Raw genomic sequence first — 461,373 nt, 5'->3', positions numbered from 1 at the left:
ACAGCATAAGGGAATCACATCAGAAATAGTGTGAGTGCAAGAAGAGTATCACTACCATTTTCTGGTAAAATTCTTTCAATACATTAATTTATTTATATATCAATAAAATAGACAATAAAAAGGCCAGAATGCTGTGTCACACACTGGCTTGTTTCTATACATCTCTATCACTCAGCAAGGCTTTCTTACAACAGAATCACCCTTGAGCCATCAATCCCAACAATTTAAGAACAAAATACCCCACCACAGCAATCACTAACGGCAAGATATATAAGGTAAAGAACTGCAAGAAGATGGTGTGATGCGGTAAAACCACCTTCTCTTCTAGCTGTTCACGGCTGCGCCCTTCGCTACCTTTGGCTTGTTCCAAAATCAATTGATCTTCAATACCTTCACGAATGTGCCGCACCTGCCGCGACATACGAGCACCAGATGCCTGTAGTGACAAACCGACAAAAATCAGCATATAGATGATAAAGAACATAATATTCGCGGCGGTTAAGCCCTGCTGAAGATCAGGTACTGGCGAGTTGAACCAGAAAACATCCAGAAAAGTGGTATTGAAGCGAATCATATCGGTCATCACATGGATAAAATCCAACATGACCGCATTAATCCCGCTGCTTTTTTGACTATATTGATAGGCAAAATTGATAATTGAGATCAATGTTGACAGCAGTGCTGGAATAAAAACGAGCCACCCTGCAATCCGTTTGATAACAGCGACGCGCCCAGCCTGTTGATAGGTCATGACTTCTCCTTGTAAATACCACAACTTATGTAGCTCTAGTTTACCCGCTACATTCGCTCTTTGTGCAAAATTTTTGCTATAACTCTCACCCTTAACACAAATTCAAGCCTAGCTCATTCGGCGCTTTATCATTAAGTTAATGATAAAGTATTCAGCCCGTAGCTAAAAAAACCACAGGAGTGATGATAAATGGCAACCCCTCACCCGATTAAAGCGGCAATTTTCGATATGGATGGCTTGCTGATAGATTCGGAACCATTATGGCTACAGGCCGAACTCGATATTTTCACCAATCTTGGGCTGGATACATCCTCACGGGATTCATTACCCGATACCTTGGGTTTACGTATCGATTTAGTGGTAAAGCTTTGGTTCCAAGCCATGCCATGGCAGGGTCCTAGTCAGGCGGAAGTGTGCAAACGGATTATTGTTCGGGCGATAGAACTGGTAGAAGAGACCCGCCCGGTGCTGCCAGGCGTTGAGTACGCACTGGACCTTTGCCGCCAACAAGGGCTGAAAATCGGCCTAGCATCAGCATCCCCTCTCCATATGCAAGAGCGTGTGCTGGACATGTTAGGTGTTAGAAATCAGTTCGACTGTCTGGTTTCAGCCGAATACCTGCCCTACAGTAAACCGCACCCTGAGGTGTATCTGAATGCTGCGGCTGATCTCGGTATCGACCCGCTACAATGCGTCACGCTGGAAGATTCGGTAAACGGTATGATTGCGACTAAAGCAGCACGAATGCGCTCTATCGTGATCCCATCGCCTGAATACTGCGCAGACCCACGCTGGGTATTGGCTGATCTTAAGTTGGAATCATTAGAGCAATTGAATAAAAAAGATATAACGTAATATTACCGTATTGATGATAGAGGGCGGTGGAGCCAATGACTCAACCGCCCAAATACCCTTTAGAGGAAATCATCTCGCTTAGGGTTAAAGGTGTCGATTAAAATACTATTATCTTCCAGTGATACCGCGCCGTGCATCTCATTTTTCACGGCACGATACGCATCACCCGCTTTCAATATGCGTTTCTGCCCTTCAATTTCCACTTCAAAGCTGCCTGCGGCAACATAAGCAATCTGGTCATGAATGTCATGTTTGTGTGCAGTACCAATGGCACCTTTGTCAAAGTGAACGCAGACCATCATCAGATCATCGCTCCAAGTCATTACTTTGCGTTTAATGCCATTTCCTAACTCTTCCCATGGCGTTTCATCATTAATAAAGAACATCTTCATTGTCTCACCTCATTATGCAGAATAAGTTTCTGATGTAGCGTAGTCACAGTTTCACGCTGAATTCTGCCCATTCTACGGGCAAAATTGGCAGATAAGCCATAAATAATCCAAAAATCATGACATCCCTCAAAAAATAATAAAACATCATTTCATTTTTATTGAATTAACTTCCCGCAAACACTATCATCATCAGCATTACAAGAAACACTCGGTCAGACATCAGACCAGTACAGGTTGTCAGCAACAATTGTCGACATCATGCGCTTGTTTGAGCCGGTCTTGCTTTCTGAGTTGGGTTTTACCCACCAAGATACTGTTCTGTAAAAGAGGTACTGACATGCAAGTTCGCCAAAGCATCCATAGCGACCACGCGAAACAGCTTGATACTGCCGGTTTGCGCCGTGAATTTTTGATCGAAAATATATTCACCGCAGATGAGTACACCCTGACCTATAGCCACATTGACCGCATCATCGTCGGGGGTATTTTGCCCGTCAGTAAAGCAGTCAGCATTGGTGATGATGTAGGTAAACAACTGGGTGTCAGTTACTTTCTGGAACGCCGCGAATTGGGCGTTATCAACATCGGTGGCTCAGGACTTATCGTTGTTGATGGTCAGCGTTATGAAATTAACAATGAAGAAGCATTGTATGTGGGTAAAGGTGCGAAAGAGGTGCAGTTCAGCAGTATCGACAGCACAAAACCTGCCAAGTTTTACTACAACAGCGCGCCAGCACACACCACTTACCCGAACAAAAAAATCACGTTGGCAGAGGCCGCACCGCAAACATTGGGTGATGATGCCACCAGCAACCGTCGCACTATCAATAAATACATCGTGCCTGATGTGTTGCCAACCTGCCAACTGACCATGGGTTTAACCAAACTGGCTCCCGGCAATCTGTGGAATACCATGCCTTGTCATACCCATGAACGTCGTATGGAAGTCTATTTCTACTTTGATATGGACGAAGAAACAGCGGTGTTCCACATGATGGGCCAGGCACAGGAAACACGTCATTTGTTAGTCCACAACGAACAAGCTGTGATTTCACCAAGTTGGTCTATTCATTCTGGCGTGGGCACTAAGCGTTATACCTTCATCTGGGGCATGGTCGGTGAAAACCAAGTCTTCAGTGATATGGACCACATCGCTGTTAGCGAATTGCGTTAAGCGTCACCAACCGAATCCGTCCTTTGGGCGGTTTTCTCCCCAATATTGAAATCGCGGCAATCTTTGACCGCCTTGAGAGAGATGTTAGCTATGATTTTAGATTCCTTTGAATTGAAAGGTAAAGTTGCACTGGTTACTGGCTGTGATACAGGTTTGGGCCAAGGCATGGCGATCGGTTTAGCCGAAGCCGGTTGTGATATCGTGGGTATCAACATTGTTGAGCCACGTGAAACTATTGATAAAGTGACTGCACTAGGCCGCCGTTTCCTTAGTCTGACGGCTGACCTGAGCAAAATTGAGCACATTCCTGCCCTGTTAGAACAAGCTGTCGCTGAATTTGGTCAAATCGATATTCTGGTCAATAACGCCGGTATCATTCGCCGTGAAGATGCGATCAACTTCAGCGAGAAGGACTGGGACGATGTCATGAACGTTAACATCAAAACCGTGTTCTTTATGTCTCAAGCGGTTGCTAAACAGTTCATTAAACAAGGCCATGGCGGCAAGATTATCAACGTGGCATCAATGCTGTCTTATCAAGGTGGTATCCGTGTGCCATCTTACACCGCATCGAAAAGCGCAGTCATGGGTGTGACTCGTCTGTTAGCTAACGAGTGGGCTAAACATGGCATCAACGTGAACGCAGTGGCACCGGGTTACATGGCAACCAACAATACCCAACAGTTGCGTAAAGATGAAGAACGCAGCAAAGAGATCCTTGACCGTATCCCTGCTGGTCGTTGGGGCTTGCCTGATGATCTGAAAGGTCCAGTGGTCTTCTTGGCATCTAAAGCATCTGATTATATCAGCGGTTACACCATCGCGGTTGATGGCGGTTGGTTGGCTCGCTAAGCCGATAATCATGACTAATTTGAGTTAAGGTCTATCTGGCGGAGTTATTCGCAATATTTTGACTCAAAAACGCATCAAGGCACAACTTCTGTTGTGCCTTTTTTATTACTTATTTATCAATTAGTTAACAAATAAATCTACCGGTAAATTTCTGCCAAAAGCGCAAAAATAAAAAATTCAAAACAACGTTCCGACTCCGATCACACTTTTGTCATTCGCTCAATGACTCGTCAGTAAATACAAATATAATAGATTGTGAAACGACGTTTCTATTTATAAGGAACCTTAAACCGGTTCTATCCTGATGTTCGATGATGGGGTTATGGCAATGGATTTTATAGGCAACATTAAAGGCAGCGACGCAATGATGATTAACTGGCTCAGCGCTATTCGCAGCTATGTTGATCTGGTCCAGTCTATTGGCCATAGCAACCAAAACCCTACCCCCCTGCTAGCTGATGGCTTTGATGTGCTGACACATCAACCGGTCGTATGGGAATTTCCTGATGGCCACAATACACCAATATCTAATTTTGCCAGTCAGCAAAACTGGTTGCGGACATTGGATGCCCTCAGTCTGGTGACTCAGGATCCGCAATATCACCAACAAGCACGAGTGCAAAGCAGCTATTTTATGCACCTTGGCGTTCATGAGCAAAGCGGGTTGTTTTACTGGGGCGGCCATCGTTTCCTCAATCTGGATACATTAACGACCGAAGGGCCAGAATCAAAAGCGCAAGTACATGAACTGAAACATCATCTGCCCTATTACGATTTTCTGGTCACTGTTGACCGGGAAAAAACACTTAATTTTTTACAGGGTTTTTGGCACGCCCATGTAGAGGATTGGCAAACGCTGGATCTGGGCCGCCACGGTAGCTACGACAAGTTACGCGACCCACATGTGTTTACCCATGCTCGCCGCGATGTGGTTAATCCTACTGACTTACCGCGCCTTCCTGAAACCAAAGGCCTGACCTTTGTGAATGCGGGTACTGACCTGATTTATGCCGCATATAAATATGCTGAATATACCGGTGATATCGCTGCTGCTGCCTGGGGGAAACATCTCTATCGTCAATATGTATTAGCCCGTAACCCAGAAACCGGTTTACCGGTTTATCAGTTCAGTTCGCCACAACAGCGTCGCCCTATCCCGGCGGACGATAATCAGACCCAATCTTGGTATGGCGATCGTGCCAAACGTCAGTTTGGTCCAGAATTTGGTGACATTGCTCGCGAAGCTAATGTGCTGTTTCGCGATATGCGCCCGCTACTGATTGATAACCCATTGGCGATGTTAGATATTCTGCGCCAACAACCCGACGAACAAGTCTTGCAATGGGTTATTGATGGCTTAAAGAACTACTATCGTTTCGCTTATAACGTTGAGAGTAATACATTGCGCCCGTTATGGAACGATGGACAAGACATGAGCGGCTATGTATTGCTGCGGGATGGTTACTATGGCGCCAAAGGTACGGTTATTTCGCCATTCCCATTAGATGTTGATTATTTGCTGCCATTAGTTCGCGCCTGGCGCTTGAGTGAAGATGAAGAGCTGCTGGATCTGATTGGTGTGTTACTGCACCGCTGGCAGTTTGCTGAATTGAACAAACAAAAACGCCGAGCATCATTGATGGTGGGTAAAAAACCTGCTGCCACTGCACACCTATTGTTGGCCTTAGTTGAACTGGCAGAACACTGCCAATGTAGCCGATTATTTGAATTAGCCTGGCAAGTTGGCGATGAACTATTTAAACAACATTACCATCGCGGCCTGTTTGTTGAATCGGCTCAACACCGTTATTTCCGTATCGACAATCCAATTGCATTAGCAATATTGGCCTTAATTGCAGCAAAACAAAATAAGTCTGCTGCTATGCCTCAATTTATTACCAATGGTGGTTACATTCATGGAGATTATCGGGTGAACGGGGAAAACCGTACTCTGTATGATATTGATTTTATTTATCCGACGCTTTTGAATCAGTAATTTTATTTATCTTTCATGTTATTAAAAATAGGTAAGCATTATGAATGAAAACAGAATGCTGGGGTTAGCCTATTTATCGCCTTATATACTCGGGTTGATAATATTTACGGCTTTCCCCTTTGTATCATCCTTCTTTCTCAGTTTTACTGAGTATGACTTAATGAACCCTCCCGTATTTAACGGGATCGAGAATTATCGTCATATGATTCTTGAAGATGATTTATTCTGGAAATCCATGGGCGTTACATTCGCTTATGTTTTTCTGACTATTCCTTTAAAACTGGCATTTGCTCTAGGGATCGCTTTTGTACTGAACTTTAAATTACGCGGTATTGGCCTGTTCCGTACTGCTTTCTATATTCCATCAATCCTCGGCAGCAGCGTTGCAATTGCCGTGTTATGGCGTGCCCTATTTGCCATTGATGGCCTGTTAAACAGCTTTATTGGCGTGTTCGGGTTTGATGCCATCAACTGGTTGGGAGAACCAGCGCTGGCGCTGACATCCGTGACATTACTGCGTGTCTGGCAGTTCGGTTCCGCCATGGTTATCTTCTTGGCTGCATTGCAGAACGTACCGCAGTCACAATATGAAGCAGCCATGATTGATGGTGCCTCTAAATGGCAAATGTTTATGAAAGTTACCGTGCCACTGATCACGCCGGTTATTTTCTTTAACTTTATTATGCAAACCACGCAGGCGTTCCAAGAGTTTACCGCGCCGTACGTTATTACCGACGGTGGACCAACTCACTATACGTATTTATTCTCGCTCTATATCTATGATACCGCGTTTAAATACTTTGATATGGGATACGGTGCTGCACTGGCCTGGGTATTATTCCTGGTAGTCGCCCTCTTCGCCTCAATTGCATTTAAATCATCTAAATATTGGGTCTTCTACTCCGCCGATAAAGGAGGAAAAAATGACTGACGTACAACAAACTTCCAACCAGAAGAAATTAGATCTGGCGCAGGAAATTGCTAATGCGGAAATTAGCCGCACAGAACGCAAAGCAAAAGTCAGTGCTGCTTTCCGCTACATCATTTTGATTATTGTCGGTCTGATGATGCTTTATCCGCTGCTGTGGATGTTCTCTGCGGCGTTTAAACCCAATAATGAAATTTTCACCACATTAGGATTATGGCCAGAAAACGCAACCAGTGATGGTTTCGTTAATGGTTGGAAAACCGGTACTGAATATAACTTCGGTCACTACATGCTTAACACCTTTAAGTTTGTAATCCCGAAAGTCATTCTGACTATTATCTCTTCCACTATCGTGGCATATGGTTTCGCACGCTTTGAGATCCCATGGAAGAAATTCTGGTTTGCAACATTGATTACCACCATGTTGCTGCCAAGTACTGTGTTATTGATTCCGCAATACATCATGTTCCGTGAAATGGGCATGCTGAATAGCTACTTACCACTTTATTTGCCGACGGCCTTCGCCACCCAAGGGTTCTTCGTCTTCATGCTGATTCAGTTCCTGCGTGGTGTACCACGTGATATGGAAGAAGCGGCACAGATCGACGGTTGTAACTCGCTACAGGTGTTGTGGTATGTGGTTGTGCCAATCTTGAAGCCGGCCATTATCTCTGTCGCACTGTTCCAGTTTATGTGGTCAATGAACGACTTTATCGGCCCACTGATTTATGTCTACAGCGTAGATAAGTACCCGATAGCGCTGGCTCTGAAGATGTCAATTGACGTCACCGAAGGCGCACCGTGGAACGAAATTCTGGCAATGGCAAGCATCTCCATTCTGCCGTCCATCATTGTTTTCTTCCTGGCTCAACGCTACTTCGTGCAAGGCGTAACCAGCAGCGGAATTAAAGGTTAATAGAGGATTTATCATGGCTGAAGTCATTTTCAATAAATTAGGCAAAGTTTACTCCAACGGTTTCCGCGCGGTTCATGGCATTGATCTGAAAATCCATGATGGCGAGTTTATGGTTATTGTTGGTCCATCAGGCTGTGCTAAATCCACCACTCTGCGCATGCTGGCAGGTCTGGAAACCATCAGTGATGGCGAAGTTCGAATTGGTGATCGGGTAGTCAATAATCTGGCACCTAAATCACGTGGTATTGCCATGGTGTTCCAGAACTATGCGTTATATCCGCACATGACAGTGAAAGAGAATCTGGCCTTTGGCCTGAAACTGAGCAAGCTGCCAAAAGATCAGATTGAAGCGCAAGTCGCAGAAGCGGCCAAAATCCTGGAGCTGGAAGACCTGCTGGACAGACTGCCGCGCCAGTTGTCAGGTGGCCAGGCACAACGTGTGGCAGTAGGCCGGGCGATTGTGAAAAAACCTGATGTTTTCTTGTTTGATGAACCGTTGTCGAACCTCGATGCCAAGTTGCGTGCCTCAATGCGTATCCGCATCTCAGATTTGCATAAGCAATTGAAAAAAAGCGGCAAAGCAGCAACAACTGTTTATGTTACCCATGACCAGACCGAAGCCATGACCATGGGTGACAGAATCTGTGTAATGAAACTGGGCCACATCATGCAAGTTGATACCCCGGATAATCTCTACCACTTCCCTACCAACATGTTTGTTGCAGGTTTTATTGGTGCACCGGAAATGAACATCAAACCGAGTACGCTGGTAGAAAAAGAGGGGCAGATTGGCCTGACAGTTGGCCAATACACTCTGGTATTGAGTGAAAAACAGCAAGCCAAAGTGGCCGCCCATGCCGGAGAAAAAGTGTTCTTTGGTGTACGTCCAGAATTTATTCGCATGTCACAACAACCCTTTGCCAATAACCATTCGCAAGGTGAATTAGTTCGTGTGGAAAACATGGGGCATGAATTCTTCTTATACATCAAGGTTGACGACTTTGAATTGACTTGTCGCTTACCGTCTGATGAAGCACGGCCAATTATTGAAAGTGGCCTGCATCGCACCGTGTACTTCCAATTTGATATGGATAAATGCCATATCTTTGATGCAAAAACAGAAAAAAATATCTCTCTTTAACAGGAGCAGTACCCAATGAAAAAAGCGATCCTACACACGCTGATAGCATCCACTCTGGCTTTATTATCACATCAGGCTTTTGCACAGGATGACGTTAACCTACGCATGTCATGGTGGGGGGGCAATGGGCGTCATCAAATGACACTTAAGGCTCTGGAAGAGTTCCACAAGCAGCACCCAAATATTAATGTTAAAGCAGAATACACTGGCTGGGACGGTCATCTTTCTCGTCTGACGACGCAAATTGCGGGTGGAACTGAACCTGACGTTATGCAAACAAACTGGAACTGGTTGCCCATCTTCTCCAAAGACGGCACTGGCTTCTATGACTTAAATAAAGTGTCAGAGCAGTTGGATTTGGCTCAATTCGATCCGAAAGAACTGCAACAGACTACCGTTAATGGCAAATTAAACGGTATCCCGATTTCAGTGACAGCGCGTATTTTCTATTTTAATGACGCGACTTGGGCTAAGTCTGGTTTAGAGTATCCTAAAACGTGGGACGAATTACTTAAAGCAGGTTTAGTATTTAAAGAAAAACTGGGTGACCAATATTACCCTGTGGTATTAGAGCACCAGGATACTCTGGCATTAATTCGCTCTTACATGACACAAAAATACAACACCCCGACTATCGATGAAGCTAATAAAAAGTTTGCTTATACACCAGAACAGTGGGTTGAGTTCTTTACTATGTATAAGAAAATGGTTGATAACCATGTAATGCCATCCACTAAATACTATGCATCATTCGGCAAAAGTAATATGTACGAAATGAAGCCGTGGATTAATGGTGAATGGGGTGGTACTTATATGTGGAACTCCACCATTACTAAGTATTCCGATAACCTGACTAAACCAGCAAAATTGATACTTGGCCCTTATCCGATGTTGCCAGAGGCAAAAGATGCAGGTCTGTTCTTTAAACCTGCTCAAATGCTCTCTATTGGTAAATCGACTAAGTATCCTAAAGAAAGTGCCATGCTCATCAACTTCCTGCTTAACAGCAAAGAAGGTGTTGATGCTATGGGCTTAGAGCGTGGTGTACCACTGAGTAAAACTGCGGTAACTCAACTGCGTGCCAGCGGTGTAATTAAAGATGAAGACCCATCTGTTGCTGGTTTAAATATGGCATTAGAACTGCCACATGAAATGAAAACGTCACCATACTTTGATGACCCGCAAATCGTTTCATTGTTCCGAGATGCAATCCAATATATCGATTATGGTCAGAAATCTGTTGAAGAATCTGCGGAATACTTTAATAAACAAGGTGACCGTATCCTGAAACGCGCCATGAGATAATCTGTAAATCTATTTAACTTAAGTGGTTATTAAACCCTGCCATTGATTTGGCGGGGTTGTTTTGTTTTATAAATAAAAAATAATAATAGCCAATTAGATCGCCATCACAAATTAATATCTGATTAAAAAATTAATCTCTAAGAAAGATCTGGATCACACAAATAATTATCCATATAAATAGAATATGAATCCACATAAAGTGAAACGTTGTTTCTTTGATTGTGGAATTGTTTTTTAGTCGTATGTTGATTTTTATAAACTTGTTAATGATTGTTGTTTTAAATAACCATAACCCTGGGATTATATAAAAAATGAAATTTAAATTACTTACTTTGGCAGTGGCATCTGTTATCAGTTTTAGTTCTGTTGCAACAACAATTGACTATCGGCATGAAATGAAAGATACCAGTAAATCTGATCATAAAGACCGTTTACTGATCTCCAACCGTTTTGCCAATGGTTTTGGTTTATCTTTAGAAGGGAAATGGGGCCAGCACAGCTCTGATACTACGCCTAATAAACCATTTAATGAGCAAGTCAGTAATGGTACCGAAGTGGTTGCCAGCTACGTCTATCAATTCAACAAAACATTCCAGATTGAGCCTGGTTTCTCATTAGAGTCATCATCTGACTCGAACAACTATCGCCCTTACCTGCGCGGTAAAGTGTCCTTTACTGATGATTTCTCTACCTCACTGCGTTATCGCCCATATTACAAGCGTAACCAGCCAGCTCAGACCAAAGCAACAGAGAAAGGCCATGAGTTCACCATGCTGTTTGCTTATAGTTTCTTGAAAGACTATTCAGCAGAATACGAATTAAACTACAAGAAATCTGAAGATGAAATTCTGGCAAATAAAGAAAAAGAAGAATGGAGTCATGATCTGAAAATTGCTTACAAATGGGATAAAAACTGGAAGCCATATGTTGCTATCGGCAACGTAGCAGGTAGCAAAACGACTGACGAGCGTCAAACTCGCTACCGTGTCGGTGTGCAGTACAGCTTCTAATTATTATGTTGTTATGAGTACCCTCATCATTATTTGTTAAATTATGCCCATACCCGTATTACTTTGGGGAAAAGTCGACTCCCGGTCACTTTTCCCCTTTTTTTATCAATGTAACTTCATTTCAGCCCAAGACCTGATATTTCCCCCCTGAATACTCACGTTAAACTCCCTGCTCTCAGCCAGAGAAAAATGAGACATTTAGTTACAGCGTAACGGCTATCCACGCCAAGATAAATCTCATATACTGGATAAATCAACAGCTACAGACTCGGAATTCAAGTATGACAGGGGAAGGACACCTTATTTTTTCTGTCGCCTGCGCTATCTTTGCCAAAAAAGTCGGTCTTACACCGGAACTGGCACAGGGTGACTGGTGGCATATTATCCCTGGCGCCCTGCTAACTTCCCTGCTACCCGATATTGATCACCCAAAGTCAATCCTTGGCCAGCGGTTAAAGTGGCTCTCCACCCCCATTGCCCGTGCATTTGGCCATCGTGGGTTTACCCATAGCCTATTGGCCGTTATCGGTGGTGTGGCACTATTTCAAATGGACATCTCACGCGATTGGATTATTCCCGCAGATGCGTTCCATGCAATGATTATTGGCTATTTCAGCCATTTACTAGCGGATATGCTCACACCTGCTGGCGTACCGCTGTTATGGCCTTGCCGCTGGCGATTCTGTATCCCGCTATTACGCCCACAAAAAGGCAATCAATTAGAACGCGTATTCTGTGTTCTATTAGTTTGTTTTTCCGTCTATTGGCAAACTGATACCACCATTCCCTTGCTATCCTATATGGAACAATTGAAAAACTTCCGACTGTGATCACATTTTAATGGGTTAATAATCACCAATTTGAATGTATTCCATACAAATCAGGGTAAAAATTTATATAACATTCCTTTTGGATATAAGTGAGCCTGAAGAGGAACTGCTACCATATGCGGCTAATTGCACCATGACGGTGCTTGGCTCTGTTCTAGATAAAAATAGTAATAGAATATGTGCCAGTATTTAAAATAATAATTTGGAGATATGGGGATGAACCTTCCGCTTGTGATTAACGTGCTGGTATTTGTAGCACTGCTATTACTATTGGCACAAACCCGGCATAAACAATGGAGTCTGGCCAAGAAAGTTTTGGTTGGCTTAGCACTGGGTGTGCTGTTTGGTCTGGGCTTGCAATGGGTATACGGTGCTGATAACCCGGTACTGAAAGAGTCCATCACCTGGTTTAATATTGTCGGAAATGGTTATGTGCAATTATTGCAGATGATTGTTATGCCGCTGGTATTCGCCTCAATCTTGAGTGCTGTCGCTAAACTGCATAATGCCTCTTCGCTAGGTAAAATTAGCGTACTGACAATCGGTACGTTGCTTTTCACCACCTTAATTGCTGCTCTGGTTGGCGTGCTGGTTACCAATCTGTTTGGCTTAACCGCTGAAGGCTTGGTACAAGGTACGCAAGAGACAGCACGTTTGAGTGCCATTGAAAGCAACTACTTAAGCAAAGTGACGGATTTGACAGTGCCGCAGTTGATCCTGTCGTTTATTCCGAAAAACCCGTTTGCCGATTTGACCGGGGCCAGTCCGACCTCAATTATCAGCGTGGTGATTTTCGCGACGTTCCTCGGTATTGCCTCACTGCAATTGCTGAAAGATGATGTCGAGAAAGGACAACGCGTATTAGTTGCTATTGATACGCTGCAAGCTTGGGTGATGAAACTGGTACGTCTGGTGATGAAACTGACCCCCTACGGCGTATTGGCACTAATGACCAAAGTTGTCGCTGGCTCTAATATTCAAGATATTATCAAGCTGGGGAGCTTTGTCGTTGCCTCCTACCTTGGTCTGGCGATTATGTTTGTGGTCCACGCCGTGTTGCTGTCATTCACTGGCATCAATCCGTTGAAGTTCTTCCGCAAAGTCTGGCCGGTGCTGACCTTCGCCTTTACCAGCCGCTCCAGCGCCGCCAGTATTCCGCTGAATGTGGAAGCTCAAACCCGCCGCTTGGGTATCCCGGAGTCCATCGCCAGCTTCTCTGCTTCCTTTGGTGCCACCATTGGGCAAAATGGCTGTGCTGGCCTCTATCCGGCGATGCTGGCCGTAATGGTCGCACCAACGGTGGGAATCAACCCTCTGGACCCAGTATGGATTGCCACACTGGTTGGGATTGTAACCATCAGTTCTGCCGGTGTTGCCGGTGTGGGCGGTGGTGCAACCTTCGCCGCGCTGATTGTTTTGCCGGCATTGGGCTTGCCAGTTACATTGGTTGCTTTATTGATCTCGGTTGAGCCATTGATTGATATGGGCCGGACCGCGCTGAACGTCAGCGGTTCAATGACCGCCGGTACCATTACCAGCCAATTGATGAAACAGACCGATAAAGAGATTCTCAACAGCGACGATGATGGCGATTTAGCCCATCAGTAACCGACGCTAATTAGTCACTCTATTGTGATGGCTCAGAAAGCCAGTCAGTAAAATGACTGGCTTTCTGCTTTTAAAGTGCTTATTGCCGCTAATTAATTGGCGACGTCAACTACCCTATGGGTGATATTTCTCGACCAACGCCAGAGCAATGGCTTCAGTTTCTATATCTGGTACGCCGCGAATATTCTGCGCCCTGAAATGCATCTGAAAAGCCTTAATAACCTGAATGGTTTCATTATCCAGCACGCCGCTTTGTGGGATTTGATAACCATAACGGGCCAGTGCCTGCTGAATAACAGTAACTGAGCCGATATCATACTTATTTCGACCATCAATATACTTAGCGACTGTTGCGTCATCTGGCCAGGCGCCTATGCCTTGCTGCGCCAAACGCTGCCATGGGAATAGCGGACCGGGATCAGATTTTCGCTGTGGAGCAATATCGCTGTGAGCTACGACATTCATCGGAGCAATATTATAACGCTCGACAATATCTCTGGTAAGGCGCTCAATCAATTCAATCTGAGACTCATTGTAAGGATACCACCTTCTACCCAACATCCTCTCAGTGAAGCCCTTATTGACGATTTCGATACCGATAGAGGTATCATTGAGACTGGTGCGCCCTTCCCAGTAACTCACCCCGGCATGCCAGGCTCTTTGGCTTTCAGGCACCAATTGCAAAACAACCGGTTTGCCCTCAACATTTTGGGGATGTGTTTTTACCAAATAATGGGCACTGACATTACCCTGAGTCAGTATTCGCAGTGATTCAGCATCATCTGTTGCAGTATAATGAAGCACTAAAAAACGCACTCGTTCATTTTGAGCCACTGATGGATGATTAGTATCGATTTTATAATCATCACGGTCGATCAGTTTATGCGGCCGGTCACTGTGAGGGCTACTACAACCCGCCAATAGCAGTAACAAACCCGCGCTTAATAACTTCCTCATCATTTTTCTCCCTATAATATGATTAAGCACGGTTATAGTGACCCAACCGAATTAAATGGACTGTCAACAATACATTTAATTAACAAATCACAAGACCGAATAATACCAAACACAATAAATAGTATTAGATTGATAATTATACATAGAAATTAATTGCTGTTATGGCTGTTTTAACAACCCAGCTTACCGTCATATCACTGATTTTGGTACGTCGGGCCGCTTACACCTTGGCGCGGGGGATTTACCAATAAAAAACGGCTCCTGGTTAAAGGAGCCGTCCGGCATCGCTGGGAAGGAATAAATAGTTATAATTAACAGCTGATTAAAAATATCCAATAATTATAAAGTATTTACCCTATTTCGCTTTATCCTCAGAAAGGATAATCACGGTAACCCATTTGCTCTGAGATGTTACGTGCTGCGCGATGCAAAGATTTAACTATGTCACTCTTGCTGTCTTCAGAAAAACGCAGCGTCGGGTATGAAATACTTAAGCCCGCGATCACCACACCGAAACGGTCGAAAACAGGTACAGCGATACAACGCAAACCTTCTTCTTGCTCCTCGACATCTTCACCAAAGCCCTGCTCACGCACCAGATCCAGCACTGGCAATAATGCAGCCGCGCTATCCAGGGTGTGTTTAGTGCTACGGGTGAACTCGATATGAGACAAGATTTCCTCTACTTCACCACGGTCACGCCACGCCAATAACACTTTACCAATTGCGGTACTGTGCAGTGGGTTACGACGACCAATACGGGAATGCATCCGCAGGTTATACATAGAATCAATTTTATGAATATAAACAATGCTGTCTTCATCCAATGCACCCAAGTGAATAGTTTCACGAGTTTCATTAGATAATTCACGCATCTGTATATCTGCGCTACGAATCAAATCAACATTTTGTAGCGCTTTAGCCCCCAGCTCAAATAACTTCAGCGTAAGGGAGTATTTCTCTGATTCGCCTTCCTGAGCAACATACCCCAGGGATTTCATGGTCTGGAGAAAGCGGTAAACCGTACTTTTAGGCATCATTACACGTTGGGAAAGCTCGGTAATACCAATTTCCCGTTCTTCACCCAATGCTTGTAAGATGCCAAAAACCTTCAGAACCGACGACACAGAGTCGGGCTGTTTATCTAGATCTGCAATAGCCATTTCTTGGTTACCCTACTCAGTTTTCTGTGTTTCATAAAACAATATGTTTTAAAAAAAATAGAACAGTGGTTTTATTATAAAGGGAAGTTGCGAGACTGTGCAATAAACCAATGTGAATAATAAGATATTAACCTTGCAGACAGCAAATTAGCCTCTTTCCATGAAAGAGGCTAGTGCAAAATTTAACTATTGCCAGACTGATTCAGGCAAAGTAGCCAAATAAAGTGCAGGTTTGCCATGAACATCAGATGTGAACAGAACTTGTTTATCATCAGGGGTAAAGGAAGGATGTGGATGCGTCACCTGCCGATCACCTTCAAACACCTGCCATGAGGTATCGTGGCGAGCAACACGATGCTGGCTGCCATTTTTCATGTTGAATACATACAGGAAAGGATCGTTTTCGATCTTATAGCCGCTATCGTCTTGTACATCTACCGGTGCATCTGAACCATCGCCGACCATCAACGTACCGTCATAGTTACTCATCAGATGGGAACACGCCGGCATAGAGGTCAATTGGCGATTTTCCAATGTCTGTGGGTCAGCACTGTAGATAAAGCGATCCGGGCTGCCTTTCAAATAAGAGACATACACCAGCGCCGAACCATCGGGTACCCAGAACTCATGGGTGCAGCTTTCGCCTTCAGCATGAGTTTTCACTTTACGCATGTTGCTGCCATCTTCATTGATTAGCCACATACGTGCATCAACCAGATCGTGTGGACCTTCATGGCAGAATGCGACCGTACTGTCATCATAAGGGCGATAGATTGGGTGACCTAGCCATTGATTCTCTTGCAAAATCACCGCCGACTCACCGGTTTTCAAGTCAACACGCATCAAACGGCAACAAGGTTTAGTGAAATAGAACTCGTGGAATTTTTTCCAATCGGTCAAGGGGACCCAGTCTTCGCGTTTAATTTCAATACCGACCAACTTGGTACAATCTGAATTGGCGACCCAGGTACCGTAACCCACCCACTCTTCAGGCACCTGATAAACCACGCTCTCTTCCAGTGTGGCAAGACAGACTCGCATCAGGTTACGCCCATCTTTGACATAAAACAGTGCATCATCTTCAGGTGACAAGAAACCACCAAAGGTATTGTCGCCACGCCCTTCTGTCAGTTGTGTTGCCACTTGCGTGTTGAGATCCAACAAGTAGTAGTTCCACGGACCATCAAAAGCGCCGCCGAACAATAACTTACTGCCATCACGGGTGAAACATTTTTGATAGAAATAGTTACGGTGGCAAGTGACATCAGGCGGCGTTAACCGTGTAACTTGTGCACCGGTAGAGGCATCCTGATATGTGTGAAATGTCAGGGGGATTTGTTTACCTTTGGCCATCAGGAAAGTCCTTAAAATCATCAGAGAATTAAAATTTGCCCGCAGAGGAACTTGTCAGGCTATTACTATCTCACATTATAGAAACGATGTTTCATTTTTCCGTGATCGCGGTTCTATTTTCACTGATTTAGCCAAATTACTGTGCTTATCAGCCTGTTAATCTGATTGCGATAACTGTACCACATCGCTATTTACAAATAAGCCGGCTGGCAAGGATGCATTCAAGCACAATACTGGTTAGCATATAAACACTTACCTACATCATTATTTTTACAGATAAAACCTATGATCCCATCATCAAACGATGGCATGCCGGTTCCTCAGCGCTATGCTGCAATATTGGTTATTGCACTCGGTATTACCATAGCGGTGTTGGATGGCACTATCGCCAACGTAGCTTTGCCAACCATCGCTCGTGACCTCAATGCCAGCCCAGCCACGTCTATTTGGGTCGTGAATGCTTACCAGTTAGCTATCACCGTGTCGTTGCTCTCAATGGCATCGCTGGGCGATATCATCGGTTATCGGCGGGTTTATCAGGCAGGTTTACTGGTGTTTAGTGTGACATCGCTGTTCTGTGCTCTGTCTGACTCCTTATGGACGCTAACATTTGCCCGTGTGCTGCAAGGGCTTGGCGCAGCAGCCTTAATGAGTGTTAATACTGCATTGATTCGGATTATTTATCCACGAGCACAACTGGGCCGTGGTATCGGTATTAATTCATTGATTGTGGCCGTTTCCGCCGCCGCCGGTCCCACCATTGCCGCGGCGGTGCTATCGGTTGCTTCATGGCAGTGGCTGTTTGCCATTAATGTCCCCATCGGCTTGTTGGCATGGTTGTTAGGTATGAAGTATTTGCCTGCCAATAATATGAAAAGTAACGGTAACCGTTTCGATTTTACCAGTTGTGTGATGAATGCTCTGACCTTTGGTTTACTGATAACCGCTATCAGTGGCTTTGCTCAGGGACAAAGCCCAACCCTGATAGCGGCTGAAATTATCGCATTGCTGCTAATTGGTTTCTTCTTTGTACGCCGTCAACTTAGTCAGTCTTTCCCGCTGCTTCCGGTTGATTTACTGCGTATTCCTATTTTTGCATTATCAATCGGCACTTCTATTTGCTCTTTTGCCGCACAAATGCTGGCAATGGTGTCACTGCCCTTCTTTTTACAAACTGTTCTGGGCCGTGATGAAGTGGCAACCGGACTGCTGTTAACCCCATGGCCGTTGGCAACCATGGTGGTAGCCCCGATAGCCGGGCGATTAGTCGAACGTTATCATGCAGGATTATTAGGCGGGATAGGTTTGGCGGTGTTTGCCAGTGGTTTGTTCCTGCTAGCATTGCTGCCAGCCAACCCGAGTGATGTGGATATTATCTGGCGGATGGTGCTATGTGGTGCCGGTTTTGGCCTGTTTCAGTCGCCGAATAACCACACCATTATTTCTGCTGCACCGCAACATCGTAGTGGTGGGGCCAGCGGCATGCTAGGCACCGCCCGTTTACTCGGGCAAACCTCTGGGGCGGCATTAGTGGCATTAATGTTCAATCTGTTCTCAACCAGTGGCACTCATGCTTCTCTGGTGCTGGCTGGCTGCTTTGCCAGTATCGCCGCATTGGTGAGTGTGCTGCGCATAAGCCAGAAACGTGGCTAGACTCGGGTTGCAATAAAAAAACCCCGCTGGCGGGCGGGGTTTTTAATCAGAAGAGTTGGTGGTGGCTACTTCAGATACTGGCCTGAACGTAGCGCTTCAATACGTTTGTCCAGCGGCGGATGTGACATAAACAGCTCGCTGAAGGTTTTGGACTTACCATTAATGCAGAAAGCCATCATGTTGCCTGCTTCCTGTGGCTCATAGCTGGTTTTCAGCCGTTGCAGAGCCGCTATCATCTTCTCACGCCCTACCAGTTTCGCTGAGCCGGCATCAGCGTGGAATTCGCGATGGCGCGAGAACCACATGGTGATAATGCTGGCCAGAATACCAAAGACCAATTCCAAGACCATTGATACGGCAAAGTAGACCATCGGGTTACCAGCGCTACTGCTTTCATTATCACGGTCCCCTGATAGGAAACCGGCCGCGACTTGCGCAATCAGGCGTGAAATGAAAATTACAAAGGTATTCACAATCCCCTGAATCAAGGTCATGGTGACCATATCGCCGTTAGCAACGTGGCTAATTTCATGAGCAATAACGGCTTCTGCTTCATCACGGCTCATGTTCTGCAATAGACCTGTACTCACTGCCACTAAAGAGGCATCACGACGAGCCCCGGTCGCAAAGGCGTTAATATCCGGTGCCTGATAAATAGCAACTTGTGGCATAGCAATACCGGCTTGCTGAGATTGGCGACGTACCGTATCCAGCAACCAGCGCTCAGTTTCATTGCGCGGTTGTTCGATAACCTCACCACCCACTGAACGCAAAGCCATCCATTTGGACATCAGCAACGAAACAAATGCGCCGCCGAAACCGAACAGACCAGCCATGATCATCAGCCCTTGTACACTGCTGGACTGAATACCTGTCAGGCTTAGTACCAACCCGAACACCAACATGACTGCCAGGTTGGTGAGAAGGAACAGAGCGATACGCATCATAAAAATTTATTTCCTTATTGTTTTAAGTCGACACTGTGTTGAGTCACATGGGTCTTAAGTCAAAATTGGCATAATCCTGGATGATGACTTAGCCAAATTACTACTGAGATACGCTGATCGTATGGGCATCTGATAAATTTTCAAGGCTTGTTAAGTTCTAACAGAGTAAATCAACATAACTTTACAAATTTGGATACTTTTCATTACATATTTTGCTATTTTTTCGCCAATTGATAAATTCGGCGATGAAAAAAACGTAAAAAAAATCCGGGCTCTTTTTAAGGCCCGGATCCTTCATATTATCTGCTGACTTATTTTGCCGCAGGTGCTGCCGCTGGTGGTGATTCAACTTGCGGCTGCGCTTTTTCTTTATGAGCCAAATCCAAAGCAATATGAACAGTCTCATCCAGATAAGGGTCTGGCTCCTGATAGTCTTTTGGCAAATCCTCCAATGACTTCAGTGGCTTTTTACCTTCACGCTTGAAACGCTCATTCAAGCGATTCAGCCGCGTGGCATCATCATCATGGTTCTCTTTTTCACGCTGAGCGTAATTGAGAGAGACGATGTTGCGTTTTTCTTTCAACGCTTTATAACGCTCAATATCTTGCTGAATATGCTGGAATTCAGGATCAGCGGCAATCCGCGCTGTATGTGCTTTCAGTAACTCCGGCTCCAGTGGCTTCAGATCACCACTCTTGACGTAACTGGCCGCATTGATACTGTCCCAAGGCAAGGCATTGTCTTCGAAACTCTCACCCGTTTCCGCCGGATCAACACCGGTTGGCATCACGATATCCGGGGTTACCCCTTTACGCTGAGTACTGCCACCGTCTACCCGATAGAATTTCTGGATAGTGTATTGCAGTGAACCTAACGCAGGCCATTCCGGGCGCAACATTTGATCATAAATACGATTTAACGACCGATACTGTTGAACAGTACCTTTACCAAAGGTTGGTTCACCGACAATTAATGCACGACCATAGTCCTGCATGGCAGCAGCAAAGATTTCGGAAGCGGATGCACTGTAGCGGTCCACCAATACCACCAGCGGGCCTTTGTAGTACACCACGCCATCAGTATCACTGTCTTCACGCACTTTGCCGTTGTTATCCCGCACTTGAACCACCGGCCCACTCGGAATAAACAAACCGGACAGCGACACAGCCTCGGTCAGAGCACCACCACCATTACTGCGCAAGTCAATAATAATGCTACTGACATTCTCTTTCTCCAACTTCTGCAATTGCACCTTAACGTCTTCGGTCAGGCCAACATAGAAACCAGGGATATCCAGTACACCGACACGCTCTTTGCCGATAGTTTTCACCGACATTTTCACTGCGCGATCTTCAAGACGAATGCGTTCACGGGTCAAGGTTACAGTGCGCGGTTTAGTACCTTTACCGGCCGGTAAAATCTCCAGCCGCACTTTACTGCCCTTCGGCCCTTTAATGAGTGCCACGACATCATCGAGACGCCATCCAATCACATCCACCATCGGCTTACCGGTTTGACCCACACCGATCACCCGATCACCTACGGCGATAGTTTTACTTTTCGCCGCGGGGCCACCTGGAACCATAGAGTTGATTAAGGTGTAATCATCATCCATTTGCAAGACAGCGCCAATACCTTCCAGAGACAAGCTCATTTCAGTATTGAACTGTTCGGTATTACGTGGCGACAGATAGTTGGTATGCGGGTCAATTTCATGCGCAAACGCATTCATAATTAGCTGGAACACATCTTCGCTATTACTTTGCGTCAAACGCTTAATGGCCGCCTGATAGCGTTTTGTCAGCGTCTCTTTGATTTCTTTATCCGTTTTACCGGTTAATTTCAAATTAAGCTGATCGTACTTAACTTTTGCGTCCCAAAGCTTATTCAGCTCAGCTTCGCTGGTAGGCCAAGGTGCTTTACCACGGTCAATATCAATGGTGTCATTACCGGTAAAGACCATTGGCCGGTCCAGTACTGACAATGCATATTGATAGCGCTCAAAGCGGCGTTTTTGCGCCAAATTGAATAAAGCGAAAGGCGTGTCCAACTGGCCTGATTTTAACTCATCATCCAGCGACTGCTTTTTATCCGCAAACTGTGCCACATCTGATGCCAACAACACGTTATGGCTGTAATCCAGCATGTTGAGGAATCTATCAAATATTTTGGCGGAAAACTGATCGTCCAGTGTAAATTGACGATAGTGAGAGCGAGTGAAGCGCGATGTTACGCGCTCACTCACGGTTGCATGCTCGGGTTCCTGACGCAGTTGAGGTAGCTGATCGATGCGATAGGTGGTATCCGCTGCGTAACTCGCCCCCGCCAGTAACAAGCCTGCGATTGCTGTTAGTCTGACAAATTTGTTCATGCCTAGGTTGGCCTCCGTATCAGAACTGCAAGTGTTCTGCGCGCACAATCATCGCCAGACCGGAAGATAGCTGCACCCGTACGCCATCTTTAGCGATTTCTAATACGGTTGCATCCATCGCGCTCTTACCTGCTCTGACTTTGATTTCTTGACCAATTTGCAGTTTAGAGATATCTGTGACCGGCACAGGGCGTGGCTGGTTTTCCTCGGCCTGTGGCCGAGGTGGCCGAGCCTGTGGTGGGCGAGGTGACTGACGAGGCTTGCGGTTTTCCGAAGCCACACCCGCTTCACGACGCGGCGCAGGTTTTTTACCTGCCGGACGTGGGCGACGTGGCTCTGGGGTTTCACCCGCAGCAATGGCAGCTTCGCGCTTTTTAGCTTGTTGTTCAGCACGTTGTGCCTGAACACGGGCTTTCGCCTCTTCTAGCTGTTTGCGGGCATGTTCTACATGTTGCTCTTCCAGCACACCACAAGGGTTGCCGTCTAAATCAACACGTTCAGCACCGACTTTGACCCCATAAAGATAACGCCAGCTTGAGGTATAGAGACGCAGCGCAGAACGCAATTGCGTTTTGCTTAAATTCTCTTCCCCCTGAACACGTTCGACCAGATCTTGAAAAATACCGATCTTCAGTGGACGTGCTTCGCCTTCGGCGGTGAAGCAAAGCGGGAACCGCTCAGCCAAAAAGGCTATGACTTCTTTACTACTGTTCAACTTAGGTTGATTTTCCATGAAATTTCCTGATTACAACGGGTTTGCCAACCAGCGCAGGCATGAACAGGCGTCATTATAATGACGCCATCAGCAATTGCCACGTTATCCGTATATCAACTTGCAGTCTGTGTGACATATTTCTCACTGTCACACAGGTCAAGATGCTCGCAAAGCCCCGCCACAACTGAGATTAAACCCAATTCATCAGCGTCATCAAAGCGATCATAAACAATGCTGTCGATATCCAAAACGCCGATAATTTTACCCTTCACAGTGATTGGCAGCACAATTTCAGCATTACTTGCGGCGTCACAGGCAATATGTCCGGGGAATGCATGCACATCCGCCACTCGCTGAACGCGGTTTTCTGCCACGGCAGTTCCACATACGCCTTTGCCGATTGGAATACGGACACAGGCAATTTTCCCTTGAAAAGGACCCAGCACTAATTGTTTGCCGTCGATCAAGTAAAAACCGGCCCAATTCAACCCATCAAGACGCTCATAAAGTAAAGCGCTGGCATTAGCCAAAGTAGCAATGAAATTCGTTTCACCTGCAATCAGGGCACTTAAGTCACGTTTTAATTCCGCGTAGAATTCTGCTTTTTTCATGTAATGACCGTTAGAAACCTAAGAATAGCCAGAGGCGATAGTTATGCTTAGCTTATATAAAGTAATCATTAAATACCCTTGGCTACAAGGTTATTCCGCTATAACGAAGTAAAAGAGTTATCGCCATCGGGGGTTTGGCCCGTTTTGCCCCTTGTTTTGACCGATTGCTCTGCTACCATCCGCGCTATTCTTTATAAACCGGTGTCAGCATCAGGGTTTTATAATATGAAGGTACATGCCATTCAACGGCCACTCTCCACTGCAAGGGTTCAGCGTTGCTGCCAGTGCGATGCGCTATTTACCCTGCCGCCGCTCAATGGTACACAAACAGCCTATTGCCCACGATGCAGCGCAAAAATTGCCAGTGGGCGCGATTGGTCCCTTACCCGCCTAACCGCCATGGCGGTTGCCATGTTACTGCTGATGCCATTTGCTTTTACCGAGCCGCTGATTACCATTCGCCTGCTCGGCACGCGGATTGATGCCAGTCTGTTAGAGGGTATCTGGCAAATGAGTCGTCAGGGCGGCCCGATTACAGCCAGTATGGTGGCATTTTGTATTATTGGCGCTCCCGTTACACTCACCGCATCGATTCTGTATCTGCGTATCGGCAGCCGGATTGGCATGAACCTGCGCCCGGTGTTATTGATGCTGGAGCGGCTAAAAGAATGGGTCATGCTAGATATCTATCTTATCGGTATGGCGGTGGCCTGTATTAAGGTCAAAGAGTATGCGGACGTTATGCCCGGTGGCGGGTTGATAGCGTTTCTGGCTCTGACGTTACTCAGTATTCTGACGCTGGTGCATTTGAATCTGGAGCAGTTGTGGGAGCGATTTTATCCCCAGGAGCAGCCCCCCGGCCCCCGGGAAACATTGCGCATTTGCCTGTCATGCCATTATACCGGACACTGCGATGCACACGGCCGCTGCCCACGCTGCCATACCCCTTTGCGCCATCGCCGCCGCCATAGCATCCAAAAAACCTGGGCGGCGTTAATTGCCTCGATAGTCCTGCTGTTGCCTGCTAATCTTTTACCGATATCAATTGTTTATGCCAATGGCTCCCGCATGGAAGATACTATTTTCTCCGGCGTGGTCTCTTTGGCCTCATCGGGTAACCTGCCCATCGCCGCGGTGGTGTTTATCGCCAGTGTGTTGGTGCCGTTTACCAAGGTGATTGTGTTGCTAACATTGTTGCTCAGCATTCATCTAAAGACGCAACATAGCCTTAAAACGCGCATGCGATTACTGCGACTGATTACCTGGATTGGCCGTTGGTCGATGCTAGACCTCTTTGTTATTGCGTTAATGATGTCGCTGATTAATCGTGATCAGCTCCTTTCCTTCACTATGGGACCGGCAGCCTTCTATTTTGGGTCTGCGGTCATTTTGACTATCCTTGCTGTTGAATGGCTCGATAGCCGATTGATTTGGGATGCACATGCAACAGGAAACGCCGAGTACACCGACTGAGGCACAGATTAAACATAAACGCCGGATATCGCCTTTCTGGTTGCTGCCTTTTATTGCCCTGCTGATTGCCGGTTGGCTGATTTATAACAACTGGCAGGACCGCGGTACCGAAGTCACTATTGATTTCCAGTCTGCCGCCGGTATTGTGGCGGGCCGAACCCCGATTCGCTATCAGGGCGTTGAAGTCGGGATGGTGCAATCCATCAGTCTGGATGATGACCTGCGCAATATAAAAGTCACCGCCAGTATCAAAAATGATATGGAAGACTCATTGCGAGAAGGGACACAGTTCTGGCTAGTGACGCCCAAGGCCTCTTTGGCCGGGGTCTCTGGCTTGGATGCGCTAGTCGGTGGTAACTATATCGGGATGATGCCAGGCGAGGGCAAACCGCAGAGCCACTTTACCGCATTGGATACCCAGCCTAAGTTCCGCCTGAATACCGGCGAATTGATGGTTCACCTCCATGCCCCCGATTTGGCCTCACTCAATAACGGCTCTCTGGTTTACTACCGTAAAATCCCGGTGGGTAAAGTCTATGACTACAATATCGCGCCTGATAATAATGGCGTTGTCATTGATGTACTGATTGATCGGCGCTTCGCCAAATTGGTAAAAAACGATACCCGCTTCTGGAATGTGTCTGGTTTTAAAGGTGACTTCAGTCTCAGTGGCGCGTCGGTTCAAATGGAAAGTCTGGCTGCCTTGGTCAATGGTGCCATTGCCTTTGACTCACCCAAAAACAGCCCAGATGCGAAACCGGACCAACCCTTTCAGCTCTACCCCGATTTAGCACATAGCCAACGTGGTGTGGCAATTACGCTGGATTTACCCAGTGGGAGTAGTTTAAGCGAGGGGAGAACACCGCTGATTTATCAAGGGTTACAGGTAGGCACCCTGACCAAAATGACACTTCAACCGGACAGTAAGGTGACCGGTGAACTGACCATTGACCCTTCAGTGGTCGATTTGATGCGTGCAGGCAGCCGCATTGAAATGAACAGCCCCCGAATCAGTCTTAATGATGCCAAACTGAGTGAACTCTTGACTGGCAATACATTAGAGTTAATCCCGGGTGAAGGGGCACCACAAAAACACTTTACCGTGCTACCAAGCAGTAAAAGTCTGTTGCAGCAGCCCAATGTGCTCGAATTGCAATTAACTGCACCGCAAAGTTATGGCATTGATATCGGCCAGCCGATCTCGCTACATGGAATTAAAATTGGCCAAGTCTTGACCCGTGAGCTATCAGCCGACGGTGTTACCTTCACGGCAGCAATTGAAGCCAAATACCGTGATTTGGTGCATAAAGACAGCAAGTTTGTGGTTAACAGTCGGCTGGAGGTAAAACTCGGGATTGATGGCATTGATATTCAGGGTGCCAGTGCGCAGGAGTGGATTGATGGCGGTATTCTGATACTGCCGGGCAGTAAAGGTGCAGCCCTGAATAAGTATCCGCTGTATAGCAGTGTCGCCAAAGCTACCGATGGCATTTTAGGCAACGCCCCCGCCACAACACTAAGTTTAACTGCTGCCAGCTTGCCCGATGTGCAAACCGGTTCTGTGGTGTTATATCGCAAGTTTCAGGTAGGTGAAATTACCCATATCAGGCCAAAAGCCAATGAGTTTGAAGTAGATGTCTATATTCAGCCCGAATATCGCAATTTACTCACTGATAAGAGCATTTTCTGGGCCGAAGGTGGGGCGAAAGTCCAGTTGAACGGCAGTGGGCTAACTGTGCAGGCATCTCCATTGAATCGCGCTCTAAAAGGAGCTATCAGCTTTGATAATCTGGAAGGTGTGACACTGGATAAGGGGGCCAAACGCACCTTGTATGGTAATGAAACCGCCGCCCGTGCTGTCGGTAGTCAAATCATCTTGCGCACCTTTGATGCCAGCAAACTGGCAACCGGCATGCCGATTCGTTATTTGGGTATCAATATTGGCCAAGTCGAATCGCTGAAACTGGCACCAGAGCGCAACGAAGTGTTAGCCAAAGCCGTGCTTTATCCAGAATATGTGCAGAACTTTACCCGGGCCGGTACCCGCTTTTCTATTGTCTCGCCGGAGATATCAGCCGCAGGGGTCAATAATCTGGACACCTTGTTCCAACCTTATATTAATGTAGAGCCGGGTAAAGGTGGCACATTACGTACTTTTGAGTTGCAAACCGCCACTATTACCGACTCCCGTTATCTTGATGGGCTGAGCCTTATTCTGGATACCGCTGAGGCAGGATCATTGCAAGTTGGCACACCGGTCCTCTTCCGTGGGCTTGAAGTAGGTACTGTTACCGGGTTTAACCTTGGTGCGATGTCTGATCGCGTGCAAGTATCGATACGGATCAGCCAGAAATTCCAGCAGTTGGTGCGGCAAAATAGCGTGTTCTGGCTGGCATCAGGGTACAACCTTGAATTCGGTCTAACCGGTGGTGTGGTGAAAAGCGGCACCTTCCAGCAATTTATACGCGGCGGCATTGCTTTCGCGACCCCACCAACTACGCCACTGGCCCCTAAGGCCAGCATAAATCAGCACTTCTTGCTTAACCCAGAAGAGCCGAAAGATTGGCGCAATTGGGGTACAGCAATCCCCCGCTTTTAGGTGCTCATCAGGGTAGCTCACACTGGGCTGCCCTGATAATTCCCCAACATCATTTCCGCATAAAGATTAATCTTCGTGTGCGATCTGCTGCTCACTCGGTGTCACCACCACATCCAGCACACATTGACGCAACCAGCGGTGCGCCGGATCAGCATCCATGCGCGGATGCCACAACATCGAAACCGTAATAGTCGGTAAGGTTAAAGGAAGCGGAAAACTGTACATCCCTCGGCGCAGATTCTGGCTATGCCGTTCGGGAACCGTCGCCACCAAGTCCGTCCCTCTCACCAGCGCCAATGCGGTGGATATAGAATCAACCGAGGCGATAATATTCCGTTCAATCCCAAGTAATTGTAGTGCCTCATCAATCGGCCCTTTATGGCCCTGACGCCGTGAAACCACAATATGCCCCTGAGTTGCATAACGCACGGGGGTGATGTCCTCCCCACATAGCGGATGACCATCACGCACTACGCCCATAAAGCGATCGCGGAAAAGTGCCCGTGTTCGTAATTCAGGGCTGGCAGTCGGGCCCACCACCCCCGTTTCCAGATCCACCATGCCATCACGTAACAATGCGCTGTCTTTATTCAATTTTTGCATGAAATGCAGTTGCACATTGGGGGCTTGTTGATGAATCCGAGTCAGCAATGCGCCGCCAAAGTTTTCGACAAAGCCATCGCTGGTACGCAAAGTGAAGGTACGCATCAACTGTGCCAGGTCCAGTTTTGCCGCAGGCCGCAGCGCCGATGTGGCTTCTTGTACTAATTGGCTGACCTGTTCACGCAGTTCAAGTGCTCTTGGTGTCGGTACCAAGGCGCGCCCTGCCCTGACCAGCAAGGGATCACCGGTTGTTTTACGCAATCTTGCCAACGCCCGGCTCATCGCCGATGGGCTAAGCCCTAATCGCTGGGCAGCACGCGCTACGCTCCCCTCGGCCAGCAGAACATTGAGTGTGATTAATAAATTGAGATCAGGTTTTGTCATGTACTGACTCTAGCACAACCTCATGCTGACATGGCGTTTTATGCATGGATAAACTGCATTCCATGCGCCTTCCGCCTTATGATGTAATGCCCTAGTCTCTCCTGAACAGGTCATTCAGGAGTTAATCTATTAATGAAAATCAATACCGAAAACATCAATAGTGACATCATCGCCAACAGTGCGCTAAGCAGAATAGTTATCAGCCTCTCACTGCCGATGCTGCTTTCTTCATTAGCAACCAGTATCGCCAATGTGGGTTTACCCACGTTAACACTCACTTTCAGTGCCTCTTTTCAAGCGGCGCAGTGGGTCGTTTTAGCCTATTTACTGGCGATTACCACCTCGGCCATCAGCATTGGCCGTTTGGGGGATATCACTAACAAACGCCGATTGTTGAATGCGGGGATTGGTTTATTCACAGTGGCCTCTCTGGGTTGCGCGTTAGCCCCTGACATCGGAGTGTTAATTGCTGCCCGTGTGTTACAGGGATTAGGGGCCGCCACCATGATGACACTGACTCTGGCGCTGGTCGGTGAGGCGATTAGTAAAGAAAAAATCGGGCGGGCGATGGGCATGCTCGGCAGCATCTCGGCTATCGGCACGGCACTTGGGCCATCAGTGGGCGGCATGTTAATCAGCGGATTCGGTTGGCCAGCGATGTTCCTGATTAACATCCCTTTTGGGTTATTAGCCCTATTTTTGCTATCACGCTATTTACCCATCTCCGACTCATTCCCTAGCACTAACAACGAATTACAACAGGCCCATGGTGGTTTTGATCCTCTTGGGATGCTATTGCTGGGCCTGACTCTGGCACTGTATGCCCTTGCCATGACGCTGGGCCATGGCACCTTCGGCACACTTAATTTAGTGTTATTACTCGCTGCGGTAATCGGCATCGGATTATTCATCTGGGCGGAAAAGAACACCTCATACCCATTAATTCAAACCGCTATGTGGCGCCACTCACAACTGCGTAGTGCATTGATAGTCAGTGCATTGGTCACCACTATCATGATGGCAACATTAGTCGTTGGGCCATTCTATCTTTCACGGGCTTTTGCCATGAGTACACCATGGGTTGGATTGTCGATGTCCGCCGGCCCGATAGTCGCGGCACTCATCGGGGTTCCTGCGGGTTATCTGGTCGACAGATTCGGTGCTCAAATGATGGTGATTACAGGATTAACGGCGATCACTACCGGGGCAATTGCACTGTCGATGATCGGGCCAATTGCCGGCCTGCCCGGCTATATTTTGCCGGTCTGCCTGATTACAGCTGGCTATGCTATTTTCCAGGCTGCGAATAATACGCTGGTGATTAAATCTGTTGGCGCGCAACAACGAGGCATTGCATCCGGCCTGCTGAATCTTTCGCGCAATCTCGGGCTGATTACTGGCGCCGCTGTCATGGGGGCTATTTTCGCCTTTGCCTGCGCCCAGCAAAACATTCAATTAGCAACCGTAGATCATATCACCCAGGGAATGCAGTTTACTTACCGCATAGCCGCCCTATTGGGCGGTACTGCTTTAGCTATTTCTGCAATATATTCAAAAAATAAATCTAATCAATAGCCAGGATCTTTGATATGGATCTCAGCATATCCTTATTTGGCTGAATGGATTCATGCCAGTAAACCCCCGATATAAAAACATCAATTTATCTTGAATAAAATAGCTAACCCATTTTTAAATTTTTGCCAGTACAAATAGGAATAAATGATGTAAATGAGATGGATAAAGATTTTTTAATTAATTTTAAACACTTTCTAAATCTTGCTGCTATTAATTAAATATCTAAATTTTTAATGATTTGTTACATAAACATTAGTTTCGCTACGTTATTGGCGCAACTCTGTTCTCGCTTACCTGGCTGCAAATTAGATGATTAAGGAAGCAATAATGAAGAGAATCTTACTTATTTTAGGTGCGGTGATGGTACTACAGACAGCGCCAGTGCAAGGTGCAGGTACCGCCAGTGGAACACTAAACGCAACACTCAACATCATCGCCGGTTGTTACATCGATAATGGTCTCGGGAGTGGCAACTTAAGTAATCTGGGCACTGTAAATTTCGGCACAGTGAGCGACCTAACCGCACCTCTTAGCGTGACATTCAGTGGCACGACCAACGATTCACTTAAATTGCATTGCAGCAATAATACCGCTTATTCCATCGCAATAGATAATGGGCTGCATGACAACTCTGGGCAACGCCGACTGGCTGGCGGAACATCAGAATTCGTCAATTATAACCTTTACAGAGACAACGGTTTTCTTCAGCCATGGAATGCGACGCCAGTATCCGGCACGGTTGATGGAACGGGCACTGGGTTGGCCACCGCGATCCCACTGACTATTTATGCCCGCGTCCCTGTTCAAACGACACCCAGTGTCGGCACCTATCTCGATACTGTTACCGTCACTGTTACCTGGTAATGGCAGGCCGCTTGTTTGCTCTGGCCGCCACTTGCAGCTTGTTACTGCTGCCACTTTTTCCCGTTGGGGCTATAACGAAAAATGCCAATATCACCGTCCGTGCCACGCTATTGCCCACTTGTACTGCGGGCACCATTGTTAATGGCGCAACCAGTTTTGGTACCCTGAATTTCGGCACTGTGGTGGCGTTAACTACTCCGATTGCCGTCGCCGGTCAGGGAAATAACGGTGCCATTTCCGTCCAATGCAGTAAGGGGACCAGTTTTAATGTGCTACTCAATGGCGGGCAGAGTGGTAGCACTGCCAGCCGTTATTTGGCCGGCGGCCCGTCAGGCCAGCATGTTAATTACAACCTGTATACCGATGCGGCACATAGCAAAGTTTGGGATAACCTGACTGGCATTTCCCAGATTGCTAGCGGATCAGTGGTGATCATTCCGGTTTATGGTCTGGTTTTTGCCCAACCGACCCCGGCGGTAGGGACTTATACCGACACCGTTCAGGTCACGGTGAATTGGTAAATATTATGGAGGATGCTGACAATGAAATATGCTTTATCTCAGTATAACCTCACCCGCGCCCTACTTATTTTAGTACTCAGCATAGCCGTTACCCATGCTGCCACCTCACCGGTATCTAAAAGTTTCACTGTCAATGCAATAGTGCAAACCGGCTGTAGCCTTGGGGGCGGAGCCACCGATACCAGCAACTTTGGCACATTGGATTTCGGCACCGTCTCTTCATTGGCAAACGCCACTAACGCAATATCTGGACTCAACTCAGGCAGTATCGTCCTCCAGTGCAGTGGTAATCCCACGGTCACACTGGCGCTTAATTCCGGGGCCAATACCTCAGGTAACATTTCTGCCGGCAGGCGCTTACTCAACAGCACAACGGGCGAATATTTGCTGTATCAAATATATCAAAACCCTGCCCGAACACAGATCTGGGGGGATGGTGCCAATGGGGGATCGACACGTTTAGTGACCACCGATGGCACCCAGCAACAAGTCATTTTATATGCACAACTATTTGCCAGTAGTATGCAACCCAGCGCTGGCGTCTACACAGATACTTTATTAGTTACAGTTACTTATTGATTACTGGCACGATGCCGCAGGAGATTTCACTATGACGCCATTTAACCTACTATCTCGGGTAATATTGCTTTCGGCCACACTGACCAGTAGCCAACTGTATGCTGCGGCCTCCGTTCTGATCTGGCCCATTGACCCGATAATTTCAGACAATGATAAAGCCACTGCATTGTGGTTGGAAAATAAAGATAGTCAGCCTATCTATATGCAGATTCGGGTATTAGGTTGGCAGCAGGTCAACACCCAAGACGATTACACCCCGCAATCAAGAATCATCGCCAGCCCACCGGTTGCAACTATTCAACCCGGTAAGCGTCAACTGATTCGTTTAGTCAAAAACGCCCCCGTTCCCGCTGGGCAAGAACAAGCCTACCGCATATTAATTGATGAAATACCTTATAAGGACCCAAACGATAAAACCGCCCCCGCTGCCACTCAGTTAGGGCTGAAATTCCAAATGCGCTATTCCGTTCCCTTGTTTGTTTACGGCAGTGGTGTGCTGGCGGCATCTGATACCACGCCAGCCCCCGGTGTTATGCCGACGAAACTCAGTTATAGCGTGCATTCACAAGGCGAGAAACAATGGTTGAATATCACTAATCAGGGCGCTGTTCATGCACGGATTTCGCGGGTGACCCTGCAAGAGAAAGACATTAATAAAGGTTTACTCGGTTATGTGTTAGCCGGCGCAAAAATGAGTTTCCCGCTCAGCCCAACAGCCAGAACAGGAGAATTAAGCGCCATTATCAATAACAGCACCAAACCCATAGTCATCCCACACCAATAAGGTGTTCGCATACAGCAGATAAGGTGTGTTTAATAATAACCTAGGGTTGGGAATGACTATCAGATTCAAGCTGTCACCATTATTAATATTGATGTATGGCTCAGTGTTGTTGCCTCCACTCATCCCCTGGGAAGTTTGGGGGGATAATCTGCCGCCACCTATGGCAGCAATGCCCGACAGTACCTTATATCTTGAGTTAGTGGTCAATGACCGTAACTTTGGTGATGCTGTGCCAGTCATCTATCGCGGGGGACATTACTATCTTTCACCAGCACAGTTAAAAACCATCGGATTACCCTCTAGTGCTGAGGTTGCGGTTGATAAGATGGATAAGGTGGCCGTGAAATATGATGGAGAAAACCAACGGCTATTAATTGATGTTCCCAGCGAGTGGTTACCGAAACAGCAAATTAACTCTGCCGCAACCGATGATTTTAATCTTGCACAAAGTAGCCTGGGATTTTTATTAAATTATGATTTTTATGTCAGCCAGAACAGTGGTAACCCACAGTCAGGTAATGCCTCAGCCTGGAGCGAGCAACGTATTTTTGACCGTTTTGGTTTAATCAGTAATACCGGCGTTTATCGTACTAACTTTTCAGGTAATAACGGCGACACGGATAATAACGGCTATATTCGGTTTGATACCCAATGGCAGAGGAATGATGAAAAAAACCTGCTACGTTATACCGCAGGTGACCTGATCACTGGAGCCTTGCCCTGGAGTAGCGCGGTGCGCCTGGGTGGTGTTCAAATCGCGCGTAATTTTGCTATTCGCCCCGACCTTATTACCTATCCGATGCCGCAATTTGCCGGTCAAGCTGCGGTACCTAGCACTGTCGAACTGTATATTGATAACTTCAGAACACAATCAGCCAATATTAACCCCGGCCCTTTTGTTATCGATAATGCCCCTCGTATTAATGGTGCTGGCCAAGCGACTATTATTACAACCGATGCCCTCGGTAGACAAATCAGCACCTCAGTGCCATTTTATGTTGCCAGTTCACTGCTAAAACCCGGCATGTGGGATTTTAGCCTGTCAGCCGGTGCTTTACGCCGCAATTATGCCATCCGTTCTGCCGATTATGCTGATCCTGTCGCCAGTGGCGTGGTTCGTTATGGCACAACGTCTTGGTTGACACTAGAAGGCCGAGGGGATGCTGCCAAAGGCATGAATGTGGTAGGTGGCGGAGCCGGATTTCGACTGGGCCTATTTGGGGTACTGAATGGTGCCTACAGCATGAGTAGTACCTCTGCCGATGCATTTAGTGATGTCATCAGTCAACCAGCCACTGATATCAACAATTCAACCATTAATACCTCACAGGTTGCCATTAATACCCGTGGTGGTATCGGTAACCAGCGTTCATTAGGTTATACCTACAGTAATTCCTACTTTAATCTGAATGCTCAGCGCATTAGCCGCAGCGATAATTATGGCGATCTGGCTAATTACAAAAGCGACTTTCGTCTGAGCCGACGTACCGACCAGATAACCGGCAGTATCAGCCTTGGAAACTTAGGGACACTTGGATCTGGTTATTTCGATGTCAGGGATGCGCTCGGTGAGCGAACCCGGTTGGTCAATATCAGCTATAGCACCTCAATATTCCGTAATACCAGTATTTACCTCTCCCTCAATCGTGAGTTGGGGACCAAAGGTTACAACGCACAACTGATCTGGAGTATCCCGCTGGGTGAATGGGGATCAGCCAGCGCCAGCACCAGCCGTGATGTTGATAACCAGTGGTCCCAACGCGTGAATTATAGCCGGGCAGCTCCTTCTAATGGCGGACTGGGTTGGAATCTCGCTTATGCCAACGGCAACAGTGAAAATAGCAGTTACCAACAAGCAGATGTTATTTGGCGCACTCGGATAATGGAAAGTCGCGCCGGTGTTTATGGCAATAGTGATAACTATAATAGTTGGGGTGAATTAAGTGGCTCGCTGGTTATGATGAATGGCGGCGTTTATGCCAGTAATATGATTAACGATGCATTTGCCTTGGTATCAACCAATGGTTTTAGCAATATTCCGGTCAGTTACGAAAACCAACTGATTGGTACTACGAACAACAACGGATATATCTTGATTCCGACAGTTTCTTCATATTATCAGGCCAAATTCCAGATTGACCCCATGAATTTACCTGCCGATGTCATATTGCCAACAGTAGAGCGAAATTTAGCGATTAGCGAACGCAGTGGCTATTTAATTGATTTCCCCATAACACAGATTACCGCCGCAAATATCAGACTTACCGATAAATCCGGTCAAGACTTACCGAAAGGCAGCGCGATATATACCACGGGCGACACACCTAGCGGTTATGTCGGTTGGGATGGTATGGCTTATATTGAGCAAGCCACCCAGTTGAATAAACTCACCATAGTGCGGGCTGATAATGGCACCCGCTGCTACAGCCAATTCCAATTGAAAAATACTAAAGGGATACAAGATGCTGGTACAGCCATATGCCAATAATTGCCGTACCTGGCTATCGGCAACTTTATTTAAGGAGCAGCTAATGATATCGCTCACGACGCAAATTACCAGCAAGATACCTCGGCCATACAGGCTACCTTATTGGTTGGTTCTGTCTGTACTGTGGCTATTGTCTGTCAGCAGTGCCACCGCGTGCACTTTTGCTGCCGCAGAAGTAAAGCTGCCACAAAATTCATCGTTTAATGTCAATACCCTCCCCGAAAGTGCCAGTGGTATAACGGCACTTGGCTGTGATGGAACAGCGCTGAGCGTATTATCCACTCCCGTATTGAACAGCACCATCACCAGCACTGCTAATAATCTTAATCTTAAGAATGCCGCCGGCGACTTAATTCCTTATTCAATCTATTCTGACCCAGGCTACAACAATCCCATTATAGTCGGGGGGAATATTAACTATGCTAACAGCAATTTACTCACCATCGTGCTGGGGAAAATAAAAGCCAATTTACCTATCTATATCCGTACTGGCAGTAATAATGCCATTAACGTCAATATCAGTGCCGGCACTTATACCGATACTATCTCTTTGAACTGGAATTATGATTTATGCTCTGCCGTTATTGGCGTCTGTATCGGTGGCACATTCAAAGGAACGGCTTCATCAACAGTCACTGTCACATTGGTGGTCAACAACGATTGTGTCATAAACGCCGCGCCCAATGTCGATTTTGGTAGCTACGCGTTAATGTCACAATTTATTCCTGTAAATCAATTTATCACCGCTACCTGTACCAAGAACGCCACCTTCACTACCTACATAACAAATGGCGATAATTTCTCTGCCCTTTGGCCCCAAATGAAATTACTCCCAGGGAGTGTTATACCTGCCCCCCCTACCGACTATTTACAGTATCAACTGTATCAGGGCTCGGGGTCGATTCCCTGGAATATAACCAACAAAAGATCAGATACCGCGACAGGCTCAGCTCAACAGATTCCTTATAAAGCGATGATCAATGCACAACAAACGCAAAGAACCGTTGGCACCTATCAGGACAATGTCAGTGTAGTGCTGGAATACTAGTGTGGTGCCGGAATACAGAGGAGGAGAAGCCATTAACTCGTTGTGTTTTATGCACTATTGGTCTTTTAACCTTTTATTTTTTTATGATTGAAATTTTTAGTTATTGTTTATTTATAAGAAAAATCCGATTGGACTGTACTAAATCTGTCCCTGTTATACAATCTGCGGGCTTAAATAATAGCCGACATATTTCTATCTAAGGAAAGCCGAGATTAAACAGGAGTGGACATCATGACTGACTACGATAATCGGGAAGAATCAGCTGACATTGGTCTGTTAAAAGAAATGAACAGCTTACGGGACATCATCGAGAATAATTCAGACTGGATCTGGGAAGTTGATGCTTCCGGCCGTTATACGTTTTCATCTGCAAAATCCATTGAGCTTCTTGGTCGCCTACCCCATGAGGTGGTCGGTAAAACGCCGTTTGACTTTATGCCTCAGGATGAAGCCAGCCGGGTAGGAAAGATATTTGCAGAGATTGCGGCTGCACGTATCCCTTTTGCCGGTTTGCAAAACCGTAATATTCGCGCTGATGGCAGCGAAGTCTTAGTTGAAACCAGTGGTATCCCACTGTTCGATGATAACGGCGAATTCAAAGGTTATCGAGGAATTGATCGAAACCTGAGCAATTTACCTTATGATGCGGGTAAACGCTTATTTGAGTTGGAATCGATTTATTCCAGTGCTCCGGCTGGTCTGTGCTTTATCGATACAACCCTGCGCTATGTTACTGTAAATGATTATCTGGCTGAACTTCTGGGTAAAAATACAGTAGAGATTAATGGGCGCAAAATTGCAGACTTCCTACCTGGCATTATTCCTATTTTGCAGAGTGCTCTGCTGAAAGCCTATTGCAATGACAGTATCCCCGATGCTGAGTTTCAGATGCCGGATAAAGCACGGGTGTTCTTTATGCGGATAAATGCCGCCAGATATCCCAGTGGTCAAGTGAGTGGGCTGTCCGTCGCGATGATCGATATTACGTCATTAAAAGAGATGGAAGAAAAGCTGCGCAGCAGTAAACAGCATTACCGCAATATGGTGGAGCTGAATCCGCAAATTCCCTGGACTGCATCCCCGGATGGCATGATTACCGATGTCAGTTCTCGCTTTGAAAAAATTACGGGATTAACCCGCGAAGAGGCGCTGGCAGATAAATGGCTGCGTACCATCCATTTAGATGATCGCCACCCCACCTTAATCAGTTGGGAACACTCCTTACAAACACAGCAGCCACTGGATGTTGAAATCCGCTTTTGTCATGTTGAAAAGGGATGGAACTGGATGCGAATCCGAGCAGTTCCCAGCGTAGATGACAATGGCGATGTGTTGTGTTGGTATGGAACCGCAGAAGATATCCATGAACGAAAATTGCTGGAACTTAAGCTGGTTAAAGCAAATCGACGTCTGGAAATTCAGGCCAGAACAGACTCACTGACTAAATTGCCTAATCGCCGGGCGTTCAAAAAAGTGCTGGCCCATGAATTTATGCGGGCAAAACGCTCAGACTCTCCGCTAGCAGTTTTAATGATTGATATTGATTACTTTAAGAACTTCAATGACTGCTATGGTCATATCTCTGGTGATGCCTGCTTACGGTTGGTCGCCAGGGCATTACGCAAATCACTAAAACGCAGCACCGATATTGTTGCTCGCTATGGTGGAGAAGAGTTTGCTGCTATTCTGCCAGATACCGATCAACAGGGCGCCAGCCTGGTGGCCGAGCATATATTGCAATCTATCCGTGCTATGGGAATTAAACACAATGACAGTAAATTCCGTAAAGTCACCATCAGCCTTGGTGTCACTGTTTATCAAGCCCATCAGCATAGTGGTATTACAGATCAAGCGGATTTAATGCTCGCGGCAGATCAAGCACTTTATTACTCGAAAAAGAATGGCCGTAACCAATTTAATTTGGCTGAACTCCCCTGCGAATGCAGCCATTAGGCTACTCTGACTAAACATACTCGGTATTAAATAATTAACACCCATCAGATTCGATGCGGATAGAATTTACGCCGAGGCGGTATTTTTTAGATGCGGCCTCTGGCACTTTTTTCTGACTCAGCTATTCTCAATAAGGCGACCAATCTGGTCATACCTCATACCACTTGGTAGGTAAGGAGTCTTTATGGGAAAAACTCTAGTAAAAATCAGAGATTTTGAAGTTGATGACGCAGAGTTATCTGCACCACTGACAAAAGGCGAAAACACCCTCAGTATCCCCTGTAAATCGGATCCTGAATTGTGCATGCAGCTAGATGGGTGGGATGAACATACCAGCATTCCCGCAACGTTAGATGGGAAAGACCGGTTGCTTTTTAAGCAACATTACGATCGACATCAGGATGCTTGGGTAATGAGGGTAACGTGATTGTTGCAATAAGAAGATCCGTCAACCCATAGCTACAATTTATGAGTGACGGTTTCTTCTGTTGCGACTCGATAATATCTGTAGTGCAAAATCAATCAAATTACTGACCACTAGAAGCCAGCTATCAGAATTTTTCCAATACTTTGAACTGCATACAAATCAGCATCATTTCTGGGGAGAACATCTCGTACTCCTCAAAAAAGCGCTGTTGCGTTTTACGCCAAAACGTCAGCGTTCGATCGCCCTCACCTTCAGCGACAGCATGGGCTTCATCAACCTGATCAAACGTTTTCAATTCTACGTCGGTCAACTCTATCGCACAAACCGGTTCATTGCGGCCATTGACCACAACAAAGATATCCCCCGCCTGCGGCACGCCATCTTCATCCAATGCCGCACAGGTCGCTGTTTTCGTACCGTTCAGTACTAATGCCAATACATCATCTGCCACTTGTTCAGTATCACCAAATGCCCAACGCTCGGCATCTTGATATTTTTGTGGGACTGTAGCCATAGTTTCATTATTCCTATTCGTCATCTTATTGATGCAGCGCATATTACACTTTATCTTAACTGGTACGAACTGACTAACTCTCGCATCAGCATAAATTTTCGCTACTATACCTAAAGTAACCAGCGTCGCAGTAAACAAATGAATTCCGCAGAGCTGACCCCGTCAGACATAATACTAAATTGAATAAGGACCCTATGGTGACCAAACGCTTGCATACGAAACATTGGAAAATGTTTGTGGTGTTACTCTGTATCTGTGGCGCATTAATGCTGCTGCGGTGGGCGTCGATGATTTTTGGCTGATATGACTACCGCTAGCGTTTGTCTTTAGGTAAAAATAAGCAACCACACTTTGGGCAAACCAAGGCCGTATTTTTGTGCACTTTTTCTGAGCTCTGCTCAGAGACTGCGCCACAATCTGGGCACTTGATCTTCACTTTTACACTGCTAACCAATCTTTTGACGCTATCAAGAAATGACATATGCTCGCCTCTCAGTTGTACAACCTCGTTAGATTACGTTAACCAACGGCAATAAACCGTGGAGTGGTCAGCGTTTACTCAGATTATCTGTACCGGGCCAGATTTTTGTTCACGAAAATAGCCGGTTTTGCAGGAGACAACGGAAAAAAAACAAGCGGAAAATGGAAAGTACGGGGAAATCATTCACCACGCAGCATGACTTGCATGCTTGGCGTAGTGATGTGGTAGACGGGTTATTGGAAACCTTTGGTCTGGGGTCAGTGATTCCATAATTCTTGGATCAACCCTCTGACCCGAACCTTGGAAGCACCAGCAACCAAACTGATAACACGGTTAGCACTCAACGTAGAAACGTCGGTATTCCATTCATCAAAAGAATGTTCTGCGTAACTATCGTTGAAAACTTTTTTTATCGAGGATTCAGCTTCGGACATCTCACTGAAACTCTTAGCGTTTATTAAGCACTGAGCAATGATTGAGACTTTTTTCATGTTTTATCCTTGATTATCGGTCGCATAGTGTAGCACAATTACACTCTCTCTGATCATATGCTGCTTAAATTGTTTTCAATTGAAGATAACGTTTTGATATTACAGCATATTAAACCAAGACTGACAGGCAAGATCTGGTCCTAACCTCATTGTTCAGTCACTCTAAAACCCTACTACGCGCTCAGAACTTACTTGAAAAGCATTCATCATTCTAAATCCACCCCAGCAGATTCATTATTTATTCACTATCAGTGCGTTTTTTAGTCAGCTCACATGCTATATTGTAGTGGCTTTGTCATGACAAAGACCTTATCTGTGTGAGTAATTGAGGTGCCGAATGATCAGCAATTTCTTTCTCTATTCACTATTTATTATCTATATCACCGCGGCGCTTATTGATGGCTCACTCCCACTGCTTGACCTAATGTAACCCAAGTACCAGCCTGACAATGGCATCAACACCAAAGCGCCCCCTCTAGTTACTGTGCATGGCAGCAGCATCTTGTAGTAAGGAGTTCATCTCAATGGTACCTGGTGGCCGTAGTGACCATTTTGGCCCCTGTAACGCCTCTGCATAACCCGCCTGATACAAACGCTCCATCTTGATGGGATCAAAAATCTCTGCGCCATTGGTATCAACATTTGATGGAATCGTTATCCAGTGGAATCCTGAATTTTCAGCCAAAGAGAATGCATAAATACGATACAAATCCCCGACCAATGCCGCTTTGCTGGTTGAGTCAAGAGTACGCATAGCGATATTACGCACCAACCGTGGGGTCGGTTCTGGTTGTGGGCCAAGCTGTCCATTATGGATGATATAAATATCTTCTTTACTGTCTGCCAGGCCCGCTCTGGTACGTACGACTTTTGAACTGTACACACCACCATTATAGAAGACCCGCGCCGCCACACCGCCGTCAACATGCATTTCATCGTAATGCTTACCCTGAGCCACCACATCAAAAAATACCGGTGAGAACGCGACAGGGACTGAAGAGGAAGCCAGCATCACCTTACGAAATAGCATTAAAGCTTCAGGAGTCCCTTTCATCGCAATCAGCCCCATGTTCCAGACAATAAATCTTTGCGAATCGAGATCCACCGTACCCATATACAACCGCCGACCATGCCGATGTGCCTGGGCGATTTCACTCATTAACTCAGGAGTAATATGCCCATCAATCAATTTAGACAACGGGCTGGTATCCGCTAATGATTCGCGGAAAAAGAGGCGAAATAATAGATTATCCAGATGGAAAATATCACGGGTGGTGGTGGTGGTATAAAAGTCATGTAATGCCTGGTCGTGATCACTCCCTAAAAAGGCGAAAGGTGCGATCAACGCGCCAGTGGAAACCCCACTGACCACCTTAAACACGGGGCGCTTACCTGTTTTCGTCCAGCCGTTCAAAAAACCAGCACCGAAGGCGCCATTTGGGCCACCACCAGATAATGCCAGATGGGGATAAACCAATGTTCCATCCGCGGCTCGGAACATCTCTTTCGATTCATCTTTATAAGATTGCAGTAAATCCGCTTCAAATATCGGGCTAATGTGCCCTGCCCCGGCACGGATATCCGGCATTCCAGGGATTTCGGCCGCTGGCATTAACTCCACTGGCACTGGATTTCTAGGTAATTGGCTACAGGCCACCAATAGAGAAACTCCGGTTAGCAACGCCATGGAACGAACTAATTTCCAGCTTATTATCATTATATGTCCTAGCAGATGCGGCCAAATATTACTGACTAAACGTAGACTAATTTGATGATAGTCTCACAAAATCATCCTGTCTGTTATGCCATTGTTGATGAGAAAGATGATACCAACAGTGTTGGCTTAACTTACTGTCAGGGCTGACAATTGGATGGGGAAAATGGTCTGGCGCGCGCACCATGCCGATTCGTTCCATCAATGCTTGTGAACGCAGGTTAATTAAAGCAGTAAATGAAACAATTTCAGCCAGTTTTAATTGATCGAAACCTACCGTCAATACTGCCAATGCAGCTTCCGTTGCCAGCCCTTGCCCCCAAAATGGAAAAGCAAAACGCCAGCCTATCTCGACACAAGGTGAAAAAGGTAATTTAACGGTAGGAATATGTAACCCCAATGCGCCGACAAACTGCCCGCTAGCTTTCAGCTCAACAGCCCACAACCCCCAGCCACACTGTGCTATCAATAATTGACAACGTGAAGCCATCATATCGCTTGCTTCACGTGTTAGAGGGGCTGGGAAAAATGCCATAACGCGAGGATCTGCGTTAAGCGCTGCAAAAGGTGCCCGGTCTGACGGGAGCCACTGCCGTAGCTGTAAACGCTCAGTTTCAAACTCAATAACGTTTTTCATTCTATCGAAGCTAATCCTACTTTGGTACAAGGTGAAGGATTGCCCCACCCTCAATTTTTCTTACCTCTATTTCTGCGATAATGCTCGCCATTGCTGCACAGAAGGCCGCTGCCATTGGTAATTTGCATACTGACGAAGATACTCAGGTAAGTTGTCGCCATTCAGAACTAACCGGTTAAGCATCAGTGCCAAATCAGTATCTGCGATACACCATTCACTGAATAAATATCTTCTGCCATCCGACAGCAAACGCTCCAACCCAGAAATAAGTTTATTCGCCGCTTGTTGCGCGCTATCAGACAAAGGAGGCAGCCTTAACCCAGCAAAGACCACTTCAGTTGGCCGTTCAGTGCGGACCGGCATAAAATCACTGCGCAGCCATGCCTGTATTTCACGCGCTCTGGCACGCTCTTGCCTATCTTGCGGATACAGCCGAGCGTAATCTGGCGCCGGGAAACGCTCGTCCAAATATTCAGCAATAGCTGAAGACTCAGAGAGTTGAAAATCATCGATAACCAGTGTCGGCACCCGACGTGTCGCCGACAGACGGGCATAAGCCTGTTGCAGATTCTCCCCAGCAGACAAATTAATGACGCTTAATGAGAAAGGCAGTGCTTTTTCTGTCAATGATACGAATACCGACATCACATAAGGACTAAAAAAATCTGAATCGGTATACAACGTAATAGTTTGCTGGCTCATCGAAACCCCGACTGATTATCACTAAGTAGATTGACGTTAATCGGTTTTAGCCAGATTGAATAGCAGCTTCTGCAAAAAAATATTATCGCTAATAACGCCCTATTTTCTGTTTCAAAAACCGCAGATGACCTTTGTATAGCAACATTGCACAGACGAAAGCCAAAGTAATGAAATCTAATCCGCAGGTTGTTGGTCATCTAAAATTGTCAGCAGAATATCCGCATCCGGGGTTGTTATATGCTTCCCTTCGAGAAAACCAGCGAGTTTAGCCTCTGCATCATGTTCATACACTTCATAACCTGTGATTCGATAGCCCGGTACGCCATCCTGGCGGCGAATATACTCATCACCATCAATGTAGTACTCAACAACACCACTGGCATCTTCAATCTCATAACGTTTATCAAAAGGGAACTGTTTCATTACTCATCCTAAAAAAACAACATAGCTCTATGATGCCAATTTATAGCTGTTTTAGGAAGTGTTCGGCGTACCGTCTTCCCCACTAGCGCTCAACAACGTTGCTTTAGCAATGAGAAAGGTTGCCCTGTTAATCAGGCAACCTTTATTACTTTTTATCTATTTTTTTTAGACTTAAAATAACTGAATTAACTAATAATGGTCACTTCTTAAACTTTAAAGAAAGCAGTGCATTCTTGCCAACATCCATATATTTGTCAGCTAAAGCTTCAGTCGTGTTAAACGTAGCAATAACTAGTTTCCCATCAATCGTAGTGAGCAACATCACATTCTTGATGGTTCCATCAGCAGCCGGGGTATCCATAGTGATGATATAAGCTTTACGCCCATCAACATCCTTCTCTTCCAGAGTCGGCTTGAATGGCGCAAATTGTTTCTTCATCATATTAACAACTTCAGCGAGCTTGCCATCGGGTATGGCACTATTGCTATCGCTGAATGCGAAGGACACACTGCCCTGTTCAACGGAATAGGCTTCTTGTGGTGCATTCTGCTGAGGGTATTTAGTTGCCAGCATTTCTTTAGACATTAAAGTGAATTCAGCTGGCATCTCAATGTAAGCTTTGCCACCAAAAACTTTAGTGCCTGTTGGTTCAGGTTCAGAACAACCGGCAAGAACAACGACCATAGCAAATAATAGGAAAACACTTTTTTTTAACAAAATAGACACCCCAGAATAAAATGAATGTAGACTCTGGCTAATAATAGCCAGACCCTGTTTTTGATAATAATTTATTGCCGTTTAATTATATCCACTGGTATTCTTTTTAGTCCATTTAGATCATCCAAGATATGTCCTAATTAATTATTCCCTTTTATCATAAATAAAATTAGAAACACGATTACTATCAATGATAAGGAAAAAGCAACGAATATCATATGCAATAAACACCCCCATTTACTTAATCAGAGCAATGTCACCTTGGCGTAATCCACCCTTATTTATTGCTTAAGAAAGTAAATAAGATGATACAGATGTTGTTAGTTAGTTATATTTACTCTTGCAATAAATCGGGACATTGAGCTCATTTTTTCATCTTCTCCCTCACTAAGAATCAGCTAGCTGGAACAATTTTTACGTGTTACAGACGTGAAAATAAATGCAATTAAGGTAAACTGAGACGCCTAAGTAAGGGGATAGAATGAGTAGTGAAATATTTCTTGCGGTGCTGGGCGCGGCACTGTTACATGCTTGCTGGAACGCTCTTGTTAAATTTGGCAATGATCGTTTTGTCGCTATCTCTTTGATGGCAATTTTCTCCGGAGTGATTTCACTGTTCGGTATTTTTTTTGTGGCGTTACCCTCGCTGAGCGCGCTTCCTTGGTTACTGTTGTCGGTTGCTTTTCACACAGGTTATTGCCTGTTTCTGAGTAAAGCTTATGAACAAGCCGAGTTTGGTCAAATCTATCCTATCGCACGTGGCGTTGCCCCCCTGTTAAGTGCTCTGCTCTCTTGGTTAATCTTGTCGGAAATCCCCAGGTCATTAGCCTTAGTAGGGGCGGCTATTTTAGTCTCCGGTGTCATCATGATGACATTTGATGGCCGACGTGGCCCTGACAAAGTCAATGGCAGGGCTATTATCTATGCCTTAATTACTGCGACTTTTACTGCCTGTTACACCCTATCTGATGGGGCTGGTAGCCGCGCCAGCATTGAACCACTTAGTTATATTTTTTGGTTGTTTATGTGCAACGGCATAGCCATGTTTGCATTACTTTGGATAATGCACCGCAATGTGGTTTTTCGTCAAATACGCCAGCACTGGCGACACGGCGTGATTGGTGGTGCGATGCAATTACTGGCTTATGGCATTGTCATTTGGGCCATGAAAAGCACGCCAATCGCCCTCGTTGCCGCTCTACGTGAAACCAGTGTCTTGTTCGCCATGATAATCTCAATCTGGATGCTAAAAGAGAAACCATCGATGTTACGACTCATCGCCAGTGCCATTATTCTGATGGGGGTAGCAGTAACTAAACTTGGCTAATACTTAACCAAAAAATGCAAACTCCATTTCTTAGAAAAGGAGAGCACTACTTCTTCAGCAAACGCGCTATACTCATATAAATCCTATAAATAAGGAGAATATATGCTCATAGGATTTGTTTTATTGGTTAGCACCTGCGGTATGGATGCTTGCGAGGCACTGCCCGTGACCGATGATGTGTATACAACACGCCACGAATGCATGGCTGTAGCTACTCGTCTTCATGAACGCAGACCTGATGTAGTTTTGATTTGCGGTGAAGTATACCGCCAGCCTGACAGCGATCAATCTCATTGAGGGTTTCACTGTATTAATTCGATCTGCTGAACATCTGTTCCGATATTATTTTTAATATTAGAGGATGTGCTTTATTTCCTACATTTAATCTGTAAGAAATTGGGAAGTTAACAAAAAAACAACCAAGGTGACGTTAACCACATTCGCCAATCATTAATGCTAATCACCAAAATAAAGTGTTAAATGGCCTGCTGAGTTAAATGTAATATCACAGAAAACCAGTGATAAACACACTGCTGATATTAGTTTCCTGACTAAACTACCGAACCAATGATATAAAATATTAACATACTAGATATCACCACAACCACGACATTGTTAATGAACAAAGCAAACATCACACTGAATAGTGCGCCCCATAAATAGGGATTATCCGAGAATGAGCATAGTGCACCATCCTGAAATAGATAATTGCCCCACAAATTGTGGTTAATAAACAGGGTGTGGCGTACTTAAGTGCCTGGGCGAACTTCCCTCAATAGCACAGAGGGACGATTGACCATCGGAACAACAATTGAAGCGAAGGTGGCAATAATGGAGAAATCTAGCTGCAAGCGGGCAAGATCAGGCATCATTGTGCCACTACAGGCTATTGTTTTCTCTTACCCGAACAATTAGAGCACATTTTATCGGAACAGTAATAAATATCAGGCAAGCCACTACCAGCCCGATCCCCACCCACCCCGTAATAGGCAGTCTTTCTCCCACGATAATCACTGCCAATATGGCAGCAATAACAGGCTCGATGAGGGTAATGGTCGTCGCCATACTTGCCGTTATACGAGCCAGCCCATATCCATAGCAAATATAGCCAAGAAACATCGGGACCAACGCCATATAGGCACCCACTGCCGCATTACTCCAAGATTCCAGCAGCGGGGCTCCAGTCATAAGGAGTACTGGCATTAGTAAAATGCCGCCAAGACCAAAAATCGCCCCCATCGCGGTGCGAGAAGGAAGTCCTCGCTGCATCAAACGGCGAGCAGCCCACGAATACAGCGCATAAGTAAAACCAGCAAGAAGGCCTAGAATTACTCCTATCGTGACATTGAGTGACTGAACCAGAGTGCCGTGCCCCCCACTTTCAGCCATACAAAGCAACACCATGCCTGCAATGCCAAGAGCAGCCCCCAACATCCAGCGAGTCGTCAGCCGCTCGCCCTCCAAGACATATTCAATCAGAGCAGATAACAGAGGGGCAGAACCAATAGAAATGACAGTCCCGACAGTGACACCCGCTAAATGCATAGAGGCATAGAATGCCAGCGGATAGATGGCAACAGCAATGACCCCTATCAGCAGTAAACGCCACTGTTGAAGGAGTTTATCTACATAACTAATGATACTCCCAGCGGCTATCATCGCCTGGAGTAGCCCCCCTAGCCCCATCGCAACAGCGCCTATGGCAACAGCACTAACTGCAGGAGCAAATGTTGCCGCCGTTCCTGTGGTTCCCCACAAGATGGCCGCAATCAATACTCCCACCCTGCCCATCATGCGATCTCTTGGCGTGACAGTCATAGCGACTCCATCATTTCGGCGGCCATTGTCATTGCCTGACGAACGCACTCACCATTCCCTTCCAAGCCTGCGCGAGACATACTCCCCTCGAGTAAAAATGAAAAGTGCCTGGCCATCCGTATGGCACGTTGTTCATCACCAGAGAGAAGCACACAAAGATGTTCAGTCAGAATCGACTCTACCTGCTCCTTGTGCCCGCGCACTGCCTGTCTGCCCGGTGCGCCCGCGGGCAGTTCAGCCGCGGCATTCAATAGTCCGCACCCTCTGAATCCACGTTCATAGGCAAATTCAGCATGGTCTGCATAAGCAAGAAAAACAGCCATCACGCTCTCTTTTGGACTCGCCGTTTGTTGCAGACGATTAGCGTACAGTGCGAGCCACTCTTCATGACGAATCTGTAAGTAAGTAGCAACAAGTTCTGCTTTGGACTCAAAGTTGTTGTAGAGACTTTTCTTGGCAACACCAGCCCTTTTAACAATGGCATCAATACCCGTTGCCGCAATGCCATCGTTATAGAACAACACCCTTGCAGCACTCAGCAGCCGATCTCGGGCACTTTCTGATAATTCGCGTGAGGACATGGCCAATTTCTTCCTGCTTTGGATAATTATAGGTATACCAGTCTACCTACTATTATTGTGACGTCAATACGAGCAAGAAAGTATGCTCTATATTAAATATTGGGAACTAATGCCGTACTCAGGCCATAGCGTCAGGTTTGACAGAACATGAGGAAAAAGACTGATGATTGGTTTCACACCGGGTGTTTCATCAATATAAACTCGGCTATTGCCGAGTTTATATGCTTGAGTACTGAGACCGATGATAATTATGTGAGCTTAGCGCCCTTTCTTCTTACGTCCGGGCTGGGTAAAGCGCTTGCGGGAAGCTGAGTTACCATCGGGTTTTTCGGCCTTTTTCGCCCCACTAACACTCGGTTTTTTATCTGCCACGGGCTTAGCCTTGGCTTTTTTCACCGGTTTTTCGTCAGATGATGAGTTTTCAATCAGCTTAAATAACTCGATTAGCTCATCATCAGTCAAATCTCGCCACTCACCCATTGGCAGTCCTTTCAGGGTGACGTTCATGATACGAGTGCGCTCAAGCTTGGTGACTTCATAGCCAAAATGTTTACACATACGGCGAATTTGACGGTTAAGCCCTTGCACCAGCGTGATATTAAATACAAAGGTCGCGACTTTATTCACTTTGCATTTTTTGGTCACGGTTCCCATCATCGGTACACCAGCACCCAGACCGAGAATAAACTCGTCAGTCACCGGTTTGTTGACCGTAACCACGTACTCTTTTTCGTGGTCGTTCCCGGCGCGCAGGATTTTGTTAACCAAATCACCGTGATTCGTCAAAAAAATCAACCCCTGCGAGTCTTTGTCCAAACGTCCGATAGGGAAGACTCGTTTACTGTGATTAACGAAATCAACGATGTTATCGTTTTCCCCCTCTTCGGTGGTGCTTATGATGCCAACCGGTTTATTCAGTGCGATCAGCACCAAGTCGTTTTCGTCACGCGGTTCGATAAGCTGACCGTTAACTTTGACTACATCCCCGCCATATACTTGATCGCCAACAGCGGCCCGTTTGCCATTAATAAAAACATGTCCTTGTTCAATATAACGATCGGCATCACGACGAGAACAGATACCGCTCTCGCTAATATATTTGTTAAGACGAGTGGATGAGTTGGTCAGCATAAATCTTCCGTAAAAATAAGATTATATCACGTTAGGCTATGAAGCCGGCAGAGCAGCTTAGCAGAGAGAATGCAAAGTCATAAAGACGATTTCGAAGGATATGATGGCCGGTGGCAATATCATCGTGCTGCAACACATCCTCGGCCATTCAGATATTCGGGTCACCATGCGCTACTCTCACGTCGCGGCAGACCACCTGCAAGACGCTATTCACTCAACCCATTAGCCCGATTTAAGCATGGCGACAAAGTGGCGATAGGGATGAAATAACAAGTAACGAGGGGTGATGGTAGTCCTATTAAGCAATTGATATCATCTCAAAAAACACCTTCCATTACCTTACTTCCCTAGTCTTTAAATTCATATAGTTAACTGCTAATTCGGAACCATTCGTAAAAATTTCGATACGTTTAATGCGTTCGGGTTGTGTTCTGTAGCAAGGTACGAACAAGCCTGACTGTCAGCTATGAGCGAGAAGCGGACCTTACAATCAGATCGAGTTAGCAGGGCGGCACATGGATAGCCAAGTGCCAAACTCAGCTTTCCCCATCCTGTTTAGTTTTAGCCGTCAGCTGGTATCTGTCTATCAGCGATGTTTTCGTTCATGTTCGATTAGCCATTCTTTGCGCGCGATGCCCCCGCCGTAACCGGTCATCGAACCATCCTTGCCGATGACTCTGTGGCAAGGAATAACTATAGCTATTCGGTTTGCTCCATTTGCGGCGGCCACCGCTCGTACTGCGTTAGGTTTTCCAATCTGCCCGGAAAGAGCTTGATAGTGTGACGTTTGTCCATAAGGAACAGCACTTAGCCCCTGCCAGACGGAGCGTTGAAAATCACTGCCAGGAGCATCGAGCGTGAGCTCAAACTGTTGTCGCGTTCCGGAAAAATATTCACTAATCTCTTTTTCCGCTTGTCGGGTATGGCTATTCTCCCCTGACATTATTCGAGCATTCAGCAAACGTTGGAGATCACGGAATTCCGTCTCCAGCATTCGGCGGTCGGTAAACTCCAGCAGGCAAACTCCACGTTCCGTAGCACAGACGAACATTGGGCCTAGGGTCGTGGTAAATCGTTGAATTATAATTATCTGAGTCTGCTCTGTTGGAGCAACACCCGTAAGTCGCTTATAGGTATAAGCAAAACCACTCAATGATTCGTAGCCATTATCAAAAGCCACATCGGTGGCTGCGGACCCACCTTTTAGCTCCTGAAGTGCGATATTCACCCGCTGCATTCGTTGAAATGCCTGGAAGGTAATACCGTGGTTTTGTAGAAACCAGCGTCGTACCCGCTCGGGGCTGATATCGTGCTTACGTAGCGCAGTGTCGCTTATTCGTGTTTTAGGGTTAGCGCGCACGAGTTCAAGTGCTTTTTCGATAAAAAATGGAGCTGTGTGCGCATTTTCAGTGGGTCGGCACACTTTGCAGGGGCGAAAACCTGCATCTAGAGCAGATTTAAAATCTTTATAGAACTCGACATTCTCACGTTTTGGTTTCCTCGCCCGACATACCGAAATACAAAATACCCCCGTTGTTTTGACACCAACGAAAAACACCCCTGTATACTCCGAAGCGCGCTCAAGTAATGCCTGATACCAGACATTGCACTGGGCATTATCGAGAACTTTCATCAATGAAAACTCCTGCAAATGTTTGCTGCGACTGGATAAGTAGCATTAAATCTTTAAGTTTCGATTGAATGGCTGAATGAACGAAATTTCCCATAGAAATGCGACTTACACCCATTTTACCCAGCCTTTCGAACGTGGGAAGATCTGGCATACACATGACGTTTAATGGAATATTAAGCTCTTTGGAAAAGGTCTCAATATCTTTTTCTGACGTCAGACATGGGACAAAAAGCCCGTTTGCCCCCGATGCTTCATAAAGTCGGCCACGTAAAAGCGTTTCCTGTAAAGCATGTTCATGATTAAGCAGGTATGTATCAGTACGGATATTAAGAAATAGTTGATAACTCTCGTTGTTCAACGCATCGCAAATCTCTTTTAATTGACTGGAAAATGCAACTGCATCATCAAGTTGTCTGACACCGTTAACAACTCTGCTGTCCTCAAGATTTATACCAACAACTCCAAGCTGCGCGAGACGTTTAAGATTGGTCGTTATCTCATCAGTTGTGCCACCAAACCCCGCTTCTACATCAACACTTAATGGTAGGCTACTGACGGATTGGATACGTGTGACAATGTAGAGCAATTCATCAAAAGACATTGCTTCTCCATCTTCGTAACCTAACGTTGCGGCAATCGCTGCACTTGAAGTACCCATGGCCTGATAGCCCGACTGGTGCGCCATAATTGCACTAGCAGCATCCCAGACATTGGCGATGAGTAATGGTTTGTTTTGATGGTGAAGTTCCGTGAAGTTCATGATTATCTCCTTTAATAAAGTACAGGATGAATCTAGAACATCCGATGAAACACTCACAACCGAAAATTAGACGACCATTTTTTTAAACCGCTATAAGAACTGATCTGCTCGCTTTTGATTAACATAGCTGGTGCTAGAACGTCCGCACTTGGCACAGAGCAGCCGAAGCAACATCAGGGGACTGCTATGAGCGAGGAGCGGAAGTTGGCCTTACACCGCATTGATGTATAACTGTGTTTGTAAGTGCGCTGTAGTAGCGACTATCTACGCTTTTCAAGGCTGTCCATGAAAATCCCAGCGCGATGACCCCATTACGTCGTAGACGTGCTGATCCGTAAATGGTGGGAATAATGTACGTTTAGAAGCTTCCACTAAAGCATGACAATAACCTTCATCGCCGCTCTTTATGATGAAATTTTGTAGGGTACCATCAATTTTGAAATCGAGGTGTGCATCACATCTTTTACCACCCCAAGCATGGGGCTCAATGAGGGCTGCATCAAGTGCTTTTTTGATACCCAAGGCCTGGTAACCAAAAAGGTCTTTATCTGATACCTTCCCAGAACGGTTGTAGGTGCAAGAGTTAAGTGCGCTATTTTTATGACAATCTTTAGGAGTTAGTGGTGCGCATCCTGTAACAGTTGCCGCCAGTATCATCAACATCAATATTTTAGTCATGCCTAAATCCGTCCATGGTGATTTGCATTAAGTTGTGCTTGCAAATAGTAGTTTGGGTTATTATACCATTCAATCTAGTCCGTGACCTGCCCCCTAATTTTTAACGCAACGCGATGTTAGCGACGTCCATATGTACTCTTTCAAAACTGGTTACGTCAGCTTCTGGCACCAATGGGACGACCAGAGACGAAAGTCAGTACATTATGCCAGGAACTGGGGATAACCAGGCAAACGCTATACAGGCATATATTTCCTGATGGTCAGCTGCGTTCTGACGGAATAAAACCTCTCAACCGGAGTTAGACCAGTTAATTAATTCTTTTTATTGAAGGTATTATATGATTATGAATGGTAAAAATGGTCATTTATATTATCGAACAAAAGGTAATGGTCCTCTTGTAGTACTATTACATGGCTTACTGATGGATGGAAATTCATGGCTCACTAATGGGTTGGTTGAGGCTCTCAGCCACAAATTTTGTGTCGCATATCCTGACATGTTAGGGCATGGAATGAGTGATAAGCCAGTTGAAATTGGTCTTTATGAGCAGGAAAAACAGGCATTAAATATAAAATTATTAATCAATGCATTAGGGTGCCAACAGGCTCATGTAATAGGCTATTCTTCGGGGGCTTGGCTGGCTGCAGGATTAGTAAAATACCATCCAAAAGCCCTGTCTTCACTGGTTATTGGGGGATGGGATGTTGAAAATGGCCTTCCTGAAGGCCCAAATGGAAAACTGGATTTTGATACATTTTTTGCGTACGCAAAAATTACTGCCCCTGAATTAACCGACTGGATAGCACCAGCTACAGAACCAGCAGTACGTGCATATTTCAATGCAATCAGCTCGTACGATGGTTTTTATGATTCGGTACAGCTTACTCAGATCAACACTCCTAAATTATTTTGGGCTGGACTGGAAGATGTTTACTACCGACAACTAAATTACTGGACCGAAGCGAACAAATTTGCGTTCATTTCGGCAACGGGAGATCATGTAAGCGCAATACTCAAGCCTGAACCTGCCATCATCAGTGAAATTTGTAAATTTGTTACACAAGCGGAATATCAAACCTCAGTATAGTTTTAACCGCAGGAAAAATCTGAGATTCCGGCGTAAAACCCTGATCTGTGAAATACGCTCTAACGTTTTATTTTTGCTCATGGCTGCTTAAAGTCTTTGCTACGGCAGCTTCGAGCGAGGTGCGGAAGTTAGAACTGAAAAATACATTCCTGGTATCAGCGGATCGAATGTTTCAGAATAGAACGTGGAGATTTAGTCAATCCAGGCTGGGTGAAATTTTTATTTCAGTGATAATCAAAACCCGGACAGCGTTGTCACACAGGAGCAATACGGGCAGTATGGATGCGATCTGAAACAATAATAAATAAGGGATTTTAATGTTCCGAAAATCGACTCTGATAACTTTACCCCTGCTGATGACGTCTATCTTCCTGCTGACAGGATGCCCCCCAGCACCGGATCTAACACAGTGGCAACGTCCTGATACGGATATCGACGGCGTGCGCGTCGCGATGGGTAAATGCGGCGTGCAACTCCCCGGCTCCGATATTCCCAAAACGGATAATGAGTCAGTTCTGTATTACCAATGCATGGAGAATATGGGGTTTACCCGTAAAGACGGATTCAAAATTTGCAGCGTTCGTGTTTACCATGATACACCAGCCTGCCTCAAGCAAGAGCAGGGGTATCCCTTGAGTCAGAGTCAGCTAGAAGCGCTGCCTTTTGTTGCAGACAGAGGGTTTCATCCGATTAAGCCGGATTCCGGCGTGAGCAAGTTTTCCTTGATTACCTGGCGTAAAGTGGGAGCCTCGCTGCATTTTTCTCATGAAGTTGAAAACGACAAGCAAGCACTGGCGGTGATGTATCAATGCGGTTATCCGCAACCGTTGGGTTCGACGCCTTACGTGCCGACGCTGCGCAAAGCCGCTAATATTCAACGATGCATGCTGGATAAAGGTTTCGAGCCGAAAAACAAACTCAATCTAGTATGTCGCAATTACCCGCAGGTCACTGACTGCTCAAAACATCACTCCTCCCCCTGAACTAGCCCTGAAGAAGCTGTATAGGCACTGTCGTTATCTCCCCCATATATGATCTCTGAGGAAGTTTTTTTGGCCGATGATGGGATTTTCCACGACGACATATTCATAATCAAACCTCCTCCAATGATTATGTTGGTCTCTCGAGAGCGAGGATCAGACATAATTGATCTGCCCCAATCCAGATAAGGGTACCGTTATTTTCTCTTAGGTTCCCAGACACATGTGATGCCGCAAACCTTTTCGATGAACGCACAAAGAGCTGCCGCACCTTCTTCAATCGTGTTGTAAGGCTCCGAACCGTAAATTTCGTTTTTCCCGTTGAACCAACTACGATGTTCTGGCCGTATATCAACTGAAGTGAAGCGTTTCAGACAATCTGGACTGGTACGAATCCGAAAACCACCATTTTTGTCGCGCTGAAGCATATGTACACCAGTGGTATTGTTACCTTTAGTGTTAGCAAGATTGACCATTTTCGATTCCTATTTGTATTAAGATGATTCTGAGGATAAACACACCACTAATCGTTGTATTTGCTCAACAGGGACCCGAATTTAACGATATTTAGATAATTTTTATAACCCATCGAGTCGAGAGTTACCAGATAACAGGTTGGTGAATTTTAGCAAAACCAGCACCGCTATAACGAATTACATCACGTGGCCACCAGTTGGGTATATATCCCCGGCCATTGGTCGGGTTCGTATGCTGTTGAGTAGGTAATAGCTCCCGTCGTAGTCACTCGGAGATATGAGGGTGTTTTCAGTAATTGACTGTTTTGACGGGCGCTAAATAAAAAAGGCCACCAAATTGGCAGCCTTAAAATTATTCTGTAGTGATAGGGATGTTCTCTGGCTATATCAGTTTTAATCTATAGATATTAATAACGAGCTAATTATATAAAACACATTTATAAATAATCTATTTTAATTCAATTAATTGAACTTATATATTCATTGACGGGAACGATCCCTTCGGTAAAATGAAATCAACATAACTTTCCCTGGTGTTGGCCGAATTGGCATCCCTTACCAAATAAGATAGAGGTAAGGGCTTTTTTTTTGCGCCTAATAATCATATTGGATTGGTCGATGAAATATAATGCAGTGATAGCTAACTACCACGGGTAGGACGACTGAGTCACAATCATCAAAAAGCAACTGTCACGGCAAGTTATAATTTACACTAGCAACATAAACAATTAGTAAATATCGCTCATTTTTATTGAGCTCCTCGCCCCCCCCCCAAAAAAATGAATAAAAAAATCACCGAAGTGAGCCTTAAAAATTGTCGTGAATTGATCGCTTAGCGTTGCATAAAACTAGTGACTAAAATTAAATCTATTACACTATAAAAGCACTCGGTGTAGCCCTGACTATAGCAGTTTCAATTAGCTAAACGTGACAGAGCTCGCAAGCACTCTTATCCGAAAGTTATAACCCTTTCGATGTTAAACGTGCCACGTGCTCGACAAATAGTTGAACAGGGTTGGTACTGCTGGTAACAACCCCCGCAGTTTGATTGATAGCATCCAGGTGATCCATTGAATAATCAGAGCGGATAACTTTGCCGAGATGCATACTATAGCGCCCAACCAACCCATCATTCTGTAAACGTTCTTTTGTGAACAGAAATGAGAGGGCAACCATTGAAATATGCAGCGGATCAAAATTATTGAGTCCCTGCTCAATCGGGTTGTAATTAATCACCCCACCCCAAGAATAATAATAAACGCCATTCTCATATTCTTTACCTTCGCCTCCCCAATTGCTTGGCAAACCCTGCGGATATTTGGCATTGAATTTAGCGACGCCTTCGCTGGTGAGCGAGTTAAGCGCTGCAACACTGTCTTGTGGCAGGGAGGGACGACCAGTCATAATGGAAAGGAATGAGCCAAAAACGTTCATCACTGCGCCCGCAATCGCTTCTGGAAGGGAGCCTGGTTTCATCGCCAAACGGACCAGATCGGCAATTTCCGAGCCAAAGTTTGCCCCATTAACGGAGGTAACAGACGCAACCAGTTCGGGATGAATGGCGGCGACGTAGCGGCAGGCCAAAGGGCCTTGGCTGTGACCAATCAGGTTGACCTTGTGGGCTCCGGTTAATTGGGTGACTTGTTTTACAAAACTGAGTAATTGTTCACCACGAGCTTCATTACTATTTTCTGCCGATATAGAGGCAGTGAATACAGTAGCTCCGGCTTTTTCCAGTGCTTGCTGAATACCGAAAAAGTAAGGATAGATTCCAGCAATCTTATCGAAACCACTGAAACCGTGAACGAGAATAATGGGATATTTTAATGAATTAGACATGATGAATACCTTTTAGGATTATTTGTCCATGTGGTCGAAATAAATAGTAAATCAAGGTGATGACTCCAATCCGTCATTACTGTTGTGTAGCGAGTAATACAAAGAATGCGTAATGGTGACGCTGTTGAACATTAATAGGACATGTGCTTTTCAATGAAGGTATCCGCCCATTCCACAGACCAAAAAGCCCTGACTTATGTCGGGGCTTATCATTTTTGAAGTCGGTTACGGTTCCGGCGTCAACACCTAACGATGTGCTGACCACATACCTTTAAATGTACTTCTGTGGTGGCGGGGAATTCGCCGATGTCGTTTCACTGGTGTTCCACTTGTATCCCCACATATCGGTGCCGGCTTTCTCCACATTCGGCTGGATACTGTTTCACAACGATTGGATTAACCAATCCAGTACCCATGCGAATGTAGAAATGAAAAAAAGGCCAAAATTAAATAGCACCATAATCATTTCATTATTAACTAGTATACGATTCATCAATGATCCATGTATTTATTTTGACACTCATTAAATATTTCAAGTATATGGACGTGAGCATATAAAACTCACCTGCAAATTTGGAGAAATCATTATGTTTAAAATTATAAAGTTTGGAGCGGTAGCGTTGTTGTTTACAATAGCAATCCCTACGTTTGCTTGTGTCTCTATGGGTGTTAGTCACACGTGTAATAAAGATTGTAATTCTTGGTCAGAGCCTTGGTACGCACTTTGTATATATGGTGGAGAACAACATCGATAGCTAATAAAAAGCCCCTGAGCAATTAACTCAAGGGCTGGAAAGTTGCCTGTTTTTCCCAACCGTTACTTCACATCAGTAAGGTACACTTAGCTTCTTTTGGAAAGTCGATAGTGTGGATCTGCCCAGCGCTCATGCGAATGAGCCCTCCAGTAATTACAGCTCCCACCAATAATTCAACGGCATTGCTGAGAGATACTATCCGTCCCGCGAGGGCATATCTCTGAAGAACTTGGGTACGGCATTGGTATCCAACTCCAAGAACAAGCAGACAATGGTAAACACAAAATAACAGCAATTAACATTCTCATAAATCACATCCCTATCATTTGTTAAGGGAATATATCAAAATATTAATAACCCATTTTTAAACGAACAGTGATTTACTTAAAATAAAAAGCCCCGGCGATTAACCGAGGCTTTGAGTTTGGTGCTGTGATAGCTGACCCTGTAACCGTACCAATGATAATGCAATCCTTGCACCAAGGTAACTATCACAGCACTATATAATATACAGTGCAATTATAAACAAACATTAAACATGACCAGTTTTATAGTGGGCATGACTCACAAAACAGCCCCCCTATAACTATTAACTCATGGGCTGGAATAGTTGCCAATATCTCATAGATATGATTACCAACAGAGAGGCGCACCGGGCAATTTTCCGTAGGGGTCTACGCATCAATTTATAAGCACGCCATCAGCAAGGTTACTTTTCAGATAATTCAGTCTACTAATGCAAACTCCAGAAAAGACAAAACCCCGCACAAAGGCGAGGTTTATTTGACTGAATAAGCGCTACTTCATAACCAACTCTTATCATACTAATACACTTTTTGCGGCCGCACCAACACTTTCATCATAAATTTCTGACTTCATTGTTGCAGGGTCCATTTCTAGGCAAACGTCTATCATCGACAAGCAACCATCAACAAATCCTTCGGCCATCTGCATGCTCACCCTGACGGCTCTTTCATCCCGTTTCTGCTGCTGAGCAATGGCCCGTTTTGACTGATTCAACACATAATGCCGTATAATCAGTTCGTACTCATCAGGTCGATATTGATTTAGTCAGGCAACCCGCTAACTGGAAAGGAATTATCTCTCGGCAAAATTGCCCGGCGAGACGCCATATCCCAAGCCATTGAAGCCAATAATTTCATTGAACAAAACTACACTCCTGTCGCGCTACTAGAAAAGCTCAAAGGCACGCAGGAGTACACACTGGCGGCATGGCTAAAACGATATGACGTCATCTATAAGCGCCGGGAATTGGCCGAAAACACCTATAAAGTTCGCAAGGGACAAATAGCCATGATCAGCGAAAAGATGGGCAACAGGGTGTTAGCTAAAATCAGCACGCGCCATATTGCAGAGTTTTTAGAGTTTTGGGTGGCACAGGACAAAAAAACTATGGCCGCTACTATGCGGTCAGTGTTGTCTGATATTTTCCGAGAAGCGATTGTCGAGGGCCATATAGATAATAATCCGGTGACACCGACACGCTCAGCTAAACCAGTGGTGAAACGTGAGCGCCTGGAACTGGATCAGTATCTCGCTATTCGTGAGGTCGCTGACACATTACCGGCGTGGTTTGGGCTATCAATGGATCTGGCGCTAGTCACTGGCCAACGGCGTGAGGATTTATCTCTGATGCGCTTTGACCAGATTGTTGATGGCAGATTACAGATAGACCAGGGCAAAACAGGAGCCATGATCTCCCTGCCCTTAGATCTTGAGCTTAAAGCCGTTGGCCTACGTCTTAACACCGTGATTGAACAATGTAGATTAGCCAGTAAGACTGATTTTATGATAAGTGCTGGCATCAGAAAAAATAGCCCTGATGGATCACTACATCCAGATAGCCTGACAAAGAAATTCGTAACGGCGAGAAAAGGAACAGATTTTCGTTTTGATGAGAGTCCGCCAACTTTTCATGAGATCAGAAGTTTAGCCGGACGATTGTATGAAAAGGAAAAAGGTAAGGAATTTGCGATGAAACTACTGGGGCATAAATCGGAGAAGATGACGAACAAGTATCTTGATACGAGAGGGAAAGAATACGTGATGCTATAAAAGACCGAATATCAGATTTCGATAAATTTCGATAAACAACAAAATTCACCTTTAAAATCAACAAATTAAAAAAAGACCGAATACGATTCCTAAAGGTGAGAATTCTTAATTTTATCCATATAAAACAATAAGATAACCAGAATCATGACCTTTAGCATACGTTTAATACCGTCTTTAAAAGATCAATATGATCATATAGTTATCATCTATTTCGAAAATGCTCGGGAAAAGTTCGGGCGCTAAAATGAGGAAAACATGACATCAACATTGTTTATAGTCTGCCTAATACTGGCCGCCGTAATGATCACTATCCACCCAGCGCTCTGTATTCCTTTTGTTATCGCTGCTTATTTGCTGGCAGGTAAAGGCGATATGCACATGGACAGTAATGCTAGTATCATCTTAGGTATCATCGGATTTATTCTGTTATTGGTTCTTTTCGTCATTGTGAATGACGCACTAAAATAATTATTGATACCGTAATATAGATTAATCGCTACTCAATCTGACAGTCAGCTAAGAGCTGTGAAGCACACGTGATGCCTTACAGTATATTGTAATTATTCAGGTAATCCCGTTGTACACTCAGGTAAATCTGTCTTGTAGAAATTGTTGGGCAGTATCAATTTCCTAATCGCTGGTCAACAACATTGAGTGAATAGTGGCATTGCGTTCTCATCGCTACATATTTACATGGAAAGATGAGAGCGTAGTGCCACCAAAATAAATAGCGTATTGTACTCATTACTGCATGAGTCGATGATTCTATTTTCTAATTATTTTGAATCCATCAACTCCATCTTTAGCAATTCCACTTTTAATAAATGACAATATCCCACCTTTTTTCGTTGGCCATGCATTTTTTAGCCTCTGGTCAATAAGGACAACATTTTGCCCTCCAGATAGTTTCGTTGCGCGAAAAACACATTCTCCGTAAGCTTTGGGATGCTTGACACCGTCAATTCCTGACAAACTAATTAATGCTTTACTTAAAGCCATCCCAACACCTATTACCAATGGAGGTAACCCATAACGAGTTTCTAATGCTTTATTTACTATATCAAGGGTCGTTGACAAGCAATCCATTGCTGCATCATGCGCATCATAAATAGCTTTATCAGGATTATTCTCATACCTTTTAAAAAACCCCAACACCCCGTCACCTAAGTATTCAGTAACTCCCCCATTATATATATTTATTGTTTTTTCTAATGCGGGAAGGAGTGCTGATGTCTCATAAAAAACACGCTGAATGCCCTCCAAATTAGAGTTATTATCAGCATTTAACATATGTTTAGTGGAACCTCTCATGTCAGCAACAATTGCGATAAATTCATCGACAATCGTGTCTCCATCTTCTACTATTTCATAGCCAGGTATCCGAGATGGTGCAGCATCCATAGCACTATCGCTAAATGAGTCCATCCCAACTGAACTTTTAGCTATCAACTGATAACCACCTTTTCGCCAGTGTTTTTCTGCTTGATCTAATGACCTGTCAACTAGTTCTTTAATGGCCGTAATGTCTTTATTATTCATGCTGACAACCCAATTTTAAATAGAAAAACCACCGATAAAAACATACCAAAAGCAAGCCATAATAAAGTTAAGTTAGTACATACCTTAACTCTCAGTGCTTTGACATTCCTTATTAGTGAAACTTTCATTTTTTCACTAGCTAATTCCGATAAAAGCTCAATTTCATTTTTCGGGAGGCTTTTCAAGTAATCTCCAACTGACTTTTCGGCCCGAACATCGTCGATTAAAAATAAGTGTTTCATTCCTATGAAAGGCATCCCACCTTTAAAAAAGGTATCATCAGGCATTACACCAATCATATGTTTTTGGATGTCCGTTATGGCGGAGAGGCTTTTAAAAAGGAAGTAAACAGATAAAAGCCAGACCACACCTACAAATATTGAAATTGAACCAAAATGATTTGGGGAAGCCCACAGAACTAATAAAGCTTTAGAAATACCATCAATTGCAGCTAAAGGAAGGAAGATCACTACAAAAAGGAAACCAATTTTGACATCTATTGCTCTAATTGTCGCCTGTGTATCATTAATAGATTGATATAAGAATTCTATTTTTTTTTCGTCCACTTGTTCAGCCTCAATTCACAACATGTTGAAGTTTGGGAAGGTTCCTATGTATTTAACCTCAAAAAGAAGATAAAGAACAACAGAATTGTCCACTTCTGACACTAAACCGACGGTCTGAATTGATTGTACCCATGTGAGGTTGCTATCGAGTTGGCAAGCCAAACCATCTATGATCATGGCAGCATTCCTTTGGTCAAAGACTTATTAATTAGGGAGTTCTTTCAAACTCCCTCTTAAATTACTTATTAAAGTACGGATTCACCCGTTCCACCGCCTGCTGTACTAGTTTGTTTCTGGTTGCCATCAGCCGGTCAATCTTCTCCCTTTTCTGATCCGCCGTTAGTATCCGGTCCCGCCTCATCATTTCAATCTGGGCATTCAGTGCTTTCACTTGCTTTTGCGTCGCTGTTAGCCCCTGACGCTGCGATAACTTCCCTCTATTTTCCTCTATCAATTCATTGGCATCATCGCCACGCCCCTGTTTACGGAAGCTGTTAATGGTACTGTTTATCTGATTGGCTTCAGTCATCATGCGGTAAAAATCTTCTGTGAACTGGGTAGACTTAGCCGGGTCTGAACCTCTGAAGAACGATTTAATCACCGGCATTTCATCCAGGCGCATGGCCGGGGTTTCGCCGTAGTCTTTCAGGTTACGCATGAGAAGATTCGTAGCGCCCATCACATAGCCGCCCAGGCTGCCGGTATACCCCATAACAATATGATCCAGCATCTTAGGTGACATATTGGTAGCCTGCCCAACTTCACGCATTAGCAGGCTGGTCTGATCATTATAACGAGCACCCGCAATCAAATTGCTGTCGGCCATATTCTCAATCGGACCACCTTTGAAGAAATCATAGTTAACATAGGCTTCAGCAATCGGCATGGCGACTTGCGGGATAGGGTTGAATGCCATGGTTTCCATAAAGTTATGCGCCACCAGTTTGCCAAATTTAGCCCCGGTATCTTTACCGCCCAGCGCACGAACAAATCGCTCTGGTAAAGTGCCAAACATCAAGCCAATTTCAAACGGTTTCGGGAAACGGATATGCTGCCCGCCAATCCACGCATGCCAATAGGTGTCTTTATCCCAGTCCTGTAGCTCCTCATAACGCTTATCGTCCCAATTTAGCGCCATCAGTGCCAGAGAGGCCGCCGTAATCATGCCGCCGCGTTTCAGCACTTCACGCGGGTTCTCTTTGATACCTCGGCCTAATTTACTCAGCCCCTGCATGCGGGCGTTGAAGAACGGCAGCATATCACTCAGGTTAATCATGATATTGCTGGCACCCATCATGCTAAAGTCCATCAAATCACGCGATTCAAATGCTGCCTGAGCCTTACTTTTTCCTGATTTAATTGCAGCTTCATAAGTGGCCAGCCGGTTAGCATTCTCCGCCGCTTCGCTGAGATTTTTATATTTATGCAAACCCTGTTCAATCTTGCCCATCACCTCTTTGCTGTTGCGGGCAATTGAGGATTCAAATTCTTGTATCTGACTATCGTTGTAACCTTTACGTCGTAGAACACTACGAATGGTTTTAGCAGTCGATGCCGGATCATAAACATTCGAATAACCACCACCAAAAGTGGCACCGGCAAACATCATATCCACCAGGCTATCATCAGTGCGTAATGCTTTTTTAAATCCGGCCCATGAAGCGGTAACAGGCTTAAAACCATCTTTGTTAATGGCCCATGAATGAATAGAGTCACGCATAAAGTTACGGATGATAAAGTCAGGCATGGATGTGGTGCTGACGGTCAGCACCTTTTTAGCCTGGCGGGCCGCTTTCATAAAGGTGGAATTACTGCGCTCAAGGTCAATCATGGTAAAGGCGCGATACAGTTCAGGATCATTAACCTGTACCAGTTTTTCCTGCCCATCAACAAACACCTTCACCACATCTTTGCCGATGCGCTCAAAGTCCATCTTGTTCGGTGATTCAATCACCTCCAGCACACCAGTATCAGCAAGGTTCACCACTGACCTGCGCATTGCTTCATTTTTCATCGAAGCATCGACCGATTTCGCCACGTAGTTAAACAGGTTTTCGATAGGATCCTTAATGGTCAAATCGCTGCCTTTTAACTTGCGCACGGTACTGCTCTGGTTAGCAATACCTTTGCTGGTCCACGGCCCCTTCACCTCACCATTTTCTGCTTCACGGTAATATGGCAAGTACCAAGCATCCTCCCACTGTGCGCGGCTTTCTGGATCAATCAATCCCATATCCTGTTGCAGATCCAGAATCGATTTAATAAAAGCATCATACTTTTTCTTCTGACCTTCGAATAAAGCCTCATTACCCCGGTTGAGGGTTTTCATATAAGCAATTTCGTCGGCATTAAAGTTGTTCTCTTTGCCCTCTTTCATCAGCCGTTCAGAGCGATGGCCGGCGATCCATTTAAAGAAGTTTTCCCGATGGTTTCCCAGTCCGTCGAGAATACCCATAAGAGCGTCCTCTTTACCGGTGCCGGATTGTCGCTCTACTATCCCTTCGGCTTTGTTATAGCGCGGCAAGCCATGCTCTAAAGTGGCAGCAGTAACAGAGCCTGCCCCGGCAGCCATACGCGCTCCAATGTAGGCAGAACTTCGTGCATCATTGATACCAGCCGCATCCTCGGCATACTTCAGCGGAGCCATGCCATCAAAGGTTTTAGTATTGAGTTTATGGCCGGTTTCTTTTAGCCAGGCTTTCAGTTCCGTTTTATCTTTGCTGGTCACGGTGCCGTAGAAAGTCCTTGCCTTATCAAACCACCCCTGCTCAACGTTAAAGCCCATTTTGCGGTTGGTTTCAGCATCCATTGATGGGTTAGCTGTGCGGGAGTAAAGTGCCTTATTCTTGCGAATATCGGTCGATGAGAGTATATTTTCAACTGAATCTTGATTTGGTGAACCGCGTTTGGGCAATTGAAGCTCTTGGGCCGTACCAGATTGGGATTCTAAACCCTGATAAGTGTTCTCCTTGGGCAATTGGAGCCCAACAGAACGAAGCTTATCGGGGTTTTGTTTTTCTCGGCGGTATAACGCTAAACCAGCATCCTCCATACCTTGAACTTTCGCCATGCCCCCCACTGTGCCGTACACTGAAGCAACTCGATTAACTTCCAAGCGCCCACGTTTTGCATTCATATGAATAGCAGTAACCACTGGGTTTCCGTTTGCATCATGAGCCTCCAGAAGAGCAACTACTGCGTTATCCTGTGTTGCTGAGCGATATACTGCTAACGGGTCATGCATCAGCTCAGGAAGCTGCTCAATGACCTCAGTCGGTACGTTGTGTTTTATTCCATTGGTCGCTTTACGTACCGTATCACGAGAAATTACCATCTCCACATTGGGAGCGCCAAGCGCACGGAGTACCGGCGGTGTTCTGCCTATTGAAACCGTTATGTCATCGGACCGTAACGAACGCATCGCTTTATCAAGCTCAGATCTATATTGTTCGGCTTCCACTGGTAATGGCTTGAGTGGGTCAACATCATCATGTTTCGAATACAGTGCGTCTGACCGAGAGAAAGTATTATCGAACTCCCGCGTCCCCGGCTGTTCGCCATCATACATAGCAGTCTTTTTGAAGCGCCCGGCGACCGTGCGCAGAATATTACGTATTTCCGTTGGGGAAATGTCATTCGCATTCATGATGCCCGTTTTCTTCAATCCATTGATCAGCACAGAAACAAAACGGTCCCACATCGCTCCAAGGCCGGTGAGTTCTGAACGCTCAGCCATGTGAGCCAAAAACTCATTAGCCTGCATTTCGAGAGACTCATTGCGGTATGATTTATCGACTTCCCGCCAAACATCCTGAATTTCTTTATTTTTGCTGTCACGCGTTTGATGTAACACACGCATGATACGATCATATTCCACATCGCCAATGACGGAAGCTAGCCCATGGTGTGCCAATACCTCATGACGTAATTTCGCCCGAAGCTCGCGGTCAGAAGTAATATTATCTGCTACCACAATCACCCGGCTGAGCTCTGGCTGATAGATAGCATGGACAACACCGAACTCTTTCGGGATCCCGCTCGGCATCATGGCTGCTGCTTCAGCTTGCGTTTGGACTACCTTAACTTTGATTTTGGCTGCACCATTCAAATTACGCACCCAAACATCAGCAATAACTTGGGCCCGCCCTTGCCGTATTCCCTGAGTGGGCTTGTCGCCAGCGGCCGTGTGACCACTATCTGAAATCACATTGCCTTTGCCAATGTCAGTACCCTTACGCGAATAGAAAGCGATACCTTTATCGGTTGGCTTGGTTTTGAGGGTTTGGAATAGGTGATCAAATGCCTGGCGCACGCCGCCATTTAATTCAGCTTCGGTTGGATAAGCATAGGTTTTAGGATTTGCGTGTTCGTCAGCTTTGCGCAGGTTAACCAGATAATCGTTAGTGATACCTTTACTCTCGGCTTTATCCAGCAGATAGCGTTCAAATGCTCGCGCTGACATTTCCAGTTTAGTTGTCCAATATGCTTTGCTTCGCCCACTGTCCAGTATTGCCGCCCGTTCCCTCATTCCACTATTAGTGACTTTCATGACTGCGCTCTTAAAGGCGTCATATACCTCTTGCCTGACCGGATGAGTAATCTCTTGCCTTTTACCACTGCTAAACTCATAACGAGGTCGTATACGATCGGTAATAAATTCAGATGAACGCTTACCGGACGACTCGCCATGGACATCATAGGTACCAAAATAGTTATCCAGTGCATGGAACCACTCATGCGCTAGCGAGCCTGCGCCATTACCTTTGGTTAGATTGATAACCACTTGCCCAGGCTCATAATGGGCTTTGGCCCCGCCCTTACCCCGAGCGCCAAATGCCAGCCCCAATTCACCATTGAGAGAGAGGGCTTTGGTCGGCACACTCAGTAATTCGGCCATATCGATCAGGGAGTCATAGGCGTCGTTTAATTCAGATTGACGGCGTGGCCCCTCAACATAGTTACCAAACTGCACACCTCGGAAGCCAAATGCATCACTAAATTGTTCAGGCGTCACATTGCCATTACGGCGTTCAATTCCTATCCGGGGCTCGTTGGTTAATTTGCGTTGTTCTTCTCGCGATGTTTTGCGTAATTTATCCAGTTTGGCTTCTATTTCAGCGCGATTCTCTGCCAGATAAGCGCGTGCTTCGGTAGGTGTTTTGAAGCCAGCTTTAAGCGGTAACACGCCCATGGCCCCTTTGTAGCCAATAAACACACTCTTGTCTGCCCGTCGGGTATAGATCTCTAACTTAGCCTGTCTAGGCGTTAACTGAGCCTGTTTAAGCGCGTCATCTCCTTTATCACTATTAATCTTGGTCTCAATAAATTCCTTGGCTTTGGGTAATAGCTCCGGCATTGAACCCGCTGAAATATCAGTTTTCATCCCTCCAGGGGTAACCAGCTCATATAGGGTTTTCCCACCGGGATAGCTCTTGCCATCAAAGTAAGTGTAATGGCCGGAACGAATTGAGTATTTTGACGCTTCGGCCATATGCTCAGGCTTAAACTGCGAGATTAAGTCAATAGCATCTGCGGCAGAACGTAAGGAGGACTTACTGCGGAAAATGGTTTTTATATCGTCAACACTCGCATGGCTATTGATAATGGAACCCGCTAAATCACGAACTCCCTTAACCTGTTCTGCCCACTGATTTAGCTTATAAGGGGAGCCCGGTTTAGTTGGGATAAATGAACGCAATGCTGCCAGCAATGCCAATTTCTCAGGTTCAATACCGTTTTCATGCATTTTGGCATAATCAGGATGGGGGAACAGTTTCGACAAAGGCTGCTTTTTAATTTCTTCGATATCATGTTCGGCTTTCAATGATTCAGCTAACTGGCCCCACTTATGCTTTGCTGCCCCCTTGAGTTCTTCACCAAAATCATCAATTTTCGTATCACTTTTTTTGGTTTGATGTGCAGACTCAGGTACAGGTAAGCGAACACCAAACCCCTTTCCTACCGGCTCAATCGTTGCACCCGGCATCTTTCCCCACTTGGAATACTTGGCCACCTTCTCACTGGAAAATGGTTGGCCGCCGTATAGTTTTAATTCACCGACTTGCTGCTCACCAGACGCCACAACGCCCTCATTAGAGGGCGCTGTTTTCGTATTTGCCGTTGTTGGCTCAGGTGGCAATCGCACACCAAAACCATCACCAACCGGTTCAATCACCGCCCCCGGCATCTTGGCCCATTTCGTGAATCTGGCTACTTTTTCATTGGGGAATGGCTTGCCGTGGTGCAATCTCAACTCGCCTTGTGGAGTTCCTGATTCAATATGCCCCTCTTTGGTTGATGCAATACCGCTATCAGTTGATTTTGCAGGTAATCGCACGCCAAAACCGTCGCCTACTGGCTCAATAACAGCACCTGGCATTTTTGCCCACTTAGTGAATCTGGCCACTTTCTCATTAGGGAATGGCTTGCCGTGGTGCAATCTCAACTCGCCAAGAGTTTCACCTTTTGCATAAGCTTCGGTACGTGCATCTATAGGGACACCACCAGCACGCTGACGCTGATCGGTAATCGCTGTTTCAGACTGCGCTCCCATCGCCTCAGTAAAGCGGCGCACATCTTTACGCTGCCCTCCCTCAAACTGCGGCGCTTTCCCTGACTGAACATCATCAGGATTAACTACAGGTCCATCAGCAAAGATGATATTTTTATCCGTAATGGCCTGCGGATCCGTTTGCCCATCGTAGGTATGGGTTTCTCTGACCGCACCTTGCTGCTCTGCCTGCTCCCTCGGCAAATACACTTGCCCACGAGTCTGTTCCCCGGCAGTGAATTGTGGCGCGGAACCCGCTTGAGGTTCATCACCTTGAATGGGTCCGGGCATTGGGAAACCTTCACCCGGATGAATATTACCGGGAGCTGGCAGGCGTGGAGTTCGCTGCCCCCGAATCTGATCAGCCTGCTGAAGTATCGACAACTCATCAGGTGTAAAGCCCTGCTCACCCGACTCCATTTGTTGCTGAATCAGATCTTGTGCGGTCGGTTGTGCCTCTGGCTCTGCAAGTGAACGCTGTACATCGCTATCATCAGCAAAGCCTTGTACCCGAGGATCCTGACGTAAGTAAGCTGGGGTATCGCGGAAATCATCAATTTGAGAGTTGGGTACACCATTTTCACTGACTGAGTTTTGTTGTACTGCCACTTCAGGGGAACTCTGATTTTCTGCCTGCGGTGTAACTTCCTGCTGTTGGGAGGGATCGATATTTTCAGATACGGGTGAACCGTCAGCATTAACGGGGTTTTCTGATGTTGCTTCTGCTGCTGACCTGCGGCCACGAATTCCACCGATAGTTCCCGCTGCGCCACCAATGCCAGCCCCTAGCACTGCATTATTAGCACCGGTTTCTACCACCCCTTTCATTGGGTCTATTTTCTGACCTGCGGTGTCAATTAACTGCTGATTTTGAACATAGCGCTGGGCTGCACCCTGAGTGAACTCAGTTCCACCTTCCGCCGCCGCACCTAATGAAGCCCCGGAAATAACACCAGAAGCCGCCCCTTTTTTGGTAAGCAAATTCAATAAGGTATGATCGCCCAATGTAGAGGCTGCAATGTTTATCGCTAGCATGCGCGGGTCTACCGTCACACTGCTGGCGGCCTGTTCTGCAACCTGATTGCGAGCTAGCGTTAATTTTTGTGTATCTGACAGTGCTGAGTTATTTGGATCCGAATCTATGGTTGAAAAGGCTTTTTGAAAAGTAGGGCTTTGCACTAACTGATCAAAGGGCAATGCATTGATCTCATCGCGCATTTCATTACCAGAAGAACCTTGTGCAGTACCTGCCATTATTCCGACAAATCCAGATTTTTGAGCCTGAATGCCCGCTTTAAGTGCTGTTTCTTTTGCCGTTTCTCTCGCTACAAATTCAGGTAACAGATTCTTAAGTTTCTGAAAAGTAAGTTCCTCAATACTTTTAGCGATGACCTTACCACCAAGTTTGGCAAATCCACCCACAGAGAACAGCTGAGAAAGTGTGGGTACTGCATTCATTACCCATGCATCTTTATCAAAAGCACCAGCACCAAGCTTCAGATTATCTTGAGAATCAGTTTCAATGAAAGGCATCTCTGCTGCCTGCTTAGCCCCCTCACTGTAATTAGACTTTATTTTATCAGTGACATCACCAGCTAAATTACTTATGCCAGCTAAGGCACTAACCCCAACTTTACCGAGTGCTTTAGGTAAATCATTACCAGGATTTTTTCGAATTACATTCAACAACTCAGGATCAACATCCAGTGATATCCTTGGTTTTTCGGTGGCTAATCTGTCCAATTTTCTATCAGCACCAACAACCATTTGGGATAATCCGTGAATAATTTCAGAAGGTGCTGTCGCTGCTGCGAAAGCAACATCTTTTAAACCTACACTAGGGTCATTCGCCTGCGGAGCTTTTGACTGCCGCCCAGCAGCTTCACGCGCTGCCCTGACGGCACCCCAGTCGAAACCAGTATTAGCATTCTCACCTGGTTGCTGGATATTGAGTGTTTCACGATTACTGTTATTGGTTTGCTCTTCTGGACGTTGTTGCTGCGGATCGTAAGTCATTGGGCGCTCCAAATTTCAGACGTAAAAAAAGCCTCATTGTGAGGCTGTTCGATAGTATTAATAAGGTCCGGTTGAGCGAGATCTTTAATCCGTTCATATTCAAGATTAAGTCTGTGTTTTTCCTTCTTTCGCGCATTCATCAATCGACTACCGATAGTCCCCTTAACCTTCGAAACATTTTCTTTTATGACAAACAAATGCTGCGCTTCTTCGCCGATTGCAAGACGGCGCTTTAGTTGCTCTGTCATCCAGTTGAAACCATTGATATACGCCTCTTTAATCGCTGTCGCAGGTTTACCGGTAAATCCCATAATTAACATCATGCAGCCATCACGGGTTATATTAAACATTGGCTGCATATCGCCATTTTTATCAATGAAATCAGTGGGCGCAAAATTGCGCTGGGTAAAATCATCGGAACATTTCAGGTTTCGAGTTGCCCTTAGAACATCTTTGTGACGCTTGCTAAAGCATTGAGCAACCTTAAGTGAGGTGGTTATCACTTTGTTCTCTGACATAACCACCATGTCTCGAAAATCAAATTGTGGGATGACTACCATTTGTTTGTTCATTGGCACTTCCTTATTAGAAATGAACCTTTGGCGCATAGGAAACCAGCCCATCGAGGCGTACCAACCGTACTGGCTCCTCAAAGGCTCATTTCTAATCAGGTTCGATGATTTGAAGCACATGCGTTGTGCTGGGGAAACTGGAATAAAAAAAAACCGGCAGGCGAACCTGTCGAGGCTAGATTTCGTGCATAAAAAAACCGAAGGGCTTTTTAAAGCTCACTTCGGCATCTTTGGATAATTTAGCGCGTTCCGTTTGGCTAAGCAAGATTATAAATTGCAAATATCTCATACTACAATTGACGATACAGACTCCAATATTTTATAGTCTCAATTAAAAGCAATACAGTCAGTAATATTCGGTGTTATACATGACCGAGTATGCTTCTGTTACTCTGCCATCAGGGTATATGTCTTTTATTTTACAGGATACAGGGTTACCATGTGAATCTATCGTACAGTCTCTTGTTGTTGAAACTTCAAGCTTATCATTAATGTAAGTTTTCGTTTCATAGTTAAATGTATTTATTGCTTTAGCATCAAATTCAGTCACTATTTTATTCACGAAATTCTCTTCATAACTTACGTCTAAAATAGGATATCCACTTTCGTCATACTCGTAATGTTTTCTTATTTTCCCACTTTCTGATATTTTAACATCCGTTACAAACCCTTTATTATTCAGTAGTGTTTTAACATCTCCATTCATAGTTTGCGTAATGTTGCATTTCTCATTCAAAATTAACTTTTTTTCTTTGGTATTACTATTAATATAAAAATTACCATCTTTAACGTAATCCGTATCTATTTCTGATATTGGAGTGCGGACCTTTATTGAAGTAAAGCAGCCTTTCTCATCAATATTTGCATGAGCTTCAGAAATAACATTCCCATTGGCATCCAGCATTTTTTGACTGAGTGATTTAACAGGTCCATGTAACGGGTCTAACCCAAATATGTTAGAGATGCTTGCAACATTCGGCGTAAAAACTAAAGATTCATTATTCCTATCGCAGGCACTTAATACCACAATCAGGGTGCAGACACTTATAATCCGTTTCACTATGCACTATTCCTTATAATAAGTAGCTGATTACATAATATCAGGAGTCGCTAAGAATAATAAGAAACATATTTATTACTTTGCCGCTCGACTATAAACTTCTCGTAACTGCTGCGCAGTAAAGCTATCACCAGAAACGAGTTTTTCCTGGGTGGTACTGTTTGTAGCCCTCTGCTGCCTTCCTTCCCTTTGTTTCTGTTTCCATGCCACAAAGGCCTGCTGATCCTGTGGGCTATTCAGATCGGGAACTTCACCAAACTCTTTTTGGTACTCACCCGCAAATGCTTCCAACTCTGCCGGGTCAATACCTGATTGATTTTGCGAACTACGTCCCCCGCCAACACCGTAGAGTTCCGAGGCCTGCTGACGGCGTTGCTCCGAGTTGCTCTTAATCTCCTGTTTTGCAGCAGTCAGTTGTTTTTCATCCATCATCGCACCATCTTTATTCAGTGCAGCCAGTTGCTTACCTTCATCTTTGCTAATATCCAGCAGTTCTTTACGATAGCCCTCACTTTCCTGACGCATAGCGGCTTTATCTGGCGGATTAACCATGCTGCCAATGAACTTGGCCCTATCTGGTTGGTTAAGCTGACCAACCATCTGGCTGTAACCTCTGACTTTATTCATAAACTCATCGATAGGGATTTTAGCTACCTGGTTATCATTCACATCAGCGGAACCGAATTGAGTCATAGGTTTGTTGGCGGTTGAACCATCGCTATAAGTGACTTTCAGACCGGGAATAACAAACTTGCCATCTTCACTGATACCAATATGAGCCAACTCTTTGCTCTTAATCTTCTTCCCTGACTCTGGATCGACTTCATCAATATTGCGTTCAATATAGGGGGCCAGCACAGTATTCATCGTTTTTAATACTTTCGGGTCGTTATAGTTCATTTCCCCGGAAAGCACCTTCGGCATAATCTGGTTAATCTCCATCACATTATCAATTGCTCCCTGACCAAAGAAACGCGAAGGGTGAAGCGGGTTATCCTTTGAAATTTGCCCATACAATTGAGGGTCAACCTGACCGGTGGTTTCAATTTGCTTATACAGCGCCTGAACAACCGGCATTTCTTCTTGCATGCGCTGCTGCCGCTCAGCTTGAGAACGTTGGAAATTAAACTCGTTCTTACGCATATTGAGTTCCTGCGCCCGCATCCCCAAGCTGGCATTCGCTGTTCGCTGGTTGGCTTGTGCTAAGCCATAATTCTTATTCCACTGCTCATCACCCACGCTATCACGCTGTGATTTATATTGATGATCACGATTGTCCGTTTCTTTGCGCCAGTTAATCTGATCCTGCGCCAGACCATAGTTACGGTCAGAGTCCTTAACCTGTTGTTGTTGTGCCGCATCCCGCAAACCCAGTTCACGGTCACGACTGATAGCCTGATCCGCAGTATTGAAGCCTGCCAAGAAGCCGTCTGCTAAACCTTGTACGCCCATAATAATGATCCTTTAGAAGAAACTACTTGCCAGCAAACCTACTGCGGCACCAATATGATACCCATGGATTTGCGCAGATGTTCCATTGTTGGCGGTATACGGCCACTGCCGCCGCACTCGTTGCATATTTCGGGATGAGGTCGCAGAGTTTTACCGGCACCGTGACAGCGGGGGCAAACTTGCGTTATCGCCGCCTGCTGATTAGCCCATGCCCGTAGTGCACCACGTTCGGTTTTGATTTTAGACTGAAGGGTTTTTATTTCGTCTGCCAGTAATACGATAGTGCCATCATCAAGTGCCTGGGCTTTATCTCTTTCCAGCAATTTGATTTGCTGCTGTAGCCCATCAACGACTTTTCTGGTCATTCCAGTCCGAGATCCGTAACGTCGCAGTAAAGTTGCAATTTGCTCTACCTGCGCAGGGAGGTTTCTATCCAATACCATGTTCAGCGCTAACTGGCAGGCAGCAATGGCTCGGGGTGGATGCGGTCGTTTATGCAGCCACACACTAATTGCGGCCCGTAAGCGTTGCTCTGCTTTGCTTTGCAGTCATTGCGGTATTTGGTCATCAAAATATCGAATCCGACAGGGTGTATATGCTGGCAGGTAGCAAAAGTGCCTAATATCTGATCTTTGGTCAGAATTGCACGACCTCTGCCAATGTTCAGCGATTCAATGCTGACGCAGCGCGGATCATGCATTTTAATAAGTCGTTCAATTGCAGTGGTCATTGGTCAGTCCTCAAAGGTTATTAAAATAATATTCTATATGTAAATAAATTTTTATTGAATACATTTAAATTTCTTTCGGATATAACTCTAACTCAGACCATACCTTTCTATATATAGCACCCAAAATTACTTCATCAACTATTTTATTTATTTTATGATAGTATTCAACGACGATATCAATTTCTTTTTCAATAGAATTCCCTTTCTTACTTGGTAAAATTAAAAAATTGTCAAAAAACATCCTTCCATGTTGGTCTGAGGCTAGCCAGGCTGGTAGCTCGTCTCCCGTTAATGAGTACTCAATATAATTAACGTCATAACATACGATACAATCTCGCCCTCTTGACATGTACTTATCAGTATTTGAGAAATAATCCTTCAAAGAAGTAATTAGTTCATTAAGTGGATATATTAACTCGCCGCCCTTAGGAAACTCATTGACAACTGTAATTTGAATTACTTCATTAGTCGTCACGTCATTAAAATTATTTGGCATGGCTACTTTGCTAATATCATTTACAATGACTTTTTTTCCTAATAATTTCACTATTTTAGATAATATTGTCAGCCCCATATGATAACTTAAAACATATCTATCTGTATCAGCATTACTCCTAAAGTTCGAATTCTCAACTATATATATAGACTCTTCGCCATTTATATATTTACCTACCACCACCCCACCTAAAGAATATTTTTCCCACCCTTCGTATTCAACCCCAAGCATTCCTTTTATAAAAAATGCAGTAACGGCTTTCTTTTCATCACTGGCAGAGGAATAAATAAGAGCATGATTATCATCTATAACACGCTTCAATATATCCCCAAGCTCACCTAGTCTATCTTTCCTCACTTTATCTCTATTAACTGTTAGCCAATAACCAGAATCTTTACTAAATATATTCATAGTAAAAGCAATCCCTCTGGATAAAACATTATCTTCAACATAAGTATCTTTATAATACACTTTGCCATGTGAATTTTCTAAGTCTACATCAATTAATACATCTACACCTAGTTTATAATCAGTAATTACATTATCACTTTTATAAAGTCTTTTAACGCCGTCAACAATAGTTTCATTATTAAAACAAAGAGGAATAGTAGAGTTTTTAAATGCTTTATTTATCGCATTAGAAATATAGCTTTCAGTTACAGGTATATCGGTATCAACTAAAGGATCATAATTGTAGATTATGGAGTCCATTGACTCTACCATTGAAACTGAGTTAGGTATTTTTTCTTGCTTTATCTCTAATGTAACAGATGTTCCTTCAAACCATTTATTATCAATCACACGAATCCAAACACTAGGTATCCTTGAGCCATTTTTAATTAACTTTATTTCGTAACAAAGATCTCCTCTTTGCCTTGTCGTTATTAACATTTTCTCAACTGAATCAAAAACACTTTGGATGCCTATTCCAAAATACCCTGATGGTTTTGCCCACTCTTGCATTGAGTTAATTATTTGACTTTTTAAAGATTTATTAATAGAACCGACAACCGTAAGCTTTTTTATATCATCCAAAGACATTCCAATACCATCATCTTTTATTTCCAATTGATATATATAATGACTGTCAATATCTTCCTTTTTAATTAAATTAATATTTATACGTTCGTTACTTATTTTCCCGTAGAAAAGATCCCTTTGTTCATGTTGTTGCAAATTATCTAACTCTTCTTTATGACTCATTTCCTCCCAAACTTTATAATATACTGCATCCATAGAATTTTGTATAAGCTCCCTTATATATGAGAAACGACTCTCATATAACAACTGACTTGTTAAATAATTGTAGATCCTCCCGCTATCAAGAGTTATCGTAGGAACTTTACCATCTAATGTAATAAAATCCAGCATTACACAATTAATATCATTAACTGTGGGTAACGCGGAGTAATCAGAACTTGGAACGATTTTATTCCAATGTCTTTTCTGAAAATCAAACTCTGATTTTATGTAGTCAAACCAAGATTGCTGCACCTTAAATACATCGTAATCCCTGCATTCAGCTCTGATACTTATTACGGAACTATCAATATATAAAGATTTTATTGATTCATGTTTTTCCTTATGGTGCATTGAACTGCAAGGTATACAACCTATATTTTTTAATAAGGTCGGACAAAACCGCCCATCATCTATATCGAGCAAATCACCTATTCTTAATAATGCGGAAACATATCGTGGATGAGCGTAGTCCTCCGAATCCATCCCATCATTTACATCAGGTAAAATCAGTATAGAGTTTGAATCTTTCCCATGACTAGCACATATACTTGCTAGAATAGAAATTAAACGGCGAGGGATCAGTGGAGTTCTTGGCGAATCTACACCAATCTTTATTGGATTATTAACATGTTCCTCTGATCTAGAAGCATGTTTCGCTCTATAATAATCAGCTAATATGAATGTAAGATATTGAGAGTCATCAAATAATTTTTCAGCATTACCTGCCGTAACACCTTCGAGTATACTTTTCGCATATTCACTAAATTCATCATTACCTTTTGATATTGTTTTTAAGTGAATAATGAAATTCTTATCACTTACTAGTTGTTTTTTTTCTTCATAATTTATAATCATTCCACTATCATGCCAATAACATGATTCTAAAATCAACCAGCAGTCAGTTGCAGATAGTAACTCTATATTAGGTGAAATTACTTTTTCAATCTGTGAAATAATTGTTGATGAATGACTTTCGTCATGAAGACTAAAATTTGGGAAATTATTTGACACTGTATTCAAAGCTCTAGATAACAGTCTCTTATCAAATTCCCACTGGGCTAACAATGGAGCGTAACTCTGGTTTTCCGCAGCAAGAGTTCTTAATCTTCTCTCTATTCTCATTATAGACCCCAATATAGTTCAAAATAATTACGATGCCAATCAAGATATGCTTTACTTCCCTCAAAAACGTTAATCTTTACAGTTAAAGGTATATTTAATTCAGTGATAGCGTCGTGTATTTTTGGATCATTCCTAATAATCATATAGCCGTCACTGGTAAAGCTTATATATCCCTTATCAAATAATACATCTACATGTGGAGCTAGCATTAGTCCATTATAAGGGTCCAATCGCTCCTCATCTGAACTATCCCGCCAAGGTTTAATATGACTCGCCCTAAGTAACTCAGGCATAGATACGCCTGTAACAGGGCACTGAGGATAGAGGGCCAGCACATTTTGCCGGAATAAACCTTGCCCCACGCGAGCCTGGATCAATCGTTCTGCTGTCGTGGGATCGCCAAGTTTATGAGCCTTGATTTCAGCAATATCCTTTTCAATTTCTTGATAATCAGAAGTATCGTTTTGTTGTATTAAACTGTCTGAATGGCATAGCTTTAACAGTAAATGGCCTAGCTCAGGGCTGATTTTTGACAAGTACATCTCATTACCATTGCCATTAAGTGGTTTTATTGGCGAATGCGTTTCAGGTAATAACGGAGCAATTTCCCCGAGATGTTCCTTTGGCGAGATTGGCGTATTTAACGTTGTAAACTCAACATCAACCTTCCACCCTTGGTTATCCCAAAAGCTGTCAAACGCAGGAGGTTGAATGGCGTCATAGCACTTTGATTTAGCGACGCCGACAGCGCCTATTTTAGTAAATGCATAGGAAAATATTACGTCGCCAGGATTGACCAATTGCAGCGTATCGTAAGCTGGTCTTGGTTTTCCGTCTTTTGCTCGACTTGGAGCCCAGATAAATCCTTCTTTACGCGCAATTTTGAATGTTTGTTTGTGATTAACCCAAAAGAATTGCTGCTCTGCCGTTTTATTGCTCATGATTATCTTACAAAAAATTTATTTGTAGATAAATTACAGCTCAAACCATGCCTTATCAACTAATGTAACGAAATATTAACCGTCCGTGATTGAAATCACAAAACCATTAATTACATCACGTTACGCTAATCTAAAATATAATAACAAGCTGCGATTAATGAAAGTTGAACTATGGATATAAAATACTATTAAAAAGTCCTAAGCATCCATTTTTATAATTAATTTAGGATAAGTAATATTGAATCTGTGCTTGGGTGCGTTTAAATCCATAACAAACTTTAGCTGCATATCCCGCTATCGTTAGCCGAGATATCCTCATTGCGGACAGTTCTGACCTGTTTCAGCAGCCCATGACGGACAGGACTAATTTCACGCAGGCGTGCGCTTATAGCGGTCTGGGTATCACCTTCACCGGGGAACATCTGGGATAATAATTTTTCGAGATCGCGCAGGGTCCGCCAGTCAGCACCACTGGCGGCACTGATCACGCGGTTTAACTGGCTGTTTGCATCACTCAGCAGTACCCAGCAAGCCCAGAACTTCAGCAGATCCAGATAAACGGATTGCAGCAGTTGCCCGCCAAAAGATGCGTGGTTGCAGTAAGTTACCTCGCGGCGTGCGTTAAGCATTAATTAGCAGGAAAGCAAAATAAACCATCGGAGCTACAACTTAGGCTGTGGCTCTTTTTTTTACCTAAAAGGAACCAATATGAGCAATTTACCAGCAATTAGTATGAAGCAGATTGAATCTTCCCAGATCCACAGCATCGGCCATGACCCAGTTAGCAACACACTGGCGATTCGCTTTAAGTCGAAGGGTGAGCCGGCGGCCCTGTATCACTACCGAAACGTGTCCGCTGATGATTACACAGCCTTCTCCGGCGCTGAATCAATTGGCTCCCACTTCTACCGCAATATCAAGCCAGATACCGAGCGTTATCCATTCCAACGTATTAACGAAAAGAAAGATGGCGAATAAGAGATCTTATCTTGGCCCTGATCTTCGGGGCCTTTGGCTGCGCTGCACTCAGGTTTAACTCGCGAATATTGGGCGGTCAACGTCTATCGTTTATTCATTAAATTGAGTAGAATATCTTAATAATTGATGGCTATTTTAGGCGGTCTAATGAATGATCTGTTGAAGTCAGTGAAAGAAACCATTATCGATAGAATACGAAATCCATTTTTCTTTTGTTTTATCCTCTCTTGGTTATACTTCAATTGGCAATCAGTACTAATTATTATTCTCAGCAAGAAACCGATTGAAGAGCGGATTACTACTACCCTCGCTGGAAAACTTGACCCTTGGCATCTTGACTCTCTTATCTATCCAGCCATTTCAGCTTTTATTATTGCGGTTGCATTCCCTTATCTTGGTGTAGCTATCCGCCTCCTTCATATGCAGTATGACAATATTTCTGAAGATTTTGTTAGAAAACAAAAAACTCGAGCCTATGAAACAATTAGCCATGTTGCACAATCAAAAGTTCAAAGCGACAATGCTGAGGAGTTAGCAAAAGCAGAAATAGCTACGAAATTAGCTGATGAAGAAGAATCACAGCTTAAGTCAAAACTAAATATGGATGCATTAAGTACCCATCATGAAATATTAAGCCTCTCTATAGTGACACTTGAAAAGCAGATTAAAAGTGCAAATGAGACGATATCTACCCTCAGTGAAAAATCAATAAGTCTTCAAAATGAAATAAATGAAAGCGAAACTATATTAGTTGGTCTCAAGGGTAAAATAAAAGAATCAAATAGAAAGGAGGGACAGTCCACAACCAAACAAAGAAACATTACTGTAGCAGAGGCACTCGGATCTCCTGCATTCAAAGATGGGAAATATTTAGCCAGTAAAGAAATTATGTCTCAGGTTTCAGCATTGTATAATCCAGCTTCTGACCTACCCAACAACCTCAAAGAGTTAATCAAAATAGCTGAATCCCCTGTTGCCAAACAATTAGGCTCAATACTTAAAAGTGATCTTAATTTTGGTAACGTTCCAAAAGAGTTATTTGAAGGAGCAAAACTAGGGGAGAAACTAAATGTAGCTAATTGGGGTATGGGTAAAGAAATCTCAGCCATTCCAACAATCATAAATTCGCCTAGAGATACTGACCCAACTGAAAATTAGGAGGATTCAGATCCCCCGGCTAAAAATGATACCTAACCAGCATATTATTTAATACCCCCCCTTTAAAGGCCACTTATGTGGTCTTTTTTATTATATAAATAAGAAAGGCCTATGAATGAATACAACTATCAGCGAATGGTTGAGCAATCGCTGGAACAGTATGACCGCCTATTAATTTCGGATCCTGATGAGCAAGAGGAATTAGGCAAGAGGATTGAGTTTTTACGCCGTCATTCAAAAATGCTCGGCGCTTTTAAAACCGCTGTCAAAAATGGCTGCTTTATTGCGGGTGCAAGTACCCATTACCTTGCAGCACTTACCGAAACAACCGCTATGGAACTCTATCTGGATGAGGTGCAGGAGGAAATATTTCTCCGTGTTGCCAAAGCAGAAAGAGCCATGGAGTTAGATGCAACACAAAGCACCCTCATAGACTAGGAATAATAATCGCGATAATTATTTGATAGTCTTTTCAATAAAAATTGCTCTGCAATTAGCAAGGAATTCATTCTTTGTTGCTATTGGATCTGCTTTAATCTCAGCCCCCATTTCTGGGTTAACCTTAGCCTGATTCAATATCGATCTTAAATAATAATAAGCCGATTTATTAAATTCAGCATCAGCAGATTTTCCTATTTTTTTATTGAAATCATCCCAAACGCTAACGCCTGCGGCGATAGCAAGCTCGTCTGATTTTCCTTCACTGAAATAAGCTTTTAGTGTTTGAAAACCGGCAAGGCAGTTTGTATCTAATATCGTTAGAGTCTTATACCAAGATGCCTCTGATTCTTTGCCTTCACATCCAGTCAGACGATACTCACTTTTCTCATTCTTAGAAAGATCTGAACTCACGTAGATAGTTTTGTGTTGAGTATAAGCAAAGGGAATGAAATCAGCCTCTTGACTATTTTCCCCTGTAATACGGACCTCACCACAAACAAACGTTTCGCCGGTAGAGTTGGTTACTTCAGTGATTGACCGATATTCCACTGTTTTCGGGTTCTGCATGCCTTCACGCATTACCTTTTCCATGGCTGGAATATCTACAGCAAATGCTGATGGAATACTAAGAATTGATGCTAATAAAACTACAAGTTGTCTTTTCATACCTTTTCTTACTTATCCATATCCTAAAAGAGAAAAGCCCCAGCGATTAAGCCGGGGCTATCCCAGGAGTGCGGGACCAACCGCAAACCTACTGAGGACTGAACAATAACCACGAGGATTATTATCAGCGTGGTTGAGTGACCAAACCCAACCATGGGAAAGCATACCATGACTACTGAATTCATCAAGAAACTCCAATACCGCCACCGCGTTACCGGCGACGACTTCAACCTATATCCCAAACAATCTGGCCTGAAATTCTTCTTCGCCTGTGTTTTAGGCGCGTTCATGTTTCTGGCTATCGCTGTCAAAATCTGAGGGCTGACCAATGACCACCCAAGCAGTAACAACCAGTAATCTCCCGCCCGCCGTGGTTGGGTTGAATATTGACGAACCAACGTGGAACGAGCTAAAAAACAGTATTTACCCTGGCGCTAAAGATGATTCAGTCATCATGGCAGTGAGTTATTGCCGCGCCCGCCAGTTAGATCCACTGATGAAACCCGTTCATTTAGTTCCTATGAGCGTGAAAGATGCGGTAAGTGGTAAATATGAAATGCGTGATGTGGTGATGCCCGGTGTTGGGCTCTATCGCATACAGGCAGACCGCTCTGGTAACTATGCCGGTGCACAGGAACCCGAATTTGGCCCTGACCTCACACAAGTTTTTAACGGAGTAGAAATTACTTTCCCTCAGTGGTGCAAATACACCCTGAGCAAACTCATGCCTAACGGCACTATCGTGGAGTTCAGTGCGAAGGAATATTGGCTGGAGAACTATGCGACCGCTGGCCGCGATACCCAAGCACCCAATGCCATGTGGAAAAAGCGGCCTTATGGGCAATTAGCCAAGTGCGCCGAAGCGCAGGCACTGCGTAAAGGTTGGCCGGAAATTGGTCAGCAGCCAACAGCAGAGGAAATGGAAGGTAAAAGTCTTGATGTGAATGAAGGTAAAGAACACAGCCAAGGCAGCCAGCAACCAAGCCAGCCGCAGGCACTACCAGAATACAGCGCGGAACAATTTCAACGCGCACTTGCTGACTGGACAACACTGATCAACAAGGGCAAGAAAACCGCCGCGCAAATCATCAACACCATCGAAAGCAAATACACCCTCACCTCGGCACAAATCAAAACTATCGAACATCTGGAGGCAGAAGATACAAATCATTAATGTCCAGCAAGGCACGCCAGAATGGCACGCCTTACGCAGTCGCCATTTCACTGCCAGCGAAGCCCCAGTAATGATGGCAGCCTCCAGTAAAATGCGCCGCGATGAATTGCTGAATATGAAGGCCACCGGCTCGGAACGGGAAATCAGCGATTGGGTACAAACCAACTTGTTCGATAAAGGCCACGCGCAAGAAGCCACAGCGCGGGTCATCGTAGAATCCATGATCGGTACCGAATTATTCCCAGCAACCGCCATCGATGATGATGGCTATTTGTTGGCTTCCTTTGATGGCATGACCATGATGGAAGATGTGTTGTTTGAACACAAAATGTGGAATGCCACACTGGCGCTGGCGGTGAAAAATAAAGACTTGCCGCCAGAGTATTACTGGCAGTTAGAACAGCAGCTTTTAGTGAGTGAGTCCGAAAAGGTCATTTTTGTGGTATCAAATGGCACTGAGGATAACTTTGTGTGGATGGAGTATTTACCGGTACCTGGTCGCCGTGAAGTTTTGATGGCGGGTTGGCAGCAATTTGAACAGGATTTGAACGGTTACACAGCCCCTGAGATAAAAGACATACCGCAAGGTAAAGCCTTAATGCGCCTCCCTGCCCTATTGGTGGAGATAGAGGGCGCGGTAAAAGAATCAAACCTGACTGTTTACCAGAATCAAGCGTTGGCCTTTATTCAATCCATCAACACTAATCTGGTGACCGATCAGGACTTCGCTGACGCAGAAGAAACCGTTAAGTTCTGTGAAAAAGCAGAGAAAGAGCTGGATCTGATTAAGCAGCAGGCACTGTCTAAGACTGAGCAGATTGATCTACTTTTCCGCACCATTGATACCTTGCGCGATGAAATGCGAAACAAACGGCTAGACCTGTCAAAACTCGTTAAGTTGCGCAAAGAAGCTATTCGCCTTGAAATACTGAATAAGGTAAAAGCCGCTCTTGCTGAGCACATTGCCGGTATCAATAAACAGTTGGCTATTGTCACTCTACCTACTATCCCGGCTGATTTTGCCACTGCTATCAAAGGCAAGAAAACCCTCACCTCTTTGCAGAGTGCAGCCAACGATGAACTGGCCCGCGCCAAGATAGCTGCTAACCAATTAGGTGAGAAATATCAGTCTAACTTAGTGCTATTTGCTGATATTGAACCGGCTTATAAAAATCTGTTCGCTGACATCAACCAAATAATTGCCCTTGAGCACGAACATCTGGCGCTGATGATTGATCAACGCATTACCAGGCAAAAACAAATTGAGGAACAGCACAGACAGCAGGAAGCATTGCGGCTTGATGAATTGAAAAAACAACAACAGTCAGTGCCAGTGGCCACTACAGAAACAGTCGCCGCAAGTACGGATACAACAGTCCATCAGTCGTTACACCCTGCGGGATCGCTTAACTTTCCTAAGCAACTGGGCGGATCGGTAAATACGCAACTAACAGACAAGCCAGCTAATTGGATTGCCCAAATTGATGCTGATTTAGTAGCGGCAGGAATTGAGCTTACTACTGAAACAGTTAACCGCCTGTACAACGCGGTAAAAGCTGGCCGGATCCGCTATTTCTCTATCACGCAATAACCTTTCATAACCTGCCACGGCAGGCATTCCACAGGTAACCCATCATGACCACACAGGCCACAACTGCCAGTGTGCTGGAGTCATCCCTGCGTCCAGTTCGGGCGCAGTTAGACCTTGCCATCGAGCAGACTACCGGCACCGCACAGCGCTCTATAGAGAGCGCGACTGTTTTACTCAACCAAGCACAGTCCCTATGTATTGAACAACTCAACATCGAGACTGACGAGTACAACCTTTTATTCGACCGTTTAGAAAAAACTGAAAACGACCTAACCACGAAATCCTTGGCGTTAACACAAGTGCAGGAACGCATAGAAAATGCAGACCTGTTAGTCGCTGAAGCTAATGCGCAGCGAGACAGTATTTCAGCCAAATACAATCTTTCACTTTCAGGCCAACGCGTGTTGGCTACTGAGGTGAATCGGTTGAAGTCACTGAATCCTGAAAAAATGAAAATCCAGATCGTTCGCCTCAAAGATGATTTGGAGAGCAAGCGCACGCTGTTAAACCAGCAACTAACAGAGATCCGGCGATACAAAAAAGAGGTGGCAGAAAAAACCAGCAAACTGGCTGTCATGGTCAATGTTAATGACCAATTGAATAATGCCGTTTCTGACCTCACCAACCGGATCCAGCGTATGGATGGTGACGTCGAGCCAACCTACTATCGTGGCAATGATGGTATTGAGTTTTACTTTTATACCTTCCAGTGGGGACTGAAACTGCGCTCAGGTGATTACGATATGCAGCTCATTAACGATATTGACTGGCATATTGAAATTCGCTCCACCAGCGGCATTGGCCTGATCGTCTCGGTCAATGAGTGGGCATTACCCGTCTATCCCATGGTTGAGGATTTCAAACAGAACTGGCCGGATGGCCTGACCCCAGCGGTTACCCAGCGTTCACGCCGTCAAAGGCTTCGGGATAGCAACTGCCCGCCAGGTACACGCTCAATGCACCAGAATCGTAAAAGAGTGGGAATTAGAGCAGAAACAGAAGGAAGCCGCATGATGGATGAGGAACTGAACCAGAGTACCGGCAGCTACTTTAAAGAAGATGACCGGGGGGACTATACCGCTCGTATCATCTGGCTAATGCGCTGTCGCGCTGAAATCCGCAGCGGTAACCCCTACCAGCCAATACCGAAGCCGATTTATCCCAATGATGAGCGATGGCCCGGCTTATCTCAGGTGAATACGGTCGATATAGGTATTCGTAAGCGCTACTCACTGGAAGTTTTGCTGGCTATCTATCAGTTTCACCGCGCTGGCCACAATGAAAACTTGATTGCCAGCAGCACCGGTATCCCGGTGACCACTATCCGCAAAATGTTGGAACATAAAACTCAGAATCAGCGCAAAGCATGGCAATTGGCCTACCAGCTTCGCATTCCCTCCAAAAGAGACATTATCAACCGGTTAACTCGGGAGGTTTAACCATATCCGACCGTAGCATTCGATAGCAGTATCACTAAAACATAGCCCCTTACCACCCCAGACCAAACGACCATAATAGGGCGTAACATCTTTGCGCCCTTTCCTACTGAGGAAAGACCAATGACCAAACTACTGACATTAGAAGAATGGGCGGAAGAAACCTACCGCAGCAAGCAACCAACCCCCCAGACACTCCAGCGCTGGGCGCGAGGCGGCAATATTTACCCTGCCCCTGAAAAACATGGGCGGGAATATCGTGTACAGCCAGGTGCTATTTATATTCAACCTAAAAGCTATCGCTTAGCTAAAAAAATAATAAAAGCATCACCCGATGTTAACTCACCATTAATAGAGAGAATTAATCATGGCATCAAGGCCGCAAAGATATGATGCCAATTTACCTCGGAACCTTACCTATCGCCGCTCGCGCAAATCATTTTACTGGCGTAACCCTATTACTGGGGAGGAAATAACCCTCGGGCAAATTGCCCGTAGAGATGCCATATCTCAGGCTATTCAGGCCAATAATTATATTGAATCCAATTTTCAGCCAGTTGCCCTGCTTGAACGATTACAAGCCCCTACCCCAACTCCTGCGGCTAAAGCTGAAGTTAATACCGTAGCAAGTTGGCTAAAGCGCTATTCAGAGCTATTAAAGCGTAGAGAACTGGCTGAGAACACCATGAAAATGAGAGTCCTGCAAATCGGATATATTAACCAAGAATTTGGAGATAAACCGATCGAGGCTATTACCACCAAGCATATCGCTGATTTTATTAATGCCTATGTCGATAATGGTAAAAGTTCGATGGCGGTAAATCTACGTTCTGTTTTATCTGATGTTTTTCGCGAAGCAATAGCTGATGGTTTAATTAGCACCAACCCAGTGGAAGCAACACGCACGCCGTCACCAAAAGTTAAGCGGGAACGGCTCGACTATGCTGCCTTTTGCAAGATTTACGAGGCAGCCGGCCAACAGCAGAACTGGGTTCAACTCAGCCTAGCATTGGCGCTAATTACCGGCCAACGCCGTGACGATGTGCGGCAATTAAAAAGAAGCGATGTGCATGATGGCAAGCTTTGGATAGTCCAAAGTAAAACTAAAATGCAGATAGCTATATCACTATCACTTCGGTTGGAAATAATGAATACCTCCGTCGGTGACGTTGTAGAAAAGTGCCTGAATAACAATAAGAGCGAATATCTCATTTGCTCGTCCAGTAGAAAATCAGGCCGGGAGCCCGGTGCATTAAATGCGGACTCACTCACCAAAGCATTTGTTAAAGCATTGAAAGCAACGGATCTGGTTTATGACATATCCCCTCCCAGCTTTCACGAGATCCGCAGCCTGGCATCGAGACTTTATGAAGCTGAGTACGGTAAGGAATTTGCACAGAAATTGCTCGGTCACAAATCGATGAAAATGACGAATGTATACCTGGATTCGCGTAAAAATGAGTGGGTAGAAATTTAGGCCGAGTATAGGATTTCGGGGAAATTTCGGGGGAGAGGAAAAAACATCAAAAAAATCAACACATTAAAAAGAGACCGAATACGATTCCTATATTCGGTCTAGGGAAATGGCTCTTGGGAGAGAGCCGTGCGCTAAAAGTTGGCATTAACGTAGGCTTATTCAGCCGTACTCCTTAAGCGTAGTCGAGTACATGTGTTTCGCCAACTTGGCAATAGAACTAATTAATTACGGTTGTAAACTAATCTGAATGGCGAAAACTCAAACCTATTACTAGTAATAGTAATCATTTGAAAAATACGGGTTAATATTGGTGAGTCTCACAATTTCAGGTTTAATTTTGACACAATGACATTGCACGCTGCTGGAAAGGCGCCAAGCTCATCTTCTGCCCAGGGTTGTTACTGTCATCTAACAACAAAATATCTAACGGCTTCGCTAATACAAGGCCAGATTTCATCTGCTCGGTAGCAATATCATTGAGGGGATATTGCGCTAACGTACTCGGGTTAATCACAAATAAAGCATTACCTGGGCGGCATTCCAGCATCACTTCTTCTCGGGTAAATGCCCATTGCTTACCAAATTCAAATTTACTGACCGTCACTATCTTTCCAGCAGCAATAGCGTTAATTGATAGCATCAGCAACGATAACGTCAGCACAAAACCTTTCATCTTAATTATCCTCAATTAATTGATTGCTTAGATTTTCTCGCATCCAAAGGCTCCAATGCAAGCTCAGTAGCAATATCTGTTACTTATAGCTTTACCCTATACCGGTGCCATAGTGGCAAAAACACTGACTAAGAGTAATACCGCTACACCGAGGATAATTTCCACACAACTATTTACCACTAGCCAATAGTGAGCTTTAGCGGGTAATTGCTTAAGCAATGGAACGATGAGATAACGATTAATCAGTGCAACAATAATCATAAACATCACCAATATCACTTTGCAGAGCAGAAGTATCTGATAAGTAGATGTCAGCGTCAGCGCGGTATCGCCCAGTATAATGATGCTGTTAATAACACCACTCGCCAGTACCAATGCTACGGCCAGATGTCCCCAGCTTGAGAATCGAATCAACGTAGTGATGGCTTCACGTTTGACATCATTATTGCGGGTATAAACGAGGCAAATCAGCAGCGCTGGCAAGCAACCCAGCCAGTAACCCGCACTGAGCAGATGTATGATTTGATTAGTTTGGTGAATCCATCCCACGACTCCAGCATGCATCGCCGCATGCCCGGTAAAAGCAAGACTCGCGAGTAACAGCGTTGAGCAGCCCGCTATCAGTCGATAGTTGCTACGAGTTGAACCCAGCAACACTATCCACATAATCAAAATGGATAAACCCATATGCCATTGCCACACCTGGCCGAAGCGTGTACCAAATACCGACCACCAAACGGTCAATCGATAAGTATCAGCCCAACCATCACCCATCATTCCAGCCTGAACGGCTAAAAGCCCCACGGCAGAGATAAGCCCCAGAAAAGTACTGAAGATAAGTAGAGGTGACAGACGGGTTTTGAGTATTGAAGAGAATCGATCTGGTGCTAATACAGCGGTGAATATACTGATGCCAAACATCAGCATCACCGCCAGAAAATGCAAGAAGCGACACAGAACGAATAGAGCCGCCAGAGACATATTATTTCACAGTGAAGCTGTATGTGCCTTTGGTTTTATGACCATCGACAGACACCACGTGCCATGAAACATTATATTTCCCTGCTGTTAATGCATGATCAATAGGCAAAATCAACTGTGTGTTATTCACCGGATCCAATTTTAACGCACCAGTTTTCACTACATTGTTATCAGGGCCGGTAACTTTCACACCACTGAAATTGAGTTCAATACCTTCAGAGAAACCCAGCGTCACTGCTTCTGGTGCTGAACCGATAGTGGTATCGGCAGCTGGCGACTCTATTTTCAGGTGTGCGTGAGCCAGAGCTTGCTGGCTAGATAGCCCAACAAACAACACAATAAGCGCCGAAAGCATGCGGCAAGAAGAACGGACTTTGCGAATAAACATAGTATCCCTTAATCAATGGGGAAAAGAATCAATCTGCTACCAACCATATCCTATATTGGCAGCGCGAACCCCTATCACTTCCAGTCAATTGCACTACCTGTGAGATAGCACACAAAACAAAACGCCAAATTCTGAGTGGTGATTGAAATATCACCAATAATTGGGCAGCAATTCAACTCACTGCCTTGTCGTTATTGCAAATGATAACGATTTGAATATAGCAAGTCGAGAAACCATAGCTAAACAATATGCAATTAGCACGAAAACAATAAGATGGAGGGAGTTGTGTAGCTAAGTTAGCGGGGAAAAACGAAAATCGCAGTTCCTGATTCTGTTGATCGAGAATCAAAAACTGCGTCAATCACTCTAACAATACAGATTAAGCTTGAACGTGGCTTTGGGCCGCCATTGTTTTCAGATCTTTATCAACGAAGAACAATGAATTACCGCTGTTACCCACCAAGGCCAGTTTATCAAGAATGGATTTGAACAGTTTTTCTTCTTCATGCTGCTCAGCCACATACCATTGCAGGAAATTGAACGTGGAATAATCGTGGTTTTCCATTGCTGCATGAGCGAGTTCATTAATTTGAGTAGTAATAAGCTGCTCATGCTCGTAAGTCTGCTTGAATACATCAGCCAGAGAAGCAAAATCAATTGGTGGGGCGCTGATCGTACCCAAAACCGGCATAGAGCCTGTCCCGCTGAGATATTCGAACAAACGCTGCATGTGCTGCATCTCTTCTTGAGAATGCTCTTTTAAAAATGCCGCAGCACCTTCAAAACCTTTATCGCTGCACCAGGCACTCATTTGCAGGTAAAGATTCGCAGAGTAAAACTCCAGATTAAGCTGCTCATTGAGCTTTTTTGCCATTTCTGTTTTCAACATAATAATTCCCTTATTTTTATAATGCAGGTAAGCGATGATTATTTTTCGTATTATGCCAAGATAAATACAAAATAAGAACACCCCATTTACAATAAAAACATTAAAAAGATAAAGACAACTCAACCACTTGATTTAAATCATAAAATAGTAAATCCCACAAATTACCGTAATTATTATAAGAATCATTCACATTACCGGCAAAATACTAAAAGGAATGATTATTATTTGATTTTCACCTTAAAATAATAATTAATTACAGTGGGTATTAATATTATCCCAATACAGATAACCGATTAATGTGATGGTTTGGTCACATCCGCTACTTGCCAATCCACGTTACCTGCATTACCTTTTGCGCCATACCCCCACAGCCTAAGAAGGAGAAAACGATGGGATATAATCTGACGGAGCTTTCTGACGAAGAAACGGCAAAAATGAATGTTGATTTAGCCGCTTCAGGTGTGGCGTTTAAAGAGCGTTACAATATGCCAGTGATTGCTGAAATGATCGCCCGGGAACAGCCGGAAGAACTGCGTGAGTATTTTTTACAACGCTTAGCTCACTACCGTGCTGAATCAATTAAATTCTCACGCTTACCGTATGAGCCCAAGATAAAGTAAGCGACTAAAAACTCCCGCAGGTATCAAGTTGCGGGAGTGGACCGAATAAGACAATTATGACTTACGCGCAAATCTATCTGTAGCCAGAATCAACTGGTGCAGAATTCCTGGCTCATCAAAGGAATGCCCCGCACCTTCGACAATATGCAATTCAGCCTCTGGCCAGGCTTGTGCTAAATCCCAGGCATTCTGTGGCTGGCACGCCATATCATATCGACCATGAATAATAACTGCTGGAATATGACGAATACGTGTCACGTTATCCAACAATTGGTTATCACTGTCTAAAAAACCTAGATGGGTAAAATAGTGATTTTCAATACGGGCAAAGGCCAGAGCAAAATCATCTTCGCCAAAGGAAGCAGAGCTTTTGGTCGGTAATAATGTAACAGTTTCACCTTCCCATAAACTCCAAATTTTGGCAGCCTCCAGTTGTACCGCCTTGTCAGGTGATGTCAGCCGCTTACGGTAAGCAGCAGTAATATCACTCCGTTCTTCTGGCGATAAAATGGAAAGTATACGTTGCCATTTATCTGGGAAAAAACGAGAGGCCCCATCCTGGTAGTACCAATTCAACTCTTTTTTGCGTAGTGTGAAAATTCCACGCAGAACCATCTCACTGACCCGTTCGGGGTGTGTTTCACCATAAGCCAATGCGAGTGTTGAGCCCCATGAACCACCAAAGATCAGCCACTTATCTACATCCGCCATTTTGCGTAGCCGTTCGATATCATCGACCAAATGCCAGGTTGTATTATTGTCCAGACTGGCGTGGGGTTTTGAACGACCACATCCACGTTGATCAAACAGCAGCACTTTATATTTTTTAGGGTTAAAAAGTTGCCGGTGATAAGGTGCAATACCCCCTCCCGGTCCACCATGTATAAATACAGCTGGTTTACCTTCTGGGTTGCCACAGAGTTCCCAATAAATCTGATGCCCATCGCCGGTGTCTAATAAACCACTGTCGTAGGGTTCATACGCTGGATAAAGCCCACGTAATTGTTCCATTATTTTTCCATGTTTGTTATTAGACATTAAAGTTATCAAAGCCTATACAGCACGCAGGGTCAACGATAAAACATCACATTTACGCCAATCAGCCAATTAATTCCTCCAACTGGCGATAATTACGCCATATCTCAATGCATTCTGCGCAGTTATATCCTCGGGATAACACGATTTAAACGGTAACAAGATAAATTAAGATTTAATAATACTGTTGTTAAACAATAGATTAATTGCATTGATGCTTTATCTCCTTGCAACTTACCCTCATAAGGTGGTTAATAGGTGGGCGTACCAACCTAACCGAAGGTAAAGAGAGGCAAGCCATGAGTAAGGGAATGGACAGCAAAAAGAACGCGAAGAAAAAGCCACTAAAAACTCCAGCTGAGAAAAAAGCGGAGAAACGCGCTAAGAAGTCATCTTCTACCAGCGCAGAATAAACGGGCTTTTCGTCTCGTCAGTCAACCCGCCATATTAGGCGGGTTTTTTGTTGCTATTATTTAGCAATAGTCGGTGGGGGATAGAAATGTATTTTCGTGTTATCGATACCGAAACCTGTGGTTTAGCCGGTGGGATTGTTGAGGTTGCTTCTATTGATTTAGTTGATGGAGCATTGGCTAACCCTATGAGTGATCTGATTAGTCCAGACCGACCAATCAGCATTGATGCGATGGTAATCCACCATATCACTGAAGAAATGGTAGAAGGCAAACCACGAATTGCGGTGGCGATTAGAAGATATCAAGGCAGCCCATATTATGTTGCCCATAATGCGCCTTTTGATCGTGGGGTATTACCGGAGATGGGCGGCCAATGGATTTGTACGCTTAAGCTGGCACGAATGCTCTATCCTGACATTAAGCACAGTAATCAATATCTGCGTTACGCTTTGCGACTGAATGTTTCAGTACCGGATAATCTATACCCGCATCGTGCTTTATACGACTGCTATGTCACTGCGGCGCTATTACAGCGCATTATGCAAGACTCTGGTTGGAACGCCGAACAAATGGCCGAGATAACACAGCAGCCGCTGTTATTACAGACATTTAAATTTGGGAAATACCGGGGCAAAAGCATTGAACAGATAGCCCGGCAAGACCCGGACTATCTGCGTTGGATGTTAGCTTCAATAACTGACCTTACGCCAGATATGCGCCATACCCTGACCTATTACCTGACGTAATATTCCTGACTAGATTAAGCCAAAGCCAGTATGAATGCATATTCCAAAGCGATGTCTTCATACGCTTTGAAACGGCCTGATTTACCGCCATGACCTGAATCCATATCGGTGTAGAGCAATAATTGGTGGTCATCCGTTTTCATTTCACGCAGCTTGGCGACCCACTTTGCCGGTTCCCAGTATTGAACCTGTGAATCATGTAAGCCGGTAGTCACCAGCATGTGCGGATAATCCTGAGCCTTTACCTGATCATAAGGACTGTATTGCTTAATATAGTCGTAATACGCCTTATCGTTCGGGTTGCCCCATTCATCATACTCGCCAGTGGTGAGAGGAATCGATTCATCCAACATGGTGGTTACCACATCAACAAACGGCACCTGTGCCACTACGCCTTTATATAACCCGGGTTCCTGATTGATGACCGTCCCCATCAACAAGCCACCAGCACTGCCTCCCATGGCAAATACACGGTTAGCATCACCATAACCCTCAGTTATCAATGCTTTGGTAACATCGATAAAATCGTTGAAAGTATTTAACTTGCTGAGCAATTTACCGTCTTCATACCACTGCTGTCCCAATTCTCCGCCGCCCCGAATATGAGCCAGAGCGAAGACAAAACCACGATCCAATAGGCTTAATCGGCTACCACTGAATGCGGGATCCATACTGCTGCCATATGAGCCATAGCCATAAACCAACAGTGGATTACTACCTGAAACAAAGTGATCTTGGTGATAAACCAATGAAACCGGCACTTTTACGCCGTCGGTTGCAGTGACCCATATCCGCTCGCTGCGATACTTTTCCGGGGTGAAATTCTTCACTTCTTGCTGTTTCAGTAGCTGGCGCGTACCTGTATCCATATTAAGTTCAAACATTGAACTTGGTGTAGTCATAGAGGAGTAGCCATAGCGCAGCAATTCTGTTTCTGGCTCGGGGTTATAAGCCAACCAGGTAACATAGGTTGGATCATCAAAAGTAATGTATTTCTCTTCGTCAGTGGCCCAGTGAATCTGTCGTAAATGCGTCAGCCCTTCACTACGCTCTTCCACTACCAACCAATCACGGAATAGGCTGAAGCCCTCCAACATAACATCAGTTGTTGGCGCGATTAATGACACCCATTGAGATTCATCGGCAAAATCACGTTGTTCCTTACCTTCTTCGGCTATTTTGTACAAACCGAAATTCTTGCCATCTTTATTTGAGCGTAAATAAAAATGTTGCTTATAGTGGTCCAACCCGTATTCATGGTCTTTACGGCGCGGTGCAAACATCTGTGGTGCGGATTCAGGCTTATCAGCATCCAGCAACAAGATTTCAGATGTAGTGGTACTGCTCAGATTAATAACAATGAAACGTTCAGATGTGGTTTTTTCCAGCCCAACATAAAATGTATCGTCAGTTTCCTGATAAATAAGTTGGTCCAATTGAGGGTCGGTTCCTACTACATGGCGATACACTTGATAAGGCAGTAATGTTTTTTCATGTTTGCGCACGTAATAGAGCGTTTTTGAATCATTGGCCCACTCAAAACTACCTGAGGTATTGCTGATAACTTCTTCGTGCCAAACATCACTTTGCAAATGTTTCACCCGAATATCATATTGGCGACGCGATAAGAAATCCTCTGCAACCGCTAATAGATGATTATCTGGGCTAACATCCAACCCACCCAAGGTATAAAACTCACTGTCCGCTGCCCGTTGGTTGCCATCCAATAACGTTTCCCAACTGCTATCAGCCCAAACCGGTTGACGCACGTAAATAGCATATTCATTACCCGGCTCAAAACGCGTCTGATAGCGATAGCCATTGCGGATATAGGGGACTGATTCTTCCTGTGGCGGAATTCGCGAAACCATCTCTTGATACAGGGTTTCTCGCAAAGGTTGTTGTGGCTGCAACACTGCGTTGGTGAAATCATTTTCAGCTTGCAAGTAGTTCAGAACATCGGCGTCAGTACGCTCGTCATCACGTAGCCAATAATAGTCATCTACACGGGTATCGCCGTGCATAGTTATTGGATAAGGGCGTTTATCGGCCTTTGGAGGTATGGTCATTGATTGAGTTATCCATCTGTGTTCGTTAACGCGAGAGTGACACGATTACCTGTGGATGCCAAGCACCAGCATATGCTTATAATTTAGCTGAAGGGAGCTAATTAAATGATAAATATGATTATAAAAGAGACCTGAGAGAGTATCCGCCGTGAGGGGGGATAAACAGGTACCAGATACGTTTCCTCCAGCACCTGTTTGGCAGCTATTAACTTTATGCAGACGTTATTCTACCCAGACCTATTTGAGTCAATTACTAATGAGAGGTATACCTATTTAGGGCCATTATAGGTAATGCTGCCAGCTTTGCAGTCAAGTACCACTTGGTAGGTTTTGTCACCCTTGTTACCACGAACAGTCATTGGAACCTGCCAGACATCATCCTGGCCTGTAATGTCTACCGCGCTAATCCAAACCACTGGGCTATCAGTACCCAATTGTTTCTTATCCGCTTCCCAACGCGTAATTCTGTTTTGCAGAAAATCTCGCTTAACCTGCGTTGCTACCTGAGATTGGTTTAAACCGGGGCAAGCAGGTAATTTCGCTACTCGCGGCTCTTGGGCCTGTACACCACTGGTGATACCCGCCAATGCAGTGATCAATACCAAGGCTAATCCTGTCTTTCTCATCATTCCTCCAAATATTATTATTTCTATCCTATGGTAGGAACGATGATTGAAAGGTAGGTTACAGAGTGAACAGCGTTGCAGGGTAATAATGATAACGCCGTTTAATTAACACCGCGTAAATTCAATCACATAAAACTGTTCCAGCCCAGGATAGATCTCCTTAATCACCTTTTTCAGCTCATCCAATGACATATTTTCTTGCTCCGCATGACGGTCAGACAGTGCCTCCAGCGTGATTGGCGTGACTGATTTGACCATAATGTGGCAGAAGAATACGCCATCTTCATTGCGACATACGCGCAAGGTTTCCCCTGGGCGGAAATCGGATTCACTGCTATCCCGGATGGTGATCGTCTTACGATCTGCCAGAATATCCGCCTCAAATCGGCTAAAGAAGGTGATTTCACGATTCATTTTAGATCCCTTTTTCACTTTCTGCTGAAAGTTGGCAAATTAAGCGGCTTGATTTTCTTCAGATTTGTTTTTTTTCTCTGGTACATTCTTTTCCGCTTTCACTTTTGCTTGCCCATCGACAGGAGTCGCAGGGTTAGCACCTCGAAGAATTTGCCCCAAAGCCTCTTTATTTTCTGCCAGGAAGAAACTCAGCGCCTCGCGTTGATCTTCTTCAAGGGTTAAGGGAGCCTGTGACAGCCACTCAGACAAATTGTCAGCCAAATCCAGCATTTTATCGTAAGCATCGGCTTCTTTTTTGGTTGTGAAAGTCATTTTTTCCTCACCCTGTCTTACCACGACGAATTTTATTTCAACGGCCATTGCTGTATGTCCTTTTCATGTCTTTCACGCCCACAAGTAACTGTACATATAAACAGTATAGTGTGAGTTGTCGGGGGGATGCAACAGTCATCTCCCCTTCGTGTAATTATTTCAATAAACGGGCTTTGCAGTTTTTGCCTTTAATCTTGCCTTGTTGTAATTGCTGTAAGGCACGTTTGGCACTGGCTTTACGGATTGCAACATAGGCATGGACTGGGAACATATCAATCTTACCGACGTCAGCAGCGGTCAGACCGGCCTCACCGGTTAAAGCACCCAAAATATCACCTGGGCGAATTTTTGCTTTGCGCCCACCATCAATGCATAACGTGACCATTTCAGGCTCTAGCATCGTGTTAGCACTACGGCTCACCTGTTCCGCCGGGGTCCATTTCAGTTTTATTTGCAGATAATCTTCAATGGCATGCGCGCGGGACATCTCTTGTGGTGTACACAAGCTAACCGCCAGACCACTCATCCCTGCCCGACCAGTACGACCAATACGGTGCACGTGAACCTCTGGGTCAAAGGCCAGCTCAAAGTTAACCACCAGCGCCAGATCTTTAATGTCCAGGCCTCGGGCTGCTACATCGGTTGCCACCAGCACACGACAACTGCGGTTGGCAAAACGCACCAGCACCTGATCACGGTCACGTTGTTCTAAGTCACCATGCAAAGCCAGCACACTGATTCCACGAGATTCCAATGCTTCATAGACACTTTGGCAATCTTTCTTGGTGTTACAGAAAACCACACAAGAACTCGGCTGATAATGACTGAGAACTGATATCAGTAGCGGCAAACGTTTTTCGCGGGTGGTTTCAAAGAACACCTGCTCAATGGCAGGAACTTCATCGCCATCATCAACTTCAACATTGATTGGTTGGCGTTGAACTCGCGCACTGATTCGTTCGATACCGACCGGATAGGTGGCTGAGAACAGTAGGGTTTGGCGCTGTGGCGGGGTATAGGCAATGACATCGTCGATGGCATCGGTAAAGCCCATATCCAGCATGCGATCAGCCTCATCCAATACCAGAATCTTAAGATCTTCCAGTACCAGTGTTTTCTTACGCAAATGCTCCTGAATACGCCCCGGCGTGCCCACAACAATGTGTGGCGCATGTACCAGTGAATCCAATTGATGCCCCATCGGTTGGCCACCGCACAAGGTCAGGATTTTAATGTTTTGCGTGAAACGGGCCAAGCGGCGCAACTCTTTGCTGACCTGATCAGCCAATTCACGGGTCGGGCACAGCACCAATGCCTGGGTAACAAACTCACCGACCGCAATTTTATCGAGTAAACCAATACCGAATGCCGCAGTTTTGCCACTGCCGGTTTTGGCTTTCGCCCGGACATCCTGCCCGTTGAGGATTGCCGGTAAAGCCGCAGCCTGTACCGGTGTCATCTCGGTATAGCCAAGTTCATTAAGATTGGACAACTGCTCAGCAGGCAGCGTCAGGGAAGAAAAGGAAGTTGTGCTCACGGCAGTAACTCTTATAACTGGATGGAATGGCAGCGACAGCCTGAAGGCAAGCGCAAGATTTTGGCGCGATAATACCAGAAATGGGGGCATTGCCGGAGTTAAACCGCAAAAAACAAACCAAATACGCAATGCGCTGCGCATATATTGATATCGACTCACTGCCATTCGCCAGATACGCAATCGTTTTCGTTGCCATTTTGCCGTATACTGGCGCCCGTAAAATTGATCGCGCGACAAATAAATGTGCAACTATCCCACTGATGTAGGTACCTAACTATGCTAACTATTGGAACCGCTCTGCGCCCAGGCGCTACCCGTGTCATGTTGCTTGGCTCTGGCGAGTTGGGTAAAGAAGTGGCTATCGAATGCCAAAGACTGGGGCTGGAAGTGATTGCCGTGGATCGCTATGCAGATGCACCCGCCATGCATGTTGCCCATCGCAGCCATGTCATTAATATGCTGGATGGCTCGGCGCTGAAACAGTTGGTCGAACAGGAAAAACCGCACTATATCGTGCCAGAAATAGAAGCTATCGCCACCGATATGCTGGTTGAACTCGAGATGATGGGCCAACGGGTCGTGCCTTGTGCCGAGGCAACCCGGCTGACGATGAACCGTGAAGGCATTCGCCGTTTAGCGGCAGAAACCCTGCAATTGCCAACCTCTAGCTACCGTTTCGCCGACACTGATAGCGCATTCCGTCAGGCCGTTAGTGAAGTGGGTTATCCCTGTATCGTTAAGCCAGTAATGAGTTCTTCCGGTAAAGGCCAAAGTCTGATCCGCAATGCAGGTCAACTCCAAACCGCCTGGGATTATGCCCAACAAGGTGGCCGCGCCGGGGGTGGCAGAGTGATTGTTGAAGGCTTGGTTCGTTTTGATTTTGAAATTACCCTGCTGACAATCAATGCTGTTGATGGCATCCATTTTTGTGCGCCTATTGGCCACCGTCAGGAAGATGGCGACTACCGTGAGTCTTGGCAACCACAGGTGATGAGTGAGACCGCCTTGGCGCGCGCAAAAGCGATCGCGTCTCAGGTGGTGAAAGCTCTCGGCGGTTATGGCTTATTTGGCGTGGAATTATTTGTTTGTGGCGATGAAGTGATTTTCAGTGAAGTGTCACCGCGCCCGCACGATACCGGCATGGTGACGTTAATTTCACAAAATATGTCTGAGTTCGCATTACATGTCCGGGCATTTCTTGGTTTCCCGATTGGCACTATCCGTCAATATGGCGCGGCCGCTTCAGCGGTTATTTTACCTGAATTGACCAGCCAGAATATTGCTTATCATGGCTTAGAAACTGCGTTGACTGGCGATACGCAAATTCGCTTATTTGGTAAACCTGACATTGCCGGCAAACGGCGTTTAGGGGTGGCGCTGGCCGTCGCTGATGATATCACTACCGCCATCGAAGTAGCGAAACGAGCCGCAGCGGCTGTCGTGGTCAGTGGGTAACCCTCAGCCCGTTCATCTGGTTATCCCATAAAAAACCCGCCAATTAACGGCGGGTTTAATCAGTTGCTATCCCGAGCTTATCCCTCGTACGGATCCTCAATGTCATCCGCATCTTGCTCATTATCACGGCGATAATCAGATTCATCATGATCATCAAAATCAGTATCTTCAAAGATAGCCATGGCTTGTGGATCATCTTGGTGCCGCTCACGGATTTCTGCGGCCACCAGTGCGATCGCTTCACCACTGCTCATACCTTCTGACATGAATTTGTGAATACGTTCGACAGCTTCTTGCTGTTCCTCATGGGAAAGTGAAGGCATACCCGCTAGCATTGATTTATCTCCAACATATAATTGATTAAGTATACCTGTTTATTCGGGTCTGCGGTGAATTGACTGCCCCAGACGACCCGCCCGCCAATTTATGCTAATCTTCACTGCGGCGCGCTGCGAACTGCGTCATCGCGCCCCCAATATGTCCATCCGAAAGAAAAGAATAGTGACTCATGAGTGTGAAATCCCTGACCATCAAAGCCTTGCCTTATCAGCCTGACGCCCTGCTCCAACAATTTGCTCCACTCGCCAATCAAAGCTGGGCAATGCTGCTGCATTCGGGATTCGCAGAACATGCTCATAATCGTTTTGATATATTGGTCGCTGACCCGCAGGTAACACTCACCACTCGGGGCCTGCAAACGGAGATAATCAGCGCGCAAGGCCGAGTCTGCTCCCCGGCAGATCCCTTCTGTTTATTACAGCAGCAGCTCGATAAATTCGCCTTGCCACTGCCATCACACCCTGACCTGCCATTTCTGGGCGGTGCATTGGGGTTATTTGGTTATGACCTGGGCCGTCGAGTTGAGAAGTTGCCGACACTGGCCGAACAAGATATCGCATTACCGGATATGGCGGTCGGCTTGTATGACTGGGCGCTGATTGCCGACCATCATTTGCAGAAGCTGACGCTGGTGTGTCATGGGGATGCCGAGCAGCGCCTACTCTGGCTACAGCAGCAACAGAGTCCTAAAGCTCCCCAGTCATTCACACTGACCAGCCCATGGCAGGCCAATATGTCGCGGGCGGAATATGGCGAAAAATTCCGCCAGATTCAAGAGTACCTGCACAGTGGTGACTGCTATCAAATTAATCTGGCACAGAGATTCAGTGCTGAATATCAAGGTGATGAATGGCAAGCCTTTCTGTCGTTGAGTCGCAGTAATCGCGCACCGTTTTCGGCCTTTATCCGCTTGCCACACAACGCCATACTGAGTGTCTCGCCGGAGCGCTTTTTATGGCTGGAAAACCATCAAATTCAAACCCGCCCGATCAAGGGCACACTGCCACGTTTGGAGCTCCCCGAGCAGGACCGCTTGCAGGCTGAACGGTTAGCTAACTCACCGAAAGATCGGGCTGAAAATCTGATGATAGTGGACCTGCTGCGCAACGATATTGGCCGTGTGGCACAACCAGGTAGCGTGCGGGTGCCTGAGTTATTTGTTGTTGAGCCTTTCCCGGCAGTGCACCATTTAGTTAGCACCATTACCGCGACCCTGCCTGCTGAATGCCCGGCGACGGCGCTGCTTCGAGCCTGCTTCCCCGGTGGTTCAATAACCGGAGCACCGAAGATTCGTGCCATGGAGATCATCGAACAACTGGAGCCACAGCGGCGCAATGCCTATTGCGGTAACATTGGCTATATTAGTTGCTGTGGTACGATGGATACCAACATCACCATCCGCACGCTGTTGACCGAAAACGGCAAAATCTATTGTTCTGCCGGTGGAGGAATTGTGGCTGATAGCCAGGAGCAGGCTGAATATCAGGAAACATTTGATAAAATCGCCCGCATTTTGCCGCAACTGGAAATGCCTGGCGTTGAAAAAGACAGCTTATAAGCGAGCCATTCTGTGAGTGAATTATTTATCGGGCAAACTTTGTCTGAATTTATCAGCCGGTTTCAACTGCAACTGCCCCAAGCTGGCAGCTTTACGGCCAATAGCCACCATGCCGCGGTTTTAATTCCGATAATCTGTCGACCAGAGCCTACTTTACTGCTGACACGGCGCTCTGATCATCTGCGTAAACATGCCGGTCAGGTCGCCTTCCCCGGCGGCAAAGCAGACAGGGAAGACAGTTCACTGATTGATACCGCACTGCGTGAAGCGCAAGAAGAGGTCGCTATTCCTGCTTCGGCGGTACATGTCCTCGGGCAACTGGCGCCATTAGACAGTTCCAGTGGTTATCAGGTCACCCCGATTGTTGGTTTGATCCCCGCTAATATTGCCTTTCATGCTAATGAAGAAGAGGTGGCTGGTCTGTTTGAAATGCCCTTACACGAGGCGCTTAGCCTTTCACGCTACTATTCTCTGGATATCCATCGTGGAGGTGTCAATCACCGGGTCTATCTTTCTTGGTATGAGAGCCAGTTTGTCTGGGGCTTGACGGCGGCAATTATCCGGCGGCTGGCACAACAGGTGAGTATTTAATCTAAAACCATCACTCAAGCATGGGTAATGAGTGACACACCTCACAGCGTTGCCGCTAAAAAAGCTGAATTACAGCATAAAGCGATCCCTATCACCCCATCACATCGATTTTTACTCTACTTTCCTTGCACAACCATTTTAAAAAAACTGTAAACTGGCCTGTCAGCGTTATGAAATATCTGTAAAATAACATTCATCACTATAAACCACTAAAAATGTAAGGTTAAAACCTGATAGTGAGCGCCACTGATGTCATCCTAAGCTGCTCTCGATTTAGTTCGTGGGTGATAACACAGGCAGACACCATATGTAGTTAATTTCATATGGTTTTTGATCGTTTTTTAGCCCTAAATTGATCGTGATATGTAACTGTTGCGGCATCAAATCGATGCGGCTAACACCAGTAGGACCCAAATAAACAAGGGTCTGTGATGGCAATACTTCATGTATAAATATTTATCATGCGAAGTAACCTGCTGCTATCCACAGAACTCTTATACTTAATATAGATATTCTCAGTCACATTCATATGCACTGGGAATAACAAAATGCGTTGTTAAGGAGTTATAGCGTGATTAGCGTTTTTGACATGTTTAAGATTGGTATCGGCCCATCCAGCTCTCATACTGTTGGGCCAATGAAAGCTGGCAAGGAGTTTGCTGATTTGCTGGTGACTCAGGGCTTGATGCCATCTGTCACGCGTGTTGCCGTTGATGTTTACGGCTCACTCTCATTGACAGGGAAAGGTCATCACACCGATATCGCCATTATTATGGGGTTAGCCGGCAATATGCCTGACACCGTGGATATCGACAGCATCCCAGCCTTTATCCGTGATGTGGGATTAAGCCAGAAATTGATGCTTGCCAATGGGTTGCGTGAAGTTGATTTCCCACGGGAAGGCGGAATGGTGTTCCGCAGCGATAATCTGCCACTGCACGAAAATGGCATGCAAATCCACGCCTTTGCCGGTGATGAGAAAGTGCTGAGCAAAACTTATTATTCAATCGGTGGGGGTTTCATCGTTGATGAAGAGCATTTCGGCAAAGCTGCGGTAAATGCCGTCAGCGTGCCCTATCCATTTAATTCTGCTGAAGAAATTCTGGCAAACTGCAAGCAAACCGGCATGTCTATCTCCGGTATGGTGATGCAGAATGAGCTGGCGATGCACAGCAAAGAAGAGATTGAAGCCTATTTCACCGCTATCTGGCAGACCATGCGCGCCTGTATTGATCGCGGTCTGAACACCGAGGGCGTATTACCGGGTCCTCTGCGTGTACCGCGCCGTGCCTCCGCATTGCGCCGCCTGCTAGTCTCTTCCGATAGCCTGTCCAGTGATCCAATGAACGTTATTGATTGGGTCAATATGTTTGCACTGGCAGTTAATGAAGAAAATGCGGCTGGCGGGCGTGTTGTTACCGCGCCAACCAACGGCGCTTGCGGTATCGTCCCCGCAGTGCTGGCATATTACGACCACTTTATTGAGCCGGTCACCCCGGAAATCTTTATCCGCTATTTCCTGTCATCAGGTGCTGTCGGTATTTTGTACAAGATGAATGCCTCTATTTCTGGCGCTGAAGTAGGCTGTCAAGGTGAAGTGGGCGTTGCCTGCTCAATGGCAGCCGCAGGTCTGGCTGAATTACTGGGTGCCAGCCCAGAAAAGGTCTGTATTGCCGCTGAAATTGGCATGGAACACAATTTGGGGCTGACCTGTGACCCGGTTGCCGGCCAGGTACAAGTGCCTTGTATTGAACGTAATGCCATCGCATCAGTAAAAGCCATTAACTCTGCACGTATGGCGATGCGCCGCACCAGTGATCCACGCGTCTCCCTCGATAAAGTTATCGAAACCATGTTTGAGACCGGTAAAGATATGAATGCCAAATATCGCGAAACATCCCGTGGCGGTCTGGCTATCAAAGTGCAATGTAATTAATTTATTACATTGAAAAAATCGTGTTCATCAAGGGGATGCCGGTGCGCCCCTTGATGCACAGTAAAAGATTAAAAATAACTGTTATGCCTAGCAACCAAAACATGCGGGAATGCAACATATCTCACAACACACAGACCAATCAATATCTCCTTGAGGTATTTGAGGCTGAGTATCGCACGCTTTTTTATTTACCTCAGCGGCGATGGGTGTCGATAATGCATCACTAAGCGCCCTTGACGCCGTCTCCTGGCCGAATGTACCAAATGAAGACAGCATTAATACAAGAACAAAAACTATCTTTCTCATAGAACCTCCATCACGAGCGGGTAGAATGGTGAAAATATAGGTTATACGGCATCAAAAACAGAAAGTTAATTTCTATTCTGGCATTTTAAAATAGATTAAAACCAATATTTTAAACTGTTTTTAATGCCTACTTAAATTCTGTTTAAATACCCATATAACTGCCTTGAGCATTGACTTGCTTAAGTGATTTTAAGCATAGTATATATCAATTTATTTGGCGTTATTATTTTAATTAATTATTACTTGTTTCCATTCACACGTAAAATAAACATAACCTGTTGATTGTGAACAACTTAATGAGCAATTGTTTATTTTAATAGTCATCAGTATTTACTGGGGTTTTAGTATTATTGCTTTCGTTATTATATATATCAGTTTTATTTAAATTGCAGGCCTGGAAATTAACAATAAAAAACATAGTTAACTATAATTGTTTCGTCTATTAAAAAACAATTAATAGTGTGATGAGTATTATTTATCAGTCTGATAAATTAAACGAACTAAAAAGCGCTGAAATATCCATTAAAAAATGCGGGTCACCTTAAGATGACCCGCATTAGCCGAAACTCTTTTCGTTGTTAGAGTGTTACTCTTCCAGTTCGTTATTCAGTTTGGTGATTCGCACTAACTCGATACGGTAATCCGAAACCTCCATAATCTCAAAACGCAGGTTATGCAGTTCAACCACATCCCCGGCGGTTGGCATATGGCCTGAGTGAGACAGCAGCATCCCGGCGAGTGAGGCATAATCGGCGGTCGGACTTACCAGTTCGTGACAGTCCAGAGCCTGTTCCAGAGAGTGTAAATCCGCGCCTCCTTTCACCAACCAGCCATCACCGTCAGTGATAATGTCTGGTGTTTCATCTTCATCCGGGAACTCACCGGCAATGGCTTCCAACACATCAAGTGGTGTTACCAGACCCTGTACCACACCAAATTCGTCATTGACCACCACTAAGCGGCCTTTTGCTTTGCGTAATACACCCAACAGATTAATCACGTCCATGGTATCGGGTACCACAATCGGTGGCGTTGTCGCCGCAAACTCACAAATAGAGTCACCTCGCTCAATGGCAACTAACAGATCTTTGGCGCGAACCACGCCGATTATCTGATCCAATGAATCACGACAAACCGGGAACAAACTGTGTGGTGTATCTAAGAGCTGCTCACGGATCTCCTCTTGTGAGCGATTACAATCGACCCAGGATATCTCTGTCCGTGGTGTCATCACACTACGCATCGAGCGGGATGCCAATGTCAACACACCACTTATCATATAGCGCTCTTCTTGTGCAAATGCCTCGGTAGGTATCATCTGTTGCGAGTCACCATTTTGTGGTTCCTGCTGCTGACGCCCCCCCATCAAACGAATGATGGCTTCAGCCGTGCGCTGGCGTCTTGGCAAACGTGACTCATGCTTAATGAAGTTACGGCGCGCAATCTGGTTAAACAGCTCAATCAGAATAGAGAAGCCAATGGCTGCGTACAGATAGCCTTTCGGAATGTGGAAACCAAAGCCTTCAGCAATCAGACTCAGGCCAATCATCAGCAAGAAGCTCAGACACAGCACCACCACCGTAGGGTGGGCATTGACAAATCGGGTCAGTGTTTTCGATGCCAACAACATCACGCCCATGGCGATGACAACCGCAGTCATCATAATCGCCAAGTCATTCACCATCCCCACCGCAGTAATCACTGCATCGAGTGAGAATACAGCATCCAGCACCACAATCTGTGCCACTACTGCCCAGAAGCTGGCATAGCCTCGATTGGCACTGTCATCGTGCTGGTTACCCTCCAGCCGTTCATGTAGCTCGGTGGTGGCTTTAAATAGCAAAAACAGCCCCCCCACCAGCAAAATAAGGTCGCGTCCCGAGAAACTAAAACTGCCGACACTAAACAGTGGTGTCGTCAGCGTGACCATCCAGGAGATGACCGACAACAGCCCCAGGCGCATGATCAGCGCAAGCGACAGCCCGATGATTCGCGCTTTGTCTCTTTGTTTGGGGGGGAGTTTATCAGCCAGAATGGCAATAAAGACCAGGTTATCAATACCCAGAACAATTTCCAGCACCACCAGTGTCAATAACCCTGCCCAGATTGAGGGGTCCATTAGAAATTCCATGTCAGACTCCGAAAATAAGAACACGATTTAGATGATGTGCGCACTGCAACAGATACAGCAAAACGCCGTAGCACGGTTGTCAGTATAGATACGCAGAAAGATTGGGTGAGATTATACGCAGCAAAGGTGCGTGATTGAGTAACCAGATTTAAACCCACTGGTTGGGTATTAACGCTAAATAAACAGTAACTTCGGTGACAGTCCATAGGGAGAGCTGAGGCCCTTAACTCCTGACAATTAATAGAGCCGTTAACTTTATCAGGATTTTTTTTATCAGCATAGGGGGATTTATTACCTGACCCACGATAAACAGTCATCTCATCACCTTAAGGTTCATCATCAGCCGCGATTCTATTTTTCTATACCTGAAATTTATCCCTCACCGAAAAGTGGTTATGAATCAATTTTTATACCGATTACACAAATAGTTAACACAAAAAGTCTAATATGACGCTAGCAGCCCAACTGAATACATCAATGTCGTTTATATAACTGTCGATTAATTACCCAAGTAAGCTAAATCATTCATAACATGTCCGAATAAATGAACAGCGTCACATAATTTATTTTTTCACTGACTAAAATAAATCACATCCAACAACATTAAGCGGCCTACTTGAATCGATTCATTTGTGTTGCGAATAAATCATCAGCAGTACGCTGATATTGTGACTATCATAATAGATTCAATGTATACCGAAATGCTGTGGGTGATTACTGGATTTTCTGTTACGTGCTAGGACTCAATTCTGAGTTAACAGAGGGGGTAGCGAGTGAGTATAGCTATTATCATCGGCACACATGGGGCTGCGGCAGAACAACTGCTGAAAACAGCTGAAATGATTTTAGGCGAACAAGCTAACGTCGCTTATATCGATTTCGTCCCCGGTGAAAATGCCGAAACGTTGATTGAGAAATACAACGGTAAATTGACCGGGCTTGATACCAGCAGTGGTGTTCTATTCCTGGTTGATACCTGGGGTGGTAGCCCGTTTAACGCTGCCAGTCGTATTGTTACTGATAAAGAAAATTATGAGGTCGTTGCCGGGGTTAATATCCCGATGCTGGTTGAAACCTTTATGGCTCGTGATGATAACCCATCATTTGCTGAATTGGTTAAAATCGCGGTGCAAACCGGTCGTGAGGGAGTTAAAGCATTAAAAACCGTCGAACCTGATGTGGCTACCACTCAACCGCAACCCCCTGCCGCTGCACGTAAAGTCGCGGCCCCAGCCGTCGCTTTAGGCCCCAATGATCATATGAAGATTGGGTTGGTGCGTATTGATGACCGCTTAATACATGGTCAGGTTGCCACCCGCTGGACCAAAGAAACTAACGTAAATCGTATTATTGTCGTCAGCGACGAAGTTGCTGCTGATAAAATGCGCAGTACGTTGCTAAAGCAAGTTGCTCCTCCCGGCGTCACCGCGCACGTCGTTGATGTTGAAAAAGCGATTCGCGTCTATGACAACCCGAAATATGCCAAAGACAGGGTCATGCTGTTATTTACTAACCCAACTGACGTCGTCCGTGTGGTTGAGGGTGGTGTAGACATCAAGTCAGTCAATATCGGTGGTATGGCATTCCGTCAGGGTAAAACCCAGGTGAATAATGCGGTCTCCGTTGATGAAAAAGATATTGAAGCTTTTAATAAATTAAATGCCCGTGGTATTGAGCTGGAAGTTCGGAAAGTCTCTTCGGATAGCCGACTCAAGATGATGGATTTAATCAGCAAACTTAATAAATAGCTTTATTAAAAACTACGTAGAAAGGTAATGCCCTGTTCTGTTTGGAACACGGTTATTTTTACTCAGCTTTTTTGGTCATAGGAGAAGTACAATGGAGATCACAACTCTTCAGATTGTGCTGATATTCATAGTTGCATGTATCGCCGGGATGGGTTCCATTCTGGATGAGTTCCAATTTCACCGTCCCCTGGTCGCCTGTACTCTGGTAGGTCTGGTTTTAGGTGATATGAAAACCGGTATTATTATCGGTGGTACTTTGGAGATGATCGCTCTCGGCTGGATGAACATCGGGGCTGCAGTAGCGCCTGATGCCGCGTTAGCCTCGATTATCTCTACTATTCTGGTTATTGCAGGTGGCCAAGACATCGGTGCAGGTATCGCACTGGCTATTCCGCTAGCAGCAGCCGGTCAGGTATTAACCATTATCGTCCGTACCATTACTGTGGCCTTCCAGCACGCCGCCGACGGAGCCGCCGAACGTGGCAGCCTACGAGCGATAACCTGGATCCACATTTCAGCCCTGTTCTTGCAGGCGATGCGTATCGCTATCCCTGCCCTGATCGTTGCCCTGTCTGTTGGGACATCTGAAGTTCAGATGCTGCTCAGTTCGATTCCTGATGTGGTTACCAGTGGCCTGAATATCGCCGGTGGTATGATCGTCGTAGTAGGTTACGCCATGGTTATCAACATGATGCGTGCCGGCTACCTGATGCCATTCTTCTACTTAGGTTTCGTGACCGCCGCATTTACCAACTTCAACCTGGTGGCATTGGGTGTTATTGGTGTGGTTATGGCCCTTCTTTATATCCAGCTCAGTCCTAAATACAACAAGTCTCAGGTTGTACAGTCTGGCCCGTCCAATAATGACCTTGATAACGAATTAGACTAGGAAAAGGTGAGAGAAATGGTTGATACAACAACTGTGCTTGATAAAACCACAGCGACTGGTGAAAAGAAACTCACGCCTGCTGATATTCGCGGGGTGTTTATCCGCTCTAACCTTTTCCAAGGGTCGTGGAACTTCGAACGTATGCAGGCGCTGGGGTTCTGCTTCTCAATGGTGCCGGCGATCCGTCGTTTATACCCTGAGAACTCGGAAGAGCGTAAGCAGGCAATCAAACGTCATTTGGAATTCTTCAACACCCAACCTTTCGTTGCCGCGCCAATTCTGGGCGTAACGCTGGCGATGGAAGAGCAGAAAGCCAATGGTGCCGAGATTGACGATGCGGCAATTAACGGGATAAAAGTCGGTCTGATGGGGCCGCTGGCAGGTGTCGGTGACCCAATATTCTGGGGTACTGTGCGCCCGGTGTTGGCAGCTCTTGGTGCCGGTATCGCAATGAGTGGCAGTTTACTTGGCCCATTGCTGTTCTTTGTACTGTTTAACCTGGTACGTTTGCTGACCCGTTATTACGGTGTAGCCTATGGCTATAAAAAAGGCGTCAATATCGTCAGCGATATGGACGGTGGCCTGCTGCAAAAACTGACTGAAGGGGCGTCTATCCTCGGCCTGTTTGTTATGGGGGCCTTGGTTAACAAGTGGACCCACGTCAACATACCGGTGGTGGTATCCAAGATAACCAATCAGAATGGTCAGACCACAGTAACTACGGTGCAAACCATTCTTGACCAGTTGATGCCAGGTTTGGTGCCATTACTGTTAACGTTCGGCTGTATGTGGCTATTACGTCGTAAAGTTAACGCGTTGTGGATTATTATGGGCTTCTTCGCCATCGGTATCTTCGGTTACTGGATTGGCTTCCTGGCACCTTAATGTTCTGATTAGATTTGGTAAAAACCGGGGGTTTACTCCCGGTTTTTTTTAGGGTAGATACCAATACCCAATAGATTTCAAAGTGCAGGAAGGTGGCAGCAACACACCTGTGGTTTGAAAGATGATGGGGATGTATCTCTTGGGAGTTGTTGCATGTCGGTTACTGATCTCGTTTTAATTGTTTTTATCGCCCTACTGCTCGCTTATGCTATTTATGATGAATTCATCATGAACATGATGAAAGGGAAGACCCGGCTGCAAGTTCACTTAAAACGTAAAAGCAAAATCGACTGCGCCATCTTTGTCGGACTGATAGCTATCCTCATTTACAATAATGTCATGGCGAATGGTGCACCGTTAACCACCTATTTATTAGTGGGTTTAGCGCTCATTGCGGTTTATATCTCTTATATCCGTTGGCCCAAATTATTGTTTAAAAATACCGGTTTCTTCTACGCTAATGCTTTTATTGAATATAGCCGAATAAAAAGTATGAATTTATCTGAAGATGGAATTTTAGTCATTGATTTAGAGCAGCGCAGATTATTAATCCAGGTTAAACAATTAGATGACCTAGAGAAAATCTATAATTTTTTCCTTGAAAATCAATAACAAAACAACATCCTTGGGAAATAGGTCTATTGAGTGCCTACTCAACTGATTAATTTCCCAGCAAGACTCTTGTCTCTTATCCTGCTTATTCCCACATTGTTATCGATGTTTATATGTACTATTTTGCACAAAAATCTCGATAATGAAAATCATTATCAGTAATAGTAATTTGTCTTATTATCTTTGGGGTTGTCGCTATAATAATTTATATGTTAAGGTTGCGCCGTTCATGGGGAGTAGCCGGTTTCTGTGCAATTGTACCTAACGTAATTGAAGGGTATTTATTGATAAGCAGAAACGCCCGTATCAACATACTCGTTTCATCTATTGAAACGTGGTACGGGTAGCCAGGTAAGGTTGGCGAGACCATAGACACGTAGCTCCGTCGTTAGGTTGGGGGTGGGTTACGTGTATATGGAGCCGCCCGGCCGAGTTTATTGCTATGAATCTATCTGCAACTCTTATCCTTGCTTTTGCTATGTCTATGGATGCATTTGCTGCATCTATTGGTAAAGGCGCCAGTCTACACAAACCCCGTTTTCGAGAAGCACTACGTACTGGCCTTATTTTTGGCGTAATAGAAGCTATCACCCCACTCATAGGTTGGTGTATCGGCCTGTTCGCCAGTCAATATATTCTGGAATGGGATCACTGGATTGCTTTCAGTCTGCTGTTTATTCTTGGTTGCCGCATGATTTTTGAGGGTGCGAAACAACAAGTTGCAGAGACTGAAAAAATGCGCAGCCACAGCTTCTGGGTTTTGGTCATGACCGCAATTGCTACCAGCCTTGATGCTATGGCAATTGGTGTCGGTTTAGCCTTCTTACAAGTGAATATTGTCCACACCGCCATGGCGATCGGTCTGGCGACCATGATTATGGCTACCTTAGGTATGCTGATTGGCCGTTATATTGGCCCATTATTGGGTAAGCGTGCCGAAATCATTGGTGGGATAGTCTTGATAGCGATCGGCTTTAATATTCTGTATGAGCATATCTATCGGGTCGCTTAATGGCTAAAACGCGTCTATTCTGCCGATAAAATCATTGGGCAAAAATAAACCCCGCATTCAAAGAATCGCGGGGTTTTTTATGGTTCCGATGCCGCTTAGCAAACGGGCATCAACCTCGGATTAGAAGTCCATGGAAACAGACAGTTTTAGCTCACGCGGATTACCTTGATACATATAAGTACCGGTATCTTCAACCGACTCCCAGTAACGTTCGTTGGTCACGTTCTCGAGATTCGCACGCCAGATCAGATTGGTCTCTTTCAGCGGCATGGTGTAACGCATGCCCAGATCCAGACGGGTCCATGGTTTTAGTTTTAAGGTGTTTTCTTGGTTAGCATACTGCGAACCAGAACGTGTGACAGTACCAGTAGCCGTCAAACCTTCTACTGCTTTAATATCGTACTCACCGCCAAACACTAACTGATAGCGAGCCACACCCACAGCATAATTACCATTATTTTGGCTGCTTTGCGCTTCGGTCAGTATCGGGTCCAACCACACGGCACTACCTAACAGACGAGTACCAAATACCGGTTCACCGAATACGTTCAGTTCAACGCCGCGGTTACGCTGTTCACCACCCAAGGCGTAGATATTGGTTGTTGCATCAATGGCACCGGCAGGTCTGGTGATTTCAAACAGAGCCAAGGTACCGCCATAGCGCTTGTTATCGAATTTCACGCCAACTTCATTCTGTTTAGCATGAATAATACCGGTAACATTACCCGCATTGGCGGTATACCAAGGCGCGACCTTCCCCGGCGATAATGCTTCAATGTGGTTAGCATACAGGGAAACATTTTCCCACGGTTTAACCAGCAAGCCATATACCGGTGTCACTTTCATGGCATCTTGCACGTTTTTACTGTCTGGTACACCACTGTCAAAATTGCGAATAACCACTTCCTGACGGCGCAGCCCGAGCATCAACTGCACTTTATCATCCATTGCCGACAGGGTATCCGACACCGAGATGCTACTGGCCCGAACCTGACTGTTTAGTGTTGGGTCTTGATTAGGGCTAGCAAAAGCAGTTGGGGGGAATGGGATTACCCCTGGGTTATAGATATTGGTGTCTACTGGCCCTGACATATTCCAGGCAGATTTAGCCGTTCGGTAGTTAGCGGCATAACCGAGATTCATCTTATGGGTTACTGGGCCGGTTTCAAAATGACCACGAATCCCCCCTAAACCAGCAATAGAGTCCGAAACATAAGGCACATACAGACGGCTGATGGTGGCGTTGCCATTATTATCAGTCAGCGTTGGTGAGCCATATTGCCCGGTTTCGTCATTGTGGCTGGCACCGAGGGTACCGTATACCGTCCAGTTCTGGCTTAAATCATACTCACTACGCAGCATACCGAAGGTGGTTGCCATATCGGTATAGACCCACTGCTGACCATAGTTTAAGGTGGCTGCCGGTGGTTCTGGAATCACCGTCGCACTACCAATGGCAACATCAGTACGCATACCGTGAACGGTTTGTTTTTGATATCCAATATCTAAAGAAGTACGGGCGCGGTCACCACGGTAATCTAAACCGGTTGAGAGTGCGGTCGTGCGCTCGTTCTGATCATGAATCGCCGTTTCGCCTTCGCGGTGCAGCACATTAACCCGCACACCGAATTGGTCATTGTCACCAAAGCGGCGACCGACATCCAACGCACCACCAACCTTGGCAGAAGAAGTATAATCCACACTAACACGCGTCAATGGAGTATCACCGGCACGTTTAGGCTCCAGGTTAATCATCCCTCCCACACCGCTGCCGCTCGGCGAAATACCGTTTACAAATACGTTCGGGCCTTTAAACACTTCAACTCGCTCGACCATACTGGTATCAACCACCTGACGTGGCAGTACGCCGAACAGACCGCCGAACGAGATATCATCCCCATCGAGATTAAAACCACGAATACGGAAGTTCTGTGAAGCATTACCGTAGCCGCGCACGTTCTGTACTGAAGCATCGTTTTTGACCACATCAGCCAGTGTCCGCGCTTGCTGGTCTTCTACCAATTTAGATGTGTAGCCAATCACATTAAAAGGTACGTTGCGCGCATCTTGCTGCCCCAGGAAGCCAATACGCCCACCGTTAGCTACCTGACCGTCCAGATAGGTTGGAATAAGATCATTACCACCGGCACGGAAGGTCTCTTGCGTCCCGACCACGGTAATAGTATCCGTTGTTTTGCTGCTATCAACCTGAGTGGCATCAGCTGTTGTGCTAGCCTTTTTGCTGCTTTCAGCCGTATTGTCTGTGGCTGTTGCTGCCCATACAGATGCAGACAAAGTCCCTAATGCCGCACCGATCATCACGCACAAAAGACGTGGTGCAAGCCGCTTCTGATTTGCGCGGGTAGAGATAGTTTGATTCATCGTGTTGATGCCCCTGAAGTTTGCAATTTTGTTAATAATGAGAATGCTTATTATAAGGATTCAGAATTATCCTGATAACAGTTGCCGATGCAAGCATTTCTGCACTTCTGCGGGGTTATTTTTTGTATCGTGAAAAAATTAGATCAGTTATGTAATGAACATGATCTCGGTCGGTAATCTTATGGCCCCAAATGAGGGGAAATGATTGCGTAAATTACTTTTATATACGACCAGACTAATTTCCCCTTCCCTACTTAAGTCAATTTTTATGGGTTATTCACGCCACCCCCTATTATTAATAAGGCGATTTATTCTTTCTCCCTGTTATATTGACATCAGTTCCTTACCTGAAGTCCCGTAGTGACAGGCTTGATAAGCGTAACCCTCATATCCATTACAATTCTTATCGTGTATTTATTTCTGGTAAGAAAATTCTCATTACCTAATTTCATCTGTTAGCGATAGACTGCTACATTACTTTTACCGCAATAACAGATTAACCCTTCTGGCTCTCGATCCGCTCAGCCAAAGGTGGCTGAATATTAATTCAAGGAAATACAGGAATGGCTTTGCATCCAGCATCATTTGACGATCATATTTTCCGGCTCTTGATTGAAGCCGTTGATGACTACGCCATATACATCATTGATGCTCAAGGACATATCCTCACTTGGAACAGTGGCGCAGAACGCAATGCCGGTTACGCTAGCGAAGAAGTTATTGGTCAATCTTTCGAACTGTTTTATACCCCAGAGGATTTGGCGAACAAATTACCGACCAAAGGGCTGCAACATGCCAATCAGTTTGGCCACTATGAAACCCAGGGCTGGCGGGTGCGTAAGAATGGTAAACGTTTTTGGGGTAATATTACGCTGAGTGCGCTGCATGATTCAGACCATATTTTGCAGGGATTCGTCCATGTCACCCGCGACTTGACGGATAAATGGCAGCGCGAAAATGCGCTGCGAAAGAGTGAGGAACAGTTTCGTCATCTGATCAGTGAAGTTGAAGACTATGCTATTTACATGATCGATACTCATGGCCGAATTCTCACCTGGAATAAAGGTGGAGAACGGAATGAAGGCTATACCAGCGATGAAATAATCGGTGAACATTTTGCGTTGCTGTTCACACAGGAGGATATTTCTGCTGGGGTGCCGGAGAAATCACTTGCCAAAGCTACCGCAGAAGGTAATTACCAGAGCGAAGGCTGGCATGTGCGCAAAAACGGTATTCGCTATTGGGCCAGTGTAGCAATTAACCCAATGCATGATGACAGTGGCAAACTGTTGGGATTTACCAAAATTGTCCGTGATCTCACCGAGCGTCGTCAACGAGAAGAAGCACTGCGCATCAGTGAAGAGCGTTTTCGCTTAATGGTTGATACTGTTGAGGATTACGCTATTTTAATGCTTGACCCTTGGGGCCGGGTCAGTACCTGGAACCACGGTGCTGAACGGAATATTGGCTATGCCAGTAATGAGATAATTGGTCAGCATTTCGGTTGTTTCTTTTTACCCGAGGATATTGCCGCCGGGTTACCGGAGAAGTTGCTGAAGACCGCAGCATCGACGAGTCGAATGGAGCGTGAGGGCTGGCTGGTTCGCAAAGATATGACGCGCTACTGGGCAGTGACAGTCATAACAGTAGTCCATGACAATAATGGGAAACTTCTCGGTTATGCCGAAATAATCCGTGATATGAGTGAGCGCAAACAACGCGAAGATGCACTGCGCGCCAGTGAGGTCGCGCGTTATGAAGAGCGCGAGCAACTGCATCGGGTGTTGTCATCTATCCAGGAGGGGATTATCTCCCTCGACACAGAAGGCCGTGTGGTACTGATGAACCCCAAAGCCGAAGAGATGACCGGGCGTAGCCAAAATGAATCCTGCGGTTTGCCTATTGAAGACGTTTTTATTTTGTGGTCTCCGTTGCAAGATAAAAATCAGTTACTTGCCTTCAATCAGTGTTTGGCCGAGGGGCGCAATACCTTATTACCAGAAGGCAGCCAGTTATTATCAAGCCAAGGAGAACGGCAAGAGATTCGCTGTTCTGCCTCGCCGATCCGCGATCGTGACAATATACTCACTGGCGCGGTCGTGGTATTTCAGGATGTGACTCGCGCCCGCCATGCACAGCGCGAACTGCAATATCAGGCCAATCATGACATGCTAACTGGCCTGATTAATCGGCGTCGACTGGAAGAGCGGCTCACCCAGTCAATCAGCCAATTGGGGGATAACGAGCAGCATATCCTCTGTTATGTCGATTTAGACTATTTCAAAGATGTTAACGATACCGCAGGTCATGAAGCTGGGGATATGGTGCTGAGAATGGTGGCACAAACCATGCAACAAGCCGTTCGTGAAAATGACATTGTTGCCCGTTTAGGTGGCGATGAGTTTGCTATCGTGTTGTTTAATTGTCAAAACAAGCCTGCAACAGACATTCTGGAATCTGTGGTTGCCGATATTGCCGCCATCCAATTTCATTGGCACGGTCAATCGTATACATTTACCGCAAGTCTGGGCGCCATCCCGCTAACTCGCCAAACTGAGAATGCCGCACAAGCCATGCGTCAGGCAGATATCGCCTGTTATGCAGCAAAACACGCAGGCCGTAACCGGCTATCACTCTCACTCTAAACCCTTCTTGTCTGGGTGGCGATGACTGCCACCCACTCATCAAATTGACCAATCATCAGAAGCGCATTAACTCAATCGCCCTTAATGACACAATTTTATCAGGGTTATTGGTTTGTATGTCGCGCAATTAGACTTTGGTCAAAATATCGCTGTCAGTGCTGTGCTATATAAAGATAATCATCTTATAGCTTGGAACAAATAGATATGCCGTACTTTACGGTTAGTGTTGTTTTGCATAATGCAGTGGAAGGCGATTACGAGTCACTTAATAAGAAAATGATTGATGCCGGCTTTACCCGCCTTATTGGTCGGGAAAAAGTCTATAAATTGCCTGAAGGGGAATTCAATTATGGCAGTGGCACACTAAACAAACAAGAGGTCGCTGATTTAGCACTAAAAATTGCCGAGGAGGTACGGTTCATACCCTCTATACTGGTGACTGAATCCGGTGGTCGAACCTGGCGAAACTTAGATCTTAAATAAACCACTTCAGTAAAATATAAAAAAACCATGAATTTGACTTAAGTTAATTAATGATTCTACACCAGGGAATGTCACACTATAAATATATTAAAATAATAATGAGAGTTTACCTTAGGGGAGTTAGCTAATATTAAGGTATTGGTGATTTTTAAAAATCAAATCTGGATTGATATAATTTATATAAGACTCGTGGCCCGAACACTGTCAGGCCAACGCTAACAGCATAGACTATTGGTCACTGCTCACGGCTGCAATTTCAGCCGTAGGCTCTTCTCTGCGGCGGTGCAACGCAATGACAAAGTCAGTTTCACAGATAAATGCCTGCCGCGCAGCCAACTCCTGCCCCATTTCGATTGATGCCCGCCAGGCAAAAGGGGTCATCTGCAATAAATTAAAACTCTGCTTACCCGGAAGTTTCATTTCATAAGCCAGTTTTTCGCAACTCAGCAAGTCAAACCCCTCAAGGTGCTCTTGTGCATCACCGTGGAGTTGTACTTCTGGGTAGATCAGTGCTTTTAACTGATAGAGATGACGCGGCCCAGGGGCAACAGTAACCACAATCCCGCCAGGTTTCACGGTACGTGATAACTCCGCCGCTTTGCACGGTGCATAAATCCTTAATACCGCATCAAGCGAGTTATGGGCAAAAGGTAAGCGATGGCTGGAAGCTACACAGAAGCTCACCTGTTGATAGCGCTTTGCGCCATACCTTACGGCGACTTTTGCCACATCTAAACCGAAAACAGCCATTTGACGCCGCCGATTTAACCTATCTGCCACAGCGCCGGTGTAATAACCTTCACCACAACCGATATCCAGCAACATGGTGGCATCCAGTGGTAACGCTGCATCCAGAAGCTCGCAGACCCGCTGCTGCAAGGGCTGATAATATCCCGCATCAAGAAATGCCCGCCGGGCCTGCATCATCTCAGGGCTATCTCCTGGTTGTTTCGATCCCTTGTGCTGCACTGGCATCAAATTGACGTAACCCTCTTTGGCGCAATCGAACTGATGATTATTGCTGCAACGCCACTGCTGCACGCTAAGCTGCAAAGCCTGATGACAAAGGGGGCACTGATAAGACATGGTTGATTTCCAGATGACAGACAAATAACCGCCAGAATCGCGGACAGACACGGCGTTAGTCTAAAGAAGCACTTCCACCGTTGCAAGCCACTGTTTAACGCCATAAATCGGTCGAATATCAGCTATGGTGTACCATCCCTGCCGGGATAGCGTCAGGTTCAACATTCATGGTGCGCAAAATTTGCCCCATAATATCGCTAAATACCGGGGCAGAAACCGCGCCGCCATAGTATTTGCCGCCTTGCGGATTGTTTATCACGACCACCAATGCAAAACGGGGTTGGCTGGCAGGCGCGACACCCGCGGTATAAGCCACATATTTATCAATATACTGGCCATTTGGCCCAATCTTCTTAGCAGTCCCCGTCTTAACGGCAACCCGGTATCCCCTGACGGCCGCTTTCATTCCGCCACCGCCGGGCAGCGCCACACTTTCCATCATATGTTCCACTTGCCGCACCAGATCCTCGGGGAATACCCGTAGCCCTAACACCGGAGGATCGACCTTAGTAATCGATAATGGCCGATAAATACCGAAACTGCCGATGGTGGCATAGACTCGAGCCAGTTGCAGCGGCGTCACCATCAAGCCGTAACCGAAAGAGAAGGTAGCACGATCCAGATCACTCCAGCGTTGCCGCTGTGGCATTAACCCACTACTTTCACCGGTAAGGCCTAACTGAGTCGGTTTTCCCAAACCAAACAACGCATAGGTTTCCATTAATGCCGAAGACGGCATTGCCAACGCCAGACGAGAGACGCCAACATCACTTGATTTCTGCAATACGCCGGTCAACGATAGCGCAGGATAAAAACCCACATCTTTAATTTGGTGCCCACTCAGCACATAAGGATGGGTATCCAGTACGCTGTCTGGCTTTACCAGATGATGTTGTAATGCAGTCATTACCACCATCGGTTTGACTGTCGAACCCGGCTCAAAAATATCGCTGATAGCCCGATTACGAAAATTCTCTTCCGCCGTGGCTGCGCGGTTATTCGGATTAAAGGTGGGATAGTTGGCCATCGCCAAGACTTCGCCAGTATTAATATCAATAACCACTGCGGAGCCAGAATCAGCCTTATTAAACATGACAGCATTGGTCAGCGCATGGGATGTTTCAGCCTGCAAACGTTCATCAATACTGAGTTCAACATTCTGTCCCGGGTGGCTATCAGTAGAAGAGATATCCTCAACCACTCGGCCAAAGCGATCTTTACGTACCACTCTACTGCCAGCGGTGCCACTTAATAGCGAGTTAAAGCTCTTTTCTACGCCTTCAATACCCTGGTCATCTATATTAGTGAAACCAATTAAATTGGCCGCCACATCACCGGACGGATAAAAACGCCGTGACTCCGCTTTGGTCGCGATACCGGGCAGTTTCAAGCGTTGAATGTACTCAGCAACATTAGGTTCAACTTGTCGGGCAAGATAGATAAAACGGGCATTGGGGTTTTGATTGATACGGTTGATTAATTGACCTATTGGCATATTGAGTTCCTGTGCCAATGCCTGCCAGCGTTCGGTAGTACCTACCCCGCCTTTTTCCAGTACCGTTTTGGCATCAGCCCAAATGGCCTCGACCGGGACACTGACCGCCAACGGATGCCCGCCACGATCAGTTATCATACCGCGTGTATTGGGTGTTGCCACCACACGCACTGAACGCATGTCCTCTTCTTTTACCAGCGGATCCGGTTCAATAACTTGCAGCCAGGCAACCCGTGCCAGCAGGCCAAAAAGTGACATTAAAATACAACTACACAACAAGCCAAAGCGCCAACGAATAAAGTTATTACTGTCAGTTTTTGGTTTAGGAATCATTAAGATCAACCCTGGAGAATAGCGAGCATCATAGCTGCCATTAAACCCTATCCCAGACACTAACGGGTGCCAAAACAGTGATACAAGATGCATTATTTTGCAACAATTCACTAACGGCGATTTAAAAGAAAAGGTGACTGGTCAATAACTTAAAAATCGGCTTACACTGAGTGGCGTTCTTTTTCTTCATTAGGTAGGTTCTATGACTGATTTTTCACCACAACTTAGCCGGATCACCACCCTCTGCCATGGTTTTGGCAATAAATCGGCCCTGTTACCTTCCTGCCTCTTGCCATATCAGGCTTCACAAGCCATTAAAAAGCAGGTTCATGGCACTACGATTATCGATGTGACCGCCCCGGGACAAGAGTGTGGTGAAGCCGATGGTTTCTATACCACTCAAGCAGGCATTTTATTGACCGTTCTGACGGCTGATTGTCTGCCAATCATTTTTAGCCAACAACAAGGGAGAGCCATTGCGGTGGTTCATGCTGGTTGGCGGGGCTTATTTGATGGTATTATCTTAAAAATGGTTGAGCGTATTGCGCGCGATGATGACCCTGTAAATTGGGTTGCAGCCATCGGGCCTGCCGCACAGTCTTGCTGCTATGAAGTCAATGAGGAGTTGGTCGAAAGGTTTACTAATAAATTACCACTGGCTAAAAATATCATTTCACCCCGTTTTCGCCACCTCAACTTAGCGGCCATTGCTGAACACCAATTACGAAGTGCAGGCATTCATCAAGTCGATCATGTGGGCAGTTGTACTATTTGTACGACTATTCAACATGATGATAATAATAAAAGTCACTTCAAATATACCAGTTTCCGCCGAACCAGCCAGCAGCAAGCGATTGACCCAACCCATCCAGGGATTAAAGGCCGTAATCAACATTCCGGCTTAATTATTTTGCCTTAACGGATAGATAATATTTATCGCACCCTGAATACGAAAAAACCCGCACAAAGGCGGGTTTTTACAGCAAAAGAGCTGATTAGATTGCAGTAACGTTTACTGCAGACGGACCTTTCTGACCGTCTTGGATTTCGAACTCTACGTTCTGGCCTTCAGCCAGGGTTTTGAAACCATTACCCTGGATTGCAGAGAAGTGTACGAACACATCTTTGCTGCCGTCAGCTGGAGTGATGAAACCGAAACCTTTAGACTCGTTGAACCACTTAACTTGACCTTTGATCTTTGCCATCTTGAGTATTTCCTTTGGATTGTTTAACTCGCCCGTAGGCGTTTACATAGACAAACTAGAGTCGTTACTGCTTGAGGCACTAAGATAAGGATCGGCAGAGAAGCGGTATTCAACGCTAACGTCTTTACTCAGAACTTCTTTACTGAAAATGCCACACATATACAGAACTGTACCTCGTTTTACCCATATGCGTTATCACATACTCTGTATTCGATGGCAAGCCATTTTTAATCAAGGGTGAACCTGTCGCACATATTTGAAACGCTTGCTCATAAAGAATGCGTAAATATGCTGAAATTTGTTGAAGGTCATCGTATTTTCTGCTCTATTTTTTTATACTGGCCTATCGCGCTTTCTTACTGGTTTTTAACATTTCAGCTAACACTTTTTATAATACTGCTTACGTGGATATTTACTGTTTTCCATCCCCAGCATCGAACCGAAAATCACAGTGGTATAAATTTTATTAGCATTAAATATATAATAATTGAATATATCCCTCCCCAGCGCTGACGGCTCACTCTCTTCATCTAGTGACTGTCACAGGGGCAAGCTTGTTAGCTAACCCCTTACTTAATATCAGGTTATAGTTTGAATCTTATCTTTGCTCAAAAATCAGAAATAATTTATTGGCGACTTTGTTATGAAGCACAATTGCACAACCTACCCCCAACAGTAAGGAGAGCCCCTTGTTATATAAAAATATAAACTCAAATGCCAAATTTAATACTAAAAGATTGGCTCTCCATATGGACTGGTATTGTGCTATATAGGTGCAATACACGAGAAAAATTAGCTGCATCGCACCAACAAGGTGCGATAGCACTTTATTTAATCTGCATGAATATCGCCTAAAGTACGCATTATTAGTTAATTCACCAGGGTGAAATGTAGCCTAATCCACCTACATTTAGTGTGAGAAATTCCTCTTGATATATTCTTAACTTTTCTGAAACAGAATTTAATAGCACTGATGTACAGTTGAAAACTCTAAATTACTTTATCGTTATAGTGTGGTTTAGGTTCGAGATTATAAGCTCCACGCAATTATAAATAATCTATTAATCACTCTTATTTTGATAAGTACAAAGATTATCTGATGCACAGATATCTTATTTCGCCTTATGGGCATCAGAGAGCCATGTTATGAATTGTAAATATATTATCAACACCTGTATTCTCAGTAGCTTATGGTGGGGTCAGGCCGCTACTGTATTGGCGGAGGAAGACTATCAGCCAACACCGACATCTATAGGGCAGCATAACCCGCAAACCAGCAATGAAAGCTTGTGGCAACGCCTGACGAGCAACATCTCGCTTACCTGGGATTCACCAAACCAGGAGCTGTATATCCCGCTGAATACCTGGCACAACCGCTGGACCTACGATGATGACAAGATAGAGTCATACAATGAGCGGCCATGGGGTATCGGCTATGGCAAGTATCGCTATGATGAGGATAACAACTGGCACTCTGTGTATGCGATGGCATTTATGGATTCGCACAACCAAATTGAACCCATTATAGGTTATGGCTATCAAAAAATGTGGATACCGGGAGCGATGGACGGCTGGCGTTTTGGCGTAGGCTTTACCGCCAGCATTACCGCACGTCATGAATATTATTACATTCCTGTCCCATTGCCTTTGCCACTTATTTCTATTGAATATAATAAGTTTTCACTACAAAGCACCTATATTCCCGGCACTTATAATAATGGTAATGTTTTGTTTACCTGGATGCGCTGGCAATTCTAATGGACTCTATTATTTAACTATTTAAACCATGCAATTAAAGTGGTTATAGGCGACTATTAAGAATTAATCTCAATTAGCGTTAATTGATCCAAAAAAATACGATAGTTCTCATCAATTAAAACTATGCTGAGTATCCGCTTAGTTTATTGCTGATTATTTAAACACAACAAATAGCGTCTTAGGTGATAACAGCCGGGCTTGATTTTTCATACAGTTAATCGCCCGGCACTTTTATGCTAACACTTCAATCAGGCTACATCTGAGTCATTTACATTCAGTTTATGCCGCTTATGTTTACGCCGAGTGAGTATAAAACCGCACCACAATAGCGCAACCCAAACTGGCATCATTAGCACTGAGATCTGAATACCATCAGTGAGATACATAATGACCAGAATCAACGACAGAAACACCAGGCACAGATAATTACCGTATGGGTACCATAGCGCCTTAAACCGCGGTTCTACGCCTTCTTGCACCTTCGCAGCCCGGAATTTGAGGTGAGCTAAACAAATCATCACCCAGTTAATGACCAATGTTGAAACAACCAGCGCCATAAGCAGTTCAAACGCTTTGCCCGGCATAACATAGTTAATAACAACACCGGCTGAGGTGGCCAACGCCGAAAGTGCGATTGACAGAATAGGCACGCCACGTTTATTAACTCGGGTCAACAACTTAGGCGCATTCCCCTGCGATGCCAAGCCAAATAAGATGCGGCTATTACAATAAACACCGCTGTTGTAAACCGATAGCGCGGCGGTCAAAACCACTACATTCAAGATTGTTGCAACCCAATTGCTATCTAACGCATGGAAAATCATCACAAAGGGGCTACCGCCTTCAACCACTTTGCCCCACGGATATAGGGAAAGCAGTACCGCCAATGAACCGATGTAAAAAATGAGGATGCGATAGACAACCTGATTGGTTGCTTTAGGGATACTGTGATGGGGATCTTCAGCTTCAGCGGCCGTAATGCCAACCATCTCCAAGCCACCAAAAGAAAACATAATCACCGCCATCGCCATCACTAATCCGCTCAAGCCATGGGGCATAAACCCACCTTGTGCCCAGAGGTTAGTAACCGATGCCTCAGGCCCACCAGTACCGGAAGCCAGCAGATATGCACCGAACACAATCATACCGATAATGGCAACAACCTTGATGATTGCGAACCAGAATTCAGTTTCACCATACATTCGTACGTTAATAAGATTGATGGCATTTATTAAGACAAAAAATACAGCAGCGGAAACCCAGGTGGGAATCTCTGGCCACCAGTATTGAATATAAATACCGACGGCGGTCAATTCAGCCATACCAACCAGTATAAACATCGCCCAGTAGTTCCAACCAGATAAGAAGCCAGCGAAATCGCCCCAATATTTATACGCAAAATGACTAAATGAACCTGCAACTGGCTCTTCGACAACCATCTCACCGAGCTGACGCATAATGAGAAAAGCGATAAAACCACCGATGGCGTAGCCGAGTATCACTGAAGGGCCAGCCATCTTAATCGTCTGAGCTATCCCTAAAAATAATCCGGTCCCAATCGCACCACCCAAGGCAATCAGTTGAATATGTCGATTTTTTAAACCGCGTTTTAGTGTTGAATCCTGCAACTGCTGTTCCATCCTATCCTCTGCCGCACCTATTACGCACTAACGTGCTAAACAGCGCTTTCATAAATGAATCTGCGGCGGTTTTTTAACACTTAAACCTAATTGCAGCAAGAATAAAGGTGGTTAGCTGACTATCGGAGAAGGATCAATCAGCCGATGTTTACATGGGAAGGATTTGATTAGAGGACAATGATGCTTTGCCTGTTTAGGGTTGTAACGCAGATATGCCACATAACTTACTCAGATTCCTGGCCCCAATCATCAATGTCGCGACATAAGATTGACTCCGGGTGACAACTTCAACCGCCACGCGATTATTTTTATAGCGGATAAGATAAGTTGAAGGCCAGCCTTGGCGCCGCTCACCATAAGACTTTTGATGGTGGTCAATCGCCGCATGGGCAATGACCAGGTGAGATAAATTTGAATCCCCTTTAATAATACGTTTCATCATCAGCTCCAAGAAGTCAGTCAGAGAATCGCTTACCGTTGGTCACGCCACGCGCTCAGCATATGGGTATCCACGCGGTCGAAAATCATCAATATTTACTCAAATATCTTGGCTGAGCAGGTAACAAATCATCGCGGCACGAAGTGGACTTTGGCTATAGGCTTGCCACTCACCTTGCGGATTGGTAATCCGAGCATTCCACTGATTATTATCATTAACTTCAGGGGAATAGAGGCCAATTTTATTGGCATAGATGATAGGCCAGGCATCAGAAGGGTTTTTGCAGTAGTCCTTACCTTTAACTCCACCGTATGGATACCACTTATCGGGATCTTCCCCTGTCAGCAGTGCAATATTTCGGTTCACTTCAGTGTCACTTTCTTCATACCATTTAATCATTAGAATCACCGTTGTCTTGAAAAGTTCTGGCTACATTACGGCGAAAATAAGACAAATTTATGACAATCAGCGCAGTATATTGGGCTAAATAAAGGGGCAAACTCACATCGCGCAAAAAGATAATGCCGGCTATGCAGGAGAAACCATAACTCTAGCTACGACGATATTCTGATACCGCCTGGTGACAGCATCAGAATCGGGGGGATTTATCGCTCTGGAATAAACCCTTTGAAGTCGAGAGGCGAAACAATATCACTATCGTCTTGCTCATGCCTGACACCCGTAGCATTTTCCAGTAAAGCATTGAGCAATTCGGTTTGCCGTTTTTGTTGTTCGGCAATTTCGTGTAACAAACGGATTTGTTCATTTGCTCGTACACTGGCACGGCTCAAAAAGAACCAGACTATCAAGAAGAAAATGACAGTAAGCAGCGATAAAGCAATTGGGATGACACCCAGTGCCCCCATATTTGTATCTAACATTGACTACCCTATGACATACGTGGCTAAGGCGCTATCTTATCACTCTGCCCACCACAAAGGGGATCTGAATAAGTGATTCATACTTAATAACGATAACTAATAGTAATAGTTATCTATCGTTATTATAGCTAAGCATAATAGGCTATCCTTACCATGGAATAATCGAAGTGATAGCACAAATACCGGTAGAAAAAGTCCCCCCCTGATCGCAATAACTATCAAGGGCTAATAGATAAAACAAGCAGCAAACGGCAATGATCCCTACCGTTGCGACAAGTTTCTTAATGTTCAAATCGGGCTCCTTCCGTAATGTTTTTTTTAATTATACTGTATTAAACATCAACCATTTATAGCCAAAATGTAATTACTGATGTGCACTATAGCTCTGTAACAACATTTTTTATAAGAATTTACTGTTTAGTCTTATAAATCAATATGATTTAGGATTTTTACTATTAACTAACTTATCATTACTCGTTAAACTGTTAAATATTTATCCTAAAAAATAAGTAAAACTAATTACATGGAGTGACTACATGAGTTTATTCAGACTGGTTTTGGTGGCAGCAATCATATACTTGGGCCTTCTCTTTTCAGGCTATGGCGTGCTTATTGGCAGTGAGAAAAACGCCGCAGGCATTGGTTTGCAGTGTAAATATCTGACGGCAAGAACTGTTACAACCGCTCAATTTATAAACGGTGAAAATGGTGTCATTGGTGTCAGTAACTGCCCATTAGTGAAAAAGATCGGCAATAACGTTTTTGAATAATTGAACTGCGGGTTTGCTATTCATAACCCGCAGTGCATTTCCCCCACGGCCGCTAGCCTGATACTACCGCCCTACTTGCAGACAGCCTTAAACGGTAGCTGTTATTTTTGGCTAAATTTCATATCAATTAATGCAATGGCTTTCTCAATCGCTCGCTTAGTCACTGGGTCCGCCCCTGCCGGGTGTGTAGAGAAATCAATAGCTTTAAGTTGATGGGACATTTTATCTCGCACCTCCACCGGAGCAATGATATCAATCACATCAAGGATTTGCTTAATCACCAGTTGGCAGGCAACCAAGTCTGACACCAGCTCTTGGTCATTAGTAAACATTTCAGACATGCATAATTCCTTCTCAGTAATATCGTAAAAGGATATCACGCTTGCTGAAATATTTCTTTAACCTGCACTGCTCTTGTCGACTCGAGAGACTAACATTATCCTTGGCTAATGAAATACCTACAACCGATGTCGATGATGTGCTTAATCAATTGCCCCCTCTTTTTGAAAGAAAGAAGCAGATATGAGATGGCAAGAAAGCTAACGTCAGTACGAAGAGGATATAAAAAAACCAGGCATGAAATTATCAATCACCTGGTTCTAGAGGAAACTCATTAGATGTAGATCGATCACAATATTCCTAATCTCACAGTTCATCACCTCCTGCGCCTTTACCTTTATGCAGGACCATTACTGGCATCTTTAAAAAAACGGTTACGCCGACAACCGCTATCAGAGTCATAATCACCGTTATTAACATGCGATCACCTCATCATTTTTAATTTCTATTTTTCCAAACTCAACCCTTTATCCTCGGGATAGACCCCTTCCTGATGACACTACCCTTTTACTATGGCACCAGAAAAATCTTTTGCAAACACTGTCTGAAAAGTCTTTATGGTCTATTTTGTTCAATCGGGAGCAATTTGGTGTTTTGTGTTGTTCGATTCAACTTGTGTATACTGCTCTACTCCTATCCAGAAAAAACAGACTAAATAATGTCACAAGAAAATCATCTCGCGTTAGTCTGCGCCCTCAGTAAATGGGTCGAAACCCATCTAGGGCGGGTCATCTACCTTGAAGAGTTAGCCGTGTATTCAGGCTATTCGCTTTGGCATATGCAGAAAATATTTAAAGAAGTGACCGGGGTATCGCTGGGTAAATACATTCGGGAAAGACGCTTAGCGGGCGCGGTTTATCAACTAAGAAGTAGTGATAGTACGATTTTTGATATCGCATTGGACTTTGGCTTTGGCTCACAGTCACATTTTACTTACATGTTCAGAAAACGTTACGGTATCACTCCGTATGATTTCAGGCAAAATACTGATATTGACCTGAATATCGCGTTGCCCTTGCATGCTATTCATCAGAAGCTGGCATAACACTCCGCAATGCCCACGAATCGCCTGAATGCTTACCACTGCTTTCCGGCGAATAACGCTTTTCAGTTCTTTTTATAGCAATTCTGTACATCAATAGGTTGTGCTTCGTTACGTTGGCGATCCGCCATATAGGTCATCGCAAACATGACACTGACGACAATGAGTGCCGCCAACAGTAAACCGATCAATGCGATGACTTTGTTGTCATCAAACAAGCTCTTATCCATACACTCCCCCTAATTTCTATGGCGTATCATTAGATTAACCATAGGATCGCAATCAATGTTATTGCAATCAGCAAACATGATGTTGTAAGTAAAACCACGAGCGCAAATTGCGCATCGCCAATTCCCGCAGAATAATCACTATTCGGGGTAATATTTTGTTGTTTTTTCAAAGCAATACCTACTGATTGGCGCACACCAATCCTAACTCTATATAAGAAAAATCGCATTTTATAATGGATACATTTCTATCGGATATCAACCTAATCATTAGTTATTCCAACGCGATCCTGTCGTACTCTGTGTTATAGATCAAGCCCATCCATTGTAAAGTTAGGGATAGGCGCAAAATACATTAGCTTTGATTAAGTGTTTGTGGCGATAATATAATGTCATCTCTGTTCAGTGGACAATTACTGTATCACCGACGTTATTATACCGTAATTACCCCTGTGGCGAGGCTATACAGAGCGGCTAAAGCGGTAATCATGGCCACGGCAAAAAGACATTTTTCAATCGGCGCGAATATTGCTCTCTTTTGCTCACGCTTCGCGATGATAAACAGCACAGTTCCCGGACCATATATCACTGCTGACAGTAATATGTATTTCAACCCGCCCGCGTAGACCATTAATATGGCATATAGTGTTGCTATCAAAGCAAAAATAAAATCTTTCTTCAGCTCGACCGAACCTACCGAATAGGTTTCTCGGGTCCAGGCCAATTTCAGCCCATAAGCCGCAACCAGCAAATAGGGGATCAAAACTAATGAGCTGGTGAGTTCCAGTGCCAACTGGAACGCATACTCAGTGAAGAGCGTAACAATTAAGAATAATTGGATAAAAATATTCGACATCCAAACCGCTGCCGATGGCACCCCGCGCTTATTCTCCGTTGCAAATATCTGCGGCATGATATTACTTTTTGCTGCGGAATAGAGTGCTTCAGCCGCCAATAGGGTCCATGACAGATACGCACCCATAACGGAGATAATCAGCCCGATGCTGATAAATATAGCGCCCCATCGACCCACTATATGTTCTAACACCCCAGCCATTGAGGGTTGCCGTAAAGCAGCAAGATCAGGACGAAGCAGCACGCCATAGGAAAGCATTGTCACTAATACCAGTAAACATAAAACACCAATAAAACCGAGAACAGTAGCAATACCAACATGCTTTCTTTCTTTAGCGTAACGGGAATAAACACTCGCCCCTTCAATACCCACAAAAACAAATACGGTGACCAACATAGTACTGCGCACTTGAGCAAATAGTGTCTCTGATGTTGCACCAATATCTAATGCCGCATGACCGGTATAACCATAGTCATCCAAATGGGAGAGATCACCGACACCAGACAAAGATTGGGAACCCCAGAAGTTTAATGCAAACGTATCTGTATGAAATGCAAATGCCAGCACAATAACAAAAATAAATATCGGAATAACTTTAGCAAAGGTGGCAATAGTATTGATTGCTGCGGCTTCTTTGATGCCGCGCAACACCATAAAATGAAAACTCCACAAGATTAATGACGCAATTAAGACAGCGGATAACGTATTACCATCACCAAATAGTGGGAAGAAGGCTCCCAATGTTGATTTGATCAAAACAAAATAGGAAACACTTCCGATACAGGCGCCAGCCCAAAAACCAATGGCTGAGGCAAAACCGGCATAATCACCAAACCCAGTTTTAGCATAAATATAAACACCGGAATCCAAATCTGGCTTACGTTGTGCCAAAGTCTGAAAAACAAAGGCCAGAGTTAACATTCCGCCACCAGCAATAATCCACGCGATGATGGCACCCAATCCTCCGGTTGCTCGGCCGAATGTAGCAGGTAAAGAGAAAATACCAGCACCTATCATTGAACCCACGACCAGCGAGGTTAATGACCACAGCGAGAGCTTTTTATTTGATGAAGCCGCCATATTCATTTCCATTTACATTAACTAATCCAATGTAAAACAGAATAACCTAATAGAAGACCCACGCCTATAGATGCAATTCAGAGAAAATGTGAGCCTCCTTTAAAAGCTGAATATTCACTGTTGAGTGGGCGTGACACTAATATTAAGGCGTATATACACTCACAGCGGTAGCCTCTTTATGTATCAGTGACAAAATAGACCTATTAGACATAGGTCTTGATACCATTTGAATTTAAACTGCGCATAGTCGGTTTGTGCTGCCAAACTAGTTAATCAGATTTTTAGTCAAATAATAACGGTGGTACTCACCCAGTACATTTTCTAGCGTCATTTTCAATTGATAACCCTGTTTTTCATAGAACGGGCGAGCCTGGAAGCTGAATGTATCTACTTGGGCAAACTTGCATCCCCGCTGTATTGCTTCCTGTTCGGCTGCGTTCATCAAGTTAGTACCAGCCCCTGAGTGACGTAATGCATCCGATACCCATAACAACTCAATACTCAGGCAATTACCTAATGTATATCCGGTAATCCCTCCCAACTTTTCGCCACCTTCTCCTGTGATAAATACGGCTAATGGTTTACGACCATTATCACCAACAAATTTACGGTTAAAAGCCTTCAACCCCTCAATGATTTCTGCAATATCTTCAGTCGTTGGGGCATCTGTCATGGTCAAATTCATTGCTACTGCTCCTCGCTATTATCTGACTAACAATACTCGATATAATCTTGGCTTCAATGCATATTCTCACAGATAAGAATTCTATTATCGGATAATAAATAGCAAAATAAATGCTATTAAGAACCATTTACATTTATAATGCAGCGAACAGCTTTTCCGACATTTGTACCGATTTCTCCTCTGTAATTGTAAGGATACCCCAATGCTCCGCCGTTTCTTTTCTTATTATGCCCCGTACAAAGGGCTTTTTTATCTAGACTTTGGCTGTGCCATTTTGGCCGGGCTGCTGGAGCTGAGTTTCCCGATGGCGGTAAAACTGTTCATTGATAAATTACTTCCCAATCAAGATTGGGTGTTGATCGTTTGGGTGGCAACTGGCCTGTTGATGATTTATCTGCTCAATACTGCGCTAATGGCGATTGTTAACTACTGGGGGCACGCATTGGGTGTGGGTATCGAAACCGACATGCGTCGCCAGGCTTTTAGCCATCTGCAAAAATTATCATTTAGCTATTACGACAATATGAAGACCGGCCATATTATCACCCACGTCACCAAAGACCTTGAAGAGGTTGGAGAAATTGCCCACCACGGTCCTGAAGATCTTTTTATTGCCATTATGACCTTTATCGGTGCATTCATTTTGATGGCATCCGTCCATTTACCACTGGCGATGCTCACCATCATCATCGTACCCTTTATGACCTATCTGGTCAGCCGCTACGGTTCACAGATGACCGAAACCTGGCGCAAACTGTTTGGTCAAGTTGGCAATTTTAATGCCCGCATTGAGGAAAGTATCGGCGGTATTCGTGTCGTCAAAGCTTTCGCTAATGAATCTCATGAAAAGAAATTGTTCGCCGCAGATAACGAAAGCTACCGCACCACCAAATTGCGGGCTTACCGCATCATGACCACCAGTATGACTATGAGCTACCTCAGTACCCGTCTGGTGCAGTTAATTGTGATGGTTGCCGGTACCTGGTACGTCGTGCATGACCAGTTGAGTTACGGCGGTTTTGTCGGATTTCTGTTATTAGTTGAAGTGTTTTTTCGCCCGGTGGCGAAAATAACCTCAGTCCTGGAAAGTTATCCGAAAGGAATTGCCGGTTTTAAGCGATTCACTCAATTGATAGATACACTGCCTGATATTGTTGACCGACCAAACGCTCGCCCTGTTGGCCATTTGCATGGCGATATTTGTTATCACAATGTCAGTTTCGGTTATTCACCGCAGAATAAAATTTTCACCCATTTGAACCTGCAAATCCGGGCTGGCGAAACCGTGGCATTCGTCGGGCCATCGGGGGCGGGTAAAACCACGTTATGCTCACTGCTGCCCCGCTTTTATGAACTCGATGAGGGGGCAATCACGATTGATGGTATTGATATCCGTGATATGACTCAGCAATCATTGCGTAATAATATCGGTATTGTTCAGCAGGACGTTTTCTTATTCGGCGGATCTATCCGTGAGAATATTGCTTACGGTAAACTCGATGCCAGCGACGATGAAATAATGGTTGCAGCACAACAAGCCCGGCTAGATGAGTTGATTGAAAGCTTGCCTGATGGACTGGATACCGTTGTTGGTGAGCGCGGAGTGAAATTATCCGGTGGGCAGAAACAGCGCTTGTCAATTGCACGTATTTTCCTGAAAAATCCACCGATTTTGATTCTGGATGAAGCCACCTCCGCGCTTGATACTGCCACTGAACAAGCCATCCAGCTTGCGCTAACGGAATTATCACAAGGCAGAACGACGTTGGTGATTGCCCATCGCTTAGCCACAATTCAAAATGCCGATCGTATCATTGTGGTCGATAAGGAAGGGATTGTGGAACAGGGCGACCATTATGAATTGCTGGCCCGTAAAGGTGCCTATGCAAAATTGCATAATGCCCAGTTCAGTGCTGCCTGATACTCAGTAAAAACCCACCCGCTGATGGGCGCGAATGGTAAACTGAAGGAAAATTCAGCCAAAGCCATTCCATCGCGGGCTTAAATAGGGTACAAGGACGCCATGAAAATTCCAAAACGAATCCAACCGCTGGTTGATGACGGCTTGGTTGACGAAGTCATCCGTCGTTTGAAAAGTGGCAAAGAAGCTGATGTATACGTTGTCCGTTGTGGGCAGGATATCCGCTGCGCTAAAGTCTATAAAGAAGCTGAAAACCGCAGTTTCAAACAGGCTGTTCAGTATCAGGAAGGGCGTAAGGTTCGTAACAGTCGTGACGCGCGAGCCATGGCCAAAGGTTCTAAATTTGGCCGCAAGCAACAGGAAGAGACCTGGCAAACTGCCGAGGTGGATGCCTTGTACCTGCTCGCCAATGCCGGTGTTCGGGTACCTCAACCTTATGCATGCCTTGATGGTGTTTTATTGATGGAACTGGTCACCGATGCAGATGGCCTTGCCGCCCCCCGCCTGAGTGATGTGCCATTTAGCAGAGAACAAGCGCTGATTGACCATGCGTTGATGATCCAATATGTGGTACGGATGCTTTGCGCCGGTCTGGTTCATGGCGATTTATCAGAGTTTAATGTCTTAATTGATAAAGAGGGCCCGGTCATTATCGATTTACCGCAAGCCGTCAATGCTGCGGCGAACAATCATGCTAAAGCCATGCTGGAGCGGGATGTCGCAAACATGACACACTATTATGGCCAATACGCACCAGAACTGCTTAATCGTAAGTATGCCAAAGAGATGTGGGCACTTTATGAGGATGGTAAACTGCATCCAGAAACGCAACTGACTGGTGAGTTTGCAGAAAGCACCGAAGCAGCTGATGTTGAGGGTGTACTGGAGGAAATCAAAGCGGTTATAGCTGAAGAGCAAGAACGCCTGCGTGAAGCTCAGGATCACGACAACTAGACATTAACTATCCTAAATCGACTCTCTGTGGGGCAGTAATGACTCTCTTCCCTGCCCCACACGCTCTTTACGTATCAGTTCAGCACCACCGCTTCCACGCGGTTTTTCCCCGTGGTTTTCGCCCGATATAACGCTTTATCCGCAGCATCCGACAAGTCTGTCGCCGAAATAGACTCACCCGGCGCGGATACCGAAGCCACACCAATGCTGATGGTCACCCGCCCCTCTGGCGATATCCCATGGGGAATATCTAACTCCTCAATGGAGTGACGCATGCGCTCGGCAACCGCTTTCGCATCCGCCAGGGTACTGGGTGCTAGCAATACAATAAACTCCTCGCCGCCATAGCGCGCCAAAATGTCTGAACCACCACGAATAGATTTTGACAAAGTTTCGACAATGGATTTCAAACAAACATCCCCCATTGCATGACCATAAAGGTCGTTAAAGCTTTTGAAATTATCAAAATCGATCATCAACACAGACAGAGAACCGCCTTCGATCTGGTTTTTTTGCCAGATGTGCTGATAGATATCATCAAAGTGGCGACGATTGGCTACCCCAGTTAATACATCGGTTTGTGACAACGCCTTGAGGATCGATTCTGACTGTTTAAGTTCAGTAATATCGAAAAACGAGCCATACCAAATAACAGCCCCATCATCCTGAAGCGTCGGGAAAGACTCACCATGGAGCCAGTGTGTACCTTTGCCCGGCAACACCACGCGAAAATCGCAGCGCCAGACAGATAGATTCTGTTGAGAGATGGCTACCGCCTGTTTTAGCATATCCATATCGTCAGTATGCACGCGGCTAAACAGAGGGTTTTCCTCTCTGGGCACATACAAAACATCAGCCGGTGACAGAGCAAATATTTTCCTGACACCCTCGCTACAATATTTAAAATAAGATTTACCCTCTGCATCTAAATAATAAGCATAAATCATTGCTGGTAAATTCTTAGTTAAACGATCCATCATCTGCTTACTTTCTTCCAGCTTCATCAGCAGGAATTTTCTTTCCGAAACATCAGCAATCACACTAATATAACCCACGGTCTGGTTATTATCGGCAGTTATTTCATGGACACTAAGTGCTCCCCAGAAACGTTTCCCATCTTGGCGCTGATAACACCACTCGCTGGCATCACGCCGATTAAGCAATAAATAATCCAGCTCAGCTTGATCCTTACCAAACTCTGGAATGTGCAGTATATCCGAAATAGGGCTTCCCAAGACTTCATCTTTAGAATAGCCAAACATTCGCTCCGCACCCACATTAAATATGGTGATCCGACTATCTAAGTCGGTGGTAATAATCGCGACCTGTTTTTCCGCATTCAACAGTACATCCAGTTGAAGATTAGATAATTTATCTTTCCCATTCTCTCTCTTCACTGGTTCACCTTTACGGTGCTGACCAAATACTTTCCCAGTCAAAGCATTCAGGCAGTTATGATAAAAAGAAAATAAAGACATAAAGTAAATCACCTATAATTTAGAACAAGAAAAAATGAAATTATAACCAGTCTACTGATGGCGCTAATAATAACACTGTGAACTATAACATACACCAATGAATCAGTGTAGGTTTGGAATGATGATACTCTCTAATAGATAACTACAGACACTCAACTTGATAATATCATTACAAATCTCGCCAAGAAAACTGAAAGAACAATCCGTTATGGTGATGATGTATTCCTATTGAATAACTGGAGCGAGAATGAAGAAGTTACTGATGTTTTGTGGTGTATCAATGTTGCTATTGAATGCAGCCTCTAGCTTTGCCACACAACCTATTAATAAAGAAGCACAAAAACAATCGGGGGTGAGATGTAAACGCCCACCTGAACCGCCGAAAGACAAGAGTGGCCGCCCGTTGCCGCCAGCGAAAGAACATCATGATAGCCAACCAGCAAAAAACCAGCCGCAACATGATGGCAAGTATCCATGCCCTCCACCGCTATCAGATAAAAACCACAAAGTTTAAAATGTTATATTTATTAGTATCGCTAATAGTATTGTAGCAACAGATAAATTGAAAGCAGGCATATTTTGTTGCTCTGCTTTTTATTTCAAAATAAATAGCCATGTCATAGTTAATAAAGAAACAAAAAATATAAACAATTACTATTGATAGCTACGTTTACCAATCTTATATAAATCGCTATTAAATCTCTTTCATGCAAATCAGACACATAAGAGGAACGCTAGCAGAAAATAATAATCCGTCTTATCCCTCATCCCGATAATTTAAGCTTGGCGCTGGCAAGATATACCTTTATAGCTCATGCTAAATAACGAGATATAACTCTCATCCATGTAACAATAATATCAGTTGAAATTTAATATATAGATAAGGAAATAGTCATGTTCTATAAATCACTGCTTAAGAGTGTCATTGTGACACTCATGCTCGTAACCGTTAACACAGTATTCGCAGCATCATCACCCACCACCCCAACAGAAATGACCTGCAAAGAATTCCTTGATCTTAATCCGAAAAGTATGACCCCCGTCGCTTTCTGGATCCTAAACCGGGATATCCAGTATAAAAAAGGCGATAGCGTAGATTTCCAGGAAATAGACCAGGTCTACACACCAAAAGTGATTGATGTTTGTAAAAAATCACCGAACAAAAAAATTACTGAGATGAAAAAAGAGATTGAGTGGGTACCTAAGAAACCAATGTAATATAATTCTGAGCCTCACATTATTCAATGTGGGGCTAACATTATCTTTTGACTATTATTTGGGAAAAATAATCATGTTAAAGAAGATCATATTGATATCGCTACTGGCATTACCCGTCGACCAAGCATTGGCACTTGACTGCCAGAACGCACTGACACAACTGGATATAAACCAGTGCGCAAATTTAGATTATAAGAAAGCCGATACCGAACTAAACCGTATTTATAAACAAGTTTTGGCCAAAACCCCAGTTGCCCAAAGAGTATTATTAAAGAGTGCGCAACTTACTTGGATAAAATACCGTGACGCAGATTGTACCTTCCAATCCTCAGCCACCGAAGGCGGTTCAGTGCATCCTATGATTATCTCGGCTTGTTTGACCCACAAAACTGAAGCTCGCTCGGCAGAACTACAGTCATTCCTTGATTGTGCTGAAGGTGACCTAAGTTGCCCCTTATAGCGTGCTGTGATTAGCGTTGCCGAATAGTCGAGGGCGTTAGGCCATAGGCCACTTTAAAACAGTTACTGAAGTGGCTGGCAGAGCTGAAACCACACTCCAGGGCAATGTGAATAAGCGGCATCATGCTATGTCTTAATAGCTGGTCTGCGCGAGATAACCGCGCTTTCAACACAAATTGATGTGGTGACAGCCCAGTGCTCTGCTTAAACATCCGTGCGAAATGGAACTCACTCAACCCTGCCTGTTCAGCAAGATCTGACAACAGCAACGGCTGTGAAAGATGTTCGTCAATATACTCTTTCACCCGTTTTAACACTGCCGGAGACAACCCACCGCGAATTACGGGGATCGCCCACTGCAACTGGGTGTAATTTTTTAATAAATGGGTCATCAACAAGGTAGCAGCACTACTGAGGGCTAAATGATTGGCCTGTTCTTGCCAGTTACAATTCAGTAAAAATTGGCGATATAACAACGTTATTTGCGGATCTTCTGCGAAAATTCGTTCATCAACCTGAATTGACTGGGGGCTGCGCTCCCAAATTTGTTCAGCTAGCTGGCGCAGATGCTTATCGGTGCAATACAAATGTACAAATGACAGGTCATCCCGCACATCCCAACTGGATAAGCTGCCCTTTGGCATAATACAAAAACGATCCGGTCCACCGCCATTTTTCCAGCCAGCGCGCGTTTTGTGATAGCACTCATAGCCATCTGCAACATACAGGCTCAAGGTGTGGTGATCAGGGCTTTCTTGTGTAATACAGTCATCACGGTTAGACCAGGCTGCCAATTGAATACCCGAGCCGAGTTGCACACAATCATGCAAGCACGCTTTGTGTTCTTTTAGGGTTTCAAAGGCTTGATACCGTTCCAACATTGCGCTGACTTCCTTTCGGTACGCGGATGCAACCAGTTTAATGGCTTGCCAGACGGCAGACTATATTTTCCAGCGATTTATCGTAAAAATGCGCAAGATTTTGCAATTTAAAGCAAGCCGCTGAAAGCGCCTCTCCTTCCTATACCGGATACTGCTGTTTTCTAGCTGTGATGAGAAATAACGATGAACGCGCTGCTATATTTGTTAGTTGTACTGATCTGGGGAACGACCTGGATTGCCATTACCCTACAACAGCAAGGTGATGTTGCTATTACTGTGTCCATTTTTTATCGGTTTGTGCTGGCGGCCGGTGTCATGATGCTCGTTTTACTGCTCGCCCGCCGACTGCACCAGCTCACGGTGCGTGACCACCTTTTTTGTCTGGCACAAGGGGTTTGTGTCTTTGCTTTTAATTTTTACTGTTTTTATCATGCTGCGGCTTATATCAGTAGCGGCCTGGAATCGGTTATTTTCTCAATGGCGGTACTGTTTAATGCCATCAATGGCATGCTTTTCTTTCGCCAACGCCTTAGCCCTAACCTGCTGCCAGCCAGTATCCTCGGCATGATAGGTATTGTTGCTTTGTTCTGGCAAGATCTGACCGCCACACAAATAGCCCCGGAATTACTTAAAGGTATTGGCTTAAGTTTGCTGGGTACCTATGGTTTTTCTCTGGGTAATATGATCAGTAGCCGCCACCAACGCAAGGGATTGGATATTCTGTCAACCAATGCTTATGCCATGACTTATGGTGCGGCAGTGATGGGACTTTTCAGTATGATTCAACAACACTCTTTTACTCTCGAACTCACGCCACGTTACCTTGGCTCATTGTTGTATCTGGCTATCTTCGGTTCCGTGATTGCATTTGCCGCCTATTTCAGCTTGATTGGACGAATCGGAGCCAGTGGTGCGGCTTATAGTACCTTGTTATTTCCGCTGGTGGCCCTAACCATATCAACCTTCTATGAAGGCTATCACTGGCACCTGAATGCCATTATTGGTTTACTGCTCATCCTATTGGGTAATTTAGTGATGTTCTCACGCCCAGGCATGATGCAATCCTGGTTTAAGCGCCGCCATCATTGCCAGCCACAAAGATAACCAAGAAAGGCCGATCGTTATCTCATCGAGAGTTCTGATCGGCCTTGCTCATTTTATTTTGCGGTATCTAAAATGGGTTCACGTACAATGAATATGTAAGACAGAGCCCCGAGGACAGTAACGCAAGAACAGATGGTTAATGCCAGGCTAAATGAGTGAGTGGTATCAACTATCCAACCCGTTATCACCGGTGCAAATGATGCAAATATGAAACTGGCAAAATTCTGTATGCTGCCAACCGATGCAGTCATACGAGAAGAGACCGCGACATGTATAAGCCCCCAGCATGATGTCCCAGCGAAGTGAATACAGAACAGTGCCATGCCTATTAATATAACCGCACTCCCGGTAGTGTCAGCACGGACGACGACAGAGGTAAATGCCGCTGACAGCAACATACCGACCGCAATGCATATTTTGCGGCTTTTTAAAGGAGCCATACCCTGGCGGACCAGAAAATCGGTAACGAATCCATTACATAACATGCCTGCCGCGCCGAAAATAAAGGGAATAGAAGCAAACATGCCAGTGCTAGCAAGATTTAAATGATACGTTGTCTGCAAATAGCCCGGCAGCCATGCCAGATAGAGCCATGCAGTATAATTGACGCCACTGAAGCCCAGCATCATGCCCCACATAGTGCGATTACGGAATAAGCCACGCCATTCTTTAAAATTCACAGGCTTACGACTTACATTAACACTGCCTGCATCAAGATATTTTTGTTCTGCTTCGGTTAAATTGATACTGTCACGATTACGGTAAAGCAGATACCAACCGATAGAAAGTACGATCCCCAAAAGACCAATGGTAATAAACATCCCACGCCAACCGATAACCATCATCATGGCGGCCAGAATAGGTGGACTGATGGCTAAACCGATTGTCGACGCAGAATTAAATATCCCCATAGGCAGGCCACGTTCTTTAATATTGAACCAGTCATTTATCACCTTCACACCGCAAAGATTCATGGGTGCCTCACCGATACCTAACCCAATACGTACCAGAATAAATTGCGTAAAGGTATGAACAGCCCCGGATAGCGCCTGAAAGAATGACCATACAAACATGCCTAGCCCTAACATAATGCGCGGGCCTTTACGGTCTAACAACGGGCCACACGGCAGTTGAGCAATACCGTATGCCAGAGAAAATGCGGAAAGCAGAAAACCAATCTCCGTGGCACTTAGCCCTAGCTCTTCACGAATGGTTAAATTCGCTACAGATAAAGAACTACGGTCAAGAAAGTTAATGACTGCGGCCAAGAATAATAAAACCATCGATACGGTTTGAATTCTTTTAATACGACTAGAACGCTCTGTATGTAGTATAGCCTTGGGGGTTTCATCTGATGTTGGGTTTAATACACCCGCATCATTATTTATCACGACATTATTTTTTTCCACGCCCAGCTCCTGAACTTTATAATATATTCACATTGCGATTCATAAAAAAACCTGTCCGATATGAATCTATTAGGAAATAAAAATCTCAAGAAAAAAGACTTATTACAGCGTCAACTATAGAGAGAAAAGTTAACTGAAATTCAGATTAGTGTGGGCATTCTATATACAGCATATCTTTGTGATGAATACGTGAGATGATTAATAGTTTGCTGGATTTTATCTGTCCTTAATGGTTTTTTATGCGGTTTTTTATCTTAGTATGCGCTTTCAGCAATACTCTCTAGGTGGTTAATCATTCGCTGTATTGCGTGATCGAGCGAATCATTGATTGCTTAGCAGTATCCAGATGACGCCGTAACTCGCGCACCGCATCCAAATCATTGCGAAAGATTAACGCACTTAAAATCGCCATATGCTCTTCTATCGCCACGATATTGCGCTGCTTTAAATCGCTCTCATCCCATTGATAATGGAAGTGGAAAATAACTGAAATAATCTCCAGAGATTGATTAAAAAATGGGTTATTAGCGGCAGAAAGTATCAGGGTATGAAAATCACGATCTAACTGTGAAAACATGCGATAGCTGCTGCCAATGGTATCCCGCAATTGCCGATGGCGAGCCAATAGCTCTTTGGCTTGCAGCCAACGTTCATCACTATGTGCAAGATTTAAAAAGCGATTTAGCGCATGCGTTTCCAACATTTCACGTAACTCAAATAATTTTTCAGCATAGTTTTGATCAAATTTTTTCATGCTCCACTGACCACGGCGGATATTAACAATGAGGTCATAACGACAAAAACGCAGTAAGAACTCACGAACCACCACGGCGCTGACATTGGCGGCACGAGCAAGTTGTAACTCTGAAAATGAATCTCCTGCACGAAGCTGACGTTGATTAATCATCTGAAAAAAAGCACGTTCAAATACGTCGGCCTGAGCGTCTGGTGACTGACTGATACAATCAAAACCGTCCTCTGATTGGGGTGTTCTGACAATAATGTAGTAGTCGCCGACCTTCTCCAACACGCCACAGTGATCTAAATGACTCAGGGTATTACGCACAGTTGTCCGGCTGATACTGTACATTTCCGCTAGGGAAGCTTGAGAAGGAAGTGGTGATGTAATATGCCCTTTGGCAATAGCGTCGATCATCTGATTGATGACATTGTGACGAAGATTTTGTGTTCTGCTCATGATTATCCTTAGCTGTTTTTTATTCATTTAAAACCAATTTAAAACAGAATAATTCGTCATCCCTCACAAATATCACATTCGATTTAAACCTGGTTGTGATTTTTAATGAATATCAAACCTCACCTTTTGGAGGAATAGTCATGACCACGATGAATACTTTAGTTTGCCTTGAACCAACCAAACTTATTTATCAAAAACGAACTCAACCGTTACCGAGAATTAATGAAGCCTTAATAAAGGTTTTAAATGTTGGTATTTGTGGCACAGATATACATGCCTGGGCAGGTAATCAACCGTTCTTTAGTTATCCCCGAGTATTGGGTCATGAAATTTGTGGCGAAATAATAGCGCTAGGGGATAACGTCAATAATATGCATGCCGGGCAACGCGTTGCCGTTATTCCTTATGTTGCTTGCCAGCACTGTAATTCCTGTCTCAGCGGTAAAACCAATTGCTGCGAAAACATTTCTGTTATTGGCGTCCATCAAGACGGGGGTTTCAGTGAGTATTTATCCGTCCCAGTCAGTAATTTATTGGTGGTCGACGATGTAGATCCCGTCTCGGCTGCATTGATTGAACCTTTTGCCATCAGCGCCCATGCTGTGCGCCGTGCCGATGTTCATCCTGATGAGCATGTTTTGGTGGTCGGTGCTGGCCCAATTGGCTTGGGTGTGGCCGCCATTGCGCAAGCCGATGGTGCCTATGTAGTGATGGCCGACACCAGTGCACAACGCCGTGAACATGTAGAAAACCTGTTGGATATCCGGACATTAGATCCCAGTGATGCCGGATTTGAGCAAAATTTACGCCAGCAATTTGCTGGCATGTTGCCACTAAAAGTTATTGATGCCACAGGTAACCAACGAGCAATGAATAACACCCTCAACTTTATCCGTCACGGGGGCAGCATTGTATTTGTGGGCTTATTCAAAGGTGATCTCAGTTTCCCTGATCCTGACTTCCATAAGAAAGAGACCACCATGATGGGCAGCAGAAATGCCACCTTTGAGGATTTTGACAAAGTGGGGAAATTAATGGCCGCTGGCAAATTATCGGCGGACATGATCCTGACACATCGTTTTGAATTCAATACCTTGGCAGATATTTATGAACAGCAGGTCGTGAAGAATAAAGATCTTATCAAAGGCGTTATTCAATTCTGATCTCACTCATTTTAAGGATATAACACCATGCTAACGTTAAACCGCGAAAACTTTCCTGGCCGTACTCACCCAGATAAAGTGATTCAATTTGGTGAAGGAAACTTCCTGCGCGCCTTTGTCGATTGGCAATTGGACCGACTAAATGAACATACCGACCTTAATGCCGGTGTCGTAGTGGTCCGCCCGATTAACAGTGATTTCCCCCCATCACTTAATACTCAGGATGGCTTATACACCACAATTATTCGCGGTTTAAACGAACAAGGTGAGAAAGTCAGTGATGCACGCATCATTCGCTCGGTTAACCGCGAAATCAATATTTATCAGGACTTTGACAGCTACCTCGCCCTCGCCCGTAATGAAGATATTCGCTGGGTGTTCTCCAATACTACGGAGGCTGGGATAAGTTATCTGGAAGATGATAAGTTTAGTGATACGCCTCCCGCCAGTTATCCTGCGAAATTAACGCGGCTCATGTTTGAGCGCTTTCAACATTTTTCCGGGGCAGCCGATAAGGGGTGGGTGCTATTGCCATGTGAGTTGATCGATTATAACGGCGAAGCATTGCTGGAGTTAGTCCTACGCTATGCGCAGTGCTGGAATTTAGGCGAAGGTTTCAGTCAATGGTTATTACAGCACAATACGTTTTGCTCTACATTGGTCGATCGTATCGTGACCGGCTATCCCCGTGATGAAGCTGTCGCCCTGGAAAACCACCTGGGTTATCACGATGCATTCCTCGATACCGCAGAACACTTTTACCTGTTGGTGATCCAAGGACCGCAATCATTAGCGCAGGAACTACGTCTGAATCAATACCCACTAAACATTCGAATCGTCGATGATATTAAGCCCTATAAAGAACGCAAAGTGGCAATTCTCAATGGGGCTCATACCGCATTGGTGCCGGTCGCATTTCTGGCGGGTTTAAATACAGTCGGCGAGGCCATGGCCGACACGCAAATCAGTCAATTCGTCGCACAACTGATCAGCGAAGAGATTATTCCAGTCTTGGATTTACCCGCGGATGAGCTACAAACCTTTGCTCAAGCCGTGTTGAGCCGTTTTCGTAACCCGTTTATTCAGCACCAACTGCTGTCTATTGCCCTCAATAGCATGACCAAATTCCGTACCCGTATTTTGCCTCAGTTGCTCTCCAGCCAGCAAAATAACGGGCAGTTACCGCCACGACTCACCTTTGCCTTTGCCGCCTTACTGATGTTTTATCGAGGAAAACGTGACGATGAATGTTTTGCATTACAGGATGATGCCCACTGGCTAAATTGTTTCGCCTCTATGTGGCACGACGTTGACGCCGGTTCACTGCCGATGGAGGGATTAGTGCGATTGGTATTAGCCGACGCCACCCATTGGGGGCAAGACCTCAATCACATCCCGCAGCTCACCAATAGCATTACTGAACAGTTGCAAACAATTAAACGTGTGGGGATGCGAGCTGCTTTAGCCGCTTACCGTTAAATATGTTTATCCGGGCAGATGATTTTATTTTCTGCCCGCCATCTAGTGCAGTCACCGTGCGGTTTAAGCACCATCGTGATGGATAAACTCAATACCATACAACCCACCAATAGCATTGATGGTTTCTAATAGATGCGCACCATCCGCTTGATGCGGGACGGTATCGCTCGCGGCTGAATGCGCTGGCCACCACAGGGGAAGCCCGATAAACCATGCTGTAATCTTAGCCATTGCTACCTCTGCGTTATTTATCTAGCGGGATGAAACTGATGCTTTAAGGGTAGATGCTGCCGCGCGCAAAGGTGAAATAACGATTATGGCTTTGGATATGCCAAATTTATCTATGAAGGCCAAAACTTAAGATAAAAATTAATAATTATGCATTTTAAAGATGCCAGCCATCAGCCAAGGCGTTATCTTAATTAGACATTCGCCCTGAAGGAGTTTCGCATGTTTGTTGTCAGTCTGACTTACCATCAACCTATCGATGTGGTCGAAGCACTCACTGAAAGTCATAAAGAGTGGTTGAAAAAGTACTATACACAAGGTGTTTTTATCGCATCAGGCCGTAAAGTGCCGCGTACCGGTGGCATTATTTTGGCCAAAAGTATTGCCCGTGAAGAGCTGGATAAGATATTGGCCGAAGATCCGTTTAATGCGGTTGCCGATTATAGCGTGACCGAGTTTATCGCCTCCATGGCTATCGAGTCGGTGGAAGCGTTGAAAACTCTGTGATGCTTTTATGCGATAAATCCTAACAGCAGCTATGGTTGATGCCATGGCTGCTGTTACAACGTATTGGTAGTTAATTCTGCCCGCTGTTGTCGTTGCGCCATAATACGGTGCAGATTGGCCTCAAGCCATACAGTCAGCCCTTCCACCTGCTCCTGAATCTCTTTCCCCAACGGCGTTAATTTATATTCCACATGAGGTGGTACTACCGGATAAGCAATACGCTCAACAAAACCATCTTCTTCAAGGTGTTGCAGAGTTTGTGCCAGCATCTTTTCACTAACACCGCCAATCTTTCTGCGCAACGCACTGAAACGCAGAGTCTCATTGCTTAACGCAATCAAGGCTAACACCCCCCAACGGCTGGTTACGCGCTTGAGCACTTCTCTTGAGGGACAATCAGCATTGAGTAATTCACCCCGCCGAACTTGTTCGGGAAACGAAACAGTGTGACTCAAATTTTGCGGCTCTATTATTTTCATACTAACCTTTTGGTGCGTACTTACGTAAAGTTAGTATATTGCATATGATGAACTTAAGGGCAACTTTCTGGCCAATTATGCGGTTTTATTCTTTGCCAACTGTCTGTCATCTTTCTCATAACATCAAATCTGGAGTGTCATTATGATCGCAGTAACCGGTGCCACAGGCCAATTGGGCCGCCTTGTTATCAATGCATTACTTAAAAAAGTGCCAGCCAGTGAGATTATTGCTGCGGTACGTACCCCGGACAAAGCCCACGAGCTGGCGGCGTTAGGTGTTCAAATCCGCAAAGCTGACTATAGCCAGCCAGCCACGCTGGATACCGCCTTTCAAGGTGTTGATAAACTACTGTTAATTTCATCGAGTGAAGTGGGTCAGCGTATTGCCCAACATAGCGCCGTGATCGCGGCGGCCAAGCGTGCAGGTGTTAAATTGTTGGCATATACCAGTTTGTTACATGCGGATAAAAGCCCACTGGGGTTAGGCGAAGAACACCGGGCCACCGAAGCACTATTACGTGAATCAGGTCTGCCCGTGGTGTTATTGCGTAACGGCTGGTATACCGAGAACTATGCAGCAAGTATCGCGCCAGCCCTGGCACACGGCGCATTTATCGGCGCAGTAGCTGAGGGGCGTATCGCCTCTGCCGCACGTGAAGACTATGCCGAAGCGGCCGCTGTGGTGCTAACGCAGGGAAACCAGGCGGGTAAAGTTTACGAATTAGCCGGTGACGATATCTATACACTGGCTGAATTCTCGGCAGAAATTGCCCGCCAGTCAGGTAAAGCTGTGGTGTACCACGATTTGTCTGAAGCCGATTTCAAGCAAGCATTGCTCGATGCCGGTTTACCTGATGTTTTCGCCAGCCTATTAGCAGATTCTGATGCTGGCGCAGCTAAAGGGGGGCTGTTTGATGACAGTCATACATTGAGCAAACTGATTGGCCGACCGCCAACGCCTTATGCAGATGTCATTGCAGCAACGCTAGCGACACGTTAAATCTATTCAAATATTCTCGGCCGGTTCCCCTTAAGTTACCGGCCGTTCTCCATTAGAACTTATAATAATGCCGGACTAAGACTTGGCAGCATCCAGTGCCTGAGCAAGATCATTGAGAATGTCATCAATATGCTCAATACCAATCGATAGACGCACCATATCCCGTGGTACGCCCGCCTTGATCAGCTCTTCATCGTTAAGCTGACGGTGGGTGGTTGACGCTGGGTGGCAAGCCAGTGATTTGGCATCACCAATATTCACTAAGCGCACGATCAAATTCAGCGCATCTATAAAACGCCCGCCCGCCTCCTGGCCGCCATGAATACCAAATGACAATATTGAGGCTGGTTTGCCACCTAAATAGCGCTGGGCCAGTTCATGCTCAGGATGATCAGGTAAGCCTGCGTATTTAACCCAACTGACTTGTGGATGGTTTTGCAAATAGTGCGCGACTTTCAGCGCATTTTCAGTATGACGCTCCATACGCAAAGCCAATGTTTCCAGCCCCTGCAAAATCAGGAAAGCATTGAACGGCGATAACGCAGCGCCAGTATTGCGCAATGGCACCACCCGGCAACGGCCAATATAGGCAGCCGCGCCGAATTGCTCGGTATAGGTCACGCCATGATATGACGGATCAGGGGTATTTAATTGAGCAAAACGCTCAGGGTATTGCGTCCAAGGGAACTTACCCGAATCCACCACGATACCGCCAATACTGGAACCATGACCGCCGATATATTTGGTCAATGAATGAACCACAATATCCGCACCGTGTTCAAATGGTCGACACAAGATTGGTGTTGCGACGGTATTATCGACAATCAATGGCACACCATGGCGATGAACCGCATCAGCCAATTTTTTCAAATCAACAATATTCCCAGCAGGATTACCAATTGATTCACAGAAAACTGCTTTAGTTCGGTCATCGATTAAGGCTTCCAATGCGGCGATATCATCATGATCGGCAAAACGGGTTTCTATCCCATAACGCGGTAACGTATGCGCCAGCAGATTGTAAGTCCCGCCGTACAACTTGGCCACCGACACAATATTATCCCCCACTTCGGCAATGGTTTGGATAGCATAAGTAATCGCCGCCATACCGGAAGCCACGGCCAGAGCGGCAATCCCCCCTTCGAGAGCGGCAACCCGTTTCTCCAGTACATCATTGGTGGGGTTCATGATGCGCGAGTAAATATTGCCGGCGACTTTTAAATCAAACAGATCAGCGCCATGCTGGGTATCGTCAAAAGCAAAGGAGGAAGTCTGGTAAATAGGTACCGCAACGGCTTTGGTGGTGGGGTCCGGTGAATAACCTGCATGAATAGATAATGTTTCTAATTTCATTCTTTATCCCTTGTTATATGACAATAGCCAGCGCCGCTGCCAACACGATGATATAACGTGACTAGTCATATTCTTAACTGGCGACGGAGGTGATGAAGAGAATAACAATAGAGGAATTAATGAGCAGTACCTACCTACAAAAGTAATTATTTAGCTATTAATTATAATTAAACGATATCGACATCCTCTCAGCCGCCATTCAGCCAGGTAGCGCTACGTTTCATCTATTCCATCCTGATAGATAACTTTCTCTTCTTATAAATCAATATACTGAATAAAAATATCTCTTCAGGGCTTTTCTGTCCACACCTCGCCGCACATACTGTATGCATAACCAGTTATTTTGTAAATCAGTCGTTTTTTTGTTATCACGCTCTCCCCTTAGATAACGCATTTGGAGGCTTTATGGGTGCATTCGGCAATGCTGCACAGGACTATATTGAAAAGAGAATCGACCTTAATGAACACTGCATTGAGCACCCAGCCGCCACCTTTTTCATGACCGCCAAGGGTGACGCCCTGAGTGATGCAGGTATTAACAACGGCGCACTGCTGGTGATAGATCGCAGTTTGCAGGCACAGCACGGCGATATTGTCGTTGCAACCATCGGGGGTGAGTTCAATATTAAGCGGCTTTATTTACGACCGGTTCCCCGCCTTGAGGCGCTGAATGCAGCCACTCCCCCACTCATATTATGTGAAGGGGATGAAGAGTGGGTTATCTTTGGCGTCATTGTATTTAGCATCAATAAGTTACGATAATGTTTGCTCTCGTTGACGTGAACTCATTTTATGCCAGTTGTGAAACGGTATTCAGGCCTGATTTGTATGGTCGCCCTGTGGTGGTGTTATCCAATAACGATGGCTGCGTGATTGCCCGTAGCCGGGAGGCTAAGGTCGTGGGTATTCCAATGGGGGCACCCTATTTCAAGATACAGCAAGTTATCCATCAGCATCGTGTTGTCGCGTTTAGCAGTAATTACGCACTCTACAGTGATATGTCTGCGCGGGTCATGACTATTCTTGAACAACTGGCCCCAGGGATTGAAATTTACTCAATCGATGAGGCATTTCTCAATCTTAATGGTGTACAGCATTGCATTACACTAGAAGAGTTTGGTCAGGGCGTGCGTGATAAAGTACGCAAATTGACTGGCCTAAATGTCGGTGTAGGCATCGCCCCAAGCAAGACTCTCGCCAAGCTGGCAAACCATGCTGCTAAGTTATGGCATAAAACGGGCGGTGTAGTCGATTTGTCCAATCCCATACGTCAACGCAAATTGCTGGCGCTGATGCCAGCGGCACAGGTATGGGGCGTGGGCCAGCGTACCGCAAAAAAGCTGGCAGTGATGGGGATAACCACCGCCCTTCAATTATCAGAGGCCAGCCCCGCGCTTATTCGCAAAAACTTTAGCGTCGTACTGGAACGGACAGTGCGAGAATTGCGCGGAGAAGCTTGTCTGGCGGTGGCTGAGTTCGCACCTACAAAACAACAAATAATCTGTTCGCGCTCATTTAGTAAACGCATTACAGAATATCAAAGTATGCATGAAGCCGTTTGTAGCTATGCCGAGAAAGCAGCAGAAAAGCTACGCAAGGAGCACCAATACTGTTGCCATGTATCAACCTTTATCAAAACCAGCCCTTTTGCCCGTAACGAGGTCTATTACAGTAACCTCGCCAGCACTCGCCTCAACTTTCCGACCTTGGATTCAAGGGATATTATTGCCGCAGCTCTCAAATGCCTAGCGGCAATTTGGCGACCCGGTCACCATTACCTGAAAGCAGGTATTATGTTGGGAGATTTTTCAAATCAGGGTATCGCGCAATTGGGTCTATTTGATGAGAGCAAACCGTACATTAACAGTGAATCATTGATGGCGGCTATCGACAAAATTAATCAATCCGGTAAAAGTAAAATTGCGTTTATCGGGCAAGGAGTTAATCAAGAATGGCAGATGAAACGTGAAATGTTATCACCTGCATATACTACCCGAATTCAAGATTGTCCTATCGCGGTTATCCGGTAACATAACTTAACGAATACCTCGGTGTACTGCTTATAGATGAATGTCACGTGAAAACGTTGATGGTTGGCAACAGAGGCTTAGTCCGCCCCGCATATAGAAAGGAATATTATGGGTGAATTTACCGGTTTTACTCAACATGGGCTGACATTCTTACAGCACATTGCTCACAACAATAACAAAGAATGGTTCGAGGAACATCGCGATATCTATGATCAGCATCTACTACAGCCAGTGCGAAAACTGGTTACCGACCTGAGTTCAGATATGCTGACTATTGATGAACTGTTTGAAGTTCGTCCGGCGATTGGCAAGACAATTTCTCGCATGAATCGCGATACCCGTTTCTCTCATGATAAGTCACTCTATCGCAGCAATATTTGGTTAACATTTAAAAGATCGCGTAAAAATTGGACGGATGCTCCAACTTACTTTTTCGAATTTGGCCCAGACTGGTGGCGTTATGGGTTGGGGTATTACAGCGCCTCGCGAGAAACAATGGATCTTTTCAGACAACAACTGCTCCGTGCTCCGGCTGATTTTCTCACCATAGCTGACTGTATTTATCCCAATTTCTCGATTGAGGGAGAGAGTTACAAGCGCCCTTTGATTAAAGATCTACCACCGGCATTGGCGGTCTGGTACAACAAGAAGTCGTGGGCATTAATTAGCCACCGCAGAGATATGGATTTATTATTTTCCAGACAACTGGTTGACCGGTTGAGTAAAGACTTTCTCCGTCTTTCACCTATCTATGATTTTTTGATGAAAATTGAAAGCTTGAAGAAAAGTCATAATCACTTTAGCTAGGCGAGAAGATTTACCCTATCCACGGTGCAAAAGTACAATACTCAAATGGGTTTAATCCATTTACAAGCATCAAAACCTTGCAAGCTGCACAGATGAAACATTAGATTTAGAACAGCTTGCTATTAAACGTCCATACGGTCTTATTCATCTTTTACCCCTGCCTTTCAGGGGTTTTACCTTTGATAGCGACTCAACTAATACCCCCACTACTGTAACAAATAGTTATTCATATATTCATAATCAATGGTCAGTTGTAAATAAAAAACTCATGAGCATCATCTTTTGCAACATTCAAACAGATTTGAACTATGTTTTATCTAAATAATAGACAAACAACTAGATGCAAGAGAATTCATTCACTCTTTTCATCAATTATATTTAATGCAGCCCTACAGTAAAGATCCCATCTAGTTGTTTTTAATGTATTTTTATATAACTTACATCACTTTAAATAATAGAATTATAATTGAATAAAAAAATAAATTTAAATATATTAATCATTTAATAAATACAATCTTGCCCCAGAAAAGTGCAATAGCATGAATAATCAGCACCATTATGGGGAATCAATAATTTAATTAATAAAAGTATAAAGTTTTATCTTATGAGGCCGATTACCGTCTGTAGTTATTGTATTCACCTGTTATCAGGGAACTCCCCCATTTACTGAGGTTATTATGAGAGTGAACAAGCCTGTCAGTCGGCAGGAGTATCCCATTGATCGCGATACCACCTTGCAATCCACCACCGATATTCACGGCAATATCGCCTATGCCAATGCCGCCTTTGTTCGCGCCAGTGGTTTTGAATATCAGGACTTACTGAGTCAACCGCACAATGTTGTTCGGCACCCAGATATGCCACCCGCGGCATTTGCTGACATGTGGCAAACCCTGAATGCTGGCTTATCCTGGTCATCACTGGTTAAGAATCGCCGTAAAAATGGTGACTACTATTGGGTACGCGCTAATGCTACGCCATTACGTCATGATGGCCGTCTGACCGGTTATATTTCGGTACGCATTGCCCCCACTCGCGAAGAAGTTAAACAAGCGGAAGCACTGTATGTCGATTTTAATTCGGGTAAGGCCAGGCAGCGCCACATAGCACTATATCGAGGGTTAGTTGTTCGTACCGGTTGGTTGTCTTTATTGTCGTTGTTCCAAAAATTACCATTACGCTGGCGCTTGCGCGGGGCATTATTGGGGGCAGCTTTACTCCCTACTGTGGCCGCCGGAGTGATAGGGATAACCGGTTTGCCATTACTCGTTTTGGCCGCAGTTAGCGTTGCCAGCAGCGTGGTGACCTCCTGGTGGTTAGAACGTCAGGTTGCCCACCCTATCGCCGCAATTTTGCAACAAGCGCAAGATGTCTCTTCTGGGCAAGCGGGTGATTACGTACAGCTAAATCGCGTTGATGAAATTGGTTACTTGATGCGGAGTGTCAATCAATTAGGGCTGAATCTCCGTTCTCTGACGGATGACGTTAGCGGCCAGGTTGATGGTATTAACACTGCCAGCAGTGAAATTGCCGCAGGGAATCGTGAGTTAAAAGTTAGAACTGAACAGGCTACCGCCAACTTGCAGCATATCGTCAGCGCCACAGAACAATTAGTGGCCACAGTACAGCACAGTGCTAATAGTGCCAATGAAACCACATCGTTGGCCGCGATGAGCAGCCATGCTGCAGAACAAGGCAGCGAGTTGATGCATCAAGTCATTGAAACTATGGGTACGATTAATGCCTCCAGTCATCGTATTGTAGATATTATCAGTGTCATTGAAGGAATCGCCTTTCAGACCAACATTCTGGCGCTCAATGCGGCGGTTGAAGCGGCACGTGCTGGCGAACAAGGTCGAGGGTTTGCGGTAGTTGCCAGCGAGGTACGCCATCTGGCTCAGCGCTCTTCAACCGCGGCCAAAGAAATAAAACAATTAATTGAAACCAGTGTGGAGCGGGTTCGTGACGGTAGCGCCTTAGTGCAAAATGCTGGGGCCACCATGGATAATATCGTCAAACAAGCGGGTCAAGTTTCTACCCTAATCAGTGAAATCAGCACCTCAACCCATGAACAGACACAGGCACTTGGTCAAATTAACCAATCGATCGGTCAGTTAGATCAAATGACACACCAGAATGCGGCCATGGTTGAACAGTATGCCGGAGCGGCAGAAGAATTGGCGCATCGCACCCTGCGCCTAACAGCGGCTGTTCGAATTTACCGCCCAGTAAAATGAGATAGGTTGTTAGATACATAACGCTGAAATAGTGCCAGCACTGATACTCCAACGCCCTACTTCGGTAGGCTTTGGTGAGGTGTTTAAGAACAGCATCCAGTAATGTTCATATTAAAATTAGCGGAGAGTGTCGCAAGATATTCTCCGCTAATGTCAGATAAGATATGACCCGTCATGACTTAAGGCTATTGGCCTGACATCTCAGATGTAATCCTTTATTTTCAGCATAATATAATATGCCCAGTAGCCATAATACTGCCGCGTTTAACGTCGCCAGAAGGCTGAGTATCATTTTTTAAAAATATCACTTCGCTTTAATAAATAAACATAATTACAACGTTCCATCGTGGGATGAAAATTAATCGCCCCTAAAAAATGATAATAATCAAAATGATGACCAATCCTTAACTCAGCCATGTTCGGTAACTGTGTTAAATATAATAGCAGTGAAGATATACATAATTTACTCATAGAGTAACAATTAAAGGATTTGATAAATGAATTATCACACCACATACTTATAAAAAAATTAAACACAAAATAATATATTAAACGATAATTCCCCACAAAAAACACAATGTCATCATGTGCACCAAACTTAGCATTAACGATATTTATCACAAACAAATTAATAATAAGTTTGATAATTAAATAAACAGTAGAATAAGGTTATTTACAAAATATCAAACTGCAATATTACCAATTAATACTTATATATTGTTGCATAAAAATCTAAAAAAACACTTAACTATCGAGGTAAAAATCATGAGTAACAATAAATTACAACTTCGGCATGGCCGGGTCACTGATCCTCAAACACGAGGCTTGGTAGCAACTGATTTAGGATTGATTGCTGAATGGGAAAATAATGAAATGGAAGGAGGAAAAAACTTCCCTGATTTGACAGGCGGTTCTTTCGTCCCCCCTTACGAAATGGATAGTTGGAGCAACCCACCACCCCCTGATGGCCTTATTCTCAGTGGTGGTCACCGCGGTAATCGAGAGGTGGTGAATTTCACCGATAAAGAAATGCAACACAAGCTACGGTCTATCGGTCACCCTAATGATAACTTTACCTGGCCAACTATCGTGGTTAACCCAGGCAGTGACCTTGATATATATTGGGCCTACACTGTTGCTCATGTTACTCGTGGTTATCGTTGGTTTATTACCAAAGATGATTGGAACCCAGCAGAACGTATTACACGGGCTCAATTAGAGCCAGCACCGTTTTATGAAGATATCTATCCTTATGTTCCTTATTACTCGCACAACGATAAGTTAGTGGCTAAAATCGAGCACAAGGTTCATTTACCTAAAGGTAAAAAAGGCCATCACGTCATTATTCTGGCATGGATTGTTGCAGACTCAGGCAATGCGTTTTATCAAGCATGTGATGTCGACTTTGGTCAATAAATAATTAGGCTTTATCTAATTTAGCCAATCTCACTATGCAGGTGGATAAATTTCACCTGTATTTTTATACGATAGCAATAAATAAAAATCCCGCTATAGTAGTTAGGTAGTTACTCAATTATTAAATAAGGAGTTTTATGTCATCACTTAATCAAACATCTGTCCGCGCTCACAAAGGTGAAACTGATGCAAACTTACCTGGTGAAGATCATCTGATCGCCCATGAAGCTTTGCTTGTCGCGTTAATGGTTGAATGTGCTAATGAGTCAGATAACGATCAGTTCCTGGCCAGTGTCCGAGAGACGCTTAGCGGCATCTTACACTCAGCACGTTATCTGGATGCCAGCAAAATAGCCAAAGGCCTGCTCGATGAGGCTGATGATAAAGCCAACCGTTAGTCTATAGCCCTCATCATTGAGGGCTTTTTATTGGTTCATCCTCAGGGTCGTGCCGGTTGTTCAACAATGGCAATAACATGATAATCAACCAATTAAAACGACAACATGATCCATTAAGGTCACACGGTGGTATCGCGTCAGGCGATTAACCTGATTACCCGCATATACAGCAGCACTGTCGTCCTTACTACTGATATCTCCCATCTGAACACCGTATTTTCTGCATCATTGGCTGAAGTATCTACTGGAACATCGCTATCGTGGCGGCTGTACAGGCCTGTGCTAAGGCAAAGGTGAAGGAAATAATAATTGGGTGATCTAGTGACTAAAAAGTCATTTTCGCTCACTCTGTCCATGATTTTTATATGGTTTTACGTTATCGTTATTGTACTTTGCGTATTCGACCTAAAAGATCAATTCGGCAAGGTTTATGAAGCCAAAAAATACAAGGAGGAAAAGTGCTGCTGGATAAATTCTTGCTAGTTGCCATTATGGTTTTATTATCACTTTTTACCTGGTTGTTTTTCTCACCATACCATATGTATTCAATAGTTTATGAGTTTTTAGAGGTATTTGGTTTTAAAGAGGGATACAACAGTTTAGGCATCACTTCAGCCACGGCAACACCGGAATAAACAGATAAATAACAGGTGCCACATCGGGCACCTGTCTTATTTATTTCACAGCCAACTTTATTGACTACTGATTTCATTTTGCTCTTTCGGCGGCAGAACTGAATAACTGGCAACTATCGCCGTAAGAATAATAAACAGATGCCCTTCTGAAGAGTCGAGTAAGAAGGAATTAAACAAGTGGCAAGCCAAATAGGCACCAAGTAATGCAATCAGCACATTTCTAACCTGAGCAGATAAACGCCATGCGGAGCGGAAATAACACCACATCCATCCCAGGAATAAGGCTAACCCGACCAATCCCGACTGAACTGTCTGCATCAGATATTCATTATGTGGATTGATGCTATACGCACTTTGCGAGAAAGAATACCAAAAACCCCCAGCCCCATGACCCAATATCGGCGCATCCTCAATCAACTTCACTGAGGCGAGCATAAATGCGGTACGTAGCCCCATCGAGCTATCACAGGAAACATTAGCATCACCATTCGAGACGGCCAGACAGGTTTTAACCTCAGTCACGCCCTGCTGCAACCGATCTACCGCCCGGTTAGGCACCATAAGTACAATGGCCGCGACGATAAATGCGCAAACGACCATCGCCAAGCGCTGGCGGATTGACAGTGACAGTAACCCCCACAGGCCAAATGCCGCGGCCAATGCAACATAGCCGGTGCGGCCTTGCACCATAAACACAATGTTATAGATAGCCAAACACATCAACAGACCATAACCCCAACGCTTCCATCCTTGGCTTCTAAAAGCCAGAGCAAGCCAGATAACGGCGGCCAGTGCCATAAAGAAATTATGCGTAATTTGCAGTTTAAACACAGAGGGATTCAGTGGATCGATATGCCCCAACGGCAGATGGAGAAGGCCAACCCACAGGCTGGCTGCCAGGATAACGGCATTTGCCAGTAAAAAACCTTTGGCAAAATAGCCAGCCAATGAACGTGACAGCACAAAGAACATCGCTAACGGTAAGATATACAGTAATTTGGAGTACTTGCTGACCATCACTTTGCCGTATAGGTTATGCTGCCAGAGCAACGACAGTGCCAGCAGCATGAACATAATGGCAGGCAACCAAATCAACGGATTCTTTGCCAACGTTTTCACATAGCGAGTATCGCGGTTCAGCAGCAAACAGATGACAGCTAACACCATCGACAAATTCATTATGAAATTAGAAGTGGGTAGACCAATACCTAACAGGAATGCCGTAGCACAGGAAAACATGCCAACATATCGATGCACTGGCGCTGAGCCGGGCAAAGAAGTAGAAACCGGAGAAATCATAAGTCACTCACTTCGAATTGATAATCAGTTGAGGCTATCAGATACCTTTTCGCAAAGGATAGCAGCCCCAATTTACGCCATAACCAACCATCAGATAACCACTAGCTATGGCAATATTTTGTGGCGAGTGCCGTTATGCTGCCAGTGATCTAAACAAGTAACGGAACCACCATAATGGTCGCCACCAAAGCTTGCGTTCAGGCACCGTCGGCACACGTGAATGCACTTTTTTAATTTCCCAGTTAAAGTTAAGAAATATCCGGCTATGGCCATATTCTGCACCAAACCGTGCAATTTCACTCTTCTTCCGGTCATCAATCGGGGCGTTGTGAGTCAAATCACGATCCAGAGAATGGTAGCTTTTCTTCCTATCTACATTACGCTCAATGCATCGGTACTGCTTAGGCAGATAACGTGGTGTGCTACCATGATCTTTATGGAACTTCACAAACCGATAATCCTCCGAGCCATAATGGCCAGCGAACTCTTCATCATACCCATACAACCTAAAGAACCGTGCTCTGGACATGAAGAACAGGTTAGGATGGCCACGATAGGCTTTACCTGTTTTTTCATCTGTGCGGTAGATACGATATAGGGAACGGCCAGGGTTACGGGCATTCACCAAATAACGCAGGGTGTCTGCCGGTAGCAAGCAATCTAAATCAGTAATGATAATCTTATCTGACTTCGCGTATGTCACCCCCAGATTCCGAGAGCCGGCCTGATTCCACTGAATATCAGTGGTTATTCTTAACCACGTGAAATTCAAATCATAATCCTTTACGTCATACTCTAATGGCGAGCAATCATCGACGATGACAAACTCCACTGCATCTTTAATATCATCAGGGTAAGTTTCATATTCCTTCAACAAAGATTCAACAGAATCCATATTTCCCTGATTACAGTAAAAATGAGTTACATAAGTCAGTTTGATATGCTGCTTATCTAACGGATGCCGTGCTTTAACAATTTCCACATCCTTTGTCACAATGTAAACCTCTGTTTTAAGAGAGAAAATAAAGAATAAGATTTTTATAATATCTTGAAAACTGCGAGCTAAATAAGCTCAGTACAATTCGCCAGCAGCTATATGCCAAATAACTTGCGGTAAAGGATAAAGAGTTACCATAATCAGTCAAATATTTTCTTCATATATTCCTACCGCAAGAACAGTTTGAGAGGTGAATAACAATTTAATAACAAATAAGAGATAAATCTGTACTAGTAGATATTTAAGCAATCAACTTCGTCCCTTCTTGGGATAAAAAAAGCCTCACGGTAGCTTAAACTCCCGCGAGGCTTTGTTCTGCTCAACAATTTACATGTTGTCGATGATATCTTGACCAAACTCGCTACATTTGCGCAGTTTAGCGCCATCCATCAGGCGTTCGAAATCATAAGTCACGGTCTTGGCCTGAATTGCGCCTTCGGTGCCTTTGATAATCAAGTCAGCCGCTTCGAACCAACCCATATGACGTAGCATCATTTCTGCGGACAGAATGATTGAGCCTGGGTTCACTTTATCCTGACCAGCATATTTTGGTGCAGTGCCGTGAGTGGCCTCAAACAAAGCACAATCATCACCAATGTTGGCACCCGGAGCAATACCGATACCGCCAACCTGAGCAGCCAAGGCGTCAGAGATGTAATCACCATTCAGGTTCATACAGGCGATAACATCATATTCAGCAGGACGCAGCAGAATTTGTTGCAGGAAGGCATCAGCAATCACATCTTTGATAATGATCTCTTTGCCATTATTGGGGTTCTTGATTTTAACCCAAGGACCGCCATCGATCAGCTCACCACCAAATTCCTCACGTGCTAACTGGTAACCCCAGTCTTTAAAGGCACCTTCGGTGAATTTCATAATGTTGCCTTTATGAACCAGAGTTACTGATTCACGATCGTTGGTAATTGCATACTCAATTGCCGCACGAACCAAGCGCTTAGTCCCTTCTTCTGAGCAAGGTTTGATACCAATACCGCATTGTTCAGGGAAACGGATTTTCTTCACACCCATCTCTTCACGCAGGAACTTAATCACTTTTTCAGCTTCTGGTGAACCGGCTTTCCATTCGATTCCAGCATAGATATCTTCCGCGTTTTCGCGGAAAATCACCATGTTGGTCAATTCAGGGTGTTTTACCGGGCTTGGGGTCCCTTCGTAATAACGCACCGGACGCAGGCACACATACAGATCAAGTTGTTGGCGCAAAGCAACGTTCAACGAACGAATACCGCCACCGACCGGGGTAGTCAATGGGCCTTTAATCGCCACGCGGTACTCACGAATCAGATCCAATGTTTCTTCTGGCAGCCAAACATCTTTGCCATAAACATGCGTTGACTTCTCACCGGTGTAGATTTCCATCCAGGAGATTTTACGCTCACCTTTATAGGCTTTCTTAACCGCGGCATCTACCACGTGGATCATGGCAGGGGTCACATCAACGCCGATACCATCACCTTCAATAAATGGAATGATCGGATTATGCGGAACAACCAGTTTACCCTGAGCATCGACAGTAATTTTCTTACCTTCTGCCGGAACAACTACTTTGCTTTCCATCAACCTTCTCCTTCAGCGCAATTTTGTTAATGCCTTGTAAGATTCGTGTCAATACTACTTGAATATTCGTTCCACGCCAATCCGAAACGGATTGAGGTATAATGCGCTAATCATTCGGAATCGCAATAAACATGAATAAATTCTCTGTTAAAAATCACAAAGTTAACCGATTCAGCACCAAGACGCCGGCCAAACGGGTAAAGCCTGTCGGCCCAAGGAGAGTGTTGTTATTCAACAAACCTTTCGATGTCTTGCCACAATTTACCGATGAGTCTGGCCGTAGCACATTGAAGGAATTTATCCCCTTTAACGACGTTTATGCCGCAGGCAGACTCGATCGCGACAGTGAAGGTTTACTGGTATTAACCAATGATGGCAAGTTGCAAGCCAAACTCACCCAACCGGGCGAGAAAACAGGTAAAATCTATTTTGTACAAGTAGAAGGAATACCTGGCGATGATGCTCTCGGCCAATTACGCCGTGGTGTCACCTTAAAAGATGGCCCTACCTTACCCGCAGGGGCTGAGTTGGTTAATGAACCTGAGTGGCTATGGCCGCGGGTGCCCCCGATCAGAGAGCGCAAAAATAGTCCTACCTGCTGGCTACAGATCACACTTTACGAAGGTCGTAATCGGCAAGTGCGCAGAATGACGGCCCATATTGGCTTCCCTACCCTGCGTCTGATACGGTTTAGTGTAGGAAATTTAAGCCTTGCCGACCTACAGCCCGGCGAATGGAAGGAGATTAACTATGTTTAAGCCCCATGTAACTGTCGCTTGTGTTGTGCACGCACAAGGGAAATTCTTAGTTGTCGAAGAGACGATTAATGGCAAAAAACTATGGAATCAACCGGCTGGACATTTGGAAGCCAATGAAACTCTGTTGCAAGCCGCAGAGAGAGAGTTGTGGGAAGAGACCGGAATTCGCGCCACACCGCAATCTTTTCTGCGAATGCATCAATGGATAGCCCCGGACAAGACCCCATTTTTGCGCTTCGCTTTCGTTATTGAACTGCTGGCCCCCTTACCCACCCATCCTCATGATAGTGATATTGATTGCTGTCGGTGGCTCTTGGCTGATGAAATACTGCAATCAGCCAATTTACGTTCACCATTAGTGGCCGAGAGTATCCGCTGTTACCAACAACCCGAACGTTATTCCCTTGATCTGGTTGGTTCTTTTAACTGGCCTTTATAAAAAGTAGCGTTGATTTACTCAGGTAATTTCGTCGAGAGCGCGAATCTAGAATGCAGCCGAGCGGTCAACGTGATAAAATCCGGCGCTTGTTTTTATAATGCCTTGCCCGTGGCGATAAAGTGTTCGGATAGTGCTATCCGCCTTGGTCTCTATCAGAAGCTTAGGTATTTACGTTAGTGAGACTCCCATGTCAGATAATAGCCAGAAAAAAGTAATCGTCGGTATGTCCGGCGGTGTCGACTCTTCCGTTTCCGCCTACCTGCTTCAGCAACAGGGTTACCAAGTTGCCGGTTTGTTCATGAAGAATTGGGAAGAGGATGATGGCGAAGAGTATTGCTCAGCAGCGACCGATTTGGCCGATGCGCAAGCAGTATGCGACAAACTGGGCATGGAGTTGCACACCGTCAATTTTGCCGCAGAATATTGGGATAACGTGTTCGAATTGTTCCTGGAAGAATATAAAGCCGGGCGCACACCTAACCCTGATATTCTGTGTAATAAAGAGATCAAGTTTAAAGCTTTCCTTGAGTTTGCCGCCGAAGACTTAGGGGCTGACTATATTGCCACTGGCCACTATGTCCGCCGCCAGGATGTCAATGGCAAAAGCCGTTTACTACGTGGTCTGGATGGCAATAAAGATCAAAGTTACTTCCTCTATACATTAAGCCACGAACAACTGGCCCAAAGCCTATTCCCGGTCGGCGAACTGGAAAAACCTGAAGTGCGCCGTATCGCCGAGCAACTTGATCTGGTCACCGCCAAGAAAAAAGACTCCACCGGCATCTGCTTTATCGGTGAGCGCAAATTCCGTGATTTCCTGGGGCGTTATCTGCCCGCACAACCCGGCCCTATCATGACTGTTGACGGTCAGCATATGGGCGAGCATCAGGGGTTGATGTATCACACCTTGGGGCAACGTAAAGGGCTGGGTATCGGTGGCACCAAAGATGGCGGTGATGACCCATGGTATGTGGTAGATAAAGATGTCGCCAATAATATCTTGCTTGTGGCGCAAGGACATGAACATCCACGGTTAATGTCAGTCGGTCTGATAGCCCAACAGTTGCATTGGGTTGACCGTCAACCGATAACCGCCGCTTTTCAGTGTGTGGTGAAAACACGCTACCGTCAGCAGGATATTCCCTGCACCGTCACCCCGCAGGATGATGAGCGTATCGAGGTCAGATTCGATAGCCCGGTTGCCGCAGTAACCCCGGGGCAGTCCGCTGTATTTTATCAAGGTGAAGTCTGCCTTGGCGGCGGTATCATTGAAGAGCGTTATCCACTGACTGACGTAGTAACAAACTAAATCAGCCCAGCAATGAACCAGAACGTTTACAGGAGTGACCGTGGCGAAGAATTATTATGACATTACGCTGGCACTGGCAGGGATCTGCCAGTCCGCTCGCTTGGTTCAGCAACTGGCTCATGAAGGCCAGTGCGATAATGAGGCATTGAACACCATCTTGGGCGGGCTACTACAGACCGACCCACCGTCAACACTTGCGGTGTACGGCGGTAATGAGCAATCGCTGAAAATGGGATTGGAGACGCTACAAACGGTCTTAAATGCCAATCGTCAGGGGCCAGCAGCAGAATTAACTCGCTATACCCTCAGCTTAATGGTGTTAGAACGCAAGCTCAATGGCAATAAGCCTGCCATGAATACATTGGGTGACCGAATCAATCAGCTTGATCGCCAACTGGCACATTTCGATCTTGAATCAGAAACAATGATGAGTTCACTGGCATCCATTTATACTGATGTCATCAGCCCTCTCGGCCCACGCATTCAGGTTACCGGTTCACCCGCTATTTTACAAAGCACGTTGGTGCAGGCAAAAGTTCGTGCCGCCCTGCTGGCGGGTATTCGCTCAGCCGTGCTTTGGCAACAAGTCGGTGGAAGCCGCTTGCAGTTAATGTTTTCGCGAAATCGTCTTTTTAAACAGGCACAGAGTATTCTTGCTCATAATTGAACCATACCAAAGTAATTGGAGTTGCCACCGATGGAATTATCCTCACTGACCGCCGTTTCACCTATTGATGGTCGCTACGGCGACAAAGTCAGCGCACTGCGCCCAATCTTTAGCGAATTCGGTTTGCTGAAATTCCGCGTGCAGGTCGAAGTACGTTGGCTGCAAAAACTGGCCGCCTGCGCAGAGATCAAAGAAGTTCCGGCTTTTGATGCCGACGCAAACGCTTACCTTGACAAGATCGTGCAACAGTTCAACGAACAAGATGCACAGCGCATCAAAACCATTGAGCGCACGACTAATCATGATGTGAAAGCTGTTGAGTATTTCCTGAAAGAAAAAGTAGCGAGTGTTCCGGCGTTGCACGCAGTCTCAGAATTTATTCACTTTGCTTGTACTTCAGAAGATATCAATAACTTATCCCACGCCTTAATGTTGCAAACCGCCCGTCAGGATGTGGTATTGCCAATGTGGCGGCAGATTATTGATTCAATTAAAGCGCTGGCCCACCAGTACCGTGATTTGCCACTGCTGTCCCGTACCCATGGTCAGCCAGCCACACCTTCAACCATCGGTAAAGAACTGGCTAACGTTGCTTACCGTATGGAGCGCCAGTTCCGTCAACTGTCACAAGTGGAAATTCTGGGTAAAATCAACGGTGCAGTAGGTAACTATAATGCTCACATCGTTGCTTATCCTGAAGTGGACTGGCATCAGTTCAGCGAAAGTTTTGTCACGTCGCTGGGGATCAACTGGAACCCATACACTACGCAAATTGAACCTCATGATTACATTGCCGAACTGTTTGATTGTGTTGCCCGTTTCAATACTATCCTGATCGATTTTGACCGTGATATTTGGGGTTACGTTGCCCTAAATCATTTCAAACAAAAAACTATCGCCGGTGAAATCGGTTCAAGCACCATGCCCCATAAAGTGAACCCCATTGATTTCGAAAACTCCGAAGGCAATTTGGGCATGTCCAATGCGGTGCTCGGACATCTGGCCAGTAAATTACCGGTTTCCCGCTGGCAGCGCGACCTGACTGACTCCACAGTGCTCCGTAATTTAGGTGTTGGTTTGGGCTATGCGTTAATAGCCTATCAGGCGACAATGAAAGGCATTAGCAAGTTGGAAGTCAACGAAACGCACCTACTGGATGAGCTTGATCACAACTGGGAAGTTCTGGCTGAGCCGATCCAAACCGTAATGCGCCGTTATGGCATTGAAAAACCGTATGAAAAACTCAAAGAACTCACCCGTGGCAAGCGGGTAGATGCCGCAGGCATGCAGGCATTTATCGATGGCCTTGCCTTACCGGAAGAAGAAAAAACCCGGTTGAAAGCAATGACGCCCGCTAATTATATTGGCCGGGCAGCCACTATGGTCGATGAATTAAAGTAATTTTTTAATCCCTAATACAGGTGGTAGCCCTATGCCACCTGTATTATCCTCCTGATTTCTCTTATTTTCCTGCGTACTCTCCCCTCCTGTTTAGCAACGGTTTAGCCGTTATCATCGATAATATCCGCGATGCCAAAAGGACGTTACAATTGCAGGAGCTATTATTATATGTTGAAGCAAACCTTATTATCTCTCGCCCTGATGGGTACCTGTACAGCCGCAATAGCAGGTGATTACACTTATGTAGCGGGTGGCTTGCAATACGGTGCCATCAGCAATAAGGCCCGTTTTGATAAACAGTTTGACCAAAAAAAGTACAGCCAGACTGGTAATCGCGAGATGGGCGGCATTTATCTGAATGGTGGCTATGGATTTGATAATGATCTCTTTATTGATGCCCGCCTGAACAGTATTGCCAATAACGATCGCGGCCTTGCACAAGCAGTGCTCGGCTTGGGGTACCACTTTGCTTTTTCACCTAATATCGATTTTTATAGCTTAGTGGGTGGCAGCCGCCATGCGATGGTATTTGATGCCAGCAAAGACGGTAAAAAAACCAATACCTACAATAGCGCTACCGGTGAAATCGGTATTAAGAGCAAACTCACGCAAAGTATCGGTATGGATGTTGCCTATCGCCTGGCAAATTATGACCACCGGGCATTCCATGAAGCGCGAATTACGACGAGCTACGCCTTAACACAGAGCCTTGCAGCGGAAGTAGGTTACACCTACCATAACTGGAAAGTGAGTGATCAAGCAATGCAAGCAGGTTTACGTTACAACTTCTAAGTCATTGATTTTAATTATTTACTTGCCGGGTAATATTGAGTTGCCCGGTTAAGTCTTATCGAGGAATGTGGTATGCGGGTTCTGGTTGTGGAAGATAATGCTTTATTGCGTCACCATCTTACCGTGCAAATGCGTGAAATGGGCCATCAGGTTGATGCAGCGGAAGATGCTAAAGAAGCAGACTATTTCTTGCAAGAGCATGCCCCGGATATCGCGATTATTGATCTCGGCCTTCCCGGGGAAGATGGCTTAAGTCTTATTCGTCGCTGGCGCAGTCATCAAACAAACTTACCTATTCTGGTGCTCACAGCACGGGAAAGCTGGCAAGATAAAGTCGCCGTGCTGGAAGCGGGTGCCGATGATTACGTGACTAAGCCCTTTCATCTTGAAGAAGTCCTCGCACGGATGCAGGCGTTGATGCGCCGCAATATTGGTTTAGCATCTCAGGTAATTGAATTCCCTCCGTTTCAGATTGACCTCTCGCGCCGAGAGTTGTGTGTCAATCAGCAACAGATTAAACTGACGGCCTTTGAATACACTATCATCGAAACCCTTATTCGTAATGCCGGTAAAGTGGTCAGCAAAGATACGCTCATGCTGCAACTCTATCCTGATGCAGAACTACGTGAGAGCCACACCATCGATGTATTAATGGGCCGTTTGCGTAAAAAGCTACTGGCAGAACATGAAGGCGAAGTGATTACGACCATCCGAGGTCAGGGATACCGTTTTGACGCCAGCTAGACACTATGTTCAGGAAAAATAGCAAACCGTTCTCTCTTCGTGCGCGTTTTCTTATGGCGACAGCAGGTGTCATTTTAGCGCTGTCGTTATCTTATGGCATGGTTGCCGTGGTTGGGTACATTGTCAGCTTTGATAAAAATACCTTCAGTGCCCATCGCGGTGAAAGTAACTTATTTTTCAGTTTGGCTCAGTGGCATGATAATAAACTGAGTATTTCGGTTCCCCCTGAACTTGAACTGAACATCCCAACGTTGGTGCTGATTTATGACAAAGACGGCAATATTTTGTGGCGTCAGCGCCATGTGCCCGAGCTTGAATCGCATATCGAAAAAAGTTGGTTACAAAAACCCGGCTTCTACGAACTGGATACCGGGACACACATCAGTAGCATGATGTTGGGTGATAACCCCAAAGCCCAAGACCAGCTAAAAAAATATGACGATACTGATAACAGCGCCCTAACGCACTCAATCTCCGTCAATACTTATCCTGCGACCTCACGCTTACCACAGCTCACCATTGTGGTCGTAGATACCATCCCGCAGGAGTTACAACGTTCTGACTTGGTGTGGAACTGGTTTAGCTATGTGTTACTGGCTAATTTGCTGTTGGTGGTTCCCTTACTGTGGCTGGCGGCCTACTGGAGCCTGCGGCCAATTAAAGCACTGGTCAGTCAAATCAGTCAGTTGGAAAAAGGTGAACGCGAACAACTGGATGAAAATCCACCGCGTGAATTACAGAGTTTGGTTCGAAACCTCAATATTTTGCTCACCAATGAGCGTCAACGTTACACCAAGTATCGCACAACCTTGTCGGATCTCACCCACAGCCTTAAGACCCCACTGGCGGTATTACAGACCACCCTGCGTTCTTTACGTACCGGCAAGCAGACGACCATCGAAGAGGTCGAACCTATCATGCTAGAGCAGATAAGCCGTATCTCTCAGCAAATTGGCTATTACCTGCACCGCGCCAGTATGCGTTCCGAACAGAATGTACTGGTCCGGGAAATCCACTCGGTACCGGCGCTGTTAGACAGCTTGTGCAGCGCACTGAATAAAGTCTATCAGCGTAAAGGGGTAGTACTCACGCTGGATATCTCACCTGAAGTCACCTTCCTTGGTGATAAAAATGACTTTATGGAAGTGATGGGCAACGTACTGGATAACGCTTGCAAGTATTGTCTTGAATTCGTTGAAATTACCGCCCTACACTCTGAAAAACAGCTAACTATTGTGGTGGATGATGATGGACCGGGTATTCCTGAAAATAAGCGGTTGCTGATTTTCCAGCGCGGCCAGCGAGTTGACACTTTGCGCCCTGGACAAGGGCTGGGGCTATCAGTGGCCGCCGAAATTATTGAACAGTATCAAGGTGAGATTTCCATCACTGAAAGCCCGTTAGGTGGAGCCAAAATGATGGTAACTTTTGGCCAGCAACATGATTATCACGATGATTAACAAAATTTGCCTGCCAACCCCTGATACTAAAGGCCGGCTTCCGTTATAATCACAAGCAAATTCCCTCCTATTCTGGAATAAACATGGATTACCAACTCTGCCTCGATTGGCCTGATTTTCTGCAACGTTACTGGCAGAAACGCCCCGTTATCCTTAAACGCGGTTTTAAAAACTTTATAGACCCGCTTTCGCCGGATGAACTCGCCGGGCTAGCCATGGAAAATGAAGTCGACAGCCGCTTGGTAAGCCATGAAGAGGGGCGTTGGCAAGTAAGTCACGGCCCGTTTGAGAGTTTTGATCACCTGGGTGAAAATAACTGGTCGCTGCTGGTGCAAGCTGTTGACCATTGGCATGAACCTGCTGCTGCATTAATGCGCCCTTTCCGTCAGTTATCTGATTGGCGTATGGATGATTTGATGGTCTCTTTCTCAGTTCCGGGTGGCGGTGTAGGTCCGCACTTTGATCAATATGATGTCTTTATCATTCAGGGTACTGGCCGCCGCCGCTGGCGAGTGGGTGAAAAAACTGAAATGAAGCAGCATTGCCCACACCCTGACTTGCTACAAGTCGATCCCTTTGATGCCATCATTGATGAGGAAATGGAGCCGGGCGATATTCTCTACATTCCACCGGGTTTCCCCCATGAAGGCTATGCACTTGAAAATGCATTGAATTATTCAGTCGGTTTCCGCGCGCCAAATGGCCGTGAATTAGTTAGTGGTTTTGCCGACTATATCCTTTCACGTGAATTGGGGAGTTACCGATACAGTGATCCTGATTTGCAACTGCGTGACCAGCCGGCAGATATTTTGCCACACGAGGTGGATAAACTGCAGGCAATGATGTTGGATTTACTCCAACAACCTGAGCATTTCCAAAACTGGTTTGGTGAGTTTACCTCTCAGTCACGACATGAACTGGATGTTGCACCGCCTGAACCACCTTATCAGGCCAGTGAGATCTATGATTTGCTACAGCAAGGTGAGCCATTACGGCGCCTTAGTGGCCTGCGCGCCCTGCGTATTGGTGATAGCTGCTTTGTTAACGGTGAACTGATTGATACGCCACATTTGAGTGCTGCCAATGCTTTGTGTCAACATTTCAGTGTGGATGCTCAACAACTTGGTGATGCACTGGAAGACCCGGTCTTCCTGGCACTGCTAGCAGAGCTGGTTAACAGCGGTTATTGGTATTTCAACGACTAATATCCGTGAATAGAGATACAAAAACGCCCCATTTACGGGGCGTTTGGTATAGGCGGTTAAGCAGGTAGCAGGCAATTTATGACGCTTTAGCTCGTGCTGCTGTCAGTTCAGAAATCCGCATGATTACTGCAACCGCCTTCTCCATCCCTTCCAGCGTAATAAATTCATGTTTACCATGATAATTATAACCACCAGTAAAGATATTGGGACAAGGTAATCCGAGGAAAGATAACTGCGCGCCATCAGTGCCTCCCCGTATCGGCTTCATGACGGGCGTGATATCGCAATCACGCATCGCCTGTTGTGCTAACTCGATGATATGCGGGTGCTTGATTATATGTTCACGCATATTGTAATAACTGTCATCCATAACGATTTCGATGTAGCAGTCACGATGCAAACCTTTACCAACCCGCTTAGCAATATCCACCATATTCTTCTTACGGGCTTCAAAACCATCACGGTTGAAATCACGTACTATATAGTGCATTTCTGCCCGCTCAACAGTGCCTTTAATACTTTGCAGATGATAGAAACCCTCGTAACCATCTGTACATTCAGGAGTTTCACTTGCAGGAAGTTCCTGATGGAAACGGGTCGCCAGTGATAATGCATTTACCATTACCCCTTTGGCACTGCCGGGATGGACATTATTACCAACAACCTTGATCGTTACTGACGCCGCATTAAAGTTTTCAAACTCTAACTCGCCAACACCACCACCATCAACGGTATAAGCCCACTGGGCATCAAACTCGTCCACATTAAAGAAGCGTGCACCTTTGCCAACCTCTTCATCGGGAGTGAATGCAATGCGGATATCGCCGTGAGGCACATTACTGTGCTTTAACCGCACCATTGCAGTAATAATTTCGGCAATACCGGCTTTATCATCGGCCCCCAGCAAGGTTTTCCCATCAGTGGTAATTAATGTGTGGCCGAGTAGCTGGTGTAATACCGGGAACATGACCGGTGACAACACCTCGTCGCCTATCCCCAAGGCAATATCCCCACCACGGTAACTTTCTACAATCTGTGGATTAACATTTTTGCCCGAAAAATCAGGTGACGTATCGAGATGTGCAATAAAACCAATAGTGGGGACCGGCCAAGAGACATTTGCAGGTAATGTTGCCATTACACAACTGTGATCACTCAAGGTAACCTGAGAAAAACCCAGCGCCTGCAACTCATGCTGTAATGCCAGCGCAAGCTTGTGCTGCCCCTCAGTGCTCGGCACGGATTTTACATTGGCTTTTGCTTGTGTATCAAAAGAGACATAGTTGAAAAAGCGGTCGAGTAATTTGTCCATGGTTCCCACCCTCATAATAGTGAATATCATTATGGGGAAGTGATCGTGATCAAATATTGCGTCAAGTCAGCTTTAGGCAAACTTAAGCCAGAATAATAAGGTGGGATGCTAAAACCCTGCTGGGTGATTTATTCATCAACCCGCAGGGACTATCGTTTATTTATACGCCATTTTGGCTAATTGCCGCTGCTACCCTGGCGATTCTCACCCCGGGTAGTCAAAAACTCGCGCACATATTCCGGTACCACTTTACTGGCAAGCCCATAGTGTTTTTCATCGAACTGACTTTCTACCTGACTGGGTTCCAGATTCAACTCAACGGTATGAGCACCGTGCAAACGTGACTCATGGACAAACCCAGCCGCTGGATAGACGTGGCCTGAAGTTCCTATCGAGATAAAGAAATCAGCCTCAGCCAGCGCCTGATAGATATCATCCATCCCCATCGGCATTTCACCAAACCACACAATATGAGGTCGCAAAGGGGATGGGAACTGGCAGCAATGACAACGCTCGTCAGCCGAGAGATCCCCCGGCCAATCTAATACCTGGCCAGACTGCGTGCAACGCACCTTCAGTAATTCACCGTGCATATGGATAACACGCTTACTGCCTGCCCTTTCATGCAAATTATCAATATTCTGGGTAATCAGAACAAAGTTATCACCCAGCACCGCTTCCAAATCTGCCAGCGCCTGATGCGCCGCATTGGGTGCAATTTCTGGCTGCTGCAATTGACGGCGACGAGCATTATAAAAAGCTTGAACTAACTCAGGGTCGCGACGATACCCTTCCGGCGTTGCAACATCTTCCACCTGATGCTCTTCCCATAGGCCATCTGCGGCACGGAAAGTACGGATGCCTGACTCAGCAGAAATCCCCGCACCAGTAAGCACCACCACAAACGGTTTCTTCATTTCTGCTGTAGCAGCACTGTCCCGATGAAAGATACGGGAGCGAAAACGTTGATGCCGCAAATGCTTATTCTTGCGAAACCGACATAGCCGATGGCGAATACGCATAACTTTTGCCTCTATATTGGATATCGTTATTGTTTGTGACGACTCTATAGCTTGTGACGACTATTATTCACTCAAATGCAGAAACGCAGCGCCACGAACGCCGCCCGCATCACCATAACGCGCTTTTTCAATGCGTGGCAATCGGGCCACTCGCAATAAATGCTGGGGTAAGCGTTTTGGTAGTTCCTGATAAATCTTGTCAAAATTAGATAGCCCGCCACCAATGACAACCAGATGTGGATCAAGCATCGTCAATAGATTACCCAAACATACCGCCAGCACATCCATAAAGCGCTCAATATGGGCTACTGCTTTGGGCTCGCCAGTATTATAGTTGGCGATAATCTCAGTGGCGGGCAGCGATTGTTGGTTAAAGTGCTTATACATCCATTCAAAACCACGCCCTGAGATATAATTCTCTATGCAACCGTTATGGCCGCAACCACAGGGTACGCGCGGAATATCTGCGCCTAAAATATCCAACGCATCTACCGGTAACCGAAAGTGGCCGAATTCGCCGGTAATATGATTCCGCCCGCTAACAATACTGCCATTAACAATCAGGCCACCGCCAACACCGGTGCCAAGAATTAGCCCCAGAACTGTTGGATAAGTGCGAAATTCAGGATCCCACGCTTCGGACAGCGCAAAACAGTTAGCATCGTTATCGATTCGAACTTCACGCTCAATCAGGCGGGAAAGATCACCCTGCAATAATTGCCCCATGGCCGATGGCACATTGGCCGTAAATACTGTGCCATCATCGGCATTGGGTAAACCAGGAATACCAATACCCACACTGCCTTTAACACCACAATATGCATCAGCTTCCAGCGTTAAATCACGCAAAGTTTGCAGTAACTGTTGATAATCTTCACGGGGCGTTGGGACTCGTTTATGCCAGATTCGTTGCAGATTGGCATCAAAAACGCCTAACTCAATCTTGGTGCCGCCCATATCAAAACCGTAATACATAGAATTGTCCTTATATACCCTAAATAATTCGAGCGGTAGGAAGACGGCAACTGAGTAAGTCCCCAGGCGCTTACTGAAGCAAGTGACTGGGGGTAAACGAAAGCAGCCAACGCATATGCGGCTTGAAGTATAACGGGGGGAATTATTGCCCGCTTAATACCCGAGCCGGATCAATACGACTTGCGCGACGTGCAGGATACCAACTGGCAATTAAACTCAGCACCAGCGCGGTGGCTAATACGCAGGCTACATCAAACCAGTGCAATTCTGACGGCAGGAAATCAATGAAATAGATATCGCCAGACAAGAATTGATGGCCAATCAGCCGCTCCAGCCCACGGATAATGTTGGTCAATTGCATTGAGACAATTACCCCCACTATCACCCCGCTGATACTGCCGATAAACCCGGCCAGTAAGCCATACCAGATAAAGATTGCACGGATCAGACCATCTTTGGCCCCTAATGTGCGTAACACGGCTATATCGCTACTTTTATCTTTAACAGCCATAACCAGGGTGGACACAATATTAAAGCTGGCAACACCGATAACCAGCACCATGGCCAAGTACATGATGGTACGAATCATCTGGATATCGCGATACATATAGCCATAAGTGCCAATCCAACTGCTGATATAAACATACGCATTGCTCACTTCGCCAGCGCTGCGCACCAGTTTGTTGGCGTTGTATACATCATTGACCTTAATGGCTATACCCGTGACACTGTCACCCATGTCCAAATATTGTTGGGCATCAGCCAAAGGAACCAGTGCCAGACTGTGATCCAACTGACCACTGAGTTGAAAAACGCCGGCGACCTGTAAGCGAATACGCTTAGGTTGCAGCAGTTTCATTTCAGGATCACTATTCGGGATCATTACTGTCAGCCATGACCCCTGCTTCACACCTAATGCGTCAGCCAGACCTTTACCTAAAATAATCTGCTGCTGACCCGCTTTGAAATTATCCCAAGCATGGTCAAGCACAAAGCTGGGTAATGCGCTAAGACGCTGTTCTGCCTGCGGATCAACACCTTTAACCTGTACTGCACGCAGTTGTGTGGCATTTTCAATCAGACCGGTGAAATTGATATAGGGGGCGGCCGCTACGATACCAGGCACTTTTTCAATACGTTGCAGGGTTTGCGGCCAGCCACTGAACGGCTGATTAACCACCGCAATTTCGCCGTGTGGTACCACGGCCAAAATGCGATCTTTCAGCTCACGTTCGAAGCCATTCATCGCACTTAGACCCACGATCAATACTGCAACACCCAAGGCGATACCCAAGGTAGATATCACTGAAATTAATGACACCATACCGCCACGACGGCGGCCACGGCTAAACCGTAAGCCGATTAAAAGTGAAAGTGGCGACACACCCATTACTCAGCCCCCACCAGTGTCAAGTGCTGCTGTAGCTGGCCATCGCGCATTTCCAACTGGCGGCTCATACGTTTTGCTAACTGCAAATCGTGGGTTACCACTAAAAATGCCGTCCCCTGGCGAACATTCAATTCACCTAACAGATTAAAGATGCTGTCAGCATTACGTTGGTCCAGGTTACCGGTCGGTTCATCTGCCAAAACCAGTGACGGGTTGTTCACCAGCGAACGGGCAATCGCCACCCGCTGACGCTCACCACCAGACAACTCAGACGGCCGATGTTTGCTCCGTTTTTCCAACCCTACCGCGGTCAACATCGCCCGGGCTTTATCCTGCGCCTCTGCGGGTTTGGCTCCACCGATTAACAGTGGCATTGCGACATTCTCCAATGCGGTAAAATCAGGCAGTAAATGGTGGAATTGATAGATAAAACCTAACTCTCGGTTACGTAATTCCGCTTTCGCGGTGGAAGAGAGCTGATTCAGTGAACGGCCCTGATAAATAACCTCGCCGGAGGTTGGGGAATCCAGACCACCCAACAGATGCAATAAGGTACTTTTACCTGAACCGGAACTGCCGACAATCGCCATCAGCTCACCAGCTTCGATAGTGAACGACACATTACGCAATACGTCAGTGTGCAATTGCCCTTCCTGATAGCGTTTGCACAAATCTAAACACTGTAATAATGGATGGTTACTCATAGCGTAAAGCCTCGGCAGGTTGTGCGGCGGCAGCGCGCCAGGAAGGATAAAGCGTGGACAACAAGGCAATCGCCATCGCCAACAGAGCAATCACGGTGACCTGTACCGGGTTAATCTCCACCGGCAAGGTGGCACCATCAATCAATAAACCGAGAATCGGGATAATCGTGTTTAATTGGCTGGCGAGTAAAATACCCAGCCCGGCACCAAGTAATGCGCCAATTACCCCGGCGGTAGCCCCCTGCACCATAAAGACCAGCATGATTTGGCGGCGGCTCAAGCCTTGAGTTTGCAAAATCGCCACTTCACCCTGCTTCTCCATCACTAACAGGCCCAGCGAGGTAATGATATTAAAGGCTGCGACGGCAATAATCAGGCTAAGTAGCAACCCCATCATATTTTTTTCCATACGCACCGCCTGGAACAACTCGCCTTTACGCTCCCGCCAATCTTTCCATACCGTGCCTTCAGGCAACGCCTGTTGGCTCAGGCTATCAACAGACAAAGGTTGTGCAAGGAATAGACGCCAGCCGGTAATATTGCCAGCCGGATAACGCATCAGACGTGATGCATCCTGCTGATTAACCAGCATTTGATAGCCATCAACCTCGCTGTCTGCGGCGAATGTTCCAATGATATTAAACAGCCGCTGGCTAGGAATGCGCCCCATTGGCGTGAACTGACTGGCGCTAGGGACCATCAAACGCAATGTTTCACCACGTTTAACACCCAACTGGCCCGCCAGTTTTTCGCCCAGGATAATATTGTAGCTCCCCGGCTGTAAATCCTTCAGGTGCACGTTAACCAAATAATCAGCCAGTGGTTCATGACGCTCGGGATCAACACCCAGCATCACACCAGCCGCCAGATTGCGGGCACTCTGCAACACCACATCCGCAGTGGTTAGCGGCACAATATCAGTAACGCCAGTCAGCGATTTAAGTGCAGAGGCAGGGATCTTATTCGGGTCAAGAGAGCCTTGTGACGTGGTAATCAGCGCCTGCGGCATCAGCCCCAAAATATTATTCTGCAAATCACGCTCAAAACCATTCATCACCGACAGTACCGTGATCAGCGCCATCACGCCAAGCGTGATGCCAATAGTAGAAAGCCATGAGACGAACCGACCGAAGCGGTCAGATGCACGCCCGCGCATATAACGCAGGCCAATAAATAGTGCGACAGGTTGATACATGAAATCTGTTTAGATCCTGTTGCTAAAGCAAAGTGATCGAGGATAATAAAGGGTACTACGCCTTTATGGAACCATTAACCGCCTATATCCTTCATATTTCAAGTTACAGGTGTGTTGGCCGCGCTCGTTTACCCGAATCACTTACTTTAGTAAGCTCATCGGGATTTTCTCGCTTGCCGCCTTCCTGTACCTTGAGATCTATTGGATATATCTCTGGCTTTTATTCCAAATCAGGGTGCCAGTCTGTGGCTATGCCCCCTCACGTGCTAGGATAGCCGCCGAGATAATTTGTCATCTGTTGTGCTGATACTGTCCTGCTGAACGGCAACATGGGTTAACGCTATCCCTGTTACTTGGTCATGCCGGTAGGCAGCACCCAAGTAAAAAGTCGGTAAGCAACTGATTTTGATATCATTTATGCTAGCCCATAGGGTGAAGGCTCATTAATACTCAAGCGCTTAGATAACTAAGTGATTGGGGTGAGCAAGGGCAGCCAACACCTCTGCCTCTTGAAGGGCGGCGGGTATACAAACTAAGAGACTGTTTAACTGCTTATGTCCCAACAATATCGTTATTCATTGCCGCAGCGGCCTGGTGATACCCGTCAATTAGGTCAGTTGACTGGCTCAGCCTGCGCGGTGGAATGTGCGGAAATCATTGAGCGCCATGATGGCCCGGTAATGTTAATTACCCCTGACATGCAAACGGCCCTGCGCTTGCGTGATGAGGTGCAACAATTCTCACTCCGCCCAGTAAGCACCCTATCCGATTGGGAAACACTGCCTTACGACAGTTTCTCGCCGCATCAGGATATTATTTCAGCGCGCCTTTCGTGTTTGTATCATCTGCCCGCGATGGATCGCGGTGTTATTATTCTCCCGATTAATACACTGATGCAACGCGTATGCCCGCATGAATTCCTACACGGCCATGCGCTGGTGATGAAAAAAGGCCAGCATCTGTCGCGTGATAAACTACGCGCGCAACTTGAGCAGGCAGGATACCGCAGTGTTGATCAGGTAATGGAACATGGTGAGTTTGCGACCCGTGGGGCATTGCTTGATTTGTATCCGATGGGCAGTGAAGAGCCGTATCGAATTGATTTCTTTGATGATGACATTGACAGTCTGCGCGTGTTTGATGTTGATTCTCAGCGCACGCTGTCCGAAGTTGAGCAGATAAACCTCCTGCCTGCGCATGAATTTCCGATAGACAAAACCGCAATCGAGTTATTCCGTAGCCAATGGCGTGAACAATTTGAAGTGCGCCGCGACGCTGAACACATCTATCAGCAAGTCAGTAAAGGCATCTGGCCTGCGGGTATCGAATATTGGCAACCCTTGTTCTTTAGCCAACCGTTGCCCTCACTGTTCAGTTATTTACCTGAAAATACCTTATTGGTAAATACCGGCGATCTGGAAGGTTCTGCTGAGCGTTTCTGGCTAGATGTGAATCAGCGCTTTGAAAGCCGCCGTGTTGACCCAATGCGCCCATTGCTGGCACCCGATACGCTCTGGTTACGGGTTGATTCACTGTTCACTGAGCTAAAAAAGTGGCCTCGGCTGCAGTTCAAGACAGACCCACTGCCGACTAAAGCTGCCAATACCAATTTGCACTATCAGCCCCTGCCTGATGTGGCTGTGCAAGCACAGCAAAAAGCGCCACTGGATAACCTGCGCCGCTTTATCGAAACATTCAGTGGCAGTATCGTGTTTTCAGTCGAAAGCGAAGGCCGACGAGAAACGCTACAAGACCTGTTGGCCCGGATAAAAATCAGCCCGAGCCTGATTACAGCGTTACCACAAGCGGCGGCTCCCGGTCATTATCTGATGATCGGCGCCAGTGAACGCGGCTTCCTCGATACCGATAAACAATTAGCGCTGATTTGTGAAAGTGACCTACTTGGCGAGCGCGTCAGCCGCCGTCGGCAGGATAATCGGCGTACCATCAATACCGATACCCTAATCCGCAATCTGGCCGAGCTGCGCCCCGGTCAGCCAGTGGTTCATCTGGAACATGGTGTCGGCCGCTATCTGGGCTTAACCACGCTCGAAGCTGGCGGCATCAAAGCTGAATACCTGATACTGACCTACGCCGGTGAAGATAAGTTGTATGTGCCAGTCTCATCTTTGCATCTGATTAGCCGTTATTCCGGCGGTGCTGATGAAAATGCGCCACTGCATAAACTGGGCGGAGAAGCCTGGGGTCGGGCACGACAAAAAGCGGCCGAGAAAGTGCGAGACGTGGCAGCCGAACTGCTGGATATCTATGCCCAACGCGCCGCCAAGTCTGGTTTTAAATTCAAACATGACCGCGAGCAATACCAGTTATTTTGCCAAAGCTTCCCGTTTGAAACCACGCCAGATCAGGAACAGGCCATTAATGCGGTTCTCAGCGATATGTGTCGGCCGCTGGCGATGGATCGCCTGGTATGTGGCGATGTTGGTTTCGGTAAAACCGAAGTGGCAATGCGTGCTGCGTTCCTCGCAGTTGCCAATAATAAGCAAGTAGCCGTATTGGTCCCCACTACACTACTTGCCCAACAGCATTTCGATAACTTCCGTGATCGCTTCGCCACTTGGCCGGTCAGGATAGAAATGATGTCCCGTTTCCGCAGTGCCAAAGAGCAGCAAGTGATTCTGGAGCAAGCCGCTGAAGGTAAAGTCGATATCATTATCGGCACCCATAAGTTGCTGCAAAGTGACCTGCGCTGGCAAGATCTCGGCCTGCTGATTGTCGATGAAGAGCATCGCTTCGGTGTTCGTCATAAAGAGCGGATCAAAGCGATGCGTGCCGATGTGGATATTCTGACCCTAACAGCCACACCGATTCCGCGTACCTTGAATATGGCGATGAGCGGCATGCGCGACTTGTCGATTATTGCCACCCCACCGGCGCGGCGCCTGGCAGTGAAAACCTTTGTACGGGAGTACGACAGCCTGGTTATTCGCGAAGCCATCCTGCGTGAGGTTCTGCGCGGTGGGCAAGTTTATTACCTGTACAACGACGTGGAAAATATTGAGAAGGCCACACAACGTCTGGCGGAGCTGGTTCCTGAGGCGCGTATCGCTATCGGTCACGGCCAGATGCGTGAACGGGATTTGGAGCGGGTGATGAATGATTTCCATCATCAGCGCTTCAACGTTTTGGTCTGTACCACCATTATCGAAACAGGTATTGATATTCCTAGCGCCAATACCATTATCATCGAGCGTGCGGATCACTTTGGCCTGGCGCAGCTACACCAATTGCGCGGCCGGGTTGGGCGTTCACATCATCAAGCTTATGCTTACCTACTGACGCCGAATCCGAAAGCGATGACCACGGACGCTAAAAAGCGGCTGGAAGCGATTGCCTCACTGGAAGATCTTGGTGCCGGCTTTGCGCTGGCAACCCATGATCTGGAGATTCGCGGCGCGGGTGAACTGTTAGGTGAAGACCAAAGCGGCCAGATGACCACCATTGGCTTCTCACTCTATATGGAGCTGCTGGAAAGCGCGGTTGATGCTTTGAAAGAAGGCAGAGAGCCATCTCTGGAAGATTTGACCAGCAATCAGACTGAAATTGAATTGCGCATGCCGGTGCTGCTGCCAGAAGATTTCATTCCAGATGTGAATGTTCGACTTTCATTCTATAAGCGTATCGCCAGTGCCCGCAATGAGACGGAACTTGATGAACTAAAAGTGGAGTTAATCGATCGTTTTGGCAAACTGCCCGACCCAGCACGTTATCTGTTGCACACCGCAGAGTTACGCCAGCAGGCACAAAAATTGGGCATCAAACGAATTGAAGGTAATGAGCGCGGTGGCTTTATTGAATTTAGTGATAAGAACAAAGTCGATCCTGTCTATCTGATTGGGCTATTACAGCGCCAGCCACAGATATACCGCCTGGAAGGGCCAACCAAGCTGAAGTTTATGCAAGATTTAACTGATCGTTCACAGCGACTGAAATTTATCAGTGAGTTGTTGGCCGCCTTTGCGCAGCATCGGGTAGGTTAATCAGCGAGTTAATGCGGGTTTCTCAGCAATGAGAGACCCGCGTTAATGCTAATGCCACTCGCTTAAATTTTTTGCCGGGTTTGCGGCAAAAACATGTTCTGTTTAAACGATCAGAATTAGCACTAAATCGCGGGTTCTTGGTACCAGGTCTTGGACAACAGATTTTGTATTATGCTCGGTCGTTCAGTATTAGTTGACCATTTTTATCGATCGGGATCTGCGTACCTGGATCACGATCCATACGAATTTTTCCCTGCTGATCACCAATTTTGTAGGTTACGTCATATCCCAGCATTTTTTGTGACTTGTCATAGACAGTCTGGCAACGCTGTTGAGTGGTGGTATAGGTATCACCTTCCTGCATATTACTTTGCACGCGGTTACCGGCATATCCGCCAGCCAACGCACCGGCAACAGTAGCGATATCCTTCCCTCGCCCGCCCCCTACCTGATGTCCCAGAACCCCACCAGCAACCGCACCCAACACTGAGCCAGCAATCTGATTCTCGTCTTGTACGGGTTTACGGTGAGTAACCGTGACATTACGACATTCCTGCCGAGGCGTTTTGACCGTTTCTTTAATCGGTGTCGCCGCAATAACTTGTGCATATTGCGGCGCGCCAGAGAAAACATTCATACTCGCAACTGCGGCAATTCCCAGAGCGGCCGCAATACCGATACCCACGCCTGCTAACATTGATTTGTTCACAGGAAATCCTCCTGAAAGTGTTACCACGCATCTTCTGCCCCAGAATTCCAGCGTAAAAACAGAAAATCTGACAGTTTCCGACACCAAAGGCTGTCTCTGATTAGCGGAATACGGCGTGCGTGACTCGCCGTCTGTAAACACCATGGAGTCTGCACAAAGTCGTTTGAGCTAGCAATAAGACAAATGGACTAAAAACCCAGATAATAGGTGTAAATGAATATGTTTAGGAGGAATCCGACTGTGGGTATTTGCGACCGCGAAATTTTATGCTGCAAATTTCACATTACGGGCGAACATTTTTAACGTTAAGTGCCTGAGATTGAGCAAACAAAAACCGCCACCTTTGACTAACGGCAGCGGTTTGTTTAAGTGAGAAGACGATTAGTGCAACTTCAAGCGCGGGCGAATAACCCGATTAATCCCACCCACCAGCATCATCAGGCCAGTCTTGGTATAACCATGTAATGCCACCTGGTGCATACGATACAGTGAGATATACACCACACGAGCAACACGCCCTTCGACCATCATTGAACCGCGCATCAGGTTGCCCATTAGGCTACCCACAGTGCTGAACTTCGACAGAGAAACCAGTGAACCGTGGTCTTTATAGATATACGGCTTCAACGGTTGCTCATTAAGCAACGCCAGAATATTGCTGTAGCAACGGCTGGCCATCTGGTGAGCCGACTGCGCGCGCGGGGGAACAAAACCGCCACTTGCCTGCGGGCAAGAAGCACAGTCACCAATAGCAAAGATATTCGCATCACGCGTCGTTTGCAGCGTTGGTTCCACCACTAACTGATTAATACGGTTGGTTTCCAGCCCAGCGATATCTTTCATAAAGTCCGGTGCTTTGATCCCCGCCGCCCACACCATCAGGTCAGCGTTAATGAACTCACCCTCTTTGGTGTTCAGACCTTTTTCGTCCGCACTGGTCACCATGGTTTTGGTCAGCACGCGCACGCCGAGTTTAATCAATTCCTGATGCGCGGCCGCTGAAATGCGCGGGGGTAATGCGGGTAGAATCCGCTCGCCAGCTTCCACCAGCGTCACATTCAGTGCTTGATTGTCCAAGCCCTCAAAACCGTAGCTATGCAGTTGTTTCACCGCATTGTGCAGTTCCGCAGAGAGTTCCACACCGGTAGCCCCCCCACCGACGATCGCAATGTTAACTTTCCCTTTTTCACCCGGTTGCGCTGAATATTTCAGGAACAGGTTCAGCATTTCATTATGGAAACGGTGTGCCTGATGCGGGTTATCAAGGAAAATGCAGTTCTCTTTTACGCCTGGCGTACCAAAATCGTTAGAGGTACTGCCTAAGGCCATGACCAGAATGTCATAGGTCAATTCACGTTGGGTCACCAGCACATCACCGTGTTCATCGCAAATCTCAGCCAAACTGAGTGTTTTGGTTTCACGGTTAATGTCAGTTAAGGAACCTAACTGGAAGTTAAAGTGATGGTTACGCGCATGAGCCAGATAGCTCAATGCATCGACGCCATCATCAAGAGAACCAGTGGCTACTTCGTGTAACAGTGGTTTCCACAGATGACTGTGATTGCGATCAACCAGAACGATGTCCGCTTTCTTGCTGCGACCCAGCTTATGGCCCAGACTCGTCGCCAGCTCAAGACCGCCGGCACCACCACCAATAATAACGATTTTCTTCTTCGGCGTTGTCAAAATGACCCCCTAAATGTGAACCAATTGTTAGCTAAGGGTAAAAGAATAATATCCTTAGATAACATAGGGTTCGCTGATGCTGAATCAATAATCTGTAGCCAGAATATCATGCAGGGTTATTTGGTCATACCAAAATTGATATATATCAACTTTTTTTGATTAAAGTGGCAGCATAGGGAATCTTTCTGGAATAGGATTCAAATAGTTAGCGTTTAGTCACAGTTTAGAATTTTTCTATTTGCAGCGAGGAAAAATCTTATTTTGCCGTTTTTAAGCAACAAAACGGCCTGGATAAAGGATTTAAACTCCCTTCCCCAAACCGGTTAGCAGAACGTTATAAGCTTTACAATTAACCAATCTTTAACAAACCGACAGTTTTAGGCTCAGCAGTCACTTTACGCTAGCCAAGAGTTTTAAAGGCTTTAATGCGCTGAAGGTGGGGTGAAAGATCCTTAAACTTGTGGTTTTGTTTCTCGTCCCAAACAATTTCATAATAAGGATGTAGGTCACCCGCAGTTCGCTGGCTATCAAGCATTTCATCATGACGAGACAACACCACCAGGCAACGATCGCGATTTTTCTCGCGAAAGTCATTAATACACTTGCTGGCGATATCAACATACTCTTCTGGGCGGTCGATTTTACCGCCCATATTGTCCTGCGGATACAGATTCGGGTTGAAAGCAACCTGTCGAATACCGCACAGGAAACCAATGCGCTCGGCCCAAAACCCGCCTAAACCAACACCACAAATCAGTGGTTTGACATCACCGCCCTGCTGAATGGCTTTATCCACTTCTTTCAGTAAATGCTGCATATCATGTCGAGGATGCAAGGTGCTGTAACTGATAAAACGCACATCTGGATCGATAAATTGCAGTTGCAGGACTTTCTCGTGATTACCGGGGCTATTGGAATCAAAACCATGTAAATAGACAATCATATTTATCCTCGCGACTTATACTTGTCATACGTCAAGCTGCATGTGCGTTGGCTACACTCAACTACTCGGCCCATCCGTGAGCCTCACCTCGTTGAGGCCGCTGCAACTCGAATTATTTAGAGTATATAACTTATTTCAATTGGCTCTTATGTGCATCCCAACGTGCGCTGAGTGCAGTTAATGCCTTATTCGCCTGTTGCCAGCGTGATGACCCCATCAATGATTGACGCTCAAACTGCCCAGAATGATACAAGCGCGCAACCTGATCCGCTTTGACCGGAGACAGGTTATCTAGCACGCTGATAGCACCCTGGCGGTTATTACACACCAAAATCATATCGCAACCGGCATCCAGCGAAGCCTGCCCGCGCTCGGCGTAACTGCCCATTATCGCAGCACCTTCCATCGATAAATCATCTGAGAAGATAATGCCATCAAAACCTAATTCCTGACGCAATATCTGCTGGAGCCAATACGCCGAGCCGCTGGCCGGGCGCGCATCAGCTTCAGTATAAATCACGTGAGCAGGCATGATGGCATCCAGCAGTCGCCGCTCGATCAACTCGCGAAATATAACCATATCATGAGTACGGATTTCTGCCAGTGGTCGATTATCATGTGGCGTCTCCTTATGGGAATCGGCGGTGACCGCACCATGACCGGGGAAATGCTTACCGGTGGTCTTCATCCCGGCACTATGCATTCCTCGGATAAAGCATTCCGCCATTGCCAGAGCCTGTTGTGGCTCGCTGTGGAAAGAGCGCTCACCAATAGCGGCGCTAACATGGCCGATATCCAGTACTGGCGCAAAACTGATATCGATATCCATCGCTATCATCTCTGCCGCCATCAGCCAACCGGCCTCTTGCGCCAGCTTAGCTGCCGTAGCTGCATCATTAATAGCGGCAAACGACTGGGCCGCAGGCAGGCGAGTAAAGCCATCACGAAAACGCTGCACCCGGCCCCCTTCCTGGTCAACGGCCACCACCAGACGCTCACGAGAGGCCGCCCTGATTTGACGAACTAGCTCACGCAACTGCTCCGCATCATGAAAGTTACGGCTGAACAAAATCAGACCGCCCACCAGTGGGTGTTTTAAAATCTCACGCTCTTCAGCATCCAGCTCATAGCTGGCGACGTCTAACATTACTGGTCCCACAACAACCTCACTTCATTCAATAAAATACCCCTCGGACGGGGCCGCCACAGGGGGTTGATTTGCCTGGCTGCTACGCCAATTTCTTTGGGTAACGCTACGAATTAAAACGATAAATTAAACCGCTGGCGCAGTGGCGACGCCCATTGTAAAAATGTCTCATCACCCGTTTGCTGCCAGCGCACCTCAAACCACATCAGCATCAGGTAATCAATCCACGGTAACCAGCGCTGTATCTGCTGTGATAAGCGTTTGATGTCAGGGTATCCCTGCTCACTCGCGCAGTAGTGCTGTAAAAAGGCATGTTGTTGTGGCAATAACCAGTTATTGCCGCGAAACAGCGCCGCAATATCCAATGCGATATCCCCATCGGCAGCATATTCCCAATCAATCAGTTTCAGCCCGGTTGGGGTCATTAACACATTGCCGGGATGGACATCCATATGCAACGGCGCCAACTTAATAGGCTGCGGTAGCGGGCGGCGCAGAAAGTCATGTTGGCGGCGCAACCAGGCAGGTGAGCGGCGCGTTGAGTCAATCAATTGCCCATAGCGGGTTAACTGACGGCGCAAGTCGAAACGGTAGCCGCTGATGGGCAGATGATGCAGACGGGCCAATAACTGTGGCAACTGCCCATTATCTGATAATTCAATAAATTGCTCATTAGTGACAACGTCACCTTCAAGCCAATTAACCACTAACCAGTACTGATCGGCGGCAATAATGGCCGGTGAGAAATGCTGATTGGCCACGTGTCGTAACAGTTTTCGTTCCCGCCGCCGGTTCACCCCCAACTGACGTTTGGCTAGTGATTGTTGACGTGCCAACCAGTCAATATTGGGTGCTGTAATACGCCAGCTTTCACCGGTTAGCCCCGCGACCGGACTAAAGTGATAATCGGCGATTTTCATCGCCGGATTTATGCTGTCAATGAATGCATACAGAGAGGGATCAGCGCTGAACCGGGCCATTACCAGACCAAATGATTTCGCCTGATTGCGCCTGCATCAATTGCATTTCAATGGTTGGCGACTTCACATCACCACTCACATCGCTGTACAGCACATATTGAGCGCCGACATAGCGGGCCAAACCAATCGCTTTGCTGCGCGACCCCAGGCTATCTTCTTCCGAAAGCCCCAGCGTTTGCTTAGCAACGGCTAATTGTTGCGGCGAGATCAAAACAAACTTTTTATTCGACGCTAGCACTTGATGTAATGCGGCGGTGGCTTTCGCCGTTTGCAATGCACCATTGGTGTTGTTTTTAACGCTATCCAATAGCAGAATGCTGCCATTCGCCACTTCGTTGTTATTCACCATTTTCGCCACCAACGGCTCGACACTGATAGCCCAATCGATAGATTGCACTTTCGGTGGCTGCGGCACGGTGTCTACCGGCGGAGGTGTCTCAACGACAGGGGGTGTTACCGGTTCAATGGTGACGGGCGGTGTCGTTGGTGCAACAGGCGTCCGAGACGGACAACCGGTCAGCACTAGCGCTGCTAAAACCACAAATAAATACCTTTTCATTGCCCTACTCCAATGGTGAAAATCAATCGGTTATAAAAATAAATGAAGGCGTGCACTGCGCGCATTAAAATTATTATTAACTGACTGAATAGTGACATCGTCCCCTGGTGCTATCATCATAAAACGCGGCGCTTCCAGCGGCGGCACATCTAAGCCCTGGGTATCATACCAATAAAAACGGTAGTTGATTCTTACCGGCTTATTCTGGCTATTCGTGATAACTGAACGCGCAACATTATTGCCAGAAGAGAGTGATACTGTGGGTTGAGAAGCCAAAATACCTGCCGTCAGAACCGACGAATCCATTACCACGGTTTGCTGTTTATTTACTGCAATCCCTTTCGGGTTGCTGCACCCCAATAATGTCGCGATACACGCCGACACCATCACCGGTAATAAAAACGCCTTAACACGGCGCATAGGCTTACCTCATTTAGACTCAATCATTATGCCGCTATTGATGCAGCATCATTATTTATGTGACAACAATGAACCCAGATAGCGACCACCAACCAGGTGCATATGAATATGATAGACCACTTGCCCGGCATGTTGGTTACAGTTGATGATCAGGCGATAACCCTCTTCGGCAATGCCTTCTTGTTGTGCAAGTTTAGCTGCCACGGTAATCATACGACCCAGTGTGGCTTCATGTTCTGCCGTGACATCATTCACAGTTGGAATAAGAATGTTGGGAATGATTAAGATATGGGTGGGTGCCTGTGGGGCAATATCACGAAACGCCGTCACCAACTCATCCTGGTAGACCACGTCGGCAGGAATTTCACGGCGGATAATTTTGCTGAAAATCGTTTCTTCGGCCATTACGCATTTCCTTTATCATTATAAAACGGAGAATGCGTAGTATGAGCGACAAATTCTATTGATTTCAACCTCAATAATCAGCCTCTGGCATAAGCCGCCGCTTTTTCAAACAAAGCGGGCTCTGGGCGAATCCCCGTATACAGCACAAATTGCTCAACCGCCTGAATAGCAAATACTTCTGCGCCAGTAATAACGGTTTTCTGCTGTGCTTTGGCGTAACGGATAAGTGGGGTGACTGCCGGCAGTGCCACCACATCAAAAATGATATCCGCACTATCTATTTCACCCTGAGTAAATGCCAGAGCATCGGCATCCTTCCCCCCCGACATCCCCACCGGCGTAGCATTAATCAACACATTAGCCCGAACATCCTGCATATCAGGGCGATAAATATAACCTGATTGATCCGCTAGCTGCTTACCTGTCACTTCATTTGTCGCAATGATATAACCCTGCTTAAAACCTGCATTTTTTAATGCAAAAGCCACTGCTTTTGCCATGCCACCACTGCCACGTAAAGCAAAAACCTGCTTTGATGACACCTGATATGTCGCAAGCAACATGGCGATGGCGATATAGTCGGTGTTGTACGCCTTAAGGTAGCCTGCGGTATTGACCAGAGTATTTACTGAGTTAATGGCTTTAGCTGATGGGTCCATCTCATCCACCAGCGGAATCACCGTCTCTTTAAAGGGCATTGAGATGGCACAACCACGAAATCCCAGCGCCCGCACACCACCGATGGCGGCAACAAGATCAGTGGTGGTAAAAGCCTTATACAGATAATCGAGGTCTAAGGCATCGTACAAAAAGTTGTGAAAACGGGTACCAAAGTTACTGGGCCTGGCCGCCAGAGAAATACACACTTGGGTGTCTTTATTCAAATACCGGGTCATCTTCTCACCTTAAATAGTCATTACGCCCTGCCCGTACAAGCTTTTCATACCGAAGGACGGTGGGCGATAAGCCCTTGCTGTACTAAAAATTATCGGCTAAAAAGGTGATATTAAAAACTGCTGAGATTCATTCAATAGAGATCCTCTTTTATGGTCAGTCGACGTCTTGAGCAACAATATTTACGCTTATTGGGCGTGGTTGGGGTGCAACAGGTTACGATTACACTGCAAGAATTAGCCGACAAGCTTAGCTGCACTAAGCGCCATATGCGGACATTGTTGGTTAAAATGCAACAGGCTGGCTGGTTAATATGGCAGTCAGAAGCTGGCCGTGGTCGCCGTTCACATTTACAACTATTGCGGAACACTCATCAACTATTGATTGAAAAAGCGGAACAGTTATTGGATTCAGGCGATTTCAACGAGGCCATTGCGCTACTGGGAGAAGATAAGCAGCTTATTACCCCGTTGCTCCGAACCAAGTTGGGGTACCGGATACGTGATGACTATCAAGCCTTGCGAATTCCCTACTACCGCGCCATGGCTAACCTTTATCCTGGAACCCCACTGCGCCGATCTGAATTACATTTAGTTCGGCAGATCTTTAATGGCCTGACGCGGATAAATGAGGAAAACGGCCAAGTTGCCACCGATTTAGCCCATCAATGGCGCATGTTGGACCCATTACACTGGCGCTTTTACTTACGCCCTGGCGTACAGTTTCATGATGGTCGCGAGCTTTCCAGCTATGATGTGGTCAACTCATTGATGCGTTGTACTGACTTGCCGCTATTTTCACATATTCAATACGTCAGCGCATATGGGCCACTGAGTGTCATTATCGAACTGAATCAACCCGACCCGCAGCTTGCGCTATTGCTGACTCACCACGCAGCACTGATTTTGCCGAGCGACCACGCCTCACGACCCGATTTTGCGTCTCATCCGGTAGGCACCGGCCCTTATCGGGTCGCCGAAAATGATGATTGGCATTTGCAGATAAAATCCTTTGACCACTATTTTGGTTTTCGTGGCCTGCTGGATGAAGTTGAAGTCCTTATCTTCCCTGATCTGGCCCGTCAGCATACGCAAACGCCAACTGTACTCGCTGAGCAACTGAGTATTGATCATATTCAGAGTGCAACGTGGCTAAGCTCCAGTATCAGTGATATTGATTATGTCGCTGGATTCGCTGCCAGCCTGACGGGTAAACCTTCAGATTCAACCCAAGAGATGTTTTTGGAACGGGGTGGATATTTTCTGTTATGTGACAGCCGCTCACCCCATTGGCACCACATAGAGCAACGCCGTTGGCTGCGAGAGGTACTCAATCCATATAACGTTACCCAACGGTTGATTGAGCCAATTCGCCCGTTCTGGGTACCCGCCAGCAGTGTTTTACCGACATGGTTCCACTCAATGCATTCAGGAGATAAAAGTTCTCCTTTCGCCGCGACGACAATGGCTGATGACAGCCCGGTGTTAACCTTGGCCTATCATGCCCAACACCCAGAATATACGATGCTGGTTACGGAAATGTCGCATATTTTGGCGGCACAGGGGATTAGGCTAGTGGTATCAGAGCTTGATTACGCCACCTGGGCGAAGGGCGATGCCGATGTTGATTTGTGGCTGGGGACGGTGAATTTTGCAGTTCCAGAAGAGTGGAATATCGGGGCATGGTTACTGGGTATGCCGCTATTGCGCCAATCTATTGTAGGTGGTGATGAGATGCGTTTGCAGACATACCTGCACAACTGGCGTAACCAGTCCCTCAGTACCGAGCAATTAGTCAGAGAGGTTATAGCTGACGGCTGGTTACAGCCATTATTCCATCACTGGATGCGCCTGAAAGCCCCACCGCAGGCTCAGGGCGCACATCTGAATAACCTTGGTTGGTTTGATTTCCAGACGACATGGTTAGAACCACAGTAACGTTTTTCCAACAAAAAAAGGGAGGCTTTCGCCTCCCCTTTGCACTCCCCAAACCTGAATTAATGGTTACGAATATACTCGTCCATATCTGTTTTCAGGTTATCTGATTTAGTCCCGAAGATAGCCTGAACACCAGACCCTGCCACCACTACACCCGCAGCACCCAGTCGCTTCAGACCAGGTTGGTCAACCTTGGAGACATCCGCCACGCTGACACGCAGACGGGTAATACAAGCATCCAGGTTAGTGATGTTCTCTTTACCACCAAACGCATTTACCAGTGCCGCTGACATTTCTGTGCCGCCCTGGACAGTTTGCTCAGTGGTTGTCTCTTCACGACCCGGTGTTTTCAGGTCCAGTTTGGTAATCAGCACACGGAAGATAGTGTAGTACACCAGACCGTAGCAAATACCCACCAGAGGGAACAGCCAGATACGGCTACTGTTACCACTGAGAACAATGAAGTCAATCAAACCATGGGAGAAGCTGGTACCGTCACGCATTCCAAGCAGAATACAGATTGGGAACGCCAGACCAGCCAAAATTGCATGGATAACATACAAAATTGGTGCCACGAACATGAAGGAGAATTCAATTGGTTCGGTGATACCCGTCAGGAATGAGGTCAGTGCTGCGGAGATCATGATCCCGCCCACTTTAGCGCGGTTTTCCGGCTTGGCTGAATGCCAAATCGCAATCGCAGCGGCTGGCAGACCGTACATTTTGAACAGGAAGCCACCAGACAGTTTACCGGCAGTTGGGTCACCCGCCATGTAACGTGGAATGTCACCGTGGAACACCTGACCTGCTGCGTTGGTGTATTCACCAATTTGCATTTGGAATGGTACGTTCCAGATATGGTGCAGACCGAATGGTACCAGCGCACGTTCAACTACGCCGTAGATACCAAAAGCAACGACTGAGTTCTGGTAAGCCGCCCATTGGGAGAAGGTCTGGATCGCAGTACCGATAGGTGGCCATACGAAGGACAGGATCACACCAACGAAAATAGCGGTGAAACCAGAAATAATCGGAACAAAGCGTTTGCCCGCAAAGAAACCGAGATATTCAGGTAACTGAATACGGTAGAAGCGGTTGAACATGTAGGCGGCTATAGCACCTGCAATAATCCCGCCCAGTACCCCAGTATCGGCTAAATGTTTGGCCGCAATTTCTTCTGCTGGCAGATGCAAGACCAGAGGCGCTACCACAGCCATGGTTTTCACCATGATGCCGTAAGCAACAACTGCCGCCAACGCGGATACACCGTCGTTATTGGTAAAGCCGAGTGCAACGCCAATAGCAAAGATTAATGCCATGTTAGCAAAGACGGAACCGCCCGCTTCTGCCATTACGTGAGAGACTACTGTTGGTAGCCAGCTAAAATTCGCGGAACCGACACCCAGCAGAATACCTGCGATGGGTAAGACGGATACCGGTAGCATTAGCGATTTACCTACCTTTTGCAGGTTTGCAAATGCGTTCTTAAACATAGTTGAGTGTGCTCCTGAGTAATAGTGCTTTTCTGCTGTTTCTCGCGTTTATTGGCATTACAAAGGGGGGAGTAAGCCTTTGCGAATAAGGGTGTCTAAAGCACCCTTTTAATTTTTACGAAGAGTAAAATAAATAGCCTGCTTAATGTTTGATGGCAGTCACGTTTCTTTCAAGAAAGCGCTTAATTTGCATCAAATCGCGCATTTTTTGTAAAAAAACGTCAACAAGACCTGCCCTCACCCAATAAATCGGGTGAGAACATTACTCGTTCCGGGGATTAATTACGAGCTTAAAAAAAAGTATTATGAAGGAGGCTAACTATTTTCACTGGCGAGCCGGGAAGGGTCCAGATGAAATAACCGGCAGAAGTTGTCAGTCGTCGCCTGCGCCAGTGATTCAAGACTCACGCCTTTCAGCACTGCCATATACTCTGCAACATCACGGACATAGGCTGGTTGATTCTCTTTGCCACGGTGGGGAACCGGGGCCAGATAAGGTGAATCGGTTTCTACTAATATCCGATCCAGCGGAACATAACGGGCCACATCACGCAGTTGTTCCGCATTACGAAAAGTGAGAATCCCCGAGAATGAGATATAAAAACCGAGGTCTAATAGCGTTGCTGCCGTGGCTTTGTCTTCTGTAAAGCAATGTAAAACACCACCACACTCCTGCGCCTGCTCTTCCTGCAAAATTGCGAGTGTATCTTCACGCGCATCGCGGGTATGCACAATCACCGGTTTGTTTAATTCGCGACCAATACGAATATGTTCACGGAAAGAGGCTTGTTGCAGCGGGATATTATCTTGCTGATAAAAATAATCCAGCCCGGTCTCGCCCATCGCCACCACATTATCTGCCGCAGCCAGGCTTCTGAGTTGCTGGAAATCATAGCCACCATCGAGATTCAACGGATGAACACCACATGAAAATGCCACATTTTGGCGTTCGCCAATAAGGGATGTCATGGCAGAAAAGCCCGGTAACGTAGTGGCTACCGCCAGGACGAAACCGACATCTCGCGCATTTGCTTTGGCTAATACATCATCGACGCTGCTGTGCAACGTCTGGTAATCAAGGCTATCAAGATGGCAGTGTGAATCTACTAACAACATAATATTAAACTCTTCCATACTTTTCATAATTGAAGCCGCAGGGGCGCTCGCTATATTCGTTACTCGGCCCATCCTTCGGCCAGCCGCTGCAACGCCAATTACGTTGAGTGTACAATCAAGGTGAGGTGGAATAGGTGCCGGTGGATAACGCGGTTTCCCAGTTAAGTAACAACTCAGTGAGTAACAATTCACGGTTGACACCGACGACAGATAGTAATTGATGACGGCATTTTGCCAGTTGTTGCGTTGACTGAAGCAACACCAGTGTGGTGGCTACGCGTGCCAACTGTTGTACCAGCGACAATTGATCCTGATTAACAGCAAACTCGCCAGCACCTTGTTGCCATTTCAAAGCATCCAGCAGCAGCGAAGAGAGCCATTGGAGGCGTTCAGCTGCATCATCATGGTTCAACTGCACTAACAATGACAGTAGGTCCGAACTGTTCAATGCACTACTCAGCGCGCTACACAGCGCAGTTCGTAGAGTCCAGCGCTCCGGTTGCAACAACCGCTCGGCTGCCAAGGGTGCGCCCTCACTCAATTTAAGCGCGGCCAGCGCCGTCACCGGTTCTGCTTGAGTCTGGCGTTGCAGCCATTGCAAACTGAGTGCGGTATCTGGGCAGGCTAAATACCAGTAAAAACAGCGGCTACGCAGCGTAGCTAACAAACTGGCGGGTTGATGGCAGTCCAGCAGGAAATAGGTTTTCTCCGGTGGCTCTTCCAAGGTTTTCAATAAGGCATTTGCCGCCGCATCGGTCAACAGTTCGGCGTGTGGCAACCACACCACCTTAGCCCCACCTTGTTGTGCATGGGAATAGAGCTTATCTATCTGCTGACGCACCAATTCGACCCCAATACTGCTTTTACCTTTTTCCGGTGCCAGTACATACCAGTCCGGGTGGTTACCCGCCAGCATTAAACGGCAGCTATGGCATTCACCACAACTTTTCTCACCTTGCCGCTGCTGGCACATCAGCCAGCGACTGAGGCCATAAATCAACGCCTCTTCGCCATTACCGGGCAAGGAGTGGAGTAATAACGCGTGGTGCCCGCGCCCGGCAGTATGCTGCCCTATCAACTGGCGATAAGGGGCCGTAAGCCACGGATACCATTTCATTATGCGGTTTCCCGGCTGGCCAGCCATTGAGTCAGTACCCGGCTGATTGATGTGCTCACTTGCTCAAGAGATTGGGAGGCATCGATGGTTTTTATGCTGCTATCAGCGGCGGCCAGTTCGAGATAGCGTGCCCGCGTGCGTTCAAAAAAGGCCAGCGACTCTTGTTCAATACGATCCAACTCGCCACGGGCACGAGCGCGTGCTAAACCGACCACAGGCGGCAGATCAAGATACAGCGTTAGATCAGGGCGGAATTCACCCAATACGGTATCACGCAGTGACGTCATCAGTTGGCTATCAATGCCACGCCCTCCTCCCTGATACGCCTGAGATGAGAGATCATGGCGATCACCCACCACCCAACTGCCTCGAGCCAGCGCCGGTTTAATTACATTCTCAACTAATTGTACTCGCGCGGCATACAGCATCAGCACTTCGGCTTTATCTGTCAGGACTTCACCATCAATACCTTGTTTAATCAAATCACGCAGTTTTTCTGCCAATGGTGTCCCACCCGGCTCTCGGGTAAAAACAATATCGTTAATCCCTTGGGCGCGCAGCGTGGCAACCACGGTGTCTCTGGCGGTGGTTTTCCCTGCCCCTTCCAGCCCTTCAATAACGATAAATTTACTGTTCATTTTTATCCTTAAGCGATTGACGATAGACCCGTACCGCTTGGTTATGACTGGCTAAATTGGTGGTAAATGTATGCCCGCCCTTACCATCTGCCACAAAGTAGAGATAGGCGGTTTTGGCCGGATGCGCGGCAGCCGTCAGTGATGCCAGCCCCGGCATGGCTATTGGGGTGGGCGGCAAACCAGAAATCACATAGGTATTATAAGGTGTTGGTGTATCTAAGTCTTTACGACTAATGTTGCCATTATACTTGTCACCCATACCATAAATGACTGTAGGGTCAGTTTGCAGGCGCATACCAATCCGCAGACGGTTAATAAACACCGATGCGACTTTAGTGCGTTCTTCATTTACTGCGGTTTCTTTTTCGATGATAGATGCCATGGTGACCAGCTCACCCGGTGTCTTATAGGGTAAAGATTCCTCTCGCCCTTGCCAAATTTCATCAACCGTCTTTTCCATCTTCGCATGGGCACGTTTGAGTAAGGCCAGATCAGTCGTCCCGGCGGTATAGGAGTAGGTATCAGGATAGAGCCAACCCTCAGGGTGATCACTGTCTTTTAACCCCAGTAACACCGCAATCTCACTATCACTTTTGCCGGCCAAAACATGTTTTACGTATTTCGACTGCTGCAACTCATCCAGCCAGTCACGTAGCCGCTTGCCCTCAATAAAGCGCACGGTAAATTGTGCTTCTTTACCACTGGCGAGTAATTCCAGCATGCCGCGCACCGTCATGCCAGGGGTAAAACGGTAAGTCCCCGCCTTAAATTTTGCCAACTCAGGCTCTATACGTAACAGCCAGGGGAACAAACGGGTGTTTTTAATCACGTGGTCACGTTGCAGTAAATTCTCCAATGCGACCCGCCCCGTACCGGCGGGGAGTTTAAAGATGGTTTCTTGCTGGATAGCCAGCGGCTGGTCCGCAAAGTGTTGTATTTTCTGATAACCCAACAGCACTAATCCCAAACAGATAGCGGCAAAAAGGATTACAACTCGGGTGCTTTTTATTTTCATCGGGTGGCCATCTTCAAATTAAAGGTAGTCATCTACGCTATACATTAAAACCAACATGCTGCTGAGACCATCAGTTATGCATCGCAACAATACTGATTCAGGAAATCAAACAACTGACGCGAGTGATAAAGCCATTTATCGGCGCGGTTCACAGACAGTAGCGGCATCAGCGCGTTGCACACGATAATTTCATCCGCATCAGCCAGTGCCTCCAGTGGCTGCGCCACAATCGCTACCTGCTGCCCATGCCCGGCCAGACAGGTAATAATCATCTGGCGCATGATGCCATCAACACCCGACTGGCTTAAGTCCGGGGTAAATATTGCGCCACCTTTACGCCAGAATAAATTAGCCGCACAGCATTCCACCAGCAGGCCCGCAGTGTCAAGCACCAGTGCCTCATCAGCCTCTGTCTGCTCAAGATGCGCACGAATCAACACTTGTTCAAGGCGATTCAGGTGCTTAACACCCGCCAGCAATGGGCTGCGAGCTAATGTCACCGGGCTTAATGCCAATGAAATACCCCGCTCACGCCAACTATGATAATGCGCCGGATAATCACTAAGCGAAATAATGCGCGTAGGGTGCTGACAAGCAGTACCGCTGTAGCCGCGCCCACCGCTACCCCGGCTAATAATCACTTTCAGTACCCCATCTTCAGTATGGTTTGCCGCCTCGACTATTTCCTTAGTCAAGGCATTCCAGTTTACTGTCGGCATCAACAAGCGTTCGGTTGCCTGTTGCAGGCGCAGTATATGTTTATCAAGCCACACTACCCGACCATGAGATACCCTTGCCGTCGTAAAGCAGCCATCACCAAACTGCACTGAGCGGTCTGACGCTGAAATCAAATTTTGCTCTATACCATTAATCCAGAACATTCAGACTCTCTTTAAATGGGAGGGGTATTGTTTGCCATACATTCAGTTGCTAAATATACCTTGCCAGTAAATATATACTGTACATAAATAAAAATTGTACATGGCGACAGTAGCAGATTTAGTCAATGGCTGTTTTCAGATTTATCTCTTATTAAGACAGTGATTATGGCGGGATGTTATCTCTTTCTTACTTGGCACTGTGGCGCGACGTTAGCGGTGACAGCACTCACGTTGAGCCATTAAGTGATGCGGGGTTAACCTAATAAAAGACCCGGAAAACCGGGCCTTTTTAGCAGCAGAAGCTTAACAGCAGAAGTTAGACCTTGCGGAAAACTAAAGAACCGTTAGTGCCACCGAAGCCGAAGGAGTTACACAAGGTGTACTCCATATCTTTTACCTGACGGGCTTCATGCGGAACAAAATCCAAATCACAACCTTCATCCGGGTTATCCAGATTAATGGTTGGCGGAATAGCTTGATCACGCAACGCCAGCACAGTGAAGATAGACTCAACCGCACCGGCTGCACCTAACAAGTGCCCAGTCATGGATTTGGTGGAACTGACCATCACTTTGCGGGCATCTTCACCAAATACAGACTTAACTGCCTGCGTTTCGGCTTTGTCGCCAGCAGGAGTCGATGTGCCATGGGCATTGATATAGCCGATTTGAGATGGGGTCACACCCGCATCACGTAATGCATTCACCATTGCCAGCGCTGCTCCTGAACCGTCTTCCGGTGGAGAGGTCATGTGATAGGCATCGCTGCTCATCCCAAACCCAACAACTTCAGCATAGATTTTTGCACCACGTTTCTTCGCGTGCTCGTACTCTTCCAGCACCATCATGCCTGCGCCGTCACCCAGAACGAAACCATCACGGTCTTTATCCCACGGGCGGCTTGCGGCTTGCGGATTATCGTTACGAGTAGACAATGCACGAGCGGCACCAAAACCACCGACACCCAGTGGAGTACTGGCTTTTTCAGCGCCACCTGCCAGCATGACATCCGCATCATTGTAAGCAATGATACGTGCCGCTTGACCGATGTTATGCACACCAGAAGTACAGGCAGTCGCGATAGAAATACTTGGCCCACGCATACCACACATAATGGTCAGATGGCCGGCAATCATGTTAACAATGGTTGATGGCACGAAGAACGGGCTAATTTTACGTGGCCCACCATTCACCAGCGCGGTGTGGTTCTCTTCAATCAGACCCAACCCACCAATACCAGAACCAATAGCGGCACCGATACGAGGAGCATTGGCTTCGGTTATTTCAAGCCCTGAGTCTTGCATGGCTTGCATGCCAGCAACAATGCCGTACTGTATGAATGCATCCATTTTGCGTGCATCTTTACGCGAAATGAACTCTTCACAATTAAAATCTTTTACTAAGCCAGCAAATTTCGTTGCATAGGCACTAGTATCGAAATGGTCGATCAGGCTGATGCCACTCTGCCCGGCAAGAACAGCGTTCCATGTGGATTCTACTGTATTACCGACAGGAGACAACATGCCCAGTCCAGTCACAACAACTCGACGCTTAGACACGGTTGTCCTCCAAGGAGGGAAAATAACACTTAGGACAAAAAAAACTTAGGCGGTCGAGTGACCGCCTAACTATCTAAACTTAAAGCATGTTCGCTTACTGCTGGTTAGCGTTGATAAAATCAATAGCTGCCTGAACAGTAGTGATTTTCTCTGCTTCTTCGTCTGGAATCTCAGTATCAAATTCTTCTTCCAGAGCCATTACCAGCTCAACGGTGTCCAGAGAATCCGCGCCAAGATCTTCAACGAAAGAAGCACTGTTCTTCACTTCGTCTTCTTTAACACCCAGTTGTTCAACGATGATTTTCTTAACGCGTTCTTCGATAGTGCTCATACTCTTAAATTTCCTATCAAAACTCGCTTTCGCGATGGTTTTCGTAGTGTATAAAATGTTGAAAAAGATGCAACTAAATCTCGGCTGGTCAAACCACGATTTTACGCTATTTTGCGGTTTTCACCTCAAATAATGCAAATACTTTCGTGATTTTTAAATCATATACATGCCGCCATTGACATGTAACGTTTCACCAGAGATGTAGCTGGCCTCGTCAGAGGCTAAAAATGCAACAGCGCTGGCGATTTCTTTAGCTTGCCCAAGCCGGTTAGCTGGTACTTGGGCTAAAATGCCTGCGCGTTGTTCATCTGTCAACGCCGTCGTCATGTCCGTCTCAATAAAGCCAGGTGCCACAACGTTGACAGTAATGCCACGTGAAGCAACCTCACGCGCCAAAGACTTGCTAAAACCGATCAGACCCGCTTTAGCTGCCGCGTAGTTAACCTGCCCCGCATTGCCCATTGTCCCAACCACAGACCCGATGGTTATGATACGCCCAAACCGCTTTTTCATCATAGCGCGCATTACCGCTTTTGACAGGCGGAATACAGAAGTCAGATCGGTGTCAATAATATCTTGCCACTCTTCATCCTTCATACGCATCAGCAGGTTATCACGCGTAATACCTGCATTATTCACTAAAATATCAACTTCGCCAAATTCCGCACGAATCGCTGTCAAAACAGCATCGATTGACGCGGGTTCCACGACGTTCAACATATAGCCTTTGCCATTGCTACCCAGATAGGCACTAATCGCTTCTGCACCCTTCTCACTGGTCGCAGTGCCAATAACCCGGGCACCACGTTCGACCAATAATTCTGCAATCGCACGGCCAATCCCACGGCTCGCGCCGGTTACCAGCGCAATTTTTCCTTCGAAGCTCATGTTATCCTCTTTCTTAGTTTTCAAGCGCGCTGGTCAATGTAGCAACATCGTTTACCGGTGCTGCGGTTAAAGTATCCACGATACGCTTGGTCAAGCCAGTCAAGACTTTACCTGGCCCAACTTCTAACAGCAGCTCAATACCTTCTGCTGCCATAAATTCAACACTCTCAGTCCAACGTACCGGGTTGTAGAGTTGGCGCACCAGCGCACTACGGATAGCGTCTGGTGAAACTTCCGTTTTCACATCAACATTATTGACAACCGGGAACAATGGCGCCTGGAATTCAATGTTTTCCAGTGCTTCGGCTAACTTATCAGCCGCCGGCTTCATTAACGCACAATGAGATGGCACACTGACCGGTAAAGGCAAGGCGCGCTTGGCTCCGGCCGCTTTACAAGCAACCCCTGCGCGTTCTACTGCTTCTTTGTTGCCGGCAATCACGACCTGGCCTGGCGAGTTAAAATTGACAGGCGAAACAACCTGACCTTGTGCTGATTCTTCACAGGCTTTAGCAATGGATTCATTATCCAGACCTATGATGGCGTACATTGCGCCGGTGCCTGCTGGTACCGCTTCTTGCATCAGTTTGCCGCGCAATTCAACCAGAGTGATCGCCTGTTTGAAATCAATCACACCCGCGCAAACCAGCGCTGAGTATTCACCCAAGCTATGACCTGCCATCATTGTCGGCAGCTTGCCGCCTTGATGTTGCCAGACACGCCAAATTGCAACAGATGCCGCCAGCAATGCCGGTTGTGTCTGCCACGTTTTATTCAATTCGTCTGCCGGGCCTTGCTGCACTAGCTGCCAAAGGGAGTAACCCAGTACCGACGACGCTTCACTGAAAGTCGCTTCAACTATCGGAAATTGTGCCGCCAAATCGGCCAGCATGCCAAGGGATTGAGAACCCTGGCCTGGAAATACCATTGCAAATTTCGACATTCTGCTTTCCTGTTAAATCAAAAAAGGTACTGTTAAATCAAAAGCGAACCAGCGCAGAGCCCCAGGTAAAGCCACCGCCAAACGCTTCCAGCAGCACTAACTGCCCACGTTGAATACGCCCATCTCGCACCGCTTCATCCAGCGCCGCAGGGACAGATGCCGCAGAGGTGTTGCCATGACGATCAAGAGTTATCACCACTCTATCCATCCCCATGCCTAACTTCTTCGCCGTTGCGGTAATAATACGCAGGTTAGCCTGATGCGGCACTAACCAATCCAGCGCACTGCGCTCCAGATTGTTGGCCTGCAATGTCTCATCCACAATGTGGGCAAGCTCAGTCACCGCGACTTTAAATACTTCATTACCGGCCATGGTGACATAGGCTGGTTGCTCTTGTTTTTGGCGATCTTGGTACGGCAGTGCCAGCAACTGACCATAGCTGCCGTCGGCATGCAAATGGGTTGACAGTATGCCAGGCTGTTCAGATGCGCCTAATACCACAGCACCTGCACCATCACCAAACAGAATAATCGTACCGCGGTCTTCTGGGTCCAGTGCGCGCGATAACATATCGGAGCCAATCACGATGGCATGCTTAACCGCACCACTTTTCACATATTGGTCAGCCACACTCAGCGCATAGGTAAAGCCCGCACAGGCTGCTGCCAAATCGAAAGAGGCTGCATCTTTAATACCCAGCATTTGCTGTACCTGACAGGCCGAGCTTGGGAAAGCATGGCTTGAAGAGGTGGTAGCAACAATAATCAGCCCAATCTGGTCCTTACTAACGCCAGACATCTCCAGTGCTTTTTCAGCCGCATGGAAACCCATGGTTGCGACTGTTTCATCCAGGCCGGCAATACGCCGCTCACGAATACCTGTACGGGTGACAATCCACTCGTCCGAAGTATCCACCATTTTTTCTAAATCAGCATTGCTGCGCACTTGTACGGGCAGATAACTCCCCGTACCGAGAATCTTAGTATACATGTACGATCAGTCACTCTTGGGTAATACCGCTTCAAGGCGCGCGGCTATCCGTTGAGGGACTTGCCGCTGCACCGCCTGCACCGCCTGTTCGATTGCGACTGCGAATGCACGTTGATTCGCCGCGCCATGACTCTTGATTACAATGCCCCGCAATCCTAACAGACATGCACCATTATACTGGTCGGGGTTCAAATGACCGAACCGTTTTGCCACACGTTTTTGCAGCCAGCGCCCAATGAGTTTAAGCCACCAGGACTGTTTACTGCCTTCGCCCGATGATTTGAGCAGTGACAAGAACATTCTTATCACACCTTCCATGGTCTTTAGAGTGACGTTACCCACGAAGCCGTCACAAACCATCACATCGGTCTTACCCGTAAGCAAATCATTGCCTTCCAGATAACCAATATAGTTGATCGCCGGTGTATTTCTTAATACTGCGGCGGCTTCGCGGATATTATCTAACCCCTTGGTTTCTTCTTCGCCGATATTGAGCAAAGCAACACGCGGGTTGGTAATACCGACAACTTCTTCTGCCATCACCGAACCCATGACAGCAAACTGCACCAACATTGTACTATCACATTCAACGTTAGCCCCTAAATCCAGCACCACCGTCTTGCTGCGTTGCTGGTTTGGGATGACAGTCATTAACGCCGGGCGCTCTATTCCATCTAATGGCTTAATCATCATCTTCGCCAGCCCCATCAAGGCTCCTGTATTCCCTGCACTCACACAGGCTGCCGCGTCCCCGTTTTTGACCAACTCCAGCGCTATGCGCATCGAGGTACCACGACTGGCACGAATAGCTTGTGAGGGTTTAGCATCGCTGGCAATAACATGCTCAGCAGGGATGACCTGTAACCTCACCAGCAACAAAGGATCGGCATTAACAAGTAACGGAGTGATGGTGTCGGGATTCCCGACCAGCAGGAGTTTAAGCCGTGGATTAGAGGCCAGTGCCTGCAATGAAGCAGGCACTGTGACGTGGGGACCGAAATCCCCACCCATTGCATCTAACGCTAGGGTTAGACAAGTCAAGGTATCGCCTTGCTAAAGATTAGCAAGTACTACTCAGCCGATAACCTTGCGGCCACGGTAGAAACCGTCGGCTGTGATGTGGTGACGCAGGTGAGTTTCACCGGAAGTTTTGTCCACAGACAGAGTGGCAGTGGTCAGCGCATCGTGTGAACGGCGCATGCCACGTTTGGAACGAGTTGGTTTGTTCTGTTGTACGGCCATTGACCTTACTCCTTAATTACTTTCTTTAAACTGGCTAATACGGCAAATGGATTCGGTTTCTCCACCTCTTCAGGCAGTTTACCAAATACCATGTCCGCCTCGGACACTTCACAGTGTTCAGAATCATGTACCGGAACGACAGGCAGTGAAAGAATAATTTCGTCTTCAATCATAGCCAGCAGATCAACTTCGCCAAATTCGTCGACTTCGATCGGCTCGTACGCTTCCGGTAATGCTTCAGCCTGCTCATCATTGACGACCGGGCTAAAACAATACGTTGTATGAACATGTTGTGCAAACGTGTTACTACAGCGCTGACACATCAATGTTACATCGACGTCCGCGTGACCTGTAATAACCGCCAGGCGCTGATTATCGATATTAAACGATAATGAGGCCACGACATCGCTGTCCACACTTACCACTGAATCGGCTACACGTGTAACCTGCTCAGGAGAATAGATACCTGCGTAATCTAAACGTTTCTGAGCGGTACGAACCGCATCAATGGTCAGGGGTAATTTTACCTTTTGCATAGGGCGCGCATATTAACTTTGTAACGACATAGAGTCAAAGAAAAAGGCCTTTTTACTGCACCTTTCACCAATATTCGCTTCCGAAGCGGCAGACAGTTTAAAATGCCTGATTAAATTACGCTACGGTTTATGGAAAATATTATGCTGCAACTGGTTCTTGCTTCAACCTCATCATATCGTCGGACTTTGCTGGAAAAGCTGCAATTACCTTTTGTTACTGCGGCACCACAGACCGATGAAAGCCCACAGGCAGGTGAAGAAGCCAGCGCGCTAGTGCAGCGGTTGGCGAGTGCAAAAGCACAGGCACTGGCGGGGAGTTTTCCACAACATCTGATAATCGGCTCTGATCAGGTCTGTGTCATTGACGGATTAATCGTCGGGAAACCCCACAATTATGCAAACGCAATGAAGCAATTGCAGCAGGCCAGTGGACAATGTGTCACTTTTTATACCGGTCTGGCCCTATTGAATACAGCAACCAACAGCATTAACTGCCTGTGCGAAACTTTTGACGTTTATTTCCGAACGCTAAGTGAAGCAGAAATAGACGGTTATTTGACGCGAGAGCAACCATGGGATTGTGCCGGCAGTTTTAAAAGTGAGGGATTGGGTATTACCCTATTTGATAGATTATCAGGCCGCGACCCAAATACACTTATCGGTCTGCCGTTAATCGCCCTCACCGAGATGCTGATTGAGCAAGGAGTAAATCCGCTCCTGTAAATACTGCATAACAAAACAGGGCGCAATTGATACTTGCACCCTGTTACTTCAATTATTTATTACGGCAATTTATTTTTCTGCTGCTTTCTTTCGTAATATCAACAAACAGTGGCGTAACTGATTATCCAGTGGCGCTTCAATGCGCATGGTTTCACCGCTATTGGGATGCTCAAAACGTAATGCCGCAGCATGCAAGAATAAACGATGCAGCCCGGTTCCTTGCAATTGTTGATCAAATTCACGGTCGCCATAGCGATCATCAAAAGCAATTGGGTGACCCGCATGGAGCGCATGTACGCGGATCTGGTGAGTACGACCAGTAATCGGGCTGGCCTTGACCAAGGTTGCATGCTCAAAGCGCTCTTCAACTTTAAAACGCGTTTCTGACGGTTTGCCCTCGCTGCTGACTTTCACCACTCGCTCGCCACTTTGTATAATATTCTTCAACAAAGGTGCCTGCACCGCTTTACAGTGAGATTGCCATTGACCACGAACCAATGCCAAATAGTCTTTCTGCATCCCTTTTAACCGCAGTTGCTCATGCAAAGAACGCAGCGCAGAGCGTTTTTTCGCTACCAATAAGACACCGGAGGTATCACGGTCAAGGCGATGAACCAATTCAAGGAAGCGGGCTTCGGGGCGCAATGCACGCAAGGCTTCAATAACACCAAAACTCAAACCACTGCCACCATGAACCGCCGTGCCAGAAGGCTTGTTCAACACCAACAGATAGTCATCTTCAAATAAAATACAGTCGGCCAACGCCGCAACTTTATCAAGTTTGGCAGAGACCTGAACCTCTTCGCGCTCAGCGACGCGCACTGGCGGTATCCGGACCACATCCCCGTCAACCAGTTTATATTCTGGCTTAATGCGCCCTTTATTAACGCGAACCTCACCTTTGCGCACGATGCGGTAGATCATACTCTTTGGCACACCTTTCAATTTAGTGAGCAAAAAGTTATCGATCCGCTGACCAGCTTCGTCGGCAGAAATGGTGATTAATTGTACTACTGGATTATTCGTTTTCATGGTGCGCGATTCTAAATACACCGAGGAATTAGCGCCACCCCTTTTTCTGTGCTTAACTGTCAGTCTGGCTATTTAAAGATAACGTTTGCGCGCATTTATTGTTTAATAAGACAACGATAGCCGCCAACGCTGTGAAAACAGTAAAAGAATCTTTACGTAGACAGGTAAAGTCATCTTGCTATATCAGTGTCAGCAATGGAATAATGTCACTAATTCTGCGTTGATTCTCGTTAGACCAAGAGACTTGTGGAATAATAAACTTTGCCTGATCACACAAAAACGCAGCAATGGCGTAAGACGTAATGTGAAATCAAGCAATTAGCGGGCTGCGGGTTGCAGCTTGGCCGGCAAGTGGGTCTGCTCTGTTGTCTTATATTCAGAAGCACCCCTTTATATAAAAGCGCTGTTTTTCAGAAAGAAACACAGGCTTACCGAAATAATGCGCCCCTATGCAGGCGACAACCGTGAGGTTGACGGCTTTGCTAGAAGACTCGGGGTCATCGGTTTACCCGGCCATAGAGGTTATTTTGCCCGCAGTTCTAACGCCAATGTAAAAATAACGAGTAAGTTAAAGATGAAAAGAATGTTGATTAACGCAACTCAGCAAGAAGAGTTGCGTGTTGCCCTTGTAGATGGACAGCGGCTGTATGATTTGGATATTGAAAGCCCAGGTCATGAACAGAAAAAAGCGAATATTTACAAAGGCAAAATCACCCGAATAGAACCCAGTCTGGAAGCCGCTTTTGTTGATTACGGCGCTGAACGTCATGGTTTCCTCCCACTAAAAGAAATTTCTCGCGAATATTTCCCTAGTAATTATTCCTCTCATGGCCGCCCAAACATCAAAGATGTGCTGCGCGAAGGCCAAGAAGTTATCGTTCAGGTTGATAAAGAAGAACGTGGCAATAAAGGTGCCGCACTAACAACTTTCATCAGCCTGGCTGGCAGTTATTTGGTTCTGATGCCGAACAACCCACGTGCCGGTGGTATCTCCCGTCGCATTGAGGGTGATGACCGCACCGAACTGAAAGAAGCCCTATCCTCCCTGCAATTGCCTGATGGCATGGGTCTGATTGTCCGTACTGCCGGTGTTGGCAAATCTGCTGATGCACTGCAATGGGACTTGTCATTCCGCCTCAAGCATTGGGATGCGATTAAAAAAGCCGCTGAAGGTCGCCCTGCGCCATTCTTAATCCATCAGGAAAGTAACGTAATTGTCCGCGCTTTCCGTGATTATTTGCGCCCGGATATCGGCGAGATCCTGATCGATAACCCTAAAGTTCTCGAACTGGCAAAAGAGCATATCGCCGCTCTGGGTCGCCCGGATTTCAGTAGCAAAATCAAATTGTATAGTGGTGAAATCCCCTTATTCAGCCACTACCAAATTGAGTCTCAGATTGAGTCAGCGTTCCAGCGTGAAGTACGTCTGCCTTCCGGCGGTTCTATCGTTATTGATACCACCGAAGCCCTGACGGCAATTGATATCAACTCCGCGCGTGCAACACGTGGTGGCGATATCGAAGAAACCGCGTTTAACACCAACCTTGAAGCCGCTGATGAAATTGCCCGCCAGTTACGTTTACGTGACCTCGGTGGCCTGATTGTTATCGACTTCATCGATATGACACCAGTGCGCCATCAGCGTGAAGTTGAAAACCGCCTGCGTGATGCCGTTCGCCAAGACCGTGCCCGCATCCAGATTGGCCGAATCTCTCGCTTCGGCTTGCTGGAGATGTCCCGTCAGCGTCTTAGCCCGTCACTGGGTGAGTCAAGCCACCACGTGTGCCCACGCTGTAGCGGTACCGGTACCGTTCGTGACAACGAATCACTGTCACTTTCTATTCTGCGTCTGATTGAAGAAGAAGCGCTGAAAGAAAATACCCATGAAGTTCACGCCATTGTACCGGTACAGATTGCGTCGTATCTGCTTAACGAAAAACGTGAATCCGTCAATGCCATTGAAAAACGTCAAGGTGGTGTACGTGCGGTGATCGTGCCAAACGATCAGATGCAAACACCGCACTACTCTGTTCTTCGGGTACGTAAAGGCGAAGAGGTTCCTTCTCTCAGCTACCTGCTACCACAACTGCATGAAGCAGAAATGGCGCAGCCGTTAGAAGAAGCAACAATTGAGCGTAAACGCCCAGAACAACCAGCGTTGGCGACTTTCTCTCTGCCAACCGAAGTACCACCGGAAGCTGCACCTGCTAGCGTCAGTGCTAAACCAAGCGTTGCGCCACAAGTAACCGCATCTGCTGCTACCTCAGAACAGCCTGGCTTCTTTAGCCGTTTGTTCAGTGGCCTAAAAGGTATATTCGGCACATCAGCAGAAGAAGTTAAACCGGTAGAGGTCGAGAAAACCGAAACCACCGAAAACCGCCGTAATGATCGTCGTAATCCTCGTCGCCAGAACAATGGCCGCAAAGAGAGAGGCGACCGTACACCACGTGAAGGCCGTGATAACAGCACACGTGACAACAGTGGCCGTGATAGCAATAGCCGTGACAACAGTGGTCGTGACAATGCGAACCGCGAAGGTCGTGAAGATCAGCGTCGCAACAAGCGTCCAGTGGCGCAAACTACTGCGCCGCAAGCACAAACTGACGTTGTTGAAACGGATAAAGCGCCACGTGACGAGCAGCAACCACAGCGTCGCGGTGATCGTCAGCGCCGTCGTCAGGAAGATAAACGTCAGGCACCACAGGAAGTCAAAGCAGAAGTAGAAGTGGCAGCAGTCAGTGTGGTCGAAGAGGTGCAACCTGAGCAAGAAGAACGTCAACAGGTTATGCAGCGTCGTCAACGCCGCCAATTGAATCAGAAAGTCCGTATTCAATCTGCCAATGATGAGCTGAATGTGCTGGAAAATGCAGCCCAGGAAAATCCTGTTAGTGCACCGCTAGCAAGCATTGCAGCGCCAGTTGTGCAGGAAGAAGTGAAATTACTGCCACAAACGACTGTTCAAGCGGATGATGAAGCTACTCACGATCGCAATGCCAATAATGAAAATGGTATGCCACGTCGTTCACGCCGCTCACCTCGTCATCTGCGCGTCAGTGGCCAGCGTCGTCGTCGCTATCGTGATGAGCGTTACCCGACACAATCTGCTATGCCACTGGCCGGCGCTTTCGCCTCACCAGAAATGGCTTCAGGCAAAGTGTGGGTCCGTTATCCAGTAGCTCAAACAGTTGAACCTGCTTTTGTAGAAAACCCGGTTGAACAACCATTGCCAATAGCAGTTGCAGCAGTAGAGACCCCGGTTAATATTCCGGCCGTGATTGTAGCAGCCCCAGTCGTTGCCGCACCTGTCGTCGTCGCCGTGACTGAAACTGTCACTCCGACACCTGCTGCGCAACATAAACCAGGTGGTTCTTCATCTTCAGCCGCAGCCGTTCCTGGCCGTGCTCCTGTTGTCGTGCCAGTGGTTGTAGAACCTGTTGCCGTTGAGCCAACTGCTGTAGAACCAACCGTTGAAGCTGTCGCTGAGGTGGTGCAAGCTGAAACTACCGCAGCGGTTGAAGCAGTATCCGACGTTGAAGAAACTGGCGTTGCGGAAGCTACCGCTGAACCTGTGGTTCAGGAAACGGTAATTGAGGATACAACTGCTGAAGAAGCGGTGGTGGAAGAAACCATTGTTGCTGAAACTGCTGTTGTTGAAACAACTATTGTTGAAACACCGGCGGAAGATGCGGTTGTAGCTGAAACTGTGGTGGAAGACGCTGTAGCTGAAGCACAGGCAGTGACCGAAGTCGTTGTTGAAACATCGACAATTGAAGAACCGCTAATTGAAGAAACCGCTGTCGAAGCCAGTGTCAGTGACACGGTTGTGGTTGAGGCTCCTGTTGCTGTTGTGCCACAACAGTCGACTATCGCTCACCCTGAAGGTGTGGTGTTCAAACATTACGCTTCAGCACCGATGACCAAAGCACCGGCACCGGATTACGCGCCAGAGTCACCGACTAAAGGTCAGTGGGAACGTCCAGCCTTTGATTTTGCAGGTAAAGGTTCTGCTGGTGGCCATGCGGCGGCAACTCAGGCAACCGCGCCGGCAACAAAACCGCAATCTGTCGAATAAATGTAATATTATTCCGACCAGACATTGCAAAGACAAAACCCGCCATCAGGCGGGTTTTTTTATATTGGTGATATCTTTAACCAGAGATCACTCTCAGGCTATCTGTTTCAGTTTCTTTATTTCGAGGTTTTCCAGTTTGCCTTCAATAGCTTTGACAAACGCTTTGAAGTGCTCGGTTTTATTATGTTTTTCCAATGCATCATCAGATGCCCAGCGTTCGAAAAACACAAAAGAACCTTTCTGGTCGCTTTCGGCATGGAGATCATATTGCAGATTCCCCTTCTCCTCACGACTCGGTTCTATTACCAAATGAACCGCTTCTTTTACTGCATCAATAAATTCAGGTTTTGCCACTAAACTGGCGATGACACGGACTTCCATAGTTATTCTCCCATGCTGTACATTCAATTAGCGTATTTTACTGCTAATCAATAGCTCACCCTAACGGGCAATTTTATCCCGAGCCCCTCTATAAGATGCCCTTTTTGCCTTGTTTTCAACTTAACCCTAACAATCAGATGCATCCTGCGCACTTTCCGCTTATCCTTAGACCCCGCCGGAAACAGTATAAAAACCCCAATATCTCATCATGACTGCGGAGCTAGTTGAATGACTGCACAACCCCAAACCCTGAAAATTCGCCGCCCGGATGACTGGCATATTCACTTACGTGATGACGAAATGCTCAGTACCGTGCTGCCCTATACCTCCGAGGTGTTCGCCCGGGCCATTGTCATGCCCAATCTGGCTCCACCAATTACGACTGTTGCCAGTGCTATCGCTTATCGGGAACGAATTTTAGCCGCAGTACCTGCCGGGCATAACTTCACGCCGTTGATGACCTGTTATCTGACCAATACACTTGATGTCAAAGAACTGACCACCGGCTTTGAACAAGGCGTATTTACTGCGGCAAAACTGTATCCAGCGAATGCTACGACCAACTCAAATCATGGTGTATCCGATATCCCGGCGATATACCCGTTGTTTGAGCAAATGCAAAAGATAGGTATGCCGCTGCTGATCCACGGTGAAGTAACAGAAGCTGCCGTTGATATTTTTGATCGCGAAGCGCGCTTTATTGAACAGATTCTGGAACCGATACGTCGCCAATTCCCTGAATTGAAAATTGTCTTCGAGCACATAACCACCAAAGATGCGGCCGATTACGTGCTGGCAGGCAATCGTTTCCTTGGTGCAACTATCACCCCGCAGCATCTGATGTTTAACCGCAATCACATGCTGGTCGGTGGTATTCGCCCCCACTTGTTCTGTCTGCCAATATTGAAACGCAGCACGCATCAAGAAGCATTGCGCCAGGCCGTTGCTAGTGGTTCAGACCGTTTCTTCCTCGGAACCGATTCCGCTCCCCATACCAAACATCGTAAGGAGTCATCCTGTGGCTGTGCTGGCGTGTTCAACGCACCATCAGCGCTGCCAGCTTATGCTACTGTGTTTGAAGAGATGAATGCGCTACAGCATCTTGAAGCATTCTGTTCATTAAATGGTCCACGCTTCTATGGCTTGCCGATTAACGAAGAGGTTGTTGAATTGGTTAAGGCCCCCTTCCAACAACCAGAAGAGATCCCATTAGGGGATGAATCTGTGATTCCTTTCCTGGCCGGTCAGACTATCAATTGGTCAGTTAAAAGCTGATAACCGCCGCTGTAGGGGCTAACCCTTTACAGCGACGATTTTTATATCAGTCACTTGCAACCTGAATATTTGTACTGTATAAATAACCAGTATAAATATTCGGAGGGCCAAATATGCGTGTTGAAGTGAGTATTGATAAAAAAAACCCGTTACCCGCAGGTGCTATCGAAGCACTAACCCATGAATTGAGTAAAAGACTCAACACCAAATTCCCGGACACCACCACCGCAGTACAAATACGTTATGCCGGAGCAAATAATCTTTCCGTTTTAGGTGGTGCCAAAACAGATAAAGATTTGATCTCTGAAATATTACAAGAAATATGGGAAAGCGCTGACGACTGGTTCGACGCGGAGTAACCCAATGTAATGCTGTTTTGCCGGGGAGTCGCTCCTCGGCTTTTTTATATAAGCGTCTAAACTTTCTTTACTCACCGACTTCTTTTAACCCATTTATTGTTGATTAAGAAATCATCATAAAATAAATAATTTGTAAAGATCTTGCGATAATCTCCAAATTTATCGGCGGTTGCGTATACTGAAAAAGCTCACTTGATAATGAGCCGCATTGATCCTCATTAGTCACTCCAGTCAGTAACTACTATATAAGGGGTCTTTATGGACAGAAATGATGAAGTTATTCAGACTCACCCGCTTGTAGGCTGGGATATCAGCACTGTAGATGTATACGACGCTATGATGATACGTCTTCATTACCTGTCTTCCATGGATCAACCGCCAGAAGATGCGCTGGTTGATAGAACGCTCTGGTTAACCACCGATGTTGCACGCCAATTAATAAATATCTTAGAAGCAGGCATTGCTAAAATTGAGTCATCGGAATATCAAGATCGCGATCACCGTAAACATTAATTTTTTTCCACCAGAAAACGAGTTTAATGTTCGCCAAAAAAGGCACGAGTGAATATCACTTAGTGCCTTTTTATTAACCATTCCCACCACTCTATGGCTAACAGCGCTTTTTCTCCTCTCAGTCCCGTGCTATTACTATCGTTTTAATTTTTATCAGCACTGTTGCTACCTTTAATTCAAATCGTTCGGGTTATTGCCGCGATAAATACACATTGCTAGCACAAACCCTATTGAAAAAGCCAGGTGGCGATATTCCCCGGGATGCAAAATATGGATTATGATCTAATTGTCATTGGTAGCGGTTCGGTCGGCTCTGCCGCAGGCTACTATGCGTCACAAGCTGGTTTAAACGTACTGATGATTGACAGTGCCATGCCGCCTCATCAAGCAGGCAGTCACCATGGTGATACACGGATCATTCGCCATGCCTATGGCGAAGGTGAGAAATATGTTCCCTTAGTTTTGCGTGCCCAAACATTGTGGGACCAGTTATCAGCTCAAACAGGTGAATCATTATTTCAGGCCAGTGGCGTGCTTAATCTTGGGCCAGATGACTCTATTTTCCTGCAAAATGCGCAGCACAGCGCTCAACAATATAACTTGCCGGTTGAAACCTTAAACGCGGCCCAGATCCGTGAAAAGTGGCCGGTATTTACCGTACCAGATAATTATATTGGTGTGTTCGAACCACAATCAGGTTATCTACGTTCTGAATTGGCGATTAAAACGCTGATTAAAGCCGTCACAGAAGCAGGCTGCGGTATTTTATTCAATTGTCCGGTTACCGCTATCGAACCGCTGGATGGTGGTGTAGATGTCGTGACTATAGATGGTACCTACAGTGCTAAGAAAGTGATTGTCACTGCCGGAACCTGGGTCAAAGAGCTGTTACCCGAATTACCGGTGACCGCCATACGTAAAGTGTTTTCATGGCACCATGCCGATGGCCGCTATAGCGAAGGAAATCATTTCCCGGCATTCACCGTCGAGACACCGGATAATATCCATTATTACGGCTTCCCCTCGCAAAATGACGAGTTAAAACTAGGCAAACATAATGGTGGTCAGCCTATTGAAACAGCGGCACAACGTAAGCCCTTTGGCAGTTATGCCGAGGATGGAACCGAAGTATTTGGTTTTTTACGTAACTTCTTACCGGGAGTGGGTGTCTGTCTGCACGGCGCGGCATGCAGTTATGACATGAGCCCTGATGAAGATTTTATCATCGATACATTACCCGATAACAAAAATATCATGGTGGTAACAGGCTTAAGCGGCCATGGATTTAAGTTTGCAACTGCATTGGGGGAAGTCGCTGCACTCTTCGCACAAGATAAACCCTCACCTATTGATATTTCAGCCTTTTCGCTATCCCGCTTCGCCAAATCGTAATGCTGTAACCCGCGAGTTCAGCACTTGATTGTTACCGATGACTGTTTCTTTTTATTTCAGTCATCGGTATATCTCGCTCTCATTTTCACCTCATTATTAATATAAAACGCCGCAAATTTAATAATTAGCAGAGTCTTATATTCGTAAAAGCCGCTAAAAACAATCGTGAATCCCGAATTGACGTTTTAGGCATCAGGGGATTACTTTATCCTTGTATGCGGCCAGGTATGGTTGCTGTTAGACAAGGATGTATGCCACATGAAAATATTAATTATCGATGAATGTTTTTATACCCGATCAGGGGTAAATACTTATTTAAATAACGCTTCATATCTCGATTTAATGGATGTTCCTACGGTGGAACAGGCTACATTAGCTGTTCATGAGTTTGATCCTGAGGTAATTATTGTTAACCTTACCCAATATTGTCGCTATGGTGGACATTGCCCGTTATTAGCACAATTTTTGAGTTGTTGCCTGCGGGCTAAAGTTTATATTTATCTGGATGCGTCATATCCGTTTAGTGAAACGCCGATACCCCTGACAGATTCTGTCTCTATTTTGGCTAAAAAACGCTTACCGGAGTTGTTACAAAGACTATCGGACTTTTCAAGTGAGGGTATCGGTAAGCCACATCCCCCCTGTCCAGCATCCCTATTCAGTCCACAAGAGCATAAAGTCATGTGCTACTGGATGATGGAGATGCCCAATTACCGCATTGCCAGGAAGTTAAATATCAGTGACAGTACAGTTTATTCGCATAAACGGCATATTACCGAAAAAATAAAAGTCAGAAACCGTTTGGAATTATGCTTTATTTACAATGTATTTAAATATTTATACTAAGGCGTTGGTGTATAGAGAGTCGCAATAAAGGGAGTATTCCCTTTCAGTAAATTTTCTGTATATGTGATTTTTGTTCTTAACAAATAATGTAACCGGATTAATATAGTGAGTTATCGCTTGCAGTTAAAGAATCGGTTACATTTCACTTAATATCACCAATACATATCAATCTTTTCCATTCGTACCACAATGCCCATATTATCCAAAGAAATGACTTATTTCATCATGCTGTAACTCAGGAATTTAGCCTGCCAGCTTATTGTTTATAAAAGTTAAAATCCTTATAATGGGCGATAATTCTAGCCTCAGGCACCCTGCATGTTAAATAAATTGCTATCGATGGTTATCAATAATGTACGGGAACATCTACTGCTCTATATCTGCTTGTGGCTGATTCTGTTAGCACTGGATATTTATTTCTTTTTCTATTAACGCGTTTTCTCTACCTTTTCTAGCCGGGCCACCAGATAGCTTCCCACCTGTGGCCCAGCAATAAATACGATATCCGCAGTTTGCACTACTCTACCTTGGCCGGTTTGCCATCACTCAATAACACGGCGATTTTATAACCGGCTGGTGTTAACTCTAATACTATTTTGGCAATAATGGTTAACGGAACGGAAAGCAGCATACCAATTGGCCCGAGTAGCCACCCCCAAAAAATCAAGGATAAGAACACCACCAAGGTTGATAGACCCAAACCACGCCCCATCATCCGTGGATCAATAATATTGCCACCAATCAGGTTAATCAAAATATACCCGCAGGTAACGGCAAAAGCATCAGCAAAACCATTAAACAACAGTGCCTGAACGATGGGTGGGATAGCCGCCAATACGGAGCCGATATTAGGAATGTAATTGAGGACGAAAGCCAGTAGCCCCCAAAGGAAAGCGAATCTGACTCCCATCGCTGCCAGGAATAACCAAATAACAATCCCCGTCGCAATGCTAATAATCGTCTTGATCACCAGATAATGAGTTACACCATTTAGTGCACGCTTGAGAATCGCATTCCCTTGCTCTGGGTTATCAAACATCAACTGCATTTTATAAGGCAGTCGTTCCACTTCAAACAACATAAAGACCACCGTCATCAGCAGCAAGAACATACTAGCCATGGCACCAGAAAGGTGGCTCAGTAGACGGGTCACAAAGTTCATCGCGGTGCTAGGATCGACATGCTTCATAATGTCATCCACCGAGAACTCAATATTAAAGCGCATTGCAAACTCTTGCAGGTCGCGCATTTTTTCCAGCATCATGCCACGATATTGCGGCAACGAGCGGGCAAACTCATTTAATGAAGAACCCAGGCGGCCAAAGAGCAATGCCATGAGTAAAATAATAATGCTAACCAATAAGACAATAGCTAAGGTGCGGGGAATTCTTATTTTCTCCAACAGTTTCACTAAAGGATTTAATACGATAGCAAGAAATATAGCCAACAAGAATGGAACCACGATCGGCGATGCCGCTTTAATTCCCGCCATAATCACCACCAGCATAGCCAGCATCGTGACTAACCGTAGCCCTTGGCTACTCACTCCAGGTATTGTCATTATCAATCCTTGTATTGGAATCGCCATTGCTCTAAAAATGGCATAAAAAAGACGCTATCGAATAAAATAACCGACAACGTCTAACTTTAATAGTACATCCAGTAGGTTAACCCTACGACTATTTTTTATCTGTGCTCTTTTCTGGTATCGGAATGTGCATGGTAGTTTGCAACAATCCTTTCGATTTATTAAAAATCTTGATGCCGTTTTCGCGCCCAGCACGCCGGGAGCGTTGCTCTTCCTGCGGCAACTTCAGCTCTTCCTGACAGATATCACTACAGCAACCAGCAAACTTTGCCGCACAGGTCGGACACTGAATAAATAGTAAGTGGCAGCCATCATTCTTACAGTTGGTATGCGTGTCGCAAGGTGTACCGCACTGATGGCAGTGGGCTATCACATCATCAGAGATCCGCTCCCCCATCCGCTCATCAAAAACAAAGTTTTTACCGATAAATTTCAGCGGCAACCCCTGTTCTTTTGCTTTACGGGCATATTCGATAATACCGCCCTCAACGTGATAAACGTTTTTGAAGCCATTGTGCAGCATATAGGCGCTGGCTTTCTCACAGCGAATCCCACCAGTGCAATACATAACAATATTTTTCTCTTTGTCATGTTGCAGCATATCAACCGCCATTGGCAATTGCTCACGGAAAGTATCAGAAGGGACTTCAATGGCATTTTCGAAATGGCCTACTTCGTACTCATAGTGATTGCGCATATCAACAAACAAAGTATCGGGATCATCAATCATCTGATTAACCTGATCGGCCTTCAGATAATGCCCTATATTACTGGGATCGAAACTCTCGTCATCAATACCGTCCGCCACAATGCGTTCGCGAACTTTCATGCGCAGCACCCAGAATGACTTCCCATCATCTTCATGAGCCACATTCAGCCGCACCTGATCTAGTGCAGAATGTGCGGCAAACAACACGGTTTTGAACTCATCATAACGATTAGCGGGCACACTGATTTGTGCATTGATCCCCTCTTTAGCCACATAAACCCGACCAAACACGCCGAGTTTAACAAATTGACTATAGAGGTCGTCACGGAAGGTTTTGGCATCTTCCAGAGTGAAATATTTATAAAAAGAAACTGTGGTGCGCGGTTCGGTTTCAGCCAACATGCGCGCTTTAAGTTCCTCATTAGAAATTCGGTTATGTAACACTGGCATGGTGTACGTTCCTGTCTTTCGAAGAGGTTACTGATAAAAATTTAATTATTGCTCAATGGGTTAGGTAATTCATTAGACGGCTAATCACGTTAATTCATTGTACAATAGAACTGATGTTTCACCACGGGACAGCCGTGCGGCGCATATAATACCTGAAACATTACTGCGGAACATCTTTAGCGGTAATCACTATCAGTAAAAGCGGAAAGAACGATCCCAGTGAGTAAGGCAATTCCGGCAGCAATCAGCAAAGAGAGGGTTTGCCAGTAAGCCCCCATATAACCCAATATGCCACCGACGACCAATAAACCCGCACTGAGTCTTGCTACTGCCATCGACGGCTCTCCGATAAGAATGAATGAAACTCATTTATACATCGGGAATATCATAACGTAGAAATAAAAATCCCTCTTCAATTGAGAGGGATTTAAGTCAAAATTGATAGCCTGCTAGCTAATCACTTCCAATCTGGCTGGTAGCCCTTGCCGAACCGCGGCACCACTGACCCAATCTAGCCAGGTATTGGGGACTTCTCGCGTTGGATCAGTAAACCCCAAGTCATTCAGATTGCTCCCCTGACCGATACGCGGGTCTGACGCCATGATCACACCATCCAACGAATGTGTTCTGGCACCCATCTCGCGATGTCCATAACCATGTTCAATAGCAACCACACCAGGCATAACACCATCCAATAAACTTACCTGTACCTTCATCTGACCACCGGGGGTCATCAGGCGTACACTGTCACCGTGCTGTATCCCGTAGCGCTGAGCATCGGTTGGATTAATCGCCACCAAATTGGTGGGTTTGACCGCGCGTAAGCGCTCAATCATCGCAGTAGAACTGCTCATGAGATGAGACTTGAAGGACATCAAGCGCAAAGGCCAGTCAGTTGCCGGATAATGGGTAAAGACATCGGAACCATCGGCCAGACGAGGTGGATACCAAGTCGGACAGCCGCTATAACGCTCGCCGGTTATCGCATGGTGATGTTGCGCGACATTTTCGTTCCAGATTTGCAGTGGCTTTTTCCACTGCGGCCCGGTGGCATCGCCATTCCAACTTTTCTCATAAGGCGCAAAACGCCCACCACGCGCCAACAGGTAAGCCACTCGGCGCTGCTCATCAATATGCAGACTGCGTTGTAAGTCGGGCCATAAGCGATCGACGCCGGTTAATTTCAGTTCTTCATCCGAGGCTGGTGGCAGTGGTTTTTCACCGCCATAAGCAATATTGGCCGCGGCCCGTAAATAGTAATCCTCGGCCCGCTCCAGCGACAAATTGTTTCCCTGGCTGTCCTGCATCGCATTGGCACCGAACCCCGGTAATTGCAATGCCTTGGCCACTGCAATCAGGAAGCTCTCCATGGCCACAGGCTCGCCTTGAGCCGTGCGGACAGTACGTGATGTCACCACGGGCCAGCGGGCAGTGCTGGCTTTGACCAGTACCCCGGCCCAGGGCGCACTGAATCCCCAACTCTCAAAATTATGGGTATCCGGTACGATATAATCCGCCAATGCGGTGGTTTCATTCATAAAAGCATCAATGGCAATAAACAGCGGCAATTGACGTGGATCTTGTAGTTTCGCCTCAATCAAGTTGCGCAGCCCCGCGACCCCGTACAGCGGATTAGTCATATGGCTAATCCATGCCTTAAGCGGATAGGGATAACCCGCCAATGCCGGTGCCAATTGTTCGGTCAATTGCCCACCGACAAAGGGATACCATGGGCCACGGGCCGGATAGCCAGGCTGACCCTGCTGAATCTTTTGCTGATACTCTTGCGATTGTTCATAGGGCTGCTTGCTGCGCGATAGCGGTAAGCCTTTTGGTTTTATCATTCCAGCGAAAGTAGCTAACTGATAGCGAGGACCATCAGCAAAACCATCAAACTTACCCCCCCCAACCGAAACTCCACCCTTAAGATTCAAATTACCAATCAGGGCATTGAGCATCATGACCGCCCAGGTGGTATAAAAACCGTTACCCCCCATCATGCCACCATGGGAGATAACCGCAGCCTGACGCTGGTAAGCCGTAAACTCTTTCGCCAAACCAACCATCGTCTCTGCTGGGACGCCGCATTGCTGGCTGTATTCTTCCAGAGTAAAACGCTCTGCCGCTTGCCGCAAACACGCCATACCTGATTGCACCTGCACAATTTGACCATCATGTAAGGTGACATCGCGCGTGACAAACAATTGAGCGTGTAATGCTAATGCAGCAGGCTGCAATGTACCGTCAACCACTTGCACTAATACCGGACTCTCTTCAGCTTCGGCCACTGACTCACCACTTAGCTGGCTGGCACGTAGGAACTGGCCTGCCAAGGGATGGGTTTCAGTGGTTATCACCAGATGGCTGGCATTGGTCCAACTGCGCTCACCCGCCGCTTGCATGGCAACCTCACCAGGAACGGACAAATAAGCGTGGTTAAAACGATTCTGTTCGATAATCCAACGAATCATCCCCATTGCCAGTGCCGCATCCGTCCCCGGCAACACCGGAACCCAGCGGTTATGCTGATTAGCCAATGTGGTTGTCAGTGGCAGCGCGGGGGCGACCACCACATAATTGAAATCATCACGCTGGCGAGCATTGGCTAGCTGACGCCCTTGCCGCTTAAATGGGTTGCCAGATTGCGCAGGCGACGTCCCCAAAAATAGGGCAAAACGGACGTTATCCCAATCAGGCTTAACATGGGCATTTTTATCTAAATCCCCCATCAACGCACCTGAACCGGCACGATACGCCAAACCACAATATGCCCCGTGGCTACCGAGATTTTTAGTGCCGAACGCTTGATGAGCAAAACGTCGGATAAAAGCATCGCGCCCATCATCACCGGCGTTAGTCACTAGTAACTGATTGGCTTTCGGCCCCAATGAGGGCTGCTGAGTATCAATGGGGGTAATCAGATCACGGATAGCCCGCAACCCTTCAACCGGCCCCTCGCCAAAGAGATCACCGCCTTCGGTCACTTCCGCCACCAATTGCTCAAAGCTGATACGCTGCCATTTGCCACTGCCCCGTGGCCCGGTGCGCTTCATTGGCTCGGTAATACGATAAGGGCTATCGACCCCTTCTAATAGCGTCGCGCCGCGCGCGCAAGCCGTTGAACGCCCGGCCATGCCTGACTCTCCACCTAAACGTTGCAGCGCTTCACTTAGTGGTAACTGATACGGAAAATGGTGGTCATGAGACAACGGATGATAAGGGTTACCGGCGATGCGCAGGATTTTATTGTGCTGGGTATCGACTCGCACCCGTAAGCCACACAAGGTCCAACAACCAAAACATTGTGTCATTGAAACCGCTTGTTGCGGATTGGCCTGCCACTGCTGCCCAATACGTCCTTCTGGTGCTAATGCGTTGGCACTAACAGGATCGAGTGTAAGCTTTCCGGCACTACCATCAATCAGGCCAGCCAATGTTTTGCGTGCCACAGCATGATAACTGGCAGCAAATGCAACCACGCCCCCCAAGGCTAAACTGCCTTTTAACCATTGACGCCGTGTAGACTTAGCCATGATGCATTTCTCCTTTCACTGTTTTCTCGCCTGAAACTGTTTTTTCACTTGAGACTATTTTTTCACTTGAGAATTGTTGTTCAAGCCATCTGACACCTTCACGGATAGCAATAATCACCGCTATCCATAATCCGCATGTACCCACCACGGCCAGCAATCCTTCACTCCCCAGCGGCAACGAATAGGGATTGGTTAACACATTGTATTTAGGCAACGTTTGAGTATGCATCAGCAATAGCCAACGTACCGACCAACACAACGTCAGGGCTGCCAGTGCCTGAGCCACTACCATCCCGCTTGATAAGGTTTTTTTCCTGTTGAACAGCGCCATTGCCAAAAGCAATAGCCACAGCACCACAGGAAATGCTGCCAAAGTCTGGGCATGCATAGCCCAGTAGCGCAGAGCCTGTGCCGAGGCATTATCACCACTGGCCCACAGCACAGTAACCAACGCCAGCATCATTAAATTGATGGGTTGCCAGCGCGCCAATGACACCTGATAGTGCGGCTCACGCCATAGCCAGGTAGCCAGTAAAGGCGGGATCGTCTGCCAGGCAGTCAGGAAGATAAACAGTGGCAACCATAAACTAAACCACAGGGGTTGGGCGCGCAGGATTGACACCTCGCGGCCGGTATAGAGCAAAATAGTGATAGCAGAAAACGCACAGAGTCCGGCTAATCCTGTCAATAATCGCGCTAATGGTTTTGCCCGCAATCGGCTGTAGGTCAGCGCCAGAAAATAGGACAACACCAGCAGGGTAAACAAGGGTAAGAAAAGAGATCCCCATGACATCCACGACCACGGCGTAAAGTGGGCATAGAAGTGCCAGACGCGGGCCGGTTGATGTAGGTCCGCATTGAGCGCCAATGGCGCAACCACCACCGCAGTCACCGCCAACATCAGTGCAGCAAACTCCAATGGATTCTGCTGATGGCGAGAGAACATCCGTTGCCAGCAGGCAAACAACACGCCACTACAAGCCAGCCCGATAAAAAAGAAATACTGCACCGCCCAAGGCAACCAGGCGATATCTTGTGGGCGAGCTAAAATTTCACGGATCATGGGTGTACCTCCTGCCAGAGCGCGGGTTGGCCCTGCAATGGTCGGGTGAAAATGTCATTTAGCCCGAGGTAAAACACTTGAGGGTGAGTGCCTTGCTCCGGTTTCAGCACTTTAATGTCAGCGGCATGTTCTAGCAGCATTTGGCGCAATATACTGTTGCCATCGCGTAAATCACCGATAATCCGCGCCCCGCCGACACAAGACTCCACACAGGCAGGCAGCAATCCAACATCCAGACGATGAACACAAAAAGTACACTTGTCCGCAGTTTGGGTACTGTGATTGATAAAACGAGCTTCATACGGGCAGGCCTGAACACAGTATGCACAACCAACACAACGGGTATTATCGACCACCACAATGCCATCTTGACGCTGATAAGTGGCCTGTACCGGACAGACTGGCACGCAAGGCGGGTTATCGCAGTGGTTACACAGGCGGGGTAGCAATACATTGGTGACACTTTCTGCCCCAGACAGGGCAATTTGATACTGATTAACTGTGGTACGGAACTGGCCTTGTGGCAGTTGGTTTTCAATCGCGCAACTGACAGTACATGCCTGGCAACCAATACAGCGGCGCAAATCAATCAACATGGCGTAGCGCCGTTTGATATCACCTTGTTTGCGTGCCGGTTCCATCCGCCAGCCCGCATCCGCCAATGGTACCAATGCTGCGCCAGCAGTTAAGCCCCCGAGCCGCTGTAGAAATGCTCTTTTTCCTTGATCCATTTTTCTTCTCATCTGCTTAATAACAATGCTCTTAATTCAAGGATTGTAGAAATCGACGAGCAGAAGCCCTATTGTGGTTTTCCACATTCCCTTTAAGGACTTGATCCAGGACAATTGCGCACTGCGACGGGGATCATAAAAAGGAACATGCATGAGTTTCAGAGGGCTGGTGATAGTGCTGTTTTGGTGGTTTTCAACCGCCCATGCCAATGATTGGACCATTGGCGTGCTGGCATTACGCGGTGATGCTCAGGCGCAAGCACATTGGCAACCGTTGGCCGATCGCCTTAATCAGCACTTGCCTGGGCAGCACTTTCAGTTATTACCCTTGGATTTAAATGCGATGAAAAGTGCGGTGCAGCAGAACCGAGTTGATTTTCTGCTGACCAATCCAGCGCAATATGTGCAAATTGATAACCACTATCCTCTGCGTTGGTTGGTCTCTTTGCGCTCCAATCATGAGCCAGACAGCACCAGCCGCAATGTGATCGGTAGTGTTATTCTGGTACGCGCTGACAGTGATATCCATAATCCCCAAGGATTGATTGGCAAACGTGTTGGTGCCGTCTCTCCCGATGCCTTTGGCGGTTACTTGTTGGGATACAAAGTGCTACGCGATGCGGGGCTGCAACCAGAACGGGATTTTCAATTGCATTTTTCTGGCTTCCCGGTGGATGCGTTAATTTATCTACTGCGTGATCGCGCTATCTCCGCGGCTATTGTGCCCACCTGCCTGCTGGAAGATATGCAGGCAGAAGGATTAGCGCATACCGCTGACTTTAAGCCGCTATTGGCGAAGAGAACCGCCATTCCATGCCTGAGCAGCAGCGAGTTATACCCAAATTGGTCGTTTGCCGCGTTATCACAGGTACCGGATGAATTAGCCGATAATGTTACGCGGATTTTGCTCAGCCCCGATGGGGACAAAACACCACAATGGGGTGCCCCCTCCTCCACCAGTCAGGTCGAAAGTTTATTACGTTCAATTAATCAACATCCCCAACAGCCGCAGTTCTGGCAACAGACTCTTGATTGGGCACAACAACATCGGCTGTTGATCGTCGCCATCGCGGTGATTCTGTTATTGCTCGCGGCCAATCATATCTGGGTGGCGTTTCTGGTGCGTCGTCGCAGCCAGCAATTGGAGCAACTTCACCAGCAACTTAGGGCTAGGGAAAGTGCGTTGGAACAAGCTCAGCGCCTGAGTATTCTCGGTGAGATGGCCGCGGGATTTGCTCATGAACTAAATCAGCCGCTCAGCGCTATTCAGCATTACGCCGATGGCTGCGCTATTCGCCTGCAACGGGAACAGGCTGATCACTCATTACTGCCCATTTTGAGTCAAATCAGTCATCAGGCCCAACGCGGGGCTGATACCATTGCTAACTTACGGCTGTGGGCAGGAAAACAGCCGGCCATGAACAGCTCTGCCGCCTGCCAACCATTACCTGCCTTGGTTAATCACCTCTGGCAGTTACTGGCAGCCACCAATCCAGCGCCGTGTTGCACGTTGCACACTGATATCGAGGCATCATTAGCGCTGCATTTACCGCCCACGCTGCTCGATCAGGTCTTGTGTAATCTGATCACTAACAGTTTGCAGGCCGGTGCCCACCAGTTATGGTTCAGTGCTTATCAGCAAGCCGATGTGGCAATATTAATTTTGCAAGATGATGCCGGTGGCCTGACGGCCGAACAGCTCAACCAGCCTTTGACCCCATTCCGTTCCACCAAAAGTGATGGCCTCGGTCTCGGCCTGGTCATTTGCCAGCGATTAATCTGTCGCCAGGGCGGAAATCTGGCACTACTTAACCACATGGCCGCCAATGATAAGATTGGACTACGCGTTACCCTGACACTGCCACTTAACCCAAGCGAGGAGCTTACTCTTGTCACTGATTCATCTACTTGATGACGATATTGCCGTCACCGACGCTTGCCGTTTTTTGCTGGAAAGCTTGGATTACAAAGTGAAGGTATGGCATGACGGTGAGCGTTTCCTGGCCCAGGCTGATTTATATCAATCTGGTGTATTACTGCTCGATATTCGTATGCCGCTGCTAGATGGTACGCAAGTCTATAACCAGATGCGCCAGCGAGGCAGCACGCTGGCCGTCATATTCCTTACCGCCCATGGAGAAGTGCCGCAGGCGGTTGAGCAGATGAAACTGGGGGCGGTTGATTTCTTACAAAAACCAGTCGCGACTGCGCCGCTGATTACCGCCTTACAACAGGGCTTCCAGCACACAGAGCAGTTGACAGCCCGCCGACAGGTACAACTGCGTTATGCCTCGCTGACGCCACGGGAACAGATGATTGCGCAATGGGTTATGCAGGGTTTGATTAATCGGGATATCGCCGACAAAGCTTGTGTGTCTGTCAGAACCGTAGAAGTGCATCGGGCTAAAGTGATGGAAAAGATGGCAGTTAACAGTCTGGCTGAGTTAGTCAGCTTACTGAATCCGTTCAAATAGCCAAATTCAATCATGGTTATTTAACCATCAGATAGGTGATTTAATCGGCGGGAACTTCAACCGAAAGGCATAAAAATGGCTTTTTGGTGCGGTCTGTTTTCCTGTAAGCCACTAAAAATGTCACAATAGGCTACCTTAAATGACAGATGAATACGTTGGTATGGATGACCGGCAACTGCCTATTGAGGTTCGCTAAAGAACCACATATCCGCTATCAAGAGTAAATAGTTAACTGTCCGACTGAATTACAATAACGCAGAGAACAGATATGCAAGTTCCTTCTTTTGAACGCTCACTGCTACACCCTCGTTATTGGCTGACCTGGCTTGGCCTCGGTATCCTCTACCTATTGGTGTTGCTCCCCTACCCAGTTATCTATGTCCTGGGCACCTCCCTTGGCCGCTTTTCTATGCGTTTTCTCAAACGGCGTAAACGGATAACACAGCGTAATCTCGAGTTGTGCTTTCCTGATATGCCACAGGCTGAACGCGATGAACTGCTGGTTAAGAACTTTGAATCAGTAGGGATGGGGTTATTTGAAACAGGCATGGCTTGGTTTTGGCCGAACTGGCGCATTGAGCGCTGGTGTAGCGTTAGTGGCCTAGAACACATTCAACAAGCACGAGAGGAAGGCAAAGGGGTTTTATTGATCGGCTTGCATTTTCTTACGCTGGAACTGGGTGCCCGCATCTTCGGTATCTACAATCCGGGCATCGGTGTCTATCGCCCGCATGATAATAAAGCCATGGACTGGATGCAGACTTGGGGCCGGATGCGTTCAAATAAAGCCATGTTAGACCGCAAAGATCTGAAAGGAATGATCCGCAGCCTAAAACAAGGCGAAATTATCTGGTATGCGCCGGATCATGATTACGGTCCGCGCAGCAGCGTATTTGTGCCCTTGTTCGCTGTCGATCAAGCGGCAACCACCACTGGGACTTACCTGCTGGTACGTATGGGTAAACCGGCAATTATTCCTTTCACGCCGCGTCGTTTACCTAATGGCAAAGGTTATCAACTGCTGTTGCAACCCGCGGTAGAGAACTTCCCGTTAGATAATGAAGTGGCGGCGGCCGCGTTTATGAATAAAGTGATCGAAAAAGAGATTGCCCAAGCCACAGACCAATATATGTGGCTACACCGGCGTTTTAAGACCCGGCCAGAAGGCGCGCCTTCATTGTATGAATAGCATGACTTATTCAGAAATAGAATATTGCTAATGGTAATGAGAATTAATTTATATCAATTTTTTTGATACACTTCGTCAGATTTATCCGCTAGGCAAATAAGATTTATCTGACGATACTGAGAGTAATTAATCTTAGTTATTATCCGGTTATTTTCTTTTTTAATAAGGATATATATGCTCGCAACACTTAATCTCTGGTTCACTCGATTAACAGACCATCCTAACGGCGGCAAACTATTATTACGCCTAACGTTCGGTGTCTTGATGTTATTTCATGGTGTCGCCAAAATTCAGCATGGCACAAGTTGGATAGCCGCGTCTTTACAGGCGCAAGGCATCCCCAGTTTTGTCGCCTATGGCGTTTACATCGGCGAAATTGTCACCCCGATCCTGATTATTCTTGGTCTGTTTACCCGCCCTGCGGCGTTCGTTTACGCCGTTAACCTGCTGGTTGCAGTATTAATGGTCGGTACGGGGAAATTCTTTACCCTGACCCAAGTCGGTGCTTGGGGTTTGGAAAACGAAGCTATGTATTTCCTCGGTGGTGTCGCTATCATGCTACTGGGTAGTGGCCGTTATTCCGTGACTAAAAATGAAGCTTACCGCTAATCACTGGCGCTAAATAACAAATATCAGACTAACCACTTCGCCTTTGGCGGGGTGGTTTTTCCTGTTTTCTGTGCCAGCTGTAACATCATGCTAATGCCACAACTTCTGTGTTATTACCAAATAGAATAAGCATATCCATCCATTTCAAACCACCTTTCCATTTTATAAAAACTAATATTTATCTCATTGATGTCGCTGCACTATGAGCGCATACTTATCAGGCTAAGTATCTGCTTCTCGTGCTTTGCCGCCCCTTCAAACGCCCTACTGACGAATAAAGAGACGCAAAGCAATCACTTGCTTAATCGGTAATTTATGACCTCGGCGCCACAACCTGTTAACTGGAAAAGAAACCTATTTGTCACCTGGTTAGGCTGTTTTCTAACCGGTGCTGCATTTAGTTTGATCATGCCATTCTTGCCATTGTATGTGGAGGAGTTAGGCGTGAGCGGTCACCAGTCATTGAATATGTGGTCCGGTCTGGTATTCAGTATTACTTTTCTGTTTTCTGCCATTGCCGCCCCCTTCTGGGGGAGCCTGGCTGATCGTAAAGGGCGGAAAATCATGCTATTACGCTCAGCGTTAGGCATGGGGATCGTGATGGTTTTAATGGGTATGGCACAGAATATCTGGCAGTTTCTGGCATTACGTGCACTGCTGGGACTATTGGGTGGTTTTATTCCAAATGCCAATGCACTGATCGCCACTCAAGTACCGCGCAACAAGAGTGGCTGGGCTTTGGGGACGCTCTCAACCGGTGGAGTGAGCGGTGCATTAATCGGGCCACTGATCGGCGGGTTGTTAGCGGATAACTATGGCCTGAGACCGGTATTCTTTATTACCGCGGCGGTGTTGTTGCTCTGTTTTGCTCTAACCTGGCTGTATGTCAGGGAGCAGTTTGCACCGGTACTGAAAAAAGACATGCTTAACGGGCGGCAAGTATTTAACTCCCTGAAGAACCCAAAGTTAATCCTGAGCCTGTTTGTCACCACCATGATAATCCAGATTGCTACTGGCTCAATTGCGCCGATCTTGACGCTGTATGTGCGCGAACTGGCCGGTGATATTCATAATTTGGCTTTCGTCAGCGGCATGATTGCGTCAGTCCCAGGGGTTGCTGCATTGATGAGCGCGCCGAGATTAGGAAAACTGGGTGATAGAATCGGCCCAGAGCGCATTCTGATTGCCATGCTGGCTCTGTCAGTGCTTATCCTGATCCCGATGGCTTTCGTGCAGACTCCATTGCAATTGGGTATTTTGCGCTTCTTGTTGGGGGCAACGGATGGTGCATTGCTCCCTGCGGTACAGACGTTACTGATTTATAACTGCACCAATCAAGTGGCTGGCCGGATTTTCAGTTATAACCAATCGTTTCGTGATGTCGGTAATGTCAGCGGCCCGCTACTCGGGGCTGCGGTTTCTGCCAGCTATGGTTTCCGCGCTGTATTCTGTGTAACTGCCTTGGTGGTGCTATTTAACGCGATCTATTCTTACTGGTGTTTACAGCGCCAGCCCTTAAAAGCACGGCAGCGTGAGGTTCAACAACAGCAAGATAGCTAAAGATTAGAGGGGTAACCCAACCGCCGGATACCAGCATAAACCATCCTAAGTCCCTAAACAAAAGCACGTATATTCCTGCTCTTTTCTGCCCGAATCCTCCTGAGATGCACTGACAAAGACCCCATCAAACGTTAATCCCTCGCCAAGTTGCTGTTTATTGTGTTTTTATGCGAAAATTTTTTATTTCAGCACTCTCTCATGTCAAAATAGCCATAACCTATTGATTTAACTTATTGATAAATAATATTAATAATAAGATTAAATAATGAAACTTAGTCCCTATCTTTTGTAGTGAAATGCACTCAAAGTCAGAAAGATAACCCTGATAAATGCGATGTGTATCGACTTTTCATCTAAAAATACGATATAACCCCGATAGGCAGCAAAAAATGACGTTATTATTGCGTTAAATTCTACTGTAACGAGTGTTAACCCTGATAACTGGCCGTAGTGCCAAAGGGGTGAACATTCGATGATGGCTTATTCGCCCGACTTTAACGGCGATTCTATGGGAAGACTTTATGCAAACCTCTGTTAACTCCGAAGGTGGCCGCACGTTCTTTGGCCATCCTTATCCGCTCAGCGGCCTGTTTCTTTCTGAAATGTGGGAGCGTTTCTCGTTCTACGGCATCCGCCCACTGTTAATTCTGTTTATGGCCGCCACTGTATTTGACGGTGGTATGGGCCTGCCTCGTGAGCAAGCCTCCGCTATCGTCGGGATTTTTGCCGGTAGCATGTATCTGGCAGCATTACCCGGTGGCTGGCTGGCTGATAACTGGCTCGGCCAGCAACGTGCAGTCTGGTATGGTTCTATCCTGATTGCACTGGGTCATCTGTCGATTGCGCTATCAGCGTTCTTCGGCAATGACATGTTCTTTATCGGTTTAGTGTTTATCGTGCTGGGTACCGGTCTGTTCAAGACCTGTATCTCAGTCATGGTCGGCACCCTGTATAAGCCAGGTGATGCCCGCCGCGACGGTGGTTTCTCTCTGTTCTATATGGGTATCAATATGGGGTCATTTATCGCGCCGCTACTGTCAGGTTGGTTGCTGCGATCCCACGGCTGGCACTGGGGTTTTGGTATCGGCGGTATTGGTATGCTGGTCGCACTGGTTATTTTCCGTGGTTTTGCTATCCCAGCGATGAAACGCTATGACGCAGAGGTCGGGCTAGACTCAAGCTGGAATAAACCGACCAATCAGCGTCAAGGGGTTGGCAAGTGGGTTGCAGGTATTATGGTGCTAGTGGCGGTGCTGATTACCCTGATATCACAAGGGGTTATCCCGATAAACCCAGTATTGATTGCCAGCTTATTGGTCTATGTTATTGCGGCCTCAGTAACACTCTATTTCGTTTATCTGTTTGCCTTTGCCAATATGAGCCGTAAAGATCGCGCTCGCCTATTGGTGTGCTTCATTCTGTTAGTGTCTGCGGCGTTCTTCTGGTCAGCCTTCGAGCAGAAACCAACCTCATTCAATCTGTTTGCCAATGATTACACTAACCGTATGGTTATGGGCTTTGAGATCCCAACAGTCTGGTTCCAATCAATAAATGCGCTGTTTATTATTCTGTTGGCACCGGTATTCAGTTGGGCTTGGCCTGCCCTGGCGAAGAAGAAAATTCAACCCAGCAGTATCACTAAATTTGTCATCGGTATTTTATGCGCAGCGGCCGGTTTCGCTGTGATGATGTATGCCGCTCAGCATGTGCTTAGCAGTGGTGGTGCCGGTGTTTCACCGCTGTGGCTGGTGATGAGTATACTACTGCTGACACTGGGTGAATTGTGCCTTAGCCCGATCGGTTTGGCCACCATGACCCTACTTGCACCAGACAGAATGCGCGGCCAGGTGATGGGCTTGTGGTTCTGCGCCAGTTCTCTGGGTAATCTGGCAGCAGGCCTGATTGGCGGACATGTTAAAGCTGACCAGCTTGATATGCTGCCGACACTGTTCGCCCGTTGCTCAATTGCATTGGTTATCTGTGCGGCAGTGTTAATATTGCTTATCGTACCGATTCGTCGGCTGATGAATAATACTCAGGGCCAACAAGCGGCCTGATGCATGCACTGCAACCTCGGTTCACACAAACCCGCCCTGGGGGCGGGTTTTGTTCTACAACTGCCATTCCTGTTGCTGTAACACCACACGATAACCATCGCTATCTTCGAACGTTTTGCCGCTGACATCCCAATAAGGATTATAAGCAGTGACCTCGCGAAAACCTGCCGCCGCCATCTGCTGGCACTGCACAACCCATTGCGCTTGATCCGGTATATAAAATACTAATAAGTTGTCCTGCGTCGGTGCCGCCCCTACCCGAACACCGCGATGATGAGTAAACTCTAAATGGTAAGTGTGATGTGGATGTCCGAGAATAACACCATCAAATCCCTGATGATCAGCAAAATGGCCCAGTTGGCTAAAGCCTAGCCCACGGCAGTACATCTCACTGATTAATTTAAGATTATCTGTGGGTCTGGCAACACGCATTATCGAGGTTTTCGGTAATACTGACGGCGGTTTACTTACGTGGGTATCGGGTAACCTCACTGCTTTTGATGGCATCGACTCTCTCCTGATAACACATTTGAACCTAGAGATTAAACATGAAAATAAGACCTGCGCAACCTGCAGACTACCCGGCTATATTAGAGTTGCAGCGACAAAACACCCCAGAAAACTTAAGTCCAGAGCAGCGAAAGCAGGGTTTTATTGTGTCACAAATGGATGAAAAGCAACTGGATTCGATTAATCAGGATTTGGGGGTTCTGGTTGCAGTTGATGATGGGCTAGTCGCCGGCTTTGTCTGTTTGGCCCACACGCATAAACAACCACGACCACCGGTGGTTGATGCCATGCTGGAAGCCATGAGCCATCAACAGTATCAAGGCCAGCCATTAGCACAATTGCGGGTATTTCTGTACGGGCCGGTATGTATTGATAGCCGCTGGCGTGGCAACGGGGTATTGAGTCAACTGTTTGCCGCCGTTAAAACCTATACCCGCAATGACTTTGATGTGGGGGCTGCGTTTGTTAACAACGACAATCCACACTCATTAGCAGCCCATGTCAAAGGGTTACATATGACGCCGATCACTGAATTCATTTGCCAGCAACAACACTACCAACTGCTGATGTTTGCTACCCGCGAATGATGTTACTCATAGGGGCCATGACGCGCATCAATTGGCAGCATGAAGGTATCAACGATCATTGATAGAGGAACGTCTATCACCGTGACATATTTCCATGGCCCCTCACGCATATCCCATTGCACGCCTGGATAGTATTGATGCCCATGGCCCTGCCCCGGCACCGTGCGGCTGATAATGCTGCCACAGCCGGACAACAACATAATACCGATCACCAGCATAACAATGCGGGCCATGCTGGTAGGGCAATGGGTCAGTTTAACGATGGGATTCACACAGTTACTCTTCAGGTTTAGCGCGATACACAGCTTATCATAGCGCCATGTAAACAACGGTTAAGGCCCAGTCGGGATAATGTTAAGAATAGAGGGTGTTAAAGCGCCATTCAGTATTAGCTAATACGTATCACCTTTCAGGCCGTACTAATGGCAATAAAAAACGGGCAATACATAATGTACGCCCGTTTTTACTCAATATTACCGTTACTTCATATCAGCGTTACTTCGCTGCTGGAAACGCCTTTATATTATGCGCGAGTTGGCGATAATACCCGTTCCAAATCTGATACTGCTCCGGCTGCTGCCAGACTTGCTGGTGCAAACGCGAAATCAATACCGGGTCGCTGAGTAATTCCAGACGCTGTAATTTAGCCAATTTATCCGGCCCAGCCTCCAGCGCGAGTGTCAGCCGCTCGCCACGCACCTGCTCGATAATCGCACGGGTATGGTGGCGAGCTGTCGCCATCGCACTGGCCAGCGCGTTATACGATGGGTTCATCACCGCATGCAAGAAACCATTACTGAGCGCCCGCTGATGGTTAAGCTTCAGGTACTCTTCCGTCGCCAGCAATTCTCGTGGTGGATTATACTCTTCCGGGATCAAAAATAATTTAGCCCGTTTACTGGCCATCCCCAATGTCCGACGGCTGGAAACCACAGAGACTAGCGGTGACAGAATCAACGAAAATACAATCGGCGATAACCACCACAAGAAGCGCAGATCCAGCCAGGCCACGCCACCGGCCCAAACCAGACCCAGTAACAATTGCGAGCCGTGACGAACCATAGCTTCACTCCACGGCGTGGCATCATCATCACGTTGTGGTGAGTTCCACTGCACAGACCAACCGAGGAAGGCGCTGACCACAAACACGGTATGGAACAGCATCCGCACAGGGGCCAGTAACACGGAGAACAACATTTCAGCCAGCATCGACAGCAATAGACGCAGCGCCCCACCGTACTCTTTCGCCCCTTTTGCCCAGATCAAAATGATGCTGAGTAATTTTGGCAAGAACAGTAATACCAAAGTGGTGGAGAACAAGCCAATTGCCAGCTCGGGCCGCCACTGGGGCCAGACTGGGAACAGTTGACGCGGTTGCAGGAAATACTGCGGTTCCATCAAGGTATGCACCGCTTGCAAAGCAGTACACAGCACCAGGAACATAAACCACAACGGCGCAGACAGATATGACATCACACCGGTGAGGAACACAGCCCGGTGAACCGGATGCATGCCCTTAACCAGGAACAACCTGAAATTCATCAGATTACCGTGGCACCAACGGCGGTCTCGTTTTAGTTCATCAAGCAAATTAGGTGGCAGTTCTTCATAGCTACCCGGCAAATCATAAGCAATCCACACTCCCCAGCCGGCACGACGCATTAATGCCGCTTCCACAAAGTCATGCGACAAAATGGAACCTGCGAACGAACCTTCACCCGGCAATGGTGCCAGTGCACAATGCTCGATAAAAGGCTTAACCCGAATAATGGCATTGTGACCCCAGTAATGGGATTCGCCTAACTGCCAGTAATGTAAACCAGCCGTAAACAGCGGACCATAGACTCGCGTGGCAAATTGCTGGATACGGGCATACAGCGTGTCCATACCTGAGGCTTTCGGCGCAGATTGGATAATCCCGGCATTTGGATTGGCTTCCATCAGCCGCACCAGCCCGGTCAAACACTCACCGCTCATCACGCTATCGGCATCCAGAATCACCATATAGCTGTACTGACTGCCCCAACGGCGGCAGAAGTCATCGATATTACCGCTTTTGCGTTTAACCCGACGGCGGCGGCGGCGGTAGAAAATGCGCCCATGCCCATCGACATCACGACACAGCTCCAGCCAGGCTTTCTGCTCTGCCACACAGATATCGGGGTCATAACTGTCACTCAGCACATAAATATCGAAGTGCTCAAGCTGACCCGTGGCGGCGACTGACTCATAAGTAGCACGTAGCCCCGCAAATACCCGCTCCACGTCCTCATTACAAATTGGCATAATCAGCGCGGTCCGGTGAGCTGGATTGAGCGCCTCATCTCCTTTGATAGTAGAGGATATGCTGTATTTATCTTTGCCAATCAGCAATTGCAGGAAGCCCATCAGCGCGGTCCAGAATCCGGCAGAGACCCAACAAAACAGCACGGCAAACAGAATCAGGATGCCGGTTTGTAGCAGGTAAGGCAGCAATTGCATTACCGAAACCTGCCAGTTTTGTTGCCAGATCTCAAAAGGATCGATTAACGCCCACCCCTGGTAGGGCAGAATGGTCTTCATATAACTGGTCGCAATGGTAGTTTGCAACACAATGAGTATCAGCAAAATATAGCGGCGCAGAGAACCTACACTACGCCATTTCTTCTCGGCGATGGCCTGCTCATGGGTTTGTGCCCGTGACACCGGGTTACGACCCAATAATGAATCCCAAAAACGCCCCACCGGATTGGTCCGCCATGCCTGCGGTGCCATACTGGTGCGTTTGATGGGCGGCATCGCATTAATGATCGTGCGCCCTTCGCAATCTGACTCCAGTTGTTTCCCTTGCGCCAAGGCCTCCGGCCACGCCGCACGCAGACGGGCATTGACTGATGCTAACGCACTGTCTTCCTGGCTAAAAACTCCCGTTTGTGGCGCACTGGCCGCCAGTTGCTGATGCAAATGCTGCATCGCTTCAGGGGTGCTATCGAGTAATACATCTTCAGGTAGAGCATCACGCAGCGCCCCTTGCTGCTGAGCAGTCAGGGGCAAGTCCGCAATATAATCCTGTACAGGAGATTGATTTGACTTATTCATCGGCAGGTAGCTGATAGCTCCAGGTTTCAGTCAGGGTTTTATCACCGTTAACCAGCGCAGCACGCATTTCTATCGGTTTTTTTGCGTCCTTAACTTTCAGCCGCAATGTTAAACGCCAGCCCTTAGTAACCGGGTTGTAGCGCACACTGTTCTCGATCAATTCACCGTTGTCGTCGATACTGACCTGTGAAGCTAGCGGTGTATTTTCATCAAGTGATTTCAACACTGGACCGACAAAATCAACCAGGAATGCCACACTGCCATCAGGCTGACGAATCAGATTCGACTGTTTCACATCACCGGTTGAACGTAAGGTCTGTTTGACATAGGCCACGTCCGGCGAATGCAATTTCTCTTCATCGCGCGTGAAGTGCAGGCGGTAATTCAGATCAAGTGATGTTTTTGCATCCGGCAACACGTCTGGTGACCAGAAGGCCACGATATTGTCGTTGGTTTCATCCGCCGTTGGAATTTCCACCAGCTCAACTTTACCTTTGCCCCAATCACCACGCGGTTCAACCCAGGCACTCGGACGCAAATCGTAGCGGTCGTCTAAATCTTCATACTGCGAGAATTCACGACCCCGTTGTAGCAAACCAAACCCTTTTGGATTTTCCACCGTATAGGTGCTGACCGACAGGTGTTTTGGATTATTCAGTGGTCGCCAAATCCATTCACCATTACCCGCATGAATAGAAAGACCATTGGAATCATGTAATGCCGGACGATAGTTCAACACTGCTGACGGCTGGCTTGGCCCAAACAGGAACATGCTGGTTAATGGTGCAATACCCAGCTTCTCAACCTTGTCGCGCAGGAAGACTTTGGCCTGTACATCAATAGTGGTGTCGCGCCCCGGATAAATGACGAAACGGTAAGCACCGGTGGCACGAGGTGAGTCCAGCAGAGCATAGATAACCAGATGTTTGTCATTTGGTTTAGGCCGCTCAATCCAGAACTCACGAAAACGTGGGAACTCCTCGCCAGAGGCCAATGCAGTATCAATGGCCAGCCCGCGTGCAGAAAGGCCATAAACCTGACCTTTACCAATCACACGAAAATAGCTGGCACCAAGCATACTTACGATTTCGTCTTTCTTATCCGCTTTATTGATCGGATAAAGCACTTTAAAACCAGCAAAACCTAAGTTCTTCACTGACTCGGCATCATGCTTGACCGAACCAAAGTTAAAATAGTCAGGGCTATAATTGATGGGTTTAACACTGGTCGCAGTAACTTCGTTGATCTGCACTGGTGTGTCGAAGTACATGCCTTGGTGATAGAACTCTAACTTAAATGGCGTATCCAGTTTGGTCCAATACGATTTGTCATGGTTAAACTGAATCTGCTGATAGTCGGCAAATTTCATTTCGCGAAATTGCGATGGAAGGTTACTTTTTGGTGCCTCGAAGCTTTTACCCGCCAATGTCTGTGCCTGTTTAGCCACATCATCTAACGAGAAAGCCATTGCCTGAGAAGTGAATAATGACAGCAAGAGAGTTACCCCCAGCCATCTGACGCTGTTCGCGCGTGACCCTTTAGACATTCTATTAACGTTTGAAAAAATATTAACTCGCACATCTCCCCCTGTTCGGGTGCTTAAATCATCACAGCCAAATTATTGACGGTTTATCCCACATACCGTACAGATAAATTCAGGTTAGCGTAAATGCCTGAGTTATGCTGACGGTTGATTGTTTAAACCCGTGGCTAAGCCACAAGACTATCTTGCCCAGCTAAAATACGCTATGGAAAATTATTAGCCCTTATAGTAGTGTTTCTCGCCTTACTGATCCATTGAATAACGTATATTGTTATCAATAAACGTTTACTATAAAAACAACTCCGTGGGTAAAACCGGCGCGTTATTCTAATTCCGATAACAAATAGTGAATAAGTATGAAAAAAAATACTAACCAACGGGAGTACTTTCTAGACGCTATCCGCGCCTATTTGATGTTACTCGGCATTCCTTTTCATCTTTCTCTTATATACTCCAACCATCATTGGGCAGTGAATAGTACGCATCCTTCACATCTATTTACCTTACTAAACGATTTCATTCACGCCTTTCGCATGCAGGTATTCTTTGTTATTTCCGGCTATTTTTCGTTCATGTTATATCAACGCTATGAGCGCCAGCGCTGGCTTAAGGTCCGCCTGGAGCGGGTGGTTATTCCGTTACTCACCGCCATCCCATTAATAACATTGCCACAATTTTACCTCCTTAAAAATTACACCACCAAATTACAAGATTGGAATTCATTTACAATTTATCAAAAAATAAATATTGCTATTTGGGAAATGGTTTCACACTTATGGTTTTTGTTAACCCTCGCATTGCTGACGACAATCTGTTTTTATCTGTTCAAAAAAATCAAGAATAACCAACAGTCAGTTCCAGTGTTGATAAAGGAAATGAATAATATAGGAAAAATCTCACTATCATTGTTTGGCTTTGTATTAATCTACGCGGTCATTCGTAGAATAATATTTCTTCTTAACCCGGAAATACTCTTTAATAGTGTCTTCAATTTCTTTGTTATGGAGACTTTGTTTTATCTACCGTTCTTTCTATTGGGTGCTTACAGCTTTATCTATCCGCCACTCAAACGGGTATTTCTTACCTTTTCACCTGGTGCATTTTTGGCCTCAGTGTTGTTATTCATCGCCTATTCGATAAACCAACATATTAATACTGCTGAGTTTTTTGCCTTTGAGCTGGATCTTATCATCAAGGCATTGATGGGCGTGACCATGACCAATGTGGTCTACTCTATTGGGTACCGGTTATTAAACTACCCCTCACCACGTATCACCTATCTGGTTAATGCCTCACTTTTCATCTACCTGGTGCATCATCCGCTAACCTTGATTTATGGTGCCTTTATTACACCGCTAATTGACAATAATGGCCTTGGCTTTGTAGTGGGCATGGCCTTTGTTTGCCTGATTTCATTCATGTTATATGAGATTCATCGCCGTATTCCATTGCTGAAATTCTTATTTTCTGGCAAGCCGCAGCAGCAAACGGTGTAATCAAATTATTATTCAAACGAATAATGTTATTGCTAAGCGATATGAATATCGGCATACCGCTTAAGCGATAAAACGGCTACACTGTGAAACCATCATGTAGATGGCGGGATGGCTAATGCCTCACTGCTTGCTCTGCTTTCAGAGCAACTATCCTGTTTATTCCTTATCAGGATTTGTTTCACTTGCAGTGACAACAAAAAGAGGAATTGTGATGAAAAAGCAAGAATCTACTGAGAATAATCCCAAGTCTGATGCTGTTGCAGTCACCGAGTTCGCTACCCTGTTTGCCTTGGTTAGCCGCCTTAGCGGAGCGCTGGACAGCGCAATCACCGGAAAAGATCGCAGCGTATTAGTTAACGAACTGTCACAGCTTTCTGTCGATAATCTTCCTGAACAGGAAAAAGCACCGACAGCAGAAGCACTGAGAAGAGCGCTGGTAACACTCAAACGCGACTAGTTCTACTATCCAACGCTCACCCTTGATTCCCCGCTGGGCAATTAAAGGTGAGCGACCCCTCTTTTATCCTCATAATTTTAATCATTATATAGACTTAACGTCTTTTACATTTCAGCAAAGCTGCAAATGATTCCATTCCAAAGAACTGACAAAATCAGTGGTTCAAGTGAGTAAGTACCACAACGCTATGAACTAAAGAAATGCTGATTTAACACATTGAATTAGGTCATCTCTTCGCATTAGATGAGGTAAATCTGTGTATAATAATTTTTTATAACTTTGGCCTGTTATTCATTTATTTTCGCCTTAAATCAGGAGAACTCCCACCTTGGACGCCATCGCAATTAATAGCCTCTTTTTGATCGGCGCAGTGCTGGTGGGAGCCAGTATTTTACTGAGTTCACTCTCTTCCCGGCTGGGTATTCCGATTCTGGTTATCTTTCTGGCCATCGGTATGCTGGCAGGCGGCGACGGTATTGGCGGGATTGCTTTCGATAACTACCCAGTGGCGTATCTGGTCAGTAACCTTGCGTTGGCGGTTATCCTGCTAGATGGCGGGATGCGCACTAGAGCCTCATCATTCCGTGTTGCCCTGTGGCCTGCGCTCTCTTTAGCAACCGTCGGTGTGGTGATTACTGCCGGTCTGACGGGCCTGGCTGCGGCCTGGCTGTTCGATTTAGATATTATTCAAGGGCTGCTCATTGGTGCGATTATTGGCTCGACCGATGCCGCTGCGGTATTCTCACTGCTTGGGGGTAAAGGCCTCAACGAGCGCGTCAGTGCCACTTTAGAGATAGAATCAGGCAGCAATGACCCCATGGCGGTGTTTTTAACCGTTACCTTGATTGCCATGATCTCCGCAGGTGAAACCAGCCTCAGTTGGATGTTCCTGGTGCACTTAATCCAACAGTTTGGTCTGGGAATTATCATCGGGTTAGGCGGTGGCGGTTTACTGCTGCTCTTTATAAACCGAATAGAGCTAGCGAATGGTTTATATCCCCTGCTGGCAGTTAGTGGTGGGATTCTGGTTTTCTCATTGGCAACGGCCATGAACGGCAGTGGTATTCTGGCAGTATATCTCTGCGGGCTATTACTGGGTAACCGCCCTATCCGTAACCGCTCCGGTATATTACAAACTTTCGATGGGCTGGCATGGCTGAGTCAGATCGGGATGTTCCTGGTGTTGGGGCTGTTGCTTAATCCAAGTGACCTATTGCCGATAGCGATCCCAGCGCTGCTCCTCTCATTGTGGATGATTTTGTTCGCCCGACCACTGTCGGTGTTCATTGGTTTACTGCCGTTCCCAAGCTTTAATCTGCGTGAACGGATCTTTATTTCCTGGGTGGGTTTACGCGGTGCAGTGCCGGTTATTCTAGCCGTATTCCCGATGATGGCCGGCATTCCCAACGCGAATTTATTTTTCAATGTGGCCTTTTTTGTCGTGCTGGTATCACTGCTGCTACAGGGTACCAGCCTGTCATTTGCCGCACGTAAAACTAAATTGGTGGTGCCTCCAGCACTAGCACCGGTCTCGCGCATTGGGTTAGATATTGATATGAATAACCAATGGGAACAGTTCATTTACCAGTTGAGTTGTGACAAGTGGTGTATCGGTGCTGCGCTGCGCGATTTGAAAATGCCTAAAGGGACACGTATTGCGGCGCTGTTTCGTGGTAAAGACTTATTGCACCCCACCGGCAGTACCCGTCTGAAAGAAGGTGACATCTTGTGTGTTATCGGTCAGGAACACGACCTGCCAGCATTGGGAAAACTGTTTAGTCAGTCGCCCAATATCCAACTGGATGAACGCTTCTTTGGTGACTTTATTCTTGATGCCGATGCCAAGCTCCACGATATCTCTCAGATTTATGGCCTTAATCTGGAACCCGGAATCGATAAACAGCAAACATTGGGCCAATTCGTCCTCTATTTATTTGGTGGAGAGCCTGTTATTGGCGATCAGATTGAGTGGGATGGCTTGACCTGGACGATTGCCGAAATGGAATCGGATCGGGTAAGTCGGGTCGGGGTGAAAATCGTTACCGATAAAGCCTGATGTTATGATGAATAAGTGATAGGGATACCGTACAGGGGAACGCAATGAAATTGTCTATTTATGACCATCTGACAGTATCAATTTTATGAACCTACCTCCTGCTGATTGGGATAACCAGCGTACATTTCTGGCCATTATGCGTGAAGGCAGTTTATCTGCCGCCGCACGGAGTCTGAATGTTTCGCAACCGACAGCCCGCCGGCATATTGAGTCGCTGGAACAATGTCTTGGGCAAAAATTGTTTAACCGCACGTCCACTGGATTAATCCCAACGGAAACAGCGCGGGCACTGTTACCCCATGCCTTGGAAATGGCCACCGCTGCCGACGCTTTTGTACGAGCCGCCTGCGCCGATATTGGGTCAGCTAAAGATACCGTGCGCATTGCCACCAGTGAGTTACTTGGCGTTGAAATCCTGCCGCAACGCTTAGAACCTCTGCGCTTACACTATCCTGAGCTGGTGCTGGAATTAAGTCTGGGTAGCAAGATAGAGGGGTTAACCCGCCAGGAAGCCGATATTGCAGTAAGAACCTTACGCCCCAAAGCGTTGCCAGTTATTGCGCAACGGGCGGGTTATTGCGAAGTTGGGCTGTTTGCTACTGAAGATTACATTGAGCGCCATGGTATGCCGCGGAGTCTCGGAGCATTAGCGTTTCACGCGTTAATCGGTCCGGATCGTAACACCTACGATGTCCAGGTTCTGCGTGAACAGGGAATCGATTTTAAACCGCACCAATACCGCCTACGTACTGATAGCCATTTGGCACAGTTGGCGGCAATACGCAGCGGTTTGGGCATTGGTGCCTGCCATGAACCCATAGCTCGTCAATCTGGGTTAGTGCGGGTGTTAGCACAAGAATTCTCGTATCCACTGGAGTTTTGGCTGGTGATGCATGAAGATCTACGCAATACCCAGCGAGTCCGCGTGGTATTCGATCATTTACTCAATACACTGCGCCAATATCTGGCTGAATAAGCGCTAAGTGCAACAGGGCCTATGCGACCCTGTTTTGATTAATTAAGACAATTTAAAGTGGATAACGCAATATAGCGCTCAACTGATTACCGGCTAAATCGCTTTCCCGCACCGCCAAAACTCGAGCTCCGGTTGCCAATGCACGTCTGGCAATCTCATCGATAACCCCATATGTCAGAGCATCATCTTCTGACGCAAAAGTAATAATACCCTGATCATTGATAGTTCCTGGGACTTGGCTTTCAATATCAACCAGTAATAAATCAATAGCACCGAACGTTGCCGCCCGTGCCGCATCCGACAAATCATGAGTGACTCGACGTTCTCCTGCGCGCTGTTCAAATAACGGCTTCAGCCCCTCTATTTGCGCCCGATAGAAATTATCCAATACCGGGCGCGCTAATGTGGCAAGTTCCGAAATATTAAGATGTTCTGCATTGGTAGATAACGTTTCATCCACCAGATTTGATAATGAATTTGTCGCCCGATAAATTGACGTCAAAGGTTCAGTACTGACTAAAATAAGCGGATAGTTATGACGGGCAAATAATGGCCGCAGGGCATTATCTATTTGCCGGGTATATTGTGCGAGCCTTACTTTTTCATGTACGCCATCATACTTACGTGCATTTAATGAAGCTTTACCTACTGCATTTAACACATTGTCAGGTAGGTTGGGAACAGAAACGATAGCGGGTGGTGCATCGGCAAAAAACTCAATCAAACGCACTTCATTTTCTGATAATGCCAGAATATAAGCGGAGTGTGGAAATGTCAGTGCGCGTAATAACGGTTTGAGGTGGAAACGCTCACTGATCTCTACTTGGTCTTGCAGTTTATTAGCCAAACGGTAGGTTCGCAAAGTATCAGGCGTCGCAAGTATTGCGAGGCTGTAAGCATGCAGATCCCAGAATGACTCATCCTCTAATACGGAATATAACTCTTCTTCCAATAAAGCCAGACGCCGTTTATCAAAGTTTACGGCCTCAAGCTGTTGTAATGCCTCTTTTATTAAGTTCCCCAGCTGGATTTTACTGCCAGCTAACTGTTGATGTAACGGTGATGTTTCAAGATAGATGGAAACGCAGGCATCGGAGCGTACATCAGAAAGACTAAGAAATTCTTCACGACTTGGAATGTCAACATGTAGCATAGGTCACCTTCAAGAAATAATGGACACGATACTTATATCTTTATCAAGTGCATGTTTATTATAGCCAACCAATGCCACTTTGCTTTCTATCGACATCGAAAAAATCGTTGCACGCTAAAATTGTTAAAATACATTTAACTGCTGGTATTAGCCCTAATATCTCAAATTCAATTAAGGCTAGTACATCCCCCACATTGATAACTTTGCACTATTTATTCTTTATTCGTTATTCTGTTTTATTCGATTAACCAAAATGATCCCCGCACAAACCAATACCAGCGCAAGGGCATTCTTCCATTCTAAAATGCTTTCATTGAGGAAAATGGCGGACAGAACCGCACCTGAAACCGGGATGAGAAAATTGAACGGTGCAACCATCCCTACCCGATTATATTTGAGTAGCAAGCTCCAGAGTGCAAAAGCGGCCGATGACAACAGCACCAGGTAGGCCAATAACAATAAAGCCCGCCAGCCAATGTCACTCAAATGTCCACCAAAGAGATAACCGCCAAGCGTCAACACCAACCCTCCGATGGCAAGTTGGTAGCCTGTCATCACCGTGGTATCCATGGTTTGTGAAATACGTTTGCCGTAAATACTGGCGGCAGAAAGGATGAAAGCAGCCAGTACCACACTTCCCTCACCTAACAGTGAAAAATTAAAATCCATCAAATCGGCGCCAAAATTCACCACCATCACGCCAGCAAAACCCAGTGCGCAGCCAATGATTTTATTAAATGATAATCGATCATTTTTATAAATATAATGCGCCAACAAGACACTGAAGAATGTCCCCGTTGCATTCATGATGGAACCTTTCACCCCGGTAGTATATGCCAGCCCAATATAGAAAAAGACATACTGTAACGTGGTCTGTGTTAGACCTAAAATGGCAATCTGCCTATATTGGCCCTTGTTAAGTCGGCCAATAGCTTTACCACTGGCAACAGCAAAAATGAGTAGCACTAACCCGGCCAATAAAAAGCGATAACCCGCAAACACCATCTTGCTCGGAATGTCATCTGGGGCGATATGAAACAGTGCATAACCATTTTTAATCGCAGGGTAGGCACTGCCCCAAAGAAGGCAACAGAAGGTTGCCACGAGGAAAACAAATTTTTTATTGGTAAAAAGCGCAGGACTGCGGTCCACGTGAACATCCTTTTCAATCAAAAAATGAAATGATGTTTCGTTATAACTATTTCCTGTTGAAAAGTCCCGTCTGATGTCACTTTTCTCTTAAAAAGATCCATCAACTCTCCGAGTACCGCACCTATAGCACGTGGCCATCAAAAATAGATTGTCTGTCTTTTTGCTATTTGTAGAATAATTGAACGACGATGCTGACATTCATTAGTTATTCATGGCGTTGTCTAACCTCGTTCAATGTTTGCACTAACGGACAGAGATCGTGTACGATGCTGGTTTAATTAAATAACTTTGGTTTTCATCATGTTAAAACTATTTAACGTAAACTTTAACAGTATGCCTGAAAGAAAGTTAGACGAGATCTTCACACTTAGAAAAATAACATTTAAAGATCGCTTAGATTGGAAAGTAACCTGTACTGATGGCAGAGAAAGCGACCAATATGATGATGAGAATACAAACTATATATTAGGAATAATAGAGGACACTATTGTTTGCAGTGTCAGATTTATTGAAATGAAATATCCGACAATGGTGGCAGGGCCATTCGCACCTTATTTTTCCGACATTGACCTTCCGGTCGATGGTTTTATAGAATCCAGCCGTTTCTTTGTTGAAAAAAAACTAGCAAGAGATATGGTAGGCAATAATAGTGCACTCAGCGTATTACTTTTTTTAGCAATGGTTAATTATGCCAGAAGCCGTAATTATAAAGGTATACTGACTGTTGTCAGCCGAGGGATGTATGTATTACTGAAGCGTTCCGGCTGGAATATTACAGTTTTAAACCAAGGTGAGTCAGAGAAAAATGAGGTTATTTATCTTTTACATCTGGGTGTCGACATTGATAGCCAACAACAATTAATAAAGAAGATACGCAGAACGCATCACGTTGAACCTCATATACTTGAAACCTGGCCATTAGCGGTGCCAGATATAGTTAAATAGGTTTAATTAACTTTAACTCTATGCCAAGTCTTATCGCATGCTTGGCATTTAAAACACCAAGTTTTCTGACAACATTACCAATATGAAACTTAACTGTACTTCTTTTTATTCCCAATATTATGGAGATTTCCGAGTATGTTTTGCCGACACTAGCCCAATATAAAATTTCGTTCTCTCTAGGCGAAAAGATTTCCCTTTCGTCACCGGCACCATTCAACTTATTGTTTTTACTGTTATTTTTGTGGTAAAGACCCAACATTTTATCATGAGTCAGAATAAGCAGCATTTGAATTTTCTCTTTATTGGTCTCAATGCTCTCATCAAAAGAAATGCTATCATCACTTCCATTAGAAATATTCAGCGTTGCCATATTATGATTATTATCATGAAGAACAAATGTATAACCATTAATGATATTATATTCTCTGGCAAGGTTAAATACGGCTGAGTCGGTTGACTTTATATTAATCACCGAATTATCGTCCCAAGCAAACGGAGCAACTTTGTCTTTTGCCGTCAAAATAACAGGATCGATAAGGTGGTAGTTATTTTTTTTATATGTTTGTATCCAATCCATTGGATAGTTTGAAATAATAGTCGGGTGTAAGGGTGTTTTCTTATTCATTACCAAATAGGAATAACGCAGATCACCATAAGCTTTTATTCTTCTTTGAATATAGTTCTTTATATCTTCATTAATACTTTCATTGTCAAAATAATCAATTATCATAACAGACCAAGTTTACTATATATGTTGAGCAACGATACAATTTTATGACATTGTTTTCAATAGAAATCAGTGTATAAAATAGACTTACAGAGTTTCCTCACAAACGCCCAGCTAACATTATATGAACAAACAACCTAGACTAAAGGATAGTTTCCCAAACTAGACTTAAGGCTAGCTATTATTATAGCCCTATGTTTATTAGACTGTTTTTGCTTTAAATAATTAGTTTTAGATATTATAGAACTAATATATTAGCGCACAGACGCTAAGAAAGTTAGTCAAAAAAGAATATATTTTCGCCAACACCAGGGGACTTTTAGTCCCACAAGACCTGCTCTGCCTAGCCATCTGGATGCATTTACATTCAGATGGCCATAATATCGCCCCGCCCCCTTCTCATCGTTTAAAAATCATACAAATAATCAATGTGTGCAGTAAATCCATGCTCCTTGCGATTAATAAATGATTCCTAATACATATAAACATTAACCTTATTTATATAATTTTGATAAACTTGACTTAAGTCATATCACTAACCCGAATTAATTGTATGATTAATAAACGGTTATAATGTTTTCCCTGGTGTTGGCCGAATTGGCATCCCTTACCAAATGAGATTGGTAAGGGTTTTTTTTGTCTATCATTCAGCCTGCTGCATCACCCGAGCTAATGTAATAGCACGGATAATCACCGCACGATCAACCTGTGGGTTACCACTTTCCAATAACTGCTGCCAAATAGCGATGGCCTGCGCGTATCTATCATGGGTAAAGTTATCAGCGGCTTGCAGCATTAGCGCAGTATATTGCATGGGATCTTTAGTCAAAGCCTGCTGTAACCAGTACGTCACATCACCCGTCATTTTTTGCCCTGACCGGTAATAGAACACCGTCGCTCGTGCAGCATCAAAGCGGGCACTGGCCCCCTGCAAACGTTCAGCCTGCTGCAAGGCGATCAATGCATCCTCAAATTCGTTACGATATAAATAATGTTGAGCTAAACTGTACCATCCATCCCCCTTATCGGGAGCCAAACGAATACGTTGTTGTAACCGAGATAGCGTGGGATCACTGCTCTGCTTATCGAGCATATTATTCAACCGCTGGGCTTCCTGTAGCCGCAAAGCCTCTTGCTGCACGGCGGTATAATGGCCCAGTTGCCGGTATCCCAACATAATTAGAATCAGCACCACCAGGCTGAAGCCCAGCGGCCAGCGCCAGCTCAACCGACCATATTGCACCAGCCACGGCCACCACAAACTCACTACCACCAACAGCACCAGTATCGCCAGCCCTATCGATAGCACCATTATCGCGGCCCTCTCACACCTGAGACAGATTGCCGGCGTATCCTAAAAATCAACCCACCTAACACGCAGACCAGCAACACCCCAGGCCCAAACCATAGCACCAGTGTGGCACTGCGCAACGGAGGACGATACAGAACAAAGTCCCCATAGCGCTGGGTCATTACGGCCATTATCTCCTGAGAGCTGTGTCCTGCTTCTACCAACTGATAGACCTCTAATCGCAAGTCTTGCGCTATCGGCGAGGTCGACTCCAGCAAGTTCTGATTTTGGCATTGGGGACAACGCAACTCCTGCGCCAATGCCAATGCTTGTTGCTGATGTTGCGGCGAACTAAAATGATAGGTATCCACCAGATCAGCCGCAACACCAGATGAAAAAACCAGTGATAACATCAGGAATAAAACTTTCATGGGGTTCCCACCCTCGCCCATTGCGCCAGTAGCGGCATAAACTGTTGTTGCCATATCTCTGTCGTCATTTCACCAGCATAGCGCTGGCGAATAATGCCATTTGCATCAATTAGCCAGGTCTCAGGTGTACCATATACCCCCATCGCCAGTGCTAATGTGCCATGCGGGTCATAAAGGTTCTTTTGATAAGGATTGCTGTAGCGCCGCAGAGTATTTAACGCCGCCTGACGGTCATCGCGGTAATTCAGACCATAGAACTGCACACCATGCAGCGTCCCGGCTATCTGCCCCAGTAGGGCGAGCTCTTGCTTACAACTGGCACACCAACTGGCCCATACATTAATCACCGTCACCTTACCCAACAGTTGCTCTCGCGTTATGTTCTGCCCGGGCTGTTGCAATTCGGATAAAGAAAAAGCGGGAAACGGCAGGTCTTGCTCGGCCAACTCGATACGATGCGGATCCCGCGTTAAGCCGCTATAAAGCAAGCAGCCCAGCAGTAAGGCAACCAGAGGGACAATCAACCAAGGCCAACGTTGTTTCATTTATCCCCCGCGAGGTCGCTAACAGGGTGGATTCTGCGCCATAGCGCCAATAAACCACCAACTACCATCATCAGTGCCCCCCCCCAAATCCAGCTAACCATCGGTTTATGCGACAAACGTACGCTATACTCCCCCGCGCCCAAACTATCCCCCAGAACCACATAAAAGTCGGCCAAGGGGCTACTGGCTATCGCCGGCTCTATCATCAACATTCCCCGCGCTGTATAGTGCCGCCGCTCCGGTAACAACGTGGTTAACGCTTGCCCATTCTGGCTGACCACAATATGCGCCTGCTCACTGGTATAGTTTGGGCCGATCACTAATTCAGTTTGACGATAGGTAAACTGATAACCCGCCAGCGTGACCTGACTGCCTGGTGCCATACGTCGCCCCTGCTCGACGGTGTAATATGAAGCAAACAGCATTCCCAGCAGGCTGACCGCAACGCCACCGTGTATCAACCATAAATAGCCACGTATCTTTGGCGCAAATAATGGCGCGAACAACGTCCAGAGGGCCAGAGTGACACCTATCAGCATCCCCACCTGCCACGGTGATTCGAATAGACCTAAACTGAGCACCCCACCGGAGATAGCTAATACAGCAGGTACGACAAGACGCCAGCCATTGATTTTGCGGCTTTGCCGCCAATCGGCAAACGGCGTTATGCCCATCAGCAATAGCAACAGCAGCACAAAAGGTGTCAGGGTTTGATTAAAATAGGGCGCACCAACAGACAGTGATCCTAACCCCAGCACACTGACAATTAATGGATACAATGTGCCAATCAATACGGTTACCGCAGCAATGCTTAGCAGCACCATTGCCGCCAGCAGTAATGACTCCAGTGAGAAGAGGTTGAAAGCAGCAGAGCGATTGTTGCCCCGCACCCGCAGGGCAAATAGCGTCAATGAACTCAACGTCACCATGCCAAACAGCGCCAGTAAAGCCTCACCGCGCGCCGTATCAACAGCAAAAGCGTGAACTGAGGTCAACACCCCAGAGCGCACGATAAAAGTGCCTAACAAGCAGAGTTGAAATGTCACCAGCGACAGCAAAATGCCCCAATGATGATATAAGCCCCGTTTCTCAATAACAGCCAGAACATGTAACAGTGCAGTTGCGGTGAGCCATGGCAGTAATGACGCATTTTCAACCGGGTCCCAGAACCACCAGCCGCCCCACCCCAATTCGCTGTATGCCCACCATGCCCCCAACAAAATGCCAAACGTGAGAAAACTCCAGGCAGCCAATACCCAGGGACGGCAGTAGTGCACACTATTGTTGCCATTGCGGCCTGCAAGCAACACCGAAACGGCAAAAGCAAAACTAACGGCAAAACCGCTATACCCCAGATACAACAAGGGTGGATGAAATATCAGCGCCAGATCCTGCAACATTGGATTTAAATCACGCCCCTGCGCCAACGTCGGGAACAATCGCTCAAAAGGATTGGAGAAAAAGAGGATAAAAACGCTCAGGATAAGCAGTAGCCCCCCCATCACTGCCAACGCGCGAGCAAAAAAACGCAGCGGAAAATGACGGCGAAAAAGCGTCAACGCGGAACTCCACAGGCTCAGAGCAAACAGCATAAACAACAAGGAGCCTTCATGCCCGCCCCAGATTGCCGCAACCTTATAAAATAGAGGGAGCTGGCTATTACCGTGTTGTGCTACATAAAGCAGAGAAAAATCATCGCTAACAAAGCACCAACCCAGTAACAACAGTGCCAATGTAATGAATAAGGTCACGGCGTAACTGAACGACGGTAACCAATACAACAAAGCCAATCGCCGCCCATGGAGAGCAATAACAGGCACACCAGTGAGCAGCAGCGCCAATGACGCAGCCACCAACAGTGACAACAGTCCCAACTCACCTACCATACATTTTCACCCATCACCGGTTCGCCTCCTCACACAACCGTCATCTGACCGGCATAAAGAATAAAGAAACGTAAAACCAATACGCCAAACAAACTCAAGCCGGATACCGTCACTAGAAATGAAACCCGATGGCGCATTCCATGGCTACAAAAACGGTTTAAAACTAATGGCAGCACCATGCCGCAACCAATAACCCAGAACCAAAACATCGCGGCCCAAAAACCACCGCCCAACGCGACAGCGACCGCGACTTCTTTCTGACCACCGCCGAACCACAGCCCGGTGAAGAATGCTAGCAGCAGAAATAGCTCCAACCACACCACCGGTTTTTCCAGCCGATGAACAAATGCTAGTGCCGGGCTATCTATGGGTTCTTTAAAAAAGGTCACTGCGCACAACACCATGGCGGCAATACCCGAAGAAACGCCGGAGAACAGAAATAACACCGGCAATACCGGATTATTCAACAAGGGGTAACTCTTCAGGGCCGATAACAGGAAGCCGGTATATGCCCCCAACGCCACAGCCAGAAACATCATCAATGGTTCCAACTTGCGTTCAATCGGTGCCAGTTTATGCAGTACCGTGCCAACCCAATTCAATTTGCGGTAAGGCTGTAATAACGCCGTCAGCCCGTGGCGAAATATCACCGCCAGCCAGACCAACAGCACCACCATATAAATTTGAAACAGCATGACACCCAATGACATCACCGAGCTGGTACTGTAGAAAAACATCAGCTTCCAGAAAGTCCACGGCCGGGTAAGGTGCAGTATCAAAATAAACAACCCCATAATCACCGCTAAGGGCGCCATCATAGCGGTCGATTTAACTAACCCACTGCGCGCCGCCTCACCGCCCAGAACCCGTTGCTTAACCAATAGGCTAACTACCACCATGCCCGCCGATACTCCTATCAAAAACAGATAGATGGCTATCGGCCAATCCCACACTAACGAGGCAAAGTGAAACGGGGTATTCAGTTCAGGATTCATCCGGTTATCTCCCCATACTGAAAGGGAACACGATACAATTTCGGTTGTGTCCCAAGATGTAACTTGGCGCGATACACAGTGCGCTGATGCAATAATTTCACCAGTTCACTGTTAGGGTCGTCCAAATTGCCAAAGGTGAGTGCCTTGGTTGGGCACGACAAGACACAGGCGGGCTGTTTACCCTGCTTTAGATTAGTTTTCCGACAAAAATCGCATTTATCGGCAGTTTTCGTCACCGGATGGATAAAGCGCACCCGGTACGGACAGGCGGCGATACAGTACTGGCACCCTACGCAGAGGTCGGGATCGACATCAACAATCCCAGTCCCGCTATCGCGATACGAGGCTCCGGTTGGGCACACATCGACACAGGGTGCCTTATCGCAATGCTGGCAGGAGTGACGATAGAACTGATATTTTACGGCAGGAAACTCACCGATCGGTTGGCTACGGATGATGTTTAACCGTGAGACCCCAGCGGGTACATGATTAACCTCACGGCAAGCATCCATACAGGCCGTGCAACCAATACAACGGGTTTCATCATGTAGCATCCCGTAACGAATGCCATCAACAGTGCCGCTGAGTGCCAGTGAACGTCCAGCAGAACCGGTCAGGAAAATCAGCGCCCCCATACTGGCGATAAAGTGACGACGGTTCGTATTCATGGTGTTTCCTTCGATATCAGCTCCTGCTGACGGCGATGACAGTCAACACAGAGTTTGACCCGCCCTTTATCGTCAAGGCCATGCATCGGGTCGGTTTTAGGATGCAACTGATGACAACTGACACAAGAAAGCTTCAACATGTGCACATCATGGGGCCAGAACGCCTCGCGTAATTTCTCCGGCAAATGGCAGCTCATGCAGACACTGTTTTGTTGTGAGACGCTGTACATCGCTTTATCGGCATTAAACATATCGCGGTTAAAACGCATCACATCTTTAATACCATTACGGTGCAGCACCGATGCCTGCCCATGGCAGTTGGTACAGGTTAAGGCCAACTGCGTATTCGGATTTACCGCGCCAGCATGTTTGCCATGCAACTCATCTTTTTGTTCTTTATGACATTGGATGCAAGCAGCATCCGGGTTGCGCTGCGGCTCAACAATATGGCGCAACGCGGGCATTTTCGCCGTCGTGTTCGGTGTTGTGGCGAGAGTGGGCAGCGTGCACAGAATCAACACTACCAGCAGCGCGGCTGAACCGAATGAACGTAAAACGCGCATAGTTATTCCACCTTTGCTATGGCCCCAATCTGGGGCCGTTTGTCTCTGGAATAGATCCGGTGAGCGTATTGTCACACCGGAACGCCTCTTACTGGCTCAACCGGCCCGCTTTTCTGGCTTGATCATCCCAGGCTGGTACCACTTGTTGCAGAAACTCCTGCTTCTCGCGGTTCAGCTTATCCATATCCATTCCCAGCGCTTTCTGGGCATTGAGTTTGGTCGAAATATCCGGCAGCGGAATTTCGTGGCTAATCCCTTTTGTCGCCAGCAGACGTGCAAGTTTGGTGCGGGCATCGGCAGCTTTATTCAACGCGCCCCCCAATACACGCAGACCAACATCCGGTGCATGCATATGAATACCGTGGGAAGCAATGGCATAATCCCAGCGCCATTGGGCATGGCGGATATCTTGTAGAATAGGTTGCATTTCTTGCTCGGTTGCCCCGGCATCCCAAGCAGCTTTTGCCTCGTAATGCGCGTGAACCAGTTGTTTCTCAACATTCAGTTTTAACTCCTGAATGCTGGCTTTGCGTTCAGCAACAATATCTTGCAAGGTTTTTTTATCCTGGGTATGGCAGTTAACACAGGTAGTTTCAAAGCTATCAAACGGGTTGCGGATCTGGTGGTCGGTATACACCTTACCTGCCGCATTTTGGATTTTCGGCATATGGCAATCGATACAACTGACATTGTTTTTACCGTGGATCCCCGCACGCCAGGTTTCATACTCAGGATGTTGGGCTTTCAACATCGGGGTTTTTGACAGCGGATGAACCCAATCGGAGAAAGCGATTTCATCGTAATACTTCTCCATTGACGCCACATCCGTGCCTTGATCCCATGGGAATTTCACCGCTTTATCTTTACCGGCGAAGTGGTACTCAACATGGCACTGGCTGCACACCATGGATTGTTGATCCAAGCGGCTGGCATGTTCGAAAGGTTTATTGATAGATTGCAAAGCACGCTCAGCATAGGGCCGGGAGAGGACTAAAGCTGGCTTCCCGGCAGCAAAATCAGCAGAAGCGGTATTATGGCAATCGGCACACCCCAACTGATTGACGACTTCCGGGCCACCTCTGGCCCAAGTCCCTTTGAAATACCCTTCTTCACCTTGTTCATTGATCAAGCGGGCAACATCCGGGCTTTTACAGCTCCAGCAGGCCATCGGCAAGGGGCCATCCTCTGCGGTCTTCGGTGCTGCGGTACGTAAGGTTTCCCGCACATCAGTGACAGCATAATAGTGCCCACGAGGTTTGTTATAATCTTTGGCAAACGGATATCCGGCCCAAAGGATCACCAAATTGGGGTCATCCGCCAGCGCATCTTCTCGTGGCCCACTCTCTTTGGTTTTCAGCCATGAGGTGAATTGGTCAACATGCTGTTCAGCGAATTTATCGTTGCGGGCCTCAATCGGCGGCGTAGGTGCCGCCGACAAAGAAAATACCGCGCCTATTGCCAAAAGAGCCATTATCCCTACCAACACCTGTCTTATAAATTTGCTCACAATATTTACTCCAGTGTGTTTTTCCATACCGGACGCTATCAGTGCCCGCACCAGATGGTTTTTTTATTTTTAAACCCGCAATCAGGTGAGAAATAGCGAGCCAGGAGGCGAAGCATGACTGATATCACCCTGTGGGTTAGGCAGATAGTAAGGAGGATTTGCAGCAAATGATTTGTAGTAGTAAGAATGCTTGTTTTAGATCAAACAATTTTTGTGTGGGTATTCGCTTTTATGAACCAGCTCAAAAAAAAAGCATCTCATCGATCAATTTTTACATAAAAGTCAATCATATACCTCTTTGTAGGTATACTAAGACCATTAGAGCTCCTCGCTACGTAAATATAAGGGCTACCAGTTTCACAACTCACTTCAACCGCCAAGATATAGGTAACCAGCAACCACAACACAATCAGGCAAGCGAGTATCACTTGCATCATAACTTTCGATTTATTTCGAATTGCTATTTTATTTGCTATCGATCTCAAATGCCGGATCGCTATCCGGGCTGCAAAAATGGTGCAACCAGGGGATTCCATCATTCTCGACAGTGGCAGTACCACATTAAATGTTGCGCGAGAGCCGGCAAAACAAGATGGAATAATGGTACTGACCAATAATCTGCCGGCTGCCTGGGCACTTTCCAGCAATAGGGAGATTACGTTAGTGATATGTGGTGGTACTTTTCGCCATAAAACCCGTTCATTCCATGGTTCCCATACTGAATCTGAGTTGATGGTTAATCAGTATTCTCGCTAATGGGGCGATTCACACGGGATACGGCATACCAGACGGCATACTGAATAATTTTGTTTGGGATAAGTAACTGGGGGAAAAACAAGAGGATAAAGAGAAATGATGGCGGAGGAGGAGAGATTCGAACTCTCGAACGGTTACCCGTCGACGGTTTTCAAGACCGTTGCCTTCAGCCACTCGGCCACCCCTCCGCAACGAGCCGAACTATAAACAGAGCTCTACCGCTTGTAAAGCCTGTTTGTGCTTAATTGACCAAAAAATCCGCTAGCTGATTGTCGAGTGCTGAATTTATCGTCATCCCTTATGCTAACTGGCCATTAGGCGTACAGCAGCCGGTTTATTTACTCTCGCACAGATGGCACCTCACCAAATAACAGCAGAGACTTCTTTGGGGTAGTGGCAAATATTTGCTAAATTAGCGGCCGTTTCATTGATTGAATTACCGAGGTTGTATGTTGGAGTTTAAAGGCCAGGTTATTGATACCGATGCACAGGGTTATCTGAAAAATAGCACGGACTGGAGCGAGGCTTTAGCGCCCATACTGGCTGAACAGGAAGGGATTATACTCACTGAACCACATTGGGAAGTGGTGCGCTTTGTGCGTGCATTTTATCAAGAATTCAATACATCACCTGCAATCCGCATGCTGGTAAAGGCCATGGCACAAAAGTATGGTGAAGAGAAAGGTAATAGCCGATATCTGTATCGTTTATTCCCCAAAGGGCCAGCAAAGCAAGCAACCAAAATTGCAGGATTACCCAAACCCGTTAAGTGTATTTAACGACAGATAACAGTATTTAACGACGGATAGCTGTGCTCTGGTACCGCTCGTGAGTTAATAGCGGATGTTAAATTTTTCAAACGCGGTGCTCGGATAAGGTTCCGTCAGCAGGCGATCCACCCGCGCACCGCGTGGCCCCCCCTGCTTAATCCACTCCAGCAGGTGTTCAACCGCATGTTGCTCGCCGTAAGCCACCACTTCCACACTGCCATCATCACAATTTTTAGCGTAACCCGTCACACCCAGCGCTTGTGCCTGACGTTGCGTGCTATAGCGGAAACCCACGCCCTGAACAACGCCATAAACATAGGCGGCAGTGCATACTTTTGGCATATAGACTCCTCATCTACGTGATAATTTGCATTTTCCGGCTCATACTCCGACAATACTGCTCTTTTTTACCTAGCTGGCAGCAACTTAATTATGACCGTAAGCCTGATTCTTGCCAAAGGACGTGAAAAGTCCTTACTTCGTCGCCATCCGTGGATCTTCTCTGGGGCCGTTCAACGCCTTGAGGGAAGTGCCCTGCCCGGTGAAACCCTCGATATCCTTGATAGCCAGGGTAAATGGCTGGCCCGTGCCGCCTACTCTCCTGAATCACAAATTTTGGCACGAGTCTGGACGTTCCAACAAGATGAAGTTATTGACCGCGAGTTCTTCATCCGCCGTCTACAGCAAGCGCAGAGCTGGCGTGATTGGCTGGCAAAGCGTGATGGTTTGAACGGCTATCGCCTGATCGCCGGTGAGTCTGATGGCCTGCCGGGTATCACCATAGACCGCTTCCAGAACTTTCTGGTATTGCAGTTACTGTCGGCCGGCGCTGAATATCAGCGGGAAACGCTGGTTAGTGCCTTACAACATTGTTACCCAGAATGCTCTATTTATGACCGCTCCGATGTTTCCGTACGTAAAAAAGAAGGCTTACCTCTGACGCAAGGTACAATCAGTGGTGAAATGCCGCCTGACCTGCTGCCAATAACCGAAAACGGCATGCAACTGTTGGTTGATATTCAGCACGGCCATAAAACAGGATTTTATTTAGATCAGCGCGATAGCCGCCTGGCGGCGCGTAACTACGCCGATGGTCGCCGTGTTCTGAACTGTTTCTCTTATACCGGTGCCTTTGCTGTCGCAGCGCTGATGGGAAATTGTAAGCAAGTTATCAGCGTTGATACGTCACAAGCTGTACTGGATATAGCCAAACAAAACATTGAACTCAACCAGTTGGATTTGAGCAAAACCGAATTCATTCGGGATGATGTGTTCCAATTGCTGCGTAACTACCGCACGCAAGGGGAAAAGTTTGACATGATCATTATGGACCCACCGAAGTTTGTGGAGAACAAAAGTCAGTTGGCAAGTGCGTGTCGTGGCTACAAAGATATTAATATGTTAGCGATACAATTATTGCGCCCAGGCGGGATCTTGTTAAGTTTCTCCTGCTCTGGTTTGATGCCAACAGATTTATTCCAGAAAATTTTGGCCGATGCTGCGTTAGATGCAGGGCATGATATACAATTTATAGAACAGTTCCGTCAGGCAGCGGATCACCCGGTTATCGCGACATATCCAGAAGGTCTGTACCTGAAAGGGTTCGCGTGCCGGATAGTATGACTTGAAATGCCCTACACTGCCCTCATATAGAAGGCAGAGTAATGTTTCTCAGGAGGTTATCATGATTGCCAGCAAATTTGGTATTGGGCAGCAGGTCCGCCACAGCCTACACGGCTATTTGGGTGTAGTGATTGATATCGATCCTGAATATTCTCTCGAGCCACCGGAACCTGATGAGGTTGCAAACAACGCTATGTTGCGTTCGTCACCTTGGTATCACGTGGTTATTGAGGATGATGAGGGGCAACCGATACACACCTATCTAGCTGAAGCGCAACTAACCTATGAAGATATGGATGCTCACCCAGAGCAACCTTCATTGGATGAACTGGCGGCGTCCATCCGCCATCAGCTACAGGCTCCGCGTCTACGCAACTAAATCTTGAGATTTATCGATAAAACCCGGCGCTTAGTACCGGGTTTTTTATCGCCAAAATTAGCAACGTCGCGTATCACTGTTTTTCTAATCCCAGGCGCGGTATTTCAATCTTCGGACAACGGTCCATCACCACCTTTATTCCCGCATCTGCCGCCAAGGTAGCCGCCAACTCATTAATAACACCAATTTGTAACCACAGAACCTTGGCGCCGATAGCAATAGCATCTTGCGCAACGCCGTATGCAGCCTCGGCATTACGGAAAACATCCACCATATCGATAGCATGAGGAATATCCGCCAGTTCTGCATATGCCTGCTGGCCCAATAATGATTTCCCCGCCAATTTAGGGCTAACAGGCGTGACTTGATACCCCTGCTGTAGCAGATAAGCCATAACACCATAACTTGGCCGCGATGGGTTATCACTCGCCCCGACTAATGCAATTGTTTTTACCTGTTGGAGAATGTCAGCAATATCTTTATCGTGCATTTTTCAGTTCCTCTGATGCGCTAAAAGAATATCCCAATCCATGTGCACCCGGAGGGATACTACCAATATTAGGCGATCCTCTAAGTGTACATCATGGGGAAAATGGATCATAAATGCGGTCAGATTGATTTGGTTTAAGAGATGTCGCAGTAATTACTGTTAGAGTGCCGGCTTTATCCTTATAATTCATCATGATAAAAACGTTATATTTATACTGATCATTTCAAAAAGTAAATAAATGTGGGCGAACGGAAAGACTTTGACACATAATCTAGCCTGTCTGACAATGTACGCGGATATCACCCTCAGGAGCAGCACATGAAATTTGGTCTGGTGGTCGTAGGGATTTTGGCCGTTTGCTGTAGTGCTTCAGCTATCGCCACGACCTTAAAACTCGCGCCGGAAATTGACCTGTTGGTGGTCGATGGGAAAAATATGTCAGGATCCTTGCTAAAAGGAGCCGATAGCTTGGAATTAAACAGCGGTCAGCATCAAATTCTGTTCAAAGTGGCTAAACCACTGCCAGCCGATCCGAAAGTGTTGTATGCCTCTCCGCCATTAGTGGTGGTGTTTAATACCCGCAATGTTCGTTCAGTCGCCATAAAATTACCGGTCATTGATACCGAACGAGATGGGCATAAGTTTTCTAAAAACCCGGTATATCAGCTTATTGGAGATAATGGCCGCCCATTATCTGTGCGCCACGATGTATTACATCAGGACAATCTCAACACTGCCAGCACACTTGAAACTGCAATGGCCAGTTATAATGTTGGCCAATTTAGTGCTTCAGTTCCCTCTTTTGCCACCATTCCACCGTCAACTGTGAGTGCGGTGCCGGGGACCACTATTGCCGTGGCAGGGACAAATACCGCGCAGAATACCACCAGCCTGCAAGGGGAAAATGTTGCCGAACAGATGCTGCAATATTGGTTCCTGCAAGCCAACGCCGAAACTCAACAACGCTTCCTACTCTGGGCTAAAAAGCAACCGGGCAAATGATCCGTTTACGATAAGGCGGTTCTTAAACATCAGGTTATGCTTGTTTCCTCGCATTTCTTTGCGTTACCGCTATGCACAAAATCTCCGTTTCAGTAATCTGTTAGCAAACCGCTAGCATTTATTGAAGGATATCTTGATGGAACTGACTACCCGCACTATTGCGGTACGCAAGCATATTGCCCTTGTTTCCCACGATCACTGCAAAAAATCGCTGCTCGAATGGGTTATGGAAAATAAACAACTGCTGTCCCAGCACGAACTTTATGCCACAGGTACCACCGGAAACCTGGTACAAAAAGCCACCGGCATTGACGTTAACTGTTTACTAAGTGGTCCGATGGGGGGAGATCAAGAAGTGGGTGCGCTGATATCAGAGAAAAAAATCGATATTTTGATTTTCTTCTGGGACCCACTGAATGCTGTGCCGCATGATCCCGATGTGAAAGCCCTACTACGTCTGGCAACAGTCTGGAATATACCTGTCGCCACCAACCGCTCGACCGCAGACTTCTTAATTGGTTCTAACTTGTTTAGCAGCGAAGTTACCATCGCAATCCCTGATTATGATCATTACTTAAAACAGCGACTGCAATAAGCATTACGCCCGGTGCCACAACCACCGGGCGTAATGTATGCGATAGCTCCGTTAAGGTTTACGCTGAACAGGAACACCTAACTCGCTAAGTTGCTTAACAAAAATAGAGGGTTTTGCTGTATCTTGCAGTAACCAGACCTGGTGCTTCGCACGAGTCATTGCGACATATAATAAACGCCGCTCCTCCGCATCTGGGAAATCTTCCGGTGCCGGTAACAGCACATCTTCCACAATTGATTCCCGCGCTACTGCCGGAAAACCATCATTACCTTCATGCAGCCCTGCAATAATCACATAGTCGGCTTGCTGCCCTTTACTGGCATGAATAGTCATAAAATCAATCGTCAGTTTTGGCCAGCGAGTTGCCGCTTTTTGCAAAATCTCAGGCCGTAAATGGTGATAGCGGGCCAAAATCAAAATGCGCTCATCATCCTTAACAAAACCGCTTAATTTATCCAGCAAGGTGTCAAGCTGTTGGTCCGGTAAAATGATGACTGACTTTTTGTTACCTTTACTCAAGCTGTTAAGTGGCTTTTTCAATTGATGTGGGTTTTGCTGAATAAACCGGTTCGCAATTTCACCGATCCTATCATTAAAGCGGTAAGTGGTATCCAAGGCACATTCAGCCCCTTCACCGAAGTACTGGCTAAAAGCTGTAGTGAGCGAGAGCTGCGCGCCACTAAACCGATAAATCGCCTGCCAATCATCACCCACCGCAAATAAACAGGTTTGCTTATTTTGTTTGCGCAGTGCTGCCAGCAGCATAGCGCGTTGCGGTGAGATATCCTGAAACTCATCCACCAAAATATGCTTCCACGGACTAACAAAACGCCCTTTATCCAGTAAGTTAACTGCCTGATGAATCAAGCCGGAGAAATCAACCGCACCTTCTTCTTTCAACGCCGTTTTCCACGCTTTCAATAACGGTGCCATTAACCGTATACGTTTCTGGAAGAGATCACGCACTTCTTCATCGGCCTGCTCAATCATTTCGGCTTGACTACCACCGTGCATTCGCATCAGCCCTACCCAACGCCCCAGCCGCCCCGCCAATCTGGCTGCTAAACGTTTATCTTGCCAAAACTCACCCTCATCAACCTCCCACTCAAGCTCATCAGTTAGCCATTCACGCCACCCTTTTGCCTGCGCTTTTTTCTCACTACACTGCTGTTGCCAATTCTTAATCAATAACGATCTTCTGGCCTGGCTGTCTGATTCTAATTTACTGATTAGTGGTGTTTTACGGCTGCCTTGCTGGATAATCTGCAATGCCAGTGCATGGAAGGTTTTAGCCTGAATATCATCCACAGCTAACCGTTGCTTAATGCGATGATTCATCTCATCAGCCGCCTGACGGCCAAATGCGAGCAGTAAAATCTGCTCCGGTAATGCTTCATTACGGCGTAACAACCAACCGGCACGGGCTACCAGCACCGATGTTTTACCACTGCCGGCACCTGCCAGAACTAATACCGAGTCTTCGCCATTAACCACCGCCCGGCTTTGCGATTCATTCAGAGGGGAGGTTTCTACACTTTGGAAGAAATCTTGATGCTCTTCCAACATTCGGTTGGTCCATTGCTGATTCCGGCGTTCTACACTGCGACTACCTTGCTGCAACCAGCGCAAACAGATCTCATAATCTGCACGACAGGTCTCAAATTCGTTCAACCGCTGCACCGGTATTGGCAATGAGGCGAAAGCCTCGCGAATAGAGTGCTGCACCTGTCCTAACTCACTGCGTTTAAACCATTTATCCTGTTGCTCAATCCGCTTGATTGATTCCACTTGTTTATGTAAAACCTCAACACAAACCAAGCTCATCTCTTCACTCCATTGCTGCCAGATGCCCAGTAAATGTTGATAGAAACGTTGAGTTTCCTGCCATTCGGTGCCATGTAAACGGACAACTTGTTGGTCTGGCAATTCAAATTCCAGTTCGCCCCAGACAATACCGCGCTTACATTCAATGTTAACCAACTGGTTAAAAGGAATTAGGTACTGATGTTTATCACCGCATACTTCGATGCCAGCATTGAGCAAGCGCACCCGGTTGTAAGGGTGCTGAGCCAAATGCTTGCCAAAAGATGTCGCTTTAAGTTCCATATCTGCGCGCCATTACTCGTATTAAGTGAATTGAAATAACACAATGGAGTGTAAATAAAATAATTGAGTTTAAACAACAGGTATCCGATAGTTGACAACGGAAACTAACCCGCCCTATTCATATAGAATGGTTAGCGTTTGTTATCACTCATCCGCGTTGCGGTTTTTTTATTCAGCTAGGCAGATAAATCACTATGCGTACTGTACTGAATATTCTTAATTTTGTTTTAGGTGGTTTCTTCACCACACTGGGCTGGCTATTCGCCACAGTCGTCAGTGTCGTTCTGATTTTTACCTTACCATTAACGCGCTCTTGCTGGGAAATTACCAAATTATCATTTCTTCCTTATGGCAATGAGGCGATCCATGTCAATGAATTATACCCAGAAAAAAGTAATGCTCTGATAACTGCAGGCGGCTCGTTACTGAATATTGTCTGGTTCATTTTATTTGGTTGGTGGCTGTGTTTATCCCATATCGCCACAGGGATTGTGCAATGCATAACCATCATTGGTATCCCGGTCGGTATTGCCAATTTTAAAATTGCTGCTATTGCTTTGTGGCCCGTGGGCCGCCGTGTCGTTTCAGTCGAAATGGCACAGCAAGCGAGAATGGCTAACGCTCAACGCCAATATCAGCAACGCTGAATTTTCAGTTTTAGAGGTTTTTTGTGCTCACTTTCGTCACTGGTTTACGCCGTTATGTCTACAATAGTAGCCTGCTTTATCATGCCCGTATTTTTATCGCGTTGGCGGGAGTAACGGCGGTTCCGTGGTGGATTGGTCAGCCCAAACTGACAATTCCGTTAACACTCGGTGTCGTCGCGGCAGCACTTACTGATCTTGATGACCGCCTGACAGGGCGATTACGCAATTTATTCATTACGCTGATCTGTTTTTTTGTCGCGTCCGCATCGATAGAGTTGTTATTTCCTTATCCCTGGTTTTTTGCCCTCGGTCTGACCTTTTCAACCTGTGGTTTTATTCTGCTGGGGGCTTTGGGGCAACGCTATGCAACCATTGCCTTTGGCGCATTGCTAATTGCTATCTACACCATGTTGGGTACCTCGATGTACCATATCTGGTACCAACAGCCGCTACTGCTGCTGCTCGGAGCTGTTTGGTATAACGTACTGACCTTGTGCGGACACCTTATTTTCCCTATCCGCCCCTTGCAGGATAATCTAGCTCGTTGCTACCAGCAGCTTGCTCACTATTTGGAAGCAAAAGCTAATCTCTTCGATCCTGATATCGAATCTGATGTCGACCAGCCTCTTATTGATGTGGCGATGGCCAACGGCACACTGGTATCAACCTTAAATCAGGCCAAAGCCTCACTGGTGACTCGCTTGAAAGGTGATCGGGGCCAGCGTGGGACCAGACGGACACTTCACTACTATTTTGTCGCACAAGATATTCATGAACGCGCCAGCTCGTCACATGTCCAATATCAGGTTCTACGAGAGAAATTCCGTTACAGCGACGTGCTATTCCGCTTTCAGCGCTTACTGAGTATGCAAGCCAGAGCCTGCCTGCAACTTTCGCAATCCATTCTGATGAGACAAAAGTATCAGCATGATCCTCGCTTCGAGCGAGCCTTTACGTTTTTAGATGCGGCACTGGCCAGAGAACTCGCGCAAAACGAGAATATCCCGCAAGTTAAAGCCCTTTCCCACTTACTGAGAAATTTACGGGCTATTGATGCCCAATTGGCGGGAATTGAATCCGAACAAGTATTAGCCGAAGGCCCTCAGCCCGAGAGCCGTTTGTCTGACGACCACATTACCGGATGGAGTGATATCAAGCTGCGTATCAGCCGCCATCTCACCCCACAATCTGCACTATTTCGCCACGCAGTTCGCATGTCAGTGGTGCTATGTCTCGGTTATGCGTTTATTCAACTAACAGGCATGCGCCACGGCTATTGGATCCTACTGACCAGTCTTTTTGTCTGCCAACCTAACTATAATGCGACGCGCCGCCGCCTTGCATTGCGTATAATTGGCACGCTAGCGGGTATTCTTATTGGTTTGCCTATCCTGTATTTTGTGCCTTCCATTGAGGGGCAACTCATCCTTATTGTCATTACCGGGGTGCTATTTTTTGCTTTCCGTAATGTTCAGTATGCTCATGCAACGATGTTTATTACCCTGCTGGTTTTGCTCTGTTTTAACCTATTAGGGGAAGGATTTGAGGTTGCCGCACCTCGGGTATTTGATACCCTGCTAGGCTGTGCCATCGCCTGGGTAGCGGTGAGTTTTATCTGGCCGGATTGGAAGTTCCGCCACCTCCCTGCGGTGGTTCATAAAACGCTGAATGCCAACTGCCGCTATTTGGATGCAATTCTGGTGCAATACTATCAAGGCAAAGATAATAGCCTGCCCTACCGTATAGCCCGCCGTGATGCACATAATTGCGACGCGGAGTTAGCCTCAGTGATCTCAAATATGTCTGCCGAACCCAAAAATGACAAAGAAACTCAGGAGGCAGCATTCCGATTGCTCTGTCTGAACCACACGATGCTGAGCTATATATCCGCGCTGGGTGCTCATCGAGAGAAACTGAGCAACACCGCCACCCTGAATCTGCTTAATGATGCGATTTGTTATGTCGAGGGTACACTTGAGCAAGAGCAGCCTGACAGCGCGAAAATGGCCCAGGTGCTAGCCAGCTTATCTACCCGGCTACAGAACTGTAATCCTGAGCCGGAGAGCAAAGACCAATTGGTTTTACAACAAATAGGTTTATTGCTTGAACTGTTACCTGAACTCAGTGAACTGAATAGGCACATCAGCCAGACTAATTAAGATTGGGGCCATTCCCGATGGCCCCGCTATGCTGTTTCAAACTGCGTAATGTTGGGCGAACGGATGTGTATCTCAAACCATTCAATAAGTTCACTACGCATCAATAAAGGCAGCACAGCATAATGGTGGCCACTTATCGCCCCAGCAAGCGCCAATAATACATTAACCCCGAGTGAGCGCCTTAATGCACGTAACTTCAGATAACAGCATTTGGCCCCTTCACGCCGCAGTTCCGCCGCATTCTTGATGCCGGCTTTCCACAATAGTCGTTCAAGGCTGGCACTGAGATTCGGCAAATCTTTCAGACGAACTGTTGGCCCTTTTTTGCTTAAAATCTCAGCTTTCGCCCCTTGATAAGCGCGTGTAGCAAAATGACTTAGTGTGCACTCATCACTCCATAATGCAGAGTCTACCCAATAATAACGCAGCAATACCGGTAACCCGCGTTTAGCGTAGACAAAGTTACTCATCCCCCGACTGCGGAATAGCGTTTCTATCTTATTATTAGCGCGTAAATACAGTTCGCCGTCCGAAATCACCGCAAACATAATGCCGTTCGCCAATAGGCCATAGCCACCAAATTGCGAACGAACTGTGATCTTGCCTAAAAAATCGAAACGATCCTGTGCTTGCATGATTTTGTTTTCTGATGCGTTTTCCATAACTACTCCTTTAGTAAAAATCCAATCCAACGTCCCTATCCAGTTGCAATAAGTGTAAGAGGAACAACCAATTAAAAAATACGCAATATGGATTACCTAGCCAAACACAAAATGAATTTGCACGGATTTACATCACAATTATGCGAAGCGTCTTGTAAAAATTTAGTTGATCTTCGAACAAACAGTGACTACTGTATATGCATACAGCACACTACAGGCGAGGTTCATAATGCGTACTCAATCACTAAAACCTTATAATGCTAATTATCATTCTCTTATTAGCCGTGAAACACCGGAAAGAGCTGATGCTCCAACAGATAGTGGCCTTATCAGTGAACTTGTGTACAGTGAAAACCAGCCTGCGGTAACTCAGTTATTGCTTCCTTTATTGCAACAACTTGGTAAGCAGTCTCGGTGGCTTTTATGGCTGGCCCCACAACAGAAATTAAGTCGTTTATGGTTACAGCATTCAGGCTTACCAATAGATAAAGTCGTTCAGTTACGGCAAATCAATCCATTGTCGACTGTTGATGCAATGGAGAAGGCATTATTGACGGGAAATTACAGTGTCGTTCTTGGTTGGCTACCGGAGTTGTCAGAAAATGATCGAATCAGATTACGTTTGGCAGCAAAGTTAGGGAATGCTTATGGGTTTGTTATGCGTCCGTTGAATGACATAAAACTGAACCAAGGACAGTGCGCAACGTTAAAAATTCATTCTTCTTTGTATCATTAAGTAAATTTAGGATTTATCCCATGAATTATTACAATATTTAGCGCTTACTCCTGTAAAACCGGCATAAAGCGAGTCGGAATGCGGCTTGCAGCAGAAAATAACGTCTAGAAAACGCGGGTTTTTACCGCTAAATCGTTAAAGATAATGCACTATTTCGCTTTTTTTTCAGGCGGTTTATCACATCACACTTGTAACTTTCTCGCCACGTTGTAGACTTTACATCGCCAAGGTTGCTCTAAAACGCCAAATTATACTGGCAGCGTGATTAACGGGAGCGTTAAAACCTTGGCGAAGAATTTTAACCAAGGGCTTAGCTTTTTAAAGCTCATTGCCTATTTGGATGATAACGAGGCGTAAAATGAAAAAGACAGCTATCGCATTAGCAGTGGCACTGGCTGGTTTCGCTACAGTAGCGCAAGCCGCACCGAAAGATAACACCTGGTACACCGGTGGTAAACTGGGTTGGTCCCAGTATCAAGATACTGGCACTGGCGGTATCTATGGCAACGTTGGCAACGACGGTCCTACCCATAAAGACCAACTGGGTGCTGGTGCGTTCTTGGGTTACCAAGCAAACCAATACCTGGGCTTTGAAATGGGATACGACTGGCTTGGCCGTATGCCTTACAAAGGCGACGTAAATAACGGCGCATTCAAAGCACAAGGCGTACAGCTGGCTGCTAAACTGAGCTACCCAATTGCTCAGGACTTGGACCTGTACACCCGTCTGGGTGGTCTGGTTTGGCGCGTAGATTCTAGCGCTTACGATGCTCCTACTGATAGCCGTGCTAGCAACCATGACACCGGTGTTTCTCCACTGGTAGCGCTGGGTGCAGAATATGCATGGACCAAAAACTGGGCAACCCGTATGGAATACCAATGGGTTAGCAACATCGGTGATAAAGCTACCGTTGGTGCTCGTCCAGACAATGGCATGCTGAGCCTGGGTGTTTCTTACCGTTTCGGTCAGGAAGATGCAGTAGCGCCAGTAGTTGCTCCAGCACCAGCTCCAGCTCCAGTTGTTGACACTAAGCGTTTCACACTGAAATCTGACGTGCTGTTCGCTTTCAACAAAGCAACTCTGAAACCAGAAGGCCAGCAAGCTCTGGACCAACTGTATGCACAACTGAGCTCTATCGATCCTAAAGACGGTTCTGTAGTTGTTCTGGGCTTCGCTGACCGTATCGGTCAACCAGCACCGAACTTAGTTCTGTCTCAGCGTCGTGCTGACAGCGTGCGTGATTACCTGGTTTCTAAAGGTATCCCTGCTGACAAAATCACCGCTCGCGGTGAAGGTCAAGCAAACCCAGTTACTGGTAACACCTGTGACAACGTGAAACCACGTGCTGCTCTGATCAATTGCCTGGCACCAGATCGTCGCGTAGAGATCGAAGTTAAAGGCTACAAAGAAGTTGTAACTCAGCCACAGGCTTAAGTTTACTCCTTTCGTAAAAAACCCCGCATTGCGGGGTTTTTTTTGTCATCAATGATAACAAACCAGGCCACATCTCTTTTCTTAATGGCTCTATATCAATATCAACTTTTATCTAATTCATACCAAGACAGGTTAAATCTCTTTACCGAGAATATCCTGTAAGTCCTGTTTCAAAGATGACATCTGGTTGGCATATTTCTCTTTACGCTCAGCATCTTCAATTAACTGCACCACTGTATCTGACAGAGTATTGCCACGGCGCCGGGCTAGAGCTGCCAAACGCTGCCAAACCAGAAATTCCAGATCGATCGACTTTTTGCGCGTATGCTGATGCTCAGCATTGAAATGGCGCTTACGTCTGGCGCGGATAGTCTGCTTCATCCGCGTCGCCAGTTGTACGTTCATATGAGTGTCAATCCACTCCAGCACCTTTACTGGTTCACTTTCCAGTTTCATCAATTGCTCTACTGCGTCTGTAGCTGCACTGTTTTCAATGTGGCGGGTAATGGCTTCACCTTCACGGTGTTTTTTTACCAAATACGCCCATTTCCAACCACTTTCCAGATTTTCCAGTTGTTGATATTTCATCGTGAGCTCTTTAGTGACCGTGTAACTTAAGTCAAGCATAACAGTTTTACGCAGAATTTCACCCTACTAAAAGCCTATGATTAGTTTGTTTTTTGTACGGAATACTGCCGATGTCTTACTCCTTGCTACCAACTGCCACTCTACGTATATGCAGCCTGCTTTATTCTTGTATAATCGCCCTTTCCCTTTTTGACGATTGCATCTATTACTTTGACCAATAACCGACTTGAATGGCAGTCAATGCTGCCGAACGCAACGCCCTATGAAGCGTTATTTACTACTGCCTCCCAGTTGGAGCCGGTTTCTTTCTCGGCGATTCAGCCCCGGTTAGAGAATGGCATGACGCTATTTTGTCATCCACAATCTCAACCGCGTTTTATGCTGATTAAAGCACAGGAGAGTACTGAGTATCTGGCATTGATCGCGCAGGCAGTTAAAGAGCTGCAACCTGAAGCCTCTGCCGTGTTTGGTGGCGATTATCAGATTGATACCAATCTAGTGACCTGGCAGCCGGCACAACGTGGTGACGAGCCTTTTGCGGCACATTCACGCTGTCTCTATCAGGAATGGATAGAACCAGAACAACTGTTTGGTTGTGTTAGATGGCATAAAGATCAAATCAGTCTGCAACCCGGCTTGGTTCATCAGGCTAATGGCGGCATATTGATCCTGTCAGTACGGGCATTACAAGCTCAACCACTGATGTGGCTGCGTCTGAAACAGATGATTGTCCAGCAGCGCTTCGATTGGTTGTCACCTGATGAAACTCGCCCTCTGCCAGTACACATTCCCTCTATGCCACTGGATCTGCGCCTGATTCTCGTTGGCGACCGTCTGGGCCTTGGCGATTTCCACGATATGGAACCCGAGTTAGGTGAATTGGCTATCTATGGCGAGTTCGAAGTCGAGCTGCCGCTGGTCGATATCGATGGCATGACCCTATGGTGTGGCTATATCAATGCGTTATTGCAGGAAAAGCAGTTGCCATCTTTATCTGCCGATGCCTGGCCAGTTCTGTTTCGTCAGGCAGTGCGCTACAGCGGTGATCAGGGCAGTCTGCCGCTGTGCCCAGTATGGCTAACTGGCCAGTTGGCAGAAGCAGCGCTGTATGCTGAAGAAGAGTCAATTACAGCCAATGCGCTGGACATTGCCTTGAATGCCCGTGATTGGCGTAATAGTTATCTTGCTGAGCGGATGCAAGATGAGATTGAACTAGGGCAAATTTTGGTTGATACCGAAGGGTTAGTCGTCGGTCAGATTAATGGTTTGTCGGTACTGGAATACCCAGGTCACCCTTATGCTTTTGGCGAACCTGCACGTATCAGTTGTGTGGTTCACTTGGGTGATGGCGAGTTTGTTGACGTTGAACGTAAAGCAGAACTGGGCGGTAATCTACATGCTAAAGGCATGATGATTATGCAAGCATTCTTGATCTCAGAATTGGAACTTGATCAGCCGCTACCCTTCTCGGCTTCGATTGTTTTTGAGCAATCCTATGGTGAGGTCGATGGTGATAGCGCATCACTGGCCGAGCTTTGCGCCTTGATCAGTGCCCTTTCGCAGCAGCCTATCAACCAGCAAATTGCGGTCACAGGCTCTGTTGATCAGTTTGGTAATGTGCAGCCTATTGGCGGCGTAAATGAAAAGATCGAAGGCTTCTTCGAAGCTTGTCAGCGTCGCGGGTTGACGGGCACTCAAGGGGTGATTCTACCGACGACCAATGTCCGTCATTTATGCCTGAATCAGGCAGTGATTGAGGCGGTACAAAATGGTCAGTTCCATCTCTGGGCGGTTGATAGCGCCGCTGAAGCACTGCCGTTATTGACAGGCATGGTGTATGCCGACGAGCAGCAACCAAGCCTGTTAGGTATAATTCAAGAGCGAATCTCACAGGTTAATCCGCAGGACAGACACCGTTGGCCTTGGCCATTACGCTGGCTAAACTGGTTCAACCAGGGCTGATCGGACTTGCTCAGCGTACAGGTGTACGCTATTCTGCGCACTTCACTAAAATAAGGCTTACTGAGAACATGGTAGATAAACGCGAATCCTATACAAAAGAAGACCTTGAAGCATCAGGCCGTGGCGAACTGTTTGGCGCTGGCGGACCACCATTGCCAGCAGGCAATATGTTAATGATGGACCGTGTCGTCAAGATGACAGAAGACGGCGGTACCTATGGCAAAGGTTATGTGGAAGCGGAACTGGATATCAATCCAGATCTATGGTTCTTCGGTTGCCACTTTATCGGTGATCCTGTAATGCCAGGCTGCTTGGGCCTTGATGCTATGTGGCAATTGGTTGGGTTCTATCTTGGCTGGCTAGGTGGCGAAGGCAAAGGCCGCGCGCTGGGTGTCGGTGAAGTTAAATTCACCGGTCAGGTACTGCCTGAAGCCAAGAAAGTAACATATCGTATTAATTTTAAACGCGTTATTATGCGTAAATTAATTATGGGTGTCGCGGACGGTGAAGTTTTGGTTGATGGCAAAGTGATTTACACTGCCACCGACTTGAAAGTCGGTCTGTTTAAAGACACCAATACTTTCTAATATCTGTTATCCCTGTGCAGGGGCAGTTACTCCCCTGCACCATAATAATGATGCCACGAGGCATTTTTTTTAACCCAAGTGACTACAATAAATGTAGTCACCTGTTGAATGTTAATTTTCAGCCCACGCTCAGCCAAAGCCACAATAATGATGTGAGGAATGGAATGCAAAGAACCCGCCTTGAAGACATGCCTTGCCCGGTTGCCCGCTCTCTTGAACGCGTCGGCGAATGGTGGAGCATATTAATCATCCGCGATGCCTTTCAGGGGTTAACGCGGTTTGATGAATTTCAGCAAAGTTTGCAGCTATCACCCACTATCCTCACCCGCCGCCTAAAGTATCTGGTGGAAAGTGGAATCCTTGAAAAGCGGCTCTATAATCCGCGTCCTGCCCGCTATGAGTATTTACTGACTGAGCGTGGCAATGATTTTTTCCCAGTGATGGCGGCACTATTCCAGTGGGGTAATCAGCATTTTGCACCACTTGGTCCTGCGGTAGTTCTCGCAGATCGCCGTACGGGTAATCCGGTAGAAACTATCTTACTGGACAGAAATACCGGGCAACCTATTTGTGCACAAGATGTCACTCTTGCGGCAGGCTCCGTCAAGAGCGATATAATTAATAAACGGTTGGCACTGATGCATGGCAAACAGTCAATAGATACCAGGTAACAGTCTCACTCAATTAAGTCTCAAAAGGAAAAACAATGAATACGCGCCGTGTAGTAATTACAGGTATGGGTGTGGTTTCCCCGTTAGGCTGTGGTAGCGAAACTGTTTGGCAACGTTTGCTGGCAGGGCAATCCGGCATCCGTATTCTGCCGGATGAGATTGTCGGTGATTTGTCAGCTAAGATTGGTGGGCAAGTGCCTACACTTGATGCAGACTCAGAAGCAGGCTTTGATCCTGATAAAGCTGTTGCGCCAAAAGATCAGAAGAAAATGGATCGTTTCATTGCGTTTGCGATGGCGGCGGCAGATGAAGCTATTACCCAAGCCGACTGGCATGCTGACGATGTAGAAAAACAGGAACGTACCGCTACCGTGATTGGTTCTGGTATTGGCGGTTTCCCTGCAATTGCCCATGCCGTACGCACCACCGACACTCGCGGGCCAAAACGCCTCTCCCCTTTCACAATACCTTCATTTTTGGTGAATTTGGCTGCGGGTCATGTTTCTATTAAACATCATTTTAAAGGGCCAATTGGCGCGCCCGTCACCGCTTGTGCGGCGGGAGTGCAAGCTATTGGTGATGCGGTGCGGATGATCCGCAACGATGAAGCGGATGTTGCCTTATGTGGTGGCGCTGAAGCCGCGATTGATAAGGTCAGTTTGGCTGGTTTTGCTGCAGCTCGTGCTCTATCAACCGGTTTTAATAGCACACCTGAGAAAGCCTCCCGTCCCTTCGACAGTGCTCGCGATGGTTTTGTGATGGGGGAAGGTGCCGGTTTACTGATTATTGAAGAATTGGAACATGCTCTCGCCCGTGGCGCACAACCGTTAGCTGAGATTGTCGGCTACGGTACCAGTGCTGATGCCTACCATATGACCTCTGGAGCTGAAGATGGTGATGGCGCATATCGCGCAATGAAGATCGCATTGCGTCAGGCTAAAATTAAGCCAGAACAAGTTCAGCATCTTAATGCGCATGCAACCTCAACTCCGGTGGGGGATCTTGGCGAAATCAATGCGATTAAACACTTATTTGGTGAAGGTAATACCTTAGCCATTACCTCAACCAAGTCAGCCACCGGGCATTTGCTGGGGGCGGCTGGCGGATTGGAAACCATCTTCACGGTACTGGCACTGCGTGATCAAATCGTGCCTGCCACTCTGAATTTGGAGAATCTGGATGCCGCGGCCAAGGGGTTGAATATTGTGGCAGGTAAAGCTCTCCCCCATGAGATAACCTATGCACTGTCAAATGGCTTCGGTTTTGGCGGGGTTAACGCGAGTATCTTGCTAAAACGCTGGGCTGAATAATTTGGTCAGACCTCGATGAGTTGACGCCAGTCAATGATTCGGGTGAGCGAATTCAGACAACAATGCTGCAGCGACAAGTACCACCGGTATTACTCAAAGTAATTGGTGTTGCAGCTAGGCGGCAAATGAGTGAATCCCGATGAGTTGGACACTAGTCAATGATTCGGGTGAGTGAATGCAGCCAACAATGCTGCAGCGACAAGTACCACCTGTATTACTCAAAGTAATTGGTGTTGCAGCTAGGCGGCAAATGAGTGAATCCCGATGAGTTGACACTAGTCAATGATTCGGGTGAGCGAATGCAGCCAACAATGCTGCAGCGACAAGTACCACCTGTATTACTCAAAGTAATTGGTGTTGCAGCTAGGCGGCAAATGAGTGAATCCCGATGAGTTGACACTAGTCAATGATTCGGGTGAGCGAATGCAGCCAACAACGCTGCGGCACCAAGTACGAAGAGTAAAAATGAAAACCTCCGCAATATGCGCATAAAGCGGAGGTGATCCCTTAGTCTGACAGAGAGCCGCTTAAGCGGTCACAGCCCTGTCCTCCATGGCTTGTCGCCAACCTCCTAACCAATGCGATCTGGCGTCTAAAGCTTGATAGGGACAAATTTCCCTTGAACGCCCTGAAATACCTGCTTGATACCCGCGTGACAACGCCCTTTCCAGGCGATCTCTTTTCTGTCTCTTCATGCCTCGTTTCCCTCATCTTTCGGTCTGGTGGAAAGAAAACAGTGACCACTTTATGTGCAGTCACAATTAAGTGATAGACCTTAGGAAACAGAAAAGCAATGCGCAAAATTCACGCCAATGTCATATTTGTGAGCTATGTCCGCTGAATTTGCTAAGTAATTGATTTGGGATAACTGAAAGCAATATATTGATATTAAACAAAAAACCCTCTTTCGCAGTAATTTTTCATTAGCAACGAAAGAGGGTTTGACTGATATTAGACTAAATTAGAACAAAATATTACTTAACGTTTTGTAACTGAGCAGCAATAACCTTGGCTTCCTGCTGCCAGCCCTGCGCCAAGGTTCGGATCAGAGCATCGTAGCCGTCTTCACTCTGTTTAAGCTCGAGATCGAATGGCTGCTTAATCAACTGTCCCTGATGTTTCAGTATCCACACACCACGAATGACGGCGCGACCATCATAGCGGCCATGGAAGCCGGTTACAGTCACATTGAGGACATCCTGATCGCTATCCAGTGGTTGTGAAGAGACCAACCAACCCGGCAGCGCATTACTCAGATTGGTTACCAAGGTTTGCTGCAACTGTTGATCCAGTGGACTGGCCCACAAGTTGTTGCTGGCAATGACATACTGTACATCATTGGTTTGGTATACCACTCCCGTCGCAGCCAGATAATCAGCAACACCAACATGTTCAATCCATAATTGCCTTGAAGCAACACTACTACTGACCGTAGCAGGTGCGCTGAGTGCCGGTAACTGATAGTAGGTTTTGCCGGGTTCGCTACTGCAAGCGCTAAGTAACAGCGCTGCGAGAACTGCCATCCATTTCATCATTTTTTGGCCTTCTTAGGCTGAGGATCCTGACTTCCTGCCGCTTCAAATACCAGCGCGTTACTCTTCTCATTCAGCGTACGCAATACTGGCTGTAATTCACGCAAGACCTGATCTAACCGTTGCATATCACCCACCATCTTGTTGTAGGCCGGTGAACCTGGCTGGAAGCCTTTCATGCTGCGATTCAACTCATTCAGGGTTTTTTGCAGATCTTTGGGGAGATCCTGCATCGCCGGGCTTGAGGTGATTGCAGTCAATGCCGCCAAGGTTTTCTGAGTTTCACGCATCGTTTTCTGACTTTCAGCCAGTGTCTTCGTGACTTCATTCACCATTGGATCCAGAGGTAGACTATTAATCTTATCCAGTGTTTGCATCAATTTCTGCTGAATTTGCGCTAAACCACCACTGACTGTGGGCAGCAATGGATAGCCCGCCACTTCCAACGGCCCTTTCCACGGTTTGGCATCTGGGTAGAAATCCAGATCAATAAACAGCGCCCCCGTCAGCAAGTTACCTGATTTCAATGAGGCACGTAGCCCGCGTTCTTTGGCTGTTTTCAATATTTGCGCAAAGTTGGTATCCGAGCCTAAATCATCGCGGAAACGGCCTGGCTCAATGCGAATAAGCACCGGAATACGGAAATCATTATCAACTCGCTGCCTCATACCTTCGGTGAAGAACGGCACATCGGCCACAGTACCCACACGAATACCACGGAACTCTACCGGCGCACCAGACTGCAAACCACGTACAGAGTCGGAGAAGAACAACAAGAAATCTTCATGTTCAGTGAACAGAGAATTTTGAATGCTGCTGCGATTATCAAACAGTTTGAATTCAGCTTTATCTGCCGTGACCGGTTTGCCCAGATCCAAACCATCAGGCACATCGAAACTTACGCCACCACTGAAAAGGGTTGCCAGCGATGCCATTTCAACTCGCATTCCTTGTGATGATAGATCGACCGCTACACCACTGTCCTTCCAGAAACGGACATTACTGGTGACCAGACTGTCATAAGGCGCACCAATAAATAACTGATAACGCATTAAGCGTGACTTGGCATCGAAGGTGCTGGTTTCTACCGATCCGACCCGGTAGCCACGGAACAATACCGGGTCGCCAGCATTCAACTGCCCAGCCTGTTCGCTGTCCAGAATGATACGCACCCCTTTAGCATCAGGTGAGGCCAGCGGTGGGGAATCCAATAAGGTGAATTCACTTAATGATTTACCTTTGCTACCCGGTTGCAGCTCAATGTAAGCACCGGAAAGTAGTGTTCCCAGGCCAGATACACCCTCACGGCCAATCTGCGGCTTCACCACCCAGAAGACGGTATCGCCATGTAACAGGGTATTCATGCCTGAGCTGAGCCGTGCCTGCACGATAACATGGTTCAGATCCTCACTCAGCGTGACCTGCTCTACGATACCGACATCCACACTACGACTTTTTATTTTTGTTTTACCTGCTTCAATACCTTCGGCATTCAGTGTGGTCAATACCACCTGTGGCCCCTGGTGGCTGAAATGATAAAACAAAATCCATGCGCCAATCAGCACAGTGACAATCGGGATGATCCACACCGGCGACCATCGCTTGATTTTTTCAATTTCCGCCACATTCTGGCTGGGATTATTGTCCGTCACCTTGCGGCTCCTTTTGGGTTGATTCACTGATTCGATCCCAGGTTAAACGAGGATCAAAGGTTAATGCAGCAAACATTGTCAGAACCACTACCATGGCAAATAGCAGTGCACCAATCGCTGGATAAATACTCATCAGTTGCCCAATACGGACTAATGAAGAGAGCACAGCAATAACAAAGACATCGATCATTGACCAACGGCCAACAAATTCCACGATTTCATAGATGAAATGCATCCGTTCAGTATCGCTATTACCTTTACCTTTTGCATCCCAACACAGCCAGGCAATCGCTAACATTTTTAACGATGGCACCATGATACTGGCGATAAAAATCACCATCGCCACCGGATAAGAACCTTCGCTCCACAAGAAAATGACCCCCGCCATAATGGTAGAACCCATTTGACTCCCCAGACTTTCGGTAATCATAATCGGCATCAAATTAGCCGGAATATAGAGCAGAATCGAGGTGATCAATAGGGCCATTGTCCACTGCAAGCTATGGCGACGACGAACATAGCCATGAGTATGGCAGCGCGGGCATTGCACCTGGGATTGCGGCAAAATTGCGGTACAACAAGAACAGGATCGCAACCCCTGACGCAAACCAGTACGGCCCGCAACCAACGGGAGCTTCAGTTCAGGAGCCGGGGCAATATCCTGCCACATCCAATGACGATCGACACATTGGAAGGCGCGGACTTGTAATACACAAAATAGGCAATAGGGGATAAAACTGCTGCCAATACCGATGTCGCCATACGCCATCAGTTTGACAAAGCTCACCAGCACACCGGCGAGGAAGATCTCAACCATGCACCAGCTTTTAAATTGGAATAACGCTTTCGCTATTGCGGCTTTCAAGTGGGCTGGCATCCGCACCCGCAGGCAAAGCAGGATGATGGCTACCATACAGAATGCCGGTATCAACTGAACCAGTACCATAAATAACGTTGCCATGCTGGCATAGTTATCTGACACCATGACTCTGGGTATTTGGAGTAAGGTAATTTCGCTGGTGATCCCGGCCACACGCATGTTGACGAACGGAAACATATTAGCCAGTAATAGCATAAATAATGCGCTAACCGCGTACCCCACAGGGCGCTTGCGTGGCTCATCCCACCTGGTAGTCAGTGTGGTTTTGCAACGCGGACATACCGCTTTAGTGCCATAAGGCAGGGAGGGTAAGGCCACTGACATGTCGCACTGCCGGCACAGGATGACATTCCCTGACTGCCCGCCGTGTTTAGGCTCAATAACAGAATACAATATCTATGTCCTTACGGCTGGCCTGTATATCCCTTCATCTTTCAACATGCAGATGGTTGGCTGTTCCGTTACTCCGCCATCCATGGTTCTCGCCTCTATCAGGCCGCTGCAAGCTACCTTCCTGCACGTTGAAATCTATTGGGTATTGTTGAACACCGTTCTATCAAGAGACTTACTATAACAATAGACATAATATCGTATTGCACGTCATCTGGTAGAACGGCGGTTACACATTTTTAACCGTTTTTCTGAGCTTCCAGCTCTTCCCAACGACCAAATGCTACTTCTAACGCCTGTTCAGCATCAGCTAATGCTTTCAAGACCTGTTGTGTCTCTTCATGCGGGCGGGAGAAAAAATCTGCGTGACCAACTTCAGCCTGTAACTCACTGATTTCATTTTCCAGTTTTTCTAGCTGTTGCGGTAACTGATCCAACTCACGTTGTAAGTTATAGCTCAACTTACCCGGGCGCTTAGCGGCGGGAGCATTACTCTTAACCGGTGTCGCAGTTTTGGTTTCTTCAACTTTAGCCGCTACCTGACGGATAGGTTTTGCCTCAGCACGTTGCTGATGCGCGTCATAATAGCCGCCAACAAAACTATTGATCTGGCCATTACCTTCAAAGATCCAACATTCAGTCACTGAGTTATCAACGAATTGACGGTCATGGCTTACCAACAGCACTGTGCCCTGATAGCTATCAACCATCTCTTCCAACAACTCCAGTGTTTCCACATCCAGATCGTTGGTCGGTTCATCGAGAATCAGCAAGTTGCTAGGCTTAAGGAATAATTTAGCCAATAACAGGCGATTACGCTCACCACCAGACAGCGCTTTCACCGGTGTCATTGCGCGTTTAGGGTGGAACAAGAAGTCTTGCAGGTAACCGAGGACATGGCGCGAGCGGCCATTTACCATCACTTCTTGCTTACCTTCTGCCAGGTTATCCATCACCGTACGTTCGGGATCAAGTTCTGCCCGATGCTGGTCAAAATAAGCCACTTCCAACTTGGTGCCACAATGTACTTTGCCGCTGTCCGCTTTAAGCTGACCGAGCATCAGTTTCAGTAATGTCGTTTTACCGCAACCATTTGGGCCCACCAGCGCGATTTTATCGCCACGCTGTACTTGTGCGGTAAAATCTTTCACTAATACTTTGCCATCAATCTGATAGTTAACATTCTCCAGATCAAAGACAATTTTGCCTGAACGCACAGTCTCTTCGACTTGCATCTTGGCTGTGCCCATCACTTCACGGCGTTCAGAACGCTCCATGCGCAGCGCTTTCAGCGCGCGCACACGGCCCTCGTTACGGGTGCGGCGCGCTTTGATACCTTGGCGTATCCACACTTCTTCCTGCGCCAGTTTGCGGTCAAATTCAGCGTTTTGCAGCTCTTCAACCCGCAGTGCTTCTTCTTTGCTGGCAAGATACAGTTCGTAATTCCCTGGCCATGACACCAATTTGCCACGATCAAGGTCGACAATACGGGTCGCCATCGCGCGGATAAAGGAACGGTCATGAGAGATAAACACGATGCTGCCCTGGAATTCTTTCAGGAAGCCTTCCAGCCAATTAATGGTTTCGATGTCCAAATGGTTGGTCGGTTCATCCAGCAGCAGCACTTTCGGCGAGCTTACCAGCGCACGGCCTAGTGCTGCTTTACGCAACCAACCACCTGACAGTGATGAAAGTTCGGCATCAGCAGATAAACCAAGTTGAACCAGCACTTCCTGAATGCGGCTGTCTAATTGCCACAAACCTTGATGGTCCAGAATCTCCTGCAATGCCGCCAGACGATTGAGGTTCTTCTCACTTGGGTCTAACTCAACCTGATGCAAGCTTGCGTGGTAGGCTTTTAAATGTTCAGCCTGTTCTTGCACGCCTTCAGCCACAAAGTCAAACACGGTACCGGCCACATTGCGTGGCGGGTCTTGTTGCAGACGCGCCACAATCAAATCTTGCTCATAAATGATGCGGCCATCATCCAGTACGACTTCTTTGCTCAAAATTTTCAATAAGGTGGATTTACCTGCGCCATTACGGCCCACCAGACAAACGCGCTCGTTTGCCTCAATATGCAATTCAGTATTATCCAATAAAGGTGCATCGCTGAACGACAGCCAGGCACCGGACATGCTAATTAACGACATAGTTTCTACTTTTCCTCGTGGCTGTGGGTGACCAGCCAACAGTTGTGGATTTGACGATTACGGGCAAAGTCTTCTGATTGTGTCTGAGCTGTTATCTCTTTCGCTTCCAGCCCTAACGCCTTTATCCCGTCCAAATCCATCTGGAAACCGCGCTTATTGTTCGAGAACATGATTGTTCCCTTACGGCGCAGTAACCGTTTAAGTTCTTTCATCAGCACTAAGTGATCGCGCTGAACATCAAAGGTGGTCTCCATACGCTTGGAGTTGGAGAAAGTCGGTGGATCAATGAAGATCACATCGAACTGCTCATCGGTGTTACTGAGCCATGAAAGGCAATCAGCCTGAATCAAGCGGTGTTGTTGGCCAGTTAAGCCATTCACCCGCAAATTCTTCTCGGCCCACTCCAGATAGGTACGCGACATATCAACCGTCGTGGTACTGCGCGCACCACCCAAGCCGGCATGAACACTGGCCGTACCGGTATAGGCAAACAGGTTAAGGAAGTCTTTACCCTGGCTCATTTTACCTAGCATCTGGCGAGCGATACGGTGATCAAGGAACAGACCGGTATCGAGGTAATCGGTCAGGTTAACCCATAGCTTGGCGTTATATTCACTCACCAGCAGGAATTCACCTTTTTGTGCCAGCTTTTCGTATTGGTTTTTGCCCTTCTGGCGCTCACGGGTTTTTAATACCAATTGATTGGATGGGAGATCCAGTACCGCAAGGGTGGCATTAATCACATCAAATAAGCGCTGGCGGGCCTTTTGCGCATCAATCGTTTTCGGCGGCGCATATTCCTGTACCACCACTTTGCTGCCGTAACGATCGACGGCCACATTATAATCAGGCAAATCGGCATCATACAGACGGTAGCATTCGATACCCTGCTGTTTGGCCCACTTATCCAGCTTTTTCACGTTTTTACGTAGACGGTTGGCATAATCTTCTGCCACCTGAACACCCGCAGCACCCTGTGGATTCGCCGCTAACTGATAGTTTTTCTGCACGCAATCCAGCGGGCCATTTTTCGCTTTAAATTCACGTTCCGCCCGCAGTTGCAGGCAACTCAGCAATTCCGGTGATGCACTGAACAGCGATAAACGCCAGCCACCAAATGCCGATTTCATGATGCGACCGAGCATATTATGCAATGCAATCAATGCCGGCTCGCTTTCCAACCGCTCACCGTAAGGCGGGTTACTGATAACCGTGCCTACCGGCCCTTCCGGCAGGGGGTTCACTAACTTACTGACATCATTGGCATTGAAGCTAATCAGCTCTGATACCCCAGCGCGGCGGGCATTAGCACGCGCCATTTCGATAACTCGTCTGTCGATGTCTGAACCGAAGAAGCGAGAAGTGGTTTCCTGCAAACCATTGCGGGCACGCACTTGCGCCTCGGTGGTCAATTCACGCCATAGCACTTCGTTGAAGGCACTCCAGGCGGTAAAGCCCCAATGGGCGCGATGCAAACCAGGGGCGCGATCAGAGGCTATCATTGCCGCTTCAATCAGCAATGTACCGGAACCACACATCGGATCGACCATCGGTGTACCTGACTGCCAGCCAGAACGCTGGATAATTGCCGCTGCCAGGTTTTCTTTCAGGGGAGCCTGACCGGTCAGATCACGGTAGCCGCGCTGATGCAGCCCTTCACCACTGAGATCCAATGCCACACTGGCCATATCCCGTTGTAGGAAAACATTCACCCGAATATCCGGTTGCTGCTTGGCAACCGTTGGGCGCTGCTCCAACTTACGGGTAAAGCTGTCAACAATGGCATCTTTTACTTTCAATGCACCGTACTGGCTGTTGCGGATTTCATCATTCACGCCGCTAAAGTGCACAGCAAAGGTTTTATCCACACCAAAAATTGACGGCCAGTCGATCGCCTGCACCCCGAGGTACAAGTCCAAATCGCTGTAAACTTTAAATTCGTTAAGCGGTAACAAGATGCGCGAAGCCAGGCGGCTCCACAGCAGGCTTTGGTACATGAGTCGATCGTCACCCTGAAAATGTACCCCACCCTGTACTATTTTACAGTCGTGAGCGCCCAGCGCTTCGAGTTCGCTTTTTAACAGTTCTTCCAGTCCACGCGCCGTGCTGGCAAACAGAGAGTTCATATCGCACTATCACCAAAAAGAAAATTGTTGCGCATTATAGCTAATCCCAGCAGCTTGTCATAAAGTTGCTCCTTCTTATTTAATACTCGCACGGAGGCAATGGTGATTACCCTCTCCCGACTCTACGTTCATCCGGTGAAATCCATGCGCGGCTTGCAGCTTTCTCATGCTCAAGTCAGCAGCAGTGGGCTGGCCTTTGACCGCGTATTTATGATTACCGAACCGGATGGCACTTTTATTACTGCGCGCCAAAATCCGCAGATGGTGTTGTTCACCCCGGCATTAATGCCGGACGGTTTATATCTCACGGCGCCCGATGGCGAGAGTGCCAGTATCCGCTTTAATGATTTTTTAGCCAATGCTGAACCGACGGAAGTCTGGGGAAATCATTTTACGGCGCTAATTGCCCCTGAGACCATCAACAACTGGCTCAGTGGCTATTTTCAGCGTGAAGTGCAATTACGCTGGCTCGGTGCACAGTTAACCCGCAGGGTGAAGCCGATGCCAGAGATTCCACTGTCTTTTGCTGATGGCTTCCCTTACCTGCTCGTTAACGAAGCATCATTTAAAGAACTACAGCAACGCTGCCCTGGCAGTATTAAATTAGAACAGTTTCGCCCGAATTTAGTCGTAACCGGTGCCAGTGCATTTGCCGAAGACAGTTGGCAGGTGATTCGCGTTGGAGATATCACCTTTGATTTGGTTAAGCCATGCAGCCGTTGTGTATTAACCACCGTCAGCGTAGAACGCGGGCGGAAACACCCAACCGGTGAGCCATTACGAACACTACAGACATTCCGAACTGCGGAAAATGGCGATATCGATTTTGGCCAGAATATGGTGGCCAGGAACAGCGGCATTATTCGGATAGGTGATGAAGTAGAAATTCTGTCAACCAAACCACCTCGGCCATACAGTGCAGGTGCCATAGTTGAAAGCCTGGCGGCACCACTTGATCAATCCAAAGCGGTATCGATTGAATATAACGGCATTCGCTTTAATGGTAATAATCAGCAGGTATTGCTGGAACAATTGGAACAACAAAATATCCGCATTCCTTATTCATGCCGGGCTGGGATATGTGGCAGTTGTAGAATTACATTAGTGAATGGCGATGTTGCACCTTTAAAACAGAGTGCCATTGGCAACGACGGAACTATTCTTTGTTGTAGCTGTATTCCCACAGGGGATATTACCCTCAGCGGTAAATAAGATAATCCCGATAAACTTACTCTCTGCACGCAGCTAACCACTTTACTGCGGTATGAAGGGGAATTATACCGCTCGGTCGAAAGCTGGGGCGGTATAAACCTCTGCAATGATAAGGGGCAACAAACGGTCATTCATTATCTTAATGGCATCACCTAATACCATCTGCCGTCCAGCTAATACCACTTGTGATTGTGCTAATAAACACAAACTTGCCGAATCACCCGACTCAACCACTAACAAGCGAACATCTTCACCACTATCCAATACTTTAACTAACGCCAACTCACCATTTTTTGGCATCAGCGCTTTAGGGTATTGTACAAAATACCAACTTTTGGGCATTAGTGGTTTTAGGAAACGAAATGCGACCAATGCATTTAACACTAATTCTGAACGTTGTTCATGGCTCAATTTAATTTGGCGACATTGATCTTCGAATTCAAAATAGAGAGCGGCATCGTCGACACAGAATGCGGATTCATCGAAAGCATCTGGGGTTAGCATTTTAGACGGGAAACGCGAGCGAAATATCATACCATTAGCTAAATCCAACATCAGTCGGTCGTGTTCGGTATCAAAATACCAACGCCATTTATCATCTGGTTTAATTCGCATATTTTTCCTTCCCGCCATGCTGCTAACATCATTGACTCAATAACTGAGTTCTTCGCCCATCAAATGGGATTAATTTCATATATCCGCATCATACTTCAAACAGCATGTGCGTTGGCGGCTCTCGTTACTCAGCCCATCCATGGAGCTCGCCTCTACGAGACCACTATAAGTCGCGTTCAAATCAGTTCACGACCACTTTGTTATTCGATTACCGGCTACCTGCAACTCACATTATTTAGGTATAGGGCTTTCGCTGTATATTTAATCTACCGGAGTAAAATATAGACGAGCCGGAGGAAGAAATAAACCCCCCGGCCAGTAATGAAGTTAAATAATTAGATATGAGTGATGATATTCTTAATCAAACCAGGCCCACGGAAGATAAAGCCGGAATAAATTTGAATCAATGAAGCACCTGCCGCCATTTTTTCGCGAGCGGCAGTAACCGAATCAATTCCACCTACCCCGATAATTGGCAGACGCCCTTGCAGCTCTTGTGATAAGCGACGAATGACTTCCGTGCTGCGTAATTGTAATGGTCGGCCACTTAAACCACCGGCTTGTTCGCAATAATTTAATCCCTGAATGAGAGAGCGATCTAACGTTGTATTAGTGGCAATAACGCCATCTATATTATGGCGAACTAAACTGTCAGCTATTTGGATCAACTCTTCCTCGGTAAGATCCGGCGCGATCTTTACTGCCACAGGAACATATTTATGATGGCGCTGATGTAATTCAGTTTGTTTATTTTTAATTGCTGCCAACAAATCATCTAACGCTTCACCATACTGCAAAGATCGTAACCCTGGGGTATTAGGTGAGGAGATATTAATCGCAATATATCCCGCGTAAGGATAAATTTTATCCATACAAATCAAGTAATCTTCTTTACCTTGCTCTACCGGGGTGTCTTTATTTTTCCCGATATTAATACCTAATATTCCGCCAAAATGTGATTTTTTGACATTTTCAATTAAGTTATCAACTCCGTGATTATTAAATCCCATCCGGTTGATCAAGCCTTCAGCCTCAACGATCCTAAACAACCTTGGCTTATCATTACCTGACTGTGGCCGGGGTGTCACCGTACCCACTTCGATAAAACCGAACCCCATCGCGCCCAGCGCATCAATACACTCACCGTCTTTATCCAGCCCCGCCGCCAAACCTAATGGATTTTTGAATGACAATCCCATACAGCTCACTGGTTTGGTTGGTACCGACTGGCGAACCAGGAATTCGAGTGGTGTGCCAGTAACACGTTTTAACTGCCGGAAAGTGAATTCATGGGCACGTTCTGGATCAAGCTGAAATAGTGCTTTTTTGACGAGTGGGTAGTACATGTGATCTCCTGACCGGCTTTCAACCTATGGATAGACGCGGGAATGGTAAATTTATCTATCAGGAAAGTAAACGATTGCTCAGTAAAGCCACGCAAAGAATCTCTTTGTTTAACTATATTGATAACAAGGTGTTAACTATTTGTAGGTCAAGAACCATAAAAAAGAGGGCATTGCTGCCCTCTGTGCTGTGAAGGTAACGTTAGTGGGCAGCGCTATTGGCTGATTCAGCCATTATGCGGCCAGTGCTTTAGTTATCTTCTCGTATAAATCACCGGACAGATTATCTAGCGTTTTAAGTTGCTCCAGCGCCTGGCGCATTAGAGCCTGACGGCCAGCATCATAACGTTTCAAGCGAATCAACGGCTCAATCAGCCGTGCAGCCACCTGCGGGTTACGGGTATTCAAATCACTGAGAATTTCGACTAGGAATTGATAACCACTGCCATCGCTGGCATGGAATGCCGCCGGATTACCCGAAGCAAAACTACCGACTAACGCACGAGTGCGATTTGGATTGCTCAAACTGAATGCCGGATGCTTAAGCAAAGCCCGCACCTGTGTCAAAACATCAGCCGCCGGACTCGTCGCTTGCAGTGCAAACCATTTATCCATAACCAAACCATCATGATTCCAACGCATATCGAAGGCTGTAAGCAACTCATCACGGCAAGGTAATTGTGCAGAGACTGCCGCCGCTAATGCGGCCAGCGAATCAGTCATATTATCCGCCTGGTGGTATTGTGACGAGACCAGCTTGTTAGCAAAATCTTCATCAGCAAAAGCCAGATAATTCAGGCAGGTATTACGCAATGCACGCTTGGCAATATCACTGTGTTCAATACGATACACAGGTGTCATATTCGCAACATATACGGCTAACAGTTCATCAGACAATGCCTGAGCCAAACAACGAGTAATAGCCTCATGAACCGCACTGATCGCCAGCGGATCAATGGTAGTAAACAGCTCTGCTATTTCATTTTCTGACGGTAAGGTCAAGATCTGCGCTGCCAGAGCCGGATCAAGATTTTCATCGAGTAATACTGCCCGGAAAGCATCCGCAACGTGAGTGGGTAAACTCAGCGGCTGTTTCTGCTGATACTTGGCAACATTAAGTTTGATATAGGTTGCCAGCAAGCTCTGGGCAGCATCCCAACGAGAGAATTCATTACGCGCATGCTGCATCAGGAAAGTGAGCTGCTGATCACTGTAGGTATAATCCAGTTTGACTGGGGCGGAGAATTCGCGCAGCAAAGAGGGGATCGGCGTATGTTCAACATTATCAAAGGTAAATGTCTGCTCAGACTCCGTCACATTCAGGACATGATGGACGGGCAAGCCGTTTTTCTGTAGCGCAATCACATTACCGTTACTGTCATATAGTTCAATATCTAATGGAATATGCAGCGGCAGTTTTTCCGGCTGGTCAGCGGTTGGTAAGGTTTTCTGGCTGACGTGCAGATGGTACTGCTGCTTCTCAGCATCATAGTCATCACGAATGGTCAGAATCGGAGTGCCGGACTGGCTATACCAGCGACGGAATAAAGAGAGATCGACATTCGATGCATCTTCCATTGCTTGTACAAAATCATCGCACGTTGCGGCACTACCATCATGGCGTTCAAAATAGAGCTGCATACCGGCCTGGAATTGTTGTTCACCCAGTAGGGTATGCATCATGCGGATAACTTCTGAACCCTTCTCATACACGGTAAGGGTGTAAAAGTTGTTCATCTCGATAACTTTGTCTGGTCGAATAGCATGGGCCATTGGGCTGGCATCTTCGGCAAACTGTGCGGCACGCATTACGCGTACGTTCTCAATTCGATTAACTGAACGTGAACCTAAATCAGAGCTGAACTCTTGATCACGGAATACCGTCAAGCCCTCTTTCAGGCTTAACTGGAACCAATCACGGCACGTGACTCGATTACCTGTCCAATTATGAAAATATTCATGTCCGATAACCGCTTCAATGTTCAGATAATCTTTATCTGTTGCTGTTTCAGCTTTTGCCAGAACATATTTAGAGTTGAATACATTCAGGCCTTTATTTTCCATCGCACCCATATTGAAGAAATCAACCGCGACAATCATATAGATGTCGAGATCGTATTCCAGACCAAAACGAGTCTCATCCCATTTCATGGAGTTCTTCAACGACGTCATCGCCCAGTCGGCACGATCTAAATTACCCCGGTCAACAAAAAGCTCTAATGCGACTTCACGCCCGGAGCGGGTAATGAACTTATCGCGCAAGACATCAAAATCACCGGCAACCAGAGCAAACAGATAACAAGGCTTAGGGAATGGATCTTGCCATTTTATCCAATGACGACCATCTTCCAGTGTCCCCTGCCCCACAGGGTTACCATTGGAAAGCAAATAAGGATAACGAGATTTGTCAGCCACGATGCGGGTCGTAAAACGGGCCAAAACATCAGGACGGTCTAAATAGTAAGTAATATGGCGGAAACCTTCAGCTTCACACTGGGTGCACAGCGCGTCACCGGAAAGATATAATCCCTCAAGTGCACTGTTGGTCGCAGGATGAATATCATTGACGATTGTCAGTGTGAAATGTGCGGGTAATTGCTCAATGACCAGCGAGTTATCCTGTAGCTGATAATGAGGCCAAACTTGCCCATCAACACTGATACTGACGAGCGTGAGATCCTCACCATTTAGAATCAACGGCGTCACATCTGCTACCTGACGTTTTACTTTACTGACCGCCGTTACCGTCGTTTTTTGCGCATCCAGTGCGAAGTCCAAATCGATATCGGTAATGGTGTAATCCGGCGATTTATAATCGTGACGGTATTTAGCTTGCGGCTGTTGTGTCATAGGAACCCTTTTGACGTCATCAGTGAATATGATTATCAGGTCTGTATTAATAGTCGTATAAGGCCAGTATCACGGCGACCAGAACATTGCTGTCAGCCCATTAGCCTTAGACTCAGATAGCTTTTTAATGTATCACAATTGTAAAAAAAACCTAGGTGAGAGCGAGTGCTATTACGGCAGATAACGCATTGAATGTGCTTTTTTCGAGCCGCCTCGCAGCTCATTTTCCTTCTTGCATTTGGTGAGCAAAATATCCGTTGATTTGCTCGGTATCGTCATTTCTGACAGCAAAATATGCCAATACCATCAGACGAAACCCGACATCATGCACATTGGCCTTCATACATTAATAAGATTGAACATAGATTCAGATCTTTTTGTCGTTGCCCCCCTAACTCATCGTTTTCTTTAACGCAAAATAGCCATCCATTCCATATAACAATAAAAAATAAGCTCAACACACTGAAGATTCAACACTTCATAATACATATTATCGATTTAACAAAAACAATAGAGACGTCGTTTTATTTAAAATAAAATTATGTTCTATTTCAATGGAGGATTGTTAAGATATTCAAATGTAAAAGGAGTTATTATGACCAGCAGAATCAATTCACGTGTCATTCATCAAGCTGCAAGAAACATTTCTCCTGTCGGAGGCTGGGCCGCTGAAGCCGGAGGAACTACCGGAGGCAGCGAAGCCACCAGTGATGATATTTATCTGGTTTTTTCGGTATCAGAACTTAGACGGGCATTATCGGAATCAGGAGAGCGGCCGAAGATAATTCAAGTATATGGTCTGATTGATGTGAGTGAAGGTCTTCCTTATCAGGACCAAGCAGACCAGAAACAGCGTGGTATTGTTTATCTCAATGCCAATACCACGTTAATTGGTGTCACCGAGAATGCGAAATTTATCGAAGGTTCAATCATTATCCAAGATGCCAGTAATGTTATCGTTCATAACATCTATATTGAGAACCCAGTAGATGTCGATCCCCAGTTTGAAGAAGGTGATGGGTGGAATGCTGAATGGGATGGTTTAAATATCATTAATTCACACCATGTCTGGATCGACCATGTCACGTTTAGTGATGGCCGTTTTACGATTGATCAATACACCGAGAAGGATGGCTGGAAGTTTGTTCAGCATGATGGCGCGTTAGATATTAAACGCGGCTCTGACTATGTCACGATTTCTCACTGCCGTTTTGAATTACATGACAAAACTATTTTGATTGGTCATAGCGATAGTAATGCTGAGCAAGATGCAGGAACCATGCACGTTACATTCTTTAATAATTACTTTACGCGGATAATCCAGCGTACTCCGCGAGTTCGTTTCGGCAGCATACATCTCTATAATAATTTATTTGAGCAAGATAAATCAGATCCTATATATCCCTACGAATACAGCTATGGCTTGGGTTATCAGTCTAGTATTTTATCAGAGAAAAATATATTTTTGGTTAATGACCTTACGGCTGAATGTCGGGTAATGAAGGCGTTTAATGGCGGCGATAAAGTTAATGATGACAGCTCGACTTTTAACCATAGCCTTGCTGAACTCAACAATTGTGGGTTTGACGCTGATATCGGCTGGGTCCCACCCTATGCCTATGATGTTGTAGCGCTTAGCCAAGAATTCACCGACCATATCCGCAATCAAGCGGGATCGGGTCTACCCTACGGCCATCTTCCCTGATCGTACTTATCTAAGTCGATGTCTAAACATATAGTATGATGTTTGCTATTTCCCCACATTGCTCTGCGTTGATTGTGATATCTCAATGATGGGGAAATACCCGCACCAGGCTGCCAAGGTGACCTCTGATAACTAACAGGAAACAAAGATTTACCTTTTGTTGCTCGGTAGTGCAATTTAATAACCCTATATTTTATAAGTCAATTTATCCTTTATTCGCTAAACAGTTAAAAATCTGACCTTCAGGGCCAACACCACTAAAGAAAATAACCGTTTCACTGATAATGGCACGTTTAATCCTAGACCTGTGATTAGCATTTATGGTGTGATGAGACTTCAATAACAGGATAATACCGGTATACTCCTGCGACTTTATAGATTATGTCCAAAGTAATTGGTGTTGCCGGTCGGCGGCCAGTGAACGCATTACGATGAGCTTACATAAGTAGGTCATTCGGGTGAGTGAACGAAGCAGCCCTGACAACTTCAAGTACCAAGGGTATATGCTGACTGCGGAAAATGCTCCTACGAGGATGCTGTATAGCGCCATGACCCAAGACGCCTCACCGATTTTGACTTCACTGCTTGATACGGATGCTTATAAGCTCCATATGCAACAAGCCGTGTTCCATCGCTATCGCCATATTACCGTTGCCGCTGAATTCCGCTGCCGTGGTGATGAGTTGCTGGGCGAATATGCCGATGAAATCCGCCATCAGATAGCGCTAATGAAACAATTAGCGTTAACCGATGATGAGTTTACCTACCTCTCGGGGTTACCCTTCTTTCAAGATGATTACCTCAATTGGTTGCGGGATTTTCGTTTTAACCCTGAGCAGGTCACCGTATCCAATAATGACGGTAAATTAGATATTCGGATTGCCGGTTTATGGTGCGAAACGATTTTATGGGAAGTCCCTTTGCTGGCGGTGATCAGTGAAATCGTTCATCGGCGCCGGTCAGTCGGTGTCACAACAGCCGAGGCCGTCACGCAACTGCGCAACAAACTTCAGCAGTTTAAGATTCTCAGCGCGGATATCGATATTAGTCATTTCAAGCTAATGGATTTTGGCACCCGTCGCCGTTTTTCACGCGATATACAGCATGCTATTGTCAGCAGCTTAAAAGATGAGTTCCCCTATATTGTAGGTACCAGCAACTATGATTTAGCCCGCAACCTGGCATTAGCTCCGGTCGGTACTCAAGCCCATGAATGGTTCCAGGCTCATCAGCAGATAAGTCCGATACTGGCCAATAGTCAGCGCGTGGCACTTCAAGTCTGGTTAGATGAGTACCCAAATCAACTTGGTGTCGCACTGACTGACTGTATTACCATGGATGCCTTCTTGCGCGATTTTGATGAGACATTCGCCAATCGCTATCAAGGATTGCGCCATGACTCAGGTGACCCGGTAGAATGGGGTGAAAAAGCTATCGCCCATTATGAAAAGCTGGGTATTGACCCAATGAGTAAAACATTGGTGTTCTCAGATAATTTAGATCTGGAAAAAGCGTTGTCACTCTATCGCCATTTCTATCAACGAATTAAATTGGTGTTCGGTATCGGTACCCGTTTAACTTGTGATATTCCCGGCGTTAAACCGCTCAACATTGTCATTAAACTGGTTGAATGCAACAACAAGCCGGTCGCAAAGCTCTCGGATAGTCCGGGTAAAACTATCTGTCAGGACCCGGCTTTTGTTGATGAGTTACGCGAAGCATTCGCCCTGCCGTTAGTCAAAAAGGCCAGTTAGTATCGGCCTGCATAATGAGGGTTCGTCGGGGCGTTAATATAGCCCGGCGAGCCACTTCACTTAGCCGTTTTCCCCTCACAACCACTTCCCAATTAAACCCAGCTCTGATTTGTGCCGCCTTTATTAAGGATAACGACAGAAATGTTGCACTGATCTGGTGATTTCTACTTGTGTCCTGCACTGCCGCAAGTAACATAGCAACATCCCCATTTGGTTGGGTTGTTAACTATTTCTATATCAAAACTATTAAAGAGAGAAATCTATGAGCGTAGTGCCTGTAGTCGACGTACTGCAAGGCCGTGCTGCGGTTGACAGTGAAGTCACCGTACGCGGTTGGGTGCGTACCCGGAGAGATTCTAAAGCGGGTATCTCCTTCGTTGCCGTTTATGACGGTTCCTGCTTTGACCCGTTACAGGCCGTCGTGAATAATGCTTTGCCTAATTATCAGGATGAAGTACTGCATCTGACTACCGGCTGCTCAGTAGAAGTCACTGGAACAGTGGTGGCATCACCAGGTGAAGGCCAGAGCTTTGAAATTCAGGCAACTGCTATCAAAGTGGTCGGCTGGGTTGATGATCCCGATACCTATCCGATGGCGGCAAAACGTCACAGCATCGAATACTTGCGCGAAGTGGCTCACTTACGCCCACGTACAAACCTGATTGGTGCTGTTGCCCGTGTCCGCCACACCTTAGCGCAGGCAATTCACCGTTTCTTCGATGAAAACGGCTACTTCTGGGTTTCTACCCCACTGATCACCGCTTCAGACACCGAAGGTGCTGGTGAAATGTTCCGTGTGTCGACGCTGGATCTGGAAAACTTGCCACGCACGGATACTGGAGCTGTCGATTTCAGCGAGGATTTCTTCGGTAAAGAAGCATTCCTGACGGTATCCGGTCAGTTGAATGGAGAAACCTACGCCAGTGCATTGTCCAAAGTTTACACTTTCGGCCCCACTTTCCGGGCAGAAAACTCCAACACTAGCCGTCATTTGGCGGAGTTCTGGATGGTTGAACCTGAAGTCGCATTTGCTTCTTTAGATGACGTCGCCGCATTAGCCGAGAAAATGCTGAAATATGTTTTCCAGGCTGTGCTCAATGAACGTGCTGATGACATGAAGTTCTTTGCTGAGCGGGTAGATAAAGACGCGGTAGATCGCCTACAACGTTTTGTCACCTCTGATTTTGCTCAGGTTGATTACACCGACGCTATCGAGATTTTGCTAGCATCGGGCCAGAAATTTGAAAATGACGTGTCATGGGGCATAGATTTGTCTTCTGAACATGAGCGTTATTTGGCTGAGAAACACTTTAAGGCACCGGTAGTGGTTAAAAACTACCCGAAAGACATTAAAGCTTTCTATATGCGGATGAACGAAGATGGCAAAACCGTTGCAGCGATGGATGTATTAGCGCCGGGAATTGGTGAAATCATCGGGGGTTCACAACGTGAAGAGCGCTTAGATGTGTTGGACGCACGTCTGGAAGAGATGGGCCTCAATAAAGAAGATTATTGGTGGTATCGTGATCTGCGTCGCTACGGTACGGTACCGCATTCAGGATTTGGCCTTGGATTTGAACGATTGATCTCCTATGTAACAGGGGTGCAAAACGTTCGGGATGTCATCCCATTCCCACGCACGCCGAGAAATGCCAGCTTCTAAGTTCGTCATTTCGAAAAAAAATGTTTATTTGTATAAATAAAAGCCAGCTCAGCTGGCTTTTGTCATTTTTTAAAGTTCGATCTAAGTCACAAAGTTCCCCAGTATTTACATTTAGTAACACATAGTATCTCAATGAAACACATTCAGGTAATTGGTAGCATTTTCGGTGTGGATTATCAGGTCTGTGAATGGAACACTGCGTTCAGACACAGACGACACCAAACTCTCAACAATAGTTCCAAAAAAATTATTGGCGGCAGTGGCAGGTGTCCGAATAACACCAATGAGGGTAATAATAATGATGAAGCGCAATATTCTTGCAGTAGTAATCCCAGCATTGTTAGTAGCTGGCGCAGCTAATGCAGCAGAAATCTACAACAAAGACGGCAACAAACTTGATCTGTACGGTAAAGTTGATGCGCGTCACCAGTTCTCTGATGCCAAGGGTCAAGACGGCGACGAATCTTATGTTCGTTTCGGCTTCAAAGGTGAAACCCAAATTACTGACCAACTGACCGGTTACGGCCAGTGGGAATATAACATTCAGGCTAACAATGCTGAAGCTCAAGAAGGCAAAGGCAACAAAACCCGTCTGGGCTTTGCTGGTCTGAAATTTGCTGAGTTCGGTTCATTCGACTACGGCCGTAACTACGGCGTAATCTATGACGTCAACGCATGGACTGACATGCTGCCAGTGTTCGGTGGTGATTCAATCTCCGCCTCTGACAACTACATGACTGGCCGTTCTACTGGTCTGGCTACTTACCGTAACACCAACTTCTTCGGTCTGGTTGATGGCCTGAACTTTGCTCTGCAATATCAAGGCAAAAACGAAAGTGGCCGTGATGGCTTGCTGACCACTCAAAACGGTGACGGCTTCGGTATCTCTTCTACTTATGATATCGGTTACGGCGTAAACTTCGGTGCTGGTTTCTCTTCTGCTAACCGTACTACTCTGCAGAAAGATGCTCACCTGTCTAACCAAACATTTGCTGAAGGCGATAAAGCTCAAGCATGGAACGTTGGTGCTAAATACGACGCTAACAACGTATACTTGGCTGTAATGTATGCTGAAACTCAGAACATGACTCCATTCGGTGACGATTCTGTTGCTAACAAGACTCGTGACATCGAAATCACTGCACAGTACCAGTTCGACTTCGGTCTGCGTCCGTCACTGGGTTATGTTCAGTCCAAAGGTAAGGATCTGAACAACAACACTGATGACAACCATGACCTGTTGAAATATGTTTCTGTTGGTACCTACTACGCATTCAACAAAAACATGACCACCTATGTTGATTACAAAATCAACTTGCTGGACGAAGACAACTTCACCCGTGCTAACAATCTGATGACTGATGACGTTGTTGGTGTTGGCTTGGTATACCAGTTCTAAGTTAAACTTAATCACGCAGTTTATCTGCTGACATAAGTTGAAAAAAGACAGGGCTTCGGCTCTGTCTTTTTGTTTTTATCCTTAGCCAATAGAGGGATATTACGCTGTCGAATGCACTATTTTGCCGATTTTTCACCCTGAATTCCCCCGCCTCACAACATTCATTTCTTTTTATCGCAAACGGTTGGCAAAGACTGCAACTGGCGCTACCCTGATAGTTCTGTTTGCTTAACGCTAAGCCATGGAAGCCTCTGACATGTTTGAAAAAATCACTGCTGCACCTGCTGACCCGATTTTGGGCCTGACCGATATTTTCCGCGCGGATGACCGCCCTCATAAAATCAATCTGGGGATTGGTGTCTACAAAGACGAAACCGGTAAAACGCCGGTGCTGACCAGCGTGAAGAAAGCTGAGCAGTATTTGCTGGAAAACGAAGTTACTAAAAACTATCTGGGTATTGATGGCCTGCCGGTTTTCGCCAGTTGCACGCAAAAACTGTTGTTCGGTGCCGACAGCGCTATTATTGCCGATAAGCGTGCGCGTACCGCTCAAACCCCAGGTGGTACCGGTGGGTTACGTATTGCTGCTGATTTTATCGCCCATCAGACCAGCGCTAAACGTGTCTGGGTCAGTAATCCTAGCTGGCCGAACCATAAAAATATCTTCGCCGCTGCCGGGCTTGAAGTGGTTGAGTATGCCTATTATGACGCTGCGAACCATTCACTGGACTTCGATGGGCTATTAAAAAGCCTCTCAGAAGCTCAGGCTGGCGACGTAGTGCTATTCCATGGCTGCTGCCATAACCCTACCGGTATCGACCCAACCGAAGCCCAATGGAGCCAATTAGCTGAGCTGTCAGTTGCCAAAGGTTGGCTGCCACTGTTTGACTTCGCCTACCAAGGTTTTGCCAAAGGTTTGGAGGAAGATGCTCAGGGGCTGCGTATTTTCGCTGCTAAACATCAGGAACTGATCGTTTGTAGCTCTTATTCGAAAAACTTTGGTTTGTATAATGAGCGTGTCGGGGCTTGCACCATTGTTGCCGCTAGCAGCGACGTGGCCGATATCGCCTTCAGCCAGGTTAAAGCCGTTATCCGTGCTAACTATTCCAACCCACCAGCCCATGGGGCGTCAGTGGTTGCCACCATCCTGAGCAACGCGACATTGCGCGCCATTTGGGAACAAGAACTGACCGATATGCGCCAGCGCATTCATCGTATGCGTCAGTTGTTTGTGAATACATTGCAGGAAAAAGGTGCGAAGCAGGACTTCAGCTTTATCATTAACCAGAATGGGATGTTTTCATTCAGTGGCCTGACTAAAGAGCAGGTTCTGCGCCTACGCAATGAGTTTGCTGTTTATGCTGTCAACTCTGGCCGAGTAAACGTTGCAGGTATGACACCTGATAACATGGCTCCGCTGTGTGAAGCTATCGTTGCTGTGCTGTGATTAGGCATCAATGACCTACCGTAAAAAGGGTGCATATGCACCCTTTTTATTTTGTTTCAAATGTCAGAATATGAGTCTTAATGGAACATATATTTGGCAAATTCGCTCATCGGCATGGGCCGCCCATACATATAGCCTTGCAGATAGTCGACGTTATGGGCCTGTAAATAGCGCATTTGAGTGTCGTTTTCGACTCCCTCTGCAATGGTCTGCAACCCCAGTCGGGTCGCGAGATCGATAACATTCCCGACAATGTGGCTCGACAATGCATCGGAACCAATCATGCCAACAAAACTTTGGTCAATTTTCAGAAAATCCACTTTAAAGTTCTGCAAATAAGTCAGACTTGAATGCCCGGTACCAAAATCGTCGATAGCAATAAATACCCCCAAAGCATGCAACTCGGCAAATAATCGGTCAGTAATCTCATCGGCAACGATTAATTTCCGTTCGGTTAATTCCAATGTGATATTGATTTTATTACCACCAAAGGCCTGAATAAAACGGCGGCAATCATCTACCAGACTCAGATCACGGCAATGGTTAGCACTGATATTAAAACCAAAGTGAAAACCTTCCGGTAACTGATTTACGTAAGGTGCAAAAGTGGTACTAACTTGCTGCATGATAGCGCGAGTCATCGGAACAATAAGTTCACTGTCCTCGGCCATCGGAATAAATTTATTCGGCTGAATTAAACCATTAACAGGATGCTGCCAACGCATTAGAACTTCACAACCCACCCAGCATTGCTCTTTGCCTGATACTATCGGCTGCATATAAGCAACAAACTCGTTGTTTTCTAACGCCTGTTTTAATACCTGTGTGGGTGATGCCGCCCTACCCGATAACCAGAAAACCAGCGCGGCTGAACCGATGCTCATTAAGATGAAAAATATCAGGCTACCTTGATTATATTGCCAGGCATAGGCCAAATATTGCTGGTTAGAGAGCGTCGTATTTAATGAATAAGCAAACTTGTCTGAGGCCAGATATAACGGTTCGCTTCCCTCGGGGGGGTGGCCTGGATGTACCATACCCACCGCATCCATCCATTTATCACCCACTCTCAGATACAACTGTATATCACCACTTAATAAGTTAAGGATGCTGCGCAGATAATAGCCATCGACCGCAACCAGTATGCTGTAATCACCTCGCGCCAGCCGATACACCATCAAAGCACGATCTGGAGTGACATCATTCCCCTGCATTAGCTCCAGTTGACCATCAACGAACACATCTAGATCAAACGGCGTGGAAAGTGGGCCATATATCGAGGAACAATAGATGGTCGTCCCCTTAGCTAAAGAGACTGAACGCACATCCGGTATAATGACAACTTGATCCCGCAGATTTTGAACAACTTGCATGCAAGGTTTGCCTAATCCGGTTTCTACCTGAAGCGCCGCATGCTGCAAATTATTAAATATCTGCTCGAATCGAGCCCTACCTTGTAATAACTTAGCTTCAGCATCCTGATGCATATTGGCTTTGGTTTGCGCATAAATCACTGCCGCCCCTAACAACAGAAATAAGAATAATACCATGAAAGAAAAACTTAGCCGGGACAGGAATTTATTCAGTCTGAAACGACGAAACGGCATAGTGGCTTCCATTGAAAGGCGCTCGTAATATTACGAACTCAAAACGGCAGCAGAAACAGTGCCGGGTCAATAAACGTGACGACTGTTTGTTGGTCAGGCTTTATCCATCTCGCAAAGATAATATAAGCACCGACCGCTATCATCATTATGATCACAGCACCAATAGATAAATAACTATTGCTTCAAAAAATATGTAAATCACTTATTCAATATAACGTAAAAAGGCACCAGACGGTGCCTTCTTTGAAATTCTAGCTGTTTATGATGTCGACATCACCAAATAGCCGGTTCTTCACGTATAAACGGGTTAGTCTGCCGTTCATGGCCTAACGTAGACATTGGACCATGACCGGGAATAAACGTTATGTCATCACCTAAAGGCAACAATTTAGTCCGAATGGAGTTAATCAGTTGTTGGTGATCACCGCGTGGGAAATCACTACGCCCAACACCACCGTTAAAGATAACATCACCGACCAGTGCCAGACGCCCCTGTTGGTCAATGAAGACAATGTGACCTGGCGTATGCCCAGGGCAATGCAATACCGATAACTCCACTTCACCAACAGTGATTTTGTCACCCTCGGTCAACCAACGGGTTGGGGTAAAAGCTTCACATTCGCTCAAACCAAACATTCTGCTCTGCGCCGGTAGCCCTTCCAACCAGAACGTATCTTCTTTTTCAGGGCCATAAATCGGGATATCAAAATGAGCGGCTAACTCAGCAGCAGCACCCACATGATCCAGATGGCCGTGAGTCAACAAAATCTGGCTGACCTTTACCCCCTGACGTGCAACTTCAGCAATGATCTTGGCTGCATCACCACCAGGGTCTACCAATGCGGCCTGCTTTGTGGCTTCACACCAGATTAAAGTGCAGTTCTGGCTAAAGGCCGTCACCGGAATAATTTGATATTTCATAAAACTCCACCCCAAATGCAACTGGCAATATACCTATCATCTTTCAACCATACATCTGTATGGGCTGCGGTCGTTTACCCGAATCACTGATAGCATCAGTTTATCGAGATTAGCGAGCCAGGACTTTGAGGCTCGCCCTGTGGCTGGCATAAGTGCTATTCAAACCCACTCTGACCGATTTGGCACTTGCTTGCCACCGCCCTACAATTTGAAATCTGTTAGGTATGATTCAATGCATTGGCATAAAAATGTCTGCTACCAGGTTCTTGTCGGCCCAGTATCAATATGTACAAAGTTACTGCGAGGGTAATATCCTACACCACCTGCACGCATTTTTAATGCTGCTTTGCGGATATTACTCAATTGAATACCTTCAATATGAAAATCCATTGCCCGCCCTTGCGTGTGGAAACTGTGTTTGGCCACACCACGGCTGCGTTCGCGCAGTTCATTATTGGTATCAAGTGAGCGGTACCCGGAAATAAGCTGCACCGGTTTAGTTGTGCCAAGAAGCCCTTGCAGGCGGTATAGTTGATCAAACAGGCGTGGGTCGATAGTTTTTACCTTATTGGCCCGATAATCGCGAAAGAGATGGTTTAAGCGGGAAAGTTCATCTTTGTTATAGCCCCGACCATCAAAAAATTCGGCTTTTATGGACTCGCCTGTATTGAGGTTATTCAGGGTCAAGATCCGTGGGCGAGGAGTAGAAAGGGTGGCAAATGCCTGCCCTGGAAGCAGCGATATACCCAGCGCTGCCCCGCCTAACGTTAGCCATTTACGGCGATAATTATCAATTTTATCCATGATCTCTGTTAATACCCGGCAAGAATGTCAAAAGAAAGCACTAACCAAATGTGCCGTCCCGAACCATAACCGCCTACGGAAAACCAGTCAACCCGCATTCGGCCCGCACTCGCTGTGCGTTTAAGTTCGGTTATAGAGAACCCCAATTTGGGGCCCCCTACGACAACCCGATATTAAGACCATTAGTTATTGAGTTTTACTGCATTTATTGCATTAAAAGTTCAGCCTGAGGTGAGATTTGTGCACCGGATCTCACCGTCTTATCATAATTGTAAATATCTGTTCTAAATTGTGGCCTACCGTCATCCGCTACCCATGCTGTCAGGTAATACAATTGCACCGGGACACGTTGGCGAATATTCACGTAGGTGGTATCGCCTTGTTTTAACGTTGAGGAAACCCGCGCATCATTCCAGCCAGCATCTTGCAATAACATATTTGCCAGATCCGAGGCTTTATTGACGCGGACACAGCCGGAACTTAATGCACGGATATCTTTCTGGAACAGACCATGGTTCGGCGTGTCATGTAAGTAGATAGCATCAGAGCTTGGCATATTGAATTTGAAGCGCCCTAATGAATTGCTGGCACCTGGTGCCTGACGCAGACGGTACGGGAAGTTATTAGGCGAAATCATGCTCCAATCGATCATCGATGGATCAACAACTTCAGCCTCATTACTCCAACCAGACAGAACGGTATAACCATGACGCTGGAAATAGCCGGCGTCATAGCGTGCTTTGGGTACGATATCCTGGCGCACCAGAGACGTTGGTACATTCCACGGCGGATTGACCACCACATTATTTAACGCACTGCTCATCAACGGTGTCTTGCGGCTTGGACGGCCAACAATCACCCGCGATGAGAGAACCTCAGCACCATTCTTATAATAATTAAGCGAATAGTTTGGGATATTAACCATAATGCCGTTATCGACGTGTCCCGGTAAAATACGCAACCGCTGAATATTCAATGCCAATAATGTTGCCCGCGTTTGTGGTGAGACATTCAACCATTCACGAGTTCGGACACCAATAACACCATCATCACTTAGCCCATGCCACTGTTGAAAACGTTTAACGGCTTCCACCAACTCAGGCGTATAAACATTGTCGGTTATAGTTGTGGTGAGCGGCGCTGATGGCGACGCTACAACCCCACCGGTAACAGGAACGTCGGCCACGGGTGCCGCTGAAGGGCTAACCACTAAACTGTGAGCCTGAGCACGGCTCTTTTCTTCATCAACCGAGAGATCATCATTGACCACGGCTACTGCTGGATTATCCACCGGGATAACCTCTGGGACTTTGGCCGGTTCAGATGCAATGGGGTGTAGCATGCCCGTTCTGTCTAGGATTTCCCGTAGCGCTGGAATATCGTCACTTAACTGACCTGGGCGCAGGCTGGGGCCATTAGACATCTGTGGCCATGGCTGGCGGTCTGCCAGCATCAGTTTCAATGCCTGATGCATTTTGTCGTATTGAGGATGTTGGGGGGCCAGCGATGCCAGATAGGGTGCGGTGGTCCCTTCATGCACCGCTTGCTGCCAACGATTTAAAATAGTAACCGGCGGCATCGCCATTTTGTATGGCACATTGCTGTATAACCAGACACTACCGTTAGCGCCAACACCTGAAATAAAGTGCAAGTATCCCAGCATGGCATCCGACAAAATAACATCGCGAGCTTGACCGGTAATGTCAGGGTCACTCAGCCATTTTACCCACTGCATAAATTGCGGCTGGAGACCGGAGAGTGCCACTTCAGCTAATTGCTGCTGAAAATGCTGCACCGCAGTTCTATCCTGCCACATCGGTTGCATACGGTTGGCGGCATAAAGTAATGCCAACTCAGAAGCATAGAAAGGTGTCACCGTTTTAGGCAGCACTGATAATAACTGTGAGCGGCTTTGTGCGACCGACATTGTCGTACCACTCATAGGCAGCGCTGAGGATGAGTCTAACGGCATGACAGGTGCCGTGGCTGATGCTGTAAATATCGGCATCAGGCTATAAATTAAAGCGCAGTATAATGCTAATGCGCGTTGCGGATTTCGTTTCCCTATCGACATTCTATGCCCCCGGTATGCTTATCTAAGTACGTCATAGTCTGTCGTTACCCTTCTTCCCTGAAGCCGCAGCATTGTTGCTGCTCTGGCACCCGAATCCCTGAGCGTCGATCAGTTCAACGAGATTTGTTCGTTGGCTACCACTTCAATAGTTTCGGGTTTTCATCATTATTATACAAACAGAACTGCCCCTTGCGTGGTCAACGATATAAATTTAACCATTTACGTTACGCTAACAGATTTCCAGTGGTTATAAAATATAACCCTAAGGTGTGGAAGAAATAAAAATGGCCGCTAGTTAGCGACCATTTAATCGGATTAATTATTGCCGCCTTCTTTCTGAACAATAATTAACCGCCGGGTTGTATCTCGGCAGGTATCGGCGGCAATGTTGGTATTTCATTGGCAAAACCTCGTAAGCCAACCACATGTACATGCTCATGATTTTGGAAGACTTTTCGTACCAACTTATAGGTTGTCCCTTTTTCCGGGCTGATATTTTCTGGTGCTGCAATTATTAATTGCATTTCCAGCCGCTCGCACAGTTCAAATAATGTCGCGATAGATTTGGCATCCAAACGCGCCGCTTCATCGAGGAACAGCAAACGGCAAGGGGAAATATCTTTGCCGCGCAGACGACGTGACTCTTCTTCCCAACTCTGTACCACCATGACCAGTATTGACATACCGGTACCAATAGCCTCACCGGTTGACAATGCGCCGCTTTCTGCCCGCAGCCAGCCATCTGAACCGCGATAAACTTCGACTTCCAGTTCCAGATAGTTACGGTAATCAAGCAGTTCTTCACCGATGGTCTGCGGCAAGCGCTGCCCCATATCCATTTGTGGGTTCAACCGCTGGTACAGTTTTGCCAATGCTTCGGAGAAGGTCAGACGATTGCTATTAAACAGATCCTGATGCTGCTCTTGCTGCTCGGATAGCACATCGAGCAAGGTCGCGTGAGCTTCACGTACATTCACATTCAGCCGCACGCTCTTGACCTGACCAAATGACACCGCTTGCAAACCCTGATTCAGCATACGGATGCGGTTCTGTTCGCGCTGAATAGTTTTACGGATAATATTCGATACACTTTTGGAACTGATTGCCAGCTTCTGTTCGCGAGCGGTTAATTCTTCGGTCAAACGGCCCAGTTCAATCTCCATCTGTTCAATGGCTTCAACCGGATCATCAGTGCGAATAATATCCTGACGAATACGTTCACGCAGATGTTGGTAGACCGCGATATAGAACTGAATCTTACGCTCAGGCCGTTTCGGATCTTCAGACAAACGCAGCACATCGCGCAGATGTTCATTATCAGCCACCGCCAGACGCAGAGCACCCAAGGCTTTATCCGACATAGAACGCAGCTCGTCACCGTCCATATAGGCCAGTTCGCGGCGATGCAAACGACGCTCAACGCCATTATCTTTCACCATCCGCATCACCGCACACCAACCTGCTTTGGCATTGACGACTTGTTCACGGATCTGATGATAATCTCGTTCCAGCTTGCGCAGTTTCTTCTGGAGGCTATCCATCTCAGCTTCACAGAAGGTTAGCTGTTTTTCCAACTGATTACGGCGTGAACGGTTAGTACTTAATGCCGCATGCAACTCGTCACGGCGGGTACGAGCACGGGCTTCTGCATTAGCATCAGCCTGAACACCGATATCCACCAGTTCCTGACTTAACTCTTTCAGCATGTCACGCTTGGCGTCATAAGAACTTTTTAACGACGCTAGCACCTGATTATACTGGGTAAATTGCGCTTGATACTGACGTAACTGCTCACGAGCGCGAGTGCGTTCTGCTTCCGCCTGCTCCAAACGCTGGCGCAGTTTATCGTTGAGATCAGAGTTCTCCGTCAACATGCCCGCAGAATCGGTATAGCTAAAGTGCGCACGACGCTGAACAACTTCAGTCAGTGCAAAAGCTTGCTGTTTAGCCTGACGCTGGCTGTTTTGCGCCAATACATAGTTTTCCTGCAACTGTTCGTGTTGTTGCGGGTCACTTTGTAATACCGCTAACAGCGGTTCAAGTTTAGTCAGGGAAGCGCCATGCTTCTGAATATGGCGAGCCGCCTCTTGCGCTTGCGCCGATTCTTCAGTTATCTCTTCGACACGGTCAGTCAACGTATCATCAAGTAGCAATGAAATCAGTGGGATCAAGCGGTTAAGGGCTGAAATCCCCTCTTTAGCCTGTTCAAATTGCTGGCGCTGCTGCTGGTTGCTTTCTTCGTGTGCACTCAGAGCTCGCTCTATTTCACCACGACGGGTATTGAGTAAACGAATTTCAGCTTCAGGATCTGCATCAAATGCCACGGCCAGATGAGAACCGATAAAACGGCTGAATGCTTGATGCAAGCGTTGCGTTTTTTGCACATCAAATGACAACGTAGCATAACGCTCAGCCAGGCTGTCACGCTCTTGATACAGTGCTTCCAGCCGGTTCTCACGGGCAGCGCGGCCAAACAGCGGCAGTTCTGGATAACGGGAGTAACGCCACTGGCGATCCGCAATTTTAACCACTACTGCTTTTTCATGCTCTTCAACGGCAAATACACTGTCATCAAATGATTGCGGGTCACCCTCGATAAGATAGAGGTCTTCCGGGCAGTCTTCTAACCCCTGTAGTTGATCCCGCACTAGTGACAAGTCCGGTACCACGATACCGTGGCGCGATGGGCCATACAGCGCGGAGAAGTATGGCGCATCATCGATGGTAACATCGTCATAAATCTCGGAGAGCAACACACCACCGAAGCGTTCGGCCAAAGCAATCATCCGCGCATCTTCAGCACCACTTGGCTGACTTAACCGCTCAATTTGCGTATCAACAGCACGTTTGCTTGCGGCAACTTCATCGCGCTCCACCGTGGTTTCGCGTTCACGCTCCAGCAGTTGCTGCATGTGTTCGGTAACCTGACGGCTATCCTCCAGCGCCTCACCGCTCTGTTCGCTGAGTTGACTCAGCGCATCTTGTGCCGCCAACCAGACTGGCGCACGCGCCGTCAGCTCTTGAATTTTGAGCTTAATTTGCTCGAGTTCCTGACGCATTTCCATGCGCCGCTCACCAGCATCACTGACGTTGAGAGAGAGCTCTTCAACCTGTGACTCCAGCTCACGCTGCAACTCTTCCAACTCCTCCGGCTGGTATACTTGCCCCTGACGTTTACAGAACTCTTGCAGCAAGCGCTCTGCGTCTTGCTGAGCACGTAAACGCTGTTCCAGCTCTGACAAACGCATCCGCAATGGTTGCACACGTTCAGCCAAATGTTGTTGAGACGGCCAGTCACGCAACAATTCCCGCGCAGTTTGCCAGGCTTCACTGCGACTGACCTCGCCGGCGATAGCCACCACTAACTGATAAGCTTGCTCAAATTGGCTGTGCGCAGCATCAGCAACACTCAGTTTTTGCTCAAGTTGTAATAAAGATTCAGTCGCTTCCTGCTCTTTGGCATGGAAGGTTTCTAGCCACTCTTCGGCATTATCGGCAGTTAATTCTGGCAACTGACACAGTGCGCGCGCGCGTTCCAAAGCCTGTAAGGCTTGCTGATATTGGATAGCACGGGTCTGTTGAACGTCCAGCGCTTGCTGGTAATCGGCCAACTGACTTTTCAGTTCGTCCACCTCCAACTCAGCAGCTTCAGCACGGGCTTCGTTATCGGCCTGCTGCTCGCTGGCCTCGGCGACAACTTCATTTTGCTCTTCCAGCCGGTAAGTCAACTCTTCCAAATCACTCTGGTAGCGCTCGATCTTTTCCTGCTGGCGCATGGCGGTCTGCACCAGACTCAGGTGGTCACTGGCCGCCTGATAATCTGTTTCCAGATCCGATTCCGCACTGCTTTGCTCGGCTAATTCTCGCGACATTTCCACATGACGATACTGCTCAGTCACCAATTGCTTGCGGCTGGTCAGCAAGTCACGGCGCAATACCAATGCGCCATCAAGATGGATCCGCCGCTCATTGGCATGACGCATATAGTCAGCAGCAACGTAGGACGTTGCCTCTGAAATCAGATGCTTAAACAGATCACGATCAGATTGAGTGACACGAATAGCCTCAAGGGTCATACGGTTTTCACGCAATGCCGCTTCCATATCCTGGAAGGCTTTCCGCACGCCGCTGTTTTCTGGCAATAAGTAATCACGCAGTGAGCGGGTAATCGCGCTGGAAATACCACCGTACAACGATGCTTCTATCAAACGGTAAAATTTGCTGCGATCGGCAGAAGAGCGTAAACGCTTTGGAATCACACCCAAATCAAACATCAGCGAGTGGTAGTCAGTGATGGAGTTAAATTGCTTGAACTGCACCCCTTCCATCGCTTCGACGCGCTCTTTCAGCTCTTGTAATGACAGGACGCGCGCCTGACGCTCACCCACCACCTCTGTAAGAATCTGGGTAGGTTGGATAGCCGTCGGCAGCCCCTGAATGGTGAAAGGCTTAATATCAACCTTGCGGTCACGCCCTGCCACTTGTTGCAACCGCACCCCGACAACCACACGTTGGTGGCGGGAGTTGACGACATCCAGCGTTGAATAACAGACCCCGGCCCGCAATTTGCCGTGCAGACCTTTATCACGAGAACCACTGGTGGCACCGGCTTCGGTGGTGTTACGAAAGTGCAGCAGTGTCAGGTCAGGAATCAGTGCTGTAACGAAAGCGGCCATAGTGGTGGATTTACCCGCACCATTGCCGCCAGATAAAGTGGTTACCAGCTCATCAAGATCGAATGTCCGGGCAAAAAAACCATTCCAGTTAACCAAGGTCAGCGAGCGAAATTTACCGCGTTCAATCATTCCTGTTCATCCTCTGCACTGTCCGCTGCATTACCCATGGTGATGTCAGTTTCATCGCTTTCATCATGGAGTGACAGACTGTTTTCCACCGCCATGGCCTCGCCATCACGGATCATGCGTAACTGGGCTTCCCGTGGGTCATCGCCGCTACGCACATCAGCACCAAAGCGGAATACCGCTTCAGTGATACGAAACTTGCTGCTGTCATTGCCCATAAAGTAGATCATCCCCAACCGACGCAGCCGGTTAAGTGAGGTTCGTACTTTTTCCTGCAACTTCTGTTTATCCAAATCCGACCCGGTTGAGCGCTGGTTAACAAACTTCAGCAATTTGCTCTCATCGGCCAGACTTAGCAGCTCTTCGTATAATTCGTGCTGCGCGAAAATGCCTTCATGGGCCAAACGTTCAGGGCTGAGATACAGATAACAAAGGATCTTGCCAACCATCATATCCAGCTCAGATAGCACCGAGCGTGGAATCAGCGTGGTAGAACGGGGACGCAGATAGAAGAAACCTTCCGGTGCACGGATTAACTCCACGTTATAACGGGTATAAAACTCTTCCAGTTGCTCCTGAAAATCCATCAGGAAAGCATGATTATCCAGTTCATCAATCCCGATATGACGACCGGCACGTAACTGGCTGTCAAGTGCTGGAAACAGTGAGTTGGCCAATGCCTGAGCCAGTTTAACGGGCATTACTACTTCAATATTTGTTGATGACATGTGCCTGCACCTTGGCTCCGTAATCATTGATTGCCAACCATTCTGCTGGTAACCCTGAGAAATCGGCTTCGGCCACACCAAGGCGAACTGCCTGGTCGACCAGGATACGAGCCACGTCGAAATGACGAGCACGCGGATATTGCGCGAGGTAGTCGCGCATCACTTCCCCCAGATTAAGTGGCATCTTTTGTTGCTGGTATACCAACAACGCCTGCTCAATCAGGGCGGCTAATTGCTCACGGATCTCATTAAATTCTTCAAATTCCAGATCCGGTGGCAGCTCCCCGGTAACTTCCTCACTGCGCAACGCCAGTTCTTCATCGCGCATATCCAGCAAGCGATCAGCGTTGGCATAGGTGAGAGTCCATGGGCTATCAAAATAATTCTGAACTGACTGGCGCAAGCGTTGGGCGAAGACACGGTTTTTATCCATATCAATCGCAGTACGGATAAACTTATGCACGTGGCGGTCATAGCCGATCCACAGGTCAATCGCCTGCTGACCCCAACTGATAATGCGGTCAAGTTTACTTTGTAAATCAAAGACCAACTTATCCACCAGATCCAGACCCGCATTGCCGATAGTGGCTTCTTGAATACGTAACAGGTTAGCCTGAAGTTTATCACCTGCCGCTTCCAGCGTATCTTGTAATTCACGCAGTGTGCCGGATGTTTCTGACAACAGCATTTCACAACTGGCAATAGCCGCCCGCCAATCCTGATTCAGCAACGCGGCGATATCTTCCTTCACACTATGTTGCTGCTCGTCCATCAAGCGTTGCGTCATATCAATGCTGTCGAAAATTTCAGCAACTGAATATTTTAGCGGGGCAAAAACATTACGATGCCAGTGGAATTCATCCCCCCCCTCTTCGGCTGCTTCTGCCGCCCGTTGTAGCTCTTGTGCGACAATCGATAACTGCATTGACAGGCGCAGGGTGGAGAATTCGCGCTGCCGGATATAGTAGTCAGTGATACCAATGCCTAACGGCGTCAGGCGGTAAATCGCATTACCATCGGCAATTTCACTGGTAAAGCGGTTGAGTAACCGCTGGCGCACCATGTCATTGATAGCATTATTCGCGCGCACGGCCACGGTTTCATGGGTCTGCTCAAAACCTTTGCAGACGTGGCGAAATGCATCAACTAACTCCCCTTCACTCATTTCGCCATCCAGCCGCTCACCGTTTAACGTGGCAATAGCTAAAAGAAAGGCCAAACGATCGGTGGGCAGAGTAATCGAAAAGTCATTTTTCCGCGCCCAGGCGACCAGTTCGGGTACTGTCTGGGAAAAGTCACTCATAATGGGTCCTTCAGATTTGGCTTAAACGCCATGACATGCACGTAGCGCCCCAGGCTGATAAAGGGCTCCTGCCGGCAATAGCGCTGTTCCAACGCCAATAATTCAGCAAACTCATCAACTTGTTGCTGTTTATTTTTCATGTAATCGTGAAACACCCGTACTCCCGTCTTACCGCTAATGGATAAACCCATTTGCTCAAGCCAACCATATACCGTTGGTGGATCTAAAGGGTATTGCGGCGATAGCGAACGCTGCCTACGCCTTTTTACACCCGGTAACGCCAACTGAAAGTTACCCAATACCGCATTACGCATCACCAATCCATTGGCATTGAAAAACATCAATGAGAGCGCGCCGCCGGGAGTCAACGCATTAAAGAGTATTTGCAGAACGTGTTGAGGCTCTGCAATCCATTCTAAAACCGCATGGAACAATATCAGATCAACCGGCTGTTCTAAATGATGGGTGATGTCCTGAGCCGCACTTTGTACAAATTGCATGTTGTGGCTCACACCTTTTTCCAAGGCAGCGGCCTTCGCGCGCTGGATCATCTCCGCTGACAGGTCACATAATAGGACCTGATGGCCTAATGCCGCCAGTTGGCAAGCCATATGCCCTTCGCCACCACCTGCATCTAAAATCCGCAACGGGCGTGGTGGCAACTGCGCTAACAGCCCGCTGATATCTTGCCAAACCACCGCCTGGCGAATCATTCCCTTCGTCGTACCATAGATATTGCGGGAAAACTTCTCAGCAATGTCATCGAAATTGCGATCCTGCATGAACAACTGCTCCGCTATAACTATTGATTTAACGGCTTTGATAGATAATGGTAAATCAATAGCCACAGTAAAAAGAATGCCTACCAACCTGCTATTTTGGCACAGCCTGACTTAGAATAAATCCTCTTGGCCTGTAATCAGCGCCAAATGCCGGTTTTTCAGCCAAAAGGGCCCTATTTTTATGCTTTTCACCTTAAAAAAGTTTGTTGGCGGCTTATTAATGCCCCTGCCCTTGTTACTCATCATCATGGGGCTGGCACTAATTTTATTGTGGTTTACCCGCTGGCAGAAAAGTGGCAAAACACTTTTTGCGTTGAGTTGGCTGGTATTATTGCTTATTAGCCTGCAACCTGTCGCTGACCGCCTGCTATTGCCACTGGAAAAGTCATACCCGACTTATCAGGGAAACGACCCGGTAGATTACATTGTTGTGCTCGGTGGCGGCTACACGTTTAATCCGAATTGGGCACCAAGCGCCAATTTATTCGCAAATAGCCTGCCAAGAGTCACTGAGGGTGTCAGGCTGTATCGTGCACATCCTAACGCAAAAATGGTTTTTACTGGCAGTGCGGGTCCGAACAACCAAAGCAGTGCAACAACAGCAGCTCAGGTGGCAGAAAGCTTAGGTGTTCCGGTGGCGAATATTATTGCGTTAGAGCAACCGAAAGATACCGTTGAAGAAGCCGCGGCGGTGGCCACTCTGGTGGGTAATAAACCATTTTTGCTGGTCACCTCGGCAAATCATCTGCCCCGAGCGATTAAATTCTTTACCGCCATTGGGTTACATCCAATCCCCGCGCCTGCAAATCAGTTAGCCATCACCACGCCACTGCATAGCTGGGAGCGTGCTATTCCAGCAGCGGCTTATTTAGGCCACACCGAGCGTGCCTGGTATGAAACATTGGGGCTGTTGTGGCAAAAATTAAGCGGGGATAGCAAGGATGAATAATTTTGCTATTAATAACTCATTGTCACCCGTCAATATCCAATAGATTTCGAAATGCAGGAAGGCGGCAAGGGAAAAAATCCCGATGAGCTTACTTATTTTTTAAGGTCAAGAGCAGTAAGTGATTCGGGTTATTGAGCGCAGCCAACACACCAGCAACTTGAAAGATGAAGGATATTAATCTAGCCAAGGGAGAAGTTGCCTGGCGGCATTATCAAATACAGCACGATCCAGATTCCCGGTATGGATGAAGCGGGCCACCAGTTCCCAAAGGGTATAGAGCCATCGGCGGGCAACAAAGGATTCAGAGACCGGTGCTTTATTGAGATAACGATAGAATAGCTGACTAGGCATGCCCTCTTCGCTGAGGCGGAACAAGTCATACTCTCGTGGAGCCCACAACATCGGGCCAGGATTAAGCATCGCTAGCAACTGATCGCTGCGCGCATCTTTTAACATGCTGCGGAGAGTCAGGTTGCCGTGCACCAGCACTGAGCTGTCATCAAAACCGGCAAAAAGTGCCGTTAATGACGCCTTCGCACGGTAAAGTATTGCACGGTCTTCCAATGTCATAACCGGTGAATTCATATTAGACAAGGTCGCCCACAACACTTCAACTCGTTGCTGATACCAACTGAACCAATCATTTTCCTGGGTGCTATCAACATTACCCACACAACCGTGGCTATCAATGCGGTGCCATGCCAGCACACCTTCAACTATCTGATCCATCAAAGCATCCCAGCGCTCCCCCGTCCGAGTCGGTGCCTCCACCGAAACACCACGTAAACGCTCCATCAACAGAATTTCTTTATACGGGGATTGGTGGGTCATCACCAGTCCGTACACTGTGGGTAACCGGATATCACCTTCCCGAGCCAGCATGGAAAGTTTATACGCCTCTTGCTGTGCAATCCCCTGACAAACATAGCTCTTCGCCAGTAATGGGATTGCCTGCCCCTGCTGGTTATACATCGCGTACAGGTGGGCATAGGGCTGCTCGCTGATACGTTCGAGGCGGGTGATAGATTCCCCGAGCACCACACTTAATTCAGCTTTCAGTTGTTCCATTATGCTCAGTCCAATTATCTGGCGAAATTGATGGTTCATAATGGGATGACGGGCGGGAGATTTCCAGAATGCAGATCAACTATTATTGATAATAAAAATCAAACTATCGGATACAACGTAAAAACGCCAGGCCCAATTGGACCTGGCGCAAACAGTTCGGTGCCCGTAATGGTTACTGATGAAGCATGATAGCGCGCACCCGATCCAGATCAGCCTGAGTATCAACCCCAACCGTGGGTATCGCTTTTGCTACCGCGACGTGGATCTTTTCGCCATACCACAGTACTCGAAGTTGCTCTAATAGCTCGATTTGTTCGAGTTTGCTCGGCGCCCAATTAACATAACGGCGGATAAAACCTGCACGATAAGCATAGATACCAATATGGCGTAAGAAACAATCACCGATAGTCTCTTTTGACTGAGCAAAACGCTCTCTTTCCCATGGGATCGCCGCGCGGGAGAAATAGAGCGCGTAGCCTTGCTCATCCATCACCACTTTAACCGCATTAGGGTTAAATGCTTCTTCGCTACTTTCAATCGGCACCGCTAATGTTGCCATGCCAGCACGACAAGCGGCCAGATTATCAGCCACCTGACGGATAATTACCGGGGGTATCAGAGGTTCATCCCCTTGGACATTTACGATAATATCATCATCGGCAAAACCATATAGTTCAATAACTTCGGCTAAGCGCTCGGTGCCAGATTGATGATCGGTACGGGTCATACAGACCTCACCACCGGCAGCCTCAACGGCTCTCACCACCTCAGGATGATCTGTTGCCACAATCACCCGTGACGCGCCCGACGCCTTTGCTCGTTCCATCACATGAACTACCATCGGTTTGCCCGCAATATCAGCCAATGGCTTGCCGGGTAACCGGGTTGAAGCATATCGAGCGGGAATTATAGCGATGAAACTCATGCGTGCTTCTCATCAATTGACAGTGGGCGGGCTTCATTCTCCAACAATACCGGAATACCATCGCGCACCGGGTAAGCCAGATTGTCAGCTTTACATACCAATTCAAGGTTTTCTTTATTGAAATACAACTTGCCGTTGCAAACCGGACAGGCAACGATCTCGAGTAAACGGTGGTCCATACATCCTCCAGAATGGAGTTTAGCCAGCAGGAAAGTGCTCGAGGATACCATATCTGCTGAGGCAGGTTAACTGTACCGATGCTGCCTGCGCTATCAGCGATTAATAACAAGGAGTTATGTTAATTAGCAACTACATAAGTAAATATAGATAGCTATCTCGTGGGATAAATGCTGGTTTTGTTATTGATATGTTGAATAGCGAGGAGTAGAATTTTGTGATTCACATCACATAAATGGGCATGTCGAGTAAGAGATGAAAGTATTCCATAAAATTATTGCGCTGTTTGCTAACTTCAGCAACTAAGCCGCATAAAGACAAATAGAAGCACCTGCAAAAGCTGCCCGGCGACAAAGCAACCTGTCGAATAGAGGCCAAAAATACCCAAGGGTATAAATACAAACGGCTACCAAAAGGTAGCCGTTTGCTTAGAAAACGAGTTGATCGTCGTCGTTTACTTAGAAAGCGATCACATCTGCTGCTGACGGCCCGTGAATACTACGATAAGTAGAGAATTCAACGTCTTGCCCTTCACTGAGTGATTTATTTTTGGTGTTGGCGATAGCCGTCTTGCTGACATACACATCCAAACTACCATCGTGTGGCGAGATGAAACCGTAACCTTCTGATTGGTTGAACCATTTCACGCGACCCATTTTTAACGTCATAATAAATTTCCTTTTACTGGGCATCCTAACAACTCATTTTTATTTATTGTTTAGATGCAGTTGCCCATCCTAAAGTTTTCTGATTAAACCTCTATGAGCTTGATTTTATGAAAAAACCCGCATAAGTGCGGGCTTTAGAATTTTGCTATCCAGATCGATGATTAGCACATCGGCATCATCACTTTCTAAGATAATCTAAACATTATTTCTCTTAAATTACAGAGCAACAACGTTTGCAGCAGCCGGCCCGCGCGGGCTGTCTTGGATGGTATACTCAACACGCTGGCCTTCAGCCAAGGTTTTGAAACCATCAGTTGCGATCGCGGAGAAGTGAACAAACACATCTTTACCGCCATCATGCTGTTCAATAAAACCAAAACCTTTGCTTTCGTTGAACCACTTAACCTGACCTGTCTTCTTAGACATAAACTTCACCTTCAACTTCTTCTTTCAAATAACATTAAATCTGCCATAAGGCACTCGCGCTATGAGTAATAGCGGGCCTGCATCAGAACATTACTTATGGGAGTTACTATCAGAGATACTGGAAGGTTCGTCTTTGGATCGGCATCAACAAGATAACGTCTGGGAGGAACTGCTTTACTTTAGTCTCGAACACTCTTACACATAAATAGGTCTGTAGCACAGGCCAGCGGCTATTAACTCATAAAATACCATGCCGCGCAACTATTTTATCTGGGAAGGTAGTTCAGTAAGTAGCATCAATGGGATGCCACGCATAAAAAACCAATATTCTCCACTGCTTACCCCATTAATTATCGATATCAATCTAGACTAAAAACTGAATAAGCATGAAGGAGCTATCCGATTATGACTCACCCACCGTTTGTCCACCCCGATGAGATTCGCGCCAGATTCTCCAGTGCCATGTCGGATATGTATCAGGATGAAGTGCCGCTATACGGAGCCTTGTTACAACTGGTTGCTGATATCAACAACCAAACTATGGGTCAGCAACCGGAACTTACCCGCCATTTACGCCGGACCGGAGAGATTGAGCGCCTGAACATGGAACGACACGGTGCTATCCGAGTGGGAACCGCCGCTGAACTTGCGACCCTGCGCCGCCTGTTTGCGGTGATGGGTATGCTGCCTGTTGGTTATTATGACCTGGCCCCGGCTGGGGTTCCGGTTCACTCGACGGCATTCCGCGCTGTCCATGAAGCTTCGCTGCAAACCTGCCCATTTAGAATTTTCACCTCATTATTGCGCCTTGAATTAATTGAACAACCAGAGCTGCGGCAACAAGCTGCCGATATTCTGGCAAAAAGAGTGATATTTACTCCACGGGCTATCGAATTAATTACTCAGCATGAAATTTCCGGCGGGCTGACCAGCAATGAAGCCGATGACTTTATTGCTCAGTCATTAGAGACATTTCGCTGGCATAATCAAGCGACAGTAAGTGCTGATGTTTACCAACAACTGCACGATCAGCATCGTTTAATTGCCGATGTGGTGGCTTTCAAAGGACCCCATATTAACCACCTAACGCCACGAACGTTGCATATCGATGCCGTACAAATTGCGATGCCAGAACATCAGATTACCCCCAAAGCGGTGATCGAAGGGCCACCTCCGCGCCGCTGTCCAATATTATTACGGCAAACCAGTTTTAAAGCCCTTGAGGAACAGGTTTCGTTTGTCGCAACAGATGGTCGACTCACTCGAGGGCATCACACCGCCCGTTTTGGTGAAATAGAACAACGGGGGACAGCGCTGACAGCGAAGGGGCGTAATCTCTATGACTGCCTGCTACAGGCGGCACAAGATCAACTACAGGTTCCCGTAAATGAAAAAAATGCCCTGCAATACATGGCGATTCTCAAGGAGAAATTTAGCCAGTTCCCAGATGACTACCCGACAATGCGCGCTGAACAGCTCGCTTTCTTTCGCTATTTCCCTACCGAGAGAGGGCTAAGTACCCTTACTGAATCAATGCAAAACCTGACATTAGACCAATTGATTGACGGGGAATTTATCCAATATGAGCCGTTAGTTTATGAGGATTTTCTCCCCGTCAGCGCAGCAGGTATTTTTCAATCAAATTTAGGGGACAGTGGTCACAGCCAGTTTGCGGGGCACTCCAGCAAGCAGGATTTCCAGCGGGCGCTGGGAGCCACGGTAATTGATGAACTACAGCTATATGAAGAAACCCAGCAGCGCTCAATTGTGGCATGCGCGGCATCCCTCAAGCTAACACTGCTGAGTCTATAAAGTGGGCTACTTGGTGTGGCGTGATAATGCCTGAATGTTCAACAGCAATTGTTCAGCCTGATCCGGCGGTAACTGTGCATCTACCGGCAGGTACCACCAATTAGGCTGAGCAAAAGCCCGGCACTTGACTGCATCTTTTTCAGTCATCAATAATATTTGCGGGCCACTCGTTAGCGGACTAAGTTGTGCTAATGAATAATCCTGATGGTCAGCAAAAACATGCTTACTCTTAGGCTCAATACCCAGTAAATTCAGGGTAGTAAAGAACCGAGGAGGATGACCAATACCCGCCATTGCAACGACATGCTGGAGTTGCTGTGCGGGTAACCGCTCACCGCTAACCAGATTGACGGCCTGCCGCGCCACCAACTGCATCGGTATTTCTCCGCTGGCGGCAATACCACCATTGGTAATTACCGCATCCACTGAGTGCAAACGCCCCGCCCGTTCACGCATCGGGCCTGCCGGTAACCACCAACCATTACCGAAACGACGCACACCATCGATCACCACCAGCTCAAAATCACGCTGTAGCGCATAATGTTGCAATCCATCGTCGGTGATGATGAAGTCCAAAGTGTGAGCTTTTAGTAACGCTTTGATGGCATCTGAGCGCTTTGGTGAGACAGCGACCGGTGCCTGAGTACGTTGATATATCAGAACCGGCTCATCACCTGCCTGCACCGTGGATGTCTCATTGGATAGCAGTAGCGGATACACCGTAGATTTGCCCCCGTAGCCACGAGACACCACCCCAACACGGTAACCCCGTAGTTTTAGCTGTTCCACTAACCAGATTACGACCGGTGTCTTACCATTTCCGCCAGCAGTAAGGTTGCCGACAATAACCACCGGGACCGGTGAGCGCCAAGCAGAACGCCAGCCAAGAGAGTAACTGGCCCGGATAAGTGCTGTGACCGCACCGTATAACCAAGATAGTGGCAGCAGTAGCAGATACAGCCGAGACCGCCCAGACCAGATACGCTCAATCATTGGCCAAACTGCATACGATTAAGTTGGGCATAGGCACCATGTTGCGCCAACAACTCTGCATGTACACCACGCTCGACAATGCGCCCCTCTTCAATGACCAAAATTTCATCGGCTTTTTCAATCGTAGATAAGCGATGGGCAATAACCAATGAAGTACGGTTTTTCTGCAACTCATCCAATGCGGACTGAATCGCCCGTTCAGATTCAGTATCCAGCGCTGAGGTAGCTTCATCCAGAATCAATATCGGGCAATCTCGCAATAACGCACGAGCGATAGCGATACGCTGACGTTGCCCACCTGAGAGCATCACACCGTTCTCGCCAATAACAGTATCAAGGCCAAATTCCATTTTATTGATAAAATCCATGGCATATGCCATTCGGGCGGCTTCTTCGATTTCAGCGCGGCTATAGTGCTCGTCACGGGCATAAGCGATATTATTGGCAACCGTATCATTGAACAGATGAACATTTTGCGACACCAAGGCGACTTGGTTTCGCAAGGCACCAAGCCGATAATCACGCAAATCGTGCCCGTCCATCAAGATACTGCCTTCGCTGACATCATAGAACCGGGTCAGTAAATTGGCGATAGTTGACTTACCTGAGCCTGAACGCCCTACCAATGCCACGGTCTTACCCGCTTCAATGTGCATATTGATATCATTCAGTGCTGGGGTGTCTTTGCCTGGGTAGTAGAAAGTGACATGGCGGAATTCTATTTCGCCTTTAGCCCGCTCAACTTCCAGTTTCCCCTCGTCTTTTTCCTGTTCCATATCCAGAATAGCAAATAGCGTCTGACAAGCTGCCATCCCGCGCTGGAACTGTGCATTCACATTGGTAAGGGACTTCAACGGGCGCATCAGAGCAATCATTGCCGAGAACACCACAGTGATGGTACCCGCTGTCAGAGTTTCCATCACACTAGGGAAACTTGCCGCATACAGCACAAACGCCAACGCAAATGAAGCAATCAACTGAATGATGGGATCAGAAATGGAAGAAGCAGAAACCAGCTTCATCCCCTGCTGACGCATGCGATTACTGACGGTATCAAAACGCTCGGTTTCAACTTTCTGGCCACCAAAGATCAACACTTCTTTGTGCCCTTTCAGCATTTGCTCTGCACTGGTGGTCACTTCTCCCATGGTGCTTTGCATATTTTTACTGATATTACGAAAACGCTTAGAGACTAACCGGATAGAAACAGAAACAATCGGTGCAATGACGATTAAAATCAGCGACAACTGCCAGCTGTAATAAAACATCATGATAAACAAACCGATAATAGAGGCCCCTTCACGCACCACTGTAACCAATGCGCCAGAAGACGATGCCGCTACCTGCTCAGAATCATAGGTAATACGGGACAACAACGTGCCAGTCGATTGCTGGTCAAAGAAGGATACCGGCATCCCCATCATATGGCTAAATAAGCGGCGACGGATGAACATCACGACTTGACCAGAGACCCATGAGATACAATAGCTAGAAATAAAGCCGGTTATTCCACGAACCACCATCAAACCGATAACAGCCAACGGCATCCATTTTAAAATTGAGCTATTCGCTTTACCAAAACCATCATCGAGCAAAGGTTTCAGTAACGACAGCATAAACGTGTCACTGGCGGCATTAAGGATTAATGCTATCGCCGCGACAACAAGACCGGTCTTATAAGGAGAGATCATTGGCCAGAGGCGACGGAACGTCTGCCATGTGGATAGATCTTTATCATTCATCATGCAAATACCAGCACCAGAAGAAATAGCGGCCCATTCTACTCATTATGGCCTCCAACGCCAAACCGCTGGTGATACCAACGTGGCATTATTTGTTCCCGATAGCCCCTAATTTGCCAACTATCGCTGTAAAAATACACAGTTAGCTGTCCGGATACCGAGGTATCACGCCAAATAATGCTATTTTTTTGATAGCGTTTAATCACTTTTTTAGCTGGCAGGTGCCATTGGTTATAGCGTGCAGCGGAAGCAAAAGCCAATTCTGGCTTCACTGCCCGCAAAAATGGGCCGGTTGAAGAGGTATTGCTGCCATGGTGGGGAACTTGCAGCAATGTTGAGGCTAGCTTAGCACGATAATTTTTAACTAACTGCCGCTCTCCCCGTGTTTCAAGGTCGCCCGTCAATAACAGACTGTGTTTGCCATCATCAATGCGAATAACACATGAGTCATCATTTTGGGCGTTAATCACATGAGTTCTTGGCCATAAAACCTCAAAATTTAAATTTTGCCATTGCCATTTCACGCCTTGCTGACAGGGCAAACCCGCTATCGGGCCAGTTAAGGAGAAAGGTGCACGGATTTTCGCCTGCGGGAATGCCGCCTTTAACTCAGCTAGCCCTCCGGTGTGATCAAGATGATCATGGCTAAGGATAATTTGCTCAACCACAATGCCCCGCCAACGTAAATAAGGGAGAATAACCGCAGCTGCCATGCTACTGGTGTGCCAACGATTGCCCGTATCAAAGATAATTGCTTTCCCTGCGCGTTCTATCACTATTGCCAGACCGTGCCCAATATCCAACATATCAACACGCCAGCGATAATCATCACGCCGCTGAGTGAATAACACCAAATTGACACACAGGACTACCACCCCAATTGGATAGCTGCGCCACCACTGAAAACGCCAAATAAGTATTACCAGCCACCCCGCATAAGCCACGGCAACGGATGCTAACCCAGTATGCAACCAACCGGTTTTTAGATGATTGAGTGGCCAGAGTACCGCGCAAAGCGATATATCGGCCAAGAACCAAAACAGGCCAGCTACGGTAGGCAATGGTATGCAGGCCAAGGCCAACAATACGCAAGGCACAGTAAGCAGGGATATGATAGGCACTGCCCACAAATTTGCAGGGATAGAAAACAAGCTGACGCCATGAAATAGGCCTATCTGCAGTGGCATCAATAGTAGCATCATACCAAATTGTAAATGGAACCAGCGGATAATCAGCCCAAGCCATCCGCCCCTAAAACGCTGAGTAATTGGCACCCAATAGAACCAACATATCAGACTGAATACCGCCAGACAGGAGAGCCAAAAACTGTCTGATAGTACCGCCAGTGGTTCACTAAGTAATATTAACGCCAACACCCAGAGCCACACTTGCCAGGCGCTGCATAAAATACCGAACAACCTCAGCAGTAACCATAGGGTTAATGCTATAGCCGCCCTCATCGCGGGTGGATTCGCGCCCGCCAACCAAACATAAACCATTGCCACAAACCAGCCAATCAGCAGCGGGAACACGGGCCCTACCCAACTAACGGGTAGAAAGAACTGGATCCCACGAGCCAGTATCCCGCCAAACAGCGCCGCTAGCCCGATGTGCAAACCCGATATCGCCATCAGGTGCGCCGTTCCGGTATTACGAAAAAGTGCCCACTGGCGTGTGTTCAACTGTTCTCTTTCACCAAAAGCTAAAGCTAGCAGTATCTGCCGCTGGTCATACTGCTGTAGCTGCTGTTCAATAACACTGATGGCCCGCTGGCGGAGATTACAATGAGCATCACGCAATTCAGCCTTAATCACTCGCCCTTGCAATGGACGCTGGTTGGCTATAGCCCAGCGTTGGCTATCAAACCCCCCTTCATTGAGTAAGCTATGCACCGCCCGCATTCGTAGCCTCAACACCCATTGCTGCCCAGCACAATAGCGCTCAAGCTTCTCCGGCCACTTTACTGATACTGCAATCGGCGGAAATACTCTTTGCCCATTAACTTGCTGAATGCCCAACAGGACCTTATTCCCTTCTCCCCATGTCAGATAGGCATTCTTTATAGTGGCGATAACTTGCTGCTCACCTTGAGTTAACGCCTCAATTTGCATTAATACCCTATTTCCGTGCCAACTTCCCCACGCAAAACTGATGATGACTAATGCCACGCATTGCCAGTAGATACGCCCACTTAACCATACCAGTCCCCCCAACACTAGCAGCCCCACAATGATGAGAGTTCCTGGCAACTGAGGTAGAAAAATAAGGGGTAAGAAGCCAATGGCAATAGCGGCCGCAGCATGATCGATTGATAAAGTGATAAGAAGCCATCCCTTGTATTACTGCCAGATAGCCTCATTGCCATCCGCTTGCCTCATCGTGAATATGCTGATTTTCTCTGTTGATGGATGATGCAGCCAGTACAAAAAGTGGAAGTTCAGAGCGGCTTCGCGGATAGTTTAATCTTGTTACATAGCTAACAACGCCTATGCGGAATGTATCGAAAATAAAGCTGAGCTTATTACAGGTAAAAGGGAGATAGAGATAGAGATAGAGATAGAGATAGAGATAGAGATAGAGATAGATGAGGGTATTTGAATAAGTGAATAAACAATATTTAATCTATTCGTTATAAGGTTTTAATATATATTCAGCTAATTTTAGCGCGTGACATTAGAAAGAAAAAAAGAAAAACGGTGCCATTAGGCACCGTTTCTTATCAGCGTTTATACCTTTTATAATCAGCGTCATAGCAGTATTAGCTATGACACCAATGATTTAGGTATAGATAATAACGCGGTAAGTTGTAACCAACTTAACCGTAGATATTAGCGCGATCACGCAATTCTTTACCTGGCTTAAAGTGTGGAACGTACTTACCTTCCAATTCAACTTTAGCGCCAGTCTTTGGATTACGGCCAACACGCGGAGCACGGTAGTGAAGAGAAAAACTGCCAAATCCTCGGATCTCAATGCGCTCACCTTCAGCTAGTGTTCCAGCCATATGTTCAAGCATTTCTTTCACTGCATCCTCAACGGCTTTAGCCGGTACATGAGATTGCTGGCCAGCAAGTCTTTCAATAAGTTCAGACTTGGTCATATTACCTCCAAGCTTTGCAGCTAAACTACCGTATAGGGGCGGAAAAACCGCCCCCCGTTATTACTCGCCTTTTGCAGCTTTGAACGCTTCTGCCATTGCGCTAGAGAAGTTACCTTCTTCTGGCTTGTTGTTAACTGTAGCAATAGCATCTTTCTCATCAGCTTCGTCTTTAGCACGAACAGACAGGCTGATTACGCGGTTTTTACGGTCAACGCCAGTATATTTGGCTTCAACTTCATCACCGACGTTCAGAACCAGCGTCGCATCTTCAACGCGGTCGCGAGTTGCTTCGGAAGCACGCAGATAACCTTCTACGCCGCCTGCCAATTCAACTGTAGCACCTTTAGCGTCAACTGCAGTTACTTTACCAGTAACAATAGCACCTTTCTTGTTAACAGACAGGTAGTTATTGAACGGGTCTTCTGCCAGTTGTTTCACGCCCAGGGAGATGCGCTCACGTTCTGCGTCAACTTGCAGAACCACAGCTGCGATTTCGTCGCCTTTCTTATATTCACGAACTGCTTCTTCGCCTGCAACGTTCCAGGAGATGTCAGACAGGTGAACCAGGCCGTCGATGCCGCCGTCCAAGCCGATGAAGATACCGAAGTCAGTGATAGACTTGATTTTACCTTCAACGCGGTCGTTTTTGTTGTGAGTTTCTGCAAACAGCTGCCATGGGTTAGATTTGCACTGTTTCAGGCCCAGAGAAATACGACGACGTTCTTCATCGATGTCCAGAACCATAACTTCCACTACGTCGCCAACGTTAACAACTTTAGACGGGTGAATGTTTTTGTTGGTCCAATCCATTTCTGAAACGTGTACCAAACCTTCAACGCCTTCTTCGATTTCTACGAAGCAGCCGTAATCAGTCAGGTTAGTTACACGACCAGTCAGCTTGGTGCTTTCTGGGTAACGTTTAGCGATAGCAACCCATGGATCTTCGCCAAGCTGTTTCAAGCCCAGGGATACACGAGTACGTTCGCGGTCGAATTTCAGAACTTTAACAGTGATTTCGTCGCCCACATTGACAATTTCGCTTGGGTGTTTAACACGTTTCCAAGCCATGTCAGTAATGTGCAGCAAGCCATCAACGCCACCCAGATCAACGAATGCACCGTAGTCAGTCAGGTTCTTAACGATACCCTTAACTTCCATGCCTTCTTGCAGGTTTTCCAGCAATTGATCACGCTCAGCGCTGTTCTCAGATTCGATAACTGCACGACGAGAAACAACGACGTTGTTGCGTTTCTGATCAAGCTTGATGACTTTGAACTCAAGCTCTTTGCCTTCCAGATGCAGAGTATCGCGAACTGGGCGCACATCAACCAGTGAACCAGGCAGGAACGCACGGATACCGTTCAGTTCGACTGTAAAGCCGCCCTTCACTTTGCCGTTGATCACACCAGTAACGGTTGCAGCTTCTTCGTAAGCTTTTTCCAGCATCAGCCATGCTTCGTGACGCTTAGCTTTTTCACGGGACAGCAGAGTTTCACCGAAGCCGTCTTCAACAGCGTCCAGAGCAACGTCAACTTCGTCACCAACTTGAATTTCCAGTTCGCCTTGCGCGTTCTTGAACTGTTCTGCTGGAATTGCTGACTCAGATTTCAGACCGGCGTCAACCAGTACGATATCTTTATCGATAGAAACAACAACACCACGGACGATAGAGCCCGGACGTGTTTCAATTGTTTTCAGGGATTCTTCAAAGAGTTGAGCAAAAGATTCTGTCATGTTAATAATCTTCAGGATTCTTAAGTTTAACGTCCATCTAGCATCCCGCCGGATGGGGTTGTTTCACATGCCTCGCCACAGATCCTTGCAGCAAGGTTAAAGTGCTCATCAAAAATAATTTTAATTAAAAAATAAATCGTTGAGAGCTCAGAACTGACCGCATTGTCGTTATTTTTTCAACGGCAACGCTAAAATTCGTTGGGCATAAGCCAGCGCCTGTTCGATCACCTGCTCGATGGACATACTGGTTGAATCCAGTACCAACGCATCCGCCGCAGGGACTAAAGGTGCAATAGACCGGTTACGATCACGAGAGTCTCGCTCCTGTATCTCAGCCAAAAGACGTTCAAAGTTAACATTAAACCCCTTTTCCTGCAACTGTAGCATACGTCGGTGCGCGCGTTCTTGCGAACTTGCATCAAGAAATATTTTCACCGGCGCATCAGGGAAGACCACCGTCCCCATATCGCGACCATCGGCAATCAGGCCCGGTGCTTCACGAAATGCTCGCTGGCGGCGTAGTAATGCCTCACGGACTCGCGGGAAAGCCGCCGCCTGAGATGCAGTATTCCCTACAGTTTCGGTGCGGATTTCATTGCTGACATCCTCACCTTCTAAAATCACTTTTAACTGCCCATTCTGTGAGACAAAACGAACATCGAGATGTGCGGCAAGTGGAACCAATGCCTCTTCGGTGCTGATATCAACCTGATGATGCAGGGCTGCTAACGCCAAAACCCGGTAAATCGCACCCGAATCCAGCAAGCGCCAGTTCAACGATTCAGCCAAAGCTTTGCAAAGCGTACCTTTACCTGCACCACTTGGTCCATCAACGGTTATCACCGGGGCTATCGCCGTCATTTCTCTCTCCTTTCGGTAGGCAAAACCTCTTGTCTACCCAGCAGGGCAAACACAGGAGCAGCATTATACGCCGCATCGATGTGAACTGTTACCCTCGCGTGGTTCAGTTGCTGAAAATAAAACCATAAGCCGTGGCTGGAGTGTAGAAGAGATGTGAAAGATAGCCAGAAAAAACATTTATTCTTATTTGCCAATAAAGAAAAGTGCTATCCGTCTATAAAATAGGGAATGGGTACCGACTGGTACCCATTAGAGGTCAATAAATTCGGCGCAAAAAGGTCAGGCTGTCTGGCTCAGATTGGCCAATTGTTCAAAGTAGTCAGGGAAGGTTTTAGCGGTGCATTGAGGGTCAAGAATCGTCACCGGAGTATCAGATAACGCCACCAGTGAGAAGCACATCGCCATACGGTGGTCATTGTAAGTCCCTATTTCAGCGGCAATTAATTGCACGGGTGGCACCACACGAATATAGTCTTCACCTTCTTCAACTTCCGCACCCACTTTTCTCAGCTCAGTGGCCATCGCAGATAAGCGGTCAGTCTCTTTTACCCGCCAGTTATAGATATTACGAATAACCGTCGGGCCATTGGCAAACAGTGCGGTGGTAGCAATGGTCATGGCCGCATCAGGAATGTGATTCATATCCATATCGATACCCTGTAATTCGCCACGGCTACATTCTATATAGTCATCACCCCAGCTAATTTTTGCGCCCATTTTTTCCAGCACATCAGCAAATTTGGTATCACCCTGCACGCTTTTTTTACCGATACCCGTAACACGCACGGTGCCACCTTTAATTGCCGCGGCGGCTAAGAAATAGGACGCAGAAGACGCATCGCCCTCAACCAAATAAGTACCCGGAGTGCGATATGTCTGGCCGCTTTTTATATGAAACAGTTGATAGTTCTCATGCACCACATCAACACCGAAGGCTTTCATCAGATGCAGGGTAATATCGATGTATGGCTTAGAGACCAGAGTGCCTTGAATCTGAATGTCGGTATCTTGCTCAGCCAAGGGGGCAGTCATCAGCAATGCTGTCAGAAATTGGCTGGAGACACTACCATCAACGGTCAGTTTTCCACCACGGAAACCACCACGTAAGCGCAACGGCGGGTAGCTCTCTTGCTCCAGATAATCAATCTGCGCCCCGCCCTGACGCAAGGCATCAACCAAGTGGCCAATTGGCCGCTCTTTCATCCGCGGTTCACCGGTTAGTACGATGTCGCTGTTACCTAAGCAAAGTGCCGCAGCCAATGGGCGCATTGCCGTGCCCGCATTGCCTAAGAACAGTTCCAAGGGTTGGTCTGCGACCAATTTGCCACCTACACCATCCACTTCACATTGAGTGCGATCAGCCGAAAGGCGGAAATTCACCCCCAATGCCTGCAAGGCATCGAGCATATGGCGAATGTCGTCACTGTCTAACAAGTTATTCAGCTGGGTCGTCCCTTCGGCCAGCGCTGCCAGAAGAAGTGCACGGTTAGAAACACTTTTAGAACCGGGTAAGTTAACGGTGCCATTGATCAGAGCAATGGGTTGTAAAGTCAGGGATTCCAACATGGGAAAAGCACTCTCCAGTCTTCTGTGTGCAAATAAATATATTTTAAATAAGGGTGATAACTCAGTCTGAGCAGACAAACATCCGCCCGGAGGAATCAACCATGGCGGCGTTCAAAGTCAGCCATAAAATCTGTTAAGACTTTAACGCCTTCAATTGGCATCGCATTATAAATCGATGCCCGCATCCCACCAGCAACACGATGGCCTTTTAAGGCTTGCAAACCCTGCTCTTGTGCCTCGCTAAGGAACACTTTATCCAAGGAGGCATCCTTCATTTGGAATGGCACATTCATCAAAGAGCGGTTGGCGTGAGCCACCTGATTGCGATAGAAACCGGTCTTATCGATCGCACCATACAATAGATCAGCTTTCGCCTGATTACGTTTTTCCATTTCAACCAAACCGCCCTGCTCCTTCAGCCATTTAAACACCAGACCAGAGAGATACCAGGCAAAAGTTGGCGGCGTATTGAACATGGAATCGTTATCGGCCAGCACCTTATAATCAAGGATCGATGGCAATTCAGTGCGAGCTTTACCTAATAAGTCGTCGCGCACGATAACCACTGTCAGGCCAGCGGGACCGATGTTTTTCTGGGCGCCAGCATAAATGACACCATAGCGACTGACATCAATCGGGCGAGAAAGGATAGATGATGAGTAATCGGCAACGACAATTTTATCGCCAAAATCCGGCTCTTCTTTGATAGCCAGCCCATCAATGGTTTCATTTGGGCAATAATGTACATAAGCAGCATTATCACTCAACTGCCATTGCTTCATCGGCAAAATACCCGTTAGACTATTTTCGTGGGTTGTCACGTCGATAACGTTAGGGACACAGTATTTTTGTGCTTCTTTGACTGCACTGTGTGCCCAATAGCCGCCGTCAATATAATCAGCACTGTTGTTGTCGCCGAGTAAATTCAATGGCACTGCGGCAAACTGCGCGCGCGCGCCACCATGGCAAAATAACACTTTATAATTGGCCGGAATTCGTAACAGATCACGCAGATCTTCTTCTGCGTCTTCAGCAACCTGAATAAATTCCTTACTCCGGTGACTGATCTCCATCACCGATGTCCCCAAGCCATGCCAGTTACGTAATTCCTGTTCCGCACGACGTAAAACTTCAACCGGTAACATCGCAGGCCCTGCGCTAAAATTATAAACTTGTGTCATTTCCCCTCACCACACTCAACTGAGATTGCCATCGTTATCATTACTCGGTTTTATCATTCGAGTCCGCCTGCTGCAACGGTTATTCACTGGCAAGGGAGAAACTCTCACCCCCTGCGATAGCAGGCTGTGCGTTATCCTGTCATTAATTTGGAATTATTCACCAAAAGCTACCGAACCAAGGTGTTAGCGCACGATAGATGACTCATTTTGCTCGTTGATGGTCCAAAGCTTCAACCCAGTGGTGGTGACCACAACGTTGGCAGGTTTTCTCTGCACCGCTGGATAACGCCACTATCAGGCTGCACTGGCTACAGGCATACTCCGCAGGTTTTTCAATGGTGACCAAGGGGTTAACACAGCATTTAGGTAATACCGGCAAACCGGGTTTGACATGTTCTTGCGCGAAGAAAAACACACTGATTGCACCATTGACTTCCAGGATGGCCAGCCGTACCTGACCAAGATGCTCGACGCCTTGTTGGCGCAACTCCATAAAAAACTCATCATGGGTAATATTTTCCTGCTGCATGGTTTCCCAAACAAATATCCCATCACTGATGATGATCAACGGCTTCCCTTCCATCCACTGCTGTATTTTTTCGCTGCGTGACATCAAGAAAGTAGAGAGGCGGTACAAAATCATAATGCAGATAAATACCATTACGACTGGCAACATCGGCACATCTTCATAAAAAGTGACATCACCCGCAGCGGATCCCAATGTCAAAATGATCACGACTTCAAATAGCGACATCTGCCGCACGCCACGGCGACCACTCAGTTTGAGGAATAAAAAAACCAAGACAAAGGTGAATAAACAGCGCATGCCCACTTCGGCCAAGAATTCGATGGGGAATTTATCCAGTGCCATTCGTTTGAGATCAAATGTTTGCATTTATAGTTGCCCAATAACTTTTTGATTCATTAAAGATAGTCGCCGGACGGCATGGGTGGGTTTATTTCAGATTAGTGGTAATAAAGCAGATACGGAGGCCGAAGCCCCCGTCAAAGACTTATTGAATCAATATGCGTGGAATAGCTTTTGGATCTCTTGCGGTTTTTGCGTTTGGGTTAATGCCAATTGCAGCAACACACGTGCTTTTTGTGGATTGAGTGAGCCGGATGCAACAAATCCATATTTGGTGTCATCAACTTCTGCATCTTCCGTGGTAGAACCAGTAGGCACACGGGATGAACGCACAACAGCAACCCCACTGTGTGCTGCCGTTGCCAGCGTGTCAAAAACAGAATGATAGAGGTTACCGTTACCAACACCGGCACTGACAATCCCTTTATAGCCATCAGCAATCAGCGCTTTAGCCGGTAAATCAGAGGCATTGGCATAGTTATAAATAATGCCAACTTTTGGTAATTCACTCAGTTTGCTGATATCGAAAGCGGGTTGTCTTGGCGCGGGTTGGTGCAGATAATTCACTTTACCGTCATAAATAGACCCCAAGGATCCGGTATTCGGTGACTGGAATGTCTGCACCGAGGTGGTATTGGTTTTCATCACATCACGGCCACTTAGCACTTGGTCATTCATCGCTACCAGCACACCACGTTTAGCTGAATTGGCGTCACTGGCGACGACCACTGCATTATAGAGATTCAGCGGACCATCTGCACCCAGGGCAGTTGCCGGGCGCATCGCCCCAACCATCACCACGGGTTTATCGCAATTCACCGTTAAATCAAGAAAATAGGCAGTTTCTTCCAGAGTGTCAGTGCCATGCGTAATCACGAATCCGTCTGTTTTGGCGCAATCGGCATTAATTTTTTTCGCCAACTTCAGCCAGACCTCGTCATTCATATCTTGAGAACCGATATTAACCACTTGCTCGCCCTGAATATTGGCGATTTTTTTCATTTCCGGCACCGCGTTTACCAGGGCATCAACCCCCAATTTACCGGCTTTATAGTTAGATTTAGTGGCTGAATCTCCGCCACCGGCGATAGTTCCCCCAGTTGCCAATAGGGTGATATTGGGTAGAGCAAAGGCCGAACCGCTGATCCCTGCTAAGATTCCGGCTAAAACAGTTAGCTTTATAGATTTCACATTATGACTCCGTTATTTATAAGCTAGTGAATTATGCGGAATATCCATACTGAAACTGTGACATTTGCTGCGCTTTAGGAATACATGGAGCTATTAACTAAAACCCCGTATGATTGCGCGTTTTTAGTACCGCCAAAAAGTGACGACAATGACCCAAACCTTTATTCCCGGCAAAGACGCCGCGCTGGAAGACTCAATCTCTCGCTTTCAGCAAAAGCTGAGTGACCTCGGTTTTAATATTGAAGAAGCCTCTTGGCTTAACCCGGTTCCTCACGTTTGGTCGGTACATATCCGCGACCGTGATTGCCCGTTGTGCTTTACCAACGGCAAAGGTGCCAGCAAGAAAGCGGCACTGGCTTCGGCTTTAGGTGAATATTTCGAACGCTTATCCACCAACTATTTCTTCGCTGACTTCTATCTGGGCAAAGCCATTGCCGAAGGTGATTTCGTTCATTATCCCAACGAGAAGTGGTTCCCGATCCCAGCAGATAACTTGCTGCCAGAAGGCATTCTCGATGAGCGCCTGCTGGCGTTTTACGATCCAGAGCAGGAATTGGTCGCCAGTGACCTGGTGGATTTGCAATCAGGTAACGCCAAACGCGGGATCTGTTCATTGCCCTTTACCCGCCAGTCAGATTTAGAAACCGTCTATATTCCAATGAATATTATCGGCAATCTGTATGTCTCAAACGGCATGTCTGCGGGCAATACTGCCAATGAAGCTCGGGTACAAGCCCTGTCCGAAGTCTTTGAACGTAAAGTTAAAAACCGTATTATCGCAGAATCTATCAGCTTGCCGGAGATCCCTGCTGCGGTGTTAAACCGCTATCCAGGTGTGGTAGAAGCCATTGCCAAGCTGGAAGAAGAAGGTTTCCCAATTCTCTCTTACGATGCCTCTCTAGGTGGCGCTTATCCGGTTATTTGCGTAGTACTGTTTAACCCGTCAAATGGCACCTGTTTTGCCTCATTCGGTGCACATCCTGACTTTGGTGTCGCGCTGGAACGCACCGTGACTGAGCTATTGCAGGGCCGTAGCCTGAAAGACCTGGACGTCTTTACCGCGCCGACCTTCGATGACGAAGAGGTGGCAGAGCACACCAATCTGGAAACCCACTTTATCGATTCAAGTGGCTTGATCAGTTGGGATATGTTCAAAGACAAGGCCGACTATCCATTTGTGGACTGGAGCTTTAAAGGCAGCACAGAAGAAGAATTCGCTACCCTGATGGCTATCTTCAAGCAAGAAAACGCCGAAGTGTATATCGCTGATTATGAGCATTTAAGTGTCTATGCCTGCCGGATTTTGGTACCAGGCTGGTCTGATATCTATCCTGCCGAAGATTTGCTGATGGCGAACAACACCATGGGTGTGCATCTGCGAGACAGCTTGCTGGCCCTGCCCGGCAGTGACTGGCAACCTGGGGAATATCTGGCGCTCATTCAGCAGTTGGATGATGAAGGGTTGGATGATTTCGCCCGCGTACGTGAATTGCTGGGTATCGCCTCGGGTAAAGATAACGGCTGGTATACCCTGCGTGTCGGTGAGCTGAAATCCATGCTGGCATTGGCTGGCGGTGATTTGGAGCAAGCACTGATTTGGGTTGAATGGACGCAAGATTTTAACTCTTCAGTCTTTACGGCAAAACAAGCGAACTATTACCGTTGCCTGCAAACCCTATTGTTACTGACTCAGGAGCCGGATCGTGAAGCGGCACAATATTACACTGCCTTTGTGAAAATGTATGGTCAGGAGGCGGTAGATGCAGCCTCAGCAGCCTTGGTGGGTGAGGCGCGCTTCAATGGCCTGTTCAGTGTTGATGAGGATCTAAAAGCCTTACCAGCTCATCAGGCACTACTAGGTGCTTATGAGAAGTTGCAAACTGCCAAACGCCGCTATTGGGCTAAAAGCGAGTAAACATTTTCTGCCAGCAAATAGCTAAATGCTAATCAGCAGAAAACGACCCACGGCGTTGTCTTTTGGCAGCGCCGTTTAATTTAGTACTGCAATTAATCCTGACGAAAATAAATACAAATCGCCGCGCTCAACAATTGTTTTTGTCATAAAAAAACGTTATTTTCTGACGCCGTAATAGCACCTTTAGACAAACATTATTTAGCGACCAGATAAAATAGATAAATAGGTGAATGAATAGTTAATTTTTAATGACGGATAATAATAAAAATAACTACAAATACCCCTTTTAGTTAACCTTCTCAACGGCTTTAAAACAGTCCAATCAAAATTATTTGCAAATCTTAAAATATTTTTTTCAATTAATAATCAATAAGTTAATCGCATCACCCCTATGTTTTATGGTGTTTCACAGCTAACTAAACTCGCGCAATATGATCCATATCAATTTTCACGCTATACTGCTTTGCTAGTATCTCGTTGTGCTTTATTAACCCTTAAGAGAGAGTTAGTGTGAAAGCTGACAACCCCTTCGATGCATTATTACCTGCGGCAATGGCTAAAGTAGCCGAAGATGCCGGTGTCTATAAAGCCACCAAGCATCCGCTAAAAACCTTTTATTTAGCGATTACTGCTGGTGTGTTTATTTCAATTGCGTTTGTTTTTTATATTACAGCGACTACCGGTACTGCTGGCGTGCCTTTCGGCTTTGCCAAGTTGGTTGGTGGTATTTGTTTCTCCCTGGGGCTAATGTTAGTGGTGGTGTGTGGGGGTGATCTTTTCACATCGACCGTACTCACAACTGTCGCTAAAGCCAGCGGCCGTATCACATGGCGTCAACTGGCATGTAACTGGGTTAATGTCTATATTGGGAATCTGTTCGGTGCACTATTCTTTGTGTGTCTTATTTGGTTCGCAGGCCAACATACTGTGGCAAATGGTCAATGGGGTCTGAATGTTTTGCAAACAGCCGACCATAAATTGCACCATACTTTTATTGAAGCGGTGTGTTTGGGTATTTTAGCTAACCTGATGGTCTGTCTGGCGGTATGGATGAGTTACTCCGGCCGTACCATAATGGATAAAATGTTCGCGATGATCTTACCGGTGGGGATGTTTGTTGCCAGCGGCTTTGAGCATAGCATCGCAAATATGTTTATGATTCCTATGGGTATTGTGATTAAAAATTTCGCTTCGCCTGAATTTTGGCAATCCATAGGATCAACACCTGAGCAATTTGCTCACTTAACCGTAAGTAACTTTATTATTGATAACCTGATCCCAGTCACTATCGGTAACATCATTGGTGGCGGATTATTGGTTGGGTTGACTTATTGGGTAATTTATCTGCGCGGTGACCAGCAACATTAGTATGTGGCCGCTACGTCTGGTTTTCGAAGAAATTAACATTAAAAGGTAGATGCATTATGACCGAACTTAATGAAAAATTGGCCAAAGCATGGCAAGGTTTTACCAAGGGTGACTGGCAGAACGGTGTAAACGTTCGTGACTTCATCCAGAAGAACTATACCCCTTATGAAGGCGATGAGTCCTTCCTTGCCGGCCCTACCGATGCGACCGACAAACTGTGGGCGCAGGTTATGGAAGGCATCAAACTGGAAAACCGCACCCATGCGCCAGTTGATTTCGATACCGACGTAGCTGCAACCATCACATCTCATGATGCTGGCTATATTAATAAAGATCTGGAAACCATCGTTGGCTTGCAGACTGAAAAACCATTGAAACGTGCACTGATCCCATTCGGTGGCATTAAAATGGTAGAAGGCTCTTGCAAAGTTTATGGTCGTGAACTTGACCCACAACTGAAAAAAGTCTTCACCGATTACCGTAAAACACACAACCAAGGTGTGTTCGACGTTTATACCAAAGACATCCTGAACTGCCGTAAATCTGGTGTACTGACTGGTTTGCCAGATGCCTATGGCCGTGGCCGTATCATCGGTGACTATCGTCGTGTAGCCGTTTACGGTATCGACTTCCTGATGAAAGACAAACTGGCCCAGTTCAATTCATTGCAAGATGATTTGGAAAACGGTAAAGACCTGGAAATGACTATCCAGTTGCGCGAAGAAATTGCTGAACAGCATCGTGCTCTGGCTCAAATCAAAGAAATGGCGGCCAAATATGGCTGTGATATCTCAGGTCCGGCAACTAACGCCCGTGAAGCAGTACAGTGGACCTACTTCGGCTATTTAGCTGCGGTTAAATCCCAAAACGGTGCGGCAATGTCCTTCGGTCGTGTATCTACCTTCCTTGACGTGTACATCGAACGTGACATGAAAGAAGGTAAGCTGACTGAAATTGAAGCGCAGGAATTGATTGACCATTTGGTTATGAAACTGCGTATGGTTCGCTTCCTGCGTACCCCTGAGTATGATGAACTGTTCTCTGGTGACCCAATCTGGGCAACTGAGTCTCTGGCCGGTATGGGCGTTGATGGCCGTACTCTAGTGACCAAAACCAGCTTCCGCTTCCTGAACACCCTGTACACTATGGGGCCGTCTCCAGAGCCGAACATGACCATTCTGTGGTCTGAAAAGCTGCCACTGAATTTTAAAAAGTATGCTGCTAAAGTCTCCATCGATACTTCATCTGTGCAATATGAAAATGATGATCTGATGCGCCCTGACTTCAACAACGATGACTATGCTATCGCTTGTTGTGTTAGCCCGATGATTGTCGGTAAACAAATGCAGTTCTTTGGTGCCCGTGCCAACCTGGCAAAAACCATGTTGTACGCAATCAACGGCGGCGTTGATGAAAAAATGAAGATCCAGGTTGGCCCGAAAGAAGCGCCAATGATGGATGACGTGCTGGACTATGACAAAGTCATGGAACGCATGGACCACTTTATGGATTGGCTGGCTAAACAATACGTTACCGCGCTGAACATCATCCATTACATGCATGACAAGTACAGCTATGAAGCTGCGCTAATGGCACTGCATGACCGTGATGTTTACCGTACTATGGCATGTGGTATTGCAGGTCTGTCTGTTGCGGCTGACTCCCTGTCTGCTATCAAGTATGCCAAAGTAAGCACCATCCGTGATGCTGACGGCCTGGCTATCGACTTCAACATCGAAGGCGAATATCCACAGTTTGGTAACAACGATTCACGCGTTGATGATATCGCTTGTGACCTGGTTGAGCGCTTCATGAAGAAAATTCAGAAGCTGCGTACTTACCGTGGTGCAGTGGCAACTCAGTCCGTGCTGACCATCACCTCTAACGTGGTTTATGGTAAGAAAACCGGTAACACCCCAGATGGTCGCCGTGCTGGTGCGCCATTCGGTCCAGGTGCTAACCCAATGCATGGCCGTGACCAGAAAGGTGCTGTTGCCTCTCTGACTTCGGTTGCTAAACTGCCGTTTGCTTACGCGAAAGATGGTATCTCTTACACCTTCTCTATCGTGCCAAATGCATTAGGCAAAGACGACGAAGTACGTAAAGCTAACCTAGCCGGTCTGATGGATGGTTACTTCCATCACGAAGCGTCCATCGAAGGTGGTCAACACCTGAACGTGAACGTAATGAACCGTGAAATGCTGTTAGACGCGATGGAAAACCCGGAAAAATATCCGCAGTTGACTATCCGTGTATCGGGTTACGCAGTACGTTTCAACTCGCTGACCAAAGAACAACAGCAGGATGTAATTACTCGTACCTTTACACAGTCGATATAATTCCCTGCCGCAGTAAAATGGCATAAACTTAAAGGCTCCACTTTAGTGGGGCCTTTATTCATCCAGCGTTGGAGAAATCCTGCTATGTCAGTACTTGGTCGTATTCACTCATTCGAATCCTGTGGCACTGTTGACGGCCCTGGTATCCGATTTATCGTATTCTTCCAGGGCTGCTTGATGCGTTGCCTGTATTGCCATAACCGTGATACTTGGGATACCCACGGCGGTAAAGAAGTTACCGTTGAAGAATTAGTCAAAGAAGCCATCACCTATCGCCACTTTATGAATGCCTCTGGCGGCGGTGTGACTGCATCAGGTGGCGAAGCTATTTTGCAGGCCGAGTTTGTGCGCGATTGGTTTCGTGCGTGTCATGAAGTAGGCATCCATACCTGTCTGGATACCAACGGTTTTGTACGCCGTTATGATCCGGTCATCGATGAGTTACTTGATGCCACAGATTTAGTGATGCTGGATTTAAAACAGATGGATGACAGTGTGCATCAGAATCTGGTGGGGGTATCGAATCATCGAACACTGGAGTTTGCCCGTTACTTGGCAAAACGTAACCAGAAAACCTGGATCCGCTATGTGGTGGTGCCGGGTTGGTCAGATGATGATAAATCGGCGCACATGTTAGGTGAGTTTACCCAGAACATGACTAATATCGAGAAAATCGAATTACTGCCTTACCATGAGTTGGGTAAGCACAAATGGGTCGCCATGGGCGAAGAATACAAACTGGATGGGGTGAAGCCCCCTACCACAGAGATCATGGATCGGGTGAAAGGCATTCTCGAAAGCTATGGTCACAAAGTAATATATTAAGTCATTACAGTTGCAAGCAGCTAATGGTGCGGCAACTTCAAACAAGAAGGGGGGCGTAGTCAGTTAATTAACGCATCCCCATAGATACCGCCAAATTGGGTTATGCCACTGGCGGTATTTTTTTGGTTGTTATATGGCAGCGTAAGGGGTCTGTTGTTTACCTGGCTTACGCAGCAACATCATCAAATACACTAAGGCGACAGCGGCTATCATGATAAACAGTAAATTATCGGAATAGCGCTGCATCAGCAGCGAGGTCATTGTCGGGCCGGTCAGACTACCGAGGGTATAACTCATCAGTAATGCCTGATTCATTGCCACTAATTCATCAGCGCTGGCCTTTTCACACGCCCAGGCCATGGCGACCGGATAAAGGGTAAAACCGGCACACCCCAGAATAAATAATGCCGGGGCCAAGGCATAATTACCTAAAATGGCTACACTGCCGAGGATGACGACAAACACTTGAATGCGCAGCACCAGTAAACGACCATAACGGTCCGCCATTTTGCCTATCGGCCATTGACCGATAATGCCTGAGCTAACCAGCAAAGCCATCCACCATCCAACGCTGGCATCACTCATGCCCTGATGCGATAAATAGAGCGGCAACAGGCCATAGAGCGAACCTAACAGTACCCCTGAGATAATGCAGCCATTAATACCCAGGCGAGCGCTACGGCGCTTAAGCATCGGCCAAATGGCAATGTGTGAGGACTCACTGCTACCCTGATGTGAGAAGTGGGCAAACAGCAGCGGCAGCATAGCTGTAATAACCAATGTACTGACCCAAGGGATAACATTGAGTAATTGCGTTGACACGACACCTAATAATAATTGCCCGGTGACGGTTCCCAGATAGTAGACCATCATATAAGCTGCCAGCAGTTGCCCACGGTTAGCTAACGTGCCGCTGCGCAGTAACGCACTTTCGACAATGACCCAAATCAGGGCGCAAGCCACGCCGGCCAAAAAGCGCCACCCCAGCCAACTCCAGAAATCCACTGATAGCATTAATCCGCAAGTCGCCAACGCAAATAAAAAACAGGCGTAATGGTAGCTGCGATTAAATCCAAGTTGCTGGATCAAGCGCCCCGCAATCAGTGTCCCAACCAGATTCCCACTAAAATAAGACGAGCTAACCATCCCCACCTGCCAAGTCGGCAATTGTTGATGGGATAACCATAAGGGAACCAATGTATTTAGCACTGCGATAGAAATCGTAAACAGCAAAAGCCCACAGAGCAGAAGCAGAACCGGGCGAGAATATGCGGACATAATAAGACAGGAGCCGTCGGGACGATAAAAGTGAGCGCATCATGCCACCGGCGATATAAAAGTCAATTACTGCGCGGGAGGGGATAGCACGATATGTTGGAAGCACCTACGAGCAACCTTCAGCCTTTACTCTGGCTATACGCCAAAAAGAAAAAGCGCCCTGGGGCGCTTTCTGCATATTGGATTAGTGATTAATCCGTATGTTATTAACCGATAAAGTCCAGGCCACCCATATATGGGCGTAATACTTCTGGAACCTCAATTCGGCCATCTGCCTGCTGGTAGTTTTCAATCACTGCAACCAGGGTGCGGCCAACCGCCAAACCAGAACCATTCAGGGTATGAACTAAACGGGTTTTTCTATCGGTTTTATTGCGGCAACGAGCTTGCATACGGCGCGCCTGGAAATCCCACATGTTAGAACAGGAAGAGATTTCACGGTAAGTATCCTGCGCTGGCAGCCATACTTCCAAATCGTAAGTCTTGCTGGAACCAAAGCCCATATCACCAGTACACAGCAGCACTTTGCGGTATGGCAGGCCCAGTAATTGCAGAACTTTCTCTGCATGACCGGTCAACTCTTCCAGTGCCGCCATCGAATCTTCCGGGCGAGTAATCTGCACCATCTCAACTTTGTCGAACTGATGCATACGAATCAAGCCACGGGTATCACGACCATAGGAACCCGCTTCAGAACGGAAGCATGGGGTATGGGCCGTCATTTTCAATGGCAGAGTGTCTTCTTCCAGAATCTCATCGCGTACCAGATTGGTCAGCGGCACTTCAGCGGTCGGAATCAGTGCATAGTTACTGCTATCTGACTCTTCTTCCAGCGGTTTGGTGTGGAATAAATCTTCACCAAACTTAGGTAACTGGCCAGTACCATACAAAGTGGCATGGTTAACCAGATAAGGAACATAAGCTTCTTGATAACCGTGTTTTTCGGTATGCAGGTCGAGCATAAACTGGGATAACGCACGGTGCATACGGGCTATTTGCCCTTTCATCACCACAAAACGCGCACCGGTCAGCTTCACTGCAGCAGCAAAATCAAGACCACCGGCCATTTCGCCCAGCGAGACGTGATCTCTCACTTCAAAATCATACTTACGCGGCTCACCCCAACGGCTGACTTCAAGATTGTCTTTCTCATCTCTCCCCACAGGGACAGAATCATCCGGCAGGTTAGGAATAGACAACGCCAGTAAGCGGATTTCGTTTTGCAGTTTGTCCAGCTCAGCCTTAGCCGCATCCAGCTTCTCACCCAGCGCATTCACTTCCAGACGTAATGGTTCGATATCTTCGCCACGCGCCTTGGCCGCACCAATCAATTTCGATCGGGAGTTACGTTCTGCTTGCAGACTTTCTGTTTCAACCTGTAAAACTTTGCGGCGCTCTTCTTGTTGGCGCAACATCTCAACATCAAGTTTAAAACCTCTGCGAGCAAGTTTTTCGGCGACTGCGTCTAGCTCATTGCGCAGCATATTGGGATCGAGCATGCTAGTCCTGTGCTTGTAGTTATAGAATGCCTTTCATCTTTGAAGTTGCAGCGGTATTAGCAGCGTTCTCTCACCCGAATCACTTACCTCAGTAAACTCATCGAGACTCGCTTACTTGCTGCCTACCTGCCACTTCAACTATTTTGGGCATAATGGTTATTAAAGGAGAATTTCATGACATAAGCGGTATAAACAGCCACTTACCATATAGCGCTAACCTTACCGCAACAGCAAGACTAGCGGTAGCGTTTTATCGGGCTATTTTGATCCTGCTCAGCCAACCATGCCAGCTTTTCACCGATTTTACCTTCCAGACCACGGGATGAGGGTGAATAGTAGCGAGTCGCGGCCATTTCTGGCGGGAAATAGTTCTCACCTGCAGCATAAGCATGCTGTTCATCATGGGCATATCGGTACTCCGCCCCAAGCCCCATCTCTTTCATCAGTTTGGTCGGTGCATTACGTAGGTGTTCTGGCACATCAAAGTCAGGCTTATCACGCGCGTCCTGCATCGCTGCTTTAAACGCGGAATAAACCGCATTACTTTTTGGTGCACAAGCTAGATAAACAATGGCCTGAGCAATCGCCCTTTCACCTTCTGCCGGACCGACTCGAGTAAAGCAGTCCCACGCTGATATAGCCACTTGCATGGCACGAGGATCGGCATTACCGACATCTTCCGAGGCAATAGCCAATAAACGGCGGGCGACATAAAGGGGATCCCCCCCTGCAGTGATAATACGCGCATACCAATATAGCGCCGCATCCGGGGCCGAGCCGCGAATGGATTTATGCACCGCCGAGATCAGATCATAATAACGATCACCTTTGTTATCAAAACGGGCGCTCCGCTCGCCAGACACTTCTTTCAGCAAATCAGGGGTTAATACTCGCACCCCGTTGGCATCTATTTCTGCCATATCTGCCATCATCTCAAGGCTGTTTAACGCGCGACGAGCATCACCACCAACCAGCTCCGATATCATGCGGCGGGTCTCGTCCGGCAGTTTGATATTCTGCCCACCGTAACCACGGCTGCCGTCTGACATCGCTTGATCAATCACTTTCTCGATATCTGCGGCGGTTAATGCCTTAAGCAAATAAACCCGCGCTCTGGAGAGCAATGCCGAATTCAGTTCAAACGAGGGGTTTTCAGTCGTAGCACCGATAAAGGTAATAGTGCCATCCTCAATATGCGGCAAAAAAGCATCCTGCTGGCTTTTATTGAAACGATGGACTTCGTCAACAAACAAGATAGTGCGCCGACCAGCATCACGGTTTTGCCGTGCGCGTTCGATAGCCTCACGAATCTCTTTAATACCGGAGGTCACGGCAGAAATGCGTTCCACATCAGCTTGGCCGTAACGACCAATAATTTCGGCCAATGTGGTTTTGCCCGTCCCAGGTGGCCCCCAGAGGATCATGGAGTGTAACTGCCCCGCAACGATTGCCCGTGGTAGCGGTTTACCCGGTGCCAGCAAATGTTGCTGACCAATATATTGATCCAACGTCAAAGGCCGCATCCGCGCGGCCAGTGGTTGAAACTCATTTTGGGAAAAGTCGAGGGACATATTACTCACGCAAACCTCACTGCCGCTGGTCGTCCAGCGTCACCCCTTTTGGTAGGGTAAATTTAAATTTGCTGGCGTCAGCCGAGCTATTTTGTTGGCCTTTCAGGGTGTAAGCACTGCGCTGCCCATCTTGCTCAACCGCAGTAAAACTCTTGATAGTCCCCGTCGGCGTAACCGTAATGGCAAATTGCTTCAGATTACCGCTGGCACTTTTAGGTGTCAGTTCAAAATCATCGCCTTTCTGCTTAACATTGTACTGTTTCCAGTCATCCGGGTTGTTGCGGGTAATCAGCATAAACGGAGTGTTACCGGTTGCATTCTTCAACCAGGTTGCCGTGGCCTGCTCAACAAAGGGGTTGTAGAACCACAAGGTTTCCCCGTCTGAGATAAGTACGCTTTCATCCGGTGAGGTCATATGCCAGTTAAACAGATTTGGCCGTTTCACCCATAGCTCCCCTTCACCTTCCTGCACCGTCGCGCCATCAGCGCTGGTCACTTTTTGCGAGAAATTAGCATGGAAACTGTTCACCTTACTCAGACGACCTTGCAAATCGGTACTGACATCCGCCAGAACTGAAGCTGAAATTAAACCCGATAACAGACAGCAAGCAACAAGCAGTTTTTTCATTATTCTAAATACCTTATAAAATTCTCTGATAAATACGGGGTTATGCTTCTTTGCATAAGGGCCGCAAAGCGGCCCTGTCTATACCCGTCATCTTTCAAGATGCAGGGGTGTTAGCTGCCATCACTCACCCAACTCATTGAGTTATCTCAACTCCTTGGGTTCATTTCGTTGCCGCCTACCTGCAACTCGAAATCTATTGGGTATATGTTAACTTCCTCAGAGCAAAATATGACTACTCATGTGGCGGCGGGGCCAACACTTCACGATTACCATTATGGCCCGGCGTACTCACAATCTGCTGGGCTTCCATCTGTTCGATAATACGTGCAGCACGGTTATACCCAATACGGAATTGGCGCTGCACGCCAGAAATTGACGCCCGGCGTTTCTCTAACACAAAGCTCACGGCCTGATCAAACAGTGGGTCCAGCTCTTCATCACTGTCCAATCCAAGACTACCGCCTTCCCCTTCTTCACTACCACTAAGAATGCTCTCAATGTATTGAGGACGACCTCGGGCTTTCCAATCATTAACCACGGCATGCACTTCTTGGTCACGGACAAAGGCACCGTGCACACGTACCGGAATCGAAGAGTTTGGTGCCATATACAGCATGTCCCCCATCCCCAGCAGTGATTCCGCGCCGCCCTGATCGAGGATAGTCCGTGAGTCGATTTTACTGGAAACCGTAAATGCGATACGGGTTGGAATGTTAGCTTTTATCAAACCGGTGATGACATCTACCGATGGACGCTGGGTAGCCAGCACCAGATGGATACCGGCAGCACGGGCTTTCTGTGCCAGACGTGCTATCAACTCTTCAACTTTTTTGCCCACTGTCATCATTAAATCGGCAAACTCATCCACCAGCACCACGATATAAGGCAGTTTCACCAGCATCGGCGGTGAGATGTCCATGCTATCGGATGGCTTCCAGAATGGATCAGGGATTGGCCGCCCCATAGCTTCAGCCTGAGCTACGCGCTCGTTATAGCCTGCGAGATTACGCACGCCCAGCGCCGACATCAATTTATAGCGCCGTTCCATCTCGCCGACACACCAGCGCAATGCATTCGCGGCATCCTTCATATCAGTAACCACTTCGGTTAGCAGATGAGGAATGCCTTCATACACCGATAACTCCAGCATTTTCGGGTCAATCATGATAAAGCGCACCTCATCTGGTGTGGCTTTATACAAGATACTGAGGATCATCGCGTTCACCCCAACCGACTTACCAGAACCGGTAGTACCGGCCACCAGCAAGTGTGGCATTTTGGCTAAGTCTGCCACCACCGGCTGCCCGGCAATATCTTTACCAAGCACAATAGCAAGCGGAGAAGGGTTATCACGGAATTTGGCACAGTCGAGCACTTCCCTCAGGTAGACCGTTTGACGATGCTTATTCGGCAATTCAAGCCCGACATAAGGTTTGCCCGGAATAACTTCCACTACACGCACAGCGATAGCTGATAGAGAACGGGCCAAATCGCGGGAAAGATTGGAAATGCGCGACGCTTTAACACCTGGAGCCAAATCCAACTCAAAGCGAGTAATGACTGGCCCTGGAGAAATACCCACTACTTCCGCTTTTACCCGATAATCACCTAAACGTGCTTCAACCAGACGAGCTGTTTGCTCTAAAGCAAACATATCAACTGGTTCTTCCTCCGCTGGCGGAGAAGAAAGTAAATCAAGCGTAGGCAGTGGTGTGGTCGGTTTAATCAACGGCTGATCATTACGCATCAGGAACGGGTGAATCAAGCTGTCCATTGCTGGCGTTGGTTGCACGGGGGCGACAGGTGGTACCGGTATTGTTGGCTCAACAGCAGACGGGGCTATTGCCGGAACATGTGCTGTTGTCGGTGCATAAGTAGGCGTTGCCGCAGACTGCGTATAGGGTGCTGGCACCGATGTGACTTGCCCTGAATGCGTTTGATGCACTGATGGCTGCTGATATTGCGCTGGTTGCTCAGGCGAAATAGCGTCTGGAGAAGCGACGTGGTCCTCTTCATCAACATAGGGAGAAAGCGTGAACAAGGGCTCACGAGGGCTATCATCAACAAGATCTGCGACCGGCGAGAATGTATAGGCGCGGCGGATATCAACAGGCTGCATTCCTTCTGCGGCACTGTTTTTGTGATGAGTAGAGTCTTCGTGATGAACAACGTCTTGGTGCTGAACCGCCCCATAACGATGCTGTTGTTGTGCTGCGAATGCCTGCCGTAATGCGGCTTCTTCTAAAGCTTGCTCATCTTCTGGCTCAGGGGCGGTGAACGTATTACCCCCTGCGTCTGATGATTGCTCGTAACGCTCGGATTGCTGGTCGGCAAACGCTTTACGCAAGATAGCCTGCTGCAACGCATCATCATCTGCTGATAGAGGCTCGCTGTCGAACGACGCTGCAGTAACCTGAGGATTTTGCGCTTCTTGTTCGCGTTGTTCCTGTTCCGCCATACGTTGTGAAGGCAACTTGATACCGTAAGAGGCCAACTCACGCCGCGTTGGAATACGCACAGGGTTAGGCCGTGGTAACTCAGGACCGATACCCTGTTTTACCTGAGAACCGGTGTCACTAGTAGCAGTAAATGCTGGCATAAACGTCGCTGCTGCACTCGCAGCGGCGATGGCTGTTCCCGACAAACCGTGATGAGACAATGGGTTATTTGACAAGCTGCTATTGATCAATGGGTCACTAATCAGTGGATCACTGGCCGAACTTACTGCGGCCAAACCATCAAGGGCACGGCCAAAACCAGTGTTCGCATTAGGAACACTATCGACCTGATCACTATGGCGCTGTGCTGTTGAGAAATCGAACGGCGAATGGCTGACAGGTGCAGGTGGTACATCCCATGCCCCCATTTGTGGCTCTGGCCGCTCAACAGGCGTGGCAACGCGAGTCTGAACCGGTGATGGCGTCTCTTGCGGAATTTCAAACGAATATAACGGCGGTGTCGCTGTCGAGTTAGCCGTCATCGGTGCCGTGCTATGGCTGCTAACAGACTCGGCTATCACCCTAGGAGCAGGTTGATAGTCATCATCTGTTGCCCGCAGGCTGCTTAATAGAGGATCATAGTCGCCATTGGACCCCGGCGCTGGGGATAAGGCCGGCTCAGGCGCATTGGCGATGGCGTCGGTTGCTGATGGCGCGGAGAATAGCACGTCGTCATCAGCATGAGCCGCAGATGCCGCAAGTGCGGCGCTAGCCGCGCCTACTGCTAGCGCTTTATTTGAAGCCGCCCGCTGCTCTTGTTCAGCAACGTCGGAATCTTCAACCTGATAATCGTCATCTTCATCGTCATAGCGTTCTTCACGACGTGAGCGATTAGTCATAAATGTCAGTGAGCCTAAGACCACTCCGCCAATTTTCTCAGCAATGACCAACCATGACCAGCCGGTAAACAGCGTCAGGCCAACAGCCCAGATACAGAGCAATGTCAGTGTTGCACCGACACCATTGAACCACGGCAACATGGCATTACTGAACAAACTGCCAATTACCCCACCAGAGGCAAAGTAATAAAGATCGTCAACATTCAATGCAGCCAGGCCACATGACGTTAAAATCAGGGCTAATGTGCCAATCAGACGTAAAGAAAGAGCAAAGTAATCAACGTGTTCATTGGCATCGCGCTGACGAAAAGCCGCCCAGCACAATATCACCATAATCACAGGGATTGCGTAAGCCAAAACACCAAAGGTGAAGAACAGTGTATCGGCCATCCAAGCACCAATACCCCCACCAAGATTGTGGATAGGCTCATGCCATGCAGTTTGGGACCAGCTTGGGTCCGAAGGATTAAAACTGAGCAGCGCCGCCATCAGGTAGGCTGCCAAAATTGTTACCACAATCAAAACCGCCTCAAGTAAACGACGCCCGCTGCTGAGTTTTTTCAGGGTAACTTCTTTATCTTCTGTATATTCCTGGCTCAAGAAAGGCTCTCCAGGTTCCTGTTAACTGGTATGAGTGACAACGCCGAGAACCCTCCCGGCGTTGAAACTGTATGAATAAACAGGAGTGTAACCAAATTACTCAGGTTTTGCACCTGCCTGTTTACCGCGTTTTAATGACTAGGCGGTTACTCTGCTTCACTTCTTCCATGACCACATAGGTACGAGTGTCATTGACGCCCGGCAGGCGAAGCAAGGTCTCACCGAGTAATGTACGGTAAGCAGACATATCAGGTACGCGGGTTTTCAACAAATAGTCGAAATCGCCGGAAACCAGGTGACACTCTTGAATTTCCTCAAGATTTTTAACAGCGGCATTAAATTGCTCAAACACATCCGGAGCGCCACGATTCAGAGTAATCTCAACGATAACCAGCAGCGATGCATCCAAATACTGTGGATTAAGCAGTGCGGTATAACCTTGGATGAAACCCTGACGCTCTAAGCGGCGAACTCGTTCCAAACATGGTGTTGGTGATAATCCTACTCGTTTTGAAAGCTCAACGTTAGAGATGCGCCCATCCTTTTGTAATTCATTCAGGATGTTACGATCTATACGATCAAGCTCTTTCCCCGGGCGTTTTTTATTATCTATCATCTTATAGTCTCTCTTAATTTCCTTGAGTCTGTGACATGCTCTCATCGTGCTTATACTTCGAGCCTGCTACAGACAACGACCCGCAGCCTGTTTTATGCAAATATATCAACACGTTGTTATCTCACACCCTGTCTGTCCAACTGTATGCGAGGTACTCGATGATTATTAGCGTTGAGGAAGAGATAGCACATCACGAACCGCCGTAGAAACTCCCCCCTACAGTTGTTCGAGAACTTACTTCACACGCCATCCAGCATTAATCGAAAACGTTCCAGGGTTTTCGCTTGGCATCACTGATACCAAATCTGAAATTTATGGCGCGCAGATAATTTCTTCTTCCTATGATGTTTTCGCAAATGCACAGCCGATTGTCAAAGTAAAAGAAGTTAAATCAGTAGAACGTGCCAGAATTAAAATCCCAGAGTGTTTCCCTTAGCTATTTTTTCGTCCTAAATTTGCTATAAAATGGTGCAAAAAGGTGGTTTTGTGTCATGGCTATTTTTTGCTCAATCGGCTTGCAAGCCACATTTTTTATAGGGTCAAAGCTTTTCAGCGCGAATTGGCGCGTAACGTAAAAATTAATTTGGGTCCAATTTGCCCGCAGCCTGACGTCACTTCACCGCTAACTGCCGATTCTTAATACATTTAGTTCATTAAATAGGCATCACCTATCAAACAAATCGCTAACAACATTTTTGTCTGCTTTTTTTAATGCCCAATTTTCCCTACAATCGCTAACATTGTCCGCCATTGTGGGAAAGAGGTATTCATGAGCACGGCTAAACATAGCAAATTGATTATTCTGGGTTCTGGCCCTGCGGGTTACACTGCGGCGGTTTATGCTGCACGCGCCAACCTGAAACCTGTATTGATTACCGGAATGGAGAAAGGCGGTCAGTTAACCACCACTACTGACGTGGAGAACTGGCCTGGTGATCCTGAAGGCTTGACTGGTCCTGCTCTGATGGAGCGGATGCATGAGCATGCAGAAAAATTCCAAACAGAGATTCTATTCGATCATATCAACTGCGTTGATTTGCAAAACCGCCCATTCCGCCTGTTTGGTGATGGTGCTGAGTACACCTGTGACGCGCTGATTATTGCTACAGGGGCTTCTGCCCGCTATCTGGGAATGGCGTCAGAAGAAGCCTTCAAAGGCAAAGGGGTCTCTGCCTGCGCGACTTGTGATGGTTTCTTCTATCGGAATCAGAAAGTGGCGGTAGTCGGTGGCGGTAATACTGCGGTTGAAGAGGCGTTGTATCTGGCGAATATCGCAGCTGAAGTTCATTTAATTCATCGTCGTGATAGCTTCCGCTCAGAGAAAATCCTGATTGATCGCCTGATGGAAAAAGTAAAAAACGGCAACATCGTATTGCACACTGATCGCACCTTGGACGAAGTTTTGGGTGATGATATGGGTGTCACCGGTGTCCGCCTTAAATCCACCAAAAACAGTGAGACAGAAGAGATTGCTGTTGCTGGCGTCTTCATTGCGATTGGTCACAGCCCAAATACCGCCATCTTTGATGGTCAGTTGGCACTGGAAAACGGCTACATCAAAGTTCAGTCAGGTCTGCAAGGCAATGCCACACAAACCTCCATTCCGGGTGTGTTCGCTGCGGGCGATGTTATGGACCATATTTATCGCCAGGCAATTACCTCCGCCGGTACCGGCTGTATGGCGGCACTGGATGCAGAACGCTATCTGGATGGGCTAGTAAACGATAAGTAACGATTCCGCATGGGGATCCAAGCGCTATGTGGCGGGTGGTTTACGATAAGTGAACCACCCGTTTTTTATTTTCACTCGCCCGCATCCCAATTAAAAACAGTAAATTACTCCTGTTGTGGAATGCGGCGACTATCACAACCTAATGGTTTCACCTCTCGTCATGACAAGGTAATATTGCCTTTCGCGAGTTTGCCACCGTCAACGGTGACAGACACTTTTTGATATTTTCTAGCTCCCTGCGCAGATAAATTGCCTGATGAATAAAACAAGACAGTATGAGTTGATTCGTTGGCTGAAAAAACAAAGCGCCCCCGCGCAACGTTGGCTCCGCCTGTCCATGTTACTTGGCCTCCTCAGCGGGTTATTGATCATCGCTCAGGCATGGTTACTGGCCACCCTGCTGCAATCTCTGATTATAGACCAACTCCCCCGATCGGCATTGACTGCTGATTTTTGGCTACTGGCCGGAACCTTTGCATTGCGCGCCGTGATCAGTTGGTTGCGTGAACGGGTGGGATTTATCTGCGGAATGAAAGTTCGCCAGCAGATCCGTAATGTCGTTTTAGACCGATTAGAACAGCTCGGCCCTGCGTGGGTGAAAGGTAAGCCCGCGGGCAGTTGGGCAACCATCATTCTGGAACAAATTGAAGATATGCAGGACTACTACTCCCGCTATCTACCACAGATGTATCTGGCCGTATTCATTCCATTGCTTATCCTGATTGCCGTCTTCCCTATCAACTGGGCGGCAGGTTTGATCTTGTTTGTCACCGCGCCATTGATCCCGCTGTTTATGGCACTGGTCGGGATGGGTGCCGCCGACGCCAATCGGCGTAACTTTGTCGCACTGGCACGGTTGAGTGGCAACTTCCTTGATCGCTTACGCGGATTAGACACGTTACGGTTATTTAACCGCGCTAAAGCAGAAACCGACCAAATTCGTGATGCCTCAGAAGATTTCCGCCGCCGCACCATGGAAGTGCTGCGTATGGCATTCTTATCTTCAGCCGTATTAGAGTTTTTCGCCGCCATCTCTATTGCCGTGGTTGCCGTCTACTTTGGTTTTTCCTATTTGGGTGAACTGAATTTTGGTAGTTATGGTTTTGGCGTCACCCTGTTTGCGGGTTTTCTGGTATTGATCCTGGCCCCTGAATTCTTCCAACCGCTGAGAGATTTAGGCACGTTTTACCACGCAAAAGCTCAGGCAGTTGGCGCAGCAGAATCGCTGGTCACATTTTTGAGTAGTGAAGGCGAAGCGATTGGCCAAGGTGACCAAGTGCTGACAGGTAACCAAGCTATCACCCTGGAAGCCGACCAACTGGAAATTCTGGCCCCTAATGGCACCCGGTTGGCCGGACCGTTGACGTTCTTATTACCCGCAGGCAAACGCGTTGCCATTGTTGGTCTGAGTGGCGCAGGTAAAAGTTCATTACTCAACCTGCTGCTGGGCTTTTTACCCTATCGCGGCTCACTGAAAGTGAACGGGGTTGAATTACGCGAACTGGAAGCACCAGCGTGGCGTAGACAATTAAGCTGGGTTGGCCAAAACCCACATTTGCCGGAACAGACGCTGGCGGCCAACATTTTGCTGGGCCAGCCAGATGCGTCACACAGCCAATTACAACAGGCGGTGGAGCGTGCCTATATCAATGAATTCCTGGCTGATTTGCCACAAGGGCTGAATACTGAAGTCGGCGACCATTCTGCACGTCTCTCCGTTGGGCAGGCGCAACGTGTTGCCGTTGCCCGCGCCTTACTGAATCCGTGCCGCTTATTGCTACTGGATGAACCCACCGCCAGCCTTGATGCTCACAGTGAACAGTTGGTGATGAAAGCACTAGAGGAAGCCTCTCGCAGGCAGACGACGCTACTGGTTACCCATCAGTTAGAAGATACGCTGGGTTATGATCAAATCTGGGTAATGGATAGTGGCCTTCTGATTCAGCAAGGTGATTACTCCACCCTCAGCCAGTCTGACGGTTCATTTGCCAATCTGCTGTCCCATCGCAGTGAGGAGCTTTAATTATGCGCGTACTTCTTCCTTTTTTGGCGTTGTATCGCCGCCATTGGTTCCTGATTTGTCTGGGTATCGTGCTGGCAATTGTCACGCTGCTGGCCAGTATCGGCTTGCTGACATTATCCGGTTGGTTCCTTGCGGGTACCGCCATCGCTGGCCCTGCTGGATTATATACGTTTAACTACTTACTACCGGCAGCCGGTGTCCGAGGGGCCGCAATTACCCGTACGGCGGGCCGCTACGCAGAGCGAGTTGTCAGCCATGACGCGACATTCCGTGTACTGGCACATCTGCGGGTCTTCGCTTTCCAGAAGATCCTACCACTCTCCCCTGCCGGTATTGCCCGTTTTCGCCAAAGTGAACTGCTGAACCGGTTGGTCGCCGATGTTGATACCCTCGATCATCTCTATCTGCGCGTCATCTCACCGCTGGTGGCCGCCATCGCAATTATTGCTGCCGTGACGTTTGGTTTAAGCTATCTGGATGTCAATCTGGCCCTGACACTCGGTGCAATTCTGCTGGGGTTATTACTGCTCGTCCCATTGATCTTCTACCGTGCCGGTAAGCCCATTGGTCGTGACCTGACGGACCTGCGTGGTCTTTATCGTTCGCAACTGACCTCTTGGTTACAGGGGCAGGCAGAGTTATTGGTATTCGGTGCGTTGCAGCAATTCCGTGCCTCGTTGCAGGATATTGAACAACGCTGGATGAAACGCCAACAACAGCAAGCATCCTTGGCTGGTTTAGCGCAGGCGCTAATGATTCTGGCTACTGGCCTAACGGTCACGCTAATTTTATGGCTCGCCGCTGAAGGTATTGGCGGGAATAATCAACCAGGCGCATTACTGGCGCTCTTTGTTTTTACCTCTTTAGCCGCATTTGAAGCCTTGCTGCCGGTGGCTGGTGCATTCCAACACTTGGGGCAAGTTATCGCTTCCGCAACCCGCGTTGCGCAATTGATGGAACAACAGCCTGAAGTGACATTCCCGACCCATGGTCCAGAGGTGACCGCACAGGTGGCGCTAGAAGTGACAGGGTTGAGTTTTACCTACCCACAGCAGCCTTTACCCGTTTTGCAGAATATATCGCTGTCACTGGCCGCAGGGGAGCATATTGCGCTACTTGGGCGCACGGGCTGTGGAAAGTCCACACTGTTACAATTATTAACCCGGGCCTGGGATGCCAGCCAAGGCAGTATCACGCTTAATGGGGAACCATTGGCCAATTATGACGAAAATACCTTGCGCCAAATGATGACAGTGGTCAGCCAGCGGGTACATGTCTTCAGCAGTACGTTACGTGAAAATCTGTTGCTGGCTTGCCCTACGGCATCTGATGCACAGTTGAAAACGGTTTTGGAACACGTCGGGTTAGCCAACTTACTTGATAACAGTGAGGGACTGAATGCCTGGATGGGGGATGGTGGCCGGCCACTCTCTGGCGGTGAACAGCGTCGTTTAGGAATTGCCCGTGCCTTGCTACATCCAGCGCCTCTTTTGCTACTTGATGAACCTACCGAAGGGTTAGATGCTGAAACAGAACAACAAATTCTGGCTCTGCTGCGCCAACACTGTCAGCACAAGAGCCTGATCATGGTCACTCATCGTTTATACGGTCTGGAATATATGGATCGAATCTGCGTGATGGATGGTGGCAAGATAGTCGAGCAAGGCAATCACCACAGTTTATTGCAACACAAAGGGCGCTATTACCAATTCCATCAACGCCATTGAACAGTGGGCTGCGTGAATTGTGAATGAGTCACCTGATGCGAGCAGGTAATTAGCATAATTCGCGCTAATATGAATAAAAACCACTGAAGAAAAAGTGGTATTCATTGTTATTTATTATACCCAGCGAACTGAGCGTAACAGCTAACAACGCTGTGGCTTCAAGTACCAAGGCTATGGAGCCTGAAGATATCATCAGGGGGATTTATGCGCATTACACAGCTATCTTCTCAGTCATTTGCATTCCCCTCACCTGAGCTGGCTCTGCGCGAACCTAATGGTTTGCTGGCTCTTGGGGGCGATTTAGCCGCTCCTCGCCTGCTGGCAGCTTACCAAAAGGGGATTTTTCCTTGGTTTAGCCCCGGAGAGATGATCCTATGGTGGTCACCGGACCCGCGCGCGGTGTTATTCCCAGAAGATTTGCATATTAGCCGCAGCATGCGCCGCTTTCTGCGCCGTTGTCCTTATCGCCTCACACTTAACCATGCTTTTGCCGATGTGGTCAGCGCTTGTGCTGCGCAACGTGATGAGGGGACGTGGATTGGCGAGGATGTACAGCAAGCTTATTGCCAATTACATGCATTAGGGCACGCGCACTCAGTTGAAGTTTGGTTGGAAAATGAACTGGTTGGCGGATTATATGGCATTGCAGTAGGTAAACTGTTTTGCGGAGAATCGATGTTTAGCCGAGCTGACAATGCTTCAAAAAGCGCATTAATGGTTTTTTGTCATCATTTTACCCGTCAAGGTGGAGAACTGATTGACTGTCAGGTCCTCAACGCTCACACTGCGTCGCTGGGTGCGATTGAGATCCCACGAAACTTTTTTATGCAGCAGTTGAGTCAACTCCAGTTTAGTCCACTACCGGCTGAATGCTGGTTACCGCAATCGTTGAATTTTTCATCCGCGATGCAGTAAAGATCAACCGTTGAGAAAGTACCCCACATTAGGCTTTATCCCCTCTTACCGGCAGACTAATTTTGCTGAAATGGTGCGATGACCGCCAACACTTCTTTACATAATGTGGGTTTTTCGGCATTATCTTGCCGGTTAAAAACTAAGGTAGTAACACCTAGAGGATTCGATGGCCAAAGAAGACAATATTGAAATGCAGGGCACCGTTCTTGATACGCTGCCGAACACCATGTTCCGCGTTGAATTGGAAAACGGGCACGTGGTAACCGCTCATATCTCCGGTAAAATGCGTAAAAACTATATCCGCATCCTGACGGGTGACAAAGTCACTGTAGAGCTGACCCCGTACGACCTGAGCAAAGGCCGCATTGTCTTCCGTAGCCGTTAATCGGCTAATCTGTCGCCAGTTTAAGACTGGCGAGCTCTGAGGATGTAGTCCCCCTCCGGCGCCCTTCCCATTTATGGCAAGGGCGTTTTGCGTTTTCTTTTTTATCGATTGAGTAGGTTTATTCATCGTGAAATAAACAGCAAAATGCAAAAGTCACTAATCGTGGAAAACAAAAAGGGCGATAAGTTTATAGCTTATCGCCCTTTTTTATTGCCCGGTATACTTGACGCAGTAGTCGTGTAACGCCGATATCCCCCGAATCACTCAATACTCACTCATCGGGAATCTTTCATTTGCCATCGACTGCAACGCCACTTATTTCGGACATCTTACATTTAATGAACGGCACCTTCAGTTTTGCGTTTTTGCGCACTCTGAAACTCATAAGCCAGTTGTTGTTTTTCTTTATCCAGCCCAACAGTGACCGAGCCACCATCAACCAGAGAACCAAACAACAGCTCGTTTGCCAGCGGTTTCTTCAGATTCTCCTGAATCACCCGCGCCATTGGTCGTGCACCCATCGCTTTGTCATAGCCTTTATCAGATAACCAATTACGGGCTTCTTCACTGACTTCCAGCGACACGCCTTTAGCATCTAATTGCGCCTGCAACTCAACAATAAATTTATCGACCACCTGCTGAATAACAGTAGGTGACAAGTGGTTGAACCAAATAATGTTATCCAACCGGTTTCGGAATTCCGGGGTAAACACTTTTTTGATCTCTTCCAGTGCGTCAGTGCTGTTATCTTGCTGTTTAAAACCAATTGAGGTCCGTTGCGTTTCACGCACACCAGCATTGGTGGTCATCACCAGAATGACGTTACGGAAATCAGCTTTACGCCCATTGTTATCCGTCAGAGTGCCGTTATCCATCACCTGTAGTAACAGGTTAAACACATCTGGATGGGCCTTTTCAATTTCATCCAGCAGCAGAACTGCATGAGGATGTTTGATAACCGCATCGGTCAACAGACCACCTTGATCGTAACCTACATAACCCGGAGGCGCACCAATCAGGCGGCTGACAGTATGGCGCTCCATATATTCAGACATATCAAAACGCAGCAGTTCGATATCCAGTGCTTTGGCCAATTGCACCGTAACTTCTGTTTTACCAACCCCTGTTGGGCCAGCAAACAGGAACGATCCGACCGGCTTATGCTCGTGCCCTAATCCTGCGCGGCTCATTTTGATCGCCTCAGATAGCGCATCAATGGCTTTATCCTGACCGAATACCAACATATTCAGCCGATCACTCAGATTTCTCAGCACATCGCGATCACTGGCAGAGACGGTCTTCTCAGGAATACGGGCGATACGAGCCACCACGGATTCAATATCCGACACATTGACAGTTTTCTTACGTTTGTTAAGTGGCATCAGGCGGCTACGAGCACCAGCCTCGTCAATCACATCAATGGCTTTATCCGGTAAATGGCGGTCATTAATATACTTAACCGACAACTCCACCGCTGCGCGTATCGCTTTCGCGGTATAACGCACATCATGATGTGCTTCATATTTCGGTTTCAGGCCGTTAATAATCTGAACGGTCTCTTCCGGTGTCGGCTCAGTAATATCAATTTTCTGGAAACGCCGTGCCAGTGCACGATCCTTTTCAAAGATATTGCTGAATTCCTGATAAGTGGTAGAGCCAATGACCCGGATCTTGCCACTAGAAAGCAGTGGTTTAATCAGGTTAGCTGCATCCACTTGCCCACCGGAGGCAGCACCTGCGCCGATAATAGTATGAATTTCATCGATAAACAGGATGCTATCTTTGTCATTTTCTAACTGTTTCAGCAGCGCTTTGAAACGCTTTTCAAAGTCACCACGGTATTTGGTTCCGGCCAGCAGTGAACCGATATCCAGTGAGTACAGAGTGCATTCCGACATCACTTCAGGAACATCGCCCTGCACGATACGCCAGGCCAGGCCTTCTGCGATAGCCGTTTTACCGACACCGGACTCTCCGACCAACAGCGGGTTGTTTTTACGCCGACGGCACAATACCTGAATAGTCCGTTCCAGCTCTTTGTCGCGACCGATAAGTGGGTCAATGCCCCCCACCCGAGCCAGTTGATTCAGATTGGTGGTGAAGTTTTCCATACGGTCTTCCCCTCCTGCCTGCTCTTCATTTACCGGGTTTTCTGCATTCGGTGCTTGACCCGGTTCGTCCTTACGAGCGCCGTGGGAAATAAAGTTCACTACATCCAGACGGCTGACATCATGCTTACGCAGCAGGTAGGCCGCCTGAGACTCTTGTTCACTGAAGATGGCGACCAACACGTTGGCACCCGAGACTTCATTGCGCCCAGAGGACTGGACGTGGAAAACTGCACGTTGTAACACGCGCTGGAAACTGAGCGTAGGCTGGGTGTCACGCTCTTCTTCGCTAACAGGTAATGTTGGTGTGGTTTGTTCGATAAACGCTTCCAGCTCCTGGCGTAACGCTACCAGATCAACCGTACACGCCTCCAGCGCTTCCCGCGCAGCCGGATTGCTTAGCAATGCCAGCAATAGGTGCTCCACGGTCATAAACTCGTGTCTGTGCTCACGCGCTCTGGCGAAAGCCATATTGAGACTGAGTTCAAGTTCTTGATTGAGCATAGGCACCTCCCAATAATTGCCTTAATCAGGCTTTTTCCAGCGTACAAAGCAATGGATGCTCGTTCTCCCTGGCGTATTGATTTACATGTGCGACTTTCGTCTCTGCAACTTCAGCAGTAAAAACACCGCAAATCGCCTTTCCTTGATAATGCACATTGAGCATCAGTTGTGTTGCACGTTCAATATCATAAGAAAAGAACTTTTGCAGAACGTCAATCACAAATTCCATCGGTGTGTAATCGTCGTTGTTAAGTATAACTTTATACATAGACGGCGGTTTGAGCGCCTCTTTCTGTTTATCTTTGACTAGATGTTCAAAATTTAGCCAATCGTTGTTGTTACCCATTGCCTGCCCATCGTTTCACAGAACCATACAGGAGCAATACCTCACTCCGGTTATAAGACCATTTCATGCAGATATCTATTATTATTTTAACATCACTTATGCCATAACGCCGCCAGAGAAAGAAGTCGGTTTTTTTGCGTTAAAAGTGATTAAATTGTAACCAGATAAACACAATAGCGTTAGCTACATCAAACTTTGAATAACTGCCTTGGTCAGACAAAAGCCCTCCCCTTGACGTTAAGGCCATTTCCACTAGAGTGTATTTTCGTGAGCTGTTGGAGTTTTAACCAATTCGCGCTCACTTTAACCAGTTATTACCTCATCTCAAACTAGAATAGCCTTGCGAGGAACGTAGAAGTATGGAGACGGGTACTGTTAAATGGTTCAACAATGCCAAAGGTTTTGGCTTTATTTGCCCTGAGGGCGGCGGCGAAGATATCTTCGCTCACTATTCAACTATTCAGATGGATGGCTACCGCACATTAAAAGCCGGTCAGATGGTTAACTTTGATGTCCATCAGGGACCAAAAGGAAACCATGCCAGCCTGATAGTTCCACTCGGGTTAGAGGTCCTATTGCAAGAAGCCATACCGCAGGAGCTCGCTGCAATGGCCTGACACCACGCATTCACTCGCCTGCACCTGCCCATCAGCGAAACAGTCTGGTGCCAACGGTATTTCCCGGGCGGCGTGTTGCTACTAACATCGATTGCGTTTCAAAATGCCAGCCAACGATGACTGGCATTTTTATTTCTCATACTTCTAATATGCGGCCATATGAACCAAGTTCAATCCTTTGACTGATCTATTCACCAGCTAATTTATTCTCGAGCCAATTTATTCTCGAGCTAATGCATCAATCGGGTTTAGTCGAGCAGCACTGCGGGCCGGTAGATAACCAAACACAACACCTATCACTGTAGAGCACAAAAATGCGCTGAACAATGCAACCGGCGGGAAAGCTATCTGCCAGTTAGGCAGAAACATCTCTACAACCAGACCGATGGCAAAGGATAGCGTGATACCCAGAGCTCCACCGACCAGGCAAACCAGAATCGCTTCAATTAGGAATTGCTGCATAACATCACTGGATCTCGCCCCTACAGCCATGCGAATACCAATCTCTCGAGTGCGTTCGGTCACCGAAACCAGCATAATATTCATCACCCCAATTCCCCCCACCACTAATGAAATTACTGCCACCAGTGTCAGGAACAATTGCATGGTACGGGTAGTTTTTTCCGCCGTTTGCAACAAACTATCCATGTTATAGGTGAATATGTCTTTCTTGCCGTGGCGCATCGTCAACAACCGCACTAGCTGCTGCTCAGCTTCTTTGCTGCTATACCCCTCTTTAATGCGGATAGTTATCGAATCAAAGTAGGCACGCCCCATCAGACGGCTCGCCATGGTGCTGTAAGGTACCCATATTCGCAGCGCTTTACTGCTACCAAACATAGATTGCTTTTCTTCTACCACCCCAACCACGGTGGCAGGCATATTCCCCACCAATATGACCTGCCCTACGACGTCTTTCATATGCGGGAACAAGCGGCGCTGGGTATTACGGTCAATAACAGCAACTTGCGACTGGCGTTCAACCTGCTCACGGGTAATGGCCGTTCCCTGTTCGAGTTTCATACCATATACACGGAAATACTGTTCACTGACCCCCGATACGCTGGCGGCAACATCAATATTGCCATAGCGGAGCCGCATACTGCCTGCGATGGTCGGGGATACAGCACTGACGTAGGACTGTGCTTTCAGTGCTGCCATGTCGTCATAAACCAATGCCTGCCGGGTACTGGGGTCGTCATCACCGAAATCTTTGCCGGGATAAACATCAATAGTATTGGTGCCAATAGCCCGGATATCAGCAAGAACGAGTTGTTTGGCCGCATCCCCAACTACCAAGATAGAGACAACAGAGGCAATACCGATAATGATGCCCAACATGGTCAAGGCCGTGCGCATTTTATTGGCCGACATAGCACGCCAGGCCATTAATAAAGCCTCGCGGAAACGACCCGCCAGTTGCTGCCATGATGGAGCGGGTGGCGTCAGACTAATTGCCTCAGAAGCGGCCACTGCTTGCACCGTTTTCGAGCCTGAATCCGCCATAATGCGGCCATCTTTTATTTCGATAACCCGCTCAGCTTGAGCCGCAACAGTAGGGTCATGAGTCACAATAATAACCGTGTGCCCCTGCTGCTGTAGCTGTTTCAGAATAGCCATAACTTCAACGCTGGAATGACTATCCAGTGCACCGGTTGGCTCATCAGCCAAAATCACCTGCCCACCATTCATCAGAGCACGGGCGATACTGACACGCTGCTGCTGCCCACCAGATAGCTGGTTGGGTTGGTACCCGACACGGTCGCCCAGCCCCAGACGGGTGAGTAACATATTGGCCCGCTCGCGGCGTTCATTTTTACCCAAACCGGCATAGACCGCCGGTACTTCGACATTGTGGGCAGCACTGAGATGCGGCAGCAAATGATAACGCTGGAAAATAAAGCCAAAGTGCTCACGGCGCAGAGCCGCGAGTGCATCATTATCCAATACCGCCACATCCTGCCCTGCGACGCGGTAAACACCAGCACTAGGCTTATCCAGACAACCCAGAATGTTCATCAGCGTCGATTTACCCGAACCGGAAGCGCCGATAATTGCTACTAACTCACCGGCATTAATTGTCAGTGAGACATCCTGCAATACATCCACGGTCTCTTCACCGGACTGATAGCTACGACGGATGCCTTTTAACTCAAGCAATGCCGTCATTACGTCTCCTCCGTGCCACCGCGGCTAACGATGACCTCATCACCGATATTCAAACCAGAAATCACCTGTGCATCAACGTTATTACGGATACCAATCGTCACTTCACGTTTCTCTTCTTTACCGTCTTTCAGCACCGCGACCTGATAACGGTTAGTCCCTAACTCATCACCCAAGGCCGATAACGGAATAACCATTGCCTGTTTTACATTGGCAAGTTGAATTGAAACCTGCGCAGTCATTTGCAGGCGCAATAAGCGATCTGGATTCGGCACCTCAAAACGTGCCGAGTAGAAAATGGCATCATTTACTTTTTCTGGTGTTGGTTGAATATCTTTTAACACCCCATCAAAGTGTTTCCCAGGATCACCCAGCACGGTAAATGAAGCTTTCATCCCCGGTTTAAGATGAATGACATCCGCTTCGGATACCTGCGCATTCACCAACATAGTGCTCATATCCGCCAACGTCAGAATATTAGGCGCTTGCTGAGCGGCGATCACTGTTTGCCCCTGCAAGGTGGTGATTTGCACCACATCGCCATCCATTGGCGCAGAAATTTTGGTGTAATCGAGATTAATATTGGCTGTATCCAAACTGGCTTTAGTTTTATTAATTTGCGCATTAATCGTCTCTACCTGCGCTTTTTTCACTGCCAGCGTGGTACTGGCCTGATCCAAGTCTTGGCGTGATACCACCTGTAATTTTGCCAAATCCTGTTGGCGGCGCAGGGTGACCGCGGCCAGTTGCATTTCAGCCTTCGCCTGTGCCAACTGAGCATTCAAATCCTGTAATGTCGCCTCTACTTCTTTAATTTGGTTCTGTGCCTGTTGCGGGTCGATCATCGCCAGCAATTGTCCTTGCTTAACTTGATCGCCAATCTCCACATACAGTTTTTCCAACTGGCCACTGACCTGTGCACCCACATCAACTTTACGTACCGCATCGAGTTTGCCGGTTGCCAGAACATTCTGTTGCAAGTCACGATTGGCAACTTTTACTGTTTGGTATTGCACCGGGGCTGGGGCCGTCAGATGTCTGATGAGGAAAAAACCCCCGATAATTAACACGGCAATTATGGTAAGCCATCGGCGCTGACTGCGACTGAACTGAATCAAATCAATTACCTTCCCTATTCGTCAATTTTTCAATCTGCTGAAAATAGCATCAGAAATTCTCATTTAACTAAACCAAATATCAATACAACCGTGCTATAGGCGAAATCTAAGATGCATTGAGCCTCTGTTTAGTTCCCGTTTGTTTGAATAGCGCCAGAAACACAGCGATATTACGGATTTAATCATGCATAACATCAATAACACAGCATCAATCCCCAACAATATTAACCGTTGGGGGTTAATTACATTGCTATTCAAAGGTAGTCAGGCTCTGGGTGGCTCATGGCAAAAATTGCAGTTTCGGCTTAAATTTATCGCCCGGACCCTTATCAGCCCAAAACTGACCTTTCGTTTATTGGGTGTACTGGTAAAACAACCGTTACTAAACAGTATACTGCGCGCACAACCCGATTTGCCTTGTAAGTTGCATCGTCCTTATCTGACTAACACGTTCAATAATCGCCAAAAACTGGGGGTGCTACAGGATCATTTCCTCTTGGTAAACCAATGTATGCCTGCAGCATTACGTCGCAACTACTTGCATACTTCGCCCTATAAACTGGCTGAATTAATTGGCAAGAATGAGGAAAAGTATTCTCTTTATTTGGGTGTTATTCCAAAACTCAATAAGGAAGGAGAAATTACGCTGATGCTGGCAAATGAGCAACAGCAAACGCTGGCGGTGCTGACTTTCAGCCTATTTTACTATCAACAGCAAAAAACATTGTTTATTGGTGGGTTACAAGGTGCCGATAATGGAACACCACACAGCGCAATTCACACCAGCACTAAAGCTTGTCATGGTTTATTCCCTAAACGTTTGGTATTGGAAGCCGCATGCTGTCTGGCAGAGTTAATGGGAATAACACAAATTAAAGCCGTGGGGAATGAAACGCACATTTATCAAAACTGGCGCTATCGGGCCAAGAAAAAAGAGAAATTGCATGCTGACTATGACAGTTTTTGGTTGTCTGTTGGCGGAGTAGCGTGCACAGAAGGCCATTTCAATTTACCGACCAAAATCGCGCGTAAACCGATTGAAGATATTGCTAGCAAAAAACGGGCAGAATATCGCCGCCGCTATGAGTTACTTGCACAACTTGAGGGGGCGTTAGCCACGCATTTTACTCACGACGTGGCGTGACCCGTGTTGAAGTGATCTGGTGCTAATCGGCTCGACCACGCGCCAGCCAAACTACTTGAGAGAACATTTTTTTCAGTAATAGGGGGACAGATTCTACCCCCCTCTCTTTGGCCTGACTGGCAACCTCAATAGCCAGATCCGGCTTGGAGGTACGGTGAATCGCCTTTTCAATCACTCTACGCGGCTGCATTTTGGCATTGGCAGGAATTGCTGAGATCCGATGATAGACATCATCAAAGCCAGCGCGATATAAAAAGTGTTCCATATCTGGTGCTGGCAATATGGTCAGGCGATCCCGTTCATGATCGCGCCCATTGTCCGCCATATTACGCACCGTGGCGGCATACTTTTTACCGGCATCATCGCCATCAGTCAGAACATGCCATTGAATGCCCATCCGGTTGGCAAACTTAAGCAGCGGGCGCAAACCACTCTGAGCGAACTCAATCACTTTTACCCCTTCAGCTTCAAAGTGGTAACCACACTGGCGAGCAAACTCATTGAGTAACCAGATCTCTGTTTCACCTTCCACCAGCAGCCAGCAACGAGCAAACAGGGCTGAGGGCCGATTGAAACGAATATGGAAAGCGATACGGCGGCTATCTTCAGGGCTCATGCCACGAGAGCCAATACGATAAGTCGCGACTTTTGCCGATTCGCGCACCAATCGGCAAATGCTCTCTATCGGCACTAATGACACTAACTCACCGGAATTTGTCGTGGTAATCCGTTGCAGAGGGAGCTGGCTGAGCAACCCCCAGGCGACGGACAGCATTATCGGATGCAAGCGGGTTTCAGGGTCTTCTACCAGTAGCAAGGGCCGAGAATGGGGATCGAGACTCAATGGCCCTTTAGCCTGCAATAACGTTGAAAACATCCCTAAAAGTATCAACCGCATACTGCGGCTGTTCGGCTCAGCCACCATCCGGTTTATATTGTCGAGGGCCAGCCAAGCTTCACGTTCCGGTTGTGGCCGATAACGGTGATTACGCAAACCGGCGGACTGCGATCCAGACTCGGCAAAGTAGTGTTCCAGCAGTTGGCGCATCGCCTCCAAGCCCCGGCGTAATTCTGAATTAGTCAGTTTCTGTGGGTTACGGACCAACTCACGGCTTAATTGATCCAATTGCTGGTTCAACGCCACTTTATCAGGTGCATGGCTGTTTTCGGTGCTGCTACGGAGCCGGCGCATAAAGCGCGCATCACGCAATCGCAATACCGGGTGGATACGAATAACGCCACGTGCCAACTTCTCAATATCGTGCAAAGACAGTGGCTGGCCTTCTAAATCAAGGAACGTACGCCAGGTACACACCGTGCCATCATCAGCCAGTTCCCCCTCGACCCGATAATAAATACGATGCAGACCATCATCATTTTTTATCCATAATGGGGCTAAATGGCGGTAACGTGGGGAGTGCCAATGACCAATGTCTTTCTCACAAAAGGTAAAAATAACCTGTAAATGGCGCTCTTTAGCCGTCTCGTCCCCTGCCGGATAATAAAAATCCTGCACGGTAAAATGATAGAGTTGAGGTTCGGGAGACAACAGCAACGTGAGCGCATCTAATAAGCTGGATTTACCCCAGGCGTTCTCACCGATTAGCACAGTATTATCGTCAAGGCTCAATGAAATACGATTAATACCGCGAAAACCGACAATATCAACACGTTCAAGATACATGCTACGCCTCCGGTGCGAATTTATTCATACTGATACTACAGATAACACTGTTAACTCAGCAATCATAGTCGATTGTCTTGACGCCAGACGCAAAAAAACCTTACGGGTCAAGTGCCGCGGCCCGTGCGTACTGCTTTACTCTGCCGCTGATTTTAGATAGCTTATTGCGCCACAGCTCATTATTCATCTGCTCATGATAACCAAAGTCATTGGCGTTACAACAAGTCCACAAACGAATGATTAATCGGTCTCGAACCGATTTGCATAACATTCATGCTCGTTCACAGGGTGAGTCTCAAGTAGGTTCATTCATTCCGATGAGCTTACATCGATAAGTGATTCGGGTGGGCAAGTGCAGCTAACACCACAGTAACCTCAATGAAGAAGGGTATAGGACGGTATAACTCGTGTATTCAGGATTGTTGATCATACTTTTGCCGTTAATTATTGGTTATCTGATCCCACTTAGTCGCAAACCATTAATTCAATTAATCAACCGCTTATTAAGCTGGATGGTTTACGTTATTTTATTTTTTATGGGGATCAGCTTGGCCTTTTTGGAAAACCTCAGCGCTAACCTGCTGCTCATTTTCCAGTACACCGGCATCTTTTTTCTGTGTATTTTTTGTGCCAATTTGCTCGCACTGTTTTTGCTCGAACGCAAAATACCGTGGAAGAATACTCATCGGCAGGAAGCATTACCCTCACGTCTGCATATGGCGCTAGAGTCATTAAAACTGTGCGGCGTAGTCATTGTTGGCTTCCTGTTGGGTCTAAGCCAATGGGAGTGGTTGCAGTTTGCCGCCAAAGGCAGCGAGTTGGCACTGATTTTCCTGCTGTTCTTAGTGGGGATTCAATTGCGTAACAGTGGTATGACACTCCGCCAGATAGTGTTGAACCGCCGTGGCACCATGGTGGCATTTGTGGTAGCAATCAGTGCCTTACTCGGTGGTATGCTTGCTGCACTACTGATCGGTTTGCCGGTTAAAACCGGGCTGGCGATGGCCTCTGGCTTTGGTTGGTATTCACTGTCTGGTATTTTGCTGACTGATGCGTTCGGCCCAGTAATTGGTAGTGCCGCATTCTTTAACGATTTGGCGCGTGAATTAGTGGCCATCATGCTGATTCCAACCTTAGTCCGCAGTAGCCGCTCCACGGCGCTTGGCTTATGTGGCGCCACTTCTATGGACTTCACCTTGCCGGTATTGCAGCGCAGTGGTGGGCTGGAGATGGTCCCTGCCGCTATCGTCCACGGTTTCTTGCTAAGCTTACTGGCCCCGGTATTGATCGCTTTCTTTTCTTAATCACTTTATTACCCAGCGCCGTGGATCAGCCGATTCACTGTGCGCTGTTCCTACCTAATAGTGAATAAATTCTCATTCGCAGCAAAAGTTGCGCCAAATCAAAACAAGTGAAAGTTGCATTAAAAAAGCCTTTTTAAACCTCGGGTGCACCTCTATGCTTTTAAACACGCATTACAAATGCAACTTTAAAAGGAAAAATAATTATGTTCTGTGTGCAATGTGAACAAACTATCCGAACACCTGCGGGTAACGGCTGCTCTTACGCGCAGGGGATGTGCGGAAAAACCGCCGAAACCTCTGATTTACAAGACCTATTAGTTGCTGTACTGCAAGGGCTTTCCGCATGGGCATTGACCGCCCGCGAACTTGGTATTATCGATCATCAGATTGATAGCTTTGCACCCAGAGCTTTTTTCTCGACCCTGACCAATGTGAATTTCGACTCAGACAGAATCGTCGGTTACGCGAAAGAAGCCATCTTATTGCGCCAATCACTGGCCATTCGTTGCCGCTTGCTTGATAGCACTATCACGGTTGATCACCCACTGGCTGAGCTACAACTACTGTCCGACGATATCCCTACCCTGCAACAACAATCGCTGCAATTTGCGCTAAACAACGATAAAGCTGACGTCGGTGACGATATCCACGGCTTGCGCATGCTGTGCTTGTATGGACTGAAGGGGGCGGCGGCCTATATGGAACATGCCCATGTCCTGGGGCAGTTCGATGAGCAGATTTATGCTGATTATCATGCTTATATGGCCTGGTTGGGTACCCAACCGCGTGATGTCGACACGCTACTGAATAATGCAATGGGTATTGGCAAAATGAACTTCAATGTGATGGCCATTTTGGACCACGGCGAAACCCAAGCCTATGGCGATCCACAGCCAACGTCGGTGAATGTGCGCCCGGTTGCCGGTAAAGCTATCTTGATCTCCGGTCATGATCTCAAAGACTTACAAATGCTGTTGGAGCAAACTCAGGGAACCGGCGTTAATATTTATACCCACGGTGAAATGCTGCCTGCTCACGGCTACCCTGAGTTAAAACGCTATCCACATCTGGTGGGTAACTATGGCAGTGGCTGGCAGAATCAGCAGACCGAATTCGCCAAATTCCCCGGTCCGATCCTAATGACATCTAACTGTATCATTGACCCGAACGTAGGCAATTACGGTGATCGTATCTGGACCCGCAGTATTGTTGGCTGGCCGGGTGTTAATCACCTGGATGGGGAAGATTTCACCCGCGTCATTGAACAGGCATTGGGGATGGCTGGCTTCCCGTATAATGAGCTGGAACACTTGATTACTGTCGGTTTTGGCCGCCAGACCTTGTTGAATGCGGCAGATACCGTTATTGATTTGGTCGCCACTAAAAAGCTGCGTCATGTATTCCTGGTCGGGGGATGTGACGGTAGCCGTACAGAACGTAGCTATTTCACTGATTTTGCCCGCAGTGTGCCACAAGATTGCATCATCATGACACTGGCTTGCGGCAAATATCGCTTCAACAAACTGGATTTTGGTACCTTGGAAGGCTTGCCACGCCTGCTGGATGTCGGCCAGTGTAATGATGCTTACTCCGCCATCATGCTGGCGGTTAAATTATCAGAAAAACTGGGTTGTACCGTCAATGACCTGCCACTCAGTCTGGTACTGTCATGGTTTGAACAGAAAGCCATTGTCATTCTCCTGACCCTGTTGTCATTGGGTGTCAAAAATATTTATACCGGCCCGACCGCGCCAGGTTTCCTGACTGACAACCTGATGGCCATCCTCTACGAGAAATTTGGTATGCGTCCTATTACCACCGTAGAGCAAGATATGAGTGCGATTTTGGGGAGTTAAGTCAATATTTTGGCTCATTAAGTAATGGCACATTGCCCGGCCAGAGTGGTTTATTGCCACTGGTCGGGCACTATTAATGGCTTTTTGCCCGAAAATGACCTGATTCGTTGTGAGGTTTTGATGACTGATTTTATCCCAACCGCTGATTTTATCCCAACCGACTGTCCTACCGCCCTGTGCCCTAACCGCATGCAAGTTCATTCCATCTGGCAAGAAACACCCGATGTCTGGAGCCTGCGGTTAATTAATCACGATTTTTATCCTTATTTGCCGGGCCAATATGCCTTGGTAAGCATTCGCAATAGTGATGAAACGTTGCGGGCATATACGCTTTCCTCGACACCCGGTTTAAGTCCGTTTATCCAGCTCACCGTGCGCTGTTTAGCTGATGGGGAAGGATCTCGCTGGTTGACCCAGCAAGTCAAGGTGGGGGATTACCTGTGGTTTTCCGATGCTCAGGGCGATTTTACTTGTGCTCACGCTGATGATGACCACTACCTGATGCTAGCTGCTGGCTGTGGTGTCACTCCCGTGATGTCGATGTGTCGTGACTTACTGGCACGGCGTGCACAAGCAGATATCCGGGTGATATTTAATGTGCGCTCACCAGCAGATGTCATTTTTGCCGCTAGCTGGCAAGCCTTGTTACAGCGCTATCCACAACAATTACAGCTCACATTGATGGCTGAATCAGAGGCCAGCGATGGGTTCGTTGCAGGTAGAATCAATGCACAAATAATGCAACAGGTAGCACCTGACATTGCCCACCGCCGGGTGATGACTTGTGGGCCCGCGCCCTATATGGATTGGGTTGAGCAGTATTGCCGCGAACAATCAGTTCCAGCAGATCATTTCCAGAAAGAGCAGTTCCGCACCCGTGACGACGTTGTCGATAGCGGTAATGAATTGACGATGACCATCAGCCATCCTTTGCGCAGTGTTAAAGTCCCGGTGGGTACGTCCCTGCTATTCGCCTTGGAACAACACAAAGTACCGGTGATGGCCGCCTGCCGCGCGGGTGTTTGTGGTTCTTGTAAAACCCGTATTCTGCATGGCGAATATACCACCAGCAGCACCATGACGCTGACAGCAGAAGAGATTGCTCAAGGTTATGTGTTAGCTTGTAGCTGCCAGTTACAAGGTGATGTCCAACTGGCCTGAATGCCGATTAGCCTCCATTAATGGCGCAATTATTGCCAAACGCGCCATACTTTGACCTCATAGAATAATGACTCGCCATTAATCCTTGAGGGAACACAACTATGAAGCAAACTGTGGCAACACTGGTCGCAAAAACGTTGGAACAAGCAGGTGTTAAGCGAATATGGGGTGTAACCGGCGACTCACTCAATGGCCTGAGTGATAGTCTGCATCGGATGGGCACTATCGAATGGCTGGGTACTCGCCATGAAGAGGTGGCCGCCTTTGCCGCCGGGGCTGAGGCACAACTCACCGGGCAGTTAGCAGTCTGTGCCGGTTCCTGTGGCCCGGGTAATTTGCATTTGATTAATGGCCTGTTTGACTGTCATCGTAATCATGTCCCCGTATTGGCTATTGCCGCACATATTCCCTCCAGTGAGATTGGCAGTGGTTATTTCCAGGAAACCCATCCGCAAGAACTGTTTCGCGAATGCAGCCACTATTGTGAGCTGGTTTCTAACCCGGAACAGTTGCCACGGGTGCTGGAAATCGCCATGCGTCAAGCTATCCTCAATCGCGGCGTATCAGTGATCGTATTGCCAGGTGACGTGGCGTTACAACCTGCACCAGAAGATGCCGCCATCGTGTGGCAAACACCCAAATTACCGCTAGTTCAGCCGCTGATGAGTGAGTTGAACATTTTGGCGCAAACGCTTAATCAGGCGAAAAATATCACGCTAATGTGTGGTAGCGGCTGTGCTGACGCCCACGATGAAGTGGTGAAGTTAGCTGAAATGCTGCAAGCCCCGGTAGTACATGCCCTACGCGGGAAAGAACATATTGAGTGGGATAACCCTTACAGCGTTGGCATGACAGGGCTGATTGGTTTTGCCTCCGGTTATCATGCCATGCTCAATGCCGATACCCTGATTCTGCTGGGAACACAATTCCCCTACCGTGCATTCTATCCAACCAACGCCAATATCATCCAAATTGATATCAACCCCGGCAGTATTGGTGCGCATTGCCCGGTCAATATGGCGCTGGTCGGCGATATCAAAACCACGCTTAGCGCGCTGTTGCCACAACTAGAAGTCAAAAGTGACAGCACATTTTTGCAAAAAGCGTTAGAGCACTACCGTACCACCCGTAAAGATCTGGATGGTTTGGCGATCGCCAATGATAATCAACCCATCCACCCGCAATATCTGGCACAACAGATTAGCCGCCATGCCACTGATGACGCAATATTCACCTGTGATGTCGGCACACCGACGGTATGGGCGGCCCGCTATCTGGAAATGAACGGTAAGCGGCGTTTACTGGGATCGTTTAACCATGGATCGATGGCCAATGCCATGCCACAAGCCATTGGCGCGCAAGCAACGGCCCCTGACAGGCAAGTGGTTGCCTTATGCGGTGACGGTGGTTTCACCATGCTGATGGGGGATTTTCTCACTCTGGCACAATTAAAACTGCCGGTGAAAATTGTGGTGTTTAACAACAGTGTTCTGGGGTTTGTCGCCATGGAGATGAAAGCCGGTGGCTATCTGACCGATGGCACTGACTTGCATAATCCAGACTTTGCCGCCATTGCCAATGCCGCCGGTATCAAAGGGATTCGGGTCGAGAAAGCCTCCGAATTAGATGCCGCACTAGAGAGTGCTTTCGCTCATCCGGGGCCGGTTTTGCTCGATGTGGTCACCGCCAAGCAAGAGCTGTCGATGCCACCACAAATCAAATTTGAGCAAGCCAAAGGATTCAGCCTTTACATGCTAAGGGCTATCATTAATGGCCGTGGCGATGAGGTGGTCGAGCTGGCAAAAACCAACTGGCTCCGCTGATTCCCTAAGCCATCTGGTAACAGAATAATTAGCAATGAAAGTGGTTTTTTAATCACTTTCATTGTTTCCCCCCTCCAGTTTCTGATTGAGACAGAAATTATCCTTATATTTTATGTGTCATAAACGACATTTTTTACTCGTCACCCAGCAAAATAGCAAATAGAGGCGTACTGTCTTTTAATCAGTGGTTGCCATTATTTATCAGGATAATTGTTAGTAGCTATATAAGCAGCACGCTAACTTTATTTATGGTGGTGTCATTATGTCAAAGAGAGCCAAATCAGGGACTTCGGATACGGCTGAATTAACCTGTTTACTGCGGGCAAAGTCATACGGTGATAAACGGCCTTATTTTAAAAGTGATGATTACGTGGCGGTTATTCTAAGCCAGACCTTCCATTCATTCTTTTCTATGATGCAGAAAACCTTTCTATTGGGCGATGATAGTTTACATATCGCTACCCCGGCAGGAATTTACCCTTATATTGTCGCCAGAACCTTGTATATCGATGATCTATTTAAGAAAACCGCGGGTCGATTTAGTAAAATATTTATTCTGGGTGCGGGCTTTGATTCAAGAGCAATTCGTTTCTATCACGCACTGCAACATAGCCGGGTTTATGAGATAGACCATCCAGCCATGCAACAATCTAAAATAGAGAAACTCCGTGAGTGCGATATCACCCCACCTACCAATCTAACTTTTTTACCCCTTGATTTTAATCTGCAAAGTCTGGCGGACATTCTGGCGGATATCCCGTTACAGGCGGGTGAAAAATGCCTGTTTCTGCTGGAGGGGTTATTGATGTACCTCGAGCCAGAACAGGTAAAAACACTGTTTAGTGCCATAAGTGACTACTGCAATGAAGGTAGCCAAATTATCTGCGACTTTGTTTACGCTCATCTGTTGACGGAACTCTCGGTATTAACCGACGAAGAAGGCTTACCCCAGCACAACCCGGAATATGGCGCAAAAGAGAGTGTTGAACGTGTGCGCAGTATTGGCGAAGAGTGGACGTTTGGTATCACTACCCGCGGCATAGATACCTTGCTGGAGCAATACGGTTTCATATTATTGGATAAGGCTGATGCCCACGAACTGGAAACGCGGTTTTTTACCGATAAACAAGGCAAATGCCTGGAGGAAATTAATACATCTTCGTGTTTGGTCTATGCCCAGCGAGAAAAATCCTAATAAATCAGCCAATAATGCCAATTCGAATTAATTATCAGTTATCACGATAAATATTACTCACCAAATAGCTAAATAATACCTTTCACTCCTTTCTTGTTTTATCAATCTGGCTATGATGAAGAATATCTTCTTATTCTGACCGCGAGAAAATTATGCTGATCGATTTACGTAGTGACACAGTAACTCAACCTGACACCGCAATGCGCAATGCGATGGCTAACGCTGAAGTGGGTGATGATGTCTATGGCGATGACCCAACGGTTAATGCCTTGGAAGCTAAAGCCGCCAGCCTGTCAGGTAAGGAAGCGGCACTGTTCCTACCAACCGGCACCCAGGCCAATCTGGTGGCACTATTAACCCACTGCCAGCGGGGTGAAGAGTATATTGTCGGTCAGAAAGCCCATAACTATCTGTATGAAGCTGGTGGCGCGGCAGTGCTTGGTAGCATTCAGCCACAACCTATTGAAGCCAATGATGACGGTACCCTGCCACTGGATAAAGTGTTGGCAGCCATCAAACCCGATGATATTCATTTTGCTCAGACCCGGCTGTTGAGTTTGGAAAATACCCATAGCGGCAAAGTGTTGCCTCTTCGTTATTTACAGCAAGCTTGGGCGCTGACTCGAGAGAAGAAACTGGCACTGCATATCGATGGCGCACGTATTTTTAATGCTGCCGTCGCCTTAAATGTGCCACTAAGCGAGATCAGCCAGTATTGCGATACCCTGACGATTTGCCTCTCAAAAGGGTTGGGCACACCGGTGGGTTCCCTGTTGTGCGGCAGTGCTGAGTATATTCAACGCGCCCGCCGCTGGCGTAAAATGACCGGTGGCGGTATGCGTCAGGCGGGTATTCTGGCCGCGGCAGGCTTGTATGCCTTAGAGCACAATGTCAGCCGGTTAAAAGATGACCATGACAATGCAATATGGCTAGAGCAGCAACTGCGCGCATTGGATATCGAAATTGCAGCACCCGGAGCGCAGACCAACGTACTGTATATTAAGCAATCCGCCGAGGCTGCCGCCAAGCTTGGCCCTTGGATGCGTGAACGCGGTATATTGATCAGTGCAGGCCCGGTAACTCGAATGATTACTCACCTCAATATCAGCCGCCATGATCTGGAGAAAGTGGTTGCGCTGTGGCGTGAATTTTTGACCGAGCAGCGCTCATGACACCGCAACGGATATTGGTATTAGGTGCCAGTGGCTATATCGGCCAGCACCTGGTTCCAAAGCTCAGCCAACAAGGACACCATGTTATTGCCGCCGCCCGCCGCATTGAGTGGTTAAAAGAGCAACAGTGGTCGGGAGTCGATTGTCGCTTCGTTGATCTTTATCAGCCAACCACCCTCAGTGCTGCGTTGCAAGATATTGATGTCGTTTATTATCTGGTTCATGGTATGGGCGACGGGCAGGACTTGATTGAACAGGAACGTATTGCTGCTAATAATCTGAAAACGGCGCTACAACACAGCGCCGCAACCTCATCGCCCACGGTGAAACAGATTATTTATTTAGGTGCATTACAACCCGAGGATAACAGCTCGCCTCATCTGATTGCGCGTAAGTTAACCGGTGAACTGCTGCGCCAAAGCGGCATTCCGGTCACCGAACTGCGCGCCAGTATTATCGTCGGCCCCGGTTCGGCCGCGTTTGAAGTGATGCGCGATATGGTTTATAACCTGCCCATCCTCACCCCGCCACGCTGGGTTCGTTCTAAATCTTCGCCCGTTGCACTGGATAACCTGCTGGTGTATTTGACTGAATTACTCAACCATCCGGCACAAGATAACCGAATTTTCGAGGTTGCCGGGCCGGAATACATCAGTTATCAGACCCTGTTTGAGCGCTTTATTGCGATCAGTGGTAAACGGCGTTGGCTGATTCCGATCCCACTCCCTACCCGGTTTATTTCGGTTTATTTCATCAATCTGGTCACCTCGGTACCCACGTCGATTGCCAGTGCATTGATTGCCGGATTGAACCATGATTTACCAGCCAATGGTGAGGCTTTGCAGGCGATTATCCCACAACAGCTGATAAGTTTTGACGACGCGGTCAAAGAGACACTGCGCCGTGAAGATGAAGTGGTCGACTCCGCCGACTGGGGCTACGACCCCGAGGCCCGCGCCCGCTGGCGGCCCGGCTACGGATTTTACCCTAAACAGGCCGGTTGCCAGCTATCGACTACCGCCTCCAGTGAGGCGCTGTGGCACGTGGTGCAACAAATCGGCGGTAAAGAAGGTTATTTTTATGGCAATCCGTTATGGAAAATCCGCGCCTGGATGGATGACATCGCCGGTGGTGGCGTGGTATATGGCCGCCCAGAGCGGGAAACACTGGCATTAGGCGACCTGATTGATGGTTGGAAAGTCATTACAATCAAACCATTACGCCAATTAGCCATGATGTTCGGCATGAAAGCGCCGGGTCTGGGCCGTCTCACTTTTACTATCAAGGATTTAGGTGGCTGCCGAAGCATTGATGTGCGGGCGTGGTGGCATCCGGCCGGTTTTAGCGGTTTACTGTACTGGTTTGTAATGATGCCAGCACACCTGTTTATTTTCCGGGGAATGGCAAAACGCATCGCGGCGCTGGCCGAGCAATATGATCGTGAACCTACCGCACCCGCGCACAACGAATCAGAGCCTTAAATCAAACGGCGTGATGCATCCCCTATTTAATGGGCGTTGCAGCTAATAACGCTGCAAATTCAAGTAAGCAGGGGATTCTGATTGCATAGCACCGCATTTCACGAAAGAATGGCATCTTATTTGCTGGGCGAATGATTCCAAACGCTAGCATTCTGATTTTTGGTGGGAACCGAATTCGCTATGAAGGTATTGGTCACCGGTGCAACCTGTGGGTTAGGCCGAAATGCCGTTGAATATCTCCGTCGTCAGGGTATTAAAGTCATCGCCACCGGCAACAATCCGGCGATGGGCGCATTGTTGACAAAAATAGGTGCTGAATTTATTCATGCAGATTTGACAAACCTGGTCTCCTCGCAGGCGAAAGCCATGCTGGCAGACGTCGATACCCTATGGCATTGCTCTAGTTTTACCTCTCCTTGGGGCACCGAACAGGCGTTCGAACTGGCTAATGTGCGCGCCACACGCCGTTTGGGGGAATGGGCCGCAGCCTATGGTGTGGAGAATTTTATTCATATCTCCTCACCTGCTATCTATTTCGATTATCACCACCATCGAAATATTCAGGAGGACTTCCGCCCGGCACGTTTTGCTAACGAGTTCGCCCGCAGTAAAGCTGCCGGTGAAGAGGTTATCAAACAATTAGCACTTTCCAATCCACAAACCCATTTCACTATTTTACGTCCGCAGGGGTTATTTGGCCCTCACGACACCGTGATGCTGCCGCGCCTGTTACAGATGATTAAGTATTATGGCACTTTGCTGTTACCCCGTGGCGGTAATGCGTTGGTGGATATGACTTACCTGGAAAATGCAGTGCATGCGATGTGGCTGGCGACTCAACGTGAGAACACGCTGTCCGGTCGCGCTTATAATATTACCAATCAGCAGCCCCGCCCGTTGCGCACCATCGTGCAACATTTACTGGAAGAGTTGGATATGACATGCCGTATCCGCTCCGTGCCCTACCCGATGATGGATATCATGGCCAGAGCCATGGAGAAACTGGGGAATAAAGCAGAAAAAGAGCCGGTGCTGACACATTATGGCGTCGCTAAGCTCAATTTTGATCTAACGTTGGATACCCACCGAGCTGAAGAAGAATTAGGCTATCGGCCCATTGTCTCACTGGACGAAGGGATTATCCGTACCGCCCGCTGGCTGAAAGAGCACGGTAAGTTATGCGCTAAGTAAAACAGCACCCTAGGTAAAAATTGGTGGAAATGGTTGATTTACTGACCAACTGCAACTCTGATGACTTTGGGTATATACTGAAATAACTTTCATAACAGATTCTTTCACCTAAGGTCATCATATGAAAAAGAAAAATATTGCCGTTGTTCTTCCTCTTGCCATTCTACTTAGCGCCTGTACCAGCACCGTTGATCCCGCTTATAAGGATATCAGCAGCCGTACTGCACCTTGTGTTGAAGGTGGGCCGGATACCGTAGCGCAAAAATTCTATGACCTCCGCGTGCAACAAATTGGTCATCAAAGTGGCTTGCCTGATGATAATCTCTCGGCCCAATTTCGCCCTTATTTGAGTCAGGCGTTGTACGAACAAATTCAGATTGCCAGAAAACAGACTGGCAACCGCACTACGACCCAGGTGAATAAAACTCAAACCATAAACGGCGATATTTTCACCAGCCTGCGGGAAGGGAGTACCAGTGCCGACGTTGCCAGTGCCTCAACCATTCCCAATACCGATGCCAGAAATATTCCGCTGCGGGTTAATTTGACGCATCAAACTGCAGGTGGCCAATCGGTGATGTGGCAAGACGAAGTGCTGATGATACGTGAAGGGACATGCTGGGTTGTCGACGATATCCGTTTTATGGGGGTATCTGCATCGGCAGGGAGCTTGCGGCAGCTACTGGGTGATCACTAACCAGCCCAAAATGCCACCAACACCCCTGCAATTTGAAAGAAAATGAGTATCCCCTATAGATTTCGGATTGCAGGTAGGCGGCAAAAGAGTGCATCCCGATGAGCTTACACTGGTAAGTGATTCGGGTTGGCGAGAGCAGCCAACACCCCTGCAATTTGAAAGATAACGGGGATAGCTCTGTCAGATTTATGCATCGCGTGACAAATTCCCTCGGATATCAGTCAAATCCAAATGTTATGCTGTTTTGCTGGGTTTATTCTGGTTATTAATAAATTTTAACGCACAAAGATTGCATAAGTATGCCGCGGAAGTTACCATTCACCGCATCATTGGCTATTCAGATTTGGCGCATGAGTATTCAACTTAACGGAATTAACTGTTATTACGGCGTACATCAGGCGCTGTTCGACATTACATTAGACTGCCCGGCCGGCGAGACCTTAGTGCTATTAGGGCCAAGCGGTGCAGGTAAAAGCTCATTACTGCGCGTACTCAATCTGTTGGAAATGCCCCGTTCAGGGACTTTGCAGATCGCCGGTAATCACTTCGACTTTACTCAGGCTCCCGGTGCAAAAGCGATTCGCGAATTGCGCCAAAATGTGGGTATGGTGTTTCAGCAATATAATCTTTGGCCACATCTGTCAGTGGTACAAAACCTGATTGAAGCCCCTTGCCGTGTGCTGGGTCTATCAAAAGATGAAGCCATGGCACGGGCGCAGAAGCTGCTGTCACGGTTGCGTTTGACTGATTTTGCTGACCGCTTCCCCCTGCACCTTTCTGGTGGCCAACAACAGCGAGTGGCGATTGCCCGCGCGTTGATGATGGAGCCGCAAGTTTTGCTGTTTGACGAACCCACAGCGGCACTTGACCCGGAAATTACCGCACAAATCGTCAGTATCATCCGTGAATTGGCTGGCACCGGCATCACTCAGGTGATTGTTACCCATGAGGTTGAAGTGGCCCGCAAAACGGCCAGCCGTGTGGTCTACATGGAAAACGGTCATGTGGTGGAACAAGGTGATGCCAGCCACTTTACACAACCAACAACCGAAGCTTTTGCCAGCTATCTGTCACATTGATATCTATTTGGGAATTTGCGATGAAAAAATTAATAATAGCGGCCGTCCTTGCCAGTATCAGTCTGTCCGCCTCTGCCGCGGAAACTATCCGTTTCGCGGCTGAAGCCACTTACCCGCCATTCGAATTTATTGATGCTAATAATAAAATGCAGGGCTTCGATATCGATCTGGCTAATGCGCTGTGTAAAGAGATGCAAGCCGAATGTACCTTTACCAACCAAGCCTTTGACAGCTTGATCCCAAGCCTGAAATTCAAACGTTTTGATGCGGTGATTTCAGGTATGGACATTACCCCTGAGCGCCAAAAACAAGTAGCCTTTACTAAACCTTATTACGATAACTCCGCACTGTTTATCGCTGAGAAAGGTAAAGTGGCTGATTTGGCGGCCCTGAAAGGCAAACGAGTCGGGATGCAGAATGGTTCTACCCATCAGAAATACCTGATGGAAAAACACCCTGAGATTACCGCCGTACCTTATGACAGCTATCAGAATGCTATTCTTGATTTGAAAAATGGCCGTCTGGACGCAGTATTTGGCGACACTGCGGTCGTCAACGAGTGGTTGAAGCAGAATAACCAACTCGCTGCGGTGGGTGGCAAAGTGACTGACGCTGACTATTTCGGTACCGGTTTAGGTATCGCAGTGCGTCAGAACAACACCGAGTTACAGGGTAAGTTAGATGCTGCACTGGCGAAAGTTAAAGCAGATGGCACCTATCAGACAATTTATAAAAAATGGTTCCAGCAGTAATCTAAACACCCATGAATGAATTTCAACCTTTAGCAAGCGCCGCCGGTATGACCGTCGGCCTTGCCGTTTGTGCACTGGCCCTCGGTCTGGTTCTGGCGATGCTGTTTGCCGTCTGTGAATCATCACGGGTGAAAGTGGTCAGCTACCTGACTACCGGCTGGGTCACCATTTTGCGTGGGCTACCGGAGATTCTGGTGGTCCTGTTTATCTATTTCGGCTCCTCCCAGTTGTTGATGATGCTGTCGGACGGTTTTACCCTGAATCTTTATCTGTTTGAGCTACCCATTAAGCTCAATATCGATAATTTTGAGGTGAGTCCGTTCTTGTGCGGTGTTATCGCACTCGCCCTGCTCTATTCTGCTTACGCCTCGCAAACCTTACGCGGCGCACTGAAAGCAGTGCCTATCGGGCAGTGGGAGTCCGGTCAGGCATTGGGTTTGAGTCAGGCGGCCATCTTCTTCCGTTTGATCATGCCGCAGATGTGGCGTCATGCATTGCCAGGCTTGGGCAATCAGTGGTTAGTGCTGCTGAAAGACACGGCGTTAGTGTCACTTATCAGCGTCAATGACCTGATGCTACAAACCAAAAGTATTGCAACCCGGACCCAGGAACCTTTCACTTGGTATGTAATTGCAGCGGCAATCTACTTGGTGGTGACTCTGCTGAGCCAGTATGTGCTCAAATGGATTGAACTCCGTACCACTCGTTTTGAACGGAGCCCATCCTGATGCTGGAATATTTACCCGAGATCCTTAAAGGGCTGCATACCAGCCTGACGTTGACGATTGCATCACTGTTGGTGGCACTGGTGTTGTCGCTGCTGTTTACCATTGTGTTAACGCTAAAAACACCGATTATCACGCCACTGGTTAAAATTTATATCACACTGTTCACCGGCACCCCGCTGCTGGTGCAGATCTTTTTGATCTATTACGGTCCAGGTCAATTCCCCGCTATCCGTGAATATCCGTGGTTATGGAGCTTATTGTCGCAACCTTGGTTGTGCGCAATGATTGCGTTGGCATTGAACAGTGCGGCCTATACTACGCAACTGTTCTACGGTGCAGTTAGGGCAATTCCATCGGGTCAGTGGCAATCTTGCGAAGCATTGGGGATGTCAAAAGCCCAATCGTTACGCATCCTACTGCCATTTGCCTTTAAGCGCGCATTATCATCCTATTCCAATGAAGTGGTCTTGGTATTCAAAAGTACCTCATTGGCTTATACCATCACATTGATGGAAGTTATGGGCTATAGCCAACTGATGTATGGCCGTACCTATGACGTGATGGTGTTTGGTGCCGCCGGGATTGTCTATCTGTGCGTGAATGGTTTGCTGACGTTGCTGATGAGATTGGTGGAACGCAGAGCACTGGCGTTTGAGCGGCGCAATTAAGATTATTCTTTTGATTTTGTGACCAATTTGGTTGTTAGCTGTTTAGTTATCATATTCGGTTGTTAGGGCTTCACAGCTCACCTGACCTCCAATGAACCAACCGGCAAAGGGGCCATAAGCGTGGCCCCTTATGCAATCCCGCGCTTGCGCGAAATATTGCCCTGTGGGTAAACCTCCTGCGTCTTTCGGGCTAACGAGCCAGCGCGATTCGCATCCCTGCTCAAGCGCGCTTTTCGCGGGGGTAATTTGTCCCATCCCTGGAACTCACCCCTTCGGGGCCGCTGCTAGCAGCGTTCAAATCTGCTCCCGGCAGATTTGTCCATGCCCGCTCACTCTACCCTCCCTCCTGGTCGGCAACATTCCTGATTGCGCTCAACGTCAAAAGCCAATTCAAAACCATGGTTTTTAGGTTTTGATGTTTAAAAGCACATTTGAGCAGCCGAGTGAAGAGTGGAGTAAGGGAAATCCGCCATGGACGGCGGGTTGAGGCGTCATGAGCAGGGACGCGACAACACTGCGAAGCAGTTTTGAACAACGCTTGCGTTGGCCCGGAGGCTAGCCTCAAAGAGGCCATAATAAAGCCGTCCGCTAGCCGAAATGATGAGCCGAGGGTACCTGCGAAGCAGGCTGGGGATACGTGCGCAAGCGCAGGGGTTCCAAGGGGTTACGCGCTTGTAACCCCCTTGGCGGTTGAGGCACCACATGGCGAGGTGATCACCGCACTCATGTCAACCAAACCCAAACATCTCGCCTGTCCTGTCCTTCCAGTGATTAAAATAAAATTAAATTTTTAATCACATTACTTGCATATAAATTCATAAAATGGCAATGTAAATACCATAATTTATCCGAATAGAACGTGATGAAAAACCACCAGTTATAATAAAATCAATAACTAATAGCTCATTTTATTTAAAAAATTCAGACAGGAGTTTAAGCATGAAAAAGTTACTATTGGCAACCCTACTAAGTGGTATGGTTTTCAGCGCGACTGCCGCAGAAACTATTCGTTTTGCTGCCTCAGCCACCTATCCGCCATTTGAATCAATGGATGCCAATAACGAAATCGTCGGCTTCGATATGGATCTGGCAAAAGCGTTGTGTAAACAAATGGAGGCCAACTGTACCTTCACCAATCAGGCTTTTGATAGTCTTATCCCAGCGCTGAAATTCAAACGTTATGATGCCGTCATTTCTGGCATGGATATTACCCCTGAGCGTAGCAAGCAGGTCGCGTTCACCCAACCTTACTATGCAAACTCCGCCATTGTGATTGCACCAAAAGGTAAATTCAGTTCTTTTGCCGATCTGAAAGGCAAGAAAATCGGGATGGAAAATGGCACCACTCATCAGAAGTATTTGCAAGACAAACATCCTGAAATTCAGACGGTGGCTTATGACAGCTACCAGAATGCCATCATTGACCTGAAAAATGGCCGTATTGATGGGGTGTTTGGTGATACTGCGGTAGTGAATGAGTGGCTGAAAACCAACCCGAACCTGGCATCAGTTGGCGAACATGTGACCGACCCACAATACTTCGGCACTGGCCTTGGCATTGCGGTACGCCCGGAGAATACCGCATTGTTGGAGAAGTTGAATAAAGCCATTGATGCAGTGAAAGCCGATGGGACATATAAAGCTATCAATGATAAGTGGTTTCCAAACTGATTTAATAACTTCCCCAAAGTCATTGCAGTTGTAGGTAGGCGGCAAACGAACGCATCCCGATGAGTTTACTCAAGTAAGTGATTCGGGTGAATGAAGGTAGCTAACAACCCTACAACTTCAAGGCCGCAGGGTAAGTAAGATTAGAACTTCATAGTGGGCGGTATGCGGAAACATATCAAACAACTGCACCCGCTCAATATGGTAATCGGCTAATAGGCTGATATCTTTCGCCATTGTCTGCGCATTACAGCTTGAATAGAGTATGAATTCAGGTGCCATCTGAGCAAGATAGTCACACAGTTCAGCACCAATGCCACGCCGTGGGGGGTTAACCAATACCAACTGCGGCACTTGCGTTTCTGCGGTGGCGAAACGGGTGGAATCCAGTGCAGCAAAACTGACATTCTTTAATCCCAACTGCTGCGCCGATTGGCGTGCGCAGGCGATGGCTTCCGCGTTGATTTCAATACCGATGAGTTGCGTCTCGGTGCTGGCACAATGCAAACCAAAACCACCTACTCCGCAAAACAGATCCCACATACTGCTGATATCCAGCTCCCGCACCCATTGCCGTGCCGTGGCATACAGTGAGGCGGCAACCTGAGGATTGGTCTGGAAAAAACTTTGTGGCCGGATAAACAGCGGCACCTGATTAAACAGTTCGGGCAGCGCCTGCTGTTCAGTTAACGGGACTTCTTGCTCCCCTTCCAAGATTGCCATATGCACTGGCTGAATATTAGCCGAGATAACAGCCAGTTGAGGCAATTGCTGCTGTAACCATGGCAGTGCTGCGCGTAATTGCACCAGCTTGGTTTCAGAACGCAGTACAAAGCGCAGCATTAACTCACCGCTATAAGTACTTTCAGTCAATAACAGGAATTTAAGCTCGCCGCGTTTACGTGCAACGTTATAGGGTGTGAGACCGGCGCGGGCTATAAACGTTTTCAGCACGGTAAAGACCGGGGCAAAACTGGCCGGGTAGAGTGGACAGTCAGATAAATCGACCGGGGTACCGTCACGATGCAACATCCCTAATAGCGGCCGTTCAACACTACCACTGACCACCATTTTCGCTTTATTACGAAAAGCGTTCTCACGCCCGAAAACCGGCGCTAACCACTGAACCACAGGGTGACCAGCTAGCAGACTCTCCAAATGATGTTGTTTGTCAGCCAGTTGTTGTGGATAGGGTTTATCCAGCCACTGGCAGGAACGACAGCGACCCGCCGTATACTGTGCGCAATGCATTAATATTGACCGTTATAATCTGAGAAGTTGAATAATTTGCAGCCGAGGCTGTTGATGAGGCGAATTGTAGCATTGTGCCGCGCTAAACACTCATTTTGACTGAGGGAAATAGCGGTACCAGGGGAAAAACAGCAAACCGATAATCACCACATCAGGGATCTTCTGTAACAGTAGGCTATGTAGAATTTCGCTGCCGGTATCACCTTCAACCCGAAAAACATCTAAATACAACCAGTCCAGTGATACCATCAACAAATAAACACTCGCGATAATCTGACACGCCAAATAGCACCAACGCGCCCAGTTCTTGCGATAACACACCGCAGCGCCGCAGACAATCTCTAACAGCAATAGCACCACACTGGCCAAGAAGATCAGGCCAAAATCCCAGCTTTGCAGACTTTCACTGATAAATTCACCGGTACCCACCCACCCCAGAGTCGCAACCAATAATAATACGCCGAGGATACGGGTAGCAATAATGGCAGTACCGGCGATGAGGACCGGTACTGGCGTCGTTGCAGAGGATGAAAATGCTAAGGATGAAAATAGTTTTCTCATGTCGCCCTATCTGCCCTCAGTCCGGTTGCTGCAACCTAATGTTATCCCTGACAATAACGCCGCTGGTCAGCGGCGTTAAAGCAGAATGAAGCCTAACAGTTTTAACGGCAATCAGCTACGGGCAGCTTTTCGTAATTCACGCAACCGCTGCTTTTCCGAACGGGACATAAACCACCACGCGATTAAACCGATTATCCCAACCACCAGCAAGATAAGTGTGGCAAGGGCATTAATCTCTGGATTAACCCCCATCCGCACACTAGAAAAGACCAGCATCGGCAAGGTTGTCGCCCCTGGGCCGGCAACAAAGCTGGCAATCACTAAATCGTCCAGCGATAAAGTAAAGGCCAATAACCAGCCGGAGATTAATGCCGGTGCAATCATCGGCACGGTAATCACGAAGAACACTTTCAGTGGTGTGGCCCCCAAATCCATGGCGGCTTCTTCAATAGAACGGTCCAGCTCACGCAGACGAGAACTTATCACTACCGTCACATAGGCAGTACAGAAGGTGACGTGCGCCAGCCAGATGGTGAACATGCCGCGCTCTGCTGGCCAACCGATAGCATGCCCCATAGCAACAAACAGCAGTAGCAATGATAAACCGGTAATCACATCGGGCATCACCAACGGCGCTGTCAGCATAAAAGCAAAACCGGTTGAACCGCGAAAACGGCCAAAACGCACCATCACCACCGCGGCTATTGTCCCCAGAACCACCGCCATCGTGGCGGAGGCGGCGGCAATAGTCAGACTCAGGCCAACGGCAGATATCATCGCTGAATCATTAAATAGCTCTGTATACCAACGGGTTGACCACCCCGCCCATACGGTTACCAGTTTAGAGCTGTTAAATGAGTAGATAACCAGCATCAACATCGGCGCATACAAGAAGGTATAACCGACAATAAGGATCACCCGACGCCAGACCGAACGTACTTCCGGTAGGTTATTCATACCGGGCCTCCTATCTCTTTATTCTGATGCTTGTGGAACCAGAGTATCGGCACAATCAGCAGCACTAACATCACCGTCGCAACCGCCGAGGCAACCGGCCAATCGCGATTGTTAAAGAACTCTTGCCACAAAATACGACCAATCATAATGCTGTCCGGCCCACCGAGCAGTTCAGGGATAACAAACTCACCCACCGCAGGGATAAACACCAACATGGAACCGGCAACAATGCCACCTTTGGTCAATGGCACAATGACACTGATAAAGGTCTTAAATGGCTTGGCCCCCAGATCCAGCGCCGCCTCCACCAACGAATAATCCAGTCGGGTCAGCGCAGTATAGATTGGCAGTACCATGAATGGCAGATAGGAATAGACCACACCAATGTATACCGCCAGATTGGTGTGCAGAATAATCAGCGGTTGATCAATAATCCCGGCCCACATCAGGAAATTATTCAAGATTCCATTGTTTTTCAGAATACCCATCCAGGCATAAACCCGAATGAGGAATGAGGTCCATGAAGGTAAAATCACCAACAGCAATAAGATATTACGAGTGGATGATTTACTGTGTGCAATCGCCCAAGCCAATGGATAGCCGATAATCAGGCAGCATAGCGTCGACACCGCAGCCACTTGCAATGATTGCAGGTAAGCATCGATATACAGCGGATCATCGAGCAGTTGCAGATAGTTACCAAGATTGAGCGAGATATCCAACTTGCCGTCCAGCCAGGTAACCAGATCGGTATAAGGGGGTACGGCGCGCGCCATCTCGGCCAGACTGATTTTGAATACAATCAGGAACGGCAACATAAACAACAGAAATAGCCACAAATAAGGCATGGCAATAACCAGTTTACGGCCATGCGCCATTTGGTAACGCTGGACAAAAGCCTTAATCGGCCCGACAGTACGGGTCGGTGGTTCTGCTGCCCCACGGGTAGATTTAGACATCACGATATTAACTCCCCAAGGCTCTTAATTACCCAAAACCACGCAACTGTCAGCATCCCAACATAATTGCACTTCATCGCCCCATGTTGGCATCCCTTTACGGTAGCGATGACCATTTTGTAGCTGTGCACTCAGCATCTGCCCGCTGTGTAACTTCACATGATAAATGGATAAATCCCCCAGATAAGCAATGTGTACCACTTCACCGACCGCGAAGTTGCAGCCATCTTCTGGCACTTGTTCACACAACATCACTTTTTCCGGGCGCAGAGCCACAAATACCGGGACACCGTCTACCACCGAGGCATCAGAATCCACTTTCAATGGATGGCGCAGACCGGGGCTGTCAATCACCAATGCATCATCCAGCCGCTCTTTTAGTACTCCCTCAAATACATTCACCGAGCCGATAAATTCAGCGCTGAATCTACTGTTCGGATGTTCATAAATCTCTTCCGGTTCGCCAATTTGCACAAACTTGCCACGGTTCATAATGGCGATGCGCCCGGCCATCGTCATCGCTTCTTCCTGGTCATGGGTAACCATCACACAGGTCGCCCCCACCCGCTCCAGGATATCAACCACTTCCAGTTGCATCCGATCACGCAGCTTTTTATCCAACGCCCCCATGGGTTCATCCAGCAACAGCAGTTTTGGCCGTTTGGCCAAGCTACGGGCCAGAGCCACGCGCTGACGCTGCCCGCCAGAGAGTTGGTGTGGTTTACGCTTAGCAAACTCTTGCATGTGCACCAATGTCAGCATCTCTGCGACGCGGCTTTTGATCTCATCAGCAGGTAACTTGTCTTGCTTCAAGCCAAACGCGATATTTTGCTCAACCGTCATATGGGGAAATAACGCATAAGACTGGAACATCATATTGATCGGGCGCTGATACGGCGGCACATGAGACAAGTCCTGCCCATCGAGCACTATCTGCCCCTGAGTCGGCTGCTCAAAACCGGCCAGCATCCGCAACAGGGTGGATTTACCACAGCCTGAAGCCCCTAACAGCGCAAAAATCTCACCTTTGTAGATAGTCAGATTGACGTCATCTACCGCGGCCTGACCATCAAATGACTTGGTTAAGTTGCGGATCTCCAACAAGGGTGTAAACACCTTCTGGGATTTTGGCTGCGGGCGGGGAATTACATCATTCACTCAGCGTGCTCTCCGTAAAAGCAGAACAGGCCGCATTTAAGGTGCGGCACAATAAAAAACAGGAACAGGAAGATAAACTCCCTGCCCCTACCCTCGTTCATTTCACTTTCCATCAATGTGATATCAGCCACGCGTTGAGCGCAAGCTACTGATTCACACCAATGGGTTATTTACCACTTTTCACTTTTGTCCAAGCCCGGGTGATCACACGATCAATTTTCGGGTCTTGTACTTTCAGCGTGAACATTTTGGCGCGCACATCCGCTGGCGGATAAATACCAGGGTTATCACGTACTTCTGCATTTACCAATGGCGTTGCCGCTTTGTTGGCGTTGGCATAGAACACATGATTACTGATATTAGCAATCACATCAGGGCGCATCAGGTAATTCAGGAACTGATAGGCTTCATCCTGATTTTTAGCATCAGATGGCATCGCAAACACATCAAAGAACGCTAATGCGCCTTCCTTCGGAATGCTGTAGGCCACATTCACGCCATTTTTCGCTTCTTTGGCCCGATTAGACGCCTGCATGATGTCACCGGCCCAACCGACAGCGACGCAGATGTCACCATTTGCCAGATCATTAATATATTGTGAAGAGTGGAAGTAACGGATGTTCGGCCGCAGTTTCAGCAACAATTCAGTGGCAGGACCGGTGTAGTCGGTCGCCTGAATACTGTTTGGGTCTTTACCTAAGTAATTGAGTACAGTTGCAAAGATCTCACTTGGTGCATCCAGGAAAGAGACACCGCAACTTTTCAACTTCTCAAGATTTTCAGGTTTCAGTACCAGATCCCAACTGTTTACTGGCGCATCTTTCCCCAGAGCAGCTTTCACTTTCTCGACGTTATAGCCGATACCTGTTGTCGCCCACAAATAAGGAATAGCATATTTATTTTCTGGGTCGTGTTTGCTGACCAGCGCCAACAACTCAGGATCGAGATTTTTATAATTAGGTAGCTTACTTTTATCTAACGGCTTAAAGACACCCGCAGACAATTGGCGCTCAAGGAAACTAGCTGATGGCACCACTAAATCAAACCCGGTACTCCCGGCCATCAACTTACCTTCCAACACCTCGTTGGAGTCAAACACATCATAGACAACCTTAATGCCGGTTTCCTTTTGGAAATTAGCCAGCGTATCGGGTGCGATATAATCGGACCAGTTGTAAACGTGCAGTGTTTTTTCCTCAGCAGATGCTGAGACGGACGCGGCCATTAATAAGCCAGCAGCAACACCCGATAACCACTTTTTACGATGGGTGAACATCCGTTAACTCCTCCAGAATAGGGGGTGAAGTCGTGCGCTAAATTTGTATCCGCTAGGATACAACACCTTTGCCCTGCCGAGTGCTATTGCCACCTGCACCAGATGCATGACTATGCACGGTGAGTGATTATTCACCTAGTAAGAATAATCACTGTTTAGGCGGAGGAATATTATGCCCTTTGCAGAAACAGCAGCATAACCGCACTTGGCAATCCGTACCATACTCTAGGGTAAAAAACGCCTTTTATCGATTTTTTATGCACATTCTATCTATGTAATGCGCCACTAATGGCATAAACGGCGATAAATATCTGGCAAAGTAGGGTAAAAAGCAGAATATCTTATGGTTTACAGGGGAAATAACAGTGTGCCACCGCTATCAGCGGCACATTTAATGAAGGGATATTAGTGGATAACCGGATAAGCCGTCGCCGTCTGTAGCGATTCATCGTCGTCACTGTTGCCAATAAACAGTAAATCATTGGCACGCGCTTCCAGAATGATCATCGAAATCTGCTCTTCACACTGCTGCATAAAATAGCCAAATTGAGCAAATGTGACACCCACTTCTACCGTCAGTGACTGGCAGACAATCAATTTCGGCAAATTATCATCCTGAATATCGATAAAGGCTTTAACCGTCAGCGAGCTGGCATTTATTTGACTCAGATCCGCGACTAACGGGATAAGGGCCGTCGGCCTGACTTCAGCCAGCGCCGAGAACAAGATGATGTTATCAACCAAATCAACTTTGGCATCAAACACGCCCTCAAAGTTCTGCATATGCGGCAAATGCAGCGCCTGACAGGAGTCGCACTCAAAAAATGAGATACCGAGTTGATCCAGCCAACGCCGTAATAAGGCTAAATCCGGGACGATGAGTGAATCCATAACTACCTACCTCACGATTCTCATAAGACGAAAAGTGGCATAGCTTACGGAATATTAACCGACAGTGCTATGATCAATACCGACAAATTTAATGCCCTTATAAAGACTCAGTCATTATCCTGATCGGGTTTATTATCCTTTTTGCTCTGCTCTGCCTCTGATTCTTTGTTGGATGGCGGCCTTGATATTCTATCGGCGCTACCTAATAGTGGGCCAAAACCACTCGCTACGCGCCAAACAATACACGCAGCGGCAGGGAGCATCAGGCCAATCCCGACAAAAATCATAATAATGGCGACAGCTGGTGTTCCCATTGAACCAGATAATGACAAGTAGCCATTAATACTTAGGTAGGCAACAACCAGTAACAGCATCCCCAGCACTTCTGAAATAATCACAATGCGGGGCATATCTCCTAACGAGCGCATCTTTACCTCCGATAGGCTCTGCATAAGCGTTTATACAGTGTATTGAATCCCCACAACTTGTAACAGTACCGATAAGCAAATAGGTACGATTAATCAAACTAACAGGCAAATCCTGCTTTTTTTTCACCGCGTCAAAGGGCATAGTAGACCGCAGTAAGAGTGAGTAATGCGCTAGAAGTCATTTAACAGTTGAAGATAGAAAGAGCTGTTGGCGAAGTGATTACCCCTGTTTGAGAAATGGCGGGGATAGCTCAATTTAATTAAGGAGTTTTACATGTTTGCTGTGATTTTCGGGCGTCCTGGATGTCCTTATTGTGTCCGTGCTAAAGAACTGGCAGAAAAACTGGAAACTGAACGCGACGATTTTAAATTCCGTTACATCGATATTCATGCGGAAGGTATCACCAAAGCTGATTTGGAAAAAACCGTCGGCAAACCGGTAGAAACCGTACCGCAAATCTTCATTGATGAGAAACACATTGGCGGTTGCACAGATTTTGAAGCATACGCTAAAGAAAATCTGAGCCTATTCCAGTAATCTGGTCAGCCGCACAGAGCGTTTCCTCGCCAATATTATTTGGTTTTATTCGAAAAAGGGTGCTTAGCGCCCTTTTTTTATTGCTGGGACTCTAGTACCACACAGTAAAAACCGCCTCAGGAAACCAGACGAAGCGACCTACAAACAACATATAAGCCCATCTATAATTGGTAACAAAGCATATCCTTCTAGCGAGACCAAACTTCCTGCTTATTACTGGCTGTCTCGCAGCAGACAGATTAGAATAACTCCCACTATCGCCTGCCTTTATGTGCTGTTTAGCGATAAATATTCTGAGTTTAAAGAAATGCCCCTTCTACCTTTAAACCAAGAGCGTATACATCGTGGTCATTCGAGCTAAATAGAAAGTCATACTCGTGAATATAAACGTCGCAAATCTGTTAAACGGCAATTACATCTTGCTGTTATTCGTAGTTTTAGCCTTGGGGTTGTGCCTGGGTAAACTGCGACTCGGCCCTATTCAATTAGGTAATGCTATTGGTGTGTTGGTGGTATCACTGTTGCTTGGGCAACAGCACTTTACCATCAATACTGAAGCGCTGAATCTGGGCTTTATGCTATTTATTTTTTGTGTCGGTGTTGAAGCCGGTCCAAACTTTTTCTCTATATTTTTCCGCGACGGTAAAAACTACCTGATGCTCGCTCTGGTCATGGTAAGTAGCGCAATGATTCTGGCGTTGGGGCTGGGTAAATTATTTGGCTGGGATATTGGCCTTACTGCCGGGATGCTGGCAGGCTCCATGACCTCCACACCGGTTTTGGTCGGTGCAGGTGATACGTTGCGCCATACCATCGCCAATAACCCGGCGTTGCAACACGCGCAGGATAATCTGAGCCTCGGGTACGCCCTAACCTATCTTATCGGGCTGGTGAGCCTGATTTTGGGCGCACGTTATTTGCCCAAACTCCAACACCAGGACTTACCGACCAGTGCTCAGCAGATTGCTCGGGAGCGCGGTCTGGATACCGATAGCCAGCGTAAGGTCTATTTGCCTGTCATTCGCGCTTACCGGGTTGGCCCGGAACTGGTGGCATGGGCAGATGGTAAAAATCTACGTGAATTAGGTATTTACCGCCAGACGGGTTGTTATATTGAGCGTATTCGCCGCAATGGTATTTTAGCCAACCCAGATGGTGATGCGGTGCTGCAAGTGGGAGACGAGATTTCACTGGTCGGTTACCCTGACGCTCACTCCCGTCTTGATCCCAGTTTTCGTAACGGTAAAGAAGTTTTCGACCGTGACCTGCTGGACATGCGCATTGTTACCGAAGAAATTGTGGTTAAAAATAGCAATGCTGTTGGAAAGCGACTCAGCCACTTAAAATTGACTGACCACGGCTGTTTCCTAAACCGGGTGATCCGCAGCCAAATTGAAATGCCGATTGATGACAACGTAGTATTGAATAAAGGCGACGTACTGCAAGTCAGCGGTGATGCACGGCGCGTTAAAAGCGTGGCAGAAAAAATTGGCTTTATCTCTATTCACAGTCAGGTCACCGACCTGCTGGCTTTCTGTGCCTTCTTTATTCTCGGATTGATGATTGGTTTAATTACCTTCCAATTCAGTAATTTCAGTTTCGGCATTGGTAATGCTGCCGGCCTATTAATGGCTGGCATCATGCTCGGATTTTTACGTGCTAACCACCCTACTTTTGGCTATATCCCGCAAGGTGCGTTGAATATGGTGAAAGAGTTCGGGTTAATGGTCTTTATGGCTGGCGTCGGATTAAGTGCAGGTGGCGGTATTAATAGCAGCTTGGGCGCGGTCGGTGGACAGATGCTTATCTCTGGCCTAATCGTGAGTCTGGTCCCAGTCGTCATCTGCTTTCTCTTTGGCGCTTATGTATTACGCATGAACCGTGCTCTGCTTTTTGGTGCCATTATGGGTGCTCGCACTTGCGCACCGGCCATGGACATCATCAGCGATACTGCCCGCAGTAACATCCCGGCACTAGGATACGCAGGGACTTATGCCATCGCCAACGTACTATTAACATTGGCAGGTTCGTTGATCGTTATTATCTGGCCGGGAGTATTAGGCTAGTACACTAAAAAGGCCGTTGCGGAAAAAGCTAAACATTATTTTATACTTTTTTTATTTCCCCAGAACTTTCTTACTGGACTGGGGTCTGATTTAATGCCACTGCTTTTCTTTGATGTCCCCATATTGAGGAGCCCGATAGTCCCGCCTTCTTAGGTTCAAGACTAATCGGGTTTTTTCTTGCCTGAAATTTGAGTTCTGCCTATTTCTACTCTCGTCCATATCGCGCCATCTGCCCCTTAAGGCTTTCTTAAGACAATATTATTACAGTATTAGTATTCCCTATTTCCGCTTCAGGTTACTTCGTGAAGACCAGCAAACCTACCTCTCAAGCCAATGTCACTCCAGCGACATTAAATAATGCCTCAACAGCACAGATAATTAAGACAAACTCCCTTTACTCGTTGCCGTTATCCTTCTATTTTTGGCAGGTTTTTGGGTTAGTGATCTGTGGATTGCTCTTTCTGTGGCTGTCGAACAACGAGCAACTAGATTGGTTTATCAGTAATTACTGGTTTGATCCCGTCGGGCAAAATTTTCCATGGGAAAACAATTACTGGCTGGATTTACTCAACCACCGATTATTGAAAATAACCATTATCAGTACTGCCGTGGTGGCATTGTTATGGGGGATTTATCGCCGTAATGGGCGCTTGGTGACGACCATGTTGTTGTTTGGCATCGGTCCATTGGTAGTTGGGGTGCTAAAGGCCGTCAGCGCCCACTCCTGCCCTTGGGATCTGGTGGAGTACGGTGGCAAAGCTATCAGTTATGCGCTGATGGGTACCGCTCCTGTAGGTGCAGGTCCCGGCCACTGTTTTCCCGGTGGCCATGCATCCAGCGGTTTTGCCGTGATGGCACTGTTCTTCCTGTTCTACCCCGAGCGGCCTCGGTTGGCTTCGCTGTGTTGGTTGCTCGGTATTGGTCTTGGCATGTTGATGGGGTTTGGTCAAATTATGCGCGGGGCACATTTTCTTACTCATAACCTGTGGGCGGGTTGGTGGGTATGGCTGAGCCAGTTGGCTCTGTTTTGGATGATTAGCGGTTTTTACCGCCGCGATAAAGGTACTGAATAATGGAACAAATGAACTATTTTTTCTTTTCCATGATAAATGCGACCCCGGCATCACCGCCATGGATGATTTCTTTTGCGACCTTCATCGCACGTGACCTGATCATGATTATCCCCATGTTACTGGTGGCACTGTGGCTATGGGGGCCAAAAGATAGCATTAACTTGCAGCGAGCAGTGGTAACCAAGGCAGCAATCGCTCTTGTTTTCTCTATGCTTTCAGCGGCTTGCATCGGGATGCTTATCCCACACGATCGCCCTTTTGTTGTCGGTTTTGGCTATAACTTTATGAGCCATGCACCCGACAGCTCTTTCCCAAGTGATCACGGCACCGCTATTTTCACCTTTGCCTTAGCCTTTGTTTTTTGGCACAAACTCTGGTCCGCAGTCAGCATGATGGTCGTCGCGGCCGCCATTGCATGGTCACGTATTTACCTGGGTGTTCATTGGCCACTAGATATGGTGGGTGCCTTCTTATTAGGGATTATTGGTTGCCTATTCGCACAGTTAGTATGGAATTTATTCGGTGACGCTATCGCAAGTGGTATGACTCGCCTTTATCGTATTAGTTTTGCTCTGCCTATCAGTAGAGGATGGGTCAGAAGCTAGTCACGCTAGGTTATAAATCTCACATTGCCGATGGCTCTAAAAGATCGGCAATATCCACCGCCGCCAGTCACATTATAAAATAATCCTTTAAAATCAATTTACAAAAGAAAGTCACCTATTGATTACCGGTGCATTTAAGCCGCTAAAATGTAATTAAAATAACAAAATAAAATGTAAAACAGTTAAATATGTGAGAATTACCTTTGTTTTCCTCTGATAATGTTACTATTATAACAGTAGTGATAACTTACAGATGAACAAAAGGATAAAAATCATGACGATCAATTATGCTAATTACATTGACCATACTCTATTGGCAATGGATGCCACGGAAGCCCAAATTATCAAGCTGTGTGAAGAAGCTAAACAGCATCATTTCTATGCCGTATGTGTTAATTCTGGGTACGTGCCAGTCGCCGCCCAACAGTTAGCCGGTAGTACGGTTAAGGTGTGCTCAGTCATTGGTTTTCCACTGGGTGCGGGTCTGACTGAAGCAAAAGCCTTTGAAGCTCAGGCAGCAATCAACGCTGGGGCGCAAGAGATTGATATGGTTATCAATGTTGGCTGGCTAAAAAGTGGCAAAATTGCCGAAGTTAAAGCCGATATTAAGGCTGTACGTGATATTTGCGCCACTACACCGTTGAAGGTAATATTAGAAACCTGCCTGCTAAGTGATGCTCAAATCGTACAAGTTTGTGAAATGTGTCGTGAGCTTGACGTAGCTTTTGTGAAAACCTCAACAGGCTTCAGCACCGGTGGTGCCAAAGAAGAACATGTTAAATTGATGCGTGCTACGGTTGGTCCGGTAATAGGCGTTAAAGCCTCTGGTGCAGTTCGTGATCAAAAGACAGCAGAAATCATGATCAACGCAGGGGCGACACGCATTGGTACCAGCTCTGGTGTAACCATTGTTTCGGGCCAACAGGCCGTGGCATCAAGCTACTAACTCATTGTAAGTCTATTAATCGATTGTTTAGATTCGAATCGATTGTCAGCCCGGCTACTGCCGGGCTTATTTATTGCAATACGTTGTATTATAAGAAACTATAGTGCAACGTATGGTATTAATAATTGTTTGTCAGGAATAGCTTATGGAAACCCGCCGTGCAGAACGAATCAATAAACTTACTCAGGCCCTAAAGCGTTCCGACAAAATCCACCTCAAAGACGCGGCCAATTTGCTGCGAGTCTCTGAAATGACTATTCGCCGTGATCTTAGCGCCGAGCCGACCGCCGTGATTTTGTTGGGTGGTTATGTGGTGATGGACCCTAAAAGCAATAACGCCAATAACTATTTTGTTTCTGACCAGCAAGCCAAACAGGTGGAAGAAAAACGCCGTATTGGTCAGTTGGCAGCAAGGTTGATCGCCGAAAATGATACGGTTTTTTTTGACTGCGGCACTACAATTCCCTCTATTATCGACGAGATAGACGAAGAACTGGTATTTACTGCCATTTGTTACTCCCTTAACACCTTTCTTTCCTTACAAGACAAACCCAACTGTAAAGTGATTCTGTGCGGTGGTGAATTCAAACCCAATAACTATATTTTCACACCGATCAGTCAGCACAATGAGCTGGACAATGCCTGCCCAAACAAAGCTTTTATCTCCGCAGCCGGCGTTTCAATTGAGTATGGCGCCACCTGTTTCAACTTCGATGAAATTCTGTTAAAGCACCGAGCTATGGCCAAATCACAACAGAAAATCCTGGTGGCCGACCACAGTAAGTTCGGTAAAATAAAACCTGCCAGCATTGGAGCATTGACCCTGTTTGATGCGTTAGTCACCGACCGCCAGCCTGATGCCGAGTTCAGCCAGTTCTTTTTACAACATGGCATCAAAATCGACTGTTAGACTTGATTACATAGCAAAAATCTTAACCCGGTAAATACCGGGTCGATAAACCTATCCGCATATATCAAGTAAAAATTGGATTATATTTAAGCAGAATAGCACAACATTAAATAACCATATTATATTTGTGGTTAAATCACTCTTTGCCTATCAAATTTCTAAAACACAATTCCATTATTAAATGAACATGCAACAGTATAAAGATTTAAGGTAAATTAATTTAACATTTAGTGTTCATTTAACGCATTTAAATAAAAGAATAACGTTAGTTTATTGTCAGACAAATTAGTGACAGAAAAAATTTATATGACAAATATAGGGCTCGATACTAATAATCATGCGCTGACTTATTCCCCCTCACTATGCCTATTGTCTTTTTTCCTCTTATTTTCCTGTTGAATTTATCATCAAATCCATAAACCACCATCACATGATAATTGATTTAATAACATTAAAAATCAACAAGTTAAATTATTTTTGTTGTTTTAAACTAATGATATTCATCAATAAATCAGTGAAAAAATCGATTTCCGCTAGATCCATAAGCGTGGTTAAAATATATTGCACGCCAAGAAGCAAGGAATAAAGAATAGTCTGTTTATTTATCGGCCAGAAGGGAAAGTATACTTTTCATTATTTCTAGTGATAAATCATAAACATTTACATAACAATCAGTTTTAAATTCGTAACAAATGATCGGCGGCGAGTTTATTAAGCATTTGGGAGCATGATCACGGTAGTTTTCACTGCAAATCGCTATCTTGCCGCCAGCAAAAACTATTGTTCTTCCAAGAACACCAAAAATATCCGATACCGCGAATTCATCTTCTTAATATCGGTTAAATTTTGCACTTGACAATTTAGGTATAAAGCACGATTACGGCACCAAAGTAATAACCAGGGCACCAATTTTAAACGAATCGTTTTGACTGAATTTTTCGCCTGATTATGCAACTCGATAATGCATAGCGGGTATCTAACTTTCGGCTCTTAATTTTAAATTAACGTGTTCACAGTGGAGATCTTTATGGACACTACTCAAGCAGGCACTATTGCCTCCCCGGGAAAAGTTTCATCAAGCACATGGCGTAAAAGTGACACCATGTGGATGTTGGGCCTGTACGGTACTGCAATCGGTGCAGGCGTATTGTTCCTGCCTATCAATGCCGGTATCGGCGGCCTTCTGCCGCTGATTGTAATGGCCATCATTGCTTTCCCGATGACCTTCTTTGCTCACCGTGGTCTCTGCCGGTTTGTGCTGTCAGGCAAAAACCCAGGTGAAGACATTACTGAAGTGGTTGAAGAGCACTTTGGTATCGGCGCAGGTAAGTTGATTACCCTGCTTTACTTCTTCGCTATCTACCCGATTTTATTGGTATACAGTGTGGCAATCACCAACACCGTTGATAGCTTCATTACCCACCAGATGCATCTGCCATCACCACCGCGTGCTATTTTGTCCCTGATTCTGATCGTGGGCCTGATGACTATCGTGCGTTTTGGTGAGCATGCCATTGTAAAAGCAATGAGTATTCTGGTATTCCCGTTTGTTGCAGCATTGATGTTGTTGGCTGTGTACCTGATCCCTAACTGGACCGGTGCAATATTTGAACATGTATCAATGGACGGCAACGGTACTGGTAGCGGTCTGTGGATGACCATGTGGCTGGTTATTCCGGTCATGGTGTTCTCATTCAACCACTCCCCTATCATCTCGGCGTTTGCAGTATCAAAACGTGAAGAGTACGGCGTAGATGCAGAGAAAAAATGTTCACGCATTTTGGCTTTTGCTCACATCATGATGGTTGTCACCGTTATGTTCTTCGTCTTCAGTTGCGTACTGAGCCTGTCTCCTGCGGATCTGGCGGATGCGAAAAGCCAGAACATTTCTATTCTGTCTTACCTGGCTAACCACTTTAATACTCCAATAATTGCCTACATGGCGCCGGTTATTGCCTTTATCGCTATCACCAAGTCTTTCCTGGGTCACTATCTGGGCGCACGTGAAGGCTTTAATGGCATGATGATTAAGTCTCTGCGTAGCAAAGGCAAAACTATCAATCATGACAAACTGAACCGTATTACTGCCCTGTTCATGCTGGTAACAACCTGGATCGTCGCAACCATGAACCCAAGCATTTTGGGTATGATTGAAACCTTGGGTGGCCCAATCATCGCGATGCTGTTGTTCCTGATGCCAATGTACGCAATCCATAAAGTTCCAGCGATGCGTAAGTACAGCGGCCATATCAGCAACGTATTCGTGGTTATCATGGGCCTGATTGCTATCTCTGCAATCTTGTTCAGCCTGTTCGGTAAATGATTCTGAGGCTGGCCAACGTCCACGGCCAGCCAGTTATCATGGTCTGATGTTGTAAATTGTTTCAAAAACCGGAGCGTCCGCTCCGGCTTCCTACCACGGCAATGTCATCACTTTAATAATTAGAACCTTTAAGGGGCGATATATGGTCAGCGTTTTTGACATTTTCAAGATTGGTATTGGTCCATCCAGCTCTCATACCGTCGGCCCAATGAAGGCTGGCAAGCTGTTTACCGATGACCTAATCGAACTGGGGCATCTTTCTGCCGTCACCCGAATCACTGTTGATGTTTACGGCTCTTTGTCTCTTACCGGTAAAGGCCATCATACCGATATTGCGATTATTATGGGTTTGGCGGGGAATCTGCCTGATACCGTTGATATTGATGCAATCTCTGGTTTTATCCGCGATGTAGAGTTGCGGGAACGTCTGCTGTTGGCAAACGGCAGCCACGAAGTTGATTTCCCGGCCAATGGCGGGATGAACTTCCACAGCACTAACCTGCCATTGCACGAAAATGGTATGACCATCAGCGCTCATGCGGGTGATGACTGTATTTTCAGTAAAACGTATTACTCCATCGGCGGTGGTTTTATTGTCGATGAAGCACACTTTGGTCAGGAAGATAGCCAAGCGATTACTGTGCCTTATCCGTTCAAGTCTGCCCGTGACTTGCAAAAGCACTGTAAAGATACCGGTTTATCACTGTCCGGTTTAGTGATGCAAAATGAACTGGCATTGCACAGCAAAGCCGAAATAAGTGCTCACTTTGCCGCAATCTGGGCAGTGATGCGTGCCGGTATTGAGCGCGGCATCAATACTGAAGGGTTATTGCCTGGTCCAATGAAAGTACCACGTCGCGCCGCAGCTTTGCGCCGAATGCTGGTTAGTACCGATAAAAATAACTCGGATCCGATGATGGTTGTCGATTGGATTAATATGTATGCATTAGCCGTCAATGAAGAGAACGCTGCGGGCGGGCGGGTCGTGACTGCCCCGACTAACGGCGCGTGTGGCATTATTCCGGCAGTTTTATCTTACTACGACAAATTCATTCGTCAGGTAAATGAGAACTCATACAGTCGCTACTTCCTGGTCTCTGGTGTGATTGGGGCGCTGTATAAAATGAATGCGTCTATTTCCGGCGCTGAAGTGGGTTGTCAGGGCGAAGTGGGTGTGGCCTGTTCCATGGCCGCAGCAGGCTTGGCTGAGTTGATGGGCGGTAGCCCTGCTCAGGTGTGCATTGCAGCAGAAATCGCGATGGAGCATAACCTAGGGCTGACCTGTGACCCAGTGGCAGGGCAAGTTCAAGTGCCGTGTATTGAGCGTAATGCAATTTCTGCGGTGCAAGCCGTTAACTCTGCGCGCATGGCGCTACGTCGTACTAGCGAACCCAGTGTTTGTCTGGATAAAGTCATCGAAACGATGTATGAAACCGGCAAAGATATGAATTCTAAATACCGCGAAACCTCCCGAGGGGGGTTAGCAATCAAGATCGTTGCCTGTAACTGATTTATATCAGTGATAGGTCACCTAATATGCTAAAAGGGCTACTTTTCAGTAGCCCTTTTTCTTATTAATCAATCATCTTCTTTAAACTAGCCAAATACGCTACCAAACCATTGACTGAGTTTCATCATCACGAAGTCCCAGATGCGACTAAAGAAACCGCCCTCTTTTACTTCGTTTAATACCACCAGCGGGCGTTGGTCAATCGTCTTGCCATTAAGCTGAAAATCGATGGTTCCGACCACTTGATTTTTGGCCAGCGGCGCACGCAGCTCCGTTTGATCCAACTTATAACTGGCTTTAAGATCCTTCATCTGCCCTTTCGGGATAGTGATAGCGGCATCCTCTGCCACCCCAAGCTCGGCCTCGCCGGTATCACCAAACCACACTTTCTGCGTCACAAAAGGTTTGGTGGCTTTAATCGGCACCACGGTTTCATAGAAACGGAAGCCCCAGGTCAACAGTTTTTCACTTTCACTAAAGCGAACCCGATCACTGGGTGCACCTAACACCACAGAGATTAAACGCATTGGCCCTTCGGTTGCAGACGCGACCAGATTATGCCCCGCACCGGAGGTAAAACCGGTTTTCATGCCATCCACATTGAGATTAGTGCTCCATAGCAGACGATTACGGTTAATCTGACGAATCTTATTAAAAGTGAATTCTTTCTCTTTGTGCAGCGCATACTCTTCCGGCACGTCGCGGATCAGTGCCTGACCTAATACCGCCATATCCCGCGCAGTGCTGTACTGCCCTGGCGCATCAAGACCATGGACGGTCATAAAGTGAGTATTCGCCAGACCCAAGGCTTTGGCGTAATTGTTCATCAGGCCAACAAAACTGTCTTGGCTACCAGCCACATAATCGGCCAACGCAATACTGGCATCATTGCCTGACTGAATCACAATACCTTTATTCAAATCGGACAATTTTACCTGATCGCCCGGTTTCAAAAACATCAGTGAGGAACCACGTAATGCCGGATTACCCGTAGCCCAGGCATCTTTCCCCACGGTCACTAAATCATCAGGGTGCACTTTCCCCGCTTTAATGGCCTGTCCAATCACATAACTGGACATAATCTTAGTCAAACTGGCCGGATCGAGGCGCTGGTCACTGTTCCCTTCCACCAACACCTTTCCACTGTTGTAATCCATCAGCACATAGGCTTTGGCATCTACCGGCGGAGCAGCCGGGTCTCCAGCCGCATGCGCGGCGGGCAGCACCAAAAGCAATAAGCCAGCACTGAAGGTTAATTTCTTTATCTTAAAGGGGAGGATAAATTTCATCATGAGGTCGCCAGAGTATCCTTGCTAATAATTGGAAATAAGTGGTATTCCCAGAACCAACCACTGTCCAATTAGCGAAAAAATAACGTCTTTTCACTTAGACTGAAATATTAGCTTAGTCATATTTCAGTCCCTTTTCTAAATTTATCCCATTGCTGGCTCAATTGGGCGTAGTTTTACGTTTTGTTTTGTAAAGAGACTGTTTTTTGTGAATATCGATGGCTATACGGCTAACCATCTTCCTGTCTGAACATCCTTACACCTAAGCACCTAAACGTCTAAAAAAACATAAATATATAACAAAAGGTAATATAGACAGGTTATTTGTTCTTTTTAATGCTTAAGCCGCTAGCGCTATTATCCAGCCCATCAGTTGTTATCCAAATTCATGCTGTTAAACAATTTATGCTGTTAAACAAATAATGCTGGAGTATGCAATGGCTATCCCACGCTCGGTACTTGATCTTATCGGCCACACCCCGCTACTGGAACTGACCCACTTTGATACCGGCCCATGCCAACTGTTCGTCAAGCTGGAAAATCAAAATCCCGGTGGGTCGATTAAAGACCGTGTCGCGCTCTCGATGATTGAGCAAGCTGAAAAAGAAGGGTTGCTGCAACCCGGCGGAACCATCATTGAAGCCACCGCTGGCAATACCGGCCTTGGGTTGGCATTGGTGGCGGCGCTAAAAGGTTACAAACTGCTATTAGTGGTACCGGATAAAATGAGCCAGGAGAAAATTTTCCACCTGCGAGCATTGGGCGCACAAGTGCTATTGACCCGCTCGGATGTGGGCAAAGGGCATCCGGCTTATTATCAGGACTATGCTCTGCGTCTGGCGCAGGAAACACCGGGGGCTTTCTATATCGATCAATTCAATAACCCGGCAAACCCCGCGGCGCACCGGACATCGACCGGCCCTGAGCTGTGGCAACAGATGGATGGGCAGGTCGATGCCATCGTGGTGGGTGTTGGCTCCAGCGGCACCCTGAGCGGCCTGAGCCAATACTTTGCCGAGGTTTCACCCGCCACCGAGTTCGTACTGGCCGATCCTGCGGGATCTATTTTGGCAGATTACGTCGACAGCTCGCAGATTGGCGATGCGGGTAGCTGGCTGGTCGAAGGAATTGGTGAGGATTTTATCCCGCCACTGAGCAACTTTTCTCAGGTAAAAAAATCTTATCGCATCGATGATGCTGAAGCCTTCAGCACCGCACGCGCGCTATTGCGGGAAGAAGGGGTACTGGCAGGCTCATCTACCGGCACCCTACTGGCCGCAGCATTACGCTATTGCCGCGAGCAAACCACACCAAAGCGAGTGGTCACCTTCGTTTGCGACAGCGGCAACAAGTACCTGTCCAAAATGTTCAACGATTACTGGCTCATGGAACAAGGTTTGCTGAGCAAGCCCCAGTATGGCGATTTGCGTGATTTCATCACTTATCGTCATGAGGACGGCGCAACAATTTCTGTTTCACCGCAGGACACGCTGGCCGTGGCTCACGCCCGAATGCGCCTATATGACATCTCCCAACTACCCGTATTAGACGGCGAAAAAGTGGTCGGGTTAATCGACGAATGGGACTTGCTGAACACCGTACAAGCAGATGCCAGCCATTTCAAATTACCGGCCAGTGCCGCTATGACCCATCAAGTGAACACATTACAAAAAGAGGCCGATTACCGCTCTCTACTGGCGACATTCAATGATGGCCATGTAGCAGTAGTGTTGGATGGAGAGCGTTTCCTTGGCTTGATTACCCGCACTGATGTTTTGAATACCTGGCGTCAAAAGCTGGCTTAATCTTCTCATATTAAGGATTTTTATTATGGCAAAGTTCGATACCTTAACCGTTCATGCCGGTTATACCCCCGATAGCACCGGTGCGGTGATGCCCGCAATTTACGCGACATCCACCTTCGCACAACCCGCTCCCGGTGAGCATACTGGTTATGAATATTCGCGCAGCGGCAACCCAACGCGTGCCGCGCTGGAAAAGGCGATTGCGGAACTGGAAGGGGGCACTCGAGGTTACGCCTTCGCCTCTGGTCTGGCAGCCTGTTCAACTGTGCTTGAACTGCTGGATCAGGGTAGCCATATCATTGCCGTGGATGATTTATATGGTGGAACCTATCGCCTGCTGGAAAAAGTTCGCAGCCGAACGGCCGGTTTGCGAGTGACCTATGTCTCCCCTGCGGATACCGAGGCATTAGAACAAGCAATATTGCCAGAAACCAAAATGATCTGGGTGGAGACACCGACCAATCCATTGCTGAAACTGGCTGACCTGGCGGCCATTGCGGCGATTGCCAAAAAGCATCAACTTATCAGTGTGGCCGATAATACCTTCGCCTCCCCTTACATCCAGCGCCCGCTGGAACTGGGCTTTGATATTGTGGTGCATTCCGCCACCAAATACCTTAATGGCCATTCTGATGTGGTCGCTGGCGTCGCGGCGGTGGGCAATAACCCTGAACTGGCAGAACAGTTAGGCTTTCTGCACAATGCGGTGGGCGGAATTTTAGATCCTTTCAGCAGCTTTCTGACGTTACGCGGACTGCGCACCTTGGCTTTGCGCATGGCGCGACATAATCACAGTGCTCAGCAGATAGCCGAGTGGCTCGAAGGGCAACCACAAGTTGAAAATGTCTATTACCCAGGGCTGAAAAGCCACCCACAACATGAGCTGGCATCACGGCAAATGGCGGGTTTCGGCGGTATGATTTCTGTGCGATTGAAAGGGGATGATGAATACGCTCGCGCGGTAATCAAACGCTCACATCTGTTTACCCTGGCCGAAAGTTTGGGCGGGGTGGAAAGTTTAATCAGCCAGCCATATAGCATGACTCATGCCTCCATCCCCTTAGAAACCCGGCTGAAACACGGTATTACGCCACAATTGCTACGTTTGTCGGTGGGTATTGAGGATACCGAGGATCTGATTGCGGACTTGGCACAAGCACTAAACGGTTAATCTCCTGCTGACAGGACGTTGCCGCGTTGATAGCGGCAACGTCCATTATTACGCAGTGAAACCACAGCAATCAATACCGCGGCTGTTATATCAAATATAGGTGGTGATAAATTTTAGCGCCGGTGAGCCAACGACCTGACCCATCTATCGCCCAGGCTTTGTACGCCCTGAACCAAAATGACCAATATGATTAATGTCGCTACCATCACTTCATTATTAAAACGTTGATAACCATAACGAATAGCCAAATCACCTAATCCACCGCCACCAATAACCCCCGCCATTGATGAGAATCCCACCAGCATCACGACAGTTAAGGTAATACCGGCCAATAAAGCGGGAAGTGCCTCTGGCAATAGAACTTTTTGAATCACATGGCGTGCCGAGCCGCCCATCGATAAAATTGCCTCAATCCGCCCTTTATCCACTTCATCCAAGGCCGCTTCGACCACTCGGGCAAAAAATGGGATGGCCCCCAGAGTAATTGGCACGATGGCCGCGGTACTGCCTAACGTGGTGCCGATAATCCAACGGGTAATCGGAATCAACGCAATCAGTAACACCACAAAGGGCATTGAGCGCCCCAGATTAACAATGGCACCGACCAATGTATTCAAGCGCGGCGCAGGCAAAACCCCATTGGGGCGCGAAATAAATAACAACACCCCCAGTGGTAAGCCAATCAATACAGTGAAAAAGGTGGCAATTACCACCATATAGATGGTTTCGCCGGTGGCATTGGTGACCAGTGCCAGCAGATCTTGCCAACTCATGCCGCTGTTCATATCAGTTCTGCCCTCACGCCACGCTCATTAAGAAATTGTAAGACCTCAGCTAAACTCAACCCGCCGTCTGGGTGGCTGAAATCAACCTGCAAACGCCCAACCCGCTGGCCACCTATCGATTCCACCCCACCGCCAAGTAGGGTTACCCCCACGGCATGTTGCTGCGCCAACTCACTGAGCACGGGGGAAGCCGATAAGGTATCGAAAAAGGTTAGCTCCGCCACTGGCGCACCAGACAACGACGCCGGCCCCCGAGCGGGAAGCAATGAACGCCCTAAACGGGAATGTGTTGATGCCAATAAGTCAGTAATAGCGCCGGTTTCCACCACCCGCCCCCGCTCCAACAGTGCTGCGCTATCACAGATGGATTTCACCACCTCCAATTCGTGAGTGATCAACACGATGGTCAATCCAAGTTGGCGATTGATATCACTGAGCAATGCCAGGATCGATGCGGTGGTTTCAGGGTCCAGCGCGCTAGTCGCTTCATCAGATAACAAATATGACGGTTTGGCGGCCAGCGCTCGGGCAATTCCCACGCGCTGTTTTTGTCCGCCCGATAACTGCGAGGGGAAAGCATAAGCCTTGTCATTCAAGCCAACCAAATCCAATAACTCCGCAACGCGCTGCTGGCGTTGCGCTTTGGGCATCCCAATAATTTCCAGACCAACAGCAATGTTGTCCCATACATTACGTGAATGAAGTAAATGGAAATTCTGAAAAATCATGCCGATATTTTGCCGTTGCAGCCGCAATTCACGGTCAGAAAGTGTGGTTAATTCCCGGCCATCCACTTGAATACGGCCCGAAGTGGGCCGTTCCAATAGGTTTAGACAACGGATTAAGGTACTTTTACCTGCCCCGCTACGGCCAATAATACCGAACACCGAGCCTGTCGGGATCTCAAGCGAGACCTCCTCCAGGGCCACCATTGGCAGCCCTCCTTGTGGATAGGTTTTACTCAGGCGTTCGATGCTAATCATGATTTAAGGCCTGCCACAGGGATAACTGAACCGGCGTATTTCTCAGTGATAAACTTCGCCACTTCGGGTGACTGTAAATCTTTCGCCAATTGTTTGATTCGTGGATCACTGGCCAGCGCGGGGGTGGTGACCAGAATATTGGCATAAGGGTTACCGGCAGCTTTCTCCAGTCCTAATGCATCTTTCGCCGGATTAAGCCCTGCCTCCAACGCATAATTTCCATTAATCACTGCTAAATCAACATCATCCAATGAACGAGGGATTTGCGGTGATTCAATCTCTAAAATTTTCAGGTGTTTTGGATTGTCCGCGATATCCTTCGGCGTCGCCTGATTTTTAGCCGGATCGGTAAAGCCCGGCTTCAAGGTAATCAGTCCCTGATCTTTCAGTAAATAGAGCGCACGGCTGAGATTAGTCACGTTATTCGGCACCGCTACCGTGCCATTTTGCGGGACATCAGCAAAGGTTTTATGTTTGTGGGAATAGACGCCAAGTGGCTCAATATGCACCGTTGCGGCCACGGCAAATTTTTGCCCCAGCGCCTGCTCCTGGGAGTGCAGATAAGGCACATGCTGGAAGTAGTTGGCATCGACATCACCGTGTGCCAGCAACTCATTCGAGTTCACACCATTGGGGATCTCGATGACCTTCAGGTTCAGAGAGGGATCGAGTTTTTGCACAAATTGCAGAATTTCTGCATGAGGAACCGGATCGGCGGCTACCCGCAGCGCTTCGGCTGCCTGTGCTGACAAACTAAAAGAAGACACCCATGCAGTTAGTAAGGTGGCACTAATCAGGCCGGAAATACGTGTTTTAGTCATTATCATCATCCCAAAAATAAAGTTTTTAATTCAAGCGACCCAAAAATCAGTGCGCCAGGTAGATTGCCAGCAGACGATCCGCGATGAACTTATCCAACCCCTACAGCTTCAATTGCGCAGGGTAGTAACGCTCGGCAACATCGGGGTGAGAGCGCAAACGGCCCTTGAGATAATTAAGCCCAACATCACGAAACAGCGGGTTATGAGGATCACTGGCTGGCCCACGCGCTTGCGCCACCAGCGGCGCTGGCAGTTGATACAGCGGAACCACCGCATCCAGACGCGCCCCCAGGAAGAAGGCGATAGATAACCGGTCTGTACCGGCAGGAGGTGTTTCCACCCGGTGCACCGTGGCGCGCAGATAACCATTACTGGCCAGCTCCAGCAGCTCTCCAATATTGACCACGAAGGTGCCGGGTCGTGGTGCGGCATCAATCCAGCGCCCTTCCTCCACCTCCACCTGCAAGCCGCGTTGCTGGTCTTGCAATAAGAAACTGAGGAAACCGGAGTCTTTATGCGCACCGACCCCCTGACCGCTTTGTGTGGTTTCACGCCCTGGATAGCGAATCAACTTGATATGTTCATTGGGTTTATCGCCATACAACTCATCAAATGCATGTTCATCCAGTTCCAATGCCAGAGCGAAAGCCCGCAGCAAGCGCAGTGCCATTCCGGTCATTTCCCGCTGCCATTGCAGTATTGTTGGTTTTAATTCCGGCAATGCCGCTGGCCACTGGTTTGGCCCTTGCAGCCGCGCCCAACTTGGCGTATCTGGCGTTTGCGGTAATGGGGCTCTTTCCGCGCCAATATCGAACTGCTCGCGCCAATCCGGTAGGCCTCGCGTTAACTCAGAGGCCGCACGGTTATAGCCACGAAAATGTGGCGAGCGCACCATGGCCACCGCCAGTTTGTCCTCATCAGGCAAGGCAAAAAATTCACGGGATAAGGTTTGGATTTGTTGTAATAACGCGGGGTCAATGCCATGTCCGGTGAGATAAAAGAATCCGATATCTCGTGCGGCATGGCGTAAATCGACTAAGAATGCCTGACGTTCAGTTTCACTGCCATTAAGCAGGGAAAGATCCAATAGTGGTAATGTGTTGGCAGATAATGGGTTAACCGCGGTTGGGTTAACAAATAATGGGTTGCTTAGTGTTTGATGACTCATGTTTCACTCCAGGATTTTCAGTCGGTTGCTTTTTTTGCTCAGAACCAATGAAAACTGGACAACCATATAAACGAATAATCAGCATAATCAGCTCCTGGGCTGTGGGGTGAAAGCAGACAGACGACAACACTCTTTCTTTAGCCATCGGGCGTTTAGTGACAAACCGCGTTAATAACCTGTCATTTAAGGATAAAAAGCAGTTTTAAGAGCGTTCTCGACTAGATACTTAACAATCTATATCTAAACGATATAAACAATTAACACCGAAACTGAGTAACTCACCAATATCAATCCGTTCTATGTTATTTCTTTCATTACTGATAACAATGCCGTATCACCTGCCCGGCAACATCGAAAACCAGAGTCATAACGTTGTCTTAATATTCAGATAATCTGCCATCCATAACTGTATCGGGGTGAGCTAGCAACCCTGCCGTGCTAAGTAAGCTTCCATGTTTTGCTAGAAAGTATTAGCTTAACGGTTGATACCCTTTTTTCCGTCGGGGAATTTCAGATGCCCAGCACATGCACTGTTAAGTTTCACTTCAATCTTTCTGTCAGCCGGGAGGTGACTTAATGGATTTGGCCCTGTTTGATCTCGATGAAACGCTGATCAGTGATGATAGCTCCGGCCTTTGGTTACGCTGGCTGGTTGATAAAGGGCTGGCTCCTAGTGAGCTGGCAGAACAAGAACAGTATTTGATGAAACAGTACTATCAAGGGCAGATGTCGATGTCCTGTTATATGGAATCAACATTGTCGCCCTTAATCGGCAAACATACGGCTGAAGTTGCTGGCTGGGTTGAGCGTTTTATCGAGCGAGATATTCTGCCACGAATTTATCCGCAAGCCAGGAAGCTACTGGCCTGGCACCGTAATCGCGGTGATTACATCGTGATTATTTCAGCTACCGGCGAACATTTGGTTACCCCTATTGCGCAGCATTTCTCTGCCAATGCAGCATTATCTATCGGTGTTGCGGTGGAGGATAACCGCTACACCGGCAAGACCTATGGCACCCTGACTTACCGTGAAGGCAAAGTCGAACGGTTAAAACAGTGGCTCATGGCGTCGCCTCAGTTAGATTTTCAGCATACCTACGGTTACAGCGACTCGATTAATGACAAGCCGCTACTGGAATATGTTGATCATGCGGCAGTGATTAATCCCGGTAATGAATTAGTGGATTTGGCAATACTGCATGACTGGGATATCCACCATTGGCAACGGCGTTAAATAACGCTGTTTCAGGGGCGTTGGTAGATAAAAATCAAATAAATAGAGAGAATTATATGCTGACTGTTTGGGGTCGGAATAACTCGACCAATGTCAAAAAAGTACTTTGGTGTTTAGAAGAACTGGGTATCAGCTATCAGCGCATTGATGTCGGTGGCCAATATGGCAAGCTCAATGATCCCCTGTATCGCTCAATGAATCCAAATGGCCTGATCCCTTGCCTGCAAGATGGAGACTTCATCCTGTGGGAGTCCAATACGATTGTCCGCTATCTGGCCGCACAATACGGCGATAGTGCACTTTATTTACCTGATGCACAGTTACGCGCAGGGGCAGAAAAGTGGATGGATTGGGCCACTTCCAGCATGGTGGAACCCTTTAAAGCGGTGTTTATCGGGTTGGTACGCACCCCACCAGAACAGCAGGATAAAGTGAAAATTGCTCAGGGTATGACACAACTCAATACCCTGATGGCAATTGCCGATCACGCACTTGAGAAACAAGCGTATCTGTCTGGCGATAAATTCGGTATTGGGGATATCCCGTTAGGGTGCCTGGCCTATGCCTGGTTTAACCTGTCGATCGAACGTCCATCACTGCCAAGTTTACAGCGGTGGTATCACAGCGTGTCACAACGTGCTGCATTCAAAAAAGTGATTGATATTGGCCTGAGTTGATTAAACAGGGGTGAGCTAACGCCGCTAACACCCCGGTGGCTTCAAGAATAAAGGGAGTACCCAAAGTCATTGGAGTCACAGGTAGGCAGCAAGCGAACAAATCCCGATGAGCTTACTCAAGTAAGTGATTCGGGTGAGTGAACGCCGCTAACCCCCCAGTGACTTCAAGGACAAAGGGAGTACCCAAAGTCATTGGAGTCACAGGTAGGCAGCAAGCGAACAAATCCCGATGAGCTTACTCAAGTAAGTGATTCGGGTGAGTGAACGCCGCTAACCCCCCAGTGACTTCAAGGACAAAGGGAGTACCCAAAGTCATTGGAGTCACAGGTAGGCAGCAAGCGAACAAATCCCGATGAGCTTACTCAAGTAAGTGATTCGGGTGAGTGAACGCCGCTAACCCCCCTGTGGCTTCAAGGACAAAGGGAGATTAGAAATCGTAGCTGGCACCAACCATATAACGGCGCCCATCCAGCACTTTATCGTTAACTTCGATATCTACACGTTTATCCAGTACGTTATACACGCCTCCCATCAAACGGAACTCTTTGGTCAGTTGATAGTTAGCCCCTAAATCGACAAAAGTGTAAGACGGCGTTTTATTGCCCATACTGGTACGATCAAGATACTCTGATGTTCTACCCCGGTAGTTAGCCCGAACCCAGGTGGCTAATTCTTCATTTGCCTGCCAGTTCAGCGTACCGTTCAACATGTGCTTAGGCATCTGGTTCAACGGTTGACCCGAGAATTGCCCACTTTTCTGCTCAGATTGAGTAAAGGTGTAGTTCGATGTCAGTGACCAGGCTTTATTGATTTCCCAACCGAAAGTCGCTTCCACACCACGGGTCATGGCTTTATCCACGTTGGTGCGATCACTAATAAATTTATAGCTGGTACCATTGATCATACATTGGCCGGACGCATTGCCCGTGGTATCAGTACAACGGCGTACCTCGGTGATTTTATCTTTAAAATCAGTATTAAACAGTGTCACACCGGCATTCATACCTTCCTGATCATCCCACAGCACACCAATTTCCTGGCTGAGGCTTCTTTCTGGTTTCAGGTTGGCATTACCGACAATGATAGCAGGATCACCCCGACCACCGCCGGTGATTTGTCCCCAGTTTTCCGTGGCCTGACGTAAATCAGGTGAACGATAGCCACCAGATACCCCGCCCTTTAATGTCCATTGTTCAGCCAGATGCCAGACACCGTACAGACGTGGTGTCCAGTGAGTACCGTAGTTTTCGTCCTGATCCATACGGACACCACCGGTCAGCGCGAAATCATTGGTCATCTGCCATTCATCTTCTGCAAATAACGCCCAACTCCAACGGGTCAATTTAGTCAAATCTTTGGCGGAGGCTAGTTGATTACCCTTGTCATTCAGCTCTTCATAACGATATTGACCGCCAAGAATTAAAGTATGGCTATCGAACAGGAATGAGGTTTGGCTATTAAAGATATTATCAACACTCTTCATGTCACGTGATGGATTACGGGTTTCATCTCGTTGAACATAGCTGGTTGAATTACCGAAATCATAATAACCGTGGTGGGTAATCGCATAATTATTACGGTCATATTGCACGTCACTGCTTTTACCGGTTAATGCCACTGAACGCCCGGCGGTTGAGTTTCGGTCCTGCACATAATGGCCGATATCAAAATCAAATTCGTTTTTATCATCGGGAGTCAGGGTAAATGTTGCCGCACCGTTTCTCATGCGCTGTTCATTGTAGCCATCGATTATCTTATCTTCGCTACGATGCGAGAGAAGCCCGCTAACTTTCAATCCCAGCAAGCCATCAATTAATGGACCAGAAGCGTAAGCATTGGTCTGATATATATCGCCGGAGTCTGAATCCTCCTGCAAGGTGGCATCTGCGCGCACCGTGCCTTGCCACTCTTTACCCACCTTCCGGGTAATAACGTTGATTACCCCTCCCATGGCATCCGAACCATATAAAGAGGACATCGGGCCACGTACAACTTCAATACGCTCAATGGCGGCAAGTGGTGGCAGCCAGCCTTGCTCAATCCCTGAACCGTCGCTGTTAGGGCGGGTGCTACGGGTATCAACACGTTTACCATCCACCAGAATCAGGGTGTATTTAGCGGACATGCCACGAATACTGATATCACTGTGGCTACCACCACCGGTGACAACAACGCCGGGAACATCTTTCAGCGCATCGGTAATATCACGATAGGCTTTATTTTCAATCTGCTCGCGGGTAACCACAGAAATAGATGCCGCAGAATCTTGAATGCGTTGTTGGAAACCGGATGCCGTGACAACCATGGTGTCAGTTGCCGTGGTATTTTTTGTTTCAGCGGCGGATGCCTGAGATGAGATAATTGCAGCTATCACTAATGCCGCACTGTGAGATTTTCTAAAACCCTTGTTAACCTTAACCATTACACGATCTCCATGAGGTGTAAATTTATCAACAACCTTTTCAGCAGGCGTTTTTTACTTGCAGCAATGCCGCCTGGCGGACAGGTGAAAATTTATTTTTTATTAATGTCGGCAATAGCTCACCACAGCAGAAATATCGCTTCCGGCCCTTTCTGCCTAATTATTATTTTATGAAATCTGTTACTGCCAAAATATACCCAAAGTAATTAGAGTCACGGGTGAACTGCGTCCCGATGCGCTTAGACGAGTAAGTGAATCGGGTGAACCAGCATCGCTAACCCCCCCTTTGGCCATGCTCCGTGACGACTGTTGCACCGCTTCCCCTTATCGTTCCTTATAAGATGGCGCTAACAATAAAACAAACGATAATACTTATCAATAAGATTGCGATAAACAATTAGGTACAATACGATGTAAATCCTTATTTTATAATATTATTTAATCAATAAGCCTGATTTATCCCCGCATTCAAAAGGGCAATAAAGAGAAGTTAGCGAAATTATTTGCTTAACTTTGCTTAAATAATCACCAGCTTACAGCCCAAAAAAAGGGCGATAAGATTATCGCCCTGCCATCACTATGGCTTAATTTTGATTAGCGCTAAAAACTAGTCAGCGGTCATCACCGGCTTTGTCGGCTCAGGATTATCTTCACTGTCATCACGCCATTTCGGGAATTCCATCTCTTGGTATTTGATAACCTTAGTGCCACGGCTCAATTTGTAGCCAAACCAAATCACCAGGAACAATGGAATACCAATATAGGTTGCAGTCACACCATACCAATCAATGCGGTCTTGCAAGAAAGCCTGATAGTTCTGCCCCAAAGTAATAACCAAACACAGTACGAAGGCGAAAATCGGCCCTATCGGGAAGAAACCAGACTGATACGGTAAGTCGTTCAAGTCACGGCCTTGCATCATATAGCCACGGCGGAAACGATAATGGCTGATAGCAATACCCAACCAAGCAATAAAGCCAGTCATACCTGAGGTATTAAGTAACCACAGATACACAGTTTGGTTGCCAAACATTGAACTTAGGAAGCACAATCCGGCCACTACCGTGGTGGCATACAGAGCATTACGTGGCACCCCGCCCTCAGACAGCTTGGCAAAGATACGTGGCGCTTTACCTTCTGAGGCCAGGGTAAACAACATACGGGTTGAGGCATACATCCCCGAGTTACCCGCTGACAACACTGCCGTCAGGATAACCGCATTCATCACCGCGGCCGCTGACAGCAAACCTGCATTCTGGAATACCAGCGTGAATGGGCTAACACTGATATCTTTGACATCATTACGTAACAGACTTGGATCGGTATACGGAATAATCAGGCTGATAATCAAAATAGCAAAGATATAGAACAGTAAAATACGCCAGAACACCTTGCGCACTGCGCGTGGAATATTTTTACCTGGATCTTTTGATTCACCGGCCGCAATACCAATCAGTTCAGTGCCTTGGAAAGAGAAACCAACAATCATTGCCACACCAATCATCGCCGAGAAGCCCCCTGCAAAGGGTGCATCACCAATGGTCCAGTTGTGCCAACCCGCGCTCTCACCGCCTTTCATAATGCCGCTAATCATCATTACACCAATAATGATGAAGATAATGACTGTGGTGACTTTAATCAGTGAGAACCAGTATTCCGCTTCACCAAAGCCTTTTACTGAGATGTAGTTCAGTAAAAACATCAGGGCGAGGAACAGCGCACTCCAAATCCAGCCTGGTGCGTCTGGGAACCAGTAATTCATCACCAATTGTGCCGCGACCAAGTCAACAGCGATAGTGACGGCCCAGTTGTACCAATAGTTCCAGCCAAGGGCGAAACCAAAGCCTTCCTCGACGTATTTGGAGCCATAAGTTGAAAATGAGCCTGATACCGGCATAAATGCCGCCAGCTCACCGAGACTGGTCATCAGGAAATAAACCATCAGGCCAATCAATGCATAGGAGAGCAATGCTCCACCCGGGCCTGCTTGCGATACCGTTGCCCCTGAGGCAACAAACAAACCGGTACCAATAGAACCACCGATAGCAATCATGGCTAAGTGCCGTGATTTAAGCTCCCGACGTAAACGCTGCGCACCCTGCTGCACTGGGATTTTAGTATTTTGCTGAGTCATTCTTACCCTAATACACCCTTAAAAAATAAGGCGGGATTGTAACAAATCCCACCGACTCGGATAGTAACAATGCGCTGATATAAGATACCTTCATGATCCCGGTGCAATTATTAGCAAAAGCTCATTTGCCAGTAAAAGCCTCTCTCTATCGGGTATTCTTGCCGCAATAGCCAATATCATTGGTGTAAAACGCTTAAAAACCTTATCCCTACAGGAGTAACTCACTCTCGGCTAATTCTGCGGTTCAGACCTCTTCCTGACAGTAGCTGAGAAAGCGCTGCAAGGCGTTAGAGATATGTTTTTGCCGATGATGAATCAGATATAAGGTTCGTATCAGTGGTGGCAAAGGGATGTTGAGTACGATCAGTTCGCCGTTGGCCAGTTGATCGGCAATCACCCGGCGCGACAAACAACTGATTCCCATGCCATAACGCACCGCCCGCTTAATCGCCTCTGAATTCCCCAGCTCCATAACCAATTTGAAATGTGGTAATTTCGCCAACAGTAAGTGATCGAGCACTTCGCGGGTGCCAGAACCGCGCTCTCGTAGGATCCAAGCCGCATCGGCCAGTTCTTCCAGTGCCAGCATCTTGTGGCATAGCGGATTATCCGGGGCCGCAAACACCACCAACTCATCCTGTTGCCAGGCTTTAGTCATCAGTTCCGGCATATGGCACGGCCCTTCAATCAGCCCCAGATCACCGCGAAAATCTGCCACTGCTTCAATCACATCCTGACTGTTACCGATATTCAATTCCAGCGGTGTGTCGGGAAAGTCACGCCGGTATTTGGCAATCATGCCCGGTAACATATAGTTACCAATAGTGCTGCTGGCAGCAATCCGCAACGCGCCTAAGTCCTGCAAAAAAAGCTGTTCTATTTCAATTGCCTGATCCAGCAATGCCAATGCTTTGGGATAAAGCAACCGCCCATGCTCATTGGTGACTAAACGCTTACCGACCCTATCAAACAGTTGCACCCTCAATTGCCCTTCCAAATCCGCCAACGCAGCGCTGACTGCCGATTGTGAAAGCGCGAGCACAACCGAGGCTTGGGTCGTAGAGCCGCTTTTTAGCACCTCAGTAAAGACTTCAAGTTGACGTAAGGTTATGTGCATAACGGTCTCTGTAGTAAAAAATGGAGGACGCTATCATCACTCTGTTCGTCAGTGACTGGATGAAACGAGCTACCTAATTAGTTGTTAATACAATAACTGACGGACAAAAGTGTACCCAATAGATTTCAAAATACAGGCCGACGGCAAGCAACAGAACCCTCGATGAGCTTACACCAGTAAGTGATTCGAGTGAGCGAGCACAGCCAACACACCTGTAACATGAACGATGGCGGGTATATAGCCTCTATTACCGTATAAGACTAACACCTTTGAGTAAAATCGGGAGGTTATCAGCGGATGAAATTAAGCAGTAAGAATACTATTCATTATCATCTGAATAAAAGAATATGCGGTAAATAATAGCCACTATAGCGCTGATAACCGCGTTAAAAATCAACCAGATAAATAATAAATAGCTAAACGTTTGAGATAAAGGAATCCCACGTTCACTCTTAAAGGGATTAAAATGGGGTAGCGGGACAATATGAAAAGGATTCAAGTTATATAACTTGAAAAAATAAGCGATCAAATAAGGAGGGATCAACAAATAAATAAGTGAGGCAATCACCAATATCACCCACAGCGACTTTTCATGTTTTGCTTTCTTCATATCAAAACTGCTGCCTTGACGGTTATGGGGATACCCCCGCCCGTGTACATTTCCGTTATGTATATCATACCAAACTTCATGGTCATTCACGCTCCCTCACAGAGATAGGCAAAATCAGGTGTTGGGCGCTGCCATCACCGCCATTACCACTTATATAGATTAATTATAAATATATAATGAATTTATCTATTAAGATTGAAGTCGTTAAACTGTGTGCAATCTTTACAGAACACAGGACACAAACATGGCGACTTCTCATACTAAAGAACTCCCTCGAACACATCAGTTCCCCCTAAGCCGCTATATTGCGGGCTTGGTGTTAACCGGCGTGATTACCGGGTTGGCGCTCAACGTGGGTGATATGCCGTGGTTTATCAATATGGGGTTGGGGGCACTGACGCTGGCCATTTTGTTTGGCATCGTGGTCGGCAATACCTTGTATCCGTGGGTACAACCCGTCTGCTCTGATGGCGTCGTCTTCGCCAAACAGCATTTATTGCGTCTGGGTATCATTTTATACGGCTTCCGGCTGACCTTTCAACAAGTGGCGGATGTGGGGGCTACCGGTATGGTTATTGACCTTTTGACCCTCAGTTCAACCTTTGTGCTGGCATGTTGGCTGGGTAAACGGGTATTTGCTCTGGACCAGCAAACCGTAATGTTAATTGGTGCCGGTAGCAGTATTTGTGGCGCCGCAGCTATTATGGCCACCGAGCCGGTGCTAAAAGCTGATGCCAGCAAAGTGGCGGTTGCTGTCGCCACTGTGGTGATTTTCGGCACGCTCGCCATTTTTGTCTACCCATGGTTGTATCAGCTAAACCTGCATTACCAATGGTTGCCGTTTAGTCAGGAAACCTTTGGTATTTTTGCCGGTTCAACGATTCATGAGGTCGCACAGGTGGTTGCCGCCGGGCATGCCATCGGTGATCAAGCTGAAAACGCCGCCGTGATTACTAAAATGATCCGGGTAATGATGCTGGCTCCATTCCTATTGTTACTCTCAGCCTATTTGGCGCGTTGCAACATCAAAGCCGGCAGTGAAAAACGGGAAAAAAGTGCCATCACTATTCCTTGGTTTGCAGTGATATTTATTCTGATGGCCGGGTTTAACTCACTGAATCTATTACCTGCGGCATGGGTGAATCACCTGATTACACTGGACACCATTTTGCTGGCGATGGCGATGGCCGCACTCGGACTGACCACTCATGTGGGCTCTATCCGTCAGGCTGGGGTAAAACCGTTATTATTGGCACTGCTGCTGTTTGTCTGGCTGATAGTCGGTGGGACCGGCATCAATTTGCTGGTGCAACATATCGCGGCATAAAACATGTCACTTCAGGGCCGCTCGCGGCCCTTTTCTTTTCCTTGCAGCTTCGCCCATTCAATCATGGCGTTATCAGTGCCATAATGGCCCGGTTATCAAAGGAGAATGGAATGAAATTTGTCGGTGCACATGTCAGCGCAGCAGGTGGTGTAGACCAGGCTGTTATTCGGGCGCACGAACTTGAGGCCACCGCCTTTGCCCTGTTTACCAAGAATCAACGTCAGTGGCGTGCCGCACCGCTGGCAGAAGATGTGATAGAGAAGTTCAAGCAAGCTTGTGAGCTATACGGTTATAGCTCCGCTCAAATTCTGCCACATGACAGCTATCTAATTAATCTGGGCCATCCCGTCACTGAAGCGCTAGAAAAATCCCGCGAAGCCTTTATCGACGAGATAGCCCGCTGTCAACAACTGGGGCTGTCATTACTGAATTTCCACCCAGGCAGCCATTTACTGCAAATTGATGAAGATAAGTGTCTGGCACGTATTGCCGAATCTATCAATATGGCGCTCGATGTCAGTGAAGGGGTGACAGCAGTGATTGAAAACACCGCCGGTCAGGGCAGTAATCTGGGGTTTAAGTTTGAGCATCTGGCCGCCATCATTGATGGGGTGGAAGATAAGAGCCGCGTCGGTGTCTGCATTGATACTTGCCATGCTTTTGCTGCCGGTTATGATCTGCGCACGGAAGAAGATTGCGAACATACCTTCAAGCAACTTAGCGATATCGTCGGGTTTCAGTATCTGCGCGGTATGCATCTTAATGATGCGAAAAGTGAATTTAACAGCCGGGTCGATCGACACCACAGTCTCGGTGAGGGCAATATTGGTAAAACCGTGTTCAGCTATATTATGCGTGATCCCCGTTTTGATAATATCCCGCTGATTTTAGAAACGGTCAATCCTGATATTTGGGCTGAAGAGATAGCCTGGCTGAAGTCACAAGCTGAACTCACAAGCTAACGTTTAGCTGAATGGTATTTAGCCGAATCACAGTGAGTAAACATAAAAAAAACCGGCACATAAGGCCGGTTTTTTATGGGTGAAGCTTATGATGCCAGGCTTATGCCGCTTTTGCGACCACGACATCAGCGCGTTTCAACATCGCATACAGACCACCGGCCAATACGGTACCGGCAATGATTGCCACCAGATACAGCAGCACCGGATGAATTGCCCCAGGGATCAGTAACACGAACAAACCACCGTGTGGGGCCATCAGTTGCGCACCGAATGCCATAGACAATGCACCTGTCAGCGCACCACCGGCGATACAGCACGGCAAGACACGCATCGGGTCACGGGCAGCAAACGGAATTGCCCCTTCAGAGATAAAGCACAGCCCCAGAACCAATGCAGCCTTGCCCCCTTCCTGCTCACCTTTGTCAAACTTGTGACGTGCCAACAGTGTTGCCAGTCCCATCGCCAGCGGAGGAACCATCCCTGCGGCCATGATAGCGGCCATCGGCGCGTAAACAGAAGAACTCAGGAGTGCCACACCAAACGCGTAGGCGGCTTTGTTCACCGGCCCCCCCATATCGGTACACATCATGGCGCCGAGGATAGCCCCCAACAACACGGCATTGGCGGTACCCATGGATTGCAGCCAGTTAGTCAGACCTGCCATGATTTTTGCCACCGGCGTACCGACCACATAAATCATAATCAAACCCACTATCAGACTCGCTACCAGTGGAATAATCAATATCGGTTTAAGTGCTTCCATACTTTGCGGCAAACGCAGCTTAGTGCTGATTGCTTTCGCCACATAACCGGCCAGGAAACCTGCGATAATACCGCCGAGGAAACCAGCCCCGGTACTCACTGCCAACATCCCGCCAATCAAGCCTGGGGTCAGACCCGGACGATCAGCAATTGAGAATGCAATGAAACCGGCCAGAACAGGTACCATCAGCGCAAAAGCAGAACCGCCACCAATTTGCATCAAGGCGGCAGCCAATGTGCCTTTCACTTCAAAGGCTTTAATACCGAACACAAATGACAGGGCAATACACAAGCCGCCAGCAACCACCATTGGCAACATGTAAGACACACCGGTCAGTAGGTGACGATAAGGACCACCGGTTTCTGTTTTTTTGGTACCGGTGCTGCTGCCGGTTTTAGGCTGATAGACTTCAGCTTCAACCAGTGCTTTATCCAGTTCTTGTACGGTTTTCTTCAGCGCCAAACCTGTCGTGGTACGGTACATCGGTTTGCCAGCAAACTTATCCAAATCCACTTCAATATCCGCAGCAACAATCACCAGATCAGCCGCAGCCACTTCTTCTGGTGTAATTGCATTACCGGCACCAACGGAGCCTCGGGTTTCTACCTTCACCCACCAGCCACGTTTTTTCGCTTCACTTTCAATGGCTTCAGCAGCCATAAAGGTGTGTGCTACGCCTGTCGGGCAGGCGGTAATAGCCACAATACGTTTCGGGCCAACCACCGTGGTGGTCGCGGGTGCGACAGCAACCGCAGCCTGGTAAGGTTTAGCCTGCGCAATGGCTTGCGCCAGGAAACCATCAGGATCGCGCACCGCTTTTTCCACATCACCGATATAGAGTTTTTTACCGTTCAGCGCACTGTCAGCCGGGGCTGATTGCCCGGCGACAATCACCAGCTCTGCATCAGTGGCATTCTCAACCCAGCTCAGTCCTGCTTTTGCCGCCGCAGCACCCAACATCAGTGTCGCAAGGTGGCCTCTGGCCTGCCCGAGCGAACTGTCTATTATTAGTAGCGTTTTCATTTCGCCTCCAGGGATTAATTAAAGGGTTTCAGGTCGACTCTTGCCATCATGGCTGCCAACTGCGGGCGATCCGTAATACCAACATTGCTCTGACTCACCGCCAAAGCTGCAACTGCTGTTGCCAGACGCAGCGTGTGCTCGCTGGACTCGCGCATTAACAAACCATAAATCAGGCCACCGACCATGGAGTCACCAGCACCGACGGTACTGACCACTTCACAGGCGGGTGGTTTTGCCAACCAGGCACCCGACGCATTGACCCATAATGCCCCTTCAGCCCCGAGAGAAATCACCACATGAGCAATCCCTTGATCACGCAGAGCGTGTGCAGCTTCTACCACATCACCCAATTCAGGTAATGGACGACCCGCCCAGATCTCCAGTTCACGACGATTGGGTTTCACCAACCAAGGTGAGGCTTTCAGGCCTGCGACCAATGCTTCACGACTGCTGTCGAAAATAATGCACGGGCATTGGCTACGCAGGCGTTTCATCCAATCGGTAAAGTCATCAGGGTTTACGCCCTCGGGCAAGCTACCACTGACCGCGACCATATCGAATTGCCCCAACCAGCTCAGCGAGTCAGTGACAAAACGATCCCAATCCGGTTTATTGACTTCAAAACCGGAGAAGTTGAAATCGGTCACTTCGCCATCTTTTTCTGTCAGTTTGACGTTAATGCGAGTACGGCCCGGTACCACCTGAAAGCGGTTAGCAATACCCAGCTCGCTGAATAACAGTTGAAAACCGTCTTGGTTATCTTTACCCAGGAAGCCACCGACCGTGACATCAATCCCTAGGTCTTTCAGCACCTTGGCAACATTAATCCCTTTACCAGCGGCATGCAGGCCGGCAGTTTTCACCAAATTAACTTCACCGCGTTCAATTTCAGGGCAAAAACCCACCAGATCATAAGCTGGGTTCAGCGTGATGGTTGCAACTCTTCTGCTCATGCTGCCCCCTCGCCCAAACCGGCGGCGATAGCTTCACCAATAGCATCCAATGCTGCTTGTGCATCTTCACCACTGGCGGTAAAGCGCAGGCGATTGCCTTTTTTAACCCCTAAAGCCACAACTTTCATCAGACTACGTCCATTAGCGGGTTTACCGGTGCCGTCCAGATTGGTCACGGTGATTTCACTGGTAAACTGTTTGATTGTATTGACTAAAATCGTCCCTGGGCGCGCATGTAACCCGTGTTCATTACGGATAGCAAACTCAGCGCTTAATACTTCATTCTGCTCGACATACTCACTGGTGAGCAACGCTAGCAAGGCGGCAGCATCAGCGTTCAGCAAAGCGTCAGCTTTTTTCGCCAACAGTAAATCACTTAAATAGTTCAATACCGACAGCGGTTGGTCATCGGCCACGGAGAGCGTCAGCAACAGCGCCACTTTTTCGCCATGGTGCTCAAATGCAGCTACCGGGCGGCTTACTGTGGCAGCACTGACCAAATTACCTTCAGTACTGTCGCTCAGCCAGATACCCTGTCCCAAATTGAGTGGCTCACGGGTAATGACATCGCTGACAAAATGAGCATCTACTGCGCCAATTTGTTGCAAGCGACCGGCATTCAGTGCTTGCAGCGTGATCAGATTGTCAGCCGCCACATCGATTGCGATCAGTGACGTGTCAAAATGGAATTCAGCGGTTTTTTGCTCACCCATCAGCAAACTGCGTAACTCTTCAGCCGAGGTAGTTTTCGCCAGACGTGCAGCAACGGCATCATCACTTAATACATGGGTCAGTTGGCGTAACAATGCCAGATGTTCATCTGAACGCGCGGCGATACCGATTACAATATAGGCGGTTTGATCTTCGCCCCATGCAATACCCTGCGGGAATTGGAAAACTTGCACACCGGTGTTTAGCACCAGGTCGCGAGTATCAGTGGTACCATGTGGAATGGCAATGCCATTACCCAGGTAAGTAGAGGTTTGCTGCTCGCGGGCCAGCATGCCATCGACATAAGCGGCGGCAACACAGCCAGCCTGAGTAAGTGCTGCAGCAACCTGAGTAATAGCATCGTTTTTGCTGTCTGCCTGTGCAGCCAGATGGATATCTTGCGTAGATAACTGGAACATAAATCTCCTCTCTTGCTGAAATTGAATCGTTTCAGCTTTAATGAGAAAAAGGAGCGTTACCCTTTATCATTTGGTGACGAGATAACGCTGAAACGTTTCAAGTAGTGTGTTTCCGACTGAGAATATATGCAAGTTTTCTGCTTCTATTCTTGATGGATTTTTGACAGCCCGCACATTTTCGTGGTGAATATAACTCCGTCAGCAGTAAAAAAACCATAATAGCTGATGGTTGCTGACCTTCATTTAACAGGAGTCCGTACAATGTCCGTTGCAGTCGGTGTGGGTGTCATTATCGTTAATCAACAAGGTGAGGTGTTACTGGGTAAACGTTGCGGTCAGCACGCCCCTTATTGGTCGATTCCCGGTGGTCACATGGAGGCTGGAGAGTCTTTTGAACAAGCCGCAAAACGTGAAATAGCCGAAGAAACAGGCTTAAATATCAAAGATATAAGTGTTATCGCGTTATGCAATAACATCGCCACCTGGCGCGCAGAAGGTAAACATACCGTTTCCGTTTGCTTGTTGGCGCAACACGCCGGTGGGCAGCCAGAGCTGAAAGAACCAGACAAGTGTCAGCAATGGCTATGGTGCAATCCGCGGGAATTACCCGAACCTCATTTTGAAGCCAGTCGTCATGCCATCGATTTATGGTTAAATAAGCAGTTCTATTATCCCTTCGACTAAAAAATAGCGCTATACCCGTCATACTTCAAGCTGCATGTGCGTTGGCTGCCATCACTCACCCGAGTCATTGAGTTATCTCAACTCCTTGGGTTCATTTCGTTGCCGCCTTCCTGTAACTTGAATTATTTAGGTTATATAACAAGGTATATAACCCTTTAATTCAGAGAGTTATTTGTGGTATAGCGCTAAAACTGACTGATACCTCGCATTTATATTCAGCAAATCTGAACTAATATTGCTAAATACCCCTAACGAGTTAGTCATCAGCACCAAATCCCCCTACAATAGACCTACTTATTTTATGGGAAATACTTATCGCTAGTAGATAAGGGTATGTTGGCAGATTATCTGGCCTTTTGAGTATCGAGGCATTAGATAACTTCGTTTTACCAATAACTATTAGATATATTAAGTGGGGCAATTTATGAGCAAGAAACAAACTGGCTTCGTGAAGCGACGCCGGTGGGGATGGTTATGGCTCCTGCTGATCGGCATCATTATTGGTGCTGCACTATTAGCAGGTACCGCCACCGTCTTTCATAAAACCAGTGATACCGCGTTCTGCGTGTCCTGTCACACCATGCAACAGCCATTGGCTGAATATCAAGGCAGTGTCCACTTCCAAAACACCAAAGGCATCCGTGCTGAATGTGCTGACTGCCATGTGCCACACGAACCGCTTGATTATCTGTGGACCAAAATCCGCGCGGTCAAAGATATCTACGGTGAAATGGTTGGCACTATTAATACACCTGAGAAATATGAAGCCCATAAACTCGCCATGGCGCAGTCGGTATGGAAAACGCTAAAAGAGAATGACTCGGCCACTTGCCGCTCATGTCACAGCTTTGATGCGATGGATATCACCGGGCAAAGTGCTGAAGCGCGGATTCAGCATCCGGTGGCAATTAAGCAAGGTGAAACCTGTATCGATTGCCATAAAGGTGTGGCCCATATCCTGCCGGATATGAGTGAGGTGACCCAGGCTGGCGCGGCAGAGTTGGCAACGGCGGCGGCACAAACACCCGCAACGGCGACCACTTTATATACCATCGCCACCGAGCCTTTCTTTATGAATGCTGGTGACAGCCATAACGCCGGTAACCTGATGCCCTCAACACAAGTTGAAGTGGTAAAACAGCAAGGTGATCAGGTGTTGGTTGATGTTAAAGGCTGGCAGCAAGATGGGGTGGCCGAAGTGTTCTATGCCGCACAAGGGAAACGTATTCTGAGTGTATTACTGGGCGAGGACGCACAAAAAGCGCTGAAAACATTGAATACGCAAACCGATGCAGAAACCAATCTGGTTTGGCATCAAGTTGCACTACAGGTGTGGTTACCTAAGAAACAACTCGTTGATGATCAACAGAAAATTTGGCGCTATGCCGCAGATATGATGTCGGCCAACTGTACCGGCTGCCACGGTTTAACCGCACTGGATCGCTTCAACGCTAACCAATGGATTGGGGTAATCAAAGGCATGGCACCACGCACCTCCCTGACTCAGGAACAGTTGCGTGTGATGACACAGTATGTACAAAAACATGCCAGTGATATGCCGGCCAAGCTGTAAATAAGAGGCGAAAATGACTAAATACGAACAACAACCGTTAGAAATGAGCCGCCGTCGCTTCTTACTCGGAACCAGCGCACTGGCTGTATTGCCTATCGTTGGTGGCCTGTGGCCCAAATCTGCATTAGCCCAAGCCATCAGTCAGGCATTACCTCAGTTTCTGGCACTGCGTCAGGCGCAAAAAGGTATTCTGACCGGCGCTCATTGGGGCGCATTTGAAGCTATCGTTGAGAACGGCCGGATGATCGGTGTGCAACCTGTCAAAGATGATCCATGGCCGAATGACCTGATCACTATGGCACCCTATCAGGTGCATGCCGATAACCGCATCAAATACCCGATGGTGCGTAAAAGTTGGTTGGAAGGCGGCCCCGGCAGCCATACCGAACTGCGTGGCCGGGATGAGTGGGTACGCGTCAGTTGGGATAAAGCCACTGAACTGGTATGCGGCGAAATTGTGCGGGTGCAGAAAGACCACGGTCCGCAAGCGCTGTACGCCGGATCTTATGGCTGGAAAAGTGTGGGGATGCTACATAACAGCCGCACGCTACTACAACGCTTAATGAACCTGAGTGGGGGTTTTTTGGGCTATGCCGGTGACTATTCAACCGGTGCGGCACAGGTGATTATGACCCACGTCATGGGGTCAATGGAGGTCTACGAACAGCAGACGGCCTGGCCAAACGTGGTAGATAACAGTGAACTGGTGATCCTCTGGGGCTGTAACCCAATGATCACCTTGAAAAACAGTTGGAATATCCCCGATCATGTGGGTCAAACTGGTTTTGAAGCGCTGAAAAAGAAAGGTACCAAAGTTATCAGTATTGATCCGGTGCATAACGACAGTGCTAAATTCACCAATGCACAATGGATTGCGCCACGGCCATATACCGACAGCGCCATGTTGATCGGTATCGCCCATACGCTATTGACAGAAAAACTGCATAATCCTGACTTTATAAAAACCTACACTATTGGTTTTGATAAATTCCAGGCCTATCTGCTCGGTGAAACTGACGGTCAGCCGAAAAACGCAGAATGGGCGGCGGATATCAGTGGTGTGGATGCCGATGTGTTGCGCCAACTGGCGCGAGATATGGCTAAACAGCGCACCATGATTATGGGGGGTTGGGGGATTCAACGTCAGCATCACGGTGAGCAGCAACACTGGTTACTGGTCACGGTCGCGGCAATGCTGGGCCAAATTGGCCTGCCGGGTGGCGGCTTTGGCTTCAGCTATCACTACTCCTCTGGCGGTAGCCCAACGGCCAAGGGCGGCATTTTACCGGGGATTTCTGCCGGGAGTGCACCGAAGAACTCACCATCGCCGATTCCAGTGGCGCGGATTGCCGAATGTTTGGCCAATCCAGGGAAAGTCATTGATTTCAATGGCACCAAAGTCACCTATCCAGATGTCAAAATGGTCTATGTGGCCGGTGGCAATACTTTCCATCAGCATCAGGATACCAACAATCTGGTGAAAGCCTGGCAGCACCCTGAAACCATTGTGGTTAACGAACCCTATTGGACCGCCACCGCCAAGCACGCCGATATTGTATTACCGGCGACCACCAGCTATGAGCGTAATGATCTGGAAATGGGCGGCGACTACTCACAACTTTATGTCTTCCCGATGCACCAGTGCGTACCGCCACAGCATGAAGCGCGTAATGATTTTGATATCTTCGCGGCGATGGCCACCAAGCTGGGGGTGATTGATGCCTTTACCGAGGGCAAAGATGAGACTCAGTGGCTGAAAGCGATGTACGACGATATGAAGTCACAGGCCCGTACCGCACGGGTCGCCCTGCCGCCATTCGATATGTTCTGGCAATCGAACAACTACATTCGCTTCCCTATCCCCGAAGCGAACCAGCAGTGGGTGCGCTTTGCTGATTATCGTGACAATCCATTGCTCAACCCGCTGGGTACCCCATCTGGCAAGATTGAGATCTACTCCGATACTATCGCTAAAATGGAATACGCCGATTGTCAGGGGATCCCGACCTGGATGCCACCTCATGAATGGTATCGCGGGGTGGAAGCGAAGAAATATCCACTGTCGCTAAACACCGCACACCCAATCAACCGGCTGCATTCACAGTTAGATAACACACCACTACGTGAAAAATACGCCGTGGCCGATCGGGAAGCGATACTGATAAGCCCACAGGATGCCAAGGGGCGTAACATTGTTAATGGCGATTTAGTCCGTGCGTTCAATGACCGTGGGCAGATATTGGTAGGTGCTGTGGTATCTGAAGATGTACGTCCAGGGGTGGTGCGCATCAGCGAAGGGGCATGGTTTGACCCGGCGGATCCAGCGGTACCGGGTTCCCTTTGTAAGAACGGCAATATCAACTGCCTGACTTTCGATATTGGTTCTTCCAGTCTGGCGCAGGGTAACTGTGGGCAAATGGCGCAGCTTGAGATTGAGAAGTATACCGGACCGGTGCTGAAAAACACCGCGCATGCGGTTCCTGCTGGGGCTTAGCCACCAGAAGAACCAAGGGTTAAGCGTACCAACGGGCACTCCGGCGTTTCGCGTCGTTTACGGCCCGAACAGCACGCTTCCCCTTAGATTACTGACAAAGTCCCGGCCTCTTGGCTGGGACTTTACTTTAATAGGGGTAGGCTAAAAGGTGGTCAAGAGACGGTTTTTATTCCCCAACAAGGAGCACTTCAATCCCACCTTTTCGTAATCCATTCAAACTTTCCTCTGGAATACCTTTATCGGTGATAACCATATGTATGCGCTGGGTATCAATTATTTTATGCAGGCTGGAGCGGTTAAATTTACTGGAATCAGTGACCACAATGATGCGTTCCGCGACTTCACACATTCGGCGATTTAGGCGAGCTTCGTCTTCATTATGCGTGCTCACACCGCGCTCAAGACTGATGGCGTCTACCCCCAGAAAAAGTATATCGAAATGATAATTTTGCAAGGACTGGTCAGCCTGATCCCCATAGAAGGAAAGGGACTGGCGGCGTAAGTGCCCTCCTGTCATCAGCAATTCCACGCCCTCAGCCTCAAGCAGCGCGTTCGCCACATTCATACCGTTTGTCATAGCAATGACCTCCTTATGATTACGCATATGACGCGCTATTTCATTAGTGGTCGTGCCCGAGTCTAGAATCACACGGTGCCCAGGTTTAATCAGATTTGCAGCAACGCGAGCAATATCGCGTTTTAAAGAAATATTAAGGGAGCTTTTATCTTCTACCGTGGGTTCAACGCCAGGTGTGCCAGCATCACACACCAGCGCACCGCCGTATGCACGTACAGCAATCCCCTGCTTTTCCAGAAAGGCCAAATCGTTGCGGATAGTCACCGTAGAAACACCAAAGAATGACGATAAATCATTAACCTGAACACTTCCTTGCTGACGAAGCCGCTGAATGATCTGCTCACGCCTTTCACTGGTACCCGTTATACGCTTGTCCATTACTGAATCGGTATTGCTCATATCAGATCCTTCCCAAAAGCCTTTCGTTTCATTTCACTTTATCTATTAACACCTTTCTTTTGCCGGAAAGCAAGTCTTTACATCAGGCCAAACCGTGCTACCACCCGATAAAAAAGCCTTTCATTATGTTTCTTTTGCGAAACAGATCCCATTTCCATTATCTTTCGTTTTGTTTTTATCAACCCATAAAGCAGTATCAATGAAACAAACCGAAAGACTAAAGTAATCAAAACCCCATACGGAGAGGAAAGTGAAACATTTAACCGAGTTTGTGGCCGACCATAAGCACGATAAGCGATGTGGCATTTTTGCCGTCTGTTCTGCTCACCCATTGGTTCTGGAAGCAGCAATGCGCCACGCCCGGGACGCGCAATCCATCTTATTAATAGAAGCCACCTCCAATCAGGTGGATCAGTATGGCGGCTATACCGGTATGACCCCAGATGACTTCCGTGGTTTTGTTGAGCAAATGGCGGATAAACACCACTTCCCTCGCAATCAGTTGGTGTTAGGGGGCGATCATCTGGGGCCAAATCGCTGGCAAAACGCCCCAGCCGCAGAGGCTATGTTTCATGCAGAAGAACTTATTCGCCATTATGTCGCGGCTGGCTTTAAGAAAATTCACCTTGATTGCAGTATGTCTTGTGCAGATGACCCCGTGCCATTAACAGATGAAATCGTCGCCGGGAGAGCAGCAAGGCTTGCCTTAATTGCAGAACAGACCCGCAAGGAAAAACAAGGTTCGTCTGATCTGGTTTATGTTATTGGAACGGAAGTCCCTGTTCCAGGAGGAGCACATGAAACGCTGTCAACGCTGGTGGTCACCTCTCCCCAAGCGGCAAAAGCAACGCTTGAGGCTCATCGTCATGCTTTTGAACAACAAGGTCTGCACGACCTGTGGCCACGCATTATCGGGCTAGTCGTCCAACCCGGTGTAGAATTCGATCATACTCATGTTATTGATTATCAACCTGAGAAATCTCTTGCTCTGAGCCAGACTATCGAAGAGTTTGACACGATGGTCTTTGAAGCTCACTCCACCGATTACCAAACTCCGCTCGCCCTACAACAGCTAGTTCAGCACCACTTTGCCATTTTGAAAGTGGGTCCGGCACTCACTTTCGCGTTACGTGAAGCGCTATTTTCACTGGCCGCTATCGAGCAGGAACTCCGCCCCGCATACCAATGTTCGGGGCTACGAGATGTGCTGGAAAGCGTCATGCAGGAACACCCGGAGCACTGGAAACAGCATTATCACGGTAATAACGATGAACGTCGTCTGGCGCGCGGCTACAGCTATTCTGATCGCGTTCGTTACTACTGGCCCGATCACCACATTGACGAGGCTTATGCTCGGTTAGTAAATAATTTAACGGACAAACCGCTGCCCTTGCCGTTGATCAGCCAGTATCTGCCACTTCAATACGTTAAGGTCCGTGAAGGCCGGCTCGCGGCAACACCGCACGAACTGATTATTGACCATATTCAGGATGTATTGCGCCAGTACCATGCAGCCTGCATGGGAACATCGTCATCCCATTAACACAATGATAATAAGGAATAAAACATGCCAAACATTGTATTAAGTCGTATTGATGAGCGCCTGATTCACGGCCAGGTTGGTGTTCAATGGGTTGGTTTTGCCGGAGCAAATCTGGTGTTGGTTGCCAATGATGAAGTTGCCGAAGATCAGGTTCAACAAAACCTGATGGAAATGGTTCTGGCAGAAGGGATTGCCGTGCGCTTCTGGCCACTGCAAAAAGTGATCGACAATATTCATCGTGCAACCGATCGGCAGAAAATTTTACTGGTCTGCAAAAGTCCCGAAGACTTTCTAACGCTGGTCAACGGTGACGTACCCGTGGCCCGAATCAATGTCGGCAACATGCATTATGCCGAAGGTAAACAACAAATAGCGAAAACCGTCTCTGTCGATGATCAGGATATTGCCGCTTTCTATGGCCTGAGAAAAGCAGGGGTGGAATGTTTTATTCAGGGCGTGCCGACCGAGCCCGCTCAGGATCTCTACAAACTCCTCTGAGGTATTTTCTATGGAAATTAGCTTATTACAGGCATCCGCGTTGGGGATTCTGGCCTTTATTGCTGGCTTGGATATGTTCAACGGCCTGACACATATGCACCGCCCGGTGGTCCTTGGGCCGTTGGTTGGCCTGATCCTTGGCGACCTTCATATGGGGATACTCACTGGTGGTACTCTGGAACTGGTCTGGATGGGGCTTGCTCCACTGGCCGGTGCCCAGCCGCCGAATGTGATTATCGGTACTATTGTCGGCACGGCTTTTGCTATTACTGCCGGTGTAAAACCGGAGGTCGCGGTTGGGGTTGCCGTGCCGTTCGCCGTGGCGGTGCAAATGGGCATCACCTTCTTGTTCTCTATCATGTCTGGTGTGATGGCGCGCTGCGACCGGATGGCGGCAAATGCGGATACCGACGGCATTGAACACGTTAATTATCTGGCCCTGCTGGCTCTGGGGACGTTCTATTTTCTGTGTGCATTCTTGCCCATCTATTTTGGTGCTGAGCATGCGAAGACGGTCATTGATGTCTTGCCAGCCCGCCTGATAGATGGCCTTGGTGTCGCCGGTGGCATCATGCCTGCAATCGGCTTTGCCGTATTGCTGAAAATAATGATGAAAAACGTTTATATCCCCTACTTCATTCTTGGCTTTGTTGCTGCGGCCTGGCTGAAACTGCCGGTACTGGCGATTGCCGCCGCAGCCTTGGCAATGGCGTTAATCGATTTCATGCGTAAAGACTCAACTCCGCAGCAGACTTCCAGCACTCAGAAAGAGGAATTCGAAGATGGCATCTAATACTCAGGTTCTGCCAAGCGCTAACGTCACTGAAAAGCCGGTCATTGATAGCAACGACAATATCTATGAAGACCAAAGTATCGGTGCGGAGCTGACAAAGAAAGATATCAACCGCGTGGCATGGCGTTCCATGCTGCTGCAAGCCTCATTTAACTATGAGCGTATGCAGGCTTCTGGCTGGCTGTATGGCATATTGCCCGCGCTGAAAAAGATCCACACCAATAAAAATGATCTGGCGCGGGCGATGAAAGGCCATATGGGGTTCTTCAACACCCATCCTTTCTTGGTGACGTTTGTCATCGGCATCATACTGGCGATGGAACGTTCAAAACAGGATGTGAACAGTATTCAAAGTACGAAAATCGCTGTTGGTGCGCCACTGGGAGGAATTGGTGATGCGATGTTTTGGCTGACCTTGCTCCCCATCTGTGGCGGTATTGGAGCCAGTTTGGCTCTGCAAGGTTCGATCCTCGGCGCCATCGTATTTCTCGTGATGTTTAATGTCGTCCATCTTGGGCTTCGTTTCGGGCTTGCTCACTATGCCTATCGCATGGGTGTCGCAGCTATCCCGCTTATCAAAGCCAATACACTTAAAGTGGGGCGAGCGGCGTCTATCGTTGGGATGACGGTGATCGGTGCACTTGTCGCCACCTACGTTCGCTTGTCCACCACGCTTGAAATCACCGCAGGCGATGCTGTGGTTAAGCTGCAAACCGATGTTATCGACAAACTGATGCCAGCCTTCCTTCCACTGGTATACACCCTCACGATGTACTGGTTAGTGCGCCGTGGCTGGAGCCCTCTGCGACTCATCGGGCTGACCGTGGTATTAGGCGTTGTTGGAAAATTTGGCCACTTTTTGTAAGCAAGAGGAAACTCCATGTTAAGCATTATTCTTAGCGGTCACGGTGGGTTTGCCACCGGACTGGAAAAAGCGATGAAACAAATACTTGGCGAACAACAGCAAGTGATAGCCATCGATTTTCCTGAAAGCTCCTCCACCGCGCTGCTTACCGCTCAGTTTGAAGAGGCGTTAGCTAATCTGGATGAAAAAGAAGGGCTAATTTTTTTGACGGATTTGCTCGGAGGTACCCCCTTCCGAGTGGCCTCGACGCTGGCAATGCAGAAAGCAGAACGTGAAGTGATCACCGGAGTAAATCTACAGCTTTTGCTGGAGATGGTGCTGGAGCGCGATGGCCTCAGTAGTAAAGAGTTTCGCCTTCAGGCGCTAGAGTGTGGTCACCGAGGGTTGACCAGTTTGGTGGACGAAATGGGCCGTTATCGCGAAGCCGCCCCTGTCGAGGAAGGAATATGACAGCACTGTTGCGGGCCAGACGGGTGCTAACCGAGCATGGCTGGCTCGACGATCATCAGTTACACATAGATGGCAACACCATCGTGGCCATCGAGCCAATCCCCGCAGGGGTTACGCTGCGCGACGTTGAACTACTGTGCCCAGCCTATATCGATATTCATGTCCACGGCGGTGATGGTGTCGATGTCATGGATGACTCGCCAGAGATACTGGATCAGTTGGCATTGTATAAAGCACGCGAAGGGGTGGGTGGCTGGTTGCCGACCACCGTCACCGCTCCCCTTGGGGAAATAGAGTGTGCACTGCGGCGTATTGCGCAGCGCTACCATCAAGGTGGACAAGGTGCGACGGTGTTGGGTAGCTATCTTGAAGGCCCTTACTTCACCCCGCAGAACAAAGGGGCACATCCACCGGAGCTGTTCCGTGAGCTGGACATTACCGAGCTAAATAGGTTGATTGACGTGTCACAAAACACATTACGTGTTGTGGCATTGGCACCTGAGAAATCGGGTGCGCTGGCGGCAATTAAGCATCTAAAAAGCCAGGGGATAAAGGTCATGCTCGGCCACAGCGCGGCGAACTATGAAGAAACTATTCGTGCGTTTGATGTGGGAGCCGATGGACTGGTGCATTGCTTTAACGGTATGACAGGTCTTCATCACCGTAATCCCGGCATGGTTGGCGCAGGGCTCACCGATAAGCGAGCATGGCTTGAGTTGATAGCAGATGGTCACCATGTTCACCCCGCAGTAATGAGCCTTTGCTGTAGCTGCGCCAAGCCTCGAATATTGCTGATAACCGATGCGATGAGCGCGGCTGGCATGCCTGATGGTGACTATGCGATTTGCGGTCATCCAGTAACAATGCAACAGGGTATTGTCCGTACTGCCTCTGGCGGGCTGGCCGGAAGTATACTTTCGTTGGATGCAGCGGTGCGAAATCTGGTCAATAACGTGGGTGTACCTGCTGCGGATGCAATTCATATGGCCTCGCTGCACCCTGCCAAAATGCTGGGGCTTGACCACACATACGGCTCTCTATTGGCAGGCAAACGAGCCAACATTATCGCGCTTGATTCGCGGCTCATGCTACAAACCATTTGGATTGATGGACAACGAATCGCCCTGTAGACCTTTCATTATATATCACTTTGGTTTGTGGCCAATTCCGCCACAAACCTTTCCTTTCCTTTCTTTATGCTCTAGCTCACTTATTAAATAAATATAATATATTCATATAAATCAATAAAATAAAAACAAAAAGCCCACTTTCAGATCACGTTTTTCGTTTTATTACTTTTCTTATATTGACCTTTCGTTTTCTTTTCTATAGATTTTCACTTAGACATAAAATTGATGAAATGAAATGAAACGAAAGATTGTCATGTTCTACTTTGTACTGACCCATTGAATATGTACTACTAAGGACTGAGTTATGAGCGAAACCCAATCTGCCGGTACTTGCGGCACATCAACCTGGACTGAAAAAGAGATCCGCCAGCAACCAGCAAGCTGGATCCGATCGTTAAAAAACATTGAACGTCAACGTAACGATATCGACACTTTCCTTGCGCCGCTCCTGCAAACATCTGACCTACAGATTGTCCTGACAGGTGCCGGTACCTCAGCATTTATCGGCGATATTATTGCGCCGTGGCTGTCGCGCCATAGCGAGAGAAATTTTGTCGCAGTGCCCACAACAGACCTCGTTACTAACCCTGCTGACTATTTATCTCCCCAGCGCCCGACACTGCTCATCTCCTTTGCACGCTCTGGTAACAGCCCTGAAAGCGTCGCCGCAGTGGACTTAGCCAACCAACTCGTCAGCCAGTGCCACCATCTGGTCATCACCTGCAATGAAGCCGGCAGCTTGTATCACAATGCGTTGAAAAGTGATAACGCACTGGCGCTGTTAATGCCAACCGAAACCCATGACCGTGGTTTCGCCATGACCAGTAGCATCAGCACCATGATGGCCAGTTGTTTGGCTGTCTTCGCCCCCGAGGTCATCAACAGCACCAGTTTTCAGGATGTAGCAACGCGCTGTAAGCAGATAGTTGCTTCGCAGGGCGACTTTAGCACTGCCGTATTTGGTGACCTTCCCTTTAAACGGATTGTTTACCTCGGCAGTGGCGGATTACAAGGCGTGGCGCGCGAATCAGCACTGAAAGTGCTGGAGCTAACGGCTGGTAAATTAGCGGCGTTTTATGAGTCCCCCACCGGCTTTCGCCACGGACCAAAATCACTGGTTAACGCTGAAACGCTGGTTGTGGTGTTTGTTTCAAGCCACCCTTATACCCGTCAATACGACCTCGATTTGCTGGCTGAGTTGCGCCGCGACCAACAAGCGATGCGCGTCGTAGCGATTTGTGCCGAATCCAGCCCAGAAATCGACGCAGGCCCGCATATTTTGTTACCCGCAGCCCGAGAATTTATTGATGTCGAACAGGCGTTCTGCTTCCTGATGTACACACAGATTTTCGCTCTCAGCGAATCTATCAAAGCAGGTATCACCCCCGACACGCCTTCCGCCAGCGGCACGGTAAACCGTGTAGTGAAAGGCGTCGTTATTCATCCCTGGAAAGGCTGAGAGGATCACTACATGAGCATTATTTCTACCAAATATCTTTTGCAGGATGCGCAGGCTCGGCGCTACGCCGTACCTGCTTTTAATATCCATAACGCGGAAACCATTCAGGCCATTCTAGAAGTTTGCAAAGAGATGCAATCACCGGTGATCCTTGCAGGTACGCCCGGCACCTTTAAGCACATCGCTTTTGAAGAAATCTACGCACTGTGCGAAGCCTACTCTGAAAGTTATGGCATGCCGCTCGCGCTGCATCTCGACCATCACGAGTCACTGGACGATATCAGCCGCAAGGTCAACGCCGGTGTACGCAGTGCGATGATTGACGGCAGCCACTTCCCATTTGCTGAGAATGTGTCTCTGGTGAAGAGTGTTGTCGATTTTTGTCATCGCCACGATTGTAGCGTTGAAGCTGAGTTAGGGCGTCTGGGGGGGGTGGAAGACGATATGGATGTCGATGAGGAGAGTGCTTTTCTCACTGACCCACAAGAAGCGCGTCGCTTTGTGGAACTTACCGGTGTCGATAGCCTCGCGGTTGCGATCGGAACAGCCCACGGCCTGTACGCCAAACGGCCCAAAATTGATTTCCAGCGCCTGGCAGAAATCCATGAAACCGTCGATATTCCATTGGTTCTACATGGTGCAAGCGATGTCCCTGATGACTATGTCAGACGAGCCATTGAACTGGGTGTTTGCAAAGTAAACGTAGCAACTGAGTTGAAAATCGCCTTCGCAGCGGCGGTGAAAAAATGGTTTGGCGATAACCCGGAAGGTAACGACCCACGCTATTACATGCGCGTCGGTATGGATGCCATGAAAGACGTCGTGCGCAGTAAAATCATCGTCTGTGGATCAGCTAATAAGTTAATCCCCGAAACTGAAACCTCGCTATAAATCTTGTGTCATCAAAATGTTGCCCGGCTACCGTCGGGTAACATCATGAATTCTAATCATTATCAGACTCAAAGCACCGACTCAAAATGCAAATAACCTTTCTGGACCTCAAATAACAAGGATATCGTATGAGAACAATCATAAAGAGCTCGTTATTATTATTGCTGATGAGCAATGGCGCCTTTGCCTCCGAATACTTGCTGAATAACAATAAAATCTCCCTCTCTTTTGACGATACAAACTCAGCGGTGGTGATGAAAGATAAGCTTTCAGGCCACAAGCTTGCGCCGGTGGAGTTGTTCTTTCTAACACTGCCCAACGAAGAGGTTATTCACGCAGCCGATTTTAAAATTAAAAATGTCAGCCAAAAAGATGATGCAATTCATATCGACTATGAACATAAAGATTTTGATGTCACCGTGGTGCTCAACGTACTAAAAGGTCAATACGCCAGTATTGACTACCGTATTCAGGCCAAAGGTCAGGCACGGGATGTTGCGAAAATCACCTTCTTCCCAACCAAAGGGCAATCCCAGGCACCTTATGTGGACGGCGCAATTAATAGCTCCCCCATTATCGCTGACAGCTTCTTTATTCTGCCGGAAAAACCGATCGTCAATACCTATGCATATGAAACAACAACTAATCTGAATGTCGCGTTAAAAACACCGATTAAAATGGAGACGCCCGTCAGCTTCACCCTGTATTTCGGCACGTTTGAAGAAAACAACCAGTTGCGTCGCAGCTTTAACCAATTTATCAACAGCATGCGCGCGCGCCCATATCAACCCTACCTTCACTACAATAGCTGGATGGATATTGGTTTCTTCACCACCTACACCGAGCAAGAAGTACTCAACCGGATGGATACCTACGCCGACGAACTGATTAAAAAACGCGGGGTAAAACTTGATGGTTTTCTACTGGATGACGGCTGGGATGACCGCACCGGTAAATGGCTGTTCGGCCCAGCATTCAGTAAGGGATTCGGCGGAGTGAAACAGAAAGCTGACAGCTTACATACTTCGGTAGGTTTATGGCTGTCACCTTGGGGAGGCTATAACAAACCGCGCGATATTCGCGTCTCACATGCCAAAGAAAACGGCTTCGAAACCGTTGATGGGAAATTCGCACTCTCCGGCCCCAATTACTTCCGTAATTTTAATGAGCAAATCATTAAGCTTATCAAAAACGAACATATCACCTCCTTCAAGCTAGACGGTATGGGCAACGCCAATTCGTATATCCCAGGCAGCCAGTTCGCCTCTGACTTTGACGCCTCCATCGAGCTGATTAAAAACATGCGCGAGGCCAATAAAGATCTGTTTATCAACCTGACCACCGGCACCGATGCCAGCCCCTCATGGCTGTTCTACGCGGACGCTATCTGGCGTCAGGGCGATGATATCAACCTGTTTGGCAAAGGTTCCCCCGCTCAGCAATGGATGACCTACCGCGATGCTGAAACCTACCGTTCCATCGTGCGCAAAGGCCCGCTATTCCCGATAAACTCGCTGATGTACCACGGCATTGTTAGCGCGGAAAATGCCTATTTTGGGTTGGAAAAAGTGCAGACCGACCATGACTTTGCTGATCAGGTCTGGAGCTACTTTGCAACGGGAACCCAACTACAAGAGCTTTACATCACGCCGTCCATGTTAAATAACAACAAATGGGATACGCTGGCGACCGCCGCTAAATGGTCACGGAAAAATAGCGATGTGCTGGTTGATACCCATTGGATTGGCGGTGACCCTACGGCACTGGACGTTTATGGCTGGGCCTCATGGAATAAAGATAAAGCGGTATTTGGATTGCGTAATCCATCCGACAAAGAACAAAGTTACTATTTAGATCTCACTAAAAACTTCGAAATTCCGAGCGGCGAAGCAACGAGCTTCACACTTAAAACGGTATATGGCACCAATGCAACTCTGCCACTCGATTACAGTAAGCCGGTGATTGTTACGCTAAAACCACTGGAAACACTCGTCATCGAAGCAACACCGATGACTAATATGAAGTAACGCGCCTATCAGACCTGTCGTAATAATGCCGCCCGTTCTATCACGAAGGGGCGGTATCCGCTTCCAGCTTAATCAAATAGACCAACGCTTGTTCTCGGGTATCAGCGCACATCTCCCGCAATGCTTGTAAGCTGGCACATACTGCCGGGCGAGAAGGGGAATGAAAAATGGCGCAACGCATAGTCTCATCCAAATGCAGACAACGGGTATTGGCAGGCTTACCGAATGGCATACCGGGGATCGGGCTGGAAATAGAAGGAGCAATACAGCAGGCACCGCAATCTGAGCGACAGTCCATCAGCAGGCTCCTGTAGGCTGGTGGAATAACAGCAGACAATAGCAATCACCCCCATTAACTACCAGCACTATCCTTGCTCGGCGGTTTAATAACCGATCCATGCCATAGGCGGTGCTTTTCACCTCCGCACCATCAGTTCACTTTTTAACCGTTACAATCCCAGTTTGTACGATATTCAATCACAAGTTAATACCATTACCAGACTAATCACTGATCATATGATCGGCATGAGTATATTCGTCTGTTTACAGAATCCTCGCCAACATGTACCATTAAGCTAGTACAAAAGAACCACTAACCTATCATTTATAGCCCGCGTCATTAACGTTACAGCAAGGCAACAAATTCTGCTGTAGCGGCAAAGATGAAGGATATTTGGAGTTACCGATGTCGATGGATGTATCCCAACCGTTATCACGCCCTTCCGTTCTTGGCGGAGCGATGATAGTCGCCGGAACCGCTGTAGGTGCGGGAATGTTCTCAATCCCAATCGTCACAGCCGGGGTATGGTTCAGCGGCTCAGTAATACTGCTGATTTATACCTGGGCTTGTATGCTGATTTCTGGCTTGATGATTTTGGAAGCTAACCTGAACTACCCCGCCGGGGCCAGCTTTCACACCATGGTACAAGACCTGCTGGGTAAGATCTGGAGTTCCATCAATGGATTGTCGATAACCTTTGTGCTCTACATCCTGACCTACGCCTATATCTCCGCCGGTGGCTCAATCATTTCTCACACCCTGCAAAATGTCGTGGGGATTGGTCAGACCGGTGCTGGCTTTATCTTTGTGTTATTGGTCGCATTTATCGTTTGGTTATCGACCCGCGCAGTGGATCGCTTAAGTACGATATTAATCGGCGGAATGGTAATTACATTTGTCATGTCGGTTGGTGACATGTTTAGCCATGTACAAAGTGCCATTCTATTCAATCAAACTGATAGCAGCGCCCACTATTTACCTTATGCACTGGCCGCACTGCCCTACTTACTGACCTCATTTGGTTATCACGGTAATGTACCGGGGCTGGTGAAGTACTACCACAAAGACAGCAAAGCAGTGGTGCGCAGCCTGCTGTACGGCACCCTGATCGCGTTAATCATTTATGTCCTATGGCAGTATGCTATTCAAGGTAATATCGCCCGTGACGCCTTCAAACAGGTGATTGCTGACGGTGGCAACATCGGTAGCCTGCTAAAACAGATGGACACCATTTCGACCAGTCAGGCCACCAGCCAGTTACTCAATGCCTTCTCTTATATGGCGCTGGCTAGCTCATTCCTTGGGGTATCTCTGGGGTTGTTTGATTATATCGCCGACTTCTTTAAATTTAGTGATACCCGTAACGGGCGGACTAAATCAGCACTGATCACTTTTGTGCCACCGACCCTCGGTGCGCTGCTGTTCCCGAATGGTTTCTTATATGCCATTGGATTTGCCGGTTTAGCGGCTACCATTTGGGCGGTAATTGTGCCAGCGCTGATGGCGCGGGCCAGCCGTAAACGCTTCCCACTGGCTGTTTATCGTGCTCCCGGCGGGCGTTTGATGATTGGTTTTATCATCCTGTTTGGTTTGATCAATGCCATTACCCATATTGCCGCACTATTGGGCTGGTTACCGGTCTATCAATAGGGTCATTTTTACACCGGAATAACACTCTTTTTAGCGCTATCTCCAAAGCGTTTACTGTTGCCGCCAGGCCGCAAGCGAATACCCCCAGCAACTTCAAATATGGCGGCGATATTTGCTTGCCTGAAACTGGCGGCGCGAGTAACTTGTCGCAACTTATCTTCAATCCTGATTGGCGGTTAATAAATGGCTAGAGCTAACGAAATAAAACGTGGTATGGCGGTCAACCTCAACGGCAAGTTACTGCTGGTGAAAGATATTGATGTGCAAAGCCCAAGCGCCCGTGGCGCAAGTACCCTGTATAAAATGCGGTTTTCTGATGTGCGGACCGGTTTAAAAGTTGAAGAGCGTTTTAAAGGCGATGAGATCCTCGATACCATCACCCTGACCCGCCGATCAGTGAATTTCTCTTACATCGATGGCGACGAATACATCTTTATGGATGATGAAGATTTCACCCCTTATAACTTCAAAAAAGAACAGATCGAAGAAGAGCTGTTATTTATTCCTGAAGGGGGCATGCCAGGCATGCAGGTTCTGACGATGGATGGTCAATTATTGGCGCTGGAATTGCCGCAGACCGTTGATATGGAAATTGTTGATACCGCCCCAAGCATTAAAGGCGCATCGGCCAGTGCTCGCAACAAACCTGCTGTGATGAGCACCGGCTTATCTATTCAGGTGCCGGAATATATCAGCCCGGGTGAGAAAATCCGTATTCATATTGCAGAACGCCGTTATATGGGCCGCGCTGAATAATACCCAATATTCTTAATTTTTCAATATGTTAAGAGCCGGAAATCCGGCCCTTAACTGTTTTATACCCTATAGATTTCAAGATGCAGGAAGGCGGCAAGCAAGATAACCCCGATGAGCTTACATAAGTAAGTGATTCGGGTTATTGAGTGCAGCCAACACACCTGCAGTTTGAAAGATGGCGGGTTATTTTAGCTCAGGGAAGAACGCCCGCTTCAGCGCCAACTCCACACCACGCACCTCAGCTAACCCTTTCAAACGGCCAATCGCCGAATAGCCCGGATTGGTTTTCTTATGCAAATCATCCAGCATCTGATGACCGTGGTCTGGGCGCATCGGGATCGGACGCATATCACCGGCAGTCTGGCGGCGTTGCTCTTCGGTCAAGATGGCTTTGACGACGGAATACATGTCCACATCGCCTTGCAGATGGCCGCCTTCATGGAAGGTCTTTGGGTTCCCTTCGCGGCAGGTCGAGCGTAAATGCGTAAAATGAATACGATCACCAAAGGTTTCGATCATCTTCACCAGATCGTTGTCAGCCCGCACCCCATAAGAGCCGGTGCACATAGTAAAACCGTTATGAATACTATCAACTGTCTCTTTCAGCCACTGCATATCTTCAATGGTGGAAACAATCCGCGGTAGGCCAAGGATTGGGCGCGGTGGATCATCGGGATGTACCGCCATACGCAGACCAACCTGTTCGGCAACCGGTATAATGGCTTGCAGGAAGTGAGCCATATTTTCACGCAGTTGCGCTTTATCGATGCCGTCATACTCCGCCAAACGTGCACGGAATTGATCCAGTGTATAACCTTCTTCAGCCCCCGGCAGACCAGCAATAATATTGCCCGTCAGCTTGGCAATATCCGCTTCAGTCATCGCATCGAAGTAATCTGCTGCCTGCGCCTGTTCTTCCGCAGTGTAATCATTCACCGCACCAGGGCGTTTAAGGATATGCAGTTCGAAGGTAGCAAATGCTATCTGATCGAAACGTAATGCTTTGGAACCATCTGGCAGTTGATATTCCAGATCTGTGCGTGTCCAGTCGAGCACTGGCATAAAGTTATAGCACACGGTATCAATACCGCAGGCAGCCAGATTACGCAGCGTTTGCTGATAATTTTCAATATGTTGCTGATAGTTGCCACTGTGCGTTTTGATCTCTTCATGAATCGGGACACTTTCAACTACCGACCACACCAAACCTTTTGCGGCAAGCTCTGCCTGACGTTGCTTGATCTCACTCACCGGCCATACTTCACCATTCGGGATGTGATGTAATGCTGTCACTACTCCAGTTGCACCCGCCTGACGGATATCATCCAGCGACACCGGATCATGCGGGCCATACCAACGCCATGTTTGTTCCATTTATTTTTACCTTCTCTGCGTAAACTGTTCAGGTGCTAAAAATGTTGTTATACCGATTTCCAAGAGGTATCACTCAGCTTTATCCTTACTTTTTAACCGCCGGGTGTCAAAAAGCAAAACCTCATTGGTTGATCCACCTCACGAATATAACCAATATTGGACTTACCAATTTTATTTTCTGTCATATGGCTTTACACTGCAAGCCGATATTCATGGCAACGAGCAAAAGAAAATGGTCAGTATGGTGTGGCTTCTTTCCTACAAACAGCCGACTAAAACTGGTCTAACAACTTTTTATTTGCCACCTTTTATGTCAGCCCCTTTGTAATAATCGTGGGGTGAATGATTTTGGAGCCACGTATGAACACCATTGCCAACAGCCCCCTTCCCTCAACCGTACAGCAGCCTACTTATGATAGAACAGCACTGAAAAGCCGCATTGTTCACATTGGCTTTGGTGCATTTCATCGCGCCCATCAGGCACTGCTCACTGACCGGGTGTTAAATAAACAAGGGGGCGACTGGGGCATTTGCGAAGTCAGCTTGTTTGGTGGAGACGTTTTGATTCAAAATTTACGCCAACAGAATCATCTATTCTCAGTGCTGGAAAAAGGGGCGCAAGGTAATCAGGCCATTATTGTCGGTTCGGTATGCGAGTCAGTCCATGCCCGATTAGATGGCATCATCCAAGTATTGGAAAAATTGGCCGAACCACAAGTGGCGATTGTCTCACTGACGATTACTGAGAAAGGTTACTGCATCGAACCGGGTAGCGGCCAATTGGATCTGCAAAATGAGTTTATCCGCGCAGATCTGGCGATACCCGATGCGCCAACCTCCGCTCCCGGTATTCTGGTAGAAGCCCTGCGCTTACGTCGCTCACGCGGCCTGCCACCTTTTACTGTGCTTTCTTGCGATAATATTCCAGAAAATGGCCATGTCGTGAAAAATGCCGTCCTCGGCCTGGCTATGGCCCGAGACCCAGAACTGGCTAGTTGGATCAGTCAACATGTCACCTTCCCTAATACTATGGTCGACCGTATTGTTCCAGCTGCCACCGCTGAAACCTTGCAACAAATTGCCGATACCCTGAGCGTAGCAGACCCTTGTGGTATTGCCTGTGAGCCGTTCATTCAATGGGTAGTTGAAGACAAATTTGTCGCGGGCCGCCCGGACTGGGAAGTGGCTGGAGTACAATTGGTCGATGATGTCTTGCCATTCGAAGAAATGAAGCTGCGCATGTTAAACGGTAGCCACTCATACCTCTCCTATCTGGGTTATCTCGCCGGTTATCAACATATTAATGATTGTATGGCCGACAGTAACTATCGCCTCACCGCCCGTCGCCTGATGATGGATGAACAGGCCCCAACCTTGCGCGTTACCGGGGTGGATCTTAATGCCTATGCTGATCAATTGATTGAGCGCTACAGCAACCCGGCGTTAAAGCATCGCACCTGGCAAATTGCCATGGACGGTAGCCAAAAATTACCACAACGGATGCTCGATTCCGTGCGTTGGCATTTACAACATGGCGGCGCTTATCGCTGTCTGGCATTAGGTATCGCCGGTTGGATGCGCTATGTAGGAGGGATCGACGATAACGGCCAGGCCATAGATATCCGTGATCCGATGGCTGACAGCTTTAAAAAATGTGTCGCCAGCAGTGAAGATGGCGTGGCCCGGGTACAGAGTTTGCTCTCACTGAAGTCGCTGTTTGGTGAGTCCTTACCACAGCAGTCGGTATTTGTTGATGCAGTCACCGAGGCTTACCTCAGCTTGCAACAATTTGGCGCGAAAGAGAGTGTAAAACGTTTGGCACAGCAGGATTAATTTAGCGCGCTCACAGGGTGAGCCTCAAGAGTGAGGCTCATTAATTCCAATCGGGTAAGTGAGTGCAGCCAACACCGCTGCAACTTCAAGGCCGAAGGGTTTACCCAAAGTCATTGGAGTTGCAGGTAGGCGGCAAGCAAATGAATCCCGATGAGCTTACTCAAGTAAGTGATTCGGGTAAGTGAGTGCAGCCAACACCGCTGCAACTTCAAGGCCGAAGGGTAAATTATTCTTCAAGCTGGTACGGCGCAGACTCAAACAAATAACCATCAAAATCAGGATGGTTGGCATCTGAAAGCTCGAGCAGTTTTAGTTTTACATTTTCCAAGTGCTGCCACATGGCTTGCTTAGCCGCTTTGCTGTCACGGCGTAACACCGCTTGCAAGATTTTCTGATGGTCTTCCAACCACTGCCAACGGTAGCTGAAATCCAGGGTGTGACGGTGAGCAACCTGCCACATGGCGCTGGTTTTGCGCGCTTGCCAGGCCTCTGTAACCATATTGGCTAGCACGCTATTTTGCGTCGATTGTGCCAGTAGGCAATGAAACAACTCATCAGCGCTTTCATCCACTGCCCCCGCAGCCAGTGCAGTCTTTTCCTGCTCGATGGCGTGACGCATTTTGATGATATCGGTTTTGGTCGCCTGCATGGCAGCAAAAGCGGCAACTTCGCTTTCCAGTAATTGGCGGGCTTGCAGTAATTCAAATGGGCCGTAACCACTATCAGAGGCCACTGCGGATTCACCGTTTGCTGGCATATCGGGCACGTTAACCACATAGACGCCTGAACCTTTGCGTACCTCCACCAATTTTTCCAGCTCCAGCATAATCAGTGCTTCACGAACCACACTGCGACTGACACTGAAATTTTCGGCGATGTCACGCTCAGGCGGTAAACGATCGCCTAAGTTGTATTGCCCGCTGACAATCGCCTCACGCAATTGACTGCCCACTTCCTGATATAACCGCATAACCTTATTTCCTGCATCAGGTATTGGCGTGACTAATACCAAATTGGCCTGACCAAAGGGTGTCTGAATGAGGGTTAGTATATCATGTGGTCGAACAATATCATTGTAGCGAAACAAGATGATTTCATTTGAATCGCATCATCCATCTAACACGGCTTATCACTGTGATAAGCCGTGCTTGTAGGAATGCGTCATATTGTTTGAATATATTAGAGATAAGTGACGGTGAAAATTCCCAGACTACGCTGCGGGTTCAACCATTCCAGATGGGAAGAAGCTAAATTACCCGGTAAACGGGCAGTGAGAGGCATATTAGCAGAAACAACTTGCCGTTGAGTCAATGTCTCACCATTACGATAACAGCGTGTGGTAATGATACTCTCGATGAAAGCGGTATCACATGGACTATCTACAATAGCACCAAAAAATGTAATTGTTCCTGTAGCAGACCGGGTAGATTGCGCACTACTTGCAGCAAAGGAGACTATCCATGAAAACATTATTGCTACGATAATTAGCACTCGAAAATTCATCATAACCACCTCGACTCTCATATCTGTCATTTTAAATGATAGAGGATTCCAGCCAGAGCGATGGGAATGAGCGAGCATTTTTTATTGCCCGACTCCGTTTATAACTCACTAAGATTCCTCGTAGAAGTGAATTATATTGCTTAGTCTTGCAACGCTATTAGGCGAGGTTCCTAACATACCTAGGAAATTGTCTGCCTTTTAGCCTTTTTCGTTTAATAATAAGCTTGGCTGGTGTTATATCCTCTTCTGATAACATCGACACCCATGAGCCTTTTCTTGAGAGGTTATTGAAAATAAATTTACGGTAGGAGGCCTCTGATGACAAAAACGAACTTGATTACTGGCTTTTTGGGGTGCGGTAAGACCACCACCATTCGCCATTTATTGTCACAAAAACCGCAAAATGAAAAATGGGCGGTACTGGTTAATGAATTTGGTGAGATTGGTATTGATGGTGCGCTATTAGCAGACAGCGGTGCGGTATTAAAAGAAATACCGGGCGGGTGCATGTGTTGTGTTAATGGGTTACCGATGCAAGTGGGTTTGAATATGCTGCTACAGCAGGCAAAACCGGATCGGTTATTAATCGAACCGACTGGATTGGGCCATCCAAAACAGATCTTGTCTTTATTAACCTCCGATATTTACCAACCCTGGATTGACCTGCGTGCCACCCTCTGTCTGGTCGATGCCCGCCAGTTAAGTGAACCGCGTTATACCGAAAATGAGAACTTCCGCGACCAACTGGCGGCCGCAGATATCATCGTGGCAAATAAGCAGGATACCTACACCTCACAGGACTACAGTGCATTGCAGCAATGGCATGACCGCCAATCCATGCCACGTCCACTTTATTATGCAGAACAAGGAAAGGTAGATGCGGCCCTGCTTGATATCCCACACAGTAATAATAATGAATTGCCTGACGGTACCCATCACCACGGTTCAGGGCGACAAAAAGGCTTGGCGGCACTCCGTTTAAAAGGGATCGAGCCTTGGCGGCGAGCGCTGAATCAGGGGCAAGGTTATCAGAGCTGTGGTTGGGTATTTAATGCTGAGACAGTGTTTGATACGGTTCCATTGTTGGAATGGATACGGTTAAATCCAGTGGAGCGGGTCAAAGGTGTTATGCGTATTGCCGAAGGCACTTTGGTGGTTAACCGGCAAGGTGCTGACTTGCAAATAGAAACACGTCAAATAGCACCACTGGACAGCCGAATTGAGCTGATTAGTGCCTCTGAAGCGGATTGGAACATGCTACAGCATCAATTACTGACTATCAGACTACATAAAGGGGTATGATATACCTCGATTTTTATTTGTTACACAATTCATACATTGATAATTTATAGGCCCCGCATGACTCGGCGTAATTTACCGACAATACTACTGCTCAATTTTCTTGGGATTGCTTTGTTCTTATCTTGGTATATCCCGGCGCACCATGGCATTTGGTTTAAAATAGACTCGGCAATATTCTTCTATTTTAACCAACACCTGCTGTCCAGCACGTCATTTCTGCATTGGGTGGCTATCACCAACAACCGGATTTTTGATGTTATTTCCCTAATATCTATGGGGCTGCTTTATTTGTACTTCTATATGAAGGAAACACCCGCGGGTCGCCGCCGCCTGATAGTCACCGGGTTTGTTATGCTATTAACTGCGGTGGTCCTCAATCAACTAGGTCATCTGCTGCCTGTTTCGCATCCCAGCCCGACACTGACGTTTGAAAATATAAATCGCGTCAGTGAATTAACCGGTATTCCAACCAAAGATGCCTCCAGTGATAGTTTCCCTGGCGACCATGGCATGATGCTGATGATCTTTGCCTGCTTTATGCTGCGCTATTTTTCCCGCGGTGCTTTTGCCATCGCCCTACTGATCGTCGTTATTTTTTCAATGCCACGGGTGATGATTGGCGCGCATTGGTTTACTGACATTGCGGTCGGCTCACTGTCGATAGTGCTGGTTGGGATAAGCTGGGTATTGCTGACGCCATTAAGTGACAAGATAATTGATGTGATTAACCGGAATCTACCAGGGGCAAAAAGCCAATAGCGTTATTGGCTTTATATTAAGGCAAAAAAGTTCATTTTTTGCCTTTCTCTCACCTTAACCTTTTCCTTCATTTATTGTTACCAAACGGCTACAAATCCAGCTATCCACTTTTAATCTGAAATTTTACATTATGTTACATAACCTTTAGCTATAATAATGGATGTAAAAGGTCTCGCCTTTTATTAATCATTACGGTAATCTCGAAAACGTTTGTGTTCGGATTTGGGTCATTCGCCTCTTGCATGATTAATATTGTGCGTTCTAGCACAGTTATTCAGTTAAGTGATTGTCTAATCGGATCTCAATCAATAATCTCGATTCGTTTGGTTTTTTTGGTAGCGACATCCGTCGTAAGGACAGCAAGGGAAAACAACAACAATGGTCAAGTCTCAACCTATTATGAGATATATTCTGCGGGTAATTCCTGCGGTTGCAGCAGCGGTAATGTTATCCGCGTGTAGTTCATCACAGACTTCGAACTTACATAATGCGCAAACTGAGATGCGTGCAGTTAATGACAAAGATGGGCTTTTACTGCAAGCCTCTCAGGATGAATTCGAAGCGATGGTACGCAACGTTGACGTCAAGTCGAAGATTTTAGAACAGTATGCAGGGTGGAAAGGGGTTCGTTATCGTTTAGGCGGTAGCAGCAAACGCGGTATTGATTGCTCCGCATTTGTACAAACCACTTTCCGTGAACAATTTGGTATGGATTTGCCACGCTCAACCTCTGAGCAGCAGGATCTTGGCAAAACAATCCAACGAACTAAATTGCGCCCCGGTGATTTGGTGCTGTTCCGTGCAGGTTCGACTGGCCGCCATGTAGGTATCTACTTAGGTAACGATAAATTTGTGCATGCATCGACCAGTGTCGGTGTGACGATATCGAGCCTAAATGAAGATTATTGGAATAAGCGTTATCGCGATGGCCGTCGTGTCCTAAGTAGCGGTTCGCGCAGTTAGCTGATTTTTATTCCTGTTGTCCGAGATACCAAACGAAACTGTAAAACGCTGCCATTGGCAGCGTTTTTTATTGTCTGAACATACCTCCTTATCCTTCCGCTACCAGCCCAATTTCCGGTCAATTTGTAGGAAACCTCCTTTTTTGGCTGGAGGGCGCGAAATCCAAGAATTTTCTGTGTAAGATAATTCCCGCTTAGCTGAGACTTTTCTGGCGATCAGAGATCTCTACCAACGATTTATCCTTATAAAATTATATAGGTCGTGTTAATAAGCTGGGGATTTGTTTTATCGAAGCATATTGCCAAAAATATATCGGTATAAATGAACGCTGCTTGTTTCAGTTATTTGATGCATTTAAACCGCATCTTTTATTTATATTGAATAGAGATTCAATTGGATAGGCTAATTACTGTTAACCCTGCGCATTGGCAAACTGGTAGCGTTGCGTTGCTAACTTAACTTATACTCATAACACTTTATCGATCATGCTGAGGAGCGGCGTAACATGGGTTCAAACAGTGCGTTCTCCCGCAATATTTTATCCAGACGCCATCTTGTAAAAAAAAGTGTCATCCTCGCACTCTGTTTTTTTATTTGCTTTGTCATTATTACTTTGTCATTACTTTATCGCAGTAGTGAACGTAAATTAACAACACAAAGTGATCATATTATCTCCTACGCCTCCCAGTTTCTAAATGAACTGACTACCACTATGTCTCAACTTATCCCGCTAAGTGACAAAAGTTGTGAGCAAGCCAGCCCGGCACTCCACTATCGGGCTGCATTTACTAATGGTGTCAGAGCATTTTTATTGGTTAGAGACAGTATCGCTTATTGCTCTTCAGCAACAGGTGATATGCAAGTCGCTGTCAGTGCGCTATATCCTAAAATAAACTTACATCAGCCGTTGGACTTTAAAATTCAGCAAGGCACCCCCATGATGCCCAGTAAACCTGCGGTCGGGGTGTGGTTGCGTGAAGCTGGGCGCGGCAATACCGGTGTATTGGCGACATTAGAATTAACCTTACACCCTTATTTATTGCTGAATTATTCAGATAATCAAGTCAACGGCTTAGCCATTATTATTGATGAATTAGCGGTAACGACTTTTGACTCTAAAGTCTTACCTATCAGCCAGCTACCGGCACGCGCCTCTCGTGAGATCCAGCTACCGGGCTACCCGATTAAAATATTGATTTATCATACTAGCCTGACAGCTGATGACATTCGCATGACCCTATTAGGAGGGCTATTACTTGCCGGTCTGGTTGGAATCCTTGCTTATTATATTTTAATTGCCAGCCAGAGTGCTGAAGCTGAAATTTTGCGCGGTATTCGACGCGGCGAATTCTTCGTTGAATATCAACCAGTATTTCGTTCACATGATCGTTCATTATCTGGCCTTGAAGCGCTTATTCGTTGGGAACATCCTATTGAAGGGCGTATATCCCCGGATCTTTTTATTCCCTATGCGGAAGCTCAACATCTGATTCAGCCATTAACCCGGCATCTATTTGAGTTAATCATCAAAGACAGTGAATTAATAGCAGACCACCTTCCGGCTGGGACTAAACTGGCCTTTAATATTTCCCCTGTCCATCTTGCTGATGATAACTTCCGCAAAGATGTTTCTCAGATGTTAAAGCAATTAAATACGGATATCTTGGCACCAGTATTCGAGATTACCGAGCGTGGTATGGTTGAAGAAGAGCTCGCTATTAAACAATTTGCCTGGCTGCGTTCTCAGGGGATACAAATTGCTGTCGATGATTTTGGTACCGGTCATAGCGCCCTGATCTATTTAGAACGTTTTACTTTAGATTATATTAAAATTGATCGTGGTTTTGTCAGCACCATCGGCATTAATACCGTAGCAGCACCGGTATTAGACGCAGTACTGATGCTGGCAAATAAACTCAATATTGAAACCGTCGCTGAAGGTGTTGAAACAGAGCAACAGCTCCAGTATTTGGCACATCATGGCGTAAACTACTTACAAGGTTACTTACTCAGCAAACCATTATCTGTTAAAGATCTCGTCATATTTTATAATAAAAAATAGTAACAAAAAAACATATTCAAAGTAATTGACGTTGCGGCCTGACTGCGCATACACAGCTCGAATGAGCTGATTCGAGTAAGTTATTTGGCTTAATGTTTGCTTTAATCCCCTGCAAACTGGTAATTTCGTTTAAGATTATTATTATCAGAATGAAACGCAGGAGCTTACCGCCAATATGTTGCCACGCCTATTTGCTGCCTTGGTACTTTCAGCCCTGAGTTTTGGCCTACAGGCTGAAACCATCAAAGAAGGCGTCTCTTTTGCCATACTGGGTGAACCTAAGTATTCATCCGATTTCAGCCATTTTGATTACGTCAATCCAGCCGCCCCGAAGGGTGGGGATATCACGCTATCGGCCATTGGTACCTTTGATAACTTTAACCGTTATGCATTGCGCGGTAACCCGGCGATACGCACTGAACGGCTGTATGACTCACTATTTGGTACCTCGGACGATGAGATTGGCAGCTACTATCCATTAATTGCCGAGTCCGCACGTTTTGCGCCTGACTTACACTGGATTGAAGTTGATATAAATCCACGTGCCCGTTTTCATGATAACACCCCTATTACCGCACAGGATGTCGCCTTCACCTTCAATAAATTTATGACCGAAGGTGTGCCACAATTTCGCATTATTTATAAAGGCGTACAGGTAAAAGCCATTTCCCGGCTGACAATGCGTTTTGAATTCCCGGAACCGAATAAAGATAAAATGTTAGGTTTGTTTGGCTTACCGGTGATGCCTGCTCATTTCTGGCAAAACCATAAACTGAGTGATCCGCTGAGCAAGCCCCCCGTTGGCAGCGGCCCTTATCGCATCGGCAAATATAAGATGGGCCAGTTTATTACCTATGAACGGGTGAGAGATTACTGGGCAGCCAATCTGCCGGTTAACCGTGGCCAATATAATTTTGATACCATCCGCTACGACTACTATCTGGATGATAAAGTCGCATTGGAAGCCTTTAAAGCCGGTGCATTCGATTTCCGTGAGGAAACCTCACCGAAGAGTTGGGCGACACAATATGTCGGGGGTAATTTTGCGAAAAATTATATCGCCAAGCAGGATATTGTCGACAACTCAGCACAAAATACCCGATGGCTGGCATTTAACGTTCAGCGCCCGATTTTTAGCGATCGACGAGTTCGCCAGGCACTGACGTTAGCTTTTGACTTTGACTGGATGAATAAAGCCTTCTATTTCAATAGTTATCAACGCACCAATAGTTTCTTCCAAAATACTGAATATGCGGCAAAAGGTTATCCAGATAGTGCCGAACTGGCTTGGCTGGGTCCGTTGAAGGGCAAAGTACCACCAGAGGTGTTCACACAGATTTATCAGCCGCCACAAACTGATGGCAGCGGCGACTCACGGGATAATCTGTTAAAAGCACGGGAATTGCTCAGCGAAGCAGGCTGGGAAGTGAAAAATCAGCAATTGGTTAACAGCAAAACCGGTAAGCCTTTTGTTTTTGAATTGCTGTTACTCAGTGGCAGTAACTTCCAATATGTTCAACCGTTTAAACATAATTTGCAGCGTTTGGGCATTACCATGAATATCCGCGAGGTTGACAGCTCCCAGTTTGTTAACCGCCTGCGCAGTCGGGATTACGATATGATCCCGACGGTTTACAGTGCCTTCCCCTACCCTAGCCCAAATCTGCAAATTTGGTGGAGCTCGGCTTATATCGATTCCAGTTATAACTCCTCCGGGATTAAAGATCCGGCTATTGACCAATTGATCGCAGAGATTATCAAACATCAGGATCAGCCAGAGGCATTACAGTCCCTTGGCCGGGCACTTGATAGGGTATTGACCTGGAACTATCTGATGATTCCGATGTGGTACTCCAACCATGCCCGCTTTGCCTATTGGGATAAATTCTCGATGCCGGCAGACCGCCCCACCTATTCGCTTGGGTTTGATAGCTGGTGGTTTGATGTCAACAAGGCAGCTCGTCTGCCAACAGAACGTCACTAGGGGGCTGCTGTGGGTGGATATCTATTACGGCGACTATTGCTGGTTATTCCCACGCTGTGGGCAATCATTACCATCAACTTTTTTATTGTGCAAATTGCACCGGGTGGGCCAGTTGATCAGGCGATTGCCAATATTGAATTGGGTCACTCCAGTGGATTTACCGCCGGTGGCGGTGATGGTGGGCTGGGGGGGGCTAAAGTCGGCCTCAATGCGGCACAAGTGGGTGATAGCAACTATCGCGGTTCACGCGGGTTAGACCCAGAAGTTATTGCCGAAATCAAACAACGCTTTGGTTTTGACAAGCCGCTGCACCAGCGCTATTTCGATATGCTATGGAGCTATGTCCGCTTTGATTTTGGCGACAGCCTGTTCCGGGGTGAATCGGTAATGTCGTTAGTGAAACATAGCCTGCCGGTCTCTATTTCACTTGGGCTATGGAGCACGCTGATTATTTATCTGGTTTCTATTCCATTAGGCATTAAAAAGGCGGTGCGCAATGGATCAGCTTTTGATACCTGGAGCAGTACTCTCATTATAATCGGGTATGCCATTCCTTCGTTTCTGTTTGCGATTTTACTGGTGGTGTTGTTTTCCGGCGGCAGTTATTTCGATCTATTCCCACTACGGGGGCTGGTTTCCAGTAACTTTGATACCCTGCCGTGGTACGGCAAAATAACCGACTATTTGTGGCATATCACTTTACCGGTATTGGCTACCGTCATTGGCGGCTTCGCCACACTGACGATGCTGACCAAGAACTCGTTCCTTGACGAAATCCGCAAGCAATATGTGGTGACTGCGCGCGCTAAAGGGTTACCCGAAGAAAAAATTCTGTATCGCCATGTCTTTCGCAACGCCATGTTGTTGGTTATCGCTGGCTTCCCTGCCACCTTTATCAGCATGTTTTTCACCGGGTCGCTGTTGATTGAAGTGATGTTTTCACTCAATGGTTTAGGGCTATTGGGTTATGACGCCACTTTGCAGCGTGATTACCCAGTGATGTTTGGCACTCTTTATATTTTCACCCTGATTGGTTTACTGCTGAATATCCTCAGTGATATCACCTACACCCTGGTTGATCCACGGATTGATTTTGAGGGCCGCCAATAATGATACGGCTAAGTGCTATTAATCAGGCCCGCTGGGCGCGTTTTCGCAATAATCGCCGTGGCTACTGGTCACTGTGGATCTTCCTGACACTGTTTATTATCAGTCTGTTTGCCGAACTGATAGCCAATGACAAACCGCTACTGGTGAACTATCAGGGCCGAATTTATATGCCTTTTATGGTTAATTACAGCGAATCCACTTTTGGTGGGATTTTAACCACGGCGGCAGATTATCAAGACCCTTATGTGATTGGCCGGATTAATGACAATGGCTGGGCCATCTGGGCACCCATACGTTTTAGCAATAACACCATCAATTTTGCGACTGATGTCCCTTTCCCTTCGCCACCTAGCCGGACCAACTTGCTGGGCACCGACAGTACTGGCGGCGATGTCTTAGCCAAAGTCATCTATGGTTTCCGTATCTCGCTGTTATTCGGCCTGACATTAACCCTGTTCTCCAGCGTAATTGGTATCTGTGCTGGCGCGGTACAAGGTTATTACGGCGGCAAAATTGACTTGTGGGGGCAACGATTTATCGAGGTGTGGTCGGGGATGCCGACACTATTTTTAGTGATTCTACTGTCCAGCATCGTCCAACCCAACTTCTGGTGGCTGTTAGCCATCACCGTGCTGTTTGGCTGGATGGGATTAGTGGGTGTGGTGCGAGCAGAATTTCTACGTACCCGAAATTATGACTATATCCGTGCAGCACGAGCTATGGGAGTAGGTGATCGAGTCATTATGTCGCGCCATATGTTGCCCAATGCCATGGTGGCAACACTAACCTTCCTGCCCTTTATCCTGTGCGGTTCGATAACCACACTAACCTCACTGGATTTTCTCGGTTTTGGCCTGCCGATGGGGTCACCGTCATTAGGCGGTCTGTTATTAGAAGGTAAAAATAACCTTCAGGCTCCCTGGCTTGGCATCACCGCATTCCTGGTATTGGCAGTGCTGTTATCTCTGTTGATCTTTATCGGCGAAGCAGTACGTGACGCCTTTGACCCAAGTAAGGTGTACTGATATGGCGACTTCACCACTTCTGGATATTCAAAATCTCAGTGTTGCATTTCGCCAGGCGAATATTGATCGCGAGGTGGTCAGCGAGCTGTCATTGCAAATCAATGCCGGTGAGACACTGGCACTGGTCGGGGAATCGGGTTCGGGCAAGAGTGTCACCGCTTTATCAATATTGCGTTTACTGCCTTCACCACCGGTGGTCTACCCGGGCGGTGATATTCTGTTTGCCGGGCAATCTCTGCTGCATGCCGATGAACCGACGCTGCGAAAAGTGCGCGGCAATCAGATTTCAATGATTTTCCAAGAACCTATGGTGTCACTCAACCCACTGCATACCATTGAAAAACAGTTGGCAGAAGTGTTGTCACTGCACCGCGGTATGCGCCGGGAGGCGGCCAGAGTTGAGATTATTCAATGTCTCGACCGGGTGGGTATTCGTAATGCCAAAGGGCGTTTGGGCGATTTCCCTCATCAACTTTCCGGCGGAGAACGCCAGCGGGTGATGATTGCGATGGCGGTATTGACCCAACCTAAATTACTGATTGCCGATGAACCTACCACTGCGCTGGATGTTTCGGTGCAAGCCCAGATTTTGAGTTTGCTGAAAGAGTTAAAGCAAGAGATGGGCATGAGCTTGCTATTTATCACCCATAACCTGAATATCGTGCGCCGGTTGGCAGATAACGTGGCAGTGATGCGCGAAGGCCGCAAGGTGGAGCAGAATAGCCGTCAGGCGCTGTTTAGTACCCCACAGCACCCCTACACCCGCCAATTATTAGACGCCGAACCACAAGGTGACCCACTGCCCCTCACGCCGGATCTAAAACCCCTGCTTGAAGTAAAAGGTCTACAGGTGGCGTTTCCTATTAAACGTGGTTTATTACGACGTACCGTTGATTACCATTATGCTTTGCACGATCTTAATTTCACCCTGAATCCCGGTGAGAGCCTTGGTTTGGTGGGTGAATCAGGCTCAGGGAAAAGCACCTCAGGGCTGGCATTGCTGCGCTTGTTACCCTCAAAAGGTGAGATTTGGTTTAGCGGGCAGCCATTACACAAGTTTACCCCTAAACAGATGCTGCCCTATCGCAGCCGAATTCAGGTGGTATTCCAGGATCCCTACTCAGCGCTAAACCCACGCCTGAATGTGCAGCAGATAATCGCCGAAGGGCTGGAAGTTCATCAAAGACTCAGTGCGGTACATCGTGAACAACGGGTGATTAAAGCGATGGAAGAAGTGGGATTAGATCCGGTCACCCGTTATCGTTATCCAACCGAGTTTTCTGGTGGCCAGCGCCAGCGCATTGCCATTGCCCGTGCGTTGATCTTGCAACCGCAGTTACTGATTCTTGATGAACCGACCTCTTCATTGGATAAGTCGGTACAGGCCCAAATTCTGGCTTTGCTGAAATCCCTTCAGCAGCGTTATCAGCTCAGCTATCTGTTTATCAGTCATGACTTACAGGTAGTGCGATCACTCTGCCATCAGGTGATTGTATTAAGACAAGGCGAGGTAGTAGAACAAGGTGACTGTCAGGCCATATTTGCCGCGCCCCAGCAGCAGTATACACAGCAGTTGCTACAATTTGCGGATACGTCAGATTGAGGTCTGGTGCGGGGCATACCCAAGCGCCATGACACCGACCAACGCGCAATAGCTAATTAGAAGGGGTACAAGGCGGTCAGGGTTTCGGCAATGGCGACACCGACATCTTTCAGGCGACACATAGTAGCACTCTCATCCTGAGTGTGAACAAATAGACAAGGCTCGCCTTCCCATTCGACTATCGCGGAATCCACTTGTATCTCTTGTAGAGAGAGGTGGAGCCGCTGCATGATAATCTGCGCATGGCTGCCATCGTGGCTGAGTAACTTCAGCCCCATAAGATCATTATTGCTATCGTCTATCGCCGTCAGTGGTATCGGTTCAACTTTGACCCCGATAAAACCTGATAACCAACGGTAACTTTGCGGCAGACGATGTACTACCGAAAGTTGGATATTATTCACGTGTTTTTCCTAGTAAAAATAAAAATTCAAAAATTACAAAAGCACCACAATGACTCACACTCACTAAAGTTATAGCCGCTAAGTTGGCATTGTGCCTGATTCACCCCTCATCAAAACACAACATTGATAACAATTTAGAAACTTAAAACCAACAAAGCCATTTTTGTGTTGTTTTTTTAATCGTGTGTCAGCCCTGCATATCCAGACTGAAACCACCGGTTTGAGATTTAGATCCCATTTTTCGTTATATTTATACCTTTATGGCGACCATCTCAACCATTTTTCTTGCAAACCCATTACTTATTGCTCGCGAATTTTTTACATTTGATGAACAATCACATGTTATCTCTATAGCTCAAAATGAAATTAATCAATTGATAAATATATAAATTTACTAACATACGTAACTATTCGACTGACAGAAATATCTGATAAAAACGCTTCAATAACAATTTGCGATTTTTTATATGTTCGCTCAAAAAGTTAACAATATGGTGCCAATCATAACTATGCAATAAATAATGATATGCATGCTTATTATATTGATTGAACGCAAGAACCGCGCATTTTTAAGTGGCAATTCGGGCGATATTGACGGGAATAAATGAGTCGACGAGGAAAATAATTGAATAAATAAATAATGAGTACATTGAGGATAAATAATGTCAGTGAAGGGAACGCCCTAAGACGCCCCCTCACCTTCTTGCAATAACCATTAACTGATAAGCCCCAGCAACTTAGCCTTGATAAGGATTACGGCGATAGTTATTACGACGATAGTTATTTCACCGCATCCTTATGTGGGCGACTGGCATAAAGATACAACAACATGGCCACAATTATACAAAATGCCATTGAGCTTACCATTGGCCAGGCACTGCGGGATGGCGCCATCGACAACAGCGTTCCTACCACCGCACCAATACCAAAGCGTAGGGTCCCTGCCAGAGAAGACGCAGTACCGGCCATATGTGGGAAATCATCCAAAATAACCGCCATCGCATTCGAGGTGATCATGGCGATGCAACCGACATAAGCCGCTACACCCAATACCAACGCCCAGAACCCCATCCCAGTGGCGCAAACCACCAGCAACCAGATCCCCATAACAAATTGCACTAGCATGCCAAATCGGAACATTTTAAGCGCTCCGAAGCGGCGTACATTGCGGCTATTAATCAAGGTCATCAAGAACAAGAAGACAATATTCAGCGCAAAATAATAGCCAAAGTTTTGTGGAGAAACGCCGTTTAAATCGATATAAACAAAGGGACCGGCACTGAGGAATGAGAACATCCCAGCAAAAGAGAAACCGCTCGCTAACATATAGCTCAGTACCCGCTTATGGCGGAATAACGTGGCAAAATTGCCAATAGTGGTGCGCAAATGGAATCGTTGCCGTTTCTCTCGCGGCAAGCTTTCTTTAATAAACAGTGCAACCAAAATCGCGCCGACCAATGCAGCACCCGCCATGGTCCAGAAGATGGCGTGCCAGCTAAACCATACCAACAATGCACCACCGATAATCGGTGCCAGCAAGGGTGCGATGGTCATCACCAACACTACAAAAGACATCATGCGAGAGAAGTCATCTTTAGTGAACATATCGCGCATCAATGCATTAATCACCACACTCGCGGCGGCGGCAGACAAACCATGCAGGAAACGCAAGTTAATCAGTTGTTCGATTGATTGCGCCATGGCACAAGCCATACCCGCGAGCGCAAATATTAGCGTACCCCAAAAGATAACCGGCTTGCGCCCGAGGCTATCAGCCATTGGCCCATAGAACATTTGTCCGATGGCAAACCCCAGCACATAGGCGCTTAGAGTCATCTGCACCGCACCACTCTCTACGCCAAACTCCTGTGCAATAATCGGCATACTCGGCAGATACATATCAATTGCCAAAGGCATCAGCATCGATAACAAACCGAGGATAAAGATCAAGCCAACGTGGGATGTCCGGTTCTTCTCTTCATTTTGGGTACTGGCATGCACGTTCAACAACTCCTTCAATAACCTACCGCGGGTTATACCCGTCATACTTCAAGCCGCATGTGCGTTGGCTACGCTCTTTCACCCGAATCATTGACTCCCGTCAACTCATCGGGACTCTATCGCTTGCCGCCTTCCTGCAACTCGAATTATTTAGTGTAATATCAACGGCAAGACAGCCCGCGCTGTAATAGAAAATCAATTACAGATGAGGCGCGCCGACACTGGCAATCTCTTCTGTGGTTAACGGGCGGTACTCGCCTGGCGCCAAATCGTCATCAAGTTTAATGTCGCCAATTCGCTCACGATGCAGCTCTATAACCCGATTTCCCACCGCCGCGAACATCCGTTTTACCTGATGATAACGCCCTTCACTGAGGGTTAAACGCACCAACTGAGGCTCTATAACCTCAAGTTGAGCCGGTTTGGTGAGAGATTTTTCATTATGCAACTGTACACCATCAGTAAATTGTTGCGCGGTATCATCAGCCAATGGGTGTTCCAGCGTCACCAGATAGGTCTTTTCACAATGATGGCGCGGTGAGGTGATCCGATGCGACCACTGACCATCGTCGGTCATCAGTACCAATCCGGTGGTATCGATGTCCAAACGCCCGGCGGCATGGAGTTTGTATGCCACTGGCTCATCAAGGAAATACAGCACGGTCGGGTGATCTGGGTCTTCTGTCGAACACACATAACCCTGCGGTTTGTTCAGCATGAAATAACGTGGGCCAACGGTTTGTTGTAATGGGTTGCCATCAAATCTCACGTCTTGTTCCGGTGTCAGCTTAATCGCACCACTTTTGACCACTTCGCCATCAATAGTGACTCGTTTTGCCCGCAGCTCGCGCGCGACTAACGCCCGGCTGACACCTAATTGCTGAGATAAAAACTTGTCCAATCGCATTGAATCTACTTTGCCTGTTGTCTTGTCGTACCGCTGACGGGCACGATACCCGCAATCACACCCGCCAACGACAGCAGGATGCTCATGATACGGTGTGAAATGAATGAAGCAGTTGGGAGAAAATCATTTGCTGCCTACCAGATTCATCAGTATAGCGGCGGTTGCCATATCATCCTAGGAACAGTTACGTAAAAAGTTGTTATTGAGAAACAACTTACCCCCAGAGTGCGCCGCGTCTATCACGCCACCCCATCAGTGCTAACTTGGGGCCTCGCGCCAACAGCCTCCGACAGGCATAATAGTCAAAAGTTTTTCATTATAAAGAGAGAGAAATGTCACGCATACGCGCGGAAAAGGGTTGCGGGGAGAATGGGTTGAAAACCATCGGGCTGGTGCACTAATGGCATTTACACTGCGCCCCTATCAGCAAGAGGCTGTCGATGCCACTCTTGCCCATTTTCGCCGCCACAGTGAGCCTGCGTTGATTGTTCTACCCACCGGGGCAGGCAAAAGTCTGGTGATCGCCGAATTGGCGAAACTGGCTCGCGGGCGCGTTCTGGTGCTGGCTCATGTCAAAGAGTTGGTAGCACAGAATCACGCCAAATATTGCGCCTACGATTTAGAGGCTGATATTTTCGCCGCTGGCTTGCAGCAACGCCAAAGCGCAGGAAAAGTAGTGTTTGGCAGTGTGCAGTCAGTGGCACGAAACCTGCCCCTGTTTGATAGTGCCTTTTCACTACTGATTATTGATGAATGCCATCGTATCAGTGATGACGATGACAGCCAGTATCAGCAAATTATTCAGCATTTACGTACCACCAACCCCCGACTGCGCTTGCTGGGATTGACCGCCACACCTTACCGATTGGGAAAAGGCTGGATTTATCAATTCCATTATCACGGTATTACCCGTGGTGATGAAAAGTCCCTTTTTCGCGATTGTATTTATGAATTACCCTTGCGCTACATGATCAAGCACGGTTTTCTGGTCCCCCCAGAGCGGTTGGATATGCCCGTGGTACAGTATGATTTCAGTCGCCTGACCAGCAACAGTAGCGGCCTGTTCCGAGAAGCAGATTTAGACCGTGAACTTAAGCAGCAGCAACGAATTACTCCGCATATTGTTAACCAGATAATTGAATATGCCGCTCAACGTCGCGGGGTAATGATTTTTGCCGCGACAGTTGAACACGCCAAAGAGGTGTATGGCTTGCTGCCAAAAGACGAGGCTGCACTGGTGAGCGCCACTACCCCGCCTAATGAGCGCGATGCGTTAATCACTGCCTTTAAGCAGCAGCAACTGCGCTATTTGGTTAATGTGGCGGTGTTAACCACTGGCTTTGATGCCCCCCATGTTGATCTGATTGCCATTCTTCGCCCCACGGAATCGGTCAGTTTGTATCAACAGATAGTCGGCCGAGGTTTGCGGTTATCACCGGGTAAAGAAGATTGCCTGATTCTGGATTACGCTGGCAATCCCCATGACCTTTTTACCCCTGAAGTGGGTACCAGCAAGCCGCATAGTGGCAGTCAGCCGGTTCAGGTATTTTGCCCAGATTGCGGCTTTGCCAATATCTTCTGGGGAAAATGTACCGAGTCGGGTGACATTATTGAACACTATGGTCGCCGCTGTCAGGGGTGGTTTGAGGACCAACAAGGCGTGCGGGCGCAATGTGATTATCGCTTTCGCTTTAAGTGCTGCCCGCATTGTGGGGCGGAAAATGACATTGCCGCCCGCCGTTGTCACCAGTGCCAGGAGGTTCTGGTCGATCCCGATGATATGCTGAAAGCCGCGTTAAAATTAAAAGATGCCCTGGTGCTGCGTTGTGGCGGTATGAGTCTGGAGACGGGCCATGACGCAAAGGGTGAGTGGCTGAAAATCACCTACTACGACGAAGACGGCACTAATACCAGCGAACGTTTTCGCTTAACCACCGCCGCGCAACGTATGGCATTTGAACAAATTTTCCTGCGTCCACACCAACGGGCACCCGGTGTGGCGCTGAAATGGCAAACGGCGGCCGATATCATCGCGCAACAAGCCCTGTTACGTTATCCCGATTTTGTCGTGGCCCGCCGTCGTGGGCAATGGTGGCAAATTAGAGAAAAGATATTTGATTATCAGGGCCGTTTCCGGCGGGCTGACTCCCTTGCCTGAGCCGCATTTAGCCTGAGATTTTCGCAGTTTTATTTGCTGTCTGGTCGATATTTCGCTAGAATGCCGCCCGCTTTGCTCTGGGTTTACCCAATCAAAGCCGAGTATCGAACCTGTTGCTGGGTCGCCTGTAGCAGGGTAAATTTTCTTTAAGAGAAAACAAAATGACCACTATCAATGTAGAAGTACGTAACGACCAGGGTAAGGGTGCGAGCCGCCGCCTGCGTGCAGCAAATAAATTTCCGGCAATCATTTACGGTGGTTCTGAAGCAGCTATCTCTATTGCTCTTGACCATGACACCACCAAGAACCTTGAATTGAAACCGGGCTTTTATGATTCCGTACTGACTCTGGTTGTTGACGGTAAAGAAACCAAAGTTAAAGTACAGGCTGTTCAGCGTCACGCTTTCAAGCCAAAACTGACTCATATCGACTTCGTTCGCGTTTAATCGCGTCGCTTTCGATATTCGGGACGCCGAAATAAAAAACGCCGCTTATGCGGCGTTTTTTATTGGCTATCGTCACGGTGGTAACCGTTACTTTTTGCCTGAATTACGCTGTAACTGATCACGCAGATTGGGTGGAGTGCCTTTAATAGTCAACGTATCTGTCGCGGCATCCCAAAAAATACGCTCACCCAGCAACAATGCATCAAAATTGATACTCAACCCACCCCCACTGCCAGCAAATTTGGTTAACTGGCGCAAAGTACCGCGATCTGCTGGGAAACTCTCTTCTAACGCATAACCCTGTTCAGCCGAGAATTGCTGAAAATCTTTCTCACCCAGCGTTGGTAGCTCTTGAGAAAGCGCCTGCAACGCAATCTCTTCACCGGCTTGTAACTGCTCATTACAATAGCTATAAACCTGCTGACGGTATGCCTGGCGCTCATTTTTGCCAAGTTCAGCATCCGCGCAGTAATCATCAACCGCCTGTAATAAGCCCCGATTTTGTGCTTTGGTGTCCAGCCCCTCTGCTGCAGAGAGGAAATCCATAAAGAAGTCGGACACTTTGCGCCCTACCCGCCCTTTCAAGAACGTAAGGTAACGCGTGGATTCTGGATTATTTTCCCATTCGGTTAAATCGATACGGGCGACAATATCAGCACGGTTAATATCGAGATAATGAGTGGTACTGAGATCAAGTTGCTCATTCACTCGCATACTATTACAACTGCTCAGTACCGAGATAAGCAGATACTCCACCGCCAGATAACGATATTGGCAAAACAGCACCACACCGCCTTCGGCAAACGGATATTTGGCTAACTCATCACGTAAACGCCCGGTGGCAGCACGGCTAAAACTGAGGAAGTCTTCATCACCCTTACGGCTTCGTTTCAGCGCTTCAGCCAGCTCGCTCTGCTCATTAAACAGCCCGTAAGCTTTGCTTTTGGCGCTGTAAACACGATGCAGTTCGGCCATCATTTCTTCAACTACAGCATTGGCAGGTAACAGAGAATCGCGCAACACCACATCAAGCGTTTGTTCATCACGCTTGATAAGCTGATGTAAGGCTATCTGGTCAATATCCAGACTCATGATAAATACTCCTTTTGGCTAGGGGCGTATTCAATCACTGATGCCTGAGAGCTGCAACCCTAAAGCATTCGCGCCCCTCAATTAATGGCTAATGATTCTTAATGCTATAAAATAGCGGAAAAGCGTGTCTCTATACGGTAAGATGTGGGACTTTGTCAGGTATTGAGCACACTTTTTATGGCACAATCATCCCGTTATAGCGACGAACAAGTCGAAAAACTGCTGTCAGAATTGGTCAGCGTAATGGAAAAAAACCATACTCCCACCAATCTTTCTTTGATGGTGTTGGGGAATATGGTAACAAATTTGATCAATACTAGCGTGGCCCCAGCGCAGCGCAAAGTATTGGCACGTTCTTTCGCTGAAGCTCTTCAAGCTTCGATAAGTGAAGATAAAGCTCATTAATTTATCGGCCAAGACTGCAATCTCAATATGGTGACAAATCGTCAGCGCTATCGTGAAAAAGTCTCCCAGATGATCAGCTGGGGGCACTGGTTCGCCCTGTTTAATATCCTGTTTAGCCTGGTGCTGGGTAGCCGCTATCTGTTTGTCTCCGATTGGCCCTCATCGCTGGTTGGCCGTATCTATGCCCTCGTCAGTTGGCTCGGGCACTTTAGTTTTATCGTTTTTGCTGCTTATTTGTTGGTGATCTTCCCACTCACCTTTGTGGTGATGTCGCAGCGACTACTCCGTTTCCTTTCCGCCGCCTTTGCCACTGCCGGCCTGACTCTGCTGTTGGTTGATACCGAAGTTTTCACCCGTTTCCATTTACACCTTAACTCGGTGGTATGGGAATTGGTGGTTAACCCAGACCAGACCGAGCTGGCGCGTGATTGGCAATTAATGTTTATTGCCGTGCCTGTCATTTTCCTGGTCGAGATGCTTTTCGGCACTTGGGCCTGGCAAAAACTACGCAGCCTTAACCGGCAACGCTTTGTTAAGCCGTTGGTGGCGGTGTTTATTTCTGCGTTCTTTGCCTCTCATCTGATTTATATTTGGGCCGATGCCAATTTTTATCGCCCAATCAGTATGCAACGCGCAAACCTGCCACTCTCTTACCCGATGACCGCCCGTAAGTTCCTTGAGAAACACGGCCTGCTCGATCAGCAGGAATATCAGCGTCGCTTGGTGGAACAAGGTAATCCAGATGCACTGGCGGTTGAATATCCACTCAACCCAATTACCTTCAGCGATAAAGGCAGTGGTTATAATTTGTTGCTTATTGTGGTTGATGGTATTCGTGCCAGTAGCCTGCAAAAAGACATGCCTACCCTGGCCGAATTTGGCCGTTCCAACATTCAGTTTGACAGCCACTACAGTTCAGGCAACCGTCAGGATACGGGCTTATTTGGCCTGTTTTATGGCATTTCGCCTACTTATTTAGACGGTATTCTCTCCGCGCGCGAACCCTCAGCGTTTGTTACAGCATTAAGCGCGCAGGGTTATCAGTTTGGTCTGTTCTCATCCGATGGTTTTGAGTCACCACTCTACCGCCAGGCACTGTTAGCTGATTTCACATTACCAACTCCCGCAGTGCAACCGGATAGCGAAACCACGGCACAGTGGCAGCAATGGCTGTCCACGCTCAACAATAATGCACCATGGTTCTCATACATTAACCTCAACGGGGCAGTTGAAGCACAAGACCCGGTAATCGGGCAGAAGGTTGCGTTACCGACTGACTTTATCCGTCACTACCAGGCAGGCGCAAAAGATGTAGATCAACAGATTGCGACTATTCTGGATACGCTGAAACAGCGCGGTCAGCTCGATAAAACCGTAGTTATTATTACTGCAGCCCATGGTGTTGAATTTAATGACAGCGGCAATGATACCTGGGGTGCAAGCAGCAGCTTTAATCGCCAACAACTGCAAGTGCCATTAGTGGTTCATTGGCCAGGCACGCCAGCGCAGGCCGTGAATAAACTGACCAACCATGAAGATATCATGACAACGCTAATGCAACGTTTGTTACACGTCAAAACAGCGCCTGAGGATTATTCGCAAGGGGAAGATTTATTCGCCGCACAGCGCAATAATAACTGGGTGGCAACCGGTGACAATGGCATGTTAGTTATTACTACGCCAACACAAACCGTTGTATTAGATAATAACGGTGAATACCGCACCTATGATGAGCAAGGCAATGAAATCAAAAATGAAAAGCCTCAGCTTCCATTACTGCTGCAAGTGTTGACGGATATAAAACGTTTTATTGCGAACTAGCTCTAAAAACAGGCATTGGTGCGCTCAAAAAACAAGCGAACGTTTTGCCAAGTCTTGCATTAATAACGGTAAAATGTAGTATAACCGTCATAGCATCGGCATGTAGCGCAGCTTGGTAGCGCACCGTCATGGGGTGTCGGGGGTCGGAGGTTCAAATCCTCTCATGCCGACCAAAATACCTTAAGAAAACCAATCCGTTAGGGTTGGTTTTTTTGTTTGTGGGATTTGACTGATGTGGCTATGGTGTAAAATAACCAGACGGCAAAAAGCCACGCGCACTACCTGCCAGAAGACAGGATAGTGCGACTCATACGTAGTTTTAATCGATAATGACTCGGCCATTAAGTGGCTGTACAGGGCGATTATTCGTATGATGAACCACAGAGCGGAATTGATTAATTTGTTCAGCAGAAGCGCTCGCAGGCTGCTCAAGCACCATCCAACTGACACCTTCAGAGCAAGGTGGTGTGGTTAGTGAGCCACTAAAGCGATAAAAATCAAACTTTTTGGGTAGCAATGCTTTGATATCAAGAGGCTTATTTAATATCGCCATTTGGTCAATCGCCGTTGGCATTTGCTGCCAAGCCTGTGCCAGTTGTGGATTTGCATCCCCCTGCTGGAACATGAGTGCGAGCACAGCCAGTGCCCCATCTTTATCTTTATAAACAAAATGAGCTTCTAACGGAAACTGTTTGCCATCAATCTCATTTTCACTTGGGGTATGGAAATGGAATTGCTGTAATGTGAAAGTATCGCCGTCCAGTTTCAGGGTATTGCCAGTGCTGACATTCACCTGAATCGTATGGCCGTTATTCACGATTTGCTGTTTACCTGGTTGGAAAGCCAACTCGAGTTGACTGTGATGGGTTTTCAATGCTCCGTGAATATTAACCGGCGACTGATTTTTACCTGTTTCGCACAGTGAGAAATCCGGTGAGAGCTTTCCCCAATGGGCAGGATCTTCCTGACCTTCATATCCCCAATGAGCATGTTCCGCCGCACAGACTGAAAAACTGGCGGCCAACAGCGCTGCAACTAATAACTGCCCTTTCATTTCTAATCCTTTTTACACAAAAAAACTGAATTAACCCTGACGAATATCCCATGCAAAGAATGATGTTATCGCTTAGGGTAAGAGAATAACCCAGCTTTTTTTAAGGATATGTCAGCCACATCCTACAGACAGGAGGAATAAGCTCTAATTAACTGAATTTAAATATATTTTTTAATCAACCAGAAATGTAACAAACTGCGTTTGTTCACCTGAAGTGATGGGTAAAATGGGGCGAGGGGAAATTAATGGAAAGGCCAAAATTATAATCAGCCTTTCCAACATTACGGGGTTATCGCGGGTTTAGAGCACTTCACCATTGCTGGCAATCACTTGCTTATACCAGTCAAAACTTAATTTGCGTGAACGCGCCATAGTACCAGTGCCATCATCATTTTTATCCACGTAGATAAAGCCATAACGTTTGCTATATTCACCCGTAGTGAATGATACACAATCAATACAGCCCCATGGGGTATAGCCCATTAAATCAACACCATCTTCAAATACCGCTTTTTTCATTTGCTCAATGTGGGCTTTGAGGTAAGCAATGCGGTAATCATCGTGGACCATACCGTCGGCAGCCACTTTGTCGATCGCGCCAAAACCATTTTCAACAATAAACAGCGGCTTTTGATAGCGCTCGTACAATACGCTCAGTGAATAACGTAAGCCGACAGGGTCAATCTGCCATCCCCAGTCTGACGCTTTAACGTGTGGATTTGGCACGCTGCCTTCAAAGCCAGAAAGTGAATTACCGCTGCCAGGGTTAGTAGCAGAAACGGCATTACTCATGTAATAACTCAGCCCCATATAATCAGCACAGCCATCACGCAGAGTATCAAGATCACCCTCTTCCATTTTGATGGTGAATCCGCGACGTTCCCACTCATTTAGAATATAGGAAGGATAGTAACCGCGCATATGGACGTCACCAAACAGATAACGCTCACGCATAGCTTCTACTGAATACATCATGTCATCAGGATGGCAGGAGAATGGATACAACGGCACCATCGCCACCATACAACCAATTTTGAACTCAGGATTAATGGCATGACCAAGCTTGACGACCTTAGCACTGGCAACAAACTGATGATGCAGCACTTGGTACAGCGTTTCCTCTGGATTTTCTTGCTCAGTAAACACTACGCCCGAACAGCAATAACCAAATAACGGATACTTCCAGTTGCGCTGATTATTGATCTCGTTAAAGGTCATCCAGTATTTAACTTTGCTTTTATAACGCGCCATCACCACTTCACTGAACTTCACGAAGAAATCGACCACCTGACGGTTTTTCCAACCACCGTATTCTTTCACCAGATGCCAGGGCATTTCGAAATGAGATAAAGTAATGACCGGTTCGATACCGTGTTTCAGTAACTCATCAAACATATCATCGTAAAATTGTAACCCGGCCTCATTGGGTTGCTGCTCATCGCCATTCGGGAAGATACGCGTCCAGGCAATAGAAGTACGGAAACATTTGAAGCCCATCTCAGCAAACAGCGCAATGTCTTGTTTGTAATGGCCATAAAAATCAACCGCTTCATGGTTAGGATAACGGTAGCCGTCCTGTACGCCATCAGTCATCACCCGGTCAATTCCATGCGCACCACCCGACAATACATCGGCGATACTCACACCCTTGCCGTCTTTATCCCAGCCGCCTTCAACCTGGTGTGCTGCAACTGCGCCGCCCCATAAGAAATCTTTCGGTAATTGTTTGTGGCTCATTATTTTCTCCCTTAATACTGTGGGCAACTGTAGGCCCTTGAAATGAAAATCAATGGCGGGATGGCCCACCTGAATATTTAAACGGTTAACCCCGATTCATTTGCGCCTGAGTAATCGGCGCGCCAGATGCTTTAGCGCTGTTTTGCTGTTGCACACTTTCAGGCTCATCAGTAAACCCAACCAACCAAGTGAAAAGTGCGCCCAACACGAACGCTACCGTGATCGACAGCAAGAAACCAAGGAACTGCGCCATATGGCCCTCTTTGAAAAAGACCGGTAATACCGCAATACCCGGTAAGCAGTAACTCCATGACACCGCATTAGATGCCCCTGCGATAGCACCGCCAATTCCGCCAGCAGCACAACTGCATAAGAACGGTTTTTTTAGGCGTAGTGCCACACCATAAATTGCCGGTTCGGTAATACCGAACAACGCGGTGATACCGGCCGACAGTGAAATACCCTTCATCTCACTATTGCGGGTTTTTAAGTAAACGCCAAACATGGTGCCCGCCATGGCAAAGACAGCGGAAGCTTGTAAGCCAGTAAAGGTGTCATAACCCAGCGTCGCATAGTTACCAACGGTAACAGGCGTGATCCCCCAATGCACACCCAGTGTGACCAGCGGCTGCCAGAAAGCGCCGACCATAAACCCAGCCACTGCCGGGCTAAGGTTATAAAGAGAGTTATAAACACCACCAATCGCACCGCCGATCAGATTACCCACCGGGCCGAACACCAATAACGTTAGTGGCACCATGATGGCAATACAGAACATTGGGGTGAATAGATTGCGCACCACCATTGGCAGGATCCGCTCAAAGAAGCGCTGCACGTAAGACATGGCCCATACCATCAAAATAATCGGAATAACCGAGGCGGTATAGCTCAGGTATTGCACGGGAATACCGAAGAAATCCAAGGTTGGCGATGATAAGGGAATACCAGCGATAGTGTTTAAAATATGGGCCACTTGCGGATTATTCAGTGCTTCTTGCATTAGCTGCTGAACGGCTGGATCGGCCGAATTCAGCGTAGTAATTTTATTGGCTGTCAGCATATTCATATAATCAGGACTGATCAGGGCACAAGCGGTAATGACTGCGGTGAAAGGATTAACATTAAATTTTTTGGCAGCGGTAAAGGCCACCAGCACGGGCAGGAAGGTAAAACCGGTCCAGGAAACAAAATTCAGAATACGGTAGGTGCCGCTCGCCGCATCCATCCAGCCAATGGCGGCAAGAAATGAAATAATCCCCTGTAAAATACCGCAGGCGGCTAACGGGTAAAGGAATGGGGCGAAGATGCTGGAGATAATATCCATCAAACGGCTAACAATACCGACCTTGGGTGCAGCAACCGGGGCACTTTCATCGACATTAATCAAGCTGATGACATGTTTATAAGCATCGCCGACATGATTACCGATCACCACTTGCATTTGCCCACCCGCTTCAATAACGGTGATGACCCCTTTAACACGATTTAAACGTTCTTTGTCGACAATTTTATTGTCTTTCAATATAAACCGTAAACGGGTCGCACAATGTGTGACATTAATCACATTATTATCACCGCCAATATATTGGATAATTTCCTGAGCGGTCAGTGCGTAATCTATTGCCATTATTAATCTCCTGTCGCGGGTACTGAGCGTAAGATAAACAGAGCGTTATTGGCTTATTATTAATATTCGTAGCCGGTTGAGATTGGATTCTAGCAAAAAGAAAAGCGAAGTCACGATATAACAAAAATCGTGAATTGGAATATGTTACACTCAAAAAACACAGTGTTTTATGGTGCTTTTTTATTAATTAATTGCGGGAGTTTTTTACCAATAGTTTCTATTATATATAATACTGGAATTTGAGTGGTAATATTATAATGCCCTTCCAATACAATAGGTGGCATATGATAGGAGATATTAAGGTCGGCCATTTTGGCCAGCGTTGAGTTATCACTGTTTGTCAGGCTGATTATTTTACAATTATGTAAACTGAACTGATTAGCAATACGGATAATCTCTTCGGTTTCACCCGAGACGGAAAATATGATAGCAATAGCATCCTGATACATATCGCTGTTGATAGGATAATAGGGATCGTCAATATAAGTACTAAACTTGCCAATATTCGAGAAGAAACGCGCGCTGTATTTCCCTAACGCCCCAGAGGTTCCTATACCCACAAAAATAATTCGGCGCGTGGCGGCTATTTGTGCCGCAGCCATATCCAATAAGTCATCAAACTCGCTATTATTAATACTTTTAAAATAGCTAATTATCTCACTGATACCAAAACTAACCGGTGGTTTTTCGTCATGCTCTACATATAATTTAAACCGCACCCGGAATTCAGAATAACCATCACAATTCATTTTTTTGCAGAATCGTAAAACCGTGGTAGTAGAAACACCCGCTGCATCAGCCAGTTCTCTGATGGTCATATACATCACTTTATCAGTGTTTTTTATGATGTAATTATAAACGATCAATTCCAGTTCGTTCAGCGCTGATATTTCTTTATATGTAAACATACTGATACCTAGATTCCCGTGATTCGCCTGTAATCAAGTCACTTATGCAACGCAATGGCCCAAGATAGCGAATTTAACATGAAATGGGGTCGCTAACGAGCCAGTTGTGGCTGAGAACTGAACTCATAGCTGTTACTCAGTAGAGTCAATATGAATAGGCCGGGCTATTAAGCCCGGCTTGATAACAGTAATGATTACTCATCTAATCTCGCGCTATAAGGCAATTCGATGAACTCAATGTAGCGCGGATCATCATCTTCAACTGCTACAATATTGGGCCATTCTTTTTTATCTTGCGGGCATGAAAACTCAGCCACAACAATCCCATCAACTATGTTTACATGTTTCATATTGAATACCCCGCAGCATAAAAATAACAACTGAAAGTACTGGTGCTACTGCTAACCGCAAGTGTAACTGTGATAGGTGTGATAATAGGGACTTCACTGAAGTTTGATGTGTGGCTTTCTGTTGCATTCATATAATTAGCAATGCGTTGATTACCGATCGCGCCAGCTCCGCTTATGTCTGCTGAAATTGGCCCCGCAGTAGTTGATGACATTGTAATCGAGCCAGACACGCTGATTGCATTTCTTGGGATTACCCCACCCACACTGATCGGAGAGCTTGCAACATTTGATGTAGTACCGTACATGGCTGTGTATTGAATTGAGACATGCCGCCCCTGAACTATTACAGGATTAAAGCGCGATGATGCATCGGTGGGTACAACAGCCAGCAATGCTGATGCAACGTATCCGGCCGGCATTGTTACACCGCAAATTTCTGGCGCGGTCACTGATGTCGCGTTAACAGCAAACAAGGCTGACACTTGAGTTGTCGGGTTGTAAATCGCATATAAAGCAACGAACCCACTGACAGGCGCGGTGCCTGTATTCATCCCGCCAGCGCCAGTAGTAGCCAGGTTAATTGTATTGCTAAACCCGCTCAGTTTGTATTGCAACCCTCCCAAGGCGGATTGAACAATTAATTCATCTGCCGTGAAAGTGGCCGTTGACGATGCGGCTGTAACACTCATTTTTGCATTGCGTGATGTGCCAACAACGCCCGTTAATTGGGGCAGATGGGCTGCATCGCCCAAACCAAGGTTTAAGAGAGTACTTGCAACGGCTGCCGCCCCCGCATTTTTAATTTCCACAAGGTTATTGGCTGT

398 protein-coding genes, 2 tRNA genes and 14 pseudogenes are annotated in these 461,373 nt (G+C 47.0%); 200 read left to right on the top strand and 214 right to left on the bottom strand.

All coding sequences use genetic code 11. The features are described from left to right. Nucleotides 1-196: 196 nt before the first annotated feature. A complete protein-coding gene (locus A6J66_004475; protein ID PNM23514.1) occupies nucleotides 197-751 on the bottom strand; it encodes a hypothetical protein in 555 nt (184 codons plus the stop codon). Between the two features lie 189 nt (nucleotides 752-940). Between A6J66_004475 and A6J66_004470 the strand changes: the two genes are divergently transcribed. After that, a complete protein-coding gene (locus A6J66_004470; protein ID PNM23513.1) occupies nucleotides 941-1,606 on the top strand; it encodes a 2-deoxyglucose-6-phosphatase in 666 nt (221 codons plus the stop codon). 59 nt (nucleotides 1,607-1,665) lie between these two features. On the opposite strand, the gene A6J66_004465 is transcribed toward A6J66_004470, so the two are convergent. Beyond that, a complete protein-coding gene (locus A6J66_004465) occupies nucleotides 1,666-1,998 on the bottom strand; it encodes a cupin domain-containing protein (GenBank protein ID PNM23512.1) in 333 nt (110 codons plus the stop codon). A 337-nt stretch (nucleotides 1,999-2,335) separates the two neighbouring features. Here A6J66_004465 and A6J66_004460 point away from each other — a divergent pair, with 337 nt between their 5' ends. From A6J66_004460 to A6J66_004415, 10 genes are all read left to right on the top strand, one after another. After that, nucleotides 2,336-3,172: a 5-dehydro-4-deoxy-D-glucuronate isomerase gene (locus A6J66_004460; GenBank protein ID PNM23511.1), complete on the top strand. Its 837-nt coding sequence runs from the start codon at nucleotides 2,336-2,338 to the stop codon at nucleotides 3,170-3,172. A gap of 90 nt (nucleotides 3,173-3,262) precedes the next feature. Continuing rightward, nucleotides 3,263-4,024, top strand: coding sequence for a 2-deoxy-D-gluconate 3-dehydrogenase (gene kduD, locus A6J66_004455; protein PNM26892.1), 762 nt, complete (start codon nucleotides 3,263-3,265; stop codon nucleotides 4,022-4,024). A gap of 328 nt (nucleotides 4,025-4,352) precedes the next feature. Beyond that, a complete protein-coding gene (locus tag A6J66_004450) occupies nucleotides 4,353-6,020 on the top strand; it encodes a pectate lyase (protein PNM26891.1) in 1,668 nt (555 codons plus the stop codon). A 40-nt stretch (nucleotides 6,021-6,060) separates the two neighbouring features. Beyond that, complete coding sequence (locus A6J66_004445; GenBank protein ID PNM23510.1) at nucleotides 6,061-6,951, top strand: sugar ABC transporter permease; 891 nt, start codon at nucleotides 6,061-6,063, stop codon at nucleotides 6,949-6,951. After that, nucleotides 6,944-7,864, top strand: coding sequence for a carbohydrate ABC transporter permease (locus tag A6J66_004440; GenBank protein PNM23509.1), 921 nt, complete (start codon nucleotides 6,944-6,946; stop codon nucleotides 7,862-7,864). Before A6J66_004445 ends, A6J66_004440 begins: the two co-directional genes overlap by 8 nt. Before the next feature lie 13 nt (nucleotides 7,865-7,877). Next, nucleotides 7,878-9,005: an ABC transporter ATP-binding protein gene (locus tag A6J66_004435; GenBank protein PNM23508.1), complete on the top strand. Its 1,128-nt coding sequence runs from the start codon at nucleotides 7,878-7,880 to the stop codon at nucleotides 9,003-9,005. 15 nt (nucleotides 9,006-9,020) lie between these two features. Beyond that, nucleotides 9,021-10,310, top strand: a complete 1,290-nt coding sequence (locus A6J66_004430) for a carbohydrate ABC transporter substrate-binding protein (protein ID PNM23507.1) — start codon at nucleotides 9,021-9,023, stop codon at nucleotides 10,308-10,310. Nucleotides 10,311-10,621: 311 nt separating this feature from the next. Beyond that, nucleotides 10,622-11,320 carry a DUF481 domain-containing protein gene (locus A6J66_004425; GenBank protein ID PNM23506.1) on the top strand — a complete coding sequence of 233 codons (699 nt, stop codon included), beginning with the start codon at nucleotides 10,622-10,624 and terminating at the stop codon, nucleotides 11,318-11,320. 281 nt (nucleotides 11,321-11,601) lie between these two features. Further along, nucleotides 11,602-12,150 (top strand): metal-dependent hydrolase, encoded by a 549-nt coding sequence (locus A6J66_004420; protein PNM23505.1) that lies wholly within the window; start codon nucleotides 11,602-11,604, stop codon nucleotides 12,148-12,150. A gap of 210 nt (nucleotides 12,151-12,360) precedes the next feature. Continuing rightward, on the top strand, nucleotides 12,361-13,758 hold the full coding sequence (locus A6J66_004415) for an L-cystine transporter (protein ID PNM23504.1): 1,398 nt from the start codon (nucleotides 12,361-12,363) through the stop codon (nucleotides 13,756-13,758). A gap of 114 nt (nucleotides 13,759-13,872) precedes the next feature. Here A6J66_004415 and A6J66_004410 read toward each other — a convergent pair whose 3' ends face one another. The 3 genes from A6J66_004410 to A6J66_004400 all read right to left on the bottom strand — a co-directional run bounded on the left by A6J66_004410 (nucleotide 13,873) and on the right by A6J66_004400 (nucleotide 17,231). Continuing rightward, nucleotides 13,873-14,715 carry an N-acetylmuramoyl-L-alanine amidase gene (locus A6J66_004410; protein ID PNM23503.1) on the bottom strand — a complete coding sequence of 281 codons (843 nt, stop codon included), beginning with the start codon at nucleotides 14,713-14,715 and terminating at the stop codon, nucleotides 13,873-13,875. 371 nt (nucleotides 14,716-15,086) lie between these two features. Then, nucleotides 15,087-15,878 (bottom strand): DNA-binding transcriptional regulator KdgR, encoded by a 792-nt coding sequence (locus A6J66_004405; GenBank protein PNM23502.1) that lies wholly within the window; start codon nucleotides 15,876-15,878, stop codon nucleotides 15,087-15,089. Between the two features lie 186 nt (nucleotides 15,879-16,064). Further along, a complete protein-coding gene (locus A6J66_004400; protein ID PNM23501.1) occupies nucleotides 16,065-17,231 on the bottom strand; it encodes an oligogalacturonate lyase in 1,167 nt (388 codons plus the stop codon). A gap of 285 nt (nucleotides 17,232-17,516) precedes the next feature. Here A6J66_004400 and A6J66_004395 point away from each other — a divergent pair, with 285 nt between their 5' ends. Next, a complete protein-coding gene (locus A6J66_004395; GenBank protein PNM23500.1) occupies nucleotides 17,517-18,884 on the top strand; it encodes an MFS transporter in 1,368 nt (455 codons plus the stop codon). 65 nt (nucleotides 18,885-18,949) lie between these two features. Here A6J66_004395 and A6J66_004390 read toward each other — a convergent pair whose 3' ends face one another. The 4 genes from A6J66_004390 to A6J66_004375 form a co-directional block, all read right to left on the bottom strand. Further along, a complete protein-coding gene (locus A6J66_004390; protein ID PNM23499.1) occupies nucleotides 18,950-19,831 on the bottom strand; it encodes a protease HtpX in 882 nt (293 codons plus the stop codon). 311 nt (nucleotides 19,832-20,142) lie between these two features. After that, nucleotides 20,143-22,203 carry a carboxy terminal-processing peptidase gene (locus tag A6J66_004385; protein PNM23498.1) on the bottom strand — a complete coding sequence of 687 codons (2,061 nt, stop codon included), beginning with the start codon at nucleotides 22,201-22,203 and terminating at the stop codon, nucleotides 20,143-20,145. Nucleotides 22,204-22,222: 19 nt separating this feature from the next. Then, a complete protein-coding gene (locus tag A6J66_004380; protein PNM23497.1) occupies nucleotides 22,223-22,936 on the bottom strand; it encodes an RNA chaperone ProQ in 714 nt (237 codons plus the stop codon). Between the two features lie 95 nt (nucleotides 22,937-23,031). Then, nucleotides 23,032-23,529, bottom strand: a complete 498-nt coding sequence (locus tag A6J66_004375; GenBank protein ID PNM23496.1) for a GAF domain-containing protein — start codon at nucleotides 23,527-23,529, stop codon at nucleotides 23,032-23,034. Nucleotides 23,530-23,754: 225 nt separating this feature from the next. Between A6J66_004375 and A6J66_004370 the strand changes: the two genes are divergently transcribed. Further along, the gene (locus tag A6J66_004370; protein ID PNM23495.1) at nucleotides 23,755-25,002 is read left to right on the top strand and encodes a paraquat-inducible protein A; all 1,248 of its coding nucleotides are present in this window, start codon (nucleotides 23,755-23,757) and stop codon (nucleotides 25,000-25,002) included. Then, nucleotides 24,971-27,601, top strand: coding sequence for an MCE family protein (locus A6J66_004365; protein ID PNM23494.1), 2,631 nt, complete (start codon nucleotides 24,971-24,973; stop codon nucleotides 27,599-27,601). The genes A6J66_004370 and A6J66_004365 overlap by 32 nt, the downstream gene beginning before the upstream one ends. A gap of 66 nt (nucleotides 27,602-27,667) precedes the next feature. Here A6J66_004365 and A6J66_004360 read toward each other — a convergent pair whose 3' ends face one another. Next, nucleotides 27,668-28,588, bottom strand: coding sequence for a LysR family transcriptional regulator (locus A6J66_004360; GenBank protein ID PNM23493.1), 921 nt, complete (start codon nucleotides 28,586-28,588; stop codon nucleotides 27,668-27,670). A 132-nt stretch (nucleotides 28,589-28,720) separates the two neighbouring features. Between A6J66_004360 and A6J66_004355 the strand changes: the two genes are divergently transcribed. The 9 genes from A6J66_004355 to A6J66_004315 all read left to right on the top strand — a co-directional run bounded on the left by A6J66_004355 (nucleotide 28,721) and on the right by A6J66_004315 (nucleotide 38,827). Continuing rightward, nucleotides 28,721-30,163: an MFS transporter gene (locus tag A6J66_004355; protein ID PNM23492.1), complete on the top strand. Its 1,443-nt coding sequence runs from the start codon at nucleotides 28,721-28,723 to the stop codon at nucleotides 30,161-30,163. A 327-nt stretch (nucleotides 30,164-30,490) separates the two neighbouring features. Further along, nucleotides 30,491-31,027 carry a spore coat protein U gene (locus A6J66_004350; GenBank protein PNM23491.1) on the top strand — a complete coding sequence of 179 codons (537 nt, stop codon included), beginning with the start codon at nucleotides 30,491-30,493 and terminating at the stop codon, nucleotides 31,025-31,027. Further along, a complete protein-coding gene (locus A6J66_004345) occupies nucleotides 31,027-31,548 on the top strand; it encodes an SCPU domain-containing protein (protein ID PNM23490.1) in 522 nt (173 codons plus the stop codon). The genes A6J66_004350 and A6J66_004345 overlap by 1 nt, the downstream gene beginning before the upstream one ends. Before the next feature lie 21 nt (nucleotides 31,549-31,569). Then, nucleotides 31,570-32,127, top strand: coding sequence for a spore coat protein U (locus tag A6J66_004340; GenBank protein PNM23489.1), 558 nt, complete (start codon nucleotides 31,570-31,572; stop codon nucleotides 32,125-32,127). 31 nt (nucleotides 32,128-32,158) lie between these two features. Then, nucleotides 32,159-32,911: a molecular chaperone gene (locus A6J66_004335; GenBank protein ID PNM23488.1), complete on the top strand. Its 753-nt coding sequence runs from the start codon at nucleotides 32,159-32,161 to the stop codon at nucleotides 32,909-32,911. Between the two features lie 52 nt (nucleotides 32,912-32,963). Further along, complete coding sequence (locus A6J66_004330) at nucleotides 32,964-35,399, top strand: fimbrial biogenesis outer membrane usher protein (protein PNM23487.1); 2,436 nt, start codon at nucleotides 32,964-32,966, stop codon at nucleotides 35,397-35,399. 43 nt (nucleotides 35,400-35,442) lie between these two features. After that, complete coding sequence (locus A6J66_004325; GenBank protein ID PNM26890.1) at nucleotides 35,443-36,447, top strand: spore coat protein U; 1,005 nt, start codon at nucleotides 35,443-35,445, stop codon at nucleotides 36,445-36,447. A gap of 231 nt (nucleotides 36,448-36,678) precedes the next feature. Then, nucleotides 36,679-38,400: a PAS domain S-box protein gene (locus tag A6J66_004320; protein ID PNM23486.1), complete on the top strand. Its 1,722-nt coding sequence runs from the start codon at nucleotides 36,679-36,681 to the stop codon at nucleotides 38,398-38,400. 184 nt (nucleotides 38,401-38,584) lie between these two features. Beyond that, nucleotides 38,585-38,827 (top strand): DUF1480 domain-containing protein, encoded by a 243-nt coding sequence (locus A6J66_004315; protein PNM23485.1) that lies wholly within the window; start codon nucleotides 38,585-38,587, stop codon nucleotides 38,825-38,827. Nucleotides 38,828-38,951: 124 nt separating this feature from the next. On the opposite strand, the gene A6J66_004310 is transcribed toward A6J66_004315, so the two are convergent. From A6J66_004310 to A6J66_004280, 7 genes are all read right to left on the bottom strand, one after another. Continuing rightward, nucleotides 38,952-39,341 carry an ASCH domain-containing protein gene (locus A6J66_004310; protein PNM23484.1) on the bottom strand — a complete coding sequence of 130 codons (390 nt, stop codon included), beginning with the start codon at nucleotides 39,339-39,341 and terminating at the stop codon, nucleotides 38,952-38,954. 738 nt (nucleotides 39,342-40,079) lie between these two features. Beyond that, nucleotides 40,080-40,313 carry a DNA-binding protein gene (locus A6J66_004305; GenBank protein ID PNM23483.1) on the bottom strand — a complete coding sequence of 78 codons (234 nt, stop codon included), beginning with the start codon at nucleotides 40,311-40,313 and terminating at the stop codon, nucleotides 40,080-40,082. 475 nt (nucleotides 40,314-40,788) lie between these two features. After that, nucleotides 40,789-42,030 (bottom strand): hypothetical protein, encoded by a 1,242-nt coding sequence (locus tag A6J66_004300; protein ID PNM23482.1) that lies wholly within the window; start codon nucleotides 42,028-42,030, stop codon nucleotides 40,789-40,791. 46 nt (nucleotides 42,031-42,076) lie between these two features. Further along, complete coding sequence (locus A6J66_004295) at nucleotides 42,077-42,664, bottom strand: N-acetyltransferase (protein PNM23481.1); 588 nt, start codon at nucleotides 42,662-42,664, stop codon at nucleotides 42,077-42,079. 66 nt (nucleotides 42,665-42,730) lie between these two features. Then, entirely contained in the window at nucleotides 42,731-43,366 is a 636-nt protein-coding gene (locus tag A6J66_004290) for a glutathione S-transferase (protein PNM23480.1), read from the bottom strand. 174 nt (nucleotides 43,367-43,540) lie between these two features. Further along, complete coding sequence (locus A6J66_004285) at nucleotides 43,541-43,789, bottom strand: hypothetical protein (protein PNM23479.1); 249 nt, start codon at nucleotides 43,787-43,789, stop codon at nucleotides 43,541-43,543. A gap of 199 nt (nucleotides 43,790-43,988) precedes the next feature. Then, on the bottom strand, nucleotides 43,989-44,507 hold the full coding sequence (locus A6J66_004280) for a hypothetical protein (GenBank protein ID PNM23478.1): 519 nt from the start codon (nucleotides 44,505-44,507) through the stop codon (nucleotides 43,989-43,991). 481 nt (nucleotides 44,508-44,988) lie between these two features. Between A6J66_004280 and A6J66_004275 the strand changes: the two genes are divergently transcribed. Next, nucleotides 44,989-45,834 carry an EamA family transporter gene (locus A6J66_004275; protein ID PNM23477.1) on the top strand — a complete coding sequence of 282 codons (846 nt, stop codon included), beginning with the start codon at nucleotides 44,989-44,991 and terminating at the stop codon, nucleotides 45,832-45,834. A gap of 102 nt (nucleotides 45,835-45,936) precedes the next feature. After that, on the top strand, nucleotides 45,937-46,131 hold the full coding sequence (locus tag A6J66_004270) for a hypothetical protein (GenBank protein ID PNM23476.1): 195 nt from the start codon (nucleotides 45,937-45,939) through the stop codon (nucleotides 46,129-46,131). A 491-nt stretch (nucleotides 46,132-46,622) separates the two neighbouring features. Here A6J66_004270 and A6J66_004265 read toward each other — a convergent pair. From A6J66_004265 to A6J66_004250, 4 genes and pseudogenes are all read right to left on the bottom strand, one after another. Beyond that, nucleotides 46,623-46,724, bottom strand: a pseudogene (locus A6J66_004265) (branched-chain amino acid ABC transporter permease). After that, a complete protein-coding gene (locus A6J66_004260) occupies nucleotides 46,714-47,652 on the bottom strand; it encodes an EamA family transporter (protein ID PNM23475.1) in 939 nt (312 codons plus the stop codon). The pseudogene A6J66_004265 and the gene A6J66_004260 overlap by 11 nt, the downstream one beginning before the upstream one ends. Next, nucleotides 47,649-48,233 (bottom strand): TetR/AcrR family transcriptional regulator, encoded by a 585-nt coding sequence (locus A6J66_004255; protein ID PNM23474.1) that lies wholly within the window; start codon nucleotides 48,231-48,233, stop codon nucleotides 47,649-47,651. Before A6J66_004255 ends, A6J66_004260 begins: the two co-directional genes overlap by 4 nt. A 258-nt stretch (nucleotides 48,234-48,491) precedes the next feature. Then, nucleotides 48,492-49,364, bottom strand: a complete 873-nt coding sequence (locus tag A6J66_004250; GenBank protein ID PNM23473.1) for a 23S rRNA pseudouridine(2604) synthase RluF — start codon at nucleotides 49,362-49,364, stop codon at nucleotides 48,492-48,494. A 100-nt stretch (nucleotides 49,365-49,464) separates the two neighbouring features. On the opposite strand from A6J66_004250, the pseudogene A6J66_004245 reads away from it, so the two are divergent. Then, nucleotides 49,465-49,634: pseudogene (locus A6J66_004245) on the top strand (integrase). Between the two features lie 316 nt (nucleotides 49,635-49,950). Here A6J66_004245 and A6J66_004240 read toward each other — a convergent pair. The 3 genes from A6J66_004240 to A6J66_004230 form a co-directional block, all read right to left on the bottom strand. Continuing rightward, a complete protein-coding gene (locus A6J66_004240; protein ID PNM23472.1) occupies nucleotides 49,951-50,997 on the bottom strand; it encodes an XRE family transcriptional regulator in 1,047 nt (348 codons plus the stop codon). Next, nucleotides 50,981-51,757, bottom strand: coding sequence for an isocitrate lyase/phosphoenolpyruvate mutase family protein (locus A6J66_004235; protein ID PNM23471.1), 777 nt, complete (start codon nucleotides 51,755-51,757; stop codon nucleotides 50,981-50,983). Before A6J66_004235 ends, A6J66_004240 begins: the two co-directional genes overlap by 17 nt. A gap of 273 nt (nucleotides 51,758-52,030) precedes the next feature. Then, nucleotides 52,031-52,435, bottom strand: a complete 405-nt coding sequence (locus A6J66_004230) for a tolA family protein (GenBank protein ID PNM23470.1) — start codon at nucleotides 52,433-52,435, stop codon at nucleotides 52,031-52,033. A 150-nt stretch (nucleotides 52,436-52,585) separates the two neighbouring features. On the opposite strand from A6J66_004230, the pseudogene A6J66_004225 reads away from it, so the two are divergent. The 3 genes and pseudogenes from A6J66_004225 to A6J66_004215 all read left to right on the top strand — a co-directional run bounded on the left by A6J66_004225 (nucleotide 52,586) and on the right by A6J66_004215 (nucleotide 54,506). Continuing rightward, a pseudogene (locus A6J66_004225) lies at nucleotides 52,586-52,738 on the top strand (resolvase). 35 nt (nucleotides 52,739-52,773) lie between these two features. Next, a complete protein-coding gene (locus A6J66_004220) occupies nucleotides 52,774-53,523 on the top strand; it encodes an alpha/beta hydrolase (protein PNM23469.1) in 750 nt (249 codons plus the stop codon). A gap of 317 nt (nucleotides 53,524-53,840) precedes the next feature. Continuing rightward, nucleotides 53,841-54,506 (top strand): hypothetical protein, encoded by a 666-nt coding sequence (locus A6J66_004215; GenBank protein ID PNM23468.1) that lies wholly within the window; start codon nucleotides 53,841-53,843, stop codon nucleotides 54,504-54,506. 194 nt (nucleotides 54,507-54,700) lie between these two features. Here the strand turns inward: A6J66_004215 and A6J66_004210 are convergent, their stop codons facing one another. From A6J66_004210 to A6J66_004200, 3 genes are all read right to left on the bottom strand, one after another. Next, nucleotides 54,701-54,979 (bottom strand): hypothetical protein, encoded by a 279-nt coding sequence (locus A6J66_004210; GenBank protein ID PNM23467.1) that lies wholly within the window; start codon nucleotides 54,977-54,979, stop codon nucleotides 54,701-54,703. Nucleotides 54,980-55,939: 960 nt separating this feature from the next. Then, nucleotides 55,940-56,818: an alpha/beta hydrolase gene (locus A6J66_004205; GenBank protein ID PNM23466.1), complete on the bottom strand. Its 879-nt coding sequence runs from the start codon at nucleotides 56,816-56,818 to the stop codon at nucleotides 55,940-55,942. Nucleotides 56,819-58,392: 1,574 nt separating this feature from the next. After that, nucleotides 58,393-58,614 carry a hypothetical protein gene (locus A6J66_004200; protein ID PNM23465.1) on the bottom strand — a complete coding sequence of 74 codons (222 nt, stop codon included), beginning with the start codon at nucleotides 58,612-58,614 and terminating at the stop codon, nucleotides 58,393-58,395. A 72-nt stretch (nucleotides 58,615-58,686) separates the two neighbouring features. Here A6J66_004200 and A6J66_004195 point away from each other — a divergent pair. The 3 genes and pseudogenes from A6J66_004195 to A6J66_004185 all read left to right on the top strand — a co-directional run bounded on the left by A6J66_004195 (nucleotide 58,687) and on the right by A6J66_004185 (nucleotide 60,117). Further along, nucleotides 58,687-58,776 (top strand): annotated as a pseudogene (locus A6J66_004195) (hypothetical protein). Between the two features lie 48 nt (nucleotides 58,777-58,824). Then, a pseudogene (locus A6J66_004190) lies at nucleotides 58,825-59,649 on the top strand (integrase). Between the two features lie 255 nt (nucleotides 59,650-59,904). Then, entirely contained in the window at nucleotides 59,905-60,117 is a 213-nt protein-coding gene (locus tag A6J66_004185; GenBank protein ID PNM23464.1) for a hypothetical protein, read from the top strand. Between the two features lie 297 nt (nucleotides 60,118-60,414). Here A6J66_004185 and A6J66_004180 read toward each other — a convergent pair whose 3' ends face one another. The 4 genes from A6J66_004180 to A6J66_004165 all read right to left on the bottom strand — a co-directional run bounded on the left by A6J66_004180 (nucleotide 60,415) and on the right by A6J66_004165 (nucleotide 70,892). Then, nucleotides 60,415-61,188, bottom strand: a complete 774-nt coding sequence (locus tag A6J66_004180; protein ID PNM23463.1) for an adenylate/guanylate cyclase — start codon at nucleotides 61,186-61,188, stop codon at nucleotides 60,415-60,417. Next, nucleotides 61,185-61,754, bottom strand: coding sequence for a hypothetical protein (locus tag A6J66_004175; GenBank protein PNM23462.1), 570 nt, complete (start codon nucleotides 61,752-61,754; stop codon nucleotides 61,185-61,187). The genes A6J66_004180 and A6J66_004175 overlap by 4 nt, the downstream gene beginning before the upstream one ends. Before the next feature lie 238 nt (nucleotides 61,755-61,992). Next, the gene (locus A6J66_004170) at nucleotides 61,993-70,320 is read right to left on the bottom strand and encodes a hypothetical protein (GenBank protein PNM23461.1); all 8,328 of its coding nucleotides are present in this window, start codon (nucleotides 70,318-70,320) and stop codon (nucleotides 61,993-61,995) included. Then, the gene (locus A6J66_004165) at nucleotides 70,317-70,892 is read right to left on the bottom strand and encodes a Rha family transcriptional regulator (GenBank protein PNM23460.1); all 576 of its coding nucleotides are present in this window, start codon (nucleotides 70,890-70,892) and stop codon (nucleotides 70,317-70,319) included. Before A6J66_004165 ends, A6J66_004170 begins: the two co-directional genes overlap by 4 nt. A gap of 19 nt (nucleotides 70,893-70,911) precedes the next feature. Here A6J66_004165 and A6J66_004160 point away from each other — a divergent pair, with 19 nt between their 5' ends. Further along, nucleotides 70,912-71,130 carry a hypothetical protein gene (locus A6J66_004160; protein ID PNM23459.1) on the top strand — a complete coding sequence of 73 codons (219 nt, stop codon included), beginning with the start codon at nucleotides 70,912-70,914 and terminating at the stop codon, nucleotides 71,128-71,130. 108 nt (nucleotides 71,131-71,238) lie between these two features. Here the strand turns inward: A6J66_004160 and A6J66_004155 are convergent, their stop codons facing one another. The 6 genes and pseudogenes from A6J66_004155 to A6J66_004130 form a co-directional block, all read right to left on the bottom strand. Beyond that, nucleotides 71,239-71,952, bottom strand: coding sequence for a YnfC family lipoprotein (locus A6J66_004155; GenBank protein ID PNM23458.1), 714 nt, complete (start codon nucleotides 71,950-71,952; stop codon nucleotides 71,239-71,241). A gap of 75 nt (nucleotides 71,953-72,027) precedes the next feature. Further along, nucleotides 72,028-73,404, bottom strand: a complete 1,377-nt coding sequence (locus A6J66_004150) for a hypothetical protein (GenBank protein ID PNM23457.1) — start codon at nucleotides 73,402-73,404, stop codon at nucleotides 72,028-72,030. A 53-nt stretch (nucleotides 73,405-73,457) separates the two neighbouring features. Continuing rightward, nucleotides 73,458-74,134 (bottom strand): annotated as a pseudogene (locus A6J66_004145) (hypothetical protein). A gap of 64 nt (nucleotides 74,135-74,198) precedes the next feature. After that, nucleotides 74,199-76,994, bottom strand: coding sequence for a hypothetical protein (locus A6J66_004140; GenBank protein ID PNM23456.1), 2,796 nt, complete (start codon nucleotides 76,992-76,994; stop codon nucleotides 74,199-74,201). Continuing rightward, nucleotides 76,994-77,935, bottom strand: coding sequence for an HNH endonuclease (locus tag A6J66_004135; GenBank protein PNM23455.1), 942 nt, complete (start codon nucleotides 77,933-77,935; stop codon nucleotides 76,994-76,996). The genes A6J66_004140 and A6J66_004135 overlap by 1 nt, the downstream gene beginning before the upstream one ends. 278 nt (nucleotides 77,936-78,213) lie before the next feature. Beyond that, nucleotides 78,214-78,450: pseudogene (locus A6J66_004130) on the bottom strand (hypothetical protein). Nucleotides 78,451-78,643: 193 nt separating this feature from the next. Here A6J66_004130 and A6J66_004125 point away from each other — a divergent pair. The 3 genes from A6J66_004125 to A6J66_004115 all read left to right on the top strand — a co-directional run bounded on the left by A6J66_004125 (nucleotide 78,644) and on the right by A6J66_004115 (nucleotide 80,509). Continuing rightward, complete coding sequence (locus A6J66_004125; GenBank protein PNM23454.1) at nucleotides 78,644-78,913, top strand: KTSC domain-containing protein; 270 nt, start codon at nucleotides 78,644-78,646, stop codon at nucleotides 78,911-78,913. A 147-nt stretch (nucleotides 78,914-79,060) separates the two neighbouring features. Next, a complete protein-coding gene (locus A6J66_004120; GenBank protein ID PNM23453.1) occupies nucleotides 79,061-80,071 on the top strand; it encodes a hypothetical protein in 1,011 nt (336 codons plus the stop codon). 111 nt (nucleotides 80,072-80,182) lie between these two features. Beyond that, the gene (locus A6J66_004115; GenBank protein ID PNM23452.1) at nucleotides 80,183-80,509 is read left to right on the top strand and encodes a hypothetical protein; all 327 of its coding nucleotides are present in this window, start codon (nucleotides 80,183-80,185) and stop codon (nucleotides 80,507-80,509) included. Nucleotides 80,510-80,527: 18 nt separating this feature from the next. On the opposite strand, the gene A6J66_004110 is transcribed toward A6J66_004115, so the two are convergent. Further along, nucleotides 80,528-81,178: a hypothetical protein gene (locus A6J66_004110; GenBank protein ID PNM23451.1), complete on the bottom strand. Its 651-nt coding sequence runs from the start codon at nucleotides 81,176-81,178 to the stop codon at nucleotides 80,528-80,530. A gap of 370 nt (nucleotides 81,179-81,548) precedes the next feature. Between A6J66_004110 and bet the strand changes: the two genes are divergently transcribed. The 5 genes and pseudogenes from bet (at nucleotide 81,549) to A6J66_004085 (ending at nucleotide 86,803) form a co-directional block, all read left to right on the top strand. Then, nucleotides 81,549-82,352 carry a phage recombination protein Bet gene (bet, locus tag A6J66_004105; GenBank protein PNM26889.1) on the top strand — a complete coding sequence of 268 codons (804 nt, stop codon included), beginning with the start codon at nucleotides 81,549-81,551 and terminating at the stop codon, nucleotides 82,350-82,352. Continuing rightward, nucleotides 82,339-83,943: a hypothetical protein gene (locus tag A6J66_004100; GenBank protein ID PNM23450.1), complete on the top strand. Its 1,605-nt coding sequence runs from the start codon at nucleotides 82,339-82,341 to the stop codon at nucleotides 83,941-83,943. The genes bet and A6J66_004100 overlap by 14 nt, the downstream gene beginning before the upstream one ends. Nucleotides 83,944-84,953: 1,010 nt before the next feature. Continuing rightward, entirely contained in the window at nucleotides 84,954-85,382 is a 429-nt protein-coding gene (locus A6J66_004095; protein PNM26888.1) for a hypothetical protein, read from the top strand. Between the two features lie 120 nt (nucleotides 85,383-85,502). Beyond that, nucleotides 85,503-85,772 carry an excisionase gene (locus A6J66_004090; GenBank protein PNM23449.1) on the top strand — a complete coding sequence of 90 codons (270 nt, stop codon included), beginning with the start codon at nucleotides 85,503-85,505 and terminating at the stop codon, nucleotides 85,770-85,772. Further along, a pseudogene (locus A6J66_004085) lies at nucleotides 85,747-86,803 on the top strand (integrase). Before A6J66_004090 ends, A6J66_004085 begins: the two are co-directional and overlap by 26 nt. Before the next feature lie 384 nt (nucleotides 86,804-87,187). Here the strand turns inward: A6J66_004085 and A6J66_004080 are convergent. The 4 genes from A6J66_004080 to A6J66_004065 all read right to left on the bottom strand — a co-directional run bounded on the left by A6J66_004080 (nucleotide 87,188) and on the right by A6J66_004065 (nucleotide 89,787). Continuing rightward, nucleotides 87,188-87,544, bottom strand: coding sequence for a DUF2511 domain-containing protein (locus A6J66_004080; GenBank protein ID PNM23448.1), 357 nt, complete (start codon nucleotides 87,542-87,544; stop codon nucleotides 87,188-87,190). 81 nt (nucleotides 87,545-87,625) lie between these two features. Further along, entirely contained in the window at nucleotides 87,626-88,510 is an 885-nt protein-coding gene (locus A6J66_004075) for a copper resistance protein CopD (protein PNM23447.1), read from the bottom strand. 1 nt (nucleotide 88,511) lies between these two features. Continuing rightward, nucleotides 88,512-88,898, bottom strand: coding sequence for a CopC domain-containing protein YobA (locus tag A6J66_004070; GenBank protein ID PNM23446.1), 387 nt, complete (start codon nucleotides 88,896-88,898; stop codon nucleotides 88,512-88,514). A gap of 379 nt (nucleotides 88,899-89,277) precedes the next feature. Beyond that, nucleotides 89,278-89,787, bottom strand: coding sequence for an H-type ferritin (locus A6J66_004065; GenBank protein PNM23445.1), 510 nt, complete (start codon nucleotides 89,785-89,787; stop codon nucleotides 89,278-89,280). A 389-nt stretch (nucleotides 89,788-90,176) separates the two neighbouring features. Here A6J66_004065 and A6J66_004060 point away from each other — a divergent pair, with 389 nt between their 5' ends. After that, on the top strand, nucleotides 90,177-90,407 hold the full coding sequence (locus A6J66_004060; protein PNM23444.1) for a DNA polymerase III subunit theta: 231 nt from the start codon (nucleotides 90,177-90,179) through the stop codon (nucleotides 90,405-90,407). 54 nt (nucleotides 90,408-90,461) lie between these two features. On the opposite strand, the gene pip is transcribed toward A6J66_004060, so the two are convergent. Then, nucleotides 90,462-91,418, bottom strand: a complete 957-nt coding sequence (pip, locus tag A6J66_004055) for a prolyl aminopeptidase (protein ID PNM23443.1) — start codon at nucleotides 91,416-91,418, stop codon at nucleotides 90,462-90,464. Between the two features lie 523 nt (nucleotides 91,419-91,941). On the opposite strand from pip, the gene A6J66_004050 reads away from it, so the two are divergent. After that, complete coding sequence (locus tag A6J66_004050) at nucleotides 91,942-92,601, top strand: exodeoxyribonuclease X (protein PNM23442.1); 660 nt, start codon at nucleotides 91,942-91,944, stop codon at nucleotides 92,599-92,601. Nucleotides 92,602-92,615: 14 nt separating this feature from the next. Here the strand turns inward: A6J66_004050 and A6J66_004045 are convergent, their stop codons facing one another. The 5 genes from A6J66_004045 to A6J66_004025 form a co-directional block, all read right to left on the bottom strand. Further along, a complete protein-coding gene (locus A6J66_004045) occupies nucleotides 92,616-94,670 on the bottom strand; it encodes an oligopeptidase B (GenBank protein PNM23441.1) in 2,055 nt (684 codons plus the stop codon). Between the two features lie 269 nt (nucleotides 94,671-94,939). Next, a complete protein-coding gene (locus A6J66_004040; GenBank protein PNM23440.1) occupies nucleotides 94,940-95,299 on the bottom strand; it encodes a hypothetical protein in 360 nt (119 codons plus the stop codon). 102 nt (nucleotides 95,300-95,401) lie between these two features. Then, complete coding sequence (locus A6J66_004035; GenBank protein PNM23439.1) at nucleotides 95,402-95,710, bottom strand: ASCH domain-containing protein; 309 nt, start codon at nucleotides 95,708-95,710, stop codon at nucleotides 95,402-95,404. A gap of 39 nt (nucleotides 95,711-95,749) precedes the next feature. Beyond that, a complete protein-coding gene (locus A6J66_004030; GenBank protein ID PNM23438.1) occupies nucleotides 95,750-96,070 on the bottom strand; it encodes a hypothetical protein in 321 nt (106 codons plus the stop codon). A gap of 106 nt (nucleotides 96,071-96,176) precedes the next feature. Further along, a complete protein-coding gene (locus A6J66_004025; GenBank protein ID PNM23437.1) occupies nucleotides 96,177-97,559 on the bottom strand; it encodes an ATP-dependent RNA helicase DbpA in 1,383 nt (460 codons plus the stop codon). A gap of 80 nt (nucleotides 97,560-97,639) precedes the next feature. Between A6J66_004025 and A6J66_004020 the strand changes: the two genes are divergently transcribed. Further along, nucleotides 97,640-97,825 (top strand): hypothetical protein, encoded by a 186-nt coding sequence (locus A6J66_004020; protein ID PNM23436.1) that lies wholly within the window; start codon nucleotides 97,640-97,642, stop codon nucleotides 97,823-97,825. A 10-nt stretch (nucleotides 97,826-97,835) separates the two neighbouring features. Beyond that, nucleotides 97,836-99,014 carry a formate-dependent phosphoribosylglycinamide formyltransferase gene (locus A6J66_004015; protein PNM23435.1) on the top strand — a complete coding sequence of 393 codons (1,179 nt, stop codon included), beginning with the start codon at nucleotides 97,836-97,838 and terminating at the stop codon, nucleotides 99,012-99,014. A gap of 77 nt (nucleotides 99,015-99,091) precedes the next feature. Here A6J66_004015 and A6J66_004010 read toward each other — a convergent pair whose 3' ends face one another. Further along, complete coding sequence (locus A6J66_004010) at nucleotides 99,092-99,349, bottom strand: YoaH family protein (GenBank protein ID PNM23434.1); 258 nt, start codon at nucleotides 99,347-99,349, stop codon at nucleotides 99,092-99,094. A gap of 173 nt (nucleotides 99,350-99,522) precedes the next feature. Here A6J66_004010 and pabB point away from each other — a divergent pair, with 173 nt between their 5' ends. The 3 genes from pabB to A6J66_003995 all read left to right on the top strand — a co-directional run bounded on the left by pabB (nucleotide 99,523) and on the right by A6J66_003995 (nucleotide 103,438). Beyond that, nucleotides 99,523-100,911, top strand: a complete 1,389-nt coding sequence (pabB, locus tag A6J66_004005) for an aminodeoxychorismate synthase component 1 (GenBank protein PNM23433.1) — start codon at nucleotides 99,523-99,525, stop codon at nucleotides 100,909-100,911. A 12-nt stretch (nucleotides 100,912-100,923) separates the two neighbouring features. Further along, on the top strand, nucleotides 100,924-101,502 hold the full coding sequence (locus A6J66_004000) for a CoA pyrophosphatase (protein ID PNM23432.1): 579 nt from the start codon (nucleotides 100,924-100,926) through the stop codon (nucleotides 101,500-101,502). Between the two features lie 571 nt (nucleotides 101,503-102,073). Further along, nucleotides 102,074-103,438 carry an L-serine ammonia-lyase gene (locus A6J66_003995; protein ID PNM23431.1) on the top strand — a complete coding sequence of 455 codons (1,365 nt, stop codon included), beginning with the start codon at nucleotides 102,074-102,076 and terminating at the stop codon, nucleotides 103,436-103,438. An 87-nt stretch (nucleotides 103,439-103,525) separates the two neighbouring features. Here A6J66_003995 and A6J66_003990 read toward each other — a convergent pair whose 3' ends face one another. Continuing rightward, a complete protein-coding gene (locus A6J66_003990; protein PNM23430.1) occupies nucleotides 103,526-103,744 on the bottom strand; it encodes a Heat-stable enterotoxin in 219 nt (72 codons plus the stop codon). 586 nt (nucleotides 103,745-104,330) lie between these two features. Next, the gene (locus A6J66_003985) at nucleotides 104,331-105,875 is read right to left on the bottom strand and encodes a TerC family protein (GenBank protein ID PNM23429.1); all 1,545 of its coding nucleotides are present in this window, start codon (nucleotides 105,873-105,875) and stop codon (nucleotides 104,331-104,333) included. A gap of 773 nt (nucleotides 105,876-106,648) precedes the next feature. Between A6J66_003985 and A6J66_003980 the strand changes: the two genes are divergently transcribed. The 5 genes from A6J66_003980 (at nucleotide 106,649) to A6J66_003960 (ending at nucleotide 111,021) form a co-directional block, all read left to right on the top strand. Continuing rightward, the gene (locus A6J66_003980; protein PNM23428.1) at nucleotides 106,649-107,623 is read left to right on the top strand and encodes a PTS mannose transporter subunit IIAB; all 975 of its coding nucleotides are present in this window, start codon (nucleotides 106,649-106,651) and stop codon (nucleotides 107,621-107,623) included. A gap of 91 nt (nucleotides 107,624-107,714) precedes the next feature. Continuing rightward, nucleotides 107,715-108,512 carry a PTS mannose/fructose/sorbose transporter subunit IIC gene (locus tag A6J66_003975; protein ID PNM23427.1) on the top strand — a complete coding sequence of 266 codons (798 nt, stop codon included), beginning with the start codon at nucleotides 107,715-107,717 and terminating at the stop codon, nucleotides 108,510-108,512. Between the two features lie 15 nt (nucleotides 108,513-108,527). Next, the gene (locus A6J66_003970) at nucleotides 108,528-109,397 is read left to right on the top strand and encodes a PTS mannose transporter subunit IID (GenBank protein PNM23426.1); all 870 of its coding nucleotides are present in this window, start codon (nucleotides 108,528-108,530) and stop codon (nucleotides 109,395-109,397) included. 153 nt (nucleotides 109,398-109,550) lie between these two features. Next, on the top strand, nucleotides 109,551-110,009 hold the full coding sequence (locus A6J66_003965) for a DUF986 domain-containing protein (protein PNM23425.1): 459 nt from the start codon (nucleotides 109,551-109,553) through the stop codon (nucleotides 110,007-110,009). A 442-nt stretch (nucleotides 110,010-110,451) separates the two neighbouring features. Then, nucleotides 110,452-111,021, top strand: coding sequence for a hypothetical protein (locus A6J66_003960; GenBank protein ID PNM23424.1), 570 nt, complete (start codon nucleotides 110,452-110,454; stop codon nucleotides 111,019-111,021). Between the two features lie 120 nt (nucleotides 111,022-111,141). Here the strand turns inward: A6J66_003960 and A6J66_003955 are convergent, their stop codons facing one another. Further along, entirely contained in the window at nucleotides 111,142-113,196 is a 2,055-nt protein-coding gene (locus tag A6J66_003955) for a TonB-dependent receptor (GenBank protein PNM23423.1), read from the bottom strand. Between the two features lie 4 nt (nucleotides 113,197-113,200). Here A6J66_003955 and A6J66_003950 point away from each other — a divergent pair. The 3 genes and pseudogenes from A6J66_003950 to A6J66_003940 all read left to right on the top strand — a co-directional run bounded on the left by A6J66_003950 (nucleotide 113,201) and on the right by A6J66_003940 (nucleotide 116,531). After that, nucleotides 113,201-113,374: pseudogene (locus A6J66_003950) on the top strand (ferrichrome-iron receptor). Between the two features lie 592 nt (nucleotides 113,375-113,966). Further along, complete coding sequence (locus A6J66_003945; protein PNM23422.1) at nucleotides 113,967-116,048, top strand: diguanylate cyclase; 2,082 nt, start codon at nucleotides 113,967-113,969, stop codon at nucleotides 116,046-116,048. Between the two features lie 204 nt (nucleotides 116,049-116,252). Beyond that, nucleotides 116,253-116,531: a hypothetical protein gene (locus A6J66_003940; protein ID PNM23421.1), complete on the top strand. Its 279-nt coding sequence runs from the start codon at nucleotides 116,253-116,255 to the stop codon at nucleotides 116,529-116,531. 228 nt (nucleotides 116,532-116,759) lie between these two features. On the opposite strand, the gene A6J66_003935 is transcribed toward A6J66_003940, so the two are convergent. Both A6J66_003935 and A6J66_003930 read right to left on the bottom strand, forming a co-directional pair. Then, nucleotides 116,760-117,617, bottom strand: coding sequence for a 23S rRNA (guanine(745)-N(1))-methyltransferase (locus tag A6J66_003935; GenBank protein PNM23420.1), 858 nt, complete (start codon nucleotides 117,615-117,617; stop codon nucleotides 116,760-116,762). 118 nt (nucleotides 117,618-117,735) lie between these two features. Next, nucleotides 117,736-119,445: a peptidoglycan glycosyltransferase FtsI gene (locus A6J66_003930; GenBank protein ID PNM23419.1), complete on the bottom strand. Its 1,710-nt coding sequence runs from the start codon at nucleotides 119,443-119,445 to the stop codon at nucleotides 117,736-117,738. A gap of 202 nt (nucleotides 119,446-119,647) precedes the next feature. Here A6J66_003930 and A6J66_003925 point away from each other — a divergent pair, with 202 nt between their 5' ends. Beyond that, nucleotides 119,648-120,364 carry a peptidoglycan editing factor PgeF gene (locus A6J66_003925; protein PNM23418.1) on the top strand — a complete coding sequence of 239 codons (717 nt, stop codon included), beginning with the start codon at nucleotides 119,648-119,650 and terminating at the stop codon, nucleotides 120,362-120,364. A gap of 76 nt (nucleotides 120,365-120,440) precedes the next feature. On the opposite strand, the gene A6J66_003920 is transcribed toward A6J66_003925, so the two are convergent. Both A6J66_003920 and A6J66_003915 read right to left on the bottom strand, forming a co-directional pair. Next, nucleotides 120,441-120,650 carry a cold-shock protein gene (locus tag A6J66_003920; protein ID PNM23417.1) on the bottom strand — a complete coding sequence of 70 codons (210 nt, stop codon included), beginning with the start codon at nucleotides 120,648-120,650 and terminating at the stop codon, nucleotides 120,441-120,443. 42 nt (nucleotides 120,651-120,692) lie between these two features. Further along, on the bottom strand, nucleotides 120,693-120,809 hold the full coding sequence (locus A6J66_003915; GenBank protein PNM23416.1) for a DUF2627 domain-containing protein: 117 nt from the start codon (nucleotides 120,807-120,809) through the stop codon (nucleotides 120,693-120,695). 987 nt (nucleotides 120,810-121,796) lie between these two features. On the opposite strand from A6J66_003915, the gene A6J66_003910 reads away from it, so the two are divergent. Then, complete coding sequence (locus tag A6J66_003910; GenBank protein ID PNM23415.1) at nucleotides 121,797-122,408, top strand: phospholipid:lipid A palmitoyltransferase; 612 nt, start codon at nucleotides 121,797-121,799, stop codon at nucleotides 122,406-122,408. Between the two features lie 248 nt (nucleotides 122,409-122,656). On the opposite strand, the gene A6J66_003905 is transcribed toward A6J66_003910, so the two are convergent. From A6J66_003905 to A6J66_003885, 5 genes are all read right to left on the bottom strand, one after another. Continuing rightward, nucleotides 122,657-124,048, bottom strand: a complete 1,392-nt coding sequence (locus tag A6J66_003905) for an amino acid permease (GenBank protein ID PNM23414.1) — start codon at nucleotides 124,046-124,048, stop codon at nucleotides 122,657-122,659. Between the two features lie 193 nt (nucleotides 124,049-124,241). Continuing rightward, on the bottom strand, nucleotides 124,242-124,511 hold the full coding sequence (locus A6J66_003900) for a DUF4060 domain-containing protein (protein ID PNM23413.1): 270 nt from the start codon (nucleotides 124,509-124,511) through the stop codon (nucleotides 124,242-124,244). Between the two features lie 75 nt (nucleotides 124,512-124,586). Then, nucleotides 124,587-124,886, bottom strand: a complete 300-nt coding sequence (locus tag A6J66_003895; GenBank protein PNM23412.1) for a DUF2591 domain-containing protein — start codon at nucleotides 124,884-124,886, stop codon at nucleotides 124,587-124,589. 206 nt (nucleotides 124,887-125,092) lie between these two features. Then, nucleotides 125,093-125,368, bottom strand: a complete 276-nt coding sequence (locus tag A6J66_003890; GenBank protein ID PNM23411.1) for a hypothetical protein — start codon at nucleotides 125,366-125,368, stop codon at nucleotides 125,093-125,095. A gap of 148 nt (nucleotides 125,369-125,516) precedes the next feature. Continuing rightward, nucleotides 125,517-125,660 carry a PhoP regulon feedback inhibition membrane protein MgrB gene (locus A6J66_003885; GenBank protein PNM23410.1) on the bottom strand — a complete coding sequence of 48 codons (144 nt, stop codon included), beginning with the start codon at nucleotides 125,658-125,660 and terminating at the stop codon, nucleotides 125,517-125,519. A gap of 244 nt (nucleotides 125,661-125,904) precedes the next feature. On the opposite strand from A6J66_003885, the gene A6J66_003880 reads away from it, so the two are divergent. Then, on the top strand, nucleotides 125,905-126,138 hold the full coding sequence (locus A6J66_003880; protein ID PNM23409.1) for a hypothetical protein: 234 nt from the start codon (nucleotides 125,905-125,907) through the stop codon (nucleotides 126,136-126,138). Nucleotides 126,139-126,239: 101 nt separating this feature from the next. Here A6J66_003880 and A6J66_003875 read toward each other — a convergent pair whose 3' ends face one another. Further along, nucleotides 126,240-126,479 carry a DUF2766 domain-containing protein gene (locus A6J66_003875; GenBank protein ID PNM23408.1) on the bottom strand — a complete coding sequence of 80 codons (240 nt, stop codon included), beginning with the start codon at nucleotides 126,477-126,479 and terminating at the stop codon, nucleotides 126,240-126,242. 656 nt (nucleotides 126,480-127,135) lie between these two features. Between A6J66_003875 and A6J66_003870 the strand changes: the two genes are divergently transcribed. Continuing rightward, nucleotides 127,136-127,522, top strand: coding sequence for an AraC family transcriptional regulator (locus A6J66_003870; protein PNM23407.1), 387 nt, complete (start codon nucleotides 127,136-127,138; stop codon nucleotides 127,520-127,522). Nucleotides 127,523-127,584: 62 nt separating this feature from the next. Here A6J66_003870 and A6J66_003865 read toward each other — a convergent pair whose 3' ends face one another. The 4 genes from A6J66_003865 to A6J66_003850 form a co-directional block, all read right to left on the bottom strand. Continuing rightward, nucleotides 127,585-127,749, bottom strand: coding sequence for a hypothetical protein (locus A6J66_003865; protein PNM23406.1), 165 nt, complete (start codon nucleotides 127,747-127,749; stop codon nucleotides 127,585-127,587). Between the two features lie 29 nt (nucleotides 127,750-127,778). After that, nucleotides 127,779-127,976, bottom strand: a complete 198-nt coding sequence (locus tag A6J66_003860; GenBank protein PNM23405.1) for a hypothetical protein — start codon at nucleotides 127,974-127,976, stop codon at nucleotides 127,779-127,781. Between the two features lie 203 nt (nucleotides 127,977-128,179). Next, complete coding sequence (locus A6J66_003855; protein ID PNM23404.1) at nucleotides 128,180-129,682, bottom strand: amino acid permease; 1,503 nt, start codon at nucleotides 129,680-129,682, stop codon at nucleotides 128,180-128,182. Nucleotides 129,683-129,947: 265 nt separating this feature from the next. Then, entirely contained in the window at nucleotides 129,948-130,367 is a 420-nt protein-coding gene (locus A6J66_003850; GenBank protein PNM23403.1) for an N-acetyltransferase, read from the bottom strand. Between the two features lie 202 nt (nucleotides 130,368-130,569). Here A6J66_003850 and A6J66_003845 point away from each other — a divergent pair, with 202 nt between their 5' ends. Beyond that, entirely contained in the window at nucleotides 130,570-132,288 is a 1,719-nt protein-coding gene (locus A6J66_003845) for an ABC transporter ATP-binding protein (GenBank protein ID PNM23402.1), read from the top strand. A gap of 102 nt (nucleotides 132,289-132,390) precedes the next feature. After that, a complete protein-coding gene (locus tag A6J66_003840; GenBank protein ID PNM23401.1) occupies nucleotides 132,391-133,242 on the top strand; it encodes a serine protein kinase RIO in 852 nt (283 codons plus the stop codon). A gap of 74 nt (nucleotides 133,243-133,316) precedes the next feature. Here A6J66_003840 and A6J66_003835 read toward each other — a convergent pair whose 3' ends face one another. Beyond that, a complete protein-coding gene (locus A6J66_003835; protein ID PNM26887.1) occupies nucleotides 133,317-134,639 on the bottom strand; it encodes a PAS domain S-box protein in 1,323 nt (440 codons plus the stop codon). Nucleotides 134,640-134,967: 328 nt separating this feature from the next. On the opposite strand from A6J66_003835, the gene A6J66_003830 reads away from it, so the two are divergent. From A6J66_003830 to A6J66_003820, 3 genes are all read left to right on the top strand, one after another. Further along, a complete protein-coding gene (locus A6J66_003830) occupies nucleotides 134,968-135,234 on the top strand; it encodes a hypothetical protein (GenBank protein PNM23400.1) in 267 nt (88 codons plus the stop codon). Between the two features lie 380 nt (nucleotides 135,235-135,614). Then, on the top strand, nucleotides 135,615-135,938 hold the full coding sequence (locus A6J66_003825) for an acid-resistance protein (GenBank protein PNM23399.1): 324 nt from the start codon (nucleotides 135,615-135,617) through the stop codon (nucleotides 135,936-135,938). Nucleotides 135,939-136,008: 70 nt separating this feature from the next. Next, entirely contained in the window at nucleotides 136,009-136,398 is a 390-nt protein-coding gene (locus tag A6J66_003820; GenBank protein PNM26886.1) for a hypothetical protein, read from the top strand. Between the two features lie 10 nt (nucleotides 136,399-136,408). On the opposite strand, the gene A6J66_003815 is transcribed toward A6J66_003820, so the two are convergent. Further along, complete coding sequence (locus A6J66_003815) at nucleotides 136,409-137,278, bottom strand: AraC family transcriptional regulator (GenBank protein ID PNM23398.1); 870 nt, start codon at nucleotides 137,276-137,278, stop codon at nucleotides 136,409-136,411. Between the two features lie 183 nt (nucleotides 137,279-137,461). On the opposite strand from A6J66_003815, the gene A6J66_003810 reads away from it, so the two are divergent. Continuing rightward, complete coding sequence (locus A6J66_003810; GenBank protein PNM23397.1) at nucleotides 137,462-138,382, top strand: EamA family transporter; 921 nt, start codon at nucleotides 137,462-137,464, stop codon at nucleotides 138,380-138,382. A 53-nt stretch (nucleotides 138,383-138,435) separates the two neighbouring features. On the opposite strand, the gene A6J66_003805 is transcribed toward A6J66_003810, so the two are convergent. Next, on the bottom strand, nucleotides 138,436-139,665 hold the full coding sequence (locus A6J66_003805) for an MFS transporter (GenBank protein PNM26885.1): 1,230 nt from the start codon (nucleotides 139,663-139,665) through the stop codon (nucleotides 138,436-138,438). Nucleotides 139,666-140,083: 418 nt separating this feature from the next. Beyond that, complete coding sequence (locus tag A6J66_003800) at nucleotides 140,084-140,989, bottom strand: FCD domain-containing protein (protein ID PNM23396.1); 906 nt, start codon at nucleotides 140,987-140,989, stop codon at nucleotides 140,084-140,086. Nucleotides 140,990-141,129: 140 nt separating this feature from the next. Between A6J66_003800 and A6J66_003795 the strand changes: the two genes are divergently transcribed. The 3 genes from A6J66_003795 to A6J66_003785 all read left to right on the top strand — a co-directional run bounded on the left by A6J66_003795 (nucleotide 141,130) and on the right by A6J66_003785 (nucleotide 144,366). Next, on the top strand, nucleotides 141,130-142,152 hold the full coding sequence (locus A6J66_003795) for a galactonate oxidoreductase (GenBank protein PNM23395.1): 1,023 nt from the start codon (nucleotides 141,130-141,132) through the stop codon (nucleotides 142,150-142,152). Between the two features lie 27 nt (nucleotides 142,153-142,179). Further along, entirely contained in the window at nucleotides 142,180-143,631 is a 1,452-nt protein-coding gene (locus tag A6J66_003790; protein ID PNM23394.1) for a tagaturonate reductase, read from the top strand. Nucleotides 143,632-144,081: 450 nt separating this feature from the next. Next, the gene (locus A6J66_003785; protein PNM23393.1) at nucleotides 144,082-144,366 is read left to right on the top strand and encodes a hypothetical protein; all 285 of its coding nucleotides are present in this window, start codon (nucleotides 144,082-144,084) and stop codon (nucleotides 144,364-144,366) included. Between the two features lie 53 nt (nucleotides 144,367-144,419). On the opposite strand, the gene A6J66_003780 is transcribed toward A6J66_003785, so the two are convergent. Continuing rightward, on the bottom strand, nucleotides 144,420-144,845 hold the full coding sequence (locus tag A6J66_003780; GenBank protein PNM23392.1) for a transcriptional regulator: 426 nt from the start codon (nucleotides 144,843-144,845) through the stop codon (nucleotides 144,420-144,422). A 142-nt stretch (nucleotides 144,846-144,987) separates the two neighbouring features. On the opposite strand from A6J66_003780, the gene A6J66_003775 reads away from it, so the two are divergent. After that, the gene (locus A6J66_003775; protein ID PNM23391.1) at nucleotides 144,988-145,845 is read left to right on the top strand and encodes an SDR family NAD(P)-dependent oxidoreductase; all 858 of its coding nucleotides are present in this window, start codon (nucleotides 144,988-144,990) and stop codon (nucleotides 145,843-145,845) included. A gap of 75 nt (nucleotides 145,846-145,920) precedes the next feature. Here the strand turns inward: A6J66_003775 and A6J66_003770 are convergent, their stop codons facing one another. Continuing rightward, nucleotides 145,921-147,198 (bottom strand): aminotransferase class V-fold PLP-dependent enzyme, encoded by a 1,278-nt coding sequence (locus tag A6J66_003770; GenBank protein PNM23390.1) that lies wholly within the window; start codon nucleotides 147,196-147,198, stop codon nucleotides 145,921-145,923. Between the two features lie 405 nt (nucleotides 147,199-147,603). On the opposite strand from A6J66_003770, the gene A6J66_003765 reads away from it, so the two are divergent. The 4 genes from A6J66_003765 to A6J66_003750 all read left to right on the top strand — a co-directional run bounded on the left by A6J66_003765 (nucleotide 147,604) and on the right by A6J66_003750 (nucleotide 152,272). Further along, nucleotides 147,604-147,960, top strand: coding sequence for a UV protection and mutation protein (locus A6J66_003765; GenBank protein ID PNM23389.1), 357 nt, complete (start codon nucleotides 147,604-147,606; stop codon nucleotides 147,958-147,960). Next, entirely contained in the window at nucleotides 147,960-149,228 is a 1,269-nt protein-coding gene (locus tag A6J66_003760) for a translesion error-prone DNA polymerase V subunit UmuC (GenBank protein ID PNM23388.1), read from the top strand. The genes A6J66_003765 and A6J66_003760 overlap by 1 nt, the downstream gene beginning before the upstream one ends. A 105-nt stretch (nucleotides 149,229-149,333) precedes the next feature. Beyond that, the gene (locus tag A6J66_003755) at nucleotides 149,334-150,035 is read left to right on the top strand and encodes a TIGR02453 family protein (protein ID PNM23387.1); all 702 of its coding nucleotides are present in this window, start codon (nucleotides 149,334-149,336) and stop codon (nucleotides 150,033-150,035) included. Between the two features lie 677 nt (nucleotides 150,036-150,712). Next, a complete protein-coding gene (locus tag A6J66_003750) occupies nucleotides 150,713-152,272 on the top strand; it encodes a PAS domain S-box protein (GenBank protein PNM23386.1) in 1,560 nt (519 codons plus the stop codon). 106 nt (nucleotides 152,273-152,378) lie between these two features. Here the strand turns inward: A6J66_003750 and A6J66_003745 are convergent. After that, nucleotides 152,379-152,564 (bottom strand): annotated as a pseudogene (locus A6J66_003745) (IS4 family transposase). A 473-nt stretch (nucleotides 152,565-153,037) separates the two neighbouring features. Between A6J66_003745 and A6J66_003740 the strand changes: the two are divergent. Beyond that, nucleotides 153,038-153,688, top strand: a complete 651-nt coding sequence (locus A6J66_003740) for a chitin-binding protein (protein PNM23385.1) — start codon at nucleotides 153,038-153,040, stop codon at nucleotides 153,686-153,688. Nucleotides 153,689-153,825: 137 nt separating this feature from the next. Beyond that, a complete protein-coding gene (locus tag A6J66_003735; GenBank protein ID PNM23384.1) occupies nucleotides 153,826-154,086 on the top strand; it encodes a hypothetical protein in 261 nt (86 codons plus the stop codon). A 692-nt stretch (nucleotides 154,087-154,778) separates the two neighbouring features. On the opposite strand, the gene A6J66_003730 is transcribed toward A6J66_003735, so the two are convergent. From A6J66_003730 to A6J66_003720, 3 genes are all read right to left on the bottom strand, one after another. Next, nucleotides 154,779-155,996, bottom strand: coding sequence for an O-antigen ligase family protein (locus tag A6J66_003730; GenBank protein ID PNM26884.1), 1,218 nt, complete (start codon nucleotides 155,994-155,996; stop codon nucleotides 154,779-154,781). A 157-nt stretch (nucleotides 155,997-156,153) separates the two neighbouring features. Beyond that, on the bottom strand, nucleotides 156,154-157,014 hold the full coding sequence (locus A6J66_003725) for a glycosyltransferase family 2 protein (GenBank protein PNM23383.1): 861 nt from the start codon (nucleotides 157,012-157,014) through the stop codon (nucleotides 156,154-156,156). A 330-nt stretch (nucleotides 157,015-157,344) separates the two neighbouring features. Continuing rightward, a complete protein-coding gene (locus A6J66_003720) occupies nucleotides 157,345-158,598 on the bottom strand; it encodes an NADP-dependent isocitrate dehydrogenase (GenBank protein PNM23382.1) in 1,254 nt (417 codons plus the stop codon). A gap of 131 nt (nucleotides 158,599-158,729) precedes the next feature. Here A6J66_003720 and A6J66_003715 point away from each other — a divergent pair, with 131 nt between their 5' ends. The 9 genes from A6J66_003715 to A6J66_003675 all read left to right on the top strand — a co-directional run bounded on the left by A6J66_003715 (nucleotide 158,730) and on the right by A6J66_003675 (nucleotide 167,373). After that, complete coding sequence (locus A6J66_003715) at nucleotides 158,730-159,356, top strand: 23S rRNA pseudouridine(2457) synthase RluE (GenBank protein PNM23381.1); 627 nt, start codon at nucleotides 158,730-158,732, stop codon at nucleotides 159,354-159,356. Then, the gene (locus A6J66_003710; GenBank protein PNM23380.1) at nucleotides 159,349-159,795 is read left to right on the top strand and encodes an NUDIX hydrolase; all 447 of its coding nucleotides are present in this window, start codon (nucleotides 159,349-159,351) and stop codon (nucleotides 159,793-159,795) included. The genes A6J66_003715 and A6J66_003710 overlap by 8 nt, the downstream gene beginning before the upstream one ends. Nucleotides 159,796-159,982: 187 nt before the next feature. Further along, the gene (gene mnmA, locus A6J66_003705; GenBank protein ID PNM23379.1) at nucleotides 159,983-161,104 is read left to right on the top strand and encodes a tRNA 2-thiouridine(34) synthase MnmA; all 1,122 of its coding nucleotides are present in this window, start codon (nucleotides 159,983-159,985) and stop codon (nucleotides 161,102-161,104) included. A 40-nt stretch (nucleotides 161,105-161,144) separates the two neighbouring features. Beyond that, nucleotides 161,145-161,771, top strand: a complete 627-nt coding sequence (locus A6J66_003700) for a lysogenization regulator HflD (GenBank protein ID PNM23378.1) — start codon at nucleotides 161,145-161,147, stop codon at nucleotides 161,769-161,771. A gap of 30 nt (nucleotides 161,772-161,801) precedes the next feature. Beyond that, nucleotides 161,802-163,172, top strand: coding sequence for an adenylosuccinate lyase (locus A6J66_003695; GenBank protein PNM23377.1), 1,371 nt, complete (start codon nucleotides 161,802-161,804; stop codon nucleotides 163,170-163,172). Nucleotides 163,173-163,340: 168 nt separating this feature from the next. Then, nucleotides 163,341-163,964 carry a hypothetical protein gene (locus tag A6J66_003690; protein PNM23376.1) on the top strand — a complete coding sequence of 208 codons (624 nt, stop codon included), beginning with the start codon at nucleotides 163,341-163,343 and terminating at the stop codon, nucleotides 163,962-163,964. Between the two features lie 72 nt (nucleotides 163,965-164,036). Continuing rightward, nucleotides 164,037-164,708: a two-component system response regulator PhoP gene (locus A6J66_003685; GenBank protein PNM23375.1), complete on the top strand. Its 672-nt coding sequence runs from the start codon at nucleotides 164,037-164,039 to the stop codon at nucleotides 164,706-164,708. 5 nt (nucleotides 164,709-164,713) lie between these two features. Then, nucleotides 164,714-166,168 carry a two-component system sensor histidine kinase PhoQ gene (locus A6J66_003680; GenBank protein ID PNM23374.1) on the top strand — a complete coding sequence of 485 codons (1,455 nt, stop codon included), beginning with the start codon at nucleotides 164,714-164,716 and terminating at the stop codon, nucleotides 166,166-166,168. A gap of 83 nt (nucleotides 166,169-166,251) precedes the next feature. After that, on the top strand, nucleotides 166,252-167,373 hold the full coding sequence (locus tag A6J66_003675; protein ID PNM23373.1) for a cupin domain-containing protein: 1,122 nt from the start codon (nucleotides 166,252-166,254) through the stop codon (nucleotides 167,371-167,373). Nucleotides 167,374-167,449: 76 nt separating this feature from the next. Here the strand turns inward: A6J66_003675 and pepT are convergent, their stop codons facing one another. The 6 genes from pepT to A6J66_003645 form a co-directional block, all read right to left on the bottom strand. Further along, a complete protein-coding gene (gene pepT, locus A6J66_003670) occupies nucleotides 167,450-168,685 on the bottom strand; it encodes a peptidase T (protein ID PNM23372.1) in 1,236 nt (411 codons plus the stop codon). 176 nt (nucleotides 168,686-168,861) lie between these two features. Beyond that, nucleotides 168,862-169,707 carry an NAD-dependent protein deacylase gene (locus A6J66_003665; protein PNM23371.1) on the bottom strand — a complete coding sequence of 282 codons (846 nt, stop codon included), beginning with the start codon at nucleotides 169,705-169,707 and terminating at the stop codon, nucleotides 168,862-168,864. A 63-nt stretch (nucleotides 169,708-169,770) separates the two neighbouring features. Beyond that, nucleotides 169,771-170,682: an N-acetylglucosamine kinase gene (locus A6J66_003660; protein PNM23370.1), complete on the bottom strand. Its 912-nt coding sequence runs from the start codon at nucleotides 170,680-170,682 to the stop codon at nucleotides 169,771-169,773. Between the two features lie 142 nt (nucleotides 170,683-170,824). Then, on the bottom strand, nucleotides 170,825-172,072 hold the full coding sequence (locus A6J66_003655; GenBank protein ID PNM23369.1) for a lipoprotein-releasing ABC transporter permease subunit LolE: 1,248 nt from the start codon (nucleotides 172,070-172,072) through the stop codon (nucleotides 170,825-170,827). After that, complete coding sequence (locus tag A6J66_003650) at nucleotides 172,072-172,776, bottom strand: lipoprotein-releasing ABC transporter ATP-binding protein LolD (GenBank protein ID PNM23368.1); 705 nt, start codon at nucleotides 172,774-172,776, stop codon at nucleotides 172,072-172,074. Before A6J66_003650 ends, A6J66_003655 begins: the two co-directional genes overlap by 1 nt. Continuing rightward, nucleotides 172,769-173,971, bottom strand: a complete 1,203-nt coding sequence (locus A6J66_003645; GenBank protein PNM23367.1) for a lipoprotein-releasing system transmembrane subunit LolC — start codon at nucleotides 173,969-173,971, stop codon at nucleotides 172,769-172,771. Before A6J66_003645 ends, A6J66_003650 begins: the two co-directional genes overlap by 8 nt. 65 nt (nucleotides 173,972-174,036) lie before the next feature. On the opposite strand from A6J66_003645, the gene A6J66_003640 reads away from it, so the two are divergent. Further along, the gene (locus A6J66_003640) at nucleotides 174,037-174,246 is read left to right on the top strand and encodes a hypothetical protein (protein PNM23366.1); all 210 of its coding nucleotides are present in this window, start codon (nucleotides 174,037-174,039) and stop codon (nucleotides 174,244-174,246) included. A gap of 279 nt (nucleotides 174,247-174,525) precedes the next feature. Then, nucleotides 174,526-177,972 carry a transcription-repair coupling factor gene (locus tag A6J66_003635; protein PNM23365.1) on the top strand — a complete coding sequence of 1,149 codons (3,447 nt, stop codon included), beginning with the start codon at nucleotides 174,526-174,528 and terminating at the stop codon, nucleotides 177,970-177,972. A gap of 169 nt (nucleotides 177,973-178,141) precedes the next feature. On the opposite strand, the gene A6J66_003630 is transcribed toward A6J66_003635, so the two are convergent. From A6J66_003630 to A6J66_003590, 9 genes are all read right to left on the bottom strand, one after another. After that, nucleotides 178,142-178,681, bottom strand: coding sequence for a glycine zipper 2TM domain-containing protein (locus tag A6J66_003630; GenBank protein PNM23364.1), 540 nt, complete (start codon nucleotides 178,679-178,681; stop codon nucleotides 178,142-178,144). A gap of 381 nt (nucleotides 178,682-179,062) precedes the next feature. Continuing rightward, entirely contained in the window at nucleotides 179,063-180,367 is a 1,305-nt protein-coding gene (locus A6J66_003625) for an NAD(P)/FAD-dependent oxidoreductase (GenBank protein ID PNM23363.1), read from the bottom strand. A gap of 400 nt (nucleotides 180,368-180,767) precedes the next feature. After that, nucleotides 180,768-181,310, bottom strand: coding sequence for a hypothetical protein (locus tag A6J66_003620; GenBank protein ID PNM23362.1), 543 nt, complete (start codon nucleotides 181,308-181,310; stop codon nucleotides 180,768-180,770). Between the two features lie 130 nt (nucleotides 181,311-181,440). Beyond that, nucleotides 181,441-182,469, bottom strand: a complete 1,029-nt coding sequence (locus A6J66_003615) for a beta-N-acetylhexosaminidase (GenBank protein ID PNM23361.1) — start codon at nucleotides 182,467-182,469, stop codon at nucleotides 181,441-181,443. Between the two features lie 101 nt (nucleotides 182,470-182,570). Continuing rightward, nucleotides 182,571-183,377, bottom strand: coding sequence for a thiamine kinase (thiK, locus tag A6J66_003610; GenBank protein ID PNM26883.1), 807 nt, complete (start codon nucleotides 183,375-183,377; stop codon nucleotides 182,571-182,573). Between the two features lie 40 nt (nucleotides 183,378-183,417). After that, entirely contained in the window at nucleotides 183,418-183,996 is a 579-nt protein-coding gene (locus A6J66_003605) for a penicillin-binding protein activator LpoB (protein ID PNM23360.1), read from the bottom strand. A 30-nt stretch (nucleotides 183,997-184,026) separates the two neighbouring features. Next, nucleotides 184,027-184,416 carry a DUF1425 domain-containing protein gene (locus tag A6J66_003600; protein ID PNM23359.1) on the bottom strand — a complete coding sequence of 130 codons (390 nt, stop codon included), beginning with the start codon at nucleotides 184,414-184,416 and terminating at the stop codon, nucleotides 184,027-184,029. 51 nt (nucleotides 184,417-184,467) lie between these two features. After that, a complete protein-coding gene (locus tag A6J66_003595) occupies nucleotides 184,468-184,821 on the bottom strand; it encodes an HIT domain-containing protein (protein PNM23358.1) in 354 nt (117 codons plus the stop codon). A gap of 77 nt (nucleotides 184,822-184,898) precedes the next feature. Further along, nucleotides 184,899-185,717 (bottom strand): shikimate 5-dehydrogenase, encoded by an 819-nt coding sequence (locus A6J66_003590; GenBank protein ID PNM23357.1) that lies wholly within the window; start codon nucleotides 185,715-185,717, stop codon nucleotides 184,899-184,901. Between the two features lie 150 nt (nucleotides 185,718-185,867). On the opposite strand from A6J66_003590, the gene A6J66_003585 reads away from it, so the two are divergent. Then, nucleotides 185,868-187,652 (top strand): SgrR family transcriptional regulator, encoded by a 1,785-nt coding sequence (locus tag A6J66_003585; protein ID PNM23356.1) that lies wholly within the window; start codon nucleotides 185,868-185,870, stop codon nucleotides 187,650-187,652. A 59-nt stretch (nucleotides 187,653-187,711) separates the two neighbouring features. On the opposite strand, the gene A6J66_003580 is transcribed toward A6J66_003585, so the two are convergent. From A6J66_003580 to A6J66_003515, 14 genes are all read right to left on the bottom strand, one after another. Then, on the bottom strand, nucleotides 187,712-189,145 hold the full coding sequence (locus A6J66_003580; protein PNM23355.1) for a PTS glucose transporter subunit IIBC: 1,434 nt from the start codon (nucleotides 189,143-189,145) through the stop codon (nucleotides 187,712-187,714). Between the two features lie 315 nt (nucleotides 189,146-189,460). Continuing rightward, nucleotides 189,461-190,261: a metal-dependent hydrolase gene (locus A6J66_003575; protein ID PNM26882.1), complete on the bottom strand. Its 801-nt coding sequence runs from the start codon at nucleotides 190,259-190,261 to the stop codon at nucleotides 189,461-189,463. A gap of 115 nt (nucleotides 190,262-190,376) precedes the next feature. After that, nucleotides 190,377-191,378, bottom strand: a complete 1,002-nt coding sequence (gene holB / locus A6J66_003570; protein PNM23354.1) for a DNA polymerase III subunit delta' — start codon at nucleotides 191,376-191,378, stop codon at nucleotides 190,377-190,379. Continuing rightward, complete coding sequence (locus A6J66_003565) at nucleotides 191,378-192,016, bottom strand: dTMP kinase (protein ID PNM23353.1); 639 nt, start codon at nucleotides 192,014-192,016, stop codon at nucleotides 191,378-191,380. The genes holB and A6J66_003565 overlap by 1 nt, the downstream gene beginning before the upstream one ends. Beyond that, nucleotides 192,006-193,031: an endolytic transglycosylase MltG gene (locus A6J66_003560; GenBank protein PNM23352.1), complete on the bottom strand. Its 1,026-nt coding sequence runs from the start codon at nucleotides 193,029-193,031 to the stop codon at nucleotides 192,006-192,008. The genes A6J66_003565 and A6J66_003560 overlap by 11 nt, the downstream gene beginning before the upstream one ends. Nucleotides 193,032-193,105: 74 nt before the next feature. Beyond that, the gene (locus A6J66_003555; protein PNM23351.1) at nucleotides 193,106-193,912 is read right to left on the bottom strand and encodes an aminodeoxychorismate lyase; all 807 of its coding nucleotides are present in this window, start codon (nucleotides 193,910-193,912) and stop codon (nucleotides 193,106-193,108) included. Nucleotides 193,913-194,228: 316 nt separating this feature from the next. Continuing rightward, nucleotides 194,229-195,470, bottom strand: a complete 1,242-nt coding sequence (locus tag A6J66_003550) for a beta-ketoacyl-[acyl-carrier-protein] synthase II (GenBank protein ID PNM23350.1) — start codon at nucleotides 195,468-195,470, stop codon at nucleotides 194,229-194,231. Nucleotides 195,471-195,564: 94 nt separating this feature from the next. Then, complete coding sequence (locus A6J66_003545) at nucleotides 195,565-195,801, bottom strand: acyl carrier protein (protein ID PNM23349.1); 237 nt, start codon at nucleotides 195,799-195,801, stop codon at nucleotides 195,565-195,567. Nucleotides 195,802-195,954: 153 nt separating this feature from the next. After that, nucleotides 195,955-196,689: a 3-oxoacyl-ACP reductase FabG gene (locus A6J66_003540; GenBank protein PNM23348.1), complete on the bottom strand. Its 735-nt coding sequence runs from the start codon at nucleotides 196,687-196,689 to the stop codon at nucleotides 195,955-195,957. A gap of 13 nt (nucleotides 196,690-196,702) precedes the next feature. Then, nucleotides 196,703-197,632: a [acyl-carrier-protein] S-malonyltransferase gene (gene fabD / locus A6J66_003535; GenBank protein ID PNM23347.1), complete on the bottom strand. Its 930-nt coding sequence runs from the start codon at nucleotides 197,630-197,632 to the stop codon at nucleotides 196,703-196,705. Nucleotides 197,633-197,669: 37 nt separating this feature from the next. Beyond that, on the bottom strand, nucleotides 197,670-198,623 hold the full coding sequence (locus A6J66_003530) for a ketoacyl-ACP synthase III (GenBank protein ID PNM23346.1): 954 nt from the start codon (nucleotides 198,621-198,623) through the stop codon (nucleotides 197,670-197,672). A 6-nt stretch (nucleotides 198,624-198,629) separates the two neighbouring features. Beyond that, on the bottom strand, nucleotides 198,630-199,664 hold the full coding sequence (locus tag A6J66_003525) for a phosphate acyltransferase PlsX (GenBank protein PNM23345.1): 1,035 nt from the start codon (nucleotides 199,662-199,664) through the stop codon (nucleotides 198,630-198,632). Nucleotides 199,665-199,697: 33 nt separating this feature from the next. Further along, on the bottom strand, nucleotides 199,698-199,865 hold the full coding sequence (locus A6J66_003520) for a 50S ribosomal protein L32 (GenBank protein PNM23344.1): 168 nt from the start codon (nucleotides 199,863-199,865) through the stop codon (nucleotides 199,698-199,700). 5 nt (nucleotides 199,866-199,870) lie between these two features. Next, complete coding sequence (locus tag A6J66_003515) at nucleotides 199,871-200,401, bottom strand: 23S rRNA accumulation protein YceD (protein PNM23343.1); 531 nt, start codon at nucleotides 200,399-200,401, stop codon at nucleotides 199,871-199,873. 141 nt (nucleotides 200,402-200,542) lie between these two features. On the opposite strand from A6J66_003515, the gene A6J66_003510 reads away from it, so the two are divergent. Next, nucleotides 200,543-201,124 carry a septum formation inhibitor Maf gene (locus A6J66_003510; GenBank protein PNM23342.1) on the top strand — a complete coding sequence of 194 codons (582 nt, stop codon included), beginning with the start codon at nucleotides 200,543-200,545 and terminating at the stop codon, nucleotides 201,122-201,124. A 69-nt stretch (nucleotides 201,125-201,193) separates the two neighbouring features. Here the strand turns inward: A6J66_003510 and A6J66_003505 are convergent, their stop codons facing one another. Continuing rightward, complete coding sequence (locus tag A6J66_003505; GenBank protein ID PNM26881.1) at nucleotides 201,194-202,156, bottom strand: 23S rRNA pseudouridine(955/2504/2580) synthase RluC; 963 nt, start codon at nucleotides 202,154-202,156, stop codon at nucleotides 201,194-201,196. Nucleotides 202,157-202,730: 574 nt separating this feature from the next. Here A6J66_003505 and A6J66_003500 point away from each other — a divergent pair. Next, complete coding sequence (locus A6J66_003500) at nucleotides 202,731-206,228, top strand: ribonuclease E (protein ID PNM26880.1); 3,498 nt, start codon at nucleotides 202,731-202,733, stop codon at nucleotides 206,226-206,228. A gap of 93 nt (nucleotides 206,229-206,321) precedes the next feature. Here the strand turns inward: A6J66_003500 and A6J66_003495 are convergent, their stop codons facing one another. Further along, complete coding sequence (locus A6J66_003495) at nucleotides 206,322-206,609, bottom strand: antibiotic biosynthesis monooxygenase (GenBank protein ID PNM23341.1); 288 nt, start codon at nucleotides 206,607-206,609, stop codon at nucleotides 206,322-206,324. Nucleotides 206,610-206,837: 228 nt separating this feature from the next. On the opposite strand from A6J66_003495, the gene A6J66_003490 reads away from it, so the two are divergent. From A6J66_003490 to A6J66_003465, 6 genes are all read left to right on the top strand, one after another. Further along, nucleotides 206,838-207,884: a dihydroorotase gene (locus tag A6J66_003490; GenBank protein PNM23340.1), complete on the top strand. Its 1,047-nt coding sequence runs from the start codon at nucleotides 206,838-206,840 to the stop codon at nucleotides 207,882-207,884. A gap of 113 nt (nucleotides 207,885-207,997) precedes the next feature. Continuing rightward, entirely contained in the window at nucleotides 207,998-208,243 is a 246-nt protein-coding gene (locus tag A6J66_003485) for a DNA damage-inducible protein I (GenBank protein PNM23339.1), read from the top strand. 258 nt (nucleotides 208,244-208,501) lie between these two features. Further along, nucleotides 208,502-208,756: a transcriptional regulator gene (gene bssS / locus A6J66_003480; GenBank protein ID PNM23338.1), complete on the top strand. Its 255-nt coding sequence runs from the start codon at nucleotides 208,502-208,504 to the stop codon at nucleotides 208,754-208,756. A 270-nt stretch (nucleotides 208,757-209,026) separates the two neighbouring features. After that, nucleotides 209,027-210,148: an N-methyl-L-tryptophan oxidase gene (locus A6J66_003475; GenBank protein ID PNM26879.1), complete on the top strand. Its 1,122-nt coding sequence runs from the start codon at nucleotides 209,027-209,029 to the stop codon at nucleotides 210,146-210,148. A gap of 258 nt (nucleotides 210,149-210,406) precedes the next feature. Further along, entirely contained in the window at nucleotides 210,407-210,994 is a 588-nt protein-coding gene (locus A6J66_003470) for a helix-turn-helix transcriptional regulator (protein PNM23337.1), read from the top strand. 318 nt (nucleotides 210,995-211,312) lie between these two features. Continuing rightward, complete coding sequence (locus tag A6J66_003465; protein PNM23336.1) at nucleotides 211,313-211,426, top strand: DUF2770 domain-containing protein; 114 nt, start codon at nucleotides 211,313-211,315, stop codon at nucleotides 211,424-211,426. An 85-nt stretch (nucleotides 211,427-211,511) separates the two neighbouring features. Here A6J66_003465 and tqsA read toward each other — a convergent pair whose 3' ends face one another. The 5 genes from tqsA to A6J66_003440 all read right to left on the bottom strand — a co-directional run bounded on the left by tqsA (nucleotide 211,512) and on the right by A6J66_003440 (nucleotide 219,068). Further along, nucleotides 211,512-212,555 carry an AI-2E family transporter gene (gene tqsA, locus A6J66_003460; protein PNM23335.1) on the bottom strand — a complete coding sequence of 348 codons (1,044 nt, stop codon included), beginning with the start codon at nucleotides 212,553-212,555 and terminating at the stop codon, nucleotides 211,512-211,514. Between the two features lie 118 nt (nucleotides 212,556-212,673). Next, nucleotides 212,674-213,741: a rhodanese domain-containing protein gene (locus A6J66_003455; GenBank protein ID PNM23334.1), complete on the bottom strand. Its 1,068-nt coding sequence runs from the start codon at nucleotides 213,739-213,741 to the stop codon at nucleotides 212,674-212,676. A 449-nt stretch (nucleotides 213,742-214,190) separates the two neighbouring features. Continuing rightward, nucleotides 214,191-217,274 carry a tetrathionate reductase subunit TtrA gene (locus tag A6J66_003450; protein ID PNM23333.1) on the bottom strand — a complete coding sequence of 1,028 codons (3,084 nt, stop codon included), beginning with the start codon at nucleotides 217,272-217,274 and terminating at the stop codon, nucleotides 214,191-214,193. Continuing rightward, nucleotides 217,267-218,337 carry a tetrathionate reductase subunit TtrC gene (locus A6J66_003445; GenBank protein PNM23332.1) on the bottom strand — a complete coding sequence of 357 codons (1,071 nt, stop codon included), beginning with the start codon at nucleotides 218,335-218,337 and terminating at the stop codon, nucleotides 217,267-217,269. The genes A6J66_003450 and A6J66_003445 overlap by 8 nt, the downstream gene beginning before the upstream one ends. Then, entirely contained in the window at nucleotides 218,334-219,068 is a 735-nt protein-coding gene (locus A6J66_003440; GenBank protein ID PNM23331.1) for a tetrathionate reductase subunit TtrB, read from the bottom strand. The genes A6J66_003445 and A6J66_003440 overlap by 4 nt, the downstream gene beginning before the upstream one ends. Nucleotides 219,069-219,219: 151 nt before the next feature. Here A6J66_003440 and A6J66_003435 point away from each other — a divergent pair, with 151 nt between their 5' ends. The 6 genes from A6J66_003435 (at nucleotide 219,220) to A6J66_003410 (ending at nucleotide 226,957) form a co-directional block, all read left to right on the top strand. Beyond that, nucleotides 219,220-220,980: a sensor histidine kinase gene (locus tag A6J66_003435; protein PNM23330.1), complete on the top strand. Its 1,761-nt coding sequence runs from the start codon at nucleotides 219,220-219,222 to the stop codon at nucleotides 220,978-220,980. After that, nucleotides 220,958-221,542 carry a DNA-binding response regulator gene (locus A6J66_003430; protein ID PNM23329.1) on the top strand — a complete coding sequence of 195 codons (585 nt, stop codon included), beginning with the start codon at nucleotides 220,958-220,960 and terminating at the stop codon, nucleotides 221,540-221,542. The genes A6J66_003435 and A6J66_003430 overlap by 23 nt, the downstream gene beginning before the upstream one ends. 268 nt (nucleotides 221,543-221,810) lie before the next feature. Then, nucleotides 221,811-222,731 carry a lipid A biosynthesis lauroyl acyltransferase gene (locus tag A6J66_003425; GenBank protein ID PNM23328.1) on the top strand — a complete coding sequence of 307 codons (921 nt, stop codon included), beginning with the start codon at nucleotides 221,811-221,813 and terminating at the stop codon, nucleotides 222,729-222,731. A gap of 174 nt (nucleotides 222,732-222,905) precedes the next feature. Continuing rightward, nucleotides 222,906-223,340 carry a DoxX family protein gene (locus A6J66_003420; protein PNM23327.1) on the top strand — a complete coding sequence of 145 codons (435 nt, stop codon included), beginning with the start codon at nucleotides 222,906-222,908 and terminating at the stop codon, nucleotides 223,338-223,340. 315 nt (nucleotides 223,341-223,655) lie between these two features. Continuing rightward, nucleotides 223,656-224,900 (top strand): multidrug transporter MdtG, encoded by a 1,245-nt coding sequence (locus A6J66_003415; GenBank protein PNM23326.1) that lies wholly within the window; start codon nucleotides 223,656-223,658, stop codon nucleotides 224,898-224,900. A gap of 521 nt (nucleotides 224,901-225,421) precedes the next feature. Further along, on the top strand, nucleotides 225,422-226,957 hold the full coding sequence (locus tag A6J66_003410; GenBank protein PNM23325.1) for an MFS transporter: 1,536 nt from the start codon (nucleotides 225,422-225,424) through the stop codon (nucleotides 226,955-226,957). A gap of 54 nt (nucleotides 226,958-227,011) precedes the next feature. Here the strand turns inward: A6J66_003410 and A6J66_003405 are convergent, their stop codons facing one another. Beyond that, the gene (locus tag A6J66_003405; GenBank protein ID PNM23324.1) at nucleotides 227,012-227,464 is read right to left on the bottom strand and encodes a glyoxalase; all 453 of its coding nucleotides are present in this window, start codon (nucleotides 227,462-227,464) and stop codon (nucleotides 227,012-227,014) included. A gap of 41 nt (nucleotides 227,465-227,505) precedes the next feature. Between A6J66_003405 and A6J66_003400 the strand changes: the two genes are divergently transcribed. Further along, on the top strand, nucleotides 227,506-228,054 hold the full coding sequence (locus A6J66_003400) for an N-acetyltransferase (protein PNM23323.1): 549 nt from the start codon (nucleotides 227,506-227,508) through the stop codon (nucleotides 228,052-228,054). Nucleotides 228,055-228,056: 2 nt separating this feature from the next. Here the strand turns inward: A6J66_003400 and A6J66_003395 are convergent, their stop codons facing one another. From A6J66_003395 to mdoG, 3 genes are all read right to left on the bottom strand, one after another. Beyond that, nucleotides 228,057-228,287, bottom strand: a complete 231-nt coding sequence (locus A6J66_003395; protein ID PNM26878.1) for a YceK/YidQ family lipoprotein — start codon at nucleotides 228,285-228,287, stop codon at nucleotides 228,057-228,059. A 262-nt stretch (nucleotides 228,288-228,549) separates the two neighbouring features. Beyond that, nucleotides 228,550-231,132, bottom strand: a complete 2,583-nt coding sequence (locus A6J66_003390) for a glucans biosynthesis glucosyltransferase MdoH (GenBank protein PNM23322.1) — start codon at nucleotides 231,130-231,132, stop codon at nucleotides 228,550-228,552. After that, nucleotides 231,125-232,678, bottom strand: coding sequence for a glucan biosynthesis protein G (gene mdoG / locus A6J66_003385; protein ID PNM23321.1), 1,554 nt, complete (start codon nucleotides 232,676-232,678; stop codon nucleotides 231,125-231,127). Before mdoG ends, A6J66_003390 begins: the two co-directional genes overlap by 8 nt. A 353-nt stretch (nucleotides 232,679-233,031) precedes the next feature. Here mdoG and A6J66_003380 point away from each other — a divergent pair, with 353 nt between their 5' ends. The 4 genes from A6J66_003380 (at nucleotide 233,032) to A6J66_003365 (ending at nucleotide 237,660) form a co-directional block, all read left to right on the top strand. Next, on the top strand, nucleotides 233,032-234,171 hold the full coding sequence (locus A6J66_003380) for a glucans biosynthesis protein MdoC (GenBank protein PNM23320.1): 1,140 nt from the start codon (nucleotides 233,032-233,034) through the stop codon (nucleotides 234,169-234,171). 115 nt (nucleotides 234,172-234,286) lie between these two features. After that, on the top strand, nucleotides 234,287-234,628 hold the full coding sequence (locus tag A6J66_003375; GenBank protein ID PNM23319.1) for a hypothetical protein: 342 nt from the start codon (nucleotides 234,287-234,289) through the stop codon (nucleotides 234,626-234,628). Between the two features lie 328 nt (nucleotides 234,629-234,956). Further along, nucleotides 234,957-236,684 (top strand): potassium/proton antiporter, encoded by a 1,728-nt coding sequence (locus A6J66_003370; protein ID PNM23318.1) that lies wholly within the window; start codon nucleotides 234,957-234,959, stop codon nucleotides 236,682-236,684. Nucleotides 236,685-236,769: 85 nt separating this feature from the next. Next, nucleotides 236,770-237,660 carry a LysR family transcriptional regulator gene (locus A6J66_003365; GenBank protein PNM23317.1) on the top strand — a complete coding sequence of 297 codons (891 nt, stop codon included), beginning with the start codon at nucleotides 236,770-236,772 and terminating at the stop codon, nucleotides 237,658-237,660. 52 nt (nucleotides 237,661-237,712) lie between these two features. Here the strand turns inward: A6J66_003365 and A6J66_003360 are convergent, their stop codons facing one another. Both A6J66_003360 and A6J66_003355 read right to left on the bottom strand, forming a co-directional pair. Continuing rightward, complete coding sequence (locus A6J66_003360; GenBank protein PNM23316.1) at nucleotides 237,713-238,813, bottom strand: hypothetical protein; 1,101 nt, start codon at nucleotides 238,811-238,813, stop codon at nucleotides 237,713-237,715. Between the two features lie 219 nt (nucleotides 238,814-239,032). After that, nucleotides 239,033-239,965: an EamA/RhaT family transporter gene (locus A6J66_003355; GenBank protein ID PNM23315.1), complete on the bottom strand. Its 933-nt coding sequence runs from the start codon at nucleotides 239,963-239,965 to the stop codon at nucleotides 239,033-239,035. Between the two features lie 288 nt (nucleotides 239,966-240,253). On the opposite strand from A6J66_003355, the gene A6J66_003350 reads away from it, so the two are divergent. Next, entirely contained in the window at nucleotides 240,254-240,910 is a 657-nt protein-coding gene (locus tag A6J66_003350) for an acyl-homoserine-lactone synthase (GenBank protein PNM23314.1), read from the top strand. On the opposite strand, the gene A6J66_003345 is transcribed toward A6J66_003350, so the two are convergent. The 10 genes and pseudogenes from A6J66_003345 to A6J66_003300 all read right to left on the bottom strand — a co-directional run bounded on the left by A6J66_003345 (nucleotide 240,903) and on the right by A6J66_003300 (nucleotide 249,639). Further along, on the bottom strand, nucleotides 240,903-241,640 hold the full coding sequence (locus tag A6J66_003345; GenBank protein ID PNM23313.1) for a LuxR family transcriptional regulator: 738 nt from the start codon (nucleotides 241,638-241,640) through the stop codon (nucleotides 240,903-240,905). The two genes, A6J66_003350 and A6J66_003345, sit on opposite strands and share 8 nt — an antisense overlap. A 640-nt stretch (nucleotides 241,641-242,280) precedes the next feature. After that, nucleotides 242,281-242,949, bottom strand: coding sequence for a cytochrome C heme lyase (locus tag A6J66_003340; GenBank protein PNM23312.1), 669 nt, complete (start codon nucleotides 242,947-242,949; stop codon nucleotides 242,281-242,283). Further along, on the bottom strand, nucleotides 242,949-243,359 hold the full coding sequence (gene nrfF / locus A6J66_003335) for a cytochrome c-type biogenesis protein CcmH (protein ID PNM23311.1): 411 nt from the start codon (nucleotides 243,357-243,359) through the stop codon (nucleotides 242,949-242,951). Before nrfF ends, A6J66_003340 begins: the two co-directional genes overlap by 1 nt. Next, complete coding sequence (locus tag A6J66_003330; GenBank protein PNM23310.1) at nucleotides 243,356-243,904, bottom strand: DsbE family thiol:disulfide interchange protein; 549 nt, start codon at nucleotides 243,902-243,904, stop codon at nucleotides 243,356-243,358. The genes nrfF and A6J66_003330 overlap by 4 nt, the downstream gene beginning before the upstream one ends. Beyond that, nucleotides 243,901-245,790, bottom strand: a complete 1,890-nt coding sequence (locus A6J66_003325; protein PNM23309.1) for a c-type cytochrome biogenesis protein CcmF — start codon at nucleotides 245,788-245,790, stop codon at nucleotides 243,901-243,903. The genes A6J66_003330 and A6J66_003325 overlap by 4 nt, the downstream gene beginning before the upstream one ends. Nucleotides 245,791-245,819: 29 nt before the next feature. Beyond that, complete coding sequence (nrfD, locus tag A6J66_003320; GenBank protein PNM23308.1) at nucleotides 245,820-246,785, bottom strand: cytochrome c nitrite reductase subunit NrfD; 966 nt, start codon at nucleotides 246,783-246,785, stop codon at nucleotides 245,820-245,822. After that, nucleotides 246,782-247,453 carry a cytochrome c nitrite reductase Fe-S protein gene (nrfC, locus tag A6J66_003315; GenBank protein PNM23307.1) on the bottom strand — a complete coding sequence of 224 codons (672 nt, stop codon included), beginning with the start codon at nucleotides 247,451-247,453 and terminating at the stop codon, nucleotides 246,782-246,784. Before nrfC ends, nrfD begins: the two co-directional genes overlap by 4 nt. Then, a complete protein-coding gene (locus tag A6J66_003310) occupies nucleotides 247,450-248,016 on the bottom strand; it encodes a cytochrome c nitrite reductase pentaheme subunit (protein ID PNM23306.1) in 567 nt (188 codons plus the stop codon). The genes nrfC and A6J66_003310 overlap by 4 nt, the downstream gene beginning before the upstream one ends. Nucleotides 248,017-248,104: 88 nt before the next feature. Then, nucleotides 248,105-249,454 (bottom strand): ammonia-forming cytochrome c nitrite reductase subunit c552, encoded by a 1,350-nt coding sequence (nrfA, locus tag A6J66_003305; protein PNM23305.1) that lies wholly within the window; start codon nucleotides 249,452-249,454, stop codon nucleotides 248,105-248,107. After that, nucleotides 249,426-249,639 (bottom strand): annotated as a pseudogene (locus A6J66_003300) (hypothetical protein). The gene nrfA and the pseudogene A6J66_003300 overlap by 29 nt, the downstream one beginning before the upstream one ends. A gap of 397 nt (nucleotides 249,640-250,036) precedes the next feature. Between A6J66_003300 and A6J66_003295 the strand changes: the two are divergent. Continuing rightward, complete coding sequence (locus A6J66_003295; protein PNM23304.1) at nucleotides 250,037-250,279, top strand: hypothetical protein; 243 nt, start codon at nucleotides 250,037-250,039, stop codon at nucleotides 250,277-250,279. Between the two features lie 100 nt (nucleotides 250,280-250,379). Here the strand turns inward: A6J66_003295 and A6J66_003290 are convergent. Continuing rightward, nucleotides 250,380-250,467, bottom strand: a tRNA-Ser gene (locus A6J66_003290). 261 nt (nucleotides 250,468-250,728) lie between these two features. Between A6J66_003290 and A6J66_003285 the strand changes: the two genes are divergently transcribed. Continuing rightward, a complete protein-coding gene (locus A6J66_003285; GenBank protein PNM23303.1) occupies nucleotides 250,729-251,058 on the top strand; it encodes a sulfurtransferase TusE in 330 nt (109 codons plus the stop codon). A gap of 54 nt (nucleotides 251,059-251,112) precedes the next feature. Here the strand turns inward: A6J66_003285 and A6J66_003280 are convergent, their stop codons facing one another. After that, nucleotides 251,113-251,391 carry an acylphosphatase gene (locus A6J66_003280; protein ID PNM23302.1) on the bottom strand — a complete coding sequence of 93 codons (279 nt, stop codon included), beginning with the start codon at nucleotides 251,389-251,391 and terminating at the stop codon, nucleotides 251,113-251,115. Nucleotides 251,392-251,481: 90 nt separating this feature from the next. On the opposite strand from A6J66_003280, the gene A6J66_003275 reads away from it, so the two are divergent. Both A6J66_003275 and A6J66_003270 read left to right on the top strand, forming a co-directional pair. Next, nucleotides 251,482-252,672 (top strand): 23S rRNA (cytosine(1962)-C(5))-methyltransferase RlmI, encoded by a 1,191-nt coding sequence (locus tag A6J66_003275; GenBank protein ID PNM23301.1) that lies wholly within the window; start codon nucleotides 251,482-251,484, stop codon nucleotides 252,670-252,672. Nucleotides 252,673-252,733: 61 nt separating this feature from the next. Beyond that, nucleotides 252,734-253,051 carry a heat shock protein HspQ gene (locus A6J66_003270; GenBank protein ID PNM23300.1) on the top strand — a complete coding sequence of 106 codons (318 nt, stop codon included), beginning with the start codon at nucleotides 252,734-252,736 and terminating at the stop codon, nucleotides 253,049-253,051. Between the two features lie 73 nt (nucleotides 253,052-253,124). On the opposite strand, the gene A6J66_003265 is transcribed toward A6J66_003270, so the two are convergent. Beyond that, nucleotides 253,125-253,541 carry a CoA-binding protein gene (locus A6J66_003265; protein ID PNM23299.1) on the bottom strand — a complete coding sequence of 139 codons (417 nt, stop codon included), beginning with the start codon at nucleotides 253,539-253,541 and terminating at the stop codon, nucleotides 253,125-253,127. 333 nt (nucleotides 253,542-253,874) lie between these two features. On the opposite strand from A6J66_003265, the gene A6J66_003260 reads away from it, so the two are divergent. Next, nucleotides 253,875-254,543, top strand: coding sequence for a DUF2057 domain-containing protein (locus tag A6J66_003260; GenBank protein PNM26877.1), 669 nt, complete (start codon nucleotides 253,875-253,877; stop codon nucleotides 254,541-254,543). 136 nt (nucleotides 254,544-254,679) lie between these two features. After that, nucleotides 254,680-255,138, top strand: coding sequence for a methylglyoxal synthase (locus A6J66_003255; protein PNM23298.1), 459 nt, complete (start codon nucleotides 254,680-254,682; stop codon nucleotides 255,136-255,138). Between the two features lie 51 nt (nucleotides 255,139-255,189). Here A6J66_003255 and A6J66_003250 read toward each other — a convergent pair whose 3' ends face one another. After that, nucleotides 255,190-257,244: a DNA helicase IV gene (locus A6J66_003250; protein PNM23297.1), complete on the bottom strand. Its 2,055-nt coding sequence runs from the start codon at nucleotides 257,242-257,244 to the stop codon at nucleotides 255,190-255,192. 194 nt (nucleotides 257,245-257,438) lie between these two features. On the opposite strand from A6J66_003250, the gene A6J66_003245 reads away from it, so the two are divergent. Both A6J66_003245 and yccS read left to right on the top strand, forming a co-directional pair. Continuing rightward, nucleotides 257,439-257,891, top strand: coding sequence for a YccF domain-containing protein (locus A6J66_003245; protein PNM23296.1), 453 nt, complete (start codon nucleotides 257,439-257,441; stop codon nucleotides 257,889-257,891). Between the two features lie 23 nt (nucleotides 257,892-257,914). Further along, complete coding sequence (yccS, locus tag A6J66_003240; GenBank protein ID PNM23295.1) at nucleotides 257,915-260,050, top strand: TIGR01666 family membrane protein; 2,136 nt, start codon at nucleotides 257,915-257,917, stop codon at nucleotides 260,048-260,050. Nucleotides 260,051-260,076: 26 nt separating this feature from the next. Here the strand turns inward: yccS and A6J66_003235 are convergent, their stop codons facing one another. Then, a complete protein-coding gene (locus A6J66_003235) occupies nucleotides 260,077-260,712 on the bottom strand; it encodes a DNA transformation protein tfoX (GenBank protein ID PNM23294.1) in 636 nt (211 codons plus the stop codon). A 229-nt stretch (nucleotides 260,713-260,941) separates the two neighbouring features. Here A6J66_003235 and A6J66_003230 point away from each other — a divergent pair, with 229 nt between their 5' ends. Further along, complete coding sequence (locus tag A6J66_003230) at nucleotides 260,942-261,448, top strand: cell division inhibitor SulA (GenBank protein ID PNM23293.1); 507 nt, start codon at nucleotides 260,942-260,944, stop codon at nucleotides 261,446-261,448. A gap of 358 nt (nucleotides 261,449-261,806) precedes the next feature. Further along, a complete protein-coding gene (locus A6J66_003225) occupies nucleotides 261,807-262,883 on the top strand; it encodes a porin OmpA (protein PNM23292.1) in 1,077 nt (358 codons plus the stop codon). A 132-nt stretch (nucleotides 262,884-263,015) separates the two neighbouring features. Here the strand turns inward: A6J66_003225 and A6J66_003220 are convergent, their stop codons facing one another. Then, a complete protein-coding gene (locus tag A6J66_003220; protein ID PNM23291.1) occupies nucleotides 263,016-263,471 on the bottom strand; it encodes a macrodomain Ter protein MatP in 456 nt (151 codons plus the stop codon). Between the two features lie 189 nt (nucleotides 263,472-263,660). Here A6J66_003220 and A6J66_003215 point away from each other — a divergent pair, with 189 nt between their 5' ends. The 4 genes from A6J66_003215 (at nucleotide 263,661) to fabF (ending at nucleotide 268,001) form a co-directional block, all read left to right on the top strand. Beyond that, the gene (locus A6J66_003215) at nucleotides 263,661-265,433 is read left to right on the top strand and encodes a Lon protease family protein (protein PNM23290.1); all 1,773 of its coding nucleotides are present in this window, start codon (nucleotides 263,661-263,663) and stop codon (nucleotides 265,431-265,433) included. 68 nt (nucleotides 265,434-265,501) lie between these two features. Then, nucleotides 265,502-266,020: a bifunctional 3-hydroxydecanoyl-ACP dehydratase/trans-2-decenoyl-ACP isomerase gene (locus A6J66_003210; protein PNM23289.1), complete on the top strand. Its 519-nt coding sequence runs from the start codon at nucleotides 265,502-265,504 to the stop codon at nucleotides 266,018-266,020. 164 nt (nucleotides 266,021-266,184) lie between these two features. Beyond that, complete coding sequence (locus A6J66_003205; protein PNM23288.1) at nucleotides 266,185-266,691, top strand: transcriptional regulator; 507 nt, start codon at nucleotides 266,185-266,187, stop codon at nucleotides 266,689-266,691. A 35-nt stretch (nucleotides 266,692-266,726) separates the two neighbouring features. Next, complete coding sequence (gene fabF / locus A6J66_003200) at nucleotides 266,727-268,001, top strand: beta-ketoacyl-[acyl-carrier-protein] synthase II (protein ID PNM23287.1); 1,275 nt, start codon at nucleotides 266,727-266,729, stop codon at nucleotides 267,999-268,001. A gap of 527 nt (nucleotides 268,002-268,528) precedes the next feature. On the opposite strand, the gene A6J66_003195 is transcribed toward fabF, so the two are convergent. The 6 genes from A6J66_003195 to A6J66_003170 all read right to left on the bottom strand — a co-directional run bounded on the left by A6J66_003195 (nucleotide 268,529) and on the right by A6J66_003170 (nucleotide 276,734). Beyond that, entirely contained in the window at nucleotides 268,529-268,696 is a 168-nt protein-coding gene (locus A6J66_003195; GenBank protein ID PNM23286.1) for a ribosome modulation factor, read from the bottom strand. A 279-nt stretch (nucleotides 268,697-268,975) separates the two neighbouring features. Beyond that, a complete protein-coding gene (locus A6J66_003190) occupies nucleotides 268,976-269,536 on the bottom strand; it encodes a hypothetical protein (protein PNM23285.1) in 561 nt (186 codons plus the stop codon). Then, nucleotides 269,533-271,158: an MCE family protein gene (locus A6J66_003185; GenBank protein PNM26876.1), complete on the bottom strand. Its 1,626-nt coding sequence runs from the start codon at nucleotides 271,156-271,158 to the stop codon at nucleotides 269,533-269,535. Before A6J66_003185 ends, A6J66_003190 begins: the two co-directional genes overlap by 4 nt. A 13-nt stretch (nucleotides 271,159-271,171) precedes the next feature. Further along, nucleotides 271,172-272,458, bottom strand: a complete 1,287-nt coding sequence (locus tag A6J66_003180; protein PNM23284.1) for a paraquat-inducible protein A — start codon at nucleotides 272,456-272,458, stop codon at nucleotides 271,172-271,174. A gap of 236 nt (nucleotides 272,459-272,694) precedes the next feature. Then, entirely contained in the window at nucleotides 272,695-274,608 is a 1,914-nt protein-coding gene (locus A6J66_003175) for an ABC transporter ATP-binding protein (protein ID PNM23283.1), read from the bottom strand. 5 nt (nucleotides 274,609-274,613) lie between these two features. Continuing rightward, entirely contained in the window at nucleotides 274,614-276,734 is a 2,121-nt protein-coding gene (locus A6J66_003170) for a bifunctional 23S rRNA (guanine(2069)-N(7))-methyltransferase RlmK/23S rRNA (guanine(2445)-N(2))-methyltransferase RlmL (protein ID PNM23282.1), read from the bottom strand. 99 nt (nucleotides 276,735-276,833) lie between these two features. Here A6J66_003170 and A6J66_003165 point away from each other — a divergent pair, with 99 nt between their 5' ends. Further along, on the top strand, nucleotides 276,834-277,946 hold the full coding sequence (locus A6J66_003165) for an MOSC domain-containing protein (protein ID PNM23281.1): 1,113 nt from the start codon (nucleotides 276,834-276,836) through the stop codon (nucleotides 277,944-277,946). Between the two features lie 63 nt (nucleotides 277,947-278,009). On the opposite strand, the gene A6J66_003160 is transcribed toward A6J66_003165, so the two are convergent. The 3 genes from A6J66_003160 to A6J66_003150 form a co-directional block, all read right to left on the bottom strand. Continuing rightward, nucleotides 278,010-278,561, bottom strand: coding sequence for a cell division protein ZapC (locus A6J66_003160; protein ID PNM23280.1), 552 nt, complete (start codon nucleotides 278,559-278,561; stop codon nucleotides 278,010-278,012). Between the two features lie 335 nt (nucleotides 278,562-278,896). Then, entirely contained in the window at nucleotides 278,897-279,907 is a 1,011-nt protein-coding gene (locus A6J66_003155) for a quinone-dependent dihydroorotate dehydrogenase (GenBank protein PNM23279.1), read from the bottom strand. Between the two features lie 231 nt (nucleotides 279,908-280,138). Next, nucleotides 280,139-282,754 carry an aminopeptidase N gene (locus A6J66_003150; GenBank protein PNM23278.1) on the bottom strand — a complete coding sequence of 872 codons (2,616 nt, stop codon included), beginning with the start codon at nucleotides 282,752-282,754 and terminating at the stop codon, nucleotides 280,139-280,141. Nucleotides 282,755-283,295: 541 nt separating this feature from the next. On the opposite strand from A6J66_003150, the gene A6J66_003145 reads away from it, so the two are divergent. Then, nucleotides 283,296-284,459 (top strand): pectate lyase, encoded by a 1,164-nt coding sequence (locus A6J66_003145; protein ID PNM23277.1) that lies wholly within the window; start codon nucleotides 283,296-283,298, stop codon nucleotides 284,457-284,459. A 548-nt stretch (nucleotides 284,460-285,007) separates the two neighbouring features. Continuing rightward, a complete protein-coding gene (pncB, locus tag A6J66_003140; protein PNM23276.1) occupies nucleotides 285,008-286,213 on the top strand; it encodes a nicotinate phosphoribosyltransferase in 1,206 nt (401 codons plus the stop codon). Here the strand turns inward: pncB and A6J66_003135 are convergent. Next, a complete protein-coding gene (locus tag A6J66_003135) occupies nucleotides 286,197-286,409 on the bottom strand; it encodes a hypothetical protein (protein ID PNM23275.1) in 213 nt (70 codons plus the stop codon). The two genes, pncB and A6J66_003135, sit on opposite strands and share 17 nt — an antisense overlap. Before the next feature lie 66 nt (nucleotides 286,410-286,475). Here A6J66_003135 and A6J66_003130 point away from each other — a divergent pair, with 66 nt between their 5' ends. From A6J66_003130 to A6J66_003120, 3 genes are all read left to right on the top strand, one after another. Next, nucleotides 286,476-287,876, top strand: a complete 1,401-nt coding sequence (locus tag A6J66_003130; GenBank protein ID PNM23274.1) for an asparagine--tRNA ligase — start codon at nucleotides 286,476-286,478, stop codon at nucleotides 287,874-287,876. Nucleotides 287,877-288,174: 298 nt separating this feature from the next. Continuing rightward, nucleotides 288,175-289,275 (top strand): porin OmpC, encoded by a 1,101-nt coding sequence (locus A6J66_003125; protein ID PNM23273.1) that lies wholly within the window; start codon nucleotides 288,175-288,177, stop codon nucleotides 289,273-289,275. A gap of 256 nt (nucleotides 289,276-289,531) precedes the next feature. Beyond that, nucleotides 289,532-290,722 carry an aspartate/tyrosine/aromatic aminotransferase gene (locus A6J66_003120; protein PNM23272.1) on the top strand — a complete coding sequence of 397 codons (1,191 nt, stop codon included), beginning with the start codon at nucleotides 289,532-289,534 and terminating at the stop codon, nucleotides 290,720-290,722. Between the two features lie 77 nt (nucleotides 290,723-290,799). Here the strand turns inward: A6J66_003120 and A6J66_003115 are convergent, their stop codons facing one another. From A6J66_003115 to A6J66_003080, 8 genes are all read right to left on the bottom strand, one after another. Beyond that, the gene (locus A6J66_003115) at nucleotides 290,800-292,329 is read right to left on the bottom strand and encodes a cyclic diguanylate phosphodiesterase (GenBank protein ID PNM23271.1); all 1,530 of its coding nucleotides are present in this window, start codon (nucleotides 292,327-292,329) and stop codon (nucleotides 290,800-290,802) included. Nucleotides 292,330-292,602: 273 nt separating this feature from the next. Continuing rightward, nucleotides 292,603-293,250: a hypothetical protein gene (locus tag A6J66_003110; GenBank protein PNM23270.1), complete on the bottom strand. Its 648-nt coding sequence runs from the start codon at nucleotides 293,248-293,250 to the stop codon at nucleotides 292,603-292,605. Between the two features lie 255 nt (nucleotides 293,251-293,505). After that, the gene (locus A6J66_003105) at nucleotides 293,506-294,054 is read right to left on the bottom strand and encodes a DUF882 domain-containing protein (GenBank protein PNM23269.1); all 549 of its coding nucleotides are present in this window, start codon (nucleotides 294,052-294,054) and stop codon (nucleotides 293,506-293,508) included. Between the two features lie 205 nt (nucleotides 294,055-294,259). Continuing rightward, nucleotides 294,260-296,128 carry a L,D-transpeptidase gene (locus tag A6J66_003100; protein PNM23268.1) on the bottom strand — a complete coding sequence of 623 codons (1,869 nt, stop codon included), beginning with the start codon at nucleotides 296,126-296,128 and terminating at the stop codon, nucleotides 294,260-294,262. Nucleotides 296,129-296,475: 347 nt separating this feature from the next. Then, nucleotides 296,476-300,933: a chromosome partition protein MukB gene (locus tag A6J66_003095; GenBank protein ID PNM23267.1), complete on the bottom strand. Its 4,458-nt coding sequence runs from the start codon at nucleotides 300,931-300,933 to the stop codon at nucleotides 296,476-296,478. Continuing rightward, complete coding sequence (locus tag A6J66_003090; GenBank protein PNM23266.1) at nucleotides 300,930-301,658, bottom strand: chromosome partition protein MukE; 729 nt, start codon at nucleotides 301,656-301,658, stop codon at nucleotides 300,930-300,932. Before A6J66_003090 ends, A6J66_003095 begins: the two co-directional genes overlap by 4 nt. Continuing rightward, nucleotides 301,639-302,961, bottom strand: coding sequence for a chromosome partition protein MukF (locus A6J66_003085; GenBank protein ID PNM23265.1), 1,323 nt, complete (start codon nucleotides 302,959-302,961; stop codon nucleotides 301,639-301,641). Before A6J66_003085 ends, A6J66_003090 begins: the two co-directional genes overlap by 20 nt. Beyond that, a complete protein-coding gene (locus A6J66_003080; GenBank protein PNM23264.1) occupies nucleotides 302,958-303,743 on the bottom strand; it encodes a tRNA uridine 5-oxyacetic acid(34) methyltransferase CmoM in 786 nt (261 codons plus the stop codon). Before A6J66_003080 ends, A6J66_003085 begins: the two co-directional genes overlap by 4 nt. Nucleotides 303,744-303,924: 181 nt before the next feature. Here A6J66_003080 and A6J66_003075 point away from each other — a divergent pair, with 181 nt between their 5' ends. Continuing rightward, entirely contained in the window at nucleotides 303,925-304,692 is a 768-nt protein-coding gene (locus A6J66_003075) for an envelope biogenesis factor ElyC (GenBank protein PNM23263.1), read from the top strand. Here A6J66_003075 and A6J66_003070 read toward each other — a convergent pair. From A6J66_003070 to A6J66_003045, 6 genes and pseudogenes are all read right to left on the bottom strand, one after another. Beyond that, nucleotides 304,666-304,848, bottom strand: a pseudogene (locus A6J66_003070) (hypothetical protein). The gene A6J66_003075 and the pseudogene A6J66_003070 sit on opposite strands and share 27 nt — an antisense overlap. A gap of 18 nt (nucleotides 304,849-304,866) precedes the next feature. Continuing rightward, on the bottom strand, nucleotides 304,867-305,760 hold the full coding sequence (locus tag A6J66_003065) for a hypothetical protein (protein PNM23262.1): 894 nt from the start codon (nucleotides 305,758-305,760) through the stop codon (nucleotides 304,867-304,869). Between the two features lie 172 nt (nucleotides 305,761-305,932). Continuing rightward, nucleotides 305,933-306,685: a 3-deoxy-manno-octulosonate cytidylyltransferase gene (locus tag A6J66_003060; protein ID PNM23261.1), complete on the bottom strand. Its 753-nt coding sequence runs from the start codon at nucleotides 306,683-306,685 to the stop codon at nucleotides 305,933-305,935. Continuing rightward, nucleotides 306,682-306,864, bottom strand: coding sequence for a hypothetical protein (locus A6J66_003055; GenBank protein ID PNM23260.1), 183 nt, complete (start codon nucleotides 306,862-306,864; stop codon nucleotides 306,682-306,684). Before A6J66_003055 ends, A6J66_003060 begins: the two co-directional genes overlap by 4 nt. 456 nt (nucleotides 306,865-307,320) lie before the next feature. Further along, nucleotides 307,321-307,530, bottom strand: a complete 210-nt coding sequence (locus tag A6J66_003050; GenBank protein ID PNM23259.1) for a cold-shock protein — start codon at nucleotides 307,528-307,530, stop codon at nucleotides 307,321-307,323. A gap of 216 nt (nucleotides 307,531-307,746) precedes the next feature. Then, on the bottom strand, nucleotides 307,747-307,956 hold the full coding sequence (locus A6J66_003045; GenBank protein PNM23258.1) for a cold-shock protein: 210 nt from the start codon (nucleotides 307,954-307,956) through the stop codon (nucleotides 307,747-307,749). Between the two features lie 405 nt (nucleotides 307,957-308,361). On the opposite strand from A6J66_003045, the gene A6J66_003040 reads away from it, so the two are divergent. Continuing rightward, nucleotides 308,362-309,768, top strand: a complete 1,407-nt coding sequence (locus A6J66_003040; protein PNM23257.1) for a DUF1338 domain-containing protein — start codon at nucleotides 308,362-308,364, stop codon at nucleotides 309,766-309,768. Nucleotides 309,769-309,774: 6 nt separating this feature from the next. On the opposite strand, the gene A6J66_003035 is transcribed toward A6J66_003040, so the two are convergent. From A6J66_003035 to A6J66_002990, 10 genes are all read right to left on the bottom strand, one after another. Then, nucleotides 309,775-310,761 carry a tetraacyldisaccharide 4'-kinase gene (locus A6J66_003035; GenBank protein ID PNM23256.1) on the bottom strand — a complete coding sequence of 329 codons (987 nt, stop codon included), beginning with the start codon at nucleotides 310,759-310,761 and terminating at the stop codon, nucleotides 309,775-309,777. Further along, on the bottom strand, nucleotides 310,758-312,506 hold the full coding sequence (locus A6J66_003030; protein ID PNM23255.1) for a lipid A ABC transporter ATP-binding protein/permease MsbA: 1,749 nt from the start codon (nucleotides 312,504-312,506) through the stop codon (nucleotides 310,758-310,760). The genes A6J66_003035 and A6J66_003030 overlap by 4 nt, the downstream gene beginning before the upstream one ends. A gap of 35 nt (nucleotides 312,507-312,541) precedes the next feature. Then, nucleotides 312,542-314,824, bottom strand: coding sequence for a ComEC family protein (locus A6J66_003025; GenBank protein PNM23254.1), 2,283 nt, complete (start codon nucleotides 314,822-314,824; stop codon nucleotides 312,542-312,544). A gap of 494 nt (nucleotides 314,825-315,318) precedes the next feature. Next, a complete protein-coding gene (gene ihfB / locus A6J66_003020; protein ID PNM23253.1) occupies nucleotides 315,319-315,603 on the bottom strand; it encodes an integration host factor subunit beta in 285 nt (94 codons plus the stop codon). Between the two features lie 60 nt (nucleotides 315,604-315,663). Beyond that, entirely contained in the window at nucleotides 315,664-317,337 is a 1,674-nt protein-coding gene (locus A6J66_003015) for a 30S ribosomal protein S1 (GenBank protein ID PNM23252.1), read from the bottom strand. Nucleotides 317,338-317,505: 168 nt separating this feature from the next. Further along, nucleotides 317,506-318,198 (bottom strand): (d)CMP kinase, encoded by a 693-nt coding sequence (locus tag A6J66_003010; protein PNM23251.1) that lies wholly within the window; start codon nucleotides 318,196-318,198, stop codon nucleotides 317,506-317,508. A 279-nt stretch (nucleotides 318,199-318,477) separates the two neighbouring features. Continuing rightward, a complete protein-coding gene (gene aroA, locus A6J66_003005; protein ID PNM23250.1) occupies nucleotides 318,478-319,764 on the bottom strand; it encodes a 3-phosphoshikimate 1-carboxyvinyltransferase in 1,287 nt (428 codons plus the stop codon). A 95-nt stretch (nucleotides 319,765-319,859) separates the two neighbouring features. After that, nucleotides 319,860-320,945, bottom strand: a complete 1,086-nt coding sequence (locus A6J66_003000; GenBank protein ID PNM23249.1) for a 3-phosphoserine/phosphohydroxythreonine transaminase — start codon at nucleotides 320,943-320,945, stop codon at nucleotides 319,860-319,862. Between the two features lie 202 nt (nucleotides 320,946-321,147). Continuing rightward, entirely contained in the window at nucleotides 321,148-321,840 is a 693-nt protein-coding gene (locus A6J66_002995; GenBank protein ID PNM23248.1) for a DUF421 domain-containing protein, read from the bottom strand. Between the two features lie 126 nt (nucleotides 321,841-321,966). Then, the gene (locus A6J66_002990; GenBank protein PNM23247.1) at nucleotides 321,967-323,004 is read right to left on the bottom strand and encodes an L-asparaginase 2; all 1,038 of its coding nucleotides are present in this window, start codon (nucleotides 323,002-323,004) and stop codon (nucleotides 321,967-321,969) included. 148 nt (nucleotides 323,005-323,152) lie between these two features. Here A6J66_002990 and A6J66_002985 point away from each other — a divergent pair, with 148 nt between their 5' ends. The 4 genes from A6J66_002985 (at nucleotide 323,153) to pflA (ending at nucleotide 329,451) form a co-directional block, all read left to right on the top strand. After that, entirely contained in the window at nucleotides 323,153-324,919 is a 1,767-nt protein-coding gene (locus tag A6J66_002985) for a 30S ribosomal protein S12 methylthiotransferase accessory protein YcaO (protein ID PNM23246.1), read from the top strand. A 510-nt stretch (nucleotides 324,920-325,429) separates the two neighbouring features. Further along, nucleotides 325,430-326,287, top strand: coding sequence for a formate transporter FocA (locus tag A6J66_002980; protein PNM23245.1), 858 nt, complete (start codon nucleotides 325,430-325,432; stop codon nucleotides 326,285-326,287). Between the two features lie 56 nt (nucleotides 326,288-326,343). Then, nucleotides 326,344-328,626 carry a formate C-acetyltransferase gene (pflB, locus tag A6J66_002975; GenBank protein PNM23244.1) on the top strand — a complete coding sequence of 761 codons (2,283 nt, stop codon included), beginning with the start codon at nucleotides 326,344-326,346 and terminating at the stop codon, nucleotides 328,624-328,626. Nucleotides 328,627-328,710: 84 nt separating this feature from the next. Then, nucleotides 328,711-329,451 carry a pyruvate formate lyase 1-activating protein gene (pflA, locus tag A6J66_002970; protein PNM23243.1) on the top strand — a complete coding sequence of 247 codons (741 nt, stop codon included), beginning with the start codon at nucleotides 328,711-328,713 and terminating at the stop codon, nucleotides 329,449-329,451. A gap of 129 nt (nucleotides 329,452-329,580) precedes the next feature. Here the strand turns inward: pflA and A6J66_002965 are convergent, their stop codons facing one another. From A6J66_002965 to A6J66_002940, 6 genes are all read right to left on the bottom strand, one after another. Further along, a complete protein-coding gene (locus A6J66_002965) occupies nucleotides 329,581-330,729 on the bottom strand; it encodes an MFS transporter (GenBank protein ID PNM23242.1) in 1,149 nt (382 codons plus the stop codon). 206 nt (nucleotides 330,730-330,935) lie between these two features. Next, a complete protein-coding gene (locus A6J66_002960) occupies nucleotides 330,936-332,228 on the bottom strand; it encodes a serine--tRNA ligase (protein ID PNM23241.1) in 1,293 nt (430 codons plus the stop codon). A gap of 236 nt (nucleotides 332,229-332,464) precedes the next feature. After that, nucleotides 332,465-333,808: a recombination factor protein RarA gene (locus tag A6J66_002955; GenBank protein PNM23240.1), complete on the bottom strand. Its 1,344-nt coding sequence runs from the start codon at nucleotides 333,806-333,808 to the stop codon at nucleotides 332,465-332,467. A 7-nt stretch (nucleotides 333,809-333,815) separates the two neighbouring features. Continuing rightward, nucleotides 333,816-334,427 carry an outer membrane lipoprotein chaperone LolA gene (gene lolA, locus A6J66_002950; protein ID PNM23239.1) on the bottom strand — a complete coding sequence of 204 codons (612 nt, stop codon included), beginning with the start codon at nucleotides 334,425-334,427 and terminating at the stop codon, nucleotides 333,816-333,818. A 232-nt stretch (nucleotides 334,428-334,659) separates the two neighbouring features. Further along, the gene (locus A6J66_002945; protein PNM23238.1) at nucleotides 334,660-338,364 is read right to left on the bottom strand and encodes a cell division protein FtsK; all 3,705 of its coding nucleotides are present in this window, start codon (nucleotides 338,362-338,364) and stop codon (nucleotides 334,660-334,662) included. Nucleotides 338,365-338,485: 121 nt separating this feature from the next. Beyond that, nucleotides 338,486-338,980, bottom strand: coding sequence for a leucine-responsive transcriptional regulator Lrp (locus tag A6J66_002940; GenBank protein ID PNM23237.1), 495 nt, complete (start codon nucleotides 338,978-338,980; stop codon nucleotides 338,486-338,488). Between the two features lie 769 nt (nucleotides 338,981-339,749). Here A6J66_002940 and A6J66_002935 point away from each other — a divergent pair. The 5 genes from A6J66_002935 to A6J66_002915 all read left to right on the top strand — a co-directional run bounded on the left by A6J66_002935 (nucleotide 339,750) and on the right by A6J66_002915 (nucleotide 345,762). Continuing rightward, entirely contained in the window at nucleotides 339,750-340,712 is a 963-nt protein-coding gene (locus tag A6J66_002935) for a thioredoxin-disulfide reductase (GenBank protein PNM23236.1), read from the top strand. A gap of 256 nt (nucleotides 340,713-340,968) precedes the next feature. After that, complete coding sequence (locus A6J66_002930) at nucleotides 340,969-342,735, top strand: cysteine/glutathione ABC transporter permease/ATP-binding protein CydD (GenBank protein ID PNM23235.1); 1,767 nt, start codon at nucleotides 340,969-340,971, stop codon at nucleotides 342,733-342,735. A 2-nt stretch (nucleotides 342,736-342,737) separates the two neighbouring features. Then, nucleotides 342,738-344,462, top strand: coding sequence for a cysteine/glutathione ABC transporter ATP-binding protein/permease CydC (locus A6J66_002925; protein ID PNM23234.1), 1,725 nt, complete (start codon nucleotides 342,738-342,740; stop codon nucleotides 344,460-344,462). 204 nt (nucleotides 344,463-344,666) lie between these two features. Then, nucleotides 344,667-345,377: a leucyl/phenylalanyl-tRNA--protein transferase gene (locus A6J66_002920; protein PNM23233.1), complete on the top strand. Its 711-nt coding sequence runs from the start codon at nucleotides 344,667-344,669 to the stop codon at nucleotides 345,375-345,377. A gap of 166 nt (nucleotides 345,378-345,543) precedes the next feature. Then, on the top strand, nucleotides 345,544-345,762 hold the full coding sequence (locus tag A6J66_002915; GenBank protein PNM23232.1) for a translation initiation factor IF-1: 219 nt from the start codon (nucleotides 345,544-345,546) through the stop codon (nucleotides 345,760-345,762). A 335-nt stretch (nucleotides 345,763-346,097) separates the two neighbouring features. On the opposite strand, the gene A6J66_002910 is transcribed toward A6J66_002915, so the two are convergent. Beyond that, the gene (locus tag A6J66_002910) at nucleotides 346,098-348,374 is read right to left on the bottom strand and encodes an ATP-dependent Clp protease ATP-binding subunit ClpA (GenBank protein PNM23231.1); all 2,277 of its coding nucleotides are present in this window, start codon (nucleotides 348,372-348,374) and stop codon (nucleotides 346,098-346,100) included. A gap of 25 nt (nucleotides 348,375-348,399) precedes the next feature. Further along, nucleotides 348,400-348,720, bottom strand: coding sequence for an ATP-dependent Clp protease adapter ClpS (locus A6J66_002905; GenBank protein ID PNM23230.1), 321 nt, complete (start codon nucleotides 348,718-348,720; stop codon nucleotides 348,400-348,402). A gap of 359 nt (nucleotides 348,721-349,079) precedes the next feature. On the opposite strand from A6J66_002905, the gene cspD reads away from it, so the two are divergent. After that, a complete protein-coding gene (gene cspD / locus A6J66_002900; GenBank protein PNM23229.1) occupies nucleotides 349,080-349,337 on the top strand; it encodes a cold shock domain protein CspD in 258 nt (85 codons plus the stop codon). Nucleotides 349,338-349,556: 219 nt separating this feature from the next. Here the strand turns inward: cspD and A6J66_002895 are convergent, their stop codons facing one another. Together A6J66_002895 and A6J66_002890 are read right to left on the bottom strand one after the other, a co-directional pair. Continuing rightward, complete coding sequence (locus A6J66_002895; GenBank protein PNM23228.1) at nucleotides 349,557-351,506, bottom strand: macrolide ABC transporter ATP-binding protein/permease MacB; 1,950 nt, start codon at nucleotides 351,504-351,506, stop codon at nucleotides 349,557-349,559. Beyond that, nucleotides 351,506-352,621 (bottom strand): macrolide transporter subunit MacA, encoded by a 1,116-nt coding sequence (locus tag A6J66_002890; GenBank protein PNM23227.1) that lies wholly within the window; start codon nucleotides 352,619-352,621, stop codon nucleotides 351,506-351,508. Before A6J66_002890 ends, A6J66_002895 begins: the two co-directional genes overlap by 1 nt. A gap of 184 nt (nucleotides 352,622-352,805) precedes the next feature. Between A6J66_002890 and A6J66_002885 the strand changes: the two genes are divergently transcribed. Next, entirely contained in the window at nucleotides 352,806-353,765 is a 960-nt protein-coding gene (locus tag A6J66_002885; GenBank protein PNM23226.1) for a DUF535 domain-containing protein, read from the top strand. 22 nt (nucleotides 353,766-353,787) lie between these two features. On the opposite strand, the gene A6J66_002880 is transcribed toward A6J66_002885, so the two are convergent. Further along, a complete protein-coding gene (locus A6J66_002880; GenBank protein PNM23225.1) occupies nucleotides 353,788-355,449 on the bottom strand; it encodes a DUF2813 domain-containing protein in 1,662 nt (553 codons plus the stop codon). Between the two features lie 407 nt (nucleotides 355,450-355,856). Between A6J66_002880 and A6J66_002875 the strand changes: the two genes are divergently transcribed. The 9 genes from A6J66_002875 (at nucleotide 355,857) to A6J66_002835 (ending at nucleotide 367,329) form a co-directional block, all read left to right on the top strand. Beyond that, nucleotides 355,857-356,753, top strand: a complete 897-nt coding sequence (locus A6J66_002875) for a DUF340 domain-containing protein (protein ID PNM23224.1) — start codon at nucleotides 355,857-355,859, stop codon at nucleotides 356,751-356,753. A gap of 272 nt (nucleotides 356,754-357,025) precedes the next feature. Continuing rightward, entirely contained in the window at nucleotides 357,026-358,609 is a 1,584-nt protein-coding gene (hcp, locus tag A6J66_002870) for a hydroxylamine reductase (GenBank protein ID PNM26875.1), read from the top strand. 120 nt (nucleotides 358,610-358,729) lie between these two features. Further along, entirely contained in the window at nucleotides 358,730-359,770 is a 1,041-nt protein-coding gene (locus tag A6J66_002865; GenBank protein PNM26874.1) for an NADH oxidoreductase, read from the top strand. Nucleotides 359,771-359,871: 101 nt separating this feature from the next. Next, complete coding sequence (locus tag A6J66_002860; GenBank protein PNM23223.1) at nucleotides 359,872-361,593, top strand: ubiquinone-dependent pyruvate dehydrogenase; 1,722 nt, start codon at nucleotides 359,872-359,874, stop codon at nucleotides 361,591-361,593. A 262-nt stretch (nucleotides 361,594-361,855) separates the two neighbouring features. Further along, nucleotides 361,856-362,788, top strand: coding sequence for a class I SAM-dependent methyltransferase (locus tag A6J66_002855; GenBank protein PNM23222.1), 933 nt, complete (start codon nucleotides 361,856-361,858; stop codon nucleotides 362,786-362,788). 152 nt (nucleotides 362,789-362,940) lie between these two features. Beyond that, nucleotides 362,941-363,960, top strand: a complete 1,020-nt coding sequence (locus A6J66_002850) for a low-specificity L-threonine aldolase (protein ID PNM23221.1) — start codon at nucleotides 362,941-362,943, stop codon at nucleotides 363,958-363,960. Then, the gene (locus A6J66_002845) at nucleotides 363,957-365,441 is read left to right on the top strand and encodes a DUF2867 domain-containing protein (protein ID PNM23220.1); all 1,485 of its coding nucleotides are present in this window, start codon (nucleotides 363,957-363,959) and stop codon (nucleotides 365,439-365,441) included. Before A6J66_002850 ends, A6J66_002845 begins: the two co-directional genes overlap by 4 nt. Before the next feature lie 180 nt (nucleotides 365,442-365,621). Next, nucleotides 365,622-366,632 (top strand): NAD(P)-dependent oxidoreductase, encoded by a 1,011-nt coding sequence (locus tag A6J66_002840; GenBank protein ID PNM23219.1) that lies wholly within the window; start codon nucleotides 365,622-365,624, stop codon nucleotides 366,630-366,632. Between the two features lie 121 nt (nucleotides 366,633-366,753). After that, entirely contained in the window at nucleotides 366,754-367,329 is a 576-nt protein-coding gene (locus A6J66_002835) for a lipoprotein (GenBank protein ID PNM23218.1), read from the top strand. A gap of 104 nt (nucleotides 367,330-367,433) precedes the next feature. Here the strand turns inward: A6J66_002835 and A6J66_002830 are convergent, their stop codons facing one another. Beyond that, nucleotides 367,434-367,523 (bottom strand): AAA family ATPase, encoded by a 90-nt coding sequence (locus A6J66_002830; GenBank protein PNM23217.1) that lies wholly within the window; start codon nucleotides 367,521-367,523, stop codon nucleotides 367,434-367,436. Between the two features lie 156 nt (nucleotides 367,524-367,679). On the opposite strand from A6J66_002830, the gene A6J66_002825 reads away from it, so the two are divergent. The 7 genes from A6J66_002825 to A6J66_002795 all read left to right on the top strand — a co-directional run bounded on the left by A6J66_002825 (nucleotide 367,680) and on the right by A6J66_002795 (nucleotide 372,227). Continuing rightward, nucleotides 367,680-368,408: an arginine ABC transporter ATP-binding protein ArtP gene (locus A6J66_002825; protein PNM26873.1), complete on the top strand. Its 729-nt coding sequence runs from the start codon at nucleotides 367,680-367,682 to the stop codon at nucleotides 368,406-368,408. A gap of 20 nt (nucleotides 368,409-368,428) precedes the next feature. Further along, entirely contained in the window at nucleotides 368,429-369,160 is a 732-nt protein-coding gene (locus tag A6J66_002820; GenBank protein PNM23216.1) for an arginine ABC transporter substrate-binding protein, read from the top strand. Nucleotides 369,161-369,171: 11 nt separating this feature from the next. Continuing rightward, complete coding sequence (locus A6J66_002815) at nucleotides 369,172-369,888, top strand: arginine transporter permease subunit ArtQ (protein PNM23215.1); 717 nt, start codon at nucleotides 369,172-369,174, stop codon at nucleotides 369,886-369,888. Continuing rightward, a complete protein-coding gene (gene artM, locus A6J66_002810; GenBank protein PNM23214.1) occupies nucleotides 369,888-370,556 on the top strand; it encodes an arginine transporter permease subunit ArtM in 669 nt (222 codons plus the stop codon). Before A6J66_002815 ends, artM begins: the two co-directional genes overlap by 1 nt. Nucleotides 370,557-370,719: 163 nt before the next feature. Beyond that, the gene (locus A6J66_002805; GenBank protein PNM23213.1) at nucleotides 370,720-370,965 is read left to right on the top strand and encodes a hypothetical protein; all 246 of its coding nucleotides are present in this window, start codon (nucleotides 370,720-370,722) and stop codon (nucleotides 370,963-370,965) included. A 118-nt stretch (nucleotides 370,966-371,083) separates the two neighbouring features. Then, a complete protein-coding gene (locus tag A6J66_002800; protein ID PNM23212.1) occupies nucleotides 371,084-371,350 on the top strand; it encodes a hypothetical protein in 267 nt (88 codons plus the stop codon). Between the two features lie 145 nt (nucleotides 371,351-371,495). Then, a complete protein-coding gene (locus tag A6J66_002795; GenBank protein PNM23211.1) occupies nucleotides 371,496-372,227 on the top strand; it encodes an arginine ABC transporter substrate-binding protein in 732 nt (243 codons plus the stop codon). Between the two features lie 117 nt (nucleotides 372,228-372,344). On the opposite strand, the gene rumB is transcribed toward A6J66_002795, so the two are convergent. The 8 genes from rumB to A6J66_002755 form a co-directional block, all read right to left on the bottom strand. Beyond that, nucleotides 372,345-373,475: a 23S rRNA (uracil(747)-C(5))-methyltransferase RlmC gene (gene rumB, locus A6J66_002790; GenBank protein PNM23210.1), complete on the bottom strand. Its 1,131-nt coding sequence runs from the start codon at nucleotides 373,473-373,475 to the stop codon at nucleotides 372,345-372,347. 90 nt (nucleotides 373,476-373,565) lie between these two features. After that, the gene (locus tag A6J66_002785) at nucleotides 373,566-374,036 is read right to left on the bottom strand and encodes a DUF2593 domain-containing protein (GenBank protein ID PNM23209.1); all 471 of its coding nucleotides are present in this window, start codon (nucleotides 374,034-374,036) and stop codon (nucleotides 373,566-373,568) included. 111 nt (nucleotides 374,037-374,147) lie between these two features. Further along, a complete protein-coding gene (locus A6J66_002780; protein PNM23208.1) occupies nucleotides 374,148-374,993 on the bottom strand; it encodes a putrescine ABC transporter permease PotI in 846 nt (281 codons plus the stop codon). Beyond that, entirely contained in the window at nucleotides 374,990-375,955 is a 966-nt protein-coding gene (locus A6J66_002775; GenBank protein PNM23207.1) for a putrescine ABC transporter permease PotH, read from the bottom strand. The genes A6J66_002780 and A6J66_002775 overlap by 4 nt, the downstream gene beginning before the upstream one ends. Nucleotides 375,956-375,976: 21 nt before the next feature. Then, a complete protein-coding gene (gene potG / locus A6J66_002770; protein ID PNM23206.1) occupies nucleotides 375,977-377,110 on the bottom strand; it encodes an ABC transporter ATP-binding protein in 1,134 nt (377 codons plus the stop codon). Nucleotides 377,111-377,276: 166 nt separating this feature from the next. After that, the gene (locus A6J66_002765) at nucleotides 377,277-378,386 is read right to left on the bottom strand and encodes a spermidine/putrescine ABC transporter substrate-binding protein PotF (GenBank protein PNM23205.1); all 1,110 of its coding nucleotides are present in this window, start codon (nucleotides 378,384-378,386) and stop codon (nucleotides 377,277-377,279) included. 405 nt (nucleotides 378,387-378,791) lie between these two features. Beyond that, a complete protein-coding gene (locus A6J66_002760) occupies nucleotides 378,792-379,277 on the bottom strand; it encodes a YbjN domain-containing protein (GenBank protein PNM23204.1) in 486 nt (161 codons plus the stop codon). Between the two features lie 107 nt (nucleotides 379,278-379,384). Then, nucleotides 379,385-379,705, bottom strand: coding sequence for a hypothetical protein (locus tag A6J66_002755; GenBank protein ID PNM23203.1), 321 nt, complete (start codon nucleotides 379,703-379,705; stop codon nucleotides 379,385-379,387). Nucleotides 379,706-379,979: 274 nt separating this feature from the next. Here A6J66_002755 and A6J66_002750 point away from each other — a divergent pair, with 274 nt between their 5' ends. From A6J66_002750 to A6J66_002715, 8 genes are all read left to right on the top strand, one after another. Continuing rightward, on the top strand, nucleotides 379,980-380,243 hold the full coding sequence (locus A6J66_002750; GenBank protein PNM23202.1) for a glutaredoxin, GrxA family: 264 nt from the start codon (nucleotides 379,980-379,982) through the stop codon (nucleotides 380,241-380,243). Nucleotides 380,244-380,620: 377 nt separating this feature from the next. Further along, nucleotides 380,621-382,309, top strand: a complete 1,689-nt coding sequence (locus A6J66_002745) for a transporter (GenBank protein ID PNM23201.1) — start codon at nucleotides 380,621-380,623, stop codon at nucleotides 382,307-382,309. Nucleotides 382,310-382,611: 302 nt separating this feature from the next. Continuing rightward, complete coding sequence (locus tag A6J66_002740; GenBank protein ID PNM23200.1) at nucleotides 382,612-383,382, top strand: phosphatase PAP2 family protein; 771 nt, start codon at nucleotides 382,612-382,614, stop codon at nucleotides 383,380-383,382. 8 nt (nucleotides 383,383-383,390) lie between these two features. Then, nucleotides 383,391-383,987, top strand: coding sequence for an undecaprenyl-diphosphate phosphatase (locus tag A6J66_002735; protein PNM26872.1), 597 nt, complete (start codon nucleotides 383,391-383,393; stop codon nucleotides 383,985-383,987). A gap of 274 nt (nucleotides 383,988-384,261) precedes the next feature. Further along, complete coding sequence (locus A6J66_002730) at nucleotides 384,262-384,933, top strand: deoxyribose-phosphate aldolase (protein ID PNM23199.1); 672 nt, start codon at nucleotides 384,262-384,264, stop codon at nucleotides 384,931-384,933. 145 nt (nucleotides 384,934-385,078) lie between these two features. Continuing rightward, a complete protein-coding gene (locus A6J66_002725; GenBank protein ID PNM23198.1) occupies nucleotides 385,079-385,843 on the top strand; it encodes a DNA-binding transcriptional repressor DeoR in 765 nt (254 codons plus the stop codon). A gap of 1,027 nt (nucleotides 385,844-386,870) precedes the next feature. Further along, on the top strand, nucleotides 386,871-388,166 hold the full coding sequence (locus A6J66_002720) for an HAAAP family serine/threonine permease (GenBank protein PNM23197.1): 1,296 nt from the start codon (nucleotides 386,871-386,873) through the stop codon (nucleotides 388,164-388,166). Between the two features lie 142 nt (nucleotides 388,167-388,308). Further along, nucleotides 388,309-389,676, top strand: coding sequence for an L-serine ammonia-lyase (locus A6J66_002715; protein ID PNM23196.1), 1,368 nt, complete (start codon nucleotides 388,309-388,311; stop codon nucleotides 389,674-389,676). Between the two features lie 86 nt (nucleotides 389,677-389,762). On the opposite strand, the gene A6J66_002710 is transcribed toward A6J66_002715, so the two are convergent. Then, nucleotides 389,763-390,968 (bottom strand): serine-type D-Ala-D-Ala carboxypeptidase, encoded by a 1,206-nt coding sequence (locus A6J66_002710; protein PNM23195.1) that lies wholly within the window; start codon nucleotides 390,966-390,968, stop codon nucleotides 389,763-389,765. Between the two features lie 434 nt (nucleotides 390,969-391,402). Between A6J66_002710 and A6J66_002705 the strand changes: the two genes are divergently transcribed. Together A6J66_002705 and A6J66_002700 are read left to right on the top strand one after the other, a co-directional pair. After that, entirely contained in the window at nucleotides 391,403-392,770 is a 1,368-nt protein-coding gene (locus tag A6J66_002705) for a CBS domain-containing protein (protein PNM23194.1), read from the top strand. A 25-nt stretch (nucleotides 392,771-392,795) separates the two neighbouring features. Next, the gene (locus A6J66_002700; GenBank protein ID PNM23193.1) at nucleotides 392,796-393,941 is read left to right on the top strand and encodes a PLP-dependent transferase; all 1,146 of its coding nucleotides are present in this window, start codon (nucleotides 392,796-392,798) and stop codon (nucleotides 393,939-393,941) included. Between the two features lie 113 nt (nucleotides 393,942-394,054). Here A6J66_002700 and A6J66_002695 read toward each other — a convergent pair whose 3' ends face one another. The 4 genes from A6J66_002695 to A6J66_002680 form a co-directional block, all read right to left on the bottom strand. Continuing rightward, nucleotides 394,055-394,726 (bottom strand): ABC transporter permease, encoded by a 672-nt coding sequence (locus A6J66_002695; GenBank protein ID PNM23192.1) that lies wholly within the window; start codon nucleotides 394,724-394,726, stop codon nucleotides 394,055-394,057. After that, nucleotides 394,723-395,709 (bottom strand): methionine ABC transporter ATP-binding protein, encoded by a 987-nt coding sequence (locus A6J66_002690; protein PNM23191.1) that lies wholly within the window; start codon nucleotides 395,707-395,709, stop codon nucleotides 394,723-394,725. The genes A6J66_002695 and A6J66_002690 overlap by 4 nt, the downstream gene beginning before the upstream one ends. Then, nucleotides 395,706-396,530: a metal ABC transporter substrate-binding protein gene (locus A6J66_002685; protein PNM23190.1), complete on the bottom strand. Its 825-nt coding sequence runs from the start codon at nucleotides 396,528-396,530 to the stop codon at nucleotides 395,706-395,708. The genes A6J66_002690 and A6J66_002685 overlap by 4 nt, the downstream gene beginning before the upstream one ends. 100 nt (nucleotides 396,531-396,630) lie before the next feature. Then, on the bottom strand, nucleotides 396,631-397,617 hold the full coding sequence (locus A6J66_002680; protein ID PNM26871.1) for an isopenicillin N synthase family oxygenase: 987 nt from the start codon (nucleotides 397,615-397,617) through the stop codon (nucleotides 396,631-396,633). A gap of 657 nt (nucleotides 397,618-398,274) precedes the next feature. Between A6J66_002680 and A6J66_002675 the strand changes: the two genes are divergently transcribed. Both A6J66_002675 and A6J66_002670 read left to right on the top strand, forming a co-directional pair. Next, nucleotides 398,275-398,934 (top strand): HAD-IB family hydrolase, encoded by a 660-nt coding sequence (locus tag A6J66_002675; protein ID PNM23189.1) that lies wholly within the window; start codon nucleotides 398,275-398,277, stop codon nucleotides 398,932-398,934. Between the two features lie 56 nt (nucleotides 398,935-398,990). Further along, nucleotides 398,991-399,611, top strand: a complete 621-nt coding sequence (locus A6J66_002670; GenBank protein PNM23188.1) for a glutathione S-transferase — start codon at nucleotides 398,991-398,993, stop codon at nucleotides 399,609-399,611. A 427-nt stretch (nucleotides 399,612-400,038) separates the two neighbouring features. Here A6J66_002670 and A6J66_002665 read toward each other — a convergent pair whose 3' ends face one another. From A6J66_002665 to A6J66_002650, 4 genes are all read right to left on the bottom strand, one after another. Beyond that, nucleotides 400,039-402,033, bottom strand: coding sequence for a ligand-gated channel protein (locus tag A6J66_002665; protein ID PNM23187.1), 1,995 nt, complete (start codon nucleotides 402,031-402,033; stop codon nucleotides 400,039-400,041). Nucleotides 402,034-402,640: 607 nt separating this feature from the next. Further along, complete coding sequence (locus A6J66_002660; protein ID PNM23186.1) at nucleotides 402,641-404,167, bottom strand: amino acid permease; 1,527 nt, start codon at nucleotides 404,165-404,167, stop codon at nucleotides 402,641-402,643. Between the two features lie 244 nt (nucleotides 404,168-404,411). Further along, on the bottom strand, nucleotides 404,412-405,284 hold the full coding sequence (locus A6J66_002655; protein PNM23185.1) for a LysR family transcriptional regulator: 873 nt from the start codon (nucleotides 405,282-405,284) through the stop codon (nucleotides 404,412-404,414). 319 nt (nucleotides 405,285-405,603) lie between these two features. Beyond that, nucleotides 405,604-405,894: a hypothetical protein gene (locus tag A6J66_002650; GenBank protein ID PNM23184.1), complete on the bottom strand. Its 291-nt coding sequence runs from the start codon at nucleotides 405,892-405,894 to the stop codon at nucleotides 405,604-405,606. A gap of 244 nt (nucleotides 405,895-406,138) precedes the next feature. Between A6J66_002650 and A6J66_002645 the strand changes: the two genes are divergently transcribed. Continuing rightward, nucleotides 406,139-407,221 (top strand): YeiH family putative sulfate export transporter, encoded by a 1,083-nt coding sequence (locus A6J66_002645; GenBank protein PNM23183.1) that lies wholly within the window; start codon nucleotides 406,139-406,141, stop codon nucleotides 407,219-407,221. Between the two features lie 110 nt (nucleotides 407,222-407,331). Continuing rightward, nucleotides 407,332-408,183, top strand: coding sequence for a deoxyribonuclease IV (locus tag A6J66_002640; GenBank protein PNM23182.1), 852 nt, complete (start codon nucleotides 407,332-407,334; stop codon nucleotides 408,181-408,183). A gap of 100 nt (nucleotides 408,184-408,283) precedes the next feature. On the opposite strand, the gene A6J66_002635 is transcribed toward A6J66_002640, so the two are convergent. Genes A6J66_002635 through A6J66_002625 form a run of 3 tightly spaced genes read right to left on the bottom strand, consistent with a single transcriptional unit; the run spans nucleotide 408,284 to nucleotide 412,052 of the window. Then, a complete protein-coding gene (locus tag A6J66_002635) occupies nucleotides 408,284-409,969 on the bottom strand; it encodes a PTS fructose transporter subunit IIBC (GenBank protein PNM23181.1) in 1,686 nt (561 codons plus the stop codon). A 14-nt stretch (nucleotides 409,970-409,983) separates the two neighbouring features. Further along, nucleotides 409,984-410,922, bottom strand: a complete 939-nt coding sequence (locus A6J66_002630) for a 1-phosphofructokinase (GenBank protein PNM23180.1) — start codon at nucleotides 410,920-410,922, stop codon at nucleotides 409,984-409,986. After that, nucleotides 410,919-412,052 (bottom strand): HPr family phosphocarrier protein, encoded by a 1,134-nt coding sequence (locus A6J66_002625; protein PNM23179.1) that lies wholly within the window; start codon nucleotides 412,050-412,052, stop codon nucleotides 410,919-410,921. The genes A6J66_002630 and A6J66_002625 overlap by 4 nt, the downstream gene beginning before the upstream one ends. 261 nt (nucleotides 412,053-412,313) lie before the next feature. Here A6J66_002625 and A6J66_002620 point away from each other — a divergent pair, with 261 nt between their 5' ends. The 3 genes from A6J66_002620 (at nucleotide 412,314) to A6J66_002610 (ending at nucleotide 416,803) form a co-directional block, all read left to right on the top strand. Next, nucleotides 412,314-412,736: an NUDIX domain-containing protein gene (locus A6J66_002620; GenBank protein ID PNM23178.1), complete on the top strand. Its 423-nt coding sequence runs from the start codon at nucleotides 412,314-412,316 to the stop codon at nucleotides 412,734-412,736. A 424-nt stretch (nucleotides 412,737-413,160) separates the two neighbouring features. Then, a complete protein-coding gene (locus A6J66_002615) occupies nucleotides 413,161-414,309 on the top strand; it encodes a cytochrome C (protein ID PNM23177.1) in 1,149 nt (382 codons plus the stop codon). A 13-nt stretch (nucleotides 414,310-414,322) separates the two neighbouring features. Then, on the top strand, nucleotides 414,323-416,803 hold the full coding sequence (locus tag A6J66_002610; protein PNM23176.1) for a trimethylamine-N-oxide reductase TorA: 2,481 nt from the start codon (nucleotides 414,323-414,325) through the stop codon (nucleotides 416,801-416,803). 166 nt (nucleotides 416,804-416,969) lie between these two features. Here A6J66_002610 and A6J66_002605 read toward each other — a convergent pair whose 3' ends face one another. Beyond that, entirely contained in the window at nucleotides 416,970-417,779 is an 810-nt protein-coding gene (locus tag A6J66_002605) for a DeoR family transcriptional regulator (protein ID PNM23175.1), read from the bottom strand. 250 nt (nucleotides 417,780-418,029) lie between these two features. Here A6J66_002605 and A6J66_002600 point away from each other — a divergent pair, with 250 nt between their 5' ends. The 9 genes from A6J66_002600 (at nucleotide 418,030) to A6J66_002560 (ending at nucleotide 427,435) form a co-directional block, all read left to right on the top strand. Then, nucleotides 418,030-419,322 carry a tagatose-bisphosphate aldolase gene (locus A6J66_002600; GenBank protein PNM23174.1) on the top strand — a complete coding sequence of 431 codons (1,293 nt, stop codon included), beginning with the start codon at nucleotides 418,030-418,032 and terminating at the stop codon, nucleotides 419,320-419,322. A gap of 24 nt (nucleotides 419,323-419,346) precedes the next feature. Next, nucleotides 419,347-419,820 carry a PTS N-acetylgalactosamine transporter subunit IIB gene (locus A6J66_002595; protein PNM23173.1) on the top strand — a complete coding sequence of 158 codons (474 nt, stop codon included), beginning with the start codon at nucleotides 419,347-419,349 and terminating at the stop codon, nucleotides 419,818-419,820. A 10-nt stretch (nucleotides 419,821-419,830) separates the two neighbouring features. Then, nucleotides 419,831-420,613: a PTS mannose/fructose/sorbose/N-acetylgalactosamine transporter subunit IIC gene (locus tag A6J66_002590; GenBank protein ID PNM23172.1), complete on the top strand. Its 783-nt coding sequence runs from the start codon at nucleotides 419,831-419,833 to the stop codon at nucleotides 420,611-420,613. Continuing rightward, complete coding sequence (locus A6J66_002585) at nucleotides 420,603-421,478, top strand: PTS N-acetylgalactosamine transporter subunit IID (protein ID PNM23171.1); 876 nt, start codon at nucleotides 420,603-420,605, stop codon at nucleotides 421,476-421,478. Before A6J66_002590 ends, A6J66_002585 begins: the two co-directional genes overlap by 11 nt. 15 nt (nucleotides 421,479-421,493) lie before the next feature. After that, the gene (locus A6J66_002580; GenBank protein ID PNM23170.1) at nucleotides 421,494-421,928 is read left to right on the top strand and encodes a PTS N-acetylgalactosamine transporter subunit IIA; all 435 of its coding nucleotides are present in this window, start codon (nucleotides 421,494-421,496) and stop codon (nucleotides 421,926-421,928) included. After that, nucleotides 421,925-423,058, top strand: coding sequence for an N-acetylglucosamine-6-phosphate deacetylase (gene nagA / locus A6J66_002575; protein PNM23169.1), 1,134 nt, complete (start codon nucleotides 421,925-421,927; stop codon nucleotides 423,056-423,058). Before A6J66_002580 ends, nagA begins: the two co-directional genes overlap by 4 nt. A gap of 304 nt (nucleotides 423,059-423,362) precedes the next feature. Next, nucleotides 423,363-424,517: an SIS domain-containing protein gene (locus tag A6J66_002570; GenBank protein PNM23168.1), complete on the top strand. Its 1,155-nt coding sequence runs from the start codon at nucleotides 423,363-423,365 to the stop codon at nucleotides 424,515-424,517. Nucleotides 424,518-424,529: 12 nt separating this feature from the next. Beyond that, nucleotides 424,530-425,408: a tagatose bisphosphate family class II aldolase gene (locus A6J66_002565; GenBank protein ID PNM23167.1), complete on the top strand. Its 879-nt coding sequence runs from the start codon at nucleotides 424,530-424,532 to the stop codon at nucleotides 425,406-425,408. A gap of 128 nt (nucleotides 425,409-425,536) precedes the next feature. Continuing rightward, nucleotides 425,537-427,435, top strand: coding sequence for an enterotoxin (locus A6J66_002560; protein ID PNM23166.1), 1,899 nt, complete (start codon nucleotides 425,537-425,539; stop codon nucleotides 427,433-427,435). 40 nt (nucleotides 427,436-427,475) lie between these two features. Here A6J66_002560 and A6J66_002555 read toward each other — a convergent pair whose 3' ends face one another. After that, nucleotides 427,476-427,733: a hypothetical protein gene (locus tag A6J66_002555; protein ID PNM23165.1), complete on the bottom strand. Its 258-nt coding sequence runs from the start codon at nucleotides 427,731-427,733 to the stop codon at nucleotides 427,476-427,478. A 387-nt stretch (nucleotides 427,734-428,120) separates the two neighbouring features. On the opposite strand from A6J66_002555, the gene A6J66_002550 reads away from it, so the two are divergent. Beyond that, nucleotides 428,121-429,365 (top strand): tryptophan permease, encoded by a 1,245-nt coding sequence (locus tag A6J66_002550; protein ID PNM23164.1) that lies wholly within the window; start codon nucleotides 428,121-428,123, stop codon nucleotides 429,363-429,365. Between the two features lie 183 nt (nucleotides 429,366-429,548). Continuing rightward, nucleotides 429,549-430,121: an elongation factor P-like protein YeiP gene (locus tag A6J66_002545; GenBank protein ID PNM23163.1), complete on the top strand. Its 573-nt coding sequence runs from the start codon at nucleotides 429,549-429,551 to the stop codon at nucleotides 430,119-430,121. Between the two features lie 183 nt (nucleotides 430,122-430,304). Here the strand turns inward: A6J66_002545 and uxuA are convergent, their stop codons facing one another. Continuing rightward, on the bottom strand, nucleotides 430,305-431,495 hold the full coding sequence (uxuA, locus tag A6J66_002540) for a mannonate dehydratase (GenBank protein ID PNM23162.1): 1,191 nt from the start codon (nucleotides 431,493-431,495) through the stop codon (nucleotides 430,305-430,307). 103 nt (nucleotides 431,496-431,598) lie between these two features. Between uxuA and A6J66_002535 the strand changes: the two are divergent. Continuing rightward, nucleotides 431,599-431,782 (top strand): annotated as a pseudogene (locus A6J66_002535) (hypothetical protein). Nucleotides 431,783-431,855: 73 nt separating this feature from the next. After that, nucleotides 431,856-433,328, top strand: a complete 1,473-nt coding sequence (locus A6J66_002530; protein ID PNM23161.1) for a fructuronate reductase — start codon at nucleotides 431,856-431,858, stop codon at nucleotides 433,326-433,328. A gap of 226 nt (nucleotides 433,329-433,554) precedes the next feature. Here the strand turns inward: A6J66_002530 and A6J66_002525 are convergent, their stop codons facing one another. Together A6J66_002525 and A6J66_002520 are read right to left on the bottom strand one after the other, a co-directional pair. Continuing rightward, on the bottom strand, nucleotides 433,555-434,298 hold the full coding sequence (locus tag A6J66_002525) for an FCD domain-containing protein (protein PNM23160.1): 744 nt from the start codon (nucleotides 434,296-434,298) through the stop codon (nucleotides 433,555-433,557). A gap of 209 nt (nucleotides 434,299-434,507) precedes the next feature. Then, nucleotides 434,508-434,834, bottom strand: a complete 327-nt coding sequence (locus A6J66_002520) for a hypothetical protein (GenBank protein PNM26870.1) — start codon at nucleotides 434,832-434,834, stop codon at nucleotides 434,508-434,510. Nucleotides 434,835-435,149: 315 nt separating this feature from the next. Between A6J66_002520 and A6J66_002515 the strand changes: the two genes are divergently transcribed. The 8 genes from A6J66_002515 (at nucleotide 435,150) to A6J66_002480 (ending at nucleotide 445,639) form a co-directional block, all read left to right on the top strand. Further along, nucleotides 435,150-436,133 carry a GTP-binding protein gene (locus tag A6J66_002515; GenBank protein PNM23159.1) on the top strand — a complete coding sequence of 328 codons (984 nt, stop codon included), beginning with the start codon at nucleotides 435,150-435,152 and terminating at the stop codon, nucleotides 436,131-436,133. 57 nt (nucleotides 436,134-436,190) lie between these two features. Next, entirely contained in the window at nucleotides 436,191-436,892 is a 702-nt protein-coding gene (locus A6J66_002510) for a phosphatase PAP2 family protein (protein PNM23158.1), read from the top strand. 378 nt (nucleotides 436,893-437,270) lie between these two features. Beyond that, complete coding sequence (locus A6J66_002505) at nucleotides 437,271-437,855, top strand: bifunctional murein DD-endopeptidase/murein LD-carboxypeptidase (GenBank protein PNM23157.1); 585 nt, start codon at nucleotides 437,271-437,273, stop codon at nucleotides 437,853-437,855. Nucleotides 437,856-438,360: 505 nt separating this feature from the next. Continuing rightward, entirely contained in the window at nucleotides 438,361-439,917 is a 1,557-nt protein-coding gene (locus A6J66_002500; protein ID PNM23156.1) for a phage resistance protein, read from the top strand. Between the two features lie 175 nt (nucleotides 439,918-440,092). After that, nucleotides 440,093-441,901, top strand: a complete 1,809-nt coding sequence (locus tag A6J66_002495; GenBank protein PNM23155.1) for an ABC transporter substrate-binding protein — start codon at nucleotides 440,093-440,095, stop codon at nucleotides 441,899-441,901. 9 nt (nucleotides 441,902-441,910) lie between these two features. Continuing rightward, on the top strand, nucleotides 441,911-443,011 hold the full coding sequence (locus tag A6J66_002490; GenBank protein PNM23154.1) for a microcin C ABC transporter permease YejB: 1,101 nt from the start codon (nucleotides 441,911-441,913) through the stop codon (nucleotides 443,009-443,011). After that, nucleotides 443,008-444,036, top strand: a complete 1,029-nt coding sequence (locus tag A6J66_002485) for a microcin ABC transporter permease (protein PNM23153.1) — start codon at nucleotides 443,008-443,010, stop codon at nucleotides 444,034-444,036. The genes A6J66_002490 and A6J66_002485 overlap by 4 nt, the downstream gene beginning before the upstream one ends. A gap of 1 nt (nucleotide 444,037) precedes the next feature. After that, entirely contained in the window at nucleotides 444,038-445,639 is a 1,602-nt protein-coding gene (locus A6J66_002480; GenBank protein PNM23152.1) for a microcin C ABC transporter ATP-binding protein YejF, read from the top strand. Between the two features lie 56 nt (nucleotides 445,640-445,695). Here the strand turns inward: A6J66_002480 and A6J66_002475 are convergent, their stop codons facing one another. From A6J66_002475 to A6J66_002465, 3 genes are all read right to left on the bottom strand, one after another. Beyond that, nucleotides 445,696-446,043, bottom strand: a complete 348-nt coding sequence (locus A6J66_002475) for a hypothetical protein (GenBank protein PNM23151.1) — start codon at nucleotides 446,041-446,043, stop codon at nucleotides 445,696-445,698. Nucleotides 446,044-446,823: 780 nt separating this feature from the next. Then, entirely contained in the window at nucleotides 446,824-448,044 is a 1,221-nt protein-coding gene (locus tag A6J66_002470) for a Bcr/CflA family drug resistance efflux transporter (GenBank protein PNM23150.1), read from the bottom strand. A 199-nt stretch (nucleotides 448,045-448,243) separates the two neighbouring features. Continuing rightward, nucleotides 448,244-448,951, bottom strand: coding sequence for a 16S rRNA pseudouridine(516) synthase RsuA (locus A6J66_002465; protein PNM23149.1), 708 nt, complete (start codon nucleotides 448,949-448,951; stop codon nucleotides 448,244-448,246). A 400-nt stretch (nucleotides 448,952-449,351) separates the two neighbouring features. On the opposite strand from A6J66_002465, the gene A6J66_002460 reads away from it, so the two are divergent. Together A6J66_002460 and A6J66_002455 are read left to right on the top strand one after the other, a co-directional pair. Continuing rightward, a complete protein-coding gene (locus A6J66_002460) occupies nucleotides 449,352-451,109 on the top strand; it encodes an ATP-dependent helicase (protein PNM23148.1) in 1,758 nt (585 codons plus the stop codon). Nucleotides 451,110-451,270: 161 nt separating this feature from the next. Next, a complete protein-coding gene (locus A6J66_002455) occupies nucleotides 451,271-451,555 on the top strand; it encodes a 50S ribosomal protein L25 (protein ID PNM23147.1) in 285 nt (94 codons plus the stop codon). Nucleotides 451,556-451,642: 87 nt separating this feature from the next. Here A6J66_002455 and A6J66_002450 read toward each other — a convergent pair whose 3' ends face one another. Next, nucleotides 451,643-452,647, bottom strand: a complete 1,005-nt coding sequence (locus A6J66_002450) for a nucleoid-associated protein YejK (protein ID PNM23146.1) — start codon at nucleotides 452,645-452,647, stop codon at nucleotides 451,643-451,645. A 177-nt stretch (nucleotides 452,648-452,824) separates the two neighbouring features. Between A6J66_002450 and A6J66_002445 the strand changes: the two genes are divergently transcribed. From A6J66_002445 to A6J66_002435, 3 genes are all read left to right on the top strand, one after another. Continuing rightward, the gene (locus tag A6J66_002445) at nucleotides 452,825-453,052 is read left to right on the top strand and encodes a hypothetical protein (GenBank protein PNM23145.1); all 228 of its coding nucleotides are present in this window, start codon (nucleotides 452,825-452,827) and stop codon (nucleotides 453,050-453,052) included. A 27-nt stretch (nucleotides 453,053-453,079) separates the two neighbouring features. Beyond that, nucleotides 453,080-454,873, top strand: a complete 1,794-nt coding sequence (locus A6J66_002440) for a DUF3413 domain-containing protein (protein ID PNM23144.1) — start codon at nucleotides 453,080-453,082, stop codon at nucleotides 454,871-454,873. A 96-nt stretch (nucleotides 454,874-454,969) separates the two neighbouring features. Continuing rightward, nucleotides 454,970-455,046 (top strand) — tRNA-Pro (locus A6J66_002435). Between the two features lie 146 nt (nucleotides 455,047-455,192). On the opposite strand, the gene A6J66_002430 is transcribed toward A6J66_002435, so the two are convergent. The 5 genes and pseudogenes from A6J66_002430 to A6J66_002410 all read right to left on the bottom strand — a co-directional run bounded on the left by A6J66_002430 (nucleotide 455,193) and on the right by A6J66_002410 (nucleotide 461,277). Then, on the bottom strand, nucleotides 455,193-455,927 hold the full coding sequence (locus A6J66_002430; GenBank protein ID PNM23143.1) for a carbonic anhydrase: 735 nt from the start codon (nucleotides 455,925-455,927) through the stop codon (nucleotides 455,193-455,195). 300 nt (nucleotides 455,928-456,227) lie between these two features. Beyond that, entirely contained in the window at nucleotides 456,228-457,664 is a 1,437-nt protein-coding gene (locus A6J66_002425) for a 6-phospho-beta-glucosidase (protein PNM23142.1), read from the bottom strand. 85 nt (nucleotides 457,665-457,749) lie between these two features. Then, nucleotides 457,750-459,291: a PTS beta-glucoside transporter subunit EIIBCA gene (locus A6J66_002420; protein ID PNM23141.1), complete on the bottom strand. Its 1,542-nt coding sequence runs from the start codon at nucleotides 459,289-459,291 to the stop codon at nucleotides 457,750-457,752. Nucleotides 459,292-459,458: 167 nt separating this feature from the next. Beyond that, a complete protein-coding gene (locus tag A6J66_002415; protein ID PNM23140.1) occupies nucleotides 459,459-460,199 on the bottom strand; it encodes a MurR/RpiR family transcriptional regulator in 741 nt (246 codons plus the stop codon). A 730-nt stretch (nucleotides 460,200-460,929) separates the two neighbouring features. Further along, nucleotides 460,930-461,277: pseudogene (locus tag A6J66_002410) on the bottom strand (phage tail protein). Nucleotides 461,278-461,373: the final 96 nt, after the last annotated feature.

This window comes from Yersinia enterocolitica, assembly GCA_002082245.2.
In the GTDB taxonomy this organism is placed as follows: Bacteria; Pseudomonadota; Gammaproteobacteria; order Enterobacterales; family Enterobacteriaceae; genus Yersinia; species Yersinia enterocolitica_E.
This window is presented reverse-complemented; position numbering and strand designations above follow the sequence as displayed.

Coding starts and splice junctions, on each gene's coding strand:
- A6J66_003050 (PNM23259.1), bottom strand. CDS start 307,530: ATGACGTTAAAAATGGGTCGCGTGAAATGGTTCAACCAATCAGAAGGT.
- A6J66_004215 (PNM23468.1), top strand. CDS start 53,841: ATGTTCCGAAAATCGACTCTGATAACTTTACCCCTGCTGATGACGTCT.
- A6J66_002660 (PNM23186.1), bottom strand. CDS start 404,167: ATGACTCAGCAAAATACTAAAATCCCAGTGCAGCAGGGTGCGCAGCGT.
- pabB (PNM23433.1), top strand. CDS start 99,523: ATGAGTGTGAAATCCCTGACCATCAAAGCCTTGCCTTATCAGCCTGAC.
- nrfC (PNM23307.1), bottom strand. CDS start 247,453: ATGAATACGAACCGTCGTCACTTTATCGCCAGTATGGGGGCGCTGATT.
- A6J66_004125 (PNM23454.1), top strand. CDS start 78,644: ATGAGCAATTTACCAGCAATTAGTATGAAGCAGATTGAATCTTCCCAG.
- A6J66_003115 (PNM23271.1), bottom strand. CDS start 292,329: ATGCCGTTTCGTCGTTTCAGACTGAATAAATTCCTGTCCCGGCTAAGT.
- A6J66_002895 (PNM23228.1), bottom strand. CDS start 351,506: ATGACGGCATTGCTTGAGTTAAAAGGCATCCGTCGTAGCTATCAGTCC.
- A6J66_004255 (PNM23474.1), bottom strand. CDS start 48,233: ATGTCCTCACGCGAATTATCAGAAAGTGCCCGAGATCGGCTGCTGAGT.
- A6J66_004325 (PNM26890.1), top strand. CDS start 35,443: ATGATATCGCTCACGACGCAAATTACCAGCAAGATACCTCGGCCATAC.
- A6J66_003345 (PNM23313.1), bottom strand. CDS start 241,640: ATGATAATTGATTATTTTGACAATGAAAGTATTAATGAAGATATAAAG.
- A6J66_002925 (PNM23234.1), top strand. CDS start 342,738: ATGCGCGTACTTCTTCCTTTTTTGGCGTTGTATCGCCGCCATTGGTTC.
- A6J66_002995 (PNM23248.1), bottom strand. CDS start 321,840: ATGCAAACATTTGATCTCAAACGAATGGCACTGGATAAATTCCCCATC.
- A6J66_002675 (PNM23189.1), top strand. CDS start 398,275: ATGGATTTGGCCCTGTTTGATCTCGATGAAACGCTGATCAGTGATGAT.
- A6J66_003910 (PNM23415.1), top strand. CDS start 121,797: ATGAATTGTAAATATATTATCAACACCTGTATTCTCAGTAGCTTATGG.
- A6J66_004170 (PNM23461.1), bottom strand. CDS start 70,320: ATGACTTACGATCCGCAGCAACAACGTCCAGAAGAGCAAACCAATAAC.
- A6J66_002835 (PNM23218.1), top strand. CDS start 366,754: ATGAAAAAGAAAAATATTGCCGTTGTTCTTCCTCTTGCCATTCTACTT.
- A6J66_003395 (PNM26878.1), bottom strand. CDS start 228,287: ATGGCCCGCATTGTTATGCTGGTGATCGGTATTATGTTGTTGTCCGGC.
- A6J66_003060 (PNM23261.1), bottom strand. CDS start 306,685: ATGAGTTTCATCGCTATAATTCCCGCTCGATATGCTTCAACCCGGTTA.
- A6J66_004465 (PNM23512.1), bottom strand. CDS start 1,998: ATGAAGATGTTCTTTATTAATGATGAAACGCCATGGGAAGAGTTAGGA.
- A6J66_003720 (PNM23382.1), bottom strand. CDS start 158,598: ATGGAAAGCAAAGTAGTTGTTCCGGCAGAAGGTAAGAAAATTACTGTC.
- A6J66_003250 (PNM23297.1), bottom strand. CDS start 257,244: ATGGAACTTAAAGCGACATCTTTTGGCAAGCATTTGGCTCAGCACCCT.
- A6J66_003880 (PNM23409.1), top strand. CDS start 125,905: ATGAGTTTATTCAGACTGGTTTTGGTGGCAGCAATCATATACTTGGGC.
- A6J66_004060 (PNM23444.1), top strand. CDS start 90,177: ATGGGATATAATCTGACGGAGCTTTCTGACGAAGAAACGGCAAAAATG.
- A6J66_002655 (PNM23185.1), bottom strand. CDS start 405,284: ATGCACATAACCTTACGTCAACTTGAAGTCTTTACTGAGGTGCTAAAA.
- A6J66_002755 (PNM23203.1), bottom strand. CDS start 379,705: ATGCGCTCGTTAGGAGATATGCCCCGCATTGTGATTATTTCAGAAGTG.
- A6J66_003580 (PNM23355.1), bottom strand. CDS start 189,145: ATGTTTAAGAACGCATTTGCAAACCTGCAAAAGGTAGGTAAATCGCTA.
- nagA (PNM23169.1), top strand. CDS start 421,925: ATGACAGCACTGTTGCGGGCCAGACGGGTGCTAACCGAGCATGGCTGG.
- A6J66_002965 (PNM23242.1), bottom strand. CDS start 330,729: ATGTCCGCATATTCTCGCCCGGTTCTGCTTCTGCTCTGTGGGCTTTTG.
- A6J66_003640 (PNM23366.1), top strand. CDS start 174,037: ATGGAACCATTAACCGCCTATATCCTTCATATTTCAAGTTACAGGTGT.
- A6J66_003440 (PNM23331.1), bottom strand. CDS start 219,068: ATGGATCAAGGAAAAAGAGCATTTCTACAGCGGCTCGGGGGCTTAACT.
- A6J66_004275 (PNM23477.1), top strand. CDS start 44,989: ATGAGTAGTGAAATATTTCTTGCGGTGCTGGGCGCGGCACTGTTACAT.
- lolA (PNM23239.1), bottom strand. CDS start 334,427: ATGAAAAAACTGCTTGTTGCTTGCTGTCTGTTATCGGGTTTAATTTCA.
- A6J66_004260 (PNM23475.1), bottom strand. CDS start 47,652: ATGACTGTCACGCCAAGAGATCGCATGATGGGCAGGGTGGGAGTATTG.
- A6J66_002650 (PNM23184.1), bottom strand. CDS start 405,894: ATGAAGAAAGCAAAACATGAAAAGTCGCTGTGGGTGATATTGGTGATT.
- A6J66_004390 (PNM23499.1), bottom strand. CDS start 19,831: ATGATGCGTATCGCTCTGTTCCTTCTCACCAACCTGGCAGTCATGTTG.
- A6J66_003940 (PNM23421.1), top strand. CDS start 116,253: ATGCCGTACTTTACGGTTAGTGTTGTTTTGCATAATGCAGTGGAAGGC.
- A6J66_003380 (PNM23320.1), top strand. CDS start 233,032: ATGAAAAAAAATACTAACCAACGGGAGTACTTTCTAGACGCTATCCGC.
- A6J66_003800 (PNM23396.1), bottom strand. CDS start 140,989: ATGAGCAGAACACAAAATCTTCGTCACAATGTCATCAATCAGATGATC.
- A6J66_002780 (PNM23208.1), bottom strand. CDS start 374,993: ATGAATAACCTACCGGAAGTACGTTCGGTCTGGCGTCGGGTGATCCTT.
- A6J66_003150 (PNM23278.1), bottom strand. CDS start 282,754: ATGACACAACAGCCGCAAGCTAAATACCGTCACGATTATAAATCGCCG.
- A6J66_004115 (PNM23452.1), top strand. CDS start 80,183: ATGAATGAATACAACTATCAGCGAATGGTTGAGCAATCGCTGGAACAG.
- A6J66_004340 (PNM23489.1), top strand. CDS start 31,570: ATGAAATATGCTTTATCTCAGTATAACCTCACCCGCGCCCTACTTATT.
- pncB (PNM23276.1), top strand. CDS start 285,008: ATGACCCAAGACGCCTCACCGATTTTGACTTCACTGCTTGATACGGAT.
- A6J66_004420 (PNM23505.1), top strand. CDS start 11,602: ATGACAGGGGAAGGACACCTTATTTTTTCTGTCGCCTGCGCTATCTTT.
- artM (PNM23214.1), top strand. CDS start 369,888: ATGCTGGAATATTTACCCGAGATCCTTAAAGGGCTGCATACCAGCCTG.
- A6J66_003655 (PNM23369.1), bottom strand. CDS start 172,072: ATGGGTGTGTCGCCACTTTCACTTTTAATCGGCTTACGGTTTAGCCGT.
- A6J66_003645 (PNM23367.1), bottom strand. CDS start 173,971: ATGTATCAACCTGTCGCACTATTTATTGGCCTGCGTTATATGCGCGGG.
- A6J66_003130 (PNM23274.1), top strand. CDS start 286,476: ATGAGCGTAGTGCCTGTAGTCGACGTACTGCAAGGCCGTGCTGCGGTT.
- A6J66_003095 (PNM23267.1), bottom strand. CDS start 300,933: ATGATTGAACGCGGTAAATTTCGCTCGCTGACCTTGGTTAACTGGAAT.
- A6J66_003540 (PNM23348.1), bottom strand. CDS start 196,689: ATGAGCTTCGAAGGAAAAATTGCGCTGGTAACCGGCGCGAGCCGTGGG.
- A6J66_003865 (PNM23406.1), bottom strand. CDS start 127,749: ATGGATAAGAGCTTGTTTGATGACAACAAAGTCATCGCATTGATCGGT.
- A6J66_002865 (PNM26874.1), top strand. CDS start 358,730: ATGACTGATTTTATCCCAACCGCTGATTTTATCCCAACCGACTGTCCT.
- A6J66_003750 (PNM23386.1), top strand. CDS start 150,713: ATGAGAGTGAACAAGCCTGTCAGTCGGCAGGAGTATCCCATTGATCGC.
- A6J66_004210 (PNM23467.1), bottom strand. CDS start 54,979: ATGGTCAATCTTGCTAACACTAAAGGTAACAATACCACTGGTGTACAT.
- A6J66_002815 (PNM23215.1), top strand. CDS start 369,172: ATGAATGAATTTCAACCTTTAGCAAGCGCCGCCGGTATGACCGTCGGC.
- A6J66_002685 (PNM23190.1), bottom strand. CDS start 396,530: ATGACTAAAACACGTATTTCCGGCCTGATTAGTGCCACCTTACTAACT.
- A6J66_003780 (PNM23392.1), bottom strand. CDS start 144,845: ATGAAAATAATAGAGCCGCAAAATTTGAGTCACACTGTTTCGTTTCCC.
- A6J66_002735 (PNM26872.1), top strand. CDS start 383,391: ATGAACTATTTTTTCTTTTCCATGATAAATGCGACCCCGGCATCACCG.
- A6J66_003285 (PNM23303.1), top strand. CDS start 250,729: ATGTTGGAGTTTAAAGGCCAGGTTATTGATACCGATGCACAGGGTTAT.
- A6J66_004135 (PNM23455.1), bottom strand. CDS start 77,935: ATGAGCAATAAAACGGCAGAGCAGCAATTCTTTTGGGTTAATCACAAA.
- A6J66_002820 (PNM23216.1), top strand. CDS start 368,429: ATGAAAAAATTAATAATAGCGGCCGTCCTTGCCAGTATCAGTCTGTCC.
- A6J66_002455 (PNM23147.1), top strand. CDS start 451,271: ATGACCACTATCAATGTAGAAGTACGTAACGACCAGGGTAAGGGTGCG.
- A6J66_002500 (PNM23156.1), top strand. CDS start 438,361: ATGGGTTCAAACAGTGCGTTCTCCCGCAATATTTTATCCAGACGCCAT.
- A6J66_003770 (PNM23390.1), bottom strand. CDS start 147,198: ATGAAATTAGAAACATTATCTATTCATGCAGGTTATTCACCGGACCCC.
- A6J66_004230 (PNM23470.1), bottom strand. CDS start 52,435: ATGACTAAAATATTGATGTTGATGATACTGGCGGCAACTGTTACAGGA.
- A6J66_004075 (PNM23447.1), bottom strand. CDS start 88,510: ATGTCTCTGGCGGCTCTATTCGTTCTGTGTCGCTTCTTGCATTTTCTG.
- A6J66_003620 (PNM23362.1), bottom strand. CDS start 181,310: ATGATTGTCTATTTACATGGTTTTGATTCCAATAGCCCCGGTAATCAC.
- A6J66_003065 (PNM23262.1), bottom strand. CDS start 305,760: ATGGAACAACTGAAAGCTGAATTAAGTGTGGTGCTCGGGGAATCTATC.
- A6J66_003090 (PNM23266.1), bottom strand. CDS start 301,658: ATGTCATCAACAAATATTGAAGTAGTAATGCCCGTTAAACTGGCTCAG.
- A6J66_003010 (PNM23251.1), bottom strand. CDS start 318,198: ATGACGGCGATAGCCCCGGTGATAACCGTTGATGGACCAAGTGGTGCA.
- A6J66_003665 (PNM23371.1), bottom strand. CDS start 169,707: ATGCGTATTCGCCATCGGCTATGTCGGTTTCGCAAGAATAAGCATTTG.
- cspD (PNM23229.1), top strand. CDS start 349,080: ATGGAGACGGGTACTGTTAAATGGTTCAACAATGCCAAAGGTTTTGGC.
- A6J66_004405 (PNM23502.1), bottom strand. CDS start 15,878: ATGGCTATTGCAGATCTAGATAAACAGCCCGACTCTGTGTCGTCGGTT.
- A6J66_003690 (PNM23376.1), top strand. CDS start 163,341: ATGTTGAAGCAAACCTTATTATCTCTCGCCCTGATGGGTACCTGTACA.
- A6J66_002595 (PNM23173.1), top strand. CDS start 419,347: ATGCCAAACATTGTATTAAGTCGTATTGATGAGCGCCTGATTCACGGC.
- A6J66_003280 (PNM23302.1), bottom strand. CDS start 251,391: ATGCCAAAAGTATGCACTGCCGCCTATGTTTATGGCGTTGTTCAGGGC.
- kduD (PNM26892.1), top strand. CDS start 3,263: ATGATTTTAGATTCCTTTGAATTGAAAGGTAAAGTTGCACTGGTTACT.
- A6J66_002620 (PNM23178.1), top strand. CDS start 412,314: ATGTCCGTTGCAGTCGGTGTGGGTGTCATTATCGTTAATCAACAAGGT.
- A6J66_002710 (PNM23195.1), bottom strand. CDS start 390,968: ATGATGAAATTTATCCTCCCCTTTAAGATAAAGAAATTAACCTTCAGT.
- A6J66_003890 (PNM23411.1), bottom strand. CDS start 125,368: ATGTTAGATACAAATATGGGGGCACTGGGTGTCATCCCAATTGCTTTA.
- A6J66_002705 (PNM23194.1), top strand. CDS start 391,403: ATGGCTATCCCACGCTCGGTACTTGATCTTATCGGCCACACCCCGCTA.
- A6J66_003585 (PNM23356.1), top strand. CDS start 185,868: ATGGTCAGTCGACGTCTTGAGCAACAATATTTACGCTTATTGGGCGTG.
- A6J66_002700 (PNM23193.1), top strand. CDS start 392,796: ATGGCAAAGTTCGATACCTTAACCGTTCATGCCGGTTATACCCCCGAT.
- A6J66_003175 (PNM23283.1), bottom strand. CDS start 274,608: ATGTCGTTAATTAGCATGTCCGGTGCCTGGCTGTCGTTCAGCGATGCA.
- A6J66_002450 (PNM23146.1), bottom strand. CDS start 452,647: ATGAGTCTGGATATTGACCAGATAGCCTTACATCAGCTTATCAAGCGT.
- A6J66_004295 (PNM23481.1), bottom strand. CDS start 42,664: ATGAAAAACGTTATTGAGTTTGAAACTGAGCGTTTACAGCTACGGCAG.
- pflB (PNM23244.1), top strand. CDS start 326,344: ATGACCGAACTTAATGAAAAATTGGCCAAAGCATGGCAAGGTTTTACC.
- A6J66_004095 (PNM26888.1), top strand. CDS start 84,954: ATGATGGATGAGGAACTGAACCAGAGTACCGGCAGCTACTTTAAAGAA.
- A6J66_002495 (PNM23155.1), top strand. CDS start 440,093: ATGTTGCCACGCCTATTTGCTGCCTTGGTACTTTCAGCCCTGAGTTTT.
- A6J66_004250 (PNM23473.1), bottom strand. CDS start 49,364: ATGCTGACCAACTCATCCACTCGTCTTAACAAATATATTAGCGAGAGC.
- A6J66_003650 (PNM23368.1), bottom strand. CDS start 172,776: ATGAGTAACCATCCATTATTACAGTGTTTAGATTTGTGCAAACGCTAT.
- A6J66_002480 (PNM23152.1), top strand. CDS start 444,038: ATGGCGACTTCACCACTTCTGGATATTCAAAATCTCAGTGTTGCATTT.
- A6J66_003925 (PNM23418.1), top strand. CDS start 119,648: ATGACTGATTTTTCACCACAACTTAGCCGGATCACCACCCTCTGCCAT.
- A6J66_003565 (PNM23353.1), bottom strand. CDS start 192,016: ATGAACAGTAAATTTATCGTTATTGAAGGGCTGGAAGGGGCAGGGAAA.
- A6J66_003520 (PNM23344.1), bottom strand. CDS start 199,865: ATGGCCGTACAACAGAACAAACCAACTCGTTCCAAACGTGGCATGCGC.
- A6J66_003920 (PNM23417.1), bottom strand. CDS start 120,650: ATGGCAAAGATCAAAGGTCAAGTTAAGTGGTTCAACGAGTCTAAAGGT.
- A6J66_004345 (PNM23490.1), top strand. CDS start 31,027: ATGGCAGGCCGCTTGTTTGCTCTGGCCGCCACTTGCAGCTTGTTACTG.
- A6J66_004385 (PNM23498.1), bottom strand. CDS start 22,203: ATGAACAAATTTGTCAGACTAACAGCAATCGCAGGCTTGTTACTGGCG.
- A6J66_003935 (PNM23420.1), bottom strand. CDS start 117,617: ATGTCTTATCAGTGCCCCCTTTGTCATCAGGCTTTGCAGCTTAGCGTG.
- A6J66_003595 (PNM23358.1), bottom strand. CDS start 184,821: ATGGCCGAAGAAACGATTTTCAGCAAAATTATCCGCCGTGAAATTCCT.
- A6J66_003795 (PNM23395.1), top strand. CDS start 141,130: ATGACCACGATGAATACTTTAGTTTGCCTTGAACCAACCAAACTTATT.
- A6J66_002415 (PNM23140.1), bottom strand. CDS start 460,199: ATGTTTACATATAAAGAAATATCAGCGCTGAACGAACTGGAATTGATC.
- A6J66_004380 (PNM23497.1), bottom strand. CDS start 22,936: ATGGAAAATCAACCTAAGTTGAACAGTAGTAAAGAAGTCATAGCCTTT.
- A6J66_002915 (PNM23232.1), top strand. CDS start 345,544: ATGGCCAAAGAAGACAATATTGAAATGCAGGGCACCGTTCTTGATACG.
- A6J66_002465 (PNM23149.1), bottom strand. CDS start 448,951: ATGCGATTGGACAAGTTTTTATCTCAGCAATTAGGTGTCAGCCGGGCG.
- A6J66_003740 (PNM23385.1), top strand. CDS start 153,038: ATGAGTAACAATAAATTACAACTTCGGCATGGCCGGGTCACTGATCCT.
- A6J66_003850 (PNM23403.1), bottom strand. CDS start 130,367: ATGAATTTGACCATGACAGATGCCCCAACGACTGAAGATATTGCAGAA.
- A6J66_004090 (PNM23449.1), top strand. CDS start 85,503: ATGACCAAACTACTGACATTAGAAGAATGGGCGGAAGAAACCTACCGC.
- A6J66_003675 (PNM23373.1), top strand. CDS start 166,252: ATGGATTACCAACTCTGCCTCGATTGGCCTGATTTTCTGCAACGTTAC.
- A6J66_003840 (PNM23401.1), top strand. CDS start 132,391: ATGAAAATTCCAAAACGAATCCAACCGCTGGTTGATGACGGCTTGGTT.
- A6J66_004015 (PNM23435.1), top strand. CDS start 97,836: ATGCTAACTATTGGAACCGCTCTGCGCCCAGGCGCTACCCGTGTCATG.
- A6J66_003000 (PNM23249.1), bottom strand. CDS start 320,945: ATGACACAAGTTTATAATTTTAGCGCAGGGCCTGCGATGTTACCGGTT.
- A6J66_003680 (PNM23374.1), top strand. CDS start 164,714: ATGTTCAGGAAAAATAGCAAACCGTTCTCTCTTCGTGCGCGTTTTCTT.
- A6J66_003400 (PNM23323.1), top strand. CDS start 227,506: ATGAAAATAAGACCTGCGCAACCTGCAGACTACCCGGCTATATTAGAG.
- fabF (PNM23287.1), top strand. CDS start 266,727: ATGAATACGCGCCGTGTAGTAATTACAGGTATGGGTGTGGTTTCCCCG.
- A6J66_002940 (PNM23237.1), bottom strand. CDS start 338,980: ATGATAGATAATAAAAAACGCCCGGGGAAAGAGCTTGATCGTATAGAT.
- A6J66_003415 (PNM23326.1), top strand. CDS start 223,656: ATGACCTCGGCGCCACAACCTGTTAACTGGAAAAGAAACCTATTTGTC.
- A6J66_003100 (PNM23268.1), bottom strand. CDS start 296,128: ATGTCGATAGGGAAACGAAATCCGCAACGCGCATTAGCATTATACTGC.
- A6J66_003145 (PNM23277.1), top strand. CDS start 283,296: ATGTTCTATTTCAATGGAGGATTGTTAAGATATTCAAATGTAAAAGGA.
- A6J66_003420 (PNM23327.1), top strand. CDS start 222,906: ATGCTCGCAACACTTAATCTCTGGTTCACTCGATTAACAGACCATCCT.
- A6J66_003210 (PNM23289.1), top strand. CDS start 265,502: ATGGTAGATAAACGCGAATCCTATACAAAAGAAGACCTTGAAGCATCA.
- A6J66_002545 (PNM23163.1), top strand. CDS start 429,549: ATGGCTAGAGCTAACGAAATAAAACGTGGTATGGCGGTCAACCTCAAC.
- A6J66_004030 (PNM23438.1), bottom strand. CDS start 96,070: ATGGCCGTTGAAATAAAATTCGTCGTGGTAAGACAGGGTGAGGAAAAA.
- A6J66_002625 (PNM23179.1), bottom strand. CDS start 412,052: ATGTTCCAGTTATCTACGCAAGATATCCATCTGGCTGCACAGGCAGAC.
- A6J66_003110 (PNM23270.1), bottom strand. CDS start 293,250: ATGAAATATCAAATTATTCCGGTGACGGCCTTTAGCCAGAACTGCACT.
- A6J66_002530 (PNM23161.1), top strand. CDS start 431,856: ATGAACACCATTGCCAACAGCCCCCTTCCCTCAACCGTACAGCAGCCT.
- A6J66_004370 (PNM23495.1), top strand. CDS start 23,755: ATGAAGGTACATGCCATTCAACGGCCACTCTCCACTGCAAGGGTTCAG.
- A6J66_004470 (PNM23513.1), top strand. CDS start 941: ATGGCAACCCCTCACCCGATTAAAGCGGCAATTTTCGATATGGATGGC.
- A6J66_003490 (PNM23340.1), top strand. CDS start 206,838: ATGACTGCACAACCCCAAACCCTGAAAATTCGCCGCCCGGATGACTGG.
- A6J66_002715 (PNM23196.1), top strand. CDS start 388,309: ATGGTCAGCGTTTTTGACATTTTCAAGATTGGTATTGGTCCATCCAGC.
- A6J66_002985 (PNM23246.1), top strand. CDS start 323,153: ATGACCCAAACCTTTATTCCCGGCAAAGACGCCGCGCTGGAAGACTCA.
- A6J66_003195 (PNM23286.1), bottom strand. CDS start 268,696: ATGAAGAGACAGAAAAGAGATCGCCTGGAAAGGGCGTTGTCACGCGGG.
- A6J66_003325 (PNM23309.1), bottom strand. CDS start 245,790: ATGGTAGGTGAGTTGGGACTGTTGTCACTGTTGGTGGCTGCGTCATTG.
- A6J66_003410 (PNM23325.1), top strand. CDS start 225,422: ATGCAAACCTCTGTTAACTCCGAAGGTGGCCGCACGTTCTTTGGCCAT.
- A6J66_002560 (PNM23166.1), top strand. CDS start 425,537: ATGAGAACAATCATAAAGAGCTCGTTATTATTATTGCTGATGAGCAAT.
- A6J66_004140 (PNM23456.1), bottom strand. CDS start 76,994: ATGAGAATAGAGAGAAGATTAAGAACTCTTGCTGCGGAAAACCAGAGT.
- A6J66_004045 (PNM23441.1), bottom strand. CDS start 94,670: ATGACCATACCTCCAAAGGCCGATAAACGCCCTTATCCAATAACTATG.
- mnmA (PNM23379.1), top strand. CDS start 159,983: ATGTCAGATAATAGCCAGAAAAAAGTAATCGTCGGTATGTCCGGCGGT.
- A6J66_003590 (PNM23357.1), bottom strand. CDS start 185,717: ATGACCCGGTATTTGAATAAAGACACCCAAGTGTGTATTTCTCTGGCG.
- A6J66_003160 (PNM23280.1), bottom strand. CDS start 278,561: ATGCGAATTAAACCAGATGATAAATGGCGTTGGTATTTTGATACCGAA.
- A6J66_002585 (PNM23171.1), top strand. CDS start 420,603: ATGGCATCTAATACTCAGGTTCTGCCAAGCGCTAACGTCACTGAAAAG.
- A6J66_003340 (PNM23312.1), bottom strand. CDS start 242,949: ATGGTGCTATCGATAGGGCTGGCGATACTGGTGCTGTTGGTGGTAGTG.
- A6J66_003295 (PNM23304.1), top strand. CDS start 250,037: ATGGTGCAACCAGGGGATTCCATCATTCTCGACAGTGGCAGTACCACA.
- A6J66_003915 (PNM23416.1), bottom strand. CDS start 120,809: ATGTGTGGCATTTTCAGTAAAGAAGTTCTGAGTAAAGACGTTAGCGTT.
- A6J66_002525 (PNM23160.1), bottom strand. CDS start 434,298: ATGCGGTTATATCAGGAAGTGGGCAGTCAATTGCGTGAGGCGATTGTC.
- A6J66_002690 (PNM23191.1), bottom strand. CDS start 395,709: ATGATTAGCATCGAACGCCTGAGTAAAACCTATCCACAAGGAGGGCTG.
- A6J66_003960 (PNM23424.1), top strand. CDS start 110,452: ATGAATCTATCTGCAACTCTTATCCTTGCTTTTGCTATGTCTATGGAT.
- A6J66_002635 (PNM23181.1), bottom strand. CDS start 409,969: ATGAAAACGCTACTAATAATAGACAGTTCGCTCGGGCAGGCCAGAGGC.
- A6J66_003530 (PNM23346.1), bottom strand. CDS start 198,623: ATGTATACTAAGATTCTCGGTACGGGGAGTTATCTGCCCGTACAAGTG.
- A6J66_002695 (PNM23192.1), bottom strand. CDS start 394,726: ATGAACAGCGGCATGAGTTGGCAAGATCTGCTGGCACTGGTCACCAAT.
- A6J66_002730 (PNM23199.1), top strand. CDS start 384,262: ATGACGATCAATTATGCTAATTACATTGACCATACTCTATTGGCAATG.
- A6J66_003120 (PNM23272.1), top strand. CDS start 289,532: ATGTTTGAAAAAATCACTGCTGCACCTGCTGACCCGATTTTGGGCCTG.
- A6J66_002440 (PNM23144.1), top strand. CDS start 453,080: ATGGTGACAAATCGTCAGCGCTATCGTGAAAAAGTCTCCCAGATGATC.
- A6J66_003575 (PNM26882.1), bottom strand. CDS start 190,261: ATGTTGTTAGTAGATTCACACTGCCATCTTGATAGCCTTGATTACCAG.
- A6J66_003870 (PNM23407.1), top strand. CDS start 127,136: ATGTCACAAGAAAATCATCTCGCGTTAGTCTGCGCCCTCAGTAAATGG.
- A6J66_003445 (PNM23332.1), bottom strand. CDS start 218,337: ATGATCCGTGAAATTTTAGCTCGCCCACAAGATATCGCCTGGTTGCCT.
- A6J66_004185 (PNM23464.1), top strand. CDS start 59,905: ATGACATCAACATTGTTTATAGTCTGCCTAATACTGGCCGCCGTAATG.
- bssS (PNM23338.1), top strand. CDS start 208,502: ATGGACAGAAATGATGAAGTTATTCAGACTCACCCGCTTGTAGGCTGG.
- A6J66_004150 (PNM23457.1), bottom strand. CDS start 73,404: ATGGGCGTACAAGGTTTAGCAGACGGCTTCTTGGCAGGCTTCAATACT.
- A6J66_002670 (PNM23188.1), top strand. CDS start 398,991: ATGCTGACTGTTTGGGGTCGGAATAACTCGACCAATGTCAAAAAAGTA.
- A6J66_002860 (PNM23223.1), top strand. CDS start 359,872: ATGAAGCAAACTGTGGCAACACTGGTCGCAAAAACGTTGGAACAAGCA.
- A6J66_003455 (PNM23334.1), bottom strand. CDS start 213,741: ATGCCAGTGTTACATAACCGAATTTCTAATGAGGAACTTAAAGCGCGC.
- A6J66_003965 (PNM23425.1), top strand. CDS start 109,551: ATGTCGGTTACTGATCTCGTTTTAATTGTTTTTATCGCCCTACTGCTC.
- A6J66_003275 (PNM23301.1), top strand. CDS start 251,482: ATGACCGTAAGCCTGATTCTTGCCAAAGGACGTGAAAAGTCCTTACTT.
- A6J66_003715 (PNM23381.1), top strand. CDS start 158,730: ATGAATAAATTCTCTGTTAAAAATCACAAAGTTAACCGATTCAGCACC.
- aroA (PNM23250.1), bottom strand. CDS start 319,764: ATGTTGGAATCCCTGACTTTACAACCCATTGCTCTGATCAATGGCACC.
- A6J66_003990 (PNM23430.1), bottom strand. CDS start 103,744: ATGAGAAAGATAGTTTTTGTTCTTGTATTAATGCTGTCTTCATTTGGT.
- A6J66_004425 (PNM23506.1), top strand. CDS start 10,622: ATGAAATTTAAATTACTTACTTTGGCAGTGGCATCTGTTATCAGTTTT.
- A6J66_003710 (PNM23380.1), top strand. CDS start 159,349: ATGTTTAAGCCCCATGTAACTGTCGCTTGTGTTGTGCACGCACAAGGG.
- A6J66_004065 (PNM23445.1), bottom strand. CDS start 89,787: ATGTTGAAAACAGAAATGGCAAAAAAGCTCAATGAGCAGCTTAATCTG.
- thiK (PNM26883.1), bottom strand. CDS start 183,377: ATGAAAATCGCCGATTATCACTTTAGTCCGGTCGCGGGGCTAACCGGT.
- A6J66_004415 (PNM23504.1), top strand. CDS start 12,361: ATGGGGATGAACCTTCCGCTTGTGATTAACGTGCTGGTATTTGTAGCA.
- A6J66_002420 (PNM23141.1), bottom strand. CDS start 459,291: ATGGCAATAGATTACGCACTGACCGCTCAGGAAATTATCCAATATATT.
- A6J66_004120 (PNM23453.1), top strand. CDS start 79,061: ATGAATGATCTGTTGAAGTCAGTGAAAGAAACCATTATCGATAGAATA.
- A6J66_002665 (PNM23187.1), bottom strand. CDS start 402,033: ATGGTTAAGGTTAACAAGGGTTTTAGAAAATCTCACAGTGCGGCATTA.
- A6J66_002520 (PNM26870.1), bottom strand. CDS start 434,834: ATGATGAATTTTCGAGTGCTAATTATCGTAGCAATAATGTTTTCATGG.
- A6J66_004410 (PNM23503.1), bottom strand. CDS start 14,715: ATGAGGAAGTTATTAAGCGCGGGTTTGTTACTGCTATTGGCGGGTTGT.
- A6J66_002905 (PNM23230.1), bottom strand. CDS start 348,720: ATGGGTAACAACAACGATTGGCTAAATTTTGAACATCTAGTCAAAGAT.
- A6J66_003510 (PNM23342.1), top strand. CDS start 200,543: ATGCTGCAACTGGTTCTTGCTTCAACCTCATCATATCGTCGGACTTTG.
- A6J66_003220 (PNM23291.1), bottom strand. CDS start 263,471: ATGAAATATCAACAACTGGAAAATCTGGAAAGTGGTTGGAAATGGGCG.
- A6J66_003270 (PNM23300.1), top strand. CDS start 252,734: ATGATTGCCAGCAAATTTGGTATTGGGCAGCAGGTCCGCCACAGCCTA.
- A6J66_003765 (PNM23389.1), top strand. CDS start 147,604: ATGGGTGCATTCGGCAATGCTGCACAGGACTATATTGAAAAGAGAATC.
- A6J66_004290 (PNM23480.1), bottom strand. CDS start 43,366: ATGAGCCAGCAAACTATTACGTTGTATACCGATTCAGATTTTTTTAGT.
- A6J66_004430 (PNM23507.1), top strand. CDS start 9,021: ATGAAAAAAGCGATCCTACACACGCTGATAGCATCCACTCTGGCTTTA.
- A6J66_003035 (PNM23256.1), bottom strand. CDS start 310,761: ATGATTGAGCGTATCTGGTCTGGGCGGTCTCGGCTGTATCTGCTACTG.
- A6J66_002795 (PNM23211.1), top strand. CDS start 371,496: ATGAAAAAGTTACTATTGGCAACCCTACTAAGTGGTATGGTTTTCAGC.
- A6J66_004360 (PNM23493.1), bottom strand. CDS start 28,588: ATGACAAAACCTGATCTCAATTTATTAATCACACTCAATGTTCTGCTG.
- A6J66_002505 (PNM23157.1), top strand. CDS start 437,271: ATGGTCAAGTCTCAACCTATTATGAGATATATTCTGCGGGTAATTCCT.
- A6J66_002785 (PNM23209.1), bottom strand. CDS start 374,036: ATGAGAAAACTATTTTCATCCTTAGCATTTTCATCCTCTGCAACGACG.
- A6J66_003825 (PNM23399.1), top strand. CDS start 135,615: ATGTTCTATAAATCACTGCTTAAGAGTGTCATTGTGACACTCATGCTC.
- A6J66_002750 (PNM23202.1), top strand. CDS start 379,980: ATGTTTGCTGTGATTTTCGGGCGTCCTGGATGTCCTTATTGTGTCCGT.
- A6J66_002935 (PNM23236.1), top strand. CDS start 339,750: ATGAGCACGGCTAAACATAGCAAATTGATTATTCTGGGTTCTGGCCCT.
- A6J66_004110 (PNM23451.1), bottom strand. CDS start 81,178: ATGAAAAGACAACTTGTAGTTTTATTAGCATCAATTCTTAGTATTCCA.
- A6J66_003970 (PNM23426.1), top strand. CDS start 108,528: ATGGTTGATACAACAACTGTGCTTGATAAAACCACAGCGACTGGTGAA.
- A6J66_003040 (PNM23257.1), top strand. CDS start 308,362: ATGACTCACCCACCGTTTGTCCACCCCGATGAGATTCGCGCCAGATTC.
- A6J66_004375 (PNM23496.1), bottom strand. CDS start 23,529: ATGAAAAAAGCAGAATTCTACGCGGAATTAAAACGTGACTTAAGTGCC.
- A6J66_004050 (PNM23442.1), top strand. CDS start 91,942: ATGTATTTTCGTGTTATCGATACCGAAACCTGTGGTTTAGCCGGTGGG.
- A6J66_002430 (PNM23143.1), bottom strand. CDS start 455,927: ATGAAAGGGCAGTTATTAGTTGCAGCGCTGTTGGCCGCCAGTTTTTCA.
- A6J66_003695 (PNM23377.1), top strand. CDS start 161,802: ATGGAATTATCCTCACTGACCGCCGTTTCACCTATTGATGGTCGCTAC.
- A6J66_003155 (PNM23279.1), bottom strand. CDS start 279,907: ATGTACTACCCACTCGTCAAAAAAGCACTATTTCAGCTTGATCCAGAA.
- A6J66_003685 (PNM23375.1), top strand. CDS start 164,037: ATGCGGGTTCTGGTTGTGGAAGATAATGCTTTATTGCGTCACCATCTT.
- A6J66_002515 (PNM23159.1), top strand. CDS start 435,150: ATGACAAAAACGAACTTGATTACTGGCTTTTTGGGGTGCGGTAAGACC.
- A6J66_004165 (PNM23460.1), bottom strand. CDS start 70,892: ATGAACAAACAAATGGTAGTCATCCCACAATTTGATTTTCGAGACATG.
- A6J66_003845 (PNM23402.1), top strand. CDS start 130,570: ATGCTCCGCCGTTTCTTTTCTTATTATGCCCCGTACAAAGGGCTTTTT.
- A6J66_003265 (PNM23299.1), bottom strand. CDS start 253,541: ATGCACGATAAAGATATTGCTGACATTCTCCAACAGGTAAAAACAATT.
- A6J66_003975 (PNM23427.1), top strand. CDS start 107,715: ATGGAGATCACAACTCTTCAGATTGTGCTGATATTCATAGTTGCATGT.
- A6J66_003760 (PNM23388.1), top strand. CDS start 147,960: ATGTTTGCTCTCGTTGACGTGAACTCATTTTATGCCAGTTGTGAAACG.
- A6J66_003735 (PNM23384.1), top strand. CDS start 153,826: ATGTCATCACTTAATCAAACATCTGTCCGCGCTCACAAAGGTGAAACT.
- A6J66_003500 (PNM26880.1), top strand. CDS start 202,731: ATGAAAAGAATGTTGATTAACGCAACTCAGCAAGAAGAGTTGCGTGTT.
- A6J66_002615 (PNM23177.1), top strand. CDS start 413,161: ATGAGCAAGAAACAAACTGGCTTCGTGAAGCGACGCCGGTGGGGATGG.
- mdoG (PNM23321.1), bottom strand. CDS start 232,678: ATGTCTAAAGGGTCACGCGCGAACAGCGTCAGATGGCTGGGGGTAACT.
- A6J66_002605 (PNM23175.1), bottom strand. CDS start 417,779: ATGAGCAATACCGATTCAGTAATGGACAAGCGTATAACGGGTACCAGT.
- A6J66_004305 (PNM23483.1), bottom strand. CDS start 40,313: ATGAAAAAAGTCTCAATCATTGCTCAGTGCTTAATAAACGCTAAGAGT.
- A6J66_003485 (PNM23339.1), top strand. CDS start 207,998: ATGCGTGTTGAAGTGAGTATTGATAAAAAAAACCCGTTACCCGCAGGT.
- A6J66_004315 (PNM23485.1), top strand. CDS start 38,585: ATGGGAAAAACTCTAGTAAAAATCAGAGATTTTGAAGTTGATGACGCA.
- A6J66_003225 (PNM23292.1), top strand. CDS start 261,807: ATGAAAAAGACAGCTATCGCATTAGCAGTGGCACTGGCTGGTTTCGCT.
- A6J66_004010 (PNM23434.1), bottom strand. CDS start 99,349: ATGCTAGCGGGTATGCCTTCACTTTCCCATGAGGAACAGCAAGAAGCT.
- A6J66_003450 (PNM23333.1), bottom strand. CDS start 217,274: ATGGCTAAGTCTACACGGCGTCAATGGTTAAAAGGCAGTTTAGCCTTG.
- A6J66_003075 (PNM23263.1), top strand. CDS start 303,925: ATGCTTTTCACCTTAAAAAAGTTTGTTGGCGGCTTATTAATGCCCCTG.
- A6J66_003105 (PNM23269.1), bottom strand. CDS start 294,054: ATGGATAAAATTGATAATTATCGCCGTAAATGGCTAACGTTAGGCGGG.
- pip (PNM23443.1), bottom strand. CDS start 91,418: ATGGAACAATTACGTGGGCTTTATCCAGCGTATGAACCCTACGACAGT.
- A6J66_002640 (PNM23182.1), top strand. CDS start 407,332: ATGAAATTTGTCGGTGCACATGTCAGCGCAGCAGGTGGTGTAGACCAG.
- A6J66_003905 (PNM23414.1), bottom strand. CDS start 124,048: ATGGAACAGCAGTTGCAGGATTCAACACTAAAACGCGGTTTAAAAAAT.
- A6J66_002910 (PNM23231.1), bottom strand. CDS start 348,374: ATGCTCAATCAAGAACTTGAACTCAGTCTCAATATGGCTTTCGCCAGA.
- A6J66_003360 (PNM23316.1), bottom strand. CDS start 238,813: ATGCTACATGTTGACATTCCAAGTCGTGAAGAATTTCTTAGTCTTTCT.
- A6J66_003390 (PNM23322.1), bottom strand. CDS start 231,132: ATGAATAAGTCAAATCAATCTCCTGTACAGGATTATATTGCGGACTTG.
- A6J66_003875 (PNM23408.1), bottom strand. CDS start 126,479: ATGTCTGAAATGTTTACTAATGACCAAGAGCTGGTGTCAGACTTGGTT.
- A6J66_003125 (PNM23273.1), top strand. CDS start 288,175: ATGATGAAGCGCAATATTCTTGCAGTAGTAATCCCAGCATTGTTAGTA.
- A6J66_004235 (PNM23471.1), bottom strand. CDS start 51,757: ATGAACTTCACGGAACTTCACCATCAAAACAAACCATTACTCATCGCC.
- nrfD (PNM23308.1), bottom strand. CDS start 246,785: ATGAATCCTGAACTGAATACCCCGTTTCACTTTGCCTCGTTAGTGTGG.
- A6J66_002580 (PNM23170.1), top strand. CDS start 421,494: ATGTTAAGCATTATTCTTAGCGGTCACGGTGGGTTTGCCACCGGACTG.
- A6J66_003330 (PNM23310.1), bottom strand. CDS start 243,904: ATGAAACAACGTTGGCCTTGGTTGATTGTCCCTCTGGTTGCCTTACTG.
- A6J66_002460 (PNM23148.1), top strand. CDS start 449,352: ATGGCATTTACACTGCGCCCCTATCAGCAAGAGGCTGTCGATGCCACT.
- A6J66_003805 (PNM26885.1), bottom strand. CDS start 139,665: ATGGTTTTATTATTCTTGGCCGCAGTCATTAACTTTCTTGACCGTAGT.
- A6J66_003310 (PNM23306.1), bottom strand. CDS start 248,016: ATGCGCGTTTTACGTTCATTCGGTTCAGCCGCGCTGCTGGTAGTGTTG.
- A6J66_003775 (PNM23391.1), top strand. CDS start 144,988: ATGATCGCAGTAACCGGTGCCACAGGCCAATTGGGCCGCCTTGTTATC.
- A6J66_002555 (PNM23165.1), bottom strand. CDS start 427,733: ATGGACTGTCGCTCAGATTGCGGTGCCTGCTGTATTGCTCCTTCTATT.
- A6J66_002570 (PNM23168.1), top strand. CDS start 423,363: ATGAGCGAAACCCAATCTGCCGGTACTTGCGGCACATCAACCTGGACT.
- A6J66_003170 (PNM23282.1), bottom strand. CDS start 276,734: ATGAACTCTCTGTTTGCCAGCACGGCGCGTGGACTGGAAGAACTGTTA.
- A6J66_003255 (PNM23298.1), top strand. CDS start 254,680: ATGGAACTGACTACCCGCACTATTGCGGTACGCAAGCATATTGCCCTT.
- A6J66_002765 (PNM23205.1), bottom strand. CDS start 378,386: ATGTTCACCCATCGTAAAAAGTGGTTATCGGGTGTTGCTGCTGGCTTA.
- A6J66_004440 (PNM23509.1), top strand. CDS start 6,944: ATGACTGACGTACAACAAACTTCCAACCAGAAGAAATTAGATCTGGCG.
- A6J66_003435 (PNM23330.1), top strand. CDS start 219,220: ATGAGTTTCAGAGGGCTGGTGATAGTGCTGTTTTGGTGGTTTTCAACC.
- A6J66_002645 (PNM23183.1), top strand. CDS start 406,139: ATGGCGACTTCTCATACTAAAGAACTCCCTCGAACACATCAGTTCCCC.
- A6J66_003555 (PNM23351.1), bottom strand. CDS start 193,912: ATGTTCTGGATTAATGGTATAGAGCAAAATTTGATTTCAGCGTCAGAC.
- A6J66_003245 (PNM23296.1), top strand. CDS start 257,439: ATGCGTACTGTACTGAATATTCTTAATTTTGTTTTAGGTGGTTTCTTC.
- A6J66_003515 (PNM23343.1), bottom strand. CDS start 200,401: ATGCAAAAGGTAAAATTACCCCTGACCATTGATGCGGTTCGTACCGCT.
- A6J66_004285 (PNM23479.1), bottom strand. CDS start 43,789: ATGAAACAGTTCCCTTTTGATAAACGTTATGAGATTGAAGATGCCAGT.
- A6J66_002725 (PNM23198.1), top strand. CDS start 385,079: ATGGAAACCCGCCGTGCAGAACGAATCAATAAACTTACTCAGGCCCTA.
- A6J66_003030 (PNM23255.1), bottom strand. CDS start 312,506: ATGATGAATGATAAAGATCTATCCACATGGCAGACGTTCCGTCGCCTC.
- A6J66_004310 (PNM23484.1), bottom strand. CDS start 39,341: ATGGCTACAGTCCCACAAAAATATCAAGATGCCGAGCGTTGGGCATTT.
- A6J66_003545 (PNM23349.1), bottom strand. CDS start 195,801: ATGAGCACTATCGAAGAACGCGTTAAGAAAATCATCGTTGAACAACTG.
- A6J66_003470 (PNM23337.1), top strand. CDS start 210,407: ATGAAAATATTAATTATCGATGAATGTTTTTATACCCGATCAGGGGTA.
- A6J66_002830 (PNM23217.1), bottom strand. CDS start 367,523: ATGCATAAATCTGACAGAGCTATCCCCGTTATCTTTCAAATTGCAGGG.
- A6J66_003505 (PNM26881.1), bottom strand. CDS start 202,156: ATGAAAACGAATAATCCAGTAGTACAATTAATCACCATTTCTGCCGAC.
- A6J66_002445 (PNM23145.1), top strand. CDS start 452,825: ATGGCACAATCATCCCGTTATAGCGACGAACAAGTCGAAAAACTGCTG.
- fabD (PNM23347.1), bottom strand. CDS start 197,632: ATGTCGAAATTTGCAATGGTATTTCCAGGCCAGGGTTCTCAATCCCTT.
- A6J66_003930 (PNM23419.1), bottom strand. CDS start 119,445: ATGATTCCTAAACCAAAAACTGACAGTAATAACTTTATTCGTTGGCGC.
- hcp (PNM26875.1), top strand. CDS start 357,026: ATGTGCGGAAAAACCGCCGAAACCTCTGATTTACAAGACCTATTAGTT.
- A6J66_002850 (PNM23221.1), top strand. CDS start 362,941: ATGCTGATCGATTTACGTAGTGACACAGTAACTCAACCTGACACCGCA.
- A6J66_003985 (PNM23429.1), bottom strand. CDS start 105,875: ATGGAATTTCTAATGGACCCCTCAATCTGGGCAGGGTTATTGACACTG.
- rumB (PNM23210.1), bottom strand. CDS start 373,475: ATGCATTGCGCACAGTATACGGCGGGTCGCTGTCGTTCCTGCCAGTGG.
- uxuA (PNM23162.1), bottom strand. CDS start 431,495: ATGGAACAAACATGGCGTTGGTATGGCCCGCATGATCCGGTGTCGCTG.
- A6J66_003475 (PNM26879.1), top strand. CDS start 209,027: ATGGATTATGATCTAATTGTCATTGGTAGCGGTTCGGTCGGCTCTGCC.
- A6J66_003785 (PNM23393.1), top strand. CDS start 144,082: ATGTTTGTTGTCAGTCTGACTTACCATCAACCTATCGATGTGGTCGAA.
- A6J66_003860 (PNM23405.1), bottom strand. CDS start 127,976: ATGCGATTTTTCTTATATAGAGTTAGGATTGGTGTGCGCCAATCAGTA.
- A6J66_004475 (PNM23514.1), bottom strand. CDS start 751: ATGACCTATCAACAGGCTGGGCGCGTCGCTGTTATCAAACGGATTGCA.
- A6J66_004160 (PNM23459.1), top strand. CDS start 70,912: ATGAACCTTTGGCGCATAGGAAACCAGCCCATCGAGGCGTACCAACCG.
- A6J66_004400 (PNM23501.1), bottom strand. CDS start 17,231: ATGGCCAAAGGTAAACAAATCCCCCTGACATTTCACACATATCAGGAT.
- tqsA (PNM23335.1), bottom strand. CDS start 212,555: ATGACAATACCTGGAGTGAGTAGCCAAGGGCTACGGTTAGTCACGATG.
- A6J66_004365 (PNM23494.1), top strand. CDS start 24,971: ATGCAACAGGAAACGCCGAGTACACCGACTGAGGCACAGATTAAACAT.
- A6J66_003790 (PNM23394.1), top strand. CDS start 142,180: ATGCTAACGTTAAACCGCGAAAACTTTCCTGGCCGTACTCACCCAGAT.
- A6J66_002920 (PNM23233.1), top strand. CDS start 344,667: ATGCGCATTACACAGCTATCTTCTCAGTCATTTGCATTCCCCTCACCT.
- A6J66_002610 (PNM23176.1), top strand. CDS start 414,323: ATGACTAAATACGAACAACAACCGTTAGAAATGAGCCGCCGTCGCTTC.
- A6J66_004020 (PNM23436.1), top strand. CDS start 97,640: ATGGGGGCATTGCCGGAGTTAAACCGCAAAAAACAAACCAAATACGCA.
- A6J66_003465 (PNM23336.1), top strand. CDS start 211,313: ATGTTAAATAAATTGCTATCGATGGTTATCAATAATGTACGGGAACAT.
- A6J66_002590 (PNM23172.1), top strand. CDS start 419,831: ATGGAAATTAGCTTATTACAGGCATCCGCGTTGGGGATTCTGGCCTTT.
- A6J66_004450 (PNM26891.1), top strand. CDS start 4,353: ATGGATTTTATAGGCAACATTAAAGGCAGCGACGCAATGATGATTAAC.
- A6J66_004070 (PNM23446.1), bottom strand. CDS start 88,898: ATGTTTATTCGCAAAGTCCGTTCTTCTTGCCGCATGCTTTCGGCGCTT.
- A6J66_003635 (PNM23365.1), top strand. CDS start 174,526: ATGTCCCAACAATATCGTTATTCATTGCCGCAGCGGCCTGGTGATACC.
- A6J66_003080 (PNM23264.1), bottom strand. CDS start 303,743: ATGCAGGATCGCAATTTCGATGACATTGCTGAGAAGTTTTCCCGCAAT.
- A6J66_002550 (PNM23164.1), top strand. CDS start 428,121: ATGTCGATGGATGTATCCCAACCGTTATCACGCCCTTCCGTTCTTGGC.
- A6J66_004350 (PNM23491.1), top strand. CDS start 30,491: ATGAAGAGAATCTTACTTATTTTAGGTGCGGTGATGGTACTACAGACA.
- pflA (PNM23243.1), top strand. CDS start 328,711: ATGTCAGTACTTGGTCGTATTCACTCATTCGAATCCTGTGGCACTGTT.
- A6J66_003055 (PNM23260.1), bottom strand. CDS start 306,864: ATGGACCACCGTTTACTCGAGATCGTTGCCTGTCCGGTTTGCAACGGC.
- pepT (PNM23372.1), bottom strand. CDS start 168,685: ATGGACAAATTACTCGACCGCTTTTTCAACTATGTCTCTTTTGATACA.
- A6J66_003365 (PNM23317.1), top strand. CDS start 236,770: ATGAACCTACCTCCTGCTGATTGGGATAACCAGCGTACATTTCTGGCC.
- A6J66_003235 (PNM23294.1), bottom strand. CDS start 260,712: ATGGAAAACGCATCAGAAAACAAAATCATGCAAGCACAGGATCGTTTC.
- A6J66_004300 (PNM23482.1), bottom strand. CDS start 42,030: ATGATAATAAGCTGGAAATTAGTTCGTTCCATGGCGTTGCTAACCGGA.
- A6J66_003205 (PNM23288.1), top strand. CDS start 266,185: ATGCAAAGAACCCGCCTTGAAGACATGCCTTGCCCGGTTGCCCGCTCT.
- A6J66_002425 (PNM23142.1), bottom strand. CDS start 457,664: ATGAGCCACAAACAATTACCGAAAGATTTCTTATGGGGCGGCGCAGTT.
- A6J66_004355 (PNM23492.1), top strand. CDS start 28,721: ATGAAAATCAATACCGAAAACATCAATAGTGACATCATCGCCAACAGT.
- A6J66_002885 (PNM23226.1), top strand. CDS start 352,806: ATGCATAACATCAATAACACAGCATCAATCCCCAACAATATTAACCGT.
- A6J66_004445 (PNM23510.1), top strand. CDS start 6,061: ATGAATGAAAACAGAATGCTGGGGTTAGCCTATTTATCGCCTTATATA.
- nrfF (PNM23311.1), bottom strand. CDS start 243,359: ATGAAAGTTTTATTCCTGATGTTATCACTGGTTTTTTCATCTGGTGTT.
- A6J66_004180 (PNM23463.1), bottom strand. CDS start 61,188: ATGAATAATAAAGACATTACGGCCATTAAAGAACTAGTTGACAGGTCA.
- A6J66_003085 (PNM23265.1), bottom strand. CDS start 302,961: ATGAGTGACTTTTCCCAGACAGTACCCGAACTGGTCGCCTGGGCGCGG.
- A6J66_004240 (PNM23472.1), bottom strand. CDS start 50,997: ATGAAAGTTCTCGATAATGCCCAGTGCAATGTCTGGTATCAGGCATTA.
- A6J66_003165 (PNM23281.1), top strand. CDS start 276,834: ATGGTGATTACCCTCTCCCGACTCTACGTTCATCCGGTGAAATCCATG.
- A6J66_003830 (PNM23400.1), top strand. CDS start 134,968: ATGAAGAAGTTACTGATGTTTTGTGGTGTATCAATGTTGCTATTGAAT.
- A6J66_002855 (PNM23222.1), top strand. CDS start 361,856: ATGTCAAAGAGAGCCAAATCAGGGACTTCGGATACGGCTGAATTAACC.
- A6J66_002510 (PNM23158.1), top strand. CDS start 436,191: ATGACTCGGCGTAATTTACCGACAATACTACTGCTCAATTTTCTTGGG.
- A6J66_003855 (PNM23404.1), bottom strand. CDS start 129,682: ATGGCGGCTTCATCAAATAAAAAGCTCTCGCTGTGGTCATTAACCTCG.
- A6J66_004395 (PNM23500.1), top strand. CDS start 17,517: ATGATCCCATCATCAAACGATGGCATGCCGGTTCCTCAGCGCTATGCT.
- A6J66_003600 (PNM23359.1), bottom strand. CDS start 184,416: ATGCGCCGTGTTAAGGCGTTTTTATTACCGGTGATGGTGTCGGCGTGT.
- A6J66_004040 (PNM23440.1), bottom strand. CDS start 95,299: ATGATGAGAAAGACAGGATTAGCCTTGGTATTGATCACTGCATTGGCG.
- A6J66_002825 (PNM26873.1), top strand. CDS start 367,680: ATGAGTATTCAACTTAACGGAATTAACTGTTATTACGGCGTACATCAG.
- A6J66_003660 (PNM23370.1), bottom strand. CDS start 170,682: ATGTATTACGGTTTTGATATGGGCGGCACCAAGATTGAGTTAGGCGTT.
- A6J66_002630 (PNM23180.1), bottom strand. CDS start 410,922: ATGAGCAGAAGAGTTGCAACCATCACGCTGAACCCAGCTTATGATCTG.
- A6J66_004035 (PNM23439.1), bottom strand. CDS start 95,710: ATGAATCGTGAAATCACCTTCTTTAGCCGATTTGAGGCGGATATTCTG.
- A6J66_003560 (PNM23352.1), bottom strand. CDS start 193,031: ATGAAAATAAAAAGCACCCGAGTTGTAATCCTTTTTGCCGCTATCTGT.
- A6J66_002960 (PNM23241.1), bottom strand. CDS start 332,228: ATGCTCGATCCCAATATGCTGCGCAATGAGCTAGACGCAGTCGCCGAA.
- A6J66_004320 (PNM23486.1), top strand. CDS start 36,679: ATGACTGACTACGATAATCGGGAAGAATCAGCTGACATTGGTCTGTTA.
- A6J66_004270 (PNM23476.1), top strand. CDS start 45,937: ATGCTCATAGGATTTGTTTTATTGGTTAGCACCTGCGGTATGGATGCT.
- A6J66_004205 (PNM23466.1), bottom strand. CDS start 56,818: ATGTCTAATTCATTAAAATATCCCATTATTCTCGTTCACGGTTTCAGT.
- A6J66_003375 (PNM23319.1), top strand. CDS start 234,287: ATGCCTCACTGCTTGCTCTGCTTTCAGAGCAACTATCCTGTTTATTCC.
- A6J66_003815 (PNM23398.1), bottom strand. CDS start 137,278: ATGTTGGAACGGTATCAAGCCTTTGAAACCCTAAAAGAACACAAAGCG.
- A6J66_003425 (PNM23328.1), top strand. CDS start 221,811: ATGCAAGTTCCTTCTTTTGAACGCTCACTGCTACACCCTCGTTATTGG.
- A6J66_004460 (PNM23511.1), top strand. CDS start 2,336: ATGCAAGTTCGCCAAAGCATCCATAGCGACCACGCGAAACAGCTTGAT.
- A6J66_002840 (PNM23219.1), top strand. CDS start 365,622: ATGAAGGTATTGGTCACCGGTGCAACCTGTGGGTTAGGCCGAAATGCC.
- A6J66_003045 (PNM23258.1), bottom strand. CDS start 307,956: ATGTCTAAGAAGACAGGTCAGGTTAAGTGGTTCAACGAAAGCAAAGGT.
- A6J66_003895 (PNM23412.1), bottom strand. CDS start 124,886: ATGATTAAATGGTATGAAGAAAGTGACACTGAAGTGAACCGAAATATT.
- ihfB (PNM23253.1), bottom strand. CDS start 315,603: ATGACCAAGTCTGAACTTATTGAAAGACTTGCTGGCCAGCAATCTCAT.
- A6J66_003810 (PNM23397.1), top strand. CDS start 137,462: ATGAACGCGCTGCTATATTTGTTAGTTGTACTGATCTGGGGAACGACC.
- A6J66_004330 (PNM23487.1), top strand. CDS start 32,964: ATGACTATCAGATTCAAGCTGTCACCATTATTAATATTGATGTATGGC.
- A6J66_002930 (PNM23235.1), top strand. CDS start 340,969: ATGAATAAAACAAGACAGTATGAGTTGATTCGTTGGCTGAAAAAACAA.
- A6J66_003015 (PNM23252.1), bottom strand. CDS start 317,337: ATGACAGAATCTTTTGCTCAACTCTTTGAAGAATCCCTGAAAACAATT.
- A6J66_003230 (PNM23293.1), top strand. CDS start 260,942: ATGCGTACTCAATCACTAAAACCTTATAATGCTAATTATCATTCTCTT.
- A6J66_003405 (PNM23324.1), bottom strand. CDS start 227,464: ATGCCATCAAAAGCAGTGAGGTTACCCGATACCCACGTAAGTAAACCG.
- A6J66_002565 (PNM23167.1), top strand. CDS start 424,530: ATGAGCATTATTTCTACCAAATATCTTTTGCAGGATGCGCAGGCTCGG.
- A6J66_004335 (PNM23488.1), top strand. CDS start 32,159: ATGACGCCATTTAACCTACTATCTCGGGTAATATTGCTTTCGGCCACA.
- A6J66_003190 (PNM23285.1), bottom strand. CDS start 269,536: ATGATGAAATGGATGGCAGTTCTCGCAGCGCTGTTACTTAGCGCTTGC.
- A6J66_003495 (PNM23341.1), bottom strand. CDS start 206,609: ATGGAAGTCCGTGTCATCGCCAGTTTAGTGGCAAAACCTGAATTTATT.
- A6J66_004435 (PNM23508.1), top strand. CDS start 7,878: ATGGCTGAAGTCATTTTCAATAAATTAGGCAAAGTTTACTCCAACGGT.
- A6J66_002880 (PNM23225.1), bottom strand. CDS start 355,449: ATGTATCTTGAACGTGTTGATATTGTCGGTTTTCGCGGTATTAATCGT.
- A6J66_002720 (PNM23197.1), top strand. CDS start 386,871: ATGGACACTACTCAAGCAGGCACTATTGCCTCCCCGGGAAAAGTTTCA.
- A6J66_003945 (PNM23422.1), top strand. CDS start 113,967: ATGGCTTTGCATCCAGCATCATTTGACGATCATATTTTCCGGCTCTTG.
- A6J66_003135 (PNM23275.1), bottom strand. CDS start 286,409: ATGTTACTTGCGGCAGTGCAGGACACAAGTAGAAATCACCAGATCAGT.
- A6J66_002845 (PNM23220.1), top strand. CDS start 363,957: ATGACACCGCAACGGATATTGGTATTAGGTGCCAGTGGCTATATCGGC.
- A6J66_004220 (PNM23469.1), top strand. CDS start 52,774: ATGATTATGAATGGTAAAAATGGTCATTTATATTATCGAACAAAAGGT.
- A6J66_003605 (PNM23360.1), bottom strand. CDS start 183,996: ATGAAAAGGTATTTATTTGTGGTTTTAGCAGCGCTAGTGCTGACCGGT.
- A6J66_002760 (PNM23204.1), bottom strand. CDS start 379,277: ATGGATTCACTCATCGTCCCGGATTTAGCCTTATTACGGCGTTGGCTG.
- holB (PNM23354.1), bottom strand. CDS start 191,378: ATGAAATGGTATCCGTGGCTTACGGCCCCTTATCGCCAGTTGATAGGG.